This is a genomic window from Paraburkholderia sp. BL18I3N2 (assembly GCF_003001875.1).
In the GTDB taxonomy this organism is placed as follows: domain Bacteria; phylum Pseudomonadota; class Gammaproteobacteria; order Burkholderiales; family Burkholderiaceae; genus Paraburkholderia; species Paraburkholderia phytofirmans.
In genome coordinates, this window is sequence record NZ_PVNC01000003.1 from 56097 (window position 1) to 511696 (window position 455600).

Here is a 455600-nt window from a genome sequence, read left to right on the forward strand (position 1 = left end):
TTTACCCGCGACGGTGTCCTGCACCGACTGCCCGAGCAGAATGATCATCGTCACGAGACTGTTAAGCCAGAAGCCCGGCGAGTAACGTGTCGGACTGCCGCCATCCAGCTTGCGTCCCACCAGCAGGCCAACCAGCATCATCCACAGGAAGAACATCCACAGATGCACGAAGAGGCGGAGCGCGAACCAGGTGGCGGTAGCGAGCACCCCGCCGAGCAGCGTCGAGCCGATAAGATCGCGTGCCGCAGTGCGAGCCGTCGTCGTGCAAGACTGTCTGCCGAGGCTGACCGACTTCATAATGATCGGCATGTAGCTCGCCGGATCAGTCATCGCGAGCAGGTATGCAGGCATGACCACGAGCACGGCGCGCAGCGCGATGGCCGAGGCCTGGCCTTCTGGCAGGACTCGCGCGGCGGGTTGCGCCCGCGCACTCGCATGCTCCGGAAACAACCTGTGAGCGAGAGCCGACACCAGCACGGCAAGCAAAAGCCCTCTCGCCAGTGCACCGACGACTGTCGCCGCCAGTTGCAAGTCGGCCGTACCTGCTGCGGAGATCATCGTGAGTCCCGCTGCGAGAAAGGTCGCGACAAGATTGTTTCCGCCGCGCAGTCCGTAACGAAAGGCAAGGAAAAGCATGAGACCCGTCAGCAAGACACCGGCGAACGCGTAATGACGCAACAACGGAACGAGCAGCAGGCCACTACCCGAGGTCAGCAGAACGACCAGCGCGAGCGCCACGCCTGCCTTCAATGGCAGCGGCTGGTGCCGCGCGGCGAGCAGATACACGGCGAACACGGGCGCAATGACGGGTATCGGAAAATCGAGTCCGAAGCTGAGTGCGAGTGCTAGCGCCGTCCCTGTCGCAAGGCGCAGAGCGCGAAAACCGGGACACTGGAGCGCGCGCGGCATGGGCGTTCTCAATAGAGGTATGAAACCCAGCTCATCACGCGCAGAAACAGTCGTCCCAGCGGATTGAGCGGATTGCCTTGACTCGCGAACGCCATCACCTCGGCCTGTCCCCCGACACGCATGTCGTGCAAGCGCGAGCGCTCGCCTTGATCGAATTCAACGATCACCGGAAAGCGTTGTGCGGGGCGCAGCCAGTCGCGGCTGTTTTGCACGGTGGGCAGGGTGCCGGGTGGCGTGCTCTGGCCCACGCTTACGCCGTAACCGATGCTGCGCACGCGTCCCTCGAAGACTTCTCCGGGCAGCGCGTCCAATGCGATAGCTACCCGGGTGCCGGGTTTGAGGTGACCCAGATTGTTTTCCGTCATGTCGGCACTGATCCAGACATCGCGGATCGCGATCAACGTCATCACGGGGCTGCCCGCCGCCGCGAACTGGCCGACTTCCGTGCGCAGATCGGTGACGACCCCGCCCGAGCGGGCCTTGATCTGCGCGTTGGCGAGATCGAGTTCCGCCTTTTCCAGCGAGGCGGCGGCGCCGCGCAATTGCGCGTTCTCCGCTTCGCTGCCGCCTTGTTGCTGGCGAGCCCGCTCGACTTCGGCACGCGCGGCGGCAACCTGGCTCTGCGCCTGTTCGTGTGTCGCCCGCGCGACTTCCAGACGTCGAAGCGACACGGTGCCCTCGTCTTCGCGATACAGCCGTTCCAACCGCTCACTGTCCTGGCGCGCCTTGACTTCGTTTGCGACGGCGGCGCGTAACGCCGCGACCGCGGAATCGATGCCGGCCGTGCTGGCGCCGACCTGACGGCGCGTTGATTCGAGATCGGCGCGCGCGCGATCCGCGGCAATACGGTAGGGCTCGCTATCGACTTCGAACAGCATCTGCCCCGCATCGACCTCCTGATTGTTGTGCACGATCACGCGCGTCACTCGCCCCGACACTTCAGCGGCTACGGGTATGACGTACGCCTGAACACGCGCCTGCTGGGTATAAGGCGTGAAGCGGTCGGCAAGCAGATACCAGGTCAGGCTCACGACAATCAGGCACACAACCCATTTCACCGCCCCGCGCGACGGATCGGAGGCGGAGACAGATGCGGGCGCGGATGGTGTCGGCGGCGCGCCGGCCTGGGGATCAGATGTATCGCTCATCGTGAAGCACCTTCCGTCTGACTGCGCGAAACGGACGCCGAATCCGCCTCGTTCAGCAGATCGCCCCAGTCTGTGCGTTGCCGCATCTGCGCGCGGGTCGCCGCGTCGATCGGCGGCTGTTCCGTGTCCCACCCTCCGCCGAGCGCCTTGTACACCGCGACCAGACTGCCGACCGCATTGCTGCGATTGACGACATAGGCGTCCTGCTGTGCGAAGAGCGCGCGCTGCGCATCGAGCACCCGCTGGAAGTCCGAATAACCTTCGCGATAGATCGTGTTGGCGAGCGTGAGCGATCGACGCGCCGCGCCTTGCGCGTCGTTCAGAATCGCGTCCCGCTGCAGGCTGGCGATGAGCGCCGTGGCGGCGTCGTCGGCCTCGCGCGCCGCTTCGCGCACGGTGTTCTGGTACGCGACCGTCAACTGTTGCAGCCGGGCGTCCTGTACCCGCACGTTATTGATGATTCGGCCGTGATCGAACAGGTTCCATGTGATGCTCGGTCCGGCGACGAGAGCTAGCGTATTCGGCGATCCCGTGAGCGAACTGGCGCTCCACACGAGCGAGCCCAGTAGCGACACGGACGGATAAAGGTCCGCTTTCGCCACGCCGATCTGCGCCGACTGCGCTGCCATCTGATACTCGGCAGCGCGAACGTCGGGACGCCGCAGCAGAAGATCGGCCGGCACGTCCTGCAGAACGGCACGATTCACAAGCGGAACCACGCCCACCTTCCCCGACTGGGCATCGAGTTCCGGAAGCGGTCCAGGCGGCCGTCCCAGCAACACGGACAATGCGTGATGCGCGAGCACGATCTGGCTTTGCAGCTCCGGGATGCTGCTCTGTGTGCCCAGATACTGCGTCTTTGCCTGCTGGAAATCGAGTTCGTCGGTCTCGCCGCTCTTGAAGAGCTTTTGCGCGATATCGTAGCTGCGCTTCTGCAACTGCGCGTTCTCGCGGGCGATACGCAGCCGCGCCTCTGCGGTGCGCATCGTGAAATAGGTATCGGCGACCTGCGCGTGTAGCAGGACCAGCGCAGCGTCGCGGTTGGCCTGCGCGGCGAAGAACGCGGCATCGGCGGATTCGATGGCGCGGCTGAAACGCCCCCAGAAATCGAGCTCCCAACCGATGCTGAGGCCTGCACCGTACTGCCAGTAACCGCCCGAGCGCGTATTGAATCCGTCAGAACGCTTGCGAGCCGCGTACAACACATCCGCGTTCGCCTGCTGCACCTGCGGATAGCGGCCCGCGAGCGCGATGCCGAGTTGCGCGCGCGCCTCCAGGACCCGCAAACCGGCAATCTTCAGATCGCCGTTGTTCGCATCGGCGTCGGCGATCAGCCGTTCGAGATTCGCGTCGCCGAATATTCGCCACCATTGGCGAATATCAGGCTGCGTTCCGCGCGCCACGACCTGCTCGATCGACGCACTGCTCCAGTGTGCGCTCCACGCTTCACGCTGCGGCTGAAAATCCGGACCGACCTGCATGCAGCCGTTGAGGCAAACCGCCCCCAGCAGCACTGCGACACAACCTAGACGCGTCAACGAGGACACAGCGTCATCCTTGCAGCGCTAGGGCTGCTCCCGTGCCCCGATGTTCTCCGTGGCCGGCTGGTCTTTTACCCAGCGCCAGAAGAGCTGATAGCCGACCGCGAGCATCACGGGCCCGATGAACAGCCCGATCACGCCGCCCGTGACCATCCCGCCCAGCGCGCCGATCAGCACGACGGGCATCGGCACGGCCACGCCGCGGCCCAGCAACAAGGGTTTGAGCACGTTGTCCGCGAGGCCGGCCACGAAAATGTAAATCGAGAAGATGATCGTTGCCGTGCTGACGCCCTCTGTGACGATCACAAACGCGATCACGGGAACGGTAAGCAACGTGGCGGGCAGTTGCATGATGCCGATCAGCAGTACGGCAAGTGCGAGCAGACCTGCGCCGGGTACGCCCATCACAACGAAGCCGATACCGATCAGCAGCATCTGGATGAACGCGATGCCGACCACGCCCTGCGCCACGGCGCGAATCGTCGACGTGCAAAGATCTGCGATCTGCGGTCCGTTTTCCGGGCCTGAGATGCGCGATGCAATCTGAACCGCGCTGTAGTACCCCTTCTCGCCGTGGGCCATCAGGATGCCCGCGACAATCAGCGCAATGAAAAAGACCAGCAGCCCGGCGCCGAGCCCGGTCAATGTCGTCAGCACAACGAGTGCGGCATCCTTGAGTTGCGGCGCGAATTTTTGTGCAAGACCCGCGAGATCCGTCGACGCCTGCTGCCAGAAATCGTAGATACGCTGTCCAACTAGTGGCCAGTTGGACACAGACTCGGCAGGAGGGGGAATCCGCAAGCTACCGTTTCTGACAATCGCCATCATATTTTCGATTGAATCTGCCACGGCAGCGCCCAGCATGAATGTCGGTACAAGAATGACGGCGAACGCGACGAAAATGATCAGCGTGGCGATGAGGCCATCCTTGCCGTCAAGACTGCGCCGAAGCCGGACCTGAAGTGGATAGAGCGTAGTCGCGAGAATCACGGCCCACACCATCAGGTTGAGAAACGGGACAAAAATCCGGAAACAAAAGATGGCCAGAACCGCAACGAGCCCGGCACGGATCAGCACATCCAGCAACGCTTTGGACATTACCCGCTCTGTAATCGGTGTGAGCAGCATAGATTCTTCTTCCGCCATGTCGCTTCGCGAGTCAGGACCGGCCAGGCGATCAGCCAGTTCGTCGCCCAGCGCGCTCCGGACGTAGGGAACGCTCCCGTGCATACAGTTTCCACCGGCCTCGCATGCGAATATTTCTCAACCTGTCTTTGTTGCTCACTACGAAGTTCCTGACTTCCCGGCCGCGAGGCCCAACGGGTGCAAAGCGGTCCCCGTCCGATGTGACTGCAGTATCGGACCTGCGCTCGCAACATTCAATTGGACCTTGGTCGCATATCCATGCGTGATCGCTTTACTCCGTCGGTCAGCTTTCTCCGATTCCAACGCCAAGATCCCAGAAAATCGCCTAAAGGACTGGTTAGTCAGAATTTTTCTGGCACATAACGCATTGGTCGGTTGGGTTCTCTATAGCCGTGGGGCGCTTGCCGATCGGGCAGTTTCACTTTCTCCCGCGGCATGGTCTGGTACGGAATGCTGGCGAGCAGGTGTGTGATCAGGTTAAGACGCGCGCGCTTCTTGTCGTCCGATCGCACGACGTACCAAGGAGCTTCCTCCGTGTCCGTAGCAGCAAACATTTCGTCGCGGGCGCGGGAGTACTCATACCATCGACTATAAGAGCGCAGATCCATCGGCGACAGCTTCCAGATTTTGCGCTCGTCGTTGATGCGAGCCTGGAGCCGGCGCGTCTGCTCGTCCTCGCTCACCTCAAGCCAGTACTTAAGAAGAATGATGCCTGAGCCGATGATCGCGCGCTCGATGAGCGGGACAGCGCGAAGAAAGTTGCTTACCTGATCTTCCGTACAAAACCCCATGACGCGCTCGACACCTGCCCGGTTGTACCAACTCCGATCAAAGAGCACGATCTCACCGGCCGCGGGCAGATGCGGCATATAGCGCTGGATGTACATCTGCGTCTTTTCTCGGTCTGTCGGTGCTGTCAGTGCGATCACCCGGAAGACGCGAGGGCTCACGCGCTCAGTGATGGCCTTGATCGTACCGCCCTTGCCGGCGCCATCGCGTCCTTCAAATACCACGCAGATCTTGGCGCCCGTCTTAACCGCCCATTCCTGGAGCCTGACCAACTCGATGTGCAACGACCTGAGTTCCTCTTCGTACCGGTTGTTTTTCATCCGGGCAAGCGCTCCGCCCGCAATGGCCGAGCCTTGTGCAATTTTCTCCTTGCTGCTTTTCTCATGCCGTTTCCTGGACATCGCCTGTCTCCCCTGTTCGCCTTGCAAAGCGCGGGTTGCCTGGACTCGGTTCAGGTCTCATCTCGTGTGGGAACAACCTGAACTACCAGCGTGCGTCCTTTCCAGAACATGTTGTGTACACGCGACTGCAGAGCTCGCAGCACGTGTGCCTCGACGCCTTCGAAGCCGAGTACGACAGCAGGACGCTCGCCTGTGCCTTCGACGCGCTTGATCGTATCGAACGCCGGAAACCCATAACGACAGAGGAACTCCCTGAGCTCGTCGTCCGTCGTGTCGGCTTCCACATTGCCCATCCAGAGTTCAGCCATAACGGCGTTCTCCTCGAAGAAAGTCCCAGATCCCGCCCAGCACCACCTTCTCTCGCCCTGATGCAGCCCATGTACCGATGCCTGCAGCGAGAGTCACATCCACGCGTACGAACCCTTGTGAACACCTCTTCGCTGTCAGTTTATGCACAGACCCGGGAAAGTAATATTGGACCTTGGTCGCATATCGATTCTTCGACGCCCCGGCTGCGCGGATCGGAGGTTCCACAGCACGCGTCCCCGACGAGTCGACTCGGCACACGGGGCCCGTTGTCCGAAATTTCTACGTCCCGTCAGCCTTGTTGCTCGTGTTGGAGAGCAAGGGATCGCGGTCATCGAAAGCGTTTATCCTGCCCCGACCACGGGAGTATCTGGTTCGCCCGAACGTGAAAAAGGGCGCGGCGCACCCAATCGCATCGTCCGGCAGTCCGGCAGATTCGGCATCGTCCTCGCCGTGAATATGGAAAGGCTGGTGGCAAAGGCGCGGCGCTTTAACGTGGTTATCGAGTTCGTGCAGCAAGTCGGTGATTTTGTCGCGCTGGACGAACCCTTGTTCTATTTGTACGGCAACGTTGACGCAATCGATGAGAGCAGACTGCGCTCACTGGTCGCTTTCGGAACGGAACGCACGATGGAGCAGGACCCTATGTCCGCGTTTCGCATCCTCGTCGATATTGCGCTGAAAGCGCTGTCAGCGGCGATCAACGATCCGACCACGGCCGTGCTTGCGATCGACCAGTTGCACCGGCTATTGCGCATGGTTGGCAAACGGTCCCTGCGCGTCGAAAAGATTAGGGATGCGTCAGGGCAGGTGCGCGTGATCTTGCGGACGCCCAATTGGGAAGACTTCGTGCATATCAGTTTTCGCGAGATACGGCAATGCGGCGCTGGCAGCATCCAGATCGCGCGTCGTCTGCGCGCGGCGATCGAGAATCTCATCCAGAGCCTGCCGGAGCATCGTCATGCCGCGTTACGACTCGAACTGATACTGCTCGATCGCGCGGTCGCCTCGAAGCATCCATTTCCCGAGGATCTGGCATTGGCCCGTATCCCCGATTCGCAAGGACTTGGCGGCTCGGCAGCGTCGACAGAGAAACAACTCGCCGTGTCGGGGGTAAACCGTGGATAAACTCATAGTGGGCATCGTTGAGTTCCGCGAGAAAATGCTGCCGCTATACGCGCCCGATCGGCTCCGGCGCCGGAACGCCGGCGGCCGGTCAGCTTACGCTGCGAAAAAGCGGCCTTTCAACTTGGCTTCTGCAAATACAAATTCGCCAACTTCAATTGTGTCGAAATAATTTATGCGATGCCTTTCTCTCGGCGGCCGAATTGCGCAAGCCCCACGGGCGTACAGCTGAAAGCGTACGGCACGGCGGCGCCCGGATCTGGAAGTTACCAGATGCACATTTCCTTCACCGATTCAGGACTGGTCGGACAGACTGCCACAACCCGGACGCTAAACGCGCCTTTGCTGCAACGCCCCGACTATCCAGCGCTCCTCGGACGCCTTGAGATGTGTTCGCATTGCAGCCTGCGCTGCAAGTGGATCGGCTGCCTGTAGCGCCTTGAGAATTTCTTCGTGCTCCCCCACCGCCGCCGACCACGTCTCAGTGCTTTCCGCGTGGCCACGAATCGCCGCGGCGATCGGGTCGTGCCGGCTATCGAACATTTCAGCGACGAACCGGGTAAGTACCGAATTGCCCGCCGTCTCTGCGATCAGCATGTGGAATTGCCGGTCGGCATCGATGGGTGACTTTCCTTCCACTGCCAGTCGTTTCATCCGGTCAACCGTGCGGCGCAATTTGTCGAGCGCGGCGGCCGAAAACTTTCCGGCGGCCAGAACGATGACCGTCCCTTCGATTGCCGCCCTGGCCTGCATCAATTCCGACGGACTTTCTCCAAGGGCGGGAACCACGCTTTCGCCGCCTTCGCCTGGATTTCGGACGTAGACCCCGGAGCCGATACGTATCTCAACCTGGCCGCCGATCTCCAGTGCGATTAACGCCTCACGCAACGAAGGGCGCGATACGCCCAACCTGATCGCGAGTTCCCGCTCCGGTGGCAGACGCGCGCCGGGCGCAAGTTCGCCCTCGCGGATGAGTGCAAGAATCTGCGTGGCAACAGATTGGTAAAGCCGCTTTGATTCTGTCTGCTTCATTTTCCGGGATTTTTCCTGTCACTCGCCCGCATAGCGGGCCGGGCAGAGTCTAGCATAGCGGTAGAAACCAATACTGTCTTGCGATTGGGTCGATGCCACGGTTTTCCTTATTGGACTGGCCAGTGTGAAAAACATGATATTGGCTTGACCATTTGATCGATTCTGCGCTTTAATTTCCTTAAATTGGACTGGCCAGTTGAACCGCCCACGGTTTGGCGGTCTGCCGCGAATCCCGACGAAACGGAGACGAGATTGACGAATGCCACGCAGCGCGGGCCCAGTCCTGCGCCTGAGCCGCCCATATCCCAAGAGATCCTGCAACTCAAAGGTGTGAGCAAGCGCTTTCCAGGGGTCGTCGCCCTCGATGGCATCGACCTCGATCTGCGCGCCGGCGAAGTCCATGCTGTGTGCGGCGAAAACGGCGCGGGCAAATCGACATTGATGAAAATCATCAGCGGTCAGTATCGCGCGGATGAAGGCGAGGTGCGCTACCGCGGTGCGCCCGTGCAGTTCTCCTCCACCTCTGACGCGCAGGCGGCAGGCATTGCGATCATTCACCAGGAACTGAACCTTGTCCCGCACCTGTCGGTCGCGGAAAACATCTACCTTGCGCGCGAACCCAAACGCGGCCCGTTCGTGGATTACCGCACGCTGAATAGCAATGCACAGCGGTGTCTGCAACGCATCGGGCTGAACGTGTCGCCGATCACCCTCGTCGGCGCGCTTTCGCTTGCGCAACAGCAAATGGTGGAGATTGCAAAGGCGCTGTCTCTGGATGCGCGCGTGCTCATCATGGACGAACCCACGTCCTCGCTGACGGAATCGGAAACGGTCCAGCTGTTCCGGATCATCAGAGAACTGCGCGCTGGCGGGGTGGCTATTCTTTACATCTCGCATCGGCTCGATGAGATGGCTGAGATTGTGGACCGCGTTACGGTGCTGCGCGATGGCCGTCACATTGCAACGAGCGATTTCGCCTCGACCACGATCAACGAAATCGTGGCCCGAATGGTGGGACGCCCGCTCGACGATGCCTATCCGCCACGCCAGTCCACTCCCTCGAATCAGATCCTGCTGCGCGTGCGCGACCTGCAAAGGACAGGCGTTTTCGGCCCGCTTTCGTTCGAACTGCGCAAGGGCGAGATTCTAGGCTTCGCGGGTCTGATGGGCGCGGGGCGCACCGAAGCCGCCCGCGCGATCTTCGGCGCCGAGCGGCCCGATTCCGGTTCGATCATGCTGGGCGACGAGCCTGTCGCGATCGGCTCACCGCGCGAGGCCATTCGCCACGGGATTGCATACCTGTCCGAAGACCGCAAGAAAGACGGCCTCGCACTCTCGATGCCGGTTTCCGCAAACATCACGATGGCCAACGTCCGGGCCATTTCATCGCGCGGCTTTCTGCGTTTCTCTGAAGAGACGGCCATCGCCGAGCGCTATGTTCGCGAACTCGGCATCCGTACACCGACCGTCAAGCAGATCGCGAGAAATCTGTCGGGTGGCAATCAACAGAAGATCGTCATCAGCAAATGGCTGTATCGCGGCTCGCGCATTCTGTTTTTCGACGAGCCGACCCGCGGCATCGATGTCGGCGCGAAATACGCGATTTACGGCCTCATGGACAGACTGGCCGCGGACGGCGTTGGTGTCGTCCTGATCAGTTCGGAGCTGCCCGAACTGCTCGGCATGACCGATCGTATCGCCGTGTTTCACGAAGGGCGTATCACCGCGGTCCTTGAGACCAGACAGACCAGTCAGGAGGAAATCTTGCACCATGCATCAGGGAGAAGTCATGCTTGAAATCACATCGGGCCCTAACCAGGCTCTCGACAGGCAGGTACAGCAGCGACGCCGCGACCTGATCCAGAAATTCGCCGCACTGGGTAGCCTCGTGGTGCTGATCGTCGCGTTTTCGCTGACCAGTGCGGCGTTTTTCTCGGTCGGCAACCTGATGACGGTTGCGCTGCAGGTCACGTCCATCGCGTATCTCGGTGTGGCCGCAACGTGCGTCATCATCACCGGCGGCATCGATCTGTCGGTCGGCTCAGTGCTGGCGCTCTCGGGCGTCGCAGCCGCCCTGTTGGTCAAGGCGGGCGTACCCATACCTGTCGCGATGCTCGGCGGCATGCTCGTCGGCGCCGCGTGCGGATGGGTCAACGGTACCTGCGTCACGCGTATGGGACTGCCGCCGTTCATCGCGACCCTCGGGATGATGCTGGTCGCGCGCGGTCTCGCCCTGCAGATCACCGGCGCAAGACCGGTCTCGGGGCTTGGCGACGCGTTCGGCGAACTGGGCAACGGTGCCCTCTTCAGGATCTCCCACATCGGCGCAGATGGTTTTCCGGACACCGTCTTTCCAGGCATTCCGTACCCCGTCGTGATCATGGTGGTCCTGTTCGCGGCTGTCTCCATCCTGCTTTCGCGAACGTCGCTGGGCCGTCACATTTACGCGGTCGGCTCGAACGCGGAAGCGGCGCGACTCTCCGGCGTCAACGTGCAGGGCGTCAAGCTCTTTACCTACGTGCTCTCCGGACTGCTCGCCGGCGCCACCGGCTGCGTGCTGATGTCGCGCCTCGTCACCGCGCAGCCGAACGAAGGCGTGATGTACGAGCTCGACGCCATCGCAAGCGCGGTAATCGGCGGCACGTCGCTGATGGGGGGCGTCGGCACGATCTCCGGCACCGCCATCGGCGCATTCGTGATCGGCGTGCTGCGCAACGGTCTGAACATGAACGGCGTATCGAGCTTCATCCAGCAGATCATCATTGGTGTCGTCATTCTCGGCACCGTATGGATCGATCAACTCCGAAACCGGAAGTTGTAATCAGAAGACGAAGTCCCAACCACAATCAAGGAGCGAGACATGAAAAAGTTATCCGTGCTGGCTGCGGCCGCGGCGATGTGTGCAATGTTCAGCGCGTACGCGCAGGCGGCAGGCGGCGAAATTGCCGTGATCGTGAAAACGGCGAACTCCAACTATTGGCAGAACGTCCAGAAAGGCGCCACGGCCGCGATGGCCGATGCGAAGGGATACACGATGACCTTCCAGGGTCCCGCGGCAGAGTCCGCCATCGCGGATGAAGTCAACATGGTCGAGAACGCGGTGAACCGGCATGTCGCCGGCATCGTGCTGGCGCCGTCGGACCCCGATGCGCTCGTTCCGGCCATGAAGAAAGCGTGGGAAGCCCATATTCCCGTGGTGCTGATCGACTCAATCGTGTCCGATGCGGGCAAGCAGTATTACCAGTCGTTCCTGTCGACCGACAACACGAAGGCCGGCGAGCTCTGTGCGCAGGCGATGATCGATCGTGTCGGACAGACCGGCAAGATCGCGATCATGTCGTACGTGCCGGGCGCAGGCTCGGAAATCGGCCGCGTCGGCGGATTCCGCAAGTACATCACAGCGCATTCCAAGCTGCAGGTGGTCGGGCCGTTCTATTCGCAATCGCAGATGGCAACCGCGCTGAATCAGACGACCGACGTCCTGTCGGCCAATCCGGACCTCAAGGGCATTTTCGGCGCGAACGAGCCGACCGCCGTGGGGATGGGGCGCGCGCTGGCTCAGTCGGGAAAAGGCGGCAAGGTCATAGCGATCGGCTTCGACGGCAACCAGGACCTGCAAGGGTTCGTTCGCGACGGCACGATTCAGGCAATCGCGGTTCAGAGCTCCTACCAGATGGGCTACAAGGGCATCCAGACCCTCGTCAATGTGGTCGAGCGCAAACCCGTCGCAAAGCAGGTGGACACGGGCGTCATGATGGTCGAAAAACAGAACCTGGACTCATCCGAAGCAAAGAACGTTCTCTACTAATGAACGCGTCGGCGTGGCGTCTTTTGCAGCCGTCCGCCGGCACCTCCTCCATTCAGACATACCCTCGATGAAAGCCATTGCAACGCACGCGCTGCCACGAAGCGGATTGGCGATGACCACGCTGGGCCTCGGCTGCTCACAACTCGGCGGACTCTATAAGCCTATGTCAGCCGCAGAGGCCAACGCGCTAGTCGACTGGGCGTGGGACGCCGGCATCCGCTATTTCGATACGGCGCCGTTCTACGGCTATACGCTCTCCGAACGGCGAGTCGGACATTCGCTGCAGATGCGCGAACGGGAGCGCTACGTACTGAGCACCAAGGTCGGGCGGCTCATGCGGCCCGATGCCACCGTCCAGCCCGGCGACGACGGGTGGGCACAACCCCTGCCCTTCCGCCCTCGTTTCGACTATACGTTCGACGGCATCATGCGCTCGTACGAGGATAGTCAGCAACGTCTTGGCATACAGACGATCGACGTCCTCTATGTCCACGATATCGGCGCTGCCACGCATGGCGATCAGCATTCACGCTACTGGGAACAACTGACTCAGGGAGGCGGATTCCGGGCGCTCGCCGAGCTGCGCGACTGCCGCGCCGTTTCCGCGATCGGGCTCGGCATCAACGAATGGCAAGTCGCCGTCGACGCGATGCAGGAAGCCGATCTCGACCTCATCCTGCTGGCGGGCCGCTACACGCTGCTCGAACAGGAAGCGCTCTCGCCATTACTTGATCGATGTGCGGGCAACGACGTCCGGGTCGTCGCCGGCGGCGTGTTCAACTCCGGCGTACTCGTGGGCAACGGCAAGTTCAACTATGCCGATGCGCCGGTCGAAGTAGCAGACAGGGTTGCGCGCCTCGCCGCCGTCTGCAGGCGGTTTGAGGTTCCGCTCGCCGCCGCGGCTCTCCAGTTCCCACTCGCGCATCCGGCCGTGGTGTCCTGCGTAATCGGCGCGAGCAGTATTGCTCAGTTGCAGCAGAACATCGCCTGGCTCGAAACGCCGCTTCCGCCGGAACTGTGGCAGGCCTTGCAGCGCGAGGGGCTAATCGCAGAATCGGCCCCGGTCCCGGAGGTCTGCGCGTGACGCTCCGAATCGACGCTCACCAGCACTTCTGGCAGATTGCCAGCCGCGACGGTTACTGGCCGCCGCACACGCTGGATACCATCCACCGGGACTTCGGTACGCAGGACCTCGAACCTTTCCTCGCGCGATCCAACATTCAGCGCACAGTGCTGGTCCAGTCACTGCCGACGCCGGAAGACACGCGCTATCTGCTCGATATCGCGTCCGCATCGAGCGTCGTGTCGGCAGTCGTCGGATGGGTGGACCTGAAGTCCGCCGGGGCGTCGGCAAGTCTTGCGATGCTGGCCCGTCATCCAAAATTTCGCGGCGTTCGACCCATGCTGCAGGATCTTGAGGATGACGACTGGATCGACGACCCGATGCTCGAACCTGCGGTTGAGGCGATGCTCGAGCACGATCTCAGTTTCGACGCGCTCGTCACGCCTCGCCATCTGCACGCGTTGCTCGCGTTCGCACGCCGGCACCCGCGCCTGCGCGTCGTGATCGACCACGCGGCAAAGCCGCCGATCGCGTCCGGTCAGTCTGGACCGTGGCACGCCGCGATGAGCCGGCTTGCCGAACTTCCCAACGTCCATTGCAAGCTCTCCGGACTCTGGACGGAAGCCGGTCCTCATCCAGACCTCACCCTTGTCGAGCCATACGTGCGCGCCGTGTGTGAGTGGTTCGGGGCGTCACGGCTGATGTGGGGCAGCGATTGGCCCGTGTCCAGACTGGCCGGCCATTTTGGTGACTACGGCGACTGGCTCGCCTGGTGCGAACAATGCTGCGACCGCTTCCTCGGTCCTGAAGCGCACGCCAGCGTCTTTGGCGGCAATGCATGCCATTTTTACAGGATCGATCATCCGTCCGACGATCGACAAGCCCAATAGAGAGGATGCCAAAATGCTTAGCGTCATTTGCGAATCGCCCGGCGTACTGCGCCATGAAGAACGCGAGCCGCCTCGCCGCGCCGACGGTGAAGTGCTGCTACGGGTTCGCCGCGTCGGTATCTGCGGCACGGACATGCACATCTATTCGGGGAATCAGCCCTACCTGCAATATCCGAGAGTCATGGGGCACGAGTTGTCAGCCATCGTCGCCGAGGCTGATCCCGGCGCGCACGTTGTGCCCGGCGATGCCGTCTACGTGATGCCGTATCTGTCGTGCGGAAATTGCATCGCCTGCAGACAGGGTAAAACCAACTGCTGCGTCAACATCAAGGTGCTCGGCGTGCATCGCGACGGCGCGTTGACGGAATATCTGTCGGTACCCGCTCAGTTCGTCCACAAGGCCGACGGCGTGACGCTGGATCAGGCGGCAATGCTCGAGTTTCTCGCCATCGGCGCGCACGCGGTACGTCGTGCGGACGTGTCGGCAGGCCAGCGGGTTCTCGTCGTGGGCGCCGGCCCCATCGGCATGGCAGCCATGCTGTTCGCGAACCTGCGCGGCGCACGCGTGGCCTGCCTGGACACGCGCGCCGATCGTCTTGCGTTCTGCCGCGAGCACATTGCCGTGTCGACAGTTCAGATCGGGCCGAATGACGTCGATGAGTTGTCGGCGCTCACCGATGGCGAGTTCTTCGACGTGGTGTTCGATGCGACGGGCAACGTCAAGGCGATGAACCGCGGTTTTGAGTTCATCGCCCACGGCGGGAAATATGTGCTGATTTCGATCGTCCCGGGCGAGATCGCCTTCTCCGATCCGGAGTTCCACAAGCGCGAGGCGACCCTGCTCGGCAGCCGCAACGCGACCGCGGAAGACTTCGAAACGGTCCTCGACGCGATGCGCGCGGGCCGCATCCCCGACAAGGCGCTCAATACTCACCGCATGAGCCTCTCGGACGTACCCACCGAGTTCCCGAAACTGATGGAGCCCGGACAAACCGTCGTCAAGGCGCTGGTCGAGTGCTAACTGAACCCCGTGGTGGAATCGTTCGAGATGAGTGAACCTATTCTTCAGTTTGGCACCAGCCGGTTCCTCCAGGCACATGTCGCACTGTTCGTTTCGCAGGCGCTTGAGCGGGGCGACGCGATCGGCGGCATCTGCGTGGTGCAGACGACCGACAACCCGTCCAGCCAGGCGCGCATCGCCGCACTGGCCCAGGCAGCCAGTTATCCGGTGAAAATCCGCGGCAGGGAGGGCGGCGCGATCGTGGACACGGTCGTCGATTGCCGCGCCATCCGCGCTGCGTGGATCGCCAATCGCGACTGGGCGATGATACGGCACGCGGCGATTCATGACGTGCGCGTGATCGTGTCGAACACGGGCGACATGGGCTATCGCCTCGACGAGCGCGATTCGCCGGCCCTTCTCGCGCTGGAGGGACAGGCACCGCACAGCTATCCCGCGAAGTTGCTCACGCTTCTTCATGCACGGTGGCGTGAACGGCCTGACTCGGGCATCTCGATCTTTCCGTGCGAACTCGTCGCCAGCAACGGCGACACGCTGCGCGATCTGGTGATCGGCCTGGCTCGACAATGGGCGCTGCCGGCGCCGTTTGTCGCCTATCTGTCGCAGCGATGCATCTGGGTCAACTCGCTGGTCGACCGCATCGTATCGGAACCGATCGAACCGGTAGGCGCGGTGGCCGAACCCTACGCGCTGTGGGCGATCGAGCGGCGCGCAGGCATGGAACTGCCGTGTACGCATGAAAACATCGCACTGACTGACGACCTGCGCAGCTACGAGCAACTCAAGCTGTACTTTCTGAACCTCGGGCATACGTGGCTCGCTGATCAATGGCTCGCGCAGCGCCGAAGCGCCACCGAGACTGTCTTCGATGCGATGAACGATGGGCCGCTGCGCGACGGCATCGAGGCTGTGTGGGAGAAGGAAGTGTTGCCCGTCTTCCGTGCGATGGGTTTGCGCGCTCGCGCCGTGCAGTACGTCGCGAGCGTGCGCGAACGGTTTCTCAATCCGTACCTCGATCACCGCATCGCGGATATCGCCAATAACCATGTCGAAAAGGTCCGGCGGCGAATCCTGCCGCTGATAGAGCTCGCCGACTCGCTGTCGGTCGGATCCGGTCAGACGCGTCTGCGCGAAACGCTCGCACGGCATGGACTGACGTCCTCAACGCAAAGGGCGGACGCATCATGACAGATCAGACAATCGTCGTCCTTCACAGCGACGACAACGTAGCGGTGGCATTGCGGGCACTCGAGGCGGGCACGCCGGTTGAAGCGGGTGGGCAACGGGTCGTCGTCAGAAGTTCCATTGCGGCTGGCCACAAGCTGGCTATCCGGCGCATCGCGCGCGGCAGCGCCGTGACCAAATATCGGCAGACAATCGGTATCGCGCTCGGCGACGTTGAGCCGGGCGAGCACGTGCACGTTCACAACGTCGGCATGCCGGAGCATCATCCGCATCGCCCCACGCACAGCGACGCGGTTCGTAGCCTTGCACCCGTGGACCGGTTGGAAGCGTTTCAGGGGTTCGTGCGCGCAGATGGACAGGTTGGAACACGCAACTACGTCGGGGTGATCGCCAGCGTCAACTGTTCCGCCAGCGTCTGTCACGCGATCGCGGACGCCTTCAGGGGCGACGCCATGGACCCGTTCAGCACGGTGGATGGCGTCGTCGCGATTACCCATCAGAGCGGGTGCGGAATGTCTGCTACGGGTGACGGCATGGCCTTGCTTCGGCGCACGCTGACCGGCTACGCCTGCAACCCGAACTTCGCGGGCGTGCTGCTGGTAGGCCTCGGTTGTGAGGTGAACCAGGTCAGCGGTCTCACGAAGTCCCTCGAAGCCGGCAGCCCTGCCCTTGTCGAAACCCTTGTCATACAGGATGAAGGCGGCGTACGCGAGACGGTGGCGCGCGGTATCGCCATCGTCCGGGAGATGCTGTCGGCGGCCAGCCGCCTAAGGCGCATCGAGGTCCCTGCCGCGCGTTTGAAAGTGGGGCTGCAATGCGGCGGCTCGGACGGATATTCGGGAATCACAGCGAACCCCGCTCTCGGCGCAGCCGTCGATCTCCTCGTACGTCATGGCGGCACGGCGATCCTCTCCGAGACGCCGGAAATCTATGGCGCGGAGCATCTGCTGACCGCACGGGCGGTATCGTCCGACGTCGCCGGGCGACTGCTTGACAAGCTGCGCTGGTGGGAGCGGTATGCCGCCGAAGCAGGTGGCGACATGAACAACAACCCCTCGCCCGGCAACAAGGCGGGCGGCATCACGACCATCCTGGAAAAATCGCTGGGCGCGGTTTCGAAAGGCGGAAGTACCGCGCTCAATGCGGTCTACGAATATGCCGAGCAGGTGTCGGAATCCGGCCTGGTCTTCATGGACACGCCGGGCTACGACCCCGTGTCCGCAACCGGTCAGATTGCGGGCGGTGCCAATCTGGTCTGCTTTACGACCGGGCGCGGTTCGGTGTTCGGTTCGAAGCCGGTGCCGACCATCAAGCTCTCGACAACCACAGGCTTGTTCGAGCGGATGCGCGCGGATATGGATTTCAATTGCGGTCAGATCGTAGACGGTTCGCTCACCGTCGAACAGGCCGGCGCGCAGATATTTCAACTCATGCTGGACATCGCGTCGGGTACGAAGACCCACAGCGAACAGAACGGCATGGGCGATCGCGAGTTCGTGCCCTGGCTGCGCGGCGCGATCATGTAACAGTCGCGGCTTGCTGCAACCGATTGAAAGTCCGACGCGGCGCAGGAATCTCAGACTCCCGAGGGGATCAGGAACCGTATCCCATGGACACAAACGCACCCGAATCGACGCCGCAGGATGGCGTGAAAGAATTCCGCCTGTCAGCGCAGCAGAGATGCTTGCTTGACGAGGCGCTTGCACTGCTGATCGACACGCGCTCGCGCGCGCTGGACGTGGCGGTTCAGGTCTGTCGACGTCGAGGCAGCGCCGTCCCCGATGTGCACGACTTTCAACTGCCCGCGATCATCGAACTACAAAGGCGGCTGGAAGGAACGCGCGAGCGGTTGGACGACATGCTCCCACGGAAGTTGTCTGTGCTTGCGGCTAACGGCACGTGCGATCTTCAGTGAAGCGGACCTCCATTCACACGCCGGCGCATCGGTAATAGATCGATCCGAGACCCTTCGAGGTATGCGCCTGATCAACCCGACGCTCCAAACAATTGCACCATCACGGCGCGGAGCCAACGATTGCCCGCTTCGTGGTGATACCTGGCGTGCCAATGTTGCCGAACGGCAAAACCGTCCACGGGAACCGGGCACCGATGGACCGCCAGATCGTTGACCTTCGCCAGCGTCTCGCCGATGTGTCGCGGCAACGTGGCGATCAGGTCGGTGCTCTTGATAATTGCGCCCAGCCCAAGAAAACCCGGTAGCTCCAGCACGACATCGCGTTCGACGTGTGCGCGCACCAGCCCCTGTTCCAACAGCTGCGCGCCCGTCCCCGCCGTAATCGCGACATGCCCCTCCGCGCTGTATTGCTTCAACCTCAACCTCGCGCGCAGCCGCGGGTGATGGCGATTCGTCAGGCACACCCAATCCTGCGTGTATAGCTGCTGCTGATAAATCCCACCGCCCAGCCAAGGCACGTGACCGATCGCGAGGTCGGCTTCGCCCGATTCCAGCGCGCGTTCCGTATTGCCGTCGATTCTGGCGGCTTCAAGACGAACGCCCGGCGCCTGCGCGCGGACATGCGCCAGCATCCGCGGAAGCAACGTGATGTGACTGGCGTCGGTCATGCAGATACGGAACCGCCGTTTTGCGGTGGCCGGATCAAAGGCGATCTCCCACGCCACGAAGCGCCGCAGCGATTCGAGAATTTCCCGGCATGGGCCAATCAGCGCATCGGCTTGCGGCGTCGGCGCCATGCCGCCCGGCGTGCGGATGAATAACGGGTCCTGCAGATGTTCCCGCAATCGACCTAACCAGATGCTGACGGTTGGCTGGCTCTGTCCAAGCTGCTCGGCCACGCGGGTGACGCTGCGCACGTCATAGAGCAGATCGAATAGCTGTAATAGCTTCAGATCGGGGAGTTCAGTCGAATCCATGTCTGTATTGTCTGGCGCAATGACGCTATTGTATCCATTGCATTGCCGATATGAACGCCGAATCGTATCTTGATCTCCACATTAAGGAGACGGCAGTGAAGATTGCGATTCTGGGCGCGGGCGCACTGGGCTGTGCGATTGGCGCGGCGCTGACCGAAGGCGGCAACGAGGTCTGGCTGCTGAACCGGTCGGTGGCGCACGTGGCGGCCATGCGACGCGATGGTCTGCGGGTGGACGATCCCAATGGTTCCCGCCAGGTAAGGGTCCGAGCCACCACGCTGGCCGCGGAGGCTGGCGCCGTCGATCTGGTCGTCGTGCTGGTCACGTCGTTCCACACCGAAGCCGCGATGCGCGGCGCAATGGAGCTGATCGGACCCGAAACGCTGGTCCTTTCGTTGCAGAACGGCCTTGGGCACGAGGATGTCCTCGCCGACATCGTGGGTCGGGAGCGGGTGCTGGCCGGCAAGACATACGTCGGCGGGGTGATGCGCAGCCCGGGGCACATCGAGTCAGGCGTCGCCGGCAAGGCCACTTACATTGGCGAACTCGACGGTCAGGTCACTTCCCGCGCCACCGCCATTGCCGAAACCTTCACTGCCGCCGGACTGGCCACCACGGTCAGCGACAACATCGTCGGCACGATGTGGGACAAGCTCCTGGTCAATGTGGCGACCGGCGCGCTGACGGGCACCACGGGTCTGACCTACGGCCAGCTCTACGAAGAGCCGCTTCTGAAGGCGACCGCACTCGCAGCGATCGCCGAAGCGATGGCGGTCGCCCGGGCCGCTGGTGTGACGCTTTCCACCACGGATCCCGAGCGCCCGTGGACCCTCGCCGGCGAAGGACTGTCTCCTGCCTTCAAGACCTCGATGCTGCAAAGCCTCGAAAAAGGCTCCATCACCGAAATCGACTTTATCAACGGCGCGGTCGTGCGCTGGGGAAAACGGCACGGCGTTCCGACCCCGGTCAACACGACGCTGGTGGCCTGCATCAAGGGCATCGAGCGTGCCATGACCGACCGACAACACAGCAACAAGTTGCATGGGACCAAGGAGACAACCGCATGAACGGCAGCAAGGCCTATCTGGAACATGTCGCCATCTGGGTGAAGGACATTCACTGGCACATCCGTTTTTTCGAAGACGTGCTCGGCATGACGATGCGCGAAGTCGACGGCACGCGCGAGGAACCCCGGCAGTACTGGACGCTTGGCGGTCTGCAATTCATCCATAACCCGGATTACGACGCTCCTGAGGGCCGGCTCGGACACCTGGGCGTGATGTGTGAAGACATGGAGGCCGCGCTGGCCGCCGCACAACGGTACGGCGTCAGCGAAATGCCACAGGGGCGCAACTGGTTGCGCCTGCCGGACGGCCTCGCCGTCGAACTGATCCAGGCGAAGCCGGCCTCGTGCGTCGCGCGGGCACTTGAGATCGACCCACGTGCGGAGGTGTGACATGACGATCGTTGATAAATACTGGGACGACGCCAGCGAAGGCGACGAGTGCGTGAGCCCGACCTATACGGTGACCAAAGAACGCATTCTGGCGTATGCCGACCTCACTGGCGATCACACGCCGGTGCATGTGGACGAGGAATACGCGAACGCGAGCCACTTCGGCTCGATCGTGGCACACGGCCTGTTTGGACTGTCTATCGCCGATGGGCTCAAGACTCAAAGTGACTACCGTTTCCTTCCCGGGATGTCGCTCGGCTGGACATGGGACTTCAATCTGCCCATCAAGGTCAACGACGTGCTGCACGTGAAATTCCGCGTGGGCGCGATGCGGGCGAGCAAGAGTCGACCCGGCTGGGGCATCGTTGTGTTGCCGTCCGAGTTGATCAATCAGGACGGCCAGGTCGTCCAGCATGGTGAGCACCGCCTGATGGTGCCGCGCCGACCGGGAGCGTTCTGATGCAAGCCCGTCCTCTCGAAGGTATTCGCGTCGTCGACTACAGCCACTTTCTGGCAGGCCCGTACGTGGGACGGTGTCTCGCAGCGCTCGGCGCCGAAGTCATCAAGGTGGAGCGCCCCGGCAACGGCGACGCCGGGCGCCAGCATGCCACCGTGCTCGATGACGAACAAAGCGGCTACTTCCTGCAACTCAACATGGGCAAGCGGGGCGTCAGCGTCAACATGAAGGACCCGCGCGGGAAGGACTTCATGCAGCGCCTGTGCGATTCGGCGGACGTATTCGTCGAGAACTACCGGCCGGGCGCTCTGGACAAGCTCGGGCTGGGCTATACGGAGCTGGCCGCGCGAAATCCGAAACTAGTGTACTGCTCGATCTCGGCCTATGGCCATACGGGACCGGATGCGCATCGCGCCGGCTTCGGCCTGATCGCCGAAGCGAAGAGCGGCATCATGCAGATGATCGGCACTCCCGGCGAGCCGCCGCCGCTCATGCGCATCTCGCTCGGCGACATGTACACGGGCATCCACGCCGTGGCGGCCATCAACGCCGCGCTGCTCGGTCGCGTGAAGAGCGGCCGGGGGCAGCACATTGACATGGCACTCTACGACACGCTGGTGTCGATGCACGAATACGCAGTGCAATGCTACACGCTGCAAGGCGTCGTTCCAGAACAGACTGGTCACGACATGCCCACTTCGACGCTCTATGGCGTGTTCCGCGCCGCCGATGGCGACCTCGTGATCGCGGCGCAGGTGGACGACGCGTGGAAACGCTTTGCCGGCCTCGTCGAGTCCCATGGCGGACGGTCCGGCTTCGGAGCCGACACGCGCTTTCATGACGGCGCGGGACGCAATGCCAATCGTCTGGACATTCTGTCCGTAGTCCAGCCCTGGGTTGCCAGCCGGCCGGTGGCCCAGGTGCTGGAACTACTCGATGGCATCGACGTGCCTTGCGCGAAGGTACAGCGCATCGACGAGGTGCTCGCCGATCCGCAGATCGTCGCGCGGGGCATGGTGGTCGAGCAGCAGCATCCGCGCTACGGCACGCTGCGTCTACCGAACCTGCCCTTCCGCTTCTCCGACTGCGATACGACGATCCGCGAGGTCGCGCCCGACCTCGGTCAGCACAACGCGGAAGTCGCGCAGTCACTGGGCTTCGGCGCTGCCGAAATCGACGCCATGCAGACCGACGGCGTGCTGTATTCAAACGCGAGGCCATGATGACTGACCAGTACGCGGTGATCGGCAACCCGATCGGCCACACGAAATCCCCATTGATTCACGGTCTTTTTGCGCAAGAGACGCAGCAGGACATGTCCTATACGGCCATCGAAGGTCCACTAAGCCCGCAGGAGGCGTTTGCCGAGACCGTGAACGCTTTCAGGGCCGCGGGTGGCAAAGGGATGAACGTCACGGCGCCCTTCAAGCTGAAGGCGTTTGCGATGGCCGATGAGCGCAGTGAGCGAGCGCAACTGGCCGGAGCGGCTAACGCGCTGAAGTTCGAAGACGGCCGGATCGTGGCGGAAAACTTCGACGGCGTGGGACTGGTGCGCGATATCGAAGTCAATCTGGACCTGCCGATGGCCGGCAAGCGCGTCCTGGTCCTTGGCGCTGGTGGTGCGATGCGCGGGGCGTTGCTTCCCTTCCTCGCGGCGCGGCCCGTTGAACTGGTTATTGCAAACCGCGACGTGGCCAAAGCCGGGGCGCTGGTGGCGCAAGTCGGAGCGCGCGCCTCGCTTATCGCCTGCGGCTATGGAGACCTTGCAGCGATGGGCCGCTTCGACCTGGTGGTGAACGCCACGTCGGCCAGCCTCACTGGTGAGTTACCACCGGTCCCCCCGAATGTGTTCAACCCGAAGGGAGCGGCCTACGAACTGGCCTACGGCAAGGGACTGACTCCCTTCCTGCGCCTCGCGCGCAATGCGGGCGTGCTCGGCATCGCGGACGGCGTCGGCATGCTGGTGGAACAGGCGGCGGAAGCATTCGCATGGTGGCGTGGCATCCGGCCCGAGACGCGGTCCCTCATCGACCAGCTTACCGTTCCCCTCGATTGAACACGTGACGGAGGTTCGAATGAAGAAGGTCCTGATGCTGCACGGCATCAATCACAACATGTTCGGCAAGCGCGATCCGGTCCAATACGGCACCATCACGCTGGCCGAGATCGATGCACGCCTGCAGGCCTTGGGTGTTGAGCTGGGCGCGCGGGTGGAGTCCTTCCAGACGAACAGCGAAGCGCAGATGTGCGAACGCATCCATCGTGCTTTCGAAGAGAGGCAGGATGCCGTCCTGATCAACGCAGGCGCCTGGACGCACTATAGCTACGGAATCCGTGATGCCCTCGCCATCCTCGTTTGCCCGGTCGTCGAACTGCATATGTCCAATATCCATGCGCGCGAGCCGTTCAGGCATCAGTCGGTTTTCGCGGAAATCGTCAAGGGGCAGATTAGTGGATTTGGAATACAGAGCTATCTCCTCGCTTTACGCGCGGCTGTCGCGGAGGTGGATACGAAATAAGCAGTCGAGGCGTTCAACCGGCCCGCTATCGGTCGGGCAAAAGCCCTACATTTATTTCCGGCGATGCCGTTATCGCAGCTAGTGGCAATTTTTTCCAGCTTCGAACGGCTCACCGCAATCGCCAGACTATCCCCGATGCCTTCGCCGAAAGGCCCTGATGTCGCGACGGTTGAACCGGGCACATTCATAAGAATCTTACCGTGTCTGTTTCCATTTCCAACGGAAAGCTGGCTGTGTGGGCTGGCCGACATTCCTTGATCGTCGGCGTCCTGGGTACTTTGATGGCACTCGCGGTGACAGCGATCAGCCTCGCCACGCTCCTGGCCGCGAGGAACCAGGCACTGGACCATGCACACGACACATCTGGAAACGTTACCTCCGTCCTCGTCAGCAACATCGAGCGGACCTTTGAAACGTCCGACAACGCCCTTCTGGCATTGATTGCAGCCTGGCAGAATCCTGCTGTGCAAAGCATGGACTCCGCAGATCGGCATAAAATTTTCTTTAACAGCACCTCAGCCAGGTACTTGACGGGTGCGGGCGTTACAGACAGTAGAGGCTCGTTAATCGATGGCTGCTGCGGGAATACCCATCACTGGAATTTTAGTGACCGGGACTATTTCGTGGTTCACCGAGAGTCGCCAAACGCGGGGCTTTATCTGTCATCACCTTACCGTGCACGGTCGAGAAGCGGAGTCGAAGCCATTGCGTTGTCCAGACGGATCAATCAGCCCGATGGCTCATTCGGCGGTGTCGTCATGGTGGCGATCGATCTTGCGTATTTCCGTCAGCTGCTTTCAAAGCTTGATGTAGGCCCTCACGGAGTAACTGCCGTTGTCCGTACCGACGGTACGGTAATAGCGAGAAATCCCCCCCTCAGCACGGCTCAGACGATCAAATCGGCGACTTTTTTCTCGCGTATGGTGAACCACGATTCCGGTTTCTACGCTGCGCGATCGTCTATCGACGGAACAGTTCGCTTATATACATTTCAGCGTATTCCCGGCACGCCCCTCATCGCCGTCGTCGCACCTGCGGAAATCGATATATTGGCCAGCTCCAGACGCATGACCTGGATGGTCGGCGTCTCTACTGCAACCATCGGCATTGCGTTCTGCGTAGTGGTATGGCTGCTTGCGTTTGCGCTGCGGGAGCATGTGAAAACACAGGTCCTGCTGACTGAGCTTACCCAGACAGACTCGCTGACTGGTGTCAGAAACCGCCGTGCCCTTGATGAGTTTCTGGAAAACGAGTGGGAGAGGCTTCGTCGCAACGAGAGCTGCCTGTCGGTGCTTTTCATCGATGCCGATCATTTCAAGCAATACAACGATACTTACGGCCACGCACAAGGCGACCTCGCCTTAAAACATCTTGCTACGTGTATCAGACGGCATGCGTGCCGCCGCGGTGACCTTGCAGCGCGGTACGGCGGCGAAGAATTCGTCGTTGTATTGCCCGACACCGATGAAACTGGAGCGGTGCAGGTCGCTGAAGCGATACGCCACGAGGTCGAAACCGGGCCGATCCACCTTTCCGAATCGCTGGCACGGTTTACGGTGAGCATCGGCTGCGCTACTGGCCGACGTGCGTATCCTCGATCGCTTGCTGAGCTGACAAAAAAGGCGGATTCCGCGCTGTATGCGGCTAAACGCGGCGGCAGAAACGCTGTTGTGCTTGGTTGAGCAAGCAACGGAGCGTGCTGCGCACTCTTCCCGATCTGCATGTGGTACTGGCGCGCGGCATGCGGCCTGGCAGGCCGTCACGCGAGACAGCGCGATTGAAACCTGGCCGCATCTCTACGGCTGGTAATTCGCCGCTCTAGCGAGTCGCGCTGATGAGCGCGCCACATAAAATGCTGCGCAAGGCACGCCAAACGCAGTTTTCGTACTCTTTTCAAATTTTTTTCGAGCGTCGCAGTGTGACATCGCTCACGTAACATAAGCCTCTATCGGGCCGTATAGCGCCCGTAAAATCTTGCTGATCCGTGGGCTCTTCGAGCCGACCGCAAGCATCTCGACACCAGCAGGCTCAAGACGGATTAATCGAGGACAAACAGATGGTACGGGCTGCACGAGGATACGCTGCCACTTCAGCGACGACGCCGTTAAGTCTGTTCGACTTCGAGCGCCGCAGCCTCCGAAACGATGATGTCGTGATCGAGGTGTTGTATTGCGGTGTTTGTCATTCGGATCTGCATACCACGCGCAACAATTGGGGCAACGCCAAATATCCCATCGTGCCGGGTCATGAGATCGTAGGAAGGGTCAAGGAGCTTGGCGCCGAAGCGACGCGTTTCAAGGTAGGGGACCATGTAGGCGTGGGTTGCATGGTCGATTCCTGCCAGCATTGCAAGACATGCCGCAATGGCTTTGAACAGTATTGCGAAAGCGGCGCGACCTCAACCTACAACAATACCGACCGGCACGATCAGTCCCGCACGCAAGGCGGCTATTCCGACCAGATCATCGTGTCGGAAAAGTTCGTCCTCAGAATGCCGGATAACCTGGATCTCAAGGGCGCGGCACCGTTGTTGTGTGCCGGCATCACCACGTATTCGCCGTTGCGTCACTGGCATGTCGGCAAGGGGTCGCGGGTTGCCGTCATCGGACTCGGTGGACTCGGTCATATGGCCATCAAGCTGGCCAGCGCAATGGGCGCGGACGTGACCTTGATCACGCGATCGGCGGGCAAGGAAACGGATGCCCGCGCGCTGGGCGCCCGTGATGTCGTGCTGTCGAGCGATGTCGAACAGATGGCGGCGGCAAAAAGCCGCTTTGATCTGATCATCGACACCATTCCGTATCAACACGACCTCAACCCTTATGTCGCCACGCTCGATTCCGGCGGCACGCTGGTGCTGGTGGGATATTTCGGTCCCGTCGAACCGGCGCTGAACTCTTCACCGATGGTCTCCAAACGCAAAACTGTGGCGGGCTCGTTCATCGGCGGCATTGCAGAAACGCAGGAAATGCTCGATTTTTGCGGCAAGCATGGCATCACTTGCGAAATAGAAATGATCGATATCCAACAGGTCAACGAAGCCTTCGACCGGATGCTCAAAAGCGACGTTAAATATCGGTTTGTGATTGATCTTGGCTCGCTGAAGTCCGAGATCTGAAGTCCATGATTGGCAAGGAAATCCAATGAACAATAATTGTGCCGTGAACGCTACGCCTTCAACGCAAGCGCTTCACTATCGAGACTTCACTGCGGCGGATATTCCGACGGCTCATACTCTGTCGATGGCATGTAGCTGGCCGCACCGGCCAGAGGACTGGCAGTTCGCCGCTGAGCAGGGAACGGGATTTGCCGCCGAAGAAAACGGCGTGGTGATTGGCACGGGGTTGTGCTGGAAATACGGCACGGAGCGCGGCTCGCTCGGTCTCGTGATCGTGTCGCCGGAACATCAGGGACGCGGCATTGGCCGCAAGCTGATGGAGTTGTTACTCGAAGAATTGGGACCGCGCATTACGTTCCTGCACGCCACGCCGGCAGGTCGTCCGCTCTACGAAAAGCTCGGCTTCAACGTGTGCGATACGCTCGAACAGTTTCAGGGCAACGTCGGCGAAACCCTGCCTGTCACGCTGCCCGACGGTGAACGGCTGCGTCCCGCGACTACCGCCGATTTCCCTGCGCTCATCGAACTCGCGACGCGCGCTTCGGGCCTTGAACGAAAAACGATGCTATCCGCGCTGCTGGAAATGGGCGAAAACGTGGTGCTCGAACGTGACAGCGAGATCATTGGCTTCTCGAATCTTCGACCCTTCGGCCGAGGTCTGGTGATCGGTCCGATGGTCGCGATGCGTTCACCCGACGATCTTCGTGCGAAAGCCTTGATCGGCTATTGGCTGAACAGCCGCAAAGGTCAATTCATTCGAATCGACGTGCCCACGGGCTCGAGTCTGGCCGACTGGCTGGTTGCACAAGGATTGAAGTGCGTCGATAGCATAGTGAAGATGGTCCGCAACGCACCCGCCGTCGCGCATCAAGGCGCCCCCGATCCGGTCTACCGGTTGTACGGGCTCGTTAGCCAGGCGATGTTCTAGGCGTTGCGACAAGCAGACTTGCCGACAGACGATCACCCGACACGCGACTCACGAAGGAGCTTTCACAGATGCGCGTACCGTTGACCCGCATTGATACCACCCCGACGCTGCCCGATAGCGCCGACGTCGTCGTGATTGGCGCGGGCATTGTCGGCGTATTCACAGCGTGGTTTCTCGCGAAGCGCGGCGTCAAAGTCGCGCTGATCGAAAAAGGCATGGTAGGCGGCGAGCAATCCAGCCGGAACTGGGGCTGGTGCCGGCAACAGAACCGCGATGCGCGCGAATTGCCGATTGCGACCGAAAGCCTGCGACTGTGGCAGCAGTTCGAAGACGAATCCGGCGAATCGGCCGGCTTTCGCCGCAGCGGCCTGCTGTATCTGAGCAATGACGACGACGAACTCGGCGGATGGACGCGCTGGTGCGATTTCGCCCGCACAGCGGGCGTCAAAACCGAAGTGCTCGGCAGCAAACAGGCCAACGAGCGGGCTGCCGCAACCGGGCGCACCTGGAAAGGCGGCGTGTTCGCGCCGACCGACGGCACGGCCGACCCGGCCAACGCCGCTCCGGCTGTGGCACGCAGCATCATCAAGCTCGGCGGCACGGTTCATCAGAACTGCGCGGCGCGTGGAATCGAAACCGAGGGCGGCAGAGTCAGCGGCGTCGTGACCGAGCACGGCGTGATCCGCACGAAGACCGCGGTCCTGTCGGGCGGCGCATGGGCCTCGACGTTTTGCCGGCAGCTCGGCATCCGCCTGCCCCAGGCGACCATTCGCTCGTCGGTCATGTCCGTGTCGCTGCCACGCGGCACGTTACCGGACGCGCTGCACACGAAAAACATCACCATCACGCGACGTGGCGACGACGCCTATTCGCTAGCTATCAGCGGATTGGGGAAGTTCGACCCCACGTTGCAAAAATTTCGCTATGCCAAAGACTTTCTGCCGATGTTCGCGCGCCGCTGGCAAAGCCTCAGTGCCGGCGGTCTGGAAGGCGTGCGCTCGGGCCATGAAGGCATGACCCGCTGGCCGCTCGATCAGCCGACGCCGATGGAAAAGATGCGCGTGCTGGACCCCAGCGTCGATGAAGCCACGCTCACCGAGATTCGCAGGCGTGCCATCGATCTGTGTCCGGTGATCGGCGAAGGACGCGTGGCCGCCTCATGGGCCGGCTATATCGACATGACGCCTGACGGCATCCCCGCAATCGGCGAAACGCAGTCGCTGCCCGGCTTCGTGCTGGCTGCGGGCCTGAGTGGCCACGGATTCGGCATCGGGCCGGGATGCGGTCATCTCGTGGCGGATATGGTCACCGGCGAGACGCCGATCGTCGACCCCGAGCCTTATCGTCCCGAGCGGTTCGACAGATCGGTGTGGGGCAAGGTCGCCGACTTCTGACAACGATTTCGACTTCTATTTGCGCGCTTTCGCCTGCCGGAAGCGCACGGTATCGACGCAAGGACAAGCAGCAATGAAATCACCCGTTCTTCATTTGATGCAGGCTGGCCATCTGGACCGCTTCTTTATTGACGGCGAATGGATCGCGCCTGTCGGCACGGAACGCGCCGCCGTGGTCTGCCCTTCCACCGAAGAGACGCTCTGCGACATTCCGTTAGGGAACGCCGGCTACGTCGACCGCGCCGTGCAGGCCGCGCGTAAAGCATTCGTGAGCTGGTCGGCGACGTCGCCCAAAGAGCGCGCCGCGCTACTCGACCGCGTTCATGCTCTCTTCCTCGAACGAGCCGAACTGTTCGCGCTTGCCCTGTCGATGGAAATGGGCGCGCCAATCAACTACGCGCGCGGTGCCCATGTGCCGCTCGCGGCCGAACATATCCGCGTCGCACGCGACAACCTCGCCACGTACCCGTTCGTCGCACAGCGCGGCACCACCGCCATCGCCCGCGAACCGATCGGCGTGTGCGCGCTCATCACGCCGTGGAACTGGCCGATCTATCAGATCACCGCGAAAGTCGGGCCGGCATTGGCTGCCGGCTGCACCGTCGTCCTCAAGCCCAGCGAACTGTCGCCGTTGAGCGCCCTGCTGTTTGCCGAGGTCATCGCCGATGCGGACATTCCGGCGGGCGTGTTCAACCTCGTGAGCGGCACGGGCCCGGAGGTGGGGACGGCGCTGTCGTCCCATCCTCAGGTCGATATGGTGTCGATCACCGGTTCGACGCGAGCGGGCGTGCTGGTCGCCCAGGCGGCCGCGCCGACGGTCAAGCGCGTTGCCCAGGAACTCGGCGGCAAGTCGCCCAACATCGTGTTGCCTGATGCCGATCTGCCGCGTGCGGTCGCGCTCGGCGTAGCGGCTGCGTTTCGCAACATGGGGCAGTCATGCAGCGCGCCGACGCGCCTGATCGTCCCGCGCGGCGTCATGGCCCAGGTGGATGAACTCGCCGTGGCGGCGACGAAACAGATGATTGTCGGCGATCCGTTCGCCGAGGCGACGACCCACGGTCCACTAGCGAATCGCGCGCAGTTCAGCCGGGTGCAGCAGATGATCGAAACGGGCGTGGACGACGGCACGAAGCTGATCGTGGGCGGTCCAGGCAGACCCGCCGGTTTGAACCAGGGCTTCTATGCGCGCCCGACAATCTTCTCGGATGTACGCACGGACATGCCCATTGCCCAGCAGGAGATCTTCGGGCCGGTCCTCGCGATCCTCGCGTATGACACGGTGGAAGAAGCCATCACCATCGCGAACGACACCGTGTACGGCCTTGGCGCGCATGTCCAGGGCACGGACAAGACGCTGATGCGCCAGGTCGCCGCACGCATCGAGTCAGGCCAGGTACATCTGAACTACCCGGCGTGGGACCCGCAGGCTCCGTTCGGCGGCTACAAGCAATCCGGCAACGGTCGCGAGTACGGGATCGAAGGAATGGAAGAGTACATGGAAGTGAAGTCGATCCTCGGATACTACAATTAAGCGATCGCAAGACGTCACGCAGTGACGTCGACAACCTGACGCTGTCAGCTTTCGAAAAGGTGCTGAGATTGGAAACCGCCGAGATTCCCGAGACATCGCTAACCGCGCATCAGCCGCATTGGGCAAAGTTGCGCCGCGACCTTCATGCACATCCCGAGTTGCGCTTCGAAGAACACAGGACGGCCGACGTCGTCGCGCGTGAGCTTCAGGAACTCGGTTATACGGTATCGCGCGGACTGGGCGGAACTGGCGTCGTGGCAAGCTTGCCGGGCGCGAATCCGGATTGGGGCATCGTGCTCCGTGCGGACATGGATGCGTTGCCCATCCACGAAGCCAACGATTTCACGCACGCGTCGTGCACGCACGGGATCATGCACGCGTGCGGGCACGACGGCCACACGGTGATGCTGCTCGGCGCCGCGCGCATTCTGAAAGGCATGCCGCAATTACCCGGCAGCGTTCATTTCGTGTTTCAGCCGGGAGAAGAAGGCGGCGCGGGCGCGCGAAAGATGATCGACGATGGTCTGTTCGAGCAATATCCCACCGAGGCTGTGTTCGGCATGCACAACTGGCCCGGATTGCCAGGTGGGCATTTCGGCTTGCGGGTCGGCCCGATCATGGCGGCCGGTTCGCGCTTCAGGATTACGGTCACAGGCAAAGGCGCTCACGCGGCACAGCCGCATCTCGGCCTCGATCCTATCCCGCTGGCCTGTTCGATGGTGCTGCACTGCCAGACCATCGCAGCGCGACACAAGGACCCTGTCGATCCCGCCGTGATCTCCGTCTGCATGATCCACGCGGGCGACACCGACAACGTCATTCCGGATAGCGCCGAGTTGCGCGGAACGATACGTACGCTTTCATCAGAACTTCAGCAGAAATTGCAGCGCGACATCCAGTTGATGTGCGAAGGGCTGGCGGCCGCTCACGGCGCTCAGGTCGAAGTCACGTTCTTCCAGTACTATCCGGCGACCATCAACACGCGGGCCGAGACCCAACTCTGCGAAGCCGTGATTCGCGAGACTTTCGGCGATGAACGTACGCACGCCGACGTGCCGGCCAACATGACATCGGAAGACTTCGGCTTCATGCTGGAAGAGCGGCCCGGCACGTATGTGCTGATCGGGAATGCCCATGCCGGCACGGCCGCGCCGGGTTTGCACAATCCGAAATACGACTTCAACGACGCCATCATTCCAGCGGGTGTTCAATACTGGATTACGTTGGCACGGCAATACTTCCAGACTCGTCAGCCTGAGAGGCCAGTTTAAGAAAACGGCTGTGGTGCAAACTGAGCAGGCGGGCGAAAAATCGCTCTTTTTTCGGGTCCGGCTTGCTCATTGGCTCGTGATCGTCAAAAGCTCGAGGCTAACAGCCCGGCGCATCGGAATTGCACCGCATCCCGGCCGCTTCCCACTGCCGTTTCGTGGCCTGAGCGCTGGCCCCTGATGCTCACTACCCCGCGCGAGTGAACGGCCAACGCGCCGAAGCGCCCAACGCGGCGCCGATTGATAAACAGAAAGCATCAATCGTTCAGAAGATTGCACTTATCGTTTTGCCGTCCAAGGGCCAATATTCCTGAAAGGACAAAAAGCGGACCACCGCATCGTCCGGGATTTTCAGGAGACACATCGATGCACCCCTCGCCCTCTACCCTTTCGCCGGCACGTTCAAAGGCTGCGGCGGTTTTCCGCGTAACGGCCGGAAACTTTCTTGAGCAGTTCGACTTCTTTCTGTTTGGCTTCTATGCGACCCAGATCGCCAACGTCTTTTTTCCGGCCGCGAGCGAATTTGCCTCGCTGATGATGACGTTCGCGGTCTTCGGCGCCGGTTTTCTGATGCGGCCGCTGGGCGCAATCGTACTCGGCGCTTACATCGACGACGTCGGCCGCCGCAAGGGCCTGATCGTGACGCTCTCGATCATGGCGACCGGCACCATCCTGATCGCGTTCGTACCGGGCTACGCGACCATTGGCCTTGTGGCGCCCGCGCTGGTGCTGATCGGGCGGCTTTTGCAGGGCTTCTCCGCCGGTGCGGAACTGGGCGGCGTCTCCGTGTATCTGGCCGAGATGGCCACACCCGGCCGCAAGGGCTTTTTCACAAGCTGGCAGTCCGCGAGCCAGCAGGTGGCGATCGTCGTGGCCGCAGCCCTTGGCTTCGCGCTCAACCAGTCGCTGAACGCCGCCAGCATCGCGGCGTGGGGATGGCGCGTACCGTTCTTCGTCGGCTGCATGATTGTGCCGTTCATCTTCATGCTGCGTCGTAACTTGCAGGAGACCGAGGAATTCAAGGCCCGCCAGCATCGCCCGAGCATGAAGGAGGTTTTGCGCACGCTGGTCGAGAACTGGGCCGTCGTGATTGCAGGCATGATGCTGGTGGCGATGACCACCGCGAGCTTCTATCTCATCACGGTCTACGCACCGACTTTCGGCAAGACGGTCCTGCACCTGAGCACCGCCGATAGTTTGCTCGTGACGCTGTGTGTCGCCGTATCGAACTTCGTGTGGCTGCCGATCGGCGGAGCCCTCTCCGACAGGATCGGCCGCCGGCCGCTCCTCGTCGCCATGACGCTGCTCGCCATCTTGACCGCATACCCGGCATTGTCGTTTCTCGCTCACGCGCCGAGCTTCGTCAACATGCTGCTCGCACTCCTTTGGCTCTCGTTCATGTACGGCATCTATAACGGCGCGATGGTCGTCGCGCTTACGGAAGTGATGCCGGCGCAGGTACGCGTCGCGGGCTTCTCGCTCGCCTATAGCCTCGCGACGGCGGTATTCGGCGGTTTCACACCGGCGATCTCCACGGCACTCATCCACATGACCGGCGACAAGGCCGCGCCCGGCTACTGGATGAGCTTCGCCGCCGCGTGCGCCCTTCTTGCGACATTCGCACTGTATCGCCGCCGCGCGGCGACGCTGACTCCCGCGCACTAGTTCGTATCTCGTTCTGCATGCTTCCAGACACACGCAATCCGACACGACTCCCATCATGAAAAAACTGTTTCTGAAATTTTGCGCGGCAACGCTCGTTGCTACCTCGGCCGCGGCGGCAAACGTGCAGGCCGCCGACCTGCACGTCATGAGCTCAGGTGGTTTTACCGCGGCGTACAAGGCGCTCGGTCCCAAGTTCGCGTCCGAGACGGGCAACACACTGGACACCGCGCTGGGTCCGTCAATGGGCAAATCACCTGAAGCGATTCCCAACAGGCTTGCACGCGGCGAACCCGCGGATGCCGTCATCATGGTTGGATACGCACTTGGCGATTTGATCAAGGAAGGCAAGGTCATCCCTGGATCACGGGTCGAACTGGCGGATTCGCGCATCGGCATGGTCGTGCGCGAAGGCGCGATGAAGCCTGATATCAGCTCCGCAGACGGGCTCCGGCAGACCCTGCTGCATGCGAAGTCGATCGCCTACTCGGACAGCGCAAGCGGTGTCTATATCGAGCGGGAGTTGTTCAAGAAACTCGGCATCGAAGATCAGGTCAAGTCGAAGGCGAAGATGATCCCGCGCATTCCAGTCGCCTCGGTAGTGGCGAACGGCGACTACGAAATCGGCTTCCAGCAGGTGAGCGAGTTGCTGCCCGTCAAGGGGGCGACCTTCGTCGGGAAGATTCCCGAATCCCTGCAGTCGGTCACGCGTTTCGCCGCTGGCATTCCTGTCGGTGCACAGCATCCGAAGGAAGCGAAAGCCCTCCTCGACTATCTCGCTTCGCCTGCCGTACAGACAGAAGTGAAATCGAGCGGGCTCGACACCGTCTCCTCTCATTGACGAGAACCTGACGAAGGCTTGCTTCAGGCGCCTTCCTGTCAGGTCCGCGGGGTATTTCTCGCGGGGACGTCCGCGCCGCCTGGCGCTATCGCCCCGAGCATCTGCGCGAGACGCGTACGATCGCAAGCCCCTTCCCACATTGAAACGAAGATCACTGCGCAGGCGTTGCTGATCACGCTCGTCAGGGCGCGCGCCTCGGACATGAAACGGTCGATGCCTACCAAAAGCGCCACTCCCGCTACGGGCAAATCGGGAATCACCGTCAGCGTCGCGACCAGCGCCACGAGTCCGCTACCTGACACGCCAGCCGCCCCCTTTGAAGTGAGCAGCATAACCGCGAGCATTATCGCGATCCGCGGCGCGGTAAGCGGCACGTCGCACGCCTGCGCGATGAACACCGAGGCGAGTGTCAAATAGATCGCGGTGCCGTCGAGATTGAACGAATAGCCGGCGGGCAGCACAAGTCCCACGACCCCCTTGTCGCAGCCGAGCGCCTCCAGCTTCGCGATCAGGCGCGGCAGCACCGGCTCCGTCGACGACGTCGCGAGAACGATCAGCAACTCCTCGCGCATGTAGCGCAGGAGCCGCCAAAGCGCGAAACCGTGGAGCTGCGCGAGCGGGGCGAGCACCAGCGCAACGAACAGCAGGCACGCCACGTAGAAGGACACCATCAGCATGCCGAGTGAGCCGACCGAGCGGATGCCGAAGTGGGCCACCGTGAACGCCATCGCGCCGAATGCGCCGAGCGGCGCCAGTCGCATGATCATCGCGAGGATACGGAAGAGGGTCTGGGCGATGCCGTCGATAAGGGCGAGCACCGGCCTGCCCGCCTTCGGATAGGCATTTAGCGAAAAGCCGAAGAGCAGCGAGAGAAGCAGCACTGGCAACACCTCGCCCTTGTCGAAGGCGCCAAGCATCGTCTCGGGGATGACGTTCAGCGCAAATGCGACCAGGCCGCGCGGCTGCGCGTGCTTGCCATATTGCGCGAGGATACTTGTGTCGAGATGCTGCGCGTCGATGTGCATACCCGCGCCGGGGCGGAGCACGAAAGCGGTGACAAGGCCTAGTGCGAGCGCCACGGCGGTCAGCAAATAGAAGAGCGCCAGCGCCTGAAAGATAGTCCGCGCGATTGCCTTCCCGCTCGCAAGCGACGTGATGCCCGAGACGATAGTGCAGAAAACGATCGGCGCAATCATCATCCTCACCAGACCGACGAACGCGTCGCTGAAAGGTCTGAGCCGCGCACCAACTTCAGGCAGGAAATGACCGAGCGCGATGCCGAGCACCACGCCCAGCAGGACCTGCACATAGAGTGAACGAAGCGGTCTCGCCGCCCTCACGATGCGGTCTTCCTGCCTGGCTGCGTTTTCGCCGACGCGTCATTGTCCGACGCGTCGTTGTTTGCGACGCCGCCGCGCCTCATCTCGACAATGGCTTTGTGGAACTCCCGCGCGGCCGGTGTAAGCGGACGTCCGCGGCGTGTCACGATTCCCACCCGCCGCTTCACCACCGGTTCGACGAGCGGCACACTTGTGAGGATGGGATGTTCGCGCCCGGGCATGGCCATCGACGGTACCGCGGCGACACCCAGCCCCGCTTCGATCAAGCCGAGCATGGTGGTGACGTGGCGCGTCTCGCAGACGCTCGGCGCACGCGGCGCTACGGCCGAGAGCGCCTGGTCGAGCAGAAGGCGGTTGCCGGAAGTCTTATCCAGGGAAACGTACTGGTGCTCGTAAAGCTCGTTCCAGGTCACGCGCTTCTTGAGCGCGAGCGGATGGTCACGACGGCAAGCGGCAACGAAGCGCTCCTGCAGCAGCACCTTGAACTCAACCTCGGACTCCTGGCTACCCATAAAACTCACGCCGAAATCGGCCTCACCGCTGATGACGGCGCCAAGCACCTCGTTCGCGCTCGAATCCAGCAGCTTGACCCTGATGCGCGGAAAGCGGCGATGATAGCTCGCGATGACGTTTGGCAGAAAATAGTAGGCGACCGAAGGCACGCAGGCGATCGTCACATGACCCAGTCGGCTGGAAGAAACATCGCGGATGCCGAGCAGGGCGACGTCGAGATCATTGAGCAGTTGTTCCGCGCTCGGGGCGAACACACGGCCAACGGTGGTAAGCGTGACACTGCGCGTGGTGCGCTCGAAAAGACGCACACCGAGTGCTTCCTCGAGCTTTTCGATGCGGCGGCTCAAGGCCGGCTGCGAGATGCTGACCGCCTCGGCGGCCTTGCGGAAGCTCCCCAGCTCCACCACCGCGCGAAACGCCTGCAAATCATTCAAATCGAAGTTAACGCCCACGAACCGCCCTCCACATTCTCGATGCGGACATTTTGCCTGACGCAGCTCATAGCGCCCATCGTGGACTACCCGGTTCGCCCGGCCCTGCGGCGGTACTGCTGACGTGAGGCGCTCGCGGCACCGGCAAGACCGGCGAGCGCGGATGCACGTCATTGATCGCGAGCCTCCGATGCGAGTACAGCAACACCGTCAACGGCCCGCACGCCCTCGCCTGCAGGCAACTCGAAAAGCGGCTTGGATTTCTGCTTCGACAATGGGCCCGCCGAGCCGCATCGCCATTTGCGCAAAGGCGACGATTGCGGTCACGAGGGCAACGCTACCCGTCGAGCAGCGGCCACGTTTGCAGTTCATGAATCGTCTTGAGTGGGTCATCGCGCGGCAACGGCGCTCAGATAAAGAGGAGCCGCATCGTCGTGTCCTCGCACAACTACGCGGTGACGCGGCCGTGCCGAGATATAAAGCCAGTGGCCTTGCACGCGCCGCGTTGCGCCAAAATCCGACGACATCGTCTGTCCGTTAATGGCTCCGCCACGACGCAGGACAACCTTGATTGCGATTGCAGGCCAAAATTCGTTTGCCACTTCGATTTCGAAGCACGCGAGTCGCAGGCCAGATTGACTTGCGAGCCGCGCGCCATGAACTTCTTACAATCTCTTTATTATCAATCACCTAGCCTGCGCCCTTTGGACAGCTATGGTTTGCGAGCCACCACAGGCCTGGCGTGCTTTCAGCACCTGTTTAAAGAAGCGCGATCACCCGCACGTCGCCCTGCTCCGCCGAGGCCACGACCTTATCGCCGATGCGGCGGAACGTGATCGATACCGAGGCATCGCCCACCCGCAGGTCGCCCACTTCGAGCCAGTCGATGCCTTCGGGCAGCATCGGCTGCTCGATCAGCACTTCGCGCCGCTCGGCGTCGATCGTGATGCCCAGACACGCTTCGAGCATCATGAACGGCGAGCCCGCTGCCCATGCCTGCGGCAGACAGGCGACCGGATACGCGGTGGGCGGCTCGCCGCGCCGCCGTGGGAAGCCGCAGAAGAGTTCAGGCAAGCGCATGTCGAAGTTGACCGCCGCCTGAAACAGCGCCTGCAACAGACGCACCGCCGCCGCCTTGCCGCCGTAGCGCGACAGGCCGCGCGCGCACAGCGCGTTGTCGTGCGGCCAGACTGAGCCGTTGTGATACGCCATGGGGTTGAAACGGGACTGGCTTGCGGCCAGCGTGCGCACGCCCCAGCCCGTGTGGAACAGCGTGGAGTCGAGCGCGCGCACCACCGATTCGCCACGCTCGCGCGAAGGCAGACCGAAGGCCAGCAAGTGTCCCGCGTTCGAGGCCATTACGCGGCACAGGTCACCGTGTCCGTCGAGCGCGATGCCGTAGAAGCCGGCCTCTTCCATCCAGTATTTTTCTTCGACGCACTGGCGGATTTTCTTCGCACGCTCGCTGTATTGCGCCGCGGCGTCATGCAGGCCGCGCAGCTTTGCGAAGTGCGCCATGGTGTCAAAGGCGGCGCTCGCATAGGCCTGCACTTCGACGAGCGCAATCGGGCCGTCGGGGAAGCGGCCGTCGGCGTGAAAGACGGAGTCGTGGCTGTCCTTCCAGCCTTGATTCGCGAGACCGCCGTCCGATTCGCGCTGATAGTCCAGCAGGCCGTAACGGTTCTTGTCGCACACGCCCGCGACCCACTGCGCCGCGCGCTCCAGCGCCGGCCACAATTCGTCGATCAATGCGAGGTCGGCTGTGCGTGCCGCATAGGCGCCGGCCAGCACGATGAACAACGGCGTGGTGTCGACGCCGCCGTAGTACAACGCGAACGGCACTTCGCCGGTGGCGGCCATTTCGCCCTTGCGCATCTCGTGCATGATCTTGCCGGGCGCGGCGTCGCGAAACGGCGAGTTCTCGCGCGCCTGATGTTCGGCGAGAAAGCGCAATACGCCCGAAGCCAATTGCGGCTGCAGCCACAGCGTTTGCAGCGACGTGATGACGGCGTCGCGGCCGAACGGCGTGGAGAACCACGGAATGCCGGCATACGGATACGGGCCGGTCACGAGGTCCGTGGTCAGGAGGCCAAGGTCGGCGAGCGAGCGGTCGATCCATGCATTGAAAAGCGGATTGCTGGAACGCACGCGCGCGGTGACGCGGCGGCGCTCGCGCATCACGAGGTGGGCGTCGACGAGCGCGGCGCGCACAGCCGCGCGGCCGACGCGCGGACGCTCGGCGTCGATCTGCGACAGGTGCGCTTCGCTCAATGCATGCGTGGGCTGCGAGACGCCGGCAATCGGCTTGTCCGTCTGCGCCACGACCTCCACCGACACCGACAGATAGATCGACACGCACGCCTGAGCCGGCAGCTTGACGGTGTAATCGGCGCGGTCGGCGAACAGTTTGTCCGGTTCGGGCGAGAAAGCGATCCGCACATTGCGCGCTACGTCGTCGAGGCCCACATAGCCGAGCAGCACTTCCCGATTCTCGACGCGCGCCGGTTCGACGCGGCCCTGCTTTTCGCGCTTCAGGCCGCGCACTTCGAACATGTCGCGAAAGTCGCTGGCGAACGATATGGACAGCGGCACCACGGCGTCGCTCGTGCCGTAGTTGGTGAGTTCGATGGCTTCGTTGAGCACGGTGCCCGACAGCACCCGCACGCGCTCGACGTGAATGACGCCCTCGGGCGTGCTGTCACCGCCGAGCGGCGGCAACGGACGATTGGTCAGATGCGCGGTGAATGACGTGTTGTCGCTGCTGACACTGCCTGACAACAGCGAAGGCGCGCGTCCGCCGAAAGTAAGGCGCAGTTGCGAGAGAACACGGGTGTCGTTGACGAACAGGCCGTCGTCGTGGCCGGTGATGTCGCCAAGCGGATCGTTGACGATGAAGGTGTCGCCCGACTTCAGCACATGCTGAGTGGCGCTCGCCACATTGAGGTTTTCTGTCGGGATGAATACGCCGTCCGGCTCGGGTTCGCGGTGATCGATTCCGCCCGAAAGGCCGCCGAGGGCTTCTGGCTGCTGCATCAGGGTCACTCCTATGGGTTCGCTGCTGCGTTCACGCTGTTGCGTTCGGTCTACATCCGGTTGTTACCTGAGTCGCTTCCGATTGTAGAGGGTCTGTCCGCATCAGACGAACTTATCACAGGGGAGTTTCGGTTTTTTTTCAGTGGCACAGGACGTGCAGAGGAAGGGCGCGGCGCTCCTCGTGAGAGCGCCGCGCGGGCGTCGTGCGGGTGAGCGCCCCGACGCTTTAGCGCTTCGCCAGCGGCGTGGCTTCGCGTTGCGATTCGCCGACGAACAGCTGACGCGGGCGGCCGATCTTCTGTTCCGGATCGGCGATCATTTCGTTCCACTGCGCAATCCAGCCGACCGTACGCGCCATCGCGAAGATACACGTGAACATGGCCGTCGGAATACCGAGCGCGCGCTGCACGATACCCGAATAGAAGTCGACGTTCGGGTAGAGCTTGCGCGACACGAAGTATTCATCTTCCAGCGCGATCTTTTCGAGCGCCATGGCGAGCTTGAACAGCGGGTCGTCGTGCAGGCCCAACTCTTCCAGCACTTCGTGGCAGGTCTCGCGCATCAGCTTCGCGCGCGGATCGTAGTTCTTGTAGACGCGGTGACCGAAGCCCATCAGCTTCACGCCGGAATCCTTGTCTTTCACCTTCGCGATGATTTCGGGGATGTTGTCCACCGAGCCGATTTCCTCCAGCATGTTCAGCGCAGCTTCATTCGCGCCGCCGTGCGCCGGGCCCCACAAACATGCGATACCGGCCGCGATACACGCGAACGGATTCGCGCCCGACGAACCGGCGAGACGCACGGTCGAGGTCGATGCATTCTGTTCGTGGTCCGCATGGAGGATCAGGATGCGGTCCAGCGCGCGCACCAGCACGTCGTTGACCTTGTACTCTTGCGCCGGGCTCGAGAACATCATGCGCATGAAATTCGCGCTGTACGACAGGTCATTCTTCGGATAAACGAACGGCTGACCCACGGTGTATTTGTACGCCATCGCCACCAGCGTGGGCAGCTTCGCGATCATGCGGATGGCAGAGATATCACGGTGCAGCGGATTGCCGATGTCGAGCGAGTCGTGATAGAACGCCGACAGCGCGCCGACCGCGGCGACCAGAATCGCCATCGGGTGCGCGTCGCGACGGAAACCGCGGAAGAAGAAGTGCATCTGATCGTGCACCATAGTGTGCTGCGTAACGGTCTTGACGAACTCTTCCTTCTGCTGCGCGTTCGGCAATTCGCCCTTCAGCAGCAGGTAGCAGGTTTCGAGGAAGTCGGCGTTCTGCGCCAGATTGTCGATCGGATAACCGCGGTACAGCAGCTCGCCTTTGTCGCCGTCGATATAGGTGATTTCGGAGTTGCATGCCGCCGTCGACATGAAGCCCGGGTCGTACGTGAACTTGCCGGTCTGGCCGTACAGCTTGCGGATGTCGATCACATCCGGGCCGAGCGTGCCCTGATAAATCGGCAAATCAATAGTCTGGTCGCTGTCGGAAAAGCTCAGCGTTGCGTGTGTCTTCGAGTTCATCTACACGTTCCTTTTACTTTCACATCGCACACGTGCCGGCATGCTCGATCGTCGTAAGCGCTTTGGCATGCTCAGGCTCCGCTCGGCATTCTAAGGTCCCGCGGCCTTCCTATTGCGACGATTGACCGCAACAATGCATCTCGGCTGGCGCAACATTCGTTGCCGGCATTTCCTCCTACAAGGCTCGGCGTCGCGAGGATACCGGCTGCGCGCCGGCCTGCACGCACTGCCAGCAAAATGAAAGCTGAGCACTTACTGCAACAATGTTTTGCGACAGTCAGGCTGCGAAGGCAAGGAGGCATCTGCGATACTGCATTCGTGTTTTGCTTCCCCTGCGAACACATCGCTGTGTTTGGCCCGCCGTCCTGCGGCGGGCTTTTTTAATCAGCCAGAAGAACAGGAAGGACCACATGAACGCCTCGCTCGAAACGCTGTTTCCGGATCACGTCCACACCGACGAGAACATCGTCACCGCGCTGAATCACCAGGACATTGTCGTCGCACTCTCGGCAGCGCTGAAGACGCAAGACGTGGCGGTGTTGCATATGCTTTACCCGCGTACCGACGCGCGCACGCATCGCAGTCTCGATGCGCTCGTGGACGTGCTGCACGGCCACGGCCTGCATGAAGTCGCGGATCTGATCGCGCAGGAAGCGCACTATCTGCTGTTCAAAGACCCCGTGAAAGCGTGGAAAGCGTTCCACGAAATTCGCAACGACTCGCTCGCGATCGGCGTGCATCTGTACTACCACGGCCTCGTTGGCGAAGCGGCGGAACGCGCGCTCGATAAAGACGCGCATCGCAAGGCATGAGATCGAGCGTTTGAAGGGTTGCCGGGATCGAGCCAGCTTGCGGATCATCATCGCGAGCGCGAGCCACCCGGCGCGGTGCTGTCGTGCATTGATTGCACGTTTATTACGCGCTCATTGCGTTCGCTGCCCGCTCACTGAACGAATGAATTCGTCGACGTAGCGATTGAACGCCGACGGATGCGCGAGGTTCATTCCGTGCGATGCGCCGCGCACCGTTTCGCGGCGCGCATCCGGCAGCCAGTTTTGCAGCGCGGCCGCGGTACGGCGAAACATCTCGGGACTCTTTTCTCCGTCGATCAGCAGAACCGGGCAGCGCACCTCGGCGGCTTGCTCGGGAACATAGGCGGGCAACGGATCGCGGAATTGACGCGCGAGGGTGTGCGCGTTGTCGGTCGCCATTCTGCGAAAACCGGGCGTGCTCATTGCCCAGAATCCGGGCCGGCTCACCGAGTCGACGAACAACTGCAGGCCGGCCTCCACTTCCCCGCTTTCAATCAGGTGCGCCGCTTTCGCGCGCAACGCATTGACCGTCTCCGGCAAACTCGCGGGCGGACGTCCGGCAATCTGCAACGGACCGCCCGGGTCGGCGAGCGTCAACGTCCGCACGTGTTCAGGATGACGCCGCGCGAAATGAAACGCCACGCAACCTCCGCGCGAATGTCCCACCACGTGCGCCGGCCCCGCGCCGAAGCGCTCGATGAATTCCGCCACTTCGTTCGCGTGCTCGCTCCAGCTGAACGGCAGGCCGGGCTCGGCATCGGTATCGGCCGCCGGCCAGTAGTGCGTAAGACTCACCGCGACACAACGATAGTGCTTCGACAGGCCCGCGAGTTGCGGTTGCCAGTAGCGGTAGTCGCACAACGAACCGTGCACGAACAGCAGCAACTCACCCTCGCCGGCTTCCACGTAAGGCATGCGCAAACCGCTTCGCAGTTCGATGAAAGATGCCGAAGAAGACGAAGCGCGCACAGATTGGTTCACGAGTAGTTACGGGCAGCGCGGCAACGCCTGACTGCGACGCTGTCGGCTCGACATGGAATGGGGTAAAGGAAACGCGTACACGTCCCTGAATTTGGGACGCGAAGCGTATTGTCACATAGCCGGTCGATCGGCGTAGCAGCCTGCTTCAGCGGCTGGACGCGAGCATGGCGATGGCAGCAGCGCCGCAAGCGCCGCGCGCAAAATCATTCGTAAGCGAATTCGTCCAGCAGGCCGGCGGTGGCCGCCGTGCCCGCGCCGCGCACCGCGCAGGTCAGCGGTTCATCGGCGACGCGCACGTCGAGGCCGATTTCGTCCGTCAGGCGGCGGCTCAGGTTGCCGAGCAGCGCACCGCCGCCGGTCAGCACGATGCCGCTGTTGGCGATATCGGTCACCAGTTCGGCCGGCGCCTCTTCGAGCCCGCGTTTGACCGCGCCGATCATCTGACGCAGCGGACCTTCGATCGCATCGGCGATATCGTGGTTGCTCAGTTGAACCGTGCGCGGCATGCCGTCGTCGACGCTGCGGCCGGTCGCGTTCATATGCTCGCGCGGCACGTCGCGCATGGCCGAGCCGATGCTTTTCTTGACGTGCTCAGCGGTCTGTTCGCCGAGCAGCACGCCGTACAGATTGCGCACGTAGTTCACGATCGCCATGTCGAAGCTGTCGCCGCCCACGCGGATCGAGCCGCTATACGCCATGCCGCCCAGCGCGATCACGCCGACTTCCGTCGTGCCGCCGCCGATATCGACCACCATCGAACCGGTCGCCTCCGACACCGGCAAACCGGCGCCGACCGCCGACGCCAGCGATTCGCCGATCAGGCTCACCTTCCACGCGCCGGCCGCCACGGCCGCTTCCTTGATCGCGCGGCGCTCGACGTGGGTCGCTCCGGCCGGCACGCACAAGGTGAACGCGGCACGGCGGCTGAACAGCGGCCGAGGGCGCGCCATCTCGACGAATTGCTTGATCATGTGTTCGGCGGCGGAGAAGTTGGCGATCACGCCGTGGCGCATCGGCCGCACCGCTTCGAGGTTGGTCGGCGCGCGGCCCAGCATCTGGCGCGCCTGGGTGCCGACCGCGGCGACGCGTTTTGGCCGGTCGGCGGTGTCTTTCTGGAAGCACACGACGGACGGCTGATTCAGCACGATGCCGCCGTCGTCGGTATAGATCAGGGTATTGGCCGTGCCGAGGTCCACCGTCACGGATTGACGGAACAAGCGGTCGAAAAGCGGGTAATGCGGCGTCGGTCTGGCCATAGGAAGGCTCTGATGTGTCGTTATCCGCCCGTACCGGGCAGTCTGGAAAATGCGCCCCCGGTCACCCGAGCCGCTTGGGCCGCCCTGTCAGGCGTTCCGCGGTCCGCGCGGCGGGGGTGATTTTCATGCTTATGAGCAATTAACGGCAAGCAGATCAGAATCTTTAGCGCCGCTTTTCGATCGGAGCGTGTCAGCCGCGCGACAACGCGCCCAGCGCGTGCTCCAGCGCCTCCTGGCCGAGCGCGACGCCGTCGGCGTTGATCGTGTGGCCAATGCCGGGCAGCGCATAGGCGTCGACCGTATAGCCGGCGCTGTTGAAGGCGTCGGCGGCGGATTCGAGTTCCTGCACGGGGATCACTTCGTCGTCCTCGCCGTGGATCAGCGTGAGCGCCGTGCCGTTTTGCGCGACGATCACCGAGGCGAGCCGCCCCGAATATGCGACCACGCCGGCCGCGCCTTCCGCGCTGGTCGCCACGTGGTGCATCGCCATGATCGAGCCTTGCGAGAATCCGACCAGCGCCAGGCGCCCGAACGACACCTGCCAGTGCGCGAGTTCGGTTTCGAGCATGCGTCGCAACGCCGGATAGGCCGCGGCGACGCGTGCCTCGCGATTGCCTTCGTTGACGTCGCGCAGGCTGAACCACTGGCGTCCGCCGAAGCCGCCGTCGAAGGCGTCCGTGCCGTCGAGCGAGGTGAAGGCCACATCGGGCAGGCTCTCGCTCCAGATGTCCGCCAGCGGCATCAGATCGCGCGCATTGCTGCCGACGCCATGCATCAGCACCACCAGCCCTTTGGCAGGCGCGCTCACCGGTGCGCGCCGCCAGCCGTGTTCGAATTGCTCCCAGGCCATATTCGTTCCTTTTCTCTCTTGATTCGTGGATGGTCGTCCCGCACGCGCGGATGCACGGCGTCGTCATGGATGGCGCCGTGCGCTGCGTACAGCCTCAGCCGCGAGCATACGCTGCCGGATTTGTTTTCGCCCCCGCCTTGCACGCGCCGACGACGTCCAAACGTGAATACAGGTATGCTTTTGCGAGCATTCAGCGGACCTGCGGCCCGGCGCATCGCACCGGCATGAAATACAACCTTAACGCAGCCCGTCCGCGGCACACCGATCCGGAGAACCGCTTGAGCCAGCCCACTTCCGCGCCCGCCGCGCCGCCGCCCGCCCCACCGCCGCCGCTGAAGGGCGGCCAACTGGTGCTCGCCACGATTGCCGTCGCGCTCGCCACCTTCATGAATGTGCTGGACACGTCGATCGCGAACGTTGCCATTCCAACCATTTCGGGCAACCTGGGCGTCTCGGTGGATGAAGGCACGTGGGTCATCACCGTGTTCGCCGCGGCCAATGCCGTGTCGATCCCGCTCACCGGCTGGCTCACGCAACGCATCGGCCAGGTGAAGCTGTTCGTCGGCGCGATCCTGATGTTCGTGCTGGCATCGTGGTTGTGCGGCATTGCGCCGACCCTGCCGATCCTGCTGCTTGCGCGGATCTTCCAGGGCGCCGTGGCCGGCCCGCTGATTCCGCTGTCGCAAGCCATTCTGCTCGGCTCGTATCCGAAGGAGAAATCCTCGACCGCGCTTTCCTTGTGGGCGATGACCGCGACCGTCGGCCCGATTGCGGGCCCGGCGCTGGGCGGCTGGATCACGGATAGTTACAGCTGGTCATGGATCTTCTACATCAACATTCCGGTCGGCATTTTCGCGGCCGGCGTCACGTGGATGATCTATCGGACCCGCGAGTCGCCGACCCGCAAGCCGCCCATCGACGTGGTCGGTCTCGGTCTGCTGATCACGTGGGTCGCCTCGCTGCAGATCATGCTGGACAAGGGCAAGGATCTCGACTGGTTCTCGTCGCCGGTGATCGTGATTCTCGGCATCACCGCGCTCATCAGCTTCGCGTTCTTCCTCGTGTGGGAATTGACCGAGGACAATCCGATCGTCGATTTGCGGCTGTTTCAGCAGCGCAATTTTCTCGGCGGCACGATTGCGATTTCGGTCGCGTATGGCGTGTTCTTCGGCAATCTCGTGCTGCTGCCGCAATGGATGCAGGAGTATCTGAATTACCGCTCCGTCGACGCCGGTCTCGTCACCGCCCCGCTCGGCATATTTGCGGTGATCCTCGCGCCGGTAATGGGCCGCGTGCTGCCGCGCTCGGACGCGCGCGTGATCGCCACGATGGCATTTGTCGGCTTCGCGATCGTGTTTTACATGCGCTCGAAGTATGTGATCGAGATCGACACGTGGCATCTGGTCCTACCGACGCTGCTGCAAGGCATTCCGATGGCGTTGTTCTTCGTGCCGCTGACCGCGATCATCCTGTCCGGCCAGCCGCCGGGCAAGATTCCCGCGGCGGCGGGTCTGTCTAATTTCGCCCGCGTATTTTGCGGCGCGGTGGGCACCTCGATCGCCGGCAACGAATGGAACAACCGCACCGTGCTGCATCACGCGCGGCTCACCGAGCAGGCCTCCATCAACAACCCGACATTCAATCAGCAGATCGATTCGACCCAGTCGCTGCTGCAGCTGAATCCGCAATCGGCCCATGCGTTGTTCGATTTCACCGTGAACACGCAGGCGGCCATGATGGGCCTGAACGATATCTTTTTCGTCTCGGCAGTCATCTTCATTCTGATCATTCCGCTGATCTGGATTACGCGGCCGGCCAAGGGCGGTGGCGGCCCGGACGCGGCCGGCGCGCATTGAGCGCGACGGTGTCTTTGAGGCTGCCTCGAGCAGCCTGTTACCGCGGGCGGGCAACGGCGATGCGTTAGCGGAAATAACGCGCGGGTGTGTCGCCGAACGCGTCCCGGAACACCGCAATGAACGACGACACGTCGCTGTAGCCCACTTCGAGCGCCACCTGTGTGACGCTCGCACCGCCGCCAAGGTGTTCCAATGCGACCAGCAGGCGAAGTTGCTGGCGCCACTGCCCGAAGGTTTGCCCCGTTTCCTTGACGAACAGGCGCGCCGCCGTGCGGGCCGTTACGCCGGCCGCCGCAGCCAGGTCTTCGAGTACCGCGGCGTCGGCCGGATTGGCGCTCAGCGCGTCGGCGATCCGCTGAGCGCGCGGATCGCGCGGCCAGTTCAACCCTAGCGGCGCAGTGCGCAGACCCGGCAGCCGGTCCAGCAACACTTGCACAAGACGCGCGGCCGGTTCGTCGAACGGTTGGTCGTGCGGCAGATCGGCCGCGGCGATCAGCAACGCCGCCACCAGCGGGTCCGGCACGACGGCGCCGCTGTGCGGCGCAAGCGGCGCGGCGTCCGGCGCGACATGGAGCGAATGAAATTCGACGGGACTGGCGGCGGACAAGCGGTGCAGCAGACCCGCGGGCATCCAGACCGCGTGCCCCGGCGGCACCACCCAGCGCTCGGTTTCGGTGCGCACGATCAGCACCCCGGCGCTCACGTGGATCAGCCGCGCGCGACGATAGGCGCCCAACGGTTCGTCCAGCGTCTCGTACCGCTCCCCGGTCACGAACACCGGTTGTTCGACGCCGTCTGGATTAAAAGTCTCCATCATGGAGTCCGTTTTGCCCGGTTCTTGCCGGAAAGGCAGCAAGATTAGCATAGCCGGTCGAGACGCTCGCCGAACGTCGCTGGTGCCGGATTGCGGCGCACGGCGCTGTGCCGCACGAGCAATTCGCTCCGGCTTGCCAGTAGAATTGCGGCTCCAACGGTCCGAGCCCAATGAACTACGCATCCATCCTCGAACAGATCCGCGGCGATCTGCAGCCTTATCTGGGCACCGGCAAGGTGGCCGATTACATTCCCGAACTCGCCACCGTGCCCGCCGACAGTTTCGGCATGGCGATCGTCACGGCGTCGGGTGAAGTCTTCCGCACCGGCGAAGCCGACACGCGCTTTTCCATTCAGAGCATTTCCAAGCTGTTCGCCTGCACGCTCGCGTTCCAGTTGCTCGGCGACGCGCTGTGGGAACGCGTCGGCCGGGAGCCGTCGGGCACCGCGTTCAATTCGCTCGTTCAGCTTGAAAGCGAGCGCGGCAAGCCGCGCAATCCGTTCATCAACGCCGGCGCGCTGGTCGTGACCGATGTGCTGTGCCGCCGCTTCGTGCAGGCCGAGACGGCGCTGGTCGAATTCATGCGACGGCTGACGGGCGAAACGAGCATCGACTACGATTCGCGCGTCGCTCAGTCGGAGCTGCAGCATGCCCACCGCAACCGCGCGATGGCGCATTTCATGGCGAGCTTCGGCAACATGGAGATGCCGCCGGAAGTGGTGGTCGATGCTTACTGCCGTCAGTGCGCGATCTCGATGAGTTGCGTCGAGCTGGCAAAGGCGGCGCTCTTCCTGACCAATCACGGCGTGGCGCCGGCCACCGGCGAACGGATTCTCGACACGAGTTCGGCCAAACGCCTTTCCGCGCTGATGCTGACCTGCGGCACCTACGACGCGGCGGGCGACTTCGTCTACCGGGTCGGCTTGCCGGCGAAAAGCGGCGTGGGCGGCGGGATCGTCGCCGTGCTGCCGGGCGAGATGGCGGCGTGCGTGTGGTCGCCGGCGCTGGATAGCAATGGCAACTCGGCCGCGGGGGTGCTGGCGCTGGAGTGGTTGACGACATATACGGGGCAGTCGATTTTTTGAGTGCGATGGCTGGGTGAGCACGCGGCGCTCACCCGCCCTTGCGCCCCCGGCACGCTTCTTCAGCACAGTCTCGTAAGCAGTCGCCCCAGCCACCCGCTCGTTCACCCCATCCTCGAACTCGATCCACCCCGAGTTGAATCCGTCGATGGTCCCAATACGCGGTGCCGGCCGCGCCGTACCTTGCGCCAGAAACGGCGCCTTCCACTGATCGCGCGGCACCGCGTGCGCCTTCACCGGGCGGTCCAGCACACCGGAATTACAAGCATGCTCGTCGCTTCTCGACTACCGCGCATGCCGCGCGGAGAAGCAATTTCGGCGGTCCGAATCAATTTCAATGTTTTCACGCCCGCGAAAATCTCGCAAGCCATGACCTTTCGGCAGATCGAACCGCAACGCCGTCGAGCGCCAGGCGTTCATTGTTTCGCTAGCGCCTCAAGAAAATTGCGTGCGGCCATGACGCGCCGAGCCGCCGCCATCCATATCAACATCCTACGATCCGTTTAGGTCCGTCTTTGCGGGGCGAACCGGCAGTCGCGGCAAAATCAGCCGGATGTCGTACCTTGTCCTGGTTTCCGCCAAGCTACCAGCCTTGCGTTTTCTTCAACGACCTCTCAAATTGCCTGCCGCCCGCGCAGAACCCGCAGGAGCCAGGGCATCCTGCACAATCATTGCCAGTTCATGAGAAGCCACAGCGCGAACATCGCGACGCCAGACACCCGGTTCGTTCATGGCCACCTCGTTCGTTCCGCTGTGCCCTTCAGCGTCGGGTGCCGCCCGAGACAGCGCGGCAATACATCGATGCGAATGACGGCGACCGATGGCTCGGGACGCTCGCAAATTACGACTTCTGCGATACCCGAATCCGAGGTGTTCTAAGTGCCTCAATGCCAGTAGATCATCGGCCCTTGAAGACCGGCGGGCGCTTCTCTACTGATGCCCGCGTCGCTTCACGCGCATCCTCGGTGTACATGAGCTTCGTGCTGTACCCCTGCTCGTGCTCGTACGCGGCCTCGAGCGGCATCGATTCGATGTCGTTAAGCGCTTGCTTTGCGTAACGTAATCCAAGCGGGCTTTTGGCGGCGATCTTCGCCGCGAGTTTGAGCGCCGTGGGCATCAAGTTTTCGGGCTCGACCACTTCATCGATCAGTCCCAGCCGGAATGCTTCCTGCGCTCCGATCGGTTCGCCCGTGAAATACATTCGACGCAGCGCGCCCTGCGGAATAAGGCGGCCGTGATGAGCCGCACCACCGCAGCGGCCGACATTGATCTCAGGCGTGCCAAAACGTGCATTGTCCGCAGCGATGCGAATGTCGCACACCGTGGCCAGTACGGAACCGGCACCAAGCGCCGGACCGTTGACAGCAGCGATGACGGGAATCGGGCAACGGTAGACGGCAGAGAATGTCCTGCGCACGATGGCCGCGCGTTCGGGATCCTGCTCGGGCGTTGCGCTCAAAAATTCGTTCAGGTCCAGGCCTGCGCAAAACGCGCGATTGCCCGCACCCGTGAAGATGGCGCAATGGACATCGAGCTCCTTGCCAAGGCTTTCAAACACATCGGCAATCTCGGCATACAGCGCAAGGGTCAGCGCGTTGACCGGAGCCCGGTCAATGGTAACGATCGCGACGCCGTCGCGCTTTTCAAGAATCAATGACATGGGTTGCCTTTCGGAAAGTGACTAGCGCAATCAAGCGTCAAACCGGTAAATGCGTGCGGGGTTATCGACAAGGATGGTCCTACGCAACGAGGCGTCATCCACCCAATCATGGAATGTATCCAGCAAGTTGCCCACGTCCGGCGCAGAATCGCCCATTCGGACGTACGGCCAATCCGAACTCCATACGAGCTGTTTCGCGTTCGCTTCGACCATCAGATCGTGGAATGGACGCAGATCCTCATAGTGCGGGGCTCGCTTCGACACGCGACACAGCGCCAGCTTTACGCCGATGCGTCCCTCGCGCAGTAATGCGAGGATGTTCTGGAAGTCGTGATGGCTGGCCCCGAGCGATGGATCGAAGCATGCCATGTGTTCGAAGACCACAGACAATCCTGCCCGCTGGAGCTTCTCGGTGATGGCGGGAACGTCAGCGCTTCGCGCCCAAACCTGAGCGTGCCAATCGAGTGCCTTCATGCGGCTCGCAAGCGAGAGCGCAACCTCCAGCCCGACACTGCCAGCGAACGGCTTGCCCGTCTGCGGACTCGGCATCTCATTGAAGCGCAGTGCGCATACGCCATTGCTATTGAGGTGCTGCAACTCATCGTCGGTCGCATCTTGCTGTGCGACTGCGACGCCACGAATCCTTCCGGCACCCGCCTTGAGCGCCGCCACGAGCGCCTCATTGTTGGTGCCGTATGGCGCCGGCTGAACGAGCACGCCACGTTTGGCGCCAATCGTGTCCAACATGGTGAAATAGCTGGTTGAAGGCGCGAGCGGCGGCGGGTAGTTAGACGGTGTCGCAAACGGAAAGTCCTGGTACGGACCGAAAACATGCGAATGCGCATCGCAGGCGTCCTCGGGGAGCGGCACACTCGGTGCACTCGGCATTCGCGGGGGCACAACCTCCACCGGGCGCAGGGGATCCGTAAAAACGCTCATGGCTTCATTCCCCACCGCCAGGTTCGGTGCGGCGCATCGAGTCGCGCTCGGCGAATCGCGCATGCCACGCTGCGAGCATCGGATGGCCGTCGCGCCATTGCACATCGGGCAGGCGGAAGTCGTAGTAGGAAAGTACGCAAGCTATGGCGATATCACCGATCTGGATCGCGTCGAGCCGTAATTGAGGCGCAAATTTCTCCAACGCATCGAGCGACGCCGTCGACTTAACTTTGAAAGCTGCGAGCCATTCCGGGCGCTGTTGAGACTGCGGCTTGTTGCGCTCCTGTCGCCAGAGCAGCAACATGTCGAGCAAGCCGTCAGCAAAAGCCTGTTGTTGCAGCGCGACGAAGCGCTCGCGGCCCTCGCCTGGAAAGAGCTTCGCACCATCGTGCAACGTGTCGAGGTATTCGCAGATGACCGATGAATCGAACAGGGCGAATCCATCGTCGAGTACGAGCGTAGGCAACTTGCTCAATGGATTGTCGGGCAAAAGATCGAGATTGGGCTTGTCCATTGCCACTGGAGAACGCACGCATTCGAACTTGTCGACGATACCCGCCTCGTACGCGCACACCATCACCTTGCGGACGAACGGCGAGCGCGGCGACCAATGCAGCTTCATGTGCTTATCCTTGAGGAACGTTGAAGAACACACGAAACCCGGCCAGATCATTGATCCGCGATGCAATCTGCTTTTCGTGTTAGGTCAATTATATGGTCTTTTGACCTAAAAGCATCGAAAAACTGATGGGTGAAAACACTGATACGGGAATGGCGAGCGCCGCCCTTGGCGGCACCCCTTACACGACTTAGAGTGCGACTTTGATATCCAGGCGAATGACATCGCCCCGATACACACCGTTGCCTACGAAAACGATGGTTCCATCGGCAGTGGTTGCGGTGCGATAGGCATGCGCAACCGGTGCGTTGAGCGGGATTTCCAGCATTCGCGAAAGCTCCATGTCGGCGGTGCCAATTGTAATTGTCTGGCGAATTTCCTGAAGCTTGAGATCCGGCATGTCGCGCAGGATGCGCATGGTCGTGTACTGCTTGAATGCGGACTTCGGGATCCGGCGGTTCAGGCGTTCGTCAATATACGCATCGCCGAGATAATAGGGCTGGCCTTCGCGTGAATGGCGTCGGCGCCAGTGGTGATAGGAAGGGGCGAGCTTCCCGCCGGTGTGCAGGATGTTGGTGGGCATAACGCCCTTTTCGGACTTCAGCAATTCGATGCTGGCCCCCTCCGCGGCGAGCAGCAGGCCGGACAAATCGGTGGGCACCTCGCACCAGAGCTGGCTTTGTGGCTTCTGAGTGACGAAGGTACCTTTGGCGCGAAAGCGTTCGATGAGCTTGTCTTCCTCGAGGATGTCAAGCGCCTGCCGGACGGTGGCGCGAGCGACGGCGCATTCTTCGGCCAGTTCATCGACTGTCGGAATCTGCGTGCCGACACCCCATTGACCCGACTCGATGCGCCTTCTGAAGAGCGTCGCAAGCTGGATATAGCGGGCTACTCCGCTCAGGCTGAAATCAATGGCTGGTTCCTTCAGGGCCGCCTCTATGCTCATTCCAACTCCGGATGGATGTGAAGTGGCTCTTCCAGCGCGGCTGCCGAGAGCAGCCCGCATGCCGGGAGCCCTCGTAGTTTAATCCAAAAAGCCACTAGTCTAGCCTACTGACTTTTTGTGGCTGCCCGACCGGGGGAACACAGATTCGTCCCCGTTTCCGGCTTCCGCATCGGATGGCGGACATGACAAGGAACTACGCGCAAGAGTTGGCAGCGCCTCGCCTGATTCATTCGTATGAGGCAGGGGCGCGAGCGGCGGCGACACGTCGTCGGGCAACGGGATCTGGTGGACGTTGAGCGTCATCGATACGAGCGTGTAGTAACCAATCACCGCCCCAAGCTCAACTACACCGACGTTGCCCCATCGATGCATGACGCGCTGGTAGACCTCCTCATCGACATTGCCGGTCTGTTGCAGTTGTCGCGCGAATTCGTAAATATCAGCTTCTTCTGCGTCATCAAATGCGGGCTGCGCGCCCGTCCTGATCGCGTCCAGCACGGCTTGACTCAGACCAGCCCGCAGGCCCGCCTCGGCGTGAATATGCCATTCGAGCTGACTGTTCCAGCGCCGTGCCGTGACAACGATTGCCAGTTCCGTCAGCCGCGCCGGCAAGGTCGTTCCATAGCGCAGGATTTCGCCAAACCGCTGCCAGCGGTCGGCCAGGTCGGGGCGATGCAACGCAGCGCGCAAAGGACCGACGACAGTTCCGCGTGGTCCGTCGACGACGGCCCGATAGACGCGCTCCTGTTCGGCGGTCATCGATTCGGGAGAAAAAAGGGGAATGCGTGCCACGTTCAGTCCTTGCAAGTTGATGTCATTTGACCTGCATCGCCCGCTTCACGCGCGCGTGATGCCGAGCTCACGCAGCACCTGGTCCGTATGCTGCCCGAGCGTCGGGGGTGCGCGGTCGAAGCTCAACGGTGCATTGCGCAGCCGAATCGGACTCACCACTTGAGGTACTGTGCCCGAGACCGGATGAGGAAGATGGCGCAGCATCTCGCGGTGTTTGACCTGAGCGTCTTCGAAAACCATTGGAATGGTGTTGATCGGCCCACACGGTACCGTCGCGGCATCAAGTTTGGCGAGCCAGACCGCGAGGTCGTCTTCGAGCAGCGCTTCGCGAATAATCGCGAGCAGCGTGGGAAGGTTACGCACGCGTTGCGCATTGGTCGCAAAGCGCTCGTCATCAGCAAGTCCGGAACGCGCGATGACGTCGCAAAATTTGCGGAACTGGCCGTCGTTACCGACCGCGAGGACCAGATAGCCGTCTCGGCACTTGAACACGTCCTGCGGCTGGATATTCGGATGCTTATTGCCGTTGCGAGCCGGCGTCTTACCCGAGACAAGATAGTTCATCGCCTGATTGGCGAGAAACGCGACCTGAACGTCGAGCATCGCCACATCGATGTACTCGCCTTCGCCCGTATGGTTGCGCCTCGCGAGCGCGGCGAGAATGCCGACCGTTGCGTACATGCCGGTCATGATGTCGACGATCGGCACACCAACCTTTTGCGGGCCGCCACCCGGTTCGTCGTCACGCTCCCCCGTCACGCTCATCAGCCCGCCCATCGCCTGAATCATAAAGTCGTAGGCGGCGTTTTCCGACTTCGGGCCATCCTGACCAAAACCCGTGATCGAGCAAAAGATCAGATCCGGCTTGACTGCCTTCAAGTCGTCATAGGCAAGGCCATAACGCTTCAGGGCGCCGGCCTTGAAGTTCTCAAGCACAACGTCGCACTGCGCCGCCAACGCACGTACGGTCTCCTGCCCCTCAGAGGTCGCCAGGTCAACTGCGACCGAGCGTTTGCCCCGATTCACGGACAGAAAATAGCCTGACTCCTTCGACGGCGTACCATCGCCTGCTTTCAGGAACGGCGGCCCCCAACTGCGGGTGTCGTCGCCTACTTCGGGGCGTTCCACCTTGATGACGTCGGCGCCGAGGTCCGCAAGGATCTGGCCACTCCAGGGGCCGGCCATGATGCGGCTGAGGTCGAGCACTCTGATGTGAGAGAGGGGTCCACTCATGATCTTTTCCCATTCCGATCGATAGTTCGCGTGACGACTCGTTGTCGTTTCAACGTACGTCACAATCCATGCGTCGTATTCTGTCTGTTCCTGGACCCCGGCGCTGCCGGCAAAAACCCTATAGGTCATGTTATTGACTTTTACATATCCAAAGTCTTTAATTCGGCTACCGAGTGCGCTTGCTCGCATCGAGCCTGTTCAAAGACGGAGACAGCAGTGACCATTCAGACATCCACCTCGCCGACTGGCAACCTATCCGCTGGCATTACGACGGAAAACGCCGTCTATAAGAAGCTGCTCTGGCGCTTAATGCCGCTTCTTATGCTGCTTTACATCGTTGCTTTTATCGATCGCTCTAATGTCGGCTTCGCGAAGCTGAGCTTCCTGCGCGACTTGGGGCTCTCTGAGACAGTGTTCGGAATCGGGGCCGGCATCTTTTACGCCGGATACATGCTCTTCGAAATTCCGAGCAACATGCTGCTAGCGAAAATCGGCGCCCGAAAGACATTTCTTAGGATCATGGTTCTCTGGGCAGTGTGTTCGGCCGGGCTGGCCGCCATGAACAGTCAGAACGGCTATTACCTTTGGCGCTTTCTGCTCGGCGCTTCTGAGGCAGGACTCTTCCCCGGCATCCTGCTCTACCTCACCTACTGGGTGCCGGTCTCCCACCGGGCACGCTTTACCGCCCTCTTCATGGCCTCCATTCCTATTGCAGGTGTGATCGGTGGCCCACTGTCGGGGATCATTATGCACACGATGGATGGTGTTGCAGGGCTGCACAGCTGGCGCTGGCTTTTTCTGATTGAAGGCATGCCCCCATTGCTCTTGATCTTCGTCGTAGTACGGCGGCTGCATGATACGCCGGCTAGTGCGCCATGGCTCTCGTCGGACGAGGTCGCCATCATTGAACGTGACTTGCGTGCCGACCGCGAGGCGACCAGCGTCACCGCCCACAATTCCTTTGGAAAGGTGCTGCTCTCGCCTCGTTTTTATCTGTTGACAGGAATGGGCGTCGCGCTTCTCGCCGGCGCGTCGAACGTTTTCTTCTGGTTGCCTACAATCATCAACCGAACTGGTATTACCGATATGTGGACGATCGGCGTATTGTCGTCGCTCCCCTTCGTCGCTGGATTCGTCTGTCAGTACCTCGTGGCTCGACGCTCCGACGCGCGCAAGGAGCGCCGCTGGCACGCCGCGCTTTCTGCTCTGGTCGCAGCGGCGGGCTGGGCCGCTCTGCCGCTAGTGTCGGCAAATCCAGCGCTGTCGGTCGTCGCATTGATCGTGACCGCAGCCGGCACGTTTTCCGCGATGGGACCGTTTTGGTCCATGCCCAGCCTCTATTTAAGCAAAGAAGCCGCCGCCGGTGGGATTGCGTTGATCAGCACGCTTGCGGGACTTGGCAGCCTCGTCAGCCCTGGCATCATCGGCTGGCTTAACCAGACCACACACACGCTTGCCGCGGGCCAGTTTTACCTTGCTGCCCTGATGCTGATTGGCGCCGTGACTGTCGTCGCGGTGGGTCGTCACGACAAGCCGATCAAGACGAAAAACGTCTGAGCAGCACCGAAGAGCCGAGGATCGATACCTTGGCATTGCTCGACAACACCACTACGTAACTGTCAACGAGAGCCACCGTTTCTCGGCCTCTCTGATGGCGAAGCCTTGCCCACGCCTTTATAAAACCGAACCCTGGAGACTGTTAATGAAAAAGCCTTCCTACTCGCTTTGCACGATGGCAGCGCTCGGCGCCTTCGCCACCGCCGCGTATGGTCAAAGCAGCGTTACGCTCTACGGCATTGTTGATGCCGGCTTCAACTATCAGTCGAACGCCAATGGCGGACGTCTGTTTGCCATGGTGAGCGGCGTTAATCAGGGAAGCCGGTTCGGACTTTTCGGGAGCGAGGATCTCGGCGGGGGGCTTAAAGCGATCTTCCGGCTGGAGAATGGTTTCGACGTAACGAACGGGCGACTCGGCCAAGGGGGCCTGATGTTCGGCCGGCAAGCCTATGTCGGACTATCCAGCACGTACGGCACCGTTACATTCGGCCGACAGTACGACGCGCTTACCGACTTCGTGGGTCAATACTCAGTGAGCAATCAGTGGGGCGGCTACGTTTCGGCTCATCCGGGTGACCTCGACAATTTCAACTACAGCTTCCGAAGCAATAACGCGGTGAAGTTCAAAAGCGCTGACTATGCTGGCTTTTCATTCGGTGGCACGTACAGCCTCGGAGGCGTAGCGGGTGACGTGACGCGAAATCAGATCTGGTCATTGGGCGCTGGTTACACGCGCGGCCCGCTCTCCCTCGGTGTCGCCTATCTCAATGCCCGGAACCCCAACACAAGCTTGTTTGGAGGCAACTCCGCGACGGCTGCAACGGCGACCGCGGCCAATGCAACATCACCCGTTTATCGCGGTTTCCTCTCCGCGCATTCTTATCAGGACATCGGTGCCGGCGCGTCATATACATACGGCGCATCCACTTTCGGCGCAACGTATTCAAATATCAGTTTCCGTGGCATGGGCGATACGACCTCTGGGCCAAACCCGAGCCGATATGCGAGAAATGCGACATTTAACAACGCCGAGGTGAACTTCAGCTATCAGATCACGCCTGCGTGGATGGCGGGCGTTGCTTACGACTACACCGAGGGTAGCTCGAACAACGTCAATGACGGGGCGACTTATCACCAAGCCGAGGCCAGCACGCACTACTTCTTGTCCAAGAGAACGGACGTTTATTTAACGGCCGTCTATCAGCATGCCTCAGGTGTCGATTCTACGAACCATAAGGCGGTTGCGGCCATCAACGTTCTGACGCCATCATCATCGGACAGCGTCACCATGGTACGTATCGGCCTGCGTCACAAGTTCTGACGACGGCGTGGAGGCGCCCAGATACCGCACGGTCCGGTATGCAACATGCGGTCCGGCATCGTAAGTCAGGCTTAAGCGGTTTTCGAGCGGAAGCTTTAAGCGACAAATACCCGAAACAAAGGAGAAGACCGTGGCGATCTCATACGATCAGTTGAAAGCAGTGACGGCGCAGATGTATGACCGCTCGCTCAGACGGGTCCCGGAAGATGCCAGGCGCGCTCTCAGCGCAGCCCACACACGAGAACGCAGCGAAGTTGCCAAAAATACGCTGACCATCATGATCAAAAGCGCCGAAGCTGCAGAATCGCGCAACCACTTCGTATGCTCGGATGCGGGCTTTCCCGCCTACCTGGTGCGAATCGGATCAAAGGTGACCTTCGAGGGAAGTGTCAAAAAAGCAATTCGTGATGGGTTCAAAGAACTGACCAACACAATTAACCCTCCGCTACTGCAGCACATAACGAATCCCCTCACTCTCGAGCGCAGTTACGAGGGTAAGGATATGCCGATTATCACGTTCGACGTCATTGACGATGCCGACTACATTGACATCACCTGCTCTCCTAAAGCGTTAGGATCCGGGCGATGGGCGGCTCTCGAGATCTTTACATTCCCATCCTTGGAGACCATCGAGAAATTCATTCTGGACACGGTCATTCGAGCTGGCTCACAGGCTTGTCCACCTGTTGTTGTAGGCGTGGGAATTGGCGGGAGTTTTGACTATGCCGCCAAGATGGCCAAGGAAGCTACGCTTCGCCGGATGGAGGAAGAAAATCCTGAGCCGATTCTGGCCGCTATGGAAGAACGCTTGTTAAAGGCGATCAACTCTATGGGTTTTGGTCCTATGGGGACCGGTGGGGATACCACCGCCATGGCGGTCCACATCAATTACGCCGCAGGACATGGATTCACCCCTGTAGCCGTGTGCTTCAACTGCTGGATCGATCGTCGTACGCGAGTGCGTATCAGCAACGAAGGCGAAGTCACGACGATTGAATAGGACTATAAATCATGCTCAAGACACACAACCTTCATTTGCCCCTCGACGAGAGCTCGGTGCGGGATCTATCGGTAGGTGACCTCGTCTATTTGAGCGGAGAGATTGTCGTATCAGCCGGGCTTCCCACCTATCAGCGCCTCACGGAGTTCGTCAACGACAAAAAGCCACTTCCGCTCGACTTCTCTGGCGGCACTCTTTTTCACGTAGGAAGCATGACCCGTGAAAATGAAGACGGGTACGAGATGCTGTATCTCAACCCCACGACCAGTACGCGCTTCAACCAATACATGCCAACATTGATTCGTGGGCTTGGCTTGCGTCTTACTGGTGGTAAGGGCGGCCTTGATCTGGAAAGCGTTCACGCCATGAAGGAGGCTGGGTGTATATACCTATCCTTCCTGGGAGGCGGTTGCGCACTACTGTCTGAAGCGATCCGCGAAGTCACAGACGTGTATTGGAAAGATCTCATCACGCACTACCGGCTAGTTAAAGTAAGAGTCGAAAACCTCGGTCCGCTGACTGTTGGAATAGACGTGCATGGCAACAGCGTCTATGAGGGGCTTACGCAAAATGCCCTCTCTAAACTCCTGGAAATCCTGACGGCTCTTAAAGACGAACGCCAAGCAGGCTCACACGAGTAAGGCATCGTTAATAACATCGCCTGAAGCACTTCGGTACACTTTTAATGCCAGCGAGTACTGCGGTGCATTAAGAAAAGGAAGAACATGCGAATTTTGTAGTGGGCGCCGGCGCAATCGGCGGCTTCTTTGCCGCACGCCTGGCGAAAGCCGGTCACGATGTAAGTGTGCTCGCACGCGGCGCAACGCTTTTTGCGATTGATAAACGGGGGTTGACTCTACAAAGCGATGGGCAGACGATTCACACCCGGCCTCGGGCAAGCGATAACGCGAACAGAGGTGGCGCCGTTGGTTCGGACAGTCAGATCAATTTTATAAGTGGAAGCGCCGGGGTCATCAAACTGCCGATTTGATCGCAGGCAGTGTCGCGAAGTATCCGACACATTCGGCAACATGACTATGCCATTGTGTGCGAGCTCGGCTTCACGAAGCCGAGTGCACTTCATCGCGGCCTTTCGCAAATGGACGGGCACGAGCCCCGGCGCGTTTCGCCGCGAAGTGCGAGTGCGTGACGCGGCATCGGAATGCGTGGTTGAGGGGAAACGCTGACGGCAGGGAGGCTATTTTCGGAGCGGTAGATTTGCACATCGATTGATGTACCGTAATCATGCAGAAGAGCTGCCACTCGCGTGTCGCAGTTCTCGCCATGCCCGCGGTGACATCGCAAAGCGCTCACGGAACACACGACTGAAATGTGACATGTCGTTGAATCCCCAGCGCAACGCGATGTCGGACACACGCATCACCGCATACATAGGATTCGCGAGATCTTCCGCGCACCGCTCAAGCCGCAGATTCCACACGTAGCGCATCAGCGACGTATTTTCCGCCTCGAACAATTTGTTGATGTACCGCGAAGAAATGCCGATCGCCTGCTCGATCATTAGCGGGTTCAGTTCCGGGTCGCGCAAGTGCTCAAGCAAGTGCCGTTTCACGCGCGTCAGCGTCAGTGCTTTCATCCGCGACTGGGTGAAGTCGTTGCGCTGCAGGTTTCCTAGCGTCATCCCGATTAGCGCGATCGCAGTATCCGAGAGTTGCAGCAGCTCGTCATCGGACACGTGACGCATCTGCGACGCCATCTGTACAAGAAACCCGCGCATCACGTTGCTGACGCCCTGCGCGGTTTGAATCGGGTGCGCAGTGCGTTGTTCAATTCCGACGACGAGCTGGTTCAGCGTCGGGCGGGGAATGCTCACGACGATCTCGCGCCACGACTGGCCGAACCGCAAGTGATGCGGCCGTGTCGCGTCGTAGATTGCGAAGTCCCCAGGATGCAGTGTGACGATCTTCCCGTCCTGCTCCACTGACTGGCTGCCCTCGAGCATCAATACCGCAAAATATTTGTCCTCATACTCGTCCCGCGCCTGACGATAACGCCGGGTCACCGCCTGCTCGCCAGCGGAGATTTCTGAGATCCGCATCTTGTCGCACTTGCGCTGCCGCACCTGGCCGAAGAAATCGGCTTTCTGCACGGCAGCTATCTGCACGTCCGCGAACAAACGCAGGATCGCTTCACGCCAGAACTCGATGCGCTGGCTGACGGAGCCCTCGGCAGCGACCTCGATTGAAGAGTCCGTCCATTTGACCGGCGCGCCGTTGGAGTCCCGGCCGGGAGCGTCGCCGCTCCCGGCGCGAGGGAAAGGAGGCATCGTCATGATCATGCTCCAAATGGAAGAGCGGATAAGCAGCGCGTAGAGTGCCGGTTCAAATACGCGTTGTCCAGCCGATTCGACAGCTTACCGCTCGCCGCCGCGCCGGGCACGTTATGCGAACGTCGTCTGGCTCCAGTCGGACGATTGTTCGTATGCAAATGCGCATCGATAGATTGTCGCCTCGTCGAAGCAACGGCCAACCAGTTGCAGCCCGATCGGCAATTCTTCGGCGATCCCGCAAGGCAGCGACATCGCCGGATGCCCAGACACGTCGAAGGGCGCGGTGTTCGCAAGCATTTCGAACGCGCGCGTCAGCGAATCGGACATCGTGCAGCCCGGCTCGGGCAGCCTTGACGCGCGGACTGGAACGGTCGGCATCAGCAGCAGATCGAACGATTGCAGCGCTGCGTCGTAGTCGGCGCGCAGCCGCCGCGCAAGATTCTGGCACTTCGCGTAGTAGCGACCGCGATAGCGGCTCGTGAAGTATTCGCCGAGCAGCATCGTAACCTTCACCGTGTCCGGCAACTCGTCGGCGCGCTCTCGCCAGCCTGCATGATGGTCAATCATGCCGGTCATGTACAGCCCTCTCCAGTTAAAGCCGTGGCTGTTACCCTTCATCATCTGCTGCGTCGCACCTTCGGCCGCGATCGGCAACCAGATAGCGGTGCCGGACGCGTGCAGCGGCACCGACACCTCGTCGACGATCGCACCTAGCTTGCGCAGCCGGTGCGCGGCGACCAGTACAGCCTCGTCGACAACCGACTCCGAATTTGCAAGCCCGAAACCTTCGCGCAGGATGCCGATCCGCAGCCCGGCGACACCTCTGTCGATCCCGTCGAGCAAATTGGCACGCGGCGGCAACGCGCGTTGACGCGGGTCGAGCCCGTCGTCTCCGGCGATCACGTCGAGCAGCCGCGCGTTGTCGAGCACGCTGCGCGTCAGCGGACCGAGATGATCGACGGTCGCTTCGATCGGCATCGCACCGGTGTACGGCACGAGCCCGTACGTCGGCTTCATGCCGTAAACTCCGCAATACGCCGACGGAATCCGCACTGAGCCTCCCTGATCGCTGCCGAGCGCCATGTCGACCTCGCTTGCCGCGACCAGCGCGGCACTCCCCGACGACGAGCCTCCGGACGAATGCCCGGCCTTGCGCGGATTCTGTACCGGCCCCGACGCGCTCGTGTGTGAGCCGCCGGAAAAGCAGTAGTACTCGCAGGTCGACTTGCCGGCGATCGTTGCCCCAGCATCGAGCAGGCGCGTAACGACGGTCGCGTCGACGTCCGGCACGTAGCCCTCGAAGGTGCTTGCGCCGTTGCGCATCGGCACGCCGGCGACGCTGATGTTGTCCTTGATCGCAACGGTCCGACCATGCAGCTTGCCATCCGGCGCACCGTGGATCGTGCTCTTGCGCGCCCACGCGCCGTAGCGGTTCTCATCGCCTTCAGGCCGATAACCGGGTGTGCGTGGATACTCGACCGTGGGCAGATAGTCGGGCAGCGCGTCGATCGCGTCGTACGCGTCAAAGTTCGCCTGCAATGCGTCGTCATAATCGGCCAGTTGCCGGTCGTCGACATGGAAGCCAAAACCGGCCGCGATATCAGAAAGTTGCCCGCGGGTTGGGCGCTTGATAGCCATGACATTCTCCAGTTTGTTGAGGCGGCGCCGAACGCGAAGCACGGCGCGCGGGGGGCGTCAGCGGGCGGCGGCGATAGCGTCGCGCAACATCCCGGTTCGCGGATGGCAATTGACGTATTCGTACAACTGATGTTTCGCGTCGAACACGGACACCTCGTGATACAGACGCAGCTTCTCGAGCCCGGTCACGACGCGGAAGAACGTGACGAAGATCCGCAGATGAGTCGGATGCGACTCGGCCCAGCGTTCGAGGCGATCAAGCGAGCGCCAATGGCCGATGTTGTAGCTCTCGTCGAGCAGGTTGCCGTCGAGGTCTATCGACTGCACGTAGCGGTTGCTGTAGCAGCCAACCTCCGCGCCGTTGTCACGCAGGAAGTCCATCCCGGCGCGCAGCGTCGGTTCAATCTCGTCCAGATACAGCCGGCGCTCGTCGTGTTCGGCTGCGCGCCAGTCCTGGCCGGAGCGGATCAGCGCGACGTTGTCGTGCGCGCGCACGACAACGCGACCGCCCTGCGCCGGGTCGCCGGCGACGATCCGCAGTTCGCCGTCTGCGCGCATCCAGTCGGTCTGCGAGATCGGGAAGCGGTCGCGCATCGAGCCCCAGTAGCCGTGCTCCTCGATTTCGCCACTGACGTCGTCCATCACCGCACCGACGCCCGGGAAGTCGCTCGTGAACGCGTATAGAGTCTCGAACTGCTCGGCGCGCGGCGCGACGATCTCCCGGAAATAGCCTAGGCCGTCCTTGAGCCGCTCCTCAGACGCCCACCAGCCGGCGACATCCGGGGACGCGATCCAGCGCGCATACGCGTCCGGGTCGCGCCAGTAGCCGACCGCGATCAGGTTGTTGTAGCCCTCATCGTCAGTGTGTTGCGTCAGATCGTGGTTGCCGGGGCCGTCGGAGACGCCGAAGCCGGCGACGATCCGGCGCAGCGCAGCGAGCGCGGCTGGACGTTGTTCCGCGCCGAGATACTGGACGCCGAAGTAGCCCATCACAACCTGGTTCAGGTCTTCGGCCGCCCGGGCAACGTACATCGGGAACGGCGGCTGGTAATCGTCGGCGACGCGGCGCGACAGCGTGCGCGGGCAGACCAGATGTTTGTCGATGGCGGATTCCATGAATGGCCTCGCTGGGATGACTGGTTGATGAAATGGAGAGACGAAAAGGCCTTGCTGAGGACGTCGATGCAATGCGCGGCGTTAAAAAATGTGCGCGTAGCGCAACCCGACGAGGACGCTGTCGCGCGGGCCGTTGTGAACGCTGAGATCGGTGCCGAGCTGGATCTGCACCTGATCGGCCCTGGTCACAAACTTCGACGCGGTCAGCCGCATACGCGTCGTGCGCAGCGCGTCGTGGTTGTCGGAGCCGTCGACGCTCGTCGCGCCGCCCCAGAACTGCGTGACGCCGAGGCCGAACGACGTGCCCGGGTCCGGCATGTAGCGGACCATCGCCTGCGCGCTATAGCTCATCCGCTGATGCAGCGTCGCTCCGCTTGTGCCATACGACGTATTGTTGCTGTACCAGATCGCGTCGCCGACCAGATCGAGGGCCCATTGCGGCGAGAAGTGCTTGATGTACGCGGCCTGGAAGTCGAGCGACCAGCGGTTCGCGCCGAGATTCAGGCTGCGGTTCTGGTCATAGCTTCCGGTCGGCGCATACAGGTAGACGGTCCCAGCGATCACGTCCTTCGCGTCGTTCAGGCGGAATTTCAGCGGCGCGGTCAGGATCACGTCCCCGACGCCGTTCGTGCTGCTGAGCCCGCTCGCGTTGCCGAAGCCACTCACGTGTCCAAACGGCAGCAGGACCTGCGGATCGATCGTCAGCCGGTCGGTCAGCGCGAATACGTGCAGCAGACGCGCGATGCCGACGTTCGACTGCAGGTCGAAATCCGACGTTTTGCTGCCGTTCGCGTAATACGCGTTGGTCGCCGAATAGTTGTAGTAAAGCACGCCGATCGTGGCGCCGACCGGGTACTGTTCGTAGTCGCCCGGATCGACCTCGACCGCACCCGCATAGTGTGACGCGATCAGAATCAGCGATGCGCCGATCGCGCGCACGATCCGCTTAAATTTCATGCCGTTGACGGATTCCATCATTCCCCATACCTGGATGTGCAGACACCTCCGCGACCGGCGTGCGGAAACGGACGTCGCGCCGGACGCCGGTATCGGGGTGCGTTGCCTGGCTGTTATATGGCGACGCGCGACGCGCGCTACCGATTCGCGGCGCCCGTGACCGACATCGCTTGAGGGGATAATAGAAAGGCAAAATGCGCGTTTCTGTTTCGCAGCGGAACAACAAGTTGACTGTGACGGGCTTCGGCACGCGGCGTCATCGAAATGCCATCCGGCAAGCGGCGGCGGGTCAGGCAAACGTGAGGATGTGCATGGTGGCGCGAGGGAATCGCTCGCGATGACGCGCGGCGCACGGATGCGTCGTCGCCTGTATACAGCGGCGGTATCGTGTTCCGTGCCGCCGGCTACCGCTCTTCTCAGACACTTCCGTCTCAGCACAGTTTCTGATCCGCGTCGACACAGATGCGCGCTTTTTCTCTTCTTACCCTGCTCGTTGAGCGTGACCGCACGATGCGGCCGCGCCTCGCTTCGACCGACGGCTGCGTGGCATCGCGAACGCGGTCGTTCCGAACCAAGACAAGGAGTCCCAACAATGAACGCGACACCCTCCGCACACACGACCTCGACGCCAGGCGAACGAGCCTGGGCGCTGTTCCGTGTGATGAAAGAGAAGAGCCTGATCCCCGACGGCTACGTCGAAGGACTGACGCAGATGATGTCAGAGCAGTTCGATCCGGCGAACGGCGCGCGTGTCGTCGCGCGCGCCTGGGTCGATCCGGCATTCCGCGAACTGCTGCTGAAGGACGGCACCGCCGCGTGCGCGCAGTTCGGCTACACCGGCCCACAGGGCGAATACATCGTCGCGCTCGAGGACACGCCAACGCTGAAGAACGTGATTGTCTGCAGCCTGTGCTCGTGCACGAATTGGCCGGTGCTTGGCTTGCCGCCCGAATGGTACAAGGGCTTTGAATACCGCGCGCGGCTGGTCCGCGAAGGCCGAACGGTGCTGCGGGAGCTCGGTACAAATCTGCCGGACGACGTCGTCGTGAAGGTCTGGGACACGACGGCCGAAAGCCGCTATCTGGTGCTGCCAATGCGCCCAGCCGGCACCGACGGGATGAACGAGGCGCAACTGCAGGCGCTCGTCACGAAGGACGTGCTGATCGGCGTCGCGCTGCCACGCCTCGGCTGAACTACACACTTACCCTCGACATTCATTTCGGAGATCTCAATGGACGGTTTTCACGACCTGGGCGGATTCCAGGGCTTCGGCCGCGTTCCGCACACGATCAACAGTCTCGATTACAAACCCGTATTCAAGGAAGACTGGGAGCATCTCGCATACAGCCTGATGTTTGTCGGTGTCGATCAGTTAAAGAAATTCAGCGTCGACGAGGTGCGTCACGCGGTCGAGCGGATCGATGTGCGCCAACACGTCGGTACCCGCTATTACGAGCGCTACGTGATCGCGACCGCGACGCTGCTCGTCGAGACCGGCGTGCTGACGCAGGCGGAGCTCGACGCCGCGCTCGGCTCTCACTTCAAACTCGCAAATCCACCCCATTCGAACGGCCGCCCGGCGCCCGCCGGTGGCGCGCGCTTCGAGGTCGGCGACCGCGTTGTCGTCCGGGACGAATACGTCAGTGGCCACATCCGCGCCCCGGGCTACGTGCGCGGCAAGGAAGGCGTCGTGTTGCACCGGACGACAGAATCATGGCCCTTCCCGGATACCATCGGCCACGGTGACACGTGCGCCGTCCATCAGCCGACATATCACGTCGAGTTCCGCGCGAGGGATCTGTGGGGCGACGCGGCGGACGACGGCTATGTTGTCGCCGACCTGTTCGAGGGCTATCTGAACCGCGCGCCGGTGCGTCCCGCCGATGCGCCCACCGGGTCCCACGCGGCGGAGACGACCGCGTGAACGCGCAGGCCAGCACGACCGAGACTGCGCTTGCCGACGCGCAAGTCGGGCCGGCTGAACCGCCGACGCGTATTCCAGTGACGGTACTGTCCGGTTTTCTCGGTGCCGGCAAGACCACGCTGCTGAATCACGTGCTGCGCAATCGCGCCGGGCTGAAGGTCGCCGTGATCGTCAACGACATGAGCGACGTGAACATCGACGCGGACGACGTGCGCCGCCACGTCGAGCTACATCGCGGCGACGACGAGCTGGTGGAGATGAGCAACGGCTGCATCTGCTGCACGTTGCGCGCCGATCTGCTCGAGCGGATCAGCACGCTCGCGCGGCAACGGCGCTTCGATTACCTGCTGATCGAATCCACCGGGATTTCGGAGCCGATGCCGGTCGCAGAGACGTTCGCGTTCCTCGATCGCGACGGCTCCAGCCTCAGCGAACTCGCGAGGCTCGATACGCTCGTGACGGTCGTCGACGGCGAGACCTTTGAGGACAGGATCGCGTCAACGGAGTCGGTCACGAACGATGTCGCGCGGGATGCAAACGCCACGGACGGCGGTGATGCCGCCGCGTCGCGCCCGCTGTCGGATCTGCTGATAGAGCAGGTCGAGCACGCGAACGTGATTCTCGTCAGCCGGGTCGACCGCATCGGCGAAGCGAGTTTCGACCGGCTCCGCGTAACGCTTGCGTCGCTGAACCCGTCCGCGCAGATCCTGCCGATGCGAAACGGAGAAATTGATGCTTCTATAATCCTTAATACACGACGCTTCAATCTGCCAGCCCTCATGGAATCTCCCGGGTGGATGCAACGGATGCAAATCGATGAACGGCCGTCGGAGTCGGAGTCGTACGGGATCGCGTCGTGGGTCTATCGAGAACGTGCGCCCTTTCACCCGGCACGCCTTCTCGCGTGGCTACGTCAACCGTGGACCAACGGCCGGCTGCTGCGCTGCAAGGGCTACCTGTGGGCCGCGCACCGCCATGCTGAGATCGGCATGCTGGTGCAGACGGGTGGGCGGTTCCAATGGGGCTATGTCGGCCGCTGGTGGCGGTTCGTCCCGCAGTCGGACTGGCCGCGCGACGACTATCGCCGCGACGGTGTGCTGAACAGATGGGAGGAGCCGGTCGGCGATTGTCGGCAAGAGATCGTGTTTATCGGGCAGGCGATCGATTGCGAGCGGTTGAAGTTGGAACTTGATGCGTGTCTGTTGACGGTCGAGGAAATCAATTCGGGACCGGAATCGTGGGTGCAACTTCCGGAAGCCGGCACATTCGACGCTCTCTCAACCATTCAGTAGCGACGGATTTAAAAAACACCACGGCCTCCTGTTGCAAGTGCGCTACCACCCGGTAAGTGACTTCAGTTCCCGGGCAAAGAAGGCCGACGCTTTTTTGGTAGCGCATTGTCCTCCCGCAATTGCCGGTTCTCTGCGTCAAGTTGCCGGATGCGCTGTTGTTCCGCCGTCAGCGATTTACCTTCGCCGGCGCCGCCAGAGTGTTCCGCATCGTACTGCGCCACCCAGTACCTTACGGCTGTCTTAACGAGGTCCCTCGACCGGCTGACTTCGCTGACCGATAAATCCTGATCTCGTACACATCCGTACCATTTCCAGCCTGAAGCTGGCGTCAAATTGTCAGCGCCTTCTTCATCTTGCTCTGTCTCTTCGGCAAAGGCCGTTTGCAAAGACGCAGTCTATTCCCTGGTTTGCATTGCAAAGCAGCAGTCGACGAAACGGGAGAACTGTCATGGTCAAACAGCAACCAACAGGGCTACCGGCGGATTGTTCCTTTTTATTGGCTGACACATGTTAGTTCACGCAGACGCCCGAGCTTTCCGATTTTGGAAACGGTGCCTACACCAAACGGCTCAACACGTGCCCTGGTTTGGATCAAAATGATGTCGTGGCGCACGTGCCTTTCCCATTCCAGATAGCCCGGCGCGCCGCCCAACTCAACGACATGACAGTGATGGAGACAATGCGGGCCCTGAACATCCTTCTCTCCGATGTGGCCGCGCGCCACTTCGACCGCGAGATCGCGCGCACGCTCGGCGCGACGCCTTTCCGCCTGCTGTCACCCGGCGATGCGTCAGGCGCCGAGGCGCAAATCGTGTTCGTGAGCCGCGACGTGACGGGCCGTTCGACCAAGCACGACCTGATGCCGGAAACCCGCCACTTCTACGACATACTGCGCGCCGCGCCGAATCTCCGCTGGGTGCATGCGCATTCCGCGGGCGTCGATCGGCCGATCTTCGTCGAACTGCGGCAACGCGGCGTGCAGGTGACGTCGTCCTCCGGCGCGAACGCGCGCACGGTTGCGCATGCTGCGCTTGCCGGTCTGCTGGCGCTTGCGCGCCGCCTGCCGTTGCTGCACGAAGCGCAGCGCGAACGCGCATGGCGTCCCTTGCTGCTCGATGCCGCTCCGCGCGACCTGGCCGGTCAGACCGCCGTGATCGTGGGCTACGGCGCCATCGGTCAACGGCTCGCCCGCCTGCTCGATGCGCTGGAGATGAACGTGATCGTCGTACGCCGCGAGGCACAGGGCGAAGGCTTCATCGATTACTCGATGCTAGACGACGTGTTGCCGCGCGCCGACTGGCTTGTGCTCGCCTGCCCGCTCACGCCGCAGACGACGAAGCTCATCGATGCAAGCCGTCTGGCGCATCTGCCGAAGCAGGCGCATCTTGTGAATGTCGCGCGCGGGGAAGTCGTGATCGAAGCGGATCTGATCACCGCGCTGCGTAGCGGTGCGCTGGCGGGCGCTTATCTCGACGTGTTCGAGCACGAACCACTGAGCGCGGCATCGCCCCTATGGGATATGCCGAACGTGATTCTCACGCCGCATATGGCGGGACAGTCGGACAGCCAGTACGCAGCGGTCGGCCGCATCTGGCTCGACAACCTCGCGCGCTGGCAGCGAGGCGAACCGCTGCTCAACCTTGCGCGCTGAAGCGGCGACCGCACGCCGCTCCCCAATACGAGGCGGCCCGCGAGCCCGGCCCATAACAAGGACTAGAGATGAGCTTCAGCTTCGCTACACCCGTGTCGCCGGGCACAGCGAACCCTTGGCAGACGAGGCGCGGGAACGCACGATCTATCTGCCGAAAGGCTCCGCAGCGGCGGCCATCGCGCACGTCAACGTGATCGGCTCGCTCAGCGGCGCATCGAGCACTGCCGCGCTGGCTGGATGAGCCGCAGCGTGGAGCGCTTGAGCATGGGACTCGCGCTGCTGGGCGCGGTGATCGCATGCGGCGCGGCCGTGTTGCTGGTGACATTCCCAGCGCGCCTGCTGCGCCAGGGTGCGTCGCTGTCGGCGCGCAATCGAGACTGAGGCATATTCAATTCAGAATAAAAGGAGACACCATGCACGAAACGACACCCGCCGAACTCGACGCTGCCACGCGTCCATTACGTCGCCGCAGCGCGCTGCGCTCGATTGCGGGCGGCTCCATCGGCAATCTGATCGAGTGGTACGACTTTCACGTTTATACGACTTTTTCCATTTTCTTCGCGGCTTCGTTCTTTCCGCGTGAGAACCGCACCATTCAATTGCTTTCGACGGCGGCGATCTTCGCCATCGGCTTTCTGCTGCGGCCGGTCGGAAGCTGGCTAATCGGCCTCTATGCCGATCGGCGCGGACGCCGCTCCGCCCTCACGCTGTCCGTCATCCTCATGTGCGCGGGCTCACTCGCCATCGGCCTGTGTCCCACCTATCCGCAGATCGGCATGGCCGCGCCGCTCGTGTTGTTGCTCGCTCGGCTCGTACAGGGTTTTTCGCTCGGCGGCGAGTACGGCGCGAGTTCGGTGTATCTCAGCGAGATCGCACGGCCCGGCCATCGCGGTTTCTACAGCAGCTTCCACTACGTCACGCTGATTCTCGGCCAGTTGCTCGCCACGCTCGTGCAGGTTGTGTTGCAGGCGCTGATTCCGCGTGCGGAACTGATCGACTGGGGCTGGCGGGTGCCGTTCATCACCGGCGCGGCACTCGCGCTAGTGGCATGGTGGGTGCGTCGCAATATCGATGAAACCCCGGACTTCCGCGCGCTCGACGAGAAGGACAAGCGCGGCGTGTCGCTGTCGTCGTTGCGCGAGCACTGGCGGCCCGTTTTGCTCGTGTTCGGGCTAACCACGGGCGGCACGCTCGCGTTCTTCACCTACACGGTCTATATGCACAACTACCTCGTCAATACCGTTGGGTTGAGCGCGCAGACGAGCGCGTGGCTTTCGCTGTCGACGTTAACGCTGTTCATGGTTGTGCAGCCGTTCTTCGGCGCGCTGTCGGATCGTATCGGGCGACGCGCGCTGTTGTTGTGGTTCGGTATTGGCGGCACGTTCGGCACCTGGCCGCTGCTGACGGCGCTCGCGCACACACATAGCGCAACAACTGCGTTCCTGCTGCTCGCGCTTGCACTGATGATCGTCTCCGGCTACACGTCCGTGTGCTCCGTTATGAAGGCCCAACTGTTTCCCGCGCGGCTGCGGGCGCTGGGCGTGGGCGTACCGTATGCCATCGCGACGGCTGTATTCGGCGGCACGGCCAGTTACGCCGGGCTCTGGTTCAAGAGCATCGGCCATGAAAGCGGTTTCTATCTGTATGCGTCGGCATGCATCGGCTGCACGCTGATCGCCACGTTGAGCCTGCGCCGCAGCGACATGCAAATGGAGTCGTAAGCGGCGCGCCCTGCTCTTTCCGATCACCTTTTGATGAGGAATCTCGAATGACCAAGCTTCCCGAATTCTCCATTCCATCGATGTTCGAGCAATGCTCGGAAGCCGAATGGAAAATGCGCGTCGACCTGGCCGCATGCTACCGGCTGATAGAGCTATACGGTATGTCCGACATGGCCGCCAACCATATCTCGGCGCGCGTGCCAGGCGAGGAAGGCTCGTATCTGATCAATGCTTACGGCATGCTGTACGAGGAAGTCACAGCTTCGAGCCTGATCAAGATCGATATCGACGGAAACATTCTCAGCAAGCCCGCGTTCGTTGGCGCGGACTACGGCATCAACCGCGCGGGATACGTGATTCACGGCGCGATTCACGAGGCGAAGCCCGAACTCGAATGTGTGATCCACACGCATAGCTGGCCGGGCATGGCCGTGTCGGCGCTTAAGTGCGGGCTGCTGCCGCTCACGCAGACTTCCATGCGCTTCTACAAGATCGGCTATCACGATTACTGCGGCGTGGTGCTGGATGTCTCCGAGCGTGAGTCGCTGTTGCGCGATCTTGGCGAGAACAATGCGCTCATTCTGCGCAATCACGGCCTGCTTACCGTCGGCAAGACCATTCCCGAAGCGTTCAACGCGATGCATCGGCTGGAGTTGTCGTGCAGGACGCAACTCGCAGCCATGGCGTGCAATACCGAACTGAATCCGGTTCCGCGCGACGTGCTCGAAGAAACATACATGAACTATCAACCGCAGACGCGCCGCCCGTACGGCTTGATGGAATGGCCTGCATTGCTGCGCAAGCTGGATCGCATCGATCCATCCTATCGCGACTGAAAGCGCGAAAGCCCGGCGCGAAGCCGGGCTTCCTGAAAACGCGACGATACAATCGCTATCAGGCGGACGACGCCGCCGACGCGCTGCTGCTCGCGCGGCGGCGGTATAGCCCGAGCGTCGCGCACAAGCCGCAGAGCGCAGCGAAGCTCAGCCAGTAACCGGGCGCGGCCTTGTCATGCGTTACCTGAACAAGATACGTGGACACTGCCGGTGTAAATCCGCCGAAGACTGCCGTCGCCAGACTGAATGCCAGCGAGAAACCCGCGACCCGCACTTCGACCGGCATCACTTCGGTCAGCGCGGCGACCATTGCGCCGTTGTACATGCCGAAGAAGAACGAGAACCATAGCAGCACGATCAACATGCGTGCGAAGCTCGGTGCATCGGCGAGCCACGACAGCGCCGGATACGCGGTGAAGATCGCCAGCACCGAAATGGCGAGCAACAGCGGCTTGCGGCCAATGCGGTCGGACACCGCGCCGCCAATGGGCAACCAGACGAAGTTCGATACGGCCACGAGCAGCGTCACCATCAGGCTATCCGCCGTGGACAGCTTCAGCACTGACCTGCCGAAGGTCGGCGTATAGACGGTAATGAGATAGAACGTCGTAGTGGTCATCGCCGTCAGCAACATGCCACCGATGACGATGCGCCAGTTGGCAAGCAGCATCGAAAAGATTTCACGCGCCTGCGGATGATGCTGCCGCGCCTCGAACGCGGCCGTTTCTTGCAGCGAACGGCGCAGCATGAACAGGAACGGCACGATCGCGCAGCCAATGAGGAACGGCACGCGCCAGCCCCACGCCCCGATCTGCTGCGCGGAAAGCCACTCGTTCAGGCCATAGCCAATGGCCGCTGCCATGACGATGGCAACCTGCTGGCTCGCCGACTGCCAGCTCGTGTAAAAGCCCCTGTTGCCGGGCGTCGCCATCTCCGCGAGATAGACGGACACGCCGCCCAGTTCCGCGCCCGCCGAGAAGCCCTGCAGCAGCCGGCCGAGCAATACGAGCGCAGGCGCAAGCAGGCCGATGCTCGCATAGCCCGGCACGCACGCAATCAGAACGGTGCCGCTCGCCATGATCGACAGCGTGACGATCAGCCCCATGCGCCGCCCCACTTTGTCGATATACGCGCCGAGAAAGATTGCGCCGAGAGGACGCATGAGAAAGCCCGCGCCGAACACGGCGAAGGTGAGCATCAACGAGGCGAATTCGCTGGTCGAAGGAAAAAAGATTTTCGAAATGAAGGTTGCGTAAAAGCCGAACAGAAAGAAATCGAACTGTTCGAGGAAGTTGCCGCTGGTCACGCGCAGCACGGCGGCCGCGCGCGTCGAGCGCGAAACGCCGGACGTCGCGGCGATCGGTTCTGTGGGGTTCATTGCGTCTCCTGCTTCTTGTCTATGTATCTATGCGGAAGGACGCCCGCGGCGCCCTGTCGATGCTAGTCCGAACCGACGCTCAGTGTGTTGCGCTGCCGTCTCTCAATAGACGATTTGAGCAGCGCCGCCGAACGGAATACGCCGTGTGCAAACTTGCCGTAGGGCAGCGTTGCGAACAACGCCATCACAATGCCCAGATGCACCGCGAGCAGCGACGGCATGGCCGACGTCGTGCGGAATGCGAGCAGCGCAAGACCGGACGCGCTCGTCAACAAAAGGAGCGCAATGAAACCGCGGTCCATCGGACGCTGACGGGCATCGCCCCGTTCAGGCACGCGGTTCAGGTTCAGCCACAACAGTCCCGCTGGGCCCACGATCAATCCGATGCCCCCCGCCGTGCCCAGCAGCACCGGCAAGCTGAACAACGGATACGGCGCTTCCAGCTTGAGCGCATAGTGATAGACCGTCGCGACGGCAGTGGCGGCGAAGCACAGCACGAAGCCATAAAACGTCAAATGATGAAACCGGCGTCGAGCGAGCGTGAAGGCGTCGTTATTTTCGTTGCAGCCATCGCCGTGGCCGCCATCGAGATACTTCAACGTCAGCGCATTCTTCGCCGCTTCCGCGACCGCGGGCGCGCTCGCGCTCGTCGTTCCCGCCGCCACGTCGCGCCAGAAACGCGTGACGCCCACGCCGAGCGCAAGAATGGCGAACAGGAACACGATGCCGAACATCGCGGCCAGCAGGTTGTGCGGGAAGATGGCGTAGAAGTTCGCCGGCGCGACATCGCCCGACAAGCGGCCGTGCAACGCCGTGCCCAACAGCAGGAACAGCGCGAGCCCCGCCGACAATGCCACCGACAACGTAAGCCCGTTGCGCTTGTACAGCGCGCCGAACGACGCCGGAAACGCGTATTCGGTGTACGTTTCCAGGCGCACTTCAGCCATGGCCTTCGGCACGTTCACGCCGAACTCGTGCGGCGGCGCATACTGGCACGCGTGATAACACGCGCCGCAGTTGTGGCAGAGATTTGCCAGATAATTGACGTCCGCCTTGCCGAATTCGAGGCGGCGCGTCATGGCCGGAAAGACGGCGCAGAAGCCTTCGCAATAGCGGCACGCGTTGCAGATCTGCATCTGCCGCGCGACTTCGGTTTCGCTCCTGCTCATCGGCACAATGGAAACCACGCGCGCCGTCCTGCCGTGGGTGGTGTGGTTGGCCTCGCCCGGCGACGCAGTACGCGTGCGGTCGGGCGCGAGCACGTCAGACTGCTGCACTGGCTGCCTCCGTTGTGTTGAGTGCGACGCGCGCCGCCCGGGCCCCGGCAATGCGCCCGAAGGCCGTGCCGATCGACATGCCGACACCCGCCGTATAGCCCTTGCCGAGCACGTTGCCCGCCATCATCTCGCCGGCCACGAACAGGTTGTCGCTGGCTTCGCCGCCGAAGTGAACCTGCGCGCGATCATTGGTCTTCAGGCCGAGATACGTGAACGTGATGCCAGGCCGCAACGCGTAGCCATAGAACGGCGGCGTATCGATACGGCGCGCCCAGTGCGTCTTCGGCGGCGTCAGGTCTTCGGTATGGCAGTCGTCGAGCGCGGTATGGTCGAACGTGCCGACGCGGCAGGCATCGTTATAACGCGTGAGCGTTTCCATGAAGCGCGCTTCCGGCAGCCCGAGCTTGCCCGCAAGTTCCGCCAGCGTGTCGGCCTTCTCGCCCGGAAACACCGGCGGCATGAACCGGCCGATGGCTTTCGAGTCGATGATCGAATAGCCGGTCTGCCCCGGCTGATGCGCGACGAGCCGCCCCCATATGGCATAGCGCTTGGGCCAGAAGTCCTCGCCTTCATCGTAGAAACGCTCGGCATCGCGATTCACGACGACGCCCAGCGATACACAGTCGATGCGCGTGCAGATGCCGCCGTCATACAACGGCGCGCGAGCATCGATGGCGACGCAGTGCGACTGCGACGGATCGCCGATCATGTCCGCGCCGGCATCGCTCATATGCTTGATGAGCACGCCCTTGTTGAAGCGCGTGCCGCGGATCAGGAAGTTGTCGGCGGGCCATTCGCCGCGCTCGTTCTGCCCCCACGCTTCGCGCAGCCATTCACGATTCGACTCGAACCCGCCCGCCGCCAGCACGCAGGCGCGCGCCTCGAAGCGCTGCCTGCCGCTGCTCGCCGCGATAAAGCGGCCGCTGTCGAGTTCGAGCGAATCCACGGGCGTCTCGTAGCGGATTTCCACGCCGAGCGCTTCCGCGCTGCGGTAATACGCGTTGACCAGCGCCTTGCCGCCGCCCATGAAAAACGCATTGGTGCGCGCCACGTGCAGCGCGCCGGACAGCGGCGGCTGGAAGCGCACGCCGTGCTTCTGCATCCACGGACGGCAGGATGACGACGCGCGAATGGTTAGCCGCGCAAGATGCTCGTTTGTGATGCCGCCCGTCACCTTGAGCAAATCCTGCCAGAACTCCTCTTCCGGGTAGGCATCGACGAGTACGTCTTGCGGTGCGTCGTGCATGCAGCGCAGATTGCGCGTGTGTTGCGAGTTGCCGCCGCGCCATTCGCGGGGCGCCGATTCGAGCAGCAGGACCGACGCGCCGGCTTCACGCGCCATCAATGCGGCGCATAACGCGGCATTGCCTCCTCCAATTACGAGCACATCGACCATCAGACTTGTCTCCTTTCCGACGCATCGTAAGGGTCTCGTGCCCGCTTCGCTACCAGCGCGCCGTCAAGAGGTCTTCAGTTTTTGTGAAGACCCCGGCTCGCGCAGCCGTGCGCCGGGCCAGCGGCCTTCCTGCACGAGTCGACGGACAACATCGGCGAGCACGACGCGGGCGGCGAGGCCTGCGGGTGAGAGTTCGTCGTCGGAGATGCTGGCGATCATGTTGGGCCGCGTGGCGTACTTCTCCGCCACGGGTACGCTCGTCAGGGCCAGGTTCTCAGGCCGGGCCAGCGCCGCGCCGGGCTGAATGGTCGCGCCCAGGCCGCTGCGCACGAAGTCCATCAGCAGCGCGAGGCCGTCCACTTCGGCGACGATATTCGGCTCGTGTTCGGCACGTTTGAACGCCGATGCCAGCAGCGAGCGCAACCCATGCGCGCCACTGGGCAGAATGAGCGGCAGCCGGCCAAGATTCTTCAGCCGCACGGATGCGCTCACGGGCATGCCGTCGAGCTCACCCGCGCCGATCAGGAACAGGCGTTCGTCGAGCAGCGGCATGAGGCTCAAGCGCTGCGCGGGCTCCTCGCGGAACAGCACGGCGAGATCGATCTGCCGCGCGCTCAGCATGGAGGCGAGATAGCCGGAGAGGCTTTCGACCATGTGCAGCCGCACGTCGGGATAACGCGTGCGCATGGCCTGCATGAACGCGACGCCCAGCACGCTCGCCGTGCTCGGCGCCATACCGACGCTCACGTGACCGGACAGACGAGCGGAGCGCGCGGCGAGCGCGGCATCGTCGATGTGACGGAGAGCGAGTTGCGCCTGACGCCAGAACGCGAGGCCCGCGTCGGTCGGCACGACGCCAGCGGACGTGCGTTGCAGCAGACGCGTGGACAGCTCGCCTTCGAGCCGGCTGATCTGCTGACTCAGTGCCGATGTGACCACGCCGAGTTCCAGCGCTGCCTTGCCCATGCTTCCATGCTTCACGACGCTAAGAAAATAGCGTAATTGTCTGAGTTCCATTTAGCCGTTGGACAGAGAGTAGAAATGCATTCCGGCAATAAATCAGCGATACGCTGTTCCTGCTTTGTCTGGACGGGAGTTCCGCCTCGTTACAAACAGCAGGATCGAGATGCTCCATATGCGCTCTGCGGACATTAAAGTATCGGGAACTCTGCGGCAAGTGAGAGAGACCTGCCCTTGTGCGCGAAGTTGTAGTCGGATGTTCGGGATTCAGACTCCCCCGTTGCGACCGCCACACGCTAGTCCGAAGGGGCGACTATGGCAAGCGAACGATCCGCACATGCCATCGGTCGAAGGCGAATCATCCACATTAGCCGGCGTCCGCCCCTTCAACCTACGCCCAGGGAGTTGTAAGCGACTCACTTGGGCGTCGTCTCAAGAACCATGTCCCGGATTGTTATAGTGCTGGTTCAGCAGCTAAACCATTCAATGGCGATAAAAAAGCGCCACTACCTCCGATAACCGACTTCCGTTCAACAGTCTGGCGCCCGAATATGATGAATCTTGATCTACAGAGCCTTCGTATCTTTGTTTCGGCTATTGAGTCAAAAAGCCTAACCAAGGCGGCAGAGGAGAACGCTCTTGTGACTTCAGGAGCCAGCAAGCGAATCGCTGATCTCGAGAGCCGGCTCGGAGTCGATCTTCTGATCCGTCATGCGCGTGGCGTTCAGGGTACGCCTGCGGGTCTGTCGTTGTATCATCATGCAAAAGCAATCTTGCGCCGTGTAGAAATAGCACAAGACGTTGTCGCTGAATTTGGAAAGGCGGGAAATCCCAAAGTCAGATTAGCCGCAAATCCATCATCAATCATTGCGTATATACCTCCAATAACGCGGAGATATCTTTCGGAGTCTCCTACCGCTCGCATTGATCTGCAAGAGCGCTACAGCTACGACATTCCGCGGTTGGTCGCGGAAAATGATGCGGACGTCGGCATTTATCACGCATTGTCGCCGGCGCCAGGAGTGACATCTTATCCGTTCAAGCGGGACCGTATTGTCCTTGTTACACGCCGAGATCACCCACTCGCGCGTGTTGATGAGATTTTCCTGGAACATGCCAATTCGTACCCCTTCGTGGGATACTTTCCACGGCACACCTATGACGCATTCTCATCGTTTGCTGGACGAAGCTTGTCACGTCCGCTCGATGTCAAAATTGAAGTTGGGAATTACGAGGCCAGATGCCGTCTCATTCAAGAAGGGATAGGAATTGGCGTGATTCCGGAACCAAACGCCTCTCCCTATCTAAATCTTTATAATCTAAAAGCGCTCAAATTGCTGGACGAGTGGGCAGAGCGACAACTTTACGTTTGCATTTCGAATGATAGAGATTTATCGGACTATCCCGAGACGAAACGTTTCCTCGATTGCTTATTAGCTAAATCTGACTGAAGTCTGAAACGCCGTTTGCAACTCGTCCGGAACCGCCCCGGGAATCGTGGAGGCTAGTTGGTTTAAGTTGATACTGATGCAGCAGCGATATTGCTGTGTTGCCTGTAGTAGTTTGCCTCAGCTTCAGCGGGCGGGATATGGCCGAGCGGTTCCATGAGCCGATGATGGTTAAACCAGGCCACCCATTCCAGCGTCGCCAGTTCGACGGATTCTCGCGTTTTCCACGGTGCACGACGATGAATCAATTCTGCCTTGTACAGGCCGTTGATCGTTTCTGCCAGCGCGTTATCGTAGCTGTCGCCCCGGCTGCCAACCGACGGTTCGATACCTGCTTCGGCCAGCCGTTCGCTGCTGTGCACCGTGCTACCGTGATACCTTCCCGGTTCATCTGCTTCCAGACTTTGTCCGCGCCGTAGACCCGCATGTTGTCCTGGAGACACGCTTGATCTGCGGCCGCAAAAACTCATCGCGTTTCGCACGGGCACAGCGCCGCGACGGATCGCGAAGCTGTGCGGCATGACGCCGGTAGCCCGACGGGGCAATCCGCAAGACCTTGCAGATCGGCTCGACCCCGAAGGTGTCGCGATGCTGATCAATAAAGGCCTTCAGGACTTCAAGCGGCGGTCGAGCTCCGCCTGGGCGAAAAATGCGCTCGCCGGCTTCAGGATCTCATTGGCACGACGCAGTTCCTTGACCTCGCGCTCCAGTGCCTTGAGGCGTTCGCGTTCCGACGTGGTCACGCCATCACGTTCGCCGCTATCGACTTCTTCTCGTTTGACCCACCCCAGCAATGTCTGGCTCGTGCAGCCGACCTTGGGGGCGATGGATTCGATTGCCGCCCACTGTGACGGATACTCGTCGCGATGCTCCCGCACCATGCGGACGGCACGTTCCCGGACTTCAGCAAAAATTTGTTCGACTTGTTCATGGACGGCGTTTTCTGCCTTCCGCAGACTTTCGTGTGCGCCGATACATCGCAAAAAGGGGTTTGACAAACTATCTTTAGATATATATCTTAAGACACATCTTAAGACACAAGCGAGAGTCCAGATGCGTCATCATCACCGTTTTTCCCGTCCGCGTACGGCGGACGACAGTTTCCCGCTCGGCCACGGACGCGGCGCACTCCATGCGTTTTGGCATGCCTTCACCCACGACCGCGACTACCGCGGAGAACGCGGCGGTGATGAGCGCGACGAATTCCATGCTGTCCCCCGCGGCGGCCCAAGCCGTCACGACTACGACCGCTTCGCGCTGCACGCGCTGTGGCACGCCATCGGCCGACATCACGAGCATCGCGGCGGCGGGCGTGGCGGGCGCTTTGGCGGCGGCCCGGGCGGCTTCGGTGGCGACGGCGACGGTTTTCCGCGCGGCCGCAAATTCAGCTCCGACGACCTGCAACTGCTGCTCCTCTCGATGATCGGCTCGCAGCCCAGCCACGGCTACGAGCTGATCAAGGCGCTCGAAACGCGCTCGAACGGTTTTTACAGCCCGAGCCCGGGCATGGTCTACCCGGCACTCGCGTACCTGGAAGAACTCGGCTACGTGACCGTGCAGCTCGAAGGCAACCGCAAGCGCTACGAGCTGTCGGAAACCGGCCGCGAATATCTGGCCGCCAACCGCGACCGCGCCGAGTTGATGCTGGCCAAGCTGAGCCATATCGCCCGCAAGATGGATTCGGTACGCCGCGCGTTTGCCGGCGAAGAGCCGGCCGACATCAGCGAAGGCGGCTGGCTGCCCGAGCTGAGCGAAGCGCGCCGCGCGCTGAAGCATGCGTTGTTGCGCCGTGACAACGCGCCGGCGGCGCAACAGCGCCGCATCGCTGAAATTCTGCTGCGCGCGGCCAAAGAAATCGAAAGCGAAATCAAGCCGGACAGCAGCGAAAACGGCGACAACGCCGAGCCGGCCGCTTGACATCGCACCGCCCGTTGCCGGCGCGCTCATGCGCGCCGGGAGCCCTCGCTTGCGCGCGTGAACGCTCGCGCATCGAACGAACAGGAGAAGCACTCTTATGCTGACTAAAGACCATCAAGCCGCGAACCAACCCGACAGCCAAACCGACCTCGCCGTCCACCGCGTGCGCCATCCGCTGAAATTCCGTCTGCTGCAAGTCAAGCGGGTGCGCGCGCTGACCCCGCATCTGATCCGCGTCACGTTCACGGGCGAAGATCTGCACGACTTCGTCTCCGCGTCGTTCGACGACCACCTCAAGGTGTTCTTCCCTGAACCCGGCGCGGACAAACCTATGCTGCCGGAAGCGGGTCCCGACGGTCCGGTGTTTCCCGCCGGTCAGCCGCGTCCGGTCGCACGCGATTTCACGCCGCGCCGCTTCGATCGCGAGGCGCGCGAACTCGACATCGAGTTCGCCATGCACGAAGCGGGCCCCGCGGCGACGTGGGCGGCGCAAGCCAAAGTGGGCCAGTATCTCGGCATCGGCGGCCCGCGCGGTTCGCTCGTGATACCTAAGGGTTTCGACTGGCATCTGCTGATCGGCGACGATACCGCGTTGCCCGCCATCGCCCGGCGCCTGGAAGAGCTACCGGCCGGCACGCGCGTCGCGGCGGTGATCGAAGTGGCCGATCCGTCGGCGAGAATCGAATTCACGACGCAGGCCGAGTTGCATCTCGTCTGGCGCTATCGCAGCGAAGCGGGTGTGCGCGGCGAGGCCTTGTTGCAGGCGGTGCGCGACACCTACCTGCCCGAGGACGGCGAAGGCTACGTGTGGGCAGCCGGCGAATCCGCGACCATGCGCGCGGTGCGCTATCACCTGTGCACGGAACGCGGCGTCGCCAAATCACGCATTCGCGCGGCCAGCTATTGGAAACAGGGCGCCGAGGCAGTGCACGAAACGCTCGACGATTGAGCGTCGACCGTCTGCGTGATCGCATGCGCTGCGGGGCGTGTTCGATCCGGCGGCGGCGCAAGTCGCGCGAACGTTGTGCTTCCCAAAACAACAACAGAATCTCGGGAAGTTCTCGTTCATTGCACTGCGCGACATGGATAAGATCTTGCCCCTCATTGCCCACTAAAAGTGATAGACGTATGCCGAATACCCTACCTTGTCTTGCAGACGGGATTCCTACCGAACGTATGACGCTGCGAGTCGCAGACGAAGGAAGTACGGTTGCGTTGCACGCATATTACGTATCAAATCGTGCCCACCTTCAGCCGTGGGAACCAGCTCGCTCCAGCGGCTTCTTCGAGATAGATGCCGTTGCAAGCAGGCTGCGGTCAATGGCTACTCAGACTGCAACGGGAAACGCCCTCCATTTATTGTTATTCGAGCATGAAAGTGGCGAATTGCTGGGCGACTGCAACTTTACCAATGTCGTTCGAGGACCGTTCCAGGCGTGTCATGCTGGATTCTCTATCGCGATGGACGCGGAAGGGAAAGGCCTGATGAGAGAAGCTCTGACGGCGGCGATTCCGTATGTGTTCAAGATCATGGGATTGCATCGCATCATGGCGAACTATCGACCTGAGAACATCCGCAGCGGACTCCTGCTAGCTCGCCTTGGTTTCGAGAAGGAGGGTGTGGCTCGGTCCTATTTGCAGATTAATGGTTCGTGGGCCGACCATGTGCTGACCTCGTTGATTAATCCGGATGATCTTGACTAAAGAAGGCACCATCTGAATGGGCCCAGCGCGCCGTTGAATTACGCGGCTCTTGACACAAGCTGGCAAATCGCCCCTGCTGCTGGAAACCCATTGCCTCGTATATTGTTCCCGCATGGGAGGTTTCATCTGCAACCATGACAAGCCGGTCCGACCGCCCGGCTGACAGCCTGATAACCTCGGTCACCAAGGTTTTGCAAACATTTCGGTTTCGATGCTTGGCCCCAGTGATAACTGCCTGGAAACGCCCGATTCCGTCAAGAAAGAACAGACCAAGACTTCCTACCTGCTCATCCCCGATAAAGGCTCCCCACCAGTTTCCCAGACCGCGTTCGATCAGGCTCCTGTAAGCCCTCTGTTGATGCGCCATGTAGCGCTGTGAGGTAATGTCGTTCGGATCTGGCATGTTGGCGAGTTGCATTCGGGACCAATCGTCCCATTCCTGCTCCATGGCAAACGGGCGCACCTTGAGCAAAGAATTGGTCGCAACTGGATTTATCGCACCAGGATGGGCCACCAGCACCCGAAAGACGGCTGCGTCGTAGCCTTGCTCCACGAATGTGTCGAGGGTCACCACGCTGTCGGCGCTTTCCGGCCAAGCGAATGTCCGGTGTGCAATGAGCGGTGGTGTCCCGATGAGCTGGCCGAAGTCATGCTCCAGCAATTTCAGGTCACTTGCTGAGGGTCGCTGCCGCAGGACGAGCATGTTGCCGAAAAAGTATTCGGGCGCGTCTGGTGTGCGGACGACGATGTAGTCATCCCGTGACTCGACCTTCCCGATCTCCGAATGCAGCAATAGATCAGTAGCGAGACCAGGGTTATCGGGGAAATATTGCATTCTTAGTATCGTTATCAACAAACGGAAAACGTTTCTTTTGCTTGTATGCGAATTGATTGCTCGGCGAAATCGGATCACAACCCGCCGGTGACAGCGTCGAAATTCCGCCCCACAGTTGCGATTGTCAGTGATCTACTCGGTCGTGTCGATCGGCCCGCGGATGTCAATTTGAAGGCCGAACCGCTTACACCTCGCTCGTGACTGGCTGGCGAGGAATCCGGTAAACGCAGGATTTGTACTTTGGTGTCACGCGGCTTTCCACGATGACGCCGCCTAACGATTCGGCGATGCGTCGGCTGGGGCGATTCTCTTCGGCAACCGGATAGGTAAAGCTTGCACAGCCAATGCTTCGCGTTGCCCACTGCGCAACAAGAGTTACGGCTTCGCGGCCAAAGCCATGTCGATGGCGATCTTCACGAATCCAGATGCCGAGTTCCGGGCTCTCGGTGCGTACGCGGTGGAGTCCGACCAACCCAAGGAAACTCCCGTCAGCGCGTTGCCGTATCGCGAATACATAGTCCGATCCGTCGTCTATCGACGGTAACCAGGACCGCCACACACCGTCGAAGTCATGCCGGGATGCCGGCGGCTCCCACGCCATGTGACGGGTGAGCGAAGGGGTGATGCATGCGAACGTGGCATCCGCGTCGTTGGCCGAAAACGGTTTGATCAAGAGTCGGGTTGATTCAATCTGGATTTCTGTCGGCCGCAGCAGCATCTCAGGTTTTCCGTCGAGGTGTGTTTATATTCACCAATTGTCGGCGAATCAAAAACCTGTGTCGAACGGCTGTTCATGGGCGGGCGCTGTCCCGGACTTTGCAGACAGTGACGCCGCTTCAACAAGACCCTCTCCCGACTATGCGCTGTCGACCGGCGAACGCTTGCTTGCGCACCGGCACGTCGTCCCCTGCTGCTATACACCCCACCTTAGTGCCGGCGTGTGCACCGCGCTGTCCCAATGCTTCGTCATCTCTTCGTCGAGGATGCAAAGTGTGATCGAAGCGCCTGCCATCTCGAGTGAAGTGGTCAGCGCGCCCACCTGCACACGCGCAACTTTCAGATCGCGCTTTTGAAGCCACGCGCGCGTTGAGTTGAAGAGAAGATAAAGCTCGCCAAGCGGCGTGCCGCCAAGGCCGTTCACAAGCACCAGCAGGCTAGCCCCCGCAGGTGGCTTGAGATCGTCGACGATAGCCGTTAGCAACTCCCCCGCGATCGTATCGGCCGATGCAAATTTCGCCCGCCGCCTGCCCGGCTCGCCATGAATGCCGACGCCGACTTCGATCTCATCGTCGCCGATCTTGAACGTCAGCGTGCCAGCTGCCGGCACCGTGCAACTGGAGAATGCGACACCCATCGAAGCCGTGTGCTTGTTGATCCGGTCGCCGAACATCTTGCATTCATCGAGATTCGCCCCGCTTTCAGCCAGCCCGCCCACCAGCTTCTCGACGATCACCGCGCCCGCAACCCCGCGCCGTCCGGTCGTATAGCTGGAATTCTCCACCGCGACGTCATCGTTGATGAGGACCATGGCATTCGGCACCTCGGACATCTCCGACGCCATTTCGAAGTTCATCAGATCGCCCGAGTAGTTCTTCACGATGAAGAGCACGCCCGCACCGGTATCGACGGCCTTGGCGGCGGCCATCATCTGGTCGGGCGTCGGTGACGTGAAGATCTGGCCCGGGCAGGCGGCGTCGAGCATGCCATGGCCGACAAACCCTGAATGGAGCGGTTCGTGCCCCGAGCCGCCGCCCGATATCAGCGCGACCTTGCCAGGCTTCAGGTTCTTGCGCCGCACGAACACCGGTTCGCTATTGAGTACGACCAGGTCGGCATGGGCTGCGGCGAATCCCGCGAGACTCTCGGCGAGAAAGTCGTCGACATGATTGATAAATTTTTTCACGGTCTCCCGCTCCTTTATCCGTTGTGTTGCGCGAGCCGCGCGCATACCGAAGCAATCATGATCTGGCTGGAGCGCGCGCCGGGATCGATATGTCCGCGCGAACGCTCGCCGAGAAACGACGCCCTTCCCTTGGTCGCCAACATGTCGCGGGTCGCAAGCATGTTTTCCTCGGCGATTTGCGGCAGCGTGTCGAGCACCACGCGCGCCGCGGGGCTTTCTGCGGCAAGTTCCTCGAAGCGCTTCGCGACCGGAATCAACACGTCCATCATAGTCTTGCTGCCGACGCCGGTCTTGCCGCGTTGCCCGACGGCCTCGACGCCCGCCGAGAAGATGTGGGCGAAGCCGGCCACGTCCATTGCATTGATCGCGGACGCTTTCGCCATGCCATTCAGCAACGAGAAGAATAAAGGCCCGGACGATCCGCCCACCGTCGACAGCACCTTGGAAGCCGCGATGTCGAGCGCGGGGCCAAACGCTTCGGCCTCGATCTCCGCACGCACCGCAAGCAGGGCTTCCATGCCGCGCAGCAGATTGAAAATGTGATCGCCATCGCCGATCTGCTGGTCGAGTGACGCGATCTCGTCGGTATGCTCCTTCAACGCCGCATAGGCAGCGTCGATGCACGCCATGACCGTTTTGCCGTTCATGTCGGGATTCTCCTGCCGTCGGCACGGAAATATAAAAGGCTGCGCGCCGGCAGCGACACGCCGACCGATTGCCCCGGCGAGAAATTGCGCTCCGCAACGGTCGTTACCACGACGGCGGTTCCCGCGCGATCAAGAATCAGCAGATGGCGCAGCGGCGAATATTCGAGCACCGTCAGATTCAGTGCGTCCTGTACGCCACGCGCATCGCCCACATCAGGGTCATGCAGCACGATATCCTCAGGACGGATAGCGACAGTCGTCGTTCCCGCCGGCATGTGAGTCAAATTGAGCAGCGTGGGTGGCAGCAGGTTGATCGGCGGAGAGCCGAGTCGCTGCGCAGCGCTCAGCGACACCGGATTTCCATACACCTCGCGCGGCGTGCCGAGCTGCACGAGACGCCCCTGGTCAAGAATGCCGATGCGATCCGCGAGCGTGGTCGCTTCGACCTGATCGTGCGTGACGTAGATGATCGTTGCGCCGATCGCACGATGCAGGCGCTTGAGTTCGATGCGCAACTCTTCACGCAGCTTCGCATCGAGCGACGACAGTGGCTCGTCCATCAGAAACACCTTGGGTTGCCGCACGAGCGCGCGCCCTATCGCCACGCGCTGCATTTCGCCGCCGGACAGATGCGTCGCCATGTTGTCGAGCTTTGATTCCATGTGCAGCATCTCCGCGACCGCGTGAACGCGAGCACGCACGTCCGCCTCGCTGCTGCGCCTTCTTGGCGAGCGCAACGGAAACGCCAGGTTGCCGAACACGGTCAGATGCGGATACAGCGAATACTGCTGGAAGATAAACGCGACGTCGCGATCGGACGGATGCACGCCGGTCGCAATGCCGCCGTCGATCAGCACGTCGCCCGCGTCCGGCCGCTCCAGCCCGGCGATCAGACGCAGCGTCGTGGTCTTGCCCGCACCGCTCGGCCCGAGCAGCACCACGAACTCGCCATCCATCACGTCGATAGAAAGATCGTCGACCGCGACGATATCGCCAAACCGTTTCGACACATTGCGCAACTGGATTTCAGCCATTAGCTTCTCCGTGTGCAGGAATGGTGCGAGCGGCGCCCGGCAGCAGCCGGCCGCTCTGCGCGTCGTACAACAGCGTGCGTTCCTTGCGAAACGACAAACCGACCGGCGATCCGGCAGGCAGACCATCGTCTTTTCCCACCCGCACCCTCACCACGCCCAGCGCGGTCTCGACTACCAGCACCTGATGCGAACCAAGATATTCATCGGCAATGACCTTGCCGCGCAGCGGGCCGTGCTGATCGATCGCCACATGCTCGGGACGAATGCCCAGCAGCACGCGCTCCGCGGCGGCTTCGCAGCGCGGCACCGGGACCTGTGCGCCGTGCAGGCGGACTTCTTCGTGGCCCGCGTCCACGCCGCCATCGACTGGCAGGAAATTCATCGGCGGACTGCCGATGAAGTTGCCGACGAACACCGTCGCCGGAAAGTGATAGATCTCCTGCGGCGGACCGGCCTGCAGCAACTCACCCTTGTTCATTACGACGATGTCGTCGGCCATCGCCATCGCTTCGCTCTGGTCGTGCGTAACATAGACGGTCGTAGCGGCAAGCGCGTTATGCAGCTTGCGCAACTCGAGACACATCAGCTCGCGGAAATCCGCATCGAGCGTGCCGAGTGGCTCGTCCATCAGAAACGCCTTCGGCTGCCGCACGATCGCGCGGCCCAGCGCTACGCGCTGCCGGTCGCCGCCGGACAGCCCACCGGTCTTGCGATCGAGAATGTTCTCGATACGCAGCATGTGCGCGGCCGCAGCCACTCGTGCCGCGGTCTCCTTACGCGACACATGCTCGTTCTTCAGCGGAAAAGCGATGTTATTGCGCACCGTCATATGGGGATATAGCGCGAACATCTGGAAGACGAACGCGATATCGCGCTGACGTGCGCGCAATGCCGTCACGTCCTCACCGTCTATGAAAATCTGGCCGGAGGTCGGCAACTCAAGGCCGGCAATCATCCGCAGCGTGGTGGTCTTGCCGCAACCCGATGGGCCGAGCAACACGACAAAGCGGCCGGCGCCGATCGTCAGACTGGTGTCGCGCACCGCGACGAAGTCGTCGAAGCGCTTATGAAGGTTGGCAAGAACGATCGTGGACATGGTGTCAGTCCGGGAAATGGCTGGTCACGACGAACGCGAGTGCGCCTACCAGAACGACCGGAAACGACCATGTGAACAACGTCAGCGAAAACGGCTGCACCAGCATCGCCACGCCGAGACCAATCAGTGCAGTCGACACCGCTTCGCTGTAGCCACGGCGCAGATAATTTTTTTGCGGCAAAACGAGGTCTCGTTTCATTTGCGCACCGCTCCGAAGGTGATGCCGCGCAACAGATGCTTGCGTAGCACCACAGTGAAGATAAGGATAGGCAGCACGAAAAGCGTCGTCGCCGCCGCGACGGCCGGCCAATCCTGCCCGCCTTCGCCGATGATGAATGGAATGAACGGCGGCATGGTCTGCGCATCGCCGCTTGTAAGCAGTGACGCGAATGCGTACTCGTTCCACGCGAAGATCAGGCAGAAAATCGCGGTCGCGGCGATGCCGGTGATCGCCTGCGGCAGCACCACTTTGACGAAAGCCTGCAGGCGCGTGTACCCGTCGACGAGCGCCGCCTCCTCGTATTCGCGCGGGATCTCGTCCATGAACCCCTTCAGCAGCCATACCGCCAGCGACACATTCACCGCCGTATACAGCACGATCATGCCGACATAGCTGTCGCTCAGACCTAGTGCCCGATACATCAGGTAGATCGGAATGGCGACCGCGATCGGCGGCATCATGCGCGTCGACAGGATGAAGAACAGCAGGTCGTCGGCGAGCGGCACCTTGAAACGCGAGAACGCATAAGCCGCCAGCGTGCCGAGAAACACTGCGAGAAAGGTCGAACCGAAACCGATCACGAGCGAATTCACGAAGCGCGGCAAGACCTTCGAGGGTCCCGCGATGACCATGTTGCGCTTGCGCACATCGCGCTCATACCAGGTCCGCGCGGGCGGCAGACTGGCGATGAACTCGGGCGTCTGCCGCGAACGAATCGTGAACAGGTTCACGTAGCCTTCCATCGACGGCTGAAACAGCACGACAGGCGGATAGGCAATCGCGTCTTCCTGCGTCTTGAAACTCGTCAGGAAGATCCACACCATCGGCAAGGTTGCAAGCAGCGCGTAAGTGATGACGACCGCCGCCGCGAAGCGCTTGCCGCGCGGCGACGACGCCACCACTGAATGTTGGGTAGCCGTCGGTCTCATCGCTGTTTCACCCGATTGAGCGCCTTCACGTAGATGTTCGCCGCACCGAACACCGTCACGAACAGAATGATCGCCAAAGCCGATGAATAGCCCGTCTGCCATTTCTCGAACGCGGCGCGCTTTAAGGTGATCGACACGGTTTCGGTGACCGAACCCGGGCCGCCCGAAGTCAGCAGATTCACCATGTCGAACATCTTGAAGTTCTCGATGCCGCGAAACAGCACGGCGAGCATCAGGAACGGCAAGGTCATCGGCAATGTGATCGACCAGAACTGCCGCCATGGTGTAGCGCGATCCACTTCGGCCGCTTCGTAGATGTAGTCGGGAATCGACCGCAGACCCGCGAGGCAGATGAGCATCACATAGGGAGTCCACATCCACGTATCGACCATCACAATGGTCCACGGCGCGAGCGACACGTCGCCGATCATCTGAAATGAGCCGGGCGCAATGCCGGTGAAGAAGCCGACGATATCGTTGAAGAGGCCCGTTTGCGGTTGCAGCAAAAAGGTCCAGAAGTTGCCTACGACTGCCGGTGACAGCATCATCGGCAGCAGGATCAGCGTGGTCCAGAAACTATGACCGCGAAACTGCCGGTTGATCAGCAACGCGAGGCCAAAGCCCAGTAGAACCTCCAGCCCGACCGACCAGAATACGAAACGCGCCGTCACCTGCATCGCGTACCAGATGTCTTCGTCGGTGAGAATGTCGACGTAATTGTCGATACCGACAAAGCGCGCCGGCACACTCGGCATATTCGACTTGAAGTTCGTGAACGACAGACGTAACGCCCAGATTAACGGAAAGATGTTGATCGCGAGCAGCAACAGGATTGTTGGAAGGATGAACAGCCACGCAATGGTTCTGTCCGATAACCCGGCCAGACGTGTGCGCGCACGCGCCGACGCTCGCGACTCCAGTGCCGCCGATGAAAAAGGCTTGTTTGCCAACATGCCTGGCTCCTTTAAGCGGACCGGCGGCATCCGTGCAGGGACGCCGGTCCATTCCTGGATGCACGCTAATTTTTCCCTTCGGCCTTGAAGACCTTGTTCCAGTCTTTGACCAGCAGATCGAGCGCCTCCTTGGCCGTGCCCTTGTCGGCCACCACATAGTCATGCACGCGCTTTTGCATGTCGAGCAGCAGTTCTGCATAGGCGGGTTCAGCCCAGAAGTCTTTCACGATCGACATCGACTTCAGGAATGCCGGCGCAAAAGGTGCACTCTTCGGAAAGTCGGGCGCATCCACCACCGACTTCGCCGCCGAATAGCCGCCTAACTGCCACCATTTCTTCTGCACATCGGGTTGCGCGAACCACTTGATGTATTCAAGTGCGTCTTCCTTGTGGTCCGAGTACGACACGACCGAGATGCCCTGTCCGCCGAGCTGCGTGAACTGCTTGATCTCACGCGGATTCACGAAGAAGCCGATCTTGTCGCCGCCGACGTTCGGGTCTTTGTAGAGTCCTGGGAAGAATGCAAACCAGTTCATCTGCATCGCCACCTGGCCAGACTTGAAGGCGTCCAGTCCCTCCTGCATGTACGCGTTGGTCATGCCGGGCGCCGTGCAGCACTTGTAAAGCGCCTTGTAATACTCCAGCCCCTTGACCGCGCCCGGCGAGTTGACGAAGCCATCCAGGTGATAGGGTTTCTTGGGGTCCTCATATTCGAAGCCGAAGTTGTAAAGCGCATTGGTCACTCCCATCGTGATGCCTTCAGACCCGCGCTCGGTAAAGATATAGGCACCGTATACGGTCTTGCCATCGATCTTGCGGCCCTGAAAGAACTCCGCGATTTGCTTGAGTTCGTCCAGCGTGGTTGGCGGTTCGAGTTCACGTTTATATTTCTGCTTGAACTCGGCGCGTAACTCAGGGCGCGCGAACCAATCCTTGCGATAGGTCCAGCCCACTGCGTCGGCCATTGCCGGCAACGCCCAGTAATTCGGCGTATTCTTTGGCCACTCCGCATAACCGACGACGGTCGCCGGCACGAAGTCGTTCATCGATATCTTGTTCTTCGCGAAGAAATCATTGAGCTTGACGTAGTGGCCGTTGACCGCTGCGCCGCCTATCCACTGGCTGTCCCCAATGATCAGGTCACATAGTTTGCCATGCGAATTAAGTTCGTTGATAAAGCGATCGGCGTAGCTCGTCCATGGCACGAACTCGAACTTCATCTTGATGCCGGTTTTGGTCGTGAAATCCTTGGACAGTTCGACGAGTGCATTGGCCGGGTCCCATGCCGCCCAACATAAGGTCAACTGCTTTTCCTGTGCTTGCGCGCCCGTTGCCATGCCGAGTCCCAACGATACTGTGGCCGCCGCCATTACCCTTGCTGACGTAAGACGTAACATTTGTCTTCTCCTTGTCTTTTTCGGGTCTCCAACCTGCTGTGGAACAGCGCCCATGCGCCGGGTGCTGTGTATCGGCTCCAGCGGATTCAAACGCAAATCCGTGTGTCGCGAGCTTCAGGCATGCGCATTCTCACGAAGATAAATCCGGGTTTCCGGCGTTGGGATGGCGAGCGCGCCACGTACGTCGTTAAGAAAATTGATGGCGGCGAGGCCTGCCCAATGAACGATGCCGCGCACATCCTGATCGAGGATTACGTCGATCGCGCGCTCGGACAGTTGCGCGCGAGTCTCCGCGGTGCATTCATGCCCGATCAGTACCAGGCGTCCCTTGTCGCCCGATTCCTGCAATGCCGTTGCGATGCCTGAGATGCCGCCACCTGTCACATAAACCCCGACCAGATCCTGGTAACGTGCAAGGAGGCCCTGCACGGCAAGACCTGCGCCATCGTCATCTTCGGCGAAGTCCGGTTCGGCAATCCACCGCAGATTGCGAAAGTCCTCTTCCAGCACCTGCGATAAGCCGGTGCGTCGTTCCAGTTGATCGTGCAGGCGCGACGAGGCCGATAAAATCGCCACCGTGCCAAGTCGCGCGCCGAGAAAGCGACCCATCAAAAGTCCTGCGGTGCGTCCAGCAATCCGGTTATCGACGCCGACATACGCAGCGCGGCGACTCGCGGGCAAATCGGAGAACACTGTGACAACGGGCACGCCCGCATCGCTCATATCTTCAATGAGGCGTTCGACCGCTGGGTAGTCGAGCGGCACAAGCACGAGTGCGTCGTAGTCGATCACCTGCTCAGCGAAAGCAATGGTGTCTCGATGAGTCGTGAAATCGCAGCGGTAGAACGACGGAATGATGCGGTGCTCGCGAAAGAAGCTCGCGGACAGCGCGATATTGCGCTCGACGTGGTCGAGAAAACGTGAGTTGACCTGAGGTAAAACGAAGGCCACGCGATACGTGCTTATCTTGGCTGGGCGACCGCGACTTGCCCGTTCGTCGCGCAGGGCCGCCAGCGCAAGATGGACACGATCAGCAGTTTCCGGACGCACAGCCTGATCGTCGCGCAACACGCGATCGACCGTGGCGACGCTGACGCCCGCACGGCGCGCAATCATCATACGTGTTGCCGGCATGTGTCTCTCCGGTGCCGAGCCAGAAGATTTTTGTTAAATCAAGGTAGCTTTTTCCGGAGGAAATGCAAGTTTTTTTGCGGCAATAAACGCATCATTCTTGATGGCATTGGTGACTCACGGTTCGGCGCAAATGAGTGAACGCATGAATCGCCTAAATCAATGGACGGTGCGATGCACAAGAAACTTTGCGGTCGACTGCTGGTGGCAGCGTGCTGCGTTTCGCTGGCGCACCGCCGGGAAAATGACATCGGTAAGCAAGAGGTCATCAAGCCTTTCCTTTTTTCTTTATGCGACGCGACCAAGGTTCAAAATGGGTTTCAATGGCTGCGCGCGCCGACTATCATCTTTTGTGGAAGTCCCAGGTAGAAGAAGCCGACAACGCCGTGCGGCGTGGCCCGACGTCGGATGCAAACAAGCAGACAACGGATCCGGCATCGTGGTCGACAACGCGATTCGAAAGATCACCGATCACCTGACTGACTTCCTGAGAATGGAATCAGCCGGCGGTTTGCTGCTTGCCGCCGCCGCAATACTCGCGCTGATCTGCAGCAACTCACCGCTTCGACAGGCGTACGACGGTCTTCTAAAGATCCCTGTAGAGGTACGCTTCGGATCGTTTGTCATCGCGAAACCACTCCTGCTCTGGATCAACGACGGCTTGATGGCCATCTTCTTCCTCCTGGTTGGCCTGGAGGTCAAGCGCGAGGTGCTCGAAGGCGAACTGTCGACGCCCGCACAGATAGTGCTCCCTCTCGTGGCCGGGGTAGGCGGAATGGTGGTGCCGGCACTCATCTATTTCATGATTTGCCATGGAAACGCGGCAGCCCTGAATGGCTGGGCGATCCCTACGGCCACGGACATAGCGTTTGCACTCGGAATCCTCTCCCTCCTGGGTAATCACGTGCCGGTGTCGCTGAAGATATTCCTGACCGCCGTGGCGATTGCGGACGACCTGGGGGCAATCGTCATCATTGCGCTGTTCTATACGGCCGACCTCTCTGTCCAGATGCTGATTTTCGCGGTCATGGCAATCGCAGCGCTATTTATCCTGAACCTGCTGAACGTCACACGTATCGCACCTTACGTTGTGGTTGGTGTGATCCTGTGGGTATTCGTTCTGAAATCCGGCGTCCACGCAACTCTCGCAGGGGTTGCCATCGCCTTCGCTGTACCGTTGAAGACGAAGGACGCCGAAGGTCACGCTCCCCTGCACCTGCTTGAACACGGCCTCCACTCCTGGGTGGCCTTTGCGGTTTTGCCGATCTTCGCGTTTGCCAACGCGGGCGTCTCCTTCGCTGGCGTCACGCTTGCCGCGCTGGCAGAGCCGCTGCCGCTCGGCATCGCTGCAGGGCTTTTTGTCGGCAAGCTCGTTGGCGTCTTCGGGGCGAGCGCCGCACTGATCAGGTTCGGTCTCGCCAGGCTGCCGGACGGCGCAAGCTGGCGCCAGTTTGCTGGCGTCGCCGCACTGTGCGGGGTTGGCTTCACCATGAGTTTATTTATAGGGTCTCTCGCTTTCGAAGGCCCCGAATATTTCACGCCGCTGCGATTGGGCGTGATTGTGGGATCCGTACTGTCAGGTGTTACCGGCTTTCTGCTTCTCAGGTTCTCATCGAGTCATTCAACGGGAAATCCCATATCAAAGGGCTGACTGATCGACCTCGCGACTGGAGCCGAACATGCTCAGGCTCGATACGCCGGAAACGTTGATGTCCGCGGCTTTGGTTCTTCTGCTCGGCCGCCTGATCCTTGCAAAGGTGCGCATACTGCGCACTTATACAACCCCGAACTGTTGTCGGTGGTCTGCTGAAGGTGCCCGATGCAGCGACACTGCCGCACTTCGAGCGACGCTTGCAACGACCTTGAGTTCGCCGCATACCGCTTTACTCGAGCTTCGCGTCGATCCGCCGAACCGATCACGACAACTGAGCGGCTGAAGGCCCGATCTTCGCAGCACGCGGCTCAACGACCCGCCATCTGAGCGACCATTTCGCCCGAGCGGCATCGGTCTTTGCGGCTCCTCCGTGGCCCGATTCATGCTGCGCTGGTATCAGCCGGCAGGAGGCCATCATGAAAACCCGCGTTTTCACCTACGTCGAATGCCCATGCGGGCATCGCGGCGCCCTGATCGAAACCCTGGACGTCGGCGACCTTAAAGACCGCCGCCATCGGACGTGGCTGCGTAACCTGGTCCATACCGGGACGTACGACGGAGAAGACGGACTGTTCGAAAAAATGAAGCCCGGCTGCCCTGCGTGCGGTCGAAGTCTGGGTCCGGACGATGTCGTCGGGCGCAGTGAATTGCACGGGTCGGACGAAGTGCTGCGGCCGAGTGACGATTCAGGATCGGCGAAGACCAACCTTAGTATCGGTCGCTGACAGGCGCGCATCACACGTCCGCCTGATGGCTTGCGTTCGCGCCGCGTGACATGCAGCCGCTTCCAGTTCAAAGGTTCACGGGCAGACCGACCCCGCTCGCGCTATGTTCGACCCACTCTTCCCACAGGCGCCCTGATGGACATCGACATCAACCCGTCCGACAAGCCGGACCCCGAGGTTCAGTCGTGGCTGGAAAAGCTCGGCCCGGGCCTGGTTACCGGCGCCGCGGACGACGATCCCAGCGGTATCGCGACCTATTCGCAGGCGGGTGCGCAGTTCGGCTTCAACATGCTGTGGACCATCGTCATTACCTATCCGCTGATGGTCGCCATCCAGATGGTCAGCGCGCGACTGGGGCGCGTCAGCGGTCATGGCCTTGCAACAAACATCAGGCGTCACTATCCCGCATGGCTCCTCTACGGTTCTGTGATCCTGCTGCTGGTCGCCAATACGATCAACATCGCGGCCGATCTCACTGCGATGGGCGCGGCGGTCAACCTCGTGATCGGCGGTCCAATACGCCTTTACACCGTTGCGCTTGCACTGATATCCGTGCTGTTGCAGCTCTTCATTCCCTATCGCAGTTACGTACGCGTGTTGAAGTGGCTGACGCTCGCGCTGTTCGCCTACGTAGCCACGGTGTTTGTCGTGCAGATCCCATGGCAGACCGTCCTGGTGCGTACCTTCATTCCGCATCTGTCCTGGAGAAGCGATTACCTCACGACCGTCGTCGCTGTACTGGGTACCACCATCAGTCCGTATCTGTTCTTCTGGCAAGCTTCACAGGAGGTGGAAGAGATGCGCGCCGAAACAGGCCAGCGCGCACTTAAGCATGAACCTGCGCAGGGCCACGCCCACCTGCGCCGCATCCGGATGGACACCTGGATCGGCATGGGATTCTCGAACGTGGTGGCTTTTTTCATTATCCTGACGACTGCCGCAACCTTGAATGCGCATGGCGTGACTGACATACAGACGTCTTCGCAGGCCGCTGTTGCCCTGAAGCCCATCGCCGGAAATTTCGCGTTCACTCTTTTCAGTTTGGGCATCATCGGCACTGGCCTGCTTGCGTTGCCGGTGCTCGCGGGCTCCGCTGCGTATGCGATGGCGGGTGCGTTCAACTGGCGAAACAGCCTCGCCTTGAAACCGCAACTGGCAAAGCGTTTCTACGGCATCATCGCCTTGTCTACGCTAGTCGGTGTCGTGATCGGCTTCACGCGGATCGATCCCATCAAGGCGCTGTACTGGAGCGCCGTGATCAACGGCGTGGTGTCCGTACCGATCATGGGACTGATCATGTTCATGGCGGTGAATCCGAAGATCATGGGAAGCTTCATCATTCCAGTGCGCCTTCGCATCACTGGCTGGGCCGCGACGATTGCAATGGGCGCTGCCACGCTCGCCATGTTCTGGTTCATGCTCGCTCCTTGAGCGCATGAGCAGCGCGGCCCCTGTTGCGAAGCGTACGGCCTCCGCTTGGGCGCCATCAGCAGCCTGTCGTCTGGCAGAAAGACTGCCTCGAACCGGCAAGCATGCGCGCATGATTGCCGGCGTCCAGTGATCCGTTTCTCGTCTTGTCTAAACTGCGTGTCAACGCCTTACGATCGGATCCCAAGCCGTTCCCAAACACGCCGCCGAGTCAGTCGGGCTTCTTCAGCCCGCTCGGATTCTCAGGTCCACCGCGCGTCACCCCATGATCATCCGGCGCGCTCGCACCGTGGTTTTCAGGCGTCGTCCAGGGTCGTCCGGAGGCCACCGACGCAGAGTGAGGCGCGCCGGTCGTGCCGGGCATGCGTGATCGATCGCCACCCGGAGACGTCTCCGCAACGCTGAGGCCTCGCGTACTCGCCCCGGCACGGGCCGTCCCTACACCACTCACTCCCGTCTCGCGGGCCGCGCCTGAATTCTGCGCGGATCCGGTCGCCGCAAAAGTTAACATCAGTGCTGCAGCTGCGAAGCTTCTGAAGAGAGTTTTCATTTTCGTCTCCATCGTCAGGTGCACGCATCTATCGGTGCGCATACGGGTTAACTCGACGAATCGCCGCCGCAAGGCTTCTTTTATGAACGCGGACTGAATCTCCTAAATCCTCATCGACGTGAACTGATGTTCATTGCCGTCGGGATAAAAAACCGGCATCTCGACCAGAGCAAACACCGTACCCCATCCATTAAGCCCTTCAAGTCCTTGATGAAATCTGGAGTGCAGTACGCGGGTGTAGGGGCAACGAAGACGCTCGCTTGAGTATGTCCCCACTAGGAGATCGCCTCCATTTGAACGTTGCGCCCGGATCCGGTATGCGCGAGACAGCCCACGGTACGCGCTTTGCCGTAGCGATGCTTTCATGTTAGATCCGCTGAACGACGGTCCCAGCATTTCTTTTACATCCGACGAAATTGCGATGGAAAGCTGGCTTTGGAGAGCGCCGACGTCGCCAATGCGTGCGTCAGCGAATTGTCGAGTTAGGCCCAACTTTTGCGCAGCATCTGGCACGCCGCCCCGTTGCCGAGCCACCGTTTCACAGAGGCGTGGTTCTCGGCTTTCAAGCCCGGCGCATTTTTACCCGTGCGGGTTGAGCGCACTCACATCAGGAGCAGAAAATGGAAACGACGAAAGCAGAAGGAGCGCAAAAGGAAGTTGCTGGCAACGTGCAGCAATCCGCCGGGGAGTTGCTGAGCGACGTCGGTGCGCAAGTTAGCGGAACGGCGAAAGAGTTGAGTGGCAAAGCGCAGCAACTCTATGCCGATTTTGCAGAGGTCGTGCGCGAGTCTACTGTGGAGCGGCCGTTCGCGGCGCTGGCAATTGCCGCTGGCGTGGGCTTCATCCTTGGAGCGCTACGCGCAGCAAATCGCTCAAGGCCCGATAGCGGCGTAGGCGACTGGCGAGATCGGGAGTAAGGCCATTTACGCCTGGCAGGCCGTCACGGCGTTTCCGCAACAAGCCAGCCCCGAGGAGTCCCGCAATGTCCATCCGTTCGAAAGTCACGAAATGGCGAAACGTCGGCAATTTCTGTGTCGAGCGAGCCACCGATTACGGTGAACTACTCGGTGTCGAACTTGAGGAAACCAGGAAGTCTCTGGTTCGCGAGTTGAGCGCACTTGTTGCCTTGGCCGTTGCTGGCCTGTTCACACTTTCGTTCGTGTGCATCGCGATCATTGCGACAGCGTGGCGGACGCCTTACTTCCTACCAGTGGTCTGGGGCGTCGCTGCGACGTGGATGGTTGTTTCCATCGTGTCCCTGCTCTTCGTCCGCTCCCAGAAACCGGGACGTTCGTTTCATGTTCTGCGCAGGGAGCTCCGGAACGATCTCGACACGTTGAGGGAGGCGTTAAAATGAACCGCCGACACACCAACAGGGAAAGAGAAAGCGCCATCCTTGCACGCATGGCGGAATCACGCGCAGCGTTGCTAGCAGCGAATTGCACTCCTCTATCCGCCCCGGCCGTGCACGGACGATCGCGGTCTCCTGCGGTCGGCCTGGTCGCTTCGCTGGCAGACGCACCACGCGTCACGTTGCTGCTGGCGCTGTGCGCCGGCGCGATCGTCCTCGGACCTCGCCGGACTATTGGAATTGTCAGCCGCTCGGGGATCACAGCGTGGTTAGGCGGCACCGTCCGGAAGGCCATTCTCAGGTCTGTGTGAGTTGCGTGCGTGGGATGGCGCGCCAGGACAGGTTGATACACCGGGCATTCGAACCGCTGCGCCTCCTGATAGCGCCACGGCTATTCGTTGGCCCGTTCATTCACGGGAACTCAACTCCTTGACGGAGCAAAGCACTTGCGTGTCGCAATAGACGGCACCGGCGTCATCGCTAGCCTCACGCATGCGCGATACGCGATACGCGATACGCGAATTCAAGTACAGTGAACGCCAAAATTTTCAATCTCCCCCGAAGCGAAATGTACGATAGACAGGCGCATCGCGGCTTCTCGATCACCGTTGCGAGACCAATCAGCCTTATCCGGACGAAACCTATGCCGCTACCGCAAGCAGAAGCGGCCTCGTTGAGAACCTCGCCAACTTTTACACGCTGTTAGCGGCTTTGAACGGATTCGCACATGCTCCGTGACATCAGGTTTCCTTAAGGTGACGTCATTAGCATTGCGCATGCATGCACGGTGCCCATCCCAAGTGTCTATTTAACGAGTCGCGGGGCCATGTGCTTCGTCGATCTTGTGGTGCTGGGCAAAGCGGGGAGCGTGAGTGGTGAAGCAATACGAAGTGAGAACGCCAGCCTACGGCGTGGTGGCGCGCGCCCTTCACTGGTTGGTGGCCCTGTTGATCGCGTTGCAGTTTGTGATCGGCTGGACGATGCCCGATGTCCACAAGGACACCAAGCCCGTTGGCCTGATTGCCTGGCATCTCGGCGTTGGCGCGACGCTGATCGCCGCGATGGTGCTCAGGGTGATCTGGCGGCTAACTCATCGGCCAACACCAGATGAGTCACGGCCGCTGCTCGACGTCCTCTCGCGCATCACTCACTTTCTTCTCTATGTCGCCCTGTTGCTTGTCCCGCTCGTCGGCTGGATCAACGCATCCTCCCGTGGCTGGACAGTTCGTCTGGCGGGGATGGTGCCGTTTCCGTCACTGAGCAAACCGGAATCATCTTTCGGCCACCAGATGGGTGACGTGCACGGCATCCTGGCATGGGTGCTGTTCGCACTTATCGTCTTGCACATTGTCGCCGCGTTGTTTCATCGTTTAGTGTTAAAAGATCACGTATTGCAGCGAATGCTGCCCAGCGCCGGGCCGTCTCGCGAGACCCGGTGAAGTAATAGCTGAGTCGGACGCTGCCAAGAACTGAGGGCATCGTCGAGAACTAGTGGGGAGACCGGCGCCCGTATCCGAGGAAAGCGGCAGCAAGACCGCCAAGCCGCACCACATTTTCGTGCACGTGGACGCCGAACCTCTCGGTGCATCCATAGAGGCGCCCCTGCTTCCGGAGAGGATTCCCGAGGCGTACGCAGCTTCAACGACGGCATGGCAACAGGTTGCCCAACGAACTTCGGACGTCCGGGAAATTTGTCCATAACAAATTCCATCGGCTCAATGTGTATGACGCGGCGAATCTTATTCTTTCGACATTTTTCTCTCGCAATCCTTTGTCTTTGTTCAGTCCAATCACATGCGGAAATCCGACATAATTTTGGCGCCGTTCTTTCAATGGAATTCGTCAATCCAGAGCAGAACGTATCGTTTTGCCACGCTTCGACGATCGCCTACAAAGACGGCAGTCTGGTAGCCGCATGGTTGGCGGGCAATAAAGAAGCAGGGAAAGACGTCGGCGTGTGGGTAGCGCGCTTTTCCGGCAATCACTGGGCAGAGCCTGAGCGCGTCGCCGATGGCGGCTCGCCCGAAGGTGGAGCGCGGACGACAATTAATCCGGTGCTCTTTGCTCCCCACAACGGCCCCTTGATGTTGTTCTTCAGCCGGGGAAAGCTGCCTGCCGATTGGCATCCTCTGCGCATGACCTCGATTGACGGTGGCAGGACATGGTCAAAACCGATTGCCTTGGGCCCAGGTGTCTCGGGTCCAGCGAAAAACAAGCCCGTCCAACTATCAAATGGAGTGGTGATAGCCGGAGGCAGCACCGAGGATGATGGATGGAAAGTTCACTTCGAGCGTTCACTGGATGGCGGCAACACGTGGGAGGTTGTGTACCCGCCGGTCGGCTCGCGTCCGATCCAGGCGATCCAGCCCGCCATCCTCGATCACGGTCATGGACACCTGCAGGCATTGGTGCGAACGAAAAACGGCTTCGTATTCAGCACCAGGTCGAGAGATTGGGGAAAGACATGGAGCTCTCTCTCGCCGTTGAATATTCCGAATCCGAACTCAGGTCTCGACGGCGTGACCTTGGCTGATGGGCGCGATCTGATTGTCGCGAACCCCCTGCCTTACGTCGAAGGTGGCTGGGACCGGCATAAGCTGTCCATCTTTATTTCGGCCGATCATCAGACTTATAGCAACGTGCTGGACATTGAGAACGAAGCAAATGAGGAGTTTTCCTACCCGGCGGTTATTCAGACCCCGGACGGCAAAGTTCACATTACGTACACATGGAAAAAAACTCACATAAAGCATGTCGTCGTAGATCCCCAAAGGATTCGTACTTTCCGTCAAACGCCGCTGCTCGAGACTGAGCGTCAGTGAGATTCTCAGCACACCCATTGACGAAGCGGTGTACCGGCCGAGCGCCTCATCCGACGGCCTGTTAGATTTCGCTGCGTTTGAGCAGATAGTCGAGACCTCCCACGCGATACCAGCGATAGCCGTAGGGCTCAAGCACCACCGTATGCCGCCCGGTTGCATCGGACTGACTGTGTTCATCAGAGAGCAGGTTGACGAGCCGGGCGTCGCCTGGATCGCGTATCCCGGTTTTGAAACTGACCGTGCACGCGGCCGCGCTGAAGTTATGCAGACACACCACCGAGTTGTTGCGCCAGTCGTAGCGCAAGCCGAGCACGTCCTTGCGCGATATCCGCAGTATCGAGAAGTCACCCCAGCTGATCTCGGGCACCTCCCGGCGCATGCGGATCAGTCGTTCCATCCAGTTCAGCAGCGAATCTGGATCGCGGCGCTGGCTTGCGACGTTCACGCGTTCAAAGCCGTATGGCCCTCCTGAAATTACCCGTGCGACGGGCTTTGGGTGCTTCGTGAAACCGCCGTGCGGCTCGGTCGACCACTGCATCGGCGTGCGCGCGCATTCGCGCTCCGGCAAGCGTAAGTCGTCACCCATCCCGATCTCGTCGCCGTAGCGAAAGACCGGCGTTCCCGGCAACGTCAGCATCACGCTATAAGCGAGTTCGAGGCGACGCCGGTCGCCGTCGAGCATCGGCGCAAGCCTTCGGCGAATGCCACGCTCGTAGAGTTGCATGTCGGGCGTCGGTCCGAATGCGGCGAATACGGTCTCGCGCTGCTCTGGCGTGAGACGTCCCAGGTCGAGTTCGTCATGGTTGCGCAGGAACACGCCCCATTGCGCTGTCGCCGGGCGCGGCTTTGTTACGCGAAGCGCCTTCGTGAGCGGTTCAGTGTCGGCGCTTGCCATCGTGTAGAACGTGGCCTGATTGACCTCAAAGTTGAACATCATCTGCAGTCGCTCGCCCTCGTAGCCGAAATACTGCATGTCGGTATCGGGCAGAACGTTTGCTTCGGCGAGGATGATCGCATCGCCCTTACGCCATTGCAGGAACTCGCGGAACGTCCGCAACATGTCGTACTGCTCGACAGGCCGCCGCACCTGCGGGCCCTTTGTCGCGATCACGAAGGGCACCGCGTCCATACGAAAACCTGATACTCCGAGCTGGATCCAGAAACCCATGATCTTCAGCAGTTCCGCCTGAACGTACGGGTTCGCCGTGTTCAGATCGGGCTGGAATTCGTAGAAGCGGTGGAAATACCAGAGGCCTGCTTCCTTGTCGTAAGTCCAGGTGGATTTCTGCACGCCGGGGAACACAATGCCGTCTGTCGCGTTCGCGGGCTTCTTCTTCGACCACACGTACCAGTCGCGGTACTTCGACTTTGCGTCGCGGCGCGCGCTCTGAAACCACGCGTGCTGATCGGACGTGTGGTTCACCACCAGATCGATCATCACCCGAAGGCCCCGCTGACGGCACGCGTGCGTGAACTCGGCAAAGTCGCCGAGCGTGCCATAGCGGGGATCGACGTTGTAGTAGTCGGAAATGTCGTAGCCGTTGTCGCGGCACGGAGAAGGCTGAAACGGCATCAGCCAGAGCGTCGTGATGCCGAGGCCCTGCAGGTAATCGAGCCGGCGCATCAAGCCCTGAAAATCGCCGATGCCATCGCCATTCGCATCCATGTAGGTGCCCACCGACAGGCAGTAGACGATCGCGTTTTTGTACCAGAGGTCGTTTAACATGCGCAATGAGTGTCGTGGAGCGCTCCGCCGAGCCGACCTCCTATGAAGGCGCCAACAATTCCGACGATGATGTTTACGACAATGCCGAGGGCGCCGCCGTCGACGATACCACCGGCCAGTGCGCCGGCGATACCTCCGATAATCAGCGAAAAAATGATTCGATGCGAGACGGCGTCCAGGTTTCTTCTCCTATAACACCAGACCACGTTAGCGGCGAGCAAGCATTCCAATGATCAGTCCGCCGATGAGTGCCATCGCAACCGCTTTCCACGGAGCCTCGTGAACGTAATCGTCGGTCGATTCGGAGACGACACGGTACCGGGTCTTGACCGCCTCCTGCGCACCCGCAATCTTGTCCTTCAGGTCGGATAGCGTCTGTGAACTGCTTAGTCGGTCTGCGGTAGTGGGTTGGTGTGACTCGGACATTTCAACCTCCATGTTTCGTTTGAATGTTCCAAGGTTCAGCAAGTGGCGTGCCTCGTGAAAACATTCGACGTGGGCGTCGCCATTAGCAACCCCTCGAGTCCCAAGGTTTGTGGCACCGACGCTCAAGGTCCAACACCGGCTAGGCCTCGCATCTATTTCTGTTCGCCATGTCACGGCTCAGCCACGCGCTAAACGTGACCCCGCTGCGTTGGACCGGCCACGGACCGGAATACTGCGCGCGCCGTTTATGGAAACCCTAAGACCGGCTCGGTACGCTCTGTCGGGCTCACATCAGCGTTGTTATTTTTCCGTCTGCAACCTTCGATACAACTTATCAGGTCCTCCGCGCAGATATCGAACAAAGACCGTTCTTCGCATCTCTAACTCATAACAGAAGGAGAAAACCATGATCAGACTATTTACTTATTGGGGGACGGACTGGCCGGCTGTATCTCCGGCTCCGCCGTATGGCTAAGGTTTCGAGCCGCCGTCCGCATATGAGCCTGCGCCAAGCTTCGACGATATGCGCCCGCCTATTACTTGACGACGGCCTCGGACGTTGGCATAGACTTTGGCTTCGGTGGCGATGGGGCGCACGGTGGACATCGCGGTCGTGGCAGATATTGTTAGGCATCCCCATGATACGCAATTTGGCTACCTACTCAAACACCCGCGCTCGCTGCCGGCGCAACTCGCCAATCCCTACAGGGCCGCCTACTTGGCTTCTTGATCGTGATCTGCCCTGGTTCTTCGAGCGGATCACTGTCGAAATAAGCATCAAGCGGCACGTGTAAATAGCCTGCCGTGGTCCGCCTGGAGACGATAATGACTATGATGACAAGATGGATGCTGACGGTCTGCGTGATGTGCGCATATCTGGCCAGTGCGAGCAATGCGGAATCGAGCGACCGCCTTTTAAAGCTGCTGCAATTGCAAACCTTGAATCGCATGGCATCCGATTCCGCGCCCACGAAGAAAAACGCTTCGAGCGACGACAGTGCGCGTCAGGATCGTGGCGCAGACCGCCGAGGGTCCCAGACACAGCCAGACAATAGTGGCGGCACTAACAATTTGCCGGCGCGAAAGCGATAGCAATCGACGGCGGGGCATCTTATGGCAGGATCCGCCTGGCCACGCGGCCCGGACCGCGTATGCTACACGGCAATCATTATGGCAACCTTAAGGCTGCGCATCGTTACGCCGTGTTACCAAAATCGCAACCCTCTTGCACCTGCATTCCGCAGTCCTCCCTACACTGCGTTCAATCTCCACTGGCATCAATTCTCATACGGACGACACGAAAGTCATGCGCAAGAATTTAATATCAGCGATTGTGGGCGGTGCGATATTGGTGGCCTCCTCAATGGCTTCAGCTCACGTAGACGTGGGCATCGGCATTGGCATTCCGGGACCAGTGTTCGTACCGGCGCAGCCAGTCTACGAGGCGCCGCCGCCAATCGTCTATGCGCCTGCTCCGGTAGCCGCCTATGGCTACGCCGATGACTGGCGCGAGCGCGAGTGGCATGAACGGCAGGAGTGGCGCGAACGACAATGGCGCCATCACGAGCACGAACGCGAGCGGCGGGAGCGCCGTGGATGGGACGAGGACTGACCGACCCGCGTGTGCTGCGCGCGGCATCGTGTAAGCGATGCCGGTGGCGGCACGCTCGCGGTCACGAAATCAACACGCCTGATAGCCACTCCACCCGAAACGCACAAGCTCCGGCGGCATTCGGGCCGGAGCGACAGGGAAGGCTGGTCACCAACGAGGTGATCACCATATCGAGTTGGCCCTCAGCGCGTGCGCATATGCGATCGGGCGCGGTCGGAGAACCCGATCGGTTGTTGTAGTGCCTCGATCATTAGCATCCTGTCGTCGCCGCGACTCAGACTATTTGCGCCGGCCTATTGCGATAGAACCATTCACTCGCCCGGTATCACTGCGGATAGCCGCCGAACGTGCGTCCATCCTGCCCACCCTGTGAGCCCGACAGCCGATAGACGTCGGCGCTGCCTGCCCCGGGTTGCCGCCGGGAGCCACCAATCCGCCCTTGAGGCCGTCGCTGCCGGGTTCGACCGAGGCCCCCACGGGTAAGACGTGCGTGCCAGGCGCGATCGACTAATGCCTTTAGTGATGCCCTCAACCAAACACCTGTGTGACCTGGCATGTGTGGCTAACTGCGCTCCGCCACGCTGCGCAGAGCCGGCAAATTTGCAGCGCGAGATTGCACCCGGCATGTCACCGCCACGTCTATGGAAGTTTCAGATTCATTACGGGTATAGCGTCCGCGTAATGCAGACCATAAATAAGTTTTACTTTCCGATTTTCCGTCGCGCCTCCATTGTGTAAGCCAGACAGCCGGTCTGTCGCCACAATTCATACACTGCGCAGCCGAATCCAAAAAATGTGGTTATTTCTTTAAGCGCCGATTTCTTAAGATTCCTTAAGAAATGGTTCTTCGAGGAATGTCGTTCTGGAGTTGGACAAATTTCAACACGCGGCCCGATCAACGCACCGACGGGCTAGCCGATAAACAGAAAGGAGACGAATCGATGGAAAAGCGCATGATGACCTTGATGTTGCTCACTGCGGCTGCATTGGCCGCCTGCGGGGGTGGAGATGACGTCAGTGCACCAACACCGCCGAAGCTACTGACGAACATCGCCGTGCCCAATGCTTCCAGCCCACCATTTAGTTTCGACATCGGTTACATCGAGGGCGGCAAGTACTTCCTTACCGACCGTAATAACAAGGCAGTCGACGTCGTCGACACCAGATCGAATACGTTGATCGCACAGATCCCAGGGCCATTCGTCGGCGCCGGCGCCACAACCAATGAGTCCGGTCCCGACGGAATTGTCGGCATTACTGGCACGAACACGATCTATGTCGGCGACGTCGACTCAGTGAAGGTGATCGATACAGCCGCGCAAAGGACAGTCAACACAATCGCCGTCAGCAATTCCGGATCGCGCGTCGACGAGGGCTGCTACGATCCTGACGATCATCTCGTCATGTACACCAGCCCCGGAGACTCGCCGCCGTTCGTCACGTTCATTTCTACGCTGACGCAAACGGCGGTGGTAAAGCTTCGTTTCAACGGTTCGTCTGGGCTCGAAGCGTGCACATATGATCCTGCCACGAAGAGCTTTTTGATCAACAATGACGGGACCTCCGCCAATCCTGACGGCGAGCTCGACGTCATCACTGCCAGTTCCGCGGTAGCAGGCAGTCCTTCTGTCAGCAAGTCGTTTCCACTAGGGAAATGCGGCCCGTCGGGGATCGTCCTTGGCCCGAATAACGACGTGCTCGTTGGGTGCGATCCGCCGGCAGGCGCCCCTCTAATCACGCTCATCCTCGATCGTGCGAGTGGCGCAATACAAGCCACCCTGCCATTTGGTGGAGTAGACCAGGTCAATTACGATCCGGCATCCAACCGCTATTTCCTGCCGGCTCGGCACTACGTCACCAGCGGTACCGCTGCAGCCTCAGGATTTAGCCCGCAGATGGGCGTAGTCGATGGCGCGTCACGGCAGTTGCTCTTTAAGGTTCCGGTGGGAACAGGGGCGCATTCTGTCGCCATCGACAGCACGCTCGGGCAGGTGTATGTGCCGTTCCAGCCCGGCGCGGCAGGGTTCCCGAATGGCGGTATCTCGGTGTTCTCGACCCGCTAGTCTTCCGATACGGGTTATGGCCTGGCGGCCCGGATTGGATGACGATCACCACCGAGACGATTCGACAATGTTCGATGGGCGCGCCACCAACGCTCCACGATCCGGTAGGTTACGGATCTGGAGCGCCGCTAACGCCGGCTTTCATCGTCGCTGGAACGGTCGCTCGCAGGCGAGGTCTACATGGCTCGCTTTGGCCAAGGCGTGTGAAAACGTATTGGTCGCCTGCACTGAATCAACGCGTTGAGACCGGGTGACTCATGAAGCGATTCGTTGAAGGCGATGACCGCGAGCAGGTCGCACTGCTTCCCGAATGCGTCGATGACTACATCGGGCAGCACATTCCAGTCAGCGTCATCGACCGACCATGCGACAGCACTGCCTTTTCTGCGGGGCAGGTTCTCGTCAAGGAAAGTGAATTCAAAAGCGCCGGCACGAAGGAGCGTGAGCGCAGTTTTGCCATCGTGGGCGATAGCAATCCAGCGGGAAGCCAGAATGTCCGCGACAGACTGATTGACGTCAGGATCGACCGGATTCAAAGCTCGAGAACATCGTGCAAACACCGGATACGTAGACGGACCAAATATGTCGCGATCTAACCAACAGCGCCAGGCGGAGAGTTGGATCTGAGCCACCGGCCGCAGCGTGTACGTCTGCCTGCCAATTCGGGCTGGTCGCCATTAAAGTTCAATATTTTCAACTAGTTGCGCGATCGCTTACCGCGGCGCCACCGTTTGGCACGCACTTTGCCCTTATCCTCATCGAGGAGTAGCGACATCCTCGAAACAAGCTCTGACATTCCTGATTGACTAATTTGCCCTTGGAGAATCGAAATGAACGCCCTGGTAATCAAAGACCTCCCCGTAGCCGTCGAGATGGACCGTACTGCAATGACCGCCGTCAGCGGCGGCAGGTTGCCGCAACAGATCGTGAACATCATCCAGGCCGTTTCCGACTATGCAAATGACGCTCCTACCCAGCACAGTTTTACTGGCAGTGGCGCTTCTGTAACGTACTAACAGAAACACGGTGATTTCGTACCTTAAGGCTCCTCCAACGAGGGGCCACTTTGAATTCGCTTCAGGTGACTTTATCCGCGCTGCCCGATACCGACCGATCCTCCTCACCCGACGGGTCGTTGTGACGGTCAGCATTTTTTCCAAGGGCATTACGAGCAATTTCTTGTTCACGACGGCACCCCAACCCCACCGTCAGTACAGAGGAAATACGAAGTCTGGCACGGGCGTAAACTGAATGCCGGTCTCCGGACACATCACGCGCCCTTTCACGGTGACCCGCTGGTGCAGATACGGCAACAGGATCGTGGGGTCGGGCGCACTACCGTTCCCAAGAAGGATGTCAGTCACGACCTTGTCGTTGCAGGGCGAAGCCGCCGGACGGTCAAGCAGGATGGTCGTGTAGTCTCCCGCCGCGTACTTTCCGTTGCCCTTCTGGATCGTGCCCGCGATCCAGATGTCCTGTTGTAAAGGCAATGGCCGCAGCGGGTGCGCAGCAGCCCTCACCTCCGCCGGAAATACGACGGCCGCCAGCGTAGCCGCGGCGAGCAGCGCATAGGACCTCTTTTTCATGGCAGTGTCCTCCTTCGACATCCGCCGCCCTCACCCCGCCCGCAACTCACGGGCGGGACGTCGCCGGCGGCTGGGTAACGGTGCAATCCTCCCTACGGTCATCGGATCGGCGGCACCACGCCGAGCTTTTCAGCCAGCATCCTTTCGTAGACACCGAAGTGCAGATCGACCTCTTCCTGCGTGACCGCAGTCACGACAATATCGATCTGCGCGGGCTGCAGGCCCAGGACCGTCGCGATTGCCGTTTCCAGCTGCTGCGCGCATAGCCGGTCGTCGGCGAACGTGGTGCCGACAGCAATCTCGTAAGCGGATTCCTGCTGGAATACCACTTCAACCAGCCGCGCACGGGCGCTCATGTTGCTGTCGATCGCCAGCCGGATGACCTCGACCGCCGTGCGCATCGTCTCGGTCGGGAAGCCCTTGGTGGAGCGTAACCGGATCCGGTGCCGACCCAGGGTGAGCCAATCGTATGCGAATTCCATGGTGTCCTCGCATGGTTCGTCAGGGGCGTCGTGAAAATAGGGATTGGCCGCCTGAATTCAAGAACAGAAAAGTTGCAATACCCCCTTGAAATTTTCGCCTGAAATCCTATCTTGAATTCCGCTCAGGCAGTCGCGCCAGCAGTCCGGCGCGCTGCGTGTTTCGATTTGTTTGCCCGCAGCACGGCAGACGGACTGGAGCGCGTAGGCCGGTTCGTCTTCCTGCTGTTTTCAGGAGGAAATGACCATGAGCGATCTCTACTCCGGGAACGACCTTTTCAGTGAGTTCGACCGTCTGCAACGGCAGATGGCGAGCCTCTTTGGCGGTTTCCCTTCCAGCATCCGTTCCGGGCGCTTCGGCGCGTTCCCGCAGGTCAACATCGGCTCGACCGACGACTCTATCGAGATCGTCGCGTTCGCGCCGGGTGTCGATCCGGCGAAGCTCGATGTGTCGATTGACAAAGGGCTGCTGAGCATCAGCGGCGAGCGCGTGAGCGCACAGCCGGAAGCGGCTGGTGACGACACGCGCACTTACGCGCAGGAACGGTTCGTCGGCGCTTTCCGGCGCGTCATTGAACTGCCGCAGCACGCGGATCCCGACAAGGTCACGGCGCAGTACACCAATGGCTGTCTGACCGTGAGTATCGGCAAGCGGGAAACATCGAAGCCGCGCGCCATTAGCGTCCAATGAAACCCGTCGGACACTCGAGGAGGACATCATGAACGACACGACAGAACTTGCCAGGAAAGATGAAACGGCGGTGGGCCGGCGCGAAGATGAGCAGTCACAACGCCGGATCACGCTCACGCCACCGGTGGATATTTTCGAGGACAGCCAGGGCATCACCCTGTGGGCCGACCTGCCCGGCGTGACAAAGGACCGGCTCGATGTGAAGGTACACGATGGCAACCTGTACATCGAGGCGGAGGCGGTGGTGCCCACGCCTGCGGGGTTGCGCCTGCAGCACGCGGAGATCCGTCAGCCTCACTTCGCACGGGCTTTTTCGCTGGGGGCTGAATTCGACGCATCGAAAATCGACGCAAACCTCAAGGACGGCGTGCTGAAACTGACGATACCGCGCCGCGACGAAGCCCGGCCGCGCCGGATCGAAGTGCGGACGGACTGAAGTCGGCAGGCGGGCAGCAACGGCAGGAGAAAGCCGGGTGGCGGCCGTCTGGCCGCCACCTTCCGAACCTTCCGACTATGGAGGCCCGGATGCAGGACGCCATACAGGAACGCGGACGCGGATAAGCGGTCGGCGTACGGGGTGTCTGGTGCGAGAGCTTCAGGACGCGCCAGTCCGTTCATGATGGCTATTCATGCCGGTCGCTCGTGAGACGCAGTCGGAAATCTCGGGCGACAGAATCGCGTCTTCGGCGTACAGACAGGAATCCGTTTCTCCTGCCGGACTTTTTAGAGGAGGATACGATGAACACCGATCCGAAAAAGTGGAATCCCTTCAAGTTCCTTCGCGGGGCAGCCCGCAAGTCCGATGCGGACGGCCCGGAAAGCCCACCGGCGAGCGAACAGTGGCGTGCCCCCGGGCCTGACATACCGCGGCTGTTCTCAGGCGAACCGTGGCGCGCCCTGGAGGAGTTCTTTCGTGACCCGTTCGCGGGCCGTGGCGCGCTCGAACGGTGGTTTGGCGACTTCAGTTCGTCGCGCTTCCAGCCGCGCATCGACGTGGTCGACGAAGGCAAGGTACTGCGCGTGACCGCCGAACTGCCCGGGATGGAGCGCGAAGACCTGAACGTGAGCGTCGAGGATGGGGCGATCGTGCTGCGCGGCGAAAAAAAGCAGGATGTGCGCGGCGAGGAAGACGGCTGCTACCGGCTGGAGCGCGCGTATGGAAGCTTCACGCGCACGATCCCGATGCCGGAAAACGCCGACCCTGACCACGCCTTGGCGAAGTTCGACAACGGGGTGCTTACGTTGACCGTACCGAAAACGGAGCCCGCGCGATCTGCGGGTCGCACGATCGATATCGGCTAGGCAAGCAGCAAACAATCCCCTTATGGCAGCCGGATATTGGGCGAGGCGGGCCGTTAGCTCAGCTGGTAGAGCAGCGGACTTTTAATCCGTTGGTCACTGGTTCGAATCCAGTACGGCCTACCAAAGAATTGTGCTGGAAAAACAAGGGCTGCGCGAGCAGGCCCTTTGTTTTTTCTGCTCCGAAAGGATCGGGAGGCAGAACTGACTGCGGTGGATTGCGCCAGCACGCTTGCAACTGCGTACGGTTGCGCTCCGGCGCGCCAGCCAGCTCATGTCATCAGGTTCGTCGTCCGTCGGTCACTGGCCACTCGCCAGCGGATAAAACCCGGGGCTACACGCTGTTCCATCCACTACCGGAGCAGCCCATGAGCCGTCACCACCCCCTCCCCCACTGGCTGGCGAACGTCATTGCCCGCCCGCTGCCGGCGGCGGAGGTCCGAGATGCTGAGCATCTATCGCCACCGCAACACCTGGCAGGCCAGCGTGACCGGCCTGATGATTTGCACCCAGGTAGTCGCCGTCATGCCGCCGAAGAAGACATAGATGACCATCAACGCGCCGGCGAAAGCGACTGCACCTGCACGGGAGCCCCGGGCTTACCCGACACCTGGGGGGCGACCACGAGGTAGCGGCGCTTGTCTGCGGCGGTGCTCACTCCCGGTGTGACCAGTTGACGAATCTGGCCGAGAGCATTGACGATCGCCGAGCCGGCCGGATTGGACATGAAATCCGCAAGCACCTGCACATCCCCCGACCCATCCGGATTATCGGCAAGACCGAGTACATAGGGCTGCTTCGGTTGCAGGCCAGTGACAGCGGCCTGGAGAACCTGCACGAGCCCCTGGTCGAACAGCGCGACCGTCGTAGGTGCGTTTGCGGCATCCGCCGTCTTGCCCGCCCCCACCGGCACCATTGCAATATGGACGCTCTGACCCGCCAAACCGAGTGCCTGCAGGTTCTGCGTACCGTCACCTTCCGGCACCGCATTTGGAACATAGGTGACAGCCTGCGGCGCCTGGCCGATAGGCACGGTCGCGATGACGGTGTTGGTCAGTGTATCGATCGCAGTCATCGCGTCGGCGTTCTCGAGGCCGACATAGATGCGGCTGCCATCCCCCGATGGCCATAGCCCATGAGGCAGGTTGCCGACGGGGATTGTCGCGACCTGCGAAAAGTCGTCGGTTCGAAACACCTTGACCAGGTTCAGCCCTCCAACGGTGACGTACGCGAACGTGCCTTTGGCGTTATGCACGATGTTCACGTGATTCGTGATCGGGCCGGTGTCCAGCGTTCTGATGTGCGCGAATGGCGGCATTGCATCGAATACCTGGACCTTGCCGGTGTCCTTGAGCGTGAACCAGACCTGTTTGCCGTCGGGCGTCGCCGCGAGGTCGGGACAGAAGGGGCTGGCCTGGCTGACCGTGCCGACGATCTTGTGATCGGCGACGGACACCACCTCAGTCTCCGGGTTGAAGGACGAACAGACATAACCGTACTTCCCGTCCGGCGAGAAGATCTGCATGCCGGGGCCTGCCGGGACGGTAATGCGAGTTTTCTCCTCGTACGTCTTGCCGTCGAGTACCGCGACGTAGTTTTCGCCTCGCACGGTGACCCAGACTTCTTTTCCATCGGGAGTGAAAAAAGCCTCATGAGGCGAACGGCCGACGTAGGTGACATGCTTGACGGCGTTAGTCTGCGTGTCGATGAATGAAACTGAGTTCGATCCGATCGAGACAACCGCAATCGTGTGATGGTCGGGCGAGAAACCCATGCCGTGCACGAGCAGTTGGCCTTTGTACAACGGACTGAAATTGCCGGGTGAGGGATCGCCGAGACGAATCACGCCAACCAGCCTGTTGTCGGCCGGGTCGATCACCGACACCGTGTTCGAAAACTGCTCGGCAGCATAGACGCGATCGTGGTGGCTTACAGGAATGTCTCGATCGGATAGCGATCCCGGCGCCTGTCCGGCCCAAGCGAATTGCGCTGCGGCTAGCGCAGCTACCGACAACGTATTTGTAAAAGTCGATTGGCGGTTCATCACTGCTCCTCGCGCAAAGGGTTCGGCGTATCCATTCGCATCACAGGACCGGACGTGGGGTGGCCGGGCGCGGCAGGGACAGAAGCTGGTTTTTGTTGGTTCGGAGCAGGGGCCGGTGGCGGTAACGGCTGCCCGAGAGCGACGCGCATGGCCACGATTTCCTGTTGTTGCTCGACGACGATCTCTTGCGCGATGCGGCGCAACTGTTCGTTATTCCCGTAGCGCAGTTCAGCCTGTGCCATGTCGATTGCGCCCTGATGATGAGGCACCATCATTTCGACGAAATCTCGATCGACGTCGCCCGTTGGCTTGACGGACATGCCGTCCATCATCCTCGTCATAGCGGTGTTGTTCTCTGCCAGGAAGGGCGCTTCGTCGGACGCCGCAGTTTGCACAGGCGCAGCGGCGGCAGGCGCGCCGCAAATGGCCGAAATTGTCAGCGCAATAACGATGCTCAGGATCGTCCGCTCGGTATGAGAAGTTGGGGTACGCACCACGGCTCTCCGGTTGTGTCAAACAGACATCGCGGCGTTTTCCTCGCGCTCCGCCCCTCGCCCATACGGCCTTCTCGACGTGCACGATCCCATGCTGCATGGCGCCGATCGGGCAGATCGGCATCCAGTTGTTGTTGCCGCGGCAGGTCGGACGGCCATCGGAGCCTGTCCCCTTTGCGTTGGCCTTCCCGCCTGCACCCGAGGCGCGCCGATGACGTGGTACGACCGGCTGCTTTTGGGCTACGTCAGCGATTCGAGACGTTGCTCATGAATAACAACTCTAGGCGGTGATTGGTGCGTGAACAATTGCCCGATGGTGTAGCAGCAACTTCATCGCTGCGAAGGGATGTCGTGTTACACCTGATTCAAAGTGCAATTGTGGCTCCGGCGGGCCCTTCGTCAATTGCTCAGGCTATTCGTGAATGCGCGGGCGGCGTTGCCGCTATTGCGGTCCCGTGTCGCGCTCGACCGCGAGAAACGCGGCCCGAACTTCGTCCACCGTCTGTTCAGGCGCTTGCAGATGCGGAAAATGGCCGAGTTTGGGGAGAACCGAAAGCTTCACCCCGTTACGGTTCGCATACTCAACGCCCATTTCCTTGCTGATAGATATCCTGCTCGCCCCACACCACCTTCACGGGGACCTTCAGCTTTGCCATATTGGCTTCGAAGTAGTCCTCGTCGCGGGTGAAATAGGAGTAATAGTGGGAGAAGGCATCTGCCGACGTGACGTCACCGCCCCAACCTTTCGCGATATCGTCCCTGCGGAGAAACTGCGGCGAAAGCCCGGCTTTCACCGCAGTCGATTGAGTTCCAGCCCCGGCTAGTTGCGGACCTGACTGATGCACTCAACCCTCGCCCGGCTCAAATGGCGACGCCCGGTTTTCCAGCTTCCATTTCTTCTCAGCTTCCGTGTCAGGCCGAGGTGGTCGAATATTATCGATCAACCACAGTTCTCGCGGCGTTTCGCCGACGTGCAGCTCGTAGTGATAGCCCCGCTCCTGAACAAATGGCGCAATCGCAGCGTTCGCCTTGCGCAACCACGACTCAGTCCATACGGGGTCTTTGGCGATGTGTCTGGCGAATTGATCTAATCGGATTCTGACAAAATCGTCCCGCGACTCTCCCCCCATGAAGAAGGAGTCTTTCGGCTGTTCGTGAAACAGAACGCCGACATAGAAGCGAGGGATGATGTAAATATCGGCAATTCGGTTCGCCATCTCCCGCTTGTCTTCCGCCGTGTAGGCACCGACGGGATGATAGATATTCCACAAAGGCATTTTTCTCTCCATGCATCGATAGATGCCGCGTTTCTTATGCTGGAACATCCAGGTCTCCTGAAACAAAGGATGAACCAGACATGAGTGAGGCGGCGGTATGAATAGCCAAAGGATAGGCTACCGTTTGAAGCCAATGCTTTCGCGATGCAGCATTGTTAGTGAAGTCAGTCCCGTATCTATTGGCGACGGGAAAGGCCGAGTATGTTGCGAGCCTCCTCAGGTGTTGCCACGTCCGCGCCAATGCTTTTGACGATACTGACCGCGCGTTTGACCAGTGCGGCGTTGCCCGGCGCCAGTTCCCCTTTGGCAAGATAAAGGTTGTCCTCGAGGCCGACGCGGACATGTCCTCCGAGAATCACACTCTGCGCCACGATTGGAAATTGAGCACGCGAGATGCCGAATGCCGACCAGCGAGCGTTCTCAGGCAGATAGCGTTTCATCTGCAGAAGGCTCTCAGTGTCGGCGGACGCGCCCCATGGCACCCCAAGACATAGTTGGAACAGTGGGGCCTGCAGAATGCCCTGCGTTTCGATCAGGTGGCGGGCCAGACGCACGTGGCCAAGATCGAATACCTCGATTTCCGGCTTCACGCCCGCTTCCTCAATCAAGCTTGCCATCTTGATCAGATGGTCGGGCACGTTCACGAATGCGCGACTGCCGAAGTTCATGGTCGCAATGTCCAGGGTGCAGATTTCCGGACGTAACTCGAGCACATGCCGCACGCGCGCTTCGGGCGTCATCATCGTACTGAGTTCGCTACCCCGATTCGGATCTTCGTCGCTGGGGACGAAACGCGCGCCTGGGCCCGTCGTCAGATTGATCAAAATCGGGCACCCGCTATCGCGGATACGCGAAACGACCTCTCCATAGAGCGACAACTCGGTGCTCGGAGCGCCTGTTCCGGGATCCCGTACGTGAATGTGCGCGATGCTCGCACCGGCTTCACATGCAGCAATGGCCTCGTTGGCGATTTGTTCGGGCGTCACGGGCACCGCCGGGTTCAGCCGCGGTGTATCGTCGCTTCCTGTGAGTGCACAGCTGATAATCGTCTTGCTTGTCATGATGTTCGTTCAAAGGAAATGAAAATAGGCACTACCATCGCGCGTTCACGCGGCCCGCGCGGGGCCGAACGGCGCAGCTCCAACGGGTGCAACCCGGATCAGCTTCTTATTGACGAATTCGTCGAAACCCAGCTGAGACAGCTCCCGGCCAAAACCTGAACGTTTGACACCACCGAACGGCAGTTCCGCCGCCGTGCCGAACGGCTGATTGATGAACACCATCCCGCTGTCGATCTGCGCGGCGACCCGCTCGCCGCGCTCGGTATCCGCGGTGAACACCGACGCACCGAGACCGTACGGCGTGCCATTGGCGAGCGCGATTGCGGCGGCTTCGTTCTCTACGACGTGAAAGGCGGCGACCGGGCCGAACAGCTCCTCGGCGAACACGGGATTCTGTGGCGAGATGTCGGTCAGGACAGTCGGCTGCAAATAGAAGCCCGGGCGCTCGACGCGCTTCCCGCCACACACGATGTGCGCGCCGTGCGAAGCCGCGCGATCGATCTGCTCCAGCAGCAGATTCAATGCGCGCTCCGACGAAAGCGGTGCGACTGCGGTGGCCGGATCCGCTGGATCGCCCGTCGATAGCGCTGCCATCTGCGCGGCAAAGCCTTCAAGGAAAGCGTCGCCGCGCGCCTTGCCGACCACGATGATTCGCTTGGAACCAACGCAGCATTGACCCGCATTGAGCATGCGGCCCGCGACGGCGCTTTGGATCGCCCAATCAAGCGGCGCATCCTCGAGCACGATGAACGGATCGCTGCCGCCCAGTTCGAGCACGACCTTCTTCAGATTGCGGCCGGCACGCTCGGCGACGGCGGAGCCGGCGCGCTCGCTGCCCGTCAGGGTGACGCCCTGGACGCGCGGATCGTCGATGACTCGACCGGCCTGGTCGATCGAGATGAACAGATTCGTATAGACGCCTTCGGGCGCGCCCGCTTCCTCGAACAACCGGGCAAAGGCCAATGCGGACTGCGGCACGCTTTCCGCATGCTTGAGCAGCAGGACGTTGCCGACCATCAGTTGCGGGCCGGCTACGCGCGCGATCTGGTAGTACGGAAAATTCCACGGCTCAATCCCGAAAAGCACGCCGATTGGTTCGATGTGCACGGCCGCGCCGGGCGCTTCCGCGAGCGGACGGGGTTGCAGATAGGCATTCGCATGCTTTGCGTAGTAGTCAAGAATATTTGCCGCCGATTCCACTTCCTTGCGAGCTTCGCCGCTACGTTTTCCCATTTCCAGCGTCAGATATCCCGCGTATTCGTCGGCGTTCCCACGCAACAGCGCCGCCGCGCGCGACACGATGCGCGCCCGATCGCTCACGGGACGACGGCGCCAGTCAGTTTCAAAAGCGCGCTGCGCGGCAGCGAGCTTCGTTTCCAGCAACTCGTCGGATATATCGTCGTAGGTGGCGAGCAGTTCGCCTGTTGCAGGATTGGTAGTCGTGTACGGCATGAAGTTCTCCACGAAAAGGTTGGCACCGAGTCATTGCGTCGGCTTATGCTAACACCGTTAACACTAGCTCAGACCAGCTTTTTTTAGCCAGGAAAAACCCTCATTGATATTGATGTTTGTGCTGTTAACATTGTCATGTGCCTTCAACCGGAGAAGCGAAATGGCAAAAGGATATTGGGTGGCAGCGTATCGGGCGGTCCATGACGCAAGCAAGCTCGCGGCGTACGGGGTCCTTGCGACACAGGTGGTGAAGGCGGCGGGTGGAAAGTTTCTGGTGCGAGGCGGCGAAGTTGTTGCGTTCCAGGCGGGTCTCAAGGAACGGACCGTGGTCGTCGAATTCCCGAGCTTCGAGCTGGCTCTCGCCACGTTTCAGAGTGAGGCCTATCAGGAAGCGCTGGCGGTATTGGGAGACGGCGCCGAAAGAGATGCACGCGTAGTCGCCGGCCTCGAAGATTGACACATTCCGAAGTGACCACCAAGGTCATTTTAGTTCGCCAGACTCCTTATATCGCGTCACAAACCACGACTCGTGTCGTGCCGTAGCCGGACTTTCACCGCTACGACACACAAAATAACCTCTTCGGTTGTCACTTTTTTCAGCCAGGCAAACTCTGGCATCAGTGTCTTGTCAAAATGTTATGTCCGTTAACATTCAGGCGAAAGAATATTTGAATCTGACGAATGGAGCAAAGAATGAACGAGGCAATTGTTCAAAGAGAAATCAAGGGCCACGTGACGGTCCTTACGATGAACCGTCGACCGCACAACCTGATGGGACCGACGCTGTATCGCGCGCTACTCGATGAATTCGATCAGGCAGTGAAACGCGGCTCGCGTGCGATCCTGCTGCGCAGTGGTCTGCGGCACTTCTCGGCCGGCGCTGAAGTAGCGCTTTTCCCCGATCGCATTGCCACGCAAGGCAAGGCGCTGATGGATCCGCTTGAGGTGCTGCGCGGCTTCGAGACACTGCCGATCCCGATCGTTGTCGCGGTGAACGGAACATGTCTCGGCGGGGGATTCGAAGTGGCGCTCGCCTGTGACTTCAGCGTCGCCGCCGAATCGGCCAGGATCGGCTCGGTTGAGGTCGCACTCGGTTTGCATCCGCTGCTCGGCGGCATTCAGCGTCAGGTGATGCGAGCCGGTCCGGCGCGCGCGAAAGAACTCGCGTTGCTCGGTCGCCGATATGACGCGGCCACGCTCGAACGCTGGGGCCTGATCAACCTCGTCGTGCCCGACGACAAGCTCGATGAAGTGGCACTGTCGATTGCACAGGAACTGGCCGCCGGCCCGACCGTCGCGCATGCCGCAACCAAGCAACTCGTGCGTGTCGCAGTCAATGAGGGCGTTGCCGCCGCCGACGAAGCGATGTTCGATCTGCAAAAGCCAATCTGGGCGTCGCAGGATCTCAAACGCGGACTGGACGCCTTCGATAAGGCTGGCCCCGGCACCGCCATTTTCGAAGGGAATTGACATGGCCGGACCGCTCGAAGGACTCAAGGTCGTCGATTTTTCCCGCGTGCTGGCCGGCCCGCTGTGCGCGCGGACGCTCGCCGATCTCGGCGCCGATGTGATCAAGATTGAACCACCGCGGCCTGACGTGTCGCGTGCCGCGTTCCCGAATTGCGACGGCATGTCCGGCTACTACGCCCAGCAAAATAGCGGCAAGCGCAACATCAGCATCGACCTGAACGCACCAGGCGCACGTGATTTCGTGCTCCGCCTGTGCGACGAAGCCGACATCATCGTCGAGAATTTTCGGGCCGGCACGCTCAAGGGTTTTGGACTCGACTACGCGACGCTCGCGGATCGCAATCCCGCGCTGGTCTACGTTTCGATCACGGGCTACGGCCAGCACGGCCCATGGGCGTCCCGCATGGCCTATGCGCCGACCGTGCAGGCCGAAACGGGATTCACGCATAACACGCTGCGACATTTCGACAGCGCCAGCGACGGCCGCAAATGGACCGATCCCCTGTCGCACGCGGATGTCTATGCGGGCCTGCAAGCAACCATCGCCGTGCTCGCGGCGGTGCGCAAGCGTGAAGTCACCGGGCGCGGCCAATACATCGACGTCGCGATGGCGGCCGTGATGCTGTCGATCAACGAGCGCGCTCACCTCGATCTCGCGGGTGTCGAGACGGGCGCCGAGCCGGGCATCCTCGGTGCCGCCGACGGACCGCATTTCGTCGGCCCTGGTGGCGAAGAGTTCGTGGCGGCGCAAAGCATCGTCGGCAGCAACACGTTTCCGAATTACTTGAGGGCGATGCGCCGTATGGATCTGGCGCACGATTCGTGTTTCTGCACCGCTGAGCGCCGCCTGCAGAACTACAACGCACTGCACGCAGTGATCCAGACGTGGATGCGGTCATTCCGCGATCTCAAGACGCTCGATGCGCAACTCGACGAGGCCAAGATCGCAATTGGCCAGATTCGTACGCTGAAGGAATTGGCCGACACCGATTGGGCAAAGCAATGGGGGGCGGTGCACGAGATTTCGGATCGCCGCGGCGGCTCCTATCTGATGCACGGCTATCCATGGCACTTTTCCGATGACGACCTTGGAATGCGCAGCGCGCCCGCATTTCGCGGCGAGCACAACGAGCAGGTTTTCCGCGAAGCGGGTTTCGCGGATGCCGAAATCCGCAATGCAATCGAGAGCGGCATTCTGATCGGTGGACCGCCGCCATCAACGAAGAAGATCGAAGATTCCATTGGTGCGCAAGCGCGTGAGTCGCAGAACGTGACGGACGATCTTTGATCACCGCAGTACGCCTCGTATTAGCGGTTCAACACAACACGTCGGAGGACTGGATGGAAGTGATGAAACAAGCCTGCGTAGAGGCGTCATCGTTGGATGACAACGCCCTCCTTCGGAAAGCCTACGCTTTGGCGCAATGGAGGATACTGCCAATACTGTTTGGCTTATGGATGCTGGCGTGGGTCGGTCGTTCGAACGTTGCTTTCGCGAAGTTGCAGATGGTCGTGGATCTGCGATTCAGCGAGACAGTCTATGGACTGGGCGCCGGCCTGTTCTTCGTCGGCTACGTGCTGTTCGGCATCCCTACCACGATGCTGCAAAAGAGGTTCGGCGCACACACCGTGCTTGCTGGTATCGCCGGCGCCTGGGGATTGACGAGTGTCGCGATGACGTTCGTCGATAGCGCGCCGACGTTCTACGCGTTGAGGTTCCTGCTCGGTGTGTTCGAGGCCGGATTCTACCCAGGCGTCGTGTTGTACTTCAACGCGTGGTTCCCGGGAAAAAGGCGCACGCGCAACTTCAGCATCTTCCATTCAGGGTCGCTCTTCTCGACCGTCACGATTGGCCTGACGGGCGGCTTCGTGCTCGAGCACATGAACGGACTGGCGGGCTTTCAAGGCTGGCGATGGATGTTCTTTGCTCAGGCCATCCCTACGGTCGTGTTGGCGTGCGTTGCGTTCATGATACTTCCGGATCTGCCTCGCCGCGCCAAGTGGCTGTCGGCGCGACAGCGTGCGCTCGTCGAGGACGATCTCAGACAGAACGCCGAAGCGATTAACGATACCGACGACGACCGGCCTCTTCTCCTCAACCCCGCCGTCTGGATCTTGAGCGCGGCCTACTTCTCCCTCCTCGCCGCGACGGCCGCACTGTTTTTCTTTTCCCCGACGATACTTCGTGAGGCGGGATTCGGCGGATACAAAGAGATCGGCCGTGCAGTTGCGGGTGCCTGCATTTCAGGGGCTTTGGGCAATGTGCTCATCTGTAGCATCGGGGGCAGTGCGCAGCGTCGGCGGATCTTCTGTGTGCTGGCGTCGGTTTTTACTGCGGTGAGCCTTTCGGCGCTCGTTTTCGTATGGCACAGCAGTACCATTGCGACGTTTTTCCTGCTTGCTCTGGGCTTCGCAGGAACGGGAGCGGGTATAACGCTCTTCTGGCAAATGACTGTCGGCCTCCTCAGCGGCAAATCGTTAGTGGTCGGCGTGCCGTTGATCAGTTCTGTCGCCAACGTCGCAGGTTTCGTGACACCCTTTCTGATCGGATATCTCCGCGACGCGACGGGAACTTACGCCAGCGGGTTCATAATGATTGCCTGTGTCCAGGCACTCGGCGTTGCGGTTCTCCTTTTTGGCGTGCAGCACATTGTCAGGAGGCGATCGCCCGTTGACGCTGTATCGGATCGATGCCCAACGTGACTAGTCGATGCCGGCGGGGCGCGCCGGGTAGTCATGGCGAGCGCCCGCGTTGCGTACCGAAAGGCTGCTTTGGGCGCTGCACGCTCGGAGCAGATGGACAGGCGGTGTAGCCCTGACGACCAACCGCGCCACCAGGCCGCTAGAATGCGTGTCGTGACGCTCGCTTGTTTAGCGCCCGATCCGCGATATTGCTTGCCTGATTGCGCAGAATTTATAATCGATCCCTTGTTTTGCTCCACGAACGAAGGCCACGTGAGTCCTAAGTCATCTATCACAAAGAACGCGGATTACCACCATGGCAATCTCCGCAACGCGCTCATCGAAGCCGGGCGCAATGCGCTCACAGATGTGTCTGCGCAAGACTTGAGTCTGCGCTATCTCGCGCGAATGGTGGGCGTATCAGAAGCCGCGCCCTCGCGACATTTCGCGGGTATCGACGAACTTCTGGCCACGATCGCGGCGAGCGGTTATCGCGACCTCGCTGCGTTGCGCGTCGCGATCCGTGACAGCGACGATACCGCGCTTGCCAAAGCGTATCGGATGATGCGGGTGTATGTTGAATTCGCGCAGCGCCACAATGGACTGTTCGGTCTGATGATCGGACCTCGCATCGTGGCGCATCAAGCGTATCCAGAACTCACTGAGGAAAGTAACCGGTCTTTTGGGTTGTTTTCCGAGACGATTGAGGCGCTGGCCATCGAGAGTGGCTGGGCACATGCCGATCTCAAGCTGGTGACTCATGCGGCGTGGAGCATGGAACATGGTCTCGCCACGCTGATCCTGGCGAACCGCGCACCGCGTGCGGACAACAAGGTCGCACTGCCCAAGTTGATCGATTTCGTCTTGATGACGTTGCTAAGCGCGATCACGGCCGGCCCGGACCATCTCCAGCGCGTGATCCAGCAGTGCATGCTCTCAGAAAAACCCGTAGTTACGCGCACAGCACGCAAGCGCGCCAAAGCGTAGTCGTCGTCGCTGTCGAATGTAAGCCACCGCCCCAGCACACTGTTCTAAAGGTGTGCGGCATCGTGATCAATGAGGGGCGCTGCGGAGTTCAGTCGCACTCCCAGCGTGATCACGCTGTGAAACGAGCCCGGCCGTCGAGAAGACTTGAAGGCATTCATGTAGTGGTTGAATCCGCCAGAGGCTTCGAATCCAGTACGGCCTACCCGGCCCCGCTTTAACGCAATGTCACGTCAGCCCTGCTCCGCGCCCAACGCAGCCAGCGGATGCGCATCGCTCTTCCACGGCGATGCGAGGAAATGCCTGACGCGCTCCGGTCGCACCTCGGCGAGCGTGGCGGGCGCCCAGCGGGCTTTGCGGTCCTTGTCGATCAACTGGGCTCGCACGCCTTCGCAGAAGTCACCCTCCTCGATCACGCGTTTGACGATGCCGAGTTCCATGCGGAAGCACTCCGCCAGGGTCATCTGCCGGCCGCGCAAAAGCGCCTCACGCGTGACGTAGAGCATAGTGGGCGAATGGCCGGTCAGCGCGTCGTAGGTGGATTGCAACCACTGCTTCACCTCGCGCGGCGGCTCACGCAGCAAATCGTGCCGCACCGTCGCGACCATCCGGTCGATGGTCGAACGCCGATCGAAATGCCGCAAGATCAGTTGGGTGAACGCCGCCAGCGGCGCGTGCGGAATGATATTGCACGGCGGCTCGAACACGCCGCGCAAGGCGCCCATCAGATCGCCTTCGAGCGGCATGCGCTGCAGACGCTCTTCGAAACTGGCGAGCCATTCGGCCGGCACGCACAGATCCGCCAGTTGCAGGCGCAACGCGTCGGCGCCGGACAAGGTCGCGCCGGTTAGCCCGACATACAACTCGAGCTCCGCCGGCATCGCGCTCAGAAAACGCGTCGCGCCGACGTCCGGCAAAAATCCGATGCGCGTCTCCGGCATGGCGATCTTGCTGCGCTCGGTCACGATGCGCAGCCGCGCTCCCTGGCCGAGCCCCATGCCGCCGCCCATCGCAATGCCGTCGAGCAACGCGACCACCGGCTTCGGAAACGTGTGCAGCGCATAGTCGAGCCGGTATTCGTCGACGAAGAACGCGAGCCAGCGGCTGTCGCTGTTCTTCGCGAGCCGCTGCACTTCGCGCACGTCGCCGCCGGCGCAGAAACCCTTGGCGCCCGCGCCTTTGAGCACGAGCGCGACGATGCCGTCGTCGGTGCGGCAATGTTCGACCAGCACGGCGAGTTCGCGCACCATCGCGTGCGAAAGCGCATTGAGCGCGGCCGGCCGGTTCAGCGTGATGATCGCCACGCGATTCACCACGCGAAACAGGATCTCGCGTTCCGCTTCCAGGCTCGTATCGTGCGCGACGCTTTGCAAGGCGCTCATTGACGCGTCTCCGGTTGCGAGGCGTCGGTCTGCGCGGCCTGCGTCACCTGCCAGCGCGGCGGGCGCTTTTCGAGGAACGCATTGACGCCTTCGCGCTGATCGGCGCCGTCGAACAGATCGACGAAGCGCTCACGCTCCAGCGCCAGCGCCGCCGCGCGCGGCACGCCGTTGCGGCCCTGATGAATCAGCGTCTTGCTGAAGCCGACCGCCTGCGGACTCAACGTGGCGACGCGCGCGGCCATGACCAACGCCGCCTCGCGCGCCGCGCCCTTTTCCACCACTTCTTCGACCAGACCGATGCGCAACGCCGTCGCCGCATCGACACGCTCGCCGGTCAGAATCATCCGCTTGGCCCAGCCTTCGCCGACCAGCCACGGCAGCGTCTGCGTGCCGCAACCGCAGGGCAACAAGCCGACCGCGGTCTCGGGCAACGCCAGCAACGCATGCTGTTCCGCGATGCGGATATCGCAAGCCAGCGCGCATTCGAGACCGCCGCCCATCGCATAACCGTTGATCGCCGCGATTACCACGGGCCGCGCGTTCTGCAAGGTTTCAAACGCCGCGCCGAAGCGCGCCGCCGCCGTGCGCGCGACTTCGCGATTGCCGTCGGCGAAGGTGTTCAGGTCGGCGCCCGCGCTGAAGAACTTGGGGCCGTCGCCGGTGATCACGATAGCGCGCACGCGCGCCTCGCCGTTCAAACGTTCGACGGTCTGCTGCAATTGCAGCAAACCTTCGGGCGTAAACGCGTTGGCCGGCGGCCGCTTGAGCGTGAGTTGCGCGACGGCGCCGTCGTGCGCGTAGTCGAGTTCGATCATGCCGCGCCTCCGTCCTTGCCGCCCAGGCTGTCCTGACGATACAGCTTGATGACTGCGGAAAAGTCGAGACGTCCCGCGCCTTTCGCGCTCATCGTTTGATAGAGCTGTTGCGCCAGTGCGCCGAGATAGACCGGTTGACGCGCGGATTTAGCGGCGTCGGTGGCGAGACCGAGGTCCTTAAGCATGAGATCCGTGCCGAAGCCGCCCGTGTAGCCGCGCGTGGACGGCGCGGTCTCGATCACGCCGGGCATCGGATTGTAGGTGTCCGAACTCCAGCAGCGCCCCGTCGATGTATTGATGATGCCGCCCAGCACTTTCGCGTCGATGCCGAGCGCCTCGCCGAGCGACATGGCTTCGGCAACGCCCGCCATCGTGATGCCGAGCACGAGGTTGTTGCAGATCTTCGCGACCTGGCCCGTGCCGGTGTCGCCGCAATGCACGATGTTCTTGCCCATCGCCGAAAGCACCGGCTTGACCTGCTCATACGCGCTCGCGCTGCCGCCGACCATGAAGGTCAACGTGCCCGCCGCCGCGCCGCCGGTGCCGCCTGAAACTGGCGCATCAACGAAGGTGTTGCCGTGCTGCTGCGCGAGTTCGGCGAACGCCTTGACGCTCGTAGGATCGATCGTGCTCGAATCGATGATCGTCACGCCCTTCGCGATGCCGGCGAACACGCCGTCGTCCGCGGTCAGCACGCTGCGCACATGCACGGCGGCGGGCAACATGGTGATCACGCATTCCGCGTCGGTTACCGCGGCTTTCGGCGATGCGGCTGCTTTCGCGCCCGCATCCACGAGCGCCTGCACGGCTTGCGCATTGAGGTCGAATACATTGACCGCGTGACCCGCCTTGAGCAGGTTGTGCGCCATCGGCGCGCCCATGTTGCCGAGTCCGATAAAGCCTATTTTCATGATGTCTCCCGTGGACGCCAGGACTCAGCGCAAGCTGATGGTCGTGTTGACGCCGTCGTTGACGGTGTCGTCGTCGAACCAGCGCGCGGTGACGGTCTTGGTCTGCGTGTAGAACTGCACGACCTGTTTGCCATAGGGGCCGAGGTCGCCGAGTTTCGAGCCGCGCGAGCCGGTAAAGCTGAAGGACGGCACCGGCACCGGAATCGGAATGTTGATGCCGACCTGGCCGATATCGATCTCGCTCTGGAATTTGCGCGCCGCCGCGCCGCTCTGCGTGAACAGGCCCACGCCGTTGCCGAACGGATTGCGGTTGACCAGCGCGATGGCGTCATCGAGCGTCGCCGCGTTCAGCACCACCAGCACCGGGCCGAAAATCTCCTGGCGATAGATTTCCATCTCGGTGGTGACATCGGAAAAAACCGTCGGGCCGATGAAGTTGCCTTGCTCGTAGCCCGGCACTTTAATGTCGCGGCCGTCGAGTGCGAGTGTCGCGCCTTCTTTCACGCCCGCTTCGATCAAGCCGAGAATGCGCTGCTTCGCCGCGCGCGAAACCACCGGGCCGATGTCCGTGTTCGGTTCGTTGCCCGCGTTGACTTTCAACGTCCTGGCCTTGGCGACCAGATCCGGCAACCATTGCTGCGCGGCGCCCACCAGCACGACCACCGAGGTCGCCATGCAGCGCTGTCCCGCCGCACCAAAACCAGCGCCGGCAAGCGCATTCAAGGTCTGCTCGCGGTTCGCATCGGGCAGCACCACCGCGTGGTTCTTCGCGCCCATCATCGATTGCACGCGCTTGCCGTGTTCGCTGCCGAGGCGGTACACGTGCGTGCCGACCGCCGTCGAGCCGACGAACGAAACGGCCTTGACGAGTTCGTGCGTACACAGCGCGTCGACCACTTCCTTGCCGCCGTGCACGACATTCAGCACCCCCTTCGGCACACCGGCTTCGAGCGCGAGTTCGACCAGTTGCATGGTCGAAAGCGGGTCCTGTTCGGAAGGCTTCAGCACGAAGGTATTGCCGCACACGATCGCCATCGGGAACATCCACAGCGGGATCATCGCCGGGAAGTTGAACGGCGTGATGCCGGCGCACACGCCGATCGGCTGGCGCAGCGTGTAGGTATCCACGCCGCCCGCCACGTTCTCCGCGAACTCGCCCTGCTGCAAGGTGCCGATCGAGCATGCATGCTCGACCACTTCGAGGCCGCGAAAGATATCGCCTTCGGCATCGGGAATCGTCTTGCCCTGCTCCGCGCTCAAGGTCCTGGCGATACGCGGCGAATGCTCGCGAATCAGCGCCTGGTACTTCAGCATGATGCGCATGCGCGCGCCGATCGGTGTGTCCTTCCAGGTCTTGAACGCGGCGTGGGCGGAACGGATGGCTTCGTTCACTTCGTCGGCGGTGGCGAACGGCACGCGCGCCAGCACCTCTTGCGTGGCGGGATTGACGATGTCGCGCCATTCGGTGGTCTTCGACTCGACGAACTCGCCGTTGATCAGCAACTTGACGGTGGCAACGGCTGCATTTGCGCTCATTCTGGAACTCCTCTGCGGTGGCCGCGAGGCGGCCGGACAGTGACTGGAAACAAAAGGGATCGACGCAGGGAATCAGCGCAGATCCGGGAAATCTTCTTCCCAATACTCGTCGGGCAGGCGCGCGGGTTCGGCCTCGCGCTCCATTTCGCGGCGTCGCAATTCGACGCGGCGAATCTTGCCGGAGATGGTCTTGGGTAATTCGCTGAATTGCAGGCGCCGAATTCGTTTGTACGGCGCGAGTTTTTCGCGCGAAAACGCGAATACGGCGCGCGCGAGTTCGGGGCCGGCTTCGTAACCCTGGCGCACGGTGACGAACGCCTTGGGCACCGACAGACGCAGCGCGTCGGCGCTCGGCACCACGGCAGCCTCGCCGATCGCCTCGTGTTCGATCAGCACGCTTTCGAGCTCGAACGGACTGAGGCGGTAATCGGACGATTTGAAGACGTCGTCGGCGCGGCCGACATAGACGTAGTAGCCGTCGTCACGGCGCAGCGCCACGTCGGACGTGCGGTAGAAGCCGTTGCGCATGGCTTGCGCGGTGGCGTTGGCGTTGTTCGCGTAGCCGGTCATCAGACCGAGCGGCCGTTGCGCAAGTGGCAGCGCGATTTCGCCTTCGGTGACGGGCTGGTCATCGGCATCGATAAGTTCGATCGTGTAGCCCGGCAGCGGACGCCCCATCGAACCCGCGACGACCGGCTGGCCCGGCGAGTTGCCGATCTGGCAGGTCGTCTCGGTCTGGCCGTAGCCGTCGCGGATCGTAATGTCCCACGCGTGCTTCACGCGCTCGATGACCTCGGGATTCAATGGCTCGCCGGCACCGACGATTTCGCGCAGCTTGACCGGATAGTCGCTCAGATGCTCCTGCACCAGCATGCGCCAGACGGTCGGCGGCGCGCACAACGTGGTGATGTTGAAACGAACAAGCGCGTTCAGCGTGTCTTTCGGCACGAAGCGCGGAAAGTTGAAAACGAACACGCAGGCCTGCGCATTCCACGGCGCGAAGAAACAGCTCCACGCGTGCTTGGCCCAGCCCGGCGAGCTGATATTCCAATGGATGTCGTTCGGTTGCAGGCCGATCCAGTACATCGTCGACAGATGGCCGACCGGATAGCTTTGATGCGTGTGTTCGACCAGCTTGGGCTTCGAGGTGGTGCCTGAGGTGAAGTACAGCAACATCGGGTCGGTGGCCAGCGTGACGCCTTCGGGCGTGAATTGCGGCGATGCGTCATAGGCCGCGGCCAGGTCGATCCAGCCGTCGCGCGGCGTGCCCACCGAGAGGCGCGTGAGCGGCGCTTCGAGCGCATCGAATTTGGCCAGCTCCGCGCTATCGATCACCGCGAAATTCGCGCCGCCGATCTGCACGCGATCGCGCACGTCATCGGCGGAAAGCTGGGTGGTGGCGGGCAGCACGATCGCGCCGAGCTTCATGGCCGCGAGCATCACGTCCCACAGTTCGACGCGGTTCGGCAGCATCAGCAGCAGGCGGTCGCCGCGGCCCACGCCCACGCCGCGCAGGAAATTCGCCATGCGCGCCGAGCGCTCCGACATCTGCGCGTACGACAGGCGCAGGCCGTTGGTGGCGGGATCGTCGACGATCCACAGCGCTGGGTTGTCGTTATCGCGCGCGATTACGTCGAAGTAGTCGAGCGCCCAGTTGAACTCGCCTAGTGCCGGCCACGCGAATTCGCGGTAGGCGCGCTCGTAGTCGGTTCGATGGCGCAATAACAGGTCACGCGCGTCGAAAAAGGCCTTCGCTGCAGTCATTGTCGTCTCCAGTTGGCGCGGTGTATCCGCTTCGCTCTTTTGTCCCGCTGCTGCACTGCTTTCTATCCGGCGGCCAGACTATTTTGCACTCAAATGCCGCTTCGTTTGCATTTACACATGCCGCGCGATCAGCATGCGTTGCACCTCGCTGGTCCCTTCGTAAATCTGCGTGATGCGCGCATCGCGATAGTGGCGTTCCACCGCGTAGTCCTCCAGATAACCATAGCCGCCATGAATCTGAATCGCGTTCGAGCAGATCTCCTCCGCCAGTTCCGACGCGAACAGCTTGGCCTGCGAAGCCTCCGACAAGCACGGCTTGCCCGCCGTGCGCAGCCGCGCCGCGTGCTGCACGAGAAGCCGCGCGGCATTCAAACGCGTGGCCATGTCGGCGAGCATGTTGGCAATAGTCTGATGCTCCTTCAACGCTTTGCCGAACTGGATGCGTTCGTTCGCATAGAGACGCGCGGCATCGAACGCGGCCCGAGCGATGCCGACCGCCTGCGCGGCAATGCCGATACGCCCGCCTTCGAGATTCGACAGCGCGATCCGCAAGCCCTCGCCCGGTTCGCCGAGCAGATTGGCTTCGGGCACGGCGCAGTCGTCGAGCGAAATCGGACAGGTGTCCGAAGCGCGAATGCCGAGCTTATGCTCCGGCTTGCCGACGTTGAAGCCCGGCGTATCGGTCGGCACGATGAAGGCCGACAGACCGCGCTTGCCACGGTCGGGATCGGTCACAGCGAAGACGATCGCGAGGTCGGCGCGGGAGCCGTTGGTCACGAACTGCTTGCTGCCGTTGAGTATCCACTTGCCGTCGCGCAGCACGGCGCGGGTGCGCAGATTGTTCGCCTCGGAGCCGGCCTGCGGCTCGGTCAGACAGAACGCGCCGATGCGGCGGCCGGTTGCGAGGTCCTGCAAATAGCGGTCTTTTTGTGCTTCCGTGCCGAAGTTGAGGATCGGCCCGCAGCCGACCGAGTTATGCACGCTCATCAGCGTGGCGCAGGCGGCGCAGCCCGCGGCGATCTCTTCAAGCGCGAGCGCATAGGCCACGTAGTCCGTGTAGGAGCCGCCCCATTCCGCCGGCACGATCATGCCGAGAAAACCGAGTTCGCCCATCTGCCTGACGACCTCGGCGGGCAGTTGCGCGTCGCGATCCCATTGGCCCGCATGCGGCGCGAGCTGTTCGGTGGCGAAGTCGCGAGCCGCGTCGCGGATCATCCGTTGTTCGTCGGTGTAGAAGCTGTCCATGGCGCTGGGTCCTGTGCTGTGCGTTTGATCGCGGCTGGTTCTCCGCCTCACGTTCGGGTCTGTGAGGCCACGCGGAGCGCAATCGGTTGAGGCTCAGTGTAGGCAAGCCGACCGGCAGGTTCGATGCTCAGCCCGATCATTCTGACTGAGCGCATTTGCCATACTGGTACGATATGAATCCGCATAAGCACACGATTTCAGGCACTTGGCGAATCGCCACAAGGAAAATGTTGAGCGCTTTTGCCAGCTTCGCCGTCAAACCGGATACGCATGAAAAACGATAAAGGGACGATTTCCGTCAGCATGGTCGAGGAAGCGCTCGCGCTGGCGCGCTCGCGCGGCCTCGACGCGCTGCCGCTTGCCGAAGCGGCCGGCATCGCCGCGCCGATGCTGGCGTCGCCAAAAAGCCGCGTGTCGTCGGCGCAATACGGCGCGCTGTGGGCCGCCATCGCCCGAGCGCTGGACGACGAGTTCTTCGGCCAGGATTCGCATCGCATGAAAAGCGGCAGCTTTATCGCCATGACGCAGACGGCGCTCACCGCGCGCAACGGCGGGCAGGCGCTGGCGCGCGCGGTCGCCTTCATGCGTCTCGTGCTGGACGACCTCGGCGCGGAGATCGAAACGCACGCGCAGCGCGTGCGCCTGCGCTTCGTGGAAAACGCCGGCGCGCCGCCGCCGGCGATGTTCGCCTATGCGACCTACTTCATCGTGGTGTATGGGTTGTTGTGCTGGCTGGTCGGGCGGCGCATTCCGCTGCTCGAGGCGCGCTTTCGCTGCGCCGAGCCGTCCGCCGCGCACGAGTACCGGCTGATGTTCTGCGATCACATGAGCTTCGAGCAGGCCGAGTCGTACGTCGATCTCGCGCCGGAGTTTCTCGAGTTGCCCGTGATCCAGACGACCAAGTCCGTCAAACCCTTCCTGCGCGACGCGCCCGGCAGCTTCATCGTCAAGTACCGCAATCCGGGCTCGCTCGCGGCGCGCGTGCGCAAGATGCTGCGCGCCATGCCGATGGCCGGCTGGCCCGCCGCCGATCAGATGGCCGAACGTCTGCACGTCGCCGAGGCCACCATGCGCCGGCGTTTGAAACAGGAAGGCTATACGTACCAGTCGATCAAGGACGACTTGCGGCGCGATATCGCGATCGGTGAGCTGCAGGACACGGACCGCACCATCGCCGACATCGCGACCTCCGTCGGGTTTGCCGAACCGAGCGCGTTTCATCGCGCGTTTCGCAAGTGGACCGGCATGCGGCCGACCGACTACCGGCCGGCGCGCGCGGATTTCACGCGCAAGGCGGAATCGGACTAAGCTGTAAGAAGCAGGCCAGCCTTCTTTTGGGGTATCGGCCCGCGTCGGCCGATGCATGTCGGCAGGGCGCGGCGGCCGTCAGCGATGAGCACGTATCCACGTCTCCCGTTCCGGCAGTCCGGCTCGCGCATGTCGCTTATCCGCAGCGACATGGCGGGCCGGTTGATGCGCGGCATGACCGTGCTCGGCATGCTTTTGGCGTTTGGGTTCGCGTCGTGCGAATCGAATGTGACGCTGCGCGCCGCCGTCGTCCCCAACAGCGTCGTTGTCATTCCAGTGAACGGAGCGATCAGTCCGGCCAGCGCCGACTTCATCGTGCGCAGCCTGCAGCGCGCCGCTGAAGATCGCGCGCAGCTCGCCGTGCTGCAACTGGATACGCCGGGTGGGCTCGACACGTCGATGCGGCAGATCATCAAGGCGATTCTCGGCTCGCCGGTGCCGGTCGCCACCTTTATCGCCCCGAGCGGCGCGCGCGCGGCGAGCGCCGGCACGTATATCGTCTATGCAAGCCACATTGCGGCGATGGCGCCGGGCACCAATCTCGGCGCGGCGACGCCGATCCAGATGGGCATCGGCGGCGCCGAACCGCCCGGGGGCGGTGGAACGCCGGGGTTGCCGGGTATTGGTGGCGGTGGTGGTGGTGCGGGAGGCGGTGGTGCGGGTGGCGGTAACGCTGGCGCTGCGGGTAACGGCGCTGGCGATACCGGCGCCGGCAACCCGAGCAAACCTGCGGCATCCGCGCCCACCGGCTCCGCCAGCGCCCTGCCGCTCGACACCCAATCGACCGAGATGCGCAAGCAGGTCCACGACGCCGCCGCCTACATCCGCGGCCTTGCGCAGATGCGCGGACGTAACACCGACTGGGCCGAGCGCGCGGTTCGCGAAGCCGTGAGCCTGTCGGCGGCGGATGCTCTCGCGCAACACGTCGTCGATCTGAATGCGCGCGATGTGCCGGACCTGCTGCGCCAGGTCGACGGCCGCACGCTCGTCACGAGCGCGGGCAACGTCAAGCTCAACACAGCCAACGCCCAGATCGTCACGCTAGAAGCCGACTGGCGCAGCCACTTCCTCGCCGTGATCACCGATCCCAACGTCGCGCTGATCCTTCTGATGATCGGCATGTATGGCCTGTTCTTCGAATTCGCCAATCCGGGCTTCGTGCTGCCCGGCGTGGTCGGCGCGATCAGCCTGCTGCTCGGCCTGTTCGCCATGCAGATGATGCCCATCAACTACGTCGGCCTCGGCCTGATCTTTCTCGGCGTCGCTTTCCTGATCGGCGAGGCGTTTCTGCCGACCTTCGGCTCGCTCGGCTTCGGCGGCGTGGTCGCGTTCGTGATCGGCGCGCTGATGCTGATCGATACCGACGTGCCCGGCTACGGTATCCCTCTGCCGATGATCGCCGCCGTGACCGTGTTCAGTGTGGTGTTCGTGCTGGGCGTGTCGCGGCTCGCGCTGAGTGCGCGGCGCCGTCCGGTGGTGACGGGTTCGGAAGGAATGATCGGCAGTGTCGGCGTGGTGCTCGACGGTGGCCTCTCGCCGGCGGACCTCACGGCGGACGGCGCGCTGGGCGGTTGGGCACAAGTGCATGGGGAACGCTGGCGGGTGTCCAGCACGGCCCCGGTCGCGGCGGGCCATGCGGTGCGCGTCACCGCGCGGCGCGGCCTGACGTTGATCGTGGTGCCAACGGAAGCACGACAACAAGGAGAAAGCTCATGATCGGTTTCACATTCGGCTTCACCAGCATCCTGATTCTGCTGGCGGCCGCGCTGGTTGCTTCATCGATACGGATTTTTCGGGAGTACGAACGCGGCGTCGTGTTCATGTTGGGGCGTTTCTGGAAGGTCAAGGGGCCAGGCCTCGTGCTGATCATTCCTATCGTGCAGCAGGCCGTGCGCATGGATCTGCGCACCGTCGTGTTCGACGTGCCGCCGCAAGACGTGATCACGCGCGACAACGTCTCGGTGAAGGTCAACGCGGTGGTGTATTTCCGTGTGGTCGATCCGGAGAGAGCCGTGATCCAGGTGGCGCGCTACTTCGAGGCGACCAGCCAGTTATCGCAGACGACCTTGCGCGCGGTGCTCGGCAAGCACGAACTCGACGAACTGCTGGCCGATCGCGAGCAGCTCAATGCCGACATCCAGAAAGTGCTCGATGCCCAGACCGACGCGTGGGGCATCAAGGTGTCGATCGTGGAAATCAAGCACGTGGATATCAACGAAACGATGATCCGCGCGATTGCCCGCCAGGCCGAGGCCGAGCGCGAGCGGCGCGCCAAGGTGATTCACGCGGAAGGCGAATTGCAGGCCTCGCAGCATCTGCTGCAAGCGGCGCAGACGCTGTCGCGCCAGCCCCAGGCCATGCAGTTGCGCTACCTGCAAACCCTCACGACGATTGCCGCCGACAAGAATTCGACGATCGTCTTCCCGCTGCCGATCGACCTGCTGAGCGCTGTATTGGACCGTTTCAGCAAGCCGTCGGCGCCGTGAGCCGCAGGATCATTCAGCCCGGGTTGATTCACTGGGCGAAATGGTGCATTGCCTTCAATCGCCTTACTCGAAATGCATGCCAAAACTAGAATGCGGGGGTCGTTTTTAACCGCTCCATAGGAGCTCGTCATGAAAATCGTTTCTATAGTTGGACTCGGCGCGCTGTTGGCCGCCGTGAGTATGAGCACCGCGTTTGCGCAGTCGGCGCGGCCTTACGATCCGTCGGCGCCGAAAACGCGCGCCCAGGTGAAGGCCGACCTGGCCGAATGGCGTGCCGCCGGCTACGATCCGCTCGACTGGATCGACTATCCGGAGAATGCGCAACGCGCGGGCCGCATCGTCGCGGCACGGCGCGCGCAGGAATCGGGTGGGACGATGACGCAGTAACGCGGGCCACCGCGCGGCATGCGGGGCTGCCTGCGACTGCAACGGTCGCGGGCGTGGTCGGGCCCGCATGCCTTTCCTGGTTTTCAGGTTTCCCGCTTCCCGCTTTCCCGCTTTCCCGCTTTCCCGCTTTCCCGCTTTCCCGCTTTCCCGCAACATCGTAAATTCGCTTGCCGCGCCGCCCTGCGCGCTGGCAAGGTATCATCTCGCCCCTTCGACAACCCGCTGCCGGAATCCGAACCATGTCAATCTGGGTTGACGCCGACGCCTGCCCCGTCGTGATCAAGGACATGCTGTACCGTGCCGCGCGCCGCACCGGCATGACGCTGACGCTGGTCGCCAATTCGTTTCTGCGCGTGCCGCCGTCGCCGCTGATCCGCGCGATCCAGGTGCCGGCCGGCTTCGACGCCGCCGATGACCTGATCGCCGAACGTGTCGCCGCGGGCGATCTGGTGATCACCGCCGACATCCCGCTCGCCGCCGCCGTGCTGGCCAAAAACGCGCAAGCGCTCGATCCGCGCGGCAACTGGTACACGCCCGGCACGATCGAAGAACGGCTGCGTATGCGCTCGATGCTCGACCAGTTGCGCAGCAGCGGCGTCGATACCGGCGGGCCTTCGGCCTTCAGCCAGCGGGACAGCAAAAGCTTCGCGGGCGAACTGGACCGCTGGCTCTCGCGCCAACCGCCGCAGCCTGATGCATCGGCGCCACAATCTCCCGACGAACCGCCCGTCGAATGAGCCTTTACTCGGCCGCCGAGCCGCACAATGCGGCACGCCACCGCCAATCCTGACTACAATCCGGCCGTAGCACAGCGCCCGTCACCCCGGCGACGCGGCGCCTTCACCGCTCCAATCACAACAAACGCTTTCTGAACGACGAGAGACCCGCCTCATGGACTCCATAAAACGCTACTTCGGCTTCGAATCCGCCGGCACCGACCTGCGCACCGAAGTGCTCGCCGGCCTCACCACCTTCCTGACGATGGCGTACATCATCTTCGTCAACCCGGCGATTCTCGGCGACGCCGGCATGCCGAAGGACGCGGTGTTCGTCGCGACCTGCATCGTGGCCGCGCTCGCCTCGCTGATCATGGGTCTCTACGCGAACTATCCGATCGCGCTCGCGCCGGGCATGGGGCTGAACGCGTATTTCGCGTACACCGTCGTCAAAGGCATGGGCTTCACCTGGCAGGCCGCGCTCGGCGCGGTGTTCATTTCCGGCTGTCTGTTCCTGATCGTCACGCTGTTCCGCGTGCGCGAGGTGATCGTCAACGGCATTCCGCATTCGATACGCATTGCCATCACCGGCGGCATCGGCCTCTTTCTCGCGATCATTTCGCTGAAGTCGGCGGGCGTGGTGGTGGGTAATCCCGCGACGCTCGTGACGCTCGGCGATCTGCACAACCCGCATGTGATTCTCGCGGTCATCGGCTTCTTCGCGATCGTCACGCTGGATCATTTGCGGGTGCGCGGCGCGATCCTGATCGGGATCGTCGGCGTGACGGTGCTGAGCTTTTTCTTCGGCGGCAACCAGTTTCACGGCATCGTCTCCGCGCCGCCGTCCATCTCGCCGACGCTGTTCCAGCTCGACATTCGCGGCGCGCTGTCGGGCGGCGTGCTGAACGTGATTCTCGTGTTCTTCCTCGTCGAACTGTTCGATGCGACCGGCACGCTGATGGGCGTGGCCAATCGCGCGGGGTTGCTGGTGGAAGGCAAGATGCATCGGCTGAACCGCGCGCTGCTTGCCGACAGCACCGCCATTCTGGCCGGCTCGATGCTGGGTACCTCGTCGACCACCGCTTATATTGAAAGCGCTTCGGGCGTGCAAGCCGGCGGGCGCACGGGCGTGACGGCCATCACCGTGGCCGTGCTGTTTCTCGCGGCGCTGTTTTTCGCGCCGCTGGCAAGCGTGGTGCCCGGCTATGCGACGGCGCCGGCGCTGCTGTACGTGTCGTGCCTGATGCTGCGCGAAATGCTCGACCTGCCGTGGGACGACGCCACCGAAGTCGTGCCGGCCGCGCTCACCGCGCTGCTGATGCCCTTCACCTATTCGATCGCCAATGGCGTCGCGTTCGGCTTCATCTCGTATGCGGGCCTGAAGCTGTTGACCGGCCAGGGGCGCAAGGTGAAGCTGGTGGTGTGGATCATTGCGGCGATTTTCCTGTTCCGCTATTTCTACCTCGGCAGCGAATAGGCGCACGGGCGCCCGTGCGCCGAACCCCGGTCTGGATCAACGACGGTTTATTGACGGTGCCCATTCGGGTGGGGCACCGTTTATCATCCGATGATTCAAAAAACCATCGACCAGGCCACGGGAGTTCCCTACATGTCTTACAGCCGCACCTCGGACCGCTATACGGCGCCCGCGATTTTCTTCCATTGGGCGATGTTTCTGCTGATCGCGCTGGCTTATCTGGCGATCGAGATTCGCGGGCCAAAAGGTAGCGACAGCCGCGTATTCTGGAGCAGCGTGCATTTCTGGTGCGGCTCGCTGGTGCTCGCGCTGGCCTCTCTGCGTCTGCTGTGGCGACTATGGGCCGGCGCGCCCGCCGAAGTGGACGGCAACCGGCTGCTCGCCTTTCTGGCGCGGGCCGCGCATCTCGCCTTGTACGTTTTTATCTTCGTCCAGCCGCTGCTCGGCATTCTCATGATCAACACCGGCGGACACCCGGTCACGCTGACGTGGCTTAACATCGACTACACGCTGGTCGGCGCGGATCCTGCTGCGCGTCCGTTGCTCAAGACGGCGCATGAGTGGCTCGGCAATGCGTTTTATTGGGTGATCGGCTTGCACGCGCTGGCGGCGATCGCGCATCACGTGGTGCTCAAGGATCGGACGCTGCGGCGGATGGTCTGAGAGCGCTGGCGCTCGCAATCGCGCTCGTATTTGCGCGCGCTTCGAGTCCGGACGCCGGCGGCACAGCTGGCCGCGGACGGGTTGAATGGTTTCGATGCCGCGCGTGGGTTTCCCGGGCTTCTGCTTCTTGCGCGGCGTTCCTGCTTGCGGCGTCGACCGGCCGAGGGTCGGAAACGCCCTCAGTCAATTACGCCAGTTTGCCTCGTAGAAGCGCACATAGCCGCTTCTCAGCACGAGACATTGCGCCCTCGTTTCCGAGATGAGGCGACGCGTAGCGGCTTCGATCCGGGCGCGATGCGTGTCGAATGCGCCGACCATGTCCTCCAGACGCGGCGATGCGGCGCCGTAGTGGTCTTCCAGTGCCTCCGCCGTGATCATGCATTCCACCCTCTGCCCATCGACCATCGCCGGGAACGCCAAGGTGAGCTCGCGACCTGAATATTCAGGAGTTTCATTTGGGAATAGGATCTGCATGGGACTTCACCTGGAAGGTAGGTGCTGCGCATGGTGTAGCCTGGTAGTGCGCATGCCGGTTGCGTCTGATCGCGCCGCTAGCTCCAACCTCCTTGTCCAATGCCGGCGACGCGGGCTTGTCACCCGACTGCGGCAGCGGAATAGTTCGCGCGCCGCGGAGGTGATTTGATCACTTTAGACGAGTTCGGGCGCGGCGCAAGTTTTCCTTTCCGTTTGCCTGAATTTGGTGCCGTGCGCGTTTTTTTTGAGGCATGGCGCGCCGGCCGCCTCCGTTTTTTCCCTGCCGTGCGCAGCACGATTCGTCCTGTAATATCGGTGTTCGGCCGTGTGCGCGCATGTTGCGCTGCGGCACTGAGCGGAGGGCAACGTACCCGCCGTGTCCGTTTCACCGGAGACATGCCTTGACCCAAAGTTCCGCTACGCCGCACGCTATCAATCGGCCCGATGTCATCGCGCACGCTCACGCCCGCTCGCTCGAAATCGGCTTGCGCGCTTCGGAGACGCCGGACTTTCATCCGTTGGCCCGGCCTGCGCTGCGTGAACTCGTCGAGCGCAATCAATCGCTGTTTACGCACGCGCTGCCGGTCATGGAGACGCTGCATGCGCAGATCGTCGATACGCAGAGCATGGTGCTGCTCACCGACAATCACGGCGTGATCCTGCACAGTCTTGGCGACAGCGACTTCGTCGAAAAGGCCAATCGCGTCGCACTGTGTCCGGGCGTGTCGTGGGCCGAGGCGGATCGCGGCACCAATGCGATCGGCACCGCGCTTGTCGATGGGCAGCCGACCGTCGTGCACGCGGGAGAGCATTTCCTGCACGCCAACCGGATTCTCACCTGCTCATGCGCACCGATTGCCGATCCGTTCGGGCGCACCATCGGCGCGCTCGACGTGAGCGGCGACACGCGCGGCTTTCACAAGCACACGCTTGCGCTCGTGAGAATGTCGGCGCAGATGATCGAAAATCATCTGTTCTCCAATCAATTCGCCGACGCGATCCGCGTGCACTTTCACGCGCGCGGGGAATTCATCGGCACGTTGTTCGAAGGGCTCGCGGCGTTCGCGCCGGACGGCACGTTTCTGTCGGCCAATCGCAGTGCGCTGTTTCAATTCGGGCAAGCGCTCGCCGAACTGCAACGGCAGCCGTTCGATGCGCTGTTCGGCGTAACCATCTCGAGGCTGTTGCAGCAGATTGCGCGCGCACCCGGTGAGAACATTCTGTTGACGCTGCCAAGCGGCGTGCGCGTGGTGGCGCGCGGCGACTATGCGCTGCCGCGTTATGTCGCGCCGGCGGAGAGTCTCGCCGGCGCGTCACGTGCGCCGTTGTCCAGCGACGCGCGTCATGCGCCGCGCTACGCCGATCCCGCGCCGCTAGCCACGCTCGAAACGCTCGATACCGGCGACGCGCAAGTCGCCGCGATCCTGCGGCGCGTCGCCAAACTGCAAGGCCGCGATATTCCGATTCTGGTGCTCGGCAAGACCGGCACCGGCAAGGAGTGGCTCGCGCGCGCCATCCATCACGATTCACCGCGCCGGGCCGCGCCTTTTATCGCGCTGAATTGCGCGTCGCTGCCCGAGACGCTGATCGAGGCGGAGTTGTTCGGCTACGAAGACGGCGCGTTCACCGGCGCGAAGAAACGCGGCAGCGTCGGCAAGATCGTGCAGGCCGACGGCGGCACGCTGTTCCTCGACGAAATCGGCGACATGCCGCTCGCCCAGCAAGTGCGCCTCATGCGCGTGCTGCAGGAGCGCAACGTGGTGCCGCTCGGCGGGACGCGGGCGATTCCGGTGGATCTGCGCATCGTCTGCGCAACGCACCGCAACCTGCGCGCAATGATCGAAGCCGGCACGTTCCGCGAAGATCTGTATTACCGGATCAATGGACTCGTCCTGACCTTGCCGGCGCTGCGCGAGCGCACCGATCTTCGCGCGCTCGTCACTCGCATGCTGGAATTGCAGCCCGCCGGCGAACGCTTGCCGCGTCGCGTGTCTGCCGACGTGCTCGAACGCTTCGCGCAATGCCGCTGGCCGGGCAATCTGCGGCAACTGGCCAACGTGTTGCGCACTGCGAGCATCATGGCCGAAGGCGCGGACCAGATCGAACTCGACGATTTGCCCGAGGACTTTTTGCAGGATTGCATCGACACCGCGGCCGAGCCATGCGTGCAGTCGCCGGCAACGCGTGCGGGCTCCGGGTTCTGCGATGACGTCCAAGCGGCGGCGCCAACGCGAGGGCAGCCGGCGACCAGCAAGATGGAGGCATGGCAGGCCACGCTGATCGCGCAAACGCTCGAACGGCTCGACGGCAATGTGTCGGCGGCGGCGCGTGAGTTGGGCCTGGCGCGCAATACGGTGTACCGGTATTTGCGGCGTGGCGGCTCGACTCATTGAAAACGCGACCGGAGAGGCAACTGAAGCGGCAACGTGTAAAGTGTGGCGCAATCCGTCACAGACTCACACGATGTCCGACTCCACCCGCCCGCCTCTAGTTCGCGTCGAGCCGCTCGGCTACAGCTTCGAAGCGCCCGATTCGCTGACGATTCTCGAAGCCGCCGGCTTTGCGAATCTGCGTTTGCCGCGCTCGTGCCGCAATGGGACGTGCCGCACGTGTTTGTGCAAAATGACGGCGGGACGCGTGCGCTATACGATCGAATGGCCTGGGCTCAGCCGGGAAGAAAAACAGGAAGGCTATATTCTGCCGTGTGTAGCGATCGCGGAATCCGATGTGGTGATCGAAGCACCGGACGCGGTAGAGCTACCGCCGCTCAAATGAACGCGGCGCATCCGCGCCGCGCACCCAGGCCTTACCGCACATTACCCATCGCCCTGGCGATTTTCTTGTCGGTGTTGTACTGGCTCAGCGCATACACCGACCAGATGGCGGCCGGAATCCAGCCGATCAGCGTGATCTGCAGGATCAGGCAGATGATGCCCGCGAACGGGCGGCCGATCGTGAAAAACTGGAACCACGGCAGAATGATGGCAAGCAATAGACGCATGCAGATTTCCTGTTGTTGATAGCGACTAGTTGATCGGCGCGAAGCGCGGCACCTTGGCGCCGTCCACTTCGACCATTTCGAAAAATACTGAAGCCGGACGCGTCCAGATCGTACCATTGCCCGCTTTGTAGACGATCATCGTGACCGTCGGATCGGACTCGAGCGTGGCCTCGCAAACCAGTTCGTAAATCCCGCCTTTGTAGTGCCGGTAACGCACCATTCTTTTCTCCCTGAATCGACCCATCTCGACGAAAAAGCACGGCAACGGCCGAACCGTCAGCCGCTCTCTTTCATCTGCTTGAGAATCTTGTAGACCGTGGCGCGTCCCATCGTCAGCACGGCGGCCACGTAGTTCGCGGAACTGCGGCCGCGAAACGCGCCTTGTGCGTGCAGCGCCTCGACGATTTCCCGCTTGTGCTCACGCGTGAGCGCATTGATGCCGATCTGCCGCTCGCGCAGCCACGTGTGCAGATACGTGTTGATGCGGTCCTGCCAGTCGTCGCGGAACAACTCCTCCGCGGGCGCGTCCGTCAGGTTGCCGCCTTTGATGAACAGATCGAGCGTGGAACGCACGTCTTCGAACACCGCGATATTGAAGTTGATGCAGAGCATGCCGGCCGGCTTGCCGTCGTCGTCGAACAGGATGTTGCTCACGCAACGCATGCGCCGGCCGTCCCAGTTGAGCTTTTCGTACGGGCCGATGGTCTGTCCGCGCGCCGCGTAATGGACTTCGTCCAGCACCGACGGCCCGCCGACTTCGAGCTTCGACAGGTTGTTCACGAGATAGGCGATGGTCTGATCGCGCAGGTCGTGAATCACCACTTCGGCACACGGGTAGAAAAGCGCCGCGATGCCGTCGGCGATGGGAGCGTAGCGCTCGAGCAGCAGGTCTTTCACGGGAGACACGTTTGGGTTGCGCATGGGGCAGTCGCAGTGTTCGAAGGATGCGGCAACTCGCCATTGTAGCCACCCGGCCCAAGCACGGCGACCATGACGCCGGGCACGCCCGCAAAAAACGAACGCTGATGCGCTTCGTCACGCGGCGAATTTTGTCCGCTTGGCGAGCGATTTTTTTTCGTGCGATAAAAGACCCATCTATTTCACGGAGCAACAGATGGCCACGCTTGAAGCGTTTCGCACCGTGCTGGATGACGAAGGCACGCCGGAAATCATCCGCAATCACATCATCGATTCGCTGCAATATGCGCTGCGCAATCACGGACAGATCTTCACGTCGAAGGAAGTCGAATGGCTGGCCAGCTGGGATGACGCCCGCATTCCGCTGGCGGCGTCGCGCGAGTTGCAGAAGCGTGTCGCCGAAACTTCCCGCTGAAGCACGAGTCTGTTGATCGTCCAGTGCCCGCGCCGCGATGGCGCAACCCGTCACCCGGCGCGGCGTTCATAACCCGGCATGCCGGCCGCGACCGCTGTGTCGCCCTCGAAGCCCCGCCTGCCGGGCGGTTTGCCCCTGCGTGGAACTTTTTGCTATCCAATTAGCCCCATTTAGGGCATCATATTGGAATAGCTGTGCCCCGCATTCGCATTACCAGGCAACAACCGGCTTGACCAGGCAACATCAGGCAACTCCGGATAGTCTCGAACCGGCGTCTGCGCACCACCCCCGACTGTTCGACCGCCACCTGTCGGCGATCCCGTCACTCCGGCAATGCGTCGCATGCATTCGCCGTCGCGAGTTGTGCAGCTGAGTGTTCAGCATTTACGCGCCCGGTGTCCGCGCGACATCAGCGTGTTTCTTCTCCATCGAATCCGCGATTTTGCGCGGCCGCGCTCAAGCCCTTGCCAGTGGGCCTGTGCCAACCTTTTTCCATGGCGGCGCGCCCCAGGGTGCTGCGCTGCCCGGCCTGTCGTGCCGCGCGTAACACGCGTGACACAGCGGCCACGTAATACAGGACATGTGCTTCATGAATTCAGTTGTCAAGACGTACAAGGGTTATGAAATTCACCCGCTCGTCTATCCGCGCCGCCCGGCGGACGGTCAGACGAGCCGCAATGCGGACGCCGGCTACGACGCGTCGGTACGCATCTGCCGTGTGGGCGCCAACCCGTCCGCCGACGGGCGTGTGTTCCGTCTGCAGTACCTGTTTCCGTTCGACGGCACGGGCAAGGCGCGCATTGCGTGCATGGCCCACGCCGAACAATTGATCGACGGCCGTGTAGATGGCCAGTCCGTCGCCGATCTTTGAGCGGTATTATCGGCACATAGGCCGATACCGCAGTACGGCGGGCTCGAAAAGCCCGCTTTTGCCCCCATCTGATGTTGTGCTGCCCGGCGTGGGCGACCAACACCCCTTATCCCATCGACCAGGAGTTATGCATGGCGAAAGAAGAACTGCTTGAACTTGACGGTATCGTCGACGAAGTACTTCCGGACAGCCGTTACCGCGTGACGCTCGACAACGGCGTCGTGGTTGGCGCTTACGCGTCCGGACGCATGCGCAAGAACCACATCCGTATTCTCGCGGGCGACCGCGTGACGCTGGAACTGTCGGTCTACGACCTGACCAAAGGCCGGATCAATTTCCGTCACAAAGACGAGCGCGCCACCGGTGGCGGCGGTGCTCGCAACACGCAATTCCGTCGCCGTTAAGGCTGGCGGCACGCTGACCGCGCCCCGCACGGTCCTGGCGTGATCCATTGCGATTGAGTTGTACGCGAAGCCATTCGCGCGCCTTCTCCGGCTTGACTCGCTGATCCATTGATTCGAGCCTGAGCGGCGCGCTGCGGCATCGCTTTGTCGCAACCTGGTTTTGCTTGAATTTCTCCGGCACGGGCGCTTTCTGTCGCCAGCGGGGGTTTCACCCCGTCCTTGCTTCCTCCGCCTTTGCGTCCGCAATACGCACGCTTAACGCCCGAACACCGCCCCGAGATCTTCTCCGGCGGCGCTTTTGCGTACCTGCTCGACGACCCGCTCCTCCAGTTCCGCCAGATGTTCGCGCATGGCCGACAGGGCAACGTCGAGGTCGCCCGCGTCGAGTGCGTCGATGATTTGCGTGTGTTCGTCCGCGGAGCAGGTCGAGCCCTTTGACGGGTCGAACAGCGCTTTATACAGCTCGGTCTTGGCGACCAGTTGGCCGACCAGCCCAAGCAATTCCGTGCCGCCCGCCAGCTCCGTCAGCAGCACATGAAACTGGCCGGCAAGGCGCACGGATTCTTCGATGGCGCCCGCGCTCGTTGCCTTCGCCTCGCTGCGCACATGCGCGCGCAGGCGCCGCTTGTGTGGCGCGCTCAACGCCCCGCACAGCGCCGCGACGATGCCCGCCTCGACGATCTGCCGCGCGCGATACACCTGGCGAATGTCCTCTTCCGACGGCGACGGCACGAACGCCCCGCGATTTGCCTCCAGCACGAGCTTGCCCTCGAAGCCCAGCCGCGCGAGCACCTTGCGCAGCGCGCCGCGCGTGCAGCCGAACGCGGCCGCGAGATCGCGTTCGACGAGCTGTGCGCCCGGCCGCAGCCGCCCTTGCAACAGCGCCGCGGTAATCGACGCATAAATGCGCTCTTCGACGCTGATCGCAGCGTCGTCGCGTGCGGCGTGAATGGGCGCTTCGGTGTCGGCAGGCGACGAACGGCGGGGACGTGGAGCCATGAATTCAGTAGTCGGGAACGGAGCGATATCGGCAGGCATTCTAGCGGCATCGGCTCCGGCCGTCAGTCGCGCTCTTATCGGCCCATGTTGAGCACAACCCTGAATCGCGCAGCGCCGCTCATCATCCGGTCGTAGGCCTCGGCGGCTTTGGTCAGCGGGAATTCTTCGATCATCGGCTTGATGCCCGATAGCGCGCTGAACGCGAGTGTGTCCTGAGAATCCGCCGATGTGCCCGACGGCCAGCCTTGCACCGAGTTCCGCCCCATGATGAACTGCGCGATCGGCACCTCGACGGGCTCTTCGGAGAGTCCGACCATGATCAGCTTGCCGTTCAATCCCAGGCCGCCCACCACGGCGCTCATTGCCTTGCCGCTGGTGACGGTTGCAAGAATGACGCGAGCGCCGCCCAACGCCTGCAGCGCTTGCGCGACGTTCGCCGTCGTGCTGTCGATGTAGTGATGAGCGCCCAGCTCTTTCGCCAGACTTGCCTTGTCCTGCCCGCGCGCAATGGCGACCGTGACGAAGCCCATCTTTCGTGCGAACTGCACGCCCAGGTGACCGAGTCCGCCGATGCCCAGCACCGCGACGACATCCCCGGCGCGTGCGCCGCTGTTGCGCAGCGCGTTGAATGTCGTGATGCCCGCGCACAGAAGCGGCGCGGCATCGACGTCGGAAAGATCATCTGGAATGCGCGCCAGCGCTTCGACCGGGGCCACCATGAACTCCGCATAGCCGCCGTCGTAGCTGATGCCAGGCACGAGCGCGCGCTGACACAGAACGAAATCGCCGCGACGGCAATGCTCGCACCGTCCGCAATGTCCGCCGTGCCAGCCGACGCCGACGCGCTGCCCCGCCGTCCATCCTTCAACGCCCGCGCCGACGGTATCGATGACGCCTGCAATCTCGTGCCCCGGTACCCGCGGGTATTCGAGGCCCGGCCACTGCCCTTCTTTTGTCAACACGTCGCTGTGGCAAATGCCGCACGCCTGAATCTTGATGAGCACCTGTCCGGCGCCCGGTTCCGGCACGTCCCGTTCGACGAGTTCCAGGGGGCCGCCAGCCTTTGCCACCTGCACTGCCTTCATCGTCCGCATCGCTTTCCTCCTTATGCAAGAGACGAACGCGAGTTGACCGAGCCCGGTTCGCAGATTTGCCTTCGACGTCACCCTCCGGTCAAGCGCTCAGCTTACGCCAAAATTTTGGCGGCGCGACCCGGCCTCGCCGATCTCGCGAGCGGTGTCGATTCTGTTTGGACCGGGTCTTGCAATCGGAATCGGGGTGGGCGAATACGACGTGATGGCGTTAAACAAAGCCGCTTTCAGGCCTGCGAATCGCGTTGGGTTCCAGCCTGCGGCTGCGGGCGCGAGCATTCAATTCGGGAATCGATCCGCAGGTGGCAAAGCTCATTCAAGCGCCGGGTTTAACCCCCAGCCCGCTTCGCGTCGTGGCCAGCCTTCTTTAGCGCCTCGATGACTCGCTCGCAATGATCGCCCTGCACTTCGATCACACCATCCTTGACCGTTCCGCCGGAACCGCAGGCTGTGCGCAACTGCTTGCCTAGCGAGGCCAAGACAAGAGGATCGAGCGCGAGCCCCTTCACGAGCGTCACGCTTTTCCCGCCTCGGCCCTTGGTCTCCCGAGACACTCGCACCACGCCATCACCTGCCGCTCGTGTTTTGGCGGCCGTCTTGCAGACACATTGCGCGAGCGCCCGGCTGCATTCGGGACACATTCGCCCGCCATCGGTGGAATAGACAAGGCCGCCTTTGGAACTACTTTTCATGATTGGCTTACTCAAAGACGCTTAGGTCGGGAAGCGTGACGAATTCCGGCAATGCCGTCAGCAAGTGGCGGTGCCGCGCACGCCGGTCCGCGCCAGTTCAAGCCGATTACCGCCAAGCGATTTCGCGCGGCATAACGCCTGGTCGGCCGCTGCCAGCAGGTCGGCGAGCGTGGGCGCCCGAGCCCATCGCACCGGGCAGGTCGCGACGAAACAAAGCGGCGGCACAGCCGATTGCGAGGGTGGCGTAGCCGGCTGCCAGTATCCTTAATTCCCTGCTGCTGCGGGGATGAGTTCGATGCTCCCAGAGGGTCATCGCGCAACCGGTGAGGAGCGTTCCGACGACAAGGAGATAGAGGGTAAGAAGATCGACATGCATCGCTGACTTGAGAGCTTTACGCCGGCATATCGCGGCGCCAGCGGCATTTTACGCTGAAAATTTTTACGGCATGACGATTGGCAGGATTGACGCTCGGCAAGCGCCCTCTGCGCGCCCCGCTCGTCGCGCGGGCGACGTAGCCTGTCGCCCGCGTGGGTTGCCAATGCGGCAGTAAGAGGCGTCGCGACGCCCGGACCGGCTTAGTGCGCGACAGGCATCGCGAATTCCGCACCTTTGGCGATGCTGTCCGGCCAGCGCTGCATGACGCTCTTGTAGTGCGTGTAAAAACGCACGGCTTCCTCGCCGTACGCGTGATGATCACCGAACAGCGAGCGCTTCCAGCCTCCGAACGAATGCCACGCAGGCGGCACCGGACTCGGCACGTTGATGCCCACCATGCCGATCTGAATCTGCCGGGAGAATGCGCGCGCCGCGCCGCCGTCGGATGTAAAGAGCGATACGCAGTTCCCGAGTTCGTGCGCATTGACGAGCGCAATCGCGCTCGCGAGATCCGGCACGCGGACCACCGAGAGGACCGGCCCGAAAATCTCTTCCCGATAGATGCTCATATCAGGCTTCACGTCGTCGAACAGCGAGCCGCCGAGAAAGAAGCCCTCTTCGTGGCCGGGCACGCTATGGCCGCGACCGTCGACGACAAGTCTCGCGCCCGCCGCGACGCCCGCATCGATATAGCCCAACACCTTGGCGCGATGCGCGGCGCTGATGAGCGGCCCCATGTCCAGATCCGGCTCCATGCCGCCGCCGATTCTGAGCGAGCGCACGCGCGGCGCGAGACGCTCGATCAGTTCGTCGCCGATACGCCCTACCGCCACCGCAACCGAGGTCGCCATGCAACGCTCGCCGGCCGAGCCATACGACGACGCGATCAGCGCATCGACTGCCTGATCGAGATCGGCGTCGGGCATGACGACCAGATGGTTTTTCGCGCTGCCCAACGCCTGCACGCGCTTGCCGCGCTTTGCGCTTTCGCTGTAGATGTATTCCGCGACCGGCGTCGAGCCGACGACAGATATCGCGGCCACGTCGGGATGCTCGATCAGCGCATCGACGACGGCCTTGCCGCCATGCACGACATTGAAGACGCCTTTGGGAAAGCCCGCCTCGATGAACAGCTCGGCCAGCCGGATCGATGTCGATGGCGTGCGCTCCGAGGGCTTGAGCACGAACGTGTTGCCGCATGCCGCTGCCATCACGAACATCCAGCACGGCACCACCATCGGGAAATTGAAGGGCGTGACGCCGGCCGCCACGCCGAGCGGCTGACGCAGATTCCAGTTGTCGATGCCGCCGCTGATCTGATCGGTGAAATCGGTCTTGAGCAGGTTCGGAATGCCGCACGCGAATTCGACGATCTCGATACCGCGCACTACCTCGCCTTTCGCGTCCGAAAGCAGCTTGCCGTGATCGCGCGTGATGAGTTCGGCGAGTTCGTCCGAATGCGCTTCGAGCAGTTCCTTGAACTTGAACATCAAACGGGCGCGCTTGAGCGGCGCGGTTTCGCTCCAGGCCGGGAACGCGGCCTTCGCGGCGGCGACGGCCGCGTCGACTTCGGTTGCGTTCGCGACCGGCACACGAGCCGTCACCCGGCCTTGCGCCGGATCGAATACATCGCCGAACCGCCCGCTTGCGCCAGCGGCGCGTCGGCCGTCGATAAAATGACTCAGCTCGCGCACAGCGGCCTGATTTCCTTCGCTCATGTCTGCTCCTATGGCGGGATGCGGGCGCAATTGGCGCCGCGTATCCTCGTGTCTTCGAACATGGGTTGTCCGGCCGCAATGCAGATCGCGCCGACCGCTCCGATAGCCCCCAATGTAGGCGCATTGATTCGGATTTCGAACACCCTCGTCCGACAAACAGTCTTGCGCTGCAGGAACAAATCCATATTTAGCTGCAAGGCTTGATCCGCCGCCGTGAAGCTCGCGCTCGCAAAGCGCTTGGCGTTATACCGGGCATCACGAAAATGGTTAACCATTTTTTGTTATTATGGTTGACCAAAACCGAGCCTCGCACGGTTTCTCACGCTGCCATTCCTCTCCGCCAGGACCCTTGTGAATTCGCCCTCCAGCGCCAACCCGATCCGCACTCCCGCTCGCCACGCCACCGCGGCGCCAAGCTGGCAGGACGTCTTCTGGCTGGCGGCGATCGTCGTCATCGGCATCAATCTGCGCCCGCTGCTCACCTCGATCAGCCCTTTGATGACGACGATCCGCGCCGCAACCGGCCTCAGCTTCTACGGCGCGTCGTTGCTGACCAGCCTGCCGGTCGTCGCGATGGGCATCGGTGCGTTCGGCGCGGGTGCGCTGACTCGCACGATCGGCGAGACACGCGGTGTCGCGCTCGGCTTGCTCGCCATCGCGCTGGCCTGCGCGGCGCGTTGGACGGCGTCGAGCGGCGCCGCTCTGCTCGCAACGGCGTTGCTCGCGGGCGTGGGCGTCGCGGCGATTCAAGCGTTGCTGCCCATCGTGATGAAGCAGCGCTTTCACGCGCGCGTGCCGCTCGCGATGGGCGTGTTCTCCGCGTCCATGATGGGCGGTGGCAGCTTGGGCGCGAGTTTGAGTCCGTGGGTGAGTCGCGCGGCGCAGTCATGGCATGCGGGACTCGCGGTGTGGGCGCTTCCGGCTTGCGTCGCGCTGCTCTGCTGGTGGGCGTTGAACCGGCGGTCCTCTTCGAACAGCGCCGCCGCCCACGCCGCGTCCACGAATGCCGCCACCGTTTCGCTGTGGCGCACGCGGCGTGCATGGACACTCGGCCTCTACTTCGGCATCGTCAACGGCGGCTATACGAGTCTCGTCGCGTGGCTGCCGGCGTTTTATCAGCAGCGCGGCATGAGCGTCGCGGCAAGCGGTTCGCTGCTGGCAGGCATGACGGTGTTCCAGGCCGCCGCGGCCCTGTTGCTGCCGCTCGCCGCGGCGTCGTTCCGCGATCGCCGGCCGTGGCTCACGCTCGGCCTCACCGCGCAACTGGCCGGTCTGCTCGGCTTGATCGTCTGGCCCGACGCCGCGCCCTTGCTGTGGGTCGGCGTGGCAGGCGCGGGACTGGGCGGGACTTTCTCGCTGACGCTCGTGACCGCCATGGATCATTCGGCCGACCATCGTGTGGCCGGCAAGCTGGTCGCGTTCACCCAGGGCATCGGCTTCATCGTGGCGGCTATTGCGCCGGTCATGGCCGGCGTCGTGCGAGGTTGGAGCGGGAGCTTCGGCGTCGCGTGGATCATGCTGGCCGGCTGCGTAGTCGCGATGATCGCGGTCGGTTTTCTGTTCTCGCCCCGCAGCTACGGCGAATGGCGCCGATGAGGTGAGCGGCGCCATCATGCGCCGCTTCGGTGCATCGGCCCGGCGTGCCCCGCGTAGGTGCAGCCGCGGCTGTCCGTGCAGCCGCTAAGTCTGTGATTGCTTTCGCTTCGCCGCCGCATGCGTCGGATGGCATAACCGTTGCTTTATGGTTAGCTAGCCGTCGATAAAACCCCACTCCATGCTGCGCGTTCTCCTCGTAACCGACACCGATAAGCCCATCGGCGACCTCCGCGACGCCCTTGCCCGCCTCGGCTACGAGATGCTGGCGAGCACAGCCACGCCGCAAGCGCTGCATCGCGTGGTGCAGAGCGAGCGGCCGGACGTCATCATCATCGATACGGAATCGCCGTCGCGCGACACGCTCGAACAGCTTGCCGTGATGAACGCCACCGCGCCGCGCCCGGTGCTCATGTTCAGCCACGACGCCAACCAGCAATTGATTCGCGACGCCGTCGGCGCGGGCGTCACGGCCTATCTCGTCGAAGGCCTCGCGACCGAGCGTCTCGCGCCGATCCTCGAAGTCGCGCTCGCGCGTTTTGCGCAGGAATCGCAGTTGCGCGAACGTCTCGCGCAAGTCGAGAACGAACTCGCCGAGCGCAAGCTGATCGATCGGGCCAAACGCATCCTGATGGATCAGCAGAAAATCACCGAACACGCCGCCTACGCCAACCTGCGCAAACGCGCGATGAACCAGGGCGTCAAACTCGCCGAGGTCGCGCGCGCCATCGTCGCGGCGGCTGACTCGCTCAAATGAAGCGCCGTCCATGAACTCTCCTACTTCACTCGCCGCCACGTCCGCATCGGGGCAACTCGAGAAGACTCACTTACGGCTCGGTTTCGTGGCGCTTTCAGACGCAGCACCACTCGTCGCCGCCAAGCTGCTGGAATTCGGCCATGCGCACGGCCTCACGCTGGAGTTGTCGCGTCAGCCGTCGTGGGCCGCCGTGCGCGACAAACTGCTGTCGGGCGATCTGGATGCGGCCCATACGCTCTACGGACTCGTCTACGGCGTGCAACTCGGCCTTGGCGGACCGCAAACGGAGATGGCCGTGCTGATGGTGCTCAACCGCAACGGCCAGGCCATCACACTGTCAAACCGTCTCGCGGATGCGCTCGCCGAACACGGCACGCTACCCAGGGCGCTCGCGACGCTCGGCCGCAAACCGGTCTTCGCGCAAACCTTCCCGACCGGCACGCACGCGATGTGGTTGTACTACTGGCTCGCGTCGCAAGGCGTGGATCCATTGCGCGAGATCGAGAGCGTGGCGATTCCGCCGCCGCAAATGGTCGCGGCGCTCGCCGAAGACAGACTCGACGGCCTGTGTGTCGGCGAGCCCTGGAACGCGCAGGCCGAAGCGCTCGGCGTCGGCAGGACGATCGCTTATACGAGCGAAGTGTGGCCGGATCATCCCGACAAAGTGCTGGCATGCCGGCGCGATTTTGTCAGCGAGAATCCGAATGCCGCGCGCGCCCTCGTGCAGACCATGCTCGAGGCGTGCCGCTGGCTCGACGGCGCGGGACATCGCGAGGAAATCGCGCGCTGTCTTGCGCGGCCCGAGTATGTCGGCATCGATGAAACGTTGATTGTGGCGCGTCTGGGCAACCAGATTGCCGCTTCCGCGCCGGGCGGTCTGCCCATGCGCTTCTTCGACAACGGCACGGTGAACTACCCGCATGCGTTCGAAGGCGCGTGGTTTCTCACGCAGTTCGAACGCTGGGGCATGATCGATGCGCGTGCGGATTATGCGGACGTTGCCGCGCGGATCAACCAGACGCAGTTGTATCGCGAGGCGGCCGTCGCTGTGAACGTGGCTGTACCGGAACAAGGCGTTTCTCAGATTTTGATCGACGGCGAAACGTGGAGCGACGGTACGTCACCCACTGCTTACGCACAGCGCTTTTCGATTCGCCGCTGAGTGGCTGAGTGGTCAAGTGCCTAAGTAACGCCGCATGGCGTTATCGCTTAGATCGCCGACCCGTTCAGCTAGCAGATCGATCTGCCCTGTCACGTCGACCCGCTCGTCATGCTCGAAAGCGGGATCGATACCGAGCGAGTGTGCCACCCGCAATAAGTCGAGCGTCATGCTGCGCGCGACCTTATGAAGCGGCACCGCCGCCCTCTTGAGTGTATAGCCTCTGTCCGCATTGAGCCGCGACAGCAAGAGCCACCACCGCACGCTATGCCCCGCCTTCTGCAAAGCGCGATTCAGCCGCTCTAAATGCCCCCCTCTCTGTCGATCGTTAGTGACCCTATCTTTCCCGACACCGATATCGCCGTGGCTGCGACGTAGCAGCGCACGCGCGCGCGTATCCGGTTTCGTGAGCGAGAATGGCTTGGCGAAAACAGTCGCCGGCACCGGGACCGAGACCGAGACCGCGCACGCGCTCTACCGCCGAGACGTGCGCGTTGAGTATCGGCACGTCGCACTGCATTGCGACGGACATGCAAACGGCGCAGCACTTCCAGTTCCGTCAAGCCTGGACAAGCCGATGTCGAGAATCACCAGCGCGTAGTCCCGCGCGCGCAACCCATGGCCGGCGGCTCCGCGTTCGTGCATGCAGTCGACAGCGATTGTCTCGCTGGTCAGCGCGCCGGTGAGCAAGCGGACGTGATCGGACTGTCTTCATTCGCCTACACAAAACCAACACCAACTTATCTGGAGGACGACGTGCAAACCATCTTCAACGCCTTGGCTGTCGCTGTCGCATTCGCAGCAAATTCAGCGTGGGCGGCCATTCCATCCGGCTACCCCGGCGACTACCAGGCTACGATCGACGGCGCGAAAAAGGAAGGCAAGCTGATCGTCTATTCGGTCACGGACACCGCGCTGGTACGTCCACTCATCAAGGATTTTGAAAGCCTCTACGGCGTCAAAGTCGAATACAACGACATGAACACCACCGAGCTGTACAACCGCTACATCAGCGAAAATGCGGCCAGCAGCATGAGCGCCGATGTGCTGTGGAGCTCGGCCATGGACCTGCAGATCAAGCTCGTCAACGACGGCCTGATGACCACGTACGAATCCCCCGAAGCGAAGCAGTTGCCGCAGTGGGCGCAGTACCGGAAGCAGGCGTACGGCACCACGTACGAGCCGCTCGCGATCGTCTACAACAAACGCCTCATGCCGGCTGGCGAGGTGCCGCAAACGCGCGCCGATCTGATCAGACTGCTGCAAGCCAAACCCGACAGATTCAAAGGCCGCGTCACCACTTACGACATCGAAAAGTCCGGCGTCGGCTTCAACTATCTGACCCAGGACGCACACGTCAACCCGCAGGTCACATGGGATCTGGTCAAGGCCATGGGCGCCACCGGCCCGAAGCTGCAATCGAGCACGGGCGCGATGATGGAGCGCATCTCCTCCGGTGAGAACCTGATCGGCTACAACATTCTCGGCTCGTATGCGCTGATCAAGGCGAAGAAAGATCCATCGATCGGCTATGTCTACCCGAAGGATTACACGCTGGTGGCGAGCCGGCTCGTGACGATTTCGAAGAAAGCGCGAAGCCCGAACGCCGCCAAGCTGTGGGTCGACTACCTGCTCTCGCGACGCGGCCAGACGTTGCTGGCGAATCAGGCGAACCTGTTCTCGATTCGCGCCGACGTGGAAGGCGAAACCTCGATGGCGGCACTCACGAAGCAACTCGGCAACTCGCTTAAACCAGTCCCGATCGGCGCGGACCTGCTGGTCTATCTCGATCAGTCGAAGCGCCTCGAATTCCTCAAGCAGTGGCAACAGTCGATCAGGCGCTAGCCGTTCGCGTTTGACACCCGAGCGGCCGCACTGACACGCGCGGCGGCCCTTCTTTCCATACCTGTCGATATGCGGCCAGCGTGCCGCAGGGGAACCCTCATGCCTTCCACTAGCGCAACCGGACACCGCGCCGCACTATCGCACGCGGCAAACGGCCGCTCCAGCGACGCGATACCGCGCGGCGCACTTCAGCCGTTCATGGGGCTGCTGCGCTGGCTCGTCATTGCGGTTCTAACAGTGGCGGTGGCGCTGCCGCTCGGCTTCATCCTGTTGCAGAGCGTGCTGAACGCGCCGTTCTTCGACGCGAAGCGCAGCTTCGGCCTCACCGGTTTCGAATTCATTTTCAGCGACCCGGACTTCTGGTCCGCACTGAAAAACTCGTTTGTCATTGCCGCCGGAATGCTCTTCATCTCGATTCCGCTCGGCGGCATTCTCGCGTTCCTGATGGTGCGCACCGACCTGCCCGGCCGTCGCTGGCTCGAACCGCTGCTGCTCACGCCAGTGTTCGTCTCGCCGATGGTGCTCGCCTTCGGCTACGTCGTCGCGGCCGGCCCGGTCGGCTTCTATTCGGTCTGGTGGATGGCGCTGTTCGGCACCGCCGAAGCGCCGTGGACCGTCTACTCGGTGTTCGCCATCACGGTGATCGTCGGCCTCACGCATGTGCCGCACGTGTACCTGTATTCGTCGGCGGCGCTGCGCAATCTCGGCTCTGACGTCGAGGAAGCGGCGCGTGTCGCCGGCGCGCGGCCGTTTCGCGTGGCGCTCGACGTCAGCCTGCCGATGACGCTGCCCGCGCTGCTATTCGCCGGTGTGCTGGTGTTCTTCCTCGGCTTCGAAGTGTTCGGCCTGCCGCTCGTGCTCGGCGATCCCGAAGGACACCTCGTGCTGGCCACGTATCTCTACAAGCTCACCAACAAGCTCGGCGTGCCTTCGTATCACCTCATGGCCGCGGTCGCGATGTGCATCGTCGCGATCACATTCCCGCTCGTGCTGCTGCAACGGCGGCTCCTGAAGAGCGCGAACCGCTTCGTGACCGTCAAGGGCAAGGCGGGACGTCAGACTGTGCTGCCGCTCGGCGCGTGGCGCTGGGTCGCGCTCGCGATCGTCGCGCTGTGGCTGCTGCTGACGGTCTTCGTGCCGATCTCCGGCATTACGTTGCGCGCGTTCGTCACCAACTGGGGGCAAGGCGTGCCTCTCGCCGAAGTGCTCACGCTCGCCAACTTCACCGAACTGTTCGCGCAGGACAACCTGGTGCGCGCCATTCTGAACACGCTCGGCATCGGCGTGGTCGGCGGGGCGTTGGCGGTGGGCTTCTATTCGCTGGTGGCATTTGCCGGCCATCGCCGCAACGACTGGGCCACGCGTCTGCTCGATTACCTCGTGCTGCTGCCGCGCGCGGTGCCGGGGTTGCTCGCCGGTCTCGCGTTCCTGTGGATCTTTCTCTTCGTGCCGGGACTGAAGGAACTGAAGAACTCCATGTGGAGCATCTGGATCGCCTACACGGTCGTGTGGCTCGCGTACGGCATGCGTCTGGTTCAAAGCGCGCTGCTGCAGGTCGGCCCCGAACTCGAAGAAGCGGGACGCAGCGTCGGCGGCAGACGTGCACGCGTGAGTCTCGATGTGACGCTGCCGCTCGTGCGCTTCGGCTTGCTCGCGGCGTGGCTGCTGATCTTCATGATCTTCGAGCGCGAGTACTCGACCGCCGTCTATCTGCTCTCGCCCGGCACCGAAGTGATCGGCGCGCTGCTGGTGTCGCTGTGGGCGACCGGCGCGGTCGATCAGGTGGCGGCGCTTTCTGTCATCAACATCGCGATGGTCGGCGCCGGACTCGGCGTCGCGCTGCGCTTCGGAGTGAAATTGCATGGATAAGCTCAAGGTCGACGACCTCTTTCTCAGCTACGGCGACAACCGGATTCTCAAAGGCGTGTCGTTCGAGCTGGATCCCGGCGAAGTGGTCTGTCTGCTGGGCGCCTCGGGCAGCGGCAAGACCACCCTGCTGCGCGCCGTGGCCGGTCTCGAACAACCGTCGGCGGGGCGCATCGAACTGGACGGCAAGGCGTTTTTCGACGGCGCCACGCGTATCGATCTGCCGGTCGAGCAGCGCTCGCTCGGGCTCGTGTTCCAGTCGTATGCACTGTGGCCGCATCGCACGGTGGCCGAGAACGTCGGCTATGGGTTGAAGCTGCGGCGCGTCTCAACCGTCGAGCGGAACAAGCGTGTGCAGGCCGCGCTCGACCAGCTCGGCCTCGGGCACCTTGCCGGACGTTATCCGTACCAGCTCTCCGGCGGCCAGCAGCAGCGTGTCGCGATTGCGCGAGCGCTCGTCTACAACCCGCCGGTGATTCTGCTCGACGAACCCCTCTCCAATCTCGACGCCAAGCTGCGCGAAGAAGCGCGCGCGTGGCTGCGCGAGCTGATCGTGTCATTGGACCTCTCGGCGTTGTGCGTGACGCACGACCAGACCGAAGCGATGGCGATGTCCGACCGCATCCTGTTGCTGCGCAACGGCCGCATCGAGCAGGAAGGCACGCCCGCCGATCTGTATGGCGCGCCGCGCTCGCTTTATACCGCCGAATTCATGGGCAGCAACAACCGCATCGACGCGCGCGTGGCCGCCGTCGAAGGCGAGCGCGTGACGCTTGCCGGCGACGGCTGGCAGTTGCAGGCGCAAGCACGCGAAGCGCTCACGGCCGGTCAACACGCCCACGCCGTGATTCGCCTCGAACGCGTGCAGGTCGCCGACGGTCCCGGCGCGAACCGCCTCGAAGCCGAACTCGTCACGTCGATGTACCTGGGCGACCGCTGGGAATACCTGTTCCATTGCGGCGAGTTGCGGCTGCGCGCCTTCGGGCAGGTGCCGCGCGCCGCCGGCCGGCACTGGATCGAATTCCCCGCCAACGATTGCTGGGCCTTTGCTCAGGCGAGTTGACAGGGGCAGCGCCCTTACCGGCAAAAAAGACCAATTACGGGAGACTGGTCATGAAGTCGAACATGAAGAAGGCGACTTTGAGCTTCACCTGCGCCGGACTTTCCGGACTTGCAGCCGGCGTGCAGGCGCAATCGAGCGTGACCGTGTACGGCATTATGGACGCGGGGGTCGAGTACGTGAACCATGCGAGCGGCGCGGGCGGCGAAGGCGGCGCTGTCCGTCTGGTGTCCGGCGGCAGGAACACCTCGCGCTGGGGTTTGCGGGGCGTCGAGGATCTCGGCGGCGGCATGAAGGCGGTGTTCCAGTTGGAAAGCGGCATCAACATCGCCAACGGACAGTTCGACGACGGACCCGACTCGATCTTCGCCCGGCGCGCCTTTATCGGTCTGAAAACCCGCTACGGGCAACTCACGCTCGGCCGCAATTTCACGACCACCTTCGATTACATGCTGCCGTTCGACCCGATGGGTTATGCGCCGAACTACTCGTGGGGTGTCTCCTCGACAGCGGCAGCCGGCCGGCGCGACCTGATCTTCGTGCGTTCGGCCAACGCCGTGCGTTACGACGGCACGTACTCCGGCTTGAAGTTCGGCGCGCTATACGGCTTCGGTAATGTGCCCGGCAGCATGAAGACAGGCTCGAAGTACAACGTCGGTCTCGGCTACGAGCAAGGTCCGTTCGCCGCGGTCGCGACGTTCGACCGGCAGAATGGCGCGAGCGATAGCGTCATACCCGCCGACATCACCGATTACATCCAGGGCATTCATGCGGGTGTGAGCTATGACTTCGGCGCCGTGAAGGCGATGGCGGGCTATCGCACCTATCAGCGCACGTTCCGCACCCAACAGCAAACGCAGCGCAGCAGCACGTACTGGATCGGTGCTCAATACGAGGTGACACCCGTCGTGACGCTGTCCGGCGCGCTCTACCATCAGGACGTCAAGAACAGCGACGGCGGCGATCCGACGCTGTTCTCGGTGCGCGGGCAGTATGCCCTGTCGAAACACACCGTGCTGTATCTGTCGGGCGGCTATGCGATGACCGGGCGCGGGAAGCTGGTCAGCGTGTCGCGTGACCTGGCAGGCGCGTCGGATACGCAGGTGGGTGTCACCGTGGGTGTTCAGCAGCGCTTCTAGGGTTTGTTGCTCGCCAGAATTTGAACTGCGCTAATGTCGCGCGCGCTTCGTGTATGGACGGCAAGCTGTCGGCTCAGTTGATGATGCAACACGCGTGACGCTACGTTTTCGACTTGTGCCATCCGTAAAGCGGAATTTTCCCCAATCAGATACGGCCAACGTGATGCTACGTTTGATCCGTTCACCGCACCCGCCGTGACCGTGGGTCCACAAAGAGAGGTGTGGACTCATGTCCAAGCCACGTGATTGAGAAAGGTTAAGGGATGTCTTACCTAGCAAACATGACCGAAGCAAATTCTCTAAAAGGACACCTTGTCGGAAACGGGCAATGTGTGACATTCGTGCACGCTGTCGTTTCCGTTCCACCTTCCTCGTCGTGGCATCAGGGAGAGAAAGCAAGAACCGCCAATCTGATTAGTCCGGGAACGGTTATCGCGACATTCGACCCTAACGGCAGGTACGGAAACCACACTGACGGGCGCAGCCATGCAGCCATTTATCTCGGCCGCAACGCAGCCGGCATCCAGGTTCTGGATCAGTGGAATGGGCATACGGCGCAGCCCGTCCACGAACGCACCATCCGTTTCAGGAACGGACACGGAATGAAAACAAACGACGGAGATCAATTCCATGTGGTCGAGTAAAGCGCTTTGCGCGCTCTTCTACGCTTTGGCAAGCGGCGCCGCGGTGGCAGCGCCGGTCGCTTGTCCGGTTAGCGTGCTCGATTCCGGTGTGCGGCATGCCCTGAACAACGCGGCTTTGTACGATGGTCCGCCGGACCAGATGGCGAGTCTTGTACCCGTGCGCGCTGGCCGCGTGGATCGCTGGGACATCGACCAGATCGACCCCTATCTCGTCTGCAAATACAAAGGCACCGCAAAGACCATTACGCTTCACGCGAAAAACGTGAGTGAGTGTGCAGCAGGCATGACGCCATTCCGGGCGCGCTGCAAATAAAAATCACGAGGCGCGTGAGCCATGCATCGGCCGCGCGCCTCGTGCTTCATGCCCTGGCGATCACGTCAGCCGTGCGACCTCCGCGCCGCAAGCATCGCCGCTCAGAAGTTGAAGTTGTCGATATTGCTGGAGTCGAACGTGGTCGGCGGTCCAAGAATAATTTCGCCTTGCGCTCCGATGCTGCGTTTGCCGAGCTTGCCGGCGTCGAACGACTCGCCTTCCTTGCCGCTGATCGTGCCCGACGCCAACGCCGCCGCGGCATACGCGGCCAGGTAACCGAGTTGACCCGGATCCCACAACTGGAACGCCTTCACTGTGCCATTCTTCACGAAAGCACGCATCTGGTTCGGCGTGCCGAGACCGGTCACCGCCACCTTGCCTTTGCTCGACGAAGTCGAGATATAACGCGCGGCAGCCGCAATACCCACCGTGGTCGGCGCGACGATCGCCTTCAGATTCGGATACGCCTGCAACAGGCCCTGCGTTTCCGTGAACGACTTCTGATCGTCGTCGTTACCGTAGGCGATCTTCACGAGTTTGATCTTCGAGTACTCGGGCTTTTTCAGCTCCTCCTGCATCCACTTGATCCAGGTGTTCTGATTGGTTGCGTTCGGCGTGGCCGACAGAACCGCGAACTCGCCCTCGCCGCCCATCAGCTTCGCGACCAGTTGAACCTGACCACGGCCAATGCCTTCCGCGTTCGCCTGGTTGACGAACAGTTGACGGCCCTCGGGCGCGGTGTCCGAATCGAACGTCACCACCTTGATGCCTTGCGACATCGCTTTCTTCAGATACGGCACGACCGCGTTGGCGTCGTTGGCGGCGATCACGATCGCGTCCTGCCGCTGCGTGATCAGCGTGTTGATGTATTGAACCTGCGACGAAGCGCCCGCGTCCGACGGTCCCACCGCCTTGCCCACGCCCTTGAACTCCTTGATGGCGGCCATGCCGCCGTCGTCGGCGATTACTTCGTAGGGGTTGTTGATCTGCTTCGGCACGAATGCGATTTTCAGCCCGCTTTTCAGCTCGGCGGCGGATGCGGCGCAACTGATCGCGAGCAACGCGACGCACAGCGCCGCGGTGCCGGTGTGACGTAGAGGTTTGAACATAGAGTGTCTCCTGCCTTGTTGTTGGACGTGGTGTTGTCCGGGTTATCGGTTGTTGGACTTTCTCTTTTCAGACATGGGCATGGCTAAGGACGTCAGAGGGAAGAAGCGGACTTCGCGATGAAACGCCGGTCGCGCGCCGCGCGCCAGCGGGCCACCAGATTCGGTATCAGCACGGACGCCAGCAACAGCACGCCAGTGACGATGGTGAGCGTTTCGCTGGACACGTCGTCGAGCGTGAGCGCATTTTTCAGCACGCCGACAATCAGCAGCGACAGCAGCACGCCGATCATCGAACCGCGTCCGCCGAAAATACTCACGCCGCCGAACAGCACCGCCGCGATCACCGACAGTTCGAAGCCTTCGCCGTTGTCGCCGCGCGCGCTGGTGAAGCGCAGCGTATAGACGACGCCCGCCAGCGCGCTCATCGCGCCGGACAGCACGAACAGGCGCAAGCGGATCTTCGCTACTTCGATACCGGAGAACGCCGCGGCGGTCGGATTCGCGCCGATCGCGTAGAGACTGCGGCCGAACGCCGTGGATTGCAGCAGCACGGTGAACACGATCGCGCCGACTATCACGATGACAAACGGCAACGGAATAAAACTCCCGCCCAGCGTGTCCATGCCGAAGGCCGTATAAGCCGCCGGGAAATCCGCGACTGCCTGGTCGCCGAGCAATACATAGGCGAGGCCGCGAAACAGCGCCAGCGTGCCGATCGTGACCGCGAGCGAAGGCAGATTGAGCTTGACGATCACAAGGCCGTTCAGCAAGCCGGCCAACGCGCCGGCAACCAGCACCAGCACGATCACGAGCGGCATCGGCAAACCCATATGCCACAGCACGCCCATTAACGCACTGGATGCGCCGAGCACCGACGCCACCGACAGATCGATTTCTGCGGCGACGATGATCAGCGTCATCGGCAGCGCCATCAATGCGATCTCGGTCAGATCGGCCAATACGTTGCTCAGATTCGCGCCGGTCAGAAACACAGGCGACAGCAAGCGTCCGAGCGCGAGCGAGAGAATCAGCACGATCACCAGCAGCACTTCCCATTGCAGCGGCGTTTCGCGTTTGCGCGTGAGCAGCGCGGAATCGGGTTTAGCCATGATCGCGTTTCCTCATCATGCGTTTGGCGACGGAGCGGGCCAGCAAGGTATCCGCGGTAATCGCGGCGACGATCAGCGCGCCTTCGATAGCCTGTTCCCAGAACGGCGACACGTGCAGCACCACCAGCGCGATGCTGATCACGCCGAGCACGAGCGCGCCGAGCGTGGCGCCGAGTATCGTGCCGACGCCACCGGTAATCGCCACGCTACCCACCACGGCGGCAGCTACGACCTGCAACTCGATGCCCTTCGCGGTGCTCGCATCCACGGTGCCGAAGCGGGCCAGCCACAATGCGCCGGCAAAACCGGCAATCGCACCGGACAACAGGAAACCCGCCATCACCCGACGTTCGACGTTCACGCCGGCCAGACGCGCCGCCTCCGGATTCGAGCCGATCGCGTAGTGTTCGCGGCCGCCGCGAAACTGCTTGAGATAGACGGCGAGACCGATCAGCACGACGAGCGCGATCAGCGCGAGCGTCGGGATGCCGAGCAAAGTGCCGGTGGCAAGACGGGAAAACGCATCGGGCAAACTGGTCGCGTTGATCTGTCCGCCGTGCACCCACGCATAGTCCGCGCCGCGAAAAATGTACAGCGTGGAGAGCGTGGCGACGAGGGATGGAACGCGCCCCACCGCAACGAGCAGCGCGTTGATGGTGCCCGCCACGAGACCGATTGCGAGCCCCGCCGCCAACGCGACGATCACCGGCATATGCGGAAACGCGACATACAGACTGCCGACCGCATACGCGCTGATGCCGACCGTCGAGCCGACGGAGAGATCGATGTGGCGCATCAGGATCACCACGGTCATGCCGGCCGTCAGCAAGCTGATAATCGACACATTCAGCAGCACGTCGCGCAGATTCTGCAGGTTCAGGAACTGCGGCTTGGCGAGCCCCGTGCCCACGATCAACAGAACCAGCACGACGAAGAGCGTCGTCTCGCGGCTCTTCGCGATGCTCGCGGCGAAACCGCCCGGCGAACTCGCCGCGCGCTTCGGGACCGGCGCCTGCACCGGCGCGGGATGAGTGGAAGAGTGGCGCATCATGCGGCGTGCCCCAGCGGTGGAACAGGTTGGCCTAGCGCGGCGCCCATGATGCGTTCTTCGTCGGCGTCGGCGCGCGCTATATCGGCGCTGATACGCCCCTCGTGCATCACCAGCACGCGGTCGGCCATGCCGAGCACTTCCGGCAATTCGCTCGAAATCATCAGCACCGCCATGCCGTCGCGCACCAGTTCGGCGAGCGCGCTATACACCTCGGCCTTCGCGCCGACGTCGATGCCGCGCGTGGGTTCGTCGATGATCAATACTTTCGGTCCGGTGGCCAGCCATTTGCCGAGCACGACCTTCTGCTGATTGCCGCCCGACAACGTGCCGACCGGCGCGTTGGGATCGCCCGCCTTCAGACGCAGGCGCGTGCCCCATTGATTGGCAAGCTGCGTCTCGCTGCGCGTGGAGATGAGCCCGTGTTTGACGAGTCGGCCGAGCACCGTCATCGACGCATTGCGCGCAATGCTCAATTCCAGTGCGAGCCCTTGCTGCCGACGGTCCTCCGGCACCAGTGCCAGTCCGGCGCGCACGGCGGCGGCGGCCCGCCCCGCCGTGAGACGTTTGCCCGCGATCCAGATTTCGCCCGAATCGAGCGGATCGATGCCGAAGATCGCCCGCGCGACTTCACTGCGCCCCGCGCCGACCAGTCCGGCAAGCGCAACGATTTCGCCTGCGCGAACGTCGAAGGAAATGTCCTTGAATACACCGATGCGTGTGAGGCCGCGCACCGACAACCGCACTTCGCCGGGCGGCCGTTCGGCTTTGGGATAGAACGTCTCCAGATCGCGGCCGACCATTTTGGCCACGATCGCTTCCGTGTTGAGATCGGCGGTCAAACCGTCGAAAACTTTCGCGCCGTCGCGCATGATCGTGACGCGTTGTGTCAGCGCGAATACTTCGTCGAGCCGGTGCGTGATGAACAGGATCGCCACATCTCGCTCGCGCAGTTTGCGCACGATGGTGAAGAGCCGCTCCACTTCCGGCAGCGACAGCGCCGCGGTCGGTTCGTCCATGATCAGCACGTTCGCGTTCAGCGACAACGCCTTGGCAATTTCGATCACCTGCTGATCGGCAATCGACAACCCGCGCACCAGTTGATCGGCGCGCAGATCGACACCGAGCGACGCCAGCAAGCCGTCCACTTCGCGGCGCATCGCGTCGTACTGAATCCGGCCGATGCGGTCCACCGGCTGCCGTCCCATGAAGATGTTCTCCGCGATCGACAGATCGAAGAACAGCGTCGGTTCCTGGTAGATGACCGCGAGCCCGGCGTCGCGTGCTTCGGCGGGCGTCGCGAAGCGGCGCGCCTCGCCGTCCACCAGCAGCTCGCCGGTGTCCGGTTGATGCACGCCCGCTAGAATCTTCACGACCGTCGATTTGCCCGCGCCGTTTTCGCCGAGCAGGGCATGCACTTCGCCGGGCCAGAGCGCGAGATCGCCGTCGGATAGCGCGCGAACCCGCCCGAATGATTTACTCGCATGCCGCAATTCGAGCCTCGGCACAGCGGATATGGGTTGCTGCACTGCGTGTCTCCTTCTTTCTAAATGCGGTAGCAACGTTCCGCGTTGCGGCAAAACAATGCTTCTTTTTCGGCGACGCTCGCGCCTTCGACAATCGACGCATACGCATGCCACAAATCCGCGTAAGAGCCGAACAGCCGGTCGACCGGAAAGTTCGACGCGAACATCGCTCGCTCGACGCCGAACGCATCGATCGTTTCGAGCACGTAAGGCCGCAGGCTTTCCACAGTCCACCGATGATCGAACATCGCGAGTCCGCTGATTTTTACGGCGACATTCGGGCAGTCCGCGAGTAAGCGCATGCCTTCGCGCCACGCGCGATAGCCGGCCACGCTGCTGCGGTCGACGAACATGCCCGCGTGATTGATCACGAACTGCGTGTCGCCAAGCGCGCGCGCAAGCGCTGCCGCCTCTTCCATCTGTGACGGATACAGTTGCAGATCGAACGACATGCCGTAACGGCGCAGCAACGCAAAATGCTCGCGCCACTGCGGCTCGCGCATGAAATGACGGCCGACATAATCGAACAGCTTGTTCTCGTGCACGTTCAGGATCTGCCGGACGCCACGCGTATTGGCGAACGACGCATGCGCTTCGAGCACGGCGGGCGCATTCGACGCGGACAGATCCACTGCGGCGACGATCGCGTTCGGCATGCCGCGCGATTCCTTTCCATCGGCAATCGACTGCAGCCAGCGCGTTTCTTCGACCGGATCGGCGGGATCGTGATTCGCTTCGACGTGCACCAGTTTCAGCACCTCGATATCGCCCGCTTCGCCCAACAGATCGTCGAGCAGGTAGTCGTGTTTCAGATCGCGCGCGTCGCCCACGAACGACACGCCCGGGTTTTCCAGCCACGGATAGCGATGCGTTTTCAGATCCCACAAGTGAACATGCGAATCGACCACCTGCATGCGACATCCTCCGTCCGGTGATAATCGTTTCGAGGTTTGAGGTCCAGTCGGATCGGACCAGCTCAATTCAACTCAGCGAGGTCAAATGGAAGACCGGTTCGAGCGGCTGCTGCACCGGCGTGTGATCCGGGGCCGTGTGCATGATGTCGGCCATGTACTCCCACCATTTGCGCATTACATCGAGCTGCGGCAGTTCGTCCATGGTGTGATGGCTGTTGCGCGTGAGGATGGCGAACAGATGATTCGAATCGGGATCGAAGAAAATCCGGTAGTCACGCACGCCGGCGTTGTGCAACGCGTCAACCAGCTCAGGCCAGATTTCCGCATGACGCCGTTCGTATTCCTCGCGCATGCCGGGGTTAAGCACCATCCGGAAAGCGATTGTCTCCATTGCGGCCTGTCTCCCGTCGTATCCGGGCGCTTTTCCAGCGAAACGTGGAAGCGTCTGATGCGACTATAATTCCTGCGTCGATAGCATCTCAATCCGAAGTTGGGATTGGGCGATCCACAAACCGAATCGCACCTGCCCCATGAGCCAACACTCAGCCACCGTCGCCCTCGTCAATCGGCTCAAGTTCAAGCACCTCGCGCTGCTGGTCGCGCTCGACGACGCGCGTAATCTCCATCAGGCCGCCGAGGCCGTCAACGTGGCCCAGCCGAGCGCGAGCCGCATGCTCGGCGATATCGAAGAAGCGTTCGGCTTCCTGCTGTTCGAGCGCAACGCGCGCGGCATGACGCCCACGCCGCTCGGCGTCGTCACGCTGGCTTACGCGCGGCGCGCGCTGGCCGAGCTGACCCGTTTCGCCGAAGACCTCGACGTGAAGCGCCGCGGCGGTCATGGGCAACTGACGGTCGGCGCGATCATGGGCGCCGCGCCCGATCTGCTGGCCATGGCGGTCGCCGCGCTGAAGACCGAGAGCCCGCTGCTGAACGTGCGCATTCTCGGCGAAACCAGCGACCAGGTCGTGCAATTGCTGCATCGCCGCGAAGTCGATCTGGCGCTCGGGCGACTGACAAGTCCCCTTCAACACAACGATTTCAGTTTTGAACCGCTCGCGCGCGAGACCTTGTTGCTGGTGGTGCGCTCGGTGCATCCGCTCGCGCGGCGCGCGCGCCTCAGCTTGCGTGAACTGATCGACTGGCCGTGGGTGGCGCAGCCCGTTACCAGTCCGGCGCGTGTGCTGTTCGAAGAGGAACTCGCGCGTGCGGGACTCGCCACGCCGGTGAATCTGACCGAATGCGCGTCGATCTTCGCCACGCTGCAATTGCTCGAAAATTACGATGCGGTGGCGATGCTGCCCGAGTCGGTGGTGCGCGATCATTTGCGCGGCCAATTGCTCGTCGCCTTGCCGCTCGAAATCGGCAAGTCTCTCTCCGGTTTTGGCATTCTCACGCGCAAGGAAGAACCGCTCGCCGAACCGGCATTGCGTTTCATCGACCTGTTGCGCGGTTTCTCGCGCAAGCTCAAGCGCGATGACACCACCGCGGCCGCTGCCGACCCCGTGATCGTGGCTTCGGCTCACGCGAGCTGAAATCGGCATCGGCGTTACTGCAGGTTGACGAACAGACCACCGTCCACCAGCAACGCCGCGCCCGTCACATAGCGCGCGCGGTCGGAAGCGAGGAACGTCACGCAATCGGCGACATCTTCCGGGCGGCCCAGTCTGCCCAGCGGAATGCGCTTTTCGAAGTAGGCTTTTTTTGCTTCGTCGGCGAGGTCTTCCGCATTCAGGTCGGTGGCGATGGTGCCCGGCATCACCGAGTTGCAGCGAATGCCGTACGGTCCCAACGCCACCGCGCAGGATTGCATCAGCGAATGCACGCCGGCCTTGGTCGGCGTGTAATGCGTTTGCATGCCGCCACCCACTAGCGCGCTGATCGAACTCGTCGCCACGATCGCGCCGCCCGTGCCCTGCAACTTCATCTGTTGCGCGGCGGCTTGCGTAACGTAGAACGCGCCGTTCAGATTGACCGCCACCGTCGACTCCAGCACTTCCGGCGGCATGTCGAGAAACGCGTGGAACGGACAGATACCGGCGTTGCTGGCGAGCACGTCGACTTTGCCAAAAGCTTCGACCGTGTGGCGCACCAACTGCTGACCGGTCTCGCGCGCGGCGACATTGCCCTCGATCGCAATCACGCGCCGCCCCAGCGCCTCGATTTCGCCGACCACTTCCGCGACGGCGGAACGGCGGCCGTACGATGCGTCGTTATCGCCCCAGTAGTTGATCGCCACGTCCGCGCCTTCGGCGGCGCATGCAACCGCTATCGCGCGGCCGATGCCACGCGAGCCGCCGGTGACGATCACGACCTTGTCCTTGAGCAGCACGTCATTCTCCTTTTATGTTTCTACCTTGCGACGGGTTACGCGCAATCACCGCGGATAAGGCCGCACCAACGCGCATTCCGGATTCAGCCGCACGCCGAATCCCGGCGTGTCCGGCACCTTCATGCGTCCATTCACCGGCACCGGTTCGTCGAGCAGCAACGGTGTGAACATCGGCACGACTTCGTCGGCCTTCGGCGCCATCATCAGAAACTCGGCGAACGGCGAGTTGTGCCGCGTGACCACGAAGTGATAGCTATACACCGATGAACCGTGCGGCACCACCATCACATTGTGCGCATCGGCGAGCGCGGAGATCTTGATCAATTCGGTAATTCCGCCGCACCAGCCGACATCCGGTTGAATCAGATCGCAGCATTGCATTTCCAGCAGCATGCGAAAGCCCCAGCGCGTCGCTTCGTGTTCGCCGGTCGACACCATCATGCCGCGTGGCACGTTGCGGCGCAGTTCGGCGTAACCCCAGTAGTCGTCGGGCGGCAGGCATTCTTCGATCCATTTCAGGCCGTATTCGTGCGCGGCTTGCGCAAGCCGCGTTGCATACGGCACATCGAGACTCATCCAGCAGTCGTACATCAGCCAGAAGTCGTCGCCGACGCGGCTGCGCATTTCAGCGAGCTTCTCCAGATTCTGCTTGAGGCCTGCTTCGCCTTCGGCCGGACCATGCTGCAACGGCAGCTTGCCACCGATGAAACCCATCTCCTTCGCCAGATCGGGCCGCGCGCCGGTTGCGTAGAACACGAGTTCGTCGCGCACCGGCCCTCCCAATAGCTGGTACACCGGCTCCTTGCGCACTTTCGCGAGCAGATCCCACAACGCGAGATCGACGCCCGAGATCGTATTCAGCACCACGCCTTTGCGGCCGTAGTACAAAGTCGAGAAATACATCTGATCCCACATCTTCTCGATGTCGGTCACGAGTTGGCCTTCGAGAAAACGCGCGAGATGCTTCTCGACGATGAACGCGCCGATCTCGCCGCCCGTCGTCACCGCGAAACCGACGGTGCCGTCGCTTGCTTCGATCTCCACCACGAGCGTGCCCAGCACATTGATACCGAATGACTGGCGGCTCTGGCGATACTCCGGATAACGCGCCATCGGTGTGGAAATGTGATCGTCGATCCAGTGTCCGCCGGGTTGGTCGTGATAATCCGCGCCGCCGCCGCGGACGATGAAGGCACGCACGTGCCGGATGGTAGGCATGGCCATGAATGGGGCTCCGTTATGAGTGCGTCGAGCGAGCGCCTAGCGGGCGCGATGCAGTAAGGTTTCGAAAGTTGTGCGCGACTGGGCCGGATCGCGGCGCAAGAGCGTGCCGATCAGCAGCGCGGCGAGCAGACTCGACACGCCCAGCACGACCAGTCCCGCCGACGTCGACGCAAACGCGTGTTCCGCCGCGGTGCGCAAGCTCGGCGCAATGAAGCCGCCAAGTCCGCCGAGCGAATTGATCAATGCGATGCCGCCCGCCGCGGCGGCGCCTGTGAGGTAACGCGTGGGGAAGGTCCAGAAGAGCGGCTGCGCTGCAATGAAACCGCTCGCCGCGCAACACAGCGCCAGCAAGCCGAACAGCGGGCTGTGCACAAGTCCCGACACGCCAATGCCAAGTCCGGCGACGATCAGCAACACGACCGCCCAACGCCGATGCTCACCCGTGCGATCCGCACGGCGCGGCACATACCAGGTCACGGCCAACGCGCACAGCCACGGCAAGGCGGCGACGAGTCCCACACGCAAGCCGACCGTCGTGCCCAGGAATGCCGCCACCTGTTGGGGCAGATAAAAGATCACGCCGTACACGCTCATCTGAATCAGCAGATAGATTGCCGACAGCAGCAACACGCGACGGTCCACCAGCGCCGCGAGAATGTGATGCGGACCGTGCGCGGACGCGAGCAAGGCGTCTTCGTCGAGAGCCGCGCGCAAACTCGCGCGCTCCTGCGGTACGAGCCAACGCGCGTCTTCGGGACGATTGTCGAGATACCAGAAGGCCCACACGCCCACCGCCGAAGCCAGCGCGCCCTCCACCAGAAAGAGCCATTGCCAGCCGGTCAGGCCGAGCGCACCGTGCAATTCGAGCAGCGAGCCCGACAATGGGCTGCCGAAAATAAACGCCAGCGGCGCGCCGAAATAAAACACGCCCACCGCACGCGCCCGGGCCGATTGCGGAAACCAGTGCGTGAGGTAATAGATCACGCCGGGAAAGAAACCCGCCTCGGCGACGCCGAGCAGAAACCGCAGCGTATAGAAAGCCGTGGGCGTATGAGCGAGGCACATCGCTGCCGACACGAGTCCCCATGTCACCATGATCCGGCACATCCATACACGCGCGCCGACCCGATGCAGCAGCAGATTGCTCGGGACTTCGAATAATGCATAGCCGACGAAGAACACGCCCGCACCGAACGCAAACGCCGCGTTCGACAGACCGGTATCGTGCTGCAAGGCCTTCTGCGCGAAACCGATATTGGCGCGATCGAGAAACGCCAGCACGTACATCAGCAGCAGAAACGGCAGCAGCCGTCGCATCACCTTGCTGTTGATCGCCTCTAGTGAAACGGGCGCATGCGCTTCCATGTCGTCTCCTTCGCAGAGCGCGCACGGTCGGCGGCTCTGCGTTTTCTTATCTTGCGGACCGCTGCCGATTTCAGGCGCGCGTCATGCCTCGGCACCTCAGTACGTTGCGCGCCCGCCGGATAGATCGAATACCGAACCAGTGCTGAACGCGCAGTCCTCGGACGAGAGCCACAGAATCAGCGACGCCGCTTCTTCGGGCATCAGAAAGCGGTTCATCGGAATCTTCGAGAGCATGTAGTCGATGTGCTGCTGCGACATCGAGTCGAATATCTCGGTTTTGGCCGCGGCGGGCGTGACGGCATTGACGAGAATGTTCTTCGTCGCGAGTTCTTTGCCGAGCGATTTGGTCAGGCCGATGAGGCCTGCCTTCGAGGCGCTGTAGTGCGAGGCGTTCGGGTTGCCTTCCTTGCCGGCCACCGACGCGATATTGACGATCCGGCCATAGCCCTGCTTGAGCATTTGCGGCACGACCGCGCGGCAAGTGAGATACGGGCCGATCAGGTTGACGTCGATCACGCGGCGCCAGACGTCGGGTTCCAGCTCCCACGTAGTGCCGTTGCCGCCGGTGATGCCGGCGCAATTGATCAGCACGTCGATCGCGCCGTGATCGGCGACGGTTTGCGCCACGGCCTGTGCGACTGCGGCTTCCTGCGTGAGTTCGACGGAGACCGCCGTGACTTTGCCCAGTTCGCTAAGCTCACGCTGGCTGCGCGCCAAGCGTTCGGCGTCCACGTCCCATAGCGCGACCGATGCGCCCGAGTTCAGCGCCCGTTGCGCGACCGCGTAGCCGATGCCACGGGCGCCGCCGGTAATGGCGACGACGCGCCCCTCCAGATCGATTCGATTCATCGCTGTGCTCCTGTGGCAGGCCTGAACGGCGTGCCTTCGTGTTGTTGTATGCCGGCTGGTTGTGGTGTCAGTGCTGCGGGTGCTTGCGCTGACGGTTCAGCCAATATACGAGCGGTGCGATTCGCCAACAATTCGAGTATTGGAGGGGGCGATAACAAAAGTGGATCGGCGGATGCCAGGCTAAGCGCGGCTGGCCCCGCCGCTGGCCCTATTGCGGCGGCAGTCTATCGCGCACGCTGGACCACGGACCGCCGTTCAGGGAGCGAAAACCCTACTGCGCCGCAACGGAAGGCACGCCGGGCCACTCTTTCATCATCTCGTCGACCTCGGCGCCGATCCACTCGCGGAACTTCTCGTATTCCGGACGGCTCCTCGCATTCTTGTGGGTGATGACGTAGTGGTGTCTGTCGTGAAAGACGAGCGCATCCTGCACAGGGCGCACCAGCGTTCCTTCGTCGATCTGACGATGCACCAGGTGATGCCAGCCGAGCAAGGTGCCTTCGCCGGCCTGCGCCAGCGATACCAGCAGCCGATAGTCGTTGCTTTCGAAATGCTCGCCCAGCGCATATCTTTCAGAGCCGTCGCCCTGCTGAAACCAGTTGCGCCACACGCGCCAGTCGACATGCTCGCAAACCTGCGCACGGCCCAGCAGAGACAGATGCAGCGTGGGCTGCATCAAAAGGTCCAACGGCTTGAGCGCCTTGCTCTGAAAATGACTCTCGAAGAACGCCCGGCTGCAGACCGGATAGACGACATCGTGAAACAGCGGTTCCACGTCGTACTCGGGCTCGCGCGGCGGGTTCTTCGTGATGATGACGTCCGGCTGCATGAGCTCGTCCAGCTCCATGAAGTGCTCGGTCACCGTCACGTTGAGTTTGATTTCCGGGAATTTCCTGCGAAAACGCGGCAGCCTGGATGACAGCCACAACGCGGAAAACGTATGCGAAATACAGATGTTCAGCACGTGCTTGTCCGAGCGGCGCACCACTTCGGCGGCCTCGGCGATATTCATGATCGACAGGTACGAGGCGTTGTACAAAATACGGCCGGCGTCCGTCAACGCGATGTGCCGGCCGGTCCGTTCGAACAGCGCGACGTCCAGCGTATCCTCGAGTTCCTTGATTTGCCTGCTGATCGCCGCCTGCGTCACGCACAGCACATCCGCTGCCTGGGTGAAGCTCTCGTAGCGCGCGGCCGTCACAAAGCACCGCAATGCACGGAGCGACGGCATTTGCGCCAATAATCGGTCGGCAAACAGTTGCTTCTTCTGCATGTTCATCACCTTGAAGGCGGTCAAACGTGGGGAGACCGCAAACCGGCAGCGGACAGTCATTGGGAGGTCGGGCCGACAATAGTCACAGCGCGTCGCCTTCGGCGGTACCCCCAGTGCGTCATGCCGATCATTCTGGGCTTCGCCCGACGCGTCGGCAAGTGCGGTCAACCCGCCTCGGCGGGCGCCGTCGACTCGCCACGCGAACGCATCACGAAGGTGAAAGGCGCCGGAACTACGTCCTTCCTTCGATGCGGCCCATCACGTGGTCCAGCGCGTCGCTGTAGTGCGAGTACGAGCCTCGGCGCGAGAGTTCGGTGTGGAGTTGTTCGTTGATTCCGCCGGGTGTCATGGATTGCTCCACCAGCACGGAGAACGGTTGCGCGCGTTCGACCGCGTCGTTGGCAAGTCCGGCGCAATAAGCGGAAAGATACGCCCTCGCCGAGTCGTACTCGACGCCTTGCTTGACCAGCCATGCCGCCTGCGTTTCTAGCACCGCGTAGAAGCTCGCCATGGTCGCGGTCACTGCCGACAACGCATCGAACTTTCTTTCGTCGTCCACTTCGACCGCGGCGCCCACAGAAGCGAACAGGCGCCGCGTCACTTCGTGCGGCGGGCAGATCGCCGTGCTTCCCCTGGCGGCTGCGACCGCGGGCAACGGTATCGCGCGAACCACGGTGCCGCCGCTGCGGGTCATCCGCCGCACGTCCGCTATCGGGATGCCGGCCATAAAGCTGATGATAGTGTGGCGCGCGGTGAAGTGGAGCCCCTCCAGCACTTCCGATGCGATTTGCGGCACCACGGCGAGGCACGCCACGTCACAGGAATCGAGCACCTCCTGATTGCTCCGGCAAACGGAAATACGCGCATCCAGCGCGGCAAGCGCGGCGGCAGTTCCGGCATTGCGCGGCGACAGGGTAATACTTTCGAAAGGCGCGCCCACCCGAAGCAGGCCGGTGACGATCGCCCGCGTGATGGTGCCGGTTCCAATGAATCCTAGCCGCATAGTGTGGTCGTTTCCTGAGATGGTCAGCGCTCGCCGTGTCGTGGTTAGTCGAGCTTCAGCCAGGTGGTTTTCAGCTCGCAATACTGGTCGTGTGCATAGACCGACTTGTCCCGTCCGCCGAAGCCCGACTGCTTGAAGCCGCCGAACGGCGTCGACAGATCGCCTTCGCCGAAGCAGTTGACCGTCACCGTTCCCGCGCGGATTCTAGCGGCAACCTTGTGCGCGTGGTTGACGTTATCGGTCCACAACGAGGCGGCCAATCCATAGCATGTATCGTTGGCGATCTGGACGGCTTCGTCGATGTCGCTGTATTCGATGATGCATAGCACCGGGCCGAACACTTCATCGCGTGCGATGCTCATGTCGGGCGTCACGTTATCGAAGATTGCCGGCTCGACATACCAGCCACCGGTGTCCGCCAGAACAGCATTGCCGCCGCAGACGAGTCGCGCGCCCTCCGCCTTGGCCCTTTCGATGTGGTCGAGTACCTTTTCATAGTGCTTCTGCTCGATCAATGCGCCGAGCTTCACGTCGGGGTCGAGCGGATTGCCGGTCTTCCACGCTTCGAGGACATGCCTGATTTTTTCCAGCAGCGCGTCCTTCATGCCGCCATGCACCAGCAAGCGCGAACCGGCGCTGCAATTCTCGCCCATGTTCCAGAACGCCGCGGCGACCGCTTGCTCCGCGACGGCGTCGAGATTGGCGACGTCGGGCAGTACGACCTGCGGATTCTTTCCACCGCATTCGAGAATGACCCGCTTGAGGTTCGAATCCGCTGAGTAGTGAAGAAACAGCTTGCCGGTTTCGGTGGACCCCGTGAACGCGATCAGGTCCACATCGGGGTGGCGGCCCAGCGCTTGCCCGGCGGCCTCGCCGAATCCCGTAACGACACTGAACACGCCCGCAGGAATGCCGGCTTCCAATGCGAGATCCGCAATGCGCAGCGTCGCGAGTGAGGTTTGCTCCGCGGGTTTCACAATCACGCTATTGCCGACCGACAGAGCCGGTCCGATCTTCCACGCGAGCATCAGCGCCGGGAAATTCCACGGCAGCACAGCGCCGACGACGCCGATCGGCTCGCGCGTAATCATGCTCACCACGCTACTGCCCGAAGGCGAAAGCGCGTCGTAACGCTTGTCGGTGACTTCCGCGTGCCAGCGAATGCAGGCGGCCGACTCCGGAATATCCAGGCCCAGACATTCCGAAATCGGCTTGCCGGCTTCGAGTGCTTCGAGCGCGGCCAATTCGTCGATGTGTTCTTCGATCAATTGCGCGAGCTTGAGCAGCACGGACTTGCGCTGTGCCGGTGCCGCTTTCGACCACACGCCGGAATCGAATGCCTCGCGCGCGGCAAAGACCGCGCGGTCGACGTCCTTTTTCTCACAACGCGCGATGTCGGCAAGCAACTTGCCATTCGACGGATTCAACGTCTGAAACGTCTCACCGGATGCGGCCTGACAACGCGCCCCGGCGATCAAGGCGCGCCCGTCCAGCGACAATGCATCGGCCCTTTGCTTCCATTCCTCAAGTGTCGTCATTTCGTATCCTCAATCAATTAAAGTTCGACGCCCGCCGAGAACTCCTTCACCCAGATCGCTGCGGAAACCGCAACGTCGGCAATGGGGCGCATGGGCAACGGGCGCGGCTTCGGTTGTCGTAGCAGTTGCTGAGTCATGTCGTTCGTCATGCCCAAGGCAAACTCGGCAATGACCTTTCCCGATGCGGAACCTCGGCTGAGCCCCAGGCCGTTGCACCCGATCGCGTGATACAGGCCGTCCTCCCGCTTGCCGAACAGCGCTCCGCTATTCGCGGACAGACAAAGCGCGCCGCCCCACGTGTATTCCAGTTCGACGTTCTTGAGCATCGGGAAGCGGCGCTCGAAGGAACGTTGATGCAGATGTCTCGCTTTGCGCAAATCCGCCTCTGAAACCTCCAGCCCCGGCCGGAACGCGAAGTGATTGCGAATGCAGACGCGGTCCGTATTCAAGCGGCGCACGGTGGTCCCCATCGGGTCCGCCGGAATCAGCGCCCACGAATTGATTCCGCCGAGCGCCTCGATCTCGGCCTGCTTCATGACGCAGCTCATCGAGGCGAAGGTGTAGACCGGCAGCAATCCATTCGGATGCTCGCCAAAAGTCGCCGCGTAAGCATTGGTGCAAAGAATCACCTTAGCGGCCGTGATCGTGCCTTCAGCAAAGGACAGCACCTTGCCGGAAGGCATGTGTTCGAGCCGCCTGACGGCACTGAGCTCGAACACTTCCACGTTCGACGGCATGGTTCGCGCGAGGCCACGCATCAATGCCGCGGGCTGCACCGTGCTGCAGCCGGGTGTAAATATCGCACTGTGATAGAACGACGTGCCGGTAACTTTCGCAATACCGGCCTCGTCGAGCCATTCGAAGTTCTCGTCGATACGCCGCAAGCCGTCAGCGAAGTGTTCGAGCGCCTCCTTGCCGCGTTTGTTCGCCGACGCGTGGTATTTTCCGTCGTCGCGCCAGTCGCACTCGATGCCCTCTGCGCGGACGATCGCCCGTACGTAGTCGATGCCGTGGCGCTGCATCCGCACGTCGGCCTTATCCGCGTCGACACTTCTTGAATAGCTTTCACTGCTGATGTCGTGTGGCAAGTCGACAAAGAAACCCGAATTGCGCCCTGCGGTCGAGCGGCCAATACGATCCGCCTCGACGAGCGCGACGGATGCCTCCGGCGCCAACTCGGCCAAACGCCGAGCCGCGCAAAGCCCTGTGATTCCCCCGCCAACCACCACGAAATCAAAGCGCCTGTCGCCGCGCAATGTCTTCACGGCGGGTGGCGCGGGCAGACTTTCCCACCAGCCATTCACACCGTCGGCAGCGGGAAGACGAGCGAATTCCAGTCTCGAGGTCATGCAAATCAGCGTCCCTTGCGCAGCAGCGGCTGCACGAGCTTCGCGAACTCGCGGCGCTCGTCGTCCGTGAGCGTGCCGAGCGGCGCGCGCGCGTTGCCCACTTGTGTGCCCGCCAGTTCACAGCCGTAGCGCACATACTGGATAAACTTGCCGCTTCGCTCGAGCAGTTCCAGAACGGGCAGCAGTTGCGTCATCAACTCGCGACCGGTTGCGAAGTCGTTCCGTTTGACGCAGGCTTCGAGCATTTCGACATGCACTTCCGGAAGGAAATTCGCTGCACCTGCAACCCAGCTCCGCGCACCCCAGACGAAGAACTCCAGCGCCTGGTCGTCCATGCCGCAGCTCAGCACGAGCTTGCTCCGGAAATGCGTGGCAAGGTGATGCAGATGCGCGATGTCGCCGGTGCTTTCCTTCATGGCGACAAAGTTGCGGCGCTCGAGCAGTTCCGCGAGCACGCGGTCGCTAATGTCGGTGCCCGTGCGCGCCGGAAAGTTGTAAAGCATGATGGGCATGTCGAGGCTGTCGTCGACCGCGAGCAGGTGCTGCAACAGCTCGTCCTGGGTCGGTTGCGCGTAGTATGGCGCGGCTACCAGCAACGCCGAAAGCCCTGCCTTCTTCGCTTCCTGTCCCAGTCGCAACACTTCACGTGTTGTCGTGGCGTTGATTCCCGCCGTCAGGAACGTCTTTCCGCCCGCCGCTTCGGCCACTGTATGAAACGTGCACACACGTTCCTCGAAACTGAGCGCGTAGTATTCGCCAGTCGTGCCGCCGACGCCGAGACCCGACAGGCCTCGTCCGGCGAGGTCGAGCGCGTGTTGCCCAAGCAGGTCATGGTCGATTTCGCCGTCGGCTTTGAACGGCGTGACCAAAGGCGCATGTACTCCCTCGAAGCTCATCAGTGTCTCTCCCAATTCGAACTGTCACTGCAATGTCGTCGTGAAGGCAAACTGTGCCGTTCATTGCAGCGACGTAATGTTGAAAATCAATGCTGCGGATGCGCGGCACGGTTCGGCTGACAATGCCCGCACCCGCCTTAAACCAACGTTTCCGCGTGCGAGTAAATCGGAAAATGGTTGCATATATCGCGAACGCGGCTGCGCACCGAACGCTCGACGAGTTCATCGCCGGCCGGCTGTTTTTCCAGCGCCGACAGGACTTCGAGAATGAGCGCGCCCACTTCCTCGAACTGCTTGACTCCGAAGCCACGCGTCGTGCCAGCCGGCGTGCCGAGGCGAATGCCGGATGTCACCGTCGGGTTTTCCGTGTCGAATGGAATACCGTTCTTGTTGCAGGTAATGCCGGCGCGTTCAAGCGCCTTTTCCACTTGCGTGCCGGTGAGTCCCTTCGGGCGTAGGTCGACGAGAAGAAGATGGTTATCGGTGCCGCCGGTGACGAGGTTGACACCGCCCAGCTTCAACACTTCACCCAGTGCCTGCGCGTTTTGCAGAACGTGCTCGATGTAAGTCGTGAACTCGGGACGCAAAGCCTCGGCGAACGCCACCGCTTTGCCGGCAATGACATGCATGAGCGGGCCGCCTTGCAGACCGGGGAACACGGCGGAGTTGATTTTCTTCGCGACGTCGGCGTTATTCGTGAGAATGAAGCCGCCGCGCGGACCGCGAAGCGTCTTATGTGTGGTGGACGTCACCACGTCCGCGAAACGCACCGGGTTCTCGTGCCGGCCGGCAGCGACGATGCCGGCAATGTGCGCCATGTCGACCATCAACAACGCGCCGACGCTGTCGGCGATCTCCCGGAACTTCGCGAAGTCGAGCGCGCGCGGATAGGCTGAATAGCCTGCGATGATTAGTTTCGGACGATGCGCCTCGGCAAGACGCCTGACTTCGTCATAGTCGATGCGCAGCGTGTCCCGGTCGACGCCGTACTGAACCGCGTTGAACCATTTGCCGGACAACGCCGGGCGGGCGCCGTGTGTCAGATGGCCGCCTGCGTCGAGCGACATGCCGAGCACCGTATCGCCCGGCTTCAAAAGCGCGAGCATGACCGCGCCGTTTGCCTGAGCGCCGGAATGCGGTTGCACGTTGGCGAATTCACAGTCGAACAATGCCTTGACGCGATCGATCGCGAGCGCTTCGATACGGTCGACGTGTTCACAGCCGCCGTAATAACGCTTCGACGGGTAGCCTTCGGCGTACTTGTTGGTCAGGACGGTTCCCTGCGCTTCCATCACTGCTGCCGACACGATGTTCTCGGACGCAATCAGTTCAATCTGGGACTGCTGGCGACGCAGTTCCAGCGCGATTTCCGACGAAATCACCGGGTCACGGTCTTGCAGGCTCTCTGAAAAGAATCGAACGTTATCGTTCACAGACATACTCCGTGCTAGTCATAAAGCAATATTTCGTGGCGCGCCGACTCGGGCATCAGCGCTCGTACGCGCCTGGGTTCCGACGTTACTTCTCCAGCCACGCTTTCAATTTGTCCGGGTGCGCGTCGACGAATTTCTTCGCCGCGGTGGCGTAGTCGTTCGTGCTGTTTCCCTCGAACTCGATCGCTTCCACGTCGGCGAGCGTCAGCTTGAAATGCTTCATGAAGACATCCGCGCGCGGGAATTTGGCGGCGAACTGTTTGGAGCCGAAGGCATGGACCTGTTCTTCCCCGCCCAAGGTGCCTTTCGGATCTTTCAGATAGCGCATTTGCCACTTCTGGAACAGCCAATGGGGACTCCAGACCGTGGCGACAATCCACTGTTTTGACTGGTACGCGCGCTGGATCGACGCAAGCATCCCTGCTTCGCTCGAAGATTGCAGGTTGTAGCCTGCCAGGTTGTATTCCTTGATGGTCTTCTCGGATGCCTGCATCAGACCTCCGCCGGGTTCGATGCCTTGAATGGTGCTGTTCAGTTTGCTCTTGACGTCCGGCTTGTTGAGATCGGCGATCGACGACAACTCGGACTCGGGCACATACGCCGGAACCGCCCAGCCGTTTTTCCCGCCGGTATAGATGATGCCGACGTCGTCCATGTCGTTCTTGTACTTCGCGTAGTACATGCCGTGCGTGACCGGTAACCACCCGCCGACCATCAGATCGACGTCGCCGCGAGCGACGCCTTGATACTGGATGCCGATGTCCGCCTGAACAAACTGCACAGGCTGCTGCAGTTTCGTCTCCATCACATACTTCGCCACGTTCGCAACGGCCAGTACGTCCGCCCAGTTCGTGATCGTAATCTTGAGCGGGTCAGCCGCCATCGCTGCGCCGCTGTAGAGGCCGAAGGAACAGAGTGTGGTTGCGGCGAGCTTCACCACATACGATTTGAGAATTCCGGTGTTCATCTGGTACTCCTTCCCTATTGAAAGAATTTGCTGTTTTGTTATTGCGTAGCCGCGGGTTTGTTTGCCGTCTCGCGCACGGCACGCTTCGACGTGCGCGCCTTACTCTTCTTCTTGATGGATTTGACGCCGAAACTTTCAGTCAGGCGGTCGAGAATGATGGCGAGCAGAACGACACCGAGTCCGCCTTCGAAACCAATGCCGATGTCGAGCCGCTGAATTCCGCTAAGCACGTATTCACCCAGGCCGCCCGCGCCGATCATTGAAGCGACCACGACCATTGACAGCGCCATCATGATGGTCTGATTGATGCCGGCCATGATGGACGGCAACGCGTTCGGGAGTTGAATCTTCCAGAGCAGCTGCGAGTCGGTGCTGCCAAACGAGCGCCCGGCTTCCATCAGCTCTTCCCGCACCTGCTTGATTCCCAGCGTGGTGAGGCGAACCACCGGCGGCATGGCGAAGACGATCGTCGCGATCACCGCAGGCACGCGGCCGAGCCCAAACAGAATGACCGCCGGAATCAGATACACGAACGCGGGCATGGTCTGCATGAAATCGAGCAGTGAGCGCACGATCACTTCCACGCGAGCGTTGCGCGCGCCCCAGATGCCGAGCGGAATACCGATCAGCAAACTGCAAAGCGTCGCCGCGATCACCAGCGCGAGGGTCGACATGGTTTGCGCCCAAAGTCCCATGTAATGGATGACCCCGATCGCGATGCCGACAAAGGCTGCGAACACGAACCCTTTGCGCCACTGCGCGAGTGCGACCAGCGCGACCAGCATCACGACGAAAGGAATCGCGCCGAGACCGTCTTCGAGAAGCTTGACGACCGCGCCCAAGGCCGCGGAAAACGCGTCGAAGCCGCCGCGAAAATGCTGGAACAGAAAGTTGACCGCGTTTTCCGCCGCGCGCCCGAAAATTGACGAATTCATGACGCCCTCCGTTCCATGACCTGTTTGAGAATCGTGCGGCACGACACGACACCGGTAAGTTTCCCCGCCGCGTCGACGACCGGCACGTCGTGTTGCTGGCCGAGGGCGATGTTCGAGAGTTCGTGCAAGTCGGCATCCGACGACACCGCGACCATGTCGCGCAGCAGCGCATCGCGAATCGGTCCGCTTCCGCATTTGTGCAAGGACGCAGGCGTGACGCAGCCCTGATAGCGGCCGGCTTCATCGCAGACGTAGCCGCATTCCACGCCGGCGTCGATAAGCTGATTCAGATACCGGTCCGACGACGCGCCGCCGTCGCACGAAATCCGCGCCCGGTCGACGTTCGAGAGAAAACTGGAAGCCTTGAGAAAGCGCGACACGTCGACATTGCGGAAGAAGTTGCGCACGTAGTCGTCGGCAGGCGTCTGGATCAGTTCAACCGGCGTGCCGACCTGAACGAGCCGGCCATCTTTCATCACGCCAACCCTGCCGCCGATCTTGATCGCTTCTTCGATGTCGTGCGAAATGAAGACGACGGTCCGCTGCTCTTCTTTCTGCAGGCGCAGCAGTTCGTTCTGCATTTCGAAGCGAATGAGCGGGTCGAGCGCCGAGAACGCTTCGTCCATCAGAAGCACGGACGGGTTCACGGCGAGCGCGCGAGCGAGCCCCACGCGCTGCTGCATGCCGCCCGACAGTTCGCCCGGATAGAGCTTTTCGTAAGAACCGAGACCGACGCGCACCAGCGCGCTTTGCGCGACCTTGTACCGTTCCTGCTTCGTGAGGCCCGCGACTTCGAGGCCGTACGCGACGTTATCGATCACCGTGCGGTTGGGCAGCAGCGCGAATGACTGAAAGACCATCGCCATCTTTTTGCGTCGTACTTCACGCAGTTCCGGCGTGGACATGGGCGCGATGTCGCGACCTTCCAGAACCACCTTGCCGGAAGTCGGTTCGATCAGGCGATTCAACAGGCGAACCAGCGTGGACTTTCCGGAGCCGGAGAGTCCCATGATCACAAAGATCTCGCCTGCCCGGACACTGAGACTGACGTTGTCGACCGCCACCATGTTGCCGGTCTGTTTGAAAATCTCGTTGCGCCCGAGGCCCTGCTGCAATAACTCCGCTGCGCGCTCGGGTTTCGGACCGAAAATCTTCGAGAGGTTTTGAACCTTGAGAATTTCATTCGCCGGCACGGTTGCGGATGCTGCAATCGAAGACGTCGTGCTCGACGTGGCGACGCGTGGGTACACCGCCTCTTCCGACGCGAAGGTGAGGTTTGGGGTCATTCTGTCATTCCAACTGGCAAGTTCGAAAAGCTGGAGGCCCCGTATCGAGTCGCCGGTGCGCAGAGCAATACGCGCGCTTCAGCGGTCGTGTGCGGGTCAGGGATGAGCGTTGCGGCTGCCGGTGATTCGCGCGCCTTGGGCCATTTCTGGAAACCATGGCCGCAAGCGTCGCGGAGTCGCATAAATCACGACTTTCCTCCCGACACTTAACATTTTCGACCGCCGAATTGGGCATCTCCAATGTTTGTTGCGTTAATGACAGCGTACATCGCCAATTACCTTCAACCAGCTACATTTTCTGTGCCCTTTGCCATACCTACGGTTATGCATGGCTGACGGCAAGCGCCTGCGAAAACTGCCGGATGCGCTGAAACAGCCGGTGAGCAAGGCTTTTGGGCCGACGCGTTCGCGTGCCCACGAACAAGGCCAAACCGGGCGTTAAGGGTAACCACCAAGCGGGGCGATTCACGCCGCTCGCTTATCTTCCGAAGTCATTGCTCGACTCTTACCGGCGGCTCGCAATGCACGCATTGCCGCTTCCCTCACAGGCTTCTCCCACACCACAAGCAAAAGATGAAAGCGGCAACTGAAGGCGCAAAAGGTTATCGGAGACTCATACCGTCGCTGACGGCTTTGGTCGAATTCGAGGCTGTCGCGCGGCTGAGCAGCTTTACGTTGGCCGCGAATGAGCTTGGGGTCACGCAAGCGGCCGTGAGCAGGCAGGTAAAGTTTCTGGAAGAGTCGCTGCGTGTCCGCCTGTTTCATCGGCTGCACCGGTCCATCAAACTGACGAGCGAGGGAGAGGCGCTCTACGTCGTGGTCGCGGAATCGATGCAACGCATTGCGGGTGCCTTCGACCGGCTCGCGAGCGGAACCGAGGAACAGGAACTGGTTCTTGCCACCACCGCAGCCTTTTCGCATTTCCGCGTTCTGCCCAGGCTTCACGCGCTGAGGCTTCTCGAACCTCAGTTGAAGCTTCGTTTGACCACGCAGATGTTCACCGCCGACCTGCGCCACAACGACGTGGACATCGCCGTGAGATACGGCAACGGGAAATGGCGGGACGGCACGTCTTCGCTATTGTTCGACGAAGAAGTGTTTCCAGTTTGTTCGCCCGCGTGGTTGCAAGCAAATGGCTCGCCGCCGTCGCTCGCCGACCTCGCGAAGGCTGCGTTGATCGAGTCCGACTCGACGTCCGAAGGCTGGATGGGTTGGGAAGCGTGGTTCCAGTCGGCGGGATTGCGGCCGCCAAAATTGCATTACGCACTGCGCTGCAGTCTTTACACCGATGCGATTCAGGCCGCGTTGCAGGGACAAGGCGTTGCGCTCGGCTGGCACAGGTTGCTGGGCGACCTGCTCGATAGCGACCAGTTGATACGCGTCCCCGGAGCGTCCGTTAAGGTCGGCGATGCGTATTTTGTCGTGATCCCTCACGGCCGCACGATCACGCCGACGACCCACAGTGTGATCGACTGGCTGCGCGGCGAAACGCCGGCCTTCGCATGAAGTGCGGTAATGCGAGAAGAAGAATAAAGCGCGTTGACGGTCTATTTCGTCCCTTGAATACTGGATTCGTAGCGTGGATGCAGCGGCATCACGACAGTCAGGCATGCAAGGGGCAATCGATGCCGGTAGCAAAGCTGAAAACACACAGCGAACTGATCCGCGGTCGCCGGCCTGGACACGGCATGCCCGGCGAGCTTTTCGGACGCGATGACGTGTTCGAAACGGACGTCGATATCTTTTTTCACAAGCATTGGATTCTTGCCGGCGTCACGGCAGACGTTCCGGAACCCGGCGACGTATCAGCCGTCGATATCGGCCTAGCCTCGATTCTCATCGTGCGCGATGACGACGAAAACGTCCGGACGTATCGAAACGTTTGCCGGCACCGGGGAGCGCGGCTCAAGGAAGCGGGCAAATCCACTGTCGGCATGCTTGTGTGTCCGTACCATCAGTGGACGTACGATCTCGACGGGTCCCTCAAGCACGCGACCCACATGGGCGTCGACTTCGACCATACTTGCCGCAGCCTCATTCCGGTGAAGACGCACGTTGTCGGCACGCATATTTTTGTGTGTCTTTCGGACGATGCACCGGACGACATCGCTGTCCTCGAAGAGGCGATGGCGCCGCGTTTCGCTCCGTATGACCTGACGCACACCCGAATCGCTCACGAGACGGAGATCATCGAAAACGGAAACTGGAAGCTCGTGATGGAGAACAACCGCGAGTGCTATCACTGCAACGCAACTCATCCAGAGTTGACAGCGTCTTTCCTTCCGGAGGATTTCGGATTCTGCCCGCAGGGATTGAGCGAGGAGTCGCAACGCGCGCTGGACGCCCACCATGCGCGCAATGCCGCGAGTGTCGAGAGTTGGGAGAAAGACGGCCTGATTTGCGAGGCGATCGAGAAACTCGATCCGGCGAGCGTCACGGGTTTCCGTTCGCAGCGCCTGGTTATCGCGGGTCATGGCGAGTCGCAAACCATAGACACCAAGGTTGCAAGCACCAGGTTGTTTGGCGATATACAGCGCCGTGACCTGGGCGATGTGCACATGTGGACGCACAACTCGTGGACGCACGTGATGAGCGATCACGCGGTTATCTCGTACATCATTCCGCTCGCGCCCGACAAAACGCTGGTTCGCACGAAGTGGCTCGTCCACGAGAACGCGGTCGAAGGCGTCGATTACACGCTATCCACACTGACGCAAGTGTGGGTCGCAACCAATGCACAAGACGCCAGGCTGGTCGCGATCAACTATCGCGGCACTCAAGACCCCGCGTATGAACCGGGTCCGTTCAATCCATTTACGGAAACGTATCTCGAACTGTTCGCCCAGTGGTATGCAGCGCGGCTGCAAGCACACGGCTTTTGATCGGACGCTTACGATGATGCTCGACGCGCGGCCAGAACTTGCCGCAATCGATCGACACGCATCGCACCAGGAAACTCAATGAATTCATCGAAAATCACCGGGATGCCGACAGTTGGTTTCGCCGCTTTCGCCGGCCGGCGCCACTACAAGATTCATGACGACGATTGGCGTCCGCTGCAAATCGGCGGCACGGACATTCCGGGCTATTTCTGGATTTCACTGTCGGACGATGAGGAAGGCGCGTGGTCCAGCTACTGGATGAAAGTCGCGCCGGGAGCCCAGGGCCCCGCACATCGCCACGATACGACCGAGTTGATTGTCGTTGTGGAAGGCGTCTTCACCGATAGCGATGGCGTCAGTTTCCAGCCCGGCGATGCGCTGACTTACGCGGCAGGCTCCAGCCACGCGAGTTCATCCGCGAGCGGTTGTGTCGTTCTGGTCGTCGCAAGAACGGGTTCCAGTCTGGTCGATTGAATCACGCCGCGCTCACCCATCCAACCCCTTTAAGTTTATTATTTTTGCACTTGCACAATCGCTCCATCGCGTCCGATACTGGTTTTGCCCGCGTTCTCTGCTGCGGGTGCATCAGTCTTCGCCCGTCCCACGCGGGCTCTTTCGAACGATGGATGCGAACGTCAGGAGGCGCCATGGAAGTCTGCGATGGATGCTCCGATATCGACGGCCTGCCAGTCGATGTGCAACGGCAGGAAAACCTCACGCTGATCGGCGTCGCGGAGTGCAACGGCACGCTGGCCCTTGAGCACTATCGCTGCGACAAGTGCCGAGCTGTTATCGCCAGACGGTTCACAGGCAATTCCGACGAAAGGATCTGGAGCGTCATCGAAACGTCAGGTTGAGCACGCAGCGCCGCCCTCCGCCATCCCGGTGCATTTCACGGTGAACGCCTACAATCAGCAAGGCATGACGCGGCACACCCACGCCGCGACGCTTCCCTGTTGATTCCGGAGGAACCATGAGTCGAACTGAGACTGCATTGATTGTCGGCGCGGGCAAGGGCTTGAGCGCCTCGCTCGCGCGCCTGTTCGCGGCGGAGGGCATGCAGGTCGCGCTCGCCGCCCGCGACACCAGCAAGCTGACGGAACTTGTCAACGAGACGGGCGCCCTGCCCGTAGCTTGCGACGCCAGTCAACCGGACCAGGTCACTGCCCTCTTCGAGCGTGTGGAGAAAGCATTCGGCGCTCCCGATCTCGTGGTCTACAACGCGAGCGGCCGCTATCGCGCGCCACTCGAAGCCATCGAACCGCAGAAGCTCGAAGACGCCTTCAAAATCACCGCCATCGGCGGCTTTCTCGTCGCCCAGGCCGCAGCGGTGCGCATGTTGGCGCGCGGCCACGGCACTGTCCTGCTGACCGGCGCAACGGCCAGCGTGAAAGGACTGCCCGGCTCGACCCCGTTCGCCATGGGCAAATTCGCGTTACGAGGCATGGCCCAATGCATGGCGCGCGAGTTGGCGCCGAAGAATATTCACGTTGCGCATTTCGTGATCGACGGCGGCATTGCCAGCAGCGCGAGAGGTCCGGAAGACGGCGACGCCGACGACAAATGGCTGGACCCCGACGCGATTGCCAGGGAGTACCTTCACATTCATCGTCAACACCGCAGCGCGTGGACGTGGGAAGTCGAACTCCGCCCGTGGGTCGAACGGTTCTAGGCGCCGTTTCTCGTCCGGTCCTACCGAACGAGGAACCCGTGGGCGAGCGGATCCCGCTCGTCGATGATCCAGGTCGCGAAGCCGCAGACAAAAGCATTGCCTTCGACTTCCGGAATGACGGCCTTGAAATCACCCACCGTCGTTTCGCTCAGGACACGCCCTTTGAACACGGTGCCGATAATGGACTCGTTCACGAGGGTGTCGTCCTTGCCGAGTTGTCCGCGCAAATAAAGCTGCGCGACCCGGCCGCCCGTTCCGGAGCCGGTGGGTGAACGGTCCACCTCGCGGTCGGCGAACACGCAGCAATTGGCTTGCGTCGACCCGGCATGCCGCGGCGCATTCGCGATGATGGTGCCGTAGATGTGGTTGATCTCGGGAATGTAGGGATGCTCGACAGGAAACGCCTTATTGGCCGCCTGCTTCACCTCGGCGCCGAAGCGGATGAGTTCTTCCACTGACGACTCCCGCACCGCGAGACCATGCGGCTCGCCGTCGGTGTAAAAATAGAACGCGCCGCCGAACGCGATATCGCCTGTCACCGAACCGAACGACGGTGTCTCGACGGTCACGTCCTGCTTCCAGATAAACGACGGCACATTAACAAAGCGAACGTTGCCGGCGTGCTCGCCATCCCACTTCACGAATGCTTCGATGAACCCGCACGGCGCGTCGATACCGATGCGCGTTTCGGGTATCTCACGCTGAACCCAACCCAGTTCGACCGCCGCCGTCGACAGCGCGATAACACCGTGGCCGCAATGGTCGCTATACCCTTCGTTGTGAAGGAAGATGATGCCGAAGTCGGCATTGGGGCTGACCGGTTCCGTCAGATACCCGCCGTACATATCGGCATGCCCACGCGGTTCGAACATCAAAGCCTTGCGGATATCGTCGGCGTTTTCCTTCAGCCATGCGCGCCGCTTGACGATCGTGTCGCCGGGCAGACGCGGCAAACCGCTGGTGACAATGCGGAATGCCTCGCCGCCGGTGTGAACTTCAACGGTCTGAATGGTGCGTGAAATTTTCATGTCTGCTTCGTGAAGTGGATGGGCCGCCTGCCTTTACTGGCCGTAGGGCGTCGGCAAGCCGTTCTTGATGACGTACACGGTGGTCGGCGCGCCCTTCAGGTCGCCGTACTCGTCGAACGAATAGGTGCCGGCGACGCCCTTATAGTTTTCCTTCGCGAGCTGCGCGGTCAGCTTGGCCTTGTCCGTTGTCGTGCCCGCTTTCACCATCGCGTCGGCCAGCAACTTGACGCCGTCGTAGTAACTCACGGCGTAGACCTGCGTATCGATGTTGTAGGCCGCCTTGTATTTTTGCAGGAACTCGCGGCCGGCTGCTGTCTTCTCCAGCGCAATGCCGCCCTGCGCACAATAGACGATCGAGGCCGCCTCGCCCGCCACCTTGCCCATGTCGGCCGAGCAGATGCCGTCGCCGCCGAGCAGCTTCGCCCTGAGTCCGCGCTGGCGCATCTGTTTGGCCATCGGCGCGCCCTGCGCCGCATAGCCGCCGAAGAAAATCACGTCGGGATTCTTGGCCTTGATGGTCGTCAGAATGCCGAGGAAATCCGTCGCCGACGAGTTGGTGAACTCCTGCTCGATGATCTGGATGCCGTTCGCCTTGGCCTCCTTCACGAACTGCTCGGCGACACCCTGACCATACGCCGTGCGGTCGTCGATGACAGCGGCCGTTTTGGCCTTCAATGTCTTCGCGGCGAACTGTCCCATCGTGCCGCCGAGTTGCTCATCGCTCGCGCCGATCCGGAAGATGTTCTTGAAGCCCTGCTTCGTTAGCGCCGGGTTCGATGCGACCGGCAGCATCGGCACATTGCCGGTGTTGTAGACGCGCGATGCCGGAATCGCCACGCCCGAGTTATACGGTCCGACCACGGCGACCACGCCGCTGTCGACCAGTTTCTGCGCGACTTGCACACCGATTTTCGGGTCCGCCTGGTCGTCTTCCGAGTCCAGTTTGAAGGTGACCTTCTGACCCGCGACGGTGACGCCCGACTTGTTCAGCTCGTCGATGGCGAGCCGTGCGCCGTTCTCGTTGTCCTTGCCGTTCGGCGCCTGCGGACCGGTGAGCGGCGCCGAATGACCGATGGTTACTACGACCTGGGCACTCGCGGACAGGGTGAAACCAGCGGCCATCAATGCGGCCGCAGTCATTGCAAGACGTCGCATACCGAACTCCGATTGGACTAGGGAGCAATCACCATATGCTCAATTGGGTTCCAGTTCAATCGAGCGGTACGCCAGGCCAAGGCATCGGCAAATGGTCCGCCGCGTCACGTGTGGGCTCGACAATCCTCAAAGCCGCAACAGTTCGTTTTTCATCCACTCGTGCACCGCGTGACTCAATTCCTGCTGCGTCATGTCTTGCGGCGACAGCGGCGGCCCGACCACCACGCGGATATGTCCGCGGCCGTCCGGCCAGCCTTTGGTCGGCCAGACCTTGCCCGCGTTCAGGACCACGGGAACGGCCGGCACGCCGGTCGCGCACGCCAGCCGGACGCCGCCGGACGTCATCCGCAACGGCGCATCGTGCGCGACCCGGGTGCCCTCGGGGAAAATGACGACGACATCGCCCTTGGCCAGCCGCTCCGCGCTTTCCTTCGTCACAGCCTGGTGAGCCTGTCGAGCGGAGCCGCGATTCAGGCTGACCATGTCGAGGCCACGCAACACCCAGCCGAAGAACGGAATGCGCAGAAGTTCCTCCTTGAACACGAAACTGACTCGGCGCGGAAAAAGTGCGAGAAACGCGAGGGTTTCCCACGTCGACTCATGACGTGACAGGATGATCGCCGGACCGTCGGGAAGATTGTCGAGCCCGTCTATCGAACATGAAACGCCGGGCAGCCAACGCATGACGAAAACCAGTGCGCGACACCACTGCCTCGCGAGCCAGTATCGTCCCGCACGTCCGACAAACGGAAACAGGAGCAGGATGATGATCGAATACAGCGTGCCGCTACCGAGGAGGTAGACGATAAAAAGCCATTTGGTGAAAGTTGAGCGCATCGGGACCTGAATCGGGGGAAGCAGCGGAAGATTTTCATGGTAACGCGTTGGGGCTGCGACGTGAGCGATACGTTCGGTCGCGTGCGGAAGAGACGTGGCGGGAGCTTCCGCTGCTCACAGACGGATTGAATTCGGCTTGCCTTCGCGGCTCTTTATGCCGCATCCGCTTCGGGAAGACAACCAGCGCACTCAGAACGGCCCGCGGCTCGCAAGGTTGGCATATTCGTCCTTGAGCGTTGCGATGCGTCGCCGGTACGCGTTGAGCAGACACGACTGATTGCCGCCGCATGCTTTTCTGGACGTCAGCCACACCTGCTGCTCGTCCTGCATATTGCCTCGCGCGCCCATCGCGACCAGGCCCGTCAGCATCTGGTAGCGCACGGCCATTTCGACGTCCATCTCGCTCAGCCGCCGTGACGCGCATATGGCCTTTTCATCCGGCAATCGCGCCCGGCCGCAGTCGAAGCTGGCAGCAAATGCAGTAGCGGAACTGAGCGTGACTATCGCGAACAGCGCGCACCGCAAGCGCCGTTTGATAGCTGGATTCCGTTGTCGATTCATCACTCTTTTGCGTTCCGGTTGAATTTCCGCGAGCATGGTCTGAGCGGCCGAACCTATGCCTGGCAACTATTCCGTGCACGCCGGGCAAGCCACCGCTTCGGCGGCGACCTTCTGCTCGCTGCGGCCGAAGCTCGCCAGCGCGGCGAGCCCCAGCAACGCGAGGCCGCTACCGAGCAGAAAGTCGGCGGAAATCCCCACATGGTCGACCACCACGCCGCCCACCAGCGACCCCAGCGCAATCGCCACCTGAATGATGCTCACGAACAATGCCGAGCCGGCCTCGGGCGAATCCGGCGTGGCGCGCTGAATCCAGATGCTGAAGCACAGCGGCAACGCGCCGAAAGAGATGCCCCACGCAAGCACCAGCGCCACGACGCCGATCGTCGAATGCCGCAGTAGCGGCAGCAAGACCAGTGCGAACATCAACAGCGAAACCATTGCGCCGACCGACACTTTCAGATTGCGCGTCACCGTCGACGAAACGGCGAAGTTCGAGAAGAACCCGATGATGCCGAATCCCAGCAGCAGCCACGTGATGGTCGACATGTCGAGATTCGCGTTGTGCAGCAGGAAAGGCGTGATGTATGTGTACGAGGAAAAATGTGCGCCGAAAACGAGCGCCACCATCAGCATGCTGCGGCGCGGATGCGGCCGGCGCAGCAGCGCCACCAGATCGCGCAGACGCAGCGCGGCGGTCGACGGCAAGGACGGCACGAAGAAGAACTGTGCGACCAGCGCGACCGCGACCAGCACGCCGGTCGCCATGAACGACACGCGCCATGATGCGAAGCTCGCGATGAACGTGCCGAGCGGCACGCCGATCACCGTGGCGCACGTCACGCCGGTGAGAATCGTGGCCATGGCCCGCGCCGAATCCTTCGGTTTCACGAGACGCCCCGAGGCCGCCGTGGCCAGCGTCCAGAATCCGCCCAGCGCGGCGCCGAGCAATGCGCGACCGACCAGCATGCAGAGAAAATTCGGTGCAAACGCGGAGATCAGATTCGACGCCAGCAGCAAAGCCGTGAGCAAAAGAAACACTCGCCGGCGATCCATGCGCCCCGCCACCAGCATCAGACCCGGCGCGGAAATGGCCGCGATGACGCCGGGCACGGTGACCATCAGGCCGGCGGTGCCGGGCAACACGCCCAGCTCCGCGGCGACGCGCGGCAGCAGTCCGACCGGCAAGAACTCCGTCGTCACGAAAGCGAAAGCGCCGATGGCGACAGCCATGACAGCTAGCCATGAACGCAGGGACGACGAGGCGCCATCGTCCAGCGAGGCCGTGCTCGCGGGCAGATTGTCTTCAATCAACATAGTATTGTTTGCGAGTCTATTAACAACGGGTGGGATTGGAGCGGCCGCACCGCGCTAATCCATTCGCAGACCGGCGGCACGATTGAAAAAGCAGGCCATATGGGCCTGCTTGCCGGAGGTGACGCGATTGCAGTCTGGAGAATCAGCGGGTGAAAACCCGAATAGACCACACCATAACATCGTATTAAATCGCTCGCTGACTGCTCCGGAAAATTGCAGTCGGGCGTGGGGTTATTGATGCGGATTTCGTGCTCGATTCACAGCGCGGGAATGACGCGGCAGGCGCTGCGAAGCGCGAACGTCAGTTGGGCACAGCGTTTGCTGAAGCGCACGTCAGCGTTTTTGACACGCGCTCATCCGCTCACAATAAGAGGACATCGCCCATGCTTACTACCCGCCCTTGCACCGCCACTTGCGTGATCGACGGCATGCCGCTCACCGTCACCTTCTATCCGGACAACGGCGTGTTGCGCATCGCGGACTCGTTGGGAGCCTGCATCAAGGAAACGCGCTGGCATGCGTCGTGGCGCGCACTGCTGGACGAATTGCGCGGATTCACTGAGGGCGCCGCAGTGGAAAGACAAAGTATCAACACGATGGTAGGTCGCTTCGCCGAGCGCGCCGATCACCCGCTAGACACGATGGCGCTCGCATAGAGGCGACTGACGGGAAGCGGTGCTCGTAATGCGCACCGCATTCCCAAAGACAGACCGGTCATTGGCCAAAATAGATTCTGCATTGCGGCGCGGAAGACGTGCAGCGCTGGCTCGGCGGACCTCCCGCCTCCGATTGCCCCGCGGCTACGCCGCCGTAGGACACGTTCTGCACCGGCTGGGCGCCGGGCATGCCCTGTCCCGATTCACTGAATGACATGTCGGTCGTCGCTTGCGCCGATTCGTTCGCGTTCTGTTGCATCAACGCGCGGCCCGACATGCCGGCACCCTGCTGGCCTTCGACGTCCATCGCGCCCGCCGTTCTCGGCGCCAGCAGGAACAGGGCGCTGGCCAGCGCCATCCATAATCGTAGTTTCATGTCCAGACTCCTTGAATCCGGCGCAGCAGTTCTCGTCCTCCAAAGAATTGATCCGCAAAAAAAGCGAGGTTGCCCAATGGGCTGACGGACGAGTCGATGTCGATGCGAACTGCCGCGGCGAGTCATCGAACTAAACGAGTAATGATTTGCCAGACCTGCAACCGATGTCGGACGCGTTCTCGCGGCTGACCGGAATCAGTCGCCGCAGGCTGGAAGCACGGATTTTGGCTCCGCTGTTTTCTTTTATAGCTCGGCCACTCAGGAATTCAATCGCGGAACACCCGGCCCGTTTGCCGCAGCCGAGGTAGTTAGTTGGAAGAGATTTGTACAAAATCACCCAAGCCGGTACGTGCTTTGGCCGCACAGTGCGTTATGATGCTGACATAACGTCAATAATCGGCCCCGCGCGCGAAGTACCGGCGAGAGACGGAGCGTGAAGATGAAACCGGCCTGTCGCAATTAGTGCATCGTCAATACCGTTTTTTCCCTTGTGGGCATGAGGCCTGGCGCGAGACACCCGCAGCCATCCTCGCCGCGCGGCGAAGCGCTTGAATATTCACTGATTGACACCCATGACATTGATTGGCGGCCGTGCCGGCTAATTGCTGCGCCGCGATATATGGAGCGACGTTTTCTAAACGCTGCCTTTAGAGATTCCTTCAATCGATAACCACACCGCGGGCCGTCCCCATTTATATGGATCGATGCTTTCGCGGATTTCCCTTGCAATCTGTAATTGACAGAACACCGGACGTTTTAGAAGGACGAATATCTTATGGACGAAAGGAAGCGAGATAGCATGATTGCGTATCTCCGCCATCGCATGGAAGAGTTTGGCATCAAACCCGAAGACCTTGCGGCAGTGCTGGCATCCGAACCGGCCGCGCAAAAGGCCGGACGCTACCGTAGCGCAACTGGAGATAGCTGGGACGGCCAGGGCGAAATGCCTCAATGGCTCAAACAGGCAATCAGCGCAGGTCAATCCATCGACCACTTTGAATTGTCGGCCGCGCCGGCGCCTGCCCCGCAGCCGAAAAAACGCGTGGACTGGCAGAACGACCCGTTCGCCGGAAGTCCGCTCGCGCGTTCGAACAATCGATAGATCACCGTATTATTCCGCCGCTAGCGTAAAGAAATCACCCCGCACTTCCTCCGTGGCAAACCGCCGTTCGGCGCGTCCGCGAGCACCCATGTACCTGTGCCATGCACACATGTGAGGCGTTGTCGCGTGCGCTTGTCCTGCGTTGTCCCCGCTGCGTCCCGTTGTGCCCATTTGCATCCGGCCGCCCGTGCCCGCCTTGATCTGGACAAAGCAGCACCAGGCACTATGGCGCGTTGCATTCCGAGCGCTCGCGCAATGCGTTCACGCGTCGCAAGTCGTAACGCGCTGCGACGAGGCACTCAATGCGGGGATCACAGCCGTTGCCACAGCGCCGGCCGGCGCTGCATATTGCGGCAGTTCGATAAACGCGCTCATCTGCCGCACGATCTGCCAGAACACCTTCTCGAACAGGCGCGCGCGTTCGGACTCGGCAACGTCGTGTGCGAGCGGATCGGCGAAGGCCCAGGTGCATGAGGCTGGCTCGCCTGGAAATGCGGGTGCGCGGCGGATGTCGACGGATTCGTCCAGCGCGACGACGAGGTCCATACGCGGCGCCCATTCACCGGTGAATTCCAGCCAGCTTTTCGGACTGAGAATGCCGAGGTCCGAGATGCCTGGCCGTAATTGCGCGACCGCGCATGGATGAACCCGCGCGGCCGGTTCCGGTCCCGCGCTGAACGCGTCGAACCGGTGTCCCGCCAGTTCCCGCAACAAAGCTTCGGCAATGATGCTGCGTGCTGAATTCTCGCGACAGAGAAACAGCACCTTGTATTTTCTGGTCACGCTTACCCCGTACCCGTGTTTTTTGTTTGTTTCTGTGTGCAATTCTGCCGGCCCAGTCTTGCGCCCTCGTGACACTACGATGTTCAAATTTGTTGCGCCACGAGAATTTGCACCTGGGCTTGCTCACTCACGGGCACAGCGCATCGCGCGTGCGCCGGAAATGTGCCAGCGCAAACGCCAAGCTTTCACTCAGCCTTCAATAGAGTCCGAGCCGGAATCGGGCATGTCACGCCGAGGCGTCGCTCTCGCGCCGGCCGGACACGATGCGGTTGGCCGCGTCGCTTCCGTCCGATGCCGCCGCGGGCGCAGCGTCGAACCTCATGGCCGCGGGCGGCGTGCTGATCGCCTTGACGCCATTGGCAATGCCGGGTGCCGCGACGTAGGGAATAAACGCCGCCACCGCAACTACTACGATGAAAGTGAACATGGCCGTCGTGCCTCTCTGGATTGACTGCGTGGAAGTCAAAGGAAGCAGGACCGCATGGCAATGAGCAGGCGTCGCTCTTCAAGGCGGCGTTCGGGCGACCCCGGCAACCCATGCTGCGGACGTTGTTATTGATTCTAGAAGTGCAAATTCGAACGCTAAAGCCTGCTCTCTATATCAATTCGGTCTACCTCTATGGTCTACCGGCCAAGGCGTCATTCGTCACACGGCTGCGGGTTCGGTGGTCTCCCAGCGCGACTCGCAGCAAGGACATGGCGCGTTGTGCGCGAGCCGATTGTGCTGCTGCCGGCGACGCACTATTTCCCCCAGACGGATTTATTCCGGCCAGTCCCGCCTGCATACTGGTGCTGACTTTTTATGCGCGCGCCATGTCGATGGCGAGCGCGAAGCGCCACCCCACGACGGAAATTACGGGATGCTGAACAGAAACGCCATTAGCTCGGGCGCCTACCTCGAAAGTTTTGAATCGCTGCCCAAAGACATGCTGTGGACGCAGGCGCAGATCGACGCGTCGCTCGCGCACACCATGCGGCAGCGTCCGGACAATGGCGATGTCTGGGTCTTCGCCTACGGCTCGCTGATGTGGAATCCCATCTCGGACTTCGACAGCCGCCGCATCGCGACCTTGCACGGCTGGCATCGCAGCTTCTGCATCCGCATGATCGCCGGACGCGGCACGCCGCAGCAGCCGGGCCGCATGCTCTCGCTCGAGCAAGGCGGCTGCACGCAAGGCGTAGCGTTGCGTCTGTGCGGCGAGACGCTCGAAGAAGAGCTGCGCATTCTCTGGATTCGCGAGATGGTGACGGGTGCATATCGTCCGACGTGGGCGCCGGTCACGCTCGAGGACGGCACCGAACTATCCGCGATCGCCTTCGTGGCGGATCACGGGAATCCGCAATACGAAGGCGACGCGCGAGCGCCGCAGATCGCGCCATTGATGGCCGTGGCGAGCGGTCTGTTCGGCACGAACGCGGAGTACGTGTTCAAGCTGCAAAGCGCGCTCGCGGACTGCGGCCTGAAGGATGCCTATATCGACGAACTCGTCGACGAACTCGCCGCCGAACTCGCACGGATCGCCGGACAACCGGCGTGATGCGTCAGAGCCGCAAGCCGTTGAGAAACTGGAACCAGAGGCCGCTCAGGGCACCGGCCGGATGCGTGTCGCCGACGGGCTCTTCGCGCTTGTCCTGATTCGCGCGGTGCCCTGGCGAACCCTGCGCGGCGGCGTCATCTTTCGCTGAAGCCGCTTCGGTCCTGACCGAACCGTCGACACTCTCAGGCGCAGCGGCCGCGACTGGTTCGGTCTCGGCCTTGGCCGTTTCGCGCCGCGCGGCTTGCAACGCCGACACGCTGTCCGCGATCTGCGCGGCTCGCCCCGCCTCGCATCGACGACCGAGCAGCACGCCGAACAGCACATCGCGGTTGTGGCCTTCGTCGGCGAAACGCATGGCGAGCGAGACCATCTCCGCATACGCGGCTTCGTCGGCAGCGCGCGCCGCCGCTTCGCGCTCGGCTTGCGCCTTCTGCTGGCGCGCGTGCTGCGCTTCCCAACTGCGCATCTGCTCGGCGTAAACCGCGTCGTAGACTTTTCGCTGCGCGGCGTCGGAGAGGATCGCGTACGCGTCCTTGATTTCCTGGAAGGTGGCGCGCGCGACGTCTTCAGCGCCGCTGTTGCGGTCGGGATGCCACTTCATCGCGGCCTTGCGATAGGCCCGCTTGATTTCTTCGTCGGTGGCGTGCGTGGGCACGCCGAGAGTGTCATAAAGAGTTGCCATTGCTTGTTCGACCTCGCCGTGATTGGCTTTGCGGACGATCGTAACATGCGGGAAACGGCTTTATCGTGAAGTGGCCCGGCCGCGAGACTCCCGGTCAGCGGATAAAAAAAGGCCCCGCCATTTGCGCGGCGGGGCCGAGTCCCATGTCAAGGAGGTGTCATGGAGGAGACGATTCGATCATAGCCGCGTGTCATCGCGCCCCCAAACAATGCTTCGCCATATGCTTATCCGACGCGGCTTCAGGTGCATTGCAGCGCACGCGGCATAGGCGGCGCGACACTGGAGGCGGCCGCGCCGCCGATCCGGCAAACGCCGCGCGGTTATATCGTTAGAACAAAAAGTCGCTTCGTGCGGCGCCCGGCGCTGATTAAGATAATGCTTCAAAGTCCGGTTCGCCCCGGTCCGCCGCGCGCAGCCCCGTGCCGGCGCACCGTGAGCCGCTACCGAAGGAGCATTTCGTTGACCAGTTTCAACCATCATCGCCGGCCGCTCGTCATCGGCATTGGCGGCACGACGCGCGCCGCTTCGTCGACCGAGCGCGCGCTCGGCTTCGCGTTGCGCGGCGCGCAGGACGCTGGAGCGAATACCCGTCTGTTCGGCGGCACCTTCCTGCATAGCCTGCCCCACTACGCGCCGGAACAGTCCCACCGTACGGACGAGCAACTCGAACTGATCGAGGCGGTGCGCCATGCGGACGCGCTGATCATCGCCACGCCCGGCTATCACGGCGGCGTGTCCGGTCTCGTCAAGAACGCGCTCGACACGCTCGAGGAACTGCGCGCCGACGAGCGCCCGTATCTGGATGGCCGCGCGGTCGGCTGTATCGTCACGGCGTATGGCTGGCAGGCAGCGGGCTCGGTGCTGACGTCGTTGCGCTCGATCGTCCACGCGTTGCGCGGGTGGCCCACGCCGTTCGGCGCCGGCATCAACACGCTGGAAACGCGCTTCGACACCGTCGACACCTGTTCGGACGCGAAGGTCGTCGATCAGCTCGCCACCGTCGGCCAGCAGGCCGCGCAATTCGCGCTGGCGTTCAACGCGCACCGCGTGCCGGACGCCGCGCCGCTCGGCAGCGCGCTCAAGGACGCACAACCCGCACGCCTGCTGCACGCGGTTTAATTCCCCTCTTTGCCGATCGCCTCACGACGCCGTGGACCCGCCTGGGCGGCCCACGGCGCGATCGTTCGCGCGAACCGTGCGGCACATAACAGACCCGTAATCCGCAAGCCCGGATAGTGTGTCGAACACAGCGAATATGATCCGATCGGGGCTCCTGCACACATCCCTTCTGATTTGCTTACGACTAAAGATTGGTTCACCCGCTGCGCAGCGCGGCCTAGGCTTGACCTTGCCCGCTGATTTACCGGCCGCGTGACGCTACGGGTTGCGTCCGAGGTGCCGGCCTTTTCGACGCAAGCGGGGCACAACGACTGCCAAAAATCATGAATGCACATATTCGCTACAAGGGCTACGAAGTTGCACCGGCCGCACAACAACTCCCCAATGGCCTGTTCGCCGCCAATTTGACCATCGAGAAAACTTCCGCCAATCACGACCAGCATTATTCATTCGACGCGCTCGATTATTTCTTCGACGAAGAGCACGCGCTGGCCTACGCATTTCGTTGGGGACGCATGTGGATCGATAACCACCAGTAAAGTCACCGATCGCATCATTCGCATCATGTGAGTGGGGAGCGGCGCCAGCCAGCCTGCGCCGCTCGGCATCGGATTTTGAACGGTTGTGCCAGAATGGGCGACACATCGAGTTCGCCCTCCTCTGTACGCCTGCCATGTCCGATACACTGACAGATGTTGCCGAAGACCGTACCCTGCGCCACTGGACATTCCGCGACCCCGCTCGCGTGAAGATCGGTTCCGAGGCGCACAAGCAGATGTTTTGCCGCATGCTGCTTGAAACCCACAACCCCTATAAGCCGGCCGTGCTGGATTGGCCGCCCTTGCCGCCCGATGCACTCGAACGGCTGTGTTCGCTGCCCATCTGGGACATCGCGGTGCAAACCGAAGGCCGCGCGTCGATCGCCGTCCATACTTACGCCGCGCAATTGCGCGACCCCTTGCTGCGCGAAGCCATTACCATGGACGGCGACGAAGAAGCGCGTCACAAGCACGTGCTCTCCCGGCTGATCGCAGCCTACGGCATCGAGATCGCGCCCGAGCCCGACTATCTGCCGCCGCGCGACGCCGAATGGGAATGGATGCGCACGGGCTATAGCGAGTGCATCGACAGTTTTTTTGCGTTCGGGCTATTCCGCTCGGCGCAGCAGTCGGGCTTTTTTCCCGAGGCGCTGGTCGAGACTTTCGAGCCCGTGATTCAGGAAGAAGCGCGCCACATTCTGTTTTTCATCAACTGGGTCGCGTGGTATCGGCGCACCATGCCGCTGTGGCGCAGACCGTGGCATTCGCTGCGCGTGGCCGCGATCTGGGTGGTGCTGGTCTGGCAGCGCCTCGCGATCGCGCGAGGCATCGACGCGAAAGGCATGGCGCGCGATTCGAATTTTCTGCCCGCTAGCAGCGGTGTGATCGGCGAGGCCATGAACGCGCCCGACCTGTTCGCGCTCTGCCTCACGGAAAACGACCGCCGCATGAGCGGTTACGATGCGAGACTGCTGCGGCCGAAGCTCGTGCCCACGCTGGCGCGCTTCGCCCTGCGCTTCATGAAACCCTCGCGCCGGGACACCCCATCAGGAGAAGGAGACGCCGGACATGACATGGACCGTCGATGAACAACTCGCGCTGAGCGCTACCGAAGCCGTCGCCGCGATCCAGTCCGGCCGCCTGAAGGCCGCCGACTACGTAGCCACCTTGCTCGCGCGCGCGGCGGCGCTCTCGAGCCTCAATGCGCTCACCACGCTCGACCTCGACGGCGCGCTCGCCGCCGCGCGGCGCATCGACGCCTTGCCCGCCGCCGAAAAGGCCCGTTTGCCGCTCGCGGGTTTGGCCATCGTCGTGAAGGACAACATCAACACGGCGGGCATGCAGACCTCGGCGGGCACGCCGGCGCTCGAGGGCTTTGTACCGAAGACCAATGCGCCATCGGTACAGCGCCTCATCGACGCCGGCGCGATCGTGCTCGGCAAGGCGAACATGCATGAACTGGCGTTCGGCATCACGAGTACGAACTTCGCCACGCATGCGGGCCCGGTGCGCAATCCCTACGATCCCTCGCTGATTCCCGGCGGTTCGTCGGGCGGCACCGCGGCGGCGATTGCCGCACGCATCGTACCCGCGGGTCTGGGTACCGACACCGGCGGCTCGACTCGCATTCCGGCCGCGTTGACGGGTACGGCGGGGTTTCGTCCATCGGTCGGCAACGGCGGCGCCGAACGGCGCTATCACGATCCGGACGCCGTCGTGCCGATCAGCCATACGCGCGACACGGTCGGGCCGATGGCGCGCACCGTCGCCGATATTGCGCTGCTCGACGGCGTGATCACCGGCGCCGGCGCATTGCCGGTCGTCGCGTTGAACGGCTTGCGCATCGGCTTGCCCGCGCCGCTGTGGGAAGGACTCGAGCGGCAGGTGGAGGACGTCGCGCGAGCCGCGTTGCAGCAGCTCGAAGCGGCGGGCGTAGTGTTCGTGCCAGTGGCGATGAGCGAACTGCACGATCTCAACGGCATGGTGGGCGGCCCGATCGCGATCCATGAGCCGCGCGACGACGTGCTCGCCTGGCTCGTCGCCAACGACGCGCCCGTCAAGACCGTCGTAGAAATGGCGGCCCGCATTGCCAGCCCGGACGTGCGCGCGATCTACGACGGCGTGCTCGGCGATGTGCTCGGCGACCGCTACGAGGCCGCGCTGAATCATTGGCGGCCGCGCTTGCAGCAGTACATGGCCGCGACCTTCGCCGACGAGCGGCTCGACGCGCTGCTGTTTCCGACCACGCGCCTCGCCGCCGTGCCGATCGACGAGGTGAACGGCTCGTCGGTCGTGTCGATCGATGGTTCGGCGGCAATCGACACCATGGACGCTTTCCTGCGCAACACCGATCCGGCCAGCACCTCGGGCATTCCGGGGCTCTCGTTACCCGCGGGCATGACCGCGAGCGGCCTGCCGGTCGGACTCGAACTGGACGGCCCGCTCGGCGCAGACCGGCGTCTTCTTGCGATTGGCATTGCGTTCGAACAGTTGCTTGGCGCTTTGCCGGCGCCGGTGCTTTGATACCGGAACCGCCTTTACACAACCTCTAAAAAAACTCAACTAGAACGCCGATGAAAACTCTAATGCCCGCTCTCCCGCAGCGGGCCCTCTTGCGCCACGGCGCGCGAATCGCCGCGGTGTTGGCCCTCGCCTTGGCCGCCAGCGCATGCGCGCGCCTCGCCGCGGTCGATTCGAATGCGCTGTGGAAAATCGTCGATCTGCGTTGCGTGCCGTCCCAGCAGGCAACCGGTACGCCGGGTCAATGCGCGTTCGTCGACCTGAACAAACGCTACGCTATCCTGAAGGATATTGTCGGACGCTCGCAACACCTGTTGATTCCGACCGACCGCATCACCGGTATCGAAAGCCCGCTCGTGCTTGCGCCGCATGCGCAGGACTACTGGGTCGATGCCTGGGACGCGCGCACCTACGTCGAGAAATCGGTGAAGCGCTCGTTGCCCGACAATCAACTGAGCCTCGAAATCAATTCGCAATATCGCCGCACGCAGGACCAGTTGCATATTCATATCGATTGCATGCGCGCGGATATCAGCGAAGCGCTCGCGCGTCACGCCAAAGATTCACCGGATGAATGGCGCTGGGAGACCCTCGACGGTAATCGCTACCGCATCATGCGCGTGAGTTCGCTCGAGGGCGCCGACAACCCGTTTCGCATCGTCGCGCGAGACAACCAGGGCGCGGCGGCGATGGCCATGCAAACCATTCTCGTGACGGGCGCGGGGCCGTCCGCTGACAAGGACGGCTGGCTGATCGTCAACAGCGGGATCGACGTGGACAACGGCAGCGGCTCGGCCGAAGGTCTCCAGGATCACGCCTGCCGCGTGGCGAACGCGCCCTGAGCGCCTCCTGACCAGTAAGGGCGGAAGACGCACCGGCGCTCGAGGCCGGCCGCCTTTTCACGTTTTCACAGATGCATTGCTGAACAAATTGGTTCTGGCAATGCGCGAGGGTCCGTAGGATCGGTCTGAACCTGCATTCCGACCGATCCTGTTCATGGCGATTTATCTCGACGACACGCAGCGCAACACCCTCGCCCGCATGGCGACAAGCTGGACATGGCGCACGCAATGGCCGACCTGGGCACTGATCGTAACGATCTATGGGGGATGGTTCGGCGTGGCGACGCATGCGCGCGTGCTCGGACTGCCGTTCACCACGCTCCTGCTCGCCGTGCTCGGCACGTGGTACATGTCGTTGCAACATGAATTGCTGCACGGTCACCCGACGCGTTCGCTGTTCGTCAACGCCCTGCTCGGTTTTGCGCCGCTCGCCGTGTGGTTTCCGTATGGCATCTATCGCGACTCACATCTTCAGCATCACGACGATCCGCATCTGACGCATTCCGAGCGCGACCCCGAAAGCTACTTCGTCAGCGCGCTCGTATGGCGACGCACGGGTTGGGCGATTCGCGCGCTGCTGACCTTCCGTAATACGTTTATCGGGCGCCTGCTGGTCGGGCCGGCGTTCTCCATCGCCGCGACGGGCGTGGATGCGCTGCGTAAGATAAAAAGCGGCAATTGGCGCGATGTTCCGCTGTGGCTTGCGCACTTTGCCGCTGTTGCGGGGCTCGCGGCCTGGATGCAACATGCGTGCGAGGTTCCGGCGTGGGCCTTTATTGTCGGCGCGGGTTATGGAGCGCTGTCGTTGAGTTCGATCCGTTCGTTCCAGGAACATCGTGAGGCGCAAGCGCATGAGCATCGCAGCGTTATTAACGAAGCGTCGTGGTTCTGGCGTCTGCTGTTTCTGAACAACAACTATCATCTGGTTCATCACGACTTGCCGCAGGTGCCGTGGTTTGCGCTTCGCGAAGTCTATGAGACGTCCCGCCAGCAGTACATAGAACGCTCAGGATCCTTTTTGGTCAAGGGTTACAGCGAGTGGTTGAGGAGCTATGCATTCGCTCCAGTTGTACATCCGGTGGCGAACGCAGGGTCCGGCTACTTCCAGGGAAATCCGCCTGCTTCCGTCGGTTTTGCAGGCAAATAGCAGGCAAACCGAAAGTGAAAATTCACGGTAGTTGTTCGCCATGGGCACGGCACTCGCCTGCTGCTACGCAGTAGCGACCGGTTGTGACGGCCACTCTTGTCGATAGCCCGAACAAGGCGGACTGCGGTAACAATATCCGTCTCTGCTGTTGTCTCGATGCCGATTGACTGAGCTTCGCATCGGCGATATTTTCGGCGCGCCACCGCCGCGGTCAAGGGCGGCACCGGTTGCGAGTTCGCCCAACGTATCGCTTTCTACCCCAACGGCAACCCTTTTAATTTCAAACAATCTATTTATTGCAATCTGAGCGCCTCTACGACGATCGAAAGCGCCTTCGAATATTCGCGTCTGCTGGGATAGAAAATATGCAGGCCCGGGAACGTGGGATACCAGTCTGCCAATACCCAGCGCAAGCGCCCAGCAGCTACGTGTGGCTGGGCCAGGTCTTCGGGAATAAACGCCAGTCCAACGCCATCGATTGCCGCGTTCAGCATCTGATATGCGCCGTTGAACGTGAACTGACCATCTACGCGTACCTGAATTTTGCGTGAGCCCTTCGTTAGTTCCCACGCGTAGATTCCACCGAATGTCGGCAGACGCAACCGGATGCAGTTGTGATTCACGAGACCCTTGGGATGCTTTGGAGCGGGATGCTTTTCCAGATATTCCGGAGAGCCCACGATGGCGAGGCGTGCGTCGGGGCCGATGCGAACCGCAATCATGTCTTTCGCCACCTGATCTCCCCACCGGACCCCGATATCGAAGCGGTCCGCGACGATATCCGCGAGGCCATAGTCGACGACGAGTTCCACTTTGATGTCCGGATACGCGGGCAGCATTTTCGACAGGCGTGGCCAGATGACGGTATCGATTGCGTAGTCAGTGGCGGTTATGCGAATTGTGCCGACGGGCCGGTCCCGGGATTCGACCGTGGCGACGAGTTCGTTTTCGATCTCCTCGAAGCGGGGAGCAATCGACTTCAATAAGCGCTCGCCTGCTTCTGTCGCCGCCACGCTACGGGTGGTGCGGTTGAGCAGTTTGACCCCCATGCGCTCCTCCAGCGCACGCATGGCGTGGCTCAACGCACTTTGCGACATGCCTAATCTGGCCGCAGCACGTGTAAAACTGCCTTCACGCGCTACAGCGACGAAAGCCAAAAGGTCGGTTGCGTTCTCGCGCAGCATTTATGTGCCCGGTTCATGAGTCTTTGCCGATTCTACCGGCTAGTCACGGCGCACGCTGAAAGCGAGAATCTCCGGTATCGCAAGTCCTTTCAATGTCCGGGAAGAGAATATATGACAAGCAAACCTACTGCGGCGCGGCAGGCATTTGGCGCCATCGCGCCGAAACTCGCTGAAATCAGCGATGACGTTCTCTTTGGCGATATCTGGGAGCGGCCGCAATTATCGAAGCGCGACAGAAGCCTTATTACTTGCGCGACCCTCATCGCTCTATGCAAGGTCGAGCAGATGAACTTCCACATGCCGCTTGCAATTCAGAATGGAGTGACTCACGACGAACTCGTCGAGATGACTACGCATCTGGCCTTCTACGCCGGATGGCCGAGTGCGATGTCAGCGGTAACGAAGCTCAAGGAGCTCTTTCCCACTAACGATTAACCGAATGAGGAACCCATGCATCTGAAGAAACCCGGTTCGCAGCCGTCGATGAAAGGTCCAGGCGACTGGTTTACCGGCACCGTGCGTATCGACCCGCTCAATGCACCACCTCCGCCCGCTCGCGTATCGTGCGCGAGCGTGACCTTCGAGCCAGGTGCACGCTCGAACTGGCACACGCATCCGCTCGGTCAGACTCTGCTGGTGACTGCGGGTTGCGGCTGGACCCAATGCGAAGGCGAGGCCATCGTCGAAATTTGCGCAGGCGATGTCATCTGGTGTCCTCCCGGCCATAAACATTGGCACGGCGCGTCGCCCACAACCTCCATGACCCACATTGCGATTCAGGAAGCACTGGACGGTAAGAACGTCGAGTGGATGGAACCGGTCACGGATGACCAGTATCTCGTAGGCCCAGGATGACGGGAACACGCTTCTGGCCCTGCCCACGACTGGTATAAGACCGCAGCCGAACGTCCGATTCCGATAACTCAATTTCACAACGGTTCAGGCTTGCTCGTTTCGAAGATCCTGCGCGATGAAGTCGACGAACGCGCGAATGCGGTTCGACATCTGATGTCGCTGCGAGTACACCGCGAAGATATCGGCGTTCGGCGTGTCATGATCGGGCAGCACGACAACGAGTGAGCCGTCAGCCAGATATTGTTTGATATCCCACTCGGCCCGCATCAGGATGCCGTGTCCTTCCAGAGCCCACTTCACCGCGATCTCGCCATCGTTCGTGGTCAGAGTTCCGTTGATCCGCACGGCTTCCGTTTTGCGCGATGCGCCTCTGCCCGAAGTGAGGCGCCACACACCGTACGCCTCATCTCCCTGACGAATGCCGATGCAATTGTGCCGCGTAAGCTCGTGCGCGGTCATCGGCATGCCGCGTGACGCGATGTATGCGGGTGCGGCACACAGTAACCTTCGGTTGGCCGCCAGACGTCGCGCGACTACCCGCGTGTCCGGCGGCTCGCCGAACCGGATACAGACGTCGAAGGTGTCGTCCGTCAATGGCGGAGGCGTGACGGACAATTGAAGCTGAACCGAGACTTGCGGATACTTCGCGACGAAGCGCGAAATCGCGGGCGCGATATGGCTTCTCCCGAACCCAAGCGTCGCATTCACTCGCAGCAATCCCTTCGGACTCTTCTTCGCCGTGCCCAACAATTCCGCCAGTTCGTCGATCTCGTCGAGAATCCTGCGCGCACGCTCGAGGTACAACTCGCCCTCCGGCGTGAGCATCATCCGACGTGTCGTACGGTTGATCAGGCCGACACCCGCCCGGCTTTCCATCTGCGTCAGGTGCTTGCTGACGGCCGCCGCAGTCAAACCCAATTCCCGCGCCGCCGCACTCAAACTGCCGGACGCGGCTAGTGTAGAGAAAAAGCTCAGATCGGACGGCAGGACGATGTCTCGCATGGCTTTCACTTGTGAATGAAAGTTAAAGATGTTTTGAGTCTAGCACCGGTTTTAGAGTTTTTAGTTGAGTAAAGTTCACGCATACCCACAACCTCACAACACTTGAAGGACGGAGACATGAAAACCTATCGCATTGCGACGATTCCCGGTGATGGCATCGGCAAGGAAGTTGTCCCGGCCGGCGCGCAGGTGCTGGAAGCGCTCGCCCGGACCACCGATTCGTTCGCATTCGAATTTGAAAACTTCGACTGGGGCGGCGACTACTACCGTGAGCACGGCGTCATGATGCCTGCCGACGGACTCGACGTGATCCGCAACAAGGACGCCATCCTGTTCGGCTCGGCCGGCGACCCGGACATTCCGGATCACATCACGCTGTGGGGCCTGCGCCTGAAGATCTGCCAGGGCTTCGACCAGTATGCAAACGTGCGACCGACCCGCATCCTTCCGGGTATCGACGGACCACTGAAGCACTGCAAGCCGGAAGACCTGAACTGGGTCATCGTCCGTGAAAACTCGGAAGGCGAATATTCCGGAGTGGGTGGCCGTGTTCATCAGGGGCATCCGATCGAAGCCGCAACAGACGTGTCGATTCTGACCCGCGCGGGTGTTGAACGGATCATGCGTTTCGCGTTCCGTCTCGCACAATCCCGTCCGCGCAAGCTCCTGACCGTGATCACGAAAAGCAATGCGCAGCGTCACGCAATGGTGATGTGGGATGAAATCGCGCTCGAGATTTCGAAGGAATTTCCCGACGTCAAATGGGACAAGGAACTGGTCGACGCCTCGACCGCGCGCATGATCAATCGTCCCGCGACGCTTGACACAATCGTCGCCACCAATCTGCACGCGGACATTCTCAGCGATCTCGCAGCCGCACTCGCAGGCAGCCTGGGCATTGCCCCGACCGGCAACATCGATCCTGAACGCCGGTTTCCGTCGATGTTCGAGCCGATCCACGGTTCTGCGTTCGACATCATGGGCAAAGGTCTTGCCAATCCGGTCGGTACCTTCTGGTCGGTCGTCATGCTGCTTGAACACCTCGGCGAATTCGATGCTGCGAAGCGCGTCATGCAGGCCGTCGAGGCCGTCACCGCGGACAAGTCGCTGCACACCCGCGATCTCGCCGGCACGGCAACGACCGCACAAGTCACGGCCGCCGTCTGCGCGTTTATCGAGAAAGCTGCCGCGCCCGCGGCTAACGCAGCGTAAGCGCCACCAGCGGCTGAGTGTGCCAAACGGGATGCCGCGATCCCCACGCGCGACCATGACGGCATCGGCTGCTTCGACGATCGCATCCACATCAGATTGCTTTGACGGTTTCCCAATACGTTTAAACGGCAGACGTGCCGAAAACGGCAGCCGCGCTCGACGGCTACGGCACGCACCGCCTCCACACTCCGTTTCTGCACAGAGCACTGCTCGACCCTCCAAGGAGGAGACAATGATTTCCGAACTCGAAAGCCGGGTTTCCCGCAAGCTCATGCTGCGCATCATCCCGTTCGTGATGCTGCTTTATTTCGTGAGTTTTCTCGACCGGGTCAACGTAGGCTTCGCTGCGTTAACGATGAACAAGGCAATCGGTCTTTCGCCAACGGCGTTTGGTCTCGGCGGCGGGTTGTTCTTCATTGGCTACTTTCTCTTTGAAGTGCCGTCGAACCTGATTCTTCACAAGGTGGGCGCCCGCCGGTGGATTGCACGTGTCATGGTGTCATGGGGGATCGTATCGTTCGCGTCGGCATTCGTCGTCGGCCCGACCAGTTTCTATGCGCTGCGCTTTATCCTGGGTGTCGCCGAGGCGGGGTTCTTTCCGGGCATCATCCTGTACCTCAGCTTGTGGTTCCCTTCCCGCCAACGCGCGGTCGCCGCGGCCTGGTTCATGGCGGCAGCACCCATCTCGACCGCGATCGGCTCGCCGCTCTCGGGCGCGATCATGAAACTGCCACCCGTCGCGGGACTTGCCGACTGGCAGATGCTTTACATCATCGAAGCCGTGCCTGCGATCATTCTCGGTTTCTTCGTGCTGAAGTACTTGACGGACTCGCCCTCCAAAGCAGAATGGCTTCAACCGGAAGAGCGTGACTGGCTGGTCGCGAAGATGAGGTCTGAAGCGGACGCCAAACAATCGCATGCGGGTCACGCGACCGGGGTGCTCAGCGCTTTGCGCGATCCGCGAGTGCTGGCACTCGCCTTGATTTACTTCGGCACGTCGGCTGGGCTTTACACGCTTGGCCTCTGGGCGCCGTTGATCATTCGCCAGTACGGCTTCGGGTCGTTCGAGACAGGTCTGCTGGCGGGTGTGCCGAGCGTCCTCGCGGTCATCGCCATGATCGTCTGGGCCAGGCATTCAGACCGTACCGAAGAGCGTACGTGGCACGTTGTCATTCCATGTGTCGTGGCATGCCTCGGATTCGTCTTTGCCGGCAACGCGACGACTGCGCTGATGGTCATCCTGGCGCTCGTAGTCGTGAACATCGGCGTCAGTGCGGCCAAGGCACCATTGTGGGCAATGCCCAGCATGTTCCTGTCAGGCGCCGGCGCGGCTGCGGGGATCGCGATGATCAATTCGGTCGGGAATTTAGGGGGCTTCGTTGGGCCGTTTGCGATTGGCTGGCTGAAGAACGTGACCGGTGGCTACTCGGCGGGTTTGTACGTTGTCGGCGCGACATTGGCAGTGTCCGCCGTTGTCACGTTGTTGCTCAGCCGGCAATCGAAACAGGCACCCGTTGTCGCTGGGGAGCGGCACAGCCACTGAGCGTGCGGAATTCGTTGCGCTTCTCGTTATTGTGGCAAATGCTCTCGTGCATATGGCGCATTTCGTTTGTCATCACAGGCGGCATCGGCTTTGTCTGGCTGGCCGCCAGGCTTATCTTTTTTAACGCACCCGGGAAAGCAAAATGGCTGAAAACGGACAAGCGCGAAAAGATCATCCGTGAGCGGGAAACGGGATCAGTCGAGGCGGCGTCCGTGAACACCCAGTCGAGTGGGCTGCTTTCGCTCATGCGCACTCCGACTTTGTGGGGTCTCGCGATCACCCAAGGCTGCAACGTCTATACCCAATACCTTTTTTTGACCTGGTTGCCCAGCTATCTTCAGGCCAGCCGCGGACTTAGCATTGCGCATACGGGGCCCTTTTTTGGCAGTCCCTTACGCCGCCGCTGTTGTGCTCTGCATCTTCGTGGGTCGTCTGAGCGAACCGCTCACGCCGCCTGTGTACAGTCAAAAAAAAGCGGCATGGACGAGAGCTTCGTGAAGACGATGAAGCGCAGAGGCGGCGTTTCGGCACTTTCGAGCCGCGACGGTATGTGCGGACCGGCCAGCGGCCCTTCGCCGCTGAGGCGGCACAGCATTGCTCGAGCTACGACCACGGCGTCCCCTCAGTCAGCCAGGTTGCTCAGAAACTTGCGGGCCGGAGCAAAGAACGTGACACCCGTGACAGCCTTGGAGAAGTCAAGAATGCGGTCATGAAGCGGCGGCGGATCACCTATGAACATACGTTCCAGCATCTTGTCGATCACCCACAGGTGCCGGGAATAGCCGATAAAGTAGGTGCCGTATTCGCCGCGACCGGGGACGGCGAATGGCATGTTGTCACGCAGGATGTCGTGCTCGCCGTCCGCGTCCTCGATTGTGCAAAGCGTCTTGTGGGATTTCTGGCCCTGCGTCGCGTCCGGCAACTCGCTGTTGCTGAACTTGGTACGGCCGATGATTGCCTCCTGCGTCTCCACACTCTGCGAGCGCCAGGCTGCCATGTCGTGCAGATACTTCTGAATCACGACATAGCTGCCGCCAGCATATTCTGGATCCTCGTCGCCAACGATGGTGGCGGCAGGCAGGTCCAGGCCATCGGGATTCGCAGTGCCGTCAACGAACTCGAGGAGATCGCGTCCATCGAAGTAACGGAACCCGGCGACGTCGTCGACTGCGGTGACGGAGTTCCCAAAGGCCTCGAGGAGAATCCTCTCGAACTCGATGATCACACCCATGGACTCAGCACGGATGTGGTACAGCAAGTCGCCCGCTGTGGACACCGCAGTATGGGTGGCACCTCGCACCTCCTTGAACGGCGCGAGCTCACTGGGTGCAGGTTTCCCGGTAAGCGGTCCCCAGGCACGATGCGAAATCCCGACGTTGCAGGTGAACACGCCGCCGTCAGTTCGGATCCTGACATCCTTGACGAGGTCATCGGTGCTTGCCACCACGGAGCGCGCGGCTGCGATCGACGCGTCGTCGTCTTTCACGGTGAGGACCAGGAACGCGGCTGCCGCCGACAACGGAGCGTCGATAGATTGCGGCTCCGTGTCGAGCGCGCGTTGGGCGGCGGAGATCGGCGAAGATATCGGACTCAAGATTTCTCCTGTTGTGGGGTGAGAATGAACTGACGGTGACTGCACGTTCCGTCTTGTGTAAGTCTTTTCCCATTATCAATGAAGATCCCGATCCTGAAGCTCTATCGCTCCGATTCTTAGTATCGGAATCGAGCTAACGTGCGTTTATCGGCCCCTTCTCGAAACTATTTGAAAATCTGGGGAGCCTTGAACTTACAATCCAATCAGGCAATAAACTCGGCGCGAACGACAGACAGCGTTGGGTTCAGATCACACTTGTCGACGACAACCCGCGCCACGACTGGAAGCCTTTGCTTCACGAGGTCGCGGCTGGCAGCATGGAAGATACGGTACAGCGTCGCACCCAGTCTTCAACCCCATCGCGGAGGCCACATGTCACCCCATCGAATCATGTTTATTCGGCACGCTGAGAAACCAGGCCCCAACGAAGGTATCGGCATTGAAACGGACGGAAAGGCCGACGCTGAAAGTCTCAGCGTTCGCGGCTGGCAGCGGGCCGGGGCGTTGGCACGATTCTTTTGTCCGATCGAGGAAACGCACGCCACGCGACTGAAGCCGGCCACCGTGTACGCGCCAGGGACCGGTCCGTCCAGCAAAAGCAAACGAGCCATGCAGACAGTTACCCCGCTGGTTGCCCTGCTTCAGCTACAGGCAACATCTCAGGTGAACTACGTCACCACGCACTTGAAGGACGACGGGCCAGCGCTAATGAACGACGTGTTGGCTCAATCCGGCATCGTGCTGATTGCATGGGAGCACAAAGTACTACCGTCGTTAATCGGACTCGTACCTGGTGCTCCAAGCGTTCCTTCGTCGTGGCCGGAAGATCGGTTCGACATGGTATGGATACTCGATCGCGCGATGGATGAATGGTCATTCTCGCAACTTCCTCAATTGCTACTCGCCGGCGATACCGCTAATCCGATCGAGTAACACTCCCACGCAAAACGGTCCCGCCTGGGCGCCGCCCTCTTTTGCGGAATTATGTATCGACGTTCCGATTAACCTTCACCGATTCGTTCTCGAGAATTTCGCGCACTGCGTCGTCCACGGTCTCCAACAGCACGAATCGCATCTGGGTGCGTGCGTCGACAGGAATGTCCTCGAGGTCGGGAGCATTGCGCGCGGGCAGCAAGACTGTTTTGATGCCGCCACGCAAAGCGGCAAGCACTTTTTCCTTGATGCCGCCTACCGGCAAGACAATGCCCCGCAGGCTGATTTCGCCGGTCACGGCGCAGTCGCTGCGCACCGCTCGCCCCATTAGAAGCGATGCAATCGCGATGAACATGGCGACGCCGGCGCTGGGGCCGTCCTTGGGGACCGCACCCGCCGGCACATGAACGTGAATGTCGCGCTTGTCGAAGTTCGAGCAGTCGATATGCAGTGACTCGCAGCGCGACTTCACCAGCGTCAAAGCGGCCTGGACACTTTCCTTCATCACGTCGCCTAACTGGCCCGTCAGCACGAGCCTGCCACCGCCCGGCGTGCTGCTCGCTTCGATGAAAAGCAGATCTCCGCCAACCGGCGTCCACGCGAGTCCAGTCACTACGCCCGGCAAGCTCGTACGCATCGCCACCTCCATTTCGAAGCGACGGTGCCCCAGAATCGACGACAGGCGATCGGGCTCGATCCGTTCATGCGTAGACGGGTCTTCGGCCACGCGCAACGCGACATAGCGAAAGACCGCGCCGATCTGCCGCTCCAGGCTTCGCACGCCGGCTTCGCGCGTATAGTCGCGGATGATGACCCTCAGCGCTTCATCGGGAAGTTCACATTGTTCGGCAGTCAGGCCGCACGCCTCCAGTTGACGTGGAACCAGAAAGCGCTGGGCGATCTGGAATTTCTCGGTCTCGGTGTAGCCGGGCAGATCCAGAATTTCCATGCGATCGCGCAAGGGACCCGCAATACCTTCGATCTGGTTGGCAGTGGCCACGAACACGATTGCGGACAGGTCGAACGGCACGCCCAGGTAATTGTCCCGGAAAGACGCGTTCTGCTCGGGGTCCAGAACTTCGAGCATCGCCGCGGCCGGGTCGCCGTGCACGCCCTGCCCGAGTTTGTCGAGTTCGTCGAGCAGCATCACGCAGTTGCGCGCGCCCGCTTTGCGGATCGCCTGGATGATGTTGCCCGGCATCGCGCCGATATACGTACGCCGATGGCCACGTATTTCGGCTTCGTCATGCACGCCACCCAGGCTAACGCGCACAAACGGCCGCTCCAGCGCGCGTGCGATGCTCTGGCCCAGCGATGTTTTGCCGACTCCCGGCGGTCCGAGAAAGCAAAGAATGGGCGCCTTGCCGCGTGGATTGAGCTTTCTGACACCGAGATATTCGAGGATGCGGCGCTTCACCTTATCCAGACCGAAGTGCGCTTCGTCGAGTATCTGACGCGCACGAGCGATATCGATCGGCGCTTCTGCGGGAAGCGGCCAAGGGAGTTCGGTCAGCCATTCAAGGTAGCTCACGCTTATGGAATACTCCGAGGACGCCTCCGGCATCCGCTCCAGCCGGCCGAGTTCTTTGCGCGCATGAGACTCGACTTCCGGTGGCATGTGAGCGGCTTCAATTGCCTCCGTCAGCTTGCGGACTTCCTCGCGGCTTTCGATGTTCTCGCCAAGTTCGTTCTGGATGGTCCTGAGTTGCTCGCGCAGCATCATTTCACGTTGACGCTGGTCGATCCGGCCGCGCGTCTGCTCGCCGATTTCCTGCGACAGACGAAGCACTTCGATGCGTCCCGCAACGGCATCCAACACTTTGTCGAGCCGCTTGCAGACGTCGAGCGTTTCCAGAATCTCCTGCTTGCGCTCCGGCGGGATGTCGAGCAAACCGGCGATGGTGTCGGCGAGCAGGCCAGGCAGCTCGATGGCATCCAGCGCCCTTACGAGTTCCCCACCCGCGTTGGGCAGTAGTCCGATCATTTCCCCCGCGCGCTGCCTTAAAACAAGCGCACGTGCGTCGACGGCGGAGTCCCTCGCGGTAGTCTCGGGCAGGAACTCAACTCGCGCTGCCCGAAAGCCGAGACCTTCGACCGGCGCAATCAGGCGAAAGCGCTCGACACCCTGACAGATCAGGTGATGCGCACCGTCTTCTGGACTAGTGACGTAGCGCACCACGTTCGCCACGGTGCCAATCGTGTTCAGGCCATCGAATGTCGGGTCCTGTACCCGCGGATCGCGTTGCAACACAACGCCCAACGGCTGCTGGCGTTTGACGGCGGCCTGCACGTCCTCCTTGGCCTGGCCACGTCCCGCGGTAAACGGCAGCACCATACCTGGAAACAGCACGGCATTGCGCACCGGCAGCAGAATCAGGGTCTCATTGGGCAATGCAGATGTCGAAGCAGTTGCCTCGCTCGCCGGGCTGGACTCGGAAGTCTCGTTTTCGCTGTCCGCGCTCATCCTCGTTCCTCGATTTGCCGGCGCTTGCCGGACTCAATCCAGCCTTTCGAAGCTCAGCACCAGGCATCCGTGGTCAGCGTCGCGCTGCGCCAGCCGATAGCGACCGGTTGGAAGCTGGATGCGCCGCTCGAAACGGCCATAGGGAATTTCCAGGCAATGGACCTTGCCCGCAGCGAAGGCGCGAGGCAACTTTCTTTCGGCCTCGACAATCAGCGTACCGCCATCGAGATTCAGATCGATCACGTCGGGAGGCACGCCCGGCAACGCCACCACGATCACGAGCCGTCCATCCTGTTCGAACACCTCAATGGGCGGTTCCCAGATGGGTACGCGGGCATGCTGACCCGCCAGCCGGAAGAATTGCCTGTGCAGCCGCTCTGCGCGCTCAATCGCGTCGACGGCGGCTTCCCACATGATTGTATGGCGAGTGAAAGTCACGGGCCGGCTCCATGCCTGTTCGATCAGCGCAACACTGGCTGACCATTCATCAAAGGCCATCGGTGCACGTCTGTCAAGTCTGCGCACCGAATGTATGGCTCGTAACCGTCAGTCGTGTTTAAGGTCGGAATCATCGGTGGTTTCAATCCGGCTCACCCCACCCACCGCAATCGGATCACTTGCCGGGAATGTCTCTTCGAGCGCCTCGTCGAGAGAACAATCGGCTGAAGGAGCCTGAGGTCCACCCGTCTGCGGGGTGCTGTTGAGCGCGGAGGAAGCTCTGTTATCAGATCGTGATTCTTTATGACGTAGCATTTTTCCGTCCATGCGAAATCGGGAGAGGAAATCAAAAACCGTTCCTGCCTGACGTTTCATTGAGATCTCAACGCACATCAAAATCGGATTCTTCACCGACGGAACACGCGCGTCACCATGGAAGCGACTGGTGGAACAGCTTGCCACCGTAGCCGAGCACGACATTCTCGACCTCGAACAGCGGCGGCTCTTTTACTTCGAGGATCAATGCGACGCTGCCCGGCAGGAGTTCATCGGAAATGGATTTTGTCAGTTTGCTGTCGAGAATACCCTCGACCGCGTGCCCGGCAAGCCCCGCGCCTGCGCCGACAGTGAGCCCCGCGATCACGCCAACCGGTCCGCCTAGCAGGCCTACCAATCCCCCTGTTACAGCGCCAATCACCGTGCCCCAAAAAGGCTGGGTGTACTTTTCGATCACCGTTAATTTGCCCGCGACGTCTTTCTGAACCATCACGCCGCTCTCGATCTTAAAACCGCCATCATCTATTTCGAAATTTCTGAAATCCCTTGCGGCCCTCTGTGCGACGTCCAAATCCTTAAAGGTCGCGACAATCAATTTTTGCGTCATTTCCCAGCTCCCATTTGCAAACCATTGCACGTATAAAACATAGCGCCTCGGCGCACGCACTGCCATGTCGATATCTCCGATTCGAGCTATCGGCTGCGCGCCAGTCCTTCGAAAGATAGGCGAAAGGCATTCCATATCGGCACGGCAAATATTGAGGAAGGAGATGAGCATGAATATGACTGACATGGCACAGGCCGCAGAACTTCAACGCGATTCAGCAAAGGCATACGCACTAGCGAGGAATACATATGAAACGGCTAGCTCTGAGGCAGCTCTTGGCTCGGTAGCCGCCAAAAATACGGCGAGTTACTTCGCCTGACCTGAGTGTTGCAGGGAAGTGACGCAGTGCCTTGAAGGAGTTGCCTCAACTACGCCGGGGCCGGGGAGCGATCTAAATAGTCTCCGTTGCTCCACAGCGACGGCGATCACGAGGCGGCTGATGGGAATGATTCTCTCCGCAATCGCCATGCAGATGATTGTTGTGAGTCTTCAGACATTGTTCCCAAATCCCGGCAAATAAGTCCTCACTGCTTTACACTGCTCGCGACGTCGGGGTTGTCACTATCTGTCGAATTCTTAGCCTTCGATAACGCCTCGACCAGCTTCAATTCATCGTCAAGTGAAAGATTGGTATACAGCACAGTGCCTCCCAGTTTCGCCAGATCGGCTTCCACTTTGTCCAGCGTCACTTCTTTGAGCAGCGCGAATACCGCGGCGGCGCCTGGTTGAATTTTTTGCGTCAACGACTTTACGAAGGTGTCACCGACACCGTATTCACTCAATTTGCCTGCCAATGCGCCAGACGCCGATCCAACTGCCGCACCTAGCAACGGATTCAGAAATAGCCAGCCAATCAGGCAGCCCCAGAACGCCCCTCTCAACGCACCCGCAGCCGTCGGATCGAACGTCTGATGAAGTGTCACTCTGCCGTCGGCCGTGCGCTCAACAATGACCGCATCTTTCAGTTGCAAAAGGTATTCACCTTGAAGTGTCCGTAGCTCTTTCAACGCGCCTTCCGCTGCGGCTAAGTCTTGATAGGTAATCGCGATCAGGGTAGACATGACCAGTCCTCGAAAATGTAGGAGTTGACGAAGATCGTGCTTTTCAAAGCGGCGCTTACGCCATATGCAAGTTGCTGCGGGCCCGCCTGACAGGCTGATACGCTGCTCGTCGAGCCGATGTCGTCATTCATACCCGTAGGCGCGAAGCCCCGCTTCGTTGTCGGCCCAGCCGCTCTTGACTTTGACGAATGTCTCGAGATAAACGGGACCGTCGAACAACTTTTCCATGTCTACCCGCGCGTCGGTGTTGATCCGTTTGAGCTTCGCCCCATTCTTGCCAATCATCATCGCCTTTTGCGAGTCGCGCTCGACGAGAATCGTTGCGAAGATGCGCTTGAGGCGCCCCTCCTCCTCGAACTTTTCGATCACGACCGTACTCGTGTAAGGGAGTTCGTCACCTGTCCAGCGAAATACTTTTTCGCGCAGAATCTCGGCAGCGAGGAAACGGGAACTGCGGTCGGTCAGGTCATCTTCGCCATAGATCGATTCGCGTTCCGACAGGTATGGCTTGATCGTCTGCAGCAAACGCTCAACGTCTTCCTGATTCGTCGCGGACAGCGGCACCATCTCGACGAATTCGCGCAAGTGGCTCACTTGCTGCATGAACGGGAACAGCGTCGCCTTATCTGTGATGCGGTCAAGCTTGTTCGCGATTAGAAGCGTCGGCATGCCGCGTGGAATCAGGTCGAGCACTTTCTGATCGTCTGGCCCAAAGTGACCGGCCTCTATAACGAAGAGAATCACGTCGACTGACGTCAGCGTCGACGTGACCGTACGATTTAGCGAACGGTTCAGCGCGGTGCTATGGTGGGTCTGGAAACCCGGCGTGTCGACAAAGATAAATTGTGCGTCTTTGGTCGTATTGATTCCGGTGATTCTATGGCGAGTTGTCTGCGCCTTGCGCGACGTGATGCTTATTTTCTGTCCGACGAGAGCGTTCAGCAAAGTGGACTTGCCGACGTTGGGGCGCCCGACGATAGCAATCATTCCGCACCGGAAACCAGGGCAAGAGGAATCGACGTCAGGATCATTCATATCACAAAGTCCGATTAAGAGACTGACCTGGGAAACGGATCCCGACGTGAAGATGGGTTAGTTGATTATAGTCACGCGGATAGCGTTCGATAGGGAATTCAAGCATTGAGATACACATCGGTCTCCAATATTTACTATCGTCTTCTCCCCTATTGATGCGCATCCCGGTCATACAGAGAATGTACGCAATGTCGGGCGCATCACTCATCTCAACTGCGGGATTTGGTGGTCAAATAATTGCTTAGCTTGCGGCTTCAATCTATTCCGTGAATTCACCCCACCTGGCAGACCATACGGCTGGTCCCTTTCGTCGCCGTTTCGTCCAGTTTCTTTACGCGGTCGAGGTCGGTGGGCTTGTCGTTATAGGTCTTGCCACCGCATTCGCGATGCTGCAGGAGGCCTTGAAAGTTTTCCTGATCGGCCAGGTCCTATTGACTGATCTGCTGTTGATGTTCCTATACCTCGAAGTGCTTGAGATGACGGTACGGTACTTGCGCCTGGGTCGCCTACCGGTTCGCTTTCCGCTTTATATCGCAATGGCATCTCTCGCGCGTGACCTGATCCTCCGCGGCGGCACCGGTGACTCTGCGCATATTCTGATGACGACCGGCGGCATCGTTATGCTCGCGGTCGGGGTGATAATTCTACGTTTCGGGCAAAACCAATTACCGTCCGCGGGCGACGACGACCACGAAACAAGTGACCGTGATTAAGCCGTGCACCGGGGCTGCTGGGGGCTTGGCATCTCCTGGCTTGTCACGCCACAGGCATCCTCTTGCGCCGCAAAGCGCAGCGGTCGAATAGCCAAATTAGCCCTGATTTCAGGCCCTCGAACGCGGCACCGATCGAACAGTCCGATATTATGAATCGGGACGCGATGATTGACCTTCGGTCTACTTTTGTCCAACATCGGGGGGTGTCTCGGCTACCTCGGCCAGTCACAGCCCTCGTTCGATCTCCGGCCCGCCTGGCCCCTCCTCCCGGCGGGTATTTTTTTGCCATCGGCGCGGATCAGAACAAAGTGCTCCACCGCGGATGTATTCCGGACGCGACGCGAAGGTCTCCATAGCAATCGGCCAGATTGTCCGCTAAGTGTGCCCGTGCAAGGAGTTGGGACACATGTAGAGCACGGGCGACACGCCAACAGCCGCTGTGCAGCCATGTCGCGATACTGCGCAACGTGTGTCGCGCCGATAGCGCAAGTTGCGTCAGGACGCGAAGACCTCAGCGTTCAGCTGCAGTGGCTCGCCCCTTAAGCCGCCTCGAATCGCGGCTGCGGCCTTCTCGTATATCAGCTCACGATGCTGCTCGAACTCCTGCACCAGATCGGATTTGTGCCCACCCGGCGGAGATAGTTCGCGCAGTACTTCCTTGCTCACAACGCAAAAGTGATGGACGCTGTCAACCTTGATGCCGAATTTCACCGCTTCGCGTCCGTCCAAATGTACGACCCTGATGCCTTCTATGGTATCGGCCATCGTCGCCTCCGTTGCTGGCTGTCCAAAAAGACTAGCACGAAAAAACCGCTCCGATGCCGATTTTGCAGACAGTCGCACTGCGTTCTGCGCAAGCGCGAAGCGCGAAATACCAAGCCGACAGAGCAGACGAGCCACCGAGCTCTTTCAATTGGGCGGACCGAGACCAAATTTTGTGATCAGCGCCGGTCTGAGCCTCTCAATTTCCGCCTATGCTATACGCAATGAAGTCCGCTCGAATGGCATCCGCGATTTCACTTTCACCGGAGTTCGCCTTGCAACGGACGTCACCGCAAAGAAAGGCGTGTGAACAGCAGCCTGACTTGCGATGGACCTTCAAACCCGATCCGGAGAGAAGTATGCGTACCAGCGCTCGTAATCATTTCGCAGGCCATATCGCCGGCGTGAAGTCGGGAGCCGTCAATGATGAGGTCATCCTCCGTACAGACGACGGCCTGGATATCGTGGCCATCATTACGCAAGGCGGCGCCACCTCGTTGGGACTCCAGCGGAATTCGACCGCATTCGCTCTCGTCAAGGCGTCGTCGGTGCTCGTGCTGGTCGACTTCGACAGCCACAAGATATCTGCGAGGAACTGCATTGCAGGAACGGTTTCGGCGGTTGTCAAAGGCCCCGTGAATGCAGAGGTTGAGATCAGCGTGCCAGAAGGCGCAAAAATCGTTTCAATCATAACCAACGAAAGCGTGGATCGACTTGGTCTCGCCGTTGGAAAGCCTGCGACCGCAATCTTCAAGGCCTCCAGCGTAATTATCGGAGTCGAATGAGCTTCGATGGTCGCGGTCGAGCGTAACGGAATTAGAGCGGGGAAAGGCAGCCATGAAGCGAGAACCATCGAGTCGGCGTACGGGTTTCCTAAGCGACCTGAAGTGGATGTTGATCCTCTGGTGCCTGGGGGTCGGAGCCACCGCACTCCTCGTATTACCAATTCGCCTATTAATAGCGGCAATGATGCGGAAATAACATCCTGCCGTCCCATTTCACTCCGGTACTTGCGGGCCGCGGGACACGCCATCGCCAACGATGTGCGGCTCGGCGCGCTGCGGCGACGACATTCTTCCAGGTTTGTCGGCGACATCGATTCCTGCGCTTGGTCACTCCAATAGATGCTATCGGACCGACAGACGTTAACAATGGTTCGACTTGTCAATAGAATCAAATCAAAGGCCGTCCAACACGGCAGCGGATTTGTATCTGAGGAAGGCGATGCGAGGACAGACTTCGGTTTATCCAGTGACTCAATGCCGCATCAGGTGACGAAGTGTGTTTGAGTAAGACAATTGGCCCACGAACGGAAGTCACCCGACCATGTACATGCTCCGTGATATCTGCCAGGCCGGACCAAATGTCGTGCGCCTCACCGAAGACTCGCATTGCCCCGCCGATGCAGGACGGCGTCGTTCCGAGGTGCCGTACCTCGACGTCGTGAAGATGATCTGCAAGAGGCCCTTGTTAAATACGCAAGATTATCTGGATGGTCGTGCCTATTAAAATCCGTATAAATATAACAATTCTTTATAAAATGAAATGCAGTGTACTTGCTCAACCGTCGCTATATACGACTAAACCTATCGGCACTTTTATTAACCGAGATGCGAGATAATTTTTATCTTGCGCATGCGTTTGGATTAACTAGACTGAATCGCAGAAGTAGCCATATCGTAAGCCGCGAAGCGGCGCAATCCTAAAGCCATGCAGGCTATCCCGTCCCTAGCAGGACTACGCTCGTTCATTGGAGGTTCATGTGGCCAAGCTACGCGACGTGCCAGGCATCAGGCCGTACGAAGGTCCCGCCGGCGGTTGGGGCGCACTTAAGGCGACCGCTCAGGCGATTCACGATCAGATGGAGAGCATAGAGGCACCGATTACGCTGCTCCGAACGAATCAGCCCGCCGGTTTCGATTGCCCGGGCTGCGCCTGGCCCGACAAGGAACACCGCTCCACGTTTCAGTTCTGCGAGAACGGTGCAAAAGCTGTCACCTGGGAAGCAACCACTAAACGTGTGCCACCGGAATTTTTCGCAAGCAACACCGTCAGCTCGCTTCTGAAAATGACCGACTATGAACTTGAGGACAAGGGCCGGCTCACGCATCCGCTCGTTTACGACCGCGCGACTGATACGTATCGCGCAGTCGAATGGGAAGACGCGTTCGCACGCATCGGTGAGATCCTGCGCGCGCTAACACCGGATCAAGTCGAGTTTTATACGTCGGGCCGCGCTTCGAACGAAGCTGCATACCTTTACCAGTTGTTCGCGCGCGAATACGGCACGAACAATTTCCCTGATTGCTCGAACATGTGCCACGAGCCAACGAGCGTGGGATTGCCGCAGTCGATCGGAATCGGCAAGGGTACTGTATCGCTGGACGATTTCGATTCGGCGGAACTCATCATTGCGATCGGCCACAATCCGGGCACGAATCACCCGCGCATGATGGGTACACTTCATGAAGCCGCGCGGAGAAATGTCCCGATCATCGTGTTCAATCCGTTACGGGAGCGCGCGCTGGAGCGTTTTGCCGACCCGCAGAGCATGTTGGAAATGGCGACCTTTGGCTCGACGCGGATTGCGTCGACCTATTTCCAGGTCGACGCCGGCGGCGACGCAGCGGCGCTAAAAGGTGTCATGAAAGCGTTGCTCCAGATGGAAGCCGAGCAGGGAAACGTCCTTGATCGGGAATTTATCGCGACCCATACGGAGGGGTTCGATGCCTTCGCCGCAGATCTTGAGGCGACGTCCTGGGACGATATCGAAAAGGCAAGTGGCCTCACCCGCGCGGATCTCGAGCACGTGGCCATCGCCTATGCAAAATCCAACGCGACAATCGTGAGCTACGGCATGGGCGTCACGCAGCATAACAAGGGAACAGCCAACGTCCGTCTGATTGCCGATCTGTTACTTCTGCGTGGCAACTTCGGGAAACCCGGCGCGGGCATCTGCCCGCTGCGCGGACACTCCAACGTGCAGGGAAACCGCACCGTCGGCATTACTGAGAAGCCCTCACAGGAGTTCCTCAAACTGATAGAAGCAGCATGTGGCTTCACCCCGCCTTCCGAGCATGGACACGATGCGGTTCAGGCCATGCAGGCCATGATCGATGGCACGGCGAAGGCGCTCCTTTGCCTTGGCGGAAATTTTGCCGTTGCGTTGCCGGACCCCGAGCAGTCCTTCCCCGCGATGGCCAAACTCGATCTGGCCGTGCATATCGGCACCAAGCTCAACCGTACGCACCTGCTGGTCTCGAAGGAAACGTATCTGTTCCCTTGTCTTGGGCGCACAGAGCTCGATATCCAGACTGGAGGGCGGCAATCGATCACCGTCGAGGACTCGATGTCGATGGTGCACGCGTCGTCGGGCAAACTCGCGCCTGCATCGGAGTACTTGCGCTCGGAGCCTGCAATCGTCGCGGGTATCGCGCGTGCCACGCTACCCAATACCAGATTGCCGTGGATGGAGCTCATCTCCGACTACGACAAGATCCGGGACCTGATTGAACAGACCGTGCCTGGCTTCGAGGATTTCAACGCGCGCATCAGAGTTCCGGGCGGATTCCGGCTGCCGCTTCCTCCCACCGAGCGACAGTGGCATACGCCGACCGGAAAGGCGATGTTCTCGGTATACAGCGGCGTGAAAGAAGATGCCGACGTCCTGGGTGCTGAAAACGTGCTGCGCCTCATCACGATCCGTAGCCACGACCAGTACAACACCACCATCTATGCGATGGACGACCGCTATCGGGGCGTATTCGGCAGACGGGACGTCCTTTTTATGAACCAGGACGACATGGCCGCACAAGGCATCGAACATGGCGATCTGGTGGACATCGAAACGCTTACTTCGGGCAGATCGCTCAAGCTGAAGAACATCACCGCGATCATCTACAACATCGCGAAAGGTTCGGTCGCGGCGTACTACCCAGAAGCCAATGTTCTGGTTCCACTCGACTATATCGACAAAGAGAGCGGTACGCCCTCTTACAAATCGGTGCCGGTACGGGTAGAACGCGTGGTGACGAACTGAGTTCATACGGTCCCGCTTATCCGGTATGCCGGCGCGCCACGCCGGTCTATCGGCAATCGGGCGGCCCGATGACGAGCGCGATTTAGCGCAGCGAAAGACAAAGACCGTGCGCGCAATGAGGTGCCGCGCCGGCCCACCCTTCTGGTTTTGCTGTCTCCAGGAATTACCTTCTCTGGGAGCTTCGAATTAACCGCGCGTCGTAGCACCGTCGCATGTCGTTTGTCTTTATACGCTTGCTGTCATCAGCTGGAGCTTTTGGCCGATCATGGAAATCTTCGACGCGTTTCATCTCGCCAGGTTGCAGTTTGCGTTCACAGTTTCATTTCACATCGTCTTCCCGGCGATCAGTATAGGCATGGCCAGCTTCCTCGCCGTGCTGGAATGGCGCTTCTTGCTGACGGGCGACAAAGCCTACAAGGACATGTACCTGTTCTGGTCGCGGATCTTCGCCGTCGGCTTCGGAATGGGCGTCGTCTCCGGGGTCGTGATGGCCTATGAATTCGGCACAAACTGGAGCGGGTTCTCCTTGATTGCCGGCAATATCACCGGACCGCTTCTGACTTACGAAGTTCTCACAGCTTTCTTTCTCGAGGCCGGTTTTCTCGGGATCATGCTGTTCGGCTGGCATCGCGTAAGTCCTCGTGCACATTTCTTCGCCACGTTCATGGTCGCTGTGGGGACGCTGATTTCGACGTTCTGGATTCTGGCTTCGAACAGTTTCATGCAAACGCCGCAGGGATTCGCCATGGAAAATGGCCGCATTGTCCCTGTAGATTGGTTCAAGGTGATTTTCAATCCATCGTTTCCCTTCCGGCTTGCACACATGACCATTGCTGCGTTCATCGTCGCAGCCTTCATCGTTGCCGCTTGCGGTGCGTGGCACCTGCTCCATGGGCGGCGCGATGTACCGGTTAAGCGTAGCTTCTCAATGGCGCTGTGGATGCTGTTGGTGCTCACACCAATACAGATATTCGTCGGCGACGCACACGGCCTGAACACGCGCGAGTATCAGCCAGTGAAGATCGCAGCCATCGAAGGGTTGTGGGAAACCGAGCATGGCGGCACCGCACTGAACCTGTTCGGCCTGCCCGATATGGACGCGGAGGTCACTCGATACGCGATCCAGGTGCCTCACCTCGGCAGCCTGATCTTGACACATAGTTGGGACGGGGAGATTCGCGGAATGAAAGAGTTCCCGCCGGAGGATCGCCCGTACTCACCGATCGTGTTCTGGACGTTCCGCATCATGGCCGGTCTCGGCATGCTGATGCTATTGACCGCGGTCGTCGGCCTGCTGCTGAGGCGGAACGGCAAACTCTACGAGGCTGCCTGGTATCAGTGGTTTGTGTTGTGCATGGGGCCGTCCGGCATCGTGGCACTGTTAGCCGGATGGATCACGACGGAGGTTGGCCGGCAGCCCTGGACAGTTTATGGCGTAGTGCGCACCGTGGACTCCGTGTCGCCGATTGGTAGCCAGCAAGCAGGTGTCACTTTGCTGATATTGGTCATCGTCTACTTCCTTGTGTTTGGCACGGGCGTCTATTACATGCTGAAGATGATGAAGGCAGGTCCTTCCGCAGGGTTGGAAACACGCGAGTCGCTGAAGTACCCCGAATTGCACAATCGTGCCCTGGACGTGCTGGAAGGAGAATGACGTCATGCAAATCGATCTTCCCGTTCTCTGGGCGTTCATCATCGGACTTGGCGTCTTTATCTATGTGATGCTCGACGGCTTCGATCTCGGTATCGGCCTGCTGTTTCCATTCTTTGAAGAAAAGGGTGATCGTCACGTAATGCTCAACACCGTCGCCCCCGTTTGGGACGGCAACGAAACGTTTCTGGTCCTTGGCGGTGCTGGACTCTATGGCGCATTTCCCGTTGTCTATTCGACGCTCCTGCCGGCCAACTACATGCCGCTGATCCTAATGGTGGTGGGTCTGATTTTTCGCGGCGCGGCGTTCGAACTGCGGGCGAAGGCGAAGCGCACGCAGCACGCATGGGATCTCGCATTTATCGGCGGCTCGGCACTCGCGGCTCTCTGCCAAGGCATCACGTTAGGCTCGCTGCTACAGGGCATCAAGATGGCCGACTCCCGCTTCGTCGGCGAACCGTTCGACTGGCTGTCGCCGTTCAGCCTGTTCTGCGGCATCGGCGTGCTTATGACCTATGCGACGCTAGGGTGTGGTTGGCTTATCCTCAAGACGGACGGGGAATTGCAGCGCAAGATGCGAGAGTTGATGCGGCCCCTCGTGATCGCACTGCTGGCAACGATTGGAATCGTCAGCCTGTGGACCGTGATCGGACTGCCTGCGGTGGAGAAGCGCTGGTTCGGAAGCGGGCAGCTCGGGTGGTTTTTACCCGTGCCGATACTTGTCGTTCTCTGCGTCTGGGGCATTCTCCGCTCGGTGCGACTACAACACGAAGCAATGCCATTCCTTCTCACACTAGCTATCTGTTTTCTCGGCTACACCGGTCTCGTCATCAGTATCTGGCCGTATATCATTCCGCCCTCGCTGACGATCTGGGATGCTTCGTCGAGTCATTCGAGCCAGCTCTTTGCACTCGTTGGCACCGTTATCGTGCTGCCGGTCATTCTCTTCTATAACGCCATGCAATATCGTGTATTCCGCGGGAAGGTACGTGAAGGAGACCCCGGCTACCATTGACTCGTATCTCGCGAACAGGCGCTCGCCTGCTATACGGATGCGCCATTCTGCCCATAACAAGAGCACATCATGATCGTAAGGCCAAGTGAAAACTGGTTCCGGCTGCTGTTTGTGTGGAACGGTTCTGTTCTTCAATCGATCATCCCGCAGCTTCTCTTCATGGCGGCTGTCAGCACCCTGGCGGTCTTTACACAGGGGAGGATTTTCGGGGAAAAAATTCCGCTCAATACCGCCCCCTTCACGTTGTTCGGCCTCGCCCTTGCCATCTTTCTGGCGTTCCGCAACAACGCGAGCTATGGGCGTTTCAACGAAGCACGTCATTTATGGGGCAGCCTCCTCATCTCTACGCGAGCGCTGACGTCACAAATACTCTGCTACGTTCCGGAGCAAGCGAACAAGTTTCAAATCGCCCAGACGATGATCGCCTTCATCTACGCCCTTAAACATGAACTACGAAACACGGATCCGATGCCGGATCTCGTGCGCTTACTCGGGCGAGATCGGGCCGAGTTGTTACGCGCCAAACAGTACAAACCCACGGCACTTCTTAATGACATTCGCCGAGAACTCGCGCAAACAGAACGGCACGCACGAATAGGTGAGACAACGCTCTGGATGCTGGATGCACAGATCAACGAGCTAGGTGCAGCCGTTGGAGGATGCGAGCGCATCGCCTCCACGCCAATCCCCTTTTCCTATAGTGTTCTGCTGCACCGAACGGTCTATGCCTACTGCGTCATGTTGCCGTTCGGGCTGGTCGATTCGACTGAATTCTTCACGCCTCTGCTGTGTGTTTTCATCTCCTACACACTGATCGCGCTCGAAGCGATCGCTAGCGAAGTGGCCGAGCCCTTCACCGCCGCGCCCAACGCGCTCGCCCTCGATGCCATGTCGCGCAATATCGAACGCTCTATTCTCGAACTATGTGGGCGACCACTGCCGGAAGCAGTCGCTCCGATTCGCCTTTATCACCTGACTTGAGCAAGGCATGCGCAAGCCGTATGCTCCTCTGGCACGACGCTGGCTCGTAATCTGTGTTTTCATCGCTTGATGTTTGAGAGCGTTCGTCGAGCTAATGATCGACGGCATCGTCGATGCATCGAACACTCTGGACGCGAGTTTGCGCAATCCCACCGTCTTTCATCTCGCCTTGGTGCCCTCAAACGACGGGAAGTAACAGAGATGATTTGATCCACACCGCAGCCCAACACATCAAGCTGTGCGCTGTTATGCCTCCGTGTTGTCTTCAGGTCGAATCGTGGCGCAGGGCCGGCCGGTAACGACTCGCTTTCGATGTCGCCCGTGATCGCCTTGTCCACCCGCTTGTATTTCGGTTCCACGCCGTGCGCCGCGCGCACGGCTTCCCGTCACTGCTCGATCACCGTTGCCCTCCGCGAATTTCAAGTCTGCGTTAACGCACTGCCTTGACATTGCCGCCAAATAGGGTATGGAAACTATTGTCCTAATGCATTAACGAGAAAAACTGGCTATGTGTTTATCCAAGGTGACCGGGTAAAAGCGGCCCGTCAGCTTGAGGCGGCTTTCGTGCCACGCGCAACAATGGCCAAGAAGGATGCACCCGAAAGATGAACATCCGCGGGAGCCGGGCGCGGGCGGTTTTGTTCCACACGGGTAGAGAGCCAGCCGGTAGCATGGACCGTACACACGAACTGCGTCGTGCTTCACCATTCCGTGGCCCGATTCGCACGCTTCGGCGACCCTTGCTGCTCCGTCACTCTCTCGCGTTGTCCTTTCGCCCGGCAGCAGGCGGAAAAAGCCTTGTTTTTGGCGGCACAAGCTCAGTGATCGGCAGCCGAGTGTGCAAGTATCGTTGCGGAGGCGTACACCACATCCCTTTGCGAGGTTCAGGATGGTTTGGAGACTCTGGAAAACCGAGAAACGGCAAGATGGAACGCAAAGCTGGCCGAGCGATACGAATCAGTCGATAAAGCAGCTTCTGGGCATGTACCTGAGCGGCGATGCGGCACCGTTCGCAGGGTGGGCCGCACCCGGCGTCACATTCACGCCCGATGTCGAACCGGTTCTGCGAAACGGAGTCCAGGGCTATCAGCTCGCCCTCTGGTTCTGGCTCTTCGCCGAGAAGCACGGCACCATCGCGGCACGCATGGTGCGTGAGTCCTTCTGCCTGTTCGCCGAGGAGGCGCGACCGTCGTCCGGTGACAGGATCGATGGGCTCCTCGACTTCGAGAATCGCCTCGCGCATTCTATCGAGGGCATTTCCTCCGGGGAGCGCACGTTCCAGTTGGAGAGCCTGCCGGTGGAACTGCCGATGGAATTCTTTCTGGCCACGGGTTTCCTCCGGCTCGCACCCGATTCACCTTATTCCGGAGCAAATGAGAGCGCCAGTCTGCAAGGCAATGACTACAAGCTCGCTGACTGCTTTCGTCATGCCACCGAGGAGGCGCTGGCCGTGTTCCGGGCGATGATAGACAAAGTCGAATTTGATGCGAAATCGCTATCTAACTGGAAATGGAGCGCCCATCCCGGCGCTGCCGAGCGGCATCTGCAACGACGCCACAGCAATCCCCTGTTTCCTCTTCACCGCCAGATGGTGACGGCTCATGAGGTCTATGAAGCGCGTCTTGCCGACAGCCAGGCCCTTCACGAAATCAGCAACGAGCTTGGTGAGCTCAGCCACTCGTTCGCGCAAACGACCGAACTGCCGCTGAACTGGCAATCGTTCCTCGACGGATATCGGGACTACGTCGACCGGCTCGATGAACGCCGCCTCGCAGCGGGCGGCCAGAACGCGCCGCTCGGCGACGCCATTGCAAGACTACGCGCTGATATTCTCACGACCTGGCGCTCTTCCCTTCACAAAAACCGGCATAGCCTTGCCACGCTGGACCAGGAGGAAGCGCAAAGGGCCGAGCGACGCGCGCTTCTGTACGGATGCGACTGGACCGCACAGCTTCTGAGCAACGGCTCTCTGATACCGCCGGAAGAAGTCGTCCCCGCCCTTCTGAGTGAGTCCCCGGCTGAGCTGGAACGGGTGGTGGCCGCCCTTCAGGCCGAACCCCGACTGCATGACACGCTGGTGCATTGTCGTGCAACCGCACATCGACTAGAAAACGAATCGCGCTCGGGCGGCCGCAATATTCCTGACATCGCCGACAAGCTCCGTATTCTTGACGGTCCGCCGGGACAGGTACCGGCCTGATGTCACGCGCTCCACGTTTAAGGCTCCGCATGCCGCGCTCGCCGGGTTCTGCATGGGAAGTACGCCCCCTCGCCGCCGGACGACGCAAACGGGTGCGTTTCGAACTAACGCTTTGCGAGATCGCCTTGCGGGACTACATTTAATCAGTATCCGTCGAGACGATTGGGCAGCGGAAAGGCGGCGAAGCGCGGAACGTGTCTGCTGCGGTGACATAAAAGGAGATACCAATGGCAGAGATAGATAAGGAAGACGTCGTTGCGGTGCTGAACCGGATTCTCGAATCCGAGTTGGCCGGCGTCGTTCGCTATACGCACTATTCGTTTCTTGTTTTCGGATTCGGACGCATTCCAATCCAATCCTGGCTGCGTGAGCAGGCCGACGAATCGCTGTTGCACGCACAGCAGGTCGGAGAGTGGATCACCACACTGGGCGCCTATCCTTCGCTTGCGATCGGTCCCCTCCTCGACTCGCACACCTTCGATATCGCGTCGATCCTGCGCGAATCGCTGCAAGCCGAAAACCTTGCGCTAGCGCTCTATCGCGAACTGCTTGCGTTGGTCGAGGACCGCTCAGTTGCACTCGAGGAGTTTGCCCGGCAGATGATCCATGTCGAAGAGATGCACGCGGGCGAAGTCGACAAGATGCTGCGCCGCCCTGGAGAAATGACCACGTCGACCGAACACCAGGCGGGCCAGCCCTGATCAAGCGGATTAAGGCGGCTTTGCGTGGCACGCCACGCGAGGCGGCGCGCCCCGTCGGCCTGCGGCGTGTCAGTTGTCGGCAGAGTTCCTCGGCACGCGTGATGGCTGCCCGAAGCATGATCGAGCACGCAGGCAAAGATAATCTGGTCGGCGAACCGCGCAGTGCTTAACGTGACGACCATTCGCCCGCGCTCGGCGTAGCCGAATGACACGCTGCGATGCTCGCGGTGATTTGGCACTGCACGACCGCGTCTGATTTCGCGAATACAAGCGCACTCCCTTGCGCCCACCCTGAGCGCCGCGCTCGCAAACGCACCGCACGTAGCCTGCTGCTGTACTCGCGCGTCGGCGCACTCGTCCCCGGACTCGCAGAGTTCGCGTTATTGCGAGCCGTTCGGGACGCCACCAGTGCGCCGTACAACTCATTGCGCGCCGGACGCAGCCGTGTCCGATGCGCCCTTGGCGTGCGGCTCGTTCTGCGGCATGCGGGTGGGCGATTTATTCGTCGTGCCTTTCGACGAGGAACTCGCGCCCGTCGTACCGCCGGCCTTAGGCGCGCTCATGCCGGTGCCGCCTTGTCCGGCAGTGCCACCGCCGCCTCCACCGGCTCCAGCACCTCCAGTCCCTCCCGCGCCCTGTGCGAACGCGGTGTCGCAGAACGCGAACAGAATTGCCGAACAAACTACCGCTCTACTTGTTGCTTTCATGATTGCCTCCCTGATTGATTTAACGCGAGGGCAGCATCGACGTGCCACGCCCGCCCGCGCTCGATGCCTGGTTCTTCGATGTCGCTTTGGCGGGTTGATCAGTTTCTCGCGTAGCGGCCCAGGCTGAGAACCTTGCGCGCAACGACTGTTCCCGACGACTACTGTCCTCCGCGAAGCCCCGGGGGCACAAGAAATGCTGATTACGCGGACGATTCATGCCGCTCAGCATCGCGTTGACGCGAACGGGTCGGCGTCAACCAACGGCGGATCAACACGGCAACGGAGGCTATTGATGAACAGCACAAGAGAACCCGCCGACTACGCGCTGGCAGCGAAAGACCCTGCGCTATTAGTCCGGCAACACGAAGCCGCCGTCTCATGGGGAGCGGTGTTTGCCGGCGGCGCTGGCGCGACCGCGTTCGCGCTCATCCTGCTGACGCTGGGCACCGGTCTCGGGCTGACGTCCATTTCCCCGTGGTCGTCGGGGACTTCGAATGCAAAGGCGTTCGGCTTTGCCGCCGTGATATGGGTATGCGTCACGTCGATTCTCACGTCGGGGCTAGGCGGTTATCTTGCGGGGCGCCTGCGCAACCGCTGGCTGGGAGTCGACGCCGATGAAATTCACTTCCGGGACACGGCGCATGGCTTCTTGAGTTGGGCAGTGGCGACGCTTCTCACTGCTGCCATACTGACATCAGGCGCATCGGGCATCGCGCGGGTTGCTGGGCAGGCCGCCGCGACGGCAGCCGCAACAGGCGGCCCGGTTTCGGTGGGAACGATGCAACGCGGCAATGCGGAGCTCGCGACGAACACGTGGCCGCTTGGCTATTTCATCGATTCGCTGTTCCGGATGCCAGCAGTAGCTTCACCTGCCGCGCCCGCTACTGCGGAAGGCCGCAACGACGCATCGCGTGCGGAAACGGCGCGGATATTCCTTAACAGCGCGGCGACGGGCGATCAGTTGTCGCCGGAAGATATCGCTTATGTGAGCCAGCTCGTTGCGCAACGTACGGGGCTCACGCAGGCAGCGGCACAAGCTCGCGTGGTGACCACCTACACGCGCCTGCTTCGGAAGATCGACGCCCTCGATGCTGCCGCCAAGGACGCTGCGGATAAAGCGCGCAAAGTCACGATCGGCGCTTCTTTATGGCTATTCATCTCGCTTCTGATGGGTGCGTTCACAGCGAGTCTGATGGCAACTCATGGCGGCCGTGTACGCCAACTCTGATCGAAACTTCAACATTTACCGGAGGAGGTGTTATGCGCTCAATTCTTCTTTACATGCTCGGAGTACCCATTCCAATCATTATTCTGATCGCGCTTTTCTGGCATTAGACACCAGCTGGTCGCCGTTCAGCGGATGCGAATTCCGATGATCGGCGACCCTGAGCGCTCAAGCAAAACTATTCCCGGGTCGAGACCTACTCGCACGAATCTGTTCGCGGCACGGTCGTTGCGCGGTGATGTCAGGCAACCACTTAGCGCGCCATGCCAACCATCCTTCTCGTCGACGATGAACCCGGGCTTCTGGAATTATTCCAGTTCGCGCTTGAGTGGCGCGGATACCGCGTATTGCTAACGGGAAATGGACTGGCCGCCCTGCAGATGGCGGCGCGGCAGATACCTGATTTGATTGTTACTGACTGGAATATGCCCCGGATGAATGGTGTCGAGTTATGTCGACGCCTCAAATCCTATCCGGCACTTGCCCAGATCCCCGTGGTCCTGCTTTCCGCAGAAATCTTACCTGTCCAGATACAGCCTGTATGGACCCAATTCCGGCGGAAGCCGGTCGACCTGGACGATCTCGAGTTGACGGTAGGTTTGCTATTACTGGCGCGCGACCGGTTAAAAACGGCTCGACACATTCCAACTGACCGAGCGGCTTCGCGCTGGCAACCCATGACTTCAAAATTGATCGTCTGAAGCTGCGATAGCTCAGCGAGTCTGCAAGCGAAACATCACGAAGGTCGCGCGATTTTCACCCGCGGCGATGCGAGGGCACGGGAATTGCGCGGATTGAGACGCGGATGCACGTTCCGATCCAGCAATCGATATACCTTTGAGGAGACTCTCATGAAAGTCATAAAAGGCATTTTTATTTCGGCTCTCTTTGTAGCCATCTCCGGAGGTGTCTATGCACAGGGCGCGGGCGGAGGGGCTGCCGCGGGCCAAGGCGGAACCGGCATGAGTAAGCCCAATGCAAACGGTTCAACGGACACGGTCTCGGGTGCGTCTGGGGCAAACAGCATGGCGACATCGGGAACAGCAACGCACAAGAAGCCGATGCACAAGAAGCCCAGCGTTGCCACGCCGGCGTCGGCGACGAACCCTGCTTCGGGTGGAAGCTAACTGTCATTGCAATGGCCGTAGATTGGCCCGGGGCGGCCCGAGTTTCCCAGCATTCATGGCGCGACTTCTCCTTGTTAGCGGCGCCCTCCCTAGCGTCCGATCGTGAGCCTGCGGGTGCCTGCAGCACACGGCATACAACGGATACGCGTCAGATTTGCAATCTGGCGGCAACGTCCACGCCGGATCGGCAAAGGTCTGCATTCGAATCATGAATTGCTTCGATGTCCGCGCGAAGGGAAGCCGCGCAAGACGTGCAACCCCGCTCCCGGTGCCAGTATCGAGCTGCGAAGAGCTACGCCGCAGAGCGCGCGCACCGTAAGGCCGCACTTCGCAGAAGCGCGTTTGACAACAACACGCCTCCAGCGCGGATTCTTTCCATGGGCGGGGTTTCCGCAAGGACTCGCCGCAGCCCGAACCGACTCAGTGAAACTCAAGGCGATCTCACCCGGCTAGGTGGACGCAAGACCCCGCGATCGGTTCTCGTTGCCCGGTCGCTTGATATGGCCGCGCAAAAGTTCATGCGACCATTGCTTGGTCAGAGGCTAACACCCACTCGGCAAGTAGCGGCGTAACACCTTCGCAACTGAGCGGCGACGCCATTCCGCCGATGCGCGGATTGCGCGGCCATCCACTGCAACGCCCGCGCGCGATCCACGCCGATCGCGGCTACAACTCCGAGCGGCATCGGCGGACATCGCGCAATTGCTTTCGAGCGCCGTGCTGACGTTCACAGGCTCCTCACACTCGTCGATTGTTGCCGCTCGGACAACACGCTAAGCGCACTCGCGACGCTACTGGCGTTCACCTCCGCTGGCTAGAATCAGTCTCACCGTCGTGTCGAAACGAGAGCAGCACGAAGCACGCGAAATTCATGCTCGTGTTCGTGAACCGCGCCGCCGAGTGCTGCTTACCCTACTGATTAAGAGGACTATTGCCATGAGCAAAACAACCCGTAACGTGCAGCCCGTCACCGCCAATCTTGGCAAAGAAGGTTCAGGCGAACTCGTGTCTTCCCGCTATGCCGTACGCGTGGGTGACGTCGACGTCGTGCTGATCAGCGATGGCGTTCTGCCGTTGCCGACTTCCACCATGTCCACTAATGTGAGCGAAGCGGATCGCAACGAATGGTTCGATGGGCGTTTCCTGCAGCGCGACATGTTCGACTGGGCGCTGAATGTCGCGCTCGTGCGCAGCGGCGACCGCCTGATCCTGATCGACTCGGGCGTGGGTGACGGTTTCGAATACTTCGCGCGCGCCGGTCGGTCGGTGATGCGACTGGAATCGGCTGGCATCGATCTGGCTGCGATCACCGACATCGTCATTACGCATATGCACATGGATCACGTCGGCGGGTTGAACGTTGATGGCGTCAAGGCCAGGCTGCGTCCGGACGTGCGCATTCACGTGTCGGCTGCGGAAGTGGAGTTCTGGAAAAACCCCGACTTCAGCAAGACGGTGATGCCGGAAACGGTGCCTCCCGCACTCCGCAAGGCTGCTGCAAAGTTCGTGGAACTCTACAGCGAAAACATCGTGCGGTTCGATCAGACCGTGGAAGTCGCAGCGGGGGTATCGGCCCGCGTGACGGGTGGACACACGCCGGGGCACTGCGTCGTGGACATCGCATCGAAGGGCGAGAAACTGACGTTCGTAGGCGACGCGATTTTCGAAGTCAACTTCGACAATCCCCGCTGGCAAAATGGCTTCGAGCACGAGCCTGAGATGGCTACAGACGTGCGTATCGCGCTACTCAACGAAGCCGCCGAAACTGGCGCTCTGCTGGCCGCAGCGCATGTCGCGTTCCCGTCTATTGGTCACATTGCAAAGAACGGTGAAAGCTTCCGTTTCGTGCCGGTGCAGTGGGACTACTGATCGATGATCGACTAGCCGACAATCAGAACCGGTCTCCACGCGCTGCGAATTCCCGGCCCGTCGGGCGCCTAGCCTACGGCAACCTCAATGCGTCGCGGTCGAGCCTCTTCACGGCGTGGAATGACCAGCTTCAATACACCGTCTTTGAGATTCGCTTCGATCTTCGACGTATCGAACTCCGGCCCAAGAGTAAATGACCGTGCAAAATCCGGCACGCGAATTTCAGCGTGCTGTAGCCGCAGCCCTTCCGGGGTCGGCACGTTAGCGGATGCCTCTATACGCAGATTGCCGTCCTGCACTCTGATTTCCAGATTGTCCCGCTCCACGCCGGGCAAATCAGCCCATAAAGTCACGCCGTGTACGTCCTCGATGACATCGACGGCCGGATTCAACGTCAGACGTTTTTCCGCGCGGCTTGGCTCTGCGGTGCTTGCCGTCCTGGCATCAGGGCGCGTAAGTTGGCTGGTATCGCTCATGATCAGTTCCTCTGCATTGGTCTCTGTTACTGGACGGTAATCGCACGAGGTTTCGAGGACTCGCGCTTGCCGATACTGATGCTCAGACAGCCGTTGAGATAACGGGCCTCCACCCGGTCGGGATCGGCATGCTGGGGAAGTTCGATCACCCGGCGGAACTGCCCACTGAACCGTTCCCGCGCGTAGTGACGCGTTGCCTCGCCGGCGGCGCGCGCCGCAGAGGGCCGCTCGCCGGCGATGGTAAGCAGCCCCTTGTCGATGGATACTTCCAGCTGCTTCGGGTCGATGCCCGGCGCGAAAGCGACGATCTCGATGGTGTCATCGGTCGTGCCGACGTTGACCTGCGGGAAGGCCGACAGACGATCGGTCCGGATACTCGAAGGGTTGCCGCTGAACAGCGCCGCCATCTGCTGATGCAGACGATCGAACTGGCTGAACAGGTCGGTCGTGAAGTAGAGATCACTCATGGTCGTTTCCTCGGAAAAATGCGGCGGAGGAGACGGACGGGCCTACGCGCTCCAGTCCGTCGACCCCACTGCGGGCAAACAAATCGAAACACGCAGCGCGCGATGCTCGGTTCGCGCGACTGCCTGAGCGGAATGAAAAATAGACGTCGCTGCGGGGATTTCAAGGAGAGACGCCATCCCCGGTCGAGCGCGAGCAGATCGACTAGCCGCATGTGTGCAACCGCGTTGAGAGAGGAAACAGCGGCGCCCCCCTGTATCCGATCCGCGACTGACCTGGCCAACGAGGCGTCCATTCAAACCCGCGTTAGCGACTCGACGGCCGCCGCGTGCGCTGCAATCGGCCACGCCATACACGGCGTGGCAACCGGATCGATGTGCGCTCAGCGCGTCAGAGGATGCGGCGAATGCGCGGATGCACGCGCGCCCGGCACTGCGGCCGCTTCATCTCCCGGCCCCGCGGAGAGATCCCGCCTGAAAGTCTCGGCGAGGAAAAACGCGCACACCAGGCTCAGCAACCCCGTCGCCGCGATATAGATCGAAATGGGCAGCGTCTGGCCGTAGGTCGCGAACAGATACGTGGCGATCAATGGCGTCGGCCCCGACGTGATGATGCCGGCGATCTGATACGGCAGCGACGCCCCCGTATAGCGCACCCGCGTACCGAACAGTTCCGCAAACCACGTCGATTGCACGCCGTACACCGACGCCTGGCTCAACGCGATACCGCAGACGTACGCCACGAAAATCAAGGTCGGATTGCGCGTCTCGAGCAACGGAAAGAACGCGAATCCATAGATCGCGACGAACACCGCGCCGAGCATGAACACGGTCCGGCGTCCGATCACGTCCGACAGTTTGCCGAACAGCGGCAGCGTGATCAGCGCAAACGCGCAGCCGACAATGATGGCGTTCAGCAACAGCCCACGCGACAAGCCGAGCCGCGTCGTTCCGTAGACCAGCACGAACACGTTGATCACGTTGAAGGTAATGTCGACCGCGAAGCGCGTGCCGATCGTCAGCACGAGGTCTTTCGGATGCCGGCGCAGCAGTTCAACCAGCGGCGCCTTCACGACCTGCTTGCTCGCCTTGATCTGTTCGAATACCGGCGACTCCATGACGCGCAGGCGGATGAACAGGCCGATCGCGATCAGCGCGACGCTCAGCAGGAACGGCAGGCGCCATCCCCATGAATAGAACGCGTCCGGCGGCATACTCGACACGGCTTTGAACACCGCGGTCGAGAGCATCAGCCCGAGCGGCACGCCCAATTGCGGGAACGCGCCGAAAAAGCCTCGCTTCCTGGCCGGCGCCGTTTCGACCACCATCAGCACCGCGCCGCCCCATTCGCCGCCGACGCCGAGCCCCTGCATGAAGCGCATCGCCACCAGCAGGATCGGCGCCCAGACGCCGATCGAGGCATAAGTCGGCAGCAGGCCGATCACGAACGTGCTGACGCCCATGATTGTCAGCGTCGCGACGAGCGTCGCCTTACGTCCGATACGATCGCCAAAGTGCCCGAAAAACACGGCGCCGAAAGGCCGAGCGAGATAGCCGACTCCAAAACTGCCGAACGCCGCGATGGTGCCGACCACAGGATCGAACGAGGGGAAGAACAGCTTGGCGAAGACCAGTGCCGAAGCGGTGGCATAGAGAAAAAAGTCGTACCACTCGATGGCGGTCCCGACCACCGAAGCGGCCAGCACACGATTGACGGCCGACCGGCTGATAACCGGCGCGTTGCCGGATGAAACAGGCGATGTATTCACGTCTCCTCCCTTCTCTGGGAATCTATGTCTTGAACTGCTGCGTGTCGGCGGCGCGGATTCGCCGGCACGTTACGTTAAATTCGCTGCACTCACCAGTGCAGCTCCATCGGGAACTGGTCGAGCGTTTCGACGCCGCCCGAGGTCAACCGCACGATACGTTCCGTGCGCAAACCACCGACGTTCGGCACCGTGATCGTCGCCTTCAGGGTGAAGACCATGTTTTCCTGCAGCACGGTCTTGTTGCCCGGCCCGATCCACGGCGCTTCTTCTTCCGGGTCCATGCCGGTGCCGTGACCGGTGCCATGGCCGCGCGCTTCGCTCGAGTATTGCTCGTAGTTCGATTTCACCAGCGCCTGCTGGATCACCGCGTTCAGTTCCATGGCCGCCATGCCGGGACGCGCGGCGGCCAGCCCCGCTTCGACCGCGCGCGCCGCTGCCGCGACGATCGCCATCTTCTCGGGATTCGCCGGACCGTAGGTGAAACCGCGTCCGCCATCGGCGACGTACCCACGATAACGCGCACCGATGTCGGTCATGATCAGGTCGCCCGGTTGCAGGATACGGTCGGTGGGACGCGCCAGGTTATACGCCGAGCGCGGACCGGATTGCACCATCGAATCGAACGCGGTCCGCTCCGCTCCTCCCGCGAGCATCGCGCGGTCGGCGATTAAAGCGAGTTCACGCTCGGTGTAAGGACGGCCGTCGGCGAGCGCGTCGCGAATCGCGGCCATCGCCGAATCGGTCAAGGCGGCGGCTTTGCGCATCAGCGCGACTTCGGCGTCACTCTTGATCGCCTTGATTTCGGCCAGCACCATCGTCGGTTCGAGCTTCAGTTCGCCGAGACCGGCGTTCAGGCGCTGCAGCAGGTCCGCGGGAATATAGGCGGCGCCGGCAAGGCCGACCGTGCCGCTGCGGTGCCGCGCTGAAAATGCCTGCACCTGTTGCGTGACTTCTCGCAGGCTGCGCACCTCGAAGGCGGTCACGCTCGTCGCGTAGTCGAAGCATTGATCCGACACGAACAGCACGGGGTCGCCGTCGACCGGCAGCAGCAGGATCGCGTTGGCAATGTCCGATACGCCGTCGAGCGGGCGGAACTCGGTGAAGTAGCCGATGTTTGCGCCACGCCAGCAATCGCCGAATGCGAGCAGGCCGACCAGGCCCGCCTTGTCGAGTGCGCTGCGGACCTTGGCGACGCGGCCGAGGAACTCGTCGGTAGTGATGCCTTCCGGCGGGATGTCTGCGGTACGGATGTTCATTGCTTCTTCGTCTCCTGTGCGGCTGCATACGCGGATGCTGAATGCAGCCGTTCTCGATGCCCATGATGGGAAACCGCCCGCCTTGAAATGCAGGGCGTCTGCTGCATAGTAGAATCGATCGATATGCTTTTATAATGAAAAATAACGCAAAATCTATATCGATATGGAATACGTGGAGGCGACATCGTGACCTCGGCAATTCATCCCGATACCGGCGCGGGGACCATCGCCGCGGGCCACTTCGACCCCACGCGCCTGAAGACGCGCCAATTGGCCCTGATCGTTCAGCTCGACACCCATCGCTCGGTATTGCGCGCGGCGGACGCCGCGCACATGACGCAGCCCGGGGCGACCAAGTTGCTGCGGGAACTGGAAGAGACGATGGGTGTGCCATTGTTCGAACGGCATCCGCGCGGTGTCGAGCCCACCTGGTACGGCGAGGTGCTGATCCGCCATGCGCGCAGCGTGCTGGCGGAGTTGCGGCATGCGTACGACGAAGTGTCCGCGCTCAAAGCCGGCCTGACCGGGCAGGCGATGATCGGTACCGAGGTCACGGCGGCCACCAATCTCGTGCCGCAAGCCGTGGCGCTGCTCAAGAAGCGCTTCCCGCAGATTCGCGTCAACATCGAGATGGAGTTCAGCGAGGTGCTGGTGCAGCGTCTGCAGGAAGGCAAGCTGGATATGATCGTCGCGCGAATCCGCAATCCGGACGATCTGGCGGCACTGCACTACGCCCCGCTCGCGGAAGCACAGCACGCGCTGTTCGCTCGCGTTGGCCACCCGCTCGTCAAGCGCAAGACTCTGAGCTGGGACGAACTGGCGCCGCAAACGTGGATCTTGCCGCCGAAAGGCAACGTGATGCGCAATCAGTTAACGCAACTTTTTCTCGAACGGCATCTCGCCTTGCCAACGGATGTGGTCGAGAGCTCGTCGCTGCCTGTCATCACGAGCCTGCTGCAGATGAGCGATATGATCGCGCCGCTGGCGCGCGAGCCGGTGCGGCCGTATTGCATTGCCGGCGCGCTCGAACCGCTACCGTTCAAACTCGATCTGAAGCTCGGACCTGCGGGCATCGTGACACGGCGCGGCGACAGACTCTCACCGGGTGCGCGGGCGATGCTGCAAGCGCTGCGCGAGGCGGCCGGATTCGACACCCAAGGCCCCGACGCCGAAAGCGACTGACTTACCGCGACGGGACTCAGCGCACGCCGTCCGCCGCGACGCTTACGACGGATTGTAGTAACCGTTCATGCGCCGGCTCGTTGCGTACGTGCCAGCCGCGACGCGTGCCGGCCATCACATTCAGGTAGTGGAGACCGTACGCGCGAAAGGCTGGCATACCCGAGGGGAATTTCGAAAGGGTGACGGGTAATCCCAAGGAAATCGGCGAACTGTTCACCAGCGATTCGCGCATCCGGAAAATTTCCTTCACCGGCTCGACAGCAGTGGGCAAGCATTACGGCATCGAAGAGTACGTTGAAGTCAAGTATGTCCTGATGGGCGGTCTCGACAAGTAATGCGACTCCGCGTGCTGGCGTCAATGTCAGCACGCCTCCATGGAGCTGAGTCAGTCCATGCCACCATCCAGCACGTGCATCGCAAGATGGTTACTGCCGCGCCGCTATCTGCACGCGCTCGCCCGCTTTGGTTCGCGCCGATGCGACCGACATGCCCAGGCCGAGCAACGTCAGGCAGACGACGGGCACCAGCATGGGAGCGCTGGCGTTGCCCGCGACCTTTCCTATGTAAGGCATCAGGTTCTGCGCGAAGAAGCCTCCGAGATTGCCAATCGAATTGATCGCCGCGATGCTGGCTGCAGCGCGGGCGCCCGTGAAGTACCGCGGGGGCAGCGACCAGAAGCATGGATAGAGCAAGGGAATGCATGCGCCGCCCAGCACGAGCGCGGCAAATTGCAGCGGCAGACCCGGCAGCACGAGACTGAGCGCGAAGCCGATCACACCGACGCCCGCTACCATCGCCATCGCCCTGAGCACCACACCCTCGCGTTTCAGCTTCGCAGGCAGCCACAGCAGAAGCAGCGCGGAGAGCATCCACGGAATCATGTTGAGCAGGCCATTGAGCGACGAATGCGAGACACCGCCGCTTTTCAGCAGCGTGGGCAACCAGTACGTCACGCCGTACAGCGACGTGGACATCAGCATGTAGCCGCACGCGAACATCAGCACGCGTTTGTCGACGAGCGCCCGCCACGGATGCCCGGCGGCCGCTTGCGCCGGCGCCTCGCGGTGCAGCGCCGCGATCATCAGGGCCTTTTCTTCGTTCGACAGGAACTCGGCGCGTTCGACGGATTCAGGCAGAAAGCGCAACGCAACGAGTGCGACGAGGACAGCAGGTATCCCGGTTGCCACGAATACCCACTGCCAGCCGGCGAGACCCAGATTGCCGTCCAGCGACAACAGCAAGCCGCCCGCGAGTGAGCCGAGCATGTTGGCGAGCGCGCTGCCGAGCGTGAAGAAGCCGAGCATGCGTGTGCGATGACTCTGCGGAAACCAGAGCGTCAAATAGAAGATCACGCCCGGATAGAAGCCAGCTTCGGCGACACCCAGTGCGAACCGGAACACATAGAAGAGTCCCGTTGAATGTGTGAATGCCATCGCCACGGTAATGGCGCCCCAGGTCGCCATGATGCGCGCGAGCCAAAGGCGAGCGCCGAAACGATGCAGCGCAAGCGTGCTCGGCACCTCGAACAGCAGGTAGCCGATAAAAAAGAGCGACGCGCCCAGACCATAGGACGCTTCCGACATTCCCAGCGCGTGCACCATCTGCAGCTTGGCAAAGCCGACGTTCTGCCGGTCGATAAAGGCGATCAGGAACATCACGATCAACAGCGGCATGAGCCGCCAGGCGACCTTTTTCACGACAGCCGGCTCGGTAATCAGGGGTTGGCTCACAATCAGTCTCCGTTTCACAATTCATATATATGTTTAGTTGAATCTGTTCTTTCGACAATGGGTACAAACCCGTTGGAACCAAATTTCAACGCCTGATCCGGGTTATCACCTATCTGCTGGCGGCCCTGATCGTGAAATCATATATATGAATTCAACGGAGACTACGATGCGTGCCGATGACCGGTTGCCCCGTTACCAGCGTTTGCGCGACGAAATGGTCGCTCTGATCGCGGCCCGCCATTGGCGGCCGGGCGAAGCGATCCCTACCGAGCAGGCGCTCGCCAAAAGCTACGACGTGGCAGTCGGGACGGTCCGCAAGGCCGTCGATCTGCTGGTCGCGGAAGGCCTGCTGGAACGCTTTCAGGGCAGAGGGACGTTCGTGCGCCGCGCGAGCTTCGACAGCTCCCTGTTTCGCTTCTTCCGCTTCCAGACACGGCAAGGCGAACGACGCATTCCAGAGAGCCGCATCTTGCGACGGGAGGTGGTCGATGCGCCGTCGGCTGTCGCTGCGACCTTGCAGATTTCGAGCAGCGCGCGCGTGATCCAGATGACTCGCCTGCGGCTGATCGACGGCGTGCCGATGCTCGCTGAAGAAATCTGGCTGCCCTATGTCCGTTTTGCGGCGTTTGCGCAGATGGACCTGAATGAAGTCGGTGACCTGCTGTACCCCGTGTACGAGGCGCAATGCAATCAGGTCGTGGCGTCCGCCACGGAAACACTGACTGTCGAAGCCGTTGGCCCGTTGCATGCGCGGCTGTTACGCATCGAGCCAGGTACGCCCGCCGTCGTCATCGAGCGTCTTGCATACGGCTACGACAGACAGCCGCTCGAATGGCGCCGCTCACGCGGGCCTGCCAGCGAATTCATCTATCAGGCCGAGATCCGCTAGCGATCGCGCGCCCTCGCAAAAAAGTTGTTCCCCCGCAGGAACGACGACCTAGGAGACAGCAATGTTCAAGTGGTTCAGCCAGATTTCCGGCAATGAACGCCGGACGTTCTGGGCGTGCTTCGGCGGATGGGCGCTTGATTCGCTCGATGTGCAGATGTTCAGCCTCGTGATTCCGGCGATCATCGCCGAGTGGTCGATCAGCCGCACACAAGCGGGGCTCGTCAGCGGCGTTACGCTGGTGGCGTCGGCGCTGGGTGGCTGGATCGCGGGCATGATGTCGGACCGGCTGGGGCGCGTAAAGACGCTGCAATGGACCGTCGCGTTTTTTTCCGTGTTCACGTTCCTGTGCGCGTTCGCGCAGAATTATCCACAGTTCCTCGTTCTGAAGACGCTGCAGGGATTTGGCTTCGGCGGAGAATGGGCGGCGGGCGCCGTGCTGATGGCGGAGACGATCCGCAACGAGCATCGCGGCAAGGCGATGGGCAGTGTGCAGAGCGCATGGGCGGTCGGCTGGGGCGCAGCGGTGCTGCTGTATGCGTTGATGTTCTCGCTGCTGCCCGCGGATACTGCGTGGCGCGCGATGTTCGGGGTTGGCATCGTTCCGGCGCTTCTGATTCTGTACGTCCGACGCAGCGTGCAGGAACCTCCCGCGCCGGCCCGCGCAACGCGCGACGCGCGGGCGCGTCAGCAACAGCAGACGCCTGGCCTTGTCGTCGGCATCTTTTCTCCGCAAATGCTGCGCATGACGCTGATCGGCGCACTGCTCGGCGTTGGTGCGCATGGCGGCTACTACGCGCTGATGACCTGGCTGCCGACGTTTCTGAAAAGCGAGCGACATCTGTCGGTCTTGAGTACGGGCGGCTACCTCGCCGTCGTGATCGTCGCGTTCTTTTGCGGGTGCCTCGTGAGTGCGCAACTGCTGGATCGGATCGGACGCCGCAAGACCATACTTACGTTTGCGATCTGCTGCGTGATAACGGTGATCGCCTATCTGTTTCTACCGCTCGGCAATACCGCGATGCTGTTCTTCGGTTTTCCGCTAGGCTTTTTCGCAGCGGGCATCCCGGCAAGCATGGGCGCGCTGTTCAACGAGCTGTATCCGCGCGGGATGCGTGGCACGGGCGTCGGGTTTTGCTACAACTTCGGTCGCGTCGTGTCGGCGGGATTTCCGGTGCTCGTCGGGCACATGTCCGCGAATATGTCGCTAGGAACGGCGATCGGCATCGATGCGGGACTCGCGTACGCAATCGTCGTGCTGTCCGTGCTGATGCTGCCGGAGACACGCGGCCGCACGCTGGACGAAGCCACGTTCGAGCCCGAACACACTGGCGCGCTTTCCCGCGCGCAAAGGCATTGACGGGCGAGGCACTCGCCGTAACCGCGCAAGACTGGTGATGAAGGAACGTCCATGATGGAGAAGTCAGGGATAGAGGCGAGCCACCGGCTGGCTGTATGTCGTGCAGCTCACATTGCATCTGTCGATACTCATGCTCATGTATTCGAGCGCGGCCTGCCGCTCGCCCAAAAGCGTCGCTATGTGCCCGACTACGATGCCACGCTCGACGCATACCTTGCCCAACTCGACACGCACGGCGTATCGCACGGCGTGCTTGTGCAGCCCAGCTTTCTCGGCACCGATTGCAGCTATATGCTCGCTGCGTTGCGCCGCGCGCCGCAGCGGCTACGCGGTGTCGCAGTGATCGAGCGTGATTGTCGGATCGACACGCTGATGGAGATGGCGAATGCGGGCATTGAGGGGATTCGGCTGAACCTGATCGGACATGCCGATCAGCCGCTCGACAGATGGGTGAGCGCGCAAACGCTCGCCCATGTCCGCGATCTGAAATGGCATGTCGAGGTGCATGCGGAAGCTGCGCGGCTGCAGGGCATCGTGGAGCCGCTTCTGGACGCTGGCATGAATGTCGTCGTCGATCACTTCGGCAGGCCCGATCCGGATATCGGTGTAAAAGACGTAGGCTTTCGCCGTCTTCTTCAACTGGCTGCCACGCAGCGTGTGTGGGTGAAGATATCGGCAGCGTATCGGAATCGACGGCAGCTTCGCCCGGATGACGATGATGCGCATGAGGCATTCCATTTTCTGAAAGCGGCCTTTGGCGTGCATCGCCTTATGTGGGGCAGCGACTGGCCGCATACGCAGTTTGAAGCGGACAAGGATTTTACTCACTCGCTCGAACTTCTGCGCGTGCTGCTCCCCGTTGAAGAAGAGCGCAGGGTTGTGCTGGCAGACACGCCTGCGAAATTTTATATGTTCGACATTGTGTGATTCACATGGCGCATTGCAAGGGCAGGATTGGCTGAACGGGTTGCCCGGCCGCACAGCGGCGACAAGATCTCAGTGCGGCTATGAAGCGATATTCGCGTCATTCGTAAGTCCGACACTCGGTGGCAGCTGCATTCAGTTATCGGCCGCTCAGAAGCCGATGGCAGAGTCAACTGCAGACGCTGCATTTTCTGACGCTCCTGCGTCGTCGGCTAGCCGAGGAGTAACGCAGATACAAGCATAGCCGCTTAGCTGGTCGCATTAGTGCGCCCTGGCTACGGTCGAGCGGCTGTCGGGTCAAACAAAGAATGCCTTTGCTGCAGCACATCGCGCCTGGTACTGAGGCGAAAGTCGATCGTCTTTCCCTCTCGGTCAACTGCGCGGTAAAGATAGGTCCATTGGCCACGAATCCTGACATAGGTCTCGTCGACGCGCCATGACTGACCGGCCGCTACGGCGAACCGATTGCAGCGTTTGACGAACTCCGACGTGTAGCACTTCACCCTGCGCATGATCGTCGTGTGGACCAGGGAAAGACTGCGTTCCGCCATCATTTCCGCGAGATCTCGAAAGCTGAGCTTGTAGCGCAGGTACCACCGCACGCAAAGGATGATCACTTCGCGGTCGAAATGACGTCCGTTGAACAGCCTGTCGATGTCTTTCACCTTGCTCATCGGCTCACGATCGTCAAGAGGTTGAGGGTAACAGATCGGTGCATCGAAATTGCACCACTGCCCTCCAAGCTACTTTGGTCCAATCCTTCCGCTCATTCGATCCATCAATGCGAGCAGATCGGTCAGCGCTTTCTTGCATTTTGCCTGGTTTGGCGAGTTCTCACGAATCGCCTCAAGGGCGTCATCGATCGACTTGTCCAACTTGTGCCAGTCCACAGCTGCCCGGGGCTTTAGCGCTGGTTCGGCCTCGTCCCACGATGTTTCGAGATCCTTGATCCGTTTCTTTGCGCCTGTGAGGTCGTTCGCATCGACCAGCTTCGATGTGTCGACCACAATGACGCGGAATTTCGACAGATCGCCGAGCTTCGAGACCTCGGTCGCTGCATTTGCATAAGAGACCGGCGAAAGCGCTGCGACCCATTGCGGAGCCCGCGTGTTGAACGAGTGGCCGGAGACAACGGTTGCGATCGTTGCAATCAGAAATCCCGAACTGACGATGGCACGTTTCATTCTCAATTCTCCATTTGAGAGACGACGATAATTGGGCAAATGCTGAGGAGCAAATGTGGTTATGTCGTGCTGGCGTTGCCGCGTCTCGTCCGCGCTGCAGTGTGCAGGATGACGAGAATGGCGATCACTGAAAGGAAGGTGATGCTGGTCAAGATCGTGCCCAAGCCCATGCCGCCGTATTCTCGGGATTGCGAAAGAAGGTCGCCGAGCGATGCACCAAAGGGCCGGGTAAGGATGTATGCGAGCCAGAAGGTCAGTACGCGATTTGCGCCGAGATAGGCAGCAACACCCATCATGACGAGCAGACAACCAAATACGAGCACGCCGAGACTGAAGCCAAGGCCTATTGCCTCAGTTGCAAGGTCTCCGGCCGCAGTGCCCAGCGCGAATGTAACAAGGATCGCCGCCCAGTAAAACAGCTCGCGCTTGCGAGTGACGATGGTATGAATGGAAAGTGTCTTTTCGCTCTGATACCAGATCTTGAAGATAACGCAGAGCAGGATGGCGAATGCAGCGGTGCTGACGTAAAGACTCACACCGAGAACATCGCTGAGCACGTCAGTCAACTGCGTGCCGACGATACTTACCAGCACCACAGTTAGCCAATATATCCACGGGACGTAGGCTCGCTGCTTCAACTGCGCGACGAGCGCCGCTGCGAGCAGCGTGAGCGTGATCGCTATCGTCAATGCGGTACCGAGGCCGACATGAACGGCGAGATAGTCCGCTCCTGTTTCGCCGACCGTCGTGGACAGGATCTTGATCGTCCAGAAGGCGATCGTAACTTCCGGAACCTTGTTTTGCAGCAGCGCGCGATGTTCGCGTGACATTCCTTTTGCCCCTTTTTCTGACGACGACTGATTCGACATTCAAGACGCAGTATGAGGGCGCGCACCTTATGGAATGCTTATGGGTGACAGAAACGCTTCGATCCGCAGATGTCGAAAGTTGGCCTTCCTTATCCAAGGCTTATGCGATGGCGTGGCAATTAAAGAAACTGCGATTGCCTTAGTTAACGGGACCGTAATCGCGTGGCCAGTTTGTGGTTGTCCTCAGGCGAGGACAATTGATCCATCGCGACGCGTAACTGATATTCGATGCATGCCAGAAGCGGTCACGAGGTGCTGTGCAGATAAGGATTCTTTAAGCTAACCGGGTTTAGTCTGAACCTGAAGCGTCACTGGTCCGAATGTGACCACTTGATTTGCTCGTCAACTCACTTTCCCATCAAAGGAGAATTAGATGAAAACGCGATTCGCCATTTCATTGATCATTGCTGCGCTCGCGATGCCGATGATCTCTTACGCAAAGGTCGATTCGAACGGTTTGACACGCGACGAAGTCAAGGCACAGGTCGTGCAAGCGGAGAAGGACGGCACCCTGCACCAGTCGAAAGTGCACTACCCCGAATACGATCAGAACGCGTCTGCGGTGGCTAAGCAGTCCGCCAGCGACTATGGAACGATGCCGTCGAATTTCACGCAGTCGGGGTCGCCGGCAAGGGGCGGAAGCAAAGCCAATCCGGTTGAACATCATTGATGACCGCGCGAGAGTGGGAGCGCCAGGCACTCACTCTCGTGCATAGGTCGCTGCCGTCCGCTTCAAAAAATTGGACAAGAAATTCGACCTTGCGGCACTTCCGCGCATCGTGATCATCGAGCAGATCGCCGAGATCCGGTGCGGATAGCGGTATTTCTGAACATGGTTAGCTGTCCTCGACCCGCGGGACAGAAAAAAGCGGCGAACGGATTTATCCGCCGCCGCAACCAGGAGCACATTTTCGTCGATGAATCAGCCGGGACCAGCCCGTCAGATCAGAAGCGGGTGCGCACGCCCGTCGTGAGTTCGAGCTGGTTGGTCGCGCCGAACGTCGATCCCACGGTGTAGCCGCCGTGCAGCCTCATGTAATCGCCGGCCAGATACACTTCGGTGCGCTTGGACAGGTGATAGAACACCGAACCGTACAACGTTTCCTTGAAGCCGTTGTGGAGGCCGGACGTCGGATCGAAAGCGCCAATGTTCGCGTTCGGGATATCGCCATCGCCGTTGTACGCGGCGTTCTTCACGCGCATCTGCTGATAGCCGAGCTGGTAGTCGAGCGGCCCCTTCGGCGACAGCTTGAGCGACACGGTCCACGCGTTATCCTGACGCTGACCGAGCGCGCCCTGATTGCCGAGGTACCGGAAATAACCTGCGTTGGCGCGCAGAATGCCGAAGTCATAGTTGCCACCCACCGACCACGTCTGGTTTGTAAAGCCAACGCGATTTACGTGACTATAGAAGCCCGATACGTCGAACACGCTACCGTTATACCCGAGTGCTGCCTGGTAGTTGGCGTTGGAGCCGAAACTCGTCGAATTGCCGAACGCATAGCCGGCGCTCGCGAAGATCCCATTGCTGAAGAGCTTCTTCCAGGCGACACCGTTGTTGTAACGCGTGCCCGTCGCGCTGGCCGCATAGAAAATCATCTGCTTGAAATTGTTCGAGTTCGTCCAGCCGCCCTCTTCCGTGGTCAGTCGCGCGCTGCCATAGGGGTCCCCATAAATCGTCGACGCATCGCGTGCGATGGTGTTCTGAAAGCCGGCAGTGATCTTGCCGAATGTGTCGTTATCGATACCGACCCATGCGTCGCGGTCGAAGATCTGGCCCGGATCTTCCATCTGGCCATTGGCAACGACGAATTCGCTCTCGAGCCGGAAAATGATCTTCGAGCCGCCACCGATGTCCTCGGCGCCCTTCAGGCCCCAGCGGCTGCCGCTGAACCACGGTTCGCCGTCGTTGCCCATGCCGATGACGTGATTACCGTTGGCATCCGCGTGCGTTCTGTAGGTCGGGAAGCTCAGGTCCATCAGGCCATAAAGCTGGACACTCGACTGCGCGTGCGCGGCTGTCGCTCCAAGTGCACTGGCTGCGATTGCCAGCGTAAGATACTTTTTCTTCAAGATCGTCTCCTCTGATTGCTGCGTTGAAAATCTGATTGTTCTGCTCGCGGCGGCTGCAGTCTTTCCGGTCGGATTTGCGATCCGGTTCGCGAATTAACGCAATCCTAGTTACCTCAATCCTTCACGCTCCTTTCCCGTGTATTTTGTGCAACTAAGTGCATTCACTGATATACGCAATGACGCACGACACCCGCTATTCAGGATCCCGCTGCCGGAGGATATAGCCCAGACCTCGCAGCGTCATGATCTGGGCGCTGGACCTCGCGAGATGTTTGCGCAAGCGGTGAATATAGATGTCGATGGCGTCCGCACTCGGCTCGTCATCCAGACTGAACACGCTTTCCATCAGCATGGTTTTCGACACCGTCTTGCCCTGTCGCAACATCAGTGTTTCGAGGACGGTGTGCTCGCGGCGCCGCAACGCGAGAGGCGTGTCGTTGTGAACAAACTCCCGCGTATCGGATATATATTGCAGGTCGCCACAGGTGAGACGCGAAGACATCCCACCTGATTGCCGACGGATCTGCGCCTTGATACGAGCGACCAGCTCGCGTGATTCGAACGGCTTGACGACATAGTCGTCGGCGCCCGCACTGAAACAGTCAACCTTGTCCTCGGTCGAACCATGCGCCGTCAGCATCAACACCGGCACCGTGTCGCCGCGGCGGCGCAGTCGGGCCAGAACCTCCCGGCCGTCCATCCGTGGCAATCGCAGATCAAGCAGCATCGCGTCATAGCGTTGCGTCGTCAGCATTCCGTCCGCACATTCACCGTCAGGTGCACAGTCGACGGCGAAGTTCTGCTGGCGCAACAAGTTCACAATCCAGTGCGCAAGCTCAGTGTTGTCCTCCACCAATAGCAGTTTCATCGCGTTTTCCTCCATCACGCCACCTCGGCAAGCGGACCGTGACGAACAGGCCGACATGCTCCGAATGCGGCCGAAATGCGACCGTCCCACCGTGCGAGTGGGCGCACTCGATCTGTGCTCCGAGCAGCGCAAGGGGGTACGCAACTGGTGCGCGGCGTCCGCGATGAATTTGCGCTGTGTCGTCGCATGCAGTTTCAGTCGCGCGATGCACTGATTGATCGCGTCGACGACAGGACGCAACTCGGAAGGCAGGCGTTCGATGCACACAGGCACGAGCTGCAGTGCGTCGCGATCGGCGACGTCATCCTTCAGTCTGATAAGCGGGCCCAACTCAAAGATCAGCCCAAGCAGGACAAGTGCTGCCACGAGCGCCAGCATCAGCCCTGCCTGACCTCCTCGCCGATGATGCGCGCAGAGGCGAGCAACGCATTGTCCTGCAGAAGGCCAGCGGTCTCGCGGGCTGCGTCATATGCCATCGAGCCGGTGACGAGTACAAATAAACCGACCGGCACCAATAGCCACCCAAGCAGGCGTGTACGCAGGCTTTGCATCATCGTCAACTCCCGGGCACGTTACGCGTGCCGTGACAGCGATCAGCACGGGCTGTTTCCTTCTCCTCCCTGACCGCAGGCGCAACCCTCCGCCGTCTGACGCTCAGAACGCAGCAGGTCTCCATTTCAGCAGGCGCTTTTCCAGCGTGGTCAGCAGATAGTCCGCAGTCAATGCGACCACCGCGAGCACAATCATCGCTGCAAAAACGCCACTGGCGTTGAATGCTCCCTGCGCGGTCGAGATCAGTAGGCCAATGCCTTGTTTGGAGCCGAGAAACTCGCCCACCACCGCGCCAACCAGGGCGAAGCCAAAGCTCACGTGCAGGCTGGCGAGAATCCACGATAATGCGGAAGGAATGACGACTGAGGTGGTCAGCTGACGCTTCGATGCACCCAGGATCTGCGCATTCGCGATCATGTAGCGGTCAGCTTCCCGTACGCCCTGAAAGGCATTGCCAAACACGACGAAGAAGACCATCACGACGGCTAGTGCCACCTTCGATGCCATGTCAAGGCCGAGCGCAATCACAAAGACAGAACCGAGCACCACGCGGGGTATCGAATTCGCGATCTGGATGTAGAGGCTGAACACATCGGAGAGCAGCTTGTTGCGACCCAGCACAACGCCGCAGACGATGCCGCCAACTGAACCGATCAGAAACCCGAGAAATGTTTCCTCGAGCGTGACCCAGACCTGAACGAGCAACGGGCCCTGTGACGTGCCATTTACAAGCCAGTCGACGATCTGCTCGAAGATGAGCGAGGGCATCGAGAAGAAGAATGGATCAATCCATTTCGTCCGCCCGCCGATCTCCCATCCGCCGAGCACGACCACCAGTACCAGCACACGCAAGCCGATGATCAGCGCGTGCCGCTGGCGCAGCCGCCGTTGTGCAATTCGCTCGACTGCCGCCAGCGAGGCGGCGTCGATGCCTGCTTCCGCGATGTATTCAGGGGTGCCCATGATTGTCTTTTGAACCAGAGTTTGTGTCATGCGATCCGAACTTCTTCGCGCAGGTCGTGCCAGATATCGCGCGAAATCTCGATAAAACGCGGGTCGTAGCGAACTTCCGAGGTAACGCGTGGACGTGGCAGATCGATGTCATAGACCTTCTTTAACGTCGCGGGCCGCGCGCTCAGCACGAACACCCGGTCGGCCAGCGCAATCGCTTCTTCGAGATCATGGGTGACGAACAGCACGGAGCCCGCATTGGCCGACCATAACTGCAGCAGTTCATCCTGCATCAGCGTGCGGGTTTGCATGTCCAGCGCGGAGAACGGCTCGTCCATCAGCAGGATCTCCGGCTTGTTGATGAATGTCTGCGCGAGTGCGACGCGCTTACGCATGCCGCCCGACAGTTGATGCGGATAGTGCCTGCCGAACTTATCGAGCCCGACGCGGCGCAGCCATTCGTTAGCCTCGTCGTGCGCAGCGGACTTCGAGCGACCGCGATACAGCGGGCCGGCCGCCACGTTGTCGAGCACCGAGCGCCACGGGAACACCGCATCGGCCTGAAACACGAAACCGATGCGCTGGTCGATGCCATCAACCGGTGCGCCCATCACACGCACTTCGCCGGTGGTCGGCTTGAGCAGTCCGGTGATCATGCTGAGCGTCGTCGATTTGCCGCAACCCGTCGGGCCGACGATGGCGACGAATTCGCCACGCGCCACCGACATGCTGAAGTCGCGCAACGCGACTGTGGCCTTGCCATCCGGGCTAACGAAACGACAGGATACCGAACTGAATTTGATCGCCGGTACGTCCCTGCCAACTACATGGTTCATCGGGTACATCCATTTAGATAATCTGAGGCGCGAAGGAAAGCCGCCGGCGCAACGGACGTGCGGACGGAGTCCGTTGCGCCCACGCGCCCGCCACCTATTTCGAACCGACAAACTCATTGGTGTAGGTTTTCGCCAGCTCCACATGCTTGCCCTTGACCGACGGATTGAACGCCGACAGCACCTTGAGCACGGTTGCCGGACCATCGGCCGGCATCTTTCCATCCGCCGTGTACATGGGCAGCGACGCCTTCAGCGCGCTCACGTAGAGCGGTTTGTCTTTCTGGTAGTCGGCGGGCATCTTCGCCGCGATTTCCTCGGCACTGTGCGTGTGAATGAACTGCATCGTGCGCACGAAGGCATGGGCGAGCTTCGCGGCTTCTGCCTTGTGCGAATCGACCCATGCGGCCTGCACATACAGACTCGACGCGGGATAGGTGCCGCCCAGTGCGGCCCTCGTACCCTCGACCGAGCGCATGTCGACGAGCACCTTTGCATCGCCCGATTTCAGCAACGCCGACACCGTAGGCTCCGTCGTCATGCCAGCGTCGATACGGCTCTGCTTGATCGCCGCGATGAAACTTGCGTCGGCACCCACCGGCAGCATCGTGTATTCAGTCGACTGGATGCCGTGCTGGCCAGCGAGGTATTGCGTGAGGAAGCTGGTCGACGAACCCAGGCCCGTCACACCGAGCGTCTTGCCCTTGACGTCGGCCATCGATTTGACCGTGTCTGCCGCTTTGGTCGAGACCAATTCGACCTCGCCCGGCACCTGGCCGAACACGACAATAGCCTTGACGTCCTTGCCCTTTGTCTGCAGATCGATCGTGTGATCGTAGAAGCCGACGACGCCCTGCACGGCACCGGCCAGCAGTTCGTTTTCTGCGTCGACGCCGGCGGGCTGCGACAGCAGTTCAACGTCGAGCCCCTCGTCCTTGAAGTAGCCGAGTTCTTCAGTCAGGCGTGCCGGCAGATAGATCAGCTTCGTGATGCCCCCGACCATGATCGTGATCTTGCCGCTATCGGCTGCCGCCGCATGTTGTGAGGCAAGGCTGAACAGCAGGCTGGAGGCAAGGGCAATATGGCGAAACGCGCTGAGATTCGGTCGCATCGATAGTCTCCGTTATTGTCGGCAGCGGGATGCTGTCTGTATGCATCGATGGCGTGATTATGGAAGCATCAATCCTTCTCCTGCCTTTCACGGCAAGGCCATTTTCTTAGGGGATTTCCATGGCTTCATGTCGACATGGGCTTTTGAAAGCCCTACACACCGCAGCGAGTTCTTCCATCAACAATTCGACGCTGGCGTCGCCTCTGTCGTCGCGCTCCAGTAACAACCGGTCTGCGGATTGGAGTACAGGGCTTCGCCCCCGTCTTAACCGCTCGCGTCATATAGCGCTGGCTGGTCGTCCACCGCGACCCATTGACGCTCGGTGTCTCCCTTTTTGTGCGAAATAAATTGTTCGGCAGATGCGCGGGCTTTTATGCACGCCCAGACCTATCACCCCCATCGTCAGTAGTGCCTTTGAGCATATCGTTAAATTACGATATATGATTCGGGTTGTAGCGATGCAGTCACAAGGGCGCTGACCCGCGCCCTCGCCTTCCCGTTGTTGTTGTCGACCCTGAAACTTACCCAATGACGCTCGATATCGACGCGATTCACAAAGCGCTTGCCAATCCGGTCCGCCGGGAGATTCTCGGCAGGCTGCGCGAGCCGTACGCGCATTTCGGCGACCAGGAACTGCCGCTCGATTACGGCGTGTGCGCCGGCAAGATCGAGGGACAGTGCGGCTTGTCGCAGTCCACCGTGTCGGCCCACCTGGCGGCTTTGCAGCGCGCGGGGCTGGTCACGTCGAAGCGGGTGGGTCAATGGGTGTTCTTCAAACGCAACGAAGCCGCCATTCAGGCGTTCCTGGAGCACATCAACGCCAGGCTCTAGGCGCCGCGATTCGCATTGCCGCGCTTCTTTCATCAAGCAGTTTTTTCAGGCTCGGGCCGCGTGCCCTCGGCCAAAGGTGAACTCATATGCCGACTCTTTTCGATCCGCTGCAAATCGGCGACATCACGCTGTCGAACCGCATCATCATGGCGCCGCTCACGCGCCAGCGCGCCGAAGAAATCCGCGTGCCGAATGCGCTGATGGCGAAGTACTACGCTGAACGCGCGAGCGCCGGTCTGATCATCAGCGAAGCGACTTCGGTCACGCCGCAAGGCGTGGGCTATGCCGAGACGCCGGGCATCTGGTCGCAGGAGCAGGTCGAAGGCTGGAAACTCGTCACGAGCGCCGTGCACGCCGCGGGCGGCAAGATCTTTCTGCAACTGTGGCACGTGGGCCGTATTTCGGACCCGCTGTTCCTGAACGGCGAACTGCCGGTCGCGCCGAGCGCGATCGCGGCACGCGGCAACGTGAGCCTGGTGCGTCCGGAGCGTCCGTATGTGACGCCGCGCGCGCTGGAGCTCGATGAAATCGCCGGCGTGGTCGAAGCCTTCCGCAAAGGCGCGGAAAACGCCAAGGCAGCCGGTTTCGACGGCGTCGAAGTGCACGGCGCGAATGGCTATCTGCTCGACCAGTTCCTGCAAGACAGCACCAACCAGCGCACCGACGCTTACGGCGGCCCGATCGAAAACCGCGCGCGTCTGCTGCTCGAAATCACCGACGCATGTATCGACGTGTGGGGCGCGAACCGTGTCGGCGTGCACCTCGCACCGCGCCGCGACGCGCACGCCATGGGCGATTCCGATCCGGCCGGCACGTTCGGCTATGTGGCCCGCGAACTCGGCAAGCGCAAGATCGCGTTCATCGCCGCACGTGAAGCGCTCGGCGACGACCGTCTCGGCCCGCAACTGAAGAAAGCCTTCGGCGGCCCGTACATCGTGAACGAAAAGTTCACCAAGGAAACCGCGCAGCATGTGCTCGACGCGGGCGAAGCGGATGCGGTGGCGTGGGGTCAACTGTTCATCGCGAATCCGGATCTGGTGCGCCGCTTCGCCACGAATGCGCCGTTGAACAAGCCTAACCCGGCGACGTACTACGCACGCGGTGAAACCGGCTACGTCGACTATCCGACACTGGAAACCGTGGAATAAGGCTTGCGATAGGCGGGAAAAGGCGAAGCTATCTGGAGCGATGGCGGAGGTTAAGCTGCTGATTGAAAAGCAGCCAATTGCATGGCAGTGGGCCGAAAGACGCGCGGCGGGTAGGACTCGAACGATATGTTCCAGTCATACCCGCCGCGTTTTTTTATGCTCGACAACCGAGCCCACGCATCACACCTCACGCGAGATCTCGCCGCATGAATACCCGCCTGGATTCGTCCAGTCCGCGCGCGATGTGCGCGTCGCGCCGCGCGATCAACGCCGCGTCGAGTTCGGCCTCACCGATATCGCGAAACCCGAGCCGCCGGTAATACGGCGCGTTCCACGGCACCTCGCGAAACGTCGACAGAATCAGTTGCGTGAGCCGTTGCGCGCGCGCAATGTGCGCGACCTGCTCGATCAGCGCCGCGCCGATACGCTGCCCCGCGTGCGAGGTGAGCACATCGAGTTCCTGCACGTAGATGCGCGTAGGTTGCGGCTCGAACATCACGAAACCGACGCACGTTGCATCCGCAGCCATCGCCACGATGATTTCCCGCGACGCGATCTTGCGTTCGACGATTTCCAGATCCATCGGCGGCGCATCCGCGATACCCGCCATATCGACGCTGAGGAAACGCTGTCCCGCCTCGAATTCGATCGCGCGGATCGCGTGGGCATCGTGTTGTTCGGCAAAGCGGAAGGTCATACCGTTAGCGTGTTGCATGGGCGTTCTGGCAGGTTCGTGCACATGGTTATTCTCGACGACACGCCCCGATATTGACACCACCTCCGAGAAATACACAAGTCAGCGCGCCGCCGTGGGACTAAACTCCTGAAAATCCGAATTCCCCTTCGACCCAAGATGGATCTGATGCATGTACTGCAGGTCGCCCTGCACTTCGACCAGCACCTGAGCGGCCTGATCGTGCAATACGGCACCGCCGTCTACGCGATGCTGTTTCTCGTCGTGTTCGTCGAGATCGGTTTTCTGCCGCTGTTCTTCCTGCCCGGCGATCCGCTGATTTTCATTTGCGGCGGTCTCGCGGCCACCGGCGCGCTGAATGTCTGGCTCGTGATCCCGGTGCTGTTCGCCGCGACGGTGGCGGGCAGCATCGTCGACTACGCGATCGGGCGGGCGATCGGCGAGAAAGTCTATACCGCCGACTATCGCTGGCTCGACAAGAACGCGCTGCGCAAGGCGCACGCGTTTTACGAAGCGCGCGGCGGGCTGACCTTTCTGCTGTCGCCGTTCATCGCCGTGGTGCGCACGTTCGCGCCGTTCGTCGCCGGCGTTTCGCGCATGACGTTCGCGCGTTTCGTGTCGTTCGTCACCGCCGGCGCGGCGCTGTGGATCGTGTCGCTGGTGGCGGCCGGCTATCTGTTCGGCAACGTGCCGCTGGTGCGCGATCACATGAGTTCGATCGTGCTGTTAGGGGTCGCGCTCGGTGTCGGCTCGCTGCTCATGAGCGCCGTGTGGCGCTTCGTCAACCGGCGGCTGCGCGCGCGCTGAAGTTCGTGGAGATCGTCATGACGCTGTCCGCCTTGCTCGTTTTCGCCCTCGCGCTGATCGTCGCGGCCGGCACGCCGGGACCGAGTGTCGCCGCGCTGGTCGCGCGCGTGCTGACCAACGGCTTTCGCGACGTGTTGCCCTTTCTCGCCGCCATGTGGATCGGCGAGGCGCTTTGGCTCACCTGCGCGGTGGCGGGACTGGCGGTGATCGCGCGCAGCTTCGGCATGGTGTTCGTGGTGCTCAAATTCATCGGCGTGGCGTATCTGCTGTTTCTCGCCTGGAAGATGTGGCGCGCGCCGGCGGACGTGCAAGGCAGCGACTTGCCGAGCGGACAGTCACCGTGGCGCATGTTCATGGCGGGCCTTCTCGTCACGCTCGGCAATCCGAAGATCATGATGTTCTACCTAGCGCTGTTGCCGACCATCATCGACGTGTCGCGTATAGGCACCGTGGCGTGGTTCGAACTCACGCTCACCATGGTGATCGTGCTGATGGCCGTCGACTTCGGCTGGGCGCTGCTGGCCACGCGTGCGCGCAAGCTGCTCACCACGCGGCGCGCCGTGAAGCTCGCCAACCGCGCGAGCGCGACGATGATGGCGGGCGTTGCGGCGGCAATCGCCACGCGCTGAGGCTTTCCTCGCCTCAACGTCTTCGCGCTCCTCAGCCGGTCGATCCGGACCTCTGCACCGCGGCTCGCAGCGAAGCCAGCAACGCCTGCCACCATTCGCCGTGCCGCAACAGAAACACACGATCGGGGAAATGGTGGCGCGCTACATGCTCCTGCGGCACCGTATCCCAGCCACGATGCTCGACGGTCACCCGCGTTTCGTCGCCCACCGCTTCGAAACGCACTTCAACCTGCGTGTGCTGCGCGTCGCTGAAACTGGCCTGACGCCAGCCGAAGGCAAGTCGCTCGCCCGGCTCCCAAGCCGTGACGCGGCCAATCTCGAAGACGCTGCCGTCCGTCTGCGTCTCGACCAGGCGGCGCTGCTCACCCATTTGCTCAGCCAATTCGAACGACAACACGCCGGCGCCTTGCGGCGTGAACTGAAACAGCTGATTGGGCCGCCACCATGCGCCGATCTCGCGCGTAAAAACGTCGAACGCGCGTTGCGGCGACGCGGCCACGCGCAACGACACCTGCACGCGCGAACTCATCCCTGGGCCTCCAGATGCGCTTTGAACGACAGCAATTGCCCGGCCCACATGGCCTCGGTCTGTTCGAGCCACGCTTTCAATTCGCTCATCGGCGTCGAGCGCAACACGTAAAGCCGAACGCGCGCGTCGACGCCGTCATGCGATTCCTCGATCAGCTGGCTCGAGCGCAGCACGCGCAAGTGCCGGCTCATCGCTTGAGGCGAGAGACCTGTGGCTTGCGCGAGTTCGCCGGCGCGCATCGGCTGACGGCTGAGCAGATCGACCACCTGACGCCGGTTCGGATCGGCCAGCGCGGCCAATGTGCGGTCGAGCGATGCGGTGGCACGCAGGGCCATGAGTTACACCCATCCTTCGATCTTCAGGCCGCTGACGCGCTCCGCTTCTTCGCGCGACACGGTGCGAACCGTCTGGCCGAAGCTCCACACGTGCCCTTCCGGATCGCGGACGGCGTAGACGCGGTCGCCGTAGAACTGATCTTCCGGTTCGCGCGTCACCACCGCGCCCGCGGCACGCGCGCGGGCGCAATGTTCGTCGATGCCGTCACGCAACTGCACGTGCACCGACTGCGTGTTCTTGCCGCCGATCGACGCCGGGCTGGCCGCGTTTTCCGACCATTCGCGGCAGATCATCACGTAGCTGTCGCCGAAACGCATTTCCGAGTGACCCAACTGGCCGTCGTTGTCCGTGACGACCAACTGGCGCTCGAAGCCGAACGCCCGCTCGAGCCACTCGAGCGCGGCAAACGGGTCCTTGTAGTACACCGCGGATCCCAACGAAGGACGATGAAGCGGCTCGCTCATGACTGCCTCCTTTTGTAAACGTGATGATTGATATTTAACACTGTAGTTAAACAAATTGAGAAAGCAAGGGCGAGGTGAACAACTCCCGTTCTACATTACCGGTCAGGGCTGCGGCGCGCCGATCTGCCGATCATCGGCTGGACTTTGCGGATGCGCATCCACGGGCAGAGCCGCGGCGAGCAGGCGCGCGACGCGCTGAGCCTCGCATGCCGGGCGTTTTTTCGTTTTCGACTTTAGTGCGGAAGAACACCCCTCACCTTGACCTCGGCCAGATACGAAGGTAACCTTAGCAGGTAACCTTCACATTTGTCATGGCATGAACAAGAGCGATCTCCCGCCCGATACCGAAGCCCTGCACGCCATGGCGGAAAACCTGCGCGTGCTGGTTGGCAAACTACATCGCCGCTTGCGTGAAGAATCGCATCTGGGCGATTTCACCCCTTCACAGGTGCAGGTTCTCGGCTTACTGGAACGCGAAGGTCCGGCAACGGTCACCGCGCTCGCGCGTGCTCACGGCATGCGTCCGCAATCCATGGGCGAGACGCTTTCGGTTCTGAAAGCCGCCGGACTCGTCAGCGGCGCGCCCGATCCGAACGACGGACGGCAAACGGTCCTTTCCCTCACCCCAGCCTTCCGAAAGAAAATCAAAGCAAGCCGCGCGGCGCGCGAAGACTGGTTGTTCCGCACCATCCAGACGCGCTTCTCGGCGGCCGAGCAACGGCAACTCGCGACCGGCGTCGACTTACTCAAACGCCTCATCGACTCGTAATTCCCACGGAGCACTTCATGGCACTCACCACGCTCGACGCAAAAACCGCACTGATCGTCATCGATTTGCAGCAAGGCATCGTCGCGCTGCCCACCGCGCATCCCACCGGCGAAGTGGTCAAGCGCTCGGCGCTCGTCGCCGACGCGTTTCGCCGCCACGGCCTGCCCGTGGTGCTCGTCAACGTGACCGGCGGCGCGCCGGGCCGCGCGGAACAGGCGCGCCACGCCGGCGACTTCCCCGCCGGCTTCGCGGACCTCGTGCCCGAGATTAACGCGCAGCCGTCGGATCATCGGGTCACCAAGCGCACCTGGGGCGCATTCACGAACACGGATCTCGAAGCCTATCTGCGCGAGCAAGGCGTCACGCAAGTGGTGCTGGTGGGCGTGGCGACCAGCATCGGTGTCGAATCCACCGCGCGCTACGCCAACGAACTCGGCTTCAATGTCACGCTCGTCGTCGACGCCATGACCGACCTCCATGCGGACGCTCACACCAACAGCATCACGCGCATCTTCCCGCGTCTCGGCGAGACCGGCACGACGCAGGAACTCCTCGCGTTGCTCGAGCGTTCGCGCGCATGATGCCTGGTTCGACCACAGTTCGAAGCCCGCGCGCCGGGCTAACCCCGCACATGGAAACAGTCCGGTGACAGGCACTTTCCGTTCGCTGCGCAATTTCAATTACCGCGTCTGGGCGGGCGGCGCGATCGTCTCCAACATCGGCACGTGGATGCAGCGCACGGCGCAGGACTGGCTCGTCCTCACGGAACTCACGCGTCACAATGCGACCGCCGTGGGGATCGTCATGTCGTTGCAGTTCGGCCCGCAATTGCTGCTGTTGCCGCTCACCGGTTATGCGGCCGATCACTTCGACCGCCGCAAGCTGCTGTTCGCCACCCAGGCGGCCATGGGTACGTGCGCACTGGGCCTCGGCATTCTCACCGTCACCGGGCTCGTGCAGTTGTGGCACGTGTATGTGTTCGCGGGGCTGCTCGGCTGCGTCACCGCGTTCGACTCGCCGGTGCGCCAGACCTTCGTGTCCGATCTGGTCGGCGAAGAAGATCTGTCGAACGCCGTCGGCCTGAATTCCACTTCGTTCAACATGGCGCGCATGGTCGGGCCCGCGGTCGCCGGTTTGCTGATCGCATCGGTCGGCACCGGTTGGGTGTTTCTCATCAACGCGCTGTCTTTCGTCGCCGTGCTCGGGTCGCTGCGCATGCTGCGGCTAAACGAACTGCATCTGAGACCGCACGCGGCGCGCTCGCGCGGCAGTTTCGTGGAAGGCTTCAAGTACGTCTGGAAGCGTCCCGATCTGGTGACCGCGTTGTTGATGCTGTTCCTGATCGGCACGTTCGGCCTGAACTTCCCGATCTTCATTTCGACGATGTCAGTCACGGCGTTTCACGCGGGCGCCAGCGAATACGGCGTGCTGAGTTCGACCATGGCGATCGGCTCCGTGACCGGCGCGCTGCTCGCCGCGCGCCGTGCGAAACCGCGCATGGTGCTGCTGCTCAGCGCGGCGGCCATGTTCGGGGTGGGCTGTACGCTAGCTTCGCTGATGCCGAGCACCCTGTTATTCGGCCTGACGCTCATCGCGATCGGTGTCTCGACGCAGACCTTCTCGACGTCCACCAACAGTCTCGTGCAAGTCACCACCGAGCCAGCCATGCGCGGCCGGGTGATCGCGATTCTGCTGGCTATTTTAATGGGGGGTACGCCGCTCGGCGCGCCGGTCGTCGGCTGGGTCGCGGACCGTTTCGGCCCGCGCTGGGCGCTCGGGGTCGGCGCGGCTTCGGGATTCGCGGCGGCGCTCGTCGGCTTGCTTTATTTCGTGAAGTATCGCCAGTTGCGCGTGTATATCGAAGCGGGGCGTCTGCGCTACAGCGTCGACGATCCGCGGCAGGCGCCCGGCTATGTCAGCCCTGCTGCCGCGGTGCAAAACGCTGTGTTGAGCGAAGCGGAAGAGGATTCGTCCGCAGGCGTTTAAGTGACCGTTACCGCGCGCAGATGCGAAAAAGCCGCGCCTGAAATGTCAGGCGCGGCTTTTTCACTACAACGATTCAACCGAATGAATTACTTCGCCACCGGCATCGTAAATTCGGCACCCTTGGCGATGCTATCCGGCCAGCGTTGCATGATGCTCTTGTAGCGCGTATAGAAGCGCACACCCTCTTCGCCGTAAGCGTGATGATCGCCGAACAGCGAACGCTTCCAGCCGCCGAACGAATGCCACGCCATCGGCACCGGAATAGGCACGTTGATGCCGACCATGCCCACCTGAATCTGCCGGCCGAACGCGCGCGCCACGCCGCCGTCCGAGGTGAACAGCGACACGCCGTTGCCGAACTCGTGCGCGTTGATCAGATCCACGGCGCTCGCGAAATCGGGCACGCGCACCACCGCCAGCACCGGGCCGAAGATCTCTTCCTTGTAGATTTTCATTTCCGTGCCGACATGGTCGAACAGCGTGCCGCCGACAAAGAAGCCTTCTTCGTTCGCCACCGGATGCGCGCGGCCATCGACGATCAGCTTCGCGCCTTCCGCCTCGCCCGACGCGATATAACCCGTCACCTTGGCCTTATGTTCAGCGGTAACCAACGGACCCATTTCGGCGTCGAGATGTTCGCCGTTCTTGATCACGAGCGATTTGACGCGCGGCACCAGCTTTTCGATCAGCTTGTCGGCCACGTTGCCGACCGCCACCGCAACCGAAATCGCCATGCAACGCTCGCCCGCCGAACCATAGGCTGCGCCGATCAGCGCGTCGACGGCTTGATCCAGATCGGCGTCCGGCATCACCACCAGATGATTCTTCGCGCCGCCGAGCGCCTGCACGCGCTTGCCGCGCTTCGACGCTTCGGTGTGAATGTATTCCGCGATCGGCGTCGAGCCAACGAACGACAGCGCCGCGACGTCCGGGTGATCGATCAGCGCATCGACGGCCACCTTGTCGCCGTTGACCACGTTGAACACGCCGTCCGGCAGACCGGCTTCCTTCAGCAATTCGGCGAGACGCAGCGACGCCGACGGGTCACGTTCCGAGGGCTTCAGCACGAACGTGTTGCCGCAGGCGAGCGCGACCGGAAACATCCACATCGGCACCATGACCGGGAAGTTAAAGGGCGTGATGCCCGCGACGACGCCCAGCGCCTGCCGCAGATTCCAGTTGTCGATGCCGCCGCCGATCTGGTCGGTGAAATCGGTCTTCAGCAGGTTCGGAATGCCACACGCGAACTCGACCACTTCGATGCCGCGCACCACTTCGCCTTGCGCGTCCGTGAACACCTTGCCGTGTTCGCGCGTAATCAGCATCGCCAGTTCGTCGTGATGCTGGTTCAGCAACTCCTTGAACTTGAACAGAATGCGGGCGCGCTTGATCGGCGCGGTTTCGCTCCAGGCGGGAAAGGCGGCCTTGGCGGCCTGCACCGCCGCATCCACTTCCTCGACCGACGCCAGCGCGACCGAGCCGGTCACCTTGCCGGTGGCGGGATTGAACACGTCCTTGAAGCGGCCGCTGGTGGGAGCGGCCGGCGCGCCGCCGATATAGTGGCCCAACTGCTGCACCGACAGCTTCGCTTGTTCGTTCACTGCATTCATGTCCTTACCTCGTGTTCGGGATAAACCGCGGCGCGTCGGCACCGGGCCATAGGCAAAAAATCAGGCTACGTCGCCCGGCGCCAGAGCGGCGATCCGCTCGTCGGCAGGCTCCATCGAGACCCGCCAACTGTATCGACCGCGCCGGTCATATTCCCGATACAGCCAATTAAAACCGCGCCTCACTGTATTGTTTTTTGCGCGGCAACTGTATTGGGACGAGAACGGCGTTCAGGCGTCAGCGCACGTCGCTGCGTGGCTCGGTCAAAAGCCGCCGACACCGCGCGTAACCAGCGCATACGGGCCGCTCGTCAACTGTTCCCGGAGAAATTCGATGCACACCTGGATCTTCGCCGACGACGACAAACGCTCCGCAGTCACCGCCCACACATCGGCGGACTGCATGTAATCAGGCAGCACGCGCACCAGTTCGCCGGCGCGCAGGCTCTCGGCCACGTCCCAGATCGAAACCATCACCACGCCGTAGCCGTCTCTCGCCCACTGCACGACGATATCGCTGAGGTTTGACGCGACGGTGCCCGTCACCTTCACGCTCTTTTCGCCGTCCGGACCGCTCAGCCGCCAGACGCCGAAGCGGTCGTCGCGTCCGCGAAACAGCAGGCAGTCGTGCTGGGCAAGCTCGGCCAGTTCGCGCGGCATGCCGCGCCGCTCCAGATACTCCGGCGAGGCGCAGAGTATCCGCGCGCTCTCCACCATCTTGTGCGCGATCAGGTGCGGCTCATGCACCTCGCCCACGCGAACGTCGATATCGAAGTTCTCGCCGACCAGATCGGCGCGCCGGTCCAGCAATTCCAGCCAGATCTCGAGATTTGGATGACGCTGGCGCAGCAAGGCCAGAATCGGCGACACGTGCTTGCGTCCGAGCCTCAGGCTGGTGCTGATGCGCAGCAAGCCGCGCAACTCGGTGCGGCGATCGGCGAACGCATCGGCCATGCCCTGCACGTCGTCGAGTATTTTTTGCGCCCACTGCAAAGCGGCTTCGCCGTCGCTTGTCACGCTGACCCGGCGCGTGGTGCGCTGAAAGAGCTTTACGCCGAGACTGACTTCCAGCATGGCGATGCGCTTGCTGACATGCGAAGGCGACAGACCCATTTCCGTCGACGCCGCCACGAAGCTGCCCCGGCGCGCGATGTTGCAGAACAACTGCAGATCGCGCAGGAAAGACTCATTGCTGGCTGTGAGCGCATTCTGATTTTCCATTCGGCCGCATTGTGTCCGTGCAGAAGCACATTACCCTAGCCTTAACGAGCCGATCGGGCAAGCCATGCTGGTCGGATGAAATACTAGGTACAACCAGGTACTCGTTAACCCTGCACGCATCAGAAGACCGCTTCGCTGCACAGCAACATCCTTGGCGTCCAGGAAACAGGCTGCGCGGTCGGGGCCAGGTAAATCCTGGCTTGCATAGTTTTGCTTTCAGTACGCCAATGAATCAGCCGTAGAAGCTGATCAAAAAACATTTCTGTTCTGGAGACGACATGGAAACGAATACTTCGGCAGGCGGCCACGAGCGCCGCTCGCAGGCTCGCAAAGCAACCGCCAGCGGCTGGATCGGCTCGGCACTCGAGTACTACGATTTCTTTATCTACGCCCAGGCGGCGGCCCTGATCTTTCCACAGTTGTTCTTTCCCTCGGGCAATCCGAAGATCGCCATCGTGGCTTCGCTCGCCACTTACGGCGTCGGTTACGTCGCCAGGCCGATCGGCGCGGTGGTGCTCGGGCACTGGGGGGACACTCACGGCCGCAAGAACGTACTGCTCGTCTGCATGTTCCTGATGGGCTTCTCGACGATGGCAGTCGCCTTTCTGCCTACATATCACACCGCCGGGCTGCTCGCGCCCACCCTGCTGGTGGTGCTGCGCCTGATTCAGGGCTTCGCCGTGGCCGGTGAAATCTCCGGTGCGAGTTCGATGATTCTCGAACACGCACCATTCGGGCGGCGCGGTTACTACGCCAGTTTCACCCTGCAAGGCGTGCAGGCGGGCCAGATTCTCGCCGCCGCAGTGTTCCTGCCGCTCGCCTACTTCATGGACGAGAGCTCGTTCAATTCGTGGGGCTGGCGCATCCCGTTCCTGTTGAGTGCCGTGGTGCTGATCGCCGGCTACTACATTCGCCGCGAAGTCCATGAAACACCGGCGTTCGCCAAGGAAGACGCGAGCGGCAGTGTGCCCAAGTCGCCGATTGTCGAAGCTTTCCGCTACAACTGGCGCGATATGGTGCGCGTGATTCTCTGCTCGTTGATGAACGTGATCCCGGTCGTCGCCACCATTTTCGGCGCGGCCTATGCGGTGCAGGCGTCGTACGGCATCGGTTTTTCCAAGAGCGTCTATTTGTGGATTCCGGTGATCGGCAACATCGTCGCCGTGCTGGTGATTCCCTATGTCGGTAACCTTTCCGACCGGGTCGGCCGCCGCCTGCCCATCGTCGTAGGCGCGCTCGGCGCGGGTCTGCTGTCGTTCGGCTACCTGTACGCGATCAGCATCCGCAACGTGCCGCTCGCCATCGTGATGTCGATCCTCATGTGGGGCATCATCTATCAAGGCTATAACGCGATCTTCCCGAGCTTCTATCCAGAGCTGTTCCCGACCCGCTCGCGCGTCTCCGCCATGGCCATCGGCCAGAACATCGGCACGACGATCACCGCCCTGCTGCCCGCGCTGTTCGCCTATGTCGCGCCGCCCGGATCGACCAATGTGCCGCTCATCATCGGCACGATCACGTTCGCCATCACCATCGTTGCCGCGGTGACCGCATGGACCGCCCGCGAGAACTACCGCGTCAGGCTGAGCGATCTGGGCGAACCGAATGCGGTGCCGATCGATAAGGCCAGCTACGACCGGATGCGGGCCGAGACCATGGCCGAAACCAAAAAAGCCCTTGCATAAGCCATTTCGATCGAACTTCAAAGGAATCGATCCATGACCAGGATCCGGATCGCCGTGGCCGGCGCGGGCTATATCGGCCGCGCTCACATGGCTGTCGCGCAGCAGAGCGGCACGTGCACGCTGTCGGCAATCGTCGACCCGTCGCCGGCGGCACAGGCGCTCGCTGCCCAGGCCGGCGTGCCGCTTTACCGGACGCTCGGAGAACTGCTCGAACGCGATCGCCCGGACGGCGTGATCCTGGCCACGCCGAACCAGTTGCATGTGGAGCACGCGCTGACCTGTCTCGCGGCCGGCGTGGCCACGCTGCTCGAAAAGCCGATCGCGTCCACGGTCGACGAGGCCGAAACGCTGGTCGGCCAGGCCGAACGCAGCGGCGTGCCGTTGCTGATCGGGCATCATCGCGCGCACAGTCCGATCATGGCCCGTGCGAAGCAACTGATCGACGAAGGCCGGCTCGGCAAACTGGTCGCGGTGATGGGCAGCGCGGTCTTCTTCAAACCGGATGAGTACTACGCCGACGCTCCCTGGCGGCGCGAGCCGGGCGGCGGTCCGATCCTGCTGAATATGATTCACGAGGTGCACAACCTGCGCATGCTGTGCGGCGACATCGTGGCCGTGCAGGCGTTTTCGTCGCACGCCACACGCGGCTTTCCGGTCGAAGACACGGTGGCGATCAACCTGCGCTTCGCGAGCGGCGCGCTCGGCAGCTTCATGCTGTCGGACACGGCCGCGAGTGCGCGTAGCTGGGAACAGACGTCGCAGGAAAACAAGGCTTATCCGACGTATCCGGATGAAGACTGTTACGTCATTGCGGGCACCTTCGGCTCGCTCGCCGTGCCCACCATGCGCCTCAAAACCTATGGCAAGGCTGCGGATCGTTCGTGGTGGAAGCCGTTTCAGGTCGGCGTCGCCGAGATGACTCGCGACGATCCGCTCAAGCTCCAGCTCGAACATTTCGTGCGCGTAATCCATAAAGAAGTTGAACCGCTCGTGAGCGCCCGCGACGGCCTGCAGAATCTGCGCATTACCGAGGCGATCGTCGAAGCGGCCAATACCGGTGCCGTGGTCGACACGACGTCCGCGGCCGCGGTGGCGGCGCACTGATATCGCAGCGCCTTTACTGACTCCATTACTCCAGGGACGCCCCATGAAAACGTTCGTGATGCTTCACGGCATCAACCACAATATGTTCGGCAAGCGCGATCCCGCGCAATACGGCACCGTGACGCTGGCCGAAATCGACAGCAGCCTGCAGGCATTGGGCAAGGAACTGGGCGTGCAGGTCGAGAGCTTTCAGACCAACAGCGAAGCCGCCATGTGCGAACGCATCCACCAGGCTTTCACTGACAACGCAGACGGCGTCATGATCAACGCCGGGGCGTGGACACACTACAGCTACGGTATTCGCGATGCGCTGGCGATCCTGACGGTGCCGGTGGTCGAAATCCACATGTCGAACATTCACGCGCGCGAGGCATTCCGGCATGTGTCCGTGTTTGCGGAAATCGTCAAAGGGCAGATTTGCGGCTTTGGTGTGGACAGTTATTTGCTGGGGTTGCGGGCGGCTGTGTCGGCAGCGGCCGCTTGAATGACGGCGAGTATGCGTCGCCGCGTTCGGCGTTATTTACCGTCGCGCGGCGAATGCGCCATCAGCGCCATGCATCAGTCAATTCATTGGCCAGCACCATCTTCTCGCGGATCACTTCGACAAAGGCGGCGTCCGCGCCGCCCTGTGCCTTGAGGAACTTGAGCGCGGCGGAATGCACGGCACGCATCGCCCTTCCGTCGATGCCGCTCATGCGCGCCGCGCCGCGCCGCGTCTCCTCCACCAGATCGCGTGCGCTGCTGAAGTCGGGCGATAAACCGCTCTGCGTTTCGAATCCGGCGCGCAAACCCGCCGCATAGTCGCGCGATGCTCCAAGCCGGTCCATGTCGATCAGCAGATCGACGCCCGCCGCCATGCGCAACGCACACAGAATCCACAACGCGACGAACGCCCGATACGCGTTGTTGCCTTCCGCCGTGCGCGCATACTGCTCGCAAGCCATTGCATAAGCGTCGTCCGAAGTGGAGGCGGCGGGCGGCAAGCTCACGCCGCAGATCTCGATGGCCTGCCGGACGAGCGGGTCTGCCTGATTCAGCCCCAGCACCCGAAACGGCGCGGCCACGAAAAATGGATTGCTCCATTGCCGGCTGAGCAGCCACCCCGAAGCGAACTGCGACGCGGGATTTCGCAGCACACCCGCATGCATGGCCCGCGGAAAAGCCTGTTTCAGCCACGGCAGCCGGCCGGACGAACGGCAAAACTTGAAGACCGGTACGCTGCCTTGTTCGACGGTGCGCTCGCACAGATTGCGCAAATAGGCCTGCATGGCGGGAAATTCCGCATCCGGTATGCTGGCGAAGCGATCGAGACTGAAAGCCCGGCGGTAACCGTCCACACCGCGAGCGCCGTCGCGCAAAAACGGGCGATATTCGTCGAAATACGGCGCGTCGAGCGGCGGGTGTCCCGACGTCAGCGTGGGGCGCGACGCGGACACATCGGCAAGGCTCAGATCCGCGAGCACGTTGCTAAGCGGTTCATAAAAGGCGGTCACGGTGTCGAGTTCGCGCAGTCGCGACCAGACCCACGTTCCCGCACTACGCCAGCCTGTATGCAGAAACACCGCCTGTTTCAAGGCGCTGTTCCGCGCGGCATCGCTTGACGAACCATTCGACGGACCATTGGACAACGGCATGTGGACTTCTCTTCAAATGAAAGCAACAGGTAATCGGCGCAAACGCATACTTTAGCGGCTCGCGCCGTCGACTGCATGAAGGCAGGCATCACTTTACCTTGCAAGCCGCACCGCATTTGCCGGCGCACGTGCCAGACTGAACTGGAACCGCGAGTCCAAACACTTTAAGCTGCCAGACTTCCGAACTCAAACGCCGCCCATATGAACGATTCGGCCGATATCCGTTTCCTGCTGACGCTGCGCGAAAGCGGCAGCCTGGTCGCCGCGGCGCGCAAGCTGGGCTTGTCGCCCTCGGCGGTTACGCAACGTCTTCAGCAACTGGAAAAGAAGCTGGGCGCGCAACTGGTGAACCGCACGGCACGCCGCCTGCAATTCACGGAAGAAGGCACGCTGCTGTGCGAACGGGGCGCCGACCTCGTCCAGCAGTTCGACGCGCTCTTCGAAGACCTGCAGATGCGCCGCGGCGGACTTGTCGGCACGCTGAAGATCAATGCGCCGCTGGGCTTCGGGCGGCGGCATCTCGCGCCGGTGATTGCGGACTTCCAGCAGCGGAACCCGGACATCGACGTCGCCCTTACGCTCTCCGACAAGCCGCTGACCGAGACAATGGATCGCTTCGATATCGTCGTGCACATCGGCGAGTTGCCGGTGTCGAATCTGGTCGGCTACACGATTGCACCGAATGCGCGCTTCGTCTGCGCGGCGCCCGCGCTGATCAGGCGGATCGGCACGCCGGATTCTCCGGAAGAGTTGAGCAAACTGCCCTGCATCGTGCTGCGCGAGAACAACGAAGATGTCTCGCTGTGGCAGTTCAGCAAGGGCCGCACGCGCCGCAGCGTACGCGTGTCCGCCCATTTGAGCTGCAACGACGGCGACGTGATCCGCCAGTGGGCATGCGAAGGACGCGGCGTGATCCTGCGCTCCGAATGGGACGTGGCCGAGGATATCGCGAAGGGCAAGCTCGTCCGTCTGCTGCCCGGCTGGAAAGCGCCGGATGCCGACGTCATGGCGCTGACGCACCAACGCGCGGGCCTGCCGGCGCGTACGCGCCATTTCATGCAGTATCTGCAAAGCAGGTTCAGGCCACAGCCGCCCTGGCGGCGATGAATGTTCAAAACCCCCTTGTGTGCAGGCGCCAAACGAACTGTTCAATCCGCCTGAATCTATGAGTTAGTCTATCTGAACGCCGCGCCGCTGATGCAACTTTATAATCAGCTCACCGTCCGTGGCCGCTCAAATCAATCATGACTCTTGCCTCCGTGCCTGCCGCCTATCCCAAAGCGGTCCTGTTCGATCTTCTGACCGCCCTGCTCGACTCGTGGACCTCATGGAATCGCGCGGCCGGTTCCGAACAGGCGGGCCGGACATGGCGCGCCGCCTATCTGCGGCTGACCTACGGCTGCGGCTCGTACATTGCGTATGAACAACTGGTGCGCGAAGCCGCCGCACAAGTCGGCCTGCCCGAATCCGCCGCGCTCGCGCTCGAAGCGGACTGGCTGACGCTTACGCCGTGGAGCGGCGCCCTCGACGCGTTGCAAACGCTCGCGCCGCATTGCAAGCTGGCGGTCGTTACCAACTGCTCCACGCGTCTCGGCGAACAGGCGGCTCATCTGTTGCCGGTCCGCTGGGACGCGATCGTCACCGCCGAAGAGGCCGGTGTGTACAAACCGGACCCGCTGCCTTACCGCCTCGCGCTCGAAAAACTCGGCGTGCAGGCTCACGAAGCGGCGTTCGTGGCCGGCTCCAGCTACGACATGTTCGGCACCGCCGCCGTCGGCTTGCGGACGTATTGGCACAACCGCATCGGCCTGCCGCTCGTAGACGGCGCGCAGGCGCCCGAGCTCGAGTCGCCGACGCTCGACAAGCTCGTCCCGTGGCTCGCTCGCTTCGGCGCAAACCAGCATAACCCCATTTCCCGGTGAAAGCATGAAACTCGACCAGATTGAAACTCCAGCCGCGTTGATCGACATCGCACGGATGCAAAGGAACATCGCGCGAATGCAAGGGCGTATGAACACGCTCGGCGTCGCGTTTCGTCCGCACGTGAAGACCACCAAATGCATCGACGTGGTCCGCGCGCAGATCGCCGCCGGCGCGCGCGGCATCACGGTATCCACATTGAAGGAAGCCGAGGCGTTCTTCGCCGCCGGTGTCGGCGATATTCTTTACGCCGTCAGCATGGTCCCGTCGAAGCTGCCACGAGCGCTCTCGCTGCGCCGCCAGGGCTGCAATCTGAAGCTGGTGGTGGACAATCCGACCGCCGCCTCGGCCATCGCCGCATTCGGCGATCAGCACGGCGAAACCTTCGAGGTGTGGATCGAAGTGGATACGGACGGGCACCGCTCAGGCATCACACCGGAACAGGACACACTGCTCGAAGTCGGCCGCATTCTTCACGACAACGGTGTCAAGGTGGGCGGTGTGATGACCCATGCCGGTTCGAGCTATGAGCTCGATACGCCCGAAGCACTCGCCGCGCTTGCCGAACAGGAACGTGCCGGCTGCGTGCGCGCCGCGCAGCGGCTGCGCGAAGCCGGCATTGACTGTCCGGCGGTCAGCGTCGGCTCGACGCCGACTGCCCTCGCTGCCACGCAGTTGGAAGGCGTCACGGAAGTGCGCGCCGGCGTGTACGTGCTGTTCGACCTCGTCATGCACAACGTCGGCGTGTGCGCGCTCGACGACATCGCGCTCAGCGTGCTCGCCACCGTGATCGGTCATCAGGCGGACAAGGGCTGGGCGATTCTCGACGCGGGCTGGATGGCGATGAGCCGGGATCGCGGTACGTCGAAGCAGTCGCACGATTTCGCCTATGGCCAGCCGTGCCTGCTGAACGGCACGGCGCTGCCCGGCTACGTGGTCAGCGGCGCCAACCAGGAGCACGGCATTCTCTCGCCGACCGCCGACAACGCGGACGCCCACGACGATGTCACACAGCGCTTTCCGATCGGCATGAAACTGCGCATTCTGCCGAATCACGCGTGCGCTACCGGCGCGCAGTTTCCCGAGTACCACGCGGTGGCGCCGGACGGCAACAGCGTGGAGTGGCGGCGCTTTCACGGCTGGTGAAGCGGGGGCGCCAGCGCATGACGTTTCTGTTGCGCAGCGCCGACGGTGCCATCAAGCTCTACGGCGACGGCCTCTCGCACAAGGAGGCCGCATAACGCGTGACGATTTCGCTTATCGCCGTGCGCCACTGTCCGCGTTGCGCGTACGAGAAGCGGCGCATGTACGCCGACGCTAGACAGCACCGCGGCGCCGACTCGCGCCGCTAAGCCGCTACCTCACTCCTCCTCTTCCTCCAGACCCGCCAGCAGATCGTCCACAGCGCGATACACGCGCTCGACGATCTCCGGTTCCACCTTGCGCTCCAGCTCGCGGTAATGCACTTCGAGATCCTTCGAGATCACGCGCACCAATTCCGCGCTGGTGTCTGTGAGCGACACCAGCACGCGCCGCTGGTCTTCGGCGAAACGCTCCTTGGTCACCAGTTCCATGCTCTCCATGCGCGCGAGCACGCCGGCCATGCTCGGGCTCGAAATCGTGCAGATATCGGAGATGTGGCGCGGTTCCATCGGGCCGTGCTCATTAAGCGCGCGAATCACGCGCCACTGCTGTTCGGTCAATCCATGCGCGGTAATCAGCGGACGAAACCGCTCCATCATTTTTTCTCTGGCTCGCAGCAACAGCATGGGCAGGTTGCGATGCAAAACTCGGGTCGAGGCGGAAGCGGACATGTTGGAAGATGATGTAAAGGCAGCCGTCGAAACTTAAGGGAAAACCCGCGATCAGCCGACAGGCTATTGACCATGGATGATATCAAGCGCAATACTACTAACATGTTAGTGTTTTTGCCGAGAGACAGCTAATTTATGTTTGCACTTGCCGATCATCTGCTGCATCCCGAGGGCGAGGCGCTGCCGCGCGACGTGGATGCGCGCGCCGCGGCCGCGCTGCTAGCACGCGGCATGGCCTGCCGCGCGCCGGTTCGCGGCGCTGTCTATGGAACCTTGCTGAACGACCGCGCCGCGCTTGCGGCGCTGGGCGATGCGGTGCACGCGGCGCCGTATAAAGCGCCGCCACAAGCGCCGGTGCTCTATCTGAAGCCGCGCAATACGCTCGCCGGGCATCGCGCGCAGGTCGTCGTGCCGGACGATGCGTTGGGTGTGGAAGTCGGCGCGTCGCTCGGCATCGTGATCGGCCGAACTGCAACACGGGTCAGCGTGGCACAGGCGTTCGACTATATCGCCGGCTACACGCTGGTCGCCGATCTCAGCGTGCCGCATGCGAGCGTGTACCGGCCGTCGGTGCGATTCCGGGCGCGCGACGGTTTCTGCGTCGTCGGGCCGGCCGTGGTCGCGTCTCATCATGTCGCGACGCCGGACAACCTGGCGATCCGGGTTCAGCTCGGGTTACGGGACGCGTTCACGGCGAGCACCGCGTCGTCGGTACGCAACGTGGCGCAATTGCTCGCGGACGTCACCGATTTCATGACGCTCAGCGCGGGCGACGTCATCACGCTCGGCGTGCCGCATGGTTCGCCCGTCGCGCATATCGGCGACACGGCCACGCTGTCGATCGGCGTCATGCCGCCGCTCACGGTGTCGTTCGTCAGCGCGGCAGAACAAGAAGGGGAACAGCCATGATGCGCGGCCGCGTTGCGTATGCAGGCGCGATTCACGAAGCCTATCCCGACGTCAATGGCGTGCGTCTCGCCGACGGCCACGTGCGTCGCGAGGATGAAGTGGTGTGGCTCGCGCCGGTCGAAGTCGGCACGATCTTCGCGCTCGGCCTGAACTACGCCGAGCATGCGAAGGAATTGCAGTTCAACAAGCAGGAAGAGCCGCTCGTGTTTCTCAAGGGACCGGGCACGGTGATCGGTCATCGCGGCGTGACGCGCCGCCCCGCCGACGTCACCTTCATGCACTACGAGTGCGAGCTGGCGGTGGTGATCGGGCGAACCGCAAAGAACGTGAAGCGCGACAACGCCATGCAGCATGTGGCGGGCTACATGATCGCCAACGACTACGCGATCCGCGACTACCTGGAAAACTATTACCGCCCCAACCTGCGCGTGAAGAATCGCGACGGCGGCACGGTGCTCGGGCCCTGGTTCGTCGACGCCGCCGACGTCGACGACGTGACGCAACTCGAATTGCGCACGTTCGTGAACGGCACGCGTCAGCAACACGGCAACACGCGCGATCTCGTCACCGACATCCCGGCGCTGATCGAATATCTGAGCAGCTTTATGACGCTCGCGCCCGGCGACGTGATCCTGACCGGCACGCCGGAAGGCATCGTCAACGTCAATGCAGGCGACGAAGTGGTCTGCGAAATCGACGGTCTGGGCCGTCTCGTCAATACGATTGCGTGCGACGCGGACTTCAACCGCGCCTGATCGACAGCACGAAAGGACAAAGCAATGCGAATCGAACATCTGATCAACGGTAAAGCGAGCGCGGCGAAAGACTACTTCGAAACGGTCAATCCGGCCACGCAAGAGGTCCTCGCCGAAGTCGCGCGAGGCGGCGCGGAAGAAGTCGACGCCGCCGTTCGCGCCGCCAAAGACGCATTTCCCGCGTGGGCCGCCAAGCCCGCCGCGGAACGCGCGAAGCTGGTGCGCAAGCTCGGCGAACTGATTGCGAAGAACGTGCCGGAGATCTCCGAAACCGAAACGAAAGACACCGGTCAGACGATCTCGCAAACGCGTAAGCAGCTCGTGCCGCGCGCCGCCGACAACTTCAGCTACTTCGCCGAGATGTGCACGCGCGTCGACGGCCATACGTATCCGACCGACACGCATCTGAACTACACGCTGTTCCATCCGGTCGGCGTGTGCGCGCTGATCTCGCCATGGAACGTGCCGTTCATGACCGCCACCTGGAAAGTCGCACCCTGTCTCGCGTTCGGCAATACCGCTGTCTTGAAGATGAGCGAACTCTCGCCGCTCACCGCCTCGATGCTCGGCAACCTCGCGCTCGAAGCCGGCATCCCGGCCGGCGTGCTGAACGTGGTGCACGGCTTCGGCAAAGACACCGGCGAGCCGCTGGTCGCGCATCCGGATGTGCATGCCGTGTCGTTCACGGGCTCGACGGCGACCGGCAACCGCATCGTGCAAACCGCGGGGCTGAAGAAGTTTTCGATGGAACTGGGCGGCAAGTCGCCATTCGTGATTTTCGACGATGCCGATTTCGAACGCGCGCTCGACGCCGCCGTATTCATGATCTTCTCGAACAACGGCGAACGCTGCACAGCGGGCTCGCGCATTCTCGTGCAGCGCTCTATTTACGCACGCTTTGCCGAGCGTTTCATCGAGCGCGCAAAGCGTTTGACGGTGGGCGATCCGCTGGCCGACAGCACCATTGTCGGCCCGATGATCAGTCAGGGCCATCTGGCGAAGGTGCGCAGCTATATCGAACTCGGCCCGAAAGAAGGCGCGACGCTCGCGTGCGGCGGCCTCGACATGCCGGATTTGCCCGACGCCATGCGCAAGGGCAACTTCGTTCAACCCACCGTGTTCGTCGATGTCGATAATCGCATGCGCATCGCGCAGGAAGAGATTTTCGGCCCGGTCGCCTGCCTGATTCCATTCGACGACGAAGCCGACGCGATCAAACTCGCCAACGACATCTCCTACGGCCTGTCGAGCTATATCTGGACCGAGAACACGGGTCGTGCGTTGCGTGTCGCCGCCGCCGTCGAAGCCGGCATGTGCTTCGTCAACAGCCAGAACGTGCGCGACTTGCGCCAGCCGTTCGGCGGCACCAAGGCGTCGGGCGTGGGCCGCGAAGGCGGCACGTGGAGCTATGAAGTGTTTCTCGAACCGAAGAATGTTTGCGTATCGCTCGGCTCGCATCACATTCCGCGCTGGGGCGCTTGAGCCACCAATAGGCTTCGTGCGCAAAGGCCTGGCGCCCCGCGCGGAGCAAGCCACACCGAATAGGAGACCGCGATGGGCAAACTCGCGCTGGCAGCAAAAGTGACTCACGTCCCGTCGTTGTATCTGTCCGAACTCGACGGTCCGCATAAAGGCTGCCGTCAGCCGGCTATCGACGGCCATCATGAAATCGGCCGGCGTTGCCGCGAACTCGGCGTCGATACGATCGTCGTGTTCGACGTGCATTGGCTCGTGAACAGCGAATACCACATCAATTGCGCGCCGAAGTTCGAAGGCGTCTACACGAGCAACGAACTGCCGCATTTCATCAAGAACATGCCGTACGCGTATCCAGGCAATGTCGAACTCGGCAATCTGATCGCGGAAGTCGCCAACGAAATGGGCGTGAAAAGCCGCGCGCATAGCGAGACCACGCTCGAACTCGAATACGGCACGCTGGTGCCGATGCGTTATATGAATGGCGATCAGCATTTCAAGACCGTCTCGGTAGCGGGCTGGTGCATGTGGCACGACCTCGACACCAGCGCGCGTTTCGGCCTCGCGGTGCGCAAGGCCATCGAGGAGCGTTATGACGGCACCGTGGCGATTCTGGCGAGCGGATCGCTCAGCCATCACTTCGCCAACAACGGCACGGCCGAGCAGTTCATGCACAAGGTGTGGAGTCCGTTTCTCGAACAGATGGACCGCAAGGTGGTCGAGTTGTGGGAAGCCGGCGACTGGAAAACCTTCTGCGAGATGCTGCCGCTCTACAACGAAAAATGCTGGGGCGAAGGCGGCATGCACGACACCGCGATGCTGCTCGGCGCGCTTGGCTGGGACCATTACGACGGCAAGGTGGAAGTCGTCACGCCGTATTTCGGCAGTTCGGGCACCGGCCAGATCAACGCGATCTTCCCCGTTACGCCGCTACCCGCCTGAACACCAGGCAAGGAGTCCACCGTGCCGCATCTGACACTCGAATACAGCGCCAATCTCGCCGGCGAAGAAAGCATCGGCCAACTGTGCCAGGCACTCGCGCAGTGCCTCGACGCGCAACGCGAGAACGAACAGCGCATCTATCCGTTGGGCGGAATCCGCGTGCGCGCGTTGCGCTGCGAACAGTACTGCATCGCCGACGGCCGCGCCGACGCCGCGTTCCTGCACGCGAACCTGAAGATCGGCGCGGGCCGCTCCGAAGCGGCAAAAAAGGCCACCGGTGACGCGCTATTCGCGCTGATCAAGCAGCACTTTGCCACTGAATTCGAACAGCACGGGCTGGCTTTATCGCTGGAGATCAATGAATTCAGCGAGGCCGGTACGTGGAAGCACAACAATCTGCACGCACGCCTGAAGGCTGAATAGCGGCACTGAGAGAATCCATCATGCTAGACGAACAGACGATCCGCGACCTCGCGGCACAACTCGACCACGCCGAGAAAACGCGCACTCAACTGCGCCACTTCTCCGCCGCGTATCCGCAGATGACCGTGCAGGACGGCTATGCGATTCAACGCGAGTGGGTCAAGCTCAAACTCGCCGAGGGCCATGTGATCAAGGGCCGCAAAATCGGCCTCACCTCGCGCGCGATGCAGCGCTCATCGCAGATCGACGAGCCCGACTACGCGCCGCTGCTCGACAGCATGTTTATTGAAAACGGCCAGGACATTCGCGCGGACCGCTTCATCGCGCCGCGCGTGGAAGTCGAACTGGCGTTCGTGTTGAGCAAGCCATTGAAGGGTCCCGGCGTCACGCTGTTCGATGTGCTGGACGCGACCGCTTACGTGACGCCGGCGGTGGAAATCATCGACGCGCGCATCGAACAGTTCGACCGCGAAACCAAAGCCCCGCGCAAGGTCTACGACACGATCTCCGACTTCGCGGCGAACGCGGGCATCGTGCTGGGCGGCCGTCCGGTACGTCCGCTGGATGTCGACCTGCGCTGGGTCGGCGCGTTGCTCTACAAGAACGGCGCGGTTGAAGAAAGCGGTCTCGCGGCCGCCGTGTTGAATCATCCCGCTACCGGTGTGGCCTGGCTCGCCAACAAGATCGCGCCATACGATGAATCGCTCAACGCAAACGACGTGATCCTGAGCGGCTCCTTCACCAGTCCGATCGCCGCGCGCGCGGGCGACACGTTCCATGTCGACTACGGTCCGCTGGGCGGCATCGGTTTGAATTTCATCTGAGCTCATTTGGGTCGACACGACATGTCCCTTCCGCAAAACACCTTCAAGCGCGCGCTTGCCGAAGGCAAACCGCAATTCGGCTTGTGGGCCGCGCTCGCCGACGCCTACGTGACCGAGTTGCTGGCCACCGCCGGCTTCGACTGGCTGCTGATCGACAACGAGCATGCGCCCAACGACGTGCGCAGCACGCTCGCGCAGTTGCAGGCGGTGGCCGCGTATGCGTCGCATCCGGTGGTGCGTCCGGTGCGCAGCGACAGCGCGCTGATCAAGCAATTGCTCGACATCGGCGCGCAGACTTTGTTGCTGCCGATGATCGACACCGCCGAACAGGCCGCCGACGCGGTCGCGGCCACGCGCTATCCGCCGCAAGGCATTCGCGGCGTGGGCAGTGCGTTGGCGCGCGCATCGCGCTGGAACCGGATACCGGATTACCTGAACACGGCCGCTGACGAGTTGTGCGTGCTGGTGCAGGTGGAAAGCGTGCAGGGCATGGAGAATCTGTCGGCGATCGCGGCAGTGGACGGTGTTGACGGTGTGTTTTTCGGTCCGTCGGACCTCAGCGCGTCGATGGGTTTGCTCGGCAAACCCGGCGACGCCAGCGTGCGCGAAGCGATTCGCAACGGCATCCAGACCGTGCTGCGCGCGGGCAAAGCGGCCGGCGTGCTCGCGCCCGATCCGGCGATTGCCGCCGACTACCTCGAAGCGGGCGCGACTTTTGTGGCAGTCGGCACGGACACGGGTTTGCTGAGCCGCGCCGCGGCGGACCTGGCGGCGTCGTATAAAAAGACTGCGTCGATGGCGGCATCGGCCAAGGGCGGGTACTGACGCGGCGTGTTCAGCGCAAACAGCCAAGGCCCGCACTGAGGGAAGGAAAAAATCTACTCCGCCGCGGGCCAAGGCAGGCCCGACGCCGACCAGTCCAGTTCCACGCCGATCACGGATCGCTCGGCGGCAAATTGCAACGCCAGCGTCACCGCGATACACGGCCTGCCGCTCGCCAGCGAGAGATAAGGATTACTCGACACCGCCACGCCCGGCAACAACACCGCGTTGCGGAAATACGGCCGATGATCCCAGCGTGCATCGCGCGGATTCGCCACGGGTTGCAGCGAAGCCCCGTCAGTGGTCCAGGCTGGCCCCTGCACCTCGTGACCGATCTGCCTGCCCGCGTTGTCGAGAATGAAACAGCTGATGCAGCGCTCGAACCTAGCGAGCCGAGCGAACGCCTCTTCCATGGCCACACCGGCCAGCAACGCATCGGCAGCGAGCCGCAAGCCGACCCGGTAAGGCTCCACTTCGGTTTCGAACAACGCATACTGATGCGCCCGCCCTTGCGCGATCACATCGAAAGCCTCATCGATGCGCCGGTGCACCGACTCCGGCGGCGCGATCTCTTTGGCCGGCCGCCCCAGCAGAAAACCCTGCGCGAAATCCACATTCGACTCCACCGCGAGAATCAGTTCTTCCGTGGTCTCCACGCCTTCGACGACCACCAGCATCCCCGCCAGGTGCAGCAGCGAAACGAGCTTCGGCAGAATCGGCTGCTCGGTGCCGTGGCCCGTCGCGCGAATCAGTTCGCCGTCGAGCTTGACGATGTCCGGGCGAATCCTGAGCAGCCGGTCGAGATTCGACTGGCCGGCGCCGAAATCGTCGACGGCGATCAGGAAGCCGTGCTCGCGATAGAGCGCCGCCGCGCGCGACATGTCGTCGACGCTGCCGCCGTGCGATTCGAGAATCTCCAGAATCACGCGTTCAGGTTCGAGTCCGACGGAACGCACGATTTTCGCCAATTGATCCGCGTACCCTTCGGCAATGAACGTGGCCGGCAGAATGTTGAGGAAGAGCCACGCGTCATTCGGCAGCGACTTGCGCGCATTGGCCAGATGCACGACGTGACTCGCGCGATCGAGCGCGCCTTCGTCATTTGAAGGCCTCGGCGCGAACAGCACCGCGGGCGGCACCAGGGTGCCGTCGTCCTGCTCGCCGCGCAGCAAGGCCTCGAAGCCCACCTGCTTTTGATGCGACAAACTGTAGAGCGGCTGGAAATGCGAGGCGAGGTAGTACTCCTCCCAGCGATGCCGCCGCACGGGCGCCCCGTTCTCGTCGGATCCGTCGTCGGCCAGCAGTTGCAGCGCCTCGCGCGGCAGCGCGCGCTCGGCGCACACCCGGTTTCTGCCGGAATGCTTGGCGCGCAGCAAGGCCTCGTCGGCGCGATCGAGCAACACCATGATGCTTTCGCCGCTGCGGTGCTCGGCCACGCCGAAGCTCGCGGTCAGCCGGCCGTCCGGCCGCTCGATCGCGGCGATCGCATGGCGCAGCCGTTCGGCCACATGAAGCGCGCCGGTGAGACCGTCGCCCAGCAGCAGCGCGAATTCCTCGCCGCCGATCCGGCTCACGCTGTCGTCCGCGGAGACCTCCTCCATCAGCACCTGGGCGACCTGGTAGAGCGCGTGGTCGCCGATCGCATGGCCGAAGCGGTCGTTCAGGGATTTGAAGTTGTCGATGTCGAGAAAGATCGCGCTCGTCCGCGTGTCCGGCGTGACTGTGTCGAGGCGGCGCTCGGCCTGTTTGACGAACGCCCGGCGGTTTTGCAGGCCGGTCAGCGGGTCGGTCGCGGCGAGTTGCGCGAGCTGGCTCTCCAGCAGAAAGTGGTTGCGGCGAAACCGGTAGAAACCGAAGTGAAACACGACGGAAGTCGGCACGCCGATCGCCGCGATCCACATCCACACGACCGTCTCGACGTCGTGCGTCAGCGGCTCGCCGAACAGCAGCGCGAACGCCGTCGCATAGAAAAGCACGCTGCCGGTGACGAAGTGCGTCGGCGTGAGCCATAGCGGCGCGGCGCAGATCGGTATCACGACCATCGCCGGCAGCGTCCACAGCAACGGTTGCGTGACGCCCACGATGTTCATCGCGAGGCCCGCCACCAGCACCTGCGAGTAAGCGACGCCGATCAGGCCGAAGCTCCACGTCGACCTGGCGCGCGGAATCGCCAGCACCAGCAAGGCGAGCAGCAGCGCGCACGTGAGCCGGTAGCCGAGCGGCGCGGCCGGGCCGTCGACCAGATTGCGGGCTCCGACGAAGCACAGGAACGCAACCACGGTGAACGCCATGGTCACGGTGGACAGCGGACGCTGATGCTCGAGCGAGCGCCGGTGGAAGCGATCGCGCAAACCGGCGTCGAACGGTTGCTGCGTTGCGGTGGAAAGCATATTGATAGATATCAGCCTGGTTCCGGTCACTCTGCCAATGGTTATCGGCAAAGGTCTGACAAATATTTATGCCTTCCGTACAAATCGAGAGAAGATTTCTCCTCCGCGGCCCTTCGCGGGCCTCCGCTCTACGCCGCCATTACGCGATTGCGGCCCGACGCCTTTGCGGCATACAGCGCGCCGTCCGCGCGCGCCATCAACTGGGCGAGCGATTCATCGCGCCGCAGCTGGTCCACGCCGACGCTGAAGGTGTACCGCAGCCCACGCGGCAACTCGTCCGGCGCGGCGCCGGCCAGCCGGCCCCGCAGACGGTCGAGCAGGCTCACCGCTTCGGCGGCGTTGGTGGCCGGGCATAGCACGCCGAATTCCTCGCCGCCCAGCCGGCCGAACACATCGCCGACCCGCAGGTTGCGGGCGACAAAGGTCGCGAAGTGGTTCAGCACCTGGTCGCCCGCGGCGTGGCCGTAGTTGTCGTTGACGGCCTTGAACGAGTCGATGTCGATGATCGCCAGCGCCACCGGCGAGCGGGTACGCAGCGACGCGCTCAGCAGTGCGTCGCCGATCGCCAGAAACGCGCGGCGCGACAGCGCGCCGGTCAGGTCGTCGACATTGGCCAGCCGTTCGAGCCGCTCGGCGAGGCGGTCGTGCGCGAGCATCACCACGCCGATCGAAAGACAGGGCGGCGCAAGAATGCCGAGCGCGAGAAAAATGATGTTGGACGGCGACACTTGCATCAGGCTGCCTTGCGTCAGCAGACCGAAGCCGTACATGAGCCCGCGCGACGTATGCCCGGCGCATAGGAGCATCGCTGCCACCGCGAGGAAATAGTAGCTATAGCGCGGCCGGCTAGCGGGACGGTCGCGCAGCATGAGCGCGGCGAGCGCGGCGTAAAGCGCCGCGTGAAACGCCGACACCAGCGCGACGCGCGCGTTGAAGTCCGGCGCGGCGAAGGTCCAGTACGAGATGCCGAACAGCACGACGACAAGGCCGATATACGCCGGCCACGGCCGCACGCGGCGGCCTAGAAAGCGCAGACAGCCTTCGACCACCAGCAGCAGCGAAGCGGCCAGCAACACGTTGGACGCCACGAAGGTCAGCCAGCGCGACCCATGGCCTTGCAACGCGAAAGCCAGCAACGCGACGAGCGCGGTCGCGTTGGCCGAGATCCAGTAACCGACGCCTGGAATCGCCGCGCGCCACAACGAGCCGAGCACGGCCATCGCCATGGCGCTCGACAACACGGTGACCAGAAGAATACTGAGTGGATTGAGCATTGCAGTGAATGAATCAAACGGCATCGTCGGCACTCGCCGCGTACGCCCGTTCTTTTTCCGTGCGCACCTTGATGCAAGTTCGCAAGCTTAGCGGCTCGGACAACAATTGGCGTGCAAGGGCTCCGAAAGATTCAGCAAGGATTTGCCGCAAGAGGAAGATCACTGCCGCCCCGGCAATCGCGAAGCGTTGCATTTATCACGAAACGAAAACGCTAAATCACCCGGAGAATCCAGCCGTTAATAGAGCCATGACGGACACATTCTTACCGGTCATCCACGACGGCTAAGCGAACAGGCGATTCAAGCAGCAAAAATTACTTAATCGAAAATGCATCCACCGCAATCCGTTGCGCGTATAAACAGACGATTGGGAAGTGGCTAAAAGTTAATGTCTTAAGTAGACTGCTTCGAAGTGTGGCGCACAGACTAGACAGCCCGTTAAAACTAACCTAGGGCGGCGTGCAATACGCGATTTCCCGCAACACTTCTTCTTCACACCCGGTCGTGGCATCTAATTTTTTTAAGCGGCTGAAGCGACGGCCATTTCCCGGAAAACATGGTCCCAATTCTCGATTACCTGCTGGAACGCCAAATCTCGCCGCAGTGGCGCGGCATGCTCACAGCATTGGCCACCGAGTTCGAAGCGCAGATCGGTCGCGACGAACTGCGTCAACTGATGCACCGCGTCGGCAGCCGGTTTGCGGCGGCGCATCCGCTGCCCGCCTGCGACTCGACCGCCGAGCTTGCACGGACCTTGAATTTGTACTGGCATGAAATGGATTGGGGCTACGTCGAGTTGGCGGACGAACCCGAGTCACTACGCATCGTTCATTACTGCGCGCCATTGCAGGCATTCGGCGGCGCGGCGCTCGCGTGGACGCCGGCGTTTCTCGAAGGCGTGTATCAGACCTGGTTGAGCGCGTTGGGCGCGCAGGGTTTGTCGGTCGCGCAAACGAGTGGGTACAGCGAGGACACCGCGATCGAATTTCGATTGGGCCGTCATCCGGCTTGAACGACGTGCGTCGGACGCGTTGTGAATAGACAAGGCAGCAACCCGCAGTAGAGGAACGCGCCAGACCGGTGCGCGTGAAGCAGCAGTGAAGCAACAGCCAGGCAGGACCAGCGTTTCAGCGCCGCGAACACAAGTTAGGATCGGCACAAGGCAAGTCATGAACAAGACGGCGGCACTATGAGCTCATCGAGCGACATCGAAAAACTCTTCGATCATTTTGGCGGTGACGCCAACGCGTACCAGGAGATCGGCCGCGAAAACGAAGCGCGTTCGGCGCGCACCCGTTGGCCGCTATTAGTGACGCTCGATCTGACCCAGCCGACGATTCCCGCCATCGGGCAGCATCGCGAACCCAGGCCTCAGGCGCAGGCGGTCGAGGCGCCGGTGGCCGTCGATCGTCAGGACAGCACGCCAAAAGACGCCGCCTCTGTCACGCGCGCAAAGGCGCCGCTGTTCACGCGTTCGCATCGGCGGGACATTCCGCCGGTTGCCGTGGCCGCGCCGGTGAACGTACCGAAAGGCGCGTCGCGCTTCGGCGAACTCGAAACGAAAAACGACGCGACGCCGCCAGCGGCAGTTGGCGCGGTTCGAGTAGAAGCAGTCGCGCCGGTAGCTGCACAAGCCGCGCGACCTGCGGCTCCGGCTCCGGTTCAAAGCGCGCCGGCTGCGACCCCGTTCGCTTCGGCTGCGATTCCGGCACAGACAGCGCCGCTCGCCCCGGTGCCTCACGCCGCGCCACCGGCCTCCGTGCCGCCGGCGATTCCGTTGCGGCCTCCGGTGATGCAAACGGTCGGGGCCGCCGCCGCCCCCAGCTGGGCGCAGACGCCTGCGCCCGCGCGTCCTTACGCGAGCTCAACCGCGCCGACTGCACCCAGCGCGCCCGCCACATCCGCCGCGCCGGCGCAACCCGCTTCGATCCTCGGCAAGCTCTTCGCGCCGGAACCCGCATTCGCATCCGCGCCGCCGCAACCGGCCAAGGCCAGCGACACATCCGCGCCATTGCAATCGGTCTTCGACCGTTTGCGCGGCACCCCCGCTCAAGCCGCAGCACCGGCCGCCCCTTCCAACTCGTGGCTGATCAACGGCCCTCGTCGCTCATGAAAGTCATCGCGGTGGTGTCCGCCAAAGGCGGGGTCGGCAAGACCACCCTCGCCGCCAATCTCGCTTCGGTGCTGGCCGCCGGAGGCCGGCGTGTGATCGCGCTCGACCTCGACCCGCAGAACGCCCTGCGTCTGCACTTCGGCGTGCCGCTCGACAGCATCGACGGTCTGTCGCGCGCCACGCTGACGGGCGACCCGTGGCAATCCGTGATGTTCGACGGCGTCGACGGCGTGACCGTGCTGCCCTACGGCGCGTTGCTCGAAGACGACCGCCGCCGCTTCGAAGCGCACATCGACCAGGATCCGCGCTGGCTCGCGCAGTCGTTGCAGAACCTGCGACTCGACGCCTCCGACATCGTGATCATCGACACGCCGCCAGGTTCGTCCACGTATGTGCGAACGGCCTTGACGGCGGCCACCTTCACGCTGAACGTGGTGCTCGCCGATGCCGCCTCGTACGCCGCGATTCCGCAGATGGAGCGGCTGATCGCAGCCTACGCGGCGCCGCGCGCCGAATTCGGCGGCGAAGGCTACGTGGTCAACCAGATCGACCAGTCGCGCCAGCTGACCAAAGACGTACTGAAGGTGCTGCGCCAGATGCTCGGCACGAAGCTGTTCCCGGGCGTGATCCATCTGGACGAAGGCGTGAGCGAGGCGCTCGCGTGCGACACCACGCTGATTCACTACGACCCACTCAGCCAGGCCGCCGCCGATTTCAGGTCGTGCGGCGCGTGGCTGCTCGCGGCGCTCGACGCGATCGCCGTCTCGCCGAGGAACGTCGCATGAGTACGTCTCCATCGCCGGGCCTCGAGCCCGCCGAGCCGTCGCGGATCGAACGTTTCGTCGACGCGCGCTTCTGGAACAGCCGCATCGTCACCGGGCTCGTCACGCTGTTCGCGCTGGTGATGCTGTACTTTGTGTTCACCGTGCCGCTCGCCTTCTATCAACAGTTGACGTTCGCGACCTGCTGCTTCGTGACCGCGCTGATGTTCCGCCGCCTGCAAGGCCGTTACGCGACGATGGTGATGATCATGCTGTCGGTGGTCACTTCAGGCCGCTATATGTACTGGCGGCTGACCGCGACCACCTACTGGGAGCATCCGCTCGACGCCGGCTGGGGTCTGCTGCTGGTCTCCGCCGAAGTCTATTCGACCATCGTGCTGCTGCTCGGCTACTTCCAGACCGCCTGGCCGCTCAAGCGCACGCCGATGCCGCTGCCCGCCTCGCGCGACCAATGGCCGACCGTCGACGTGTTCATTCCGACCTACAACGAGCCGCTCTCGGTGGTGAAGCCGACCATTTACGCCGCGCTCGCGCTCGACTATCCGGCCGAGAAGATTTCGATCCACCTGCTCGACGACGGCCGCCGCCCCGAGTTCAAGGCGTTCTGCGAAGAGGTCGGCGTCAACTGGACGATCCGCACGCACAACCGCCACGCGAAAGCCGGCAACATCAACGAAGCGTTGAAGATAACCAGCGGCGAATACCTCGCGATCTTCGATTGCGATCACATTCCGACCCGCTCGTTCCTGCAGATCGGCCTCGGCTGGTTCCTGCGCGACAAGCTGCTGTCGATGCTGCAAACGCCGCACCACTTCTTCTCCGCCGATCCGTTCGAACGCAATCTCGGGACCTTCCGCAAGGTGCCGAACGAAGGCGAACTGTTCTACGGCCTCGTGCAGGACGGCAACGATCTGTGGAACGCCACCTTCTTCTGCGGCTCGTGCGCGTTGTTGCGCCGGACCATGGTCGAGGAAATCGGCGGCATCGCGGTCGAAACCGTGACTGAAGACGCGCACACTGCCTTGAAGCTGCACCGGCTCGGCTACACCACCGCGTATCTGGCGATTCCGCAGGCCGCGGGGCTGGCCACCGAAAGTCTCTCCGGCCACATCGGCCAGCGGATTCGCTGGGCGCGTGGCATGACGCAGATTTTCCGCATCGACAATCCGCTCACCGGCAAGGGCCTGAAGATCGGCCAGCGCCTGTGCTATCTGAACGCGATGATGCACTTCTTCTACGGCATCCCGCGTCTGGTGTTCCTGACCGCGCCGCTGTCGTATCTGTTCTTCGGCGCGCACGTTATCGAAGCCGCCGCCAGCACGATCGCGATCTACGCGTTGCCGCACATGATGCACGCGAGCATCACCAACTCGCGCATGCAGCGCTCGTTCCGCCATTCGTTCTGGGCGGAAGTCTATGAGTCGGTGCTGGCCTCGTACATCACCGCGCCGACCCTGCTCGCGCTGATCAACCCGAAGCTCGGCAAGTTCAACGTCACGGCCAAGGGCGGCCAGATCGAGAAGAACTATTTCGACTGGGCGATCTCACGGCCGTATCTGTTTCTGCTGTTGCTGAACCTGATCGGCTTCTGCGTGGGCATCGTGCATATCTACTTCAACTGGCATGTGCGCAGCGTGGTGCAGACCACCATCCTCAACCTCGGATGGACCACGTACAACATGCTGATTCTCGGCGCGAGCGTGGCCGCCGCGAGCGAGCGCCGGCAGATTCGCGCGGTGCACCGCGTGGCGATGCAGATGCCCGTCATGCTGAAGTTCTCGACCGGCCGCACGCTCGCCTGCGAAACCATCGACTACTCGGAAGGCGGCGTCGGCGTGGCGCTGCCCGGCGCGATTCAGGTGCCGATGCACGAGCGCGTAACCGTCTCCCTCTTTCGCGGCGACGAAGAATACGCGTTCCCCGCGACCGTCGGCTTCACCGCGCCGGGCCGCGTGGGGCTGCGCTTCTCGGCAATGACCCGCGAGCAGGAGTACGAGTTCGTCAAGAGCACCTTTGCACGCGCCGACGCCTGGACCGGCTGGGCTGAAGGACGGCAGCAGGACACGCCTCTGCGCGGCCTGTCGCATGTGCTGACGGTAGGCGCGCGCGGTATCGCGGGTCTGTTCGAGCATCTTTATGCCGACCTTCGCAGTTCGATGAAAAGCCGTCCAATGGACGTCAAGAAGCTAAAAACGAAAGACTGATCTATGCGCAACTGGATGGCGAAGGGCAACATCGAACGCTCGAATCACGAGCGCAGCGGGACCGGATCAAGCATGCATCGCGTGGCACGCCCCGGCTCGCAAAGGTTGATGCGCGGCCTCGCGTGCTGGCTGGCATTGCAGACGGCGCTGGCCGCGCCGCTCGCCTCGGCGGCTGAAGTCGTGGCCGCGACCGGCGCTGCAAACGGGACGGACGCCGCGCAGAGGACCGCGGGCTCCGTTCAGACCAAGCCGGTTGCGCCGAATGTGCCGAATGTACCGACCGCGACCGGCGTCGGCACTGCCAGCGCGCCGGGTCCGGCCGTGCCCTACGATCCGAACGCACTGGTGCAACCTCAATTGGCGACGCCGACGCCCGCGCTCGCCGCGTCGTCGGTGAAAGCGTTGGGCGTCAAGACGCCGACCACCGCCGAGCCCGGCACGCTGGTGCCGGGCGGCCGACGTCAGACGCTGACCTTCGCCGATCTCGGCGCGCTCGACCCGCTGCAATTGCGTGGCACCGACGGCCAGAACGGCGTGGCGTTTTCCGTGCGCGGCGACGAAGTGGTGACGGGCGCGGTCCTGCATCTGGTGTATAGCTACTCGCCCGCGCTGCTGCCGAATATCTCGCAACTCAAGGTGCTGGTGAACGGCGAAGTTGCCGCCACCCTGCCCGTGCCGCACGAACAGGCCGGCATGCTGGTGGCGCGCGACGTCACGATCGATCCGCGCTTCATCACCGAGTTCAACCATCTGAACGTGCAGCTGATCGGCCACTACACGACGAGCTGCGAAGACCCGGCCAACTCGGCGCTGTGGGCCACGGTCAGCAATGCGAGTTCGCTCGATCTGACTTACGCGGCGCTCGCCAGCAAGCCAGATCTGGCCGCGCTGCCGCAGCCGTTCTTCGACCGCCGCGATGTGCGCCGTCTCGAGCTGCCGTTCGTGTTCCCGCAAAAGCCGGGCAATGCGACGCTCGAAGCGGGCGGCATCGTGGCGTCGTGGTTCGGCGCGCTCGCCGGTTATCGCGGCGCGGTGTTTCCGGCGCAACTGGATAACGCGCCGCTGTCGGGCAATGCCGTCGTATTCGCGACTTCCGATCAGCGCCCGGCGGGCATCAATATTCCGGCGATCTCCGGCCCAACCATCGCCGTGGTCGATCGCGAAGCGCCGGCGCGCGGCAAGCTGCTGCTCGTGCTCGGACGCACCGAAGCCGAACTGAAAACCGCCGCGAAAACGCTCGGCATCGGCCAGAACGCCTTGACGGGCCAGAGCGCGACCATCACGCAATTGAACGAACTCGCACCGCGCGCAGCGTACGACGCGCCGAACTGGCTGCCCACCAATCGTCCGGTGCGCTTCGGCGAACTCACCGATCCGCGCGATCTGACGGTGTCCGGCTACGACGCCGACGCCGTGCGCGTGAATCTGCGCGTGCCGCCCGATCTGTTCATGTGGCACACCAAGGGTGCGCCGATCGATCTGCGCTACCGCTACACGGTGCGTCCGCTGCGCGACCGCTCGTCGCTGAACGTGAGCGTGAACAACGGCTTCGTGCAGGCGCTGCCGATTCCCGCCGAATCCGCTTCCGTGTTCGAGCTGAGCCATTACTTCGCCACCGTGCTGCCCGACAAGACCGCCGAAGCGCGCCGCACCCTGCACATTCCGCCGCTGCTGCTGACGCCGCGCGCCCAGGTGCGCCTGCACTTCTACTACGACATTCCGAATACCGGCGAATGTCATGGGCGTCTGCTCGACAACGTAGTCGGCGCGATCGATCCGAACTCCACCATCGACCTCTCGTCGTTCCCGCACTACATGGCGCTGCCGGATCTGGCCGCGTTCGCCAATAGCGGCTTCCCGTTCACGCGCATGGCGGACCTCTCCGAGACCGCCGTGATCCTGCCGAACGACGCCGATTCGAGCGACTACAGCCTGTTTCTGTTGACCATGGGCCGCATGGGGACCTCGACCGGCTATCCGGTGACGGGCGTCACGGTCGGCAGCGCCGACGACGCCGACAAGTTCGCCAACAAGGACCTGCTGATTTTCGGCGCGCCGGGCAAGCAGCCGTTGTTGCAGCGCTGGGCCAAGTCGATGCCGTTCTCCAGCGACGGCGACTCGCGCACCTTCCAGCTCACCGACATCGTCTTCAAGCTCGAGGACTGGTGGCACGGCGAACGCGGCGTGGAGCGCACGCCGGCGCGCGCCGATCTGACTCTCGTGAGTTCGAACGGCGACGCGTTGCTGACCGGTTTCGAATCGCCGTTGCAAAAGAACCGCAGCGCCGTCGCGCTGGTAAGCGCGGCCGGCCAGTCGGACGCCGACCTGTCCGCGGCGCTGCTCGACTCGGACGTGCTGCCGCAGATTCAAGGCGCGATGGCCGTGATCCACGGCCGCACCGTCACCATCACCTCGAACGGCGAGGCGTATTACGTCGGCCATCTGTCGCCGCAGGAGTATCTGCGCTGGGCGCTGTCGTCGCATCCGCTGCTGTTGATGCTGGGCGGCGTGCTTGCCGCGCTGATCATCGCGGGCCTGTTCTACCGGACGCTGCGCTCGATCGCCGCGCGCCGCCTGAGGGACTAATAGGACTGATATGCGGGTTCGAATCAACAAGAAAATCGGCGTGGCGCTGACGCTCGGGCTGGCGGCGTCCGCGAGTTTTGCCAATCTCGTCAAGGTGGCGCAGACCTCCGCCGCGCCGGGCGCCTGTGGCGACTGGAGCGGCTATCGCGCGTTCGTCGAGCGCTTCGTGCAGGCCGACGGCCGCGTGATCGACTACTCCACGCCGGCGCAGCAAACCACTTCGGAAGGCCAGTCGTACGCGCTCTTCTTCGCGCTGGTCGCGAACGACCGCGCGACTTTCGACCGGCTGCTCGGCTGGACCCGCACCAACCTCGCGGGCAATCAGTTCGACGCGCAGAACATGCGGTTGCCGTCGTGGCAATGGGGCAGAAAAGCCGACGGCTCGTACGGCGTGCTCGATCCGAACTCCGCTTCGGACTCGGACTTGTGGATCGCCTACGATCTGCTGCAAGCCGGCCGCCTGTGGCATGAAGCGGGCTACACGCAGTTGGGCGAGGCGCTGGCCGCGCAGATCGCGCGTCAGGAAATGACCACCTTGCCGGGCGTCGGGCCGATGCTGCTGCCCGGACCGCAAGGCTTCAGGAGCGGCGGCGTGACGCGCCTGAATCCGAGCTATCTGCCGCTGCCGGTGCTGCGCTCGCTAGCGCACGACATGCCGAACGGCCCGTGGGGCAAGCTCGCCGACAGCGCCTACAAGTTCATCAAGACCACCGCGCCGCAAGGCTTCGCGCCTGACTGGGCCGCCTGGCAAAACGGCCAGTTCGTGGTCGACCCGAAAAACGGCGACACCGGCAGCTACGACGCAATCCGCGTCTATCTGTGGGCCGGCCTCGCCTCGCCCGCCGATCCGCTTGCCAAACCCTGGCTCGCGGCGCTCGGCGGCATGCGCGCCCGCGTCGCGCAAACCGGCTTTCCGCCGGAGAAGGTTTCATCGACCACCGGTGCGCCCAGCGGCGAAGGACCGCTCAGTTACTGGGCTGCACTCGCGCCGTACTTCAAGGCGCTCGGCGACGAGCGCGGCCTCGGCCTTGCGCGCACGCATCTCGCGGCGCTCGACACCAACGTGCCGGGCCGCGAACCGGTTTATTACGATCGTGTGCTGGGGTTGTTCGGCACGGGTTTCATCGACGGCCGCTATCGTTTCGACGAAGCCGGACGTCTCGTGCCAAGTTGGAGAAATGCATGCGACTGAGCGCCCTCGCGTTGTCATTGCGCCTCGCGCTGAGCGTCACGGCCGTCTGCTGCGTGGCGACGGTTTCGCCGGATGCGCTGGCGCAGGCGTCGAAAGATCCTTTGAACGTGCTGATCGATCAGGGCAAGTACTGGCAATCGCATCAGCGCGGCGACCTCGCCGAGCAGGCATGGCAGAAGGTGCTGCGCATCGATCCCAAGCAGCCCGATGCGCTGTTCGGCATGGGCATGGTGCTCGCCGACCGCAAGGACGGCGCCGGCGCGCAGCAATATCTGGCGCGCCTGAAAGCGGTCGCACCGAACTATCCGAATCTGGACGAGCTCGGCCGCCGTCTCGGCGAATCGAGCCTGCGCGACCAGACCGTGAACGACGCGCGGCGGCTCGCGCAAAGCGGTCAAAGCGCGAGCGCGGTGCAGGAATACCAGCGCGCGCTGACCGGCAAACCGGCCACGCCCGAATTGCAGCTCGAATACTACCAGGCGCTCTCGGCCACGCCGCAAGGCTGGGATCAGGCGCGCCGCGGTCTCGAACAGCTCGCGCGCGACAACCCCGACGACCCGCGTTACGCCCTCGCCTACGCGCAGCATCTGACCTATCGCGACGTGACGCGCCGCGACGGCATCGCGCGTCTGCAGAAGCTGGCGGGCGACAGCACGGTCGGCGCATCGGCGAAAAAGAGCTGGCGCCAGGCGCTGTTGTGGCTCGACGCGCGGCCCTCCGACGCCCCGCTCTATCAGGCCTATCTGCAAACCGCGACCGATGACGCCGCGGTCAAGGCGCGCTTCGATTCGATGGTCCAGCAGGACAGCGCGGCGCGGGCACGCTCGCAGGAAAATGCCGCGACCGACGCACGCGGCCGCACCATCGCCGACGGATTCAGCGCGCTCGACCGCAACGACGTGGCCACGGCGCGCGCGAAGTTTTCCTCGGTGCTGGCCACCAGCCCGAACGACACCGACGCGCTCGGCGGCATGGGCATTGCCGCGTTGAAGCAGGAGCACTTCGCGGAAGCCCGCAACTATCTGGAACGCGCGTCGCGCAACGGCAATCCGGCGCGCTGGAAAACCGCGCTCGACAGCGCGAGCTATTGGACCTACACGAGCGACGCGATCGGCGCGCGCAGCAACGGCGAATTCGCGAAGGCGAAGTCGCTGTTCGAACGCGCGATCGCGCTGAATCCGTCCGACGTCACCGCGCAGGTGCTGCTCGGCGAAATGCTGCTCGCGAACGGCGACCCGAGCGGCGCGGAACAGGCTTACCGGATGGCGCTGCGCCGTCAGGCCGACAATCCCGACGCGGTGCGCGGGCTGGTCGGCGCTCTCGCCGCGCAAGGCCGCGGCGATGAGGCGCTGCAGTTCGCCAATCAGCTCAACACCGAACAGCAGTCGAAGGCCGGCGGCATCAACCGTCTGCGTGGCGAAGCGCAGGCCGCGCAAGCGCGTGCCGCCGAAGCGCGCGGCGATCTCGGCAGCGCGCGCAGCCTCTTTGAAGACGCGCTGCTGAACACGCCCGACGACCCGTGGCTGCGCCTCGACCTCGCGCGAATCTACGTGCGCCAGGGCGCGGTCGCCAACGCGCGCAGCATGATGGACGGCCTGCTCGCCGCGCATCCCGATATGACCGACGCGCTGTACGCGAGCGCGTTGCTGTCGGCGGAAACGCAGGACTGGTCGGCGGGTCTCGCGCAACTCGAGCGCATTCCGGTCGCGCAGCGCACCGACGCGATGACGACCTTGCAACACCGCTTGTGGGTGCATCAGCAAGCCGACCTCGCCACGCGGATGGCGCGCAACGGGCAGACGCAACAGGCGCTCGCCACGCTGCAAGCCGCCGAGCCGGTCGCGGGCAATAGTCCCGAACTGATCGGCGTGATCGCCGCCGCTTACAGCCAGGCCGGCGACCCGAACCGCGCGCTCGGACTCGTGCGCGCCGCCATGAACGCGGCGCCCGGCAACACCGATCTGCTGCTGCAATACGCGGGCATTCTGTCGGCCACGCAGCAGGAAGCCGAACTCGGCATGGTGATGCGCCGGCTCGCGTCGATGCAGTTGACGCCGCAGCAACGCACCGACTTCGGCAATCTGAATCTCGGCATCGTCATCAAGCAGTGCGATGCGGTGCGCCAGCGCGGCGATCTCGCCAGCGCCTACGACGTGATCGCGCCGTGGCTCGCGGCCATGCCGGACAATCCCGATCTGCAAGCCGCGCTCGGCCGCCTCTATTCGACGGCCGGCGACGATCGCAACGCGGTCGCCAGCTATCGCGTCGCACTGCAACGCAAGCCCGACGATCTGAACCTGCTGCAAGCGACCATCTCCGCCGCAACCGGCGCGAAGCAGTTCAGCTACGCCGAAACACTCGCGAAACAGGCGTTGAACGCGGCGCCTGCCGATCCTGGCGTGCTCGCCACCGTCGGCCGCATGTATCGCGCGGAAGGCAAACTGTCGCTCGCCTCGACTTATCTGCAGCGCTCGCTGGTCGCCGCCAACACGCCGCTGATGGCCAATGCTCCGCGCAGTCCGGCGAGCAACGTGCCGCGCGGCTGGGAAGCGGCGATGCGCCGGATCGGTGCGACGCCGCTGCCGGGCACCAATCCCTTCGAAGGCAAAACCGCCACGGTCACGCCGACCGACGCCGACAACGCCGCACTCGCCGGCGGCAGTTATAACGCCGCGCGTTTAGCGCTTCCGTATTCGCAGTCTTCCTTGCCGACACAGACCGTGCCGAACTATCCGCCGCCTACGCAGCCCGCGCCTTACGTCGCGCCTTATACAGCGCCCGCCCAGCCTTACGCGCCGAACCGTGCGCCTGCCGCCCTGCCGTATAACGCGCCGCGTCCAGGCGCCGAACCCGGTGGCTACGGCCAGGAGACTTACGGTTCGAGCCAGTCGGGCGCGCCGTTGCAGCCTTATCCGGGGCAAGGACAGCCGCCGATGCAGCAGCAGGCGCAGATGCCGCCGATGCAGCAGGCTCCGCAGTACAACCCGGCTTATCCGCAGCAGGCGCCTTATTCGCAGCAGCAGCAATACCCTCAGCAGCAGCCATACGGCGCGCAGGATGGTTATGCGGCGACGCCCTGGCCGATGTCGCCCGCTGCACGCCAGGCGCAGGCCAGTGCCGGTTCGATGCAAGCGCAACCGTATGGCACGCCGAGCACGAAGCGTGCGGCCGGCAAGAAGCAAAGCGCGTCGAAGAGTAGCGGCAACGCGGCCGCTTATGCGCAGCAGCCGTACGGGCAACAGCAAGGCTATCCGCAGCAGCCTTACTACGGTCAACAGGCGTATCCGCAACAACAGCAGGGCTACGCGCAACAGCCATATCAACCCCAACCGCCGCAGCAGCAGGCCTACGCGAATCAGGGCTACTACGCGCAACAGCAGCCGTACATTCCGCAGCCGCCCACCGGTTACGCCCAGCCGTACTACCCGGCGCAACCCGGCGCGAACGGCAACGGCAACACCTACGCGCAGCCGAACGTGGCGAACACGCAAACGCTCGGCGTCGCGGAAGAGCTGGCGCAGATCAATCGCGAGCAGTCGAGCAGCATCTCGGGCGGCATCGTGTTCCGTAACCGCACCGGCGAGGACGGCCTGTCCAACCTGACCGATATCGAAGCGCCGATCCAGGGGCGCATCAAGGCGGGCAACGGCCACGTGGTCGTCACGGCAACGCCTGTCACCCTCGACGCCGGCACTCCCGCCAACAATGTCTCGACGCTCGCGCGCTTCGGCGCCGGCCTGTCGAACGGCACGTCGGTCTCGGCAGCCAATGTCGGCAGCCAGACGGCGAGCGGCGTGGGCTTGTCGGTCGGCTACGAAGGCCGCAGCCTCAGCGGCGACATCGGCGTGACGCCGATCGGGTTCCGCGAGACCAACATCGTGGGCGGTGCGCGATACAACGGCGGCATCACCGACAAGGTCTCGTATTCGCTGGCCGTGGCTCGCCGCGCGGTAACCGACAGCCTGCTGTCCTATGCCGGCGCGCGGGATTCCGGCTCCGGTCTCGAATGGGGTGGCGTCACTTCAACCGGCGGCCTCGGCAGCCTCGCATGGGACGACGGCACGAGCGGGCTGTATGTGAACGCGGCCTTCCAGTATTACGACGGCAACAACGTACTCAGCAATACTGCCGTCAAGGGCGGCGGCGGCATCTATACGCGTCTGCTGAAAGACGCCGATCAGACACTCACGATCGGTGTGAATACGACGCTGATGCGTTACGACAAGAACCAGTCGTATTTCACCTATGGCCAGGGCGGCTATTTTAGCCCGCAACAGTACGTGATCCTGAACTTGCCGGTGGAGTGGTCCGGGCGCAACGGCGCGTTCACGTACGACGTGAAGGGTTCGATCGGCGTGCAGCATTACCGTCAGGATGCGTCGAACTACTTCCCGCTCAACGACGGTTCAGGCCGGCAAGGTGCGGCTGAGCAGAACGCAGCGCAAGTCGGCACCAGTGTGCAGAGCGGCGCGCAGTATCCGGGCCAAAGCAAGACCGGCGTGTCGTATTCGCTCAGCGCAGTGGGCGAATATCAACTCGCGCCGCAACTGGCCTTCGGGGCGACCGCTTCGCTCGGCAATGCTTATGAGTATCGCGAGTATCTCGCCGCCGTTTATGTGCGGTATAGCTTCAGCAAGCAGACCGGCTTGCAGCCGTTCCCGCCCACGCCGCTTGTTTCGCCTTATCTGTCGTTGTCGAATTGACCTTTGCGTGTCTCACGGCGGCGCGGCCCGGTTTGGACTGCCGCCGCCGCGAGCACGACGCGTCAATCGTCATCGCGTCCGGTCGCGTAACGCCGGCAATGCTCCAGATAGCCGGCGGCATGGCTGCTCACCAATTCGACGATACCCGTCCACAGCCAACCCGGCGCATCAAGCGTTTTCGAACGATTTCTGCGGAGCTCGGTGAGCCACGCCTTGCGCTCGGCGCTATCCATTTGCCGCGCGTGCGCCTTGCCGACCACCATCGCCAGAAACCGCGCTACCTTCATCGCCTCGTCGCGGGTGAACTGCTCGATGGTCAGTTTCATGTCTTGCGGCAGCAGTTCACGAATCACGACGGGGCGCTCCGCCAGCCGCGCCGCGCGCATCCGCTCGCCGAGCGAGGGCGACAGATGCCGCGCGCCCTCCACCACCCGCTCCGCGTTATCGCGCGGCATGCGTACGCCGGGATAGCGCGGCGCGGCCGCTTGCGCCGCTTCCTTGATATCGATCAGGCACAGGTCGTCGCCCTCCACCGCCGCGCCGTCGATGTCGAGCAGCACCGCATAGCGCAACCTGCCGAGCGAACTGCAGCCTTTCACCCAGTAGGCGGCGTCGAGGACTTCCACGTCGGCCTCGTCGCCGGTGCCGCGCAGCACGGTGGCGAGCCGCGCCAATGAGCCTTTCTCGAACAACGTCTCGATCTCGCGCCGCTCGCTTTTGGCGAGCGGCCAGAAACGCGGGCCGAGCGGAATGGTCGGTTCGAGATCCTCGATGCGCTCCTCCGCCAGATGACGCCATGAGCGGCGCACGGCTTCCCGCATGACCACCCGTACCGCCTCGGGTTTTTCCGCGTGGATGTCGGCGTTCCCCGCGGTTTCATCGAAGGCGCGCTCGTAACCGTCCGCGATCGCTTCCATCATGCGTACCGTCGTCACGCCTGGCAGGTCCGAACCGCGCGCGGCGGTCGCCAACGACAGGCCAAGGCGAATCAGGTCGTGCGCCGGATTGCCGATCACGGTCTGATCGAGGTCGCGAATCTGGATTTCAACGCGTCCTTGCGCATCGGCGACGGGTCCAAGATTGCCGGTGTGGCAATCGCCGCAAATCCAGATGGCGGGTCCCTCCGGCAACGCATGGCCTTCGATGCCGTCGAGCCATTCATAGAACTTGCTGGTGTTGCCGCGAACATATGCGTGTGCCGAGCGCGCCATTCTGGCATTGCGGCGTGCGGTCAATAGCGCCTGCCGCGCATCCGGTTTAGGCAGCTTGCCAGGCAGCTTGTTTCGTGTGATGTTTTTCTTTGTCATTCGCAGGGTCCGCTTTGATCGACGTTCGAATTGCGCGTGGTGTTCAACTCCACGGTGCGCCTGTCGGCGCGCGAACACATCCCGGCAGCAGGATTCGCGCCTGCGTCTGAATGCAATCTGCAAGCGGAACAAAGCATCTAAACGCGCACCCGCCTTTTCCGCACGAAACGCCCACCTGTACACCTCATTTCGCGCGCCGAAGTGCCCGCGCGCATCACCTGGACAATCTTGCGAATCGTTCGCAGACAAAGGTTCGCCTAAATCCCACAACGCATGCGAGACAAGTCGCCGGCCCGGAGTTGTGGCCTACAATTATCGCAACCGCGTGTCCGCCATCCGCCGGCACGCGGTGCACGGCAGAAGCTTCATCCCGCCTCCTGCTGCGAGTGCAAGCGTGTCATACGCGCCGGCAGAGTGGGGACACTTTTATCGACGTGACCTCTGTGGAGCGCAGCATGCCTTTTCCGGCACAAGACCACGGCTGCTCCGGCTGGCGCGGGGAGATGGCGCAGCGCATCAGCGCATTCGACTGGGCCGACACCGGCCTCGGCGCCATCGAAAACTGGCCGCGCAGCCTGACTGCCACCGTCCAGTTGCTGCTCGCCTCGCCCGTGCCGCTGGTGCTGCTGTGGGGCAAGCCCGGCTACATGATCTACAACGACGCCTACGCGATCTTCGCGGGCGGCAGGCATCCCTATCTGCTTGGCTGCCCGATCGAACACGGCTGGCCGGAAGTCGCCGATTTCAACCGGCATGTCATGGCCACGTGTCTCGCGGGCGGCACGCTGTCGTATCGCGACAAGGAACTGGTGCTGCTGCGCGACGGCAAACCCGAAGACGTGTGGATGGATCTCTACTACAGCCCGGTCGCCGACGACAGCGGCGCACCGGCCGGTGTGCTGGCGGTAGTCGTCGAAACCACCGCGCGCGTGCTCACCGAACGCTGGCGACAGCGTGCCGAAGCCGAATTGCACGAAACCAACGAACGGCTGCAGCTCGCGCTCAATACCGGCACGGTGCTCGGCACATGGGTGCTGGACGTGCGCACGGGCAAGGTCAGCGGCGACGAGCGCTTCGCGCGCACCTTTTCCCTTCAGCAGGAAGAAGCCGCGAAAGGAGTCGAGCGCCACGCCACCATCCACATGCTCCATCCGGACGACCAGGCGCTCAACGATCAGCTGACCGCCGAAGCGATCCGCACGCGGCAGCCGTTTCGCGCCGAGTTTCGAATCCGGCGGCCCGACGGCGACTACATGTGGGTGCAGGCGAACGGCCAGTGCGAGTTCGACGAGCATGGCGAACCGACACGTTTTCCCGGCGTGCTGATCGATATTCACGAACGCAAGATCGCCGAACAATCGTTGCGCCAGTTGACCGAGACGCTCGAACAGCGCGTCGCCGACGCGGTCGCGGCGCGCGCTTTGGCCGAGGAACAATTGCGCCAGGCGCAGAAGATGGAAGCGATCGGCAGCCTCACGGGCGGCGTCGCGCACGACTTCAACAACGTGCTGCAAGTGATCAACGGCAACCTGCAAATGCTCGCCGCCGATGCCGGCGGCCACCCGGCCACGCTGCGCCGCCTGTCGGCCGCGACGGACGCCGTCAAGCGCGGCGCGAAACTGGCCGCGCATCTGCTCGCCTTCGCGCGGCGCCAGCCGCTCTCTCCCACTGTGCTGAATCCGCGCCGCCTGCTGGGCGGCATGAGCGAGATGCTGCATCGCGCGCTCGGCGAAACCGTGCGCATCGACACGGTCCTGAGCGACGATTTGTGGAACGTGCAGGCCGATCGCAATCAACTGGAAAACGCGCTGCTCAATCTCGCGATCAACGCGCGCGACGCCATGCAGGGAGACGGCACGCTCACCGTGCAAGCGGCCAACCGCGTGCTGGACGCCGCGTTCTGCCAGGACAAACCGGAGCTGTCGCCGGGTGAATACGTGGTGTTTTCCGTCACCGACAACGGCGCCGGCATGCCGCCCGAGGTCCTGCAACGCGTGTTCGAACCGTTCTTCACCACCAAGCCCGACGGCCACGGCACCGGCCTCGGCCTGAGCATGGTGTTCGGCTTTCTCAGGCAAAGCGGTGGCCACACGTTGATCGATAGCGAAGTGGGACGCGGCACTACGGTCTCGCTGTTTTTCCCGCGCTGCTGCGAAGCCGAAACCTCGGAAGCGGTCGACGACACCGCGGCGCCCACCGGCGGCGGCGAAACGATTCTGGTCGTCGAAGACGATGCCGACGTGCGGCTGACCGCCGTCGAAATGCTCGCGCAACTCGGCTACAAGGTGCTGACCGCGTCGAGCGGCGACGCGGCGATCGAGTTCATCGACAGCGACGTGCCGATCGATCTGCTGTTTACCGATGTGGTGATGCCCGGCAAGATCAAAAGCGTCGAACTCGCGCAGCGTGCCGCGGCGCGCTCGCCCGCGGTGCCGACCCTCTTCACTTCAGGCTATGCGCGCGACGAAATCGTCCACCACGGCAAACTCGACGCCGGTATTACGTTGCTCTCGAAACCGTACCGGCGCGACGATCTCGCCCGCAAGGTGCGCGGCGTGTTGCGCGCCGGTGCTGCCGCGGCGGCCGGTATGGCGTTGCCCGCGTCCGTGGCCGAAGGGCAGCTCGCCGCCTGCGTGCCGCCCGCTGCTTACGACTCCAGCAGGGATTCCAGTCAGGAAAGCCAGCCGCCCGAGGTCGAGGCCATCACCCAAACCAAGGCTTCTTTGGCGACGGCGCGCTCGCCCGGCACGCCGGCTCGTGTACTGCTGGTCGAGGACGATATGGACTCACGCGAAGCATTCAACGACCTGCTGAACGCACTGGGACTCGATTGCACCGCGGTCGGGAGCGCGGAAGAAGCGCTGCCGCTGGCACCCGCGCAACACTTCGACATCCTCTTCACCGATCTCACGTTGCCCGGCATGTCCGGCGACTGCCTCGCGCGCGCCATGTTGCGGCAGCAGCCGGGCATTCGCGTGTTGCTGGTGTCGGGCTACGGCAAGAGCGCGCAGATCGGCGACGCGATTCCAGGTGCGCGGCTGCTCGGCAAACCGCTCGATATCGCGGAACTGCGGCGCGAACTCGCGGACTGGATCGATCACACCGAAGAAGCATCCTGAGCGGCGCACACCGCCCATTCAACCGACTTCACCGATGGACATTCGCTGCGGCACCGCAGGCTGGACAGACAAGACACTGATTGCCTGCAAGCGCTTTTATCCGCGTGGCAGCAGCAGCGCTGAGGCACGCCTGCGTTTTTATGCTTCGCAGTTCCCGCTGGTCGAAGTGGATTCGGCCTACTACGCGATGCCTTCGGCGAGCAACGCGCAATTGTGGTTCGAGCGCACGCCCGAAGGCTTCACGTTCAACTTCAAGGCGTTTCGTCTTTTCACCGGGCATCAGACATCGCCCGACGCGTTGCCGCGAGACATTGCGATAGCGCTGCCCGAAGGCATCACCAGCCCGCGCAAGAAGAACGTGTACTACCGCGACATGCCGGAAGATATCCGCGATGAATTGTGGCGGCGCTATCTGGAAGCGCTCGAACCGCTGCGCGCGAGCGGGCGGCTCGGCGCCGTGCTGTTTCAGTTCGCGCCGTGGATCACGCGCGCACCGGATGGCCTCGCGCTGGTCGAGGAATGCCGGGCGCGGATGGCGGGCTACATGATGGCGGCCGAGTTTCGCAATCAGTCGTGGTTCGATGACGAGCATGCGGCGTGGTCGCTCGAATTTTTGCGCGAGCGCGGCATCGTGCATGTGATTGTCGACGCGCCGCCGGACGTGAGCAATCGTGTGCACACGGTGTGGGAGGTGACGAATCCTGAACTCGCGATGGTGCGTCTGCATGGACGCAACACGCAGACGTGGAGCGTGACTGGCACGGCGAGTGCCGCGGATCGCTTCGACTATGACTACAGCGAGGCGGAACTGACAGAACTGGCCGTGCCGATCCGCGCGATCGCGCGACGGGCGGGACGCACGCATGTCATTTTCAACAATTGCTTCGAGGATCAGGGGCAGCGGAATGCGAGAACTTTAATGAGCGTTCTGGAGGGAACTGCGCACCCGCCTTGAGCCGTTTTGATGGCGGTTTAGAGGAAATAGGTCCACCAGGATTTTTTCCATTGACTTTGCTTTAACGCCACCATCTGGCCATAGGCGCGAGTTATCGCGCTTTCGTGAATTTCAACTGGGCATGGATTGCGGGCTTCCGGCGGATCCCATGTCTGGCCGACATTGCAGTCGCACGGCCGAACGTAGTGATGAACCTGTCGGACGCCAAGAAAATTCGCTATTTGCCAATCAAGGTACGCGGCACGGTAAGTGCTCCATTCGTGATCAAGCAGGCGGCAATCGTCTGCGTCTTTATTCCAGCTCTGCCAAGGAGAGACGATCATGAACAAGGCAACCAGAAGCTTAATCGCGGCCGTCGCCGCACTCGCTCTGTCGGGCGGCGCTTTCGCACAGGCGGCCGGAGGCTCGAGCGGCGGCGGAACGTCGGGTAGCACCGCTAGTCCGGCAAACCAGATGAACCAGATGAACGGCGCAAACGGCGGCTACGGCACGCCAGGCGGCACCAGCTCGGATAGCGGCATGTCCGGCCGGCCGGCGCCGAATTCGGGCCTGCCGAGCGGAAACAGCACTTCGACCGGCACGAGCGCTCCCAAGACCAACAACACGCTGGCGACCCCGAGCGTCGTGTCGCCGGCCACAGGCCAACAGTAGTTGCCGGAGAGATGACAACCAGCCGCGAATAAGCGCAAGCGCTTCGGTCGCAGCATGGCAGAAGTCAGTGCGAGCGTCGCTCGAAGTTGACGGCTAACAGGCGCTACTCACTACGCGCTTTCGATACGCCGGCTGGTTGCATACCCTGATGGTCGCCGTCACGCGCGCTGCGACAGGATTCAGCGATTGAATTTAACGTGCTCGATGAATGCGCGCAGTTTGGGCAAAACCTGGTGTCTGCCCGAGTGATATAGAAAAACTCCTGGCGTCGTGACGGCGAACGGCACCAATACCGTTTCCAGGCGGCCATCGGCAATCGGCGCCGCCGCAATCGGCCCGGGCACGTGCGCCAGCCCCACTCCCCGAATCGCTGCTCCGAGGAGTGTCGGATAGTCTTGCGCGATAAGCGGCCCCGAGACGATTGCCTCGACTGCCTTGTCGCCGTCGACGAAAGGCCAGGGCGCGATGGACCCGTTCGAGCGGCGCATGCGCAGGCAATGATGGCTTCGCAGATCGTCGATGCGCTCCGGTCGGCCACATCGGCGCAAATAATCAGGGTTACCAACGACCATGAACGGAAACGGTGGAGTCAGACGCACCGCGACCATGTCGGCTTCGATGAACTCGCCCATGCGGACGCCGGCATCGAACCCTTCGGCCGCCAGATCGACCAACTCCGCGCTGGCGACGACCTCGACTTCCACCTCGGGATAGGCCCGGCAAAAGGATGCGATCAGCGGCTCCAACACGATCGGCACTGCCGCGCTCGGCACCGAGAGGCGCAACAGCCCGGCCGGTTTCTGTCCGAGTTCACGCGCGAGTTCGCTCGCACCGATGAGTTCTTCGAAGGCGGGCTTCGCCCGTGAAAGGAAGCGTTCACCTGCTTCTGTCAGGCCGACGCTGCGTGTGGTGCGCACAAAAAGCGCGGCGCCCACGCGTGCCTCGAGCATGCGTATTGTTTGGCTGATGGCCGAAGGCGTCACGCCAAGCTGCGCGGCAGCGCGACGAAAGCTGCGGTGCTCGGCCACGCTGAGAAACGCCTCGACACCGTCGAGCGCGCCTTGCCGGACTGTGAAGTTCTGCTTCATAACCCGTGAATATTATCGCGGATAGTCGCCCGCCGAAAGCGGACTTAGACTCTGCTTGCGGATCAGGAGCGCCGGCACGCCGAATCCCGGTGTGCCGATGGCTCCGGACGTTCGTGCAACTTTCCGGCCCACTGGGACGAAATCTTCAGCAGGGCCGGCTCGGCCTCTTGAGCGCAGTGTTCGAGACCGCGCCGAGCAACACTGACAGGAGTTCAGCAATGTCACCCGAAATCCTTTTCCAGACACAGCTCGTTCTCGGCTATGTCGCATGGTTGCCTTGCCTCGTCGTGTACGCCCTGCCCCGGCTCAAGTCGATGGACCGTGCCGGTGCGCTGCGCGCCATTGCCACGCTGCACAGCTTCCGGTTCTTCGGGCTTGTGTTCATCCTTCCGGGCGTGGTCGGCCCCAATCTGCCGGCCGGCTTCTCCCAGTTCGCCGCTTATGCCGACTTCGCAACCGGCGTGCTGGCCATGCTGGCGTTGCTCACCTTCAGAATGCGTCCGCTCTTCTATTTCTTTGTGTTCGCCTTCAACATCGTGGGCGCGGCCGACATCATCGTCGACTATTATCATGCGACCCGCCTCGACCTTCCCGCCATGGCTGGGCAGTTCGGCGCCACCTACGCAATCCCGATCATCTACGTGCCACTGCTGATGCTGACGCACGTGGTAGCGTTCTATTTGCTGATGCGGCCAAAGACGAAGGCGGCGTGGGCTTTGGCCGGTGATGCCGCCTCCTCGCTTTGACACTTGGTATATGAAGGATGCCCGGATGCGATACAGCAAGGAATTCTTTGCTTTGCAAATCCGCTTTGCGCGGGCCGTTGCCGCGCTGACCGATAGGCCGATCGACCAGGTGTTGCTCGACTATACGAATATCTACGTCCGCTTTGGACTGGGTCGGGCCTTTGATCGGGATCACCCAACGTGGCGGCGCTACGCGGCTGGCTTGAGCCAAACGGCCGACATATCCGACTGGACATATCGCTTCTACCTCGAGCAGAAAACCGAAGTTTCCCGGACGCAGATAGTCAAGACGTTTGGTTGCTTCTCGTATGCGAGGCAAGCTCCGGCATGCGTGCGCATTCACTTCCGGAATATCGAACCGGCCGCGATCTCTCCTTTGAGCATCGACCGTTTGCCCGAACGACTCGCCGAACTCCGCGCGCTTTTCGACCACGTAGCACATAACGAGCAAGAAGCGACACGCGTCGCCGGGACTTCATGGCTCTATAACCTGCGCGCTTATCGACGGTGCTTTCCGCAAGCTTACGTCGCGAGCGCCACGGTCGCTGAAGCGCGATTTCGCAACATGCCTTTGTGGGGGCAATTTCTGGATCGCAACGGGCTAGTCAGAATCGACGCCGCTGAGGATTTCATCCGGCGGTTGTCGAACGTGGAGAAGGTTCGCGATCTGGCGAGCAGCTTTCCACTTCAGGCGCTCGCGGTGGAAGCGCCTATTGAAGACTTCTACAACTTTTATGGGGTGGCCGCCGGTGGCCGTCAGAGGTAGCGCCCGCTCCCGGACGATTGCCATTGAACCCATGCCCGAACGAAGGTCCCGACACTGTTCGGCCACGTCGATATCCACTTCGCGATCGGCGCCGGCATCGTCCCGGCGATCACCTGTTTGTGCGGCGGCGCCGCAGAAGCCTATCGTGATCATCCGCATCGCGCTCTTTATCCTGCCGCCGGTAATCCGGCTTATATTGATGTTAGGCGTGTTCCTGCATCAACGGGATTACCGGTTCAGCGCGATCGCCGCCCTTGTGCCGACAATCGTGGCCATGGGTTGAATGGCCGGCGCGGCATGAAATGCGCGGCACGCACGCGCCCTGGTATGATGCCCATCGCACGCCTTTCGTGGAGTCCGGTTCACCGTCGCTCCTCACGCAGCCTGTCTTTTCGTCACGAGAACCATCATGCCCGTCCAACCCGACAAAGTCCCCGCTGCCAGCACCACACCGCATAAGGCCCCGCGCAAGGTCATGCCGATCGCCGCGCGCAATCTTCTGATGGTGGCCGCCGGCGTCGTGGTCTTCGCGATCGTCGCGACCGTCGTGCTTTACGGTCCGATTACGTACGGCGACCAGATTCCGAACTTCGGCATCATCCTCATGCTGACCGTGCCGGTGATCGCGGGCGTGGCGTTCCGCGTCGGGCTGGATGCATGGTTCGACCGGAAGTGAATGACGGCCGCTTCGACGGCACGCCGTTTGAAAGCCGCCACGTCTAGCGTGTCGAGGCGCCAAGCGGCAGCACCACCCACACCTCGAGCCCGCCACCTTCGCGCGCATGAAACTCCAGACTGCCGCCATGCAGACGCGCGATCCGCTCGACGATCGCCAGTCCCAACCCGGTGCCGCCGCTGTGCGTACGCGCATTGCGGCCGCGCTGGAACGGCGCCTTCAGTTGCTCCAACTCCTGAGCTGAAAGACCTTTGCCGCGATCGCCGACTGCGACGTACACCGCCTCGCGCGTAGCCCAGCTTCGCACCGCCAGTCCGCTTCCACCGTAGACGATCGCGTTCTGCATCAGGTTCATCAGCAGCCGCATCATGCTGATCGGCCGGTACGGCACAGCGGGCAACGTCGCGAGCGACAGCTCGAACTCGTGCCCCAGCCCCGCGAAATCCCCCGCCAGCCGTTCGATCAACGCATTCAGATCGCCGGGCTCCGGCTGCTCGCGCTCACCGCTACCGGCGTAGTCCATGAACTGCTGCAAGATCGTTTCGATCTGGTCCAGATACGATTCGGCGGCGACCACGAAGCTGCTGTCGCTGTCGTTGGGCATCGCCATCGCCATCGAAAGACGCAGCTTGGTCAACGGCGTGCGGATGTCGTGCGAGATGCCCGCGAGCATCAGCGCGCGCGTCGCCTCGGCTTGCTGCAACGCCTGCGTCATCTGATTGAAGGCGCCGCTCACCGCGGCGATTTCCGTGGGACCGTCGGTCGGCAATGGCGCGGGCGTTTCGCCGGCGCTCACGCGGCGCGCCGCAAGCGTCAACTCCTGAAGCGGCCGGTTGAGGTGGCGCTGAATCAGGTAGCCGGTCAACGCCGCCAGCGCGCCCAGTCCGAGCGACAGCAGGATGGCGGCGTCGAGTCCGTTGCCCTGTGCGTCTTCAGGAATCGGCAGCGCGATCCAGTACGGCGTTTGCGGCGCATCGGCCGGCGCGTGCATGCGGATCCACAGGCGTTGGCCGCCCAGCGTTTGCCAGCGCGCCGGCATGTCGGCGGGCAAATGCGCGCGCAAGCTCTCGATAAACACGTTGCGCTGATAGGTGCGGTACGCGCGCATGAGATTTGGCGGCGGCGCGGCGGCGGCTTCGTCCGGCGCCTGGGCGCGGGCGTCGAGGCGCGCGGTCAAGCCTTGGCGCGCCGCGGGCGGCGTCGCCGCGAGCAGATTGTCGAGTGTGGTCACATACGTGGCGAATACGGCAGCCGCACGCTCGACGCGCGGCCGCTGCACATAGTGCAGCAACACACCGAGCGCGCACACCTGGCTCAACATCACGAGCGCGATCAGCAGCGCGATATTGCGCGCCAGCAGCGTTCTCGGCAGCAAGCTTTGCAGCAGCGAGCGTCTCATGAGTCCACGTCCGCAACCAGCATGTAGCCGACGCCCCACACGGTCTTGATGAAGCGCGGCTTGGACGGGTCGTCCTCGACGATCTGCCGCAGCCGCAGCACCTGCACGTCGATGCTGCGATCGAGCGCATCGTGGTCGCGGCCTCGCGCGCGCGCCAGCAGATTGTCGCGGCTCACCGGCCGGTTCGGCGACGACGCCAGCGCGACCAGCAGCAGCATTTGCGCGGAGTGAATCTCCAGCAACTCGCCCGCGCGCGACAGCTGCTGCTTGACGATATCGAGCGAGAAATCGCCGAAGCTCACGCTTTGCGACGTTACGGTGACATCGCCCGAGGCGATCTTCTGGCGGCGCAGCAGAGCGTTGATGCGCGCCACCAGTTCACGCGGCAGAAACGGTTTGGCGAGGTAGTCGTCGGCGCCGGTTTCGAGGCCGACCACTCTGTCGAGCGGGTCGCCCTTCGCGGTCAGCATCAGGATCGGCAAGGTCTGGCCCTGCTCGCGCAAGCGGGCGCAAATGGCGAGGCCGTCTTCTTCGCCGATCATCAGATCGAGCACCAGCAGATCGAAGGGCTCGCGCTCCAGATAGCGATCGAGGCGCTTGCCGTCCTCGGCGACGCGCACGTCGAAGCCGTGGCCGCGCAGAAAGCGCTGCAGCATGTTGCGCAATTCGACTTCGTCGTCGAGCACGATGATTTTGGCGGGGCGATCCATGCGAAGGCTCCTCGATTCAGGCTAGGCGTCGGGCGGAGTTTTCCGTGCCGCATGCCGTTCGCCCAAACGCTGCAACAGCACATAGAACGACGGAATGAACAGCACGGCGATGCAGGTGGAAGCGAGCATCCCCGAAAATACCGCAATCCCGAGCGAGCGTCGCGCGCTGGCGCTCGCGCCGGTGGCGATCACGAGCGGCACCACGCCGAGAATGAACGCGAACGAAGTCATCATGATCGGCCGGAACCGCAGGCGCGCGGCTTCAATCGCCGCCTCGGTTATGGCGACACCCTGCGCGCGCAGATGCCGCGCGAATTCGACGATCAGAATCGCGTTTTTCGCCGACAGCGCGATCAGCAGCACGAGACCGATCTGCGTGTACAGGTTGTTGGCGGCGCCGAGCGCGGCGAGCGTGCCCGCCGTGCCGAGCAAGGCGAGCGGCACCGCCAGCACCACGGCCACCGGCAGCAGCCAGCTTTCGTATTGCGCGGCCAGCACGCAGAACACCAGCAATACGCCCACGGCGAACACCCAGTACGCCGAATTGCCGACCAGTTTCTCCTGATACGACATCGCGGTCCACTCATAGCCGATGCCCGCCGGCAGAATGCGCGCGGCTTCCTGCTCGAACGCCTTGATCGCGTCGCCCGTGCTAAAGCCCGCCGCCGGATTGCCGTTGATGGCCGCGGCCGGCGCGAGGTTATACAGCGTCGCCACCGCTGGGCCGACGCTCGTATGCGCGTCGATGAAGGTGCCCAGCTCGACCATGCGGCCGCTGTTGCTGCGGATCTGCAAGCGGCGAATGTCGTCGGTTTCGCGACGGAATGCGCCGTCCGCCTGCACGAACACCGGGAACGTATGGTTGAAGGTCGTGAACTGATTCACGTAGCTCGCCCCGACATAGTCCTGCAGCAGATCGAACACATTGCCGACCGGCACTTGCAGCGACTCCGCCTTGGCGCGATCGAGCGTGAGTTCGACAGTCGGCACGGACGCGCGGAACGGGCTGAACACGCGCTGCAATTCGGGCCGTTTCGATACGCCGGCTATCAGCGCGTCGGTCGCGTCCTGCAGGCGCTGATAGTTTTGCGAGCCGTCGGTCAGCATGACCTGCATCTGAACGCCGCCGCTGTTGCCGAGACCCTGGATCGGCGGCGGCACGATCACCACGGAACGGATATCGGGCAGCTTCGCCAGTTCGCTGTTCATGCGCGAATATAGCGAGCGCAGGTCCTCGCCCTTGCCGCGCTTGCTCCAATCGTCGAGCGTGACGTAGATCAGCGCGGAATTCGGCAGCGAGGCGTTGTTGTCCAAAGGCGAGATACCGCCGATCGACACCACATGACTCACCCCCGGAATCGCGCCGATCCGTTTCTCGATCTGCGTGCTCGCCTCGCGCGTGCGTCCGAGCGAAGCGGCGTCGGCGAGTTGCGCGGCGATCAGCACGTAGCCCTGATCTTCGAGCGGAATGAAGCTGGTGGGAATGCGCGTCAACAGGAAAGCGGAGCCTGCGCCGAGTACCAGCGCGATCACCAGCGCAAGCCCGCAGCGCGCGACGAACCACGACACCACGCGCACATAGCCCTTTTCGACGCGAGCATAGCCCTTGTCGAACACGCGATACACGATATTCGGCTTGCCGGGCCGCGCGTGCCGCAGCCAGCGCACGCTTTGCACCGGTTTGAGCGTCACCGCGTTGATCGCGCTGATCACCGTGGTGGCCACGACCACCAGCGCAAATTGACGGTACATCTGTCCGGTCACGCCGCCGAGAAACGCCGACGGCAAAAATACCGAGATCAGCACCAGCGTAATGCCGATGATCGGCCCGAGCAGTTCATGCATCGCGTCGATGGCGGCCTGCTTCGGCGTCTTGCCCTGTTCGATATGCTGCGTGATGCCTTCGACCACCACGATCGCATCGTCCACCACGATGCCAATCGCCAGCACGATCGCGAACAAGGTCAGCAGGTTGATCGAGAAGCCGAGCATATAGATCGCGCCGAACGTGCCGATGATAGTCACCGGAATCGTCGTGGCGGGCACCAGCATCGCGCGCCAGTTCTGCAAAAACAGCAGGATCACCGCGAGCACGAGCAAGGCCGCTTCGAACAGCGTCTTGTACACGTCGATCACCGATTGCCGCACGAAGGTGGTCGTGTCGAACGGCAACTGATAACTGACGCCCTTCGGCATGTCTTTCGCCAGACGCGCCATGGTCGCCTTCACCGCATTACCCACTTCCAGCGCATTCGCTTCGGGTAACTGATAAATGGCGATGCCCGCAGCCGGCTTGCCGTCGAGATTGAAGAACTGCCCGTAACTCGACGAGCCGAGTTCGGTACGCCCCACGTCGCGAATCCGCACGAAATGGCCGCCGTTATCCGGATCGGCCTTGACGATGATGTCGTCGAATTCGTGCGGGTCGGAGAGCGCGCCGCGCATCGTCACCGTGAGCTGGAACGCCTGGCCGCCCGAGTTTGGCTCGGACCCGAGCTGGCCCGCGCTCACGTCCTTGCTCTGGCTCTGGATCGCGTTCATCACGTCGGCGGCGGTCAGATTGCGCTCGCTCAGCTTCTGCGGATCGAGCCATACGCGCATGCTGTACTGCCCCGTGCCGAACACGGTCACATCGCCCACGCCGGGCAAACGCGCGAGCGTGTCGCGCAGATAGATCACCGCGTAGTTGCTCAGAAACAGCGAATCGTATTTCGGATCCGGCGATTGCAGCGTGTAGAGCTGCAGAATCGCGGTCGAACGCTTGCGCACGGTCACGCCCTGCTGCTGCACCGCCTGCGGCAATTGCGCGGTCGCCGCCGAGACGCGGTTCTGCACGAGCACCTGGGCTTTGTCGACATCCGTGCCAACAGCGAACGTGACCGTGAGCGTGTAGGTGCCGTCGTTGGTGCTGGTCGACTGCATGTACAGCGCATTTTCCACGCCGTTGACCTGGGTTTCGATCGGCAGCGCCACGCGGTTGATCAGCGTCGCGGCGCCGGCGCCAGGAAAGCGCGCCACCACTTGCACGGTCGGCGGCGTTATGGGTGGATATTGCGCGATCGGCAGATTGATCAGCGCGACGGCGCCGAGCAGCATCACGATCAGCGCGATCACATTGGCGAGGACCGGCCGCTCGACGAAGAAGCGGATCATGACTGGCCCTGCGTCCCGGCGGCCGCCACCTGCACCTTGGTGCCCGGCGCCACCGCCAGCGCGCCGCCCGTCACGACCTGATCGTCGGGCTTCAGGCCCGACGTGATCGCGCGCAGCGAGCCGAACAGTCCGCCGGTCACCACCGCGCGTTTCTCGATCACACTCGCGCTATTCACGACCAGCACGAAAGCGCCGGCCTGCTCGCGCAGCAGTGCCGTCTCGGGTATCAGCAAGACGTTTTGCGGCGCGCCGGCGGGAATATGCACCTCGACCGACATGCCCGGAATCAGATGCGCGTCCTTGTTGGCGATGTCCGCGCGCAGTCTGATCGCGCCGCTGCTGGAGTCGACCCGTGTATCGACGAATTCCAGCGCGGCGTCCTCGCCTTCGCCGGCCGGCGCACCGAGCACGTTCACTCGCACCGTGCGCGGCGGCTTGGTGAAGAGGCCGATGCGGTTCGCGTCGCGTTCGTTCAGCGTGAAATTCACGTACACCGGCTGGATGCGGTCCAGCGTGGCGAGCTTGGTGGAATCGGATGCGCCCACCAGATTGCCGACATCGAACGACCGCGCGCCGATGCGTCCCGCAAACGGCGCGCGTATCTCCGTATAGCCGAGATTGATGCGCGACATATCGCGTTTGGCGAGCGCCTGGTCGCGCGTGGTCTGCGCTTTCTGCAACGACGATTCCGAGGTCGCGTTATCGGCCGTGAGCTGCTTCTGGCGTGTCAATTCCTGTTCGGCGTTGACGAGCTCGGCCTGGTCGTAAGTGAGCTGCGCGCGGTACGTGTCCGGCTCGATGCGAAACAGCAACTGCCCCTGCTTGACGTTGGCGCCGTCGCTGAAACCGATTTCCTTCAGCACGCCCTGCACACGCGCCACCAGCGTGACGGTCGCCGAAGGCGCGACCGTGCCGCTCAGGTCGAGCTGCTCGCGCACCTCGCGCGGCTGCGGACGCATCACGCTCACTTGCGGCAAGGGCGCATTCTGGGCGGCAGGCGCGTTGCCGTCGCGGCAAGCGGCCAGCGCCATGCCGAGCACGATGCACATCCCCGTCACCACACGTCTGGTTATCAGACTCTTTTCTGCCATTCTGTTATTTCCCATTCTCGGGCTCGCCTCCGCTTGCGCGCGCCAACGCGGAATTCGCGGGCGGGTTCAACAAGCGTCCCCAATCCGTGCGCCGCGCCATCTGCTCGGCAATCTGTTCGCTCACCACCTGCTGCCCTTGCGCCACTTCCCAGCCTCCGCCGAGCGCGCGATACAACGCTACCGCGGCGAGCGCGGCGAGCCCCTGGTTCTGCGCGAGCGAATCGCCGTCACGCAACGCCGAGCGCGAGGCGTCGAGCACCGTGTCGTAAGTGACCGAGCCCGAGCGGTATTGCGCATTGGCGAGCCGCAGCGCGCGCTGCGAGGCATCCGACGCGCGCGCCGACGCGGCCAGCGCGTCGAGCGTGGTGCGCAGCCCGGCAATCGCGTCTTCCACTTCTTTCTGCGCCTGCAGCACCGTGTTCTGATAATCGAGCACGGCCTCCTGAAAGGTCGCGTCCTGAATCCGCACGGCGTTTTTCAATTGACCGCGATCGAGGATCGGCAGCGTGATGCCGGCGGAAAACAGGCCGATGGTCTTGCCGCCCCATTGCGTCAAGCCAATGCCGTGCTGTTCGCCCGACGACAGCCCGAACAGGCCCGTCAACGACAAGGATGGATACAGTTTCGCCTTGGCCGCGCCGATCAGCGCCGATTGCGCCGCCGCATTGAGCGCGGCCTGGCGCACGTCGGGCCGGCGGCGCAGCAGATCGGCGGGAATGCCGACATCGATCTGCGTGGGCGGCACGGGGATTGCGCTGCTGCCTTTCAGTTGCGCGTCGACGGCGTCGGGCGGATCGGCGAGCAGCACGGCCAGCGTGTCGCGATCCTGGGCGCGCGCCTTGATGAGCGGCGGAATTTGCGCCTCGGTTTCCGCCACCAGCGTGGCGGCCTGTTCGACATCGAGCTGGCTCGACGCGCCGTGTTTGTAACGCGACTGGGTCAGCGTGAGACTCTGCTGGACCGACTTCAGATTCTGCTGCGCGACGACGATGCGTTGTTCGAGCGCACGCAGATCGATGTAGGCATTGGCGACGTCGCCGAACAGCGACACCAGTGCGTTGTCATACGCGGCTTCCGAGACGCGCAATTGCGCGCGGTCCGATTCGATCTGCCGGCGGTATTTGCCCCAGAAGTCGATCTCCCAGCCCACATTCACGCGCAAATGCTCGGCCCACAGATGGGCCGGCGGAATCGGGCCGACGCCGCTCGTGTTGATATGGGTGGCGCCCACCGACGCGCTGCCCGACTGCGGCAGCAGATTCTCCGCACTGGTCGCGAGCTGCGCGCGCGCCTTGAAGATATGCAGGCCGGCCACTTGCAGCGACAGGTTGCGCTCATACGCGCGCTGCTCCAGCGCGGTGAGCACGGGATCGTTGAACGCGGTCCACCAGGCGGCTTGCGCGGCAGGCGTCGCCTGCGCGGCGCCGGGCAGACTTTCGAGCCACTGGTTTTCCAGCGTCGCTTCTGGCTGTTTGAAATCCGGGCCGACGCTCACGCAACCGCTGAGCGCCACGCTGATCGATACGACGATCGACGCGCCGGCGATACGCAGATGGCGGGACGTGGCAGGTTTCATCGCGCGTTTTTATCGGTTTCGGAGGACGGCTGAGGTTCAGCGGGACAGCTCGCGCGCAGGCGGCACCCCGCGCCGCGCCGCGGCCCCATGGTCCCACCGATGCCGGCGCGGCTCAGTGCGCTGCCCCGCGTTCCTGCATGAATGCCTCGATCTGCGGCAGGGTGATGTAGCCCGCTTTCTGCGTATCGATTTCGTCGAAATGCTTGGCGACCATCGGCATGCCGGCAGCGGCCTGGTCTTTGGTGAGCTTGCCGTCGTGCGTGGTATTGGCATTCGCAAAGCGCGATTGCAGCTGCTGCACCATGCGCTCCATGCGCTGCGGATTGCCGCCTTGCGGCGCGGCCTGTGCGAACGTGACGGTGGATGCGCAGCACAGCAACACCATAGCGATCAACTTCTTCATGACTGACTCCTTCGATTGAGCCACCGAGCGTCGCCTGCCGTTTGCGGCGATCCGTTTCGATGACAGGCCGAATTCTTGGGGAAGCGCCGTCGCAAGGCAACTTCAGAATCATGTCGATGTATGTCATGGCGTTTAAGGCCTCGCCGTGAGCCACCACGAGTGCCGCCGCAAGCGCCATGCCGCAATGCAGCAGGCACTGCCTACACCCGCTGTCATGCCAAAGGCCCGCCGCCGCGTGACATGGAATGAAATGAGTTTGCGATGCCGTTTTGACGGCGCTTTGCGTATCTTTCGTCTGCCGGCGCCGACTGCGCCTCGCCGCAACGGCTGAGTTACCACGTGACCCGAATCAGCCGGCCCGCTTCTTTACCTGAAGACGCCTCGCACTGCTCAACGCATCAGGAGTACCAATTGACCATCCGTCTCGTTTGCGCCTCAACTGTCACCGCCATCGGCCTCGCCTGTTCGTCGACGGCGTTCGCCCGCGTGGTCGTCTATCTGCCCGCCGCCGTGGTCTACGCCCCGCCCCCGCGCCCGGTCTACTACTCCGTGCCGGTCAATCCCGTGTACGTGGTGGCGCCCCCGCCGGTGCCGCTGCCGGTGGCGGTTCCGGTCGCGGCCACCGCGACGGCGCCGAAGCCCGTTACCCTATACACCACCGTCGTCGTCCCCGCGCCGACCAACTACGCGGTCGTACCCGCCCCCACGGTGACCTACGCCCAGCCCGTCATGATGATGCCGCGTTAGGCGCGCCCGGCGTGTCGCCAGCGAATGTGTCAGGTACGGCCCTCGCTGTGGAATCAGCATAGGACATGCGGCCGCCGGCAATGCCTGGTGGATTCCCGTTGTCCTGAGCACTATCCGGCGGCGCGATGTGAAGCGCGAATCCGTGCTGCAAAAGTCTGAACGTGCCCTTGGAATAAAGCGGTGGGTAGAGCGGTTATAGAGGAAGGCCGAACGCAGAGGCCAAACTCAGCGCGATGCCGTTCCAGCGAACGTGGAGCATCGCATGCTCAATGCTGTTGATGACCTGGAGCATGTCTGTTCGCTGGACATGTCCGTCCAACCATAGGACTCGCGAGCGGCCCGCCGGGCGGATGTCGGGCAGGCCACCACCCTTTGTGGAAACGTCAGATGAACTACCAGGAACTCGACAAGGAGATCGCCCACCTCGAACGTGTGTTCGGGATGATCTCCACCAACGATCGCATTCCGCTGTCCTACTGGCACAGTCGCCTGCGAAATTTGCCCAGACCGACATTGATGCCGATACAGCGCGCGCGCATCGCGCGGCTCGAGGCGACGCTGCGCTCGCTGACAGAAGCGGACCAGGCGTCGTTAGCAGAGCCGCGGTTGCGTCCCACCGGAACGCCGTGGTAACGCCGTGGTAACTCGGTGGTAACGCGGCGGCCCGGACCCGCCGCCGCCCTCGCAGCGAGATTCGCTCCCTCAACCCGTCAGAATCCGCGCGCCGAGCGCGAGCACGAGCGCCGGCAGCATCACCAGCGCGCCCACCTTCAGAAACTTCATGAAGCTCACGTCTTCGCCTTCGCGGCGAATCGCGTTGAGCCAGAGAATCGTCGCCAGCGAACCGGTGATGGACAGATTCGGTCCGAGGTCGACGCCGATCAGCAGCGCGTCGATGACACGCTCCGGACTGTGCGCCTGCATCACCGTCGAGCTGGCGATCAGACCCGCCGGCAAGTTGTTCATCAGGTTGCTGCCGATCGCGATGACCGCGCCCGCCCAGCCCGCCGTGGCCAGTTCGTGCTGCTGCGCGGCGCGCCGCGTGAGTTGCGCCGCCGCCGTGATTACACCGGTGTGATCGAGCATTTCGACGAGCACGAACAGCGCGGCGACCAGTGGCAGCACGCTCCACGAGATTTCGCGGATCATCGGCAGCGGCGATTTGCGTTCCAGAATCAGCACGATCAGTGCGGTCAGCGCCCCGAGTATCGCGGTCGGCATGCCGAGCGGAACATCGAACGCGGAGACTGTCAGCAGCACGGCGGCCGTCACCGCGATGCCCGCGAGCGCCACGCGGCCGCTCGCCGACAGTTCTACCGGATCGAGATTTGCCTCACAGGTGCCGGCGAGCGCGTCGCGCTGAGTCCAACGCAGCATCACGTAGGTCGCGACGATCGACAGCAGCGACGGCAGCGTGAAGCGCATCAGCCAGGCGCCGAGCGCGGGCGTGTGATTGCCGTACAGCACGATGTTGGCGGGATTCGAGATCGGCAGCACGAAGCTCGCCGCATTGGCGATGAATGCGCAGACGAACAACAAGGGCAGCGGATGCGTCTTCGCCTTTTTGGCGGCGGCGAACACGGCCGGCGTGAGGACGACGGCGGTGGCGTCGTTCGAAAGAAACGCGGTAATCACCACGCCGACCAGGTAGACCAGCAAAAAGAGTTTGCGCGGCGAACCTTGCGCATGATTGACCGCGAGCACGGCAACCCAGTCGAACAGACCTTCACGGCGCCCCACTTCCGACAGCAGCATCATGCCGAAGAGGAACAGATAGACGTCGGTGCCCTTGCCGATCGCCTCGATCGCCAGATGGACCGGCAATAGCCCGAGCGAGACCAGCAGCAGCGCGCCGGCCACGGCCCACACGGCTTCGGGCCATTTGAACGGCCGGGTGATGACGCCGGCCGTGGCGGCGGCGGCGATACCCCAGGAGAGGAAAACGGAATTCACTTGGCAAGCTCTGAAAGGTTGATGACGCGCGAGCGCGATGTCCGGCCTGGCCCGGCGAGCGTGCCGATGAGGCGGCGGCCGCAGGCGCTCAAATAGCAAGTTGCGCGCCCGTGGCCATGCTGTGGCGCGCGCTTCATCCCACGCGGTTCACCGCCGCAATGCAATCGCGGCCGTTGTCCTTTGCGTGGTACAGCTGCGTATCCACCAGATTGACGAAGGCCACCAGATCGGCCGCCGCGGCCGGAATCGTGGTGCCGACGCCGAAGCTGGCGGTCACCGTCTGGCGGAACGGCGAGCGTTCATGCGCGATCTCTTCGGTCGCAATGCGGTTGCGGCAACGCTCGGCCACCTGGCGAGCGGCGTCGGCGCCGGTGTTCGGCAGGATCAGCACAAACTCTTCCCCGCCGAAGCGGCCGACAAAGTCGCCCGGCCGCACCGCGCCGCTCAGCACGCCCGCCACCCGCCTCAGGCACTCGTCGCCCTGCACGTGACCGTAGTAGTCGTTGTACGACTTGAAGAAGTCGATATCGACCATGATCAGCGAGAGCGGCGCCGCATGACGCAAAGCCGCGCTCCATTCGCGCTCCAGGCTGGCGTCGAACGCGCGGCGATTGCCGACGCCGGTCAGGCTGTCCTTGAACGACAGCGCCTCGAGTTCCCGCTGCAAGGCGGCCAGCTTCTCCTCGGTCTTCTTGCGCTCGCTGATATCGAACATGAATCCGACCAGCGACTCCACGTCGCCGCGCGCGTCGCGCACCACATGCACTACGTCGCGCAGCCACACGTATTCGCCCTGGCTCGTCAACGCGCGGTAGTCCGCTTCGTGATCGGTGCCCGCCTGCGATTGCGCGACACAGAATTCGACCACCTTCTCGCGGTCCTCGGGATGCATGCGCGCGGCCCAGTCCTGCACGGTTTTCCAGCTCGACGGCGCCCAGCCCAGCAGGGCTTCGATCTGCGGGCCGATATAGGCGAACTCCATGGTCGCCCAATCGATCTTCCACGGAATCGCTTTAGTCGATTCGAGCAATGTGCGGTAGACAGCCGCGTCGTGCTCCATGTAACCTTCCACCCCGGCCGCGACAGGTGCCGCGGGTGTAGTCTCGTGCCGCAAAAAATCCGCGCCCAGCGCGATGTTGTTGTTCTCAAGCCTGTTCATCGGTCTCAACTCTCCTCGCGGTTCAGCCGGCAAATTAACACAGCGGACGACCTCGCGGCCCATTACAGCCGCCGCACCGTTTTATTCCAGCGACATTAGCGTCACGGCTACAACAATCTGTTCCCTTCTCCCCGGCTATTCAGTTTTCATTGGCATCCCTACTATTCGCCTTCACCTGCATACCCGATAACCGTAGAACGTCAAAGTATGAATTCCAGCCCTGTCCGTTCAGACCGCTACCACGGCGCCGCCATTGCGTTGCATTGGCTGATCGCGGCGTTGATCATCTGCGGCTTCTATATCGGCTGGATCATGACCGATATTCCCGGCTTCACGCCCACCAAGCTCAAGTATTTCTCCTGGCACAAGTGGATCGGCGTGACCGTGTTCGCACTCGCCGTGGCCCGCGTGCTGTGGCGCGCCACCCACCGCGCGCCGGCGCTCGATAGCAGCACACCCGCATGGCAGAAGGCCGCCGCCCATCTGGTGCACAGCGTGCTGTACGTGCTGATGCTGGCGATTCCGCTGTCCGGCTACTTCTATAGTTCCGCCGCCGGCATTCAGGTCGTGTATCTCGGCATCGTGCCTCTGCCGACCATCATCGGCCCGGATCAGGCGCTCAAGGCGAGCCTGCGCACCGTCCATATCCTGCTCAATTACACATTGCTCGCGCTGGTGGCGATGCACGTGGCGGCGGCGCTCAAGCATCAATTCGTCGACCGCGACGGATTGCTGGCCCGGATGATTCCATTCCTCAAGTAACAGCCGGTGATTGGCTACGGCTTGTTGACAATTTAATTCCCAACGGTGTGCAATCAACGCACGCGGGTTCGATAGGATGCGTACCACCATGAAAACAAACCTTTACCACTCCGTTCAACGCGTGACGCTCGCCGGCATCGCGGCCTTCTCGCTGTTCGGCGCAAGTCTCGCGCATGCCGATGTCGACACGAGCAAGAGCAGCGTGATCGCCACCACGAAACAGATGAACGTGCCCGTCGACGGCAAGTTCAGGAAGTTCTCGGCGCAACTCAATTTCGATCCGGCCAAGCCGACCGCCGGCAGCGCCAATGTGTCGATCGACACCGGCAGCTACGACCTCGGCGCCGAAGACTACAACAAGCAGGCTCAAGGCAAGGAGTGGTTCGACAGCGCCACCTTCCCCGCCGCGACCTTCGTCTCCAGCGCGATCGCGCCGGCGGGCGGCAACCAGTACAAGATCACCGGCAAGCTCACCATCAAGGGCAAGTCGCAAACCGTCGTGGTGCCCGTCACCATCGCCAGCCAGGGCGCCACGCAGACCTTCGACGGCGCGTTGCCGATCAAGCGCTCGCAATTCGACGTGGGTACTGGCGAATGGAAAGATACGTCAGTGGTCGCCGACGAAGTCGTCATCAAATTTCACATCGTCGCTTCGAAGAAATAACTCGACACGAAGCGTCGCAGCACTATCTGAAACCTGGAGAACACCTTGAAGAAACAACTTTTGCTCGCCGCAGGCGCGCTGGCCGCCGCGTTGTCGTTCAACGCCATGGCAGCCGATACCTATCAGCTCGACCCGACGCACACGTACCCGAGCTTTGAAACCGACCACTTCGGCGGCCTGTCGATCTGGCGCGGCAAGTTCAAGAAGAGCAGCGGCACCGTGGTACTGGATCGCGCGGCGAAGACCGGCACGGTCGACGTGACGATCGACATGAGCTCGGTGGATATCGGCAACGACAAGCTCGACGCGGAACTGGTCACGGACAAGTTCTTCGACGCCGCGAAGTACCCCACCGCGACCTACAAGGGCACGCAGATCCGCTTCGACGGCGACAAGCCGGTGGAAGTGATCGGCACGCTGACCATGCACGGCATCACCAAGCCGGTCAATCTGAAGATCGAATCGTTCAAGTGCATCATGAACCCGATGCTCAAGCGTGAAGTGTGCGGCACGGAATCGACCGCGACGTTCAATCGCGACGACTTCGGCGTCGACTTCGGCAAGACCTACGGCTTCAAGATGCAGACCACACTGCACATTCAGGCCGAAGGCATCAAGCAGTAAGCGGCACTTTTTCGCGCATGCCTTTCGCGCATGCGTCTCACGGTTGCGGCAACCGGTCCTTCGACCGTCACGTTGCCGCAACCCGCTCCCTGCTCTCCACGTCAGTCCGCTTCTTCGCTCAGCCGCTCACCAGCGCGCGGAACGTGTTCACGCTTTCCGTGTAAGTCCCCGTCTGCCCGTTCGATGTCACTGTGATGCCGACCGTCGACGCGTCTTTCGGCGTGATGGTCTCGACGGTATCGTTCGTCGACAACTGAATCATGCCGGCCTGCACATTGCCCCCGCTGATCGTGACCGGTGCCGGCGTCGCGACGTTGAAGGCGATCACCGCGTCGGCCACGTTCACGCTGATGCTGCCGCTGGTGGTGAGCGTGTCCGTGACCGGATCCGTGCCGTGCACGCGCGAGTAATTCAGCGACGTAATCGTGATGGTGCCGCTGATGTTGCCCGAACCCGCCGGTTGCGAACGGCTCAGCGTCACGGTCGGCGCGCTCGCGGTGGTGGTGGTGACGCCCGTTTTCGCGTCGTAGCTCATGGTGAAACTGACCGTGCCGTTCACCACGGTCGTGCTGTTCGCGGAAACCAGCGTCAACGCGTTGGCGGTTTCAACAGCGGTGTAAGACCAGTCGTTCGACGCCTTGCCGACCACGCCCTGCGAGCTCTGAATCTGCACGCTCACCGTGCCGGTAATCGAGGCGCTGTCAGATACGCCGGGCGCCTTCACCTGTCCAACGCACTGATTAAAGCTGACGGCCGCGGTCTCGCCGCTTTGCAGGCCGCTCGCGCCCGCACTCTGTGTCGCCACGCTGATCGAACCGCCGACCGGGCAAGCGGTCGTGCTATTCGGCGTGCCGGCCGTGACACCCGTCACCAGAGACTGCACCACCGAGGTATAGATCACCGCGACGCCCGGCCCCGACAACATGCCGAACGCGCCGGCATAGCGCGCGACATGCTCGCTTTGCACCGCCGAAGACAACTTCAGCACGTTGCTGCCGGTGTTGGCGCTGCTGCCGCCCGAACCACCGCACGCGCTCAATAAAGCCGTTGCAGTTGCAACGACCGCGATGCCGAACGATCGCGACGCCTGAGACAAAACCATAACTGCTCCAGATCCATAAAGCCGGTCGCGCACACATCACGACACACGCAAAATGAAGCGCAGCGCGCTCCTTTTATCAGATGAATGACCCATTTCTCGAGTGCCGTGTGCGTGGCAAACGGGTCTTCTGCGAGAGTCATTATCGAAGCGCGGCATTCTGTTCGATTCACCGAATAGCCCTTTAAAACAAGGCTATTCTGCGCACCACTTGCGATTTAATCGCCAGTTCGGCAGGAATTACAGGTCATAAATTCCGTTTTCTTCGAACCATGAAACTTGAGCGCGAGGAACCGCCACAACTGCCCGCTATTCGTTCATTTGAACCGCATGGTTAAACCGTACAGTCGCCACACGGAAATAATCCTTGTCGGGAGACGGTGCGGTGAAACGGGTAAAGAATGCGGCTGTGGTCGCGATGGCAGCGACGATAATGATGGGCGCAGCACAGGCGCAGGAGGTGTATGTGCATGGCGGTACGCTCGGCGCCGGTGTCGGAGCGGCGCTGCCGCTGAATTCATGGGCGGGCGTGCATGCGGAAATCGAAGGTTTCGGCTTGTCGCATTCGGTCCACGCCAACGACAACGAGTACGACGGCCATCTCAAACTCCTGCAAGGCGGCCTGTATCTCGATCTGTTCCCGTTCAGCTCCAGCGGCTTTCGCGTGACGGCCGGCGCGCTCATCAACGACGACGAACTGAGCGCGCATGCCGTGCCGAACGCACAAGGCAACTATAAGATCGGCGACGACTTCGTACCGGCAGTCGGCGCCGCGCCCTCGGCGACGGTCACGCTGCCGCGCGTGATGCCTTACCTGGGCATCGGTTACGGGCACAAGCCGGTCTCGAAGGGGTTCGGCATGACGGTCGACCTCGGCGTGGCGTACGGGCGCCCGCGCGCCAGTTACAACGTGCCGGCGATCTACTCGATGTTCACGCCGCAGTCGAACATCGACGAGCAGGAACGCAAGATCAGCGACAAGGTGGAGCGCTACAAGCTTTATCCGGTGTTGCAGATCGGGGTGAGCTACCGGTTCTGAGTACCTGTTTGCAAACTGCAATTAGTTAGCCCGCAACTCTTACGGTTGCGGGATTTTCTGCGTTCACATTTTTGCCCTGCGCTTCCGCGCGCCACGCAGAAAGTCTTCGCGCCGCCGCCAGCAAGCAAGCATCGTGGCTTTAAAGCCAGGTACCACCCTGACGTTCGTTCGGCTCTTCTGTGAGGGCGTCGAAACCGTGAATCCATTCCAGATGATTTAGCACACTGTCGCGTGCGCCGAGGCGCGCGTTGCGCGCCTGCGCGGCCGGCCCGTCGGGCAGATGCAGCACGTCCGCCGTGGAAATCGACGCGTACTGCACCTTGCGCGTGCGGCCCCGGCGCAAGCGCTCGTAGGCTTCCTGCGCCTCCCGCCAATTACCTGGGCCGGCCTTGGCGAGTTGCCCGGCCAGCACGACGGCATCCTCGATCGACTGGTTGGCGCCTTGACCGTGATGTGGCACTAGCGCATGCGCGGCGTCGCCGATCAGGGTCACGCGGCCCTTGCTCCATCGGCCCAGCGGCGGACGATGGAAAAGCCCCCAGCGCTGGCTGATCGGCACAGCGGTGATCATCTGCGTCACGGCCGGATGCCAGTCCTTGAACAGGCGCAGTTGCTCACCCTCGCTAGCTGACATGACCGAGTCACGCGACGGCCACGGCGATGGATGACGCTCGACCAGCAGGAAGTTCTGATCGCCCTGGTCGCCGATCGGATAGTGCAGCAGATGGCCCTGTGGTCCGATCCAGAACTGGATGGTCTCGGGATCGGGCAGCAGGTCCATGCGCCCGGCCGGCACCACACCGCGAAAACCTGAACAGCCTGAGTACAAAACGTCGTCGTAGCCGAGCATCCAGCGCCGCGTGATCGAGCGCGCTCCGTCGGCGCCGACCACCAGATCCGCCTCGATACGCCGACCGTTGTCGAAAGCGAGGCTGACGCGATCCGGTTGCTGTGTGAGATCGACGAGCCGATGGCTCAAGTTGATGCGCTCGAGGCCGACGGCCTTCGACAACACGGCCTGCAGATCCGCACGATGAACGCCCCAGTACGAGCCGCCGAATTGCTCACGATAGCTGGGTGCGCCGCGGTGGTGTCCGATGACTTCCCCGCTGCGTCCATCGCGATAGATCAGGCCCGGAATCTCGGCGCACACGGCGTCGAAAGCCGTGCGCAGTCCCATGCGTTCGTAGAAACGCGTGGCATTGGCCGATAGCGCAACGGCCGCTCCCACCTCGCGCAGTTCGTCGGTCTGCTCGTAGAGCTGCACATCGATTCCATGTTCGCGCAGCGCGAGCGCAAGCGTGAGGCCGCCAATGCCCGCGCCGACGATGGCAATCTTCAGATCCATCTGTTTCATGAAAGTGTCTCCAATATCTCGGTCAACCGCTCTGGGGTGGCGTGGTGCGCGCCAAGGTCGCATCGAATGTGTGCGCCGTGCAGGTATTCTCAGTACGGGGCGTTCATCCTGCAATAAAATGGCAAGAATCTGCTTCATCACTCAAAGGAATGAGAGTCCGTCATGTCGAAGCTATGGAACTGAGCGATGTCGACCTCAACCTGCTGCTGCTTTTTCAGCGGCTGATGCAGGAGCGGCGCGTGTCGAGCGTCGCCGAGCAGATGAACATGAGCCAGCCCGGCGTCAGCAATGCACTCGCGAAGCTGCGTCGCCGGCTTGGCGATCCGTTATTCGTGCGCGGGCCAGGCGGTGTCATACCCACGCCGTTCGCGCTGCGTCTGGCTGAACCCGTCTCGCAGGCACTCGCGACGCTTCACGCTGCGCTCAACCCCGAAAGTGGTTTCGATCCGCTAATTGCCACGCGCACCATGACGATCGGAATGACCGATATCGGCGAGGTCGTATTCCTGCCCGCGCTGGTCGAACGCCTTTCGCACGCAGCACCGGGCATCGCGCTTAACACGGTCCGCAACGCGAGCGTCAATCTGCGCGACGAGATGGCCGACGGCCGGGTCGATCTCGCCATAGGCTTGCTGCCACAACTCCAGGGCGGCTTTTATCAGCGCCGCCTGTTCGATCAACCCTATGTTTGCGCATTCCGGCGAGGCCACCCGCTCGAGGACGCGCCGCTGACACTCGCTGCCTGGCGCGACGCTGAACATCTCGTCGTGGTGTCAGCAGGCACGGGGCATGGGCAGGTCGACGACTGGCTGAAACGGCGCGGTGTGCGGCGCCAGGTTCGACTGACGGTGCCGCATTTCATGAGCGTGGGCTATATCCTGCAACGCACCGATCTGATCGCCACGGTGCCGGAGCGACTCGCGCTGCAACTGGCCGAGCCATTTTCGCTTGGCCTGCGCGCGTTGCCCGTGGCGCTGCCCGCCGCGCCGATTCATCTGCTTTGGCACGCACGGGTCCAGCAGGACGAAGCGAATCGCTGGCTGCGCGGGGCGGTAATCGATCTGTTCGCGGATACGGCGGCGCACGAGCGCAAAACAAGGTCCGCGAAAAAGAAATAGGACTGACCGGTGGCTTTCAGGCATGCGCGCCAAGCAGATCATGGACGGAAGGGACTGTTGATTCCGCTTCGGCTGTAACATTCATACGAGAGGTCGTACCGCGGCAACGAGCGGCTGCGCTGCCCGGGAGCGCGAATTTCATCCAACCAGCAGGAGCGTGTTTTCATGAACACCCAGCGGATCACGCGAATCATCAAACGGCTCGCACTCGTTGCGCTCACGCTGTCGGGTCTCTGGCCCGGCGGGCTCACATGGGCCGACGACAATGCCACCGCGCTCAAAGGCGAGTACGACACGCTAGCGCCACAACTAAAGTCGAACGTGTTTCATCGCCCGATCCATCTTGACTCGCAAGAAACACAGAACGCGTTGAAGGGCGATATCTATGCCGTTGTCGATTTTCCGTTCGCGACCGTCAACAGCGCATTCAACGACCCGCAGCGAGGCCCCGCGACCTGGTGCGACGTGCTGATCCTGCATCTGAACACGAAGTACTGTCATGCCAGTTCTGGCAGCAATGGCGCGACCATCAGCATGAACGTCGGCAAGAAGACGGAACAGGAACTCGGTGACACGTCGCGTGTGCAGCTCGACTACCGTTCAGTCGCGACGAGCCCCGACTACTTCCAGGTCGATTTAAGCGCCGCGGAAGGACCGCTCAGCACGAAGGACTACCGCATCGTGCTGGAAGCCGTCGATATCGGCAAAGGGCGCACGTTCCTGCATCTCACGTATTCGTACGGATTCGGCATGGCGGGACGCATCGCAATGAAGACCTATCTCGCGACCATCGGCAGCGCAAAAGTGGGCTTTACGCAGGCGTCAAACGGCGATTACGTGGGCGGTGTGCGCGGCCTCGTCGAGCGCAATACGATGCGTTATTACCTCGCCATCGACGCGTACCTGGGTTCGCTTTCCCTGCCTGCCGACAAACGTGTCGATCAACGCTTTGCGACATGGTTCGATGCGACAGAGCAGTACCCGCGGCAATTGCATGAGGTGAGCCGGCAAGAGTATTTGCAGATGAAAAAGAACGAATACCAGCGCCAGCAAACGGCGCAATAGAAAAATTGCGGACGCGGACCGTGCTTGTGCCGCGCTGAAGTCTGTCGATCGATGCGCACGTTGCGCCACGTTTTCTCCGACAATGACGTCCAGTCCGGGATGAGCGTTGATGCGCCCAGGTCCCATCGCTACGGGAGGTCACGATGCATCTCGCCGGCACCATACTTCCGATCTTCGCCATCATTCTGTTCGGGTGGGTTGCCGGCGCCTCCGGCTACATGCCGCGCGCGCTGGCCGCACCGCTGATGCGCTTTGCCTACTACGTGGCGATGCCTTGCCTGGTGTTCCTGACGATCGCCGATGAGGCGCTTCACTCGCTCCTTGACTGGCGCTTTCTTGCGGCGTTCGGCGGCGGCTCCATGGTCTGCTTCGCGGCGGTCATGATGTTCGCGCGAATCGCGTGGGGCGCAGGCGTCGGGAAAAGCGGAATACTGGCTGCCGGCGTGTCCATGACGAACACCGGATTCGTCGCGCTGCCTATATTGAAGACCCTGTTTGGCCAGGCGGGCGTGCTCGCGGCGGCGATTGCGACCGTATTCGTCGGTGCCGTCATGTTTCCGATTCTGGTTCTGCTGCTCGAGATCGGGCGATACGATACATCGCGCAACATACGAACGGCTGCGCTGTTGCGGCAGATCGCCACCAATCCCGTCATCCTCGCGACGATTTTTGGACTGCTTTGGTCGATCCTCGATTTGAAACTGTACGGACCGGTCGTGTCGTTTCTCACCATTCTCGGCGAAGCGTTGACGCCATGCGCGTTATTCGCGATTGGACTCGATCTGACAATCGCCGAACTGCGCGAGCGGCTCGGTCTCTATGCGTTGCTAACGGCACTCAAGCTGGCCATCATGCCGCTCGTGGTCTATGGGCTTTGCCTTGCGGTTGGCCTCGACCGGACTGCTACTGTTGCCGCCGTCGTGTGTGCTGCCGTCCCCACGGCCAAGAGCGCGTACGTGCTGGCGGTCGAATACGACGTCGAAAAGAACGTAGTGGGTGCAGTGATTTCGATGACTACACTCTTTTCAATCTTCACGTTGCTCGCCTGGCTTTACGTTTTGTAGCGGGGGCTCGCTAACGGCGCCGGAACTTCTTTCGGTGGGTGATAACCACCACCCACATTACGCAGCCGAGCCTTCGTCCCGATCCGGCCGAATCGATCGAGAAGAATCCGCGTCAATGTTCTTCGGCAGAAAGCGCGACTACCAGCCTTGAAGTTTTTATTGCAGGCCGACGTACACCATCTTCGTGAACTGGCTCCCATTGAAAACAAAGTTGCCCCATTTGGCGTCGAAGGCCGCCGTCGGCTTGGCCGCGATAATTTCGTCCAGTGATTTGCCTTGCGATTTCAGGCTTGCGACGCTGTTGCGCACGGTGACAAGCATGTCGCGGAATTCGATCAGTTGGGCGCGCGTGCCCACCGCGCCGTGGCCGGGAATGACGATGGTGTGGTCTGTCGTGAATGCCACAGCCTTGTCGGCCCATTGGATCGCCCCGTCGATGTTGCCGCCATCTTCATTGTCGATATACGGATAAATCCCGTTCCAGAAAGTGTCTCCCAGCGCTAGCACATCTGCTGTTTTGAAGTAGACCCATAAGTCACCGTCGGTGTGACCATGACCGAAATTCTCCACTTCGATTTTCGTTCCTGCGAAAGTGAAGGTCTTTTCGTCATTCACAATCAAGGTTGGGCGCGCGCCTGCCGGCACCGGATCGAAGGTCCAATTCCATGCGTTGACATGCGTAGTCTCGGTCAGATGCCTCAAGGTATTCCCGTGCGCAACAATGGTGGCGCCAGCTGCATGCATCCATGCGTTGCCATCGGTATGATCCCAATGCCAATGCGTGTTCACTACGTATTTCAGCGGCACGGGGCTGATCTTGTCGAGCGCGGCTTGCAGCTTTTCCTGCGATTTGCTGATGCCCGCATCAACCAGAAACTTGCCTTCCTTGCCCGACAGGACGGTAATGTTGCCGCCGGAGCCCATTAGCACGGTGATATTTCCGCGCAGGGGCTGCACGACGATTTCCCCATCGGCACGGCGTAAATATCGCGCACCCGCGCCAGTGTGAAAATAGTCGTCTGGCGCGGCGTCCTTACCGGGCGAAGACTGACTGCCGGTTTCGGCGAAGGTTGACGTAGCCGCCACCGGTAAGCCGGCAGCAATGACAATCGATACCAACAACAGTCTGGAAAGTACGCCAGATCTTTTTGCCTGTTTGACAAATGCATTCATGGTTTTTTACCTCTGTCGAGCAGACCGGATCGTCTGCATGTGTGTCGAGTATGGGAATAGACGACGAACTTCGATATCTGCCCAAGCTCATTGAAGGCAGAGCCTCCGGCCTTGCCGATGCGCTGCCAGCCAGCTAAAGATCAACAGCGTCGAAAATAAGGCGCCAGCAACGCAAACTCCCAGCCAGCCCGCTTTGTAATAAGCCACACTAGCCGCACTTGAACCGATTGCGCCGCCAATGAAATAGCAGGTCAGATAAATCGTCGTGATGCGGCTCCGCGCGTCTGGTGCGAGTGCATACATCACGCCTTGGTTGGAGATGTGTAAGCCCTGGACGCCCACGTCCAGAAGCCGGGCCGGACTATAGCCGAAGGTACTCGCTATAGCTGCCAGGAGCGGCTGCGAATAGTAGATGTTCGCGATAATGACGCCGGAGGCGAGCGCAAACAGTAACGTCAACCGTCTCGTGAGATGAGGTGTTAGAGCGGACATGAATATCCTTGTCACGGGTGGAGCCCGCGTCAGGCGTGGCGGCGATTCTTATACGTTGGAACGGCCTGGATGCGCTTCGGAAAACATTCCTTTTGGTATTCAGGAAAATCGTCAATTAGCTCTTGCATCGTCATCTCCTCAAACCGGGGGTTGAGGAGATCATGGTGCGATTTGGATATAGCGTCCAAGACCGGTTTACTATTCGGATGATAAGCACCGCCTATGGTTGAAGTGTCACGCTGCTGCGGCCCGGACGGTGCGTGCGCTCAGCTACGTAGCTACGATACCGTCAGGCATGCCGAAGAATTCGGTTGGCAGGCGGCTTGCATTGGACGATAAACGCTGCTGCAGTTGCACGCGTCGACGGCGGCGGTCAAACGGACTGCTGATTCACGGCGTCACCTTGCCGAGCACGCATTGCGCGGTGTAGCAATTGGAAGGCGGAATTTTTTATTCGCCGGTGCCGACTCTGGCCGGCGAACGCGCGGCTGCCATGAATAGTCTGACCGGTGCTGCACGTCTGAACGGCATTGATCCCGGAGCCTAGCTGCACTACGTCATCGAACGCATCGCAGATCACCTAGCGTAATGGTGAACGTCGGCGTCCGACAGCAGGCCTCGGTGGCTATTGCTCACGCGTAGCCGTCCTTCACAATTTCTTTTTGCCTGCCCGTGAGACGGAGCGCTTGCTGGCCCCCTTCGAAAAGCGTTGACGATTGCCAAGAAGCGCAACCAGCCGCGTCTCGCATTCGGAAAATGCGTACCCGCGCCGCTGCGAGATCATGAACGTGAGGGCGCGCATGTGCCATGCGCGCCGTTGGAGTTCGACAAGTGTTCCGTTCGCGAGGTCTTGCGCGACCAGATGATGCGGCATGTGCCCCCAGCATAAGCCGCCCCTGAGCAAATCGTGCTTCGCGCCGAGGTCATTCACCAGCCACTGGCGTTCACCGGCGACCCCCAGTTGGGTCTTTTCCGCATCGGGCTGATTGTCGGTTACGACGAGCTGGATGTGCCGGCCAAATTCTTCCCGCGCGATCGGCCTCGCGATTGCGGCCAGCGGATGCGACGGCGCACAGACAGTCACCATTTGCGCTTCACATAAATACTGCCTTTCTATGGTACCCGGGCTCAGCTCCGGCACGTCGGTGATCGTCACCGCCAATGCGCACGTTCCTTCGAGAACCAGGCGCTCGCCGCCTTGCATGGTCGTCATGCGCAGATTGATTGCAACGGTTGGAAAGTCCGACTGCAGCCTGCGCAGGCATTCAATCAGGTGCGCGCGCGGAAAATAGGTATCCACTGCAATCGAGACCTGCGGCACCCCGGCTTCAGCAATCGCAACCGCGCGCATCTTCATTTCCTCGGTGCGTGAGATCACCGCACGAGCATCAGGCAGGAGGCTACGGCCCGCTGCTGTAAGCGTGGCTTTGCGGGCGTTGCGTTCGAACAGCAACACATCGAAGGCACTCTCGAGCGCGTTGATCGCGTGACTGATCGCTGACTGTGCACGCCTTAGCTCCCGTGCAGCCCCGGAAAAGCTTCCCTGATCACACACGGCAACGAAGGCCCGAAGTTGATTGATGGTGACGTTATCAAGCATACGTATCTAAAAAGTAGATGGCAGCTATAGATATTCAGTCAATTGGCTTCATGGATCAAGAGGTCCAGAATCGTATCTCTCGCTTTTGTTTCGAAGGACGCATGACATGAACAGACTGAATGGAAAGACCGCCGTCATCACCGGTGGCGCTACCGGCATCGGCCGGGCCGCAGCAAAGCGTTTCATCGAGGAAGGCGCGTTTGTCTTCATCTTCGGCCGGCGGCAGGAAGCACTCGACGCCGCTGTTGCCGAGCTCGGGCCCAATGCCCGCGCGGTGAAGGGCTCGGTCTCCGATCTGGCCGACCTCGACCGACTCTACGCGGCGGTGAAGGCCGAGCGCGGAACCCTCGACGTCGTTTTCGCCAATGCCGGGACGGGAGGCCTGCTTGCGCTAGGCAAGATCACCGCCGTGCACATCGACGAAACTTTCGACACCAACGTGAAGGGTACGATCTTCACGGTACAGCAGGCGCTGCCGCTGATGGGCAACGGTGGTTCGATAATCCTGACCGGATCGAGCGCCGGTACCACGGGCGCCCCGGCAATGAGCGCCTACAGCGCGAGCAAGGCGGCAGTGCGCAACCTCGCACGGACCTGGGCGGAGGAGTTGAAGGGCACCGGCATCCGGGTCAACGTGCTGTCACCCGGGGCGACGGCGACCGAACTCGCGAAGGAAGCGCTAGGCGAGGAAGGCCAAAAGGTCTTCGCCTCGATGACTCCGCTCCAGCGCATGGCCGATCCGGCAGAGATCGCAGCGGCCGCCGCCTTTCTCGCGTCGCCGGACAGCAGCTTCATGACTGCTAGCGAGGTTGCCGTTGACGGCGGCCTGGCGCAACTCTGACACGCTACGCCCGCCGGTCACTCCATTCGATATTCGGAGCCCGTAGGGCGTCGCACACCAAGGGAAGATATATGAGCTACGCAATTATTGGCTTCGGCAAGATCGGCCAGGCGCTTGCCAAGGCGTTTGCCCGAAGAGGCATCGAAGTGTCCGTTGCAACCACTCGCGACCCGGAAAGCTTTGCATCCGCCGCGGCCGCGATCGGACCCGAGATCATTCCCAAAAAACTGGCGGAAGCGGTCAAGGCGGACATCGTCTTTTTGGCTGTCGGTTTCAAGTCGCACCAGGATGTCGCGAAGGCGCTGTCCACCTGGCAGGGGAAGACTATCGTCGATGTGACCAATGCCTACGGCGTGTCCCCTGAGGAACTGGGGGGACAACCTTCTTCCAGGGTCGTCGCGCAGACGTTCACTGGTGGCAGGCTGGTCAAGGGCTTCAATCATTTGGGCGCTGCCGTGCTTGGACAGGATCCGGCCGTACATGGTGGCAGGAGAGTCGTGTTCCTGGCGAGTGATGATGATGGCGCCGCAGAAGAGATTGGTGCGCTTGCGGAAAATCTCGGTTTCGCGCCGATCAAACTCGGCGGCCTTTCGGAAGGTGGACTGCTTGTGCAGGCGCGGGGAAATAGCTGGGGTCAACTGATCTTTAAGGACCTGGTCAAGTTCGACTGATGAGTCGTGGTCGCAAGTTTCGATGCGATCCTGCTTCGTGGACAAAGAGCCAGCCACAGTTTGATTGAAGCGAGCGCGGCGCCGGCGGTAAGCCGCGCTCCGCTCATCTGGCGCGATGCCCTCGCCGGCAAATCCACAAGGTAGCCGACTAGATCGGACACGATCCGATAAAAGGAAATGGAGAGATTCAATGAGCGCCGAAGAGAATATTCAGATCGTAAAGGATTTCTTTGCAGCGATAGGTAGCGGCGACAAGCAAGGCGTGCTGGCGCTGGTTGCCGAAGATATTGAGTGGATCATTCCGGGCGAAGACTGGCCGCTGGCCGGCACGCACCGCGGGCACGCGGGATTGGCGAAAGTGCTTCAGAAGGCTTCCGACGAGGTGGAAACGACATACCCAGAGCCCCCCGAATTCGTGGCGCAGGGAGACCGGGTTCTGGTCGTCGGCGTCGCTATCGGGAAAATCAAAACCACGAACAGGACGTTCAAGGACGACTGGGTATTCGCCATTACCGTTCGAAACGGCAAACTGACGAATATCCGCGAATATATCGACACGCAAGCACTGGCGCGGGCCTCCGGGAGGGACGCGAACCCCAATCCCTGAACCATCTGGATGGACTAAACAATACTGCCCACCGCCTTCGCGAGCCTCTGCACCGCACCTTCCACATCATGCAGTTTGTCCAGGCCAAATAACCCAATACGGAAGGTCTTGAAATCCTCAGGCTCGTCGCATTGAAGCGGAACGCCAGCCGCGACCTGCAACCCTGCATCAGCGAACTTCTTGCCGGATCGAATCCCATCATCGTCCGTGTAGCTGACAACAACGCCCGGAGCCTCGAAACCTTGGGCCGCCACGCTTCTGAAACCCTTGTCCGCAAGGAGTGAGCGAACGCGCTTGCCGAGTTCAAGCTGCTCCGTTCTCACTTTATCGAAGCCGTATGCCTCGGTCTCCTTCATGACGTCACGCAATGTAGCGAGACCGTCCGTGGGCATCGTTGCGTGGTACGCGAACCCGCCGTTCTCATACGCTTCCATGATCTGCAGCCATTTGCGAAGATCGCAAGCGAAGCTGGTGCTCGTCGTTGCATCGATTCTTTCGCGGGCAAGCGGGCTAAGCATGACCAGCCCGCAGCACGGTGACGCGCTCCATCCCTTTTGCGGCGCGCTGATCAGGACGTCGACGCCGCTCGCCTGCATGTCGACCCAGACCGTGCCGGAGGCAATGCAATCCAGTACGAACATGCCGCCGACCGCATGCACCGCGTCGGCCACCGCGCGTATATAAGCGTCCGGCAGCATGATCCCCGATGCGGTTTCGACATGCGGCGCAAACACCAGATCCGGCTTGTTTTCCCTGATCGCAGCGACCACCTCTTCGATCGGCGGCGGCGCATACGCGGCCTGTCTCCCCTGTTCGACCGGGCGCGCCTTCAGCACGATCGCTTCAGAGGGAATGCCGCCCATGTCGAAAATCTGCGACCAGCGAAAACTGAACCAGCCATTGCGGATGACGAGACACTTCCTGTTCGTCGCGAACTGCCGGGCAACCGCTTCCATGCCGAAAGTGCCGCTGCCCGGGACGACTACAGCCGACTTCGCGTTGTAGACCTTCTTCAGAGAATCGGAAATATCACGCATGACTCCTTGAAAGAGCTGCGACATGTGATTGATGGATCGGTCGGTGTAAACGACTGAATATTCGAGGAGTCCCTCGGGGTCGACATCGGGAAGTAAGCCTGGCACGTTTTGTCTCCGGTTTTAGACGATATAAGGATCAAAACAGATTCTAACGAAAGCTACCTGTGGCCGAGGTAAAAAGCATTTTGCATTCGGGATCGCAGCGGAACCCAGTTTCCCGGGGTCCACGACCTGACAAAAACACTGTATGAATGTACAGTCTGGGTATTTGCGCCGCAGAACGCGATTTCTCGCGATATCGACGTTCATCACTACGGGCTCCGATAAGCGCCGTGTGGCCAAGACTAGACAGTGAACGCTATTTTTGAGTATCAAGGCATGCCAGATGATAGGCGCATAGCCCACATTGACATGGACGCGTTCTTTGCGTCCTGTGAACTTTCGCAGTATCCGGAACTGCGAGGCCAAGCCATGGTGGTTGCCGGCCGTCGTTCGGACGCGCCCCGAACCAACGCGGACGGCACGCGTGAATTCGCGCGGTTACGCGACTATGCGGGCAGAGGCGTCCTGACGACCGCAACCTACGAAGCACGGGCGCTTGGAGTTCATTCCGGCATGCCCACGATGCAGGCGGCCCGGCTAGCGCCGGATGCCATTCTCCTTCCGGTGAACTTTGATCTCTATCGAACGTACTCACGCCTGTTCAAGGACGCAATTCGGTCCGTAAGTCCGACAATCGAGGACGTGGGAATCGACGAGGTCTACGCCGACGTATCGCTCCTGAATGACGAATCGGAGCAAATTGCACGCAACCTGAAATCCGCCGTCTTCGAGGCAACCAATCTCACCTGTTCGGTTGGCATTGCGCCCAATAAGCTCCTGGCAAAACTCTGTTCGGACATGCAAAAGCCAGACGGAATCACGATCTTGCGGCTTGAAGATTTGCAAGCCAGGATCTGGCCCATGGCTGCCAGAAAAATCAACGGCATTGGGCCCAAGGCCAACGCCAGGCTGACGTCTCTAGGAATAACGACCATCGGCGAAATTGCCGCATGCAGCGAGCAATGGCTGATCGAACAGTTCGGACGCAGCTATGGGTCATGGCTTCGCAGAGTTTCCCATGGGCTCGATGACAGGCCCGTGGTGACTCATAGCGAGCCTGTCTCCATGAGCCGGGAGACCACCTTCGAGCAAGACCTGCACGCCGTACGACACAGGCAGGAACTCGGTGCCGCCTTTACCCGTTTATGCGAACAGGTGGCGCTGGATTTGCAGCGTAAAGGCTATCTCGCGCGCAGGATCGGGATCAAGCTTCGCTTCAACGACTTTCAGACGGTAACGCGTGACGTGACGCTCCCGGAACCCGTCGCGGACGCTAAGGCACTGCGTCACGCGGCCACCCAGTGTCTGAAACGGGTCGACCTTGTTAAATCCATCAGGCTGCTGGGCGTCAAGGCGGGCGGCCTCCAGCGTGCGGGAGCGACGGAGAGCGACGCGCCGGCTCAGTTCACGCTGGATTTTTAGTGCACGTGCCGGCAGCCGTGCAAATGTGTCTCGATGAGCCTCGAGACGACCTTCGAACGCCGCTGCGGCGTCTGCCGGTTCAGGCCGACTTGCTCTTCGCCAGCGACGAATAACCGCTTCCGTCAGCAGCCGCACTCGGGTTCGAGCGCGCTGCCGGCACGCCGGCTTCCATTGGCGAAACCGCCGCGACCGAAAACACAAAGGTGTTGATGCCGTGCGCGCTTTGCGCCGACACGCTGCCGCGATGCATCTCCGCGATCGCCTTCACGATCGCAAGACCCAAGCCGTGGTTTTCGCGGCTATTCGTGCGCGAGACTTCCGCGCGATAGAACCGGTCGAACAGATGTTGAAGCACATCTGGCGAGATCGGCTCACCGGGATTGGCCACCGCGACGCGCACCTGGTCTTCCTCACTCACGATCGTCACGCTGATCTCTGCACCCGGCTCGCAATGCTGGATAGCGTTCATCAACAGATTCGTGCAGGCGCGGCCAAACAGCGAGCGATTCACGCGCGCCATGGCGTCGCCGCGCAATTGAGCACGCACCCGCGCTTCTTCGAGCGGTATCTCCAGAAACTCCAGCGTATGCGCGACTTCCGCGGCCAGCGACACGTCGACGAGGCCCGTCGCACGTTCGCCCTGATCGGCGCGAGCGAGGAACAGCATGTCGTTGATGATCGCCCGCATGCGCTCATACTCTTCGAGATTCGATTGCAACGTATGGCGCAGATCGTCGACCGAGCGATTGCGTGTCAACGCCACTTCTGTCTGGCCGATCAGAATCGTCACCGGCGTACGCAGTTCGTGGGCCACGTCCGCATTGAACGATTCGAGGCGGCCATACGCGCCGTCGAGGCGCTCCAGCGCGCCATTGAAGGAGTTGGCCAGGTCGTTCAGTTCGAGCGGCAGCGAGGCCGTATTCAGACGCTGCGAGCGGTTATCTGGACTCACAGCGGAAGCGTCGCGCGTGAGGCGCGTGAGCGGCGCGAGGCCGAGCCGCGTGACCGAATAGCTGAGCAACAGCACGGCGAGACTGCCGAGCGCCGACAACGCGGCAAGCGCCAGGGCGAACACGCGCATGGTGCGCACATTGGGCGAATAGCTCACGGCCACTTGCAATTGCACCGCCGGACGCGCGCCGTAAGCCGGGAGCGTCGCCGTGGAGGTCAGCATGTCCTGGCCGCCGCCAGCCGGCGTCACGCGCGAATAACCGTCCGCCCAGTTCGTGACCACCGTGCCGTCGACCGGTGTGCCGTAATGGAAATACGGATCGGTGCTCGACACCGCATACACCGTGCTGCCGTCGTGCGGTGTCATGTCGGTGAGTTTTTCCCGCGCCATGCGCCACTTCTCCGGCGTCACGGCGTGATACACGATGATGCGCGCGATTTGCGTGCGGTCGTCGAGCGACTCGCGCAGATGATGTTCGAGCTGCGTGCGCAGCACCAGAAAAAGCCCCGTGCCGACCAGCGTGAACACGAACAGCGCGACGAACGCGAACATCAATGCGAGGCGCCGGGCAATCGAGCGATTCATGACTGCTCCGCCTCTTCGCGCACTTCGAGCACGTATCCCATGCCGCGCACGGTATGCAGCAGTTTCGAGGGGAACGGGCCGTCGAGCTTGGCGCGCAATCGTTTGATCGCGGTCTCGACCACGTTGGTATGACTGTCGAAGTTGACGTCCCAGACGAGTTCGGTAATCGCGGTCTTCGACAGAATGTCGCCTTGCCGGCGCGCGAGCACGCTGAGCAGTTGGAATTCCTTCGCGGTGAGATCGAGGCGCACACCGTCGCGGGTCGCGCGCCGGCCGATCAGATCGACGAACAGATCGCCGACGGAAATCAGCGTCGACTCCTGCGAGCGCGTGCGGCGCGCGAGTGCATGGAGCCGCTCGACCAGTTCGAGAAACGAAAAGGGTTTGGTGAGGTAGTCGTCCGCGCCTTCGCGCAGGCCGCGCACGCGATCGTTCACGTGATCGCGCGCGGTGAGCATGATGACCGGCGTGGACTTGCGCATACGCAGCGCTTTCAGCACGCTGAAGCCGTCGCGCTTGGGCAGCATCACGTCGAGAACGATCACGTCGTAATCGAATTCGGTGGCCAGATGCATGCCCTCCTCGCCGTCGAGCGCGACGTCGACGACCCACCCCTGCTCTGTCAAACCGGAGCGCAGGTAGTCCACCACCTTGTGCTCGTCTTCAACAATCAGCAATTTCATGCGCGTCCCCTTGTATGTGCATTATACGAAACGCCTTGCAATCGTCTTGCGCACCGCCGCGTGCTTCCGCTGCTGCCCCTGTTGCTGCCCTGCTGCTTCATGATCTGCCAGCTCACCGCGCGGGAGCCATCGCCTCCTTCGTGTCGTTGGGCTGCGCGCTCGCGGGCGTATTCGACATGTCCGCACCGACGTCCCAGCCGCCGCCGAGCGCCTTCACGAGCGAGACCGACAGCGTCATCTGCTGGCCGTGAATCTGCACGTCCTGGCGCTCGCTGGTGAGCAGCGACTGCTGCGCGGTGATCACGTCGAGGTAAGCGACGAGGCCGCCCGAATAGCGGTCGTTGGCGAGCGCCAGCAGATGCCGCGCATCCGTGACGGCCTCGCTCGACTGCTTCGCCGCGCCGTCCAGCACGGAGAGTCCGGTGATGCCGTCCTGCACCTGCTGGAACGCGGTGAGCACGGTCTGGCGATAGTTCGCCTCGGTGGCCTTGTAGCCTTCGCTTGCAAACTTCACGTTGGCCGCGCGGCGGCCGCCGTCGAACAGCACCTGGCCGACGGCCGCGCCGAGCGTCCACATCAGCGTCGGCGCGCTCAGCAGACTGGCGAACTGCGTGCTTTCCCAACCGATGCTCGGCGCCAGCGTGAGACTCGGAAAAAACGCCGCCTTGGCGACGCCGATCTGCGCGTTCGCCGCGGCCATCGCGCGCTCCGCCGAAGCGACATCCGGCCGCCGTTGCAACACGTCGCTGGGCACGCCGAGCGCAATCGCCGGAACCTGCACCGCAAGCACCTTGGGCTCGATCGAAAACTGCGGCGCGGGCACACCGACCAAAGCGGCGATCGCATGTTCGAACTGCGCGCGCTGATTCAGCAGCAGTTGCGCCTGCACCCGCGTCGAGTCGAGCAGCGACTTCTGCTGCAGCACGTCGAGTCCGGACACCGAGCCGAGATCGTGTTCCGTGGTGACGTAGTCGAGCGCTTTCTGCTGCAGTTTCACCGACTGATTCAGCACGTCGATCTCGGCGTCGAGTTCACGCAGCGAGAAATAGTCGCTGGCGAGATCGGTGGTGAGCACGAGCCGCGCGTTGGCGAGATCATCCGCCGATTGCTGCGCGGAAGCCGCCGCGCCCTCCACCTCGCGACGTATCCGGCCGAATAGATCAGTGTCGTAGCTGATGGTGGGGCCGAGCTGCACATTGTTTTGCACCGTCGACGTCGTAGCCGTGCCGTAGTTCGTCCGCGGACGGTTCTGCGAAATCCGGAAGCGCGATCCTTGCGCCGCGAGATCGACTTCGGGAATCTGCTGCGCGCGGTTGTTCGCGAGCGTCGCCCGCGCCTGCTCGTAGTGCGCGCTGGCCGCTACCAGCGTCTGATTCTGCGCGAGCGCCTGCGTTTCCAGCGTGGCGAGCGTCGGATCGCTGAACGCGTTCCACCAGTCCGGCGAAATCGGTGCATGAGACGGCACGGCCACGCGCCAGTACGAATCGGTTTGCCAGGTGGGCGGCACTTCTGCCTGCGGCCTTTCGTAATTCGGCCCGACCGTACACGCGGCCAGTAGCGCCGCGCCAGCGAGCGTCGTCAACGCACGGCATGTGGCCACGCGCTTCACGACGCCCCCTTGCCGTTGGCCTGCGGCTGCTGGATCTGCACGTGATCGCCGTCCGCGATCGAATCGCTCGGGTTGATGATGATCTTGTCGTTCGCCTCGATGCCGCTTTCGATTTCGAGTGACTGTCCGAGGTCCTGCGCGATCACGATCTTGTGCAACTGCACGTTGCCCTGCGCATCGACCACCGCGACGCGCGGGCCTTCGGCGCGAAACAGCAGTGCGTTGCCCGGCACCATCAATTGGGCGTGCGCCACGGCCGGCACCGCGACCTGGACATATGCGCCCGGTCGCAGTTTGTCGTCCGGATTCGGCAGTGTCACTTCGACCTGCAGCGAACGGGTCGGCACGTCGATCGCGCCGGAAATGTGCGTGATCGTGCCGTGGAATTGCTGGCCCGGCAATTCGGCCTGCGTCACCACCACCTTCTGTCCCACCGACACGTTTTGCGCGTACGCCTGCGGCAATTGCACATAGACGCGCAACGGGTCCGACTGCGCGAGCGCAAACAGCGCGCGGCTGGTGCCGCTGCCCGCATCGATCAGGTCGCCGACATCCACGTTGCGTTGCGTGACCACGCCCGCGAACGGCGCGACGATGCGCTTGAACGATTCGAGCTGCTGCAGGCGCTTGACGTTGGCATCGGCGGCAGCGAGGTTGGCCACGTCCTGCGAGTAAGTGCTTTGCCGTTCGTCGAGTTCCTGCTGCGAGACTGCATCGCGTTGACGCAATTGCTGCCAACGGTCCAGCGAGCTCTTGGCGAGGCCGAGGCTCGAACTGGTTTGCTGGCGCTGCGCCAAAGCCTGCGCCAGTTCCTGGTCGATCTCCGGCGTATCGAGATCGGCAAGCAACTGGCCCTGCTTCACTCGCGTGCCGATATCGGCGTACCAGTGCAGCAGATAACCGGTGGAGCGCGCGTAGATCGGCGATTCGACGAAGCCGCGCAGCGTACCCGGCAGCAAGGTATTGCCGCCGCCTTCGGTCTGGGTCGGACTCACCACGTTCACATACTGCGTGGCGTTCTGCTTCGTGGTCTCCGCCACCGAATGGTCCTGCATGATGTTGGCGATCACGGTGCGCAAGGCCCCGACGGCTAACAGCGCCAGCACGATCCACATGGCGATTTTGGCGCGTTTCCATTCTTGATGGCGCGGCGGCAAAGCGTGGCCGCCCTCCGTCTCTCGCGCAGGAATCGCTAGCGATGCATGAGTTTTTTCGGTCATCTCAGTCAGCCATCTCAGTCAGCCGTCATTTAACTTTACGCGGGCTCGGCAGCGCCGCCGTGGTCGGGCGCGGGGCCGTCGCCGCGGGAATCCATGTGATTCGCGCCGCCATCGTCACCATCGCCGCGGTGGCGGCGCGCGAGGCGGGAGTGAATCGCCGCGAACACCAGCGGCACGACAAACAGGGTGGACACGGTGGCGAACAGCAGGCCGCCGATCACCGCGCGGCCGAGCGGCGCATTTTGCTCTGCGCCTTCGCCGAGACCGAGCGCCATCGGAATCATGCCGATGATCATCGCGAAGGCCGTCATCAGCACCGGCCTGATCCGGCTTGCACCGGCTTCGAGCGCGGCGGTCAGCGGCGGCGCGCCGGCGGACAGACGCTGACGCGCGAACGACACCATCAGAATACTGTTGGCGGTGGCCACGCCCATCGTCATGATCGCGCCGGTCAAGGCCGGCACGCTCAGGTGCGTGCCGGTCAGGAACAGCATCCACACAATCCCCGCCAGCGCCGCGGGCAACGCGCTGACGATGATCAGCGGATCGACCCACGACTGGAAGTTCACCACGATCAGCAGGTACACCAGCACGATTGCCATCGCCACGCCGAGTCCCAGACCGAAGAACGAGCTGCGCATGGTCTGCACCTGTCCGCGCACCGTAATCTGGCTGCCGCGCGGCAACGACGCACGCACGTTGTCCACCAGCTTGTCGACCTGATTCGCCACACTGCCCAGGTCGCGCTTCTCGACGCTCACATACAGATCGATCACCGGCCTGATGTTGTAGTGCGTCACCTCCGCGAACTGGCTCTTCGGCGAAACCCGCACCAGGTTGCCGAGCAATTGCGTCGGGCCGTTGGCCGCACCGGAGACCGGCGTGCGCAACAGTTCATCGATCGACGACACCTGATACTGCGGCGTTTGCACCGCCACGCTGTATTCCACGCCGTTGCGGTTATTGAACCAGAAACCCGGCGACGTTTGCGAACTGCCCGACAATGAAATGAGCACGTTTTGCGCCACGTTGCTCGCGCTCAGATTGAGTTGCTGAAGCCGCGTGCGGTCCATCTGAAGATTGATCGCCGGTTCGTCCAGCTTCTGCTGGATGTGCGTGTCCACCGTGCCGGGAATCATGCGCACCTGTTTCAGCAGCTTGCGCGCGACGTCGAAATTGCCCTCCTGATTCGCGCCGGAAATCTGCACGTCCACGGCGGCAGGCAGGCCGAAGTTGAGAATCTGCGTGACGATGTCGGCCGGCTGAAAGAAAAACTCGACGCCCGGAAAGCGCTGCGGCAGGAGCGCGCGCAGTTTGTCCACGTAGATTTGCGTCGGCTTGTGATCTTCGTTGAGCGCCACCTGGATCTCGCCGTCGAGCGTGCCGATCGTGCCCGCGTTGCTGTACGAAAGGTTGATGCCGCTATAGGGCAAACCGAGATTGTCGAGAATCGTGCCGAGCTCTTTGTTCGGCACGACCTCGCGGATCACATTTTCGACCTGGTCCGCGAGACGCGCGGTTTCCTCGATACGGGTGCCGGTCGGCGCACGCATATGCAGGCGAATGTCGCCGGCGTCCACGCTCGGGAAGAAGTCTTCGCCGAGCACGAAAATCAGGCCCATCGAAACGACACAGAAGCCGAGGAACACGCTGCCGAACCTGCCACGACGCACCAGCAAGCTGCTCAGAATCATGATGTAGCCGGCACGCATCCGCTCGAAGCCACGATCGAAGCGCTGATAGAGACGCATGAACAGATTCGGCTTCGTGCCCGGCTTCGGCTTGTGCGCGTGACCCATCAGCAGCATCGCGAGGGTCGGCACCAGCGTACGCGAGAGAATGTACGAAGCCAGCATCGCGAACACCACGGCTTCGGCGAGCGGCACGAACAGGTAACGCGCCACGCCGGTCAGGAAGAACATCGGCACGAACACGATACAGATACAGAGCGTCGATACCAGCGCCGGGATTGCGATTTCACCCGCGCCGTCGAGAATCGCATCGTGCAGATTCGTGCCCATATGCAGATGCCGTTCGATGTTCTCGATCGTCACCGTCGCGTCGTCCACCAGAATCCCGACCGCCAGCGCGAGACCGCCGAGCGTCATGATGTTGATGGTCTGCCCGAGCGCGTGCAACGCGATCAGCGAGGACAGGATCGACAGCGGAATCGAGATCGCGATGATGCAGGTGCTGCGCCAGTTGCCGAGAAAAAGCAGGATCATCGCGGCGGTCAGCGCGGCGGCGACCAGCGCCTCGCGCACCACGCCCTGCACTGCCGCTTTCACGAACACCGACTGATCGAACAATGCAGTGATTTTCAGATCAGGCGGCAATGCGGCTTGTGCGTTCGGCAGCAGCCCCTTCAGCGTATTGACGATGGAGAGCGTCGACGCACTGCCGTTCTTGAGCACCGACATGAGCACACCGCGATGGCCGTCCTGCCGCACGATATTGGTCTGCGGCGAGAAGCCGTCGCGCACGTGCGCGACTTCACGCAGATACGTGGTCGCGCCGTTGAGCGTGCGCACCGGAATATCGTTGAGCCCTTCCACCGTGGCGGGCGAGCCGTTCATGTTGATCGTGTATTCCTTCGCTCCGATCTTTGCCGTGCCGGTCGGCAAGATCAGGTTTTGCGCGTTGAACGCGCTGACCACATCGGAGGGCGTGAGGCCTTTGGCCAGCAACGCGCGCGTGTTCAGGTCGACCGAGATCAGCCGCGACTTGCCGCCGTAAGGATACGGCACGGCCGCGCCGGGAATCGTCACGAGTTGCGGGCGCAGGAAGTTCAGCGCCGTATCGTTGAGCGCCTGCTCGGAGAGCTTCGGGCTCGACAGGCCGAGTTGTATCACCGGAATACTCGACGCCGAATAGCTGATCACCAGCGGCGGCGTGGCGCCCGGCGGCATCTGCTTGAGCTGCGCCTGTTCGACCGCCACCGTCTGCGCGATCGCGGTCTGGATGTTCGCACTCGGCTGCAGGAACACCTTCAGGATCGTGATGCCCGCGAGCGATTGCGATTCGATGTGCTCGATGTCGTTCACCGTGGTGGTCAGACTGCGCTCGTTGACCGAGGTGATGCGGTTGGCCATGTCTTCGGCCGACAAGCCAGTGTAGGTCCAGATGATGCTGACCACCGGAATATTGATTTCCGGCAGCACGTCGACCGGCGTGGTGAACAGCACGAATGGCGTCGCCAGCAAGATCAGAATGGCCATCACGATGAACGTGTATGGCCGTTTAAGCGCAACGTTGACGATCCACATGAAACGCGCCCGAATGAATGCAGGTAAGGGATGGGTGAATCAGCGCTTATGCTAGATCGCTAGCACCAACACCTGCATGGCGCCAAAATGGCGGAATTGTCAGGAAGGCTAATGCAAGGAAAAACGACGTTTGAACTGCGAGGGAGTTTGCCCGGAAGCAAACGTATGTTGAGAGAAGATAGCCGAAATTGAGGCGCTGCTTTCACGCGATGTCACGCGAGCGCGTCGCGAAACATCGCATAGATCGTTTTGCGCGAAGCAAATACTTCACGCGCATTCAAAGCCTGATCGATCGTCGTCAAGTTACCAGATCGATAACCGCGTTACTTCGCAAACAACGCCGACATATCCGCAAACGCCTTGAATTCCAGCGCGTTGCCCGACGGGTCGAGAAAGAACATGGTCGCCTGTTCACCCACTTCGCCCTTGAAACGCACATGCGGCTCGATGATGAAGTCGATGCCGCCCGCCTGCAGCTTGTCCGCAGCGGCCTGCCATTGCGCCATCGAGAGCACCGCGCCGAAGTGGCGGACCGGCACGGCGTCACCGTCGACCTTGCTGGTGTGACGGTGGCCGATTTCCTCCGGCGCAAGGTGCGCGACGATCTGATGGCCGTAGAAATTGAAATCGACCCACGCGTCCGAACTGCGCCCTTCCGGACAGCCGAGCAGTTCGCCGTAAAATTCGCGCGCGGCGGCAAGGCTATGAACAGGGAACGCCAGATGGAACGGCGGCAAGACGGTATCGGCAACGCTCATGATGGGGAAACTCGCTGAGTGGAATTGGGTTGAACGTGCAGGCGCTTTGAAGGCCGCACGCGTGAGGCAAAGTTTAACCATGACTAAAAATGGTGAAAAACGATATATATTTGACCTCACTATCACCAAATTCGATCAATCGAACATGCTGAGCGAACTCAAGACTTTCATCGCAGTGAGCCAGTACGGCACGTTTTCGGGCGCCGGCGCGCGCATCGGCCTGACGCAATCCGCCGTGAGCGCGCAGATGCAACGGCTCGAAGAAGAACTGGGCTTCGCGCTATTCGACCGCACCGGCCGTTCCGCCACGCTCAACGACGCCGGCCGCGAAACGCTCACGCTCGCCGAGGAAATGATGACGCTCTACGCGCGGCTCTCCGAACGTGGCGCGGTCGCGGCGGAAAGCGGCATGCTGCGTGTGGGCGCGATTGCATCCGCGCAAGTGTCGTTTCTCGCCGACGCACTCGCGCGCTTTCGCGACGACCGTCCCGGCTGGCGCATTCGGGTCGTGCCCGGCGTGTCGCTGGGCTTGCTGGGGCAAGTGGACTCCGGCGAACTGGATCTGGCCGTCATCATCAAGCCGCCCTTCGCACTGCCATCCGAACTCGAATGGCGCACGCTCGTCACCGAGCCGTTCGTGCTGCTCGTACCCAGGGCGCTCGTGCGCGGCAAGGGCGCGGCGCGGTCCTGGCGCGAACTGCTGCGCAGCGAGCCGTTTATCCGCTACGACCGCACCTCGTTCGGCGGCAGGCTGGTCGACCGGTTTCTGCGACGCTCGCGGGTCAATGTACGCGACGTGATCGAGCTGGACGAACTGCAAGGCATCGTGCAACTGGTCGCGCGCGGCATCGGCGTGGCGCTGCTGCCGAATAGCGCGGGGCTTGGCAAATGGCCCGCCGGCGTCGTCGCACTTGAACTCGGTGAAGCGACGTTTCAACGGGAGATCGGCCTCGTGCAGCGTCCGCGGCATAGTCGCCAGGCGGTGGCGGGCGCGCTCGCGGATTGCATCGGCATGGCAGCCGGTGCGTGAGCCTAAGTCGCCGCGTCTGCGCGATTGTGCTGTTGCCGAAGCAACCAACTGTATCTGTGGGATTCGGCCCCTCGCGCGCAAAATCTGCGTTCGCGCGACGTCTTGCGCGCCTTACCCGTGTGCGCACCGAGCCGCACGCCCTGCCCGCCGCCGAGGTCCAGCCCATGATCGCCAGCACCTTCCTCACCGCCGATGTCCTGATCGCCTACAGCGCCTACTTCGTCGGTACGGCGAGCCCCGGGCCGAGCAATCTCGCGATCATGTCACTGGCGATGAGTTCCGGCCGCCGTTTCGCGTTGACCGTCGCGCTCGGCGTGGTGTCGGGTTCGTTCTTCTGGGCGCTGCTGGCATCGCTGGGTTTGTCGGCGGTACTCGCCACTTACTCGGAATGTCTGGTGGCGATCAAGATTGCCGGCGGGCTGTATCTGCTGTGGCTCGGCTTCAAATCCGCGCGCTCCGCGTTCCGCCCCAAGACATTGCCCACGGGCACGGCGCGTGACGACGAACCACTCAAGCGTCTCTATCTGCGCGGCCTGCTGCTGCATCTCACCAATCCGAAAGCGATTCTGGTGTGGCTGTCGATCGTCTCGCTGGCCATGTCGCCGGCCGGAGGCACGTCGCATACCGCGCCGGTGGTGCTCGGCTGCATGTGCATCGGCGTATCGGTGTTCAGCAGCTATGCGGTGCTGTTTTCTACCGCTTCCGCACGGCGCATCTATGCGTCGATCCGGCGCTGGCTGGACGGGTCGCTCGCGATCATGTTCGGCATTGCCGGCATCAAGCTGCTGACTTCGAAAAACTGAGCGCGTAGGGAGACGCCCGCCGCTCTGCGATACTGTCGCCGTGACAATCGACGCGGATAGACGAATACGATGAGCGGCAGCAACGAGGTGAATCCGACAACGCAGCGCTCGCCATGGCAGAAACGGCTCTACCTCGCGGGCGTCACGGCGTTCGTGACCGGTGTGATCCTGGCCGTGATCATCTATGCGACCACGCCACCGTCAGACAGCGCCGTCTCCATGTACAGCGTGGCCGATCCGCGCTATCAGATCGAATTGCAGCGTATCGGCGGCAATGCGGCGGTGCTGATGGCACAGCTTCATCAGTGGTTCGATGGGCTGTGGCACGGCACGGCGCTCGCTTATACCGTGGCCGCATTGGGCGCTGTTATCGCGGGCGTGTGTTTCTTCATCGGTTATTTCTTCGCTGACGAATAACCGCCACGCCGGAAGAAGCTGCGCATCGCATTGCCCGCGCGCAAACCCGCGCTTACGTCGCCTCTTTCACATGCCGGTCGGGCTTCTCCACACCGGCCGTGCGCAGCGCTTCGTGCAACGTGTTGAAGATGCAACCTTCCTCGACGATCGGCGTGATGCCGTGCCGGTCCATGTCCGAACGCAAATAGCGGTTCACGCGCGCGAACAAGACCTCGATGCCTTCGCTTTTCAACGTCTGGCACAACTCGCCGATCGAGCGTGAGGCCGAATAGTCGATGTCGGTGATCGCGCTTGCGTCGATCACGAAGCAGTGCACCTTGCTCGGGGCGAGGTCGATCAGGCGGCGCGTATCGTCGACGAAAAAGTGGTCGTTCGCGTAAAACAGATCGGCGCCGAAGCGGTAGACGATCAGGCCCGGCGCGGTCTGGATACCGGGCACGGCGGGCACAGGCACCCAGACGCCGTCGTCGCCGGGAGCGAGAACCATCGTATGCGGACGGTAGCTGTGGCGCACGTGACGCAGCAGCGAGAGCGCCACCGCCACCAGAATGCCGTGCTCGACGCCGATCAGCACCACCGCCGCCGCGGTGAACACGGCCAGCGCGAATTCGCCGGGACTCTCCCGGCGAATCGCAAACAAAGCCTTCAGATTGATCAGGCCGATGGCGATCGTAAACACGATGCTGGCCAGAATGCAGTGCGGCAGATACTGCAAAAAGCGGCTGAAAAACAGCAGCACCGCCACCACCACCGCCGCGAAGACCAACTGCGCGAACTGGCTGCGCGTGCCGGCGAGATCGGCCATGGCGGTTTGCGTCGGGCTGCCGTTCACCACGAAGGCGCCTGAAAACGCCGCCGCCGCATTGGCTGCGGCGATGCCGAGCAAGTCGGCGTTGGTATCGACGGCTTCGTGGTGACGCTCGGCGAACACGCGGCTCGCGGCGGCACTCTGCGCGACGATCATCACAAAGCAGGACGCCGCCACGGGCAGCAGATCGAGCATCTGCTGCCATGTGACCGACGGCACGCGCAGTGGCGGCAACCCACCCGCAACCGGGCCGAGCACGGCGATGCCGTGGGCCGAAAAGCGATAGAAATCGCTCGCGGCAATGCCCGCCACGACCGCGATCAACGGCACCGGCACGCGTGGCAGAAAGCGCTTGCACGTCAGAATGGCGACGACCACCAGCAGCGAAATGGCAAGCGTCGGCCGATTGATCTGCGAGGCTTCGCGCACCACCAGCATGAGCTGATCGACGCTGCGCGCGGCGTGTCCGGGCAAGCCGACCATGTCGCCGAGCATCGCAATGCCGACCTGCACGCCGACGCCGGCGAGAAATCCGACCAGCACGGTACGCGACAGAAAATCGGCGAGAAAGCCCAGCTTGAAAATCCGCGCGATGAACAGCAAGGCAGCGGTCAGCAAGGCGACCATCGCGGCGAGCGCGGCATATTCCGCGCTGGAGGCCGGCGCCATGGTGGCAAGCCGGCTTGCGAAGATGGTGGCGGTCGCGGAGTCGGCGGCCACGACCAGATGCCGCGAGGCGCCGAAAAACGCAAAGGCGATCAGCGGCAGAAAGACCGTGTACAGACCCGTGACAGCCGGCATGCCGGCAATACGCGCGTAGCCGAGCACTTGCGGAATATCCATCGACGCAAGCTGCACACCGGCCAACGCATCGCGCGCCGCCGCGGCGCGGTTCAGAGGAAGGACGCCCTTCAGCACGCTGACGCGTGCCGTGATAGCCGCCAGAAAATCTCGCATACGCGATACTGCCCTAATCCAGGTTATCGCGCATCGTGCCGCGACTCGTCACTCAAAGGCAAGACTTGTAGCGAGGTCGGCTAAAGAAAAGAGAACGTTGCAGCACGCGCTCGATTGCCGCTGCGGACAACACCCGGCTGACTGACTCAACGCTTGAACTGTCCCGTCACCGGATCCACGTGCCGCGCGAAACCAAACAACGCGGCGATGCAGATCGGGCAGGCTATGAAGAACACGGCCAACATCTCGCACCCCGTAACATCTTGTTACCGGCGAGTTTACGTGATCGGCATCCGAATTGAATGGGGGAAAACAGCAAATGACTGTGTCGGCAGCTACAACAATCTCGTGTGAGTCCGCAACCGGTTGCATCGAGAAATCAGCAGAAAATGCGGCATTAATGCAGGCGAGCCGTATGTTCAACGGCCAACGCGTTGCGCAAACGCTTGCGCGCGTACCCCCCACTCTGACCGGCACATCGGCTCGCCTTTTTATCGCGCGGCAATTAGATGGACGGTTCTAGCGATTCGAAAGCGCATTGAAATCATCGGGCACGCAGCCTTCCAGTTCAGGACCCGGATCATGGCTGTTTTAATGCTCGATGCGGTCTCCCCGTATAATCCCGCATGATCCGAATCCCGCAACACCTGCCCTCGCAGCCGGCCGCTTATCCCCGCCGCGCCGCCCACCGCTCTTCGGCGGTCGCATGAAAACTCCGAAACGTCTGCTCCCGCTGGTCGAAGAAGGCTTGATCGACGAAGTCATCAGCCAATTGATGAGCGGCAAGGAAGCCACCGTCTACGTGGTGCGCAGCGGCGACGCCACGCGCTGCGCGAAAGTCTACAAGGACGCGAAGCAGCGCAGCTTCCGCCAGGCCGCGTCCTACCGCGAAGGCCGCAAGGTCAAGAACAGCCGCCAGCAACGCGCGATGGAGAAAGGCAGCCGCTATGGCCGCGAAGTCCAGGAACAAGCCTGGCAGAACGCCGAAGTCGACGCGCTATTTCAGCTCGCGAACGCGGGCGTGCGCGTGCCGCAGCCTTTCATCTGCACCGACGGCGTATTGCTGATGGAGTTGGTGACCGACGCCGACGGCAACGTCGCGCCACGTCTGAACGATGTCGAGATGACGGAAGAACGCGCGCTCGAACTGCATGCGCGGCTGGTGAACGAGGTGGTGCGCATGCTGTGCGCGGGCATGATTCACGGCGACCTGTCCGAATACAACATCCTGCTTGCCGCCGACGGCCCGGTCATCATCGACCTGCCGCAGGCCGTGGATGCCGCCGGCAATCTCGAAGCGCCCGCCATGCTCGAGCGCGACGTCAACAACCTCGCCACGTATTTCGGCCGCTTCGCACCGGCGTTGCTGGAGACCCGTTACGGCAAGGAAATCTGGTCGCTGTACGAAGCGGGCGCATTGCATGTCGACGCCGCGTTGACCGGCCGCGTCGAACTGGACAGCACGCCGATCGATCTCGAAGCCGTGCTTCAGGAACTCGAAGATACGCGTCTCGATGAAGAAGCGCGCCTGCGCTACGAGCAGTCGCTGCGCAGCGGCACCTGAACCTGCGCACGCGAGCGGCGGGGGCGGCCAAGGCCAGCGCCAGCGCCGCGCCGCCTTCCCTCACGAAAAGCAGTTACGACGTGCTGCTCAACCGCGCGGCCTTTATCGCGTCCGGCGCCGGCCCCACCGACTCACGCATCGTCACGCTCACCGGAAACTCGCGGAAAATCTCCCATGTGGTGCGATAGCACTGATTGACCAGCCAGCGCACGGCGTTCTGCGTCAGTTCCGCCGTCGGAATATGCACCGAGGTGAGTCCGGGCGCGGCATACGCGGCTGAATAATCGTCGTCGTAACCGATCACCGAGACTTCGCCGGGCACGGAGATGCCCGCCTGGTGAAAACAGGCCAGCGCACTCACGGCCATCGTATCGTTCGCGCAGAACAGGCCGGTGAAACGGCGCTTCGTGCCGAGCAGCTTTTGCGCGGCGACGTAGCCGCCTTCCGGTGAGAAGTCCGATTCGATCAGCGTGACGTCGTCGCGCGCAATGCCCTCGCGCGCCAATTCGGCGAAGAAGCCATCCAGGCGCATCTGGTTGTCCGAAGAAGTGAAAGGCCCGGAAATCACCGCGATCTCGCGATGCCCGTGATCGAGCAGCGTGCGCGCCGCCAGTTCGCCGCCACGGTGGTGGTCGGCGCAAAACGACGCCTCCGGCAACTGATCGAACGCGCGGTTCAGAAACACCATTTTCGGGTGCATCTTGTGCAGCATGATCAGGTCTTCGTCGTGCAGATCGTGGCTGATCACCACTACGCCGTCGCAATCGCGGCCGATCAGAAAGCGCACCGCCTCGATCGCCTGCTCGCGCGGCGAGACTTCTCCGCAGCCGGTCGCCACCACCACGTGACGGCGCACCGCGCGCAGTTCTTCGTCGGTCTGCTTGAGGATCGTGCCGTAGTAGGAGCCGAAAAACGTCGGCACAAAAATGCCGACCATGCCGAGCGACTGCGTGGCCATGGCCCGGCCGATGGAAGACGGACGAAAGTTCAACTGTTCGATGGCCGCCTTCACGCGGGCGGCGGCATCGGCTGAGATGGGTCCTTTACCCGAAATGGCGCGCGAGGCGGTCGACATGCCTACGCCGGCCAGTGCCGCGACATCTTTGAGTGTTGCCACGCGGATCTCCGTCAAGCATGTTGTATTGTCAGTGACGCCGCGTGCCGGCGCTATAAACGCGCGCCGCCCGCTTCGTCGAACAGAGAGACATGGGTACTGTCGAACGAAAACGCCGCGGTGTCCCCTATCGCCAACGGCGTCTTCGTCTGGTCGATCGATGCGACCTGCACTCCATGATAGTCGAGCCAGATGACACGGTGGTTGCCCATCGGCTCCACAAGAGAAACTTTTGCGTGTTCGCTCGCTCCTTCGGCCAGCCGCACGTCTTCGGCCCGCACGCCGAGCACGCACGGCAAGCCGTTCGCCGGCGTGGTCTTGAACGGGTACGCCGACACGTCGAGCCGCCAATGCTCCGCGCAGAAGTGGAGCGCGCCGTCGCGTGTTTCGAGCCTGCCCTTGAGCAGGTTCATCGCGGGCGTACCGAGAAACGTCGCGACGAACAGGTTGTCGGGGCGCGCGTAGACTTCGGCGGGCGTGCCGAACTGCTGGATCACGCCGCCGCGCATCACCGCCATGCGGGTGGCAAGCGTCATGGCCTCGACCTGATCGTGCGTGACGTAGATCATCGTCGCGCCCAAACGCTGGTGCAGTTGCTTGAGTTCGCGGCGCAGTTCGGTGCGCAATTTGGCGTCGAGATTCGAGAGCGGTTCGTCGAACAGGAACACGTCGGCCTCGCGCACGATCGCCCGGCCGATTGCCACCCGCTGCCGTTGTCCGCCCGAGAGCTGCGCCGGTTTGCGCTTCAGCAGCGGCCCGAGTTGCAACATCTCGGAGGCACGCGCCACGCGCCGCGCGATTTCCGCTTTCGGCGTGCCGTTGATGCGCAAGGCAAACGACAGATTGCGCTCCACGCTCATGGTCGGATACAGCGCGTACGACTGGAACACCAGCGCGATGCGCCGGTCTTTCGGATCGGCCCAGGTCATGTCTTCGCCGGCAATCTCGATGCTGCCGTCGGTCACGTCGATCAAGCCGGCAATGCTGTGCAGCAAGGTGGATTTGCCGCAGCCGGACGGGCCGAGCAGCACGACGAATTCGCCGGCTTGCACGTCGAGATCGAGATTCTCGATCACCGTGTTCGCGCCGAGTTGAATCGTCAGATTGCGCACCGCGACGTTGGCCGGATTGGTGAGGCCCGCGGCGTCCGCCGCATCGGGACTGTTCGCCACACCCGCCACACCCGCCATTCCCGCCGCGTTCGCCATATTAGCCACGTTTGTCATCGCCCTATCCCTTGACGGCGCCGGATGCAATGCCGCGCACGAACCAGCGGCCCGAAACGAAGTACACCGCGAGCGGCACCATGGAGGTCAGAATGGTCGCCGCCATATTGACGTTATAGAGGCGCTCGCCGGTCGTCGTATTGATGATGTTGTTCAATTGCACCGTCATCGGCAGATTTTTGGTGCCGGCGAACACGAGGCCGAGAATGAAGTCGTTCCAGATGCCCGTGACCTGCATGATGACCGCCACCACGATGATCGGCGTGGACATGGGCAGCATCAGTTGCACGAAGATGCGCCAGAAGCCGCCGCCGTCGATGCGCGCCGCCTTGAACAGCTCCTGCGGAATCGACACGTAGTAGTTGCGGAACAGCAGCGTCATCACCGGCATGCCGAAGATGGTGTGAATCACCACGATGCCCGGCAGCGAGCTGAACAGATGCACGCTCGCCAGCACGCGCACGAGCGGATAGACCATCACCTGCACGGGAATGAACGCGCCCATCAGCAGTACGCCGAACAGCACGCCGGCGCCACGCGGCCGCCAGAACGATAACGCGTAGCCGTTCACCGCGCCGATCGCGATCGACAGAATCGTGCTCGGCACGACAATGCGCACCGAGTTCCAGAAACCGACCTGAATACCGTTGCAATCGAGCCCCGTGCAGGCGGACTGCCACGCGGCGCTCCACGCGCTGAGCGTGAAATGCGTGGGAAATGCCAGCAGATTGCCGAGGCGGATCTCGCTCATCGGCTTGACCGAGGTGACCAGCATCACGTAGAGCGGCAGCAGGAAGAACAGCGCCGCCGTGAGCAGGAACGCGTAGACGCCGAGGCGCGCCGGCGTGAACGCCGTACGGCGGCGACGCGGCCGCGCGCGGCTCGGCGGCGTGCCGCCTTTGAGCGGCGAACTGAGCGTGTTCATCACACCTCCTGGCGCCTGGCCGCGCGGCTGCGCGCGTAGAAGAACGGCGCGAGAATCGCCAGCACGGTGGCCAGCAACACGATCGACGCCGCCGACGCGAGCCCGATATTGGCGCGGCCGAACAGATAGTCCATGATGAACTTCGCCGGCACTTCGCTCGCCGTGCCGGGGCCGCCTTGCGTCATTGCGACCACCGCGTCGTAGAGCTTCACGACCATCACGAACAGCAGCACGAAAGCAGTGGAGATGGAGGGTCCCAGCATCGGCACGACAATACTGATGTAGACCCGCCAACGCGGAATGCCGTCGATGCGCGCGGCTTTCCACAACTCGTCGTCGATACCGCGCAGGCCCGCGAGCAACAACGCCATCACCAGACCTGAGGCCTGCCACACCGTCGCGATCACGATGGTGTAAATCACCCAGTCCTGATCGACGATCCAGTCGAAACGCGCGTGTGCGAAACCGAGCTTGTGCAGCACGGCCTGCGCGCCCAGTTCCGGGTTCAGGATCCACTGCCACACGAGCCCCGTCGCCACGAACGACATCGCATACGGATAGAGAAACACCGTGCGCAACGCGCCTTCGGCGACCACGCGCTGATCGATGAAAATCGCCAGCAGCAAACCGATCACCATGCACGCCACGATAAAGCACGCGCCGTAGATCACGATGTTTTTTTGCAGCGACAGCAGCCAGCGGTCGTTATTGAAGAGCCGCGCGTATTGCGTGAAGCCCGCGAAGTCGCCGGAAGGAAATGTGCGCGAATTGCTGAGCGACACGCGCGCGGTCCAGACCATCGTGCCGAGATAGGCGAATACGACGGTCAGGACCATCGGCAGCAACGCGAGCCACGCCGCGAACGGAAAACGTTTCTTGAGCGGCTTTTTCAGCCGCGCCTGGCGAGTCCTCGACGATCCGCCGGCCGGCAGCTTGAGCGCGTGCATGCTGCGCACCTAGCTCTTCAACGCACTGGCAAACGCTTTCTGTGCGTCGTCGACCGACTGGCTCTTGTTCCAGAAGTTGGTGATGACGTCGATCAACGCGCCCTGCGTGTCAGGCGAGAGCAGCATTTCCGGATTCGGCAACTGACGCGACTTGTCCTTCATGATCGCAATGCCCTCCTTCGCGCAGATGTCGAGACTGCTGCCGTCCACGTCGGGACGAATTGGAATCGAGCCTTTCTTCGCGCTGAATGCCACTTGCGCGGCCGGAGAGGTCATCACCGTGGCAAGCAGATTCTGCGCCTTGATCGTAGTGGGATTGTCCGTTTTCGGGAACACGAACACGTCGCCCGCGACCAGATACGGCGAATGCGGACCGAAACCCGGGAAGCAGCCGAAGTCCTTGCCCGCGCTCTGATTGGCCGCCGAGAACTCGCCCTTGGCCCAGTCGCCCATGATCTGCACGCCCGCCTTGCCGGAAATCACGAGCGCCGTCGCATCGTTCCAGTTGCGCCCGGGCGAACCCGGGTCGACGAAATCGTGCAGGCGTTTGAACGACGCCAGCACTTTCTTGAACGCGTCCGACTTCACGGCGTTCATGTCGCGATCGCGGTACACCTTCATGTAGAGATCGGCGCCGCCCACGTCCGCCAGCACCGCGTCGAAGGTAATCTTCTCCTGCCAGGGCTGGCCGCCGAACGCGAGCGGAATCACGCCCGCGGTTTTCAGCTTGCCGAGATCGGCGATGAACTCGTCATAGCTTTTCGGCTCGCCCGCGATGCCCGCTTTCTGGAACACCGGCTTCGAGTAGAAGAACCACGCAGGCATATGAATATCGACGGGCGCGGCGTAGTAATGTCCTTTCACTTTGACGCTGTCGAGAATCGACTGGGGGAACACGCCGTTCCAGTTCTCTTTCGCCGCGACGTCATCGACGTTGTTCAACAGGCCCTGATCGATCAGGTCGTGAAACTGCTTGGACGTATTGAACTGCGCGGCCGTGGGTGGATCGCCGCCGACGATCCGGTTGATCGCCGTGGAGCGCGCCTGATCCGCGCCCGCCACCGCGTTGTCGACCCACTGCCCGCCGGCCTTGTTATACGCATCGGCAAACTGGCGAATCGCGGCCGACTCGCCGCCCGAGGTCCACCAGTGAATCACGTTGGCCTTCAAGGGCTCCGCCTGCGCGACGACGCCATACAACGCCAGTGCCGCAACCACGCCTCGCAAGACCAGTTTTTTGCTGTTCATTCCGTCTCCTCTCGATCATGCAACCAACTTGCGCCAAACCTTGGCGCCCGTGTTTCAAGTCGACATACAAACCAGCTTTCACCTGCTATTCACTGCGTGCCTTGCGCTCCTTCAGGAATTTCGACACCAGACTCGCGCTGCGTTTGATCGTGCGTTTCTGGGTAGCGTAATCGACATGCACGATACCAAAGCGACGCTCGTATCCGAAGGCCCACTCGAAGTTGTCCATCAGCGACCAGAGAAAATAGCCGCGAATCTCTACGCCGGCCTTGATCGCCTGATCGACCGCGGCGAGATGGCGTTTGAGGAACGAGATGCGCTGGCTGTCCTCCACCTGGCCGTCGATCACCTTGTCGTCCGAGGCCATGCCGTTTTCGGTGATGTAGATCGGCGGCAGGTTCGCATACGTGGCATTGAAACCGGTCAGCAGATCGCGCAGGCCGTCCGGATACACCTCCCAACCCATCTGCGTGCGCTCGACGCCTTCGAGCGGCACATCCGTGAAACCATGCGCGCCGTCGCTCGCGACATTCGTGCGGAAATAGTAGTTGATGCCGAGGAAGTCCAGCGGCGCGGCAATGGTTTGCATGTCGCCGTCGAGCACCAGCGGCTCCGTGCCAGGCCACAACTCGAACAGATCCTGCGGGTAGCTGCCCTTGAGGAGCGGATCGAGAATCCACGCGTTGTGCTGCACTTCGAACAGATGCGCCGCGCGCTGGTCGGCGGCGCTCTCGCTATTGGCCGTGCCGCGTCCAATATTGGCGACGATGCCGACTTGCGACGCCGGATCGTTGGCGCGCAACACCGGCACCGCTAGACCGTGCGCCAGCAGCAGATGATGCATGGCCTGGGTGGCGTAGCGCGCGTCGGCGAGTCCCGGCGCGTGGTGGCCGTTGCCATAGCCGAGATACGCCGAGCACCACGGCTCGTTGAGCGTCATCCATGCGTCGACGCTGCCGGCCAGTTCGCGGCTCATCAGGTCGGCGTAATCGGCGAAACGGTAGGCGATATCGCGATTGAGCCAGCCGCCGCGATCTTCCAGATGCTGCGGCAAATCCCAGTGATACAGCGTGACGAAGGTCGTGATGCCCTTCTCTTTCAGCCGCGCCAGCAGACGCTTGTAGAAGTCGAGCCCTTTGCGGTTCGGCGCGCCGGCCGCGTCCATCACGCGCGGCCAGGCGATCGAGAGCCGGTAGGCTTCGAGGCCGAGGCCGGCCAGCAGCTCGACGTCGGCTTCCCAGCGATGATAGTGATCGCAGGCCATCGCGCCGGTGTCGCCGGCCAGCACTTTGCCGGGCTTCGCCGAGAACGTGTCCCAGATGGACGGGAGGCGGCCGTCTTCGTTCACCGCGCCTTCGATCTGATACGAAGCTGTGGCCGCGCCGAGCAGGAAGTTCTTGCGCCATAGCGACGAGTCTGCGGGCGGCGTGAAAGGATCGGCGAGTGATGGGGAACGGGGAGACAGAGCGTCGGATACAGCGGATGCGTCGTTTGCCACGGATTCCTCGCTGAGGTCGTTGAACCGGGTACGGCGGAAGCCAAAACGCCCATGCCTGAGAGCTGGGTGGAAGCGCTTCCACGAGACCTGCGAACGATAGCAGCGGCGGATTCGACGCAGCAATCAGGGTTTGTCTGGAGCGATGGCTGGCACGCCAGGCGCGGCGATGCGCCGGGCATTGCGACAGCCTTGGCGAGAGGCGGCGCGAAGGTGTCGCAAGCGTGGCGGGCGCAATCTCACGCGCGGCCAGCGCGATACGATCTCACGGCTTCGCGCTCAGGTTGAACGCACCGTTGTCGTAGGCCTCGCAGTAGGTTTTCCAGTCCGCCGCCACCTGCGCCTCGCACTGCGTCGCGATTCCCACCAACGGTACTTGCCAGTCCTGGCGATTGCCGAACGCGATCAGATCGTCGGCGATCGACGACTTCTGCCGCCCGCCGCTGCGCAGATGCGCCCACGCACTCAATTCGGCCATGCTGCCGACCACCGCTTCGAGACGCGGCAGCTTGCCGTCCCAGTCGCTCAAGGCCACGCGATCTTCCGAAGGCTGCAGGCTGCGCAGCACATACGAACGCTGATTGAATTCGACCGCATGCAAGAATGCCTGCGAGACCGCCTGATCGCGCCGCTGGATTTCGACGACGCGTTGCGCTTCCGTCTGCCACGCCGGCTGCGGCGTGCTCACGTGCGGCGTCACGGAAGAAGGCAGCGCCTCCTTCAGATCGATGAGATAGTTGCCGTCGGGCGAGCCTTTGCCTTCGACGAGAATCACATAACGATCCACACCGAGGCTCCCCGTGCCGGCAATGCGCCGGGCCACGTCGAGAATCCGGAAGAAGCCGGGATCGGTCTCGCCCGCGGCGAACCTCTGCATGAACTGCGTGACGGCGGCACGCTGCGCGTCGCTGACCGCCAGCGCTTTCTTGCCGTCCACTTTCAGCATGCGGGTCTTGCCTTTGAGCGCGGTGCGCCGGTCCAGATGCGCCGCCCGCGTGCGGCTCGCAAGCGCGACGAACAGATCGCGCACCATGCCGGTTGCGGTTTCCGCTTCGATCCAGCGTGCCTTGCCGTTCGCCAGCGCCGCGCCATACTTTTCCAGCGCGGTGTGGCACAGCGCCAGTGCCTGCGAGCGGCTCAGCTTGAGATCGCTCGCGCCGACCAGCACGCTCGTCAACAGACGCACCAGTTCGTAGAGATTCGGCGCGAGGCAGGCTTCATCGAAGTCGTTGTTGTCGAAGTAGATCAGCCGGTTGTCGCCCTTGTAGCTGCCAAAATTTTCCAGATGCATGTCGCCGCAGATCCACACCGGCGGCGCGTCGTCGAACATCTTGTCGCGCGGCAGGCGCTCGTAAAACAGGTGACACGTGCCGCGCAAAAATACGAACGGCGACGTGCGCATGGCTTTATATTTCATCGCGAGCCGTTCGGGATCGCGACCGGCGTTAAAGCTGGCGATCGTGCTGACGATATCGAGCATGAGTTTCCTTTGAATGCGGGCAAGTTGCGCATTGCCGCGACCGAGGGCGCAGGCCGCGCGGCGCGGCGCCCCACTGTTCGACAGTAGACCACAGCGCGACATGTCAACGCCCGCTCATGGTATCGACCTTCGACAGTGGTTGCGCGCCGCGCGCGTCCTGACCCTAGGCCGTGTCCCGCACACCGAACTTCTTGCGGTACGCACCCGGACTCGTCAATGCAATGCGCCGGAAGTGCCGCCGCAACGATTCCTCGGAACCGAAGCCCGCTAGTTCGGCGACGCGCGCCATCGGCAGCGGCGCCTGCGCTTCGAGTAGATCGCGCGCAATGGCCACGCGCTCACGCACGAGCCACTCATAAGGCGCCATGCCGGTGGCATCGTGAAACTGCCGCTGCAGGGTGCGCGGGCTCATCGCCGCCCGCTCGGCAAGCGAGCGCAACGTATGCGGCAAAGCAGGATGACTGCGCACCCAGTCCATCAGTCTGGACAGACGGCCGCTGTCGTCGTGCGGCATGGGACGCGGCACGAACTGCGCCTGGCCGCCCTCGCGATGCGGCGGCACCACGAGCCGCTGCGCGACGCGGTTCGCCACGGCGCTGCCGTGATCGCGCCGCACCAGGTGCAGCAGCATGTCGAGCCCCGCCGCCGAACCTGCCGAGGTGATGATCTGCCCTTCGTCGACATACAGCGCGTCCGGTTGCACGCGCAATTGCGGATAGCGCTGCTGCAATTTGTCGGCATAGCGCCAGTGGGTCGTAACGGTCTTGCCGTCGAGCACGCCCGCCGCCGCAAGCACGAACACGCCCGAGCAGATCGAACAGAGTCGCGCGCCGCGCGCGTAGGCGGCGCGGATTTTCTTCAGGAGCGGTTCGGGCGGCATTTCGTCCGCATCGCGCCAGCCGGGAATGACGATAGTGTCGGCGCGCTCCAGCAGCTTGAGCGTATAAGGCGCGGCGAGCGTGATGCCGCCCGCCGCCCGGATCGGCCCCGGCTCGCTTGCGCAGACCGCGAAGCGATACCAGTCCACGCCGAGTTCGGGACGCTCGAGCGCGAACAGTTCGGTCACGCAGCCGAATTCGAAAGTGCAGAGCCGGTCGTAAGCGAGCGCGACGACGAGATGATTGTGCATGGCGTGATGTTACCGGAGATCGATGATCCCGCCACACTCATCCGGCATGGCGCGCAATGCCACGATCAAGCCGCCTGATGTGCCTGCACGACCGAAGGGAAAGACGACGAAAACGAAGTCAATCGAGAGCAGGCGGATCGCGCCGAGGCAACGTCTCTTCGACCACAGCGAGCTGGAACCCCTCGTCGAGCCAGCCTGTAATGCCGCCGATCATTACCTTGACGGGGCGGCCGAGCTGCGCGAGCCTGATTGCGGCGCGCGTCGCTCCGTTGCAATGCGGGCCCGCACAATAGGTGACGAAGAGCGTATCGGGCGGATAGGCGGCGAGCTTCGACGCCACAATCTTGCCGTGCATGAGATTCACTGCGCCCGGCACATGGCCGCGCGAGAAATGCAGCGGACCGCGCACGTCGAGCAGTATGAAATCGACCGCACGTGGGTCGTCATTCACGAGCGCCGCATGGACGTCGGCACAATCGGTTTCGAATGACAACGACGCGCTGAAATGGGCGAGCGCCGTGGCGCTGTCGGCGGGCGGTACGGATGAGACAGGGGACATATAGCTCCTTGCGTGTGGGTCATTCAAGTGCATTGTCCCGTTCTCATACACAGTCAGCCAGTGGCGCAAAGGACATATTCCGGTAACATCGCGCCACCGCGCTATCCGCGTTTAACGCACGTCACAGCGTGCTCGTGCGCAACAGTCACACCAGGTGTCCGCATGTCGAACTCGAGCGCTGGCACGCTTCCGATCACCCCACGCGGCAGCTCCGGTGGTGATGCCACGGCTAGCCGAATCAACAGCACCGCGTCTCCGTCTCATTCAAGCAACGCCGGACAGCATTTTTATCGGCCGGGTACAAGCCGGAATCTTCCGACAGGCCTTATCGGACGGCGTTTTTGACTGCGATATGACAGGCGAGAACAATATGCAGGACGCCGTACCATGCTGGAAACGAATACTGCTTTCGAGCGCAAATTTATACACTGCGATGAAGACCGATTACGTTGTCGTTCACCGGAGGCGCTCGTGAAAAGAATTGCCACTATCTGTGCTATTTCTGGAGTACTTGCGACATCAGGCAGCGTTCATGCGCAGAGCTCGGTGACGCTTTACGGCCTGATCGACGCAGGTCTGATGTACACCAACAATGTATCGAAGAGCGGCTCGCACGGAGCGCTCGTACAGGCAACGAGCGGCAACATCAACGGGAGCCGCTTCGGCATGCGCGGCGCAGAAGACCTCGGCGGCGGGCTGAAGGCAATTTTCGTGCTGGAGAACGGTTTTAACGTTCAAAACGGCAAATTGGGGCAAGACGGCCGGATGTTCGGACGGCAGGCGTATGTGGGCCTAAGCACCGCGCAATTCGGCACCGTGACTCTCGGACGGCAATACGACTCGCTGGTCGATTTCGTTGCGCCTTTGTCCGCCACTGCCGGGACTTTCGGCGACACCGGTTTCGCGCATCCGTTCGACAACGACAACCTGAACCACTCGGTACGGATGAATAACGCGGTCAAGTACACGAGCGTCAACTATGCGGGTCTGACATTCGGTGGCATGTATGCCTTTTCGAACAACACCAGCTTTGCTGTAAATCGCGCCTACAGTGCCGGCGTCAGTTATGCCTTCGGGCCTCTGACGGCCGCTGCCGGTTATTTGCAGATCAACGGCTCGACGAACACCACTTCGAGCAGTTCGGGGGCGGTCGATATCGGCGAATCGGCTGCGAACGGTAGTGGCGGATTTAACCTGGGTGCGGACGTTCAGCGTACCGTGGGCGCCGCGCTCAACTACAAATTCGGCCCGGCTGCATTCGGCTTCGTCTACACTCACAGCCAGTTTCAAGGGACCACGTCGTTCGGCCAGACGAACGTCGGCAACAGTGGCACGATGCGCTTCGATAACTATGAATTGAACGCCAAGTACGCGCTTACGCCTGCTATCAATCTCGGCATTGCCGACACCTATACCGACGGCCGCGTGGGCAATGGCAGCAACACCGCATTCGGCTCGGATCCGAAATGGAATCAGGTCAACCTGCAAGCCGTGTATTTGCTGTCGAAACGCACGGACGTTTATGTCGAAGGCATGTATCAACACGTGATCGGCCACAACTACGTGGCGTTTATCAACACCGCGGGCGGCGCCTCTGGGACTTCCAATCAGGTTGTCGCCACCGTCGGTATGCGCACCCGTTTCTAGATACCTTTGGTGAGGTTATTTGATGACACCCGCCTGCGCGGCGGGTCGTGCGCCCACACAACGGCCAGGAGCCGGCGAAAGCGAACCTAGCCGAGTATCGGATGCGAGGTGCCCGGTATAGGGCGGCCACGATTGTCGGTGGGGACGAGTTGCGTCTGAAACGCGACGAACAGCGCCTGAAACTTGCCATCAACCTCTACGATGACCGCTCCGTCCTGAAACGTGCCGTTTTCGGAGGAATGGTCTTTCATCTTGCTGCCTGGCTGCGGTTTCGGATTCCCCTGATTCATGTGCGTCTCGTGCAGACCGTCCTTCTGCGGTTCGAAGAGAAAACCGAATCCATAAATTGTCACGTCCGTGGTCGGCTTCCATCCCCGGCGATTGTCGCTGTAACCTGGCGTCGGATAGACGAATTCGACGGGCGCCGCGGACATATCCAGCTTGAGCATCTCGTTGAGCAGAGCGTTGATGTCGTTGTGTTCCGTCTTCGTGTCCAGCGGAATTGGACGCATGGTGCTCAGATCAACGAGCCTCGCGTCGTGGACGTAATCCAGCTTCGGGAAGCCCGAGGTGCTCACTCCGGCTGACAACTTCTGAAGGTCGGCGATCAAGGGATGGTCGAAATACTGGTTCCATGCGTAGAGCACCAGGTATCCCGCCGCGCCGGTCAGGGAGCTGTCCGATTTGACGTTCGTGACAATGCGGAACTCTTTGCCGCTCGAATCCTCGCTGACGATCACGTAGTGCGGATCGCCCTTGTAACCGTCCAGGAACGGGACGCCAAGTTTCAACCTGCCCTTGAAAAGCACATATTCGTTTTGCGCCATCACATCGTCTCCCGGAGTAGGCCAGAACAAATTGTATGTGTGAAATGTGACAGCGCCGGCCTTCTGCGCGCCGGCGGGCCGGCGGGTCGGCCCAAGCCAATGGGCAGCATATTGAGAATCAATTAAATAAAAACCTCGAACTGTCGATAACAAGTTCAGCCGCTTCCCTTTGGCGGTTGGACTATACATGCAGAGCTCATACAACCTTTGGCTGGTCACCATCTCGTTCGTCGTCGCGACGCTGGCGTCGTACACGGCGCTCGACTTGACCGGCCGCATTTTCCTGCTGGCGTCGGCGCGGCTGCGGCACGTCTGGCGGCTGGGCGGCGCCGCCGCGCTCGGCGTCGGCATCTGGTCGATGCACTTCATCGCGATGCTCGCCTTTTCGCTGCCGATCCCGCTTGGCTACGACTTCGCGACGACCGCCGCGTCGCTCGGACTCGCGATCGGCGCCTCCTACCTGGCCCTGTACGTCACGACCCGTCGGCGGCTCACGGCGGGCCACCTGCTGGCGGGTGGCGTGCTGATGGGCTTCGGCATTGCCGGCATGCACTACACCGGCATGGCGGCTTTGCAGATGGCGCCGGGCATCCGCTATCAGCCGGGGTGGTTCGCGGCCTCGCTCGCGATCGCGATCGGCGCATCGACCGCCGCGTTGTGGATGGCCCGCGCGCTCAGCAACGACGACGCGCGCCACGTCGTGCGCAAGCGTCTGGGCGCGGCGCTCGTGATGGGCGTGGCGATCAGCGGCATGCATTACACCGCCATGGCCGCCGCCGACTTTTTGCCGGGCGCCATCTGCGGCGCGGCCAGAGGCGTGAACGCCACGTGGCTCGCGACCTCCGTGATCCTGCTCACCTTTGCCATCCTCACGGTCACGCTGATGCTGTCGCGTTTCGATGCGCGCAACGCCTTTCTGATCGGCGCGGTGTCCAGGCTGAACGGCCAGATCGTGCGGCTCGCCACGCTCGACACACTGACCGGCCTGCCGAACCGCAGCACGCTGACCGACCGCATCGAGCGCGCGATCCTCAGCGCGCGGCGGCAGCGCACGTTGTTCGCGATCCTCTTCATGGACCTCGACGGCTTCAAGACCATCAACGATTCGCTCGGCCACTCGGTCGGCGATCAGGTTCTGACGGCGTTCGCGCAGCGCCTGCTGCAATGTGTACGCGAGACCGACACCGTCGCGCGGCTGGGCGGCGACGAATTCGTGGTGCTGGCTGAAAACCTCGGTTCGCGCGAAGACGCCGGCGCGCTCGCGGAAGGCGTGCTCGAGCGCATGCGCCTCGGCGTGTGGACCGACTCGCAGCCGCTGCAGGTCATGCCGAGCATCGGCATCGCGCTCTATCCGCACGACGGCGACTCCGTCGAGACGCTGCTGAAGCACGCCGACGCGGCCATGTACGAGGCCAAACGCGCGGGCCGCAGCACTTATCGCTTCTTCGAACGCAGCATGAACGAGGCCGCCACGCGCACGCTGCAGATTCAGAACGCGTTGCACGACGCGCTCGCCGCCGGCCATTTCTCGCTGCACTTCCAGCCCAAGTTTCACGGCAGCGGCAACTCGCTGGCGGGCGCCGAAGCGCTGATCCGTTTGCATCACCCGCAACTCGGCGCGCTGACGCCGCTCGAGTTCATCCCGATCGCCGAGCGCTCCGGGCAGATCGTGCAGATCGGCTACTGGGTCGTGCGCGAAACCTGCCGGCAGATTCGCCGATGGGTCTCGCAGGGCCTGCCGTCGATGAAAGTGGCGATCAATCTGTCGCCGCGCCAGTTGCTGCAGCCGAATCTCGTCGCGAGCATGCTCGAGATCGTCGAGGCTGAAGGCGTGGCCTGCGAGCAGATCATGTTCGAGATCACCGAAACCGTGGCCATGCAGGACGCGCCCAAGACCATCGAAATGATCCGCGAATTCCAGGCGAGCGGCTTCGAGATCGCGATCGACGACTTCGGTACCGGCTATTCGAGCCTCGCCTATCTGCAGCGTTTTCGCGTCAAGCAACTGAAGATCGACCGCTTCTTCACCAACGGCCTCGACGCGCACGGCCCGGAAGGCAGCGCGATCGTGTCGGCGATCATCGCGCTGGCGCATTCGCTGGAAATGGATGTGGTGGCCGAGGGCGTCGAAACCGAATCGCAACTCGGCATGCTCAAGACGATGCGATGCGATGAGATGCAGGGTTTCCTGCTCGGCAAGCCGCTCGGCGCCGACGACTTCGCCAACCTGCTGCGCGAAAGAATGGTGGCCGCGTGAACCCGACGATCGTCTGAAGCGCGCCGCGCGGCACGGCCATGCGGCTGGCCGCGCCACGGCCGGCGCTGCATCTCGTTTTACGAACGAACAATAACAGGCAAGTCAGGGGTTGGAGACTTCATGAAATTCGATGTAGCGACGTTTACTTCGTTGTGGCTGATCACGTTTTTGTGCTGCGCCTTGCTGACGACCGCGCTCTCGCGCATGTTCACGCGCGTGAGCGCGTTCCGCTTCTGGGCGGTCGGCTTCTATCTGCTCGCCGCGTCGTGCGCCTGCTTCACCCTGCATCTCACCTGGCGTCACGACGCACTGCTGATCGCCACCGCGACGCTCGCGCTGCAAAGCCGCACGCTGATCTGGGCCGGGACACGCGAACTGTTCGGCGCGACGGCGCCGTGGCGCGCCGGTCTGGCCGTCACCGCCGTGTTCTGCACGCTCTACGCCGGCGCGCTGATCTTCAAAGTGCCGACAGTGTTGCGCGCGGCTCTGCTCGCGCTGTTTTTTCTGCCGGTTCGCGCCGCCACGCTATACGAAGTATGCCGCCGGCGCCGTCCGCATCTCGGGCCCGCGCGTCTGATCGCGGTGATCGGCGGCACGATCGTTACGCTCAACACGATCGTGCCGCTCGTGCTCGTGCTGCTCGACCGCACCAATCTGTCGCTGCTGCTCGGCAATCCGCAGACCACGTCGGCGCTGTACGCCGTGGTGTTCGCGGGCGACCTGCTGCTGGCGAGCGGCCTGATCGTGCTGGCTTTCAAACTGCAGATCGTCGAGCGGGACATGCTCGCCACGCTCGAACGCGGCGCCCTGGAACGTCTCGCCGCGAATCGCGAATTGCGCGCGCAACGCGATGGGCGCCCCGTGCCCGGCGACCCGCTCGGCCACGACACGCCGACGCCGCGCCGGTCGCTGCCGGGAACGGTCTGATGCGCCGGCTGGGTGCGGCGGCGCCTAACCGGCCTTGCGCTCGTCGAAGGCGCTGTCGGCCACCGACACCAGATGCGGCGTTGCCGCCTGCGCCGCGTCGCGCTTGGTGAGCTTGCCGTCCACCGAGGCGCCGCAATCCATCCGCAACTGCTGGTAGTAGATGTTGCCGGTCACATGCGCATTGCTTTGCAACTCGACGAAGTGATCGGCAATCACGTCGCCGACGATCCGGCCGTTGATCACGACGTCGTAGCCGTGCACGTTGCCTTCAATCGAGCCACGATCGCTCAGGACCAGCAGCGTCTGGCCGCCCGGCTCGCCGCTGACGTTACCCGTCACGTGGCCGTCCATGCGCAGGCCGTCGCTGAACTGCAGGTCGCCGGTGATTCGCACGTCGTGAGCGATCAGGGTGGCGAGCTTGGTCTGCTGGATGCCCGCGGTTTTCTTCTTGTTGAACATTCTGGTTTTCCTGGAAGTGAAAAGGCTCGTTGCGTGATGCTGGGCGTGGCGACAAACCGGGGAGCGGTTGGTTTGCTTTGCTTGCTTTGCTTGCTTTGCTTGCTTTGCTTGCTTTGCTTGCTTTGCTTGCTTTGCTTGCTTTGTTTGCTTTTGCGGTTTGCGACTAGCGGTTAGCGGTTAGCGGTTAGCGGTTAGCGGTTAGCGGTTAGCGGTTAGCGGTTAGCGGTTAGCGGTTAGCCTATTTCACCCGATTAGCGCCGTGCCGTCTCGGCGGACGCCGACGTCCGGCCTTTGCTCTGACCTCGCAGAAACTGCAATTCCGCGTTGAGTCGCGCGACCTCGGTCGCGGCGCTGTCCGCCGCTTTCTGCACCGCGTTGCGCGCCGCCGTCTCTTGCGCCAGCGCGAGCCGCGCGCGGGTCAACTCGCTCTCCTTCGTTGCTTCGTCGACGGGCGCTGGACTGCACTGCGCCGGCGGCATGCCCGCGTGCCTCGCGTGCCAGGCGGTGAGCGCCGCCGCGCCCGCGCAGGCGCACAGGACGCACACCACGACCCACACCGTCATGCGAAACACCAGCGAGCGCGCGGGCCGAAGCGTGTAGGCGCGCCGGGTCAGACTGGCCGCGTCGCGCGGAAAGCGCCGCTCAACCATGAGCCGTCGGCGCAAAGAGCGCGAGGTAGGCCGCCGGATTGACCGGCGCGCCGTCGACGAGGACTTCGAAATGCAGATGCGGACCAGTGGAACGGCCGGTCGAGCCGACATCGGCGATGTATTGCCGCGGCAGCACCAGATCGCCGACATGCGCGACGATCCGCGACGCATGGCCGTAGCGAGTCATGAGCCCGTTGCCGTGATCGATTTCAACCGCGTTGCCATAGCCCGATTTCTCGCCGGCGAAGACCACGCGCCCGCCCGCCGCCGCCAGAATCGGCGTGCCGGTTTTAGCGATCAGATCGAGCCCCGGGTGGAAGCTCAACCGATGCGTGAAGGGATCGGTCCGATTGCCGAACGGCGACCCGAAGCGCGCGCCGTCGGCTGGCATGCGGCCCGGAAAGGCGGCATACGCGACGGCGTGATCGGCGGTCTGCCGTTCGAGCGCCGAGAGGGTCGCGGCCAGGCAATCCAGTTGCCGGCCGGTGCGTTCGGCATCGGCATGGCGGCCCAGCAAGGGCGTGAGATCGCCACAGCGGCGCGGCGGCAACGCTGGGCCGCCCTCGCCTTCACCGTCGGTGGCGGAGGTGTCCGGTTCGGACGCCGCACCCGATGAGGCGGGCGCCGCCGATGCGCGCGGCGCGGGCCGCGGCCTGTTCAGGCGCGCCTCGAAATCGCGCAAGTCGCCGACCTGCGCCGTGAGTCGCGCGATGCGCGGTTCGATCTGCGCCACCGACGCGTTCAGCTTACCGAGTTGGTCGATTGCATAGTCGTGCTCGACGCGGACCGCCGCCTGATCGCCGGACCCGTGGCGCGCGGACCAGTGCGTACCGATCGCGACGCCCACGGCGAGCGCCAGCACGGCCGTGCCGCCGGCCGCGCCCAGGGCGAGCGTCAGCGCGGTACGGCGCGTGACGAAACTGACCGAGCCGCTGGCAAGCTGACTGCCAGCGCGAAACACGGAAGCCATCAGCGGCCCCTCGTGCGTGCCGGGTTCGCGGCGCGCACCCGGCGGTGCGCGGCACGGCGCATGCTCGAAACCGGCAACGCGCCGGGCGCGTCGGCCGTACGACGCGCGCTAGGCGATTGCACGCGGCTCCACGCGAGTGCCAAGCCAGCGTCGAGCGGCCCCCCGCGTGCAGCGCGACGCATGCGAGAAGCCGGCAACGCGTCGGCCGTGCGACACGGGCCGGGCGATTGCAAACAGGAGAGAAGTTCAGCGAACGGGGCTAACTGCATACGGCATCGACCGGATACGCGCCGGTCGCGATAATGACAGAGGGCGCCGATTATCCCCTGGCATCACGAAGCATCATCTCAAATACGGGACGATAGGACGATGTGCCACGCGCGGCACGAATGCCGGGCACCGTACGCCCCCGTTTCGCCATGAGCGCCCGCTCAGACCAATACTTCGGTCTCCTGCGACTCGCTCCGTTCACGCTCAGCCAGCGCTTCCAGCCGCTCGATCAGCGCACCGCTCGCGCGCGTCATCGGCATGCGCAGTTCGTCGCGTATCAGGCCTTGCGCGGCCAGCAAGGCCTTGACCGGAGCGGGATTCGGTTCGACGAACAGCGCCTGGATCAGCGGCGCGAGCGCGTGGAAAATGCGCCGGCCGTCGGCGAGCCGCCCCGCCGCAAGCGCGCGATACATCTCGACGAAGCGCTCGGGCCGCACATGCGCGGACGCCGCGATCGCCCCGCTACCGCCCAGGCACAAGGTGTTGAACATATTGATGTCCTCCCCGGCAAGCACCTGCAAGCGAGCGTCGCGGATCAGCGCGAGCGTGGTGTCGAACGAACCGGCGCAATCCTTTACCGCCTGAATCCGCGGATGCGCCGCGAGCGTGAGCAGCGTGTCGAGGTCGAGCCGGACGCCCGTTCGATACGGAATGTCGTACAGCACCACCGGCTTCTCGCTGGCATCGGCCAGCGCCATGAAGTGCGCCACGATGCCCGCCTGCGAAGGCCGGATGTAATACGGCGCGGCCATCAGCACGCCGGCCAGCGGCAGCGCGTTCATTTGCCCGATGCGCTCGCGCATGCTCGCCGTGTGATTGCCCGACACGCCGGCCACCACCGGCAGCGCACGCCCATCCCGCGCGAGATGGGCGGCGGACTGCGCTTCGTCGAGAATCGTCGCGAGCACGGCGTCCTGTTCGGCGGCGTCGAGCGCGGCGGGTTCGCCGGTCGTGCCGAGCGCCACCAGCCCGGCGATGCCCGCGTCCGTATAACGGCGCACCAGCGCGCGCAGGGCGGCGTGATCGACGGCGTTGTCGGCGAACGGCGTGATGAGCGGAACCCAGATACCCGAAAAAATAGACATGTCTTTACCTCGATGACGACCGTATCGATTCCGCAGGCGGTGCGAGGGAGGAAAGACAGGAAAGTGCCCTGGCGGGCGTTGACCGGCTGTTCCGTCGCACATCTGACGGAACAGCGAGCTCCGGTCAGATGAGCGGCTGTTTTTTGGCTTTGGCGCCGGCGTTCGAACCCCACGCGCGTGCGGCAACCGCGCTCGCGCGAGCGAGACGTGCGGAGGTGGACGGGCGGAGTCTGAGCGTAGGGCCGGAATGCATGAGACGCAGTGTAACCGCGGCCGGCGCAGCTTGCCAAAGCCCATCGCGAAATCGCTTGACTTCTGCCGCAGGAAAACTAATATACGCACCGCGTACATCAGCCCGCCATCCCTCTTTCGACAGGTGCCCCATGAGCGTCCCGCAACAAGCCTTCCTACGCGATGCGATGCGTCGCATGAACATGACGCGCGACACTTTCGCGAGCCGCATCGGCGTGTCGCGCCGGGCGCTGGACACGTGGCTGCTGCCGGACGACTCGCAGGAATCGCGGGCCATGCCGGAGATTGTCGAGCGCTTCGTGTCGGAAATCGTGGTGCACGGCGAGCCGGGCGAAAAATATACGCAAAGCGTAGACTCGCAATCGCTCGCAAGCCAGATGCTGTTCGAGGGGAAGCCGCAGTTGCTCTCGGTGGATCAATTCTCACGCGACTCGGTGGAAGCGCTGTTTCGCGTGGCCGACATCATGCAGCCCATCGCCCGGCGCCGCAAAATCTCCCGCGTGCTGGAAGGCGCGGTGCTCGGCAACCTGTTCTTCGAGGCCAGCACGCGCACCCGCGTGAGCTTCGGCGCGGCGTTCTGCCGGTTGGGCGGCTCCGTTTGCGACACCACCGGCTTCACGTTTTCGTCGATGGCCAAGGGCGAGTCGATCTACGACACCAGCCGCGTGATGAGCGGCTATGTGGACGCACTGGTGATCCGCCATCCGGAGCAAGGCTCGGTGGCCGAATTCGCGCGCGCCACGAATGTGCCGGTGATCAACGGCGGCGACGGCCCGGGCGAGCACCCGAGCCAGGCGCTGCTCGACCTGTACACGATTCAGCGCGAGTTCTCGCGCCTGGGCAAGATCGTCGACGGCGCGCATATCGCGCTGGTCGGCGACCTCAAATATGGGCGCACCGTGCACTCGCTGGTCAAGCTGCTGGCGCTGTACCGCGGCATCAAGTTCACGCTGATCTCGCCGCCTATGCTCGAAATGCCGAGCTATATCATCGAGCAGATCTCGCGTAACGATCACGTGATCGAGCAGACCACCGACCTGAGCAGCGGGCTGCGCGGCGCCGACGTGGTGTATGCCACGCGCATCCAGAAGGAGCGCTTCACCGACGAATCGTTCGAAGGCTACACGCCGGATTTCCAGATCAACCAGGCGCTGGCGGACAGCGTGTGCGGTGCCGATACGCTGATCATGCACCCGCTGCCGCGCGACAGCCGGCCCGGTGCGAACGATCTGAGCGTGGACCTGAATCACGATTCACGGCTGGCGATCTTCCGGCAAACCGACAACGGCATTCCGGTGCGGATGGCGATTTTCGCGGTGCTGCTGGGCGTCGAGAAACTGGTCCAGCACTCCATGCGCGATGCGGCATGGCGCCCGCCCGCCTATCTCGGTCCGGACGATGCGGTGTTTCACGGCATCGACTGATTGATCATTGGGCGGCTTTTCAAACCGCCCCACCGCACACCGGGCACGGCCTCATCAAGCCTCAAGCCGCGGCGCTTGCCGCCGCGGCCCCGTTGCGCTTGAACGCCCCGGCGAAAAACAGCACCTGGTACTGCACCGCGTTCGCCCAGTACTTCCAGGTGTGGCCGCCGGGCCGCTCCGCGTAGTCGTGCGGCACGCCGAGTTCGACGAGCCGCTCATGCAGCGTCCGGTTCGATTGCACCAGCGAGTCGTTCACCCCGCAGTCGATCGTGAGCGCGATATGCGCATTGCCGAAACTGCGCGCATTCTCGACGATCGCCTCGTTGTTCCAGAAGTCGGCATGCCGCATCGGATCGCCGAATATCTGGTCGATGCCGGGTTCATCCTCGCAGCCACGCGGATCCACCGCGCCGCTGATGCTGCCCGCGGCGCCGAATTCGTCCGGCCGGTCCAGCGCGATATGCAAGGCGCCGAAACCGCCCATGCTCAAGCCGGTAATCGCGCGCCCCTGACGTGTCGCGATCGTGCGGAAATGCGCGTCGACGTAACTCACCACCTCCGTGCCCACATAGGTTTCGTAACGGCTACGCGGATCGATCGGACTGTCGATGTACCAGCTTTCGTGGCCGCCGTCGGGCATCACGAGTATCACGTGATAGCGGTCGGCTAACTTGCCGATCTGCGAATTAGTGGTCCAGTCGGTGTAGTCGCCGCCCGAACCGTGCAGCAGATAGACGACCGGAAAGCGGTCGGCCGCCTTGCCGCGCGCATATTGATCGGGCAGCACGACGGTCGCTTCGAGCGACTTATGCATGGCCGCGCTCGGAATGACGACGACTCGCGATTGAAATGCCCAGGCAGGTGCCGTAAAAAGCAGCGTCAAAATGAGCCAGAACGTACGAGCTTTATTCATGGTTTGTCGCTCTTCCCTTTCCAGAAGTCCGAAGAAAACTGTCCGGCATACGGCGGCAAAATTCTGTCGACGACTCTAGCAATGGCGACTTACAACCAAATTTCAGCGAAACATACGATCTCGTCAGCTTGGCGTGGCGGCAGGAGGCGCGCCTTCTTGTAGGAAAGACCTACTACGCGCGCCCCTCGGCACCCTATTCGACGTGCGCCGCGAACCCGACCTTTTCCGGCTCGATATCGGGCCGCAAGGTCAGCTCCGGAATCGTGTAGGCGCCGCTGTTCTGAGGCCGGAACGGAATCGGCTCGGTGGTCCAGAGATTGTCGAGACGTTGTCCGAGTGCATCACGCACTTCCGGATAGTTCGTTTCGTCGATGCGGCTCGTGCGATAGATCACGAACGGCGGCAACACGTCGAAGCCGGGGTAATACAGAATGCCGTGCTGAATCGGGAACAGCACGTCGTCTATCGGACCATTGATGCCGCGCGGACTGTAGTGCGATTCCCAACCGCCCGTCGTGACCATCAGCATCGCGCGCTTGCCGGCGAGCTTGCCTTCGCCGTAACGTTCGCCCCAGCGCACATCGGAATGCTCGCCGACGCCGTATGCAAAGCCGTACGCATACACGCGCTCAACCCAGCCTTTGAGGATGGCCGGCATGGTGAACCACCAGAGCGGAAACTGCAGGATCACGGCGTCCGCCCACATCAGCTTGTCCTGTTCGAGTTCGATGTCCTTGCTCTGCAACCTATTCTCGAACGCATGCTTCGAGTCGAGCGCGGGATCGAACCGTTCACCGGGTTGTTTGGCGAGGCTGTCGTGCGCATCGAGCGAGGCCTTCCACTTCATTGCATACAGGTCGGACACCTGAACGGTGTGTCCGGCATCTTCGAGACGTTGGACCGTAAAGTCCCTCAGCGACCCGTTCAACGATCGGGGTTCAGGGTGCGCATAAACAAGAAGAACGTTCATCACAAGGCCTTCATGGCTAAAAGAAACCAAAGATAGACCTCGCTTCGGTATATTGGAAATGAATTGCCAATATGCCAGGTATAGCCATGAATAATCTCAGGAGGCTCGACCTCAACCTGCTCGTCACGCTCGACGTGCTGCTGTCGGAGCACAACGTCACGCGCGCGGCCGAGCGGCTGAACTTCTCGCAGCCGTCGGTCAGCGTGCATCTGGCCAAGCTGCGCGAGGTCCTCGGCGACCCGCTGTTGCTGCCCGGACCGCGCGGCATGCGCCCCACCGCGCGCGCCGAGGCGTTGCGCGAACCCTTGCGCGAAGCGCTCGAGGCACTCGAACGGGCAGTGGCGCCGGCACGCCCTTTCGACCCCGCCGAGGCAACGCAAAGCTGGCGCATTGCCGCAACCGACTACGTCGAATCGACGATCATCCTGCCCGCGCTGGCCGGTTTGCGCGCGGCGGCGCCAGGCACGCGTCTGGCCATCGTCGAACTGGTTCCGCCGCGTCTTGCGCGGCAAGCGGAACAAGGAGAGATCGATCTGGGATTTCACACCAGCGAAGGCGCGCCCGAAGGGTTGCGCCACCGGCTGCTGTTCGCCGAGCGCTATGTTCTGGCGGGCCGCGCGGGGCATCCGCGCCTGAAGCGCCGGCCGACGCTCGCGCAGTTCTGCAAACTGGAGCACGTAATCGTGTCGCCGGACGGCGGCGGTTTTACCGGCGTTACGGACGAAGTGCTCGCGAAAGCCGGATTGACACGCCGGGTCGTGCTTTCAGTGCCCCACTTTCTGTTCATGTTGTCGGTGCTCGCGAACACCGATCTGGTGGGCATGCTGCCCGAGCGACTGGTACGCGACAACAGTGCGCTGCGCGTGGTCGAGCCGCCGCTGGATGTGCCGGGCTACGAGATCGCGATGCTCTGGCACGAGCGCTCGCATCGCGATCCGGCGCATCAGTGGCTGCGGGAAACCATCGCTAATTCAGTGTGAAGTCCGCGTGGCTCGCGCGAAAAACATGTCCCGAGCCGCTCATCACGCCATCACGCTTTCCCGCTGGCACCGCCGATCGCATCCAGTGCCGCGCACACCTCGGCGGACAATTTCAATTGCGACGCCTGCAGGTTTTCACGCAGATGCCCGACGCTCGACGTGCCGGGGATCAGCAGAATGTTAGGTGCCCGCTGCAACAGCCAGGCGAGCGCCACTTGCATCGGCGTCGCGCCGAGTGTTTGTGCAATCTCCGACAGCGCCGACGACTGAATCGGCGTGAACCCGCCCAGCGGGAAAAACGGCACGTACGCGATACCCGCCTCCGCGAGTCGGTCGATCAATACGTCGTCCTCCCGATGAACCAGGTTGTAGTGGTTCTGCACGCAGACGATCTCCGCGATGCGCCGCGCCTGCTCGATCTGCGTCGCCGTCACGTTGCTCAAGCCGATGTGGCGCACGAGTCCGCGTTGTTGCAGCTCGGCGAGCGCCGCGACCTGCTTTTCGATCGACCCTTCGGCAGGCGCGTGAATGTCGCCCATGGCCCGCATGTTGACGACTTCGAGCGCGTCGAGACCGAGATTGCGCAGATTGTCGTGCACGCCGCGCTCGATGTCGTCTGGTTCGAGCGCCGGCAGCCACGCGCCGTCGCTGCCGCGCACCGCGCCCACCTTGGTGACGATCACGAGGTCGCCGGGATAAGGATGCAGTGCTTCGCGGATCAACTGGTTGGTAATGTGCGGCCCGTAAAAATCGCTCGTATCGATGTGGTTGACGCCCGACGCCACCGCTTCGCGCAGCACCGCGAGCGCCGCGCCGCGATCCTTCGGCGGGCCGAATACGCCGGGGCCGGCCAGTTGCATGGCGCCGTAGCCCATGCGGCGCACCGGGTGGCCGGCGAGCGGAAAGGTGTCCGTGGTGTTGCGATTCGGCATGACGCGCTCCTTGCTGAGTGATTGAACGCAAGTATGGACCGGGTTGCGCTGTTGAATAAAGCCGTCTAACGTGTACGGGTTGTTCAAAATTCTGCACAATCGCCATGGAACTGAATGATCTCGCTGCCTTCGTCTCAGTCACCCGCGCGGGCGGCTTTCGCGACGCAGCGCGCATCGGCGGCGTGTCGGCGTCGAGTCTGAGTATCGCCGTGCGCCGCCTCGAAGCCAGGCTCGGCCTGCGCCTGCTCAACCGCACCACGCGCAGCGTGGCGCCGACCGAGGCCGGCTTGCGGCTCATCGAGAAGCTGACGCCGCTCTTCAGCGAAATGGAAGCGTCGCTGGACGTGCTGAACGTGTTCCGGGACAAGCCGGCCGGCACACTCAAGCTCAACGTGCCGTCGAGCGCCGCGCGCATCGTCCTGCCGGGCATCGTCGCCGCGTTCCTGAAGACGTATCCCGACATCCGCGTCGAGGTCGTGGTCGAGGATGGTTTCGTCGACGTGCTGTCGATCGGCTGCGACGCCGGCATTCGCTACGACGAGCGGCTCGAGCAGGACATGATCGCGATTCCAATCGGACCGCGCGTGCAACGCTTCGCCACGGCGGCTGCGCCGAGCTATCTCGACACGCACGGACGTCCCGATCATCCGAGCGAGTTGCTTTCACACGCGTGCCTGCGCGGTCAATTCGCCGGCGGCGCCATGCCGATCTGGTATTTCGAGCGCGACCGCGAGGTGTTGCAGCTGAATCCATCGGGGCCGCTGCTGGTGCGGCCGGGCGCGGCGATCGATCTCGCGGTCAGCGCGGCCGTCGCGGGCGTAGGCGTCATTCACCTGTTCGAAGACATGCTGCGCCCGCATCTCGACAGCGGCGCGTTGGAGCCGATTCTGGAGCCGTGGTGGCAGCGTTTTTCAGGCCCGTTTCTTTACTATCCGGGGCGTCGTCATTTGCCGGCGCCATTGCGCGCGTTCGTCGATTTTTTGAAGGCGATCAATTCTGACTGATGCGGCGATGCGAAATGCGCAGGCTGTATGGCCGGTCACCGAACCGACGACACGCGCGGATCGGAAGAAATTGCCCGTTGCACTGCGAGTCATCGGTAGCTAATGCTGTTGCTTGCACAACTGCGCGACCGTCGTTAGAAAAAGTGTCGCGCCTGCGGGCTTTCTCAGGCAGACATCCCAATTCTTGCCCGCGCCATCGCCCGGCGGAACAGAGGTATGGACGAGAATCGGCACGTTAGCGAGCGCCGGTATCGCTTTCAGCCGACGGCACAATTCGGCGCCGTCCATGAGCGGCATCATCCAGTCGGTGATGATCAAGGTGGGTACACGGGCCACGGCCCGTGCGACCGCTTCCACGCCGTTGCTCGCGCAACCGACTTCGTAGCCTTCGTTTTCGAGTATCAGGCGCCACGCCGCTAGGATTTCCGGCTCGTCGTCCACCAGCAAGATTGAGTGCATCAGGGGCCGCCGAACGTCCGGGTGGACGTTATTGTCTACCTTTCGACAGCCACGCAAAAGGTGTTCCACTCTCCGCAGTTCCAGCGATAATGATCGCGAATAATCGGCTGCCGGACCTTCCGGAGCACGTGAAGGCGGAACGCTTGCCGGATAGGCCTTCAAGTGACGTCAGCCCGGAGTAATGCCTGCCAGACCGCGATGCGAGTCCGGTCCGGCGCACCCGAGTGCCGCGAGCCCCTTGTATTGTTGTAGAAACTTCATCCCACTGCGCCATCATGACTGAAACACGTGTTAGCCTGTTGCGCAATTTTGCCGACTTCGTCCGCGCGGAGCGGACCCGACTGACCGAGCAATGGATGACTGCCGTATTCGGCGACACCGATCTCGTCGAAGCGGACAAACTCACTTACCAGCAACTCGCGGATCATTTGCCGGAAATTCTCGACGGACTGTGCGCGGCGCTCGATGTCGAAGACCTCGAACGGGTCGAGACAGCCATCGAGCGCAATGCGAGAAAGCATGGCGAGGTGCGCTGGCGCCAAGGCTATCGCATCGAGGAACTCGTGCGCGAGCTCGATCTCTTTCATCAGGTGCTGGCCGCGGCGCTCGAGGAATTCGCCGCTCTCGACAGCACGTTCACGCGCCGCCATGAGAGCCGGGCACGGCGCCTGATCGCCGAAACGTTCAGCATGGTTACGCTCACGTCGATCAAGCAGGTGGTGAGTGAACGGGACCGCAAGATCGACGAATACACCGGCCGGCTCGAGCGCGCCAATCATGAACTGGTGCTGAAGCAGCGGCTGGTGAGCGACCTGTACGAGTCGCGCATGCAGATCACACGCAGCGTGGTCCACGATCTGCGCAACTTTCTGAACGCGTTTTCCATCGCGTTGCAATTGATCGCGCGCGCGCCGGCAAAAGCCGAAATGGCGTTGACGCTGGCAAACCGCCAGGCCACCGACATGAAGCAGCTCGTCGATCAGATGGTCGAGTATTCCGTGGTGCTCGGCGACGGCGCCCCGCTCACACTCGAACAGGTTGACCCGCGCGAGTTGTACGAGGAACTCGTCGCCTCGTCGCGTCCGTCGATCGAAGCAAAAGGACTCACATTGCGCGCGGTGTTCGATCCTGCGTTGACCGCCGTCACGTCCAATCGTCTCAAGCTCAAACAGATTGCCGTCAATCTGCTCTCCAACGCGACCAAGTACACAAAGTCGGGGCAAATCGAACTGAACTTCGCGATGGCCGGAGCAGAGCATTGGTCGATGTGTGTCGCGGATACCGGCGTGGGCATAGCGTCATCGGATGCGGACCGCGTGTTCGACGAATTCGAGCGCGCCGCCGGCGAGGATATTCCCGGCACGGGCCTCGGTCTCGCCATCGTCAAGGAATTGTGCCGCGTGTTGAACGGGCACATCGATTTCGTTTCGCGCGAAGGTGTGGGCACCAGGTTCGAAATACGCTTCCCGTTGGTGCTGACGCAACCGCAATAGGACCGCGCAGCGAACGAACACCCATGATCCAGATCACCACCGCCGACTTCCCGCGGCAACTGGAAACGGTCCGGGCGATCTTCCGCGAATATGCCGTGAGCCTGGACATCGATCTCGGCTTCCAGAACTTCGAATCCGAACTCACCGGCTTGCCCGGCAAATTCGCGGCGCCGCGCGGCCGGGTGCTTCTCGCGTACAACCGGGAAGAACTGATTGGCTGTGTCGCCATGCGGCCTCTCGACGACACCACGTGCGAAATGAAGCGGCTTTATGTCCGTCCATCGGGACGCGGTCTGCGGGCCGGCAGGCAATTGGCAATGCGGATTTGCGATATCGCGAGAGAAACGGGATATCACCGCATTCGTCTCGACTCGCTGCCGACCATGCAGGCGGCGCTCGATCTTTACGCGTCGCTGGGCTTTGCACGGATTCCGGCTTACGTCTTCAATCCGATTGCCGGCGCGGTATTTCTGGAGCGCAATCTGATTCGCCCGGAGAATCAACCGAGCTGATCGGCCAATGCCGCACTGATTATTCAGTACGTTGAGCAATCTTTTTGGCAGCGTAAGTGCCGTGCGTGGCGCAAGCGCTCTCCATGCTGTGAGCGCTGCGAATGACGTGATTGCAATCACAACCCTACTGCATCCTCACGCCGCCCGTCGACAAACATCCGCTCATCGCGCCGCCTCTGTCGCTCAACCCGCGCACGACCACCTCCGATGACTTGCCATCACGTCTCGCCAATTCCGCAAGATCGAGCAACGCGGCATAGCGAGCAGAGCATTCCTGCGACGATTCACTCGCTCCACGTGTATCGGTTGGCACGACGAAGCGGCTCATCGCAATGGCCACTCCCGCGGCAACGACAATCGCTGCCAACGCGCCTGCTTTATAGATCCGCCGCGTCGATGAATCTTTGAACGACGATCGGCACGCCTCGACTGTCACCCGGGATTTGACTCGCATGGCAGCGCCCATCAGGACCAGTGCGCCGGCACCCAGACACGCCCGATCCAGTGGCCCGGCACCCACACGACCGGACGCGGCGCCGGGGCGACATAGACGACGCGCGGAGCGACATACACGGCATGCGGCGGGGGCGGCGGTGCGTAGACGACCGGCGGCCGCACATAAGCAACCGGCGGCGTGACCACCACGGGTTTCGGCGCAACCACAACCGGTGCAGGCGTCACGACAACCGGCTTCGGCGCGACCACGACAGGAGCAGGCGTTACCACGACCGGAGGCGGCGCGGCCACCACTGGCGCCGGCGTCACCACGACCGGCGGCGGCGGCGCATACACAACCGGCGGGGCGACCACAACCGGCTTCGGCGCGACGACCACTGTCGTGCCGCCCGTCGCGACGACACCCGTGGTCGCCACCACCGTCCCGCTCGACGTCACCGTGTTGCCGTGCGTGCCCGTCACGCTCGTCGAGGTCGTCACGACGCCTGGCGCGACACGCGTGGCGGAGCCGGAATGATTGACGGTGCCGCCGTCCGAACCGGTCACGGTGCCCGAACGCGAGCACGTCGACCCGGCGCAATTCGTCGACGCCGAATGGTTGACCGTGTTGCCGTTCGAACCCGTCACCGACCCCGACGACGAATACTGGCCCGGGCCGTTCTTCGTGACATCGCCCGACGTGGTCGCCGTCTTGCCGTCGGGTCCTGTGAGCGTGCCGGTATGCGAGCACGTGCCGCCGGCGCAATTGGTGTCGCCCGCATGCTGGACGGAGTTGCCGTAACGTCCCGTCGCGGTGCCCGAATTCGAGAACTGACCCGGCGCATTGCGCGTCACGGTGCCGGTGTTGGTCGCCAGACCGCCGTAGGGGCCGGCGACACCGCCCGCATGCGAGCAGCTGTTGCCGCCGCACGAGCCGTACCGCGCGCCGTTATAGGTGCCTCGCGAGGTGTAGGCCGTGCCGTGCTGCGACCAGGCGAATGCCGATGCGCTGCTGAGCGCGAGCACGGCGACCGTGGCGGAGAGCACGAGCTTGCGCAGCGCGCCGCGAGCGGATGACGGGGTCGTCACAGAAGCAGAGGCGGATGCAGCGGCGGTGGCCGGGACGATGAACGAATGATTTTTCACGATATGTCCTTCTGGGATTCGGGCCACTTCTGTCACTGCTGCGTGGCGACGAAACTGACTATAGAAGGACACGCCGACATAATCGACACGGAAGATATGTCACCCTGTTTCACCACGAAGAAGGCCCGTGCGACAAGGGTTTGCGGGCGCTTTTCAAGCGGCGTGACATATTCCGACATACATTGTTGCAGGCGAAATCGCGGACCGCGCGTGCTTTTTAACCGGCGACATTGCCGCTCCTCGCCTGTCGTGCGCAACGACAAGCGAGGGCGCCGACCGTTCTTCATATCATTGCGTTGCGCGCGCCATGGCGACATCGGCAATCTGGTCCGCCTGATACGACGAGCGCACCAGCGGCCCCGCCACGACTTCGCGAAACCCCATCGCCAATCCCGCCTCGCGCCAGGCTTCGAACTGTTGCGGCGTCACATAACGCCGCACCGGCATGTGAAAACGCGACGGCGCGAGATACTGCCCGATCGTCAGGATATCTACGTGATGTGCGCGCAGATCACGCATCGTGTCGAGCAACGCTTCGTCGGATTCCCCTAATCCGGCCATCAATCCTGACTTGGTCAGCATCGTCGCGTTCGCTTCCTTCACACGCGCGAGCAGTTGCAGCGAGCCCTGATAATCCGAGCCCGCACGCGCGGCACGATACAAAGCAGGCACCGTCTCGAGGTTGTGATTGAACACATCCGGCCACGCACCCGAAAACGCTTGCAACGCCCGCTCGACACGTCCACGAAAATCCGGTGTCAGCACTTCGACCCGAATGCCCGGCACGCGCTCGCGCAGCAACGCGACGCAGCGGGCAAAATGCGCCGCGCCGCCGTCGCGCAGATCATCGCGATCCACCGACGTCACGACGACATAGCGCAGGCCAAGCGCCGCCACGGCATCGGCGAGCCCCTCGGGCTCCGCTTCGTCGAGCGGCGCAGGACGGCCGTGCGCGACGTCGCAGAACGCACAGCGCCGGGTACAGATACCTCCCATGATCATGAACGTCGCGGTGCGCCGCGCAAAACATTCGCCGATGTTCGGACACATTGCCTCCTCGCAGACCGAATGCAAACGGTGCTCGCGCAGGATCGCCGCAATGCCGGCGACCGTCTCGCTCATCATCGGCTTCGCGCGCAGCCACGGCGGCTTCGGCAAGACCTCGCCGTCCGTGGCCGGCACGATCTTCACCGGAATCCGCGCGAGTTTGTCAGCGCTGCGCTTGCCGTGCTGACCGAGCGCGGTGACGCTGTCGCCATGCAATGCGGCGTCCATTTCAGCGCCCCAGAAAATCGTTGAGCAGACGATTCACTTCGGACGCAGCCTCCATCTGCACCATATGCCCCTTGCCTTCGAGCACATGAACGCGGACGTCGCCCGGCAGACCCTGCGCATGCGCGGCCGGGATGATCTGATCGCCGGCGCCCCAGATCACCAGCGCGCGCGGCGCGAGTTCCGCCAGCCGGTCCCGATAGCTCGCGCGTTGCGCGTTGCCGTCGAACGCCGACGCCGATATCTTGCGCAGCGCCTCGGGCACGCCTTCGAGCCGCTTGTACTTGACGATGTCCTCCACCAGTTGACGCGTCACGAGACCCGGGTCGGCGAAGAGTTTCGCCAACTGCGGCTTGAGCGCATTGCGATTGCTGCCTTCAGTAAAACCGTGGATGTAGTCGCCGTTGATCTCCTTGCCCAGACCCGCACTCGAAATCAACGCGAGCGACGCCACGCGTCCCGGCGCTTTCGCAGCGACGGTCATCGCGATCAGCGCGCCCATGGAGTGCCCGATCAACTGCACCTTGTCGATGCCGCGATCGTCCATGAAGGCGATCACGCTGTCCGCGAGCTCGTCGGCACTGCCCGTCTCGAGCGCCTTGCCGGATTCGCCGTGACCCGGCAGATCCAGCGCCCACACGGCCCGATGCGCGGCGAGGTCGGCGTGATTGAACAGCCAGTTGTTCAGATCGCCGCCGAAGCCGTGAATCAGCAGTGCGGGCGTGCCGCCTTCGCCGAGTTTCAGATAACGCACCGTGCGCCCGCCGATCTGCGCTTTCTCCGGTTGCGGCCCACTGTCGCCATCCGCCGACGTGGCCGGCACGAAGTCGCGCTGAAATGCTTCGACCTCGGCGTCGATCTGCGCGTCCGGCGTTTCCGCGTCGGCTACTACGGCCAGCAACGCGCCGATCGGCAGCGTGTCGCCCTCCTGCGCGATCTGCCGGCGCAAGATGCCCTCGAACGCACACTCGACACCTGACGAGATCTTGTCCGTTTCGACGTCGAGAATCTCGTCGCCCTTCACTACCTTGTCGCCGATGGCCTTGAGCCACCCGTTGACCTGTCCCTGCTCCATCGACAAGCCCCATTTGGGCATCGTGATCATATGGATCGGCATCGCTCAAGCCCTCACTTTCAGTACGGCGTCGGCGATCTGCGCGGCCGACGGGATATACATGTCCTCGAGCACGCCGGCAAACGGCGCGGGCGTGTGCGGGGCGGTGACCATTTCGATCGGCGCCTTGAGCGAGTGGAACGCGCGCTGCGCGATCAGCGCGGAAATGTCGGTGGCAATCGAGCAGCGCGGATTCGCTTCGTCGACCACGACCACGCGTCCGGTCCGGTTCGCGCTCTCCAGGATCGTTTCCTCGTCGAGCGGCGAGGTCGTCCGCAAGTCGATCACTTCTACCTGGATGCCGTCCTTGGCGAGTTTTTCTGCGGCTTCGGTGGCGTAGTGCACCATGCGTCCGTAGGTGATGATGGTGGCGTCGTCGCCGTCGCGCACCACGTTCGCTTCGCCGAACGGAATCGCATACGACTCTTCGGGCACGTCGCCTTCGCGGCTATATAGCAGCTTGTGCTCGCAGAAAATCACCGGGTCGTTGTCGCGGATCGCCTGGATCAGCAGACCCTTCGCGTCATACGGCGTCGACGGGCAGACCACTTTCAATCCGGGAATGTGCGTGAACAACGAAGTCAGCATCTGCGAGTGCTGGGCCGCCGCGCGCAGGCCGGCGCCTTGCATCGCGCGAATCACGACGGGCGTCACCGCCTTGCCGCCGAACATGTAGCGGAACTTGGCGGCCTGGTTGAAGATCTGGTCGAAACACACGCCCATGAAATCGATGAACATCAACTCCGCGACCGGCCGCATGCCGCAGGCCGCCGCACCGACTGCCGCGCCGATATAGCCGCCTTCCGAAAGCGGCGTGTCGAGCACGCGCCCCGGATATTTGTGAAACAGTCCCTTCGTGACGCCGAGAACGCCGCCCCACGCGTCCTGTTCACCGGGCGACCCGGCGCCGCCCGCGTTGTCTTCGCCCATCACGATGACGGTTTCGTCGCGGGCCATTTCCTGACTCAGTGCTTCGTTGATCGCCTGAGAGAATGTGATCTTGCGTGCCATGTCTGTCTCCAGAATCGTTTAGATGTGCAATGCCGTGCGTTACGGATAGGACACGTAGACGTCGCTCAATAAATCTTCCGCGGTCGGTAGCGGCGCGGCCTTGGCTTGCGTCACCGCACTGTCGATCAGACTCTTGACCTCGGCATCCACACCACGCAACTGATCCGCGCTCAGCATTTCGGCGCGCACCACGCGCTCTTCGAAACGCTTCAGGCAATCCTTCTCGTCGCGCAGTTTCTGCACTTCGCCGGGCGCGCGATAGGTTTGCGCGTCGCCTTCGAAATGGCCGAAATAGCGCGAGAATTTCACTTCGACGAGCGTCGGTCCACCGCCTTGACGCGCGCGTTCGATCGCTTCACCGAGCGCTTCATGCACCGCGAAGAAATCGAATCCGTCCACGATCACGCCCGGCATGCCGAAGCCGCTCGCGCGATCGGCGATGTTGTCGGTCGCCACCGACCACGTCGACGACGTCGCTTCCGCGTAGCCGTTGTTCTCCGCCACAAAAATTGCAGGTAACCGCCATACCGAAGCCAGGTTCAACGATTCGAAAATCACGCCCTGATTCGACGCGCCGTCGCCGAAAAAGCACACGCCCACGCCGCCCGATTTCTTGTACTTCGCCGCCAGCGCCGCGCCGCAAATCAACGGGCCGCCCGCGCCGACGATGCCGTTCGCGCCCAACATGCCTTTCGACAGGTCGGCGATATGCATCGAGCCGCCTTTGCCATGGCACACGCCGGTCTTGCGTCCGTAGATCTCGGCCATCATGCCGCGCACGTCCACGCCCTTGGCGATGCAATGGCCGTGGCCGCGGTGCGTGGTCGCCACATAGTCGGCGTCGTTCAGATGCAGCATCGTGCCGACCGCCGACGCCTCTTCGCCCGCGTACAGATGCACGAAGCCGGGAATCTCGCCGGTCGCGAATTCCACGTGCAGACGCTCCTCGAACTCGCGGATCGTGCGCATCATGCGATACGCCTTCAGTAGATCTTCCTTGCTCAACTCAGTTGAAACCGACATGGTGTGTCTCCTTTGAATGAATGCACTGCCTGCTCACAACCTACTTTTGATGCGCAACCACGTTCGCCACTTCCCGCACCAGTTGGCGCGACGCCGCGAAACGCAGCGTGCGTTCGACGTCGACGGTCAACGGCCCTTCCCAATCCAGCGCGATCTCATAGCGGTCGCCGCGCTCCAGTTCGATTTCGCGCTCACCGTCGAAAGCGAGCGTGCCGTGTTCGGTTTCCAGTGGCCGCCACACGCCGACTTCGAAGCGTTCGCATGTGCGCATCAGCACGCGCTCGACGCGGCCTGGCGCAATCGGCGCCACCAGCGGCACGCCGGATTCACCGGGGGCGGCAAAGCGCAAATGCAAGCCGTGCGACGCGGTGCGCTCCACGGGTGCCCACGCTCCGCCGATCGACGACAGGCCAATGCCGTCCGGCGCGGCAAACGTGAGAAAGAGTTCTTCGATATCGGCCGGATCGGACACGGCCCGCGCGCCGACGAAGCGCTGACGGCTCACGCAGACATCGACCAGCGCGATCTCCTCGCGGCCGCGATTGGGCCCGCCCGTGCAGCGCACCACGAGCCGCTTGTTGCGCATCAGCGCCACATCCGGCGGCACCGCGCCCGAGGCGACGAGCGCGCCGGCAAGACCGGCTACAGTGGCCTCGCGCAAATCCGGAAAGGCGTTGTTGGTGCCGGTGGACAAGGTCAGCAACGGCACGCTTGCGCAATGCGCGGCGACTGCCCGATGCGTGCCGTCGCCGCCTAGTACGGCGATTAGTTCGACCCCCGCTTTCAGCATCGCGGCGACCCCGGCGTGGGTATCGGCGACGCTGTCGGTGATCGGCTGTTCGATGAACTCGACTCGGGGCCAGCGCTGCTGCGCGGCGACAGCGTCGTGGGTGTCGAGCGCCCGCAGCAGCAGCGCCGCCACGCCGGTCCGGTCGCGCAAACACAGCACGCGGGTCACGCCGAGCACGCCGAGCCCGGCCAGCAGTCGCACCACCATGTTGGCTTTTTCGGAGGTCGGAAACACCGACGCGTAGGAAGTGAGGCGACGAATGTCGCGACCCGAAGCCGGGTTCGCGATCACGCCGACGGTGATGGGCGATGGCACTGTGCTTGTCTCCTTTCTACGCCGTCGTCGAACGGCAGCGCTTTGTCATGCGCAGGACACTGCAAAGGGTGTGCCAATTTGCTGAAAAATCGCGCCGCCGCACGAAAGTGCCTTGTTTAAAGGGCTTTACGCTTCGAAACGGAAGACGAGGCGTTGAGCCGTAGCCGCGTGACGCAGCGTTTAACGCGTCTCACACCCGACGTGTGCGACATTCGCAGCCCGAACGTCGCGTCGAAGAGTCGGCGCAAGCCGTTGATGCGCCTCGATCCACACCGCAAAGGCGCCCCGTCTCACCCTGAGACTGAGACAAACGTCTCACGCGTCTCGCGTGCTGCAGTGCAGTGTGATTCATCAAGCGGGATGTGATACAAGAAGCCCTGATCTCACTGTGTGTCGCTCGCCTGGAGCCGACCATGCCTTACGTCTCGCAGACCCAGCACATCGACCGCGTGCGCGGCGCCATTGAAGGACGCCTGCCCGCGCCGGCCGATTCTCCGCGGCTCGTCTCGTCGTGGCAGCGTTCGTTCGAACAGTACCGCCTCGACCCTGGCGCGGTGATCGGGCCGCGCGTGCTGACGTCGGCCGAATTGCGCGAAGTGCAAGGCAAGGAAGAAGCCTTTCTGCGTGCGTCCGGGCAATGTCTGTCACGTCTGCACGACATGATTCGCGTCGCCGACTATTGCGTGATGCTCACCGACGCGCACGGCGTCACCATCGACTACCGCATCGACCGCGAACGCCGCACCGATTTCAAGCATGCGGGCCTGTATATCGGTTCGTGCTGGTCCGAGCGCGAGGAAGGCACCTGCGGCGTGGCGAATGTGCTGACCGATCTTGCGCCGATCACCGTGCACAAGACCGATCATTTCCGCGCGGCGTTCACCACGCTCACCTGCAGCGCAGCGCCGATTTTCGCGCCGACCGGCGAGATGATCGGCGTGCTCGATGCGTCCGCCGTGCAGTCGCCGGATAACCGCGACAGTCAGCGGCTCGTGTTTCAACTAGTGCGGCAAAGCGCCGGTCTGATCGAAGATGGGTACTTCCTCAATCAAACTAGCCAGCACTGGGTTCTGTTCGGCCATTCGAGCCGCAACTTTGTCGAGGCGCAGCCCGAAGTGCTGATCGCCTTCGACGAATGCGGCAATCTCGTCGCGGCCAATCGCAAGGCGCGCGAGTGCATTCCGGCGCTCAACGGTCCGCGCCACATCGACGATGTATTCGACACATCGGGCTCGCATCTGCACGACGTCGCGCGCACGGATGCGATTGTCGGCTTGCGCCTGCGCGCAACCGGGACGACGCTGTATGCGCGGGTTCGTGCGCCGCTCAGGCGCATCTCGCGCGCGGCGTCCACGCTGAACGAAGGCGCCGCACGGTCGTCGCAAAGCGCGTCGCAAAACGATCTGCAACTCGGCGCGCTCGGTCGTTTTCTGCACAGCGCGGAGCCGCAGATCGCGCACAACGCAGCCGTTGCGTTGCGCGTGATGGGCAAGCGTCTGCCGATTCTGATTCTCGGCGAGACCGGCGTCGGCAAGGAGGTGTTCGCGCACGCGGTGCACGATTCGGGCGCGCGGCGCGCGAGGCCGTTTATCGCGGTGAATTGCGGCGCGATTCCCGAATCGCTGATTGAAAGCGAATTGTTCGGCTACGCGCCCGGCGCCTTCACCGGCGCACGCAGCCGCGGCGCGCGCGGCAAGATTGCGCAGGCGCATACAGGTACGCTGTTTCTCGATGAAATCGGCGACATGCCGCTCGATCTGCAAACGCGGCTGCTGCGCGTGCTGGCCGAAGGCGAAGTGACGCCGCTCGGCGGCGATGCACCCGTGCGCGTGGATATCGACGTGATTTGCGCCACACACCGCGATCTCACGCAGATGATCGCGGCCGGCACGTTCCGCGAAGACCTCTACTACCGGCTAAGCGGCGCGTCTTTGCCGATGCCGCCGCTGCGCGAGCGCGCGGATATCCGCGACGTGATCGAAGCGGTCTTCGACGAAGAAGCGCAAATAGCCGGCCACGTGCTCACGCTGGACCCGCAACTCACCGAACGTCTCGCAGGATTCGCATGGCCGGGCAACATTCGCCAGTTGCGCAACGTGCTGCGCTACGCGTGTGCGATCTGCGACGGCGCGCGCGTGGAATTGCGCCATGTCGCGCCGGATATAGCGGCGTTGCTCGCGCCCGAGGCCGTGCGCAAACCAGCGTTATTGCGCATCGATCCGCATGACGGCCGGCAGCGGGACGCGCGGCAGGACCCGCGCGAAGAACGTGTACGCATTATCGACGCGCTCACACGCCATCAATGGCGGCCCAACGCAGCGGCGCAAGCGCTCGGCATGTCGCGCGCCACTTTGTATCGGCGCATTGCTTCGTTGGGCATCGTCGCGCCGCATCGACGGTGATGCGCTGATTGTCAGTGTGACGCGCCGCCGTGTGCAAAAGGAGCGCCGGTCGCCCGTAGCACTACGCGTTTTCGTATTCGATTTCGCGTACCCGTTCGAATGGATCGCGATCTTTTCGATTGACAAGACCTGCGGCAAAACGGCACACTCGATCTCATGTTGACGCACATCTCCATCGCAAATGCGATTACGCACCCGAAGCGAGCCATCATCGGCTGGCCATTGGGAGTACGTGCGCGTTAGCAGTCTGAATCTGCGTAACATATCCCCAAGGCCCCGCCGGTAACGGAAGGGGCCTTTTGTTTTGTGGGCGCCTCCGTCAGCCGGCTTGATGACGGAGAACGAGATGGATCAGGCAAGCCCGCAGTGCATGGATGATGACTCGAGTCTGGTGGCGTATCGGCAGGACGAGCGCCTGCCGAAGCTGGTGCTGCATTTTTCCGTGATGCCAGGCGCGACGCTGACCTGGCGTGTCGAAGCCGATAGCACGCTCGCCGTGCAGGGCGCGCGTCTCTGGCTCACACGCGTCAGTTCACCTTACGATCATTGGCTCGATCCGGGCCACACGTTCCAGCTGCAACGCGGTGAGCGCGTGTGGCTCAGTACGGATGGCGAATGCGTCGCGCGCGTGTCGTTGAGCTACGCGCTAACGGCGCGAGGCGGCCTGCTCAGACGTTGGCTGGGACGACTCGCGCGGTTGAGTTTGGGACCGCCTGCGCCACGTTAGCCGGACGCATGTTAGCGCGGCCCGGTTCAGCGAGACAGCGCACGCGGCGGGAAAGAAGCAAACACCCCTGCAATGAGGGGTGTTTGCTTCGCATGCGGGCTGGCAATGAACGTGCAATCAACATGCAATCACGCGAGCCGGCTCGACCGCTCGTGACCTTACTTCGGCGTCACCTGCACCGCCGCCGCCGAAACGAATACCGCATGGATCGTATCGCCGACCTTGACGTCCTTCAGATCGACGTCAGGACCGGCCTGGAGCGTTTGCGTCTGATACGCGCCGCGCAGCGTGACCAGCCGCTTCTTGCGATCGATCTTCTGCACGGTGGCGAGCACTTCGATCTGGCGCGCCGATTCGAATCCACCCGAGGCCGGGGCATACACCTGCGTGTCGACACGCGCGCGAATTCCCTTGTCCTTGCCAGTGACCTTCTCGGCCTTCACGAGCAGTGCATTCTTGTAGAGCACGTCCACCTGGTCGCCCACTTTCAGATTATCGAAACCCTCCACCTGCTGGCTCACGAGCACAACCACCACGTTGCCGCCCGACCCCTTGAGCGTAAGCGCACGCGTGCCCGGATCGATACCGACGATCTGCGCCCTCACATGCACCGGCTCCACCGCGCTGACGATGCCTTGCGCGGCACTGGCCATGGCATCTTGCGCCCAGCCCGGCTGTGCTGCGGCGAACGCCGCGAACATCAACGCTGCTGCAATTGTCTTTGCCTGCATATGCATGCTCCTCGAGAAATTGTTTGATCCAGCGTGACAGCGCTCTGAAACGGCGGGATGCCGATTTATAACTCTATGAATGCCCGCGCGTCTTCAGGATGATAGTTTCAAAAGCTAAGGCGCAAATGATTTTTTCATGCCCTACAACGGCCTGCAATTGGATTGAATTGCAATTTCCAAATAAATGCGCGCAGCTATGTAATGTGCCGCGGTGCGGCGTCGCAGCGGCGTCATGCCACATGGCCATGACGTGACAATTTCACCGCCATTCATAATGAGCGACAGGTTTTAAAATGCACACAGCATTAAGCGCATACTGCATGGAGATCGAATCGGAAATCAATATTTTTTTAAGTATTCCGCCGTAATCGAAAGCGCTTTCAAACCGTATCAGATGCAGATTCGATATACGCTCAATGCGCGTTGGGCACAAAAAGAAACTGCCTCGTCACGTGAGCGACGAGGCAGTTTTATCCAGCAACTTCAACCGTGGCGCGGACTAAGCCGCCCAAATATCACACCCGCTCGATCGCGATCGCAATGCCCTGACCGACGCCGATACACATCGTGCACAGCGCAAAACGGCCTTGCGTGCGATGCAGTTGATACATCGCGGTGGTCACGAGACGCGCGCCGCTCATGCCGAGCGGATGGCCCAATGCGATCGCGCCGCCGTTCGGATTGACGCGGGCGTCGTCGTCGGCCACGCCGAGTGCGCGCAGCACCGCGATGCCTTGCGAAGCGAACGCCTCGTTCAGTTCGATCACATCGAATTGATCGATGGTCATGTTCAGGCGCGCCAGCAGTTTTTGCGTGGCGGGTGCCGGGCCGATGCCCATCACGCGCGGGGCGACGCCGGCCGTGGCGATACCCAGCACGCGGGCGCGCGGCGTCAGCCCGAAGCGCTTGGCGGTCTCTTCATTCGCGAGCAGCAGGGCCGCCGCGCCGTCGTTCACGCCCGACGCGTTGCCTGCCGTAACGGTGCCGTCCGGACGCACCACGCCCTTGAGCTTGGCGAGCGTTTCGAGGCTGGTCTCACGCGGATGCTCGTCTTGCAGCACCGTGATCGGGTCGCCCTTCTTCTGCGCGATCGTCACGCCGACGATTTCCTGCGCGAGCGTGCCGTCGCGTTGCGCACGCGCCGCTTTCTGCTGGCTGCGCACCGCGAAAGCGTCCTGATCCGCGCGGCTGATGTTGTAATCCGTGGCGACGTTCTCGCCCGTTTCCGGCATCGAATCGACGCCGTACAGTTTCTTCATCAGCGGATTGACGAAACGCCAGCCGATGGTCGTGTCATAAATTTCGGCCTGGCGCGAAAACGCGGTGGGCGCCTTGCCCATCACGAACGGCGCGCGGCTCATGCTTTCCACACCGCCTGCCACCATCAGCGCGGCCTCGCCCGATTTGATCGCGCGCGCCGCGATGCCGACCGCGTCCATGCCCGAACCGCACAGACGGTTCACCGTCGTGCCCGGCACGCCCTGCGGCAAGCCGGCGAGCAACAGCGACATGCGTGCGACGTTGCGGTTGTCCTCGCCGGCCTGGTTCGCACAGCCGTAGATCACGTCGTCGATTGCGTTCCAGTCGACGTCCTTGTTGCGCTCCATCAGCGCCTTGAGCGGCACCGCGCCCAGATCGTCGGCGCGTACCGACGACAGCGAACCCGCATAGCGGCCGATGGGGGTGCGAATCGCGTCGCACAGGAATGCTTCGGTCATGTGATGTCTCCAGTTGATGTGCTGCATGCGCTGCGCCGCGGCCGGAACCCCGGCCCGGAGCAAACCGGACGCACCGGTAAGCGCGACGGAAAGCGGCTAACGGGCGGCCGCCGCGTCAATTCAGCTTAGCGCAGGATGATGAACGGTGGGCTCGAGATTGGCGCAATTTGTTCTTGATACGAACATACGGTCATATATCGAACAACTAGACATGATGATAGGCGCGTGGCCGAAACCATGTCAAGCACGGCCAGGCCCGCACCAGGGAATACGTGCAGGCCGCGAGCGTTTTTGCGAAAGGATCAGACGAATGATGCGCCCGTGCCGGCGGCCCTGTTTTCATGGCGCCGGCACGGGGCTGGGGACTGTATGAAACGTGGCTCTAGCGGAGCTGGATATGCTCGTCTTCGATATAGCTGCGGACTACGTCGGCAAAATCGCGTTCGCCGCTCAACCCCAGCCCTTCGGCACGCGACGTATCCCACCGTCCCGGCCAGCTACCCACGATTTTTTCGACGCGCGCATCCGGCTCGAACACGATCCGCGCGGCGGCCGCGTCGCCCGCCACTTCGCGCAGCGCGGCGACCATCTCGTCGACGCTCACCGAAATGCCCGGCAAATTCAGCACGCGCTGGTTACCGAGCGCGGCGGAATCAAGTTCCAGCCCGGCGATCAGGCTCTCGATCGCCTTGCGCGGCGACAGCAGCCACAGTCGCGTCGAGCCCGCGACCGGGCACACCGCTGCTTCGCCGTTCAACGGTTCGCGAATGATGCCGCTCGCGAACGACGACGCCGCCGCATTCGGCTTGCCCGGCCGCACGCTGATGGTGGGCAGCCGCAGCACGCGGCCGTCGACGAAACCGCGCCGCGCGTAATCGTTGAGCAGCAACTCCGCGATCGCCTTCTGCGCGCCATACGACGACTGCGGATTCAGCGCGGTGTCGTCCTGCACGACCTCGGGCAACTCGCCGCCATAGACCGCGACCGAACTCGTGAACAGCACGCGCGGCCGATGCCCACGCTGCCGGCAAGTTTCCAGCAGCAGCCGCGATGCATCCAGATTGATGCGCATGCCGAGATCGAAATCCGCTTCGGCCTGCCCGCTCACGATCGCGGCCAGATGGAAGATCGCCGAAGTCTGGTCGTCGATCACGCGTTCGAGCACGCTGCGCTCGGCGATGTCGCCGACTTCGGTGCGCACGCGTTGATCGCCGAAATCATTGGCTTGCACGACGTCGAGCAGCACCAGTTCGGTGATCGGCTGCGGCGTGCCTTGCGGGTCCTTCAGCGAACCCCGCGCGAGCAGTTCACGCGCGAGACGCTGGCCTAGAAAACCCGCACCGCCGGTAATCAGTACTTTCATGATGTATTCGTCCTTGTTAGCGGGTCGCGTTCAGATACGGTTTGAGCCAGCCGAGACCGGCCGACGTGCCCGCGCGCGGCCGGTATTCGCAGCCGATATAGCCGTCGTAGCCGAGCGAGTCGATCAATTCGAGCAGATACGGGTAGTTCAGCTCGCCCGTATCGGGTTCATGGCGCTCCGGCACGCCGGCGATCTGAATGTGGCCGATGCCGGCCATATCGCGTTTGAGTTTCACCGCAAGGTCGCCTTCGACGATCTGGCAGTGGTAGCAGTCGAACTGCACCTTGAGATTTTCCGCGCCGACCTCCGCGCAGATCGCTTGTGCTTCGTCCTGACGGGTCAGAAAGAAGCCCGGCATGTCGCGCGTATTGATCGGCTCGATCACGACCATGATGCCTTCGGCCTGCGCCGCCTTGGCGGCATGCGCGAGATTGCTCAGATATACCTCGCGATGTTTCGCGCGCGACTGATCCGCGCCGATCAGGCCGGCCATCACATGCAGCTTGCGATTGCCGAGCACGCGAGCATAGTCGAGCGCGGTATCGATGCCGCGGCGGAATTCGTCTTCGCGGCCCGGCAGCGAGGCAATCCCACGTTCACCGCCGGCCCAGTCGCCGGGCGGCGCATTGAAAAGCGCTTGCGTCAGACCGCTCGCGTCGAGGCGTGCCTTGATCTCGTTGGCGGGGAAATCGTAGGGGAACAGAAACTCGACCGCTTCGAAGCTGTCTTGCGCCGCGGCGGCGAAACGGTCGAGGAAAGCGTGCTCGTTGTACATCATCGAGAGATTGGCGGCGAAGCGAGGCATGGCAGCGACTCCTTGAAAACGGTGTGATGCGGCGCGCGGCAGCGATGCATGGCGCGCGTGAGTGTCGGTTTACCGGTTGACCAGTTTGGCCGGCGTGAGCCACGTGGCGACCGCGCCGATCACGAGCATGCCGGCCAGCACATACATGCCGGTTTGCGTGCTATGCGTGAGATCCTTCAGATAGCCGATCATGTACGGGCTCGCGAAACCCGCGAGATTGCCGATCGAATTGATGATCGCGATACCGGCCGCGGCGGTCGCGCCGGACATGAACGCGGTGGGCAGCGACCAGAACAGCGGCGCGCAGGTCAGCACGCCGGCGGCAGCGAGCGAGAGAAACGCGATCGACACCACCGTGTTGTCCGCGAACGAAGCCGCCACCGTGAAGCCGACCGCACCGAACAGCGCCGGCACGATCAGATGCCAGCGGCGCTCACGGCGCTTGTCGGCACTGTGCCCCATCAGATTCATCACGACGATCGCGCAGAGGAACGGAATCGCGCTCAGCAACCCAATATTGAATGCGCCCGTCACGCCGGTCGATTTGACGAGCGTCGGCATCCAGAACGTCAGGCCGTATTGCCCGGTGACGAACGCGAAATAGATCAGCGACATCCACCACGTGCGCGGATCGCGGAACACCGCGCCGAGCGAATGCTTCTGGGTTTTCTCCTGCGGTTGCGCGGCGGCGATTTCATCGGTGAGCAGGCGCTTTTCGCGTTCGTTCAGCCACTTCGCGGCGGAGATGCCGTTGTCGAGATACAGGATCGTGGCGATGCCGATCGCGATGGCGGGGATCGCTTCGATCAGGAACATCCATTGCCAGCCCGCGAAGCCCGAGCTGTTGTGGAACGTCTGCATGATCCAGCCGGACAGCGGATTGCCGAAGATGCCCGACACCGGAATCGCCGACATGAACACCGCGATGATCTTCGCGCGCCGATGCGACGGGAACCAGTAGGTCAGATACAGAATCACGCCGGGATAGAAACCGGCTTCCGCGAGGCCGAGAAGAAAGCGCAAGATGTAGAACTGCATCGGCGTCTTCACGAATACGAACACGGCTGAGAGCAAGCCCCACGTAATCATGATCCGCGCGATCCAGATACGCGCGCCGAGCTTGTGCATCAGAATATTGCTCGGCAACTCGAACAGAAAATAGCCGATGAAGAACACGCCCGCGCCGAGCCCGAACACCGTCTCGCTGAATGCCAGGTCTTGCGACATTTGCAGTTTGGCAAAGCCGACATTCACGCGGTCCAGATAGGCGACCACATAGCAGAGCATCAGAAACGGCACGATGCGCCAGAATACTTTTTTATAGGTGCGCTCGACTTCCTCTGCGCCGGGCTGTCCTATGGCGGCTGCCGCGGTCGGGCGGCTGGATGCGGGCTGATACGAACTCATGCATTGTCTCCTTGAATGGATGGCGCGGCGCAGCGCATCGAGCGCGGCCGGCCTTTGTTATGTCGGTTGCCTACCACCGCGCGCCAAATACGGCGCGCAGTTCTTCGAGTGCGGCTTCGTCGAGCGGTGCGGGCCGCGGGTTCGTCATCAACCATAAACGCGCGGTCTCTTCGAGTTCTTCGAGCGCATACGCGGCTTGCGCCACGGAACGCTCCCACACGACCGGACCAAGACGTTCGAGCAGCACCGCGCGAACGCTGTCGGCGAGCGCGGCGATCTGTTCGGCGACTTGCGGATCGCCGGGCCGCTTGTAACGAATCAGGGGGACGTGGCCCACTTTCATCACGTAGTACGGCGTGATCGGCGGCAGCACGTCAGTCTCGCGCCAGACGCCCGCGAGCGTCAGCGCGACCAGATGCGTCGAATGCGTGTGGACGATGCCACGCGCCGCGCCGTTGCGCGCGTAGATGCCGCGATGCAAGGCCAGCGTTTTCGACGGCCGGCCGCCTGACACCGCGTTGCCGTCGAGATCGACCTTGGCGATATCGGCGGGATCGAGCCGGCCGAGGCAGGCATCGGTCGGGGTGATCAGCCAGCCGTCGTCGAGCCGCGCGCTGATGTTGCCGGCGGTGCCGACCGTGTAGCCGCGTCGATAGAGACTCGCGCCGGTTACGCAGATTTCCTCGCGAACGCGCGCTTCGTCCGTGGTATGGAGTGCGGGTGCGCCGGTCATTGCGCGGCTCCGTTCAGATGCCGCAGCGCTTTGTCGAAGAAGTCGGTCGCGCCGAAGTTGCCGGATTTCAATGCGAGCGCGAGCGGTTCGGCGCCGGTCGTGGCGGTGGCCGGCACGCCGGGATCGATCTGCGCGCCGATGCGCAGCGTGTGCACGTCGAGCGCCTGCACCACGGCGCCCGAGGTCTCGCCGCCCGCCACCACGAACTTGCGCACGCCGCGTTCGTGCAGACCGCGCGCGATCGACGCCAACGTGTTTTCAACCAGATGCCCCGCTTCATTCACGCCGAGCTGGCGTTGTACCGCCTTGACTTCGTCGGGCGTGGCGGTGGCATAGATCAACATGGGCTCGGATTTGTCGAGGTACGGCTGGGCGAAAGCCAGCGCCTGCTCGACGACGTTCTCGCCGCGCGCAGCCGCAAGCGGATCGACACGGAAAGCGGGCCGTGTAGAACGCCACTGCGCGACCTGGGCGTTGGTCGCTTTGGACGCGCTGCCGGCGAGCACCGCCGACAATCCGTTCACCCGAGGCAATTGCGCGGCATCGGCCTGCTCGTTCAGCAAACCCGCGCGGCGGAAGTTGGCCGGCAAACCCAGCGCGATACCTGAGCCGCCCGTGATCAACGTGAGATCGGCGCACGCTTCGCCGAGTATGGAGAGGTCGGCATCGGACACCGCATCGGCGATCGCCATGCGTACGCCTTCGTTGCGCAACGTATCGAAAGCGTCGCGCACAGCCGACACGCCTTGCGCCACGGTGTCATAACGCACGAGCCCGACTTTGGATTCGGTCTGCCGCTGCAGCACGCTCACGAGGTTCGCGTCGCGCATCGGCGTGAGCGGATGGTTCTCCATGCCCGACGCGTTGAGCAACGTGTCGCCGACGAACAGATGGCCGCGAAAGATCGTGCGGCCGTTCTCAGGAAATGCCGGACAGGCGATCGAGAACGCGCCAGCGTTGCCGTCGGCGGACAATGCGTCGAGCAACGCATCCGTGACCGGGCCGATATTGCCCGCGTCGGTCGAATCGAAGGTCGAGCAGTATTTGAAAAAGAACTGCCGGCAGCCTTGTGCGCGCAACCAGTCGAGCGCCGCGAGCGATTGCGCGACCGCGTCGGCGGCGGAAATGGTGCGCGATTTCAGCGCGACCACCAGCGCGTCGGCCTCCACCGTTTCATTCGATGCGGGCACGCCGATGGTCTGCACCGTGCGCATGCCGCCGCGCACCAGCATGTTGGCGAGATCGGTGGCGCCGGTGAAGTCGTCGGCGATGCAGCCGAGCAGCGCGCGTTTCGTGTTTGCCGTCATGACGCTGACCTCCTCACTTCGCCGCCGGCACATCGATGCCGGGGAAAATCTTGATCACCGCGGAATCGTCCTCACCGCCGTGACCGGCCGTGGACGCCATCATGAACATCTGATGCGCCGCCGCCGACAACGGCAGCGGGAATTTCGAGCGACGCGCGGTATCGAGCACGAGGCCGAGATCCTTGACGAAAATATCGACGGCCGACAGCGGCGTGTAGTCACCGTTCAGAATGTGCGGCACGCGGTTTTCGAACATCCACGAATTGCCCGCGCTGTGCGTGATGACTTCGTACAGCGCATCCGGATCGACGCCTTCGCGCAAGCCGAGCGCCATGGCTTCCGCGGCCACCGCAATATGCACGCCCGCCAACAGCTGATTGATGATCTTCACCTTCGAGCCTGCGCCGTGTTCCGAGCTGAGGCGATACACCTTGCCCGCCATTGCGGCCAGCACGTCCTCGCACGCAGCGTAGGCCGCCGCCGGCCCGGACGTCATCATGGTCATCTCACCGGCGGCCGCGCGCGCCGCGCCGCCGGAGACGGGTGCGTCGAGCATCTGCAAACCGGCCGCCTCGACGCGCTTGCCGAGTCCGATGGCGAAGTCCGGCGCCACGGTCGCGCTGGCGATCACCACGCCGCCCGGTTTCATAGCCGCGACCGCACCCCGCTCGCCGAACAGCACGGCTTCGGTTTGCGCGGCATTCACGACCAGCGTGACGACCACCTCGCACTGCGCACCGAGTTCGGCGGGCGTCGCGCAACCCACGCCCCCTTCCGCGACGAACGCATTCAATATCTCGCTGCGCAGATCGCAGGCATGGACCTTCAGACCCGCGCGCAGCAGCGAGCGCGCGACCCCCAGGCCCATTGCACCAAGACCGATGACACCGACATTTCTGGACATGCTTGACCTCTATGAATTCGTTGGACGCTCGCGCGTAACACTGGCCGTTCAAGCTCAGCGATGAAGCTCAGCAGATCCCCGCTTCCGCGAGACGCCGTGCCGCGTTGTACATATGCGTTCGCGCCGCGTTGCGCGCCGCCATCGGATCGCCGGCGCGAATCGCGGCGGCGATCGCCGCATGCTCTTCGCGCACCTGACGCGAAAAGTCCTCGCGCAACGCTTCGTTGCGGCGCGTGACGACCGTGCCGGCTTCGAGGTACTGATTCAGGAACGTGAGCGTTTTAAGGAAATACGGATTGCCCGTGGCCGCCGCGATCGCGCGATGGAACGCGACGTCTTCGGCCACGCCGTCCTCGCCTTCGGCCACCGCCTTGTCGATCTTCGCGAGCGCCGCGTCGATCGACACCATATCGGTGTCGCTGCGGCGCATCGCGGCTTCCGACGCGACTTCCGCCTCGATGGCGCGCCGTAGCGCGAGAATCTGCACCACCGAGCCGGGCTCGACCGCCTCGGCGTAGTCGATCCGCAGCGGCCGTGCCGTGCCGTGCGCGGCGACGAACACGCCGCTGCCCTGACGCGGCTCGACCACGCCTTCGTTCTTCAGCCGCGAGATCGCTTCGCGGATCACCGTGCGGCTCACGCCGAACTGCTGCGCCAGCACTGCCTCGGTCGGCAGCTTGCCGCCGCGCGCGAAAGTGCCTTTGTCGATCTGCTTGAGAAGCTGCTGCGCGACCGTGTCGCTCAGCGCTCGCGCAGGAATCTTGTCGAACATCGATGCCTCGATTGATCATGTTGTCGGGTCATCATACGAATTTTAGATGCCCGCTGCATCCATGCAAACCCTGGGATTTTTGTACGTCAGGCGGCAAAGTTGGCGAATCAGAAGGCTTAAGCTATCGTCACGCCTTTAGCGCGTCGCGCGGGATTCAAGCGTGGCGCGGGTCCGCAGTTCCTCGAACGCATCTTCAAGGTCCATGAGCAAAGCCCTGCCGCCGTCTTCCGCCGTTCCCGTCAGCGCCGAACCGGCCCCGGACAAACCGGGCGACTCCTATGTGCAGTCGTTCGCGCGCGGCCTCGCGGTGATCCGTGCGTTCGACGCCACGCGCCCTGAACAGACGCTGACCGACGTCGCCGCCGCCACCGGCCTCACGCGCGCCGGCGCGCGCCGCATTTTGCTGACCTTGCAGACGCTCGGCTATGTGGAGGCCGAAGGACGCCTGTTCCGCCTCACGCCGAAGATCCTCGATCTCGGCTTCGCGTATCTGACTTCCATGCCGTTCTGGAACCTCGCCGAGCCGGTGATGGAACAACTCTCCGCGCAGGTGCACGAGAGCGTCTCGGCAGCCGTGCTCGATCGCACCGAGATCGTCTACGTGCTGCGCGTGCCGACCCATAAGATCATGACGATCAACCTGTCGATCGGCAGCCGCTTGCCGGCCTATTGCACGTCGATGGGCCGCGTGCTGCTGGCCTCGCTCGACGACGAAGCGCTCGACGCGACGCTGGGTTCGACGCAGCTCTACGCACACACGCCGCGCACGGTCACCGACAAGGAAGAGTTGAAGAAGCTGATCGCGCAGGTGCGCCGCCAGGGCTGGGCGATCGTCGATCAGGAACTGGAAGGCGGTTTGATTTCGCTGTCCGCGCCGATCCGCAATCGCCAGGGGCGCGTGATCGCCGCGATGAATATCAGCGGCAATGCACAGCGCAATTCAGGCAAGCAGATGGTGAAGGCGTTTCTGGAGCCGCTGCAGCACGCCGCGCAAACCGTCTCGGAGATGGTGGCACGGCGCGGGTAATCTCGGACGCGGGGCTCCGCGCGATGGCAACGCCCTGTTCGAGCAAGCAATCAATCGATCGGCTTGTCCGCGGTTTCCTTCAGCATCGAGACCGCGATCAACGACACCACGACGCACGCCGCCACATAGCCAGCCGGCGCCAGCTTGCTGCCGGTCAGCTTGATCAGCCACGTGGCGACGAGCTGCGCGGTCCCGCCGAACACGCACACGCTCAACGCATACGCGATCGAAATGCCGGTAGCGCGCACGCGCCGCGGAAACGACTCGCACATCAAGGCGAATTCCGACGCCGAACCCATCGAATAAAACAGCAGCATCAGCGCGGTCAGCGACATGATGACTGGCAACTGCGGAAAGCGGTTGATCAGCATGAAGGCCGGAAACAGCAGCAGCACCAGCACGCCGCGGCCGAACAGGATCGGCCGCTTGCGGCTGCCGATGCGATCCGACAGCATGCCGAACAGCGGGCACGTGATCAGCATCACGAAGCCCGATGCGACGCCCACCAGCATCGACAGCGACATCGGCAGGCCGAGCGTATGGATCGCGTAGGTCGGCATGTAGAAGGTCAGGATGTAGGTCGAGACCGTGCCGCCCATCACCGTCAGCGTGATCAGGACGAGCGTGCGCACGTGCTGCGTGAAGAGTTCATGCAGCACGCCGCGCTCGATCGCGTGGCTGTGCGCGCTGGCCGCGTCGTCAGCCAGACGGCGGCGCAGGTACATGCCGACCGGCGCGATCAGCACTCCGAGCAGGAACGGAATGCGCCAGCCCCAGCTTTCCAGCGAGTCTTTCGGCAATGCGCCGGACAGCGCCGCCGCGATGCCCGAGCCCATCAGCGCCGCACCTCCCTGCGTGGCCAGTTGCCAGCTCGCGCGAAAACCGCGCCGCGTGCCGCCGCCCTGCTCGAGCAGCGTGGACGTGGCCGCGCCGAACTCTCCGCCTTGCGAGAAGCCTTGCACGAGACGCGCGAGCACGATCAGCACAGGTGCCGCCAAACCGATTTGCGCATAGGTCGGCGCGATGGCGATCAGGCCCGTGCTCACCGCCATCAGCATGATGGTTAGATTCAGCGCGGCTTTGCGGCCCTTGCGGTCCGCGTACACGCCGAGCATCACGCTGCCGAGCGGCCGCGTGATGAAGCCCGCCGCGAAGGTCGCCACCGACAGCAGCAGCGAAGTAGTCGGATCCGCCGACGGGAAATACAGCTTGCCGATGATCACGGCAAAAAAGCCGTACACGGTGAAGTCGAAGAACTCGAGCCAGTTGCCGATCACCGCGGCGGCAATCGCGCCACGGCTGGCGGGCTGGTTCGCGTCGACGGCGTGGCTCGGATGGGTCGTGGTACTCATCGCGTGGTCTTCCTCGTTGTTATCCTTGTGGGCGCCGGCTCACTGCGGCTTGTCTTGCAGAATCGATCACTGCCCCAGATAGCGCTCCACGAGCCGCGTCCAGAACGCCGCGCCGACCGGCAGGTTGCGGTCGTTGAAGTCGTAGTGCGGGTTGTGCACCATGCAGCCGTCCTCGCCCGCGCCGTTGCCGATGCGCAGGAACGTGCCCGGCCGTTTTTGCAGCATGAAGGCGAAGTCTTCGCTACCCATCAGGATGTCGGTCTGCGCGACCACCTTGTCGTCGCCGACCAGTTCGCGCGCCACCTCCACCGCGAAATCCGTTTCGGCATCCGAATTGACCACCACCGGATAGCCTTCGATGTACTCCACCACCGCCTTACCGCCATAGCTCGCGGCCTGACTTTCGGCGAGTTCGGTAATGCGCTTCTTCAGCAGCGCGCGCACTTCGGGGCTGAACGAACGCACGCTCAGCTCCAGTTTCGCGCTGCTCGAAATCACGTTGTTCGCGGTGCCCGCATGCATCGAGCCGACCGTTACCACCGCCGGCTGCGACGGATCGACGTTGCGCGCGACGATGGTCTGCAACGCCATCACGATGCTCGCCGCCACCACGACCGGATCGACGGTCAGATGCGGACGCGCCGCGTGGCCGCCGACGCCTTCAATCGTGATGATCGCCTTGTCGCCCGCCGACATGAACGGCCCTTTACGGAACAGCAGCACGCCCGGTTCTTCGCCGGGATGGTTGTGCACGCCGAACACGGCGTCGCACGGAAAGCGCTCGAACAGGCCGTCGTTGATCATCTTCAGCGCACCGCTGTCGATGCCGCTCTCCTCGGCCGGCTGAAAATACAGATGCACCGTGCCCGAAAAATTGCGCGTGGCCGCGAGACGTTGCGCGGCGCCGAGCAGCATCGTGGTGTGGCCGTCGTGACCGCATGCGTGCATCTTGCCGTGCGTGCCGCTCGCATACGGCAGGCCGGTTTGCTCGACGATCGGCAGCGCGTCCATGTCGGCGCGAATGCCGATACTGCGCTTGCCGTCGCCCACCTTCAGCGTGCCCACCACGCCCGTCTGGCCAACGCCGCGCGTGACCTGCCAGCCCCATTCTTCGAGCTTCCCGGCGACCAGCGCGCTCGTCTGGTGTTCCTCGTAGGCCAGTTCCGGGTGGTGGTGAATGTGATGGCGAATCTCGCGCAGGCTCTCGGCGGCGGGCGCCAGGTCGGACACTTCGGTAAAACGCGCGGCTTCGCTCATCTCTTGGGCTCCATGGATTCAGGCCGCATGAAAACGCGGCAAACAGGGCGAGCACTATAGCCACGCCGTTTTGTTCGAATAAGATGCTGTTTTGTTCACCCCGATTAACAACCGTTATATACGGGATTACCCCCATGAAACCGCAGCAGTTGCAAGCGTTCGTCGCCGCCGCCCATCACCGCAGTCTGCGCGCCGCCGCGCGCGAGCTCGGCGTGACGCAGCCGGCCGTCACGCACACGATCCGCGAACTCGAAAGCGCGTTGAATGCCGAGCTGATGGTGCGCAGCGTGCGCGGCATCGAGTTGACCGCATGCGGGCTTGCGTTGCTGCCACGCGCCGAGCAGTTGCTGGGCGACATGCGGCGCACGGTCGAAGCCGTCGAACAAGTGAAAGGAGAACTGGCCGGCCGGGTGAGCGTGGGCACCATGCCGTCGATCGCGCTCACGGCGCTGCCGCACGCGGTCTCGAAGTTTCGCCGCGCGATGCCGCTGGTCAATCTCCATCTGGAAGAAGTGACGATTCCGGACGCGGTCGCGCGTTTGCGCAACGGCGCGCTGGATATCGCGGCGATCCATCACGTGCAGGCGCTCGACAGCGATCTGGTGCAGGCGCCGCTCTACTCGACGCAGTTCGTCGTCGCCATGCGCGCCGGGCATCCGCTTGCCAACGTGACGCGCCTGCATGAGCTGCTCGACGCGGAATGGATCGTGACCGTGGGCGCCGATCACTTCCCGCACAGCGTGATGATGGCGATGTTCGCCGCGCACGGCTTGCCGGTGCCGAAGCGTTTGGTACGTGCGCCGTCGTCGTTCGCGGTGACGCTCGGCCTCGTGTCGCAAACCGATGTGATCGGCTGCTTCACGCGGCCGCTTGCGCAGATGGTCGCGCCGCTCGGCATCCGCGTCGCGCAGATCGCAGAGGCGCTGCCGAACTACGATCTCAGCATCATTTCGCGGCGCGGCCTGCTGCCGACGCCGGCCGTGCTGCAGTTCGTGTCGTGCCTGCAGGATGCGACTCGGGAGAGTATGGCCGCGGCCGGATAGTACGGCTTACTGAACGTCGGCTTCCGCCTTTAAAAACGCAATCAACTCATGTCCCGCTTCGTCGAGTACGCCGGAATTGTCGATCGTGGTGCAGCGCACGCCATCGGGCAACGAGAACGGCGCGCGGCGCGCGAGCCGCGCCGCCACCTGTTCCGCCGACTCACGAGCCCGCGCGCCGAGCCGCGCTTCGAGAATATGCGGCGCGGCGTCCACGTGCACCACTCCCGTGTGCGGATAACGCGCCAGCACATGCTGCAAATGCTGCCGTGAGCCGTTGACGACCACCGTGCAGCCGCGTGCAAGCCACGCATCGATTTCGATACCGATGCCATAGCGCAGCGAGTGGCTCGACCACTCGAGCGCGAACAGGCCGAGCACGGAACGCGCCGCGAACTCTTCGACACTCAATGCCACATGCGCCTCGCCATTGCCGCTCGGCCGCGTGATATAGCGATGCGCGAACAGAATCGGCTCGCCCATCAAATGCTTGCGCGCGAACTCCAGCAACGAATCCTTGCCCGCGCCGGACGGCCCCATTACATAAATCAAACGACCTGTCATTGTTATTTCACCTCGTCGGTCCGGAATGGCACACGCTGCCACAACACGAACGGCTCACCGGGCGCCGGTTCGACGAAGAGCGCGGCGTGGTCGACAAGCAGCGGCCCGAGCGCGGGCGTTCGCGCTTGCCACCATGCGACCAGCGTGGCGCGTTCCTGCGCATCGGCGAGCGAACTGGAAAGCGTCATATGAAAACGGAATTCGTCGAGCACGTATGGATAATCCCATTCCATCAGCAACGCGCGCTGCCGTTCGCTGAGCGGAGCTGCCAAACGACGCGCCAGCTCAGCGGCGGACTGGCGCGCGCGCAAGGCATCGAGCGTTTGCAACGCGCTCGCGGCCACATTACGAATGTTGCTTTCGCCCTCTGGGTCGGCCGGTCTGAGTGCAACGAAGTCGCCGAGCGTCGCGGCTTCCACCGGCAACGCAAATGCGCTTTGCGTTTGCGCCCATTCACGCGTGGCTTGCAATACGTGTGCCTGCGTCACGCCATCGGCGAGCCGAAACGGCGCGACCAGTGTGCCGTGCCAGCCGTAGCGGCGCGGTGCTTCGGTCAACTCGAAAAGTGGACGTGCGAGTTCCGAAGGTTGCGGCGCCTCGCACCGCTCACCGCTTTCCGCGTCGCGCGCGAGCCACGCCGACCCAGCCTGCCACCACGCCGATTCACGCGAGGGCGCGTAATACACGGCAAAACGAGCCTCGGCGTTCCATTCACCGCCGCTCACAGGTCGTGCTCCACCAGCAGTTGCACGCGGTCCGCGGCGAAGTGCGTGAAGCCGTATTTGACGGGCGTGCCTTGCAGATCGACATCGACGTTTTCGACCCACAGCACCGGTTGCTGACGATTGATATTCAAACGCCGCGCCACCTCCGGCTCGGGCAGCACGCTGCCGATGCGGCTCCACTTGCGCAGATAGTCGTTCACACCGAATTCCGCCATGGCCTTGGTGATACCGCCGGTGCGCTCCAGCACTTCCGGCAGGTCCGCGAAACGCGCCGCCGGATACCAGTTGCGCGCGAACGTGAGCGGCACCCCGTCGGACTCATGCAGCGATTCGATCCGATAAACCGATGCGCCGGCCCGCAGGCTCAACGCTTTTGCCACGCTCGGCTCGGCCTTCACTCGCGCGGCCGACAACATCGTGCCCGCCGCCGCGTGATGCTGCTGGCGCAAGTTTTCTGTAAACCGCGTGCGGCGGCCAATCGTATAGTCGATGGCGCCCGGTTGCACGAAGGTGCCGCGCCCCTGCTCAACGCTGACGAGGCCCAGCGCCGCAAGACCCAGCATGGCCCGGCGCACGGTATGCCGGTTCACGTCGAAGCGTTTGGCCAGTTCGCCCTCGCTCGGCAGGCGCCCTTCTTCGCCGAAACCGCTGGCGGCGATTTCCGCCGCCAGGATCTGCTCGATCTGCCGCCACACGGCAACGCCCGCGCCGCGTTCGAGCATCGTGCCCGGCGTCGCGTTGTCGTTCGATGTCATGGTGCTGTCATTCCCTTGGGTTCAAATATTCGCTATGACGTGCATTGTAGTGCGCAAGCCGTGATGGAAATATGAAACGGCCGTCATGCGCTATACGGCTCGACAAGCATATCCCTAAACGTCTAGACGTTTAGATGAATAGATGGTCAAATGTCTACTCGCTGGATCAACAGGAAACTCGATGAGTGCCACTTCCGCCTCGCCTTCCTCCGCTCCGTCGCCGGCTGTCCGGCGCGCATGGATGGCCGTGCTGGCCCGCACGCCGCGCGCCGATCTCGAAGCCGCGCTCGAACGCGCGCTGCGGGACATCCCCACTCCAAAGTATGACTGGCTGCGCCCGCCCGAGATCGGCCTCGCGATGGTGCGCGGGCGCGTCGGCGGCAGCGGGGACCCGTTCAATCTCGGCGAAGCCACGGTCACGCGCGCCACCTTGCGTCTGCGTGCGCCCGGCGCGGCGGCCGCCGCCGTCGGCGTGGCATGCCATCTCGGCCGTGACCGCCGCCGCGCCGAACTGGCTGCGCTAGCAGACGCGCTCCTGCAAATGCCTGAGCATCACGCCGTCTTGCATAAACAACTGATCGAGCCGTTTGCCGCGCAACTGACCGCGAAACGCGCCGGGCGGCAACAGGACGCCGCGGCCACGCGCGTCGAATTCTTCACGATGGTCCGGGGCGACTGATGGAAAATTCACAGATTGCGTTGTCTACCGCGTTGTCCACTTTAGCGCCGGGTTTTGCGGACCCAGTGCATGACACCCAGGCGGTATTCCGCACCCTGCTCGATGTGCTGTCGCGGCCGGGTACGGTCGGCGTGGTCGAGAACGCGCTGCCCGAAGTGCGTGCCACGTGCGCAGAACTCGCCGCCTTCGCGGCGCTGCTCGCGCTCTGCGACTATGCGACACCCGTGTGGCTCGCACAACCCGATCCGGCCTTGGCCTCGGCACTGCGCTTTCATACCGGCGCACCGCTCGTCGACGAACCGGCACAAGCCGCGTTTGCCTATATCCACGACGCGGGCGCGATGCCGTCGCTGGAAAGCTTCGCGCTCGGCGCGGCGGAATCGCCCGAGCAATCGGTCACGTTGCTGATTCGCGTCGAAGCGCTGACGGGTGGCGCCCCGGTCGTGCTGAGCGGCCCCGGCATCCAGCACACGGCCACGATCGCGCCGGTCGGCCTGCCCGAACATTTCTGGCGCGAACGCGCCGCGCTCGCGCCGCTGTTTCCTTGCGGGGTCGATTGTTATCTCGTCTGCGGCGCGCGCCTGATCGGCCTGCCGCGCACAACTCAAGCGAAGGTGAACTGATGTACGTTGCCGTCAAGGGTGGAGAACGCGCGATCGAAGCGTCGTGGCGTCTGCTCGACAAGGCACGCCGCGGCGACACGCGGCTGGCCGAACTAAGCGTCGCGCAGATTCGCGAACAACTGCGCCTCGCGGTGGCGCGCGTGATGACCGAAGGCTCGGTCTACGACGAAGAACTCGCCGCGCTCGCCATCAAGCAGGCTGCCGGCGATCTGGTCGAAGCGATCTTTCTGCTGCGCGCCTATCGCACCACGCTGCCGCGCTTCGGCTACACGCAGCCGGTCGATACCGAAGCGATGCAAACCGAGCGTCGTATTTCCGCGACTTTCAAGGACGTGCCTGGGGGGCAGTTGCTAGGCGCGACTTACGATTACACGCAGCGTCTGCTGGATTTTGCGCTGCTGGCCGAAGGCCATGCGGCTGCTAGCGTATCGCCGCCGCCTTCGAGTCAAGCCGCCGCAGTGGAAACAGAAGCGATGCCGCGCGTCGTCAGCCTGCTCGACAAGGAGGGGTTGATCGAACAGGAACGTCCCACGCCGAATGCAGCAGAACCCGGCGACCTCACGCGCGAGCCGCTCGCCTTTCCGGCGAGCCGCGCCACGCGCCTGCAAAATCTCGCGCGCGGCGACGAGGGCTTTCTGCTTGCGATGGGTTACGCGACACAGCGCGGCTACGCGAATTCGCATCCGTTCGCGGGCGAGATCCGCTTCGGCACGATCGCCGTGGAAATGGAACTCGACGAGCTAGGCGAAACGGTCGAAATCGGCGACATCGACATTACCGAATGCCAGATGATCAACCAGTTTGCCGGCAGCGGCGAGGTGCCGCCCACATTTACGCAGGGCTACGGTCTCGCGTTCGGCCACTCGGAGCGCAAGGCCATGGCGATGGCGCTAGTCGACCGCGCGTTGCGCGCCGAAGAGCTGGGCGAAACGCTCGCCTCGCCGACGCAGGATATCGAATTCATGCTCTCGCATAGCGATAACGTCGAGGCGTCCGGTTTCGTGCAACATCTGAAGCTGCCGCATTATGTCGACTTTCAATCGGAGCTGGAACTCGTGCGTCGTTTGCGCGCGAAGCATTATTCCATGCAGAGCCAGGAAGAAGGCACGGATCAACCCAGCGGTCAGCAGGAGCAGGCAGCATGAACGCGCCCGAAACATCTTTCGCTGCCGCGCCCACGGCGTCATACGACAGCGCCGCCGACGGCTACAACTTCGCGTACCTCGACGAACAGACCAAACGCATGCTGCGCCGCGCCTTGCTCAAGGCCGTGGCCGTGCCGGGTTATCAGGTGCCGTTCGCCTCGCGTGAAATGCCGCTGCCGTTCGGCTGGGGCACCGGCGGCATTCAGGTCACCGCGGCGATCATCGGCAAACAGGACACGCTGAAGGTGATCGATCAGGGGTCCGACGAAACCACCAACGCGGTCAACATCCGCCGCTTCTTCGCGCGCACGACCGGCGTGCCGACCACGCGCCGCACCGTCGACGCGACGATCATCCAGACGCGTCACCGCATTCCCGAAGCACCGCTCACCGACAAGCAGATTCTGGTCTATCAGGTGCCGATGCCCGAGCCGCTCTTTCGCCTCGAACCGCGTGTCGCCGAATGCAAGAAGCTGCATGCGCTCGCCGATTACGGCCTGATCAGCGTGAAGCTCTACGAGGATATCGTGCATCACGGCAGCATCGCGACCACGTACGACTACCCGGTGATCGTCAACCATCGCTACCTCGCTTCGCCCTCGCCGATTCCGAAGTTCGACAATCCGAAGATGCATATGAACCCCGCGCTGCAATTGTTCGGCGCCGGCCGCGAACGGCGCATTCACGCGATTCCGCCGTACACGCCGGTGCGCAGCCTCGACTTCGACGATCATCCGTTCGAGGTGCAGAAGTGGCAGCACGCCTGCGCACTATGCGGATCGACGGAAAGCTTTCTCGACGAAATGATCGTCGACGATGCCGGCAAACGCATGTTCGTTTGCTCCGATAGCGACTACTGCCACGAACGCCGCGGCGACGCGGATCTCGACCTGCCGTCGCGCGAAGCGCGCAAGGGAGAGCCCGCATGACGCCGCTTCTGAGCGCCCGCTCGCTCACCAAACAATACGGCGGCCGCAACGGCTGCAGAAATGTCAGCTTTGATTTGTATCCTGGCGAGGTGTTGTGCATCGTCGGCGAATCCGGCTCGGGCAAGACCACGCTGCTCAATACGCTCGCGCTGAAAATAGCCGCCGACAGCGGCTCGCTTCACTACACGGCCACGCATGGCGACAAGCTCGATCTGCTCACGTTGTCCGAGCCGCGCCGCCGTTTGCTGATGCGCACCGAGTGGGGCTTCGTCCAGCAGAATCCGCGCGACGGACTGCGCAGCGGCGTCTCGGCCGGCGCGAATATCGGCGAGCCGTTGATGGCCGTCGGCGCGCGTCACTATGGCGATATCCGTTACGCGGCTACGCAGTGGATGGAGCGCGTCGAACTCGACTCTTCTCGCATCGACGAATTTCCCGCGGCGTTTTCAGGCGGCATGCAGCAGCGTTTGCAGATCGCGCGCAATCTCGTCACCAGTCCGCGGCTCGTCTTCATGGACGAACCCACCGCCGGTCTCGACGTGTCGGTACAGGCGCGTCTGCTCGATCTGCTGCGCACGCTGACGTCCACGCTGCATCTGTCGGTGCTGATCGTCACGCACGATATCGGCGTGGCGCGTTTGCTCGCGCATCGGTTGATGGTGATGCAAGGCGGCGAAGTCGTCGAGGCGGGACTGACCGATCAGGTGCTGGACGATCCGCAGCACCCGTACACGCAAACGCTGGTTTCCTCGGTTCTGCCGGTTTGAGGCTCACAATGCGATCCATTGAAACAAGCAGTGAAGCGCGCGCCGGCGAGCGCGCGTTCGTCGACAACGCCGCGCTGATGCTGCGCGCGGTCGGCATCGGCAAGACGTTTACTTTGCATGGCCAGGGCGGCGTGCAGATCGAAGCGCTCGCGGGCGTCTCGCTCGAAGTCGAGCGCGGCGAGTGCGTGGTGCTGGTCGGGCCGTCGGGCGCGGGCAAGAGCACGCTGCTGCGCTGTCTATACGGTAATTACCTGGCGAGCAGCGGCTCGATCGCGATTCTCGATGCGGCGAACGACGGCCAGCCTGTGTCGATCACCGGCGCGGAGCCTCATGATGTGTTGCGCCTGCGCCGTGGCGTGGTCGGTTACGTGAGCCAGTTCTTGCGCGTGATTCCGCGCGTGCCGACACTCACGCTCGTCGCCGAACCGCTGCTCTCGCGCGGCGTGCCGGAAGACGAAGCGCGCTCGCGCGCCGCCGCGTTGCTGGCCAGGTTGAACGTGCCCGAGCGGCTCTGGTCGCTCGCGCCCGCCACGTTCTCCGGCGGCGAACAGCAGCGCGTGAATATTGCGCGCGGTCTGATCGCGGAGCACCCGCTGCTGCTGCTCGACGAACCGACGGCCTCGCTCGATGCGGAAAACCGCGACGTGGTCGCTGATCTGATCGTGGAGGCACGCGAGCGCGGCGCGGCGATCGTCGGCATCTTTCATGATGAAGATACGCGCAGCAAGGTGGCAACGCGCCGCCTGGAACTGCAGCCGCCGCTGCGTCACTGAACGAATCATACGAAGCGGCGCGAGCGCCGCCCGAAACCGCACTACACTGGCGCATACGGCGTCGATGCAAAAACACCCCTTCAGCGACCCTCAGGTCTGACTGACTACGGAGCAAGTCGATGTTGATCAGGAACGCTCGCATCGTGACGCGAGACGAAGTATTCACCGGCGTGCTACGCGTCGAAGACGGTGTGATTCGCGACGTCGAGCGCGGCACGACCAGCGCGCGCGAAGCCGAAGATTGGGACGGCGACTATCTGTTGCCCGGCCTGATCGAACTGCATACGGACAATCTGGAGAAGCATCTCGCGCCGCGTCCGGGCGTGCAATGGAATACCGACGCCGCCTTCGTGATCCACGATGCGCAAGTGGCCGCAGCCGGCATCACCACCGTGTTCGATGCGCTCGCAATCGGCTCGCGTACGAACGTGGGGTTGCGGGGCCGCGATCTGCAGACGCAATGTGCCGCATCGCTCACACGGTTTTCCGAGCGCAAGCTGCTGCGCGCCGAACACTTCCTGCATCTGCGCTGCGAAATCGCCACCGCCGACGTGGTCGAAGTGTTCGATTCATTGTGCGACCATCCGCTGCTGCGGCTCGCCTCGGTGATGGACCACACGCCGGGTCAGCGCCAGTGGCACGACCGCGAGCAATGGCGCCGCTTCCAGGAACGCAACGGCAAGCTGAGCGACGAGCATGTCGAGACCGCGCTGGCCGAACTGTCGGTGGAACAGGCGCGTTACGCCGATGCGCACCGCCGCGAGATCGTCGCGCGTTGCAACCGGCTCGGCATTCCGGTGGCGAGCCACGACGACACGCTGATCGAACACGTCGAACAGGCCAAGCAGGAAGGCATCGTGCTTGCCGAATTCCCGACCACCCGCATCGCCGCGGAGGCCGCGCGCGAGCACGGCATTTCGACCATCATGGGCGCGCCGAACATCGTGCGCGGCGGCTCGCATTCCGGCAACGTGTCGGCCCTCGAACTGGCGAAGGCCGGCTTGCTCGATATCCTGTCGTCGGATTATGTGCCGTCGAGCCTGATGACCGCCGTGTTCGAACTGGTCGACAAAGCCGGCTGGACCTTGCCGCGCGCAATGTCGACGGTCTCCGCCGAACCGGCGCGCACCGCCGGTTTGCATGATCGCGGCGCGATCGAAAGCGGGTTGCGCGCGGACTTCGTGCGCGTGACGATGCTCGACAAGTTGCCGGTGCCGCGCGCGACGTATCGCAGCGGGGCACGGATCGTTTGAAGTTTGAAAGGTGCAGAAAAGACCTTCTTTCAAGGGTCTTTCTCTGTTCACGGGGCGTGTGCCCGGCGTGTACCTCCGCCTCGCGAACAGCCTCAGGGCGTGGACGGCAACTGCCCCCACGCCACCAGCACCTTCTGAATTCCACGCGCGTAGGCATCGCGCTGTTTCGGCGTTTCCGAGTGGTAAGCGCCGATCGCGCGCCACGTATTGCCGTGCTTGACCATCTTCTGCTTCAGCAGCCAGGCCGCCACGTACACGTTCACGCATGGATCGATCAGCGCGCGATGCGGCACGCCTTCGCGCGCGAGATCGTCGAAGTGAATCGAGTTGATCTGCAACTGGCCCACGTCGATCGAACCGTTGACGTTTTGCCGTATCGCGCTCGCGTCGCCCTTCGATTCGTACCACGCCAGCGCTCGCAGCACCCACGGGTTGACGCCTTGATAAGCCGCGGCTTCGTTGAAGCAGTCGTCGGCCGCTTGCGCGACGCCGCACACCGACAGGCAGGCGAGCGCGGTCAGGAAGATCTTCAAGGACATGCTGCATCCTTCCGCTTGTTAGCGATAAAGAGGCGAGCGCCGCAGCGCCGCCGGATTACTTCGCCAACGCCTGTTCGATCTGGCGCTGCACGGAGTCGAGATAGGCATGCGAGGCGTCGGATACGACGATGCGCACGACCGGCGCCGGCGGACTTCTGCGCTCTTGCACCTGCGCCGCCACATGTTGCTTCTTGCGATGCGTAGCCGGCTTGAGGGGCAAGTCGTCGTCGCCCGCGCCTTGTGGCGGGAGCATCGCGAGCGACGGCAACGGCGGATACACCTTGTCCGCCGCGGCGGGAAATGCGGCCGGAATTGCGCCGGCGGATTGCAAGTCCGCGCCCGGCTGACCGGCGAGGGCCGGCGCGCTCACAAACGTGGCCAGCGTCAGCAAAACGATGCGAACCGTCACGGTGCCCTCCTTCACTGAACCGTCCGGATGGACACGCTATACGGCTGACCCAACCCGGCGGTGCGGTTCTCGAAGTTCACGCGCGCGGCGCGCTGTGCAGGCACGCCCTTCCACACCGCCTGATTCAGATACGCGAAGTCCTGCCCCAGCGCGGTCACGAGCACGACCGTGGACTGCGGCTGCGCCGCCGCCAACGCGCCCGCCTTGGCGAGCACGGCGGCGAGTTGCGGATCGCGCGCACCGAGCGCATCAGGCGGAATGTCGAAGCTGATCACCTCGTTCGGCGCCTTGGCCGGATGGGCCGCAGTCGGCGGCGGCATCTGCGCGCATCCGGCAAACGCGAAAACGGCAGCCAATAACCCTATCTGTCGCTTCACCGAAGTCTCCCGTCAAATCCGTTGCTATATCGGAGTTTTCGGCAGGCTCGCGGCAAAGTTGATATGGCGGAAACGCTTCGCTGAAAATCAAATAGACTTGCCTCAAGATCGGCGCAAACGATTGCTTCGACGCTCGGCGAAACGGGGATGGAGGCAAACTTGCCTCGCGGTTTTGGCGGGAAGATAGAAGCGGGCGGCGCAGATGGAAAGCAGTTAGAAAGAACACGGAAAGCTGCGAGCAAAGTCCGTTGCCTTCGACAAGCGATGCCGCGGGCCACCGCGATATACGTCGGAATCGCCCCCAGTCCAGGACAGCCGTGCGCGCGTCGCGCGGCCGGGTCACGCCGTCGGCTCGGCCTCGTGCCCTTCTGTCGCGCCGACGCCCGCCGCTGCATGCGCCTGCTCGAACTGCTCACGGCGGCGCATCTCGAGCACATCGTGGTAACGCATATAGGCGCAGCGTCCGCCGGACTTGGCCGCGTACATCGCGGCATCCGCGTTGAGCAGCAGTTCCTCGGCCGTGCCGCTGTCGTCCGGGAACTGGCTGATGCCGATGCTCGCGCCCACCGTCATGCCTTGCCCGTCCACCTGGAGTTCCTCGTTCAATGCCACCATGATGCGCGAGGCGATGGCGGGCGCTGCCTCCGCCGAACGCGGCCCCTCGATCAACACGATGAATTCATCGCCGCCCAGACGCGCCACCACGTCCGCGGAACAGAGCACCTGTTTCAGGCGGCGCGCCACCGCGACCAGCACCTTGTCGCCGACGGCATGGCCGAACTGATCGTTGATCTGCTTGAAGCGATCCAGGTCGACGAACAGCACGGCCAGCCCTTCCTCGCGCCGCGTCGCTTCGTCGATCGCGTTTTCGAGCTTCTCCATGAACAGTACGCGGTTCGGCAGTCCGGTCAGCACGTCGTGCGTGGCGAGATGCACAAGCTCGCGTTGCTTGGTGTGCAGCGCGTCCATCTGCGCTTTGATTTCGCGACGCAGCCGGTCGAAGCAGCGCGCCAGCACACCGATCTCGTCGGTGCGTTTGAGCGGCAGCGTTTCCATGGCGTGCTCGGCGAACAGATGCGTCGCCGCATACGCGAGAATATGCAGCGGCTTGGTCAGCGCGCGTGCGAACAGAACCGCGAGGAACAGCGCCAGCACGCTAAAGATCAGCACCATGCGCACGATGCGGTTGCCCAGCAGATTCGCGCCGGACAAGACGTCGTCGAGCGGTTTGGCGAGACCGAGCACGATGAAGCGGTTGCCCTCCAGATCGCCGAACGGCCTGCGCACGAAAGCGAGCACCTGGCCGGCGGCCTGGTGCGGCCGCGCCAGGCCGTTGACCAGCACCTCGCTTTGCGTCTGTTCGAAAAGCGGCTTGGTGACGGAGAAACTGTCCTGCATCAGCACGCGCCGGCCGTGATCGAAGCCGAATGTTTTCGAGGCATCCGGATTGACGAGGAAATCGCCCCACTCGTTGGCCAGATAGACCTGATAGTCGCTCGGCAAATCGCTTTGCACGCGCTTGAACAAACCCGCCAGATCGATGTCGATCACGATTACGCCCACCACCGTGCCATTGCCGTTCGACACCGGCGTGCCGAGCCGCAAGGTCGGCTTGCCCTGCGCGGCATGCGAGCCGTATTCATGGTTGACCGCGATCGGCGAGGTGTAGATGCGGCCCGGCGAAAACGCCAGCGTGTCGAACACGTAGGCGAACTGGCCTTTCTCCTGCAGCTTGTCCCCTTCCACGCGCACGAGGCCGTCGGCGTCGCGGTCGAAGCGAACCAGTTCGAGCCCATAGTGCTGGCGCGAAATCAGCCGGACTTGCAGGTACTCCGGGTGATGCACCATGAAACTGGAATACACCTGCGCCAGCCGTTCGCGCGCCGCGTTTGGGCCAGCACCGTCGTCGGTTTGCGCGAGCTCCGCCGTGGACGGCATGCTCGCGAGCACGAGCGCGTCGGCGGCGACATCGTCGATCGAGGTGGAAAAGCGCTGGCCGAGCAATTCCGTCGACATGAGCAGGCTGCGCTCGGCTTCGTTCACGAGCATCGTGCGGTTGGCGCGATACGCGTAATAGCCGGTCGCGCCGGACGCAAGCACGCCGATGCACGCAAGCAGCACGGATAGTTTGAAGGTCAGCCCTGGCCGTATCATCAAAAGCGCTCCGACCGGTCCCCGGACACGATTCTGGCCCACAGGTCCTCGCGCCGCTGAATATCTTCCACTGGGCCGATCCACACGATGCGCGCGTTATCGCGGTTTTCCGCGGGCGCCGTCAACGTATTGGCGAGTCCCTGGCGTTGTGTCAGCAACGCGCTGACGTCCGGTTCGAGCATGTAGTTGATCCACGCGAGCGCCAGCGGCCGATCGGCCGCCGCGCGCGTCATCGACCAGCAATCCAGCCACGCGAGCGCACCTTCGTCGGGAATCACATAGCCGACATCGGCGCCCGCGCGGCGCAGCAATTCGACCTGCTGGGTGCCGTAATTGCCGAACATCAGCGCGACCTTATGCTGGATGAAAAACGCGGTCGCCTCCTCGGGCAACGTGTAATAGGTCAATAGATTGCGGCGCAGATCGACGAGCTTGTGAGCAATCGCGCGCATTTGCGCGGCATCCAGTTGAAATGGATGCGGATAGCCGAGTGCCAGCGCCGTGAACGAGAAATTGTGCTGCGCGCTGTTGAAGTCGAGCACCTTGCCGCGGTAGCGCGGATTCCACAATTCGCGCATGGAGCGCGGCGCCGCGGCGACCTGCTTACGGTCGTAGATCAGGCCCATCGACGAATACGTGAACGGAATGGCGTAGGCCTTGCCGCCGGACGTGAGGCCGCCGATCGAGGCGAGCGCCTGAAAGCGCGGCAATTGTCGTCTGGTATTCGGCACGCTGACGAGATCGAGCGGCGCCAGCAGATTTGCCTGCGTGTAGCGTTGGATTTCCGCGGTATTGGCGGCGAGCACGTCGAAAGGCGGCGTGTTTTTGGCGTGCATCTGGGCCCACAGCGCCTCGTCGGAATCGACTAGCGTCACCTCCACTTTGGCTTTGTAGCGCGCCTCGAAATTCTTGACGACGTCGGCGTCCGCGTAGCCGGGCCACGCGAGCACGCGCAGAATCTTTTCGTCGGCTTTAACCGGCGACGCCGAGAAAAGGCCCAGGCAGATAACCGTACCGATCAGAAATGTTAAAAATCCCGGACAAACGCCGCAAGACGACAAACGTGGGCGCGCCACGGCGGCAGCGATTCGCGAATGGAAGAATCGTTTACAAAAGCGCTTTGCATCTGCCGTCAACATCATGTGCATACCAACACCGTTTAGCAGAAGGCCTTTCTGACGAGCGCAAACACGCGGACTCGATCCGCGGACAGGTTGCCCGGTGACTTTTTCTTCAGACAGATGCGCCCGATACTGCATGTGGCTGAGCGCGAGGAGCATCGATGATAGCGCTAAGAAAACCATTTTTGGTTTTTGGCTTAGCCAGAGTCGAAAAAGTTACCAGTCGGACGCGATGCAGCAAACCCGCTCATCTGCATTTAACGGCACGTTATGCGCAAACTTTAACTCGCCATTGATCGATCGAAACGCGCGAATACGAGAACCGCGTGCTGTAATGCCACGCGACAATCCGCCCTGAGTGAGTCATGCGGAAGCGGGCGACGCCGCTTCTAAAGAAGACCTGCGCCGATGCCGATAAACGATCTCTTGCCCAGGCCGCCGCCGGCGGTCGAAGGCAGCGTCGCCGGATGCCGCGCGGCCTGTCTTCCGGGCAAACGAAGAGCCGGACAAGAAACAGACGATGCACTTGAGCAAAACAGAGTGGATGTGGGTGGCCGTCGCGGCCGGATCGATTGCGTGTTTCGGCAGTTGGCTGCAGGGCGAAATGAACCGCGCCGCGCTCGCGCGCGTTGAGCGCGAGACGCCCGACATGCGCGGCACTTGCGCGGGCATGTCCGCGCAAGACGCGCTGATGATGGACAAAGGCGAGCTATGGTGCGGCCAGGTCGGCGGCGGGCGCGCGGAATCGCCAGGCAAAGAGTCAACGGAGTAAATGGCCGGCCTTTAGTCCGCCCGCACTCGGGCGGCTTGAATCGCGCGCGATGCGGGCAAGCGCGGCGATGCAGACGCAATAGCCAACTTCATTACCATGCGATTACAAATGCGATGGCAAATGCGAGGCAGGCAGCCTAACCAGGAAATACCCAGCGCATCCGCTTTTGCATCCCCACCACATTCAGGCATTAGAAGCTATCCTCACGCGCCATCCGGTGTTTCACTAGCTACCCAATCTTTTTGAACTGATAAGCTTGGCGCGCGCTGCTGGCCGCCCCGGCTGGCAGCTTCAACCCAAGCCCGGTCGTGAGTCGCGCCGGGTGACCCGCAGCGGCACAATCGCATGCGGGCGAATTTGAACTACACCGAGGAGTTAAACAGTGAAAAAACTGCTAGCGGCTTTGACGGTTGCTCTGCTTGCTACCGTCTCGATTGGCGCACACGCTAAAGATTGGTCGACCGTCCGTTTCGGCGTTGACGCCAGCTATCCCCCGTTTGAGTCGAAGGGCTCCGACGGCAAGCTCGTTGGCTTCGACATCGACCTCGGCAATGAAATCTGCGCGCGCATGAAGGCCAAGTGCGTGTGGGTGGAAAACGACTTCGACGGCATGATCCCGGCCCTGAAGGCGAAGAAGTTCGACGGCGTGCTGTCGTCGATGTCCATGACGCCGCAACGCGCCGAGCAGATCGCCTTCTCGAACAAGCTGTTCAACACGCCGACGCGCCTCGTGGCGAAGAAGGGTTCGGGCATTCTGCCGACGGCCGACTCGCTCAAGGGCAAGACGGTTGGCGTGGAACAAGGCACGATCCAGGAAACCTACGCAAAGACGTACTGGGAACCGAAGGGCGCGAAGGTCGTGCCGTATCAGAACCAGGATCAGGTCTATGCCGACTTGCTGTCGGGCCGTCTGGACGCAGCGCTGCAAGACGCGGTGCAAGCTGAAATCGGCTTCCTGAAGACGCCGCGCGGCGCCGGCTTCGACTTCGTCGGCAAGAACCTCGACGATCCGAAGATCCTCGGCAACGGCGCAGGCATCGGCATGCGCAAGGAAGACACGGATCTGAAGGCGAAGGTCGACAAGGCGATCGCCGACATCATCAAGGACGGCACGTACAAGAAGCTCGAGAAGAAGTACTTCGACTTCGACGTGTACGGCGGCTAATTGGCAACTCAGCCAGCCATGCGCGTCTGACAACGCGCCCTGCCCGTTTCATTTGCAGCGCCGCATAAAACCACACACTGCGTCATATCGGCTAAGATCGTGCGATCGAGGCGCCCGCGAGGCGCCGCCCGCCGGCCCGCGATTGACAGGCCGTCAAGCAAGTTTCCCCACTGTTATCAACGAGATAGCGCGGCGCGCCCCACCCGGCCGCGGATTTGAAAACCATGCAAACCCAAACCCATCCGCTGATTGCCCCGACGCTCGGCACCGCCCGCAACCTCACGAGTTTCCACTACGGTCCTGGCGGCGGGCAGAAGATCTATATCCAGTCGTCGCTGCATGCCGACGAGTTGCCCGGCATGCTGGTGTCGTGGGCGCTGCGCCGCAAGCTGGCCGCGCTGGAAGCGGCCGGCAAGATTCGCGGCGAAGTCGTGATCGTGCCGGTAGCCAATCCGATCGGCCTGAATCAGCACTTTCTCGGCCATCTGACCGGACGCTTCGAAACCAACACCGCGCAGAACTTCAACCGCAATTTCCATGATCTGTCGGCGCTGGTGCAGCCGGTGATCGAGTCGCGTCTGAGCGACGACCTCGACGCCAACCGCACCGCCATTCGCACCGCCATGCGCGAGGCGCTGGACGCGCAGCAGCCGGCAACCGAGCTCGAATCGCAGCGCCTCGCACTGCAAAAACTCTCGTACGACGCCGACGTCGTGCTCGATCTGCACTGCGACTGGGAAGCCGCGATGCACCTCTACACGAACCCCGACCTGTGGCCGGAAGTCGAGCCGCTCGCCTGCTATCTGGACGCCAAGGCGTCGCTGCTCGCGCTCAATTCGGTGGGCAACCCGTTCGACGAAATCCACAGCTTCTGCTGGTCGGATCTGCGTGGCCGCTACGGCGACCGTTTCCCGATTCCGAACGGCTCGATCTCGGTCACGATCGAACTGCGCGGTCAGCGCGAAGTGTCGTACGAGTACGCCGAGCACGATGCCCAGGCGATCATCGAATATCTGACCTCGCGTGGCGTGATCGACGGCAAGGCCGCGCCGCTGCCGCCGCTCGAATTCGCCGCCACGCCGCTCGCCGGCGCCGAGCCGATCGTCGCGCCGATGAGCGGCGTGCTGGTGTATCGCTGCGAAGTGGGCACCTGGGTCGACGTCGGTCATGAGATCGCGGATATCGTCGACCCGTTGACGGAGCAAGTCGTCACGCTGAAAAGCAGCGTGGCCGGCGTGCTGTACGCACGGCATCTGACGCGCTTTGCGACGGCCGGGCTGGAGTTCGCGCGCATCGCCGGCGCGAAGGCGTTCCGCAGCGGGTCGCTGTTGAGCAACTAAAGGCAACTCAAGCGTTTGCTCGGTGCGCCCGTAAAGGCTTGAACCGAAACACAAATCGCCCGCTATCGCAGCGGGCGATCTGCTTTTATGCGCCGCTACCCGCGTCTTCACCCACGGCGATGCCCTGCGAGCGCATCGGGATTCACATCGGGCTCCGCCGCGGCGCCCGACAAACACCCGTTATCCACCCACTCATATCCACGCTACGGAAAAAGCTTATACGCGTATGCCCTGCGCGATTTGCGCCAGCCGCGCCATGTAAGTGTCGCGTGGCCGCGACAGATTTCAAAAATAACCATGCTGTCACATACCTTACTCTGCGTTCCCTTAAATTGCGGGCCATCGCACGACCTTGCCAAAGAGTTCGGCGTGGCGATCGCTTAATTTTTAATCGGAGAAAGTCTTGAACAAGAAAGTATTTGCCGCCGCTACTCTCGCCGTCTTCGCCACCGCCGCCCACGCGCAAAGCAGCGTCACGCTGTATGGCGTGATCGATGCCGGTATCAGCTACGTGAACAACTCAAAGACCGCAACGGGTCACGACAATCTCTTCAAGTACGACGACGGCGTAGCCCAAGGCAGCCGTTGGGGCCTGCGCGGCACGGAAGATCTGGGTGGCGGCCTGAAGGCGCTGTTCGTTCTGGAAAACGGCTTTAACAGCGGCAACGGCACGCTCGGCCAAGGCGGCGCACTGTTCGGCCGTCAGGCTTATGTCGGTCTGTCGAAGGACGGCATCGGCTCGCTGACGTTCGGTCGCCAGTACTCGTTTTCGACGGACTACCTGGGCGGCAACTACTCGACCGGTGGCCAGACCGTCGCGGGTAACTACGCTTACCACATCAACGACGTCGACCAGTTGACGTCGAGCCGTATCAACAACGCAGTCAAGTTCAGCAGCGCGAATTTCGCGGGCCTGACCTTCGGCGCGATGTACGGCTTCTCGAACCAGGCTGGCGCATTCGCCGGCTCGCCGACGGTCGGCACGACCGCGGGTTCGTCGCGCGCTTATAGCTTCGGCGTGAACTACGCAAACGGCCCGTTCGGCGTCGGCGCGGCTTACACGGACATCCGCTTCCCGGCACAATCGACCCCGGCGTTCTCGACGGCGATGGCCAACGTGACGACGGGCACCGTGCGCGATCTGCGCACGTTCGGTGTCGGCGGCCGTTACACGATCGCGGCAGCCACGCTGTGGGCGTTGTACACCAACACGCGTTTCGAGCCGATCACGGGCGGCACGACGACGTTCGCCGCCTATGAAGCGGGCGCGAAGTACGCGTTCACGCCGGCACTGACGGCAGGCGCGGGCTACACGTACATGCACCTGAGCAACGCGAATCGCGGTCACTGGAACCAGGCGGACCTGAGCGTCGATTACGCGCTCAGCAAGCGTACGGACGTGTATGCACTGGGTATCTACCAGATCGCTTCGGGCCACAACGCGGCGACGGGCGACGTGCAAGCGCAGATCGGTTCGAGCACGAGCTACTTCAACACGTCGGGCACGGGTTCGGACAACCAGCTGGCGTTCCGCGTCGGTATCCGTCACAAGTTCTAAAGCGAGTCTCGCGCAGTGGGGAATGCGAGTTCCCTGCTGGATCGAGGTTCTGGAAAAACGCCCTGCGGGGCGTTTTTTCTTTTTGGGCGAGTGCTTTTACATCCGGATCATTCGCCCCGTTGTTGCTGGCTTTTGATCAGGGACCTGGCCATGTGCGAACAGGTAAGGGGCTAGACGGACTGGTCCTCGCCGACGATAACGGCGTATTGTTTACCGACGCGGCGACGCTTGCCCGCCTCGCCGCCCGCGAAAACCACGCACACGACAGCGTGCGAACCCCGGAGCCCTTTCAAATGCAAACGACGCATACATCCGACTCTGCGCTGGAAGCGCGTGCCGCACGCAGCGCACGGTCCACTAGCGAGCAGCACGTGCGCGAAGAACTGGCCGCACTTTACCGGCTCGTCGCGCATTTCCGCATGACGGACATGATCGACACGCACATCACCGCGCGTCTGCCGAGCGCGCCGGGTGAGCCGGCCGCGTTCCTGATCAATCGCTATGGCGTCCTGTTCCACGAGATGCGCGCTTCGGATCTGGTGAAGATCGATCATCAGGGCAAGGTCGTCGACGAGCGCGCGCGCACCGAGCCCGCATTGTTTCGCGTGAACGCCGCGGGATTCACGATCCACTCGGCCATTCATGCCGCGCGGGACGATCTGCATTTCGTGATTCACACGCACACGGCCGCCGGAACCGCTGTATCCGCCCAGGAACAAGGCCTGCTGCCGATCAGTCAGCATGCGTTGAAGTTCTACGGCAAGCTCGGCTATCACGATTACGAAGGCATCGCGCTGGAACTCGGCGAGCGCGAACGCCTGGTTCGCGATCTCGGCACCTGCAAGGCGATGATCCTGCGCAATCATGGATTGCTCGCAGCGGGCGCCACGGCCGCCGAAGCATTCCATGAGATCTACTTCCTCGAACGTGCGTGCCAGGCGCAGATTCAGGCGCTCGCCGGCGGCAGTGCGTTGCGCATTCCGCCGCGTGAAGTCTGCGAACTGACCGCGAGTCAGTTCGATCGCGAGGATTCGGCGGAAATCGCGGAGCTGGCGTGGCAAGCCGCGCTCCGTTTGATCGACGACCCGAAATCCGATTACCGCGGCTAGCCTGATTTTCCTTGTCGTAGCCTTGCGCTCAACGCGCATGGAGACGACGCCGAGAGGCGTGCTGCATCGCGAAGCTCACCCCACCAGAAGAGTCGATTTCAAAGGAACGGCATTCGCCAGATTGTAGAAATTGGGAGAAGTGGCCATCACAGCGCTGTGGATTTCCGCGAACTGTTCCCTGGTGCCGCTGCCCTTGATACGAACGGTGTAAAGCAGGCTCTCGTAGCCGTTGGCCACGTTCGGATCGAGCCCAAGAAATCCTCTCAGGTCGATGTCGCCTTCCGTTTCAATCTCGAGAGACTCGAGCGTGATTCCGCGCACGGCGCACTGCGCGACGTAACCCACCGTCATGCAGGCGTTCAGCGCCGCGATCAGATGCTCCTGAGGATTGGCGAACTGGTTCGAGCCGCCGAGTTCGCGGGGCTCGTCGATATCGATCGCGAATCTGCGCGACACGTCCTGCCCTCCGATCGCGAATCCCTTGATCTCGGAGCGGCTATGGGCCTGGCCTTGCCACGTCGTCGCCACGCGCCAACTGGTGGTGGCTTTCGATGCATCGCCCTTGACGCCCTCGATCAGGGAGAACAGATCGTCGACGTTGAGGCCGTTGACGATATTGGATTCTTTGGTCTGTGCATTGGCATTCATGTTCCAACTCCTCGACAAAACGTGGATTGTTCAGCTTCGGAAAATCTCATTGCAGAGTGGCGAGCGCGGTCTGGATGCGCATGTCTGGTCTGCCTGATGTCACGGTCGCTACCGGCCCGGAACCAGGCGGCTGACCTGGCATTCGGGTGGCTCAAATGTACGATTGGGAGACGCGGCGTTCTATGATCAGGTCGCCGTAAGATATGACCGAAACGCCTGATCAGGTTCGACGCGAGTGAATGAACGTTGCGTGCGGCAAGGCACGGGACACGCCGACGGTGACCGTTTGAAAGATCGTTGAGCGCGCTGCCTACGTGATCTCGTGTGCGAGCGCAACAATCGACCATGCTAGGCTACGCGTAGCAAGCGTTCCAGATGGTAAATTCCGACGTCAGGCGGGAAAGGAAACACCGAAAGTTCACGTTGCCCGAATATCCGCGTCCGCTCGCTCGTTTAGTCAAAACGCGGGCGATATAAGGTGGATCGATGATCGACGTTAGCCAGCGTATTGTCCGGCAGCGGCGCCTGTGCGTCGTGCTATGCGGCTGCGCCGCGGTGGCCGGCTGCATGGTCGGTCCTGACTACCGCACTCCCCCCGCGCCGGCTACCGACACCTACACCGCCTCGCCACTGCCCGAGCAAACCGCCTCTTCGCCAGGGGCCGCCGGCTTGCCGCAACGCTTCGTGCCGGGACAGGACATTCCCGCCGCCTGGTGGGCGCTCTTTCATTGCGAACCGCTCGATACGCTGATCCGTCAGGCGCTCGTCAACAGTCCGAACATCGCCGCGGCGCAAGCGGCATTGCGGCAGGCGCGCGAAAACTTCTCGGCGCAAGCCGGCGGCACCCTTCTGCCCAGCGTCGATGCGCAACTCGGCGCCACGCGCCAGAAATTTAACGGCATAACGTTCGGCGAGCCGGGACTCGTCGAGGAATTCAATCTCTACAACGCGTCGGTGAACGTGTCGTACAAACTCGACGTGTTCGGCGGCACACGGCGCGAACTCGAAGCGTTGCACGCGCAAGTCGATTACCAGCGCTTCCAGTTGCAGGCCGCCTATCTCGCGATGTCAGCGAACATCGTGACCGCCGCCGTCAAGGAAGCGTCGTTGCGCGCGCAGATCGAGGCGACAGAACAGATCGCCGCACAAGAAGACGAACAATTCACCGTGCTTGGCAAGCAGTTCGAACTCGGAGGCGTGGGCCGGTCGGCGGTGCTCGCGCAGCAGACCCTGTTGGCGCAGACCCGCGCAACGCTGCCGCCACTGCAACAGCAACTCGACCAGGTGCGCCACCAGCTCGCCGTGCTGGCCGGCAAACTGCCCAGCGATAACGCCTTGCCCGAATTCAGGCTCGAGATGTTTTCGTTACCCGAGACGCTGCCTGTCAGCCTGCCATCCGCGCTGGTTCAACAGCGGCCCGACATTCTGGCCGCCGACGCCGTACTGCATCAGGCCAGCGCGCAAATCGGCGTGGCCACCGCCGCGATGTATCCGCAGATTACGCTGTCGGCCAGCTACGGCGCCGAGGCGCTCACGCCGGCACAGGTGTTCAAGGCGGGCAGCACGATCTGGAGCCTCGGCGCGGGCCTGCTGCAACCGGTCTTCCACGGCGGGCAGTTGAGCGCGCAGAAGCGCGCCGCGGAGGCGGCGTACGAGCAGGCTGACGCGCAATACCGCGAAACGGTGCTGCTGGCGTTCCAGAACGTCGCGGATTCGCTGCGCGCGCTCGATCACGACGCGACCGGCCTGCAAGCGCAGACGCAGGCGTGGCGCGCCGCGAACGACTCGCTGGAACTGACGCGTGGGCAATATCGCGTCGGCGGTGTGAGCTACCTGTCGCTTCTCGACGCGCAACGCCAGTACCAGCAAACAGTGGTGAGCCTCGCGCAGGCGCAGGCCGCCCGCTACGCCGACACCGCGGCCCTCTTCCAGGCGCTCGGTGGCGGCTGGTGGAACGCCGCCGCGCCGGCGGCCGCAGCCGCAGCCGCCGGCGCGCATTGACATAGCCCGGCAGGACGCTCGCCGCACCGCTCGTTGTAACACGCTTCGCCCAATGCCGTGCAAGGACATCACGATGACCGAACGAAAACCGATGACAAAACGGATGGTGATCATGCTGATCTGCGTCGGCCTGCTGCTGGCCGCGCTCGTCGGCTTCAACGTGTTCCGCGCGCACATGATCGCGAAATTCATGTCGGGCAACGCAGCGCCACCCGCCACGGTCTCGGCGGTCGTCGCCCGCTATCAGCAGTGGCAACCGCAGCTTGCGGCGGTCGGCAGCCTGCGCGCGGTGCGCGGCGTGGATGTCACCACCGAAGTCGCGGGCCTCGTGCGCGAAGTCGCCTTCAGCTCGGGACAGGAAGCGAAAGCCGGGCAGGTTCTCATCAGACTCAACGCCGACAGCGACGTGGCGCTGCTCCGGTCGCTGGAGGCATCCGCCGAACTCGCGCAGACGGTCTACACGCGCGACAAGGCGCAGTACGACATCAAGGCGATCGCCAAGGCGCAGCTCGACGCCGACGCCGCCGACCTGAAGGTCAAGAAGGCGCAAGTCGCGCAACAGGCCGCGCTCGTCGACAAGAAGACGATTCGCGCGCCGTTTGCGGGGCGCCTCGGCATCACCACGATCAATCCGGGGCAGTACATCAATCCGGGCGATGCGATCGTCACGTTGCAGGCGATCGATCCGATCTACGCCGATTTCTACCTGCCGCAGCAGCAACTCGGCCAGCTCGCGATCGGCCAGACCATCGTGGTCGACACCAACGCCTACAGCGGCCAAACGTTCGTGGGCAAGATCCAGTCGGTCAGCCCAAAGGTGGACAGCACCACGCGCAACGTGCAGATCGAAGCCAGCGTGGACAATCGGGAGCGCAAGCTGCTGCCGGGCATGTACGCGAACGTAAAGATCGACGCGGGCGCGGGACAGCGCTACCTGACGCTGCCGCAAACCGCCATCACGTACAACCCCTATGGCGCGACCGTATTCATCGTCAAGCCGGGCACGCAACCCAATGCGCAGGGTAAGGCGCTGCCCGTCGCGCAGCAGGTGTTCGTCACGCCTGGCCCGACGCGCGGCGATCAGGTCGCGATCCTCAAGGGGGTCGACGCCGGCGCGCAAGTCGTGACGAGCGGGCAACTCAAGCTGAAGAACGGCACGCCGCTCGTCATCAATAACAGCGTGCAGCCGGCGGACAATCCGAACCCGACGCCTCAGGAACAATAGAGAGACCGCGCGATGACCTTCACCGATCTCTTTATCCGGCGGCCCGTGCTGGCCTCGGTGGTCAGTCTGCTGATCCTCGTGCTCGGATTGCGCTCGCTGGCCGCCCTGAAAGTCAGCCAGTATCCGCAGACCGAAAACGCCGTCGTGACGATCACCACGGCCTATTACGGCGCGAACGCCGACACCATTGCCGGCTTCATCACGCAGCCGCTCGAGGCGGCGATTGCCCAGGCGCAAGGCATCGACTACATGTCGTCGACGAGCAGCACCGGCGTATCGACCATTATCGCCACGCTGCGCCTGAACTACGACGCGAACCGCGCGCTGACCGAGATCAATACGCAGATCGGCTCGGTGCGCAACCAGCTGCCGCCGCAAGCGCAGCAGCCGGTGCTGACGATACAGACCGGGCAGACCACCGACGCGATGTACATGGGCTTTTACAGCAACGTGCTGCCGAGCAACAACGTCACGGATTACCTGTTGCGTGTGGTCAAACCCAAGCTGGATTCGATCGAAGGCGTGCAGACCGCCGAAATTCTCGGCGGGCGGCAGTTCGCGCTGCGCGCGTGGCTCGATGCGACACGGCTCGCCGCCCACGGCGTGACGGCGGCCGACGTGTTCACCGCGCTCGGTAACAACAACTATCTCGCGACGCTCGGCACGACCAAAGGGCAAATGGTCAGCGTCGACCTGAACGCGGGCACGGACCTTCATACCGTCGACGACTTCAAGCAACTCGTCATCAAGCAGAAGAACGGCGCGATCGTGCGCCTCGAAGACATCGCGAACGTCGTGCTCGGCGCCGACAGCTACGACTTCAACGTCGCGTTCAGCGGCAAGCGCTCGGTGTTCATCGGCATCAAGGTCGCGCCTGACGCCAATATTCTCGATGTCGCCAAGCGTGTGAAGGCCATCTTTCCCGGCCTGCAAAAGCAGTTTCCGACCGGCATGACGGGCGAGATCGTGTACGACGCAACCGATTTCGTCAACACGGCGATCGTCGAAGTCATCAAGACGCTGGTCGAAGCGCTGCTGATCGTCACCGCGGTGATTTTCCTGTTCCTCGGCAGCTTCCGCGCGGTCGTCGTGCCGCTGATCGCGATGCCGTTGTCGCTGATCGGCACGTTCTTCGTCATGCAGTTGCTCGGCTATTCGATCAATCTGCTGACGCTGCTCGCGCTGGTGCTTGCAATCGGGCTCGTGGTGGACGACGCAATCATCGTCGTGGAGAACGTGGATCGCCACATGAAGGAGGAAGGCAAGGCACCATTCGATGCCGCGCTGATCGCCGCGCGCGAGCTCGGCGGACCGATCCTCGCAATGACCGTCGTGCTGATCGCCGTGTATGCGCCGATTGGATTTCAGGGCGGCCTGACCGGCGCCCTTTTCACCGAGTTCGCCTTCTCGCTGGCCGGCGCGGTGACGGTGTCCGGCGTGATCGCGCTCACGCTGTCGCCGATGATGTGCTCGCGCTTTTTCCGCGCGGAACAGGAGTCGGGGCGCTTCGCACGCTTCGTCGACCGCCAGTTCGAACGCGTTCATCGCGGCTATGGCCGTCTGCTGCACGCAACGCTCGACACCTGGCCCGTGTTCATCGTGATGGGCGCGCTGCTGCTCGCCGGCACGATCTATCTGTTCATGACGTCGAAATCGGAACTCGCGCCCGAGGAAGATCAGGGAATCGTGTTGTCGCAAATCCAGGGTCCGCCGAACGCGACCATTCAACAGATGCAGACGTACGCGGACCAGGTCTTCAATATCTCCAAAGCGCTGCCCGAATATTCGCAGATGTTCCAGCTCACCGGCGCGCCGACCCTGAACCAGGGGATCGGCGGCGTGCTGTTCAAGACATGGGATCGGCGCAGCAAAGGCGCGGGCGCGTTGCAGCAGGAATTGCAGCAGAAATGGAATCAGATTGCCGGCGCGCGCGTCGCGGCGTTCCAGTTTCCGCCGCTGCCGGGCTCGCAGGGCTTGCCGGTGCAGTTCGTGATCAGCACGACCGAGCCGTTCGAGAACCTCAACGAGGTCTCGCAGGCAGTTCTGCAACAAGCCCGCGCGAGCGGGATGTTTTTCTTCGTCGACAGCGATCTCAAGCTCGACAAGCCGGAAGCCATGCTCGTCGTCGACCGCGACAAGGTCGCTTCGCTCGGGCTCTCGCAAAGCGACGTCGGGCAGGCGCTCGGGTCCGCGCTCGGCGGCGGCTACGTCAACTACTTCTCGATTGCCGGGCGCTCTTACAAGGTGATTCCGCAGGTGTTGCAGACCGACCGGCTGAATCCTTCGCAAGTGCTCGATTATTATCTGCGCACGCCGGACGGCAGCGTCATTCCGGCATCGACGATTGCGCATCTCGAACACAACGTCGTGCCGGAATCGATCAACCATTTCCAGCAACTCAACTCCGCGACGATCTCCGGCGTGATCGTGCCTGGCGTGTCACAGGGCGAGGTGCTCGATTTTCTGCGCAAGGCGACCGCACAGGCCGCGCCCGCGGGTTATTCGGCGGATTACTCGGGGCAATCGCGGCAATTCGTGCAGGAGTCCGGCGGTTTCGTCATCACACTGCTGTTCGCGACGATCATCGTGTTCCTTGCGCTTGCCGCCCAATTCGAAAGTTTCCGCGACCCGATCGTGATTCTGGTTTCGGTACCCATGGCGCTGTTCGGCGCGCTGATCTTCATCAACATCGGTTTGACGACGCTGAACATCTACACGCAGGTCGGACTCGTCACGCTGATGGGGCTCGTCAGCAAGCACGGCATCCTGATCGTCCAGTTCGCCAACGAACTGCAACACGCCGGCCGATCGAAGCGCGAAGCTCTGGAAGAAGCGGCGGGCGTGCGGCTGCGCCCGATTCTGATGACCACGGCGGCGATGGTGCTCGGCGTCCTGCCGCTCGTGGTCGCCTCGGGCGCAGGCGCCGCGGGCCGCAATGCGATGGGCCTCGTGATCTTCACGGGGCTGTCGATCGGCACGCTCTTCACATTGTTCGTGGTGCCCGCCATGTATATGTTTCTCGCCGCCGACCATCATCGGGACGCCGGCGTGCCGAAGGCGGGTTAAGACAACGCAGCGCCTCGCCTTCGACACCTGCTTACTACGGACGTGGGAAACCGAGAGCGTCGGCCTGCGTTCTCAGCTCCGCAAAGCGGCCGCCCACCGGGCTGACTGCCGTATTGGGAACGGCGCTTTCCGATGTAACCTGACTCTTGTCGAGCTGTCCGATGCCGGTCGCGGCCGAAGCGCCAGTGGCCGCCGACGCCGAGCACTGCGCGCCGAAGACACCCTGTGTGACCGCGATGGCCGGCGCATCGGTGCGTGGCGCGTCCGCCAGATTCAACGCATACGCGAGGTTGACCGTTGCCGGGTCGCTGCCCCGCACGCCGAGCGGATCGAGCCCGAAGCGCCAGGCAAGCAGCTGGTGGATCGAACTGGGATCGAACGGATAACGCGACACACTGTTCGCTCGCACCCGCGGTCCGAGCAGCACGCACGGTACGCGAAACCCGAGCCGCCCGTCGTTGCCCAACGCGCTTTCAGCGGCCGACACGGTCCTCACCGGCGGCGCGACATGTTCCATGAAGCCGCCCCACTCGTCATAGACAATGATCACGAGGGTCTTGCTCCAGTTCGGGCTCGTGCGCAACGCGTCGTAGATCCGTCCCAACAGCACCTGGCCGTTGCGCACGTCCGCATGCGGATGGTCGTCGTTCGAGGTCCCCTGTGCTTCGCCGCCGAAACTCGGATCGACCATGCAGAACGACGGGAGCGTACCCGCGGCGGCGTCGGTGAGGAAATCGGCAAACAGCTTGGAACGCCCGACATAGCGGGTTCCGTAGAGCGACGTGAACGGCACGTCGTGGAAGTAGTACGTCGACGAGATGTTCTTCGCATCCAGCCGGTCCCAGATGGTCGGCAGCGACGACGTGTCGAGCGTGTCGCTGACACGGTCCGTCTCACCGCTATGCAGGTAGAGCCGGTTCGGGTAGGTATCGGCCAGAATGCCGCTCATGTAATAGTCGCACACGGTGTACTGCGCGACAGCCCCCCGGTAGAAGTCCAGGTCCGCGGCCTGGAAATAGCCGATCGGCAGCAGGTCGCCGGGCGTGAGACTGGTGCCCGGCGTCAGCAGAAAGCCGTTCATCGCGCCGTTTGCCAGGTGGACGCGGCCGGCCTCGTATGCGTGATTCGGGTCGGCATATGCGCAGCCCTGGAAGCCGTAGGCCGCATTGGCGGTGAGCGCGAATGACCCGCGCGCCGTGCCGAACGCATCGGTGAACGTGCGCCCTGCCTGTGCGCTTTCGGCGTTCGGCACCCACCCCAGCAAATGGTCGAAGGAACGGTTTTCCATCGTGACGAGCACGATATGGTCGATGCCGGAAGTCGACGGGTCGGGCAATGGGGGACGGGGAAGGTTTGCGCGATCAGGCGGGATCGCACCGATCACGGGATTCTTCGACCCGCCTGACCCGCCACCGCCACCGCCACCGCCTCCGCCACATGCCGACAACGCGACGGAACTTGCCAGCGCAGCGAGAATTTTCCGGCGCGCAAAGTCCGGCGGATTGGTGGGCCGATTGTTCATTGTGTTGTCTCCTGGTTGGATGTGCAGGTGGTGCGGCTGTATGGATGCCGTTAAGCGACTCCGTCAAGCGGAGTAGCATTTAGCGTTCCCCCCATCGATATCCGTACTGCCGGCTTGCGCCACAAAAAGCCGCTGAACGTTTTACACATTGGTGGTTAACATATGTTGCATATAATATTTTTCTGGCAACATATGTATCAGACCAGCCGCGCAGGTGCGCAGAGACTGGTTCTCACCACGATGGGGTAATTGCTATGAAACACAGGCTGCTGATGGCCCTCGCGACTTTTGCCGTTGTTTCGACCAGCGCTTCGGCCCAGGAGACACAGTCCACGCTGGCAAAAATCCAGAGCGGCAATGCGATTTCGATCGGTCACCGCGAAACGTCCGTGCCGTTTTCGTACGTTGATACGAATAACCAGGTGATCGGATTTTCCCAGGACATTTGCAACAGGATCATCGATGCGGTGAAGGCTAAAACCGGCCACCCCGATCTGCACGTCCGCTTCATACCGGTTACTTCGCAAAACCGCATCCCACTGGTTCAGAACGGCACGGTCGACCTCGAATGCGGGGTGACAACGAATCTGACGTCCCGGCAAAATCAGGTCGCGTTTTCCGACACGTTCTTCGTTGCCACGACGCGTCTTCTGACGCGCAAAGACTCAGGCATCAAGGATTTCGCGGACCTGGCCGGCAAGACCGTGGTGACCAACCAGGGAACCACGTCGGAGCGTCTCCTCAGGAAAATGAACGAGGAGAAAAAGATGAACATGCAGATCATCAGCGCGAAGGATTACGGCGAGGGCCGCGTCACGCTCGAAACCGGCCGTGCGGTGGCGTACATGATGGACGACGTGCTGCTCGCGGGCGCGCGCTCGCTGACGGCCAAGCCCGCCGACTGGGTCATTGTGGGCACGCCTCAGTCGTCCGAAGCGTATGGCTTCATGCTCCGCAAGGATGATCCGGAGTTCAAGAAGCTGGTTGACGACGTCATGGTTCAGGTCATGAAAGGCAGCGATATCAAAACCCTGTACGGCAAATGGTTCATGAAGCCGGTGCCGCCGAAAGGCATCAACTTCGATTTCCCCATGAGCGGGGCGCTGGAAAAGTTGTACGCGGCGCCAAACGACAAGGCGTTTGACTGAGACAGCGCCGCACTCACGGTGCCGGTGCCGGCGCCGAGCCGATCCCGCCGGCGATATCCCGGCTGACTGTGGCGAGGGCTCGGCGATAGGCAGCCCCCAGCGCATCGCGATCACTGCTTGCACAGCGCTCGCGCACCGTGGCTCAGGCCGAACATCTGGCAGCTTCAGGTGCTTGGCGACCTCACGTTCATCGGGAGCTTTTTCGTGCTGCGCGGTGATTTATCGAGCAAGGTCGGTGCGCTGTTCGTCCGCCCGGCATAGATGGTGATCGCGCGCAGCCTGTCAGCCGGCGAAAGGTCCCGTAACTTCAGGCATTCGAAGTCTGGTACGCTGCGCCCTTTGCCACCGCTTGCATTCGACTCGATGGAAACACCCTTCAATGATCGTGGCGTGTCGGTCACGCGCAACGCACTCTCGTCCGCCGGCCAGGTCTTTCCGCTGCGCGAGATCGTGGACGTGCGTGTCGTCACCGTGCCGAAAAACAAGGTCTTGCCCGTCACGATTTCGCTGCTCGGCATCGCCGGCATTATTGTCGGCGCGATATTGCGCTCGCCGGTGGGCATCGTGTGCGGCACGATGCTCGCCGTGGTCGGTTGGCTCACCTGGCTGACCCAGGACATCACGCATCGTCTGATGGTGCAGACAGCGAACGGCGATCGCGAAGCGCTGATGAGCGTCGATCGCGAGTTCGTCGAACGCGTTGCCGTCGCCGTGAATGAGGCGAAGGCCACAGCCGCGGCGCCGAAGGTTTGACAACGCGGTTCGCAGCTTTCAGATGCTAGTTGCCGCGATAGCACGCCACATGCGGCCTGCGCGTTAACACAATTTTGATTCGCCGCGCGGCAGCTTTTGCGCGTCCTTGAGACGCGCGTCGCTAGAGTGGACGGGAGTCAACAACGCGCGCCGCCCACCGGGTCGGCGCAACCCCATGCACACGTCCGCCGCTACGCCCGATCTTCCCGTTACGCGCACCTTGCGCACCCAGCGCACGCCACAAGCGCCGCGGCTGCCGCGCCGCACGCATATCGTCGTGCCGCTCGTCATTATCGACGTCACTGTGCCCGGCACGTCGTCGGCCAACGGACGGCGCGCGTTGCACGCCGCGCTCGGCGACGACCTGCGTCTCTATGTCGTCACTATCGACCAGCGACGCGAGCGCGTGACGTTCCGCGTCGAAGTCACCTCGCGCACTGTCGAAGACGTGATCGGCCTGCTGGCCGTCAAACTCGATCGCGCCACGCTCGGCCGCGCGCAAGCGACCGTGATCCGGCGTCCGCGCGACTATTGATCTGGATCGACACTTGCACGGGCCGGTTGCCGGCCGCGCCCGCGCCTGTGCCCGTGCGCGTGCCTTTACACATCTTTGCAGATGCACTCGAGCGGCCATGTAGAGTCGCCGCTCCTGTTATCGCGTGTTCCCTCCCGCAGGTTCGCAAGCGACCCGGTTTTCTTGATCACGCCGCGGCCAATCCAGCGATTGCCGCTCGCGCTGTCCGCCTCGCCGCTTGCAATGCCTCGCCTTCGTCAGGGACCCGCCCTTTGCAAAGCGTGTGATCTATGTTCCTGTCGTCCCTCGATGCCGCGCGCCGGCATTTGCGCCTCAACCGGCGTCGTTCCAGCGCGGCCGCGCTTGTCGTAACCGGTGCGCTTGTCGCGCTCAGCGGCTGTGCAGTGACCTTTCCCACGCCCACGCCGCCCGCGCCGGCTGCCTCACTGATCAATGGCGGCCAGGACGGCCTGCTGATTCCGCTGCAAGTGGAGCGCGTCGATGCGGGCCACGCGCGCCTCGGCCTGCCGATCCAGCTCGACGGCAAGGCGGTGTACGTCGCACTGGACACGGGCACGCAGGGCGTGCGCGTGCTGAAGTCGGTCCTGCCGGCCACGAACTATCCGAACGCCGGTCCGCTGAGTTCGCTGCCGTTGGCGAATGGCGCGCAAGTTGCCGGCGCGGCCGTCAAGCTGCCGATGAGTCTCGCGGGCACGAAGCCGGCGCAGGTCGACGCGCAAGCCGTCGACTTGGTGAACTGCCAACCCAACGCCCGGCGCTGCGTGGGCATGGACGGCTACACCGGCGAATTCGGCTGGGCATTCTCGGGTCTGTTCGGCATCGGCGCGGCGCAACCGGACGACAGCTGCTGCACGCAACCGTTGCGCGCGTTGCCCGGCAATATCGGCCAGCGCTATCTGGTGCACTCGAACTTTGCGAAACCCTACCTGGTGCTGAGTCCGTCGAGCGCGCTCACCAAGGACTACACGATGGCGCCGATGACCGTCTTGCAAGACGGCACGGCGCAATGGCCGAGAGGTTGCGTCAACGTCGGCGACAAGATGACCTTTTGCGCGCCGCTGGTGTTCGCCACCGCCAGCACCGACATGATCCGCGTCGAAATGGACAAGGCGCCGAACTGGACCGGTGACGACGAAATCGGCAAGGTACTCAATCAAGGCAACTACAACGCGGCGCTCGGCACCGGCAAATGGGTGCATCGCTATGAAGGCGCGCAAGTGACGATCGTCAAGGCGAAACCGGGCGCCGACCGTATCGTGATCGGCCTGATGGGTATGCAGAATGTCGACGTGCTGTTCGACTTCCCCCACGGCCAGCTAGGCCTGCGCGCCGCGAACGAGGTCGAGAAGTTCGCGCAATAACCGCTGCGGCATCGGTCAAAGAAAAGGCCGTGCGATTCACCAGCCATCGCACGGCCTTTCCACGTCTACGTCTACGTCTACGTCTACGTCTACGTCGCGCTGAGACGAAGCAACCGTTCCGCTATTCGATATTCAGCGGATTCACATGCCAGATGTTGCGCGCATATTCGCCGATCGTGCGATCCGACGAAAACTGCCCCATGCCCGCCACATTCTCGATCGCGCTTTCCGTCCATGCACGCTTGTCGACGAAGCGCGCGTCCACTTCGTCTTGCGCCTTGGCGAACGCGGCGAAATCGGCAAGCACCATGTAGTGATCGCCCCAATCGACCAACGTGTGGAAAATATCCGAGAAGCGCAGCGGATCGTCCGGCGAGAAGAAACCCGTGCGAATCTGGTCGAGCGCCGTGCGCAGTTCCGCGTTCTCTTCGTAGATTTGCCGCGGCCGGTAGCCGGTGGCGCGCAGGTTGTCCACTTCGTCGGCGGTATGGCCGAAGATGAAGATGTTCTCGCGGCCCACCGCGTCGCAGATTTCGATATTCGCGCCGTCCATCGTGCCGATCGTCAGCGCGCCGTTGAGCGCGAGTTTCATGTTGCCGGTGCCCGATGCTTCCGTGCCGGCCATCGAAATCTGCTCCGACAGATCCGCGGCCGGAATGATCAGCTCCGCCACGCTCACGCCGTAGTTCGGCACGAACACCACTTTCAGACGGTCGCCGACCAGCGGATCGTGATTGACCTTCTCGCTCACGTCGCCGATCAGTTTGATGATGGTCTTCGCCATCCGATACGCGGACGCAGCCTTGCCGGCGAACATCACCACGCGCGGCACCCAGTCGCGCTCGGGATTCGCGCGGATCTGGTTGTAACGCACGATCACATGCAGCACGTTGAGCAGTTGCCGCTTGTATTCGTGAATGCGCTTGACCTGCAGATCGAACAGCGCGTCCGGATCGAAATGCAGTTTGGTGTGATGCGCGAGACGGTTCACGAGCCGCAGTTTGTTCTGCCGCTTCGCTTCACGGAAGGCTTCGATAAAGCCGCTGTCCGTGCGCAGGTTGCGCAGCTGTTCCAGTTCGAACAGATTGCTGCGCCAGTGTTTGCCAATCTGCTGATCGATCAGCGAGGACAGCGACGGGCTTGCCTGCGCGAGCCAGCGGCGCGGCGTAATGCCGTTGGTGACATTGGTGAAGCGGTCCGGAAAGACTCGCGCGAAGTCCGCGAAGATATCGCGCGTCATCAACTGCGAGTGCAGCTTCGACACGCCGTTCACCTTGTGGCTCGCGACGATCGCCAGATACGCCATCCGCACGCGCCGCTGCCCGTATTCGTCGACGAGCGAAATGCGACGAATCATCTCGGCGTCATGACCTGATTGCTCGCTCACGTGCTTGAGAAACTGCGCGTTGATCTCGAAGATGATCTCGAGATGGCGCGGCAACAACCGCGCGAGCAACTCGACGTCCCACGTTTCGAGCGCCTCGGGCATCAGCGTGTGGTTCGTGTACGAGAAGATCTGCGTGACATGTTTCCACGCCTTGTCCCACTGCAGATGATGGACGTCCACCAGCAAACGCATCAGCTCGGGAATCGCCAGCACGGGGTGCGTATCGTTCAGATGCACCGCCACTTTTTCGGAGAAGCGCCCGAACGTGCTGTGCGTGCGCTGATAGCGGCGAATCAGATCCTGCATGGTCGCCGAGACGAAAAAGTATTCCTGGCGCAAGCGCAGTTCGCGGCCGGCCGGGGTCGAGTCGTCCGGATACAGCAGACGTGAGACGTTCTCCGACATGTTCTTGGTGTCGACCGCGTTGCGGTAGTCGCCACGATTGAACGCGCCTAGGTCGAGCTCCTCGGCGGCGCGCGCCGACCATAGGCGCAGCGTGTTGGTCGCGTCGGTCGCGTAACCCGGAATGACGGTGTCGTACGCGGTGGCGTTCACGTGCTGGGTGTCGATCCATTCCACGTATTCGCCGCGCTGTACCGTGCGGCCGCCGAAGTGAACCATGTAGGTGACTTCGGGCCGCGGAAACTCCCACGGATTGCCCGCGCGCAGCCAGTAATCCGGCGCTTCAACCTGCTCGCCGTTGACGATCTGCTGACGGAACATGCCGTATTCGTAACGGATGCCATAGCCGAAGCCCGGAATGCCGAGCGTCGCCATCGAATCGAGAAAGCAGGCCGCGAGCCGGCCCAGGCCACCGTTGCCGAGCGCGGCGTCCGGCTCGATATCGGTCAGCGCATCCATATCCACGCCCAGGCTCGCCAGCGCTTCCTTCATCTGGTCGTGGATGCCGAGAGCGAGCAAGGCGTTCGTAAAGGTCCGGCCGATCAGGAACTCCATCGACAGGTAGTAGACGCGTTTCACGTCCTGTTCGTATTGCAGGCGCGTGGTCTTCATCCAGCGCGCGACCAGCCGGTCGCGCACGGCGAGCGCCGCGGCGTGCAGCCAGTCATGCGGATGCGCGGTGACGGCGTCCTTGCCGACGCCATACATCATGCGATTGGAAATTGAGCGCCGTAGCGCGTCGACGGTACTGTTGAGCTGGTCGAATTCCAGATCGACGGCTGTCATCGAAGCCTCCGGGGAAAAAAGACGCGACATACGCGGACCGCACAGATGACGGGCGGGAGGCGCGAGCCGGTCAGGCGGGTTAAGAAACAGAGTAGGACATTTTAAGGCCACCGGACACCGGCCGGCGCGAACGCCTGATTACGCACATGCCATGCCCGCCGACATCAGCCGAGGCGGCGTTTTTTCGCACGTTTTCGCACGCGCGAGGTGCAAGCCATGTGTGCGTGGCACTGCACGCGTGCATCGGCTGCGCAAAACAGGCAAACGATTGCGAAATACCCAATGCGCGCTGGATGGAAGGCAACGCCATTATTTTTTCGCCGCGTGACGCGCGGATGAAGAGCGGGTGGCTTGATGCGTGGTCAAATCAGAGCGCCTCGTCTGCCAAGCGGTTGTGCCGGAATGGCATGTGACAACACGAGCGCGGGTCAGTTCGCGGACCGTGCGCGGGATTGACCGTTAGTTGCATCAGAGGCGCCGTGGTCGGCGCCCTTCCCCGCCCGGGTCCCAGCACGATTTCCGCGTCTCTGTAACAATCGCTACATTCGCCGCGCGGCCGTCTGAAATGCTTCGAACGCCGGATTCAGGCGCGCGCGTCTTACATCCCGCAACCTCTGCCACTCGCGCGCCGCGCGCCTCGACTCGCCCGGCTGCACGCCGGCATGCTCAACCCGACGAGCCACCGCCTTGTCCGACAAACCCAGCGCCGCCCACCCTTTTCCCGCGGACGTCCCGATGTCCGCCGCCAACCGCCGCGCGATGGCCGCGATCATGCTCGCCGTCGCGCTCGCCACGCTCGACACCGCCATCGCCAACACCGCGCTGCCCGCCATCGCCGCCGACCTGCATGCGGCGCCGGCGGCATCGGTGTGGATCATCAATGCATATCAGCTCGCGATGGTCGCGACGCTACTGCCGCTCGCCGCGCTCGGCGATATCGTTGGACACCGGCGGATTTATATCGGCGGGATTGCGCTCTTCACGCTGGCGTCGCTGGCGTGCTCGCTGGCCTCGACGCTGCCGCTGCTGGCCGCCGCGCGCGTGCTGCAAGGCCTCGGCGCGAGCGCGATCATGAGCGTGAACACCGCGCTGATCCGCTATCTGTATCCGCCGCACCGGCTCGGACGCGGTCTCGGCACCAACGCGCTGATCGTCGGCGTGTCGTTCGCGGTCGGGCCGACGGTGGCGTCGCTGATTCTGTCGGTGGCCGCGTGGCCTTGGCTGTTCGCGGTCAACGTGCCGCTCGGCCTGCTGGCCTTGGGCTTCGCCTGGCCGGCGTTGCCGTACACCGAACGCGGCAAGCACAACTTCGATCCGGTCGCGGCGCTCCTGAACGTCATCACCTTCGCCGCGTTGATCTTCGCGCTCGGCGAGGCGGCCCAGCGCGCGTCGACACAGTTGGTGCTGAGCGCGGCGGCGATTGCGCTGGTGTTCGGTTTCCTGTTGATTCGCCGCGAAGCGGGCCATCCTGCGCCGATGCTACCCGTCGATCTGTTCAAGCGACCGGTGTTCGCGTTGTCGGCGCTGACGGCCGTGTGCTCATTCGCCGCGCAAGGGCTGGCGTTCGTCTCGCTGCCGTTCTACTTCGAGGACGTGCTGCATCGCAGCCAGGTCGAGACCGGCTTTCTGATGACGCCGTGGCCCGTGGTGGTCGCGCTGGCCGCGCCGCTGGCGGGCAGCTTGTCCGACCGTTATCCGCCTGGACTGCTCGGCGCGATTGGTCTCGCGGTGATGTCGGCGGGAATGGCTTCGCTGGCGCTTCTGCCGGTGCATCCGCACGTGCTCGACATCGGCATACGCATGGCGGTTTGCGGCGCGGGCTTTGGGTTCTTCCAGTCGCCGAATCTGAAGGCGTTGATGGCAAGCGCGCCGCCGGAGCGCAGCGGCGGCGCGAGCGGCATCGTCGCGACTGCGCGGCTGCTTGGGCAAACCACCGGCGCGGCGCTGGTCGCGCTGAGCTTTGGGATTGCCGGGCGGCATGGGCCGACGCTGGCGCTGAGCACCGGCGCTTTCTTTGCGGGCGCGGCGAGCCTCGCGAGCGGGCTCAGGTTGCTGGCGCCGTCGCATCGATCAGGCGTGCATGCGAAGGCGTCGATGAAATGAAAAAGCGGGCGCGCTGAGGTGACAGTGCGTCCGCTTTGGTTTGCTGCTGGGTTGCAGATTATTTCTGCTGCCTTGCTTTGCGGCGCTGGTCACAGCCGCGTAGCGTTGTGCGTTTGGTGTTCGGTGTTCCGCTTTACCGCGCCGCGAAATACCCCTTCACCGCTGCGATAAACGTATCGATATCCCCACGCGACACGTCCTTATGCGTCACAAATCGCGACGCGTACAGCATCTGCGTGAGAATGCCGTGCTCCTTGAGCCATGCCTCGAGCGGCGCGCAATGCTGCTGCGGAAACTGTGCAAACACCATGTTGGTGGCGACCGACTGCACCTTGACCTGATCGATAGCTTCCAGACCCGCCGCCAGATGCGCGGCATGCGCGTGGTCGTCGGCGAGGCGCTCGACGTTGTGATCCAGCGCGTACAGGCAAGCCGCCGCCAGCACACCGGCCTGACGCATGCCGCCGCCCAGCACCTTGCGCCAGCGGTGCGCCACGTCGATCAGTGCCCGGCTGCCGACCAGCACCGACCCGACCGGCGCGCCCAGTCCCTTCGAAAAACAGACCGAGACCGAATCGAACGGCTCGCACAATGCCGCGACCGGCTTATCCGACGCCACTGCCGCGTTATAAACACGCGCGCCGTCGAGGTGAGCCGACAGGCCGTGCTGACGCGCAAGCTGCACCGCCTCGGCGACATACCCCGCCGGCAGCACCTTGCCGCCGATAGTATTTTCCAGCGCCAGCAGCCGCGTGCGCGCAAAATGATCGTCGATGGGCTTGATCGCGGCAGCGATCTTTTCCAGCGGGATCGAGCCGTCCGCGGCATTTTCGAGCGGCTGCGGCTGGATGCTGCCGAGGACCGCCGCGCCACCGCCTTCATATTTATACGTGTGCGCCAACTGGCCGACGATGTATTCGTCGCCGCGCGCGCAATGGGCCATCAACGCCGCCAGATTGCTTTGCGTGCCGCTCGGGAAGAACAGGCCTGCTTCCTTGCCGGTGCGTTCGGCCAAGGTGGCCTGCAGACGCAACACGGTGGGGTCGTCGCCCCAGACGTCGTCGCCGACTTCGGCGGCCGACATGGCCGCGAGCATCGCCGGAGTCGGACGGGTTACGGTATCGCTGCGCAAATCGATCATTGTGTGTCCCTGTGCGTCTGTGAATGACAGCCTATGCCAGCCGGTCGACGCACCGCACCGTCGGTATCGACGGGCGGCAACGGCGCCGGCAGTTTAGCCACACAGTATATTCAATTAACGGGGCGCTGAAATCGCGCTGGAAAGAAGCTCACCCGCCTGACCTGGGCAGCCACGCGAGCGGATCGACCGGCTGGCCGTTCTGGCGGACCTCGAACTGGATCGACGCCACCCCGCGGCTGTCCACTCCGACTTCGCCGATGGTTTGCCCCTGCGCGACCGCGTCGCCTTCCTTGACGAGCAGCGTGCTGTTCTGCCCGTAAGCGGTGATCAGCGAGTCGTCGTGCTTGATGATGATGAGCGGACCGTACGCCTCGATACCCGTGCCGGCGTAAACCACGCGGCCGGTAGCGGCCGCCTTGACCGGATCGCCAGGCCGGCCGCCGATCACGATGCCATTCGATCTACCCGGCGCGAAGGCTCTCAGCACCGGCCCTCGCACCGGCCATTGCAATACGCCCTGCTGCGGTCCGGCGGCTGCGGTGGGCGCGCCGGGCACGCCGGGCGTCGTGGAACCGTCCGGCCGGACGGCGACCGGCGGCGTCACGACGCTGCCCGAGGCCATCGGTGGAGAGACCCGCAGCACTTGTCCCGGCGTGACAGCGGCGTTGACCGCCAGGCCGTTCCACGCCGCGATCTCTTGCGGCATGCGGCCATATGCCGACGCAATCCCGCTGATCGTGTCGCCCGGATTGACCCGGTAGAAACCGGCGGGAACCGGCACCGTGCTGAGCGTAGTTGGGCGGGAAGGTGTGCTGCTGTAAAACGGCGTGCTCTCCCACGGCATGGTTGTACAGCCGCCGAATATCACGCCGAGCGCGGCCACTGCCAGCAACCGGGTCCCCGTCAATTGCCATGGTCTTGTCATTTGATTTTCCTCGACACTTTGTTCGATCAATCGGATTCAATCGATGCCGTAGCATTTGCCGTGCCGCTCGTCTCGAGGGCGTGGCAGCGGTTATCCATTATGGCGCCGTGCGTGGTGAGAACCGGGCCGGCATGGCACCAGACGTCCGCCGGAATTCAGGCGCTCCCTTCTGCCTCAACCACCAGAATGCGCGCCGCGCCGATCGGATGAGCCACGTGCTCGGTGCCGACCGAAGCGTAGAACACGTCGCCCGTCTCCAGAATGGCCGACTGTTCCACGCCGCCTTCGCGATAACGCATCTCGACGCGGCCATCGAGCACGGCGAACACTTCCTCGCCGTCGTTGACATGCCACTTATAAGGCTGATCGGTCCAATGCAGACGCGTCGTGATGCCGCTCATGTTGGCGATATCGAGCGCGCCCCAAGCGCGCGTCGCGGTGAAATTCTTGCTGCGGATGATCTTCATTGTCACGAGGCAGTTGAGAAAAAACAGCGCCGGCATGGCGTACGATCCGGCGGGCACGGCGGGCGGCCAGAACTCGCGCGAACCGCTTTCCGGCTGGCCCCATTATAGGTGCGCTGGACGGCATGCTTGCCGCCAGCGGAACACGCGGCAATTTGTGTGAGCATTGAATCCACGAGGCCCTCGCCTATACTCGTTCTTGCCGCCCCGACGCGCCGAAAGCAAAACGTCCGAATTCTGCGAGGGAGTTGAGAATGAACAAAGCCACTTTTCTGGCCGTACAACTCAACGTCGACGATGTCGCGGCGTCGCCTGGTCTGGTCGAGTTGCTGAACACGCATCTGGTGTTCGCCGCCGACGTGGCCGAAGCCGCCGACGCCCTCGTCCAACTGGCAAGCATCGCGGGATTGTCGAGCGGCGTGGAGGCGAGCGTCGAGATTCCCGCTCTGGCGATCGAGCGGCTGCGCGAGGCGCTCGACAATCTGAGCGGCTACGACGAATGCTGGCTGCTCGCCCTCGAACCCAGCCACGCATTATTCGATGAAATAGGCCGCCGGCATCGCACGCTGCATTAGGGCGGCGCTGGCGGATTGCATTTGGGTTGCATCGTCCGCGCCGCGCACCTTTCGGCGTCCGTTCAGCGGCGCCTTCGGTCCGCCACGTTTTGGTCACCGCTCGGCCCGCCGGTCCCGCATCGCCAATGCCGGTTCGCACAGTGAAGACCGCGCGTTGACGAACGCGCACCGGCATCGGCTCAGACACCGATGCCCTAATCGCGCCGTAAACGACAAACGCCGCCCGGCAACCCGGACGGCGTTTTCATTTGCGTGCCGCCCCATAATCAGGCGGCGTTCCCATCAGCTTCGGCGCGAATTAGTTGCCGAAGTAGACCGAGTTACGGTCGTTGCCGCTAACCGGACGGCCAGCTTGCGAGCTGCCGGCGATCGGTGCGCCGTAGCCGCTGTTCACAGCTTGAGCGGTGCCGTTTTGCGCATCGACGCGTGCTTGCGCGGCCTGGATGTTAGCCGGGTAGTTGACCTGATCGCCGATCGGGTTGTAGCCGGCCTTTTCCAGCTGAACCAGTTCAGCGCGAACTTGAGCGCGCGTAACCGGCTGATTCGATTGAGCAAACGAAGCGACAGGAGCGGCCAGAGCGGCGGCGACTACGACTGCAGAGATAAGAGCCTTCATGATGTAAACCTCCAGAACTTGTCTTGTAATTCGCTGCGGATTGTTTGTTCCGTAGCGCTTAAGTAGAAGTTTAGGAGGGTGAACACCTAGGGAAAACCCCTAAAACGACGAAACTCTATTTCGAATTTCGCAACAGTAGCAGGCGGGGCGCTACTGCGACCTATCTGGCCGTTGGCTTTCAGCAATAATTGACCGTCGCGAATTTGAAGCGCATTCGCGGCCCGGCGCGCCTTGCTGTAAGGGCGCGCCGGGCCGCGGGTCAAACGCTCAGCTCCAGTTCGCGTGGAAGCTGCCCGGCTTGTCGATGCGTTCGAACGTATGCGCGCCGAAGAAATCGCGCTGCGCCTGCACCAGGTTTGCCGGCAGGCGCTCCGAACGATACGCGTCGAAATACGCGATCGCCGACGCGAAAGCCGGCACCGGCACGCCAGCATTGACGGCGGCCACCACGACTTCGCGCAACGCCGCCTGATAATTCTTGGCGATGTCGCGGAAATACGGGTCGAGCAGCAGATTGGCGATCGCCTTGTCCTTCGTATAAGCGTCCGTGATCTTTTGCAGGAAGCGGGCGCGGATGATACAGCCCGCGCGGAAAATCTTCGCGATCGTGCCGTAGTCCAGATCCCACTTGTACTCTTCCGACGCCGCGCGCAGTTGCGCGAAGCCTTGCGCGTACGAAATCACCTTGCTGAAATAGAGCGCGCGGCGCACCGATTCGATGAAGGCGTCGCGCTCGACGCCGAGCGGCTTGGCCGCCGGGCCTTCCAGCACTTTGCTCGCGGCCACGCGCTGGGTTTTCAGCGACGACAGCACACGCGCGAACACGGCTTCCGTGATCAGCGGCAGCGGCGCGCCGAGGTCGAGCGCGTTCTGGCTGGTCCACTTGCCGGTGCCCTTTTGCGCGGCGCGATCGAGAATCACGTCGACCAGATCCTTGCCGGTCTCGTCGTCTTTCTTGCCGAAAATCTTCGAGGTGATTTCGATCAGGTAGCTGTCCAGCTCGCCCTGATTCCACTCGGTATAGACCTTGCCGAGTTCTTCGTTCGACAACCCGACCACCTGCTTGAGCACCGCGTAGCTTTCCGCGATCAACTGCATGTCGCCGTACTCGATGCCGTTGTGCACCATCTTCACGAAGTGGCCCGCGCCGTCCGGTCCCATGTAGGCGACGCACGGCTCGCCGTCCGGCGCCTTCGCGGCGATTTCAGTGAGGATCGGGGCCACGAGGTCGTACGCATCGCGCTGACCGCCCGGCATGATCGACGGACCTTTCAGCGCGCCTTCCTCACCGCCCGACACGCCCGTGCCGATAAAGTGCAGTCCGGACTTCGCAAGATCCTGATTGCGGCGGATGGTGTCGGTGAAATGCGTGTTGCCGCCGTCGATCAGAATGTCGCCCTTGTCCAGCAGTGGTTTCAACTGGTTGATGGTGGCGTCGGTGCCTTCGCCTGCTTTCACCATCAGCAGAATGCGGCGCGGCTTTTCCAGCGACTCCACGAATTCTTCCAGCGTGAAAGCCGGCACCAGCTTCTTGTCCGGATATTCGGCGATGAGTTCGTCGGTTTTCTCGCGGCTACGGTTGTACACCGACACCGCGTGGCCGCGGCTCTCGATGTTGAGCGCCAGATTGCGGCCCATGACCGCCAGCCCCACCACGCCGATTGCCTGTTTGCCCATGTGAATTCTCCAGAGTCCAAAAAATGTCGTAGCGCCGCGCCGGAAAGAACGTCGGCGCAACGTCGAGGGTGAAAGAATAAAAGAAATGCCAGCTTGCCGCTCGTTAGCGGGCAACGGGCGGCGTTTTACATCGCGGCGAACCCGCGTTTAACCTCGTTTAACCGCATTTAACGGGCGTCAGACTCGCGTCGCGTCCGCGCGTTTCCTGAACACCAGACTGAAATTGTTGGCGGGCATCGCGATGGGCTCCTCGCACACCAGTCCGACCGACGCGCCCAATGCCACGACCTCCTCCATGTCGCGCACGCCCCATTCCGGATCGCGGCCGCGCAACTGCTGATCGAAGGCATCGTTGCTCGGAGAAGTATGCGCTCCGCCGCGTTTGTATGGGCCGTACAGGTACAGGACCCCGCCGTCGACGAGACGGCGCCCCGCCCCCATGAACAGCGCCTGCGCCGCGCTCCACGGCGAGATGTGAATCATGTTGATGCACACCACGGCGTCGAACGTGTCCACGCCCCAGTCCGGCTGATGCACGTCGAGCGCGAGCGGCGCGCGCACGTTCGTGAGCCCTTCGTGCGCGACCCACGCGGCAATCGAATCGCGCGCGCCGGCATCGGCGTCGCTCGGTTGCCAGTCGAGTCCGGGCATCGCGCGGGCGAACCAGATCGCGTGCTGGCCGGTGCCGCTCGCGATTTCGAGCACGCGGCCGTTGGCCGGCAGCGCCGCGCGCAACACCGCGAGGATCGGTTCGCGGTTGCGTTCGGCGGACGGCGAATGTTGCCGCAGCGCCAGTTGGGAATCGGTCATGGTCAGCTTTGGTTCTGCTTCGGTTTCAGTACAGGGTCGTGCGCACGCGTTCGGCGAGTTCGCGATCATAGGTCGCCGCGTCGAACTGCGCGCCATTGATGCGCCGATGAATCTCGCCCGCGCTCGGCAGCCGCGAACGTTCGACGTGATGCGCCGGGTCCCACAGCTTCGAGCGCACCAACGCTTTCGAACAGTGAAAGTAGACGCTGTCCACGTCGATCAGCAGCACGGTGCGCGGCAGTTTACCTTCGACGGCGAAACTGTCCAGCCATTGCGGGTCGTCGGTGATACGGCCGCGGCCGTTCACGCGCAAACTTTCGCCCACGCCGGGAATGATGAACAGCAGCGCCAGCCTCGGTTCGACGATGATATTGCGCAAACTGTCGAGCCGATTGTTGCCGAGCCGGTCCGGCAGCGCGAGCGTGCGTTCGTCGACGATACGCACGAAGCCCGGCGCGTCGCCGCGCGGCGAACAGTCGAGACCTTCCGGGCCAGTGGTGGCAAGCACCGCGAACGGTGCGACTTCGATGAACGCGCGGTAGTCCTCGTTGATATACCCAATCTCTTCGCGCACGGCGCGCTCGTGCGGTTGACCGTAGAGGGCTTCGAGCTGCGCGATCTACGTCAACATCAGCGTTCCTTTTTTCGGTGTGACCTTCAATCCAGCGCCAGCCGGCCGGCCAGCGCGGTCAGCGTCTCCGCGCAGGGCGCCGTGACTTTCAGCGACAGCAGCGGATCGGCGCGCGTGCGCCCGAGATTGATCGCGACGACCGGCTTGCCCTGCTTCTGCGCCCACACGCAAAAACGGTAGCCGGAGTAGACCATCAGCGACGAGCCGACCACCAGCACGGCGTCCGCCGCGTCGAGCGCGTGCGAAGCCGCCTCCACACGCTCCTTCGGCACGCTTTCGCCGAAAAACACCACCGCGGGTTTCAACAAGCCGCCGCAGTTCGAGCACGACGGAATGCGGAACCCGCCAAGATCGTGCCACTCGAGATGCGCGTCGCCATCGGCGGCGGTTTCGGCGGTCACGTCGACAAGCGCGGGATTGTCCGCTTCAAGCGTCTGCTGGATCGACGCGCGCGAGTGCTGCATACCGCAGTCCAGACATGTCACACCGTCTATGCCGCCATGCAGTTCGATCACCTCGCGGCTGCCCGCGCGCTGATGCAGGCCGTCGACATTCTGCGTTACCAGCGTCGGCACGTGGCCGGCTGCTTCGAGCCGCGCCAGCGCGGTGTGCGCGGCGTTGGGCCGCGCGTGCGCCACCACCGGCCAGCCGACCATGCTGCGCGCCCAGTAGCGCTGGCGCATGGCGAGCGTGCCGAGAAACTCCTGCACCGTGATGGGCGGCGAGCGCTTCCATTCACCGTTGTCGTCCCGATAGCCGGGAATGCCGGAGTCGGTGCTGATGCCCGCGCCGGTCAGCACGAACAGCCGCGGATAACGCTGCACGAAGCGATGCAGGTCGTCCAGCGTGTTTGAGTCGTTCAGGGGTTCGAGAGGCGCGGGCTGAAGGTCGGTCATGACGGGCATGGTGAAGGGCTGCGGCGGTCGCGAGGCAACATCCCGAACGCCGTTCAACGGTGCGAACGCGGCTTGGGCTGCCGCGTTGCCGTCCGCTTTGCCGTCTTGAACTGCGCCTGCCGCGCTTGCCACTCGGCCAGCGCGGCTCGATAGCGTTCGAGCGCCTCGTCGTAGAGATCGAACACACACGGATTGCAGCCGCTATGACAACAGTCGTCGAGATCGGGCTGCACGGGCGGCAGCGGCTGCGGGTCGTCCTTCGGTGTAGCTCGGGGCACGGCAAATCGCGTTCCATCAAGGCGGGAAGCGAACAGTATAAGTTGATCCCGCGCCGCCTGCTGTTCGCGCGAGACCGTCAGCCCCGGCCCACGTACGGCATCTTGCTCGCCATGATCGTCATGAACTGCACGTTCGCCGATAGCGGCAGTTCAGCCATGTACAGCACCGCGTCCGCTACGTGCTGAACGTCCATCAGCGGCTCGACCGCGATCTCGCCGTTCGCCTGCGGCACGCCGCGCGCCATGCGTTCGGCCATTTCCGTCGCGGCATTGCCGATGTCGATCTGCCCGCACACGATGTCGTATTTGCGCCCGTCGAGCGACACGGCTTTCGTGAGTCCGGTGATAGCGTGCTTGGTCGCGGTATAGGCAATGCTGCTCGGCCGCGGCGCATGGGCCGAGATGGAACCGTTATTGATGATGCGGCCGCCGCGCGGATTCTGCGTTTTCATCAGACCGAAGGCCGCGCGCGTGCACAGAAATACGCCGGTGAGATTGGTGTCGACCACCGAGCGCCATTCGTCGATATCCAGTTCGTCGATATCGACGGGCGAACCGTTGCGGCCCGCGTTGTTGAACAGCACGTCGAGCCGGCCGCGGCGCGCACGGATCGTCTCGAACAACGCGGTGACGCTATCGGCGTTCGTGACGTCGCACGCCACCGCGAGCGCGTCGCCGCCGAGCTGCTGCGCTTCTCGAACGACGGCGTCGAGCGGCGCCTGACGACGGCCGGCCAGCACGACGCTATAACCGTGTTCCAGCAGCTTGAGCGCGCATGCGCGGCCGATCCCGCTGCCCGCGCCCGTTACCAGCGCGACCTTCTTGATTCCCGTATCCGTCACGTCACGTCTCCTCGTAGTTCAGTTGATGCAGGGTGCAGAGAGTCTGCACGCGAAGTGCGCCATCGCGGGCCGTCGCGGCCGCCATGTCTTTCGGCGCGCTTTCATTATTTGCCATTCCTGCCCGCGCAAGCGTCGCGGCGCGCATCAATGGTATCGTTTGCCGTTGCGCGCCACGCGCGATTCAAGCCCTTCCCAAGAAGGAGGAAGGAAGACAGGAAGCACGCTTTATGAAACAACTCTCCACGCCGCCGCATGGCGTCCCGGACGCGCCGTCACGCCGCTGGCCGCAAACCGGCTATCCCGCGATGCTCACCGCCACCGCTGCATGGCACGTAATCGTGCTGGCAGGATGGCTGATTGCGCCCGCCGCATGGCCCTGGTGGCTCGCCGCGATATTTGTGAATCACGCCATTTTCACCGTGGCCGGCCTGTTGCCGCGCACTTCGCTGCTCGGTCCGAACTGGACCCGCCTGCCAGCCCATGCGCGCAACGCCGACGCGATCGCGCTGACCATCGACGACGGTCCCGATCCGGCCGTCACGCCGCAAGTGCTGGACCTGCTTGACGCCTTCGGCGTGCGCGCCACGTTCTTCTGCATCGGCGCGATGGCGCAGCGATATCCGGAACTCGCTCGCGACATCGTCGCGCGCGGGCATGCGCTCGAAAACCATTCGCAGGTTCACGTCCACACGTTTTCCGTGACGTTGCCGGGCGCCCTCACGCGCGAAATCGACGCGGCGCAATGCACGCTCGAAGCCCTAAGCGGCGAGCGGCCGATGTTCTTCCGCGCGCCGGCTGGGCTGCGCAACATCTTTCTCGAACCGGTCTTGCGCAAGCTCGATCTGCGGCTCGCGGCATGGACGCGGCGCGGCTACGACACGCGCGAGCGCGATCCTCAAGTGGTCGCGCGGCGACTGCTCGACGGCCTCGCGCCACGCGACATTCTGCTGCTGCACGACGGCAACGCCGCCCTTACGGCCGAGGGCAAGCCGTTGATCCTAGCCGTGCTGCCGCGCGTGATCGACGCGGCGCGGCGACGGCATCTGCGTTTCGTGACGCTGCGCGAAGCGCGCGTGGACAACTGAAGCACATAGACAAGGACGTGCGCAGGTCACTTGGATCATGCGCGTTGCAAGATCACGCGGCTCGCGCGCGGCTCAATGCTGAGCCAAGCGCGGAGCGAAGCGCGAGCACCGCCACTACATGCGGAAATCCGCCGCCATGTCTTCATCCGTGCGCGCCTCGAGCTGGCCGCTGCGGCACGCCTTCAGGAACACGTCGTAATCGCGCTCCACCTGATCCGCGTAGGCCGCCGCATAGCCTGCGAGCGCTTCCGCGAACTGGTCGCCGCGGCCGATATACGCGCTGACTTCGACGGCCTGCCCGCTCGCCTTGGCATGCGCGCGCGCCATGACCCAGCCGCATAACCGCGCATAGCCTTCCAGCAGATCGACGTCGAACAGGTCGATGTTCGCCGACAGCTTCATGTCGCGCAGCTGCCGGAGATAGAATTGCCGACCGAGCGGCCCCGTCGCCCAGCCGAGAAAAATATCGCTCGCGGCCTGCAGCATGCGCTGTCCCTGCACGACGCGTTCGCCCTCGTGCTTGTTGGCTGGCGACTTGTAGAACCGCGCGATCACCGAAGGCCGCGCTTCCTTCATCTGCAGGAACAGCGGCTTACCCATGTGATCGGCCATCAGCACCACCATGCAGCGCGTGCCGACGCTGCCCACGCCCACCACTTTGAACACGGTATCCTGCACGGTGAAATGACTGAGCAGTTCGCGCCGGTCATGCGACATCGTCTTCAGATACTCGCCCCACATACGATCGAGCATCTTGCGCGAGCTCCCGGTTCTGAACGCTTCGGTCTCCTCCTCGGTGAACAGCGTGTTGGCGCCGAGCACATGGAACAGCGCCGGTGGCGCGTCGCGAATCGTCCAGTGCTCGCCGTCGCGCTCCGCCATTTTCTCGAGCAGGTTTTCGTGCGTCCGGCTCGCAGCCTTTTCCATGCCGCGCCGCACGGCGCGGCGGCCTTCAGGCGTCAGCGCGGTCTCCGCCATGCGGTCGAAGGTGATGCGGTCGTACCAGAGTTCGAGCGCGCCGCATTGCGCATACTGCGACATGCGATCGCGGTATTCGGTGACCGCCGTCATCACGAGATTTTCCGCCGCGCCCCGGCTCAGGCGCATATGGCGCGCAGCGACGACGAGGCTCGCGGTCAAACGCTTCAGGTCCCACTCGAACGGCCCGACCGACACCTCGTCGAAGTCGCTCAGATCGAAGACGAGTTGCCGCTCGGGCGTGGCGAAACCACCGAAATTCATCAGATGGCCATCGCCGCAGATCGGCATGGTCAGGCCGGAGTCGCGCACCTGGCTGAGGTCGTGCGCCTGCAGGATGGCGGTGCCGCGAAAAAACGTGAACGGCGAGACGGCCATGCGCCCATAGCGCAGCGGCACCAGGTTGTGCACCCGATCCTCGCTGCTTTGCTTGAGCAACTCGATCGGGTTGCGATGTAGTTCGCCTACCGCCTTATGGCTCGAACGTTTCGAATGCTCGCGAGCGGCACGGCCCCGGGCCTCCCGTTCGGCGATGGTGCTGGCTTTCATGCTCTTCTCCGTTTTCCAGATCTTGAATGGCGGTTCGAGAGACTGCTTCTTCCGGCACGACGACAGCCGGCGACAGACGCATGAGCCCTCACCACCGATAGCCCACGCCGCCGAAAATCACATCCGAGTCGCGATCATAACGGGTCACGACGCGGTTCCATGCGAGCCGCGCGTCCCAGTGGCCGGTGACGCGATACGCGCCCGCGATCGTGATGAGACCGGAGAACGTCCCGGCGCCGGGCCCGGGCGACTCGCTGTGTTCGTTCTCGTTGATTGCGTAGTAGGCGCCGAAGCCGACCGCCAGCGAAACCTTGTCGTCGAGGAACGCGCGGGTGGCCCACAACTGGCTCGTCAGGCCGTCGCGGCGCGCCACCTTGGTGCTGCCTTCGTGAAGATAGCCGACCGTCACGTCGAGATACTTCGCGAGGCCGCGCCGATACTCGATCGCGCCACCCACCGCGTTCGGTGAGCTCGGCGAATTGACGATGGTTTTGCCGAGATACAGCGCCACCTCGTTATTGGTGACTTTGTGCGCGCTGCCGCTCGCCCAGTCGCGCGGACCGGGCGAACCCGGCGCGTCGAGCTGATAGCCGACGCCGACCATCACGCCGGCCGAATCCGGTCCGCGCTGAACGTGCACGCGGTTCAACTGGAGCTGCGTGATCCACCGGTTCGACGCGTAGTACGCGGCACGCACGCTGTACACCACGCCCCAACCGTGCGTGTTGGAATAACTGCCGCCCTGCTCGGGGGTGGTCGTATCGAAGTAGCGATATGGGCCGACGCCTGCTTGCAGGACGAACTGCGGGTTGCCGACGGGAATACGCGCCCACAACTGGATCATCTGGCCGTCGCGATGATGATCGGGAATGTGCCCTTCGTTGAGCCACGTGAAGCTCGCCGCGAAATATTGCCCAAGGCCTTCCTGATAGTTGAAGGCCCACGTATAGGTGTTAATACTGCTCGCGCGCGAGCCGCCGCCGAATAGCGAAAATTCCTGAGCGTGAGCGAGGGTGGAAATGAACAGCAGGCCGAGTCCCGTAACGCAGGCCGCCGCCTTGGGAACCAGACAGCGTCGGGCAGCAGATGTCAGAGTCCGCATGCGGGATTCTTCTCCGGTTGAGTCGCTAGCGCTGCCAGTGTTCATGATCGACGGACATTCGTGACGCGGCAAGGCGTCACACGGGATGTCGCCGGTTCAGTCTGGCCGTCATGCTAGCAGACCCAATCGGTAAAAAGGTTACGTATCCGTTTTGCATCAGCGGCATATTGGCTCAGGTTTTTACGGGCTCGGCGAATACAAGTTGTAATTGCAACGATCGCAAAACGCGGACAAAGTTACCGGCACCTATTCAAAAACTAACCGATTAGTGAATTTTCTGGTGTTTCATCCGGGCTGGCACTTCAGCTACAGCGAATCCAGCCGTTTACCCATACATGCAAAAAATTTTGTGACGCACCAGAAAAGTCCTTGAAACAGGACCTGTTCTGATCGACCGTGCGCCGCGCAGGATAATCGGAGAGAGTATGTTTGTTGCAATCGGGTGGCTTCTGGTGATCGGTTCCGTGATCGGTAGTTTTGTCGGCGTGGGTGGGCATCTGCCGGCGCTCCTTCAGCCGTTCGAACTACTCTGTATTTTCGGTGCGGCAATCGGCGCATTTGTCGTGAGCAATCCGACTTCCACGCTGAAGAAAACCATCAAGGCGATTCCGTCATGCTTCAAAGGCGGCGGCTACACCAAGGAAAAATACCTGGAGCTGATCGCCCTGCTTTATGAACTGCTTCAGAAGGCGCGCAAGGAAGGCATGATGTCGCTCGAAGCCGACGTCGGCGCGCCGGAAGAAAGCGTGATCTTCCAGAAGTATTCGCACGTGCTGGAGGACCGTCATCTGCTCGACTTCATCGTCGACTATTTGCGCATGATGTCCGGCGGCAATGTGAACGTACTCGAAGTGCAGGACCTGATGGATGAGGAACTGGCCACGCATCACGCGGAAGCGTCGGTCGCGGCGAACGCGATTCAGAAAATGGCCGACGGCCTGCCCGCCTTCGGTATCGTCGCCGCGGTCATGGGCGTCGTGCACACCATGGGTTCGGTCGGCGCACCGCCCGCCGTGCTCGGCGAGATGATCGCGGGCGCGCTGGTGGGCACCTTCCTCGGCATTCTGCTCGCGTACGGCTTCATCGGCCCGGTCGCCGATCTGCTCAATGCGAAAGGCCGCGCCGAGGCCAAGCCCTACCAGTGCGTGAAAGCGGTGCTGCTCGCGTCGCTCTCCGGCTATGCGCCGCCGATCGCTGTCGAGTTCGGCCGCAAGGTGCTGTTCACCGCCGACCGTCCGAGCTTCCAGGAACTCGACGACGCCGTGCGCGCCACCAAGATGCCGAAGTCGGCCTGACGCGGAGCGCCATGATGAGCGAAAGAAGATCGCGCGCCTCGCGTGAGGAGCAGGCACCCGCGCCGGTGATCGTGCGCCGGTCGAGAAAAGGCGGCGACCACGGCGCCCATCATGGCGGCGCATGGAAGATCGCCTACGCCGATTTCGTCACCGCGATGATGGCGTTCTTCCTGCTGATGTGGCTGCTCGGCTCCACGTCGAAGTTCGACAAGCAGGGCATCGAGGATTATTTCAACACGCCCCTGTCGAGCCTGCTCGGCGGCAACGAAGGCACGGCCGCCGCGCGTCCGAGCGTGGTGCAAGGCGGCGGCCGCGACATCTCCGATACGCGGCCCGCGGTCGGCAAGAAAAGCCAGAGCGAACCGACACCGCCCGCCGTGAACACGCCGTCGGTGGCGCCGTCCGATGCCGCGCGTCTCGAACAATTGAAGGCGAAGCTCACCGTGCTGATCGAGCAAAGCCCCACGTTGAAGGCGTTCAAGGAACAGATCCGCATTTCGATCACGAACGAAGGGCTGCGTATCGAGATCGTCGATTCGCAGAATCGGCCCATGTTCCCTTCCGGCAGTTCGAAGCTTCAGCCGTATGCGGTGACGATCCTCACGCAGATCGGCGCGGCGCTGAACGATGTCGACAACCGCGTTTCGATTGCCGGCCATACGGATGCCGTGCCGTACACCGCGGGCCCGGAAGGTTATTCGAACTGGGAGCTGTCGTCGGAACGCGCGGACGCCGCGCGCCGCTCGCTGGTCGCCGGCGGCATGCATGGCGAAAAGCTGCTACAGGTGCGCGGACTGGCCGACGTATTGCCGCTGAACAGCCATGTCGCCGACGAGCCGACCAATCGGCGCATCAGCATTCTCGTATTGAACAAGGCCGCCGAACTCGCCTTCTTTCACGACGGCGGACGCACCTCGATCGACGAAGCCACGCCGGCAAGTTCGGCCATTCCTGCCGTGGTCGGACACTTGCAGCCGGTGACCGGTGCGCATAGCACGCCGTAGCATTTTTCGGCCGCGTGTCTGACAGATTTGGCGGGTGCGCTCGATAACGCACATTGCAAGGCACCCGCGTGTATAAAATCGAACCCATGCGCCCTGCCCTTTCCGAGCAACGGGAGCCCGAACTTCCGCTGCATACGCCCAGTGTATCGTCGGTGACACTTGCCGCGATCATCGCCGTCATTGCGTGGATTTCGATCTTCGCGCAAGCCGAGGTCACGATCGATCGCACGCTCGCCCGCGGGCTCACCGTGTTCGACGGCCTCGCCCGCATGAGCAGTTACCTCACCAATCTCACGGCGCTCGCCTGCGCGATCTGTTTTACCTGCGTGGCCTTGCGTAGGCACAGATCGACGCCCGCGCGATTTTTCCGGCAGCCTACCGTCGTCACCGCCGTGGTGGTGTACATGGCATTCGTGGGGATCGCCTACAACCTGCTGTTGCGAGGTTACTGGACGCCCACGGCGTTCCGGATGCTGCTCAACGAATCGCTCCACAGCATCTTGCCCATGCTCTCCGCGCTCTACTGGGTGTTGTTCGTGCCGCGCTTTCATCTCAAGCTGCGGCATTGTCTGTGGTGGCTGGTATATCCGCTGACCTACCTCGGCGTGACGTTCTGGCGCGGGCGTTTGTCGGATTTCTACCCCTATCCGTTCATCAATGTCGAAAGGCTCGGGTTCACGCACGCCATGGTGAATTCGGCGTTGCTGTTCAGTGGCTTCCTTCTGTTGATGGCCCTGTTCGTAGGAATCAATTCCCGGCGGCGGCACTGAAACAGCGCCGGCCTGGCGCCCCTGTTTTTGCCCGGTTCCTCAGGCGCGCTTCTTGCGCGCGGTCTGGTGGACGTAAGTCGCGCTTTCAGCGCGGCGTGCGCGACACCTTGGTGTGGCAGCGTTGCGATCGCAATGGCTCACACGTAAATTTGACAATGGGAGCAAAAACGTATGGACACCAATTCGGCAGCTAACTCAGCGGAAGGCACGGTCAAGGAAGTCGCGGGCAAGGTTCAGGGCGCCGTCGGCGACGTGCTGGGCGATACCGGCACACAACTGGCCGGCAAGGCGAAAGAGCTGAGCGGCAAAGCCCAGCAACTGGCCGCGAACACGACGAGTCTCGTGCGTGAGACGACGGCGGAAAGCCCGTTCACCGCGATCGCGGTTGTCGCGCTCGCCGGTTTCGTGGCCGGCGCGCTGTGGGCGCACGGCGCGGCGGGACGCGATTATCGCCGTTAATTTTCGACGCGGTTGACCACCGGGCGATCTGCTTCAGGCGATCGCCCGTTTCGCGTTTATGCGCCGCCGTTTGCGCGCTATCGCTTATCCATCCCTTTATGCGCCGCTTTTCTTACGGGGCGCCGCGCCCATCTCCAATTCGACCCACGTGGGTGCATGATCGCTCGCGTGCGGCTCGCCACGAACCCAGCGGTCGACGCCCGCATCGCGCAAGCGCGGCGCGAGGTCGGCGCTCAGCAGCAGATGGTCGATGCGCAAGCCTGAGTTCGTCTCCCAATGCCGGCGGAAATAATCCCAGAAGGTGTAGACGCGTTCGTCACCGAAATGCGTTCGCAGCGCGTCGGTCCAACCTTGCGCGAGCAGCCGCCGGTAGCGCTCGCGGCTCTCGGGTTGCAGCAGCGCATCCTTCAGCCACGAGCGCGGGTTGTAGATGTCTTCGTCGGTGGGCACCACGTTGAAGTCGCCGGCCAGCACGACCGGATGAGCGCTCTTGTATAGCTTCGCCGCGTGCTCGATGAAATGGTCGAACCACGCCAGTTTGTAGTCGAACTTGGGGCCCGGTTGCGGATTGCCGTTCGGCAGATAAAGGCACGCCACCAGCACGCCGCCGACCGCTGCTTCGAGGTAGCGGCTGTGCGTGTCGTCCTCGAAACCGGGCAAACCACGGCGGCTCTCCAGCGGTGCTTCGCCCTTCGACAGGATCGCCACCCCGTTCCATGCGCTCTGCCCTTGCCAGATCGCGCCGTAGCCCGCGTCGCGCAGTTGCTCGACGGGAAACGCGCTGTCCACCGCCTTGAGTTCCTGCAAACAAACGATGTCGGGCGACTCGCGTTCGAGCCATTGCAGCAGCGCCGGCAGGCGCGAGCGGATTCCGTTGATGTTGAAGGTCGCGATTCGAAGCCTGGCCACGGCATGTCCTCCTGCACTGCGTGCTATTGCGCCGCCGCGTCGCACCACTCCATCGCCCAGGACTTCGCGCATGAAATTGCATCGGCCTGGTCGGAAAAGGCGTCGATGTCGCCGGAATCGTGCGACTGCACGTGCTCGTTTTTGCGCGGCACGCGAGTGATCTTCGCTCTCGCGTAGTAGAGGCCGTCATCATCATGGCGGGCGCGGCAATCGATATGGAAATGCCGGTAGTCGAACTGCATTCGCTCTCCTTTGAACGCGCTTCACTTCAACAGCCGTAGCATCGCTTATACCCGGACAACTGTGCTCACTGCACGGCGGCTCACGCACGCCGGCTCGCGTGCGTGATAGCCGCCGTTGTGAGCGCGGCGTGTGCAGTTCGCGCGACTCAGTTCGGCACGTTCACGGCGCCGTTGGTCACGGTGATCGCGTTGATGCCCGGACTGGCCGCGATCGCGGGCAGATTGGCGGTGGTCAGCGCGGGCGCGGCGCCGGCCGTGCCGCCACGCGGCACCGTGTGAATCACCTGCGACGGCGGCAGCGGCGTACCGCTCTTCAGATGACTCCACATCAGATTGAGCGCCTGAATATTGTAGTAATGCAGCGGCACGAAGCGCGTATCGAAGCCGGCCACGCCGAGGAACGCATCGAAATGCTGGGCGTTCGTCACTTCGTAGAACGAGAGCTTGCTCGCGCCACCTTCGCTCAGTTGATTCAGGCCGAGATACGGCCGCGATGCGTGGTTGATCGGCACCAGCGCATCCGCGCGGCCCTGCACGATGATCGCGGGCTTGCCATGCAGATTCGCGTTCACGCGGATGGCCTCGACGCTGTTGGCCAGCGTGCCGTTCGTCCACAGCGTACGCAGGCAGGAGGCGCCCACGTAACTGCCGTCGGGGGTCGCCAGCCGGTGGTCCGCTGCTCCGCCGCCCGAGTTGAAGACGAGGTTGATGCCGTTGGTCGGCGGCACCCCGTTGCCGCTGCCGAACACCGTGAGCATCGGCGACACGGCCGGTGTTACGCCCGCTGTTCCCGTCGCGCTCGTCGGGCCGAAGCTGAAGTCGCAAAGGTTAGCGGTGACGCTCGCTTTCGCGTACGCATCCGCGTAAGTCACTGCAACGGCCGGCACCGCTTGCGAGTCCCACATCGGCGCTTGCAGCAGATCGGAATCGGTCTGGTAGCCGTTCTGATGCAGCAGCGCGAGCGCGTTGATCGCCTGGGTCGTCACGTCCCCGCCCGCGATCACGCCGGCCCTTGCCAGCGACGCGCATCGTGCGGTGCGAATCGCCGTGGTCGTGGCGAGCGGCAGCGCCGTCAGATACGGCGCGCCGGCCGCGGCGGGCGCGAGCGCCGCGCACGGTTGCAGCTGGTTGGCGAGCGTCATGTAGTCGGCGAGCGGCTTGCCGAATGCGCCGACGGGCACGCCGCCCTGAGCCACCGACACCTGCGCGGGCAAGCGCAAATTGATCTGCGGCTCACCGACGACGACTGCGGTGATCCAACCGGACGTGTCCTGTTCCGCCGCCGCGAGCGACGCACCACCGCCATTACTCACCGAAGCCGCGATAGTCGTGATGCTGCCGCCCGCGTAACGCACGGTGCGGGTCGAACCGTCGAGTGCGCCGTACGAATCGTTGAGCGCCCAATACGCGAACTGGATCGCCTCCAACGTATCGTTGCCCCAATCCTTCTCGGGATTCTGCTGCGAGTGCGCATGCTTGAACGCGTAGCGATTCGGAAACTGACTGTTGTAAGTCGCGAGATCGGTGTTGCCGAGGTTGGCCGTGAAGAGGCTGGCCTTGCCCGCGGCGGTGGCATCCTGCAAGGTGCCGTCGATCAGTGTGACGCGATTGGTCGACAGTTCATGCGCACCGTTGCCACTGCCTTTATCGGTGTACGCCACCGCGCAGCCGCGCTTGAGCCCCCACTCGCCGGCCGCCGAAATCGCGCCGTAGACGCCGCGCGAACCGGATGACGTCGCCGTGACAATGCACGGCTGATCAGGATTGAAGCTCGCCGGTATCTGCACCAGCATGGTCACGTTCTGCGTGCCGCTGCCGTCGTCGGCGTATGCAAGATATTCCTTGCCGGCGATCTTGCCTTCGCCGAGCGTGTCGTTGCCGTTCAGATCGACGTTCGGCCCCCAGAAGCGTCCATAGCCGCCGTTCGCCGTCATGTCGACGAGCGCGCGATAGTTCGACCAGATGGCGAGGCGCCGGAGTTCGGCGGCGGTAGGTTGCGCGGCGTTGGCAATGGCCGGCGCCGTGGCCGACCCAAGGCCGGTTTTGCCGAGGCCAGCGGTAAGCAGATCGTCGGTATTGCCGTCGTAGGCCTGGGTTTTCACCGATGAGGCGGTAATGAAACTCGGTAGCGTGTTCGCTTGCGGCGGCGAACTAACGTCATTGCCGCCGTGGCAGGCAGTCAGCACGACTGACAAGGCCAACATGATCGCCAGGGTTCGCACCACCGGCACCGGCCGTTGCGCGGGCTCGACTCTGAAAGTGGACTTCATGTTTTTCGTCTCCGATATTTGCTAATACCGTTGTGAATGCAACGGCACCCAAATTGCTGCGCGCGGTCCAATGGATCGCGACGCTTCGGATACCGACGCATCGCTAGCCTGCATTGACCTTTCAATGGAGTCAATAGAACGTCATGTCCTCGCATAACGAAAGTCAGGATCCGGGCGACGTCCCAGCCGCCATCCCAACAAAACCTTCACGCCGCCGCTTTCTTCAATCTGCTGCCGCTGCCGCCACGGTCGGGGCTGCGCCGCATCTGCGCGCGCAAACCCAAACCCCCACCGCGCCGCCGGCTCAGGTTCGGCAAGCCGTGCCGCCGCGTCCGGTCACGCTGACCGTGAATGGCCGCGCATACACGCTGCAACTCGAACCGCGCGTGACCTTGCTCGATGCATTGCGGGAATACGCGGGCCTGATGGGCACGAAGAAAGGCTGCGATCGCGGTCAGTGCGGCGCATGCACGGTGCTCGCCGATGGCCGCCGCATCAACTCATGCCTGACGCTCGCCGTGATGCACGAAGGCGAGAACATCACGACGGTTGAAGGGCTTGCCACCAACGGCTCACTGAGTCCGATGCAGCGCGCCTTCATTGAACACGATGCCTTTCAATGCGGTTACTGTACGCCCGGGCAGTTGTGTTCCGCGACTGCCCTTCTGAACGAATTCCGCAACGGCACCGCGAGCACCGTCACGGCCGATGTCCGCAGCCGCCCCGCCCAACTCTCCGACGACGAAATCCGCGAGCGCATGAGCGGCAACATCTGCCGCTGCGGCGCCTACGCGAATATCGTGGCCGCCGTACGCGCGGTGCACGAAGGCGGCGGACCGGTCAGCGGCAACAACAACCCGAACGCCTGACGGAGCGAACGCATGGATGCGATCTCTTATGAACGCGCCGGCGATGTCGCCGGCGCAGTGCGAGCGGGGCAGCAACCGGGGGCGGTGTTTATCGGCGGCGGCACCAATCTGCTCGATCTGATGA

429 protein-coding genes, 1 tRNA gene, 10 pseudogenes and 1 other annotated feature (2 of these 441 cut by a window edge) are annotated in these 455600 nt (G+C 62.3%); of the genes and pseudogenes, 217 read left to right on the plus strand and 223 right to left on the minus strand.

Annotated elements, in window-relative coordinates:
- The 6 genes from B0G75_RS09825 to B0G75_RS09850 form a co-directional block, all read right to left on the minus strand.
- Positions 1-909, minus strand: partial view of a DUF2955 domain-containing protein gene (locus B0G75_RS09825; protein ID WP_106303902.1) — the 5' portion only. Its footprint begins 138 nt before the window's first position; the window shows 909 of its 1047 coding nt (coding positions 1-909); the start codon lies at positions 907-909; its stop codon lies off the left edge, out of view.
- An 8-nt stretch (positions 910-917) separates the two neighbouring features.
- Positions 918-2057 carry an HlyD family secretion protein gene (locus tag B0G75_RS09830; RefSeq protein WP_106303905.1) on the minus strand — a complete coding sequence of 380 codons (1140 nt, stop codon included), beginning with the start codon at positions 2055-2057 and terminating at the stop codon, positions 918-920.
- Positions 2054-3604 (minus strand): efflux transporter outer membrane subunit, encoded by a 1551-nt coding sequence (locus B0G75_RS09835; RefSeq protein WP_106303908.1) that lies wholly within the window; start codon positions 3602-3604, stop codon positions 2054-2056. Before B0G75_RS09835 ends, B0G75_RS09830 begins: the two co-directional genes overlap by 4 nt.
- 18 nt (positions 3605-3622) lie before the next feature.
- Positions 3623-4726 (minus strand): AI-2E family transporter, encoded by a 1104-nt coding sequence (locus B0G75_RS09840; RefSeq protein WP_106305540.1) that lies wholly within the window; start codon positions 4724-4726, stop codon positions 3623-3625.
- Positions 4727-5085: 359 nt separating this feature from the next.
- Entirely contained in the window at positions 5086-5853 is a 768-nt protein-coding gene (gene ppk2, locus B0G75_RS09845; RefSeq protein WP_374956886.1) for a polyphosphate kinase 2, read from the minus strand.
- Positions 5854-5984: 131 nt separating this feature from the next.
- Positions 5985-6242: an RNA-binding protein gene (locus tag B0G75_RS09850; protein ID WP_106303915.1), complete on the minus strand. Its 258-nt coding sequence runs from the start codon at positions 6240-6242 to the stop codon at positions 5985-5987.
- A gap of 166 nt (positions 6243-6408) precedes the next feature.
- Between B0G75_RS09850 and B0G75_RS09855 the strand changes: the two genes are divergently transcribed.
- Positions 6409-7368, plus strand: coding sequence for a DUF2254 domain-containing protein (locus B0G75_RS09855; RefSeq protein WP_258194320.1), 960 nt, complete (start codon positions 6409-6411; stop codon positions 7366-7368).
- A 327-nt stretch (positions 7369-7695) separates the two neighbouring features.
- Here the strand turns inward: B0G75_RS09855 and B0G75_RS09860 are convergent, their stop codons facing one another.
- Positions 7696-8397: a FadR/GntR family transcriptional regulator gene (locus tag B0G75_RS09860; RefSeq protein ID WP_106303918.1), complete on the minus strand. Its 702-nt coding sequence runs from the start codon at positions 8395-8397 to the stop codon at positions 7696-7698.
- 252 nt (positions 8398-8649) lie between these two features.
- On the opposite strand from B0G75_RS09860, the gene B0G75_RS09865 reads away from it, so the two are divergent.
- The 9 genes from B0G75_RS09865 (at position 8650) to B0G75_RS09905 (ending at position 18279) form a co-directional block, all read left to right on the plus strand.
- Positions 8650-10194 (plus strand): sugar ABC transporter ATP-binding protein, encoded by a 1545-nt coding sequence (locus tag B0G75_RS09865; RefSeq protein WP_106303921.1) that lies wholly within the window; start codon positions 8650-8652, stop codon positions 10192-10194.
- Positions 10187-11218 carry an ABC transporter permease gene (locus B0G75_RS09870; RefSeq protein WP_106303924.1) on the plus strand — a complete coding sequence of 344 codons (1032 nt, stop codon included), beginning with the start codon at positions 10187-10189 and terminating at the stop codon, positions 11216-11218. Before B0G75_RS09865 ends, B0G75_RS09870 begins: the two co-directional genes overlap by 8 nt.
- 39 nt (positions 11219-11257) lie before the next feature.
- Positions 11258-12205 (plus strand): ABC transporter substrate-binding protein, encoded by a 948-nt coding sequence (locus B0G75_RS09875; RefSeq protein ID WP_106303927.1) that lies wholly within the window; start codon positions 11258-11260, stop codon positions 12203-12205.
- Positions 12206-12272: 67 nt separating this feature from the next.
- Entirely contained in the window at positions 12273-13289 is a 1017-nt protein-coding gene (locus tag B0G75_RS09880; RefSeq protein ID WP_106303930.1) for an aldo/keto reductase, read from the plus strand.
- Complete coding sequence (locus B0G75_RS09885; RefSeq protein ID WP_106303933.1) at positions 13286-14158, plus strand: amidohydrolase; 873 nt, start codon at positions 13286-13288, stop codon at positions 14156-14158. Before B0G75_RS09880 ends, B0G75_RS09885 begins: the two co-directional genes overlap by 4 nt.
- 13 nt (positions 14159-14171) lie before the next feature.
- Positions 14172-15179 (plus strand): zinc-binding alcohol dehydrogenase family protein, encoded by a 1008-nt coding sequence (locus B0G75_RS09890; protein ID WP_106303936.1) that lies wholly within the window; start codon positions 14172-14174, stop codon positions 15177-15179.
- A 27-nt stretch (positions 15180-15206) separates the two neighbouring features.
- Positions 15207-16367, plus strand: coding sequence for a D-mannonate oxidoreductase (locus B0G75_RS09895; RefSeq protein WP_106305543.1), 1161 nt, complete (start codon positions 15207-15209; stop codon positions 16365-16367).
- The gene (locus tag B0G75_RS09900) at positions 16364-17890 is read left to right on the plus strand and encodes a UxaA family hydrolase (protein WP_106303939.1); all 1527 of its coding nucleotides are present in this window, start codon (positions 16364-16366) and stop codon (positions 17888-17890) included. Before B0G75_RS09895 ends, B0G75_RS09900 begins: the two co-directional genes overlap by 4 nt.
- A gap of 83 nt (positions 17891-17973) precedes the next feature.
- Positions 17974-18279: a hypothetical protein gene (locus tag B0G75_RS09905; protein WP_258194332.1), complete on the plus strand. Its 306-nt coding sequence runs from the start codon at positions 17974-17976 to the stop codon at positions 18277-18279.
- A 71-nt stretch (positions 18280-18350) separates the two neighbouring features.
- Here B0G75_RS09905 and B0G75_RS09910 read toward each other — a convergent pair whose 3' ends face one another.
- A complete protein-coding gene (locus B0G75_RS09910; protein WP_106303942.1) occupies positions 18351-19256 on the minus strand; it encodes a LysR family transcriptional regulator in 906 nt (301 codons plus the stop codon).
- Positions 19257-19351: 95 nt separating this feature from the next.
- Here B0G75_RS09910 and B0G75_RS09915 point away from each other — a divergent pair, with 95 nt between their 5' ends.
- The 14 genes from B0G75_RS09915 (at position 19352) to B0G75_RS09980 (ending at position 34430) form a co-directional block, all read left to right on the plus strand.
- Positions 19352-20323 carry a ketopantoate reductase family protein gene (locus B0G75_RS09915; RefSeq protein ID WP_106305546.1) on the plus strand — a complete coding sequence of 324 codons (972 nt, stop codon included), beginning with the start codon at positions 19352-19354 and terminating at the stop codon, positions 20321-20323.
- The gene (locus tag B0G75_RS09920; protein WP_106303945.1) at positions 20320-20712 is read left to right on the plus strand and encodes a VOC family protein; all 393 of its coding nucleotides are present in this window, start codon (positions 20320-20322) and stop codon (positions 20710-20712) included. The genes B0G75_RS09915 and B0G75_RS09920 overlap by 4 nt, the downstream gene beginning before the upstream one ends.
- Before the next feature lies 1 nt (position 20713).
- On the plus strand, positions 20714-21172 hold the full coding sequence (locus B0G75_RS09925; RefSeq protein ID WP_106303948.1) for a MaoC family dehydratase: 459 nt from the start codon (positions 20714-20716) through the stop codon (positions 21170-21172).
- Positions 21172-22392, plus strand: coding sequence for a CaiB/BaiF CoA-transferase family protein (locus B0G75_RS09930; protein WP_106303951.1), 1221 nt, complete (start codon positions 21172-21174; stop codon positions 22390-22392). Before B0G75_RS09925 ends, B0G75_RS09930 begins: the two co-directional genes overlap by 1 nt.
- The gene (gene aroE / locus B0G75_RS09935) at positions 22392-23225 is read left to right on the plus strand and encodes a shikimate dehydrogenase (protein WP_106305549.1); all 834 of its coding nucleotides are present in this window, start codon (positions 22392-22394) and stop codon (positions 23223-23225) included. The genes B0G75_RS09930 and aroE overlap by 1 nt, the downstream gene beginning before the upstream one ends.
- Before the next feature lie 19 nt (positions 23226-23244).
- Entirely contained in the window at positions 23245-23688 is a 444-nt protein-coding gene (aroQ, locus tag B0G75_RS09940) for a type II 3-dehydroquinate dehydratase (RefSeq protein WP_106303954.1), read from the plus strand.
- A gap of 200 nt (positions 23689-23888) precedes the next feature.
- Complete coding sequence (locus B0G75_RS09945; protein WP_106303957.1) at positions 23889-25370, plus strand: sensor domain-containing diguanylate cyclase; 1482 nt, start codon at positions 23889-23891, stop codon at positions 25368-25370.
- 374 nt (positions 25371-25744) lie between these two features.
- Positions 25745-26806 (plus strand): NAD(P)-dependent alcohol dehydrogenase, encoded by a 1062-nt coding sequence (locus tag B0G75_RS09950; RefSeq protein WP_106303960.1) that lies wholly within the window; start codon positions 25745-25747, stop codon positions 26804-26806.
- Between the two features lie 25 nt (positions 26807-26831).
- A complete protein-coding gene (locus B0G75_RS09955; RefSeq protein WP_106303963.1) occupies positions 26832-27734 on the plus strand; it encodes a GNAT family N-acetyltransferase in 903 nt (300 codons plus the stop codon).
- A 68-nt stretch (positions 27735-27802) separates the two neighbouring features.
- Positions 27803-29128: an FAD-binding oxidoreductase gene (locus B0G75_RS09960; protein ID WP_106303966.1), complete on the plus strand. Its 1326-nt coding sequence runs from the start codon at positions 27803-27805 to the stop codon at positions 29126-29128.
- Positions 29129-29201: 73 nt separating this feature from the next.
- Entirely contained in the window at positions 29202-30659 is a 1458-nt protein-coding gene (locus B0G75_RS09965; RefSeq protein ID WP_106303969.1) for an aldehyde dehydrogenase family protein, read from the plus strand.
- A 68-nt stretch (positions 30660-30727) separates the two neighbouring features.
- Positions 30728-31930: a M20 aminoacylase family protein gene (locus tag B0G75_RS09970; protein WP_106303972.1), complete on the plus strand. Its 1203-nt coding sequence runs from the start codon at positions 30728-30730 to the stop codon at positions 31928-31930.
- 363 nt (positions 31931-32293) lie between these two features.
- A complete protein-coding gene (locus tag B0G75_RS09975) occupies positions 32294-33592 on the plus strand; it encodes an MFS transporter (protein ID WP_106303975.1) in 1299 nt (432 codons plus the stop codon).
- Between the two features lie 55 nt (positions 33593-33647).
- Positions 33648-34430: a substrate-binding domain-containing protein gene (locus B0G75_RS09980; protein ID WP_106303978.1), complete on the plus strand. Its 783-nt coding sequence runs from the start codon at positions 33648-33650 to the stop codon at positions 34428-34430.
- A gap of 38 nt (positions 34431-34468) precedes the next feature.
- On the opposite strand, the gene dctA is transcribed toward B0G75_RS09980, so the two are convergent.
- From dctA to gltA, 4 genes are all read right to left on the minus strand, one after another.
- A complete protein-coding gene (gene dctA, locus B0G75_RS09985; protein WP_106303981.1) occupies positions 34469-35770 on the minus strand; it encodes a C4-dicarboxylate transporter DctA in 1302 nt (433 codons plus the stop codon).
- Positions 35767-36735 (minus strand): LysR family transcriptional regulator, encoded by a 969-nt coding sequence (locus B0G75_RS09990; protein WP_106303984.1) that lies wholly within the window; start codon positions 36733-36735, stop codon positions 35767-35769. The genes dctA and B0G75_RS09990 overlap by 4 nt, the downstream gene beginning before the upstream one ends.
- Before the next feature lie 738 nt (positions 36736-37473).
- On the minus strand, positions 37474-39747 hold the full coding sequence (locus B0G75_RS10000; RefSeq protein WP_106303987.1) for an amylo-alpha-1,6-glucosidase: 2274 nt from the start codon (positions 39745-39747) through the stop codon (positions 37474-37476).
- 226 nt (positions 39748-39973) lie between these two features.
- Positions 39974-41272 carry a citrate synthase gene (gene gltA / locus B0G75_RS10005; RefSeq protein ID WP_106303990.1) on the minus strand — a complete coding sequence of 433 codons (1299 nt, stop codon included), beginning with the start codon at positions 41270-41272 and terminating at the stop codon, positions 39974-39976.
- 410 nt (positions 41273-41682) lie between these two features.
- Here gltA and B0G75_RS10010 point away from each other — a divergent pair, with 410 nt between their 5' ends.
- Positions 41683-42084, plus strand: a complete 402-nt coding sequence (locus tag B0G75_RS10010) for a hypothetical protein (RefSeq protein ID WP_012427389.1) — start codon at positions 41683-41685, stop codon at positions 42082-42084.
- Positions 42085-42195: 111 nt separating this feature from the next.
- On the opposite strand, the gene B0G75_RS10015 is transcribed toward B0G75_RS10010, so the two are convergent.
- The 3 genes from B0G75_RS10015 to B0G75_RS10025 all read right to left on the minus strand — a co-directional run bounded on the left by B0G75_RS10015 (position 42196) and on the right by B0G75_RS10025 (position 45171).
- Complete coding sequence (locus tag B0G75_RS10015) at positions 42196-42999, minus strand: alpha/beta fold hydrolase (RefSeq protein ID WP_106303993.1); 804 nt, start codon at positions 42997-42999, stop codon at positions 42196-42198.
- A 269-nt stretch (positions 43000-43268) separates the two neighbouring features.
- Entirely contained in the window at positions 43269-44321 is a 1053-nt protein-coding gene (locus B0G75_RS10020) for a rod shape-determining protein (RefSeq protein WP_106303996.1), read from the minus strand.
- A gap of 190 nt (positions 44322-44511) precedes the next feature.
- Positions 44512-45171, minus strand: a complete 660-nt coding sequence (locus B0G75_RS10025) for an alpha/beta hydrolase (protein ID WP_106303999.1) — start codon at positions 45169-45171, stop codon at positions 44512-44514.
- A gap of 224 nt (positions 45172-45395) precedes the next feature.
- Between B0G75_RS10025 and B0G75_RS10030 the strand changes: the two genes are divergently transcribed.
- Positions 45396-47027, plus strand: coding sequence for a DHA2 family efflux MFS transporter permease subunit (locus B0G75_RS10030; RefSeq protein WP_374956883.1), 1632 nt, complete (start codon positions 45396-45398; stop codon positions 47025-47027).
- 64 nt (positions 47028-47091) lie between these two features.
- Here the strand turns inward: B0G75_RS10030 and B0G75_RS10035 are convergent, their stop codons facing one another.
- The gene (locus tag B0G75_RS10035) at positions 47092-47844 is read right to left on the minus strand and encodes a helix-turn-helix domain-containing protein (protein WP_106305555.1); all 753 of its coding nucleotides are present in this window, start codon (positions 47842-47844) and stop codon (positions 47092-47094) included.
- 167 nt (positions 47845-48011) lie between these two features.
- On the opposite strand from B0G75_RS10035, the gene B0G75_RS10040 reads away from it, so the two are divergent.
- Positions 48012-48926: a glutaminase gene (locus B0G75_RS10040; protein ID WP_106304002.1), complete on the plus strand. Its 915-nt coding sequence runs from the start codon at positions 48012-48014 to the stop codon at positions 48924-48926.
- Positions 48927-49821: 895 nt separating this feature from the next.
- Here the strand turns inward: B0G75_RS10040 and B0G75_RS10050 are convergent.
- From B0G75_RS10050 to B0G75_RS10075, 6 genes are all read right to left on the minus strand, one after another.
- Positions 49822-50583: an enoyl-CoA hydratase-related protein gene (locus B0G75_RS10050; RefSeq protein ID WP_106304005.1), complete on the minus strand. Its 762-nt coding sequence runs from the start codon at positions 50581-50583 to the stop codon at positions 49822-49824.
- Positions 50584-50613: 30 nt separating this feature from the next.
- Complete coding sequence (locus B0G75_RS10055; RefSeq protein ID WP_106304007.1) at positions 50614-51522, minus strand: amidohydrolase; 909 nt, start codon at positions 51520-51522, stop codon at positions 50614-50616.
- Between the two features lie 4 nt (positions 51523-51526).
- Positions 51527-52144, minus strand: a complete 618-nt coding sequence (locus B0G75_RS10060; protein WP_106305558.1) for a glutathione S-transferase N-terminal domain-containing protein — start codon at positions 52142-52144, stop codon at positions 51527-51529.
- Between the two features lie 187 nt (positions 52145-52331).
- Positions 52332-53087: a GntR family transcriptional regulator gene (locus B0G75_RS10065; protein WP_106304010.1), complete on the minus strand. Its 756-nt coding sequence runs from the start codon at positions 53085-53087 to the stop codon at positions 52332-52334.
- Positions 53088-53186: 99 nt separating this feature from the next.
- Positions 53187-53879 (minus strand): carboxymuconolactone decarboxylase family protein, encoded by a 693-nt coding sequence (locus B0G75_RS10070; protein ID WP_106305561.1) that lies wholly within the window; start codon positions 53877-53879, stop codon positions 53187-53189.
- 45 nt (positions 53880-53924) lie between these two features.
- Positions 53925-55112: a CaiB/BaiF CoA-transferase family protein gene (locus B0G75_RS10075; RefSeq protein WP_106305564.1), complete on the minus strand. Its 1188-nt coding sequence runs from the start codon at positions 55110-55112 to the stop codon at positions 53925-53927.
- A gap of 216 nt (positions 55113-55328) precedes the next feature.
- Between B0G75_RS10075 and B0G75_RS10080 the strand changes: the two genes are divergently transcribed.
- The 6 genes and pseudogenes from B0G75_RS10080 to B0G75_RS42000 form a co-directional block, all read left to right on the plus strand.
- Positions 55329-56669, plus strand: coding sequence for an MFS transporter (locus B0G75_RS10080; protein ID WP_106304012.1), 1341 nt, complete (start codon positions 55329-55331; stop codon positions 56667-56669).
- 145 nt (positions 56670-56814) lie between these two features.
- Entirely contained in the window at positions 56815-57990 is a 1176-nt protein-coding gene (locus tag B0G75_RS10085) for a porin (RefSeq protein WP_106304015.1), read from the plus strand.
- 130 nt (positions 57991-58120) lie between these two features.
- On the plus strand, positions 58121-58990 hold the full coding sequence (locus tag B0G75_RS10090) for a fumarate hydratase (protein ID WP_106304018.1): 870 nt from the start codon (positions 58121-58123) through the stop codon (positions 58988-58990).
- A gap of 11 nt (positions 58991-59001) precedes the next feature.
- On the plus strand, positions 59002-59631 hold the full coding sequence (locus B0G75_RS10095) for a fumarate hydratase C-terminal domain-containing protein (RefSeq protein WP_106304021.1): 630 nt from the start codon (positions 59002-59004) through the stop codon (positions 59629-59631).
- Positions 59632-59729: 98 nt separating this feature from the next.
- The gene (locus B0G75_RS10100) at positions 59730-59981 is read left to right on the plus strand and encodes a ketopantoate reductase family protein (RefSeq protein ID WP_374956884.1); all 252 of its coding nucleotides are present in this window, start codon (positions 59730-59732) and stop codon (positions 59979-59981) included.
- 51 nt (positions 59982-60032) lie between these two features.
- Positions 60033-60177, plus strand: a pseudogene (locus B0G75_RS42000) (helix-turn-helix domain-containing protein); the annotation flags it as partial.
- A gap of 56 nt (positions 60178-60233) precedes the next feature.
- Here the strand turns inward: B0G75_RS42000 and B0G75_RS10105 are convergent.
- The 4 genes from B0G75_RS10105 to B0G75_RS10120 form a co-directional block, all read right to left on the minus strand.
- A complete protein-coding gene (locus B0G75_RS10105; RefSeq protein WP_106305567.1) occupies positions 60234-61283 on the minus strand; it encodes a helix-turn-helix domain-containing protein in 1050 nt (349 codons plus the stop codon).
- Between the two features lie 108 nt (positions 61284-61391).
- A complete protein-coding gene (locus tag B0G75_RS10110) occupies positions 61392-62918 on the minus strand; it encodes an amidase (RefSeq protein WP_106304024.1) in 1527 nt (508 codons plus the stop codon).
- Positions 62919-62975: 57 nt separating this feature from the next.
- A complete protein-coding gene (locus B0G75_RS10115; protein ID WP_106304028.1) occupies positions 62976-64034 on the minus strand; it encodes a phenylacetaldoxime dehydratase family protein in 1059 nt (352 codons plus the stop codon).
- Positions 64035-64115: 81 nt separating this feature from the next.
- A complete protein-coding gene (locus B0G75_RS10120; protein WP_106304031.1) occupies positions 64116-65012 on the minus strand; it encodes a transporter in 897 nt (298 codons plus the stop codon).
- 571 nt (positions 65013-65583) lie between these two features.
- On the opposite strand from B0G75_RS10120, the gene nthA reads away from it, so the two are divergent.
- The 3 genes from nthA to B0G75_RS10135 are packed head-to-tail and all read left to right on the plus strand — an operon-like array spanning position 65584 to position 68207.
- A complete protein-coding gene (gene nthA / locus B0G75_RS10125) occupies positions 65584-66183 on the plus strand; it encodes a nitrile hydratase subunit alpha (protein ID WP_106304033.1) in 600 nt (199 codons plus the stop codon).
- 39 nt (positions 66184-66222) lie between these two features.
- Positions 66223-66915: a nitrile hydratase subunit beta gene (gene nthB, locus B0G75_RS10130; protein WP_106304036.1), complete on the plus strand. Its 693-nt coding sequence runs from the start codon at positions 66223-66225 to the stop codon at positions 66913-66915.
- On the plus strand, positions 66912-68207 hold the full coding sequence (locus B0G75_RS10135; RefSeq protein WP_106304039.1) for a GTP-binding protein: 1296 nt from the start codon (positions 66912-66914) through the stop codon (positions 68205-68207). Before nthB ends, B0G75_RS10135 begins: the two co-directional genes overlap by 4 nt.
- Positions 68208-68269: 62 nt before the next feature.
- On the opposite strand, the gene B0G75_RS42005 is transcribed toward B0G75_RS10135, so the two are convergent.
- A complete protein-coding gene (locus B0G75_RS42005; protein WP_146142495.1) occupies positions 68270-68593 on the minus strand; it encodes a transposase in 324 nt (107 codons plus the stop codon).
- 275 nt (positions 68594-68868) lie between these two features.
- Between B0G75_RS42005 and B0G75_RS10140 the strand changes: the two genes are divergently transcribed.
- From B0G75_RS10140 to B0G75_RS10150, 5 genes are all read left to right on the plus strand, one after another.
- Positions 68869-69858 carry a D-2-hydroxyacid dehydrogenase gene (locus tag B0G75_RS10140; protein WP_106304042.1) on the plus strand — a complete coding sequence of 330 codons (990 nt, stop codon included), beginning with the start codon at positions 68869-68871 and terminating at the stop codon, positions 69856-69858.
- 115 nt (positions 69859-69973) lie between these two features.
- Positions 69974-70099, plus strand: coding sequence for a hypothetical protein (locus B0G75_RS41220; RefSeq protein ID WP_258194346.1), 126 nt, complete (start codon positions 69974-69976; stop codon positions 70097-70099).
- An 8-nt stretch (positions 70100-70107) separates the two neighbouring features.
- On the plus strand, positions 70108-70239 hold the full coding sequence (locus B0G75_RS41225) for a hypothetical protein (protein ID WP_258194348.1): 132 nt from the start codon (positions 70108-70110) through the stop codon (positions 70237-70239).
- A gap of 32 nt (positions 70240-70271) precedes the next feature.
- A complete protein-coding gene (locus B0G75_RS10145) occupies positions 70272-71579 on the plus strand; it encodes an MFS transporter (RefSeq protein WP_106304045.1) in 1308 nt (435 codons plus the stop codon).
- 47 nt (positions 71580-71626) lie between these two features.
- Positions 71627-72415 (plus strand): class II aldolase/adducin family protein, encoded by a 789-nt coding sequence (locus B0G75_RS10150; RefSeq protein ID WP_013343447.1) that lies wholly within the window; start codon positions 71627-71629, stop codon positions 72413-72415.
- A 58-nt stretch (positions 72416-72473) separates the two neighbouring features.
- Here the strand turns inward: B0G75_RS10150 and B0G75_RS10155 are convergent, their stop codons facing one another.
- The 4 genes from B0G75_RS10155 to B0G75_RS10170 all read right to left on the minus strand — a co-directional run bounded on the left by B0G75_RS10155 (position 72474) and on the right by B0G75_RS10170 (position 77483).
- Positions 72474-73793, minus strand: a complete 1320-nt coding sequence (locus B0G75_RS10155) for an MFS transporter (protein WP_106304048.1) — start codon at positions 73791-73793, stop codon at positions 72474-72476.
- 62 nt (positions 73794-73855) lie between these two features.
- On the minus strand, positions 73856-75070 hold the full coding sequence (tcuB, locus tag B0G75_RS10160; RefSeq protein WP_106304051.1) for a tricarballylate utilization 4Fe-4S protein TcuB: 1215 nt from the start codon (positions 75068-75070) through the stop codon (positions 73856-73858).
- Positions 75057-76466, minus strand: a complete 1410-nt coding sequence (tcuA, locus tag B0G75_RS10165) for an FAD-dependent tricarballylate dehydrogenase TcuA (RefSeq protein ID WP_106304055.1) — start codon at positions 76464-76466, stop codon at positions 75057-75059. Before tcuA ends, tcuB begins: the two co-directional genes overlap by 14 nt.
- A 63-nt stretch (positions 76467-76529) precedes the next feature.
- Entirely contained in the window at positions 76530-77483 is a 954-nt protein-coding gene (locus B0G75_RS10170; protein ID WP_106304058.1) for a LysR family transcriptional regulator, read from the minus strand.
- Between the two features lie 494 nt (positions 77484-77977).
- Here B0G75_RS10170 and B0G75_RS10175 point away from each other — a divergent pair, with 494 nt between their 5' ends.
- On the plus strand, positions 77978-78877 hold the full coding sequence (locus B0G75_RS10175) for a LysR family transcriptional regulator (protein ID WP_106304061.1): 900 nt from the start codon (positions 77978-77980) through the stop codon (positions 78875-78877).
- A 62-nt stretch (positions 78878-78939) separates the two neighbouring features.
- Here the strand turns inward: B0G75_RS10175 and B0G75_RS10180 are convergent.
- Positions 78940-79805: pseudogene (locus B0G75_RS10180) on the minus strand (IS3 family transposase).
- Positions 79412-79528 (minus strand) — a sequence feature (AL1L pseudoknot). Its footprint overlaps the pseudogene before it by 117 nt.
- Positions 79806-79927: 122 nt before the next feature.
- Here B0G75_RS10180 and B0G75_RS10185 point away from each other — a divergent pair.
- From B0G75_RS10185 to B0G75_RS10195, 3 genes are all read left to right on the plus strand, one after another.
- On the plus strand, positions 79928-80791 hold the full coding sequence (locus B0G75_RS10185) for a PadR family transcriptional regulator (protein WP_106304064.1): 864 nt from the start codon (positions 79928-79930) through the stop codon (positions 80789-80791).
- 97 nt (positions 80792-80888) lie between these two features.
- Positions 80889-81740: a siderophore-interacting protein gene (locus B0G75_RS10190; protein ID WP_106304067.1), complete on the plus strand. Its 852-nt coding sequence runs from the start codon at positions 80889-80891 to the stop codon at positions 81738-81740.
- A 227-nt stretch (positions 81741-81967) separates the two neighbouring features.
- The gene (locus tag B0G75_RS10195; RefSeq protein WP_219908277.1) at positions 81968-82495 is read left to right on the plus strand and encodes a GNAT family N-acetyltransferase; all 528 of its coding nucleotides are present in this window, start codon (positions 81968-81970) and stop codon (positions 82493-82495) included.
- Here B0G75_RS10195 and B0G75_RS10200 read toward each other — a convergent pair.
- From B0G75_RS10200 to B0G75_RS10250, 11 genes are all read right to left on the minus strand, one after another.
- Complete coding sequence (locus tag B0G75_RS10200; RefSeq protein ID WP_106304073.1) at positions 82473-83330, minus strand: GNAT family N-acetyltransferase; 858 nt, start codon at positions 83328-83330, stop codon at positions 82473-82475. The two genes, B0G75_RS10195 and B0G75_RS10200, sit on opposite strands and share 23 nt — an antisense overlap.
- Before the next feature lie 184 nt (positions 83331-83514).
- A complete protein-coding gene (locus B0G75_RS10205; protein ID WP_106304076.1) occupies positions 83515-84048 on the minus strand; it encodes a GNAT family N-acetyltransferase in 534 nt (177 codons plus the stop codon).
- Positions 84049-84243: 195 nt separating this feature from the next.
- Positions 84244-85233, minus strand: coding sequence for a dihydroxyacetone kinase subunit DhaK (dhaK, locus tag B0G75_RS10210; RefSeq protein ID WP_106304079.1), 990 nt, complete (start codon positions 85231-85233; stop codon positions 84244-84246).
- A gap of 14 nt (positions 85234-85247) precedes the next feature.
- Positions 85248-85880: a dihydroxyacetone kinase subunit DhaL gene (dhaL, locus tag B0G75_RS10215; protein ID WP_106304082.1), complete on the minus strand. Its 633-nt coding sequence runs from the start codon at positions 85878-85880 to the stop codon at positions 85248-85250.
- On the minus strand, positions 85877-86914 hold the full coding sequence (locus B0G75_RS10220; protein ID WP_106304085.1) for an ABC transporter ATP-binding protein: 1038 nt from the start codon (positions 86912-86914) through the stop codon (positions 85877-85879). Before B0G75_RS10220 ends, dhaL begins: the two co-directional genes overlap by 4 nt.
- Positions 86907-88010, minus strand: coding sequence for an ABC transporter ATP-binding protein (locus tag B0G75_RS10225; protein WP_106304088.1), 1104 nt, complete (start codon positions 88008-88010; stop codon positions 86907-86909). Before B0G75_RS10225 ends, B0G75_RS10220 begins: the two co-directional genes overlap by 8 nt.
- 4 nt (positions 88011-88014) lie before the next feature.
- Positions 88015-88209 carry a hypothetical protein gene (locus B0G75_RS10230; RefSeq protein WP_106304091.1) on the minus strand — a complete coding sequence of 65 codons (195 nt, stop codon included), beginning with the start codon at positions 88207-88209 and terminating at the stop codon, positions 88015-88017.
- On the minus strand, positions 88206-89159 hold the full coding sequence (locus B0G75_RS10235) for a carbohydrate ABC transporter permease (protein ID WP_106304094.1): 954 nt from the start codon (positions 89157-89159) through the stop codon (positions 88206-88208). Before B0G75_RS10235 ends, B0G75_RS10230 begins: the two co-directional genes overlap by 4 nt.
- Positions 89156-90112, minus strand: a complete 957-nt coding sequence (locus B0G75_RS10240; RefSeq protein WP_106304097.1) for a carbohydrate ABC transporter permease — start codon at positions 90110-90112, stop codon at positions 89156-89158. Before B0G75_RS10240 ends, B0G75_RS10235 begins: the two co-directional genes overlap by 4 nt.
- A 65-nt stretch (positions 90113-90177) precedes the next feature.
- Entirely contained in the window at positions 90178-91509 is a 1332-nt protein-coding gene (locus tag B0G75_RS10245) for an ABC transporter substrate-binding protein (protein WP_106304100.1), read from the minus strand.
- Positions 91510-91623: 114 nt separating this feature from the next.
- Complete coding sequence (locus B0G75_RS10250) at positions 91624-92643, minus strand: LacI family DNA-binding transcriptional regulator (protein WP_181309220.1); 1020 nt, start codon at positions 92641-92643, stop codon at positions 91624-91626.
- 142 nt (positions 92644-92785) lie between these two features.
- Here B0G75_RS10250 and nhaA point away from each other — a divergent pair, with 142 nt between their 5' ends.
- From nhaA to B0G75_RS10290, 8 genes are all read left to right on the plus strand, one after another.
- Positions 92786-94291: a Na+/H+ antiporter NhaA gene (gene nhaA, locus B0G75_RS10255; protein WP_258194355.1), complete on the plus strand. Its 1506-nt coding sequence runs from the start codon at positions 92786-92788 to the stop codon at positions 94289-94291.
- Between the two features lie 28 nt (positions 94292-94319).
- Positions 94320-94577, plus strand: a complete 258-nt coding sequence (locus B0G75_RS40150) for a hypothetical protein (protein WP_146142496.1) — start codon at positions 94320-94322, stop codon at positions 94575-94577.
- Between the two features lie 133 nt (positions 94578-94710).
- Entirely contained in the window at positions 94711-95019 is a 309-nt protein-coding gene (locus B0G75_RS40155; RefSeq protein WP_146142497.1) for a hypothetical protein, read from the plus strand.
- Positions 95020-95154: 135 nt separating this feature from the next.
- Positions 95155-96450 carry an Nramp family divalent metal transporter gene (locus B0G75_RS10265; RefSeq protein WP_106304112.1) on the plus strand — a complete coding sequence of 432 codons (1296 nt, stop codon included), beginning with the start codon at positions 95155-95157 and terminating at the stop codon, positions 96448-96450.
- A 1167-nt stretch (positions 96451-97617) separates the two neighbouring features.
- Complete coding sequence (locus B0G75_RS10270) at positions 97618-97914, plus strand: CsbD family protein (protein WP_106304115.1); 297 nt, start codon at positions 97618-97620, stop codon at positions 97912-97914.
- Positions 97915-97979: 65 nt separating this feature from the next.
- The gene (locus B0G75_RS10275) at positions 97980-98354 is read left to right on the plus strand and encodes a phage holin family protein (RefSeq protein ID WP_106304118.1); all 375 of its coding nucleotides are present in this window, start codon (positions 97980-97982) and stop codon (positions 98352-98354) included.
- 866 nt (positions 98355-99220) lie between these two features.
- Positions 99221-99787 carry a cytochrome b gene (locus B0G75_RS10285; RefSeq protein WP_106304121.1) on the plus strand — a complete coding sequence of 189 codons (567 nt, stop codon included), beginning with the start codon at positions 99221-99223 and terminating at the stop codon, positions 99785-99787.
- Positions 99788-100180: 393 nt separating this feature from the next.
- Complete coding sequence (locus tag B0G75_RS10290; protein ID WP_181309221.1) at positions 100181-101170, plus strand: exo-alpha-sialidase; 990 nt, start codon at positions 100181-100183, stop codon at positions 101168-101170.
- Between the two features lie 61 nt (positions 101171-101231).
- Here B0G75_RS10290 and B0G75_RS10295 read toward each other — a convergent pair whose 3' ends face one another.
- From B0G75_RS10295 to B0G75_RS10305, 3 genes and pseudogenes are all read right to left on the minus strand, one after another.
- Entirely contained in the window at positions 101232-102896 is a 1665-nt protein-coding gene (locus B0G75_RS10295; RefSeq protein ID WP_106304127.1) for an alpha-amylase family protein, read from the minus strand.
- Between the two features lie 17 nt (positions 102897-102913).
- A pseudogene (locus tag B0G75_RS41230) lies at positions 102914-103075 on the minus strand (GlsB/YeaQ/YmgE family stress response membrane protein); the annotation flags it as partial.
- A 28-nt stretch (positions 103076-103103) separates the two neighbouring features.
- Positions 103104-103334 (minus strand): YqjD family protein, encoded by a 231-nt coding sequence (locus B0G75_RS10305; protein WP_374956887.1) that lies wholly within the window; start codon positions 103332-103334, stop codon positions 103104-103106.
- A 1294-nt stretch (positions 103335-104628) separates the two neighbouring features.
- Here B0G75_RS10305 and B0G75_RS10315 point away from each other — a divergent pair.
- From B0G75_RS10315 to B0G75_RS10330, 4 genes are all read left to right on the plus strand, one after another.
- Positions 104629-104934, plus strand: coding sequence for a hypothetical protein (locus tag B0G75_RS10315; RefSeq protein ID WP_106304133.1), 306 nt, complete (start codon positions 104629-104631; stop codon positions 104932-104934).
- A gap of 854 nt (positions 104935-105788) precedes the next feature.
- A complete protein-coding gene (locus tag B0G75_RS10320; protein ID WP_258194357.1) occupies positions 105789-106997 on the plus strand; it encodes a hypothetical protein in 1209 nt (402 codons plus the stop codon).
- Positions 106998-107254: 257 nt separating this feature from the next.
- The gene (locus tag B0G75_RS10325; RefSeq protein WP_106304139.1) at positions 107255-107593 is read left to right on the plus strand and encodes a hypothetical protein; all 339 of its coding nucleotides are present in this window, start codon (positions 107255-107257) and stop codon (positions 107591-107593) included.
- Between the two features lie 234 nt (positions 107594-107827).
- Positions 107828-108013, plus strand: coding sequence for a hypothetical protein (locus B0G75_RS10330; RefSeq protein ID WP_106304142.1), 186 nt, complete (start codon positions 107828-107830; stop codon positions 108011-108013).
- 192 nt (positions 108014-108205) lie between these two features.
- Here the strand turns inward: B0G75_RS10330 and B0G75_RS10335 are convergent, their stop codons facing one another.
- The gene (locus B0G75_RS10335; protein WP_106304145.1) at positions 108206-108583 is read right to left on the minus strand and encodes a hypothetical protein; all 378 of its coding nucleotides are present in this window, start codon (positions 108581-108583) and stop codon (positions 108206-108208) included.
- Between the two features lie 98 nt (positions 108584-108681).
- Entirely contained in the window at positions 108682-109065 is a 384-nt protein-coding gene (locus B0G75_RS10340; RefSeq protein ID WP_106304148.1) for a hypothetical protein, read from the minus strand.
- Positions 109066-109309: 244 nt separating this feature from the next.
- Between B0G75_RS10340 and B0G75_RS10345 the strand changes: the two genes are divergently transcribed.
- The 4 genes from B0G75_RS10345 (at position 109310) to B0G75_RS10360 (ending at position 111178) form a co-directional block, all read left to right on the plus strand.
- Positions 109310-109753 carry an Hsp20/alpha crystallin family protein gene (locus B0G75_RS10345; RefSeq protein ID WP_106305577.1) on the plus strand — a complete coding sequence of 148 codons (444 nt, stop codon included), beginning with the start codon at positions 109310-109312 and terminating at the stop codon, positions 109751-109753.
- 28 nt (positions 109754-109781) lie between these two features.
- On the plus strand, positions 109782-110189 hold the full coding sequence (locus B0G75_RS10350; protein ID WP_106304151.1) for an Hsp20/alpha crystallin family protein: 408 nt from the start codon (positions 109782-109784) through the stop codon (positions 110187-110189).
- A gap of 302 nt (positions 110190-110491) precedes the next feature.
- Positions 110492-111055, plus strand: coding sequence for an Hsp20/alpha crystallin family protein (locus B0G75_RS10355; protein WP_106304154.1), 564 nt, complete (start codon positions 110492-110494; stop codon positions 111053-111055).
- A gap of 47 nt (positions 111056-111102) precedes the next feature.
- Positions 111103-111178: transfer RNA gene (locus B0G75_RS10360), tRNA-Lys, on the plus strand.
- Positions 111179-111528: 350 nt separating this feature from the next.
- Here the strand turns inward: B0G75_RS10360 and B0G75_RS40160 are convergent.
- From B0G75_RS40160 to B0G75_RS10390, 7 genes and pseudogenes are all read right to left on the minus strand, one after another.
- A pseudogene (locus tag B0G75_RS40160) lies at positions 111529-111615 on the minus strand (hypothetical protein); the annotation flags it as partial.
- Positions 111606-113096 carry a YncE family protein gene (locus B0G75_RS10365; RefSeq protein WP_106304157.1) on the minus strand — a complete coding sequence of 497 codons (1491 nt, stop codon included), beginning with the start codon at positions 113094-113096 and terminating at the stop codon, positions 111606-111608. The pseudogene B0G75_RS40160 and the gene B0G75_RS10365, both read right to left, overlap by 10 nt.
- Positions 113096-113590: a DUF305 domain-containing protein gene (locus B0G75_RS10370; protein WP_106304160.1), complete on the minus strand. Its 495-nt coding sequence runs from the start codon at positions 113588-113590 to the stop codon at positions 113096-113098. The genes B0G75_RS10365 and B0G75_RS10370 overlap by 1 nt, the downstream gene beginning before the upstream one ends.
- A gap of 581 nt (positions 113591-114171) precedes the next feature.
- Entirely contained in the window at positions 114172-114435 is a 264-nt protein-coding gene (locus B0G75_RS41235; protein WP_258194361.1) for a hypothetical protein, read from the minus strand.
- Complete coding sequence (locus B0G75_RS10380; protein WP_258194362.1) at positions 114436-114915, minus strand: tautomerase family protein; 480 nt, start codon at positions 114913-114915, stop codon at positions 114436-114438. It lies immediately after the preceding gene.
- Between the two features lie 128 nt (positions 114916-115043).
- Positions 115044-115928: a 3-keto-5-aminohexanoate cleavage protein gene (locus tag B0G75_RS10385; RefSeq protein WP_106304163.1), complete on the minus strand. Its 885-nt coding sequence runs from the start codon at positions 115926-115928 to the stop codon at positions 115044-115046.
- Between the two features lie 45 nt (positions 115929-115973).
- On the minus strand, positions 115974-117380 hold the full coding sequence (locus B0G75_RS10390; protein WP_106304166.1) for an NAD-dependent succinate-semialdehyde dehydrogenase: 1407 nt from the start codon (positions 117378-117380) through the stop codon (positions 115974-115976).
- Positions 117381-117540: 160 nt separating this feature from the next.
- Between B0G75_RS10390 and B0G75_RS10395 the strand changes: the two genes are divergently transcribed.
- The 5 genes from B0G75_RS10395 to B0G75_RS10415 all read left to right on the plus strand — a co-directional run bounded on the left by B0G75_RS10395 (position 117541) and on the right by B0G75_RS10415 (position 122519).
- Entirely contained in the window at positions 117541-117837 is a 297-nt protein-coding gene (locus tag B0G75_RS10395) for a DUF1330 domain-containing protein (protein WP_106304169.1), read from the plus strand.
- A 236-nt stretch (positions 117838-118073) separates the two neighbouring features.
- Positions 118074-118850, plus strand: coding sequence for an enoyl-CoA hydratase/isomerase family protein (locus B0G75_RS10400; protein WP_106304172.1), 777 nt, complete (start codon positions 118074-118076; stop codon positions 118848-118850).
- A 1-nt stretch (position 118851) separates the two neighbouring features.
- Entirely contained in the window at positions 118852-120138 is a 1287-nt protein-coding gene (locus tag B0G75_RS10405; protein ID WP_106304175.1) for a CaiB/BaiF CoA-transferase family protein, read from the plus strand.
- A gap of 53 nt (positions 120139-120191) precedes the next feature.
- Complete coding sequence (locus tag B0G75_RS10410; protein ID WP_106304178.1) at positions 120192-121553, plus strand: MFS transporter; 1362 nt, start codon at positions 120192-120194, stop codon at positions 121551-121553.
- Between the two features lie 144 nt (positions 121554-121697).
- Complete coding sequence (locus B0G75_RS10415; RefSeq protein WP_106304181.1) at positions 121698-122519, plus strand: TetR/AcrR family transcriptional regulator; 822 nt, start codon at positions 121698-121700, stop codon at positions 122517-122519.
- Positions 122520-122749: 230 nt separating this feature from the next.
- Here B0G75_RS10415 and B0G75_RS10420 read toward each other — a convergent pair whose 3' ends face one another.
- The 6 genes from B0G75_RS10420 to B0G75_RS10445 all read right to left on the minus strand — a co-directional run bounded on the left by B0G75_RS10420 (position 122750) and on the right by B0G75_RS10445 (position 130169).
- A complete protein-coding gene (locus B0G75_RS10420; protein WP_106304185.1) occupies positions 122750-123898 on the minus strand; it encodes an enoyl-CoA hydratase/isomerase family protein in 1149 nt (382 codons plus the stop codon).
- Entirely contained in the window at positions 123895-124713 is an 819-nt protein-coding gene (locus B0G75_RS10425; RefSeq protein ID WP_106304188.1) for an enoyl-CoA hydratase, read from the minus strand. Before B0G75_RS10425 ends, B0G75_RS10420 begins: the two co-directional genes overlap by 4 nt.
- Complete coding sequence (mmsB, locus tag B0G75_RS10430; RefSeq protein ID WP_106304191.1) at positions 124710-125624, minus strand: 3-hydroxyisobutyrate dehydrogenase; 915 nt, start codon at positions 125622-125624, stop codon at positions 124710-124712. The genes B0G75_RS10425 and mmsB overlap by 4 nt, the downstream gene beginning before the upstream one ends.
- Positions 125625-125648: 24 nt before the next feature.
- The gene (locus tag B0G75_RS10435) at positions 125649-127160 is read right to left on the minus strand and encodes a CoA-acylating methylmalonate-semialdehyde dehydrogenase (RefSeq protein WP_012427503.1); all 1512 of its coding nucleotides are present in this window, start codon (positions 127158-127160) and stop codon (positions 125649-125651) included.
- 72 nt (positions 127161-127232) lie between these two features.
- A complete protein-coding gene (locus B0G75_RS10440; protein WP_106304194.1) occupies positions 127233-128924 on the minus strand; it encodes an AMP-binding protein in 1692 nt (563 codons plus the stop codon).
- A gap of 111 nt (positions 128925-129035) precedes the next feature.
- Entirely contained in the window at positions 129036-130169 is a 1134-nt protein-coding gene (locus tag B0G75_RS10445) for an acyl-CoA dehydrogenase (RefSeq protein ID WP_106304197.1), read from the minus strand.
- 270 nt (positions 130170-130439) lie between these two features.
- Between B0G75_RS10445 and B0G75_RS10450 the strand changes: the two genes are divergently transcribed.
- From B0G75_RS10450 to B0G75_RS10480, 7 genes are all read left to right on the plus strand, one after another.
- Positions 130440-131477 carry an AraC family transcriptional regulator gene (locus tag B0G75_RS10450; RefSeq protein WP_106304200.1) on the plus strand — a complete coding sequence of 346 codons (1038 nt, stop codon included), beginning with the start codon at positions 130440-130442 and terminating at the stop codon, positions 131475-131477.
- 84 nt (positions 131478-131561) lie between these two features.
- On the plus strand, positions 131562-133193 hold the full coding sequence (locus tag B0G75_RS10455) for a nodulation protein NfeD (protein WP_106305583.1): 1632 nt from the start codon (positions 131562-131564) through the stop codon (positions 133191-133193).
- Positions 133190-133963, plus strand: a complete 774-nt coding sequence (locus tag B0G75_RS10460; RefSeq protein ID WP_106304203.1) for a slipin family protein — start codon at positions 133190-133192, stop codon at positions 133961-133963. The genes B0G75_RS10455 and B0G75_RS10460 overlap by 4 nt, the downstream gene beginning before the upstream one ends.
- 129 nt (positions 133964-134092) lie before the next feature.
- Positions 134093-134350, plus strand: a complete 258-nt coding sequence (locus tag B0G75_RS10465; RefSeq protein WP_106304206.1) for a DUF4148 domain-containing protein — start codon at positions 134093-134095, stop codon at positions 134348-134350.
- Positions 134351-134589: 239 nt separating this feature from the next.
- Positions 134590-135087, plus strand: coding sequence for a YaiI/YqxD family protein (locus tag B0G75_RS10470; RefSeq protein ID WP_106304209.1), 498 nt, complete (start codon positions 134590-134592; stop codon positions 135085-135087).
- Positions 135088-135241: 154 nt separating this feature from the next.
- A complete protein-coding gene (locus tag B0G75_RS10475; protein ID WP_106304212.1) occupies positions 135242-136543 on the plus strand; it encodes an NCS2 family permease in 1302 nt (433 codons plus the stop codon).
- 132 nt (positions 136544-136675) lie between these two features.
- Positions 136676-137206, plus strand: a complete 531-nt coding sequence (locus B0G75_RS10480; protein WP_106304215.1) for a cytochrome b — start codon at positions 136676-136678, stop codon at positions 137204-137206.
- 183 nt (positions 137207-137389) lie between these two features.
- Here the strand turns inward: B0G75_RS10480 and B0G75_RS10485 are convergent, their stop codons facing one another.
- A complete protein-coding gene (locus tag B0G75_RS10485) occupies positions 137390-137680 on the minus strand; it encodes a DUF1488 domain-containing protein (protein WP_012427513.1) in 291 nt (96 codons plus the stop codon).
- A 401-nt stretch (positions 137681-138081) separates the two neighbouring features.
- Here B0G75_RS10485 and B0G75_RS10490 point away from each other — a divergent pair, with 401 nt between their 5' ends.
- Positions 138082-140073 carry a sigma-54-dependent Fis family transcriptional regulator gene (locus B0G75_RS10490; RefSeq protein ID WP_106304218.1) on the plus strand — a complete coding sequence of 664 codons (1992 nt, stop codon included), beginning with the start codon at positions 138082-138084 and terminating at the stop codon, positions 140071-140073.
- Positions 140074-140143: 70 nt separating this feature from the next.
- Positions 140144-140455, plus strand: coding sequence for a 2Fe-2S iron-sulfur cluster-binding protein (locus tag B0G75_RS10495; RefSeq protein WP_012427515.1), 312 nt, complete (start codon positions 140144-140146; stop codon positions 140453-140455).
- A gap of 31 nt (positions 140456-140486) precedes the next feature.
- Here the strand turns inward: B0G75_RS10495 and B0G75_RS10500 are convergent, their stop codons facing one another.
- The 3 genes from B0G75_RS10500 to B0G75_RS10510 are packed head-to-tail and all read right to left on the minus strand — an operon-like array spanning position 140487 to position 141602.
- Positions 140487-140681 carry a YqaE/Pmp3 family membrane protein gene (locus tag B0G75_RS10500; protein ID WP_106304220.1) on the minus strand — a complete coding sequence of 65 codons (195 nt, stop codon included), beginning with the start codon at positions 140679-140681 and terminating at the stop codon, positions 140487-140489.
- 25 nt (positions 140682-140706) lie between these two features.
- On the minus strand, positions 140707-140901 hold the full coding sequence (locus B0G75_RS10505; protein ID WP_106304223.1) for a DUF1653 domain-containing protein: 195 nt from the start codon (positions 140899-140901) through the stop codon (positions 140707-140709).
- 56 nt (positions 140902-140957) lie between these two features.
- Positions 140958-141602: a transcriptional regulator gene (locus tag B0G75_RS10510; protein ID WP_106304227.1), complete on the minus strand. Its 645-nt coding sequence runs from the start codon at positions 141600-141602 to the stop codon at positions 140958-140960.
- A 193-nt stretch (positions 141603-141795) separates the two neighbouring features.
- Between B0G75_RS10510 and B0G75_RS10515 the strand changes: the two genes are divergently transcribed.
- The 3 genes from B0G75_RS10515 to infA all read left to right on the plus strand — a co-directional run bounded on the left by B0G75_RS10515 (position 141796) and on the right by infA (position 143289).
- Entirely contained in the window at positions 141796-142014 is a 219-nt protein-coding gene (locus tag B0G75_RS10515) for a hypothetical protein (RefSeq protein ID WP_106304230.1), read from the plus strand.
- Between the two features lie 589 nt (positions 142015-142603).
- Positions 142604-142885: a hypothetical protein gene (locus B0G75_RS10520; protein WP_106305586.1), complete on the plus strand. Its 282-nt coding sequence runs from the start codon at positions 142604-142606 to the stop codon at positions 142883-142885.
- A 131-nt stretch (positions 142886-143016) separates the two neighbouring features.
- Positions 143017-143289 (plus strand): translation initiation factor IF-1, encoded by a 273-nt coding sequence (infA, locus tag B0G75_RS10525; protein WP_012427521.1) that lies wholly within the window; start codon positions 143017-143019, stop codon positions 143287-143289.
- 255 nt (positions 143290-143544) lie between these two features.
- Here infA and B0G75_RS10530 read toward each other — a convergent pair whose 3' ends face one another.
- From B0G75_RS10530 to B0G75_RS10555, 5 genes and pseudogenes are all read right to left on the minus strand, one after another.
- Entirely contained in the window at positions 143545-144288 is a 744-nt protein-coding gene (locus tag B0G75_RS10530) for a GntR family transcriptional regulator (RefSeq protein WP_258194366.1), read from the minus strand.
- A 74-nt stretch (positions 144289-144362) separates the two neighbouring features.
- Complete coding sequence (locus B0G75_RS10535) at positions 144363-145382, minus strand: alcohol dehydrogenase (RefSeq protein WP_106304233.1); 1020 nt, start codon at positions 145380-145382, stop codon at positions 144363-144365.
- 326 nt (positions 145383-145708) lie between these two features.
- A complete protein-coding gene (locus B0G75_RS10540) occupies positions 145709-146071 on the minus strand; it encodes a translation initiation factor Sui1 (RefSeq protein ID WP_106304236.1) in 363 nt (120 codons plus the stop codon).
- Positions 146072-146249: 178 nt separating this feature from the next.
- Positions 146250-146447, minus strand: a pseudogene (locus B0G75_RS41240) (GGDEF domain-containing protein); the annotation flags it as partial.
- Positions 146448-146647: 200 nt separating this feature from the next.
- Complete coding sequence (locus tag B0G75_RS10555; protein WP_106304239.1) at positions 146648-148165, minus strand: CoA-acylating methylmalonate-semialdehyde dehydrogenase; 1518 nt, start codon at positions 148163-148165, stop codon at positions 146648-146650.
- Positions 148166-148516: 351 nt separating this feature from the next.
- Between B0G75_RS10555 and B0G75_RS10565 the strand changes: the two genes are divergently transcribed.
- From B0G75_RS10565 to B0G75_RS10575, 3 genes are all read left to right on the plus strand, one after another.
- Complete coding sequence (locus B0G75_RS10565) at positions 148517-149761, plus strand: cyanate transporter (protein ID WP_106304245.1); 1245 nt, start codon at positions 148517-148519, stop codon at positions 149759-149761.
- Positions 149762-149939: 178 nt separating this feature from the next.
- Entirely contained in the window at positions 149940-150515 is a 576-nt protein-coding gene (locus tag B0G75_RS10570) for an ANTAR domain-containing response regulator (RefSeq protein ID WP_012427528.1), read from the plus strand.
- A gap of 10 nt (positions 150516-150525) precedes the next feature.
- Positions 150526-151677: a CmpA/NrtA family ABC transporter substrate-binding protein gene (locus tag B0G75_RS10575; RefSeq protein WP_106304248.1), complete on the plus strand. Its 1152-nt coding sequence runs from the start codon at positions 150526-150528 to the stop codon at positions 151675-151677.
- A gap of 12 nt (positions 151678-151689) precedes the next feature.
- On the opposite strand, the gene B0G75_RS40165 is transcribed toward B0G75_RS10575, so the two are convergent.
- Entirely contained in the window at positions 151690-151872 is a 183-nt protein-coding gene (locus B0G75_RS40165) for a hypothetical protein (protein WP_146142498.1), read from the minus strand.
- A gap of 162 nt (positions 151873-152034) precedes the next feature.
- Positions 152035-152364, minus strand: a pseudogene (locus B0G75_RS41245) (response regulator); the annotation flags it as partial.
- 66 nt (positions 152365-152430) lie between these two features.
- Between B0G75_RS41245 and B0G75_RS10585 the strand changes: the two are divergent.
- The 6 genes from B0G75_RS10585 to B0G75_RS10610 all read left to right on the plus strand — a co-directional run bounded on the left by B0G75_RS10585 (position 152431) and on the right by B0G75_RS10610 (position 158541).
- Complete coding sequence (locus B0G75_RS10585; protein ID WP_106305593.1) at positions 152431-153519, plus strand: ABC transporter substrate-binding protein; 1089 nt, start codon at positions 152431-152433, stop codon at positions 153517-153519.
- 99 nt (positions 153520-153618) lie between these two features.
- Positions 153619-155388, plus strand: a complete 1770-nt coding sequence (locus B0G75_RS10590) for an iron ABC transporter permease (RefSeq protein ID WP_106304255.1) — start codon at positions 153619-153621, stop codon at positions 155386-155388.
- Entirely contained in the window at positions 155381-156448 is a 1068-nt protein-coding gene (locus tag B0G75_RS10595) for an ABC transporter ATP-binding protein (protein ID WP_106304258.1), read from the plus strand. The genes B0G75_RS10590 and B0G75_RS10595 overlap by 8 nt, the downstream gene beginning before the upstream one ends.
- 50 nt (positions 156449-156498) lie before the next feature.
- Positions 156499-157584, plus strand: coding sequence for a porin (locus tag B0G75_RS10600; RefSeq protein ID WP_106304261.1), 1086 nt, complete (start codon positions 156499-156501; stop codon positions 157582-157584).
- 263 nt (positions 157585-157847) lie between these two features.
- A complete protein-coding gene (locus B0G75_RS10605; RefSeq protein WP_106304264.1) occupies positions 157848-158228 on the plus strand; it encodes a BPSL0067 family protein in 381 nt (126 codons plus the stop codon).
- Complete coding sequence (locus tag B0G75_RS10610) at positions 158215-158541, plus strand: STY0301 family protein (RefSeq protein WP_106304267.1); 327 nt, start codon at positions 158215-158217, stop codon at positions 158539-158541. Before B0G75_RS10605 ends, B0G75_RS10610 begins: the two co-directional genes overlap by 14 nt.
- A 101-nt stretch (positions 158542-158642) precedes the next feature.
- Here B0G75_RS10610 and rhaS read toward each other — a convergent pair whose 3' ends face one another.
- From rhaS to rhaM, 6 genes are all read right to left on the minus strand, one after another.
- Positions 158643-159650, minus strand: a complete 1008-nt coding sequence (gene rhaS / locus B0G75_RS10615; protein WP_106304270.1) for a rhamnose ABC transporter substrate-binding protein — start codon at positions 159648-159650, stop codon at positions 158643-158645.
- Between the two features lie 92 nt (positions 159651-159742).
- On the minus strand, positions 159743-160759 hold the full coding sequence (locus B0G75_RS10620; RefSeq protein WP_106304273.1) for an ABC transporter permease: 1017 nt from the start codon (positions 160757-160759) through the stop codon (positions 159743-159745).
- Positions 160752-161810 carry an ABC transporter permease gene (locus B0G75_RS10625; protein WP_106304276.1) on the minus strand — a complete coding sequence of 353 codons (1059 nt, stop codon included), beginning with the start codon at positions 161808-161810 and terminating at the stop codon, positions 160752-160754. Before B0G75_RS10625 ends, B0G75_RS10620 begins: the two co-directional genes overlap by 8 nt.
- Positions 161807-163336 carry a sugar ABC transporter ATP-binding protein gene (locus tag B0G75_RS10630; RefSeq protein WP_106304279.1) on the minus strand — a complete coding sequence of 510 codons (1530 nt, stop codon included), beginning with the start codon at positions 163334-163336 and terminating at the stop codon, positions 161807-161809. The genes B0G75_RS10625 and B0G75_RS10630 overlap by 4 nt, the downstream gene beginning before the upstream one ends.
- A 17-nt stretch (positions 163337-163353) precedes the next feature.
- Positions 163354-164247 (minus strand): amidohydrolase, encoded by an 894-nt coding sequence (locus B0G75_RS10635; protein ID WP_106304282.1) that lies wholly within the window; start codon positions 164245-164247, stop codon positions 163354-163356.
- A gap of 67 nt (positions 164248-164314) precedes the next feature.
- On the minus strand, positions 164315-164638 hold the full coding sequence (gene rhaM / locus B0G75_RS10640) for an L-rhamnose mutarotase (RefSeq protein WP_106304285.1): 324 nt from the start codon (positions 164636-164638) through the stop codon (positions 164315-164317).
- Positions 164639-164777: 139 nt separating this feature from the next.
- Here rhaM and B0G75_RS10645 point away from each other — a divergent pair, with 139 nt between their 5' ends.
- Entirely contained in the window at positions 164778-165779 is a 1002-nt protein-coding gene (locus B0G75_RS10645) for a LysR family transcriptional regulator (RefSeq protein WP_106304288.1), read from the plus strand.
- A gap of 14 nt (positions 165780-165793) precedes the next feature.
- On the opposite strand, the gene B0G75_RS10650 is transcribed toward B0G75_RS10645, so the two are convergent.
- From B0G75_RS10650 to B0G75_RS10710, 13 genes are all read right to left on the minus strand, one after another.
- The gene (locus B0G75_RS10650) at positions 165794-166576 is read right to left on the minus strand and encodes an SDR family NAD(P)-dependent oxidoreductase (RefSeq protein WP_106304291.1); all 783 of its coding nucleotides are present in this window, start codon (positions 166574-166576) and stop codon (positions 165794-165796) included.
- 45 nt (positions 166577-166621) lie between these two features.
- Complete coding sequence (gene rhmD, locus B0G75_RS10655; protein ID WP_106304294.1) at positions 166622-167800, minus strand: L-rhamnonate dehydratase; 1179 nt, start codon at positions 167798-167800, stop codon at positions 166622-166624.
- A 36-nt stretch (positions 167801-167836) separates the two neighbouring features.
- Positions 167837-169165 carry an MFS transporter gene (locus B0G75_RS10660; RefSeq protein ID WP_106304297.1) on the minus strand — a complete coding sequence of 443 codons (1329 nt, stop codon included), beginning with the start codon at positions 169163-169165 and terminating at the stop codon, positions 167837-167839.
- Between the two features lie 96 nt (positions 169166-169261).
- A complete protein-coding gene (locus B0G75_RS10665) occupies positions 169262-170014 on the minus strand; it encodes an SDR family NAD(P)-dependent oxidoreductase (protein WP_106304300.1) in 753 nt (250 codons plus the stop codon).
- A 271-nt stretch (positions 170015-170285) separates the two neighbouring features.
- Positions 170286-171287 carry a LysR substrate-binding domain-containing protein gene (locus B0G75_RS10670; RefSeq protein ID WP_106305596.1) on the minus strand — a complete coding sequence of 334 codons (1002 nt, stop codon included), beginning with the start codon at positions 171285-171287 and terminating at the stop codon, positions 170286-170288.
- A gap of 232 nt (positions 171288-171519) precedes the next feature.
- Entirely contained in the window at positions 171520-172290 is a 771-nt protein-coding gene (locus B0G75_RS10675; RefSeq protein WP_106304303.1) for a pyrroline-5-carboxylate reductase, read from the minus strand.
- Positions 172291-172334: 44 nt separating this feature from the next.
- On the minus strand, positions 172335-173828 hold the full coding sequence (locus B0G75_RS10680) for an aldehyde dehydrogenase (protein WP_106304306.1): 1494 nt from the start codon (positions 173826-173828) through the stop codon (positions 172335-172337).
- Between the two features lie 17 nt (positions 173829-173845).
- Positions 173846-175177, minus strand: a complete 1332-nt coding sequence (locus tag B0G75_RS10685; protein ID WP_106304309.1) for an FAD-binding oxidoreductase — start codon at positions 175175-175177, stop codon at positions 173846-173848.
- 5 nt (positions 175178-175182) lie between these two features.
- On the minus strand, positions 175183-176073 hold the full coding sequence (locus B0G75_RS10690; RefSeq protein WP_106304312.1) for a dihydrodipicolinate synthase family protein: 891 nt from the start codon (positions 176071-176073) through the stop codon (positions 175183-175185).
- Between the two features lie 137 nt (positions 176074-176210).
- Entirely contained in the window at positions 176211-177512 is a 1302-nt protein-coding gene (locus B0G75_RS10695; protein WP_181309223.1) for a serine hydroxymethyltransferase, read from the minus strand.
- Between the two features lie 79 nt (positions 177513-177591).
- A complete protein-coding gene (locus B0G75_RS10700; protein WP_106304315.1) occupies positions 177592-178473 on the minus strand; it encodes a glycine betaine ABC transporter substrate-binding protein in 882 nt (293 codons plus the stop codon).
- A gap of 38 nt (positions 178474-178511) precedes the next feature.
- Positions 178512-179408, minus strand: coding sequence for a proline/glycine betaine ABC transporter permease (locus tag B0G75_RS10705; protein WP_106304318.1), 897 nt, complete (start codon positions 179406-179408; stop codon positions 178512-178514).
- The gene (locus tag B0G75_RS10710) at positions 179405-180694 is read right to left on the minus strand and encodes a glycine betaine/L-proline ABC transporter ATP-binding protein (RefSeq protein ID WP_106304321.1); all 1290 of its coding nucleotides are present in this window, start codon (positions 180692-180694) and stop codon (positions 179405-179407) included. Before B0G75_RS10710 ends, B0G75_RS10705 begins: the two co-directional genes overlap by 4 nt.
- Positions 180695-181267: 573 nt before the next feature.
- On the opposite strand from B0G75_RS10710, the gene B0G75_RS10715 reads away from it, so the two are divergent.
- From B0G75_RS10715 to B0G75_RS10735, 5 genes are all read left to right on the plus strand, one after another.
- The gene (locus tag B0G75_RS10715; RefSeq protein WP_106304324.1) at positions 181268-182200 is read left to right on the plus strand and encodes a LysR substrate-binding domain-containing protein; all 933 of its coding nucleotides are present in this window, start codon (positions 181268-181270) and stop codon (positions 182198-182200) included.
- A gap of 119 nt (positions 182201-182319) precedes the next feature.
- Positions 182320-183576: an SRPBCC family protein gene (locus B0G75_RS10720; RefSeq protein ID WP_106305602.1), complete on the plus strand. Its 1257-nt coding sequence runs from the start codon at positions 182320-182322 to the stop codon at positions 183574-183576.
- Positions 183577-183654: 78 nt separating this feature from the next.
- The gene (locus B0G75_RS10725; protein WP_106304327.1) at positions 183655-184050 is read left to right on the plus strand and encodes a cupin domain-containing protein; all 396 of its coding nucleotides are present in this window, start codon (positions 183655-183657) and stop codon (positions 184048-184050) included.
- Between the two features lie 173 nt (positions 184051-184223).
- Complete coding sequence (locus B0G75_RS10730; protein ID WP_106304330.1) at positions 184224-184433, plus strand: hypothetical protein; 210 nt, start codon at positions 184224-184226, stop codon at positions 184431-184433.
- A gap of 116 nt (positions 184434-184549) precedes the next feature.
- Positions 184550-185248, plus strand: a complete 699-nt coding sequence (locus tag B0G75_RS10735) for an SDR family NAD(P)-dependent oxidoreductase (RefSeq protein WP_106304333.1) — start codon at positions 184550-184552, stop codon at positions 185246-185248.
- 20 nt (positions 185249-185268) lie between these two features.
- On the opposite strand, the gene lhpH is transcribed toward B0G75_RS10735, so the two are convergent.
- The 5 genes from lhpH to B0G75_RS10760 form a co-directional block, all read right to left on the minus strand.
- A complete protein-coding gene (lhpH, locus tag B0G75_RS10740) occupies positions 185269-186276 on the minus strand; it encodes a trans-3-hydroxy-L-proline dehydratase (protein ID WP_106304336.1) in 1008 nt (335 codons plus the stop codon).
- Between the two features lie 33 nt (positions 186277-186309).
- Positions 186310-187431 (minus strand): branched-chain amino acid ABC transporter substrate-binding protein, encoded by a 1122-nt coding sequence (locus B0G75_RS10745; RefSeq protein WP_106304339.1) that lies wholly within the window; start codon positions 187429-187431, stop codon positions 186310-186312.
- 126 nt (positions 187432-187557) lie between these two features.
- On the minus strand, positions 187558-188268 hold the full coding sequence (locus B0G75_RS10750; protein WP_106304342.1) for a 1-acyl-sn-glycerol-3-phosphate acyltransferase: 711 nt from the start codon (positions 188266-188268) through the stop codon (positions 187558-187560).
- A gap of 189 nt (positions 188269-188457) precedes the next feature.
- Complete coding sequence (locus B0G75_RS41845) at positions 188458-188667, minus strand: hypothetical protein (RefSeq protein WP_308705775.1); 210 nt, start codon at positions 188665-188667, stop codon at positions 188458-188460.
- A gap of 228 nt (positions 188668-188895) precedes the next feature.
- A complete protein-coding gene (locus tag B0G75_RS10760) occupies positions 188896-190143 on the minus strand; it encodes an MFS transporter (RefSeq protein WP_106304345.1) in 1248 nt (415 codons plus the stop codon).
- Between the two features lie 383 nt (positions 190144-190526).
- On the opposite strand from B0G75_RS10760, the gene B0G75_RS10765 reads away from it, so the two are divergent.
- Complete coding sequence (locus B0G75_RS10765; protein WP_106305608.1) at positions 190527-190799, plus strand: hypothetical protein; 273 nt, start codon at positions 190527-190529, stop codon at positions 190797-190799.
- Between the two features lie 58 nt (positions 190800-190857).
- Here the strand turns inward: B0G75_RS10765 and B0G75_RS10770 are convergent, their stop codons facing one another.
- Positions 190858-191175 (minus strand): hypothetical protein, encoded by a 318-nt coding sequence (locus tag B0G75_RS10770; protein ID WP_106304348.1) that lies wholly within the window; start codon positions 191173-191175, stop codon positions 190858-190860.
- A 775-nt stretch (positions 191176-191950) separates the two neighbouring features.
- Between B0G75_RS10770 and B0G75_RS10775 the strand changes: the two genes are divergently transcribed.
- Positions 191951-192277: an H-NS family nucleoid-associated regulatory protein gene (locus B0G75_RS10775; protein ID WP_012427555.1), complete on the plus strand. Its 327-nt coding sequence runs from the start codon at positions 191951-191953 to the stop codon at positions 192275-192277.
- Positions 192278-192538: 261 nt separating this feature from the next.
- On the opposite strand, the gene B0G75_RS10780 is transcribed toward B0G75_RS10775, so the two are convergent.
- Both B0G75_RS10780 and B0G75_RS10785 read right to left on the minus strand, forming a co-directional pair.
- Positions 192539-193060 (minus strand): low molecular weight phosphatase family protein, encoded by a 522-nt coding sequence (locus tag B0G75_RS10780; protein ID WP_106304350.1) that lies wholly within the window; start codon positions 193058-193060, stop codon positions 192539-192541.
- A gap of 226 nt (positions 193061-193286) precedes the next feature.
- On the minus strand, positions 193287-193487 hold the full coding sequence (locus B0G75_RS10785) for a hypothetical protein (protein ID WP_106304352.1): 201 nt from the start codon (positions 193485-193487) through the stop codon (positions 193287-193289).
- Between the two features lie 433 nt (positions 193488-193920).
- Between B0G75_RS10785 and B0G75_RS10790 the strand changes: the two genes are divergently transcribed.
- Entirely contained in the window at positions 193921-194598 is a 678-nt protein-coding gene (locus B0G75_RS10790; RefSeq protein WP_106304354.1) for a gamma-glutamylcyclotransferase, read from the plus strand.
- A 4-nt stretch (positions 194599-194602) separates the two neighbouring features.
- Here the strand turns inward: B0G75_RS10790 and B0G75_RS10795 are convergent, their stop codons facing one another.
- Positions 194603-195280, minus strand: a complete 678-nt coding sequence (locus B0G75_RS10795; RefSeq protein WP_106304356.1) for a J domain-containing protein — start codon at positions 195278-195280, stop codon at positions 194603-194605.
- Positions 195281-195739: 459 nt separating this feature from the next.
- Here B0G75_RS10795 and B0G75_RS10800 point away from each other — a divergent pair, with 459 nt between their 5' ends.
- The 6 genes from B0G75_RS10800 to B0G75_RS10825 all read left to right on the plus strand — a co-directional run bounded on the left by B0G75_RS10800 (position 195740) and on the right by B0G75_RS10825 (position 201447).
- Complete coding sequence (locus B0G75_RS10800; protein ID WP_106304359.1) at positions 195740-196399, plus strand: NADPH-dependent FMN reductase; 660 nt, start codon at positions 195740-195742, stop codon at positions 196397-196399.
- 323 nt (positions 196400-196722) lie between these two features.
- Positions 196723-196938 carry a transcriptional regulator gene (locus B0G75_RS10805; RefSeq protein ID WP_012427561.1) on the plus strand — a complete coding sequence of 72 codons (216 nt, stop codon included), beginning with the start codon at positions 196723-196725 and terminating at the stop codon, positions 196936-196938.
- A 134-nt stretch (positions 196939-197072) separates the two neighbouring features.
- Entirely contained in the window at positions 197073-198026 is a 954-nt protein-coding gene (locus B0G75_RS10810; RefSeq protein ID WP_106304362.1) for an aminomethyltransferase, read from the plus strand.
- Positions 198007-199461, plus strand: a complete 1455-nt coding sequence (gene iaaH, locus B0G75_RS10815; protein WP_106304365.1) for an indoleacetamide hydrolase — start codon at positions 198007-198009, stop codon at positions 199459-199461. The genes B0G75_RS10810 and iaaH overlap by 20 nt, the downstream gene beginning before the upstream one ends.
- A gap of 50 nt (positions 199462-199511) precedes the next feature.
- A complete protein-coding gene (locus tag B0G75_RS10820; protein ID WP_106304368.1) occupies positions 199512-200300 on the plus strand; it encodes a CDP-diacylglycerol diphosphatase in 789 nt (262 codons plus the stop codon).
- A gap of 154 nt (positions 200301-200454) precedes the next feature.
- Positions 200455-201447, plus strand: a complete 993-nt coding sequence (locus B0G75_RS10825; protein WP_106304371.1) for a fatty acid desaturase — start codon at positions 200455-200457, stop codon at positions 201445-201447.
- Between the two features lie 293 nt (positions 201448-201740).
- Here the strand turns inward: B0G75_RS10825 and B0G75_RS10830 are convergent, their stop codons facing one another.
- Entirely contained in the window at positions 201741-202631 is an 891-nt protein-coding gene (locus B0G75_RS10830) for a LysR family transcriptional regulator (protein ID WP_106304376.1), read from the minus strand.
- A 111-nt stretch (positions 202632-202742) separates the two neighbouring features.
- On the opposite strand from B0G75_RS10830, the gene B0G75_RS10835 reads away from it, so the two are divergent.
- A complete protein-coding gene (locus B0G75_RS10835) occupies positions 202743-203066 on the plus strand; it encodes a carboxymuconolactone decarboxylase family protein (protein ID WP_106304378.1) in 324 nt (107 codons plus the stop codon).
- A gap of 15 nt (positions 203067-203081) precedes the next feature.
- Positions 203082-203486 carry a cupin domain-containing protein gene (locus B0G75_RS10840; protein ID WP_106304381.1) on the plus strand — a complete coding sequence of 135 codons (405 nt, stop codon included), beginning with the start codon at positions 203082-203084 and terminating at the stop codon, positions 203484-203486.
- Positions 203487-203570: 84 nt separating this feature from the next.
- On the opposite strand, the gene B0G75_RS10845 is transcribed toward B0G75_RS10840, so the two are convergent.
- Positions 203571-204488 carry a LysR substrate-binding domain-containing protein gene (locus B0G75_RS10845; protein ID WP_106304384.1) on the minus strand — a complete coding sequence of 306 codons (918 nt, stop codon included), beginning with the start codon at positions 204486-204488 and terminating at the stop codon, positions 203571-203573.
- Between the two features lie 117 nt (positions 204489-204605).
- On the opposite strand from B0G75_RS10845, the gene B0G75_RS10850 reads away from it, so the two are divergent.
- Positions 204606-205700, plus strand: a complete 1095-nt coding sequence (locus B0G75_RS10850) for a tartrate dehydrogenase (protein ID WP_106304388.1) — start codon at positions 204606-204608, stop codon at positions 205698-205700.
- Positions 205701-205932: 232 nt separating this feature from the next.
- A complete protein-coding gene (locus B0G75_RS10855) occupies positions 205933-207243 on the plus strand; it encodes an MFS transporter (protein ID WP_106304391.1) in 1311 nt (436 codons plus the stop codon).
- Here B0G75_RS10855 and B0G75_RS41250 read toward each other — a convergent pair.
- Together B0G75_RS41250 and B0G75_RS10860 are read right to left on the minus strand one after the other, a co-directional pair.
- Positions 207188-207490 carry a hypothetical protein gene (locus B0G75_RS41250; RefSeq protein ID WP_258194382.1) on the minus strand — a complete coding sequence of 101 codons (303 nt, stop codon included), beginning with the start codon at positions 207488-207490 and terminating at the stop codon, positions 207188-207190. The genes B0G75_RS10855 and B0G75_RS41250 overlap by 56 nt on opposite strands.
- Positions 207491-207865: 375 nt before the next feature.
- On the minus strand, positions 207866-208837 hold the full coding sequence (locus B0G75_RS10860) for a Dyp-type peroxidase (protein WP_106304394.1): 972 nt from the start codon (positions 208835-208837) through the stop codon (positions 207866-207868).
- Positions 208838-209209: 372 nt separating this feature from the next.
- Here B0G75_RS10860 and B0G75_RS10865 point away from each other — a divergent pair, with 372 nt between their 5' ends.
- A complete protein-coding gene (locus B0G75_RS10865) occupies positions 209210-209770 on the plus strand; it encodes a phosphoglycerate mutase family protein (protein ID WP_106304397.1) in 561 nt (186 codons plus the stop codon).
- Between the two features lie 49 nt (positions 209771-209819).
- Here the strand turns inward: B0G75_RS10865 and lon are convergent, their stop codons facing one another.
- The 6 genes from lon to era form a co-directional block, all read right to left on the minus strand.
- On the minus strand, positions 209820-212234 hold the full coding sequence (gene lon, locus B0G75_RS10870) for an endopeptidase La (RefSeq protein WP_106304400.1): 2415 nt from the start codon (positions 212232-212234) through the stop codon (positions 209820-209822).
- A gap of 33 nt (positions 212235-212267) precedes the next feature.
- Positions 212268-212732 (minus strand): Hsp20/alpha crystallin family protein, encoded by a 465-nt coding sequence (locus B0G75_RS10875; protein ID WP_258194384.1) that lies wholly within the window; start codon positions 212730-212732, stop codon positions 212268-212270.
- A 48-nt stretch (positions 212733-212780) separates the two neighbouring features.
- Complete coding sequence (locus tag B0G75_RS10880; protein ID WP_146142500.1) at positions 212781-213047, minus strand: hypothetical protein; 267 nt, start codon at positions 213045-213047, stop codon at positions 212781-212783.
- 52 nt (positions 213048-213099) lie between these two features.
- Positions 213100-213741 carry a DUF1269 domain-containing protein gene (locus tag B0G75_RS10885; protein ID WP_258194385.1) on the minus strand — a complete coding sequence of 214 codons (642 nt, stop codon included), beginning with the start codon at positions 213739-213741 and terminating at the stop codon, positions 213100-213102.
- Between the two features lie 338 nt (positions 213742-214079).
- Positions 214080-214616, minus strand: a complete 537-nt coding sequence (locus B0G75_RS10895) for a DUF1269 domain-containing protein (RefSeq protein WP_106304409.1) — start codon at positions 214614-214616, stop codon at positions 214080-214082.
- Positions 214617-214739: 123 nt separating this feature from the next.
- Positions 214740-215603 (minus strand): GTPase Era, encoded by an 864-nt coding sequence (gene era, locus B0G75_RS10900; protein ID WP_106304412.1) that lies wholly within the window; start codon positions 215601-215603, stop codon positions 214740-214742.
- Positions 215604-215917: 314 nt separating this feature from the next.
- On the opposite strand from era, the gene B0G75_RS10905 reads away from it, so the two are divergent.
- Positions 215918-216364, plus strand: a complete 447-nt coding sequence (locus B0G75_RS10905; protein WP_258194386.1) for a phosphate-starvation-inducible protein PsiE — start codon at positions 215918-215920, stop codon at positions 216362-216364.
- Positions 216365-216859: 495 nt separating this feature from the next.
- Here B0G75_RS10905 and B0G75_RS10910 read toward each other — a convergent pair whose 3' ends face one another.
- A complete protein-coding gene (locus tag B0G75_RS10910) occupies positions 216860-217129 on the minus strand; it encodes a DUF1488 family protein (protein WP_106304418.1) in 270 nt (89 codons plus the stop codon).
- 356 nt (positions 217130-217485) lie between these two features.
- Between B0G75_RS10910 and B0G75_RS10915 the strand changes: the two genes are divergently transcribed.
- The 7 genes from B0G75_RS10915 to B0G75_RS10950 all read left to right on the plus strand — a co-directional run bounded on the left by B0G75_RS10915 (position 217486) and on the right by B0G75_RS10950 (position 227713).
- Positions 217486-217911: a molybdopterin-binding protein gene (locus B0G75_RS10915; RefSeq protein WP_106304421.1), complete on the plus strand. Its 426-nt coding sequence runs from the start codon at positions 217486-217488 to the stop codon at positions 217909-217911.
- A gap of 977 nt (positions 217912-218888) precedes the next feature.
- Positions 218889-221165 carry an FdhF/YdeP family oxidoreductase gene (locus tag B0G75_RS10925; RefSeq protein ID WP_106304428.1) on the plus strand — a complete coding sequence of 759 codons (2277 nt, stop codon included), beginning with the start codon at positions 218889-218891 and terminating at the stop codon, positions 221163-221165.
- 265 nt (positions 221166-221430) lie between these two features.
- On the plus strand, positions 221431-222819 hold the full coding sequence (locus tag B0G75_RS10930) for a cytochrome ubiquinol oxidase subunit I (protein WP_106304431.1): 1389 nt from the start codon (positions 221431-221433) through the stop codon (positions 222817-222819).
- Between the two features lie 4 nt (positions 222820-222823).
- Positions 222824-223831: a cytochrome d ubiquinol oxidase subunit II gene (gene cydB / locus B0G75_RS10935; protein ID WP_106304434.1), complete on the plus strand. Its 1008-nt coding sequence runs from the start codon at positions 222824-222826 to the stop codon at positions 223829-223831.
- 69 nt (positions 223832-223900) lie between these two features.
- Complete coding sequence (locus B0G75_RS10940; RefSeq protein WP_106304437.1) at positions 223901-224812, plus strand: bestrophin family protein; 912 nt, start codon at positions 223901-223903, stop codon at positions 224810-224812.
- A gap of 889 nt (positions 224813-225701) precedes the next feature.
- Positions 225702-227012, plus strand: coding sequence for a tryptophan leader peptide (locus B0G75_RS10945; RefSeq protein ID WP_106304440.1), 1311 nt, complete (start codon positions 225702-225704; stop codon positions 227010-227012).
- Positions 227013-227239: 227 nt separating this feature from the next.
- Positions 227240-227713, plus strand: coding sequence for a bacterioferritin (locus B0G75_RS10950; RefSeq protein ID WP_106304443.1), 474 nt, complete (start codon positions 227240-227242; stop codon positions 227711-227713).
- A 422-nt stretch (positions 227714-228135) separates the two neighbouring features.
- On the opposite strand, the gene B0G75_RS40585 is transcribed toward B0G75_RS10950, so the two are convergent.
- A complete protein-coding gene (locus tag B0G75_RS40585) occupies positions 228136-228420 on the minus strand; it encodes a hypothetical protein (RefSeq protein ID WP_181309225.1) in 285 nt (94 codons plus the stop codon).
- 292 nt (positions 228421-228712) lie between these two features.
- Between B0G75_RS40585 and B0G75_RS10960 the strand changes: the two genes are divergently transcribed.
- The 5 genes and pseudogenes from B0G75_RS10960 (at position 228713) to B0G75_RS10980 (ending at position 232641) form a co-directional block, all read left to right on the plus strand.
- The gene (locus B0G75_RS10960; protein ID WP_258194387.1) at positions 228713-229648 is read left to right on the plus strand and encodes a hypothetical protein; all 936 of its coding nucleotides are present in this window, start codon (positions 228713-228715) and stop codon (positions 229646-229648) included.
- A gap of 260 nt (positions 229649-229908) precedes the next feature.
- On the plus strand, positions 229909-230346 hold the full coding sequence (locus B0G75_RS10965) for a PleD family two-component system response regulator (RefSeq protein WP_106304449.1): 438 nt from the start codon (positions 229909-229911) through the stop codon (positions 230344-230346).
- Between the two features lie 150 nt (positions 230347-230496).
- The gene (locus tag B0G75_RS10970) at positions 230497-230772 is read left to right on the plus strand and encodes a hypothetical protein (RefSeq protein WP_106304452.1); all 276 of its coding nucleotides are present in this window, start codon (positions 230497-230499) and stop codon (positions 230770-230772) included.
- Between the two features lie 592 nt (positions 230773-231364).
- Positions 231365-231475 (plus strand): annotated as a pseudogene (locus tag B0G75_RS10975) (IS5/IS1182 family transposase); the annotation flags it as partial.
- 233 nt (positions 231476-231708) lie between these two features.
- Positions 231709-232641, plus strand: coding sequence for an MBL fold metallo-hydrolase (locus tag B0G75_RS10980; RefSeq protein ID WP_106304455.1), 933 nt, complete (start codon positions 231709-231711; stop codon positions 232639-232641).
- A gap of 68 nt (positions 232642-232709) precedes the next feature.
- On the opposite strand, the gene B0G75_RS10985 is transcribed toward B0G75_RS10980, so the two are convergent.
- The 4 genes from B0G75_RS10985 to B0G75_RS11000 form a co-directional block, all read right to left on the minus strand.
- Positions 232710-233117, minus strand: coding sequence for an Hsp20/alpha crystallin family protein (locus B0G75_RS10985; RefSeq protein ID WP_106304458.1), 408 nt, complete (start codon positions 233115-233117; stop codon positions 232710-232712).
- Positions 233118-233143: 26 nt separating this feature from the next.
- On the minus strand, positions 233144-233584 hold the full coding sequence (locus tag B0G75_RS10990) for an Hsp20/alpha crystallin family protein (RefSeq protein ID WP_106304461.1): 441 nt from the start codon (positions 233582-233584) through the stop codon (positions 233144-233146).
- A gap of 380 nt (positions 233585-233964) precedes the next feature.
- Positions 233965-235350, minus strand: coding sequence for an MFS transporter (locus tag B0G75_RS10995; protein WP_106304464.1), 1386 nt, complete (start codon positions 235348-235350; stop codon positions 233965-233967).
- Between the two features lie 89 nt (positions 235351-235439).
- Positions 235440-236606 carry a Xaa-Pro peptidase family protein gene (locus B0G75_RS11000; protein ID WP_106304467.1) on the minus strand — a complete coding sequence of 389 codons (1167 nt, stop codon included), beginning with the start codon at positions 236604-236606 and terminating at the stop codon, positions 235440-235442.
- Positions 236607-236792: 186 nt separating this feature from the next.
- On the opposite strand from B0G75_RS11000, the gene B0G75_RS11005 reads away from it, so the two are divergent.
- Complete coding sequence (locus B0G75_RS11005; RefSeq protein WP_106304470.1) at positions 236793-237788, plus strand: LysR substrate-binding domain-containing protein; 996 nt, start codon at positions 236793-236795, stop codon at positions 237786-237788.
- Between the two features lie 16 nt (positions 237789-237804).
- Here the strand turns inward: B0G75_RS11005 and B0G75_RS11010 are convergent, their stop codons facing one another.
- Positions 237805-237945, minus strand: coding sequence for a 5-deoxy-glucuronate isomerase (locus tag B0G75_RS11010; RefSeq protein WP_308705809.1), 141 nt, complete (start codon positions 237943-237945; stop codon positions 237805-237807).
- Between B0G75_RS11010 and B0G75_RS11015 the strand changes: the two are divergent.
- Positions 237926-238060, plus strand: a pseudogene (locus B0G75_RS11015) (aldehyde dehydrogenase family protein); the annotation flags it as partial. The gene B0G75_RS11010 and the pseudogene B0G75_RS11015 sit on opposite strands and share 20 nt — an antisense overlap.
- A 153-nt stretch (positions 238061-238213) precedes the next feature.
- On the opposite strand, the gene B0G75_RS11020 reads toward B0G75_RS11015, so the two are convergent.
- A complete protein-coding gene (locus B0G75_RS11020; RefSeq protein WP_374956888.1) occupies positions 238214-239461 on the minus strand; it encodes an MFS transporter in 1248 nt (415 codons plus the stop codon).
- Between the two features lie 223 nt (positions 239462-239684).
- Between B0G75_RS11020 and B0G75_RS11025 the strand changes: the two genes are divergently transcribed.
- The 3 genes from B0G75_RS11025 to B0G75_RS11035 all read left to right on the plus strand — a co-directional run bounded on the left by B0G75_RS11025 (position 239685) and on the right by B0G75_RS11035 (position 242691).
- On the plus strand, positions 239685-240407 hold the full coding sequence (locus tag B0G75_RS11025; RefSeq protein ID WP_106304475.1) for a GntR family transcriptional regulator: 723 nt from the start codon (positions 239685-239687) through the stop codon (positions 240405-240407).
- A gap of 61 nt (positions 240408-240468) precedes the next feature.
- The gene (locus B0G75_RS11030) at positions 240469-241764 is read left to right on the plus strand and encodes an MFS transporter (RefSeq protein WP_106304478.1); all 1296 of its coding nucleotides are present in this window, start codon (positions 240469-240471) and stop codon (positions 241762-241764) included.
- 51 nt (positions 241765-241815) lie between these two features.
- Positions 241816-242691, plus strand: a complete 876-nt coding sequence (locus tag B0G75_RS11035; RefSeq protein ID WP_106304481.1) for an amidohydrolase — start codon at positions 241816-241818, stop codon at positions 242689-242691.
- A 300-nt stretch (positions 242692-242991) separates the two neighbouring features.
- Here the strand turns inward: B0G75_RS11035 and B0G75_RS11040 are convergent.
- The 3 genes and pseudogenes from B0G75_RS11040 to B0G75_RS11050 all read right to left on the minus strand — a co-directional run.
- Positions 242992-243362: pseudogene (locus B0G75_RS11040) on the minus strand (IS6 family transposase); the annotation flags it as partial.
- 69 nt (positions 243363-243431) lie between these two features.
- Positions 243432-243872 (minus strand): hypothetical protein, encoded by a 441-nt coding sequence (locus B0G75_RS11045; protein WP_106304484.1) that lies wholly within the window; start codon positions 243870-243872, stop codon positions 243432-243434.
- 59 nt (positions 243873-243931) lie between these two features.
- On the minus strand, positions 243932-244678 hold the full coding sequence (locus B0G75_RS11050; protein WP_106305618.1) for a hypothetical protein: 747 nt from the start codon (positions 244676-244678) through the stop codon (positions 243932-243934).
- A 436-nt stretch (positions 244679-245114) separates the two neighbouring features.
- On the opposite strand from B0G75_RS11050, the gene B0G75_RS11055 reads away from it, so the two are divergent.
- Entirely contained in the window at positions 245115-245411 is a 297-nt protein-coding gene (locus B0G75_RS11055) for a DUF4148 domain-containing protein (protein ID WP_106304488.1), read from the plus strand.
- A 275-nt stretch (positions 245412-245686) separates the two neighbouring features.
- Here B0G75_RS11055 and B0G75_RS11060 read toward each other — a convergent pair whose 3' ends face one another.
- From B0G75_RS11060 to B0G75_RS11085, 6 genes and pseudogenes are all read right to left on the minus strand, one after another.
- Complete coding sequence (locus B0G75_RS11060) at positions 245687-246814, minus strand: porin (RefSeq protein ID WP_106304491.1); 1128 nt, start codon at positions 246812-246814, stop codon at positions 245687-245689.
- A gap of 193 nt (positions 246815-247007) precedes the next feature.
- Positions 247008-247682 (minus strand): response regulator, encoded by a 675-nt coding sequence (locus tag B0G75_RS11065; protein WP_106304494.1) that lies wholly within the window; start codon positions 247680-247682, stop codon positions 247008-247010.
- Between the two features lie 88 nt (positions 247683-247770).
- Positions 247771-248236: pseudogene (locus B0G75_RS11070) on the minus strand (hypothetical protein); the annotation flags it as partial.
- Between the two features lie 100 nt (positions 248237-248336).
- Positions 248337-249197 carry an ABC transporter permease gene (locus tag B0G75_RS11075; RefSeq protein WP_106304497.1) on the minus strand — a complete coding sequence of 287 codons (861 nt, stop codon included), beginning with the start codon at positions 249195-249197 and terminating at the stop codon, positions 248337-248339.
- A 26-nt stretch (positions 249198-249223) separates the two neighbouring features.
- Positions 249224-250021 (minus strand): ABC transporter ATP-binding protein, encoded by a 798-nt coding sequence (locus B0G75_RS11080; protein WP_106304500.1) that lies wholly within the window; start codon positions 250019-250021, stop codon positions 249224-249226.
- Positions 250022-250115: 94 nt separating this feature from the next.
- On the minus strand, positions 250116-251129 hold the full coding sequence (locus B0G75_RS11085; RefSeq protein ID WP_106304503.1) for an ABC transporter substrate-binding protein: 1014 nt from the start codon (positions 251127-251129) through the stop codon (positions 250116-250118).
- A 528-nt stretch (positions 251130-251657) separates the two neighbouring features.
- Here B0G75_RS11085 and B0G75_RS11090 point away from each other — a divergent pair.
- Together B0G75_RS11090 and B0G75_RS11095 are read left to right on the plus strand one after the other, a co-directional pair.
- Positions 251658-251960 carry a helix-turn-helix transcriptional regulator gene (locus tag B0G75_RS11090; protein ID WP_106304506.1) on the plus strand — a complete coding sequence of 101 codons (303 nt, stop codon included), beginning with the start codon at positions 251658-251660 and terminating at the stop codon, positions 251958-251960.
- 86 nt (positions 251961-252046) lie between these two features.
- Entirely contained in the window at positions 252047-253108 is a 1062-nt protein-coding gene (locus B0G75_RS11095; protein ID WP_106304509.1) for an alkene reductase, read from the plus strand.
- A 187-nt stretch (positions 253109-253295) separates the two neighbouring features.
- Here B0G75_RS11095 and B0G75_RS11100 read toward each other — a convergent pair whose 3' ends face one another.
- Positions 253296-253823, minus strand: a complete 528-nt coding sequence (locus B0G75_RS11100; RefSeq protein ID WP_106304512.1) for a GNAT family N-acetyltransferase — start codon at positions 253821-253823, stop codon at positions 253296-253298.
- Between the two features lie 138 nt (positions 253824-253961).
- Between B0G75_RS11100 and B0G75_RS11105 the strand changes: the two genes are divergently transcribed.
- Entirely contained in the window at positions 253962-254609 is a 648-nt protein-coding gene (locus tag B0G75_RS11105) for a VTT domain-containing protein (protein ID WP_012427652.1), read from the plus strand.
- 17 nt (positions 254610-254626) lie between these two features.
- The gene (locus B0G75_RS11110) at positions 254627-255238 is read left to right on the plus strand and encodes a LysE family translocator (RefSeq protein ID WP_106305621.1); all 612 of its coding nucleotides are present in this window, start codon (positions 254627-254629) and stop codon (positions 255236-255238) included.
- Positions 255239-255269: 31 nt separating this feature from the next.
- On the opposite strand, the gene B0G75_RS11115 is transcribed toward B0G75_RS11110, so the two are convergent.
- Genes B0G75_RS11115 through B0G75_RS11125 form a run of 3 tightly spaced genes read right to left on the minus strand, consistent with a single transcriptional unit; the run spans position 255270 to position 256567 of the window.
- Complete coding sequence (locus B0G75_RS11115; protein WP_106304514.1) at positions 255270-255767, minus strand: SRPBCC family protein; 498 nt, start codon at positions 255765-255767, stop codon at positions 255270-255272.
- Positions 255764-256102 carry a helix-turn-helix transcriptional regulator gene (locus tag B0G75_RS11120; protein WP_106304517.1) on the minus strand — a complete coding sequence of 113 codons (339 nt, stop codon included), beginning with the start codon at positions 256100-256102 and terminating at the stop codon, positions 255764-255766. The genes B0G75_RS11115 and B0G75_RS11120 overlap by 4 nt, the downstream gene beginning before the upstream one ends.
- Positions 256103-256105: 3 nt before the next feature.
- Positions 256106-256567, minus strand: coding sequence for a VOC family protein (locus tag B0G75_RS11125; RefSeq protein ID WP_106304520.1), 462 nt, complete (start codon positions 256565-256567; stop codon positions 256106-256108).
- A 316-nt stretch (positions 256568-256883) separates the two neighbouring features.
- Between B0G75_RS11125 and B0G75_RS11130 the strand changes: the two genes are divergently transcribed.
- From B0G75_RS11130 to B0G75_RS11140, 3 genes are all read left to right on the plus strand, one after another.
- Positions 256884-257336: a MarR family winged helix-turn-helix transcriptional regulator gene (locus B0G75_RS11130; RefSeq protein WP_106304523.1), complete on the plus strand. Its 453-nt coding sequence runs from the start codon at positions 256884-256886 to the stop codon at positions 257334-257336.
- Between the two features lie 17 nt (positions 257337-257353).
- Entirely contained in the window at positions 257354-257917 is a 564-nt protein-coding gene (locus B0G75_RS11135; RefSeq protein WP_106304526.1) for an isochorismatase family protein, read from the plus strand.
- Positions 257918-257981: 64 nt separating this feature from the next.
- Positions 257982-259322 carry an MFS transporter gene (locus B0G75_RS11140; protein ID WP_106304529.1) on the plus strand — a complete coding sequence of 447 codons (1341 nt, stop codon included), beginning with the start codon at positions 257982-257984 and terminating at the stop codon, positions 259320-259322.
- 86 nt (positions 259323-259408) lie between these two features.
- On the opposite strand, the gene B0G75_RS11145 is transcribed toward B0G75_RS11140, so the two are convergent.
- Complete coding sequence (locus B0G75_RS11145; RefSeq protein WP_106304532.1) at positions 259409-260932, minus strand: CoA-acylating methylmalonate-semialdehyde dehydrogenase; 1524 nt, start codon at positions 260930-260932, stop codon at positions 259409-259411.
- 261 nt (positions 260933-261193) lie between these two features.
- Positions 261194-262150: a LysR family transcriptional regulator gene (locus tag B0G75_RS11150; protein WP_106304536.1), complete on the minus strand. Its 957-nt coding sequence runs from the start codon at positions 262148-262150 to the stop codon at positions 261194-261196.
- A gap of 278 nt (positions 262151-262428) precedes the next feature.
- Between B0G75_RS11150 and B0G75_RS11155 the strand changes: the two genes are divergently transcribed.
- Genes B0G75_RS11155 through aroQ (B0G75_RS11165) form a run of 3 tightly spaced genes read left to right on the plus strand, consistent with a single transcriptional unit; the run spans position 262429 to position 265423 of the window.
- The gene (locus tag B0G75_RS11155; protein ID WP_106304539.1) at positions 262429-263835 is read left to right on the plus strand and encodes an MFS transporter; all 1407 of its coding nucleotides are present in this window, start codon (positions 262429-262431) and stop codon (positions 263833-263835) included.
- Between the two features lie 33 nt (positions 263836-263868).
- Positions 263869-264939: a Gfo/Idh/MocA family protein gene (locus B0G75_RS11160; RefSeq protein ID WP_106304542.1), complete on the plus strand. Its 1071-nt coding sequence runs from the start codon at positions 263869-263871 to the stop codon at positions 264937-264939.
- A 43-nt stretch (positions 264940-264982) separates the two neighbouring features.
- Positions 264983-265423: a type II 3-dehydroquinate dehydratase gene (aroQ, locus tag B0G75_RS11165; RefSeq protein ID WP_012427663.1), complete on the plus strand. Its 441-nt coding sequence runs from the start codon at positions 264983-264985 to the stop codon at positions 265421-265423.
- 61 nt (positions 265424-265484) lie between these two features.
- On the opposite strand, the gene B0G75_RS11170 is transcribed toward aroQ (B0G75_RS11165), so the two are convergent.
- Complete coding sequence (locus B0G75_RS11170; RefSeq protein ID WP_106304545.1) at positions 265485-266573, minus strand: hypothetical protein; 1089 nt, start codon at positions 266571-266573, stop codon at positions 265485-265487.
- Positions 266574-266774: 201 nt separating this feature from the next.
- Between B0G75_RS11170 and B0G75_RS11175 the strand changes: the two genes are divergently transcribed.
- The 3 genes from B0G75_RS11175 to B0G75_RS11185 all read left to right on the plus strand — a co-directional run bounded on the left by B0G75_RS11175 (position 266775) and on the right by B0G75_RS11185 (position 269639).
- Positions 266775-267680, plus strand: a complete 906-nt coding sequence (locus B0G75_RS11175) for a LysR family transcriptional regulator (protein ID WP_106304548.1) — start codon at positions 266775-266777, stop codon at positions 267678-267680.
- A 137-nt stretch (positions 267681-267817) separates the two neighbouring features.
- On the plus strand, positions 267818-268495 hold the full coding sequence (locus B0G75_RS11180; protein ID WP_106304551.1) for an HAD family hydrolase: 678 nt from the start codon (positions 267818-267820) through the stop codon (positions 268493-268495).
- Positions 268496-268499: 4 nt separating this feature from the next.
- The gene (locus tag B0G75_RS11185; RefSeq protein WP_106304556.1) at positions 268500-269639 is read left to right on the plus strand and encodes a DSD1 family PLP-dependent enzyme; all 1140 of its coding nucleotides are present in this window, start codon (positions 268500-268502) and stop codon (positions 269637-269639) included.
- Positions 269640-269854: 215 nt separating this feature from the next.
- Here B0G75_RS11185 and hpaR read toward each other — a convergent pair whose 3' ends face one another.
- Positions 269855-270262 carry a homoprotocatechuate degradation operon regulator HpaR gene (hpaR, locus tag B0G75_RS11190; RefSeq protein ID WP_106304559.1) on the minus strand — a complete coding sequence of 136 codons (408 nt, stop codon included), beginning with the start codon at positions 270260-270262 and terminating at the stop codon, positions 269855-269857.
- A 180-nt stretch (positions 270263-270442) separates the two neighbouring features.
- Between hpaR and B0G75_RS11195 the strand changes: the two genes are divergently transcribed.
- The 7 genes from B0G75_RS11195 (at position 270443) to hpaI (ending at position 276461) form a co-directional block, all read left to right on the plus strand.
- Positions 270443-271216 carry a fumarylacetoacetate hydrolase family protein gene (locus B0G75_RS11195; protein ID WP_106304562.1) on the plus strand — a complete coding sequence of 258 codons (774 nt, stop codon included), beginning with the start codon at positions 270443-270445 and terminating at the stop codon, positions 271214-271216.
- Entirely contained in the window at positions 271213-271971 is a 759-nt protein-coding gene (locus B0G75_RS11200; RefSeq protein ID WP_106304565.1) for a fumarylacetoacetate hydrolase family protein, read from the plus strand. Before B0G75_RS11195 ends, B0G75_RS11200 begins: the two co-directional genes overlap by 4 nt.
- Before the next feature lie 24 nt (positions 271972-271995).
- The gene (gene hpaE, locus B0G75_RS11205; RefSeq protein ID WP_106304568.1) at positions 271996-273453 is read left to right on the plus strand and encodes a 5-carboxymethyl-2-hydroxymuconate semialdehyde dehydrogenase; all 1458 of its coding nucleotides are present in this window, start codon (positions 271996-271998) and stop codon (positions 273451-273453) included.
- Positions 273454-273525: 72 nt separating this feature from the next.
- A complete protein-coding gene (gene hpaD, locus B0G75_RS11210) occupies positions 273526-274389 on the plus strand; it encodes a 3,4-dihydroxyphenylacetate 2,3-dioxygenase (protein WP_106304571.1) in 864 nt (287 codons plus the stop codon).
- Positions 274390-274410: 21 nt separating this feature from the next.
- Complete coding sequence (locus B0G75_RS11215; RefSeq protein ID WP_106304574.1) at positions 274411-274812, plus strand: 5-carboxymethyl-2-hydroxymuconate Delta-isomerase; 402 nt, start codon at positions 274411-274413, stop codon at positions 274810-274812.
- Between the two features lie 20 nt (positions 274813-274832).
- A complete protein-coding gene (hpaH, locus tag B0G75_RS11220; RefSeq protein ID WP_106304577.1) occupies positions 274833-275636 on the plus strand; it encodes a 2-oxo-hept-4-ene-1,7-dioate hydratase in 804 nt (267 codons plus the stop codon).
- 21 nt (positions 275637-275657) lie between these two features.
- The gene (gene hpaI, locus B0G75_RS11225) at positions 275658-276461 is read left to right on the plus strand and encodes a 4-hydroxy-2-oxoheptanedioate aldolase (RefSeq protein WP_106304580.1); all 804 of its coding nucleotides are present in this window, start codon (positions 275658-275660) and stop codon (positions 276459-276461) included.
- 53 nt (positions 276462-276514) lie between these two features.
- On the opposite strand, the gene B0G75_RS11230 is transcribed toward hpaI, so the two are convergent.
- Positions 276515-278848, minus strand: coding sequence for a bifunctional diguanylate cyclase/phosphodiesterase (locus B0G75_RS11230; protein ID WP_106304583.1), 2334 nt, complete (start codon positions 278846-278848; stop codon positions 276515-276517).
- Positions 278849-278976: 128 nt separating this feature from the next.
- On the minus strand, positions 278977-280122 hold the full coding sequence (locus B0G75_RS11235; protein ID WP_106305624.1) for a GGDEF domain-containing protein: 1146 nt from the start codon (positions 280120-280122) through the stop codon (positions 278977-278979).
- Positions 280123-280678: 556 nt separating this feature from the next.
- Between B0G75_RS11235 and bcsD the strand changes: the two genes are divergently transcribed.
- From bcsD to B0G75_RS11270, 7 genes are all read left to right on the plus strand, one after another.
- The gene (gene bcsD, locus B0G75_RS11240) at positions 280679-281134 is read left to right on the plus strand and encodes a cellulose biosynthesis protein BcsD (protein WP_106304586.1); all 456 of its coding nucleotides are present in this window, start codon (positions 280679-280681) and stop codon (positions 281132-281134) included.
- 177 nt (positions 281135-281311) lie between these two features.
- Entirely contained in the window at positions 281312-282235 is a 924-nt protein-coding gene (bcsP, locus tag B0G75_RS11245; protein ID WP_106304589.1) for a cellulose biosynthesis protein BcsP, read from the plus strand.
- On the plus strand, positions 282232-283020 hold the full coding sequence (bcsQ, locus tag B0G75_RS11250; RefSeq protein WP_106304592.1) for a cellulose biosynthesis protein BcsQ: 789 nt from the start codon (positions 282232-282234) through the stop codon (positions 283018-283020). The genes bcsP and bcsQ overlap by 4 nt, the downstream gene beginning before the upstream one ends.
- Positions 283017-285221, plus strand: a complete 2205-nt coding sequence (gene bcsA / locus B0G75_RS11255) for a UDP-forming cellulose synthase catalytic subunit (RefSeq protein ID WP_106304594.1) — start codon at positions 283017-283019, stop codon at positions 285219-285221. Before bcsQ ends, bcsA begins: the two co-directional genes overlap by 4 nt.
- Positions 285222-285224: 3 nt before the next feature.
- Positions 285225-287807: a cellulose biosynthesis cyclic di-GMP-binding regulatory protein BcsB gene (gene bcsB, locus B0G75_RS11260; protein ID WP_106304597.1), complete on the plus strand. Its 2583-nt coding sequence runs from the start codon at positions 285225-285227 to the stop codon at positions 287805-287807.
- Between the two features lie 10 nt (positions 287808-287817).
- The gene (gene bcsZ, locus B0G75_RS11265; RefSeq protein WP_106304600.1) at positions 287818-288999 is read left to right on the plus strand and encodes a cellulose synthase complex periplasmic endoglucanase BcsZ; all 1182 of its coding nucleotides are present in this window, start codon (positions 287818-287820) and stop codon (positions 288997-288999) included.
- Positions 288990-293702, plus strand: coding sequence for a cellulose synthase subunit BcsC-related outer membrane protein (locus tag B0G75_RS11270; RefSeq protein WP_106304603.1), 4713 nt, complete (start codon positions 288990-288992; stop codon positions 293700-293702). The genes bcsZ and B0G75_RS11270 overlap by 10 nt, the downstream gene beginning before the upstream one ends.
- Positions 293703-293764: 62 nt before the next feature.
- On the opposite strand, the gene B0G75_RS11275 is transcribed toward B0G75_RS11270, so the two are convergent.
- Positions 293765-295009, minus strand: coding sequence for a DUF2252 domain-containing protein (locus tag B0G75_RS11275; RefSeq protein ID WP_106304606.1), 1245 nt, complete (start codon positions 295007-295009; stop codon positions 293765-293767).
- A 455-nt stretch (positions 295010-295464) separates the two neighbouring features.
- Between B0G75_RS11275 and B0G75_RS11280 the strand changes: the two genes are divergently transcribed.
- Together B0G75_RS11280 and B0G75_RS11285 are read left to right on the plus strand one after the other, a co-directional pair.
- Positions 295465-298128 carry a response regulator gene (locus B0G75_RS11280; protein WP_106304609.1) on the plus strand — a complete coding sequence of 888 codons (2664 nt, stop codon included), beginning with the start codon at positions 295465-295467 and terminating at the stop codon, positions 298126-298128.
- A 34-nt stretch (positions 298129-298162) separates the two neighbouring features.
- The gene (locus B0G75_RS11285; RefSeq protein ID WP_106304611.1) at positions 298163-299083 is read left to right on the plus strand and encodes a DUF72 domain-containing protein; all 921 of its coding nucleotides are present in this window, start codon (positions 298163-298165) and stop codon (positions 299081-299083) included.
- Between the two features lie 17 nt (positions 299084-299100).
- Here the strand turns inward: B0G75_RS11285 and B0G75_RS40180 are convergent, their stop codons facing one another.
- Positions 299101-299406, minus strand: coding sequence for a hypothetical protein (locus B0G75_RS40180; RefSeq protein ID WP_146142503.1), 306 nt, complete (start codon positions 299404-299406; stop codon positions 299101-299103).
- On the opposite strand from B0G75_RS40180, the gene B0G75_RS11290 reads away from it, so the two are divergent.
- Positions 299405-299734: a hypothetical protein gene (locus B0G75_RS11290; protein WP_106304614.1), complete on the plus strand. Its 330-nt coding sequence runs from the start codon at positions 299405-299407 to the stop codon at positions 299732-299734. The two genes, B0G75_RS40180 and B0G75_RS11290, sit on opposite strands and share 2 nt — an antisense overlap.
- 179 nt (positions 299735-299913) lie before the next feature.
- Here B0G75_RS11290 and B0G75_RS11295 read toward each other — a convergent pair whose 3' ends face one another.
- Entirely contained in the window at positions 299914-300822 is a 909-nt protein-coding gene (locus B0G75_RS11295) for a LysR substrate-binding domain-containing protein (protein ID WP_106304617.1), read from the minus strand.
- 218 nt (positions 300823-301040) lie between these two features.
- On the opposite strand from B0G75_RS11295, the gene B0G75_RS11300 reads away from it, so the two are divergent.
- From B0G75_RS11300 to B0G75_RS11310, 4 genes are all read left to right on the plus strand, one after another.
- Positions 301041-301568: a hypothetical protein gene (locus B0G75_RS11300; protein ID WP_106304620.1), complete on the plus strand. Its 528-nt coding sequence runs from the start codon at positions 301041-301043 to the stop codon at positions 301566-301568.
- Complete coding sequence (locus B0G75_RS11305; protein ID WP_258194437.1) at positions 301549-302334, plus strand: hypothetical protein; 786 nt, start codon at positions 301549-301551, stop codon at positions 302332-302334. The genes B0G75_RS11300 and B0G75_RS11305 overlap by 20 nt, the downstream gene beginning before the upstream one ends.
- Positions 302335-302479: 145 nt before the next feature.
- Positions 302480-302617 carry a hypothetical protein gene (locus tag B0G75_RS40590; protein ID WP_181309227.1) on the plus strand — a complete coding sequence of 46 codons (138 nt, stop codon included), beginning with the start codon at positions 302480-302482 and terminating at the stop codon, positions 302615-302617.
- Positions 302618-302743: 126 nt separating this feature from the next.
- Positions 302744-303010: a hypothetical protein gene (locus B0G75_RS11310; RefSeq protein WP_106304626.1), complete on the plus strand. Its 267-nt coding sequence runs from the start codon at positions 302744-302746 to the stop codon at positions 303008-303010.
- Between the two features lie 43 nt (positions 303011-303053).
- Here the strand turns inward: B0G75_RS11310 and B0G75_RS11315 are convergent, their stop codons facing one another.
- The 6 genes from B0G75_RS11315 to B0G75_RS11340 form a co-directional block, all read right to left on the minus strand.
- Positions 303054-304409, minus strand: a complete 1356-nt coding sequence (locus tag B0G75_RS11315) for an ATP-binding protein (protein WP_106304630.1) — start codon at positions 304407-304409, stop codon at positions 303054-303056.
- A complete protein-coding gene (locus tag B0G75_RS11320; RefSeq protein WP_106304633.1) occupies positions 304406-305119 on the minus strand; it encodes a response regulator in 714 nt (237 codons plus the stop codon). The genes B0G75_RS11315 and B0G75_RS11320 overlap by 4 nt, the downstream gene beginning before the upstream one ends.
- A gap of 21 nt (positions 305120-305140) precedes the next feature.
- Positions 305141-308272 carry an efflux RND transporter permease subunit gene (locus B0G75_RS11325; protein WP_106304636.1) on the minus strand — a complete coding sequence of 1044 codons (3132 nt, stop codon included), beginning with the start codon at positions 308270-308272 and terminating at the stop codon, positions 305141-305143.
- Positions 308269-309363: an efflux RND transporter periplasmic adaptor subunit gene (locus B0G75_RS11330; RefSeq protein ID WP_258194390.1), complete on the minus strand. Its 1095-nt coding sequence runs from the start codon at positions 309361-309363 to the stop codon at positions 308269-308271. Before B0G75_RS11330 ends, B0G75_RS11325 begins: the two co-directional genes overlap by 4 nt.
- 4 nt (positions 309364-309367) lie before the next feature.
- Positions 309368-310939 carry an efflux transporter outer membrane subunit gene (locus tag B0G75_RS11335; RefSeq protein ID WP_106304642.1) on the minus strand — a complete coding sequence of 524 codons (1572 nt, stop codon included), beginning with the start codon at positions 310937-310939 and terminating at the stop codon, positions 309368-309370.
- A 112-nt stretch (positions 310940-311051) separates the two neighbouring features.
- On the minus strand, positions 311052-311342 hold the full coding sequence (locus tag B0G75_RS11340; RefSeq protein ID WP_106304645.1) for a hypothetical protein: 291 nt from the start codon (positions 311340-311342) through the stop codon (positions 311052-311054).
- Positions 311343-311753: 411 nt separating this feature from the next.
- On the opposite strand from B0G75_RS11340, the gene B0G75_RS11345 reads away from it, so the two are divergent.
- Both B0G75_RS11345 and B0G75_RS11350 read left to right on the plus strand, forming a co-directional pair.
- On the plus strand, positions 311754-312089 hold the full coding sequence (locus B0G75_RS11345) for a hypothetical protein (RefSeq protein WP_106304648.1): 336 nt from the start codon (positions 311754-311756) through the stop codon (positions 312087-312089).
- 387 nt (positions 312090-312476) lie between these two features.
- Positions 312477-312722: a hypothetical protein gene (locus B0G75_RS11350; protein ID WP_106304651.1), complete on the plus strand. Its 246-nt coding sequence runs from the start codon at positions 312477-312479 to the stop codon at positions 312720-312722.
- A gap of 69 nt (positions 312723-312791) precedes the next feature.
- On the opposite strand, the gene B0G75_RS11355 is transcribed toward B0G75_RS11350, so the two are convergent.
- Together B0G75_RS11355 and B0G75_RS11360 are read right to left on the minus strand one after the other, a co-directional pair.
- On the minus strand, positions 312792-314042 hold the full coding sequence (locus B0G75_RS11355) for an arsenic transporter (protein ID WP_106304654.1): 1251 nt from the start codon (positions 314040-314042) through the stop codon (positions 312792-312794).
- 133 nt (positions 314043-314175) lie between these two features.
- Positions 314176-315201, minus strand: a complete 1026-nt coding sequence (locus B0G75_RS11360; RefSeq protein ID WP_106304658.1) for a sensor domain-containing diguanylate cyclase — start codon at positions 315199-315201, stop codon at positions 314176-314178.
- A 207-nt stretch (positions 315202-315408) separates the two neighbouring features.
- On the opposite strand from B0G75_RS11360, the gene B0G75_RS11365 reads away from it, so the two are divergent.
- From B0G75_RS11365 to B0G75_RS11375, 3 genes are all read left to right on the plus strand, one after another.
- Positions 315409-315963 (plus strand): cytochrome b, encoded by a 555-nt coding sequence (locus B0G75_RS11365; protein ID WP_106304661.1) that lies wholly within the window; start codon positions 315409-315411, stop codon positions 315961-315963.
- Between the two features lie 88 nt (positions 315964-316051).
- Entirely contained in the window at positions 316052-316627 is a 576-nt protein-coding gene (locus B0G75_RS11370; RefSeq protein ID WP_106304664.1) for a YceI family protein, read from the plus strand.
- Positions 316628-316672: 45 nt separating this feature from the next.
- A complete protein-coding gene (locus B0G75_RS11375; protein WP_106304667.1) occupies positions 316673-317251 on the plus strand; it encodes a YceI family protein in 579 nt (192 codons plus the stop codon).
- Between the two features lie 118 nt (positions 317252-317369).
- On the opposite strand, the gene B0G75_RS11380 is transcribed toward B0G75_RS11375, so the two are convergent.
- Positions 317370-318353 (minus strand): hypothetical protein, encoded by a 984-nt coding sequence (locus B0G75_RS11380; RefSeq protein WP_106304670.1) that lies wholly within the window; start codon positions 318351-318353, stop codon positions 317370-317372.
- Between the two features lie 415 nt (positions 318354-318768).
- On the opposite strand from B0G75_RS11380, the gene B0G75_RS11385 reads away from it, so the two are divergent.
- Complete coding sequence (locus B0G75_RS11385; RefSeq protein ID WP_106304673.1) at positions 318769-319389, plus strand: hypothetical protein; 621 nt, start codon at positions 318769-318771, stop codon at positions 319387-319389.
- 139 nt (positions 319390-319528) lie between these two features.
- Here the strand turns inward: B0G75_RS11385 and B0G75_RS11390 are convergent, their stop codons facing one another.
- Positions 319529-320746, minus strand: coding sequence for an FAD-dependent monooxygenase (locus B0G75_RS11390; protein WP_106304676.1), 1218 nt, complete (start codon positions 320744-320746; stop codon positions 319529-319531).
- 173 nt (positions 320747-320919) lie between these two features.
- Between B0G75_RS11390 and B0G75_RS11395 the strand changes: the two genes are divergently transcribed.
- The 3 genes from B0G75_RS11395 (at position 320920) to B0G75_RS11405 (ending at position 323993) form a co-directional block, all read left to right on the plus strand.
- Positions 320920-321864, plus strand: coding sequence for a LysR family transcriptional regulator (locus B0G75_RS11395; protein ID WP_106304679.1), 945 nt, complete (start codon positions 320920-320922; stop codon positions 321862-321864).
- 165 nt (positions 321865-322029) lie between these two features.
- Positions 322030-322929, plus strand: coding sequence for a hypothetical protein (locus B0G75_RS11400; RefSeq protein ID WP_106304682.1), 900 nt, complete (start codon positions 322030-322032; stop codon positions 322927-322929).
- Positions 322930-323072: 143 nt separating this feature from the next.
- Complete coding sequence (locus B0G75_RS11405; RefSeq protein WP_106304685.1) at positions 323073-323993, plus strand: AEC family transporter; 921 nt, start codon at positions 323073-323075, stop codon at positions 323991-323993.
- A gap of 156 nt (positions 323994-324149) precedes the next feature.
- On the opposite strand, the gene B0G75_RS11410 is transcribed toward B0G75_RS11405, so the two are convergent.
- The 3 genes from B0G75_RS11410 to B0G75_RS11420 all read right to left on the minus strand — a co-directional run bounded on the left by B0G75_RS11410 (position 324150) and on the right by B0G75_RS11420 (position 327258).
- Entirely contained in the window at positions 324150-325166 is a 1017-nt protein-coding gene (locus B0G75_RS11410) for an MBL fold metallo-hydrolase (RefSeq protein WP_258194393.1), read from the minus strand.
- 87 nt (positions 325167-325253) lie between these two features.
- Positions 325254-325658, minus strand: coding sequence for a hypothetical protein (locus B0G75_RS11415; protein WP_181309228.1), 405 nt, complete (start codon positions 325656-325658; stop codon positions 325254-325256).
- A gap of 649 nt (positions 325659-326307) precedes the next feature.
- A complete protein-coding gene (locus tag B0G75_RS11420; protein WP_106304688.1) occupies positions 326308-327258 on the minus strand; it encodes a LysR family transcriptional regulator in 951 nt (316 codons plus the stop codon).
- A gap of 106 nt (positions 327259-327364) precedes the next feature.
- On the opposite strand from B0G75_RS11420, the gene B0G75_RS11425 reads away from it, so the two are divergent.
- The 3 genes from B0G75_RS11425 (at position 327365) to B0G75_RS11435 (ending at position 329377) form a co-directional block, all read left to right on the plus strand.
- Positions 327365-328099 carry an SDR family NAD(P)-dependent oxidoreductase gene (locus B0G75_RS11425; protein ID WP_106304691.1) on the plus strand — a complete coding sequence of 245 codons (735 nt, stop codon included), beginning with the start codon at positions 327365-327367 and terminating at the stop codon, positions 328097-328099.
- A 29-nt stretch (positions 328100-328128) separates the two neighbouring features.
- Entirely contained in the window at positions 328129-328770 is a 642-nt protein-coding gene (locus tag B0G75_RS11430) for an NADPH-dependent F420 reductase (RefSeq protein WP_374956889.1), read from the plus strand.
- A 190-nt stretch (positions 328771-328960) separates the two neighbouring features.
- Positions 328961-329377: a nuclear transport factor 2 family protein gene (locus B0G75_RS11435; protein ID WP_106304697.1), complete on the plus strand. Its 417-nt coding sequence runs from the start codon at positions 328961-328963 to the stop codon at positions 329375-329377.
- Between the two features lie 14 nt (positions 329378-329391).
- Here the strand turns inward: B0G75_RS11435 and B0G75_RS11440 are convergent, their stop codons facing one another.
- Positions 329392-330519 carry an aminotransferase class V-fold PLP-dependent enzyme gene (locus B0G75_RS11440; RefSeq protein WP_106304700.1) on the minus strand — a complete coding sequence of 376 codons (1128 nt, stop codon included), beginning with the start codon at positions 330517-330519 and terminating at the stop codon, positions 329392-329394.
- Positions 330520-330792: 273 nt separating this feature from the next.
- Here B0G75_RS11440 and dinB point away from each other — a divergent pair, with 273 nt between their 5' ends.
- Positions 330793-331938: a DNA polymerase IV gene (gene dinB / locus B0G75_RS11445; RefSeq protein WP_106304703.1), complete on the plus strand. Its 1146-nt coding sequence runs from the start codon at positions 330793-330795 to the stop codon at positions 331936-331938.
- Between the two features lie 79 nt (positions 331939-332017).
- Here the strand turns inward: dinB and B0G75_RS11450 are convergent, their stop codons facing one another.
- From B0G75_RS11450 to B0G75_RS11475, 6 genes are all read right to left on the minus strand, one after another.
- Entirely contained in the window at positions 332018-333475 is a 1458-nt protein-coding gene (locus B0G75_RS11450) for a heavy metal sensor histidine kinase (protein ID WP_106304706.1), read from the minus strand.
- Positions 333472-334158 carry a heavy metal response regulator transcription factor gene (locus B0G75_RS11455; RefSeq protein ID WP_007176723.1) on the minus strand — a complete coding sequence of 229 codons (687 nt, stop codon included), beginning with the start codon at positions 334156-334158 and terminating at the stop codon, positions 333472-333474. The genes B0G75_RS11450 and B0G75_RS11455 overlap by 4 nt, the downstream gene beginning before the upstream one ends.
- Positions 334159-334270: 112 nt before the next feature.
- Positions 334271-335767, minus strand: a complete 1497-nt coding sequence (locus B0G75_RS11460) for an efflux transporter outer membrane subunit (RefSeq protein WP_106304709.1) — start codon at positions 335765-335767, stop codon at positions 334271-334273.
- A complete protein-coding gene (locus tag B0G75_RS11465; RefSeq protein WP_106304712.1) occupies positions 335764-336987 on the minus strand; it encodes an efflux RND transporter periplasmic adaptor subunit in 1224 nt (407 codons plus the stop codon). The genes B0G75_RS11460 and B0G75_RS11465 overlap by 4 nt, the downstream gene beginning before the upstream one ends.
- Positions 336988-337022: 35 nt before the next feature.
- Positions 337023-340253 (minus strand): efflux RND transporter permease subunit, encoded by a 3231-nt coding sequence (locus B0G75_RS11470; RefSeq protein ID WP_106304715.1) that lies wholly within the window; start codon positions 340251-340253, stop codon positions 337023-337025.
- A 323-nt stretch (positions 340254-340576) separates the two neighbouring features.
- A complete protein-coding gene (locus B0G75_RS11475) occupies positions 340577-341011 on the minus strand; it encodes a VOC family protein (protein WP_106304718.1) in 435 nt (144 codons plus the stop codon).
- Between the two features lie 145 nt (positions 341012-341156).
- On the opposite strand from B0G75_RS11475, the gene B0G75_RS11480 reads away from it, so the two are divergent.
- The 3 genes from B0G75_RS11480 (at position 341157) to B0G75_RS11490 (ending at position 343261) form a co-directional block, all read left to right on the plus strand.
- Positions 341157-342041, plus strand: coding sequence for a LysR family transcriptional regulator (locus B0G75_RS11480; protein WP_106304721.1), 885 nt, complete (start codon positions 341157-341159; stop codon positions 342039-342041).
- Between the two features lie 164 nt (positions 342042-342205).
- Complete coding sequence (locus B0G75_RS11485; protein WP_106304724.1) at positions 342206-342844, plus strand: LysE family translocator; 639 nt, start codon at positions 342206-342208, stop codon at positions 342842-342844.
- Positions 342845-342913: 69 nt separating this feature from the next.
- Complete coding sequence (locus tag B0G75_RS11490; protein WP_106304727.1) at positions 342914-343261, plus strand: hypothetical protein; 348 nt, start codon at positions 342914-342916, stop codon at positions 343259-343261.
- A 52-nt stretch (positions 343262-343313) separates the two neighbouring features.
- On the opposite strand, the gene B0G75_RS11495 is transcribed toward B0G75_RS11490, so the two are convergent.
- Entirely contained in the window at positions 343314-345026 is a 1713-nt protein-coding gene (locus B0G75_RS11495) for a SulP family inorganic anion transporter (RefSeq protein ID WP_106304729.1), read from the minus strand.
- Positions 345027-345732: 706 nt separating this feature from the next.
- Here B0G75_RS11495 and B0G75_RS11500 point away from each other — a divergent pair.
- Positions 345733-346590 (plus strand): PA4780 family RIO1-like protein kinase, encoded by an 858-nt coding sequence (locus B0G75_RS11500; protein WP_106304732.1) that lies wholly within the window; start codon positions 345733-345735, stop codon positions 346588-346590.
- A gap of 73 nt (positions 346591-346663) precedes the next feature.
- On the opposite strand, the gene B0G75_RS11505 is transcribed toward B0G75_RS11500, so the two are convergent.
- The 9 genes from B0G75_RS11505 to B0G75_RS11545 form a co-directional block, all read right to left on the minus strand.
- A complete protein-coding gene (locus tag B0G75_RS11505) occupies positions 346664-347707 on the minus strand; it encodes a substrate-binding domain-containing protein (protein ID WP_106304735.1) in 1044 nt (347 codons plus the stop codon).
- A 50-nt stretch (positions 347708-347757) separates the two neighbouring features.
- A complete protein-coding gene (locus B0G75_RS11510) occupies positions 347758-348930 on the minus strand; it encodes an ABC transporter ATP-binding protein (RefSeq protein WP_181309229.1) in 1173 nt (390 codons plus the stop codon).
- Between the two features lie 4 nt (positions 348931-348934).
- Positions 348935-349855, minus strand: a complete 921-nt coding sequence (locus B0G75_RS11515; protein WP_106304738.1) for a carbohydrate ABC transporter permease — start codon at positions 349853-349855, stop codon at positions 348935-348937.
- Entirely contained in the window at positions 349855-350802 is a 948-nt protein-coding gene (locus B0G75_RS11520) for a carbohydrate ABC transporter permease (RefSeq protein WP_106305634.1), read from the minus strand. Before B0G75_RS11520 ends, B0G75_RS11515 begins: the two co-directional genes overlap by 1 nt.
- Positions 350803-350811: 9 nt before the next feature.
- Complete coding sequence (locus tag B0G75_RS11525; RefSeq protein WP_106304741.1) at positions 350812-352050, minus strand: ABC transporter substrate-binding protein; 1239 nt, start codon at positions 352048-352050, stop codon at positions 350812-350814.
- A gap of 85 nt (positions 352051-352135) precedes the next feature.
- Entirely contained in the window at positions 352136-353548 is a 1413-nt protein-coding gene (locus B0G75_RS11530) for a GH1 family beta-glucosidase (protein WP_106304744.1), read from the minus strand.
- A 262-nt stretch (positions 353549-353810) separates the two neighbouring features.
- Positions 353811-355025, minus strand: a complete 1215-nt coding sequence (locus B0G75_RS11535) for a DUF2252 domain-containing protein (protein WP_106304747.1) — start codon at positions 355023-355025, stop codon at positions 353811-353813.
- A gap of 163 nt (positions 355026-355188) precedes the next feature.
- On the minus strand, positions 355189-356154 hold the full coding sequence (gene ftrA, locus B0G75_RS11540) for a transcriptional regulator FtrA (RefSeq protein WP_106304750.1): 966 nt from the start codon (positions 356152-356154) through the stop codon (positions 355189-355191).
- Positions 356155-356272: 118 nt separating this feature from the next.
- Positions 356273-356713 (minus strand): rhodanese-like domain-containing protein, encoded by a 441-nt coding sequence (locus B0G75_RS11545; protein ID WP_106304753.1) that lies wholly within the window; start codon positions 356711-356713, stop codon positions 356273-356275.
- A gap of 471 nt (positions 356714-357184) precedes the next feature.
- Here B0G75_RS11545 and B0G75_RS11550 point away from each other — a divergent pair, with 471 nt between their 5' ends.
- Positions 357185-358360 (plus strand): porin, encoded by a 1176-nt coding sequence (locus B0G75_RS11550; RefSeq protein ID WP_106304755.1) that lies wholly within the window; start codon positions 357185-357187, stop codon positions 358358-358360.
- A gap of 86 nt (positions 358361-358446) precedes the next feature.
- Here the strand turns inward: B0G75_RS11550 and B0G75_RS11555 are convergent, their stop codons facing one another.
- A complete protein-coding gene (locus B0G75_RS11555) occupies positions 358447-359187 on the minus strand; it encodes a DUF2278 family protein (protein ID WP_181309254.1) in 741 nt (246 codons plus the stop codon).
- Between the two features lie 187 nt (positions 359188-359374).
- Here B0G75_RS11555 and B0G75_RS11560 point away from each other — a divergent pair, with 187 nt between their 5' ends.
- Both B0G75_RS11560 and B0G75_RS11565 read left to right on the plus strand, forming a co-directional pair.
- Positions 359375-361444 carry a bifunctional diguanylate cyclase/phosphodiesterase gene (locus tag B0G75_RS11560; RefSeq protein WP_106304761.1) on the plus strand — a complete coding sequence of 690 codons (2070 nt, stop codon included), beginning with the start codon at positions 359375-359377 and terminating at the stop codon, positions 361442-361444.
- Between the two features lie 120 nt (positions 361445-361564).
- Positions 361565-362371 carry a hypothetical protein gene (locus tag B0G75_RS11565; protein WP_106304764.1) on the plus strand — a complete coding sequence of 269 codons (807 nt, stop codon included), beginning with the start codon at positions 361565-361567 and terminating at the stop codon, positions 362369-362371.
- A gap of 24 nt (positions 362372-362395) precedes the next feature.
- Here the strand turns inward: B0G75_RS11565 and B0G75_RS11570 are convergent, their stop codons facing one another.
- From B0G75_RS11570 to dapA, 4 genes are all read right to left on the minus strand, one after another.
- Entirely contained in the window at positions 362396-362830 is a 435-nt protein-coding gene (locus B0G75_RS11570; protein WP_106304767.1) for a polymer-forming cytoskeletal protein, read from the minus strand.
- A gap of 251 nt (positions 362831-363081) precedes the next feature.
- Positions 363082-363480 carry a hypothetical protein gene (locus tag B0G75_RS11575; protein WP_106304769.1) on the minus strand — a complete coding sequence of 133 codons (399 nt, stop codon included), beginning with the start codon at positions 363478-363480 and terminating at the stop codon, positions 363082-363084.
- Positions 363473-364450: a M23 family metallopeptidase gene (locus tag B0G75_RS11580; protein WP_106304772.1), complete on the minus strand. Its 978-nt coding sequence runs from the start codon at positions 364448-364450 to the stop codon at positions 363473-363475. Before B0G75_RS11580 ends, B0G75_RS11575 begins: the two co-directional genes overlap by 8 nt.
- A gap of 431 nt (positions 364451-364881) precedes the next feature.
- The gene (gene dapA, locus B0G75_RS11590; protein ID WP_106304778.1) at positions 364882-365805 is read right to left on the minus strand and encodes a 4-hydroxy-tetrahydrodipicolinate synthase; all 924 of its coding nucleotides are present in this window, start codon (positions 365803-365805) and stop codon (positions 364882-364884) included.
- Between the two features lie 383 nt (positions 365806-366188).
- Between dapA and B0G75_RS11595 the strand changes: the two genes are divergently transcribed.
- Positions 366189-367481 (plus strand): aspartate carbamoyltransferase, encoded by a 1293-nt coding sequence (locus B0G75_RS11595; RefSeq protein WP_106304781.1) that lies wholly within the window; start codon positions 366189-366191, stop codon positions 367479-367481.
- A 61-nt stretch (positions 367482-367542) separates the two neighbouring features.
- On the opposite strand, the gene B0G75_RS11600 is transcribed toward B0G75_RS11595, so the two are convergent.
- Both B0G75_RS11600 and B0G75_RS11605 read right to left on the minus strand, forming a co-directional pair.
- Positions 367543-368394 carry an alpha/beta hydrolase family protein gene (locus B0G75_RS11600; RefSeq protein WP_106304784.1) on the minus strand — a complete coding sequence of 284 codons (852 nt, stop codon included), beginning with the start codon at positions 368392-368394 and terminating at the stop codon, positions 367543-367545.
- Between the two features lie 193 nt (positions 368395-368587).
- Positions 368588-369364, minus strand: coding sequence for an NAD(P)H-dependent oxidoreductase (locus B0G75_RS11605; protein WP_106304787.1), 777 nt, complete (start codon positions 369362-369364; stop codon positions 368588-368590).
- 71 nt (positions 369365-369435) lie between these two features.
- On the opposite strand from B0G75_RS11605, the gene B0G75_RS11610 reads away from it, so the two are divergent.
- Entirely contained in the window at positions 369436-370344 is a 909-nt protein-coding gene (locus B0G75_RS11610) for a LysR family transcriptional regulator (protein WP_106304790.1), read from the plus strand.
- 50 nt (positions 370345-370394) lie between these two features.
- Here the strand turns inward: B0G75_RS11610 and B0G75_RS11615 are convergent, their stop codons facing one another.
- On the minus strand, positions 370395-371276 hold the full coding sequence (locus tag B0G75_RS11615) for an aldo/keto reductase family oxidoreductase (protein WP_106304793.1): 882 nt from the start codon (positions 371274-371276) through the stop codon (positions 370395-370397).
- A gap of 104 nt (positions 371277-371380) precedes the next feature.
- Between B0G75_RS11615 and B0G75_RS11620 the strand changes: the two genes are divergently transcribed.
- Entirely contained in the window at positions 371381-372280 is a 900-nt protein-coding gene (locus tag B0G75_RS11620; RefSeq protein ID WP_106304796.1) for a LysR family transcriptional regulator, read from the plus strand.
- A 99-nt stretch (positions 372281-372379) separates the two neighbouring features.
- On the opposite strand, the gene B0G75_RS11625 is transcribed toward B0G75_RS11620, so the two are convergent.
- Entirely contained in the window at positions 372380-372739 is a 360-nt protein-coding gene (locus tag B0G75_RS11625; RefSeq protein ID WP_258194395.1) for a PleD family two-component system response regulator, read from the minus strand.
- A 275-nt stretch (positions 372740-373014) separates the two neighbouring features.
- Between B0G75_RS11625 and B0G75_RS11630 the strand changes: the two genes are divergently transcribed.
- Together B0G75_RS11630 and B0G75_RS11635 are read left to right on the plus strand one after the other, a co-directional pair.
- Positions 373015-374232: a sensor histidine kinase gene (locus tag B0G75_RS11630; protein WP_106304799.1), complete on the plus strand. Its 1218-nt coding sequence runs from the start codon at positions 373015-373017 to the stop codon at positions 374230-374232.
- A gap of 23 nt (positions 374233-374255) precedes the next feature.
- Positions 374256-374744: a GNAT family N-acetyltransferase gene (locus tag B0G75_RS11635; protein WP_106304802.1), complete on the plus strand. Its 489-nt coding sequence runs from the start codon at positions 374256-374258 to the stop codon at positions 374742-374744.
- A 465-nt stretch (positions 374745-375209) separates the two neighbouring features.
- Here B0G75_RS11635 and B0G75_RS11645 read toward each other — a convergent pair whose 3' ends face one another.
- The 6 genes from B0G75_RS11645 to B0G75_RS11670 form a co-directional block, all read right to left on the minus strand.
- Positions 375210-376325, minus strand: a complete 1116-nt coding sequence (locus tag B0G75_RS11645; RefSeq protein WP_106304808.1) for a hypothetical protein — start codon at positions 376323-376325, stop codon at positions 375210-375212.
- 288 nt (positions 376326-376613) lie between these two features.
- Complete coding sequence (lipA, locus tag B0G75_RS11650) at positions 376614-377600, minus strand: lipoyl synthase (RefSeq protein ID WP_106304811.1); 987 nt, start codon at positions 377598-377600, stop codon at positions 376614-376616.
- A gap of 1 nt (position 377601) precedes the next feature.
- A complete protein-coding gene (locus B0G75_RS11655; protein ID WP_106304814.1) occupies positions 377602-378714 on the minus strand; it encodes an acetoin dehydrogenase dihydrolipoyllysine-residue acetyltransferase subunit in 1113 nt (370 codons plus the stop codon).
- 3 nt (positions 378715-378717) lie between these two features.
- Positions 378718-379722 (minus strand): alpha-ketoacid dehydrogenase subunit beta, encoded by a 1005-nt coding sequence (locus B0G75_RS11660; RefSeq protein ID WP_106304817.1) that lies wholly within the window; start codon positions 379720-379722, stop codon positions 378718-378720.
- Positions 379723-379761: 39 nt separating this feature from the next.
- Positions 379762-380745, minus strand: a complete 984-nt coding sequence (locus B0G75_RS11665) for a thiamine pyrophosphate-dependent dehydrogenase E1 component subunit alpha (RefSeq protein WP_106304820.1) — start codon at positions 380743-380745, stop codon at positions 379762-379764.
- A gap of 40 nt (positions 380746-380785) precedes the next feature.
- The gene (locus B0G75_RS11670; protein ID WP_106304824.1) at positions 380786-381850 is read right to left on the minus strand and encodes an ATP-NAD kinase family protein; all 1065 of its coding nucleotides are present in this window, start codon (positions 381848-381850) and stop codon (positions 380786-380788) included.
- 413 nt (positions 381851-382263) lie between these two features.
- Here B0G75_RS11670 and B0G75_RS11675 point away from each other — a divergent pair, with 413 nt between their 5' ends.
- Both B0G75_RS11675 and B0G75_RS11685 read left to right on the plus strand, forming a co-directional pair.
- Entirely contained in the window at positions 382264-384252 is a 1989-nt protein-coding gene (locus B0G75_RS11675; RefSeq protein ID WP_106304827.1) for a sigma-54-dependent Fis family transcriptional regulator, read from the plus strand.
- Positions 384253-384598: 346 nt separating this feature from the next.
- The gene (locus tag B0G75_RS11685) at positions 384599-384979 is read left to right on the plus strand and encodes a DUF2917 domain-containing protein (protein ID WP_106304833.1); all 381 of its coding nucleotides are present in this window, start codon (positions 384599-384601) and stop codon (positions 384977-384979) included.
- Positions 384980-385137: 158 nt separating this feature from the next.
- Here B0G75_RS11685 and B0G75_RS11690 read toward each other — a convergent pair whose 3' ends face one another.
- The 9 genes from B0G75_RS11690 to B0G75_RS11730 all read right to left on the minus strand — a co-directional run bounded on the left by B0G75_RS11690 (position 385138) and on the right by B0G75_RS11730 (position 394719).
- Positions 385138-385710 carry a hypothetical protein gene (locus B0G75_RS11690; protein ID WP_106304836.1) on the minus strand — a complete coding sequence of 191 codons (573 nt, stop codon included), beginning with the start codon at positions 385708-385710 and terminating at the stop codon, positions 385138-385140.
- A gap of 515 nt (positions 385711-386225) precedes the next feature.
- Entirely contained in the window at positions 386226-387428 is a 1203-nt protein-coding gene (gene pcaF / locus B0G75_RS11695; protein WP_106304838.1) for a 3-oxoadipyl-CoA thiolase, read from the minus strand.
- Positions 387429-387810: 382 nt separating this feature from the next.
- Positions 387811-388791, minus strand: coding sequence for a D-erythronate dehydrogenase (denD, locus tag B0G75_RS11700; protein ID WP_106304841.1), 981 nt, complete (start codon positions 388789-388791; stop codon positions 387811-387813).
- Between the two features lie 16 nt (positions 388792-388807).
- On the minus strand, positions 388808-389596 hold the full coding sequence (gene otnI / locus B0G75_RS11705; RefSeq protein WP_106304843.1) for a 2-oxo-tetronate isomerase: 789 nt from the start codon (positions 389594-389596) through the stop codon (positions 388808-388810).
- Positions 389597-389665: 69 nt separating this feature from the next.
- Positions 389666-391003, minus strand: coding sequence for an MFS transporter (locus B0G75_RS11710; protein WP_106304846.1), 1338 nt, complete (start codon positions 391001-391003; stop codon positions 389666-389668).
- 70 nt (positions 391004-391073) lie between these two features.
- Complete coding sequence (locus B0G75_RS11715) at positions 391074-391736, minus strand: aldolase (RefSeq protein ID WP_106304849.1); 663 nt, start codon at positions 391734-391736, stop codon at positions 391074-391076.
- The gene (gene otnK, locus B0G75_RS11720; protein WP_106304852.1) at positions 391733-393043 is read right to left on the minus strand and encodes a 3-oxo-tetronate kinase; all 1311 of its coding nucleotides are present in this window, start codon (positions 393041-393043) and stop codon (positions 391733-391735) included. The genes B0G75_RS11715 and otnK overlap by 4 nt, the downstream gene beginning before the upstream one ends.
- A 13-nt stretch (positions 393044-393056) precedes the next feature.
- The gene (gene ltnD / locus B0G75_RS11725) at positions 393057-393947 is read right to left on the minus strand and encodes an L-threonate dehydrogenase (protein ID WP_106304855.1); all 891 of its coding nucleotides are present in this window, start codon (positions 393945-393947) and stop codon (positions 393057-393059) included.
- Positions 393948-394014: 67 nt separating this feature from the next.
- A complete protein-coding gene (locus B0G75_RS11730; RefSeq protein WP_106304858.1) occupies positions 394015-394719 on the minus strand; it encodes a FadR/GntR family transcriptional regulator in 705 nt (234 codons plus the stop codon).
- 202 nt (positions 394720-394921) lie between these two features.
- Between B0G75_RS11730 and B0G75_RS11735 the strand changes: the two genes are divergently transcribed.
- Positions 394922-395746 (plus strand): IclR family transcriptional regulator, encoded by an 825-nt coding sequence (locus tag B0G75_RS11735; protein WP_106304862.1) that lies wholly within the window; start codon positions 394922-394924, stop codon positions 395744-395746.
- 50 nt (positions 395747-395796) lie between these two features.
- On the opposite strand, the gene B0G75_RS11740 is transcribed toward B0G75_RS11735, so the two are convergent.
- A complete protein-coding gene (locus tag B0G75_RS11740; protein WP_106304865.1) occupies positions 395797-397098 on the minus strand; it encodes an MFS transporter in 1302 nt (433 codons plus the stop codon).
- Between the two features lie 66 nt (positions 397099-397164).
- On the minus strand, positions 397165-398355 hold the full coding sequence (locus B0G75_RS11745) for a M20 aminoacylase family protein (RefSeq protein WP_106304868.1): 1191 nt from the start codon (positions 398353-398355) through the stop codon (positions 397165-397167).
- A gap of 134 nt (positions 398356-398489) precedes the next feature.
- Between B0G75_RS11745 and B0G75_RS11750 the strand changes: the two genes are divergently transcribed.
- Positions 398490-399398, plus strand: a complete 909-nt coding sequence (locus tag B0G75_RS11750; protein ID WP_106304871.1) for a LysR family transcriptional regulator — start codon at positions 398490-398492, stop codon at positions 399396-399398.
- A 6-nt stretch (positions 399399-399404) separates the two neighbouring features.
- Here B0G75_RS11750 and phnN read toward each other — a convergent pair whose 3' ends face one another.
- Genes phnN through phnF form a run of 3 tightly spaced genes read right to left on the minus strand, consistent with a single transcriptional unit; the run spans position 399405 to position 401439 of the window.
- On the minus strand, positions 399405-399959 hold the full coding sequence (gene phnN / locus B0G75_RS11755) for a phosphonate metabolism protein/1,5-bisphosphokinase (PRPP-forming) PhnN (protein WP_106304873.1): 555 nt from the start codon (positions 399957-399959) through the stop codon (positions 399405-399407).
- 2 nt (positions 399960-399961) lie between these two features.
- Entirely contained in the window at positions 399962-400684 is a 723-nt protein-coding gene (locus B0G75_RS11760; protein ID WP_106304876.1) for a DUF1045 domain-containing protein, read from the minus strand.
- Positions 400681-401439, minus strand: a complete 759-nt coding sequence (gene phnF, locus B0G75_RS11765; RefSeq protein ID WP_106304879.1) for a phosphonate metabolism transcriptional regulator PhnF — start codon at positions 401437-401439, stop codon at positions 400681-400683. The genes B0G75_RS11760 and phnF overlap by 4 nt, the downstream gene beginning before the upstream one ends.
- A gap of 181 nt (positions 401440-401620) precedes the next feature.
- On the opposite strand from phnF, the gene phnG reads away from it, so the two are divergent.
- The 7 genes from phnG to B0G75_RS11800 all read left to right on the plus strand — a co-directional run bounded on the left by phnG (position 401621) and on the right by B0G75_RS11800 (position 407608).
- A complete protein-coding gene (phnG, locus tag B0G75_RS11770) occupies positions 401621-402118 on the plus strand; it encodes a phosphonate C-P lyase system protein PhnG (RefSeq protein WP_106304882.1) in 498 nt (165 codons plus the stop codon).
- Positions 402118-402741 carry a phosphonate C-P lyase system protein PhnH gene (gene phnH / locus B0G75_RS11775; RefSeq protein ID WP_106304885.1) on the plus strand — a complete coding sequence of 208 codons (624 nt, stop codon included), beginning with the start codon at positions 402118-402120 and terminating at the stop codon, positions 402739-402741. Before phnG ends, phnH begins: the two co-directional genes overlap by 1 nt.
- A complete protein-coding gene (locus B0G75_RS11780; RefSeq protein ID WP_106304888.1) occupies positions 402741-403886 on the plus strand; it encodes a carbon-phosphorus lyase complex subunit PhnI in 1146 nt (381 codons plus the stop codon). The genes phnH and B0G75_RS11780 overlap by 1 nt, the downstream gene beginning before the upstream one ends.
- Positions 403883-404815, plus strand: coding sequence for an alpha-D-ribose 1-methylphosphonate 5-phosphate C-P-lyase PhnJ (locus tag B0G75_RS11785; RefSeq protein WP_106304891.1), 933 nt, complete (start codon positions 403883-403885; stop codon positions 404813-404815). The genes B0G75_RS11780 and B0G75_RS11785 overlap by 4 nt, the downstream gene beginning before the upstream one ends.
- Positions 404812-405582, plus strand: a complete 771-nt coding sequence (gene phnK / locus B0G75_RS11790; RefSeq protein ID WP_106304894.1) for a phosphonate C-P lyase system protein PhnK — start codon at positions 404812-404814, stop codon at positions 405580-405582. Before B0G75_RS11785 ends, phnK begins: the two co-directional genes overlap by 4 nt.
- Positions 405583-405590: 8 nt before the next feature.
- On the plus strand, positions 405591-406355 hold the full coding sequence (gene phnL / locus B0G75_RS11795) for a phosphonate C-P lyase system protein PhnL (RefSeq protein ID WP_106304897.1): 765 nt from the start codon (positions 405591-405593) through the stop codon (positions 406353-406355).
- Positions 406356-406474: 119 nt separating this feature from the next.
- On the plus strand, positions 406475-407608 hold the full coding sequence (locus tag B0G75_RS11800; RefSeq protein WP_106304900.1) for an alpha-D-ribose 1-methylphosphonate 5-triphosphate diphosphatase: 1134 nt from the start codon (positions 406475-406477) through the stop codon (positions 407606-407608).
- Between the two features lie 92 nt (positions 407609-407700).
- Here B0G75_RS11800 and B0G75_RS11805 read toward each other — a convergent pair whose 3' ends face one another.
- The 5 genes from B0G75_RS11805 to B0G75_RS11825 all read right to left on the minus strand — a co-directional run bounded on the left by B0G75_RS11805 (position 407701) and on the right by B0G75_RS11825 (position 412235).
- Complete coding sequence (locus tag B0G75_RS11805; RefSeq protein WP_106304903.1) at positions 407701-408147, minus strand: lytic transglycosylase domain-containing protein; 447 nt, start codon at positions 408145-408147, stop codon at positions 407701-407703.
- Positions 408148-408202: 55 nt separating this feature from the next.
- A complete protein-coding gene (locus B0G75_RS11810) occupies positions 408203-408556 on the minus strand; it encodes a hypothetical protein (RefSeq protein ID WP_106304906.1) in 354 nt (117 codons plus the stop codon).
- An 11-nt stretch (positions 408557-408567) separates the two neighbouring features.
- Positions 408568-408876: a hypothetical protein gene (locus B0G75_RS11815; RefSeq protein ID WP_181309230.1), complete on the minus strand. Its 309-nt coding sequence runs from the start codon at positions 408874-408876 to the stop codon at positions 408568-408570.
- Positions 408877-409272: 396 nt separating this feature from the next.
- Entirely contained in the window at positions 409273-411087 is a 1815-nt protein-coding gene (locus B0G75_RS11820; protein WP_106304912.1) for a sensor domain-containing diguanylate cyclase, read from the minus strand.
- On the minus strand, positions 411087-412235 hold the full coding sequence (locus B0G75_RS11825) for an extracellular solute-binding protein (RefSeq protein ID WP_106304916.1): 1149 nt from the start codon (positions 412233-412235) through the stop codon (positions 411087-411089). Before B0G75_RS11825 ends, B0G75_RS11820 begins: the two co-directional genes overlap by 1 nt.
- A gap of 493 nt (positions 412236-412728) precedes the next feature.
- Between B0G75_RS11825 and B0G75_RS11830 the strand changes: the two genes are divergently transcribed.
- The 5 genes from B0G75_RS11830 (at position 412729) to B0G75_RS11850 (ending at position 418152) form a co-directional block, all read left to right on the plus strand.
- Positions 412729-412980: a hypothetical protein gene (locus B0G75_RS11830; protein ID WP_106304919.1), complete on the plus strand. Its 252-nt coding sequence runs from the start codon at positions 412729-412731 to the stop codon at positions 412978-412980.
- A gap of 382 nt (positions 412981-413362) precedes the next feature.
- Positions 413363-414145, plus strand: a complete 783-nt coding sequence (locus B0G75_RS11835) for an ABC transporter substrate-binding protein (RefSeq protein WP_106304922.1) — start codon at positions 413363-413365, stop codon at positions 414143-414145.
- Between the two features lie 224 nt (positions 414146-414369).
- Complete coding sequence (locus B0G75_RS11840) at positions 414370-415485, plus strand: succinylglutamate desuccinylase/aspartoacylase family protein (RefSeq protein ID WP_106305640.1); 1116 nt, start codon at positions 414370-414372, stop codon at positions 415483-415485.
- 403 nt (positions 415486-415888) lie between these two features.
- Positions 415889-417043, plus strand: coding sequence for a porin (locus B0G75_RS11845; protein WP_106304924.1), 1155 nt, complete (start codon positions 415889-415891; stop codon positions 417041-417043).
- A 293-nt stretch (positions 417044-417336) separates the two neighbouring features.
- On the plus strand, positions 417337-418152 hold the full coding sequence (locus B0G75_RS11850; protein ID WP_219908275.1) for a class II aldolase/adducin family protein: 816 nt from the start codon (positions 417337-417339) through the stop codon (positions 418150-418152).
- A 75-nt stretch (positions 418153-418227) separates the two neighbouring features.
- Here the strand turns inward: B0G75_RS11850 and B0G75_RS11855 are convergent, their stop codons facing one another.
- Positions 418228-418800: an OsmC family protein gene (locus B0G75_RS11855; RefSeq protein WP_106304927.1), complete on the minus strand. Its 573-nt coding sequence runs from the start codon at positions 418798-418800 to the stop codon at positions 418228-418230.
- 486 nt (positions 418801-419286) lie between these two features.
- Between B0G75_RS11855 and B0G75_RS11860 the strand changes: the two genes are divergently transcribed.
- The 3 genes from B0G75_RS11860 (at position 419287) to B0G75_RS11870 (ending at position 425092) form a co-directional block, all read left to right on the plus strand.
- The gene (locus tag B0G75_RS11860) at positions 419287-420801 is read left to right on the plus strand and encodes an efflux transporter outer membrane subunit (protein ID WP_106304930.1); all 1515 of its coding nucleotides are present in this window, start codon (positions 419287-419289) and stop codon (positions 420799-420801) included.
- Positions 420802-420874: 73 nt separating this feature from the next.
- The gene (locus tag B0G75_RS11865; RefSeq protein WP_106305645.1) at positions 420875-422026 is read left to right on the plus strand and encodes an efflux RND transporter periplasmic adaptor subunit; all 1152 of its coding nucleotides are present in this window, start codon (positions 420875-420877) and stop codon (positions 422024-422026) included.
- A 12-nt stretch (positions 422027-422038) separates the two neighbouring features.
- Positions 422039-425092, plus strand: coding sequence for an efflux RND transporter permease subunit (locus B0G75_RS11870; RefSeq protein WP_106304933.1), 3054 nt, complete (start codon positions 422039-422041; stop codon positions 425090-425092).
- A gap of 34 nt (positions 425093-425126) precedes the next feature.
- Here B0G75_RS11870 and B0G75_RS11875 read toward each other — a convergent pair whose 3' ends face one another.
- Entirely contained in the window at positions 425127-426614 is a 1488-nt protein-coding gene (locus B0G75_RS11875) for an alkaline phosphatase family protein (protein WP_106304937.1), read from the minus strand.
- A 272-nt stretch (positions 426615-426886) separates the two neighbouring features.
- Here B0G75_RS11875 and B0G75_RS11880 point away from each other — a divergent pair, with 272 nt between their 5' ends.
- From B0G75_RS11880 to B0G75_RS11895, 4 genes are all read left to right on the plus strand, one after another.
- Positions 426887-427762 carry a glutamate/aspartate ABC transporter substrate-binding protein gene (locus tag B0G75_RS11880; protein WP_374956890.1) on the plus strand — a complete coding sequence of 292 codons (876 nt, stop codon included), beginning with the start codon at positions 426887-426889 and terminating at the stop codon, positions 427760-427762.
- A gap of 363 nt (positions 427763-428125) precedes the next feature.
- Positions 428126-428515, plus strand: a complete 390-nt coding sequence (locus B0G75_RS11885; RefSeq protein WP_106305648.1) for a DUF6232 family protein — start codon at positions 428126-428128, stop codon at positions 428513-428515.
- A 175-nt stretch (positions 428516-428690) separates the two neighbouring features.
- Positions 428691-429050 (plus strand): hypothetical protein, encoded by a 360-nt coding sequence (locus tag B0G75_RS11890; protein ID WP_106304943.1) that lies wholly within the window; start codon positions 428691-428693, stop codon positions 429048-429050.
- Between the two features lie 269 nt (positions 429051-429319).
- Positions 429320-430411 carry a hypothetical protein gene (locus B0G75_RS11895; protein WP_106304946.1) on the plus strand — a complete coding sequence of 364 codons (1092 nt, stop codon included), beginning with the start codon at positions 429320-429322 and terminating at the stop codon, positions 430409-430411.
- Positions 430412-430532: 121 nt separating this feature from the next.
- Here B0G75_RS11895 and B0G75_RS11900 read toward each other — a convergent pair whose 3' ends face one another.
- Positions 430533-432986, minus strand: a complete 2454-nt coding sequence (locus B0G75_RS11900) for a glycogen/starch/alpha-glucan phosphorylase (RefSeq protein ID WP_106304949.1) — start codon at positions 432984-432986, stop codon at positions 430533-430535.
- Positions 432987-433721: 735 nt separating this feature from the next.
- Between B0G75_RS11900 and B0G75_RS11910 the strand changes: the two genes are divergently transcribed.
- Positions 433722-435089, plus strand: a complete 1368-nt coding sequence (locus B0G75_RS11910) for an MFS transporter (protein WP_106304955.1) — start codon at positions 433722-433724, stop codon at positions 435087-435089.
- Positions 435090-435222: 133 nt separating this feature from the next.
- Here B0G75_RS11910 and ltaE read toward each other — a convergent pair whose 3' ends face one another.
- The 3 genes from ltaE to B0G75_RS11925 form a co-directional block, all read right to left on the minus strand.
- Entirely contained in the window at positions 435223-436230 is a 1008-nt protein-coding gene (ltaE, locus tag B0G75_RS11915) for a low-specificity L-threonine aldolase (protein ID WP_106304958.1), read from the minus strand.
- A 148-nt stretch (positions 436231-436378) separates the two neighbouring features.
- Complete coding sequence (locus tag B0G75_RS11920; RefSeq protein WP_106305651.1) at positions 436379-437155, minus strand: peptidoglycan DD-metalloendopeptidase family protein; 777 nt, start codon at positions 437153-437155, stop codon at positions 436379-436381.
- Positions 437156-437310: 155 nt separating this feature from the next.
- On the minus strand, positions 437311-437622 hold the full coding sequence (locus tag B0G75_RS11925; RefSeq protein WP_181309255.1) for a cupin domain-containing protein: 312 nt from the start codon (positions 437620-437622) through the stop codon (positions 437311-437313).
- 251 nt (positions 437623-437873) lie between these two features.
- Between B0G75_RS11925 and B0G75_RS11930 the strand changes: the two genes are divergently transcribed.
- Positions 437874-438194: a hypothetical protein gene (locus B0G75_RS11930; RefSeq protein ID WP_106304961.1), complete on the plus strand. Its 321-nt coding sequence runs from the start codon at positions 437874-437876 to the stop codon at positions 438192-438194.
- 298 nt (positions 438195-438492) lie between these two features.
- Here B0G75_RS11930 and B0G75_RS11935 read toward each other — a convergent pair whose 3' ends face one another.
- From B0G75_RS11935 to B0G75_RS40595, 8 genes are all read right to left on the minus strand, one after another.
- On the minus strand, positions 438493-438810 hold the full coding sequence (locus B0G75_RS11935; RefSeq protein WP_106304964.1) for a DUF4148 domain-containing protein: 318 nt from the start codon (positions 438808-438810) through the stop codon (positions 438493-438495).
- 267 nt (positions 438811-439077) lie between these two features.
- Positions 439078-440487, minus strand: coding sequence for an NADP-dependent phosphogluconate dehydrogenase (gndA, locus tag B0G75_RS11940; RefSeq protein WP_012427815.1), 1410 nt, complete (start codon positions 440485-440487; stop codon positions 439078-439080).
- Positions 440488-440664: 177 nt separating this feature from the next.
- Complete coding sequence (locus B0G75_RS11945) at positions 440665-441297, minus strand: DUF938 domain-containing protein (protein WP_106304967.1); 633 nt, start codon at positions 441295-441297, stop codon at positions 440665-440667.
- 25 nt (positions 441298-441322) lie between these two features.
- On the minus strand, positions 441323-441916 hold the full coding sequence (locus B0G75_RS11950; RefSeq protein ID WP_258194439.1) for a pyridoxamine 5'-phosphate oxidase family protein: 594 nt from the start codon (positions 441914-441916) through the stop codon (positions 441323-441325).
- A gap of 38 nt (positions 441917-441954) precedes the next feature.
- On the minus strand, positions 441955-442824 hold the full coding sequence (locus tag B0G75_RS11955) for an NAD-dependent protein deacetylase (RefSeq protein ID WP_106304971.1): 870 nt from the start codon (positions 442822-442824) through the stop codon (positions 441955-441957).
- Positions 442825-442877: 53 nt separating this feature from the next.
- Positions 442878-443102, minus strand: coding sequence for an oxidoreductase-like domain-containing protein (locus tag B0G75_RS11960; protein WP_106304974.1), 225 nt, complete (start codon positions 443100-443102; stop codon positions 442878-442880).
- A gap of 77 nt (positions 443103-443179) precedes the next feature.
- Positions 443180-443944 (minus strand): SDR family oxidoreductase, encoded by a 765-nt coding sequence (locus B0G75_RS11965; protein WP_106304977.1) that lies wholly within the window; start codon positions 443942-443944, stop codon positions 443180-443182.
- Position 443945: 1 nt separating this feature from the next.
- Complete coding sequence (locus B0G75_RS40595) at positions 443946-444089, minus strand: hypothetical protein (RefSeq protein WP_181309231.1); 144 nt, start codon at positions 444087-444089, stop codon at positions 443946-443948.
- Between the two features lie 82 nt (positions 444090-444171).
- Between B0G75_RS40595 and B0G75_RS11970 the strand changes: the two genes are divergently transcribed.
- Positions 444172-445029, plus strand: a complete 858-nt coding sequence (locus tag B0G75_RS11970) for a polysaccharide deacetylase family protein (protein WP_106304979.1) — start codon at positions 444172-444174, stop codon at positions 445027-445029.
- A 114-nt stretch (positions 445030-445143) separates the two neighbouring features.
- Here B0G75_RS11970 and B0G75_RS11975 read toward each other — a convergent pair whose 3' ends face one another.
- Together B0G75_RS11975 and B0G75_RS11980 are read right to left on the minus strand one after the other, a co-directional pair.
- On the minus strand, positions 445144-446556 hold the full coding sequence (locus B0G75_RS11975) for a DUF2252 domain-containing protein (RefSeq protein ID WP_106304982.1): 1413 nt from the start codon (positions 446554-446556) through the stop codon (positions 445144-445146).
- Positions 446557-446644: 88 nt separating this feature from the next.
- Positions 446645-447658 (minus strand): hypothetical protein, encoded by a 1014-nt coding sequence (locus B0G75_RS11980; protein WP_106304985.1) that lies wholly within the window; start codon positions 447656-447658, stop codon positions 446645-446647.
- A 425-nt stretch (positions 447659-448083) separates the two neighbouring features.
- Between B0G75_RS11980 and motA the strand changes: the two genes are divergently transcribed.
- The 4 genes from motA to B0G75_RS12000 all read left to right on the plus strand — a co-directional run bounded on the left by motA (position 448084) and on the right by B0G75_RS12000 (position 451186).
- Positions 448084-448953, plus strand: a complete 870-nt coding sequence (gene motA / locus B0G75_RS11985) for a flagellar motor stator protein MotA (protein ID WP_106304988.1) — start codon at positions 448084-448086, stop codon at positions 448951-448953.
- 14 nt (positions 448954-448967) lie between these two features.
- Positions 448968-449957 carry a flagellar motor protein MotB gene (gene motB / locus B0G75_RS11990; protein ID WP_106305657.1) on the plus strand — a complete coding sequence of 330 codons (990 nt, stop codon included), beginning with the start codon at positions 448968-448970 and terminating at the stop codon, positions 449955-449957.
- 86 nt (positions 449958-450043) lie between these two features.
- A complete protein-coding gene (locus B0G75_RS11995; RefSeq protein WP_106305661.1) occupies positions 450044-450727 on the plus strand; it encodes a Pr6Pr family membrane protein in 684 nt (227 codons plus the stop codon).
- Between the two features lie 171 nt (positions 450728-450898).
- Positions 450899-451186, plus strand: coding sequence for a CsbD family protein (locus B0G75_RS12000; protein WP_106304991.1), 288 nt, complete (start codon positions 450899-450901; stop codon positions 451184-451186).
- 96 nt (positions 451187-451282) lie between these two features.
- Here B0G75_RS12000 and B0G75_RS12005 read toward each other — a convergent pair whose 3' ends face one another.
- The 3 genes from B0G75_RS12005 to B0G75_RS12015 all read right to left on the minus strand — a co-directional run bounded on the left by B0G75_RS12005 (position 451283) and on the right by B0G75_RS12015 (position 454607).
- On the minus strand, positions 451283-452095 hold the full coding sequence (locus B0G75_RS12005; protein WP_106304994.1) for an exodeoxyribonuclease III: 813 nt from the start codon (positions 452093-452095) through the stop codon (positions 451283-451285).
- 23 nt (positions 452096-452118) lie between these two features.
- Positions 452119-452337, minus strand: coding sequence for a hypothetical protein (locus B0G75_RS12010; RefSeq protein WP_106304997.1), 219 nt, complete (start codon positions 452335-452337; stop codon positions 452119-452121).
- 146 nt (positions 452338-452483) lie between these two features.
- Positions 452484-454607, minus strand: coding sequence for a D-(-)-3-hydroxybutyrate oligomer hydrolase (locus B0G75_RS12015; protein ID WP_106305000.1), 2124 nt, complete (start codon positions 454605-454607; stop codon positions 452484-452486).
- Between the two features lie 143 nt (positions 454608-454750).
- Between B0G75_RS12015 and B0G75_RS12020 the strand changes: the two genes are divergently transcribed.
- Positions 454751-455476 carry a 2Fe-2S iron-sulfur cluster-binding protein gene (locus B0G75_RS12020; protein WP_106305003.1) on the plus strand — a complete coding sequence of 242 codons (726 nt, stop codon included), beginning with the start codon at positions 454751-454753 and terminating at the stop codon, positions 455474-455476.
- Positions 455477-455488: 12 nt separating this feature from the next.
- Positions 455489-455600, plus strand: the 5' end (the start) of a protein-coding gene (locus tag B0G75_RS12025) for a xanthine dehydrogenase family protein subunit M (protein ID WP_106305006.1). It continues 890 nt past the right edge of the window; 112 of the gene's 1002 nt are visible here — the first part of the coding sequence; the start codon lies at positions 455489-455491; its stop codon lies beyond the right edge, outside the window.

Coding starts and splice junctions, on each gene's coding strand:
- phnK (WP_106304894.1), top strand. CDS start 404,812: ATGACGCCGCTTCTGAGCGCCCGCTCGCTCACCAAACAATACGGCGGC.
- lon (WP_106304400.1), bottom strand. CDS start 212,234: ATGAGCGCGGACAGCGAAAACGAGACTTCCGAGTCCAGCCCGGCGAGC.
- B0G75_RS11200 (WP_106304565.1), top strand. CDS start 271,213: ATGATGCGCGGCCGCGTTGCGTATGCAGGCGCGATTCACGAAGCCTAT.
- B0G75_RS10775 (WP_012427555.1), top strand. CDS start 191,951: ATGGACGAAAGGAAGCGAGATAGCATGATTGCGTATCTCCGCCATCGC.
- B0G75_RS40150 (WP_146142496.1), top strand. CDS start 94,320: ATGCTCAGGCTCGATACGCCGGAAACGTTGATGTCCGCGGCTTTGGTT.
- B0G75_RS11185 (WP_106304556.1), top strand. CDS start 268,500: ATGAAACTCGACCAGATTGAAACTCCAGCCGCGTTGATCGACATCGCA.
- B0G75_RS40155 (WP_146142497.1), top strand. CDS start 94,711: ATGAAAACCCGCGTTTTCACCTACGTCGAATGCCCATGCGGGCATCGC.
- B0G75_RS11105 (WP_012427652.1), top strand. CDS start 253,962: ATGGATCTGATGCATGTACTGCAGGTCGCCCTGCACTTCGACCAGCAC.
- B0G75_RS11890 (WP_106304943.1), top strand. CDS start 428,691: ATGCACACGTCCGCCGCTACGCCCGATCTTCCCGTTACGCGCACCTTG.
- B0G75_RS11120 (WP_106304517.1), bottom strand. CDS start 256,102: ATGGCCCTGCGTGCCACCGCATCGCTCGACCGCACATTGGCCGCGCTG.
- B0G75_RS10385 (WP_106304163.1), bottom strand. CDS start 115,928: ATGACAAGCAAGACGATTATCAGCTGTGCACTCACAGGAAGCGACGAT.
- B0G75_RS11660 (WP_106304817.1), bottom strand. CDS start 379,722: ATGGCACGCAAGATCACATTCTCTCAGGCGATCAACGAAGCACTGAGT.
- B0G75_RS11820 (WP_106304912.1), bottom strand. CDS start 411,087: ATGATACGGCCAGGGCTGACCTTCAAACTATCCGTGCTGCTTGCGTGC.
- cydB (WP_106304434.1), top strand. CDS start 222,824: ATGCAAATCGATCTTCCCGTTCTCTGGGCGTTCATCATCGGACTTGGC.
- B0G75_RS11510 (WP_181309229.1), bottom strand. CDS start 348,930: ATGACAAACGTGGCTAATATGGCGAACGCGGCGGGAATGGCGGGTGTG.
- B0G75_RS11045 (WP_106304484.1), bottom strand. CDS start 243,872: ATGAAACGTGCCATCGTCAGTTCGGGATTTCTGATTGCAACGATCGCA.
- B0G75_RS10930 (WP_106304431.1), top strand. CDS start 221,431: ATGGAAATCTTCGACGCGTTTCATCTCGCCAGGTTGCAGTTTGCGTTC.
- era (WP_106304412.1), bottom strand. CDS start 215,603: ATGATTGCTATCGTCGGGCGCCCCAACGTCGGCAAGTCCACTTTGCTG.
- B0G75_RS11290 (WP_106304614.1), top strand. CDS start 299,405: ATGAACAAGGCAACCAGAAGCTTAATCGCGGCCGTCGCCGCACTCGCT.
- B0G75_RS10415 (WP_106304181.1), top strand. CDS start 121,698: ATGCGTGTCGTGACGCTCGCTTGTTTAGCGCCCGATCCGCGATATTGC.
- gltA (WP_106303990.1), bottom strand. CDS start 41,272: ATGAACTCGAAGACACACGCAACGCTGAGCTTTTCCGACAGCGACCAG.
- B0G75_RS11020 (WP_374956888.1), bottom strand. CDS start 239,461: ATGCCGCTGTTGATCGTGATGTTCCTGATCGCCTTTATCGACCGGCAG.
- B0G75_RS11330 (WP_258194390.1), bottom strand. CDS start 309,363: ATGGCAGAAAAGAGTCTGATAACCAGACGTGTGGTGACGGGGATGTGC.
- B0G75_RS10140 (WP_106304042.1), top strand. CDS start 68,869: ATGACAGTGATGGAGACAATGCGGGCCCTGAACATCCTTCTCTCCGAT.
- B0G75_RS10770 (WP_106304348.1), bottom strand. CDS start 191,175: ATGAAACTACGATTATGGATGGCGCTGGCCAGCGCCCTGTTCCTGCTG.
- B0G75_RS11860 (WP_106304930.1), top strand. CDS start 419,287: ATGATCGACGTTAGCCAGCGTATTGTCCGGCAGCGGCGCCTGTGCGTC.
- B0G75_RS11570 (WP_106304767.1), bottom strand. CDS start 362,830: ATGTTCAACAAGAAGAAAACCGCGGGCATCCAGCAGACCAAGCTCGCC.
- B0G75_RS10610 (WP_106304267.1), top strand. CDS start 158,215: ATGTGGTCGAGTAAAGCGCTTTGCGCGCTCTTCTACGCTTTGGCAAGC.
- B0G75_RS11555 (WP_181309254.1), bottom strand. CDS start 359,187: ATGGCGCAAAACGAATATGTGCTTTTCAAGGGCAGGTTGAAACTTGGC.
- B0G75_RS10320 (WP_258194357.1), top strand. CDS start 105,789: ATGTCGTTCTGGAGTTGGACAAATTTCAACACGCGGCCCGATCAACGC.
- B0G75_RS11955 (WP_106304971.1), bottom strand. CDS start 442,824: ATGACCGACCTTCAGCCCGCGCCTCTCGAACCCCTGAACGACTCAAAC.
- B0G75_RS10110 (WP_106304024.1), bottom strand. CDS start 62,918: ATGGCTATCAAGCGCCCAACCCGCGGGCAACTTTCTGATATCGCGGCC.
- B0G75_RS11405 (WP_106304685.1), top strand. CDS start 323,073: ATGCATCTCGCCGGCACCATACTTCCGATCTTCGCCATCATTCTGTTC.
- B0G75_RS09850 (WP_106303915.1), bottom strand. CDS start 6,242: ATGGCTGAACTCTGGATGGGCAATGTGGAAGCCGACACGACGGACGAC.
- B0G75_RS10275 (WP_106304118.1), top strand. CDS start 97,980: ATGTCCATCCGTTCGAAAGTCACGAAATGGCGAAACGTCGGCAATTTC.
- B0G75_RS10575 (WP_106304248.1), top strand. CDS start 150,526: ATGAACTCTCCTACTTCACTCGCCGCCACGTCCGCATCGGGGCAACTC.
- B0G75_RS12020 (WP_106305003.1), top strand. CDS start 454,751: ATGTCCTCGCATAACGAAAGTCAGGATCCGGGCGACGTCCCAGCCGCC.
- B0G75_RS10440 (WP_106304194.1), bottom strand. CDS start 128,924: ATGACTGCAGCGAAGGCCTTTTTCGACGCGCGTGACCTGTTATTGCGC.
- B0G75_RS11350 (WP_106304651.1), top strand. CDS start 312,477: ATGAACTACCAGGAACTCGACAAGGAGATCGCCCACCTCGAACGTGTG.
- B0G75_RS10355 (WP_106304154.1), top strand. CDS start 110,492: ATGAACACCGATCCGAAAAAGTGGAATCCCTTCAAGTTCCTTCGCGGG.
- B0G75_RS10765 (WP_106305608.1), top strand. CDS start 190,527: ATGCTTACTACCCGCCCTTGCACCGCCACTTGCGTGATCGACGGCATG.
- B0G75_RS10705 (WP_106304318.1), bottom strand. CDS start 179,408: ATGAATTCGTCAATTTTCGGGCGCGCGGCGGAAAACGCGGTCAACTTT.
- B0G75_RS11380 (WP_106304670.1), bottom strand. CDS start 318,353: ATGGTTTTGTCTCAGGCGTCGCGATCGTTCGGCATCGCGGTCGTTGCA.
- B0G75_RS09905 (WP_258194332.1), top strand. CDS start 17,974: ATGGACACAAACGCACCCGAATCGACGCCGCAGGATGGCGTGAAAGAA.
- B0G75_RS10675 (WP_106304303.1), bottom strand. CDS start 172,290: ATGCGGCTAGGATTCATTGGAACCGGCACCATCACGCGGGCGATCGTC.
- aroQ (WP_106303954.1), top strand. CDS start 23,245: ATGAAGAAGGTCCTGATGCTGCACGGCATCAATCACAACATGTTCGGC.
- B0G75_RS10725 (WP_106304327.1), top strand. CDS start 183,655: ATGAATTCATCGAAAATCACCGGGATGCCGACAGTTGGTTTCGCCGCT.
- ppk2 (WP_374956886.1), bottom strand. CDS start 5,853: ATGAAAAACAACCGGTACGAAGAGGAACTCAGGTCGTTGCACATCGAG.
- B0G75_RS11315 (WP_106304630.1), bottom strand. CDS start 304,409: ATGAGACGCTCGCTGCTGCAAAGCTTGCTGCCGAGAACGCTGCTGGCG.
- B0G75_RS10600 (WP_106304261.1), top strand. CDS start 156,499: ATGAAGTCGAACATGAAGAAGGCGACTTTGAGCTTCACCTGCGCCGGA.
- B0G75_RS10085 (WP_106304015.1), top strand. CDS start 56,815: ATGAAAAAGCCTTCCTACTCGCTTTGCACGATGGCAGCGCTCGGCGCC.
- B0G75_RS10745 (WP_106304339.1), bottom strand. CDS start 187,431: ATGCGACGTCTTGCAATGACTGCGGCCGCATTGATGGCCGCTGGTTTC.
- B0G75_RS10970 (WP_106304452.1), top strand. CDS start 230,497: ATGAAAGTCATAAAAGGCATTTTTATTTCGGCTCTCTTTGTAGCCATC.
- otnK (WP_106304852.1), bottom strand. CDS start 393,043: ATGACGGCAAACACGAAACGCGCGCTGCTCGGCTGCATCGCCGACGAC.
- B0G75_RS10115 (WP_106304028.1), bottom strand. CDS start 64,034: ATGGAATCCGCCATCGACAAACATCTGGTCTGCCCGCGCACGCTGTCG.
- B0G75_RS10465 (WP_106304206.1), top strand. CDS start 134,093: ATGAAAATCGTTTCTATAGTTGGACTCGGCGCGCTGTTGGCCGCCGTG.
- B0G75_RS11715 (WP_106304849.1), bottom strand. CDS start 391,736: ATGACCGGCGCACCCGCACTCCATACCACGGACGAAGCGCGCGTTCGC.
- rhmD (WP_106304294.1), bottom strand. CDS start 167,800: ATGGCCATGCCTACCATCCGGCACGTGCGTGCCTTCATCGTCCGCGGC.
- B0G75_RS10270 (WP_106304115.1), top strand. CDS start 97,618: ATGGAAACGACGAAAGCAGAAGGAGCGCAAAAGGAAGTTGCTGGCAAC.
- B0G75_RS11065 (WP_106304494.1), bottom strand. CDS start 247,682: ATGAAACTGCTATTGGTGGAGGACAACACTGAGCTTGCGCACTGGATT.
- B0G75_RS09980 (WP_106303978.1), top strand. CDS start 33,648: ATGAAAAAACTGTTTCTGAAATTTTGCGCGGCAACGCTCGTTGCTACC.
- B0G75_RS11110 (WP_106305621.1), top strand. CDS start 254,627: ATGACGCTGTCCGCCTTGCTCGTTTTCGCCCTCGCGCTGATCGTCGCG.
- B0G75_RS10750 (WP_106304342.1), bottom strand. CDS start 188,268: ATGCGCTCAACTTTCACCAAATGGCTTTTTATCGTCTACCTCCTCGGT.
- B0G75_RS11155 (WP_106304539.1), top strand. CDS start 262,429: ATGGAAACGAATACTTCGGCAGGCGGCCACGAGCGCCGCTCGCAGGCT.
- B0G75_RS10635 (WP_106304282.1), bottom strand. CDS start 164,247: ATGCAGGTGGTCGATTCGCATGTTCACTTGTGGGATCTGAAAACGCAT.
- B0G75_RS11875 (WP_106304937.1), bottom strand. CDS start 426,614: ATGAACAATCGGCCCACCAATCCGCCGGACTTTGCGCGCCGGAAAATT.
- B0G75_RS10720 (WP_106305602.1), top strand. CDS start 182,320: ATGCCGGTAGCAAAGCTGAAAACACACAGCGAACTGATCCGCGGTCGC.
- B0G75_RS10480 (WP_106304215.1), top strand. CDS start 136,676: ATGTCTTACAGCCGCACCTCGGACCGCTATACGGCGCCCGCGATTTTC.
- B0G75_RS11730 (WP_106304858.1), bottom strand. CDS start 394,719: ATGTTCGACAAGATTCCTGCGCGAGCGCTGAGCGACACGGTCGCGCAG.
- B0G75_RS11365 (WP_106304661.1), top strand. CDS start 315,409: ATGAATTCCAGCCCTGTCCGTTCAGACCGCTACCACGGCGCCGCCATT.
- B0G75_RS11850 (WP_219908275.1), top strand. CDS start 417,337: ATGCAAACGACGCATACATCCGACTCTGCGCTGGAAGCGCGTGCCGCA.
- B0G75_RS11935 (WP_106304964.1), bottom strand. CDS start 438,810: ATGAAGGCTCTTATCTCTGCAGTCGTAGTCGCCGCCGCTCTGGCCGCT.
- B0G75_RS09950 (WP_106303960.1), top strand. CDS start 25,745: ATGGTACGGGCTGCACGAGGATACGCTGCCACTTCAGCGACGACGCCG.
- B0G75_RS11575 (WP_106304769.1), bottom strand. CDS start 363,480: ATGGTTGAGCGGCGCTTTCCGCGCGACGCGGCCAGTCTGACCCGGCGC.
- B0G75_RS09910 (WP_106303942.1), bottom strand. CDS start 19,256: ATGGATTCGACTGAACTCCCCGATCTGAAGCTATTACAGCTATTCGAT.
- B0G75_RS09840 (WP_106305540.1), bottom strand. CDS start 4,726: ATGCTGCTCACACCGATTACAGAGCGGGTAATGTCCAAAGCGTTGCTG.
- B0G75_RS09975 (WP_106303975.1), top strand. CDS start 32,294: ATGCACCCCTCGCCCTCTACCCTTTCGCCGGCACGTTCAAAGGCTGCG.
- B0G75_RS10185 (WP_106304064.1), top strand. CDS start 79,928: ATGCGTCATCATCACCGTTTTTCCCGTCCGCGTACGGCGGACGACAGT.
- B0G75_RS10390 (WP_106304166.1), bottom strand. CDS start 117,380: ATGCCGTACACGACTACCAATCCTGCAACAGGCGAACTGCTCGCCACC.
- mmsB (WP_106304191.1), bottom strand. CDS start 125,624: ATGAAAATAGGCTTTATCGGACTCGGCAACATGGGCGCGCCGATGGCG.
- B0G75_RS10700 (WP_106304315.1), bottom strand. CDS start 178,473: ATGAACACCGGAATTCTCAAATCGTATGTGGTGAAGCTCGCCGCAACC.
- B0G75_RS11235 (WP_106305624.1), bottom strand. CDS start 280,122: ATGCTCAATCCACTCAGTATTCTTCTGGTCACCGTGTTGTCGAGCGCC.
- B0G75_RS10175 (WP_106304061.1), top strand. CDS start 77,978: ATGATGAATCTTGATCTACAGAGCCTTCGTATCTTTGTTTCGGCTATT.
- bcsD (WP_106304586.1), top strand. CDS start 280,679: ATGGTCCCAATTCTCGATTACCTGCTGGAACGCCAAATCTCGCCGCAG.
- B0G75_RS10055 (WP_106304007.1), bottom strand. CDS start 51,522: ATGAGCGTTTTTACGGATCCCCTGCGCCCGGTGGAGGTTGTGCCCCCG.
- B0G75_RS10825 (WP_106304371.1), top strand. CDS start 200,455: ATGGCGATTTATCTCGACGACACGCAGCGCAACACCCTCGCCCGCATG.
- B0G75_RS10105 (WP_106305567.1), bottom strand. CDS start 61,283: ATGACGATGCCTCCTTTCCCTCGCGCCGGGAGCGGCGACGCTCCCGGC.
- B0G75_RS11410 (WP_258194393.1), bottom strand. CDS start 325,166: ATGAATGCATTTGTCAAACAGGCAAAAAGATCTGGCGTACTTTCCAGA.
- B0G75_RS11335 (WP_106304642.1), bottom strand. CDS start 310,939: ATGAAACCTGCCACGTCCCGCCATCTGCGTATCGCCGGCGCGTCGATC.
- B0G75_RS10435 (WP_012427503.1), bottom strand. CDS start 127,160: ATGAGCGCAAATGCAGCCGTTGCCACCGTCAAGTTGCTGATCAACGGC.
- B0G75_RS10335 (WP_106304145.1), bottom strand. CDS start 108,583: ATGAAAAAGAGGTCCTATGCGCTGCTCGCCGCGGCTACGCTGGCGGCC.
- dapA (WP_106304778.1), bottom strand. CDS start 365,805: ATGTCTATTTTTTCGGGTATCTGGGTTCCGCTCATCACGCCGTTCGCC.
- B0G75_RS11150 (WP_106304536.1), bottom strand. CDS start 262,150: ATGGAAAATCAGAATGCGCTCACAGCCAGCAATGAGTCTTTCCTGCGC.
- B0G75_RS11095 (WP_106304509.1), top strand. CDS start 252,047: ATGCCGACTCTTTTCGATCCGCTGCAAATCGGCGACATCACGCTGTCG.
- B0G75_RS11325 (WP_106304636.1), bottom strand. CDS start 308,272: ATGATCCGCTTCTTCGTCGAGCGGCCGGTCCTCGCCAATGTGATCGCG.
- B0G75_RS11610 (WP_106304790.1), top strand. CDS start 369,436: ATGCCAGGTATAGCCATGAATAATCTCAGGAGGCTCGACCTCAACCTG.
- B0G75_RS10350 (WP_106304151.1), top strand. CDS start 109,782: ATGAACGACACGACAGAACTTGCCAGGAAAGATGAAACGGCGGTGGGC.
- B0G75_RS11310 (WP_106304626.1), top strand. CDS start 302,744: ATGCCCGTCCAACCCGACAAAGTCCCCGCTGCCAGCACCACACCGCAT.
- B0G75_RS11475 (WP_106304718.1), bottom strand. CDS start 341,011: ATGAGCGTTGCCGATACCGTCTTGCCGCCGTTCCATCTGGCGTTCCCT.
- B0G75_RS10450 (WP_106304200.1), top strand. CDS start 130,440: ATGAAAAACGATAAAGGGACGATTTCCGTCAGCATGGTCGAGGAAGCG.
- B0G75_RS10940 (WP_106304437.1), top strand. CDS start 223,901: ATGATCGTAAGGCCAAGTGAAAACTGGTTCCGGCTGCTGTTTGTGTGG.
- B0G75_RS11075 (WP_106304497.1), bottom strand. CDS start 249,197: ATGGGCACCCCTGAATACATCGCGGAAGCAGGCATCGACGCCGCCTCG.
- B0G75_RS11130 (WP_106304523.1), top strand. CDS start 256,884: ATGAACAAGAGCGATCTCCCGCCCGATACCGAAGCCCTGCACGCCATG.
- B0G75_RS10790 (WP_106304354.1), top strand. CDS start 193,921: ATGCTGAACAGAAACGCCATTAGCTCGGGCGCCTACCTCGAAAGTTTT.
- B0G75_RS11625 (WP_258194395.1), bottom strand. CDS start 372,739: ATGCACTCAATCTTGCTGGTGGACGACGAGCCGGAAATCCTAGCGGCG.
- B0G75_RS12000 (WP_106304991.1), top strand. CDS start 450,899: ATGGACACCAATTCGGCAGCTAACTCAGCGGAAGGCACGGTCAAGGAA.
- B0G75_RS10040 (WP_106304002.1), top strand. CDS start 48,012: ATGAACTACGCATCCATCCTCGAACAGATCCGCGGCGATCTGCAGCCT.
- B0G75_RS10240 (WP_106304097.1), bottom strand. CDS start 90,112: ATGTTGGCAAACAAGCCTTTTTCATCGGCGGCACTGGAGTCGCGAGCG.
- B0G75_RS11030 (WP_106304478.1), top strand. CDS start 240,469: ATGTTCAAGTGGTTCAGCCAGATTTCCGGCAATGAACGCCGGACGTTC.
- B0G75_RS09960 (WP_106303966.1), top strand. CDS start 27,803: ATGCGCGTACCGTTGACCCGCATTGATACCACCCCGACGCTGCCCGAT.
- B0G75_RS09830 (WP_106303905.1), bottom strand. CDS start 2,057: ATGAGCGATACATCTGATCCCCAGGCCGGCGCGCCGCCGACACCATCC.
- B0G75_RS10470 (WP_106304209.1), top strand. CDS start 134,590: ATGTCAATCTGGGTTGACGCCGACGCCTGCCCCGTCGTGATCAAGGAC.
- rhaS (WP_106304270.1), bottom strand. CDS start 159,650: ATGTTCAAACCTCTACGTCACACCGGCACCGCGGCGCTGTGCGTCGCG.
- B0G75_RS10400 (WP_106304172.1), top strand. CDS start 118,074: ATGAACGAGGCAATTGTTCAAAGAGAAATCAAGGGCCACGTGACGGTC.
- B0G75_RS09895 (WP_106305543.1), top strand. CDS start 15,207: ATGAGTGAACCTATTCTTCAGTTTGGCACCAGCCGGTTCCTCCAGGCA.
- B0G75_RS10535 (WP_106304233.1), bottom strand. CDS start 145,382: ATGCGGACGATGAAGGCAGTGCAGGTGGCAAAGGCTGGCGGCCCCCTG.
- B0G75_RS11805 (WP_106304903.1), bottom strand. CDS start 408,147: ATGTCCTTGAAGATCTTCCTGACCGCGCTCGCCTGCCTGTCGGTGTGC.
- ltaE (WP_106304958.1), bottom strand. CDS start 436,230: ATGATCGATTTGCGCAGCGATACCGTAACCCGTCCGACTCCGGCGATG.
- B0G75_RS11735 (WP_106304862.1), top strand. CDS start 394,922: ATGAGCAAAGCCCTGCCGCCGTCTTCCGCCGTTCCCGTCAGCGCCGAA.
- B0G75_RS10690 (WP_106304312.1), bottom strand. CDS start 176,073: ATGAGCTTCGAGGGAGTACATGCGCCTTTGGTCACGCCGTTCAAAGCC.
- B0G75_RS10305 (WP_374956887.1), bottom strand. CDS start 103,334: ATGGAGGTTGAAATGTCCGAGTCACACCAACCCACTACCGCAGACCGA.
- B0G75_RS11125 (WP_106304520.1), bottom strand. CDS start 256,567: ATGAGCGAGCCGCTTCATCGTCCTTCGTTGGGATCCGCGGTGTACTAC.
- B0G75_RS10710 (WP_106304321.1), bottom strand. CDS start 180,694: ATGACCCCAAACCTCACCTTCGCGTCGGAAGAGGCGGTGTACCCACGC.
- B0G75_RS11745 (WP_106304868.1), bottom strand. CDS start 398,355: ATGAGCGAAGCCGCGCGTTTTACCGAAGTGTCCGACCTGGCGCCCGCC.
- rhaM (WP_106304285.1), bottom strand. CDS start 164,638: ATGGAGACAATCGCTTTCCGGATGGTGCTTAACCCCGGCATGCGCGAG.
- B0G75_RS10220 (WP_106304085.1), bottom strand. CDS start 86,914: ATGGCTGAAATCCAGTTGCGCAATGTGTCGAAACGGTTTGGCGATATC.
- B0G75_RS11665 (WP_106304820.1), bottom strand. CDS start 380,745: ATGTCGGTTTCAACTGAGTTGAGCAAGGAAGATCTACTGAAGGCGTAT.
- B0G75_RS10895 (WP_106304409.1), bottom strand. CDS start 214,616: ATGTCTACCCTGATCGCGATTACCTATCAAGACTTAGCCGCAGCGGAA.
- hpaH (WP_106304577.1), top strand. CDS start 274,833: ATGCTAGACGAACAGACGATCCGCGACCTCGCGGCACAACTCGACCAC.
- B0G75_RS10410 (WP_106304178.1), top strand. CDS start 120,192: ATGGAAGTGATGAAACAAGCCTGCGTAGAGGCGTCATCGTTGGATGAC.
- B0G75_RS10145 (WP_106304045.1), top strand. CDS start 70,272: ATGCACGAAACGACACCCGCCGAACTCGACGCTGCCACGCGTCCATTA.
- B0G75_RS10150 (WP_013343447.1), top strand. CDS start 71,627: ATGACCAAGCTTCCCGAATTCTCCATTCCATCGATGTTCGAGCAATGC.
- B0G75_RS10290 (WP_181309221.1), top strand. CDS start 100,181: ATGGAATTCGTCAATCCAGAGCAGAACGTATCGTTTTGCCACGCTTCG.
- B0G75_RS09870 (WP_106303924.1), top strand. CDS start 10,187: ATGCTTGAAATCACATCGGGCCCTAACCAGGCTCTCGACAGGCAGGTA.
- B0G75_RS09900 (WP_106303939.1), top strand. CDS start 16,364: ATGACAGATCAGACAATCGTCGTCCTTCACAGCGACGACAACGTAGCG.
- B0G75_RS11270 (WP_106304603.1), top strand. CDS start 288,990: ATGCGACTGAGCGCCCTCGCGTTGTCATTGCGCCTCGCGCTGAGCGTC.
- B0G75_RS11520 (WP_106305634.1), bottom strand. CDS start 350,802: ATGCACGCGCTCAAGCTGCCGGCCGGCGGATCGTCGAGGACTCGCCAG.
- B0G75_RS10810 (WP_106304362.1), top strand. CDS start 197,073: ATGTCCGATACACTGACAGATGTTGCCGAAGACCGTACCCTGCGCCAC.
- B0G75_RS10555 (WP_106304239.1), bottom strand. CDS start 148,165: ATGAGCGAAGGAAATCAGGCCGCTGTGCGCGAGCTGAGTCATTTTATC.
- B0G75_RS11900 (WP_106304949.1), bottom strand. CDS start 432,986: ATGACAGCCGTCGATCTGGAATTCGACCAGCTCAACAGTACCGTCGAC.
- B0G75_RS10485 (WP_012427513.1), bottom strand. CDS start 137,680: ATGCAGATCCTATTCCCAAATGAAACTCCTGAATATTCAGGTCGCGAG.
- B0G75_RS10595 (WP_106304258.1), top strand. CDS start 155,381: ATGGATAAGCTCAAGGTCGACGACCTCTTTCTCAGCTACGGCGACAAC.
- B0G75_RS41250 (WP_258194382.1), bottom strand. CDS start 207,490: ATGAGCGAAAGCAGCCCACTCGACTGGGTGTTCACGGACGCCGCCTCG.
- B0G75_RS11175 (WP_106304548.1), top strand. CDS start 266,775: ATGAACGATTCGGCCGATATCCGTTTCCTGCTGACGCTGCGCGAAAGC.
- B0G75_RS10645 (WP_106304288.1), top strand. CDS start 164,778: ATGAGCCAACACTCAGCCACCGTCGCCCTCGTCAATCGGCTCAAGTTC.
- B0G75_RS10035 (WP_106305555.1), bottom strand. CDS start 47,844: ATGATGGAGACTTTTAATCCAGACGGCGTCGAACAACCGGTGTTCGTG.
- infA (WP_012427521.1), top strand. CDS start 143,017: ATGGCGAAAGAAGAACTGCTTGAACTTGACGGTATCGTCGACGAAGTA.
- B0G75_RS10570 (WP_012427528.1), top strand. CDS start 149,940: ATGCTGCGCGTTCTCCTCGTAACCGACACCGATAAGCCCATCGGCGAC.
- B0G75_RS10680 (WP_106304306.1), bottom strand. CDS start 173,828: ATGACGACACTTGAGGAATGGAAGCAAAGGGCCGATGCATTGTCGCTG.
- B0G75_RS10625 (WP_106304276.1), bottom strand. CDS start 161,810: ATGATGCGCCACTCTTCCACTCATCCCGCGCCGGTGCAGGCGCCGGTC.
- B0G75_RS11025 (WP_106304475.1), top strand. CDS start 239,685: ATGCGTGCCGATGACCGGTTGCCCCGTTACCAGCGTTTGCGCGACGAA.
- B0G75_RS10030 (WP_374956883.1), top strand. CDS start 45,396: ATGAAATACAACCTTAACGCAGCCCGTCCGCGGCACACCGATCCGGAG.
- bcsP (WP_106304589.1), top strand. CDS start 281,312: ATGAGCTCATCGAGCGACATCGAAAAACTCTTCGATCATTTTGGCGGT.
- B0G75_RS11500 (WP_106304732.1), top strand. CDS start 345,733: ATGAAAACTCCGAAACGTCTGCTCCCGCTGGTCGAAGAAGGCTTGATC.
- B0G75_RS11485 (WP_106304724.1), top strand. CDS start 342,206: ATGATCGCCAGCACCTTCCTCACCGCCGATGTCCTGATCGCCTACAGC.
- B0G75_RS11580 (WP_106304772.1), bottom strand. CDS start 364,450: ATGGCTTCCGTGTTTCGCGCTGGCAGTCAGCTTGCCAGCGGCTCGGTC.
- phnF (WP_106304879.1), bottom strand. CDS start 401,439: ATGACATCGAACGACAACGCGACGCCGGGCACGATGCTCGAACGCGGC.
- B0G75_RS10590 (WP_106304255.1), top strand. CDS start 153,619: ATGCCTTCCACTAGCGCAACCGGACACCGCGCCGCACTATCGCACGCG.
- B0G75_RS11170 (WP_106304545.1), bottom strand. CDS start 266,573: ATGCCGTTGTCCAATGGTCCGTCGAATGGTTCGTCAAGCGATGCCGCG.
- B0G75_RS10875 (WP_258194384.1), bottom strand. CDS start 212,732: ATGGCCTTTGATGAATGGTCAGCCAGTGTTGCGCTGATCGAACAGGCA.
- B0G75_RS10620 (WP_106304273.1), bottom strand. CDS start 160,759: ATGGCTAAACCCGATTCCGCGCTGCTCACGCGCAAACGCGAAACGCCG.
- B0G75_RS11970 (WP_106304979.1), top strand. CDS start 444,172: ATGAAACAACTCTCCACGCCGCCGCATGGCGTCCCGGACGCGCCGTCA.
- B0G75_RS11415 (WP_181309228.1), bottom strand. CDS start 325,658: ATGTCCGCTCTAACACCTCATCTCACGAGACGGTTGACGTTACTGTTT.
- B0G75_RS11450 (WP_106304706.1), bottom strand. CDS start 333,475: ATGAATCGCTCGATTGCCCGGCGCCTCGCATTGATGTTCGCGTTCGTC.
- B0G75_RS11280 (WP_106304609.1), top strand. CDS start 295,465: ATGCCTTTTCCGGCACAAGACCACGGCTGCTCCGGCTGGCGCGGGGAG.
- B0G75_RS11525 (WP_106304741.1), bottom strand. CDS start 352,050: ATGAACAGCAAAAAACTGGTCTTGCGAGGCGTGGTTGCGGCACTGGCG.
- B0G75_RS10840 (WP_106304381.1), top strand. CDS start 203,082: ATGCATCTGAAGAAACCCGGTTCGCAGCCGTCGATGAAAGGTCCAGGC.
- B0G75_RS11600 (WP_106304784.1), bottom strand. CDS start 368,394: ATGAATAAAGCTCGTACGTTCTGGCTCATTTTGACGCTGCTTTTTACG.
- B0G75_RS10795 (WP_106304356.1), bottom strand. CDS start 195,280: ATGGCAACTCTTTATGACACTCTCGGCGTGCCCACGCACGCCACCGAC.
- B0G75_RS11605 (WP_106304787.1), bottom strand. CDS start 369,364: ATGAACGTTCTTCTTGTTTATGCGCACCCTGAACCCCGATCGTTGAAC.
- B0G75_RS10235 (WP_106304094.1), bottom strand. CDS start 89,159: ATGAGACCGACGGCTACCCAACATTCAGTGGTGGCGTCGTCGCCGCGC.
- B0G75_RS11880 (WP_374956890.1), top strand. CDS start 426,887: ATGGCCCTCGCGACTTTTGCCGTTGTTTCGACCAGCGCTTCGGCCCAG.
- B0G75_RS10155 (WP_106304048.1), bottom strand. CDS start 73,793: ATGAACCCCACAGAACCGATCGCCGCGACGTCCGGCGTTTCGCGCTCG.
- B0G75_RS10245 (WP_106304100.1), bottom strand. CDS start 91,509: ATGTTACGTCTTACGTCAGCAAGGGTAATGGCGGCGGCCACAGTATCG.
- B0G75_RS10120 (WP_106304031.1), bottom strand. CDS start 65,012: ATGATGGAATCCGTCAACGGCATGAAATTTAAGCGGATCGTGCGCGCG.
- B0G75_RS10660 (WP_106304297.1), bottom strand. CDS start 169,165: ATGGAAGCGCATGCGCCCGTTTCACTAGAGGCGATCAACAGCAAGGTG.
- B0G75_RS10475 (WP_106304212.1), top strand. CDS start 135,242: ATGGACTCCATAAAACGCTACTTCGGCTTCGAATCCGCCGGCACCGAC.
- B0G75_RS11385 (WP_106304673.1), top strand. CDS start 318,769: ATGGCAGCGACGATAATGATGGGCGCAGCACAGGCGCAGGAGGTGTAT.
- B0G75_RS10460 (WP_106304203.1), top strand. CDS start 133,190: ATGATCGGTTTCACATTCGGCTTCACCAGCATCCTGATTCTGCTGGCG.
- B0G75_RS11320 (WP_106304633.1), bottom strand. CDS start 305,119: ATGGATCGCCCCGCCAAAATCATCGTGCTCGACGACGAAGTCGAATTG.
- tcuA (WP_106304055.1), bottom strand. CDS start 76,466: ATGGTCGATGTGCTCGTAATTGGAGGAGGCAATGCCGCGTTATGCGCC.
- B0G75_RS11115 (WP_106304514.1), bottom strand. CDS start 255,767: ATGAGTTCGCGCGTGCAGGTGTCGTTGCGCGTGGCCGCGTCGCCGCAA.
- B0G75_RS10805 (WP_012427561.1), top strand. CDS start 196,723: ATGAATGCACATATTCGCTACAAGGGCTACGAAGTTGCACCGGCCGCA.
- dinB (WP_106304703.1), top strand. CDS start 330,793: ATGCCAGATGATAGGCGCATAGCCCACATTGACATGGACGCGTTCTTT.
- B0G75_RS10395 (WP_106304169.1), top strand. CDS start 117,541: ATGGCAAAAGGATATTGGGTGGCAGCGTATCGGGCGGTCCATGACGCA.
- B0G75_RS10330 (WP_106304142.1), top strand. CDS start 107,828: ATGAACGCCCTGGTAATCAAAGACCTCCCCGTAGCCGTCGAGATGGAC.
- pcaF (WP_106304838.1), bottom strand. CDS start 387,428: ATGACCGAAGCATTCCTGTGCGACGCGATTCGCACCCCCATCGGCCGC.
- B0G75_RS11825 (WP_106304916.1), bottom strand. CDS start 412,235: ATGCACATGATGTTGACGGCAGATGCAAAGCGCTTTTGTAAACGATTC.
- B0G75_RS10945 (WP_106304440.1), top strand. CDS start 225,702: ATGGTTTGGAGACTCTGGAAAACCGAGAAACGGCAAGATGGAACGCAA.
- B0G75_RS10835 (WP_106304378.1), top strand. CDS start 202,743: ATGACAAGCAAACCTACTGCGGCGCGGCAGGCATTTGGCGCCATCGCG.
- nthB (WP_106304036.1), top strand. CDS start 66,223: ATGGACGGTTTTCACGACCTGGGCGGATTCCAGGGCTTCGGCCGCGTT.
- B0G75_RS09890 (WP_106303936.1), top strand. CDS start 14,172: ATGCTTAGCGTCATTTGCGAATCGCCCGGCGTACTGCGCCATGAAGAA.
- B0G75_RS11295 (WP_106304617.1), bottom strand. CDS start 300,822: ATGAAGCAGAACTTCACAGTCCGGCAAGGCGCGCTCGACGGTGTCGAG.
- B0G75_RS11490 (WP_106304727.1), top strand. CDS start 342,914: ATGAGCGGCAGCAACGAGGTGAATCCGACAACGCAGCGCTCGCCATGG.
- B0G75_RS11000 (WP_106304467.1), bottom strand. CDS start 236,606: ATGAACATCCGTACCGCAGACATCCCGCCGGAAGGCATCACTACCGAC.
- B0G75_RS10075 (WP_106305564.1), bottom strand. CDS start 55,112: ATGAGTGGACCCCTCTCTCACATCAGAGTGCTCGACCTCAGCCGCATC.
- B0G75_RS11420 (WP_106304688.1), bottom strand. CDS start 327,258: ATGCTTGATAACGTCACCATCAATCAACTTCGGGCCTTCGTTGCCGTG.
- otnI (WP_106304843.1), bottom strand. CDS start 389,596: ATGCCTCGCTTCGCCGCCAATCTCTCGATGATGTACAACGAGCACGCT.
- B0G75_RS11800 (WP_106304900.1), top strand. CDS start 406,475: ATGTTGATCAGGAACGCTCGCATCGTGACGCGAGACGAAGTATTCACC.
- B0G75_RS10915 (WP_106304421.1), top strand. CDS start 217,486: ATGCGTACCAGCGCTCGTAATCATTTCGCAGGCCATATCGCCGGCGTG.
- B0G75_RS10420 (WP_106304185.1), bottom strand. CDS start 123,898: ATGAGCGCCTTGCAAAGCGTCGCGCACGATACGAGCCTGGAAGCGGAA.
- ftrA (WP_106304750.1), bottom strand. CDS start 356,154: ATGCACAATCATCTCGTCGTCGCGCTCGCTTACGACCGGCTCTGCACT.
- B0G75_RS10865 (WP_106304397.1), top strand. CDS start 209,210: ATGTCACCCCATCGAATCATGTTTATTCGGCACGCTGAGAAACCAGGC.
- B0G75_RS11340 (WP_106304645.1), bottom strand. CDS start 311,342: ATGAAGAAGTTGATCGCTATGGTGTTGCTGTGCTGCGCATCCACCGTC.
- B0G75_RS11840 (WP_106305640.1), top strand. CDS start 414,370: ATGCAAACCCAAACCCATCCGCTGATTGCCCCGACGCTCGGCACCGCC.
- B0G75_RS10685 (WP_106304309.1), bottom strand. CDS start 175,177: ATGACCTCGAGACTGGAATTCGCTCGTCTTCCCGCTGCCGACGGTGTG.
- B0G75_RS10960 (WP_258194387.1), top strand. CDS start 228,713: ATGAACAGCACAAGAGAACCCGCCGACTACGCGCTGGCAGCGAAAGAC.
- B0G75_RS11615 (WP_106304793.1), bottom strand. CDS start 371,276: ATGCCGAATCGCAACACCACGGACACCTTTCCGCTCGCCGGCCACCCG.
- B0G75_RS11090 (WP_106304506.1), top strand. CDS start 251,658: ATGACGCTCGATATCGACGCGATTCACAAAGCGCTTGCCAATCCGGTC.
- B0G75_RS11465 (WP_106304712.1), bottom strand. CDS start 336,987: ATGACCGAAAAAACTCATGCATCGCTAGCGATTCCTGCGCGAGAGACG.
- B0G75_RS10445 (WP_106304197.1), bottom strand. CDS start 130,169: ATGGACAGCTTCTACACCGACGAACAACGGATGATCCGCGACGCGGCT.
- B0G75_RS11085 (WP_106304503.1), bottom strand. CDS start 251,129: ATGCGACCGAATCTCAGCGCGTTTCGCCATATTGCCCTTGCCTCCAGC.
- lhpH (WP_106304336.1), bottom strand. CDS start 186,276: ATGAAAATTTCACGCACCATTCAGACCGTTGAAGTTCACACCGGCGGC.
- B0G75_RS10025 (WP_106303999.1), bottom strand. CDS start 45,171: ATGGCCTGGGAGCAATTCGAACACGGCTGGCGGCGCGCACCGGTGAGC.
- B0G75_RS10405 (WP_106304175.1), top strand. CDS start 118,852: ATGGCCGGACCGCTCGAAGGACTCAAGGTCGTCGATTTTTCCCGCGTG.
- B0G75_RS11160 (WP_106304542.1), top strand. CDS start 263,869: ATGACCAGGATCCGGATCGCCGTGGCCGGCGCGGGCTATATCGGCCGC.
- motB (WP_106305657.1), top strand. CDS start 448,968: ATGAGCGAAAGAAGATCGCGCGCCTCGCGTGAGGAGCAGGCACCCGCG.
- B0G75_RS11370 (WP_106304664.1), top strand. CDS start 316,052: ATGAAAACAAACCTTTACCACTCCGTTCAACGCGTGACGCTCGCCGGC.
- B0G75_RS11080 (WP_106304500.1), bottom strand. CDS start 250,021: ATGAACCATGTAGTTGGCAGGGACGTACCGGCGATCAAATTCAGTTCG.
- bcsA (WP_106304594.1), top strand. CDS start 283,017: ATGAGTACGTCTCCATCGCCGGGCCTCGAGCCCGCCGAGCCGTCGCGG.
- B0G75_RS10695 (WP_181309223.1), bottom strand. CDS start 177,512: ATGTCTGTGAACGATAACGTTCGATTCTTTTCAGAGAGCCTGCAAGAC.
- B0G75_RS11300 (WP_106304620.1), top strand. CDS start 301,041: ATGTCACCCGAAATCCTTTTCCAGACACAGCTCGTTCTCGGCTATGTC.
- ltnD (WP_106304855.1), bottom strand. CDS start 393,947: ATGTCCAGAAATGTCGGTGTCATCGGTCTTGGTGCAATGGGCCTGGGG.
- B0G75_RS10230 (WP_106304091.1), bottom strand. CDS start 88,209: ATGAAACGAGACCTCGTTTTGCCGCAAAAAAATTATCTGCGCCGTGGC.
- nhaA (WP_258194355.1), top strand. CDS start 92,786: ATGAATCGCCTAAATCAATGGACGGTGCGATGCACAAGAAACTTTGCG.
- B0G75_RS09880 (WP_106303930.1), top strand. CDS start 12,273: ATGAAAGCCATTGCAACGCACGCGCTGCCACGAAGCGGATTGGCGATG.
- bcsQ (WP_106304592.1), top strand. CDS start 282,232: ATGAAAGTCATCGCGGTGGTGTCCGCCAAAGGCGGGGTCGGCAAGACC.
- iaaH (WP_106304365.1), top strand. CDS start 198,007: ATGACATGGACCGTCGATGAACAACTCGCGCTGAGCGCTACCGAAGCC.
- denD (WP_106304841.1), bottom strand. CDS start 388,791: ATGAAAGTACTGATTACCGGCGGTGCGGGTTTTCTAGGCCAGCGTCTC.
- B0G75_RS10605 (WP_106304264.1), top strand. CDS start 157,848: ATGTCTTACCTAGCAAACATGACCGAAGCAAATTCTCTAAAAGGACAC.
- B0G75_RS11920 (WP_106305651.1), bottom strand. CDS start 437,155: ATGACAAGACCATGGCAATTGACGGGGACCCGGTTGCTGGCAGTGGCC.
- dhaL (WP_106304082.1), bottom strand. CDS start 85,880: ATGAACGGCAAAACGGTCATGGCGTGCATCGACGCTGCCTATGCGGCG.
- B0G75_RS10910 (WP_106304418.1), bottom strand. CDS start 217,129: ATGGCCGATACCATAGAAGGCATCAGGGTCGTACATTTGGACGGACGC.
- B0G75_RS11945 (WP_106304967.1), bottom strand. CDS start 441,297: ATGACCGATTCCCAACTGGCGCTGCGGCAACATTCGCCGTCCGCCGAA.
- B0G75_RS11480 (WP_106304721.1), top strand. CDS start 341,157: ATGCTGAGCGAACTCAAGACTTTCATCGCAGTGAGCCAGTACGGCACG.
- B0G75_RS11855 (WP_106304927.1), bottom strand. CDS start 418,800: ATGAATGCCAATGCACAGACCAAAGAATCCAATATCGTCAACGGCCTC.
- B0G75_RS11145 (WP_106304532.1), bottom strand. CDS start 260,932: ATGAATGCAGTGAACGAACAAGCGAAGCTGTCGGTGCAGCAGTTGGGC.
- B0G75_RS11545 (WP_106304753.1), bottom strand. CDS start 356,713: ATGTCCCCTGTCTCATCCGTACCGCCCGCCGACAGCGCCACGGCGCTC.
- B0G75_RS11785 (WP_106304891.1), top strand. CDS start 403,883: ATGAACGCGCCCGAAACATCTTTCGCTGCCGCGCCCACGGCGTCATAC.
- B0G75_RS10760 (WP_106304345.1), bottom strand. CDS start 190,143: ATGTTGATTGAAGACAATCTGCCCGCGAGCACGGCCTCGCTGGACGAT.
- B0G75_RS10990 (WP_106304461.1), bottom strand. CDS start 233,584: ATGAGTGATCTCTACTTCACGACCGACCTGTTCAGCCAGTTCGATCGT.
- nthA (WP_106304033.1), top strand. CDS start 65,584: ATGAACGCGACACCCTCCGCACACACGACCTCGACGCCAGGCGAACGA.
- B0G75_RS09875 (WP_106303927.1), top strand. CDS start 11,258: ATGAAAAAGTTATCCGTGCTGGCTGCGGCCGCGGCGATGTGTGCAATG.
- B0G75_RS11425 (WP_106304691.1), top strand. CDS start 327,365: ATGAACAGACTGAATGGAAAGACCGCCGTCATCACCGGTGGCGCTACC.
- B0G75_RS10510 (WP_106304227.1), bottom strand. CDS start 141,602: ATGCGCAACCCAAACGTGTCTCCCGTGAAAGACCTGCTGCTCGAGCGC.
- B0G75_RS11470 (WP_106304715.1), bottom strand. CDS start 340,253: ATGTGGATCGTCAACGTTGCGCTTAAACGGCCATACACGTTCATCGTG.
- B0G75_RS11595 (WP_106304781.1), top strand. CDS start 366,189: ATGAGCGTCCCGCAACAAGCCTTCCTACGCGATGCGATGCGTCGCATG.
- B0G75_RS10505 (WP_106304223.1), bottom strand. CDS start 140,901: ATGGTGCGTTACCGGCACTACAAAGGCGGGATTTACGAACTGGTTTGC.
- B0G75_RS11710 (WP_106304846.1), bottom strand. CDS start 391,003: ATGAGTTCGTATCAGCCCGCATCCAGCCGCCCGACCGCGGCAGCCGCC.
- B0G75_RS11275 (WP_106304606.1), bottom strand. CDS start 295,009: ATGACAAAGAAAAACATCACACGAAACAAGCTGCCTGGCAAGCTGCCT.
- hpaR (WP_106304559.1), bottom strand. CDS start 270,262: ATGCTGTTGCTGCGAGCCAGAGAAAAAATGATGGAGCGGTTTCGTCCG.
- B0G75_RS10855 (WP_106304391.1), top strand. CDS start 205,933: ATGATTTCCGAACTCGAAAGCCGGGTTTCCCGCAAGCTCATGCTGCGC.
- phnL (WP_106304897.1), top strand. CDS start 405,591: ATGCGATCCATTGAAACAAGCAGTGAAGCGCGCGCCGGCGAGCGCGCG.
- B0G75_RS10365 (WP_106304157.1), bottom strand. CDS start 113,096: ATGAACCGCCAATCGACTTTTACAAATACGTTGTCGGTAGCTGCGCTA.
- B0G75_RS11620 (WP_106304796.1), top strand. CDS start 371,381: ATGGAACTGAATGATCTCGCTGCCTTCGTCTCAGTCACCCGCGCGGGC.
- B0G75_RS11305 (WP_258194437.1), top strand. CDS start 301,549: ATGCCGCCTCCTCGCTTTGACACTTGGTATATGAAGGATGCCCGGATG.
- hpaI (WP_106304580.1), top strand. CDS start 275,658: ATGTCCCTTCCGCAAAACACCTTCAAGCGCGCGCTTGCCGAAGGCAAA.
- B0G75_RS10850 (WP_106304388.1), top strand. CDS start 204,606: ATGAAAACCTATCGCATTGCGACGATTCCCGGTGATGGCATCGGCAAG.
- B0G75_RS10880 (WP_146142500.1), bottom strand. CDS start 213,047: ATGAAACGTCAGGCAGGAACGGTTTTTGATTTCCTCTCCCGATTTCGC.
- B0G75_RS10200 (WP_106304073.1), bottom strand. CDS start 83,330: ATGCAATATTTCCCCGATAACCCTGGTCTCGCTACTGATCTATTGCTG.
- B0G75_RS11135 (WP_106304526.1), top strand. CDS start 257,354: ATGGCACTCACCACGCTCGACGCAAAAACCGCACTGATCGTCATCGAT.
- bcsZ (WP_106304600.1), top strand. CDS start 287,818: ATGCGGGTTCGAATCAACAAGAAAATCGGCGTGGCGCTGACGCTCGGG.
- B0G75_RS11035 (WP_106304481.1), top strand. CDS start 241,816: ATGATGGAGAAGTCAGGGATAGAGGCGAGCCACCGGCTGGCTGTATGT.
- B0G75_RS10315 (WP_106304133.1), top strand. CDS start 104,629: ATGCGCAAGAATTTAATATCAGCGATTGTGGGCGGTGCGATATTGGTG.
- B0G75_RS11675 (WP_106304827.1), top strand. CDS start 382,264: ATGCCTTACGTCTCGCAGACCCAGCACATCGACCGCGTGCGCGGCGCC.
- B0G75_RS10735 (WP_106304333.1), top strand. CDS start 184,550: ATGAGTCGAACTGAGACTGCATTGATTGTCGGCGCGGGCAAGGGCTTG.
- B0G75_RS40585 (WP_181309225.1), bottom strand. CDS start 228,420: ATGAAAGCAACAAGTAGAGCGGTAGTTTGTTCGGCAATTCTGTTCGCG.
- B0G75_RS10190 (WP_106304067.1), top strand. CDS start 80,889: ATGCTGACTAAAGACCATCAAGCCGCGAACCAACCCGACAGCCAAACC.
- B0G75_RS11455 (WP_007176723.1), bottom strand. CDS start 334,158: ATGAAATTGCTGATTGTTGAAGACGAGCACAAGGTGGTGGACTACCTG.
- hpaD (WP_106304571.1), top strand. CDS start 273,526: ATGGGCAAACTCGCGCTGGCAGCAAAAGTGACTCACGTCCCGTCGTTG.
- B0G75_RS10325 (WP_106304139.1), top strand. CDS start 107,255: ATGAAGCGATTCGTTGAAGGCGATGACCGCGAGCAGGTCGCACTGCTT.
- B0G75_RS09925 (WP_106303948.1), top strand. CDS start 20,714: ATGACGATCGTTGATAAATACTGGGACGACGCCAGCGAAGGCGACGAG.
- B0G75_RS11885 (WP_106305648.1), top strand. CDS start 428,126: ATGGAAACACCCTTCAATGATCGTGGCGTGTCGGTCACGCGCAACGCA.
- B0G75_RS09920 (WP_106303945.1), top strand. CDS start 20,320: ATGAACGGCAGCAAGGCCTATCTGGAACATGTCGCCATCTGGGTGAAG.
- B0G75_RS10380 (WP_258194362.1), bottom strand. CDS start 114,915: ATGTTCCAGCATAAGAAACGCGGCATCTATCGATGCATGGAGAGAAAA.
- B0G75_RS11655 (WP_106304814.1), bottom strand. CDS start 378,714: ATGCCGATCCATATGATCACGATGCCCAAATGGGGCTTGTCGATGGAG.
- B0G75_RS11100 (WP_106304512.1), bottom strand. CDS start 253,823: ATGCAACACGCTAACGGTATGACCTTCCGCTTTGCCGAACAACACGAT.
- B0G75_RS11515 (WP_106304738.1), bottom strand. CDS start 349,855: ATGAACACGCTCAGTTCGCCGCTCAAAGGCGGCACGCCGCCGAGCCGC.
- B0G75_RS10295 (WP_106304127.1), bottom strand. CDS start 102,896: ATGTTAAACGACCTCTGGTACAAAAACGCGATCGTCTACTGCCTGTCG.
- B0G75_RS10455 (WP_106305583.1), top strand. CDS start 131,562: ATGAGCACGTATCCACGTCTCCCGTTCCGGCAGTCCGGCTCGCGCATG.
- B0G75_RS11930 (WP_106304961.1), top strand. CDS start 437,874: ATGAACAAAGCCACTTTTCTGGCCGTACAACTCAACGTCGACGATGTC.
- B0G75_RS09860 (WP_106303918.1), bottom strand. CDS start 8,397: ATGAAGCAGACAGAATCAAAGCGGCTTTACCAATCTGTTGCCACGCAG.
- B0G75_RS10050 (WP_106304005.1), bottom strand. CDS start 50,583: ATGTCATTGATTCTTGAAAAGCGCGACGGCGTCGCGATCGTTACCATT.
- B0G75_RS10830 (WP_106304376.1), bottom strand. CDS start 202,631: ATGCTGCGCGAGAACGCAACCGACCTTTTGGCTTTCGTCGCTGTAGCG.
- B0G75_RS11535 (WP_106304747.1), bottom strand. CDS start 355,025: ATGCTCGATATCGTCAGCACGATCGCCAGCTTTAACGCCGGTCGCGAT.
- B0G75_RS10010 (WP_012427389.1), top strand. CDS start 41,683: ATGAACGCCTCGCTCGAAACGCTGTTTCCGGATCACGTCCACACCGAC.
- B0G75_RS11180 (WP_106304551.1), top strand. CDS start 267,818: ATGACTCTTGCCTCCGTGCCTGCCGCCTATCCCAAAGCGGTCCTGTTC.
- B0G75_RS10225 (WP_106304088.1), bottom strand. CDS start 88,010: ATGTCCACGATCGTTCTTGCCAACCTTCATAAGCGCTTCGACGACTTC.
- B0G75_RS11750 (WP_106304871.1), top strand. CDS start 398,490: ATGAAACCGCAGCAGTTGCAAGCGTTCGTCGCCGCCGCCCATCACCGC.
- B0G75_RS11865 (WP_106305645.1), top strand. CDS start 420,875: ATGACCGAACGAAAACCGATGACAAAACGGATGGTGATCATGCTGATC.
- B0G75_RS10345 (WP_106305577.1), top strand. CDS start 109,310: ATGAGCGATCTCTACTCCGGGAACGACCTTTTCAGTGAGTTCGACCGT.
- B0G75_RS11630 (WP_106304799.1), top strand. CDS start 373,015: ATGACTGAAACACGTGTTAGCCTGTTGCGCAATTTTGCCGACTTCGTC.
- B0G75_RS10520 (WP_106305586.1), top strand. CDS start 142,604: ATGAATTCAGTTGTCAAGACGTACAAGGGTTATGAAATTCACCCGCTC.
- B0G75_RS10250 (WP_181309220.1), bottom strand. CDS start 92,643: ATGCCGGCAACACGTATGATGATTGCGCGCCGTGCGGGCGTCAGCGTC.
- B0G75_RS11360 (WP_106304658.1), bottom strand. CDS start 315,201: ATGAACAGGCTTGAGAACAACAACATCGCGCTGGGCGCGGATTTTTTG.
- B0G75_RS11690 (WP_106304836.1), bottom strand. CDS start 385,710: ATGCAGGCAAAGACAATTGCAGCAGCGTTGATGTTCGCGGCGTTCGCC.
- aroQ (WP_012427663.1), top strand. CDS start 264,983: ATGAAAACGTTCGTGATGCTTCACGGCATCAACCACAATATGTTCGGC.
- B0G75_RS11565 (WP_106304764.1), top strand. CDS start 361,565: ATGAAATTCGATGTAGCGACGTTTACTTCGTTGTGGCTGATCACGTTT.
- B0G75_RS10715 (WP_106304324.1), top strand. CDS start 181,268: ATGAAAGCGGCAACTGAAGGCGCAAAAGGTTATCGGAGACTCATACCG.
- B0G75_RS11560 (WP_106304761.1), top strand. CDS start 359,375: ATGCAGAGCTCATACAACCTTTGGCTGGTCACCATCTCGTTCGTCGTC.
- B0G75_RS11010 (WP_308705809.1), bottom strand. CDS start 237,945: ATGCCAGCCTTTCGCGCGTACGGTCTCCACTACCTGAATGTGATGGCC.
- B0G75_RS10095 (WP_106304021.1), top strand. CDS start 59,002: ATGCTCAAGACACACAACCTTCATTTGCCCCTCGACGAGAGCTCGGTG.
- B0G75_RS09955 (WP_106303963.1), top strand. CDS start 26,832: ATGAACAATAATTGTGCCGTGAACGCTACGCCTTCAACGCAAGCGCTT.
- B0G75_RS10730 (WP_106304330.1), top strand. CDS start 184,224: ATGGAAGTCTGCGATGGATGCTCCGATATCGACGGCCTGCCAGTCGAT.
- B0G75_RS10015 (WP_106303993.1), bottom strand. CDS start 42,999: ATGCCTTACGTGGAAGCCGGCGAGGGTGAGTTGCTGCTGTTCGTGCAC.
- B0G75_RS11975 (WP_106304982.1), bottom strand. CDS start 446,556: ATGAAAGCCAGCACCATCGCCGAACGGGAGGCCCGGGGCCGTGCCGCT.
- B0G75_RS10425 (WP_106304188.1), bottom strand. CDS start 124,713: ATGATCGAACTCGACTACGCGCACGACGGCGCCGTCGCGCAACTCACG.
- motA (WP_106304988.1), top strand. CDS start 448,084: ATGTTTGTTGCAATCGGGTGGCTTCTGGTGATCGGTTCCGTGATCGGT.
- B0G75_RS10985 (WP_106304458.1), bottom strand. CDS start 233,117: ATGAGCGATACCAGCCAACTTACGCGCCCTGATGCCAGGACGGCAAGC.
- B0G75_RS41845 (WP_308705775.1), bottom strand. CDS start 188,667: ATGGACGTCGAAATGGCCGTGCGCTACCAGATGCTGACGGGCCTGGTC.
- B0G75_RS10500 (WP_106304220.1), bottom strand. CDS start 140,681: ATGCGTCTATTGCTTGCCATCATTCTGCCGTGGTTCCAGTTTTTCACG.
- B0G75_RS09930 (WP_106303951.1), top strand. CDS start 21,172: ATGCAAGCCCGTCCTCTCGAAGGTATTCGCGTCGTCGACTACAGCCAC.
- B0G75_RS10065 (WP_106304010.1), bottom strand. CDS start 53,087: ATGAGCATAGAGGCGGCCCTGAAGGAACCAGCCATTGATTTCAGCCTG.
- B0G75_RS10670 (WP_106305596.1), bottom strand. CDS start 171,287: ATGCAGAAGAAGCAACTGTTTGCCGACCGATTATTGGCGCAAATGCCG.
- B0G75_RS11435 (WP_106304697.1), top strand. CDS start 328,961: ATGAGCGCCGAAGAGAATATTCAGATCGTAAAGGATTTCTTTGCAGCG.
- B0G75_RS11995 (WP_106305661.1), top strand. CDS start 450,044: ATGCGCCCTGCCCTTTCCGAGCAACGGGAGCCCGAACTTCCGCTGCAT.
- B0G75_RS11390 (WP_106304676.1), bottom strand. CDS start 320,746: ATGAAACAGATGGATCTGAAGATTGCCATCGTCGGCGCGGGCATTGGC.
- B0G75_RS11285 (WP_106304611.1), top strand. CDS start 298,163: ATGGACATTCGCTGCGGCACCGCAGGCTGGACAGACAAGACACTGATT.
- B0G75_RS10965 (WP_106304449.1), top strand. CDS start 229,909: ATGCCAACCATCCTTCTCGTCGACGATGAACCCGGGCTTCTGGAATTA.
- B0G75_RS11895 (WP_106304946.1), top strand. CDS start 429,320: ATGTTCCTGTCGTCCCTCGATGCCGCGCGCCGGCATTTGCGCCTCAAC.
- B0G75_RS10265 (WP_106304112.1), top strand. CDS start 95,155: ATGGACATCGACATCAACCCGTCCGACAAGCCGGACCCCGAGGTTCAG.
- B0G75_RS11815 (WP_181309230.1), bottom strand. CDS start 408,876: ATGCCGCCGCCGACTGCGGCCCATCCGGCCAAGGCGCCGAACGAGGTG.
- B0G75_RS11395 (WP_106304679.1), top strand. CDS start 320,920: ATGGAACTGAGCGATGTCGACCTCAACCTGCTGCTGCTTTTTCAGCGG.
- B0G75_RS11495 (WP_106304729.1), bottom strand. CDS start 345,026: ATGCGAGATTTTCTGGCGGCTATCACGGCACGCGTCAGCGTGCTGAAG.
- aroE (WP_106305549.1), top strand. CDS start 22,392: ATGACTGACCAGTACGCGGTGATCGGCAACCCGATCGGCCACACGAAA.
- B0G75_RS11635 (WP_106304802.1), top strand. CDS start 374,256: ATGATCCAGATCACCACCGCCGACTTCCCGCGGCAACTGGAAACGGTC.
- B0G75_RS11685 (WP_106304833.1), top strand. CDS start 384,599: ATGGATCAGGCAAGCCCGCAGTGCATGGATGATGACTCGAGTCTGGTG.
- B0G75_RS10060 (WP_106305558.1), bottom strand. CDS start 52,144: ATGAAGCTGCATTGGTCGCCGCGCTCGCCGTTCGTCCGCAAGGTGATG.
- B0G75_RS11830 (WP_106304919.1), top strand. CDS start 412,729: ATGCACTTGAGCAAAACAGAGTGGATGTGGGTGGCCGTCGCGGCCGGA.
- hpaE (WP_106304568.1), top strand. CDS start 271,996: ATGCGAATCGAACATCTGATCAACGGTAAAGCGAGCGCGGCGAAAGAC.
- B0G75_RS10530 (WP_258194366.1), bottom strand. CDS start 144,288: ATGGCTCCACGTCCCCGCCGTTCGTCGCCTGCCGACACCGAAGCGCCC.
- B0G75_RS10205 (WP_106304076.1), bottom strand. CDS start 84,048: ATGCTGCTGCGGCCGACAGAAATCCAGATTGAATCAACCCGACTCTTG.
- B0G75_RS12010 (WP_106304997.1), bottom strand. CDS start 452,337: ATGCAGTTCGACTACCGGCATTTCCATATCGATTGCCGCGCCCGCCAT.
- B0G75_RS11925 (WP_181309255.1), bottom strand. CDS start 437,622: ATGAAGATCATCCGCAGCAAGAATTTCACCGCGACGCGCGCTTGGGGC.
- B0G75_RS10340 (WP_106304148.1), bottom strand. CDS start 109,065: ATGGAATTCGCATACGATTGGCTCACCCTGGGTCGGCACCGGATCCGG.
- B0G75_RS10020 (WP_106303996.1), bottom strand. CDS start 44,321: ATGGCCAGACCGACGCCGCATTACCCGCTTTTCGACCGCTTGTTCCGT.
- B0G75_RS11870 (WP_106304933.1), top strand. CDS start 422,039: ATGACCTTCACCGATCTCTTTATCCGGCGGCCCGTGCTGGCCTCGGTG.
- bcsB (WP_106304597.1), top strand. CDS start 285,225: ATGCGCAACTGGATGGCGAAGGGCAACATCGAACGCTCGAATCACGAG.
- phnH (WP_106304885.1), top strand. CDS start 402,118: ATGGAAAATTCACAGATTGCGTTGTCTACCGCGTTGTCCACTTTAGCG.
- B0G75_RS10000 (WP_106303987.1), bottom strand. CDS start 39,747: ATGCAGCAGCCAGAAGCCCTCGGCGGCCTTTCGGGCGGAATCGATCAC.
- B0G75_RS10515 (WP_106304230.1), top strand. CDS start 141,796: ATGGCCACGCTTGAAGCGTTTCGCACCGTGCTGGATGACGAAGGCACG.
- B0G75_RS40595 (WP_181309231.1), bottom strand. CDS start 444,089: ATGCGCGCCGCGACGCTTGCGCGGGCAGGAATGGCAAATAATGAAAGC.
- B0G75_RS10540 (WP_106304236.1), bottom strand. CDS start 146,071: ATGAAAAGTAGTTCCAAAGGCGGCCTTGTCTATTCCACCGATGGCGGG.
- B0G75_RS11740 (WP_106304865.1), bottom strand. CDS start 397,098: ATGAGTACCACGACCCATCCGAGCCACGCCGTCGACGCGAACCAGCCC.
- B0G75_RS11055 (WP_106304488.1), top strand. CDS start 245,115: ATGAAAACGCGATTCGCCATTTCATTGATCATTGCTGCGCTCGCGATG.
- B0G75_RS10495 (WP_012427515.1), top strand. CDS start 140,144: ATGTCCGACTCCACCCGCCCGCCTCTAGTTCGCGTCGAGCCGCTCGGC.
- B0G75_RS10885 (WP_258194385.1), bottom strand. CDS start 213,741: ATGTCAGTCATATTCATGCTCATCTCCTTCCTCAATATTTGCCGTGCC.
- B0G75_RS09965 (WP_106303969.1), top strand. CDS start 29,202: ATGAAATCACCCGTTCTTCATTTGATGCAGGCTGGCCATCTGGACCGC.
- B0G75_RS12015 (WP_106305000.1), bottom strand. CDS start 454,607: ATGAAGTCCACTTTCAGAGTCGAGCCCGCGCAACGGCCGGTGCCGGTG.
- phnN (WP_106304873.1), bottom strand. CDS start 399,959: ATGACAGGTCGTTTGATTTATGTAATGGGGCCGTCCGGCGCGGGCAAG.
- B0G75_RS10170 (WP_106304058.1), bottom strand. CDS start 77,483: ATGGAACTCAGACAATTACGCTATTTTCTTAGCGTCGTGAAGCATGGA.
- B0G75_RS11910 (WP_106304955.1), top strand. CDS start 433,722: ATGTCCGCCGCCAACCGCCGCGCGATGGCCGCGATCATGCTCGCCGTC.
- phnG (WP_106304882.1), top strand. CDS start 401,621: ATGAGTGCCACTTCCGCCTCGCCTTCCTCCGCTCCGTCGCCGGCTGTC.
- B0G75_RS10785 (WP_106304352.1), bottom strand. CDS start 193,487: ATGTTCACTTTCATCGTAGTAGTTGCGGTGGCGGCGTTTATTCCCTAC.
- gndA (WP_012427815.1), bottom strand. CDS start 440,487: ATGGGCAAACAGGCAATCGGCGTGGTGGGGCTGGCGGTCATGGGCCGC.
- B0G75_RS11195 (WP_106304562.1), top strand. CDS start 270,443: ATGTTTGCACTTGCCGATCATCTGCTGCATCCCGAGGGCGAGGCGCTG.
- B0G75_RS10665 (WP_106304300.1), bottom strand. CDS start 170,014: ATGAATCGAATCGATCTGGAGGGGCGCGTCGTCGCCATTACCGGCGGC.
- B0G75_RS10845 (WP_106304384.1), bottom strand. CDS start 204,488: ATGCGAGACATCGTCCTGCCGTCCGATCTGAGCTTTTTCTCTACACTA.
- lipA (WP_106304811.1), bottom strand. CDS start 377,600: ATGGACGCCGCATTGCATGGCGACAGCGTCACCGCGCTCGGTCAGCAC.
- B0G75_RS10195 (WP_219908277.1), top strand. CDS start 81,968: ATGACGCTGCGAGTCGCAGACGAAGGAAGTACGGTTGCGTTGCACGCA.
- B0G75_RS10950 (WP_106304443.1), top strand. CDS start 227,240: ATGGCAGAGATAGATAAGGAAGACGTCGTTGCGGTGCTGAACCGGATT.
- B0G75_RS10980 (WP_106304455.1), top strand. CDS start 231,709: ATGAGCAAAACAACCCGTAACGTGCAGCCCGTCACCGCCAATCTTGGC.
- B0G75_RS11400 (WP_106304682.1), top strand. CDS start 322,030: ATGAACACCCAGCGGATCACGCGAATCATCAAACGGCTCGCACTCGTT.
- B0G75_RS40180 (WP_146142503.1), bottom strand. CDS start 299,406: ATGATCGTCTCTCCTTGGCAGAGCTGGAATAAAGACGCAGACGATTGC.
- B0G75_RS11780 (WP_106304888.1), top strand. CDS start 402,741: ATGTACGTTGCCGTCAAGGGTGGAGAACGCGCGATCGAAGCGTCGTGG.
- B0G75_RS11980 (WP_106304985.1), bottom strand. CDS start 447,658: ATGCGGACTCTGACATCTGCTGCCCGACGCTGTCTGGTTCCCAAGGCG.
- B0G75_RS10820 (WP_106304368.1), top strand. CDS start 199,512: ATGAAAACTCTAATGCCCGCTCTCCCGCAGCGGGCCCTCTTGCGCCAC.
- B0G75_RS11230 (WP_106304583.1), bottom strand. CDS start 278,848: ATGCTTTCCACCGCAACGCAGCAACCGTTCGACGCCGGTTTGCGCGAT.